This window comes from Promicromonospora sp. MEB111 (genome assembly GCF_030209445.1).
Taxonomy (GTDB): domain Bacteria; phylum Actinomycetota; class Actinomycetes; order Actinomycetales; family Cellulomonadaceae; genus Promicromonospora.
The window spans coordinates 1-436,121 of the sequence record NZ_JARVSD010000014.1; the positions used below are offsets into that span (position 1 = coordinate 1).

At 72.6% G+C, this 436,121-nt stretch carries 379 protein-coding genes, 5 tRNA genes, 3 pseudogenes and 1 riboswitch; of the genes and pseudogenes, 223 read left to right on the plus strand and 164 right to left on the minus strand.

Annotated elements, in window-relative coordinates:
• Positions 1-1,099, plus strand: a 1,099-nt coding sequence (locus tag QRN56_RS17310; protein ID WP_502928815.1) for a restriction system modified-DNA reader domain-containing protein, incomplete at its 5' end; no start/stop codon positions are given.
• Positions 1,100-1,123: 24 nt separating this feature from the next.
• On the opposite strand, the gene QRN56_RS17315 is transcribed toward QRN56_RS17310, so the two are convergent.
• The 6 genes from QRN56_RS17315 to QRN56_RS17340 all read right to left on the minus strand — a co-directional run bounded on the left by QRN56_RS17315 (position 1,124) and on the right by QRN56_RS17340 (position 8,261).
• Positions 1,124-2,146: a LacI family DNA-binding transcriptional regulator gene (locus tag QRN56_RS17315; protein ID WP_285105321.1), complete on the minus strand. Its 1,023-nt coding sequence runs from the start codon at positions 2,144-2,146 to the stop codon at positions 1,124-1,126.
• Positions 2,147-2,246: 100 nt separating this feature from the next.
• Entirely contained in the window at positions 2,247-3,929 is a 1,683-nt protein-coding gene (locus QRN56_RS17320; protein WP_285105323.1) for a discoidin domain-containing protein, read from the minus strand.
• A gap of 135 nt (positions 3,930-4,064) precedes the next feature.
• Complete coding sequence (locus QRN56_RS17325) at positions 4,065-5,024, minus strand: zinc-binding dehydrogenase (protein ID WP_285105325.1); 960 nt, start codon at positions 5,022-5,024, stop codon at positions 4,065-4,067.
• Between the two features lie 57 nt (positions 5,025-5,081).
• Positions 5,082-5,519 (minus strand): VOC family protein, encoded by a 438-nt coding sequence (locus QRN56_RS17330; protein WP_285105327.1) that lies wholly within the window; start codon positions 5,517-5,519, stop codon positions 5,082-5,084.
• A 40-nt stretch (positions 5,520-5,559) separates the two neighbouring features.
• Positions 5,560-6,846 carry a homoserine O-acetyltransferase MetX gene (metX, locus tag QRN56_RS17335; protein WP_285105329.1) on the minus strand — a complete coding sequence of 429 codons (1,287 nt, stop codon included), beginning with the start codon at positions 6,844-6,846 and terminating at the stop codon, positions 5,560-5,562.
• Between the two features lie 77 nt (positions 6,847-6,923).
• Complete coding sequence (locus QRN56_RS17340; RefSeq protein WP_285105331.1) at positions 6,924-8,261, minus strand: bifunctional o-acetylhomoserine/o-acetylserine sulfhydrylase; 1,338 nt, start codon at positions 8,259-8,261, stop codon at positions 6,924-6,926.
• 423 nt (positions 8,262-8,684) lie between these two features.
• Between QRN56_RS17340 and QRN56_RS17345 the strand changes: the two genes are divergently transcribed.
• Positions 8,685-10,052 carry a C40 family peptidase gene (locus QRN56_RS17345; protein ID WP_285105332.1) on the plus strand — a complete coding sequence of 456 codons (1,368 nt, stop codon included), beginning with the start codon at positions 8,685-8,687 and terminating at the stop codon, positions 10,050-10,052.
• Between the two features lie 65 nt (positions 10,053-10,117).
• Here the strand turns inward: QRN56_RS17345 and QRN56_RS17350 are convergent, their stop codons facing one another.
• Positions 10,118-10,618 (minus strand): inorganic diphosphatase, encoded by a 501-nt coding sequence (locus tag QRN56_RS17350; RefSeq protein WP_285105334.1) that lies wholly within the window; start codon positions 10,616-10,618, stop codon positions 10,118-10,120.
• Positions 10,619-10,874: 256 nt separating this feature from the next.
• Here QRN56_RS17350 and dacB point away from each other — a divergent pair, with 256 nt between their 5' ends.
• The 16 genes from dacB to QRN56_RS17430 all read left to right on the plus strand — a co-directional run bounded on the left by dacB (position 10,875) and on the right by QRN56_RS17430 (position 32,042).
• The gene (dacB, locus tag QRN56_RS17355) at positions 10,875-12,326 is read left to right on the plus strand and encodes a D-alanyl-D-alanine carboxypeptidase/D-alanyl-D-alanine endopeptidase (RefSeq protein WP_285105336.1); all 1,452 of its coding nucleotides are present in this window, start codon (positions 10,875-10,877) and stop codon (positions 12,324-12,326) included.
• 33 nt (positions 12,327-12,359) lie between these two features.
• Positions 12,360-13,445 carry an Rv3626c family coenzyme F420 biosynthesis-associated protein gene (locus QRN56_RS17360; protein WP_285105338.1) on the plus strand — a complete coding sequence of 362 codons (1,086 nt, stop codon included), beginning with the start codon at positions 12,360-12,362 and terminating at the stop codon, positions 13,443-13,445.
• A 2-nt stretch (positions 13,446-13,447) separates the two neighbouring features.
• Positions 13,448-14,629 (plus strand): tRNA lysidine(34) synthetase TilS, encoded by a 1,182-nt coding sequence (gene tilS, locus QRN56_RS17365; RefSeq protein ID WP_285105339.1) that lies wholly within the window; start codon positions 13,448-13,450, stop codon positions 14,627-14,629.
• Positions 14,630-14,632: 3 nt separating this feature from the next.
• Positions 14,633-15,187, plus strand: coding sequence for a hypoxanthine phosphoribosyltransferase (hpt, locus tag QRN56_RS17370; RefSeq protein ID WP_285105341.1), 555 nt, complete (start codon positions 14,633-14,635; stop codon positions 15,185-15,187).
• Positions 15,188-15,346: 159 nt separating this feature from the next.
• A complete protein-coding gene (gene ftsH, locus QRN56_RS17375; RefSeq protein ID WP_285105343.1) occupies positions 15,347-17,386 on the plus strand; it encodes an ATP-dependent zinc metalloprotease FtsH in 2,040 nt (679 codons plus the stop codon).
• A 13-nt stretch (positions 17,387-17,399) separates the two neighbouring features.
• Positions 17,400-18,023, plus strand: coding sequence for a GTP cyclohydrolase I FolE (folE, locus tag QRN56_RS17380; protein ID WP_285105345.1), 624 nt, complete (start codon positions 17,400-17,402; stop codon positions 18,021-18,023).
• Positions 18,020-19,069 (plus strand): dihydropteroate synthase, encoded by a 1,050-nt coding sequence (folP, locus tag QRN56_RS17385; RefSeq protein ID WP_285105347.1) that lies wholly within the window; start codon positions 18,020-18,022, stop codon positions 19,067-19,069. Before folE ends, folP begins: the two co-directional genes overlap by 4 nt.
• Entirely contained in the window at positions 19,066-21,744 is a 2,679-nt protein-coding gene (gene folK / locus QRN56_RS17390; RefSeq protein WP_285105348.1) for a 2-amino-4-hydroxy-6-hydroxymethyldihydropteridine diphosphokinase, read from the plus strand. The genes folP and folK overlap by 4 nt, the downstream gene beginning before the upstream one ends.
• A gap of 1 nt (position 21,745) precedes the next feature.
• Positions 21,746-22,231, plus strand: a complete 486-nt coding sequence (locus QRN56_RS17395) for a DUF3180 domain-containing protein (protein WP_285105350.1) — start codon at positions 21,746-21,748, stop codon at positions 22,229-22,231.
• A gap of 35 nt (positions 22,232-22,266) precedes the next feature.
• Positions 22,267-22,758, plus strand: coding sequence for a PH domain-containing protein (locus QRN56_RS17400; RefSeq protein WP_285105352.1), 492 nt, complete (start codon positions 22,267-22,269; stop codon positions 22,756-22,758).
• Between the two features lie 2 nt (positions 22,759-22,760).
• Complete coding sequence (locus QRN56_RS17405) at positions 22,761-24,332, plus strand: PH domain-containing protein (RefSeq protein ID WP_285105353.1); 1,572 nt, start codon at positions 22,761-22,763, stop codon at positions 24,330-24,332.
• A gap of 3 nt (positions 24,333-24,335) precedes the next feature.
• Positions 24,336-25,310, plus strand: coding sequence for a Rossmann-like and DUF2520 domain-containing protein (locus QRN56_RS17410; RefSeq protein ID WP_285105355.1), 975 nt, complete (start codon positions 24,336-24,338; stop codon positions 25,308-25,310).
• Complete coding sequence (gene panC / locus QRN56_RS17415) at positions 25,307-26,245, plus strand: pantoate--beta-alanine ligase (protein ID WP_285105357.1); 939 nt, start codon at positions 25,307-25,309, stop codon at positions 26,243-26,245. The genes QRN56_RS17410 and panC overlap by 4 nt, the downstream gene beginning before the upstream one ends.
• A 4-nt stretch (positions 26,246-26,249) precedes the next feature.
• A complete protein-coding gene (gene panD / locus QRN56_RS17420; RefSeq protein ID WP_142040562.1) occupies positions 26,250-26,756 on the plus strand; it encodes an aspartate 1-decarboxylase in 507 nt (168 codons plus the stop codon).
• On the plus strand, positions 26,753-28,426 hold the full coding sequence (locus tag QRN56_RS17425; RefSeq protein ID WP_285105358.1) for an L-aspartate oxidase: 1,674 nt from the start codon (positions 26,753-26,755) through the stop codon (positions 28,424-28,426). Before panD ends, QRN56_RS17425 begins: the two co-directional genes overlap by 4 nt.
• Positions 28,427-28,442: 16 nt before the next feature.
• Complete coding sequence (locus QRN56_RS17430) at positions 28,443-32,042, plus strand: hydantoinase B/oxoprolinase family protein (protein WP_285105360.1); 3,600 nt, start codon at positions 28,443-28,445, stop codon at positions 32,040-32,042.
• Between the two features lie 6 nt (positions 32,043-32,048).
• Here QRN56_RS17430 and QRN56_RS17435 read toward each other — a convergent pair whose 3' ends face one another.
• Positions 32,049-34,169: a hypothetical protein gene (locus tag QRN56_RS17435; RefSeq protein WP_285105362.1), complete on the minus strand. Its 2,121-nt coding sequence runs from the start codon at positions 34,167-34,169 to the stop codon at positions 32,049-32,051.
• A 45-nt stretch (positions 34,170-34,214) separates the two neighbouring features.
• On the opposite strand from QRN56_RS17435, the gene nadC reads away from it, so the two are divergent.
• From nadC to QRN56_RS17470, 7 genes are all read left to right on the plus strand, one after another.
• Positions 34,215-35,144: a carboxylating nicotinate-nucleotide diphosphorylase gene (gene nadC / locus QRN56_RS17440; RefSeq protein ID WP_285105364.1), complete on the plus strand. Its 930-nt coding sequence runs from the start codon at positions 34,215-34,217 to the stop codon at positions 35,142-35,144.
• A gap of 88 nt (positions 35,145-35,232) precedes the next feature.
• Positions 35,233-36,786 carry a lysine--tRNA ligase gene (lysS, locus tag QRN56_RS17445; protein WP_502928816.1) on the plus strand — a complete coding sequence of 518 codons (1,554 nt, stop codon included), beginning with the start codon at positions 35,233-35,235 and terminating at the stop codon, positions 36,784-36,786.
• Positions 36,787-36,825: 39 nt separating this feature from the next.
• Entirely contained in the window at positions 36,826-37,008 is a 183-nt protein-coding gene (locus tag QRN56_RS17450) for a hypothetical protein (protein ID WP_285105366.1), read from the plus strand.
• Between the two features lie 175 nt (positions 37,009-37,183).
• Entirely contained in the window at positions 37,184-37,513 is a 330-nt protein-coding gene (locus QRN56_RS17455) for a histone-like nucleoid-structuring protein Lsr2 (protein ID WP_285105368.1), read from the plus strand.
• A 112-nt stretch (positions 37,514-37,625) separates the two neighbouring features.
• Positions 37,626-38,708 (plus strand): lactonase family protein, encoded by a 1,083-nt coding sequence (locus tag QRN56_RS17460; RefSeq protein ID WP_285105370.1) that lies wholly within the window; start codon positions 37,626-37,628, stop codon positions 38,706-38,708.
• Positions 38,708-40,060 carry a D-inositol-3-phosphate glycosyltransferase gene (gene mshA, locus QRN56_RS17465; protein ID WP_285105371.1) on the plus strand — a complete coding sequence of 451 codons (1,353 nt, stop codon included), beginning with the start codon at positions 38,708-38,710 and terminating at the stop codon, positions 40,058-40,060. Before QRN56_RS17460 ends, mshA begins: the two co-directional genes overlap by 1 nt.
• 55 nt (positions 40,061-40,115) lie before the next feature.
• Positions 40,116-40,856, plus strand: a complete 741-nt coding sequence (locus QRN56_RS17470; protein WP_285105373.1) for a phosphoglyceromutase — start codon at positions 40,116-40,118, stop codon at positions 40,854-40,856.
• 90 nt (positions 40,857-40,946) lie between these two features.
• Here QRN56_RS17470 and phoU read toward each other — a convergent pair whose 3' ends face one another.
• Positions 40,947-41,594 (minus strand): phosphate signaling complex protein PhoU, encoded by a 648-nt coding sequence (phoU, locus tag QRN56_RS17475; RefSeq protein WP_285105375.1) that lies wholly within the window; start codon positions 41,592-41,594, stop codon positions 40,947-40,949.
• Positions 41,595-41,867: 273 nt separating this feature from the next.
• Here phoU and QRN56_RS17480 point away from each other — a divergent pair, with 273 nt between their 5' ends.
• From QRN56_RS17480 to pstB, 7 genes are all read left to right on the plus strand, one after another.
• The gene (locus QRN56_RS17480; RefSeq protein WP_285105377.1) at positions 41,868-43,154 is read left to right on the plus strand and encodes a sensor histidine kinase; all 1,287 of its coding nucleotides are present in this window, start codon (positions 41,868-41,870) and stop codon (positions 43,152-43,154) included.
• A complete protein-coding gene (locus tag QRN56_RS17485) occupies positions 43,151-43,849 on the plus strand; it encodes a response regulator transcription factor (RefSeq protein WP_285105379.1) in 699 nt (232 codons plus the stop codon). Before QRN56_RS17480 ends, QRN56_RS17485 begins: the two co-directional genes overlap by 4 nt.
• A gap of 119 nt (positions 43,850-43,968) precedes the next feature.
• Positions 43,969-45,120 carry a phosphate ABC transporter substrate-binding protein PstS gene (gene pstS / locus QRN56_RS17490; RefSeq protein WP_285105380.1) on the plus strand — a complete coding sequence of 384 codons (1,152 nt, stop codon included), beginning with the start codon at positions 43,969-43,971 and terminating at the stop codon, positions 45,118-45,120.
• 232 nt (positions 45,121-45,352) lie between these two features.
• Complete coding sequence (gene pstS / locus QRN56_RS17495; RefSeq protein WP_285105896.1) at positions 45,353-46,420, plus strand: phosphate ABC transporter substrate-binding protein PstS; 1,068 nt, start codon at positions 45,353-45,355, stop codon at positions 46,418-46,420.
• Between the two features lie 133 nt (positions 46,421-46,553).
• A complete protein-coding gene (gene pstC, locus QRN56_RS17500; protein ID WP_285105381.1) occupies positions 46,554-47,558 on the plus strand; it encodes a phosphate ABC transporter permease subunit PstC in 1,005 nt (334 codons plus the stop codon).
• On the plus strand, positions 47,558-48,517 hold the full coding sequence (gene pstA, locus QRN56_RS17505; RefSeq protein ID WP_285105382.1) for a phosphate ABC transporter permease PstA: 960 nt from the start codon (positions 47,558-47,560) through the stop codon (positions 48,515-48,517). Before pstC ends, pstA begins: the two co-directional genes overlap by 1 nt.
• 46 nt (positions 48,518-48,563) lie before the next feature.
• Positions 48,564-49,343: a phosphate ABC transporter ATP-binding protein PstB gene (gene pstB, locus QRN56_RS17510; RefSeq protein WP_285105383.1), complete on the plus strand. Its 780-nt coding sequence runs from the start codon at positions 48,564-48,566 to the stop codon at positions 49,341-49,343.
• 105 nt (positions 49,344-49,448) lie between these two features.
• Here the strand turns inward: pstB and QRN56_RS17515 are convergent, their stop codons facing one another.
• Entirely contained in the window at positions 49,449-49,985 is a 537-nt protein-coding gene (locus QRN56_RS17515; RefSeq protein ID WP_285105385.1) for a hypothetical protein, read from the minus strand.
• Between the two features lie 304 nt (positions 49,986-50,289).
• On the opposite strand from QRN56_RS17515, the gene QRN56_RS17520 reads away from it, so the two are divergent.
• The 4 genes from QRN56_RS17520 (at position 50,290) to QRN56_RS17535 (ending at position 52,735) form a co-directional block, all read left to right on the plus strand.
• A complete protein-coding gene (locus tag QRN56_RS17520; protein ID WP_020017968.1) occupies positions 50,290-50,772 on the plus strand; it encodes a CarD family transcriptional regulator in 483 nt (160 codons plus the stop codon).
• 108 nt (positions 50,773-50,880) lie between these two features.
• Complete coding sequence (ispD, locus tag QRN56_RS17525) at positions 50,881-51,597, plus strand: 2-C-methyl-D-erythritol 4-phosphate cytidylyltransferase (RefSeq protein WP_285105387.1); 717 nt, start codon at positions 50,881-50,883, stop codon at positions 51,595-51,597.
• Positions 51,594-52,139, plus strand: a complete 546-nt coding sequence (gene ispF / locus QRN56_RS17530) for a 2-C-methyl-D-erythritol 2,4-cyclodiphosphate synthase (protein ID WP_285105389.1) — start codon at positions 51,594-51,596, stop codon at positions 52,137-52,139. The genes ispD and ispF overlap by 4 nt, the downstream gene beginning before the upstream one ends.
• Positions 52,136-52,735, plus strand: coding sequence for a TetR/AcrR family transcriptional regulator (locus QRN56_RS17535; RefSeq protein ID WP_285105391.1), 600 nt, complete (start codon positions 52,136-52,138; stop codon positions 52,733-52,735). Before ispF ends, QRN56_RS17535 begins: the two co-directional genes overlap by 4 nt.
• A gap of 7 nt (positions 52,736-52,742) precedes the next feature.
• Here the strand turns inward: QRN56_RS17535 and QRN56_RS17540 are convergent, their stop codons facing one another.
• Positions 52,743-54,080, minus strand: coding sequence for a D-arabinono-1,4-lactone oxidase (locus tag QRN56_RS17540; protein WP_285105393.1), 1,338 nt, complete (start codon positions 54,078-54,080; stop codon positions 52,743-52,745).
• A 56-nt stretch (positions 54,081-54,136) separates the two neighbouring features.
• On the opposite strand from QRN56_RS17540, the gene QRN56_RS17545 reads away from it, so the two are divergent.
• The 4 genes from QRN56_RS17545 to rlmB all read left to right on the plus strand — a co-directional run bounded on the left by QRN56_RS17545 (position 54,137) and on the right by rlmB (position 59,200).
• Positions 54,137-55,366 carry a type III PLP-dependent enzyme domain-containing protein gene (locus tag QRN56_RS17545; protein WP_285105394.1) on the plus strand — a complete coding sequence of 410 codons (1,230 nt, stop codon included), beginning with the start codon at positions 54,137-54,139 and terminating at the stop codon, positions 55,364-55,366.
• Positions 55,367-55,399: 33 nt separating this feature from the next.
• Positions 55,400-56,668, plus strand: a complete 1,269-nt coding sequence (locus QRN56_RS17550; RefSeq protein WP_285105396.1) for a low temperature requirement protein A — start codon at positions 55,400-55,402, stop codon at positions 56,666-56,668.
• Positions 56,669-56,687: 19 nt separating this feature from the next.
• Complete coding sequence (cysS, locus tag QRN56_RS17555) at positions 56,688-58,115, plus strand: cysteine--tRNA ligase (protein ID WP_285105398.1); 1,428 nt, start codon at positions 56,688-56,690, stop codon at positions 58,113-58,115.
• A 95-nt stretch (positions 58,116-58,210) separates the two neighbouring features.
• Positions 58,211-59,200 carry a 23S rRNA (guanosine(2251)-2'-O)-methyltransferase RlmB gene (gene rlmB / locus QRN56_RS17560; protein WP_285105400.1) on the plus strand — a complete coding sequence of 330 codons (990 nt, stop codon included), beginning with the start codon at positions 58,211-58,213 and terminating at the stop codon, positions 59,198-59,200.
• A gap of 7 nt (positions 59,201-59,207) precedes the next feature.
• Here the strand turns inward: rlmB and QRN56_RS17565 are convergent, their stop codons facing one another.
• The 3 genes from QRN56_RS17565 to otsB all read right to left on the minus strand — a co-directional run bounded on the left by QRN56_RS17565 (position 59,208) and on the right by otsB (position 64,252).
• Complete coding sequence (locus tag QRN56_RS17565) at positions 59,208-60,452, minus strand: DUF4032 domain-containing protein (RefSeq protein ID WP_502928817.1); 1,245 nt, start codon at positions 60,450-60,452, stop codon at positions 59,208-59,210.
• 199 nt (positions 60,453-60,651) lie between these two features.
• Positions 60,652-61,770 carry an ABC transporter ATP-binding protein gene (locus tag QRN56_RS17570; protein ID WP_285105404.1) on the minus strand — a complete coding sequence of 373 codons (1,119 nt, stop codon included), beginning with the start codon at positions 61,768-61,770 and terminating at the stop codon, positions 60,652-60,654.
• Between the two features lie 151 nt (positions 61,771-61,921).
• Complete coding sequence (gene otsB / locus QRN56_RS17575) at positions 61,922-64,252, minus strand: trehalose-phosphatase (protein ID WP_285105406.1); 2,331 nt, start codon at positions 64,250-64,252, stop codon at positions 61,922-61,924.
• A gap of 175 nt (positions 64,253-64,427) precedes the next feature.
• On the opposite strand from otsB, the gene QRN56_RS17580 reads away from it, so the two are divergent.
• From QRN56_RS17580 to QRN56_RS17590, 3 genes are all read left to right on the plus strand, one after another.
• Positions 64,428-66,242 (plus strand): protein kinase domain-containing protein, encoded by a 1,815-nt coding sequence (locus QRN56_RS17580; RefSeq protein WP_285105407.1) that lies wholly within the window; start codon positions 64,428-64,430, stop codon positions 66,240-66,242.
• Positions 66,243-66,363: 121 nt separating this feature from the next.
• A complete protein-coding gene (locus QRN56_RS17585) occupies positions 66,364-67,209 on the plus strand; it encodes a DsbA family protein (RefSeq protein WP_285105408.1) in 846 nt (281 codons plus the stop codon).
• 134 nt (positions 67,210-67,343) lie between these two features.
• Positions 67,344-67,419, plus strand: a tRNA-Thr gene (locus tag QRN56_RS17590).
• Between the two features lie 64 nt (positions 67,420-67,483).
• On the opposite strand, the gene QRN56_RS17595 is transcribed toward QRN56_RS17590, so the two are convergent.
• From QRN56_RS17595 to QRN56_RS17605, 3 genes are all read right to left on the minus strand, one after another.
• The gene (locus QRN56_RS17595; RefSeq protein WP_285105410.1) at positions 67,484-68,032 is read right to left on the minus strand and encodes a TetR/AcrR family transcriptional regulator; all 549 of its coding nucleotides are present in this window, start codon (positions 68,030-68,032) and stop codon (positions 67,484-67,486) included.
• Positions 68,033-68,066: 34 nt separating this feature from the next.
• Positions 68,067-69,602, minus strand: coding sequence for an MFS transporter (locus QRN56_RS17600; protein WP_285105411.1), 1,536 nt, complete (start codon positions 69,600-69,602; stop codon positions 68,067-68,069).
• Positions 69,603-69,736: 134 nt separating this feature from the next.
• Positions 69,737-70,591, minus strand: a complete 855-nt coding sequence (locus QRN56_RS17605; RefSeq protein WP_502928818.1) for an SGNH/GDSL hydrolase family protein — start codon at positions 70,589-70,591, stop codon at positions 69,737-69,739.
• A gap of 100 nt (positions 70,592-70,691) precedes the next feature.
• Here QRN56_RS17605 and QRN56_RS17610 point away from each other — a divergent pair, with 100 nt between their 5' ends.
• The 6 genes from QRN56_RS17610 (at position 70,692) to groL (ending at position 76,568) form a co-directional block, all read left to right on the plus strand.
• Complete coding sequence (locus QRN56_RS17610) at positions 70,692-71,408, plus strand: uracil-DNA glycosylase (protein WP_285105900.1); 717 nt, start codon at positions 70,692-70,694, stop codon at positions 71,406-71,408.
• 112 nt (positions 71,409-71,520) lie between these two features.
• The gene (locus QRN56_RS17615) at positions 71,521-71,817 is read left to right on the plus strand and encodes a DUF3263 domain-containing protein (protein WP_285105902.1); all 297 of its coding nucleotides are present in this window, start codon (positions 71,521-71,523) and stop codon (positions 71,815-71,817) included.
• Between the two features lie 42 nt (positions 71,818-71,859).
• Positions 71,860-72,516, plus strand: coding sequence for a LytR C-terminal domain-containing protein (locus tag QRN56_RS17620; protein WP_285105413.1), 657 nt, complete (start codon positions 71,860-71,862; stop codon positions 72,514-72,516).
• 204 nt (positions 72,517-72,720) lie between these two features.
• Positions 72,721-72,924 carry a cold-shock protein gene (locus QRN56_RS17625; RefSeq protein ID WP_036964095.1) on the plus strand — a complete coding sequence of 68 codons (204 nt, stop codon included), beginning with the start codon at positions 72,721-72,723 and terminating at the stop codon, positions 72,922-72,924.
• Positions 72,925-73,214: 290 nt separating this feature from the next.
• Entirely contained in the window at positions 73,215-74,735 is a 1,521-nt protein-coding gene (locus tag QRN56_RS17630; protein WP_285105414.1) for a phytoene desaturase family protein, read from the plus strand.
• Positions 74,736-74,939: 204 nt separating this feature from the next.
• Positions 74,940-76,568 carry a chaperonin GroEL gene (gene groL / locus QRN56_RS17635; protein WP_285105416.1) on the plus strand — a complete coding sequence of 543 codons (1,629 nt, stop codon included), beginning with the start codon at positions 74,940-74,942 and terminating at the stop codon, positions 76,566-76,568.
• Positions 76,569-76,679: 111 nt separating this feature from the next.
• Here the strand turns inward: groL and QRN56_RS17640 are convergent, their stop codons facing one another.
• The 4 genes from QRN56_RS17640 to QRN56_RS17655 all read right to left on the minus strand — a co-directional run bounded on the left by QRN56_RS17640 (position 76,680) and on the right by QRN56_RS17655 (position 80,230).
• Complete coding sequence (locus tag QRN56_RS17640; protein ID WP_350224583.1) at positions 76,680-77,006, minus strand: WXG100 family type VII secretion target; 327 nt, start codon at positions 77,004-77,006, stop codon at positions 76,680-76,682.
• 130 nt (positions 77,007-77,136) lie between these two features.
• A complete protein-coding gene (locus QRN56_RS17645) occupies positions 77,137-77,841 on the minus strand; it encodes an HD domain-containing protein (protein ID WP_285105418.1) in 705 nt (234 codons plus the stop codon).
• 105 nt (positions 77,842-77,946) lie between these two features.
• Entirely contained in the window at positions 77,947-79,512 is a 1,566-nt protein-coding gene (locus tag QRN56_RS17650; protein WP_285105420.1) for a sensor histidine kinase, read from the minus strand.
• A complete protein-coding gene (locus QRN56_RS17655) occupies positions 79,505-80,230 on the minus strand; it encodes a response regulator transcription factor (protein WP_182619482.1) in 726 nt (241 codons plus the stop codon). The genes QRN56_RS17650 and QRN56_RS17655 overlap by 8 nt, the downstream gene beginning before the upstream one ends.
• Before the next feature lie 140 nt (positions 80,231-80,370).
• Between QRN56_RS17655 and QRN56_RS17660 the strand changes: the two genes are divergently transcribed.
• On the plus strand, positions 80,371-80,964 hold the full coding sequence (locus tag QRN56_RS17660) for an NYN domain-containing protein (RefSeq protein WP_285105422.1): 594 nt from the start codon (positions 80,371-80,373) through the stop codon (positions 80,962-80,964).
• 52 nt (positions 80,965-81,016) lie between these two features.
• Here QRN56_RS17660 and QRN56_RS17665 read toward each other — a convergent pair whose 3' ends face one another.
• From QRN56_RS17665 to QRN56_RS17685, 5 genes are all read right to left on the minus strand, one after another.
• Positions 81,017-81,817: a carbonic anhydrase gene (locus QRN56_RS17665; RefSeq protein ID WP_285105423.1), complete on the minus strand. Its 801-nt coding sequence runs from the start codon at positions 81,815-81,817 to the stop codon at positions 81,017-81,019.
• Between the two features lie 114 nt (positions 81,818-81,931).
• Positions 81,932-84,145, minus strand: coding sequence for a TPM domain-containing protein (locus tag QRN56_RS17670; protein WP_285105425.1), 2,214 nt, complete (start codon positions 84,143-84,145; stop codon positions 81,932-81,934).
• 125 nt (positions 84,146-84,270) lie between these two features.
• Positions 84,271-85,968: a DNA repair helicase XPB gene (locus QRN56_RS17675; protein WP_285105427.1), complete on the minus strand. Its 1,698-nt coding sequence runs from the start codon at positions 85,966-85,968 to the stop codon at positions 84,271-84,273.
• A 31-nt stretch (positions 85,969-85,999) separates the two neighbouring features.
• A complete protein-coding gene (locus tag QRN56_RS17680) occupies positions 86,000-88,693 on the minus strand; it encodes a helicase-associated domain-containing protein (RefSeq protein ID WP_285105428.1) in 2,694 nt (897 codons plus the stop codon).
• A 60-nt stretch (positions 88,694-88,753) separates the two neighbouring features.
• On the minus strand, positions 88,754-89,674 hold the full coding sequence (locus QRN56_RS17685; protein ID WP_285105429.1) for an NAD-dependent epimerase/dehydratase family protein: 921 nt from the start codon (positions 89,672-89,674) through the stop codon (positions 88,754-88,756).
• A gap of 125 nt (positions 89,675-89,799) precedes the next feature.
• Between QRN56_RS17685 and QRN56_RS17690 the strand changes: the two genes are divergently transcribed.
• The 4 genes from QRN56_RS17690 (at position 89,800) to QRN56_RS17705 (ending at position 95,224) form a co-directional block, all read left to right on the plus strand.
• A complete protein-coding gene (locus QRN56_RS17690) occupies positions 89,800-90,543 on the plus strand; it encodes a TetR/AcrR family transcriptional regulator (protein WP_285105430.1) in 744 nt (247 codons plus the stop codon).
• A 195-nt stretch (positions 90,544-90,738) separates the two neighbouring features.
• Entirely contained in the window at positions 90,739-91,113 is a 375-nt protein-coding gene (locus tag QRN56_RS17695; RefSeq protein ID WP_285105431.1) for a cold-shock protein, read from the plus strand.
• 23 nt (positions 91,114-91,136) lie between these two features.
• Positions 91,137-91,976: a DUF3027 domain-containing protein gene (locus tag QRN56_RS17700; protein ID WP_285105432.1), complete on the plus strand. Its 840-nt coding sequence runs from the start codon at positions 91,137-91,139 to the stop codon at positions 91,974-91,976.
• A complete protein-coding gene (locus QRN56_RS17705; RefSeq protein WP_285105433.1) occupies positions 91,973-95,224 on the plus strand; it encodes a sacsin N-terminal ATP-binding-like domain-containing protein in 3,252 nt (1,083 codons plus the stop codon). Before QRN56_RS17700 ends, QRN56_RS17705 begins: the two co-directional genes overlap by 4 nt.
• A gap of 17 nt (positions 95,225-95,241) precedes the next feature.
• On the opposite strand, the gene QRN56_RS17710 is transcribed toward QRN56_RS17705, so the two are convergent.
• Both QRN56_RS17710 and QRN56_RS17715 read right to left on the minus strand, forming a co-directional pair.
• Positions 95,242-95,478, minus strand: coding sequence for a DUF2530 domain-containing protein (locus QRN56_RS17710; RefSeq protein ID WP_285105434.1), 237 nt, complete (start codon positions 95,476-95,478; stop codon positions 95,242-95,244).
• A gap of 77 nt (positions 95,479-95,555) precedes the next feature.
• On the minus strand, positions 95,556-96,107 hold the full coding sequence (locus QRN56_RS17715; protein WP_285105435.1) for an arsenate-mycothiol transferase ArsC: 552 nt from the start codon (positions 96,105-96,107) through the stop codon (positions 95,556-95,558).
• 347 nt (positions 96,108-96,454) lie between these two features.
• On the opposite strand from QRN56_RS17715, the gene QRN56_RS17720 reads away from it, so the two are divergent.
• From QRN56_RS17720 to QRN56_RS17735, 4 genes are all read left to right on the plus strand, one after another.
• The gene (locus tag QRN56_RS17720; protein WP_285105436.1) at positions 96,455-98,206 is read left to right on the plus strand and encodes a DUF4012 domain-containing protein; all 1,752 of its coding nucleotides are present in this window, start codon (positions 96,455-96,457) and stop codon (positions 98,204-98,206) included.
• A 127-nt stretch (positions 98,207-98,333) separates the two neighbouring features.
• Positions 98,334-98,894, plus strand: a complete 561-nt coding sequence (locus QRN56_RS17725) for a hypothetical protein (RefSeq protein ID WP_285105437.1) — start codon at positions 98,334-98,336, stop codon at positions 98,892-98,894.
• 127 nt (positions 98,895-99,021) lie between these two features.
• Complete coding sequence (locus QRN56_RS17730; protein WP_285105438.1) at positions 99,022-100,491, plus strand: sugar transferase; 1,470 nt, start codon at positions 99,022-99,024, stop codon at positions 100,489-100,491.
• 63 nt (positions 100,492-100,554) lie between these two features.
• Complete coding sequence (locus QRN56_RS17735; RefSeq protein ID WP_285105439.1) at positions 100,555-101,343, plus strand: glycosyltransferase family 2 protein; 789 nt, start codon at positions 100,555-100,557, stop codon at positions 101,341-101,343.
• Here the strand turns inward: QRN56_RS17735 and QRN56_RS17740 are convergent.
• From QRN56_RS17740 to QRN56_RS17750, 3 genes are read right to left on the minus strand one after another with little or no spacing between them, the layout of a single operon-like run.
• Positions 101,316-102,431 carry a polysaccharide pyruvyl transferase family protein gene (locus tag QRN56_RS17740; protein WP_285105440.1) on the minus strand — a complete coding sequence of 372 codons (1,116 nt, stop codon included), beginning with the start codon at positions 102,429-102,431 and terminating at the stop codon, positions 101,316-101,318. The two genes, QRN56_RS17735 and QRN56_RS17740, sit on opposite strands and share 28 nt — an antisense overlap.
• Positions 102,428-103,720, minus strand: a complete 1,293-nt coding sequence (locus QRN56_RS17745) for a hypothetical protein (RefSeq protein ID WP_285105441.1) — start codon at positions 103,718-103,720, stop codon at positions 102,428-102,430. The genes QRN56_RS17740 and QRN56_RS17745 overlap by 4 nt, the downstream gene beginning before the upstream one ends.
• A complete protein-coding gene (locus tag QRN56_RS17750; protein ID WP_285105442.1) occupies positions 103,717-104,505 on the minus strand; it encodes a glycosyltransferase family 2 protein in 789 nt (262 codons plus the stop codon). Before QRN56_RS17750 ends, QRN56_RS17745 begins: the two co-directional genes overlap by 4 nt.
• Before the next feature lie 237 nt (positions 104,506-104,742).
• Here QRN56_RS17750 and QRN56_RS17755 point away from each other — a divergent pair, with 237 nt between their 5' ends.
• From QRN56_RS17755 to QRN56_RS17765, 3 genes are read left to right on the plus strand one after another with little or no spacing between them, the layout of a single operon-like run.
• A complete protein-coding gene (locus QRN56_RS17755) occupies positions 104,743-106,302 on the plus strand; it encodes a tyrosine-protein kinase domain-containing protein (RefSeq protein ID WP_285105443.1) in 1,560 nt (519 codons plus the stop codon).
• Entirely contained in the window at positions 106,299-107,330 is a 1,032-nt protein-coding gene (locus QRN56_RS17760) for a glycosyltransferase (protein WP_285105444.1), read from the plus strand. Before QRN56_RS17755 ends, QRN56_RS17760 begins: the two co-directional genes overlap by 4 nt.
• Complete coding sequence (locus QRN56_RS17765) at positions 107,327-108,802, plus strand: lipopolysaccharide biosynthesis protein (protein ID WP_285105446.1); 1,476 nt, start codon at positions 107,327-107,329, stop codon at positions 108,800-108,802. The genes QRN56_RS17760 and QRN56_RS17765 overlap by 4 nt, the downstream gene beginning before the upstream one ends.
• Before the next feature lie 44 nt (positions 108,803-108,846).
• Here the strand turns inward: QRN56_RS17765 and QRN56_RS17770 are convergent, their stop codons facing one another.
• The 3 genes from QRN56_RS17770 to QRN56_RS17780 all read right to left on the minus strand — a co-directional run bounded on the left by QRN56_RS17770 (position 108,847) and on the right by QRN56_RS17780 (position 111,650).
• Positions 108,847-109,587, minus strand: coding sequence for a polysaccharide pyruvyl transferase family protein (locus tag QRN56_RS17770; protein WP_285105448.1), 741 nt, complete (start codon positions 109,585-109,587; stop codon positions 108,847-108,849).
• Positions 109,588-109,737: 150 nt separating this feature from the next.
• Entirely contained in the window at positions 109,738-110,709 is a 972-nt protein-coding gene (locus tag QRN56_RS17775) for a sulfotransferase family protein (protein ID WP_285105450.1), read from the minus strand.
• Positions 110,706-111,650, minus strand: a complete 945-nt coding sequence (locus QRN56_RS17780) for a sulfotransferase family protein (RefSeq protein ID WP_285105452.1) — start codon at positions 111,648-111,650, stop codon at positions 110,706-110,708. The genes QRN56_RS17775 and QRN56_RS17780 overlap by 4 nt, the downstream gene beginning before the upstream one ends.
• 237 nt (positions 111,651-111,887) lie before the next feature.
• Here QRN56_RS17780 and QRN56_RS17785 point away from each other — a divergent pair, with 237 nt between their 5' ends.
• The 4 genes from QRN56_RS17785 (at position 111,888) to QRN56_RS17800 (ending at position 117,063) form a co-directional block, all read left to right on the plus strand.
• Entirely contained in the window at positions 111,888-112,730 is an 843-nt protein-coding gene (locus QRN56_RS17785) for a CAP domain-containing protein (protein WP_285105454.1), read from the plus strand.
• A gap of 73 nt (positions 112,731-112,803) precedes the next feature.
• A complete protein-coding gene (locus QRN56_RS17790) occupies positions 112,804-113,334 on the plus strand; it encodes a CAP domain-containing protein (protein ID WP_285105456.1) in 531 nt (176 codons plus the stop codon).
• A 160-nt stretch (positions 113,335-113,494) separates the two neighbouring features.
• Positions 113,495-115,579: an acyltransferase family protein gene (locus QRN56_RS17795; protein WP_285105457.1), complete on the plus strand. Its 2,085-nt coding sequence runs from the start codon at positions 113,495-113,497 to the stop codon at positions 115,577-115,579.
• A gap of 20 nt (positions 115,580-115,599) precedes the next feature.
• Positions 115,600-117,063 carry an NCS2 family permease gene (locus QRN56_RS17800; protein WP_285105459.1) on the plus strand — a complete coding sequence of 488 codons (1,464 nt, stop codon included), beginning with the start codon at positions 115,600-115,602 and terminating at the stop codon, positions 117,061-117,063.
• Positions 117,064-117,182: 119 nt separating this feature from the next.
• Here the strand turns inward: QRN56_RS17800 and QRN56_RS17805 are convergent, their stop codons facing one another.
• The 5 genes from QRN56_RS17805 to serC form a co-directional block, all read right to left on the minus strand.
• A complete protein-coding gene (locus QRN56_RS17805) occupies positions 117,183-118,211 on the minus strand; it encodes a putative endonuclease domain-containing protein (RefSeq protein WP_285105461.1) in 1,029 nt (342 codons plus the stop codon).
• Between the two features lie 374 nt (positions 118,212-118,585).
• Positions 118,586-119,893 (minus strand): MFS transporter, encoded by a 1,308-nt coding sequence (locus QRN56_RS17810; protein ID WP_285105463.1) that lies wholly within the window; start codon positions 119,891-119,893, stop codon positions 118,586-118,588.
• Positions 119,890-120,345 carry a MarR family winged helix-turn-helix transcriptional regulator gene (locus tag QRN56_RS17815; protein ID WP_285105464.1) on the minus strand — a complete coding sequence of 152 codons (456 nt, stop codon included), beginning with the start codon at positions 120,343-120,345 and terminating at the stop codon, positions 119,890-119,892. The genes QRN56_RS17810 and QRN56_RS17815 overlap by 4 nt, the downstream gene beginning before the upstream one ends.
• Positions 120,346-120,552: 207 nt before the next feature.
• Positions 120,553-121,404 (minus strand): MHYT domain-containing protein, encoded by an 852-nt coding sequence (locus tag QRN56_RS17820; protein WP_285105466.1) that lies wholly within the window; start codon positions 121,402-121,404, stop codon positions 120,553-120,555.
• 119 nt (positions 121,405-121,523) lie between these two features.
• The gene (serC, locus tag QRN56_RS17825) at positions 121,524-122,633 is read right to left on the minus strand and encodes a phosphoserine transaminase (RefSeq protein ID WP_285105469.1); all 1,110 of its coding nucleotides are present in this window, start codon (positions 122,631-122,633) and stop codon (positions 121,524-121,526) included.
• A gap of 82 nt (positions 122,634-122,715) precedes the next feature.
• Here serC and QRN56_RS17830 point away from each other — a divergent pair, with 82 nt between their 5' ends.
• The 3 genes from QRN56_RS17830 to QRN56_RS17840 all read left to right on the plus strand — a co-directional run bounded on the left by QRN56_RS17830 (position 122,716) and on the right by QRN56_RS17840 (position 125,706).
• Positions 122,716-123,432 carry an iron-dependent transcriptional repressor DtxR gene (locus QRN56_RS17830; protein WP_285105905.1) on the plus strand — a complete coding sequence of 239 codons (717 nt, stop codon included), beginning with the start codon at positions 122,716-122,718 and terminating at the stop codon, positions 123,430-123,432.
• Positions 123,433-123,572: 140 nt separating this feature from the next.
• A riboswitch (cyclic di-AMP (ydaO/yuaA leader) is annotated at positions 123,573-123,765 on the plus strand.
• A gap of 152 nt (positions 123,766-123,917) precedes the next feature.
• Complete coding sequence (locus QRN56_RS17835) at positions 123,918-124,562, plus strand: C40 family peptidase (RefSeq protein ID WP_350224584.1); 645 nt, start codon at positions 123,918-123,920, stop codon at positions 124,560-124,562.
• A gap of 163 nt (positions 124,563-124,725) precedes the next feature.
• Entirely contained in the window at positions 124,726-125,706 is a 981-nt protein-coding gene (locus QRN56_RS17840; RefSeq protein ID WP_285105471.1) for a universal stress protein, read from the plus strand.
• Between the two features lie 81 nt (positions 125,707-125,787).
• Here QRN56_RS17840 and QRN56_RS17845 read toward each other — a convergent pair whose 3' ends face one another.
• The 4 genes and pseudogenes from QRN56_RS17845 to QRN56_RS17860 all read right to left on the minus strand — a co-directional run bounded on the left by QRN56_RS17845 (position 125,788) and on the right by QRN56_RS17860 (position 129,980).
• Entirely contained in the window at positions 125,788-127,068 is a 1,281-nt protein-coding gene (locus QRN56_RS17845; protein WP_285105473.1) for an aspartate aminotransferase type Ic, read from the minus strand.
• A gap of 364 nt (positions 127,069-127,432) precedes the next feature.
• A pseudogene (rocD, locus tag QRN56_RS17850) lies at positions 127,433-128,632 on the minus strand (ornithine--oxo-acid transaminase); the annotation flags it as partial.
• A gap of 87 nt (positions 128,633-128,719) precedes the next feature.
• Entirely contained in the window at positions 128,720-129,499 is a 780-nt protein-coding gene (locus QRN56_RS17855; protein ID WP_285105475.1) for a hypothetical protein, read from the minus strand.
• A 1-nt stretch (position 129,500) separates the two neighbouring features.
• Positions 129,501-129,980: an OsmC family protein gene (locus QRN56_RS17860; protein WP_285105476.1), complete on the minus strand. Its 480-nt coding sequence runs from the start codon at positions 129,978-129,980 to the stop codon at positions 129,501-129,503.
• Positions 129,981-130,147: 167 nt separating this feature from the next.
• Here QRN56_RS17860 and QRN56_RS17865 point away from each other — a divergent pair, with 167 nt between their 5' ends.
• The 3 genes from QRN56_RS17865 to QRN56_RS17875 are packed head-to-tail and all read left to right on the plus strand — an operon-like array spanning position 130,148 to position 132,105.
• Positions 130,148-130,735, plus strand: a complete 588-nt coding sequence (locus QRN56_RS17865; protein ID WP_285105478.1) for a hypothetical protein — start codon at positions 130,148-130,150, stop codon at positions 130,733-130,735.
• Between the two features lie 51 nt (positions 130,736-130,786).
• Positions 130,787-131,590: a thymidylate synthase gene (locus QRN56_RS17870; RefSeq protein ID WP_285105479.1), complete on the plus strand. Its 804-nt coding sequence runs from the start codon at positions 130,787-130,789 to the stop codon at positions 131,588-131,590.
• On the plus strand, positions 131,590-132,105 hold the full coding sequence (locus QRN56_RS17875; protein ID WP_285105481.1) for a dihydrofolate reductase: 516 nt from the start codon (positions 131,590-131,592) through the stop codon (positions 132,103-132,105). Before QRN56_RS17870 ends, QRN56_RS17875 begins: the two co-directional genes overlap by 1 nt.
• A 22-nt stretch (positions 132,106-132,127) precedes the next feature.
• Here the strand turns inward: QRN56_RS17875 and xylB are convergent, their stop codons facing one another.
• Positions 132,128-133,618, minus strand: a complete 1,491-nt coding sequence (gene xylB, locus QRN56_RS17880; RefSeq protein WP_285105483.1) for a xylulokinase — start codon at positions 133,616-133,618, stop codon at positions 132,128-132,130.
• 146 nt (positions 133,619-133,764) lie between these two features.
• Complete coding sequence (xylA, locus tag QRN56_RS17885; RefSeq protein WP_132235710.1) at positions 133,765-134,919, minus strand: xylose isomerase; 1,155 nt, start codon at positions 134,917-134,919, stop codon at positions 133,765-133,767.
• Positions 134,920-135,009: 90 nt separating this feature from the next.
• On the opposite strand from xylA, the gene QRN56_RS17890 reads away from it, so the two are divergent.
• Complete coding sequence (locus tag QRN56_RS17890) at positions 135,010-136,263, plus strand: ROK family transcriptional regulator (RefSeq protein WP_285105485.1); 1,254 nt, start codon at positions 135,010-135,012, stop codon at positions 136,261-136,263.
• Positions 136,264-136,314: 51 nt separating this feature from the next.
• On the opposite strand, the gene QRN56_RS17895 is transcribed toward QRN56_RS17890, so the two are convergent.
• Positions 136,315-137,082 (minus strand): GntR family transcriptional regulator, encoded by a 768-nt coding sequence (locus tag QRN56_RS17895; protein WP_285105486.1) that lies wholly within the window; start codon positions 137,080-137,082, stop codon positions 136,315-136,317.
• 247 nt (positions 137,083-137,329) lie between these two features.
• Between QRN56_RS17895 and QRN56_RS17900 the strand changes: the two genes are divergently transcribed.
• Genes QRN56_RS17900 through ehuA form a run of 4 tightly spaced genes read left to right on the plus strand, consistent with a single transcriptional unit; the run spans position 137,330 to position 140,412 of the window.
• On the plus strand, positions 137,330-138,259 hold the full coding sequence (locus QRN56_RS17900; protein ID WP_285105488.1) for a transporter substrate-binding domain-containing protein: 930 nt from the start codon (positions 137,330-137,332) through the stop codon (positions 138,257-138,259).
• 20 nt (positions 138,260-138,279) lie between these two features.
• Entirely contained in the window at positions 138,280-139,002 is a 723-nt protein-coding gene (ehuC, locus tag QRN56_RS17905) for an ectoine/hydroxyectoine ABC transporter permease subunit EhuC (protein ID WP_285105490.1), read from the plus strand.
• Positions 138,999-139,640 carry an ectoine/hydroxyectoine ABC transporter permease subunit EhuD gene (gene ehuD / locus QRN56_RS17910; protein WP_285105492.1) on the plus strand — a complete coding sequence of 214 codons (642 nt, stop codon included), beginning with the start codon at positions 138,999-139,001 and terminating at the stop codon, positions 139,638-139,640. Before ehuC ends, ehuD begins: the two co-directional genes overlap by 4 nt.
• Positions 139,633-140,412: an ectoine/hydroxyectoine ABC transporter ATP-binding protein EhuA gene (gene ehuA / locus QRN56_RS17915; protein WP_285105495.1), complete on the plus strand. Its 780-nt coding sequence runs from the start codon at positions 139,633-139,635 to the stop codon at positions 140,410-140,412. The genes ehuD and ehuA overlap by 8 nt, the downstream gene beginning before the upstream one ends.
• Positions 140,413-140,584: 172 nt before the next feature.
• Here ehuA and QRN56_RS17920 read toward each other — a convergent pair whose 3' ends face one another.
• The gene (locus QRN56_RS17920; protein ID WP_285105497.1) at positions 140,585-141,034 is read right to left on the minus strand and encodes a MarR family winged helix-turn-helix transcriptional regulator; all 450 of its coding nucleotides are present in this window, start codon (positions 141,032-141,034) and stop codon (positions 140,585-140,587) included.
• A gap of 158 nt (positions 141,035-141,192) precedes the next feature.
• Between QRN56_RS17920 and QRN56_RS17925 the strand changes: the two genes are divergently transcribed.
• Entirely contained in the window at positions 141,193-142,083 is an 891-nt protein-coding gene (locus QRN56_RS17925; protein ID WP_285105499.1) for an aldo/keto reductase, read from the plus strand.
• A 61-nt stretch (positions 142,084-142,144) separates the two neighbouring features.
• Positions 142,145-143,398, plus strand: coding sequence for an MFS transporter (locus tag QRN56_RS17930; RefSeq protein ID WP_285105500.1), 1,254 nt, complete (start codon positions 142,145-142,147; stop codon positions 143,396-143,398).
• Positions 143,399-143,401: 3 nt separating this feature from the next.
• Here the strand turns inward: QRN56_RS17930 and QRN56_RS17935 are convergent.
• Positions 143,402-143,474, minus strand: a tRNA-Arg gene (locus tag QRN56_RS17935).
• 239 nt (positions 143,475-143,713) lie between these two features.
• On the opposite strand from QRN56_RS17935, the gene QRN56_RS17940 reads away from it, so the two are divergent.
• Genes QRN56_RS17940 through QRN56_RS17960 form a run of 5 tightly spaced genes read left to right on the plus strand, consistent with a single transcriptional unit; the run spans position 143,714 to position 149,406 of the window.
• Entirely contained in the window at positions 143,714-145,483 is a 1,770-nt protein-coding gene (locus QRN56_RS17940) for an ABC transporter substrate-binding protein (protein WP_285105501.1), read from the plus strand.
• A gap of 3 nt (positions 145,484-145,486) precedes the next feature.
• Positions 145,487-146,482 (plus strand): ABC transporter permease, encoded by a 996-nt coding sequence (locus tag QRN56_RS17945; RefSeq protein ID WP_285105502.1) that lies wholly within the window; start codon positions 145,487-145,489, stop codon positions 146,480-146,482.
• Positions 146,483-146,522: 40 nt separating this feature from the next.
• Positions 146,523-147,461 (plus strand): ABC transporter permease, encoded by a 939-nt coding sequence (locus tag QRN56_RS17950; RefSeq protein WP_285105504.1) that lies wholly within the window; start codon positions 146,523-146,525, stop codon positions 147,459-147,461.
• Positions 147,461-148,411 carry an ABC transporter ATP-binding protein gene (locus QRN56_RS17955; protein ID WP_285105506.1) on the plus strand — a complete coding sequence of 317 codons (951 nt, stop codon included), beginning with the start codon at positions 147,461-147,463 and terminating at the stop codon, positions 148,409-148,411. Before QRN56_RS17950 ends, QRN56_RS17955 begins: the two co-directional genes overlap by 1 nt.
• The gene (locus QRN56_RS17960) at positions 148,411-149,406 is read left to right on the plus strand and encodes an ABC transporter ATP-binding protein (protein WP_285105507.1); all 996 of its coding nucleotides are present in this window, start codon (positions 148,411-148,413) and stop codon (positions 149,404-149,406) included. The genes QRN56_RS17955 and QRN56_RS17960 overlap by 1 nt, the downstream gene beginning before the upstream one ends.
• A gap of 12 nt (positions 149,407-149,418) precedes the next feature.
• Here QRN56_RS17960 and QRN56_RS17965 read toward each other — a convergent pair whose 3' ends face one another.
• Positions 149,419-150,291: a L,D-transpeptidase gene (locus QRN56_RS17965; RefSeq protein WP_285105508.1), complete on the minus strand. Its 873-nt coding sequence runs from the start codon at positions 150,289-150,291 to the stop codon at positions 149,419-149,421.
• 218 nt (positions 150,292-150,509) lie between these two features.
• On the opposite strand from QRN56_RS17965, the gene QRN56_RS17970 reads away from it, so the two are divergent.
• Positions 150,510-151,709: a helix-turn-helix domain-containing protein gene (locus QRN56_RS17970; protein WP_285105510.1), complete on the plus strand. Its 1,200-nt coding sequence runs from the start codon at positions 150,510-150,512 to the stop codon at positions 151,707-151,709.
• A gap of 112 nt (positions 151,710-151,821) precedes the next feature.
• On the opposite strand, the gene QRN56_RS17975 is transcribed toward QRN56_RS17970, so the two are convergent.
• Positions 151,822-153,063, minus strand: coding sequence for an MFS transporter (locus QRN56_RS17975; protein ID WP_285105512.1), 1,242 nt, complete (start codon positions 153,061-153,063; stop codon positions 151,822-151,824).
• 460 nt (positions 153,064-153,523) lie between these two features.
• On the opposite strand from QRN56_RS17975, the gene QRN56_RS17980 reads away from it, so the two are divergent.
• Positions 153,524-157,594, plus strand: coding sequence for a PDDEXK-like endonuclease domain-containing protein (locus QRN56_RS17980; RefSeq protein ID WP_285105513.1), 4,071 nt, complete (start codon positions 153,524-153,526; stop codon positions 157,592-157,594).
• A gap of 78 nt (positions 157,595-157,672) precedes the next feature.
• Entirely contained in the window at positions 157,673-157,975 is a 303-nt protein-coding gene (locus QRN56_RS17985) for a hypothetical protein (protein WP_285105514.1), read from the plus strand.
• A 138-nt stretch (positions 157,976-158,113) separates the two neighbouring features.
• On the opposite strand, the gene mscL is transcribed toward QRN56_RS17985, so the two are convergent.
• Complete coding sequence (mscL, locus tag QRN56_RS17990; RefSeq protein ID WP_285105515.1) at positions 158,114-158,554, minus strand: large conductance mechanosensitive channel protein MscL; 441 nt, start codon at positions 158,552-158,554, stop codon at positions 158,114-158,116.
• Positions 158,555-158,715: 161 nt separating this feature from the next.
• On the minus strand, positions 158,716-159,474 hold the full coding sequence (cpaB, locus tag QRN56_RS17995; protein WP_285105516.1) for a Flp pilus assembly protein CpaB: 759 nt from the start codon (positions 159,472-159,474) through the stop codon (positions 158,716-158,718).
• A 154-nt stretch (positions 159,475-159,628) separates the two neighbouring features.
• On the opposite strand from cpaB, the gene QRN56_RS27645 reads away from it, so the two are divergent.
• Positions 159,629-159,802 (plus strand): hypothetical protein, encoded by a 174-nt coding sequence (locus QRN56_RS27645; RefSeq protein WP_350224588.1) that lies wholly within the window; start codon positions 159,629-159,631, stop codon positions 159,800-159,802.
• A gap of 14 nt (positions 159,803-159,816) precedes the next feature.
• On the opposite strand, the pseudogene QRN56_RS27650 reads toward QRN56_RS27645, so the two are convergent.
• A pseudogene (locus QRN56_RS27650) lies at positions 159,817-159,963 on the minus strand (FmdB family zinc ribbon protein); the annotation flags it as partial.
• A gap of 314 nt (positions 159,964-160,277) precedes the next feature.
• On the opposite strand from QRN56_RS27650, the gene QRN56_RS18005 reads away from it, so the two are divergent.
• On the plus strand, positions 160,278-162,812 hold the full coding sequence (locus QRN56_RS18005; RefSeq protein ID WP_285105909.1) for a penicillin acylase family protein: 2,535 nt from the start codon (positions 160,278-160,280) through the stop codon (positions 162,810-162,812).
• 67 nt (positions 162,813-162,879) lie between these two features.
• On the opposite strand, the gene QRN56_RS18010 is transcribed toward QRN56_RS18005, so the two are convergent.
• Positions 162,880-163,524, minus strand: a complete 645-nt coding sequence (locus QRN56_RS18010; protein ID WP_285105520.1) for a 5-formyltetrahydrofolate cyclo-ligase — start codon at positions 163,522-163,524, stop codon at positions 162,880-162,882.
• 227 nt (positions 163,525-163,751) lie between these two features.
• On the opposite strand from QRN56_RS18010, the gene QRN56_RS18015 reads away from it, so the two are divergent.
• The 3 genes from QRN56_RS18015 (at position 163,752) to QRN56_RS18025 (ending at position 165,771) form a co-directional block, all read left to right on the plus strand.
• Positions 163,752-164,363, plus strand: coding sequence for a GNAT family N-acetyltransferase (locus QRN56_RS18015; RefSeq protein WP_377230813.1), 612 nt, complete (start codon positions 163,752-163,754; stop codon positions 164,361-164,363).
• Between the two features lie 60 nt (positions 164,364-164,423).
• Positions 164,424-165,572 (plus strand): hypothetical protein, encoded by a 1,149-nt coding sequence (locus tag QRN56_RS18020; RefSeq protein WP_285105522.1) that lies wholly within the window; start codon positions 164,424-164,426, stop codon positions 165,570-165,572.
• A 126-nt stretch (positions 165,573-165,698) separates the two neighbouring features.
• Positions 165,699-165,771, plus strand: a tRNA-Ala gene (locus QRN56_RS18025).
• A 170-nt stretch (positions 165,772-165,941) separates the two neighbouring features.
• Here QRN56_RS18025 and QRN56_RS18030 read toward each other — a convergent pair.
• The 10 genes from QRN56_RS18030 to QRN56_RS18070 form a co-directional block, all read right to left on the minus strand.
• Positions 165,942-166,358 (minus strand): hypothetical protein, encoded by a 417-nt coding sequence (locus tag QRN56_RS18030; protein ID WP_285105523.1) that lies wholly within the window; start codon positions 166,356-166,358, stop codon positions 165,942-165,944.
• Positions 166,359-166,784: 426 nt separating this feature from the next.
• A complete protein-coding gene (locus QRN56_RS18035; protein ID WP_285105524.1) occupies positions 166,785-167,006 on the minus strand; it encodes a site-specific integrase in 222 nt (73 codons plus the stop codon).
• The gene (locus QRN56_RS27655; RefSeq protein WP_350224586.1) at positions 166,954-167,466 is read right to left on the minus strand and encodes an NmrA family NAD(P)-binding protein; all 513 of its coding nucleotides are present in this window, start codon (positions 167,464-167,466) and stop codon (positions 166,954-166,956) included. The genes QRN56_RS18035 and QRN56_RS27655 overlap by 53 nt, the downstream gene beginning before the upstream one ends.
• Positions 167,467-167,523: 57 nt before the next feature.
• Positions 167,524-168,192 (minus strand): hypothetical protein, encoded by a 669-nt coding sequence (locus QRN56_RS18040; RefSeq protein WP_285105526.1) that lies wholly within the window; start codon positions 168,190-168,192, stop codon positions 167,524-167,526.
• A 205-nt stretch (positions 168,193-168,397) separates the two neighbouring features.
• Complete coding sequence (locus tag QRN56_RS18045; RefSeq protein ID WP_285105912.1) at positions 168,398-169,576, minus strand: low temperature requirement protein A; 1,179 nt, start codon at positions 169,574-169,576, stop codon at positions 168,398-168,400.
• Positions 169,577-169,654: 78 nt separating this feature from the next.
• Positions 169,655-169,987, minus strand: a complete 333-nt coding sequence (locus tag QRN56_RS18050; RefSeq protein ID WP_285105528.1) for a GNAT family N-acetyltransferase — start codon at positions 169,985-169,987, stop codon at positions 169,655-169,657.
• Positions 169,988-170,027: 40 nt separating this feature from the next.
• On the minus strand, positions 170,028-170,732 hold the full coding sequence (locus QRN56_RS18055; RefSeq protein ID WP_350224587.1) for a nuclear transport factor 2 family protein: 705 nt from the start codon (positions 170,730-170,732) through the stop codon (positions 170,028-170,030).
• A 65-nt stretch (positions 170,733-170,797) separates the two neighbouring features.
• Entirely contained in the window at positions 170,798-171,667 is an 870-nt protein-coding gene (locus QRN56_RS18060) for a CPBP family intramembrane glutamic endopeptidase (RefSeq protein ID WP_285105531.1), read from the minus strand.
• Positions 171,668-171,925: 258 nt separating this feature from the next.
• Entirely contained in the window at positions 171,926-172,939 is a 1,014-nt protein-coding gene (locus QRN56_RS18065) for a CPBP family intramembrane glutamic endopeptidase (RefSeq protein WP_285105533.1), read from the minus strand.
• A gap of 297 nt (positions 172,940-173,236) precedes the next feature.
• Complete coding sequence (locus tag QRN56_RS18070; protein WP_285105535.1) at positions 173,237-173,455, minus strand: hypothetical protein; 219 nt, start codon at positions 173,453-173,455, stop codon at positions 173,237-173,239.
• A 484-nt stretch (positions 173,456-173,939) separates the two neighbouring features.
• Here QRN56_RS18070 and QRN56_RS18075 point away from each other — a divergent pair, with 484 nt between their 5' ends.
• Positions 173,940-174,947: a zinc-dependent alcohol dehydrogenase family protein gene (locus QRN56_RS18075; protein WP_285105536.1), complete on the plus strand. Its 1,008-nt coding sequence runs from the start codon at positions 173,940-173,942 to the stop codon at positions 174,945-174,947.
• Positions 174,948-174,980: 33 nt separating this feature from the next.
• On the opposite strand, the gene QRN56_RS18080 is transcribed toward QRN56_RS18075, so the two are convergent.
• Both QRN56_RS18080 and QRN56_RS18085 read right to left on the minus strand, forming a co-directional pair.
• On the minus strand, positions 174,981-175,928 hold the full coding sequence (locus tag QRN56_RS18080) for a GlxA family transcriptional regulator (RefSeq protein WP_285105538.1): 948 nt from the start codon (positions 175,926-175,928) through the stop codon (positions 174,981-174,983).
• 119 nt (positions 175,929-176,047) lie between these two features.
• Positions 176,048-177,025, minus strand: coding sequence for an alpha/beta hydrolase family protein (locus tag QRN56_RS18085; protein ID WP_285105540.1), 978 nt, complete (start codon positions 177,023-177,025; stop codon positions 176,048-176,050).
• A gap of 116 nt (positions 177,026-177,141) precedes the next feature.
• Between QRN56_RS18085 and QRN56_RS18090 the strand changes: the two genes are divergently transcribed.
• The 6 genes from QRN56_RS18090 (at position 177,142) to QRN56_RS18115 (ending at position 181,798) form a co-directional block, all read left to right on the plus strand.
• Positions 177,142-177,792 carry a TetR/AcrR family transcriptional regulator gene (locus QRN56_RS18090; protein ID WP_285105542.1) on the plus strand — a complete coding sequence of 217 codons (651 nt, stop codon included), beginning with the start codon at positions 177,142-177,144 and terminating at the stop codon, positions 177,790-177,792.
• 119 nt (positions 177,793-177,911) lie between these two features.
• Positions 177,912-178,457, plus strand: a complete 546-nt coding sequence (locus tag QRN56_RS18095; protein WP_285105544.1) for a hypothetical protein — start codon at positions 177,912-177,914, stop codon at positions 178,455-178,457.
• A 3-nt stretch (positions 178,458-178,460) separates the two neighbouring features.
• Complete coding sequence (locus QRN56_RS18100) at positions 178,461-179,567, plus strand: amidoligase family protein (protein WP_285105546.1); 1,107 nt, start codon at positions 178,461-178,463, stop codon at positions 179,565-179,567.
• A complete protein-coding gene (locus tag QRN56_RS18105) occupies positions 179,564-180,157 on the plus strand; it encodes a SigE family RNA polymerase sigma factor (RefSeq protein WP_285105548.1) in 594 nt (197 codons plus the stop codon). Before QRN56_RS18100 ends, QRN56_RS18105 begins: the two co-directional genes overlap by 4 nt.
• Entirely contained in the window at positions 180,154-180,855 is a 702-nt protein-coding gene (locus QRN56_RS18110) for a hypothetical protein (protein WP_285105549.1), read from the plus strand. Before QRN56_RS18105 ends, QRN56_RS18110 begins: the two co-directional genes overlap by 4 nt.
• A gap of 76 nt (positions 180,856-180,931) precedes the next feature.
• A complete protein-coding gene (locus QRN56_RS18115) occupies positions 180,932-181,798 on the plus strand; it encodes a helix-turn-helix transcriptional regulator (protein ID WP_285105551.1) in 867 nt (288 codons plus the stop codon).
• 64 nt (positions 181,799-181,862) lie between these two features.
• Here QRN56_RS18115 and QRN56_RS18120 read toward each other — a convergent pair whose 3' ends face one another.
• From QRN56_RS18120 to QRN56_RS18130, 3 genes are all read right to left on the minus strand, one after another.
• Positions 181,863-182,735: an oxidoreductase gene (locus QRN56_RS18120; protein WP_285105552.1), complete on the minus strand. Its 873-nt coding sequence runs from the start codon at positions 182,733-182,735 to the stop codon at positions 181,863-181,865.
• A 15-nt stretch (positions 182,736-182,750) separates the two neighbouring features.
• The gene (locus QRN56_RS18125) at positions 182,751-183,221 is read right to left on the minus strand and encodes a VOC family protein (protein ID WP_285105554.1); all 471 of its coding nucleotides are present in this window, start codon (positions 183,219-183,221) and stop codon (positions 182,751-182,753) included.
• A 477-nt stretch (positions 183,222-183,698) separates the two neighbouring features.
• On the minus strand, positions 183,699-184,073 hold the full coding sequence (locus QRN56_RS18130) for a hypothetical protein (protein WP_285105555.1): 375 nt from the start codon (positions 184,071-184,073) through the stop codon (positions 183,699-183,701).
• 84 nt (positions 184,074-184,157) lie between these two features.
• Between QRN56_RS18130 and QRN56_RS18135 the strand changes: the two genes are divergently transcribed.
• From QRN56_RS18135 to QRN56_RS18145, 3 genes are all read left to right on the plus strand, one after another.
• The gene (locus QRN56_RS18135) at positions 184,158-184,589 is read left to right on the plus strand and encodes a hypothetical protein (RefSeq protein ID WP_285105557.1); all 432 of its coding nucleotides are present in this window, start codon (positions 184,158-184,160) and stop codon (positions 184,587-184,589) included.
• 109 nt (positions 184,590-184,698) lie between these two features.
• Positions 184,699-185,529: a C40 family peptidase gene (locus QRN56_RS18140; protein WP_285105558.1), complete on the plus strand. Its 831-nt coding sequence runs from the start codon at positions 184,699-184,701 to the stop codon at positions 185,527-185,529.
• Between the two features lie 82 nt (positions 185,530-185,611).
• Complete coding sequence (locus QRN56_RS18145; RefSeq protein ID WP_285105560.1) at positions 185,612-186,421, plus strand: M15 family metallopeptidase; 810 nt, start codon at positions 185,612-185,614, stop codon at positions 186,419-186,421.
• 33 nt (positions 186,422-186,454) lie between these two features.
• On the opposite strand, the gene QRN56_RS18150 is transcribed toward QRN56_RS18145, so the two are convergent.
• The gene (locus QRN56_RS18150) at positions 186,455-186,967 is read right to left on the minus strand and encodes a MarR family winged helix-turn-helix transcriptional regulator (protein WP_285105562.1); all 513 of its coding nucleotides are present in this window, start codon (positions 186,965-186,967) and stop codon (positions 186,455-186,457) included.
• Between the two features lie 124 nt (positions 186,968-187,091).
• Between QRN56_RS18150 and QRN56_RS18155 the strand changes: the two genes are divergently transcribed.
• Positions 187,092-188,030, plus strand: coding sequence for an NADP-dependent oxidoreductase (locus QRN56_RS18155; protein WP_285105564.1), 939 nt, complete (start codon positions 187,092-187,094; stop codon positions 188,028-188,030).
• Positions 188,031-188,106: 76 nt separating this feature from the next.
• Here QRN56_RS18155 and QRN56_RS18160 read toward each other — a convergent pair whose 3' ends face one another.
• Positions 188,107-188,910 carry an IclR family transcriptional regulator gene (locus tag QRN56_RS18160; protein ID WP_285105566.1) on the minus strand — a complete coding sequence of 268 codons (804 nt, stop codon included), beginning with the start codon at positions 188,908-188,910 and terminating at the stop codon, positions 188,107-188,109.
• A 197-nt stretch (positions 188,911-189,107) separates the two neighbouring features.
• On the opposite strand from QRN56_RS18160, the gene kduI reads away from it, so the two are divergent.
• The 8 genes from kduI (at position 189,108) to QRN56_RS18200 (ending at position 202,980) form a co-directional block, all read left to right on the plus strand.
• Positions 189,108-189,926 (plus strand): 5-dehydro-4-deoxy-D-glucuronate isomerase, encoded by an 819-nt coding sequence (gene kduI / locus QRN56_RS18165; protein WP_285105568.1) that lies wholly within the window; start codon positions 189,108-189,110, stop codon positions 189,924-189,926.
• Positions 189,923-190,714 carry a 2-dehydro-3-deoxy-D-gluconate 5-dehydrogenase KduD gene (gene kduD, locus QRN56_RS18170; RefSeq protein WP_285105570.1) on the plus strand — a complete coding sequence of 264 codons (792 nt, stop codon included), beginning with the start codon at positions 189,923-189,925 and terminating at the stop codon, positions 190,712-190,714. Before kduI ends, kduD begins: the two co-directional genes overlap by 4 nt.
• A 65-nt stretch (positions 190,715-190,779) precedes the next feature.
• Complete coding sequence (locus QRN56_RS18175; RefSeq protein ID WP_285105572.1) at positions 190,780-191,880, plus strand: sugar ABC transporter substrate-binding protein; 1,101 nt, start codon at positions 190,780-190,782, stop codon at positions 191,878-191,880.
• 2 nt (positions 191,881-191,882) lie between these two features.
• Entirely contained in the window at positions 191,883-192,896 is a 1,014-nt protein-coding gene (locus QRN56_RS18180) for an ABC transporter permease (RefSeq protein WP_285105913.1), read from the plus strand.
• Entirely contained in the window at positions 192,893-194,455 is a 1,563-nt protein-coding gene (locus QRN56_RS18185) for a sugar ABC transporter ATP-binding protein (protein WP_285105574.1), read from the plus strand. The genes QRN56_RS18180 and QRN56_RS18185 overlap by 4 nt, the downstream gene beginning before the upstream one ends.
• 2 nt (positions 194,456-194,457) lie before the next feature.
• Positions 194,458-195,462 carry an ABC transporter permease gene (locus QRN56_RS18190; protein WP_285105576.1) on the plus strand — a complete coding sequence of 335 codons (1,005 nt, stop codon included), beginning with the start codon at positions 194,458-194,460 and terminating at the stop codon, positions 195,460-195,462.
• 59 nt (positions 195,463-195,521) lie between these two features.
• Entirely contained in the window at positions 195,522-197,012 is a 1,491-nt protein-coding gene (locus QRN56_RS18195) for an aldehyde dehydrogenase family protein (RefSeq protein ID WP_285105577.1), read from the plus strand.
• Positions 197,013-197,223: 211 nt separating this feature from the next.
• Positions 197,224-202,980, plus strand: coding sequence for a LamG-like jellyroll fold domain-containing protein (locus tag QRN56_RS18200; protein ID WP_285105579.1), 5,757 nt, complete (start codon positions 197,224-197,226; stop codon positions 202,978-202,980).
• 123 nt (positions 202,981-203,103) lie between these two features.
• Here QRN56_RS18200 and QRN56_RS18205 read toward each other — a convergent pair whose 3' ends face one another.
• Positions 203,104-203,328: a tautomerase family protein gene (locus QRN56_RS18205; protein WP_285105580.1), complete on the minus strand. Its 225-nt coding sequence runs from the start codon at positions 203,326-203,328 to the stop codon at positions 203,104-203,106.
• Positions 203,329-203,510: 182 nt separating this feature from the next.
• Between QRN56_RS18205 and QRN56_RS18210 the strand changes: the two genes are divergently transcribed.
• The 4 genes from QRN56_RS18210 to QRN56_RS18225 all read left to right on the plus strand — a co-directional run bounded on the left by QRN56_RS18210 (position 203,511) and on the right by QRN56_RS18225 (position 206,930).
• Entirely contained in the window at positions 203,511-204,212 is a 702-nt protein-coding gene (locus tag QRN56_RS18210) for a DUF1775 domain-containing protein (protein WP_285105581.1), read from the plus strand.
• Positions 204,209-205,876, plus strand: a complete 1,668-nt coding sequence (locus tag QRN56_RS18215) for a copper resistance protein CopC (RefSeq protein WP_285105582.1) — start codon at positions 204,209-204,211, stop codon at positions 205,874-205,876. Before QRN56_RS18210 ends, QRN56_RS18215 begins: the two co-directional genes overlap by 4 nt.
• A gap of 129 nt (positions 205,877-206,005) precedes the next feature.
• Positions 206,006-206,455, plus strand: coding sequence for a hypothetical protein (locus QRN56_RS18220; protein WP_285105583.1), 450 nt, complete (start codon positions 206,006-206,008; stop codon positions 206,453-206,455).
• Positions 206,456-206,489: 34 nt separating this feature from the next.
• Positions 206,490-206,930 (plus strand): hypothetical protein, encoded by a 441-nt coding sequence (locus QRN56_RS18225; protein WP_285105585.1) that lies wholly within the window; start codon positions 206,490-206,492, stop codon positions 206,928-206,930.
• A 28-nt stretch (positions 206,931-206,958) separates the two neighbouring features.
• On the opposite strand, the gene QRN56_RS18230 is transcribed toward QRN56_RS18225, so the two are convergent.
• Both QRN56_RS18230 and QRN56_RS18235 read right to left on the minus strand, forming a co-directional pair.
• A complete protein-coding gene (locus tag QRN56_RS18230) occupies positions 206,959-207,399 on the minus strand; it encodes an HIT family protein (RefSeq protein ID WP_285105587.1) in 441 nt (146 codons plus the stop codon).
• 10 nt (positions 207,400-207,409) lie between these two features.
• Positions 207,410-207,832, minus strand: coding sequence for a DUF1801 domain-containing protein (locus QRN56_RS18235; RefSeq protein ID WP_285105589.1), 423 nt, complete (start codon positions 207,830-207,832; stop codon positions 207,410-207,412).
• A 113-nt stretch (positions 207,833-207,945) separates the two neighbouring features.
• On the opposite strand from QRN56_RS18235, the gene QRN56_RS18240 reads away from it, so the two are divergent.
• Both QRN56_RS18240 and QRN56_RS18245 read left to right on the plus strand, forming a co-directional pair.
• Positions 207,946-209,346, plus strand: a complete 1,401-nt coding sequence (locus tag QRN56_RS18240) for a cryptochrome/photolyase family protein (protein ID WP_285105591.1) — start codon at positions 207,946-207,948, stop codon at positions 209,344-209,346.
• Positions 209,347-209,486: 140 nt separating this feature from the next.
• Positions 209,487-212,117, plus strand: a complete 2,631-nt coding sequence (locus QRN56_RS18245; RefSeq protein ID WP_285105593.1) for a helix-turn-helix transcriptional regulator — start codon at positions 209,487-209,489, stop codon at positions 212,115-212,117.
• A gap of 15 nt (positions 212,118-212,132) precedes the next feature.
• Here the strand turns inward: QRN56_RS18245 and QRN56_RS18250 are convergent, their stop codons facing one another.
• Entirely contained in the window at positions 212,133-212,906 is a 774-nt protein-coding gene (locus tag QRN56_RS18250) for a CYTH domain-containing protein (protein WP_285105594.1), read from the minus strand.
• 147 nt (positions 212,907-213,053) lie between these two features.
• Here QRN56_RS18250 and QRN56_RS18255 point away from each other — a divergent pair, with 147 nt between their 5' ends.
• From QRN56_RS18255 to QRN56_RS18300, 10 genes are all read left to right on the plus strand, one after another.
• Positions 213,054-213,536 (plus strand): DUF6325 family protein, encoded by a 483-nt coding sequence (locus tag QRN56_RS18255; RefSeq protein WP_285105595.1) that lies wholly within the window; start codon positions 213,054-213,056, stop codon positions 213,534-213,536.
• Positions 213,536-213,832 (plus strand): SHOCT domain-containing protein, encoded by a 297-nt coding sequence (locus QRN56_RS18260; protein WP_285105597.1) that lies wholly within the window; start codon positions 213,536-213,538, stop codon positions 213,830-213,832. The genes QRN56_RS18255 and QRN56_RS18260 overlap by 1 nt, the downstream gene beginning before the upstream one ends.
• A 117-nt stretch (positions 213,833-213,949) precedes the next feature.
• Positions 213,950-215,440 (plus strand): glutamate/gamma-aminobutyrate antiporter GadC, encoded by a 1,491-nt coding sequence (gene gadC, locus QRN56_RS18265; protein ID WP_285105598.1) that lies wholly within the window; start codon positions 213,950-213,952, stop codon positions 215,438-215,440.
• On the plus strand, positions 215,437-215,886 hold the full coding sequence (locus QRN56_RS18270) for a hypothetical protein (protein WP_285105599.1): 450 nt from the start codon (positions 215,437-215,439) through the stop codon (positions 215,884-215,886). The genes gadC and QRN56_RS18270 overlap by 4 nt, the downstream gene beginning before the upstream one ends.
• Positions 215,883-217,235, plus strand: coding sequence for a dipeptidase (locus QRN56_RS18275; RefSeq protein WP_285105601.1), 1,353 nt, complete (start codon positions 215,883-215,885; stop codon positions 217,233-217,235). The genes QRN56_RS18270 and QRN56_RS18275 overlap by 4 nt, the downstream gene beginning before the upstream one ends.
• Before the next feature lie 194 nt (positions 217,236-217,429).
• On the plus strand, positions 217,430-218,761 hold the full coding sequence (locus tag QRN56_RS18280; protein WP_285105603.1) for an ABC transporter substrate-binding protein: 1,332 nt from the start codon (positions 217,430-217,432) through the stop codon (positions 218,759-218,761).
• Between the two features lies 1 nt (position 218,762).
• Positions 218,763-219,707 (plus strand): carbohydrate ABC transporter permease, encoded by a 945-nt coding sequence (locus QRN56_RS18285; RefSeq protein ID WP_285105605.1) that lies wholly within the window; start codon positions 218,763-218,765, stop codon positions 219,705-219,707.
• 1 nt (position 219,708) lies between these two features.
• Entirely contained in the window at positions 219,709-220,626 is a 918-nt protein-coding gene (locus tag QRN56_RS18290) for a carbohydrate ABC transporter permease (protein ID WP_285105607.1), read from the plus strand.
• A gap of 24 nt (positions 220,627-220,650) precedes the next feature.
• Complete coding sequence (locus QRN56_RS18295) at positions 220,651-221,442, plus strand: IclR family transcriptional regulator (protein WP_285105609.1); 792 nt, start codon at positions 220,651-220,653, stop codon at positions 221,440-221,442.
• 9 nt (positions 221,443-221,451) lie between these two features.
• Positions 221,452-222,558 (plus strand): enolase C-terminal domain-like protein, encoded by a 1,107-nt coding sequence (locus QRN56_RS18300; RefSeq protein ID WP_285105611.1) that lies wholly within the window; start codon positions 221,452-221,454, stop codon positions 222,556-222,558.
• 95 nt (positions 222,559-222,653) lie between these two features.
• Here the strand turns inward: QRN56_RS18300 and QRN56_RS18305 are convergent, their stop codons facing one another.
• A complete protein-coding gene (locus QRN56_RS18305) occupies positions 222,654-223,463 on the minus strand; it encodes an alpha/beta fold hydrolase (RefSeq protein WP_285105613.1) in 810 nt (269 codons plus the stop codon).
• Positions 223,464-223,588: 125 nt separating this feature from the next.
• Positions 223,589-224,254: a DUF4097 family beta strand repeat-containing protein gene (locus QRN56_RS18310; RefSeq protein WP_285105614.1), complete on the minus strand. Its 666-nt coding sequence runs from the start codon at positions 224,252-224,254 to the stop codon at positions 223,589-223,591.
• Between the two features lie 245 nt (positions 224,255-224,499).
• On the opposite strand from QRN56_RS18310, the gene QRN56_RS18315 reads away from it, so the two are divergent.
• Positions 224,500-225,252, plus strand: a complete 753-nt coding sequence (locus QRN56_RS18315; RefSeq protein WP_285105616.1) for a helix-turn-helix domain-containing protein — start codon at positions 224,500-224,502, stop codon at positions 225,250-225,252.
• Here the strand turns inward: QRN56_RS18315 and QRN56_RS18320 are convergent.
• The 4 genes from QRN56_RS18320 to QRN56_RS18335 all read right to left on the minus strand — a co-directional run bounded on the left by QRN56_RS18320 (position 225,249) and on the right by QRN56_RS18335 (position 230,139).
• On the minus strand, positions 225,249-225,785 hold the full coding sequence (locus QRN56_RS18320; protein ID WP_285105618.1) for a hypothetical protein: 537 nt from the start codon (positions 225,783-225,785) through the stop codon (positions 225,249-225,251). The two genes, QRN56_RS18315 and QRN56_RS18320, sit on opposite strands and share 4 nt — an antisense overlap.
• An 11-nt stretch (positions 225,786-225,796) precedes the next feature.
• A complete protein-coding gene (locus QRN56_RS18325; protein ID WP_285105620.1) occupies positions 225,797-228,163 on the minus strand; it encodes an arylsulfatase in 2,367 nt (788 codons plus the stop codon).
• Positions 228,164-228,285: 122 nt separating this feature from the next.
• A complete protein-coding gene (locus tag QRN56_RS18330; RefSeq protein WP_285105622.1) occupies positions 228,286-229,281 on the minus strand; it encodes a Dyp-type peroxidase in 996 nt (331 codons plus the stop codon).
• Positions 229,282-229,290: 9 nt separating this feature from the next.
• Positions 229,291-230,139 carry a serine/threonine-protein kinase gene (locus tag QRN56_RS18335; RefSeq protein WP_285105624.1) on the minus strand — a complete coding sequence of 283 codons (849 nt, stop codon included), beginning with the start codon at positions 230,137-230,139 and terminating at the stop codon, positions 229,291-229,293.
• Between the two features lie 96 nt (positions 230,140-230,235).
• Here QRN56_RS18335 and QRN56_RS18340 point away from each other — a divergent pair, with 96 nt between their 5' ends.
• Both QRN56_RS18340 and QRN56_RS18345 read left to right on the plus strand, forming a co-directional pair.
• Positions 230,236-230,982: an SDR family oxidoreductase gene (locus QRN56_RS18340; protein ID WP_285105625.1), complete on the plus strand. Its 747-nt coding sequence runs from the start codon at positions 230,236-230,238 to the stop codon at positions 230,980-230,982.
• 47 nt (positions 230,983-231,029) lie between these two features.
• Complete coding sequence (locus QRN56_RS18345; RefSeq protein ID WP_285105627.1) at positions 231,030-231,860, plus strand: enoyl-CoA hydratase/isomerase family protein; 831 nt, start codon at positions 231,030-231,032, stop codon at positions 231,858-231,860.
• A gap of 162 nt (positions 231,861-232,022) precedes the next feature.
• On the opposite strand, the gene QRN56_RS18350 is transcribed toward QRN56_RS18345, so the two are convergent.
• The 4 genes from QRN56_RS18350 to QRN56_RS18365 all read right to left on the minus strand — a co-directional run bounded on the left by QRN56_RS18350 (position 232,023) and on the right by QRN56_RS18365 (position 234,644).
• On the minus strand, positions 232,023-232,595 hold the full coding sequence (locus tag QRN56_RS18350; RefSeq protein WP_285105628.1) for a TetR/AcrR family transcriptional regulator: 573 nt from the start codon (positions 232,593-232,595) through the stop codon (positions 232,023-232,025).
• Positions 232,592-233,293 carry a DsbA family oxidoreductase gene (locus QRN56_RS18355; protein ID WP_285105629.1) on the minus strand — a complete coding sequence of 234 codons (702 nt, stop codon included), beginning with the start codon at positions 233,291-233,293 and terminating at the stop codon, positions 232,592-232,594. Before QRN56_RS18355 ends, QRN56_RS18350 begins: the two co-directional genes overlap by 4 nt.
• On the minus strand, positions 233,293-233,469 hold the full coding sequence (locus tag QRN56_RS18360) for a hypothetical protein (RefSeq protein ID WP_285105631.1): 177 nt from the start codon (positions 233,467-233,469) through the stop codon (positions 233,293-233,295). The genes QRN56_RS18355 and QRN56_RS18360 overlap by 1 nt, the downstream gene beginning before the upstream one ends.
• An 86-nt stretch (positions 233,470-233,555) precedes the next feature.
• Positions 233,556-234,644 carry a phosphotransferase family protein gene (locus QRN56_RS18365; RefSeq protein WP_285105633.1) on the minus strand — a complete coding sequence of 363 codons (1,089 nt, stop codon included), beginning with the start codon at positions 234,642-234,644 and terminating at the stop codon, positions 233,556-233,558.
• Between the two features lie 88 nt (positions 234,645-234,732).
• On the opposite strand from QRN56_RS18365, the gene QRN56_RS18370 reads away from it, so the two are divergent.
• The 13 genes from QRN56_RS18370 to QRN56_RS18430 all read left to right on the plus strand — a co-directional run bounded on the left by QRN56_RS18370 (position 234,733) and on the right by QRN56_RS18430 (position 246,031).
• On the plus strand, positions 234,733-235,230 hold the full coding sequence (locus QRN56_RS18370; protein WP_285105635.1) for a pyridoxamine 5'-phosphate oxidase family protein: 498 nt from the start codon (positions 234,733-234,735) through the stop codon (positions 235,228-235,230).
• Between the two features lie 130 nt (positions 235,231-235,360).
• Complete coding sequence (locus tag QRN56_RS18375) at positions 235,361-236,170, plus strand: SDR family NAD(P)-dependent oxidoreductase (protein ID WP_285105636.1); 810 nt, start codon at positions 235,361-235,363, stop codon at positions 236,168-236,170.
• A gap of 45 nt (positions 236,171-236,215) precedes the next feature.
• A complete protein-coding gene (locus tag QRN56_RS18380; protein ID WP_285105637.1) occupies positions 236,216-236,863 on the plus strand; it encodes an SDR family oxidoreductase in 648 nt (215 codons plus the stop codon).
• A gap of 152 nt (positions 236,864-237,015) precedes the next feature.
• Positions 237,016-237,912 carry an endo alpha-1,4 polygalactosaminidase gene (locus QRN56_RS18385; protein ID WP_285105638.1) on the plus strand — a complete coding sequence of 299 codons (897 nt, stop codon included), beginning with the start codon at positions 237,016-237,018 and terminating at the stop codon, positions 237,910-237,912.
• An 85-nt stretch (positions 237,913-237,997) separates the two neighbouring features.
• Entirely contained in the window at positions 237,998-238,774 is a 777-nt protein-coding gene (locus tag QRN56_RS18390) for a FadR/GntR family transcriptional regulator (protein WP_285105640.1), read from the plus strand.
• Between the two features lie 105 nt (positions 238,775-238,879).
• Positions 238,880-239,260 (plus strand): winged helix-turn-helix domain-containing protein, encoded by a 381-nt coding sequence (locus QRN56_RS18395; protein ID WP_285105641.1) that lies wholly within the window; start codon positions 238,880-238,882, stop codon positions 239,258-239,260.
• Complete coding sequence (locus QRN56_RS18400) at positions 239,253-240,098, plus strand: zeta toxin family protein (RefSeq protein WP_285105643.1); 846 nt, start codon at positions 239,253-239,255, stop codon at positions 240,096-240,098. Before QRN56_RS18395 ends, QRN56_RS18400 begins: the two co-directional genes overlap by 8 nt.
• Before the next feature lie 136 nt (positions 240,099-240,234).
• Positions 240,235-241,554 (plus strand): extracellular solute-binding protein, encoded by a 1,320-nt coding sequence (locus tag QRN56_RS18405; RefSeq protein WP_285105644.1) that lies wholly within the window; start codon positions 240,235-240,237, stop codon positions 241,552-241,554.
• Positions 241,554-242,516 (plus strand): carbohydrate ABC transporter permease, encoded by a 963-nt coding sequence (locus QRN56_RS18410; RefSeq protein ID WP_285105646.1) that lies wholly within the window; start codon positions 241,554-241,556, stop codon positions 242,514-242,516. Before QRN56_RS18405 ends, QRN56_RS18410 begins: the two co-directional genes overlap by 1 nt.
• Positions 242,513-243,328 carry a carbohydrate ABC transporter permease gene (locus tag QRN56_RS18415; RefSeq protein WP_285105647.1) on the plus strand — a complete coding sequence of 272 codons (816 nt, stop codon included), beginning with the start codon at positions 242,513-242,515 and terminating at the stop codon, positions 243,326-243,328. The genes QRN56_RS18410 and QRN56_RS18415 overlap by 4 nt, the downstream gene beginning before the upstream one ends.
• A gap of 44 nt (positions 243,329-243,372) precedes the next feature.
• A complete protein-coding gene (gene manD, locus QRN56_RS18420; RefSeq protein ID WP_285105649.1) occupies positions 243,373-244,587 on the plus strand; it encodes a D-mannonate dehydratase ManD in 1,215 nt (404 codons plus the stop codon).
• Positions 244,588-244,683: 96 nt separating this feature from the next.
• Positions 244,684-245,265 (plus strand): ECF RNA polymerase sigma factor SigK, encoded by a 582-nt coding sequence (gene sigK / locus QRN56_RS18425; RefSeq protein WP_285105651.1) that lies wholly within the window; start codon positions 244,684-244,686, stop codon positions 245,263-245,265.
• The gene (locus QRN56_RS18430) at positions 245,258-246,031 is read left to right on the plus strand and encodes an anti-sigma factor (protein ID WP_285105653.1); all 774 of its coding nucleotides are present in this window, start codon (positions 245,258-245,260) and stop codon (positions 246,029-246,031) included. The genes sigK and QRN56_RS18430 overlap by 8 nt, the downstream gene beginning before the upstream one ends.
• Before the next feature lie 96 nt (positions 246,032-246,127).
• Here the strand turns inward: QRN56_RS18430 and QRN56_RS18435 are convergent, their stop codons facing one another.
• Entirely contained in the window at positions 246,128-246,811 is a 684-nt protein-coding gene (locus QRN56_RS18435) for a fasciclin domain-containing protein (protein ID WP_285105654.1), read from the minus strand.
• A 175-nt stretch (positions 246,812-246,986) separates the two neighbouring features.
• Here QRN56_RS18435 and QRN56_RS18440 point away from each other — a divergent pair, with 175 nt between their 5' ends.
• On the plus strand, positions 246,987-248,729 hold the full coding sequence (locus tag QRN56_RS18440; protein WP_285105656.1) for a cytochrome c biogenesis protein CcdA: 1,743 nt from the start codon (positions 246,987-246,989) through the stop codon (positions 248,727-248,729).
• A 47-nt stretch (positions 248,730-248,776) separates the two neighbouring features.
• On the opposite strand, the gene QRN56_RS18445 is transcribed toward QRN56_RS18440, so the two are convergent.
• A complete protein-coding gene (locus QRN56_RS18445; protein WP_285105658.1) occupies positions 248,777-249,178 on the minus strand; it encodes a PaaI family thioesterase in 402 nt (133 codons plus the stop codon).
• A gap of 81 nt (positions 249,179-249,259) precedes the next feature.
• On the opposite strand from QRN56_RS18445, the gene QRN56_RS18450 reads away from it, so the two are divergent.
• The gene (locus tag QRN56_RS18450; protein ID WP_285105659.1) at positions 249,260-249,832 is read left to right on the plus strand and encodes a TetR/AcrR family transcriptional regulator; all 573 of its coding nucleotides are present in this window, start codon (positions 249,260-249,262) and stop codon (positions 249,830-249,832) included.
• Positions 249,833-249,836: 4 nt separating this feature from the next.
• Here QRN56_RS18450 and QRN56_RS18455 read toward each other — a convergent pair whose 3' ends face one another.
• The 3 genes from QRN56_RS18455 to QRN56_RS18465 form a co-directional block, all read right to left on the minus strand.
• Positions 249,837-250,949 carry a DNA alkylation repair protein gene (locus tag QRN56_RS18455; RefSeq protein WP_285105661.1) on the minus strand — a complete coding sequence of 371 codons (1,113 nt, stop codon included), beginning with the start codon at positions 250,947-250,949 and terminating at the stop codon, positions 249,837-249,839.
• A 354-nt stretch (positions 250,950-251,303) separates the two neighbouring features.
• A complete protein-coding gene (locus QRN56_RS18460) occupies positions 251,304-251,732 on the minus strand; it encodes an organic hydroperoxide resistance protein (RefSeq protein WP_285105663.1) in 429 nt (142 codons plus the stop codon).
• Positions 251,733-251,907: 175 nt separating this feature from the next.
• Positions 251,908-252,492, minus strand: coding sequence for a TetR/AcrR family transcriptional regulator (locus tag QRN56_RS18465; RefSeq protein ID WP_285105665.1), 585 nt, complete (start codon positions 252,490-252,492; stop codon positions 251,908-251,910).
• Positions 252,493-252,726: 234 nt separating this feature from the next.
• Between QRN56_RS18465 and QRN56_RS18470 the strand changes: the two genes are divergently transcribed.
• Together QRN56_RS18470 and QRN56_RS18475 are read left to right on the plus strand one after the other, a co-directional pair.
• On the plus strand, positions 252,727-254,259 hold the full coding sequence (locus QRN56_RS18470) for a hypothetical protein (protein WP_285105666.1): 1,533 nt from the start codon (positions 252,727-252,729) through the stop codon (positions 254,257-254,259).
• A 48-nt stretch (positions 254,260-254,307) separates the two neighbouring features.
• On the plus strand, positions 254,308-255,936 hold the full coding sequence (locus tag QRN56_RS18475) for a beta-N-acetylhexosaminidase (protein ID WP_285105668.1): 1,629 nt from the start codon (positions 254,308-254,310) through the stop codon (positions 255,934-255,936).
• 56 nt (positions 255,937-255,992) lie between these two features.
• Here the strand turns inward: QRN56_RS18475 and rsmI are convergent, their stop codons facing one another.
• Positions 255,993-256,868 carry a 16S rRNA (cytidine(1402)-2'-O)-methyltransferase gene (rsmI, locus tag QRN56_RS18480; protein ID WP_285105669.1) on the minus strand — a complete coding sequence of 292 codons (876 nt, stop codon included), beginning with the start codon at positions 256,866-256,868 and terminating at the stop codon, positions 255,993-255,995.
• Positions 256,869-256,943: 75 nt separating this feature from the next.
• Between rsmI and QRN56_RS18485 the strand changes: the two genes are divergently transcribed.
• On the plus strand, positions 256,944-258,674 hold the full coding sequence (locus QRN56_RS18485; protein WP_285105671.1) for a dolichyl-phosphate-mannose--protein mannosyltransferase: 1,731 nt from the start codon (positions 256,944-256,946) through the stop codon (positions 258,672-258,674).
• Positions 258,675-258,708: 34 nt separating this feature from the next.
• Here QRN56_RS18485 and QRN56_RS18490 read toward each other — a convergent pair whose 3' ends face one another.
• Entirely contained in the window at positions 258,709-259,305 is a 597-nt protein-coding gene (locus tag QRN56_RS18490; protein WP_285105674.1) for an isochorismatase family protein, read from the minus strand.
• 150 nt (positions 259,306-259,455) lie between these two features.
• Between QRN56_RS18490 and QRN56_RS18495 the strand changes: the two genes are divergently transcribed.
• The 10 genes from QRN56_RS18495 (at position 259,456) to QRN56_RS18540 (ending at position 271,069) form a co-directional block, all read left to right on the plus strand.
• Positions 259,456-260,712, plus strand: coding sequence for a PQQ-dependent sugar dehydrogenase (locus tag QRN56_RS18495; RefSeq protein ID WP_285105676.1), 1,257 nt, complete (start codon positions 259,456-259,458; stop codon positions 260,710-260,712).
• Between the two features lie 123 nt (positions 260,713-260,835).
• Positions 260,836-261,201, plus strand: coding sequence for a hypothetical protein (locus QRN56_RS18500; protein WP_285105678.1), 366 nt, complete (start codon positions 260,836-260,838; stop codon positions 261,199-261,201).
• Positions 261,201-261,857, plus strand: a complete 657-nt coding sequence (locus QRN56_RS18505) for a nucleotidyl transferase AbiEii/AbiGii toxin family protein (protein ID WP_285105680.1) — start codon at positions 261,201-261,203, stop codon at positions 261,855-261,857. Before QRN56_RS18500 ends, QRN56_RS18505 begins: the two co-directional genes overlap by 1 nt.
• Positions 261,858-261,953: 96 nt before the next feature.
• The gene (gene metG, locus QRN56_RS18510; RefSeq protein ID WP_285105682.1) at positions 261,954-263,579 is read left to right on the plus strand and encodes a methionine--tRNA ligase; all 1,626 of its coding nucleotides are present in this window, start codon (positions 261,954-261,956) and stop codon (positions 263,577-263,579) included.
• Positions 263,580-263,589: 10 nt separating this feature from the next.
• Positions 263,590-264,525: a TatD family hydrolase gene (locus QRN56_RS18515; RefSeq protein ID WP_285105684.1), complete on the plus strand. Its 936-nt coding sequence runs from the start codon at positions 263,590-263,592 to the stop codon at positions 264,523-264,525.
• Between the two features lie 93 nt (positions 264,526-264,618).
• A complete protein-coding gene (locus QRN56_RS18520; RefSeq protein WP_285105686.1) occupies positions 264,619-265,788 on the plus strand; it encodes an aggregation-promoting factor C-terminal-like domain-containing protein in 1,170 nt (389 codons plus the stop codon).
• A gap of 216 nt (positions 265,789-266,004) precedes the next feature.
• Positions 266,005-267,351: a resuscitation-promoting factor gene (locus QRN56_RS18525; RefSeq protein WP_285105688.1), complete on the plus strand. Its 1,347-nt coding sequence runs from the start codon at positions 266,005-266,007 to the stop codon at positions 267,349-267,351.
• Between the two features lie 523 nt (positions 267,352-267,874).
• Positions 267,875-269,077 carry a resuscitation-promoting factor gene (locus QRN56_RS18530; RefSeq protein WP_285105690.1) on the plus strand — a complete coding sequence of 401 codons (1,203 nt, stop codon included), beginning with the start codon at positions 267,875-267,877 and terminating at the stop codon, positions 269,075-269,077.
• 127 nt (positions 269,078-269,204) lie between these two features.
• Positions 269,205-270,122, plus strand: a complete 918-nt coding sequence (gene rsmA / locus QRN56_RS18535) for a 16S rRNA (adenine(1518)-N(6)/adenine(1519)-N(6))-dimethyltransferase RsmA (RefSeq protein ID WP_285105692.1) — start codon at positions 269,205-269,207, stop codon at positions 270,120-270,122.
• On the plus strand, positions 270,119-271,069 hold the full coding sequence (locus QRN56_RS18540) for a 4-(cytidine 5'-diphospho)-2-C-methyl-D-erythritol kinase (RefSeq protein ID WP_285105694.1): 951 nt from the start codon (positions 270,119-270,121) through the stop codon (positions 271,067-271,069). The genes rsmA and QRN56_RS18540 overlap by 4 nt, the downstream gene beginning before the upstream one ends.
• Before the next feature lie 12 nt (positions 271,070-271,081).
• On the opposite strand, the gene QRN56_RS18545 is transcribed toward QRN56_RS18540, so the two are convergent.
• Positions 271,082-271,891, minus strand: a complete 810-nt coding sequence (locus tag QRN56_RS18545; RefSeq protein WP_285105696.1) for an acetylxylan esterase — start codon at positions 271,889-271,891, stop codon at positions 271,082-271,084.
• A gap of 86 nt (positions 271,892-271,977) precedes the next feature.
• A complete protein-coding gene (locus QRN56_RS18550; protein WP_285105698.1) occupies positions 271,978-272,967 on the minus strand; it encodes an acetylxylan esterase in 990 nt (329 codons plus the stop codon).
• Between the two features lie 103 nt (positions 272,968-273,070).
• Between QRN56_RS18550 and QRN56_RS18555 the strand changes: the two genes are divergently transcribed.
• Both QRN56_RS18555 and QRN56_RS18560 read left to right on the plus strand, forming a co-directional pair.
• Positions 273,071-274,936, plus strand: a complete 1,866-nt coding sequence (locus tag QRN56_RS18555; protein WP_285105699.1) for an ABC-F family ATP-binding cassette domain-containing protein — start codon at positions 273,071-273,073, stop codon at positions 274,934-274,936.
• Positions 274,933-275,400 (plus strand): Lrp/AsnC family transcriptional regulator, encoded by a 468-nt coding sequence (locus tag QRN56_RS18560; RefSeq protein WP_285105700.1) that lies wholly within the window; start codon positions 274,933-274,935, stop codon positions 275,398-275,400. Before QRN56_RS18555 ends, QRN56_RS18560 begins: the two co-directional genes overlap by 4 nt.
• A 21-nt stretch (positions 275,401-275,421) precedes the next feature.
• Here the strand turns inward: QRN56_RS18560 and QRN56_RS18565 are convergent, their stop codons facing one another.
• Positions 275,422-276,348: a S66 peptidase family protein gene (locus QRN56_RS18565; protein WP_285105702.1), complete on the minus strand. Its 927-nt coding sequence runs from the start codon at positions 276,346-276,348 to the stop codon at positions 275,422-275,424.
• Positions 276,349-276,400: 52 nt separating this feature from the next.
• A complete protein-coding gene (locus QRN56_RS18570; RefSeq protein WP_285105704.1) occupies positions 276,401-276,931 on the minus strand; it encodes a MarR family winged helix-turn-helix transcriptional regulator in 531 nt (176 codons plus the stop codon).
• A 54-nt stretch (positions 276,932-276,985) separates the two neighbouring features.
• Here QRN56_RS18570 and QRN56_RS18575 point away from each other — a divergent pair, with 54 nt between their 5' ends.
• The 3 genes from QRN56_RS18575 (at position 276,986) to QRN56_RS18585 (ending at position 279,053) form a co-directional block, all read left to right on the plus strand.
• Positions 276,986-277,705 carry an SDR family NAD(P)-dependent oxidoreductase gene (locus QRN56_RS18575; protein WP_285105706.1) on the plus strand — a complete coding sequence of 240 codons (720 nt, stop codon included), beginning with the start codon at positions 276,986-276,988 and terminating at the stop codon, positions 277,703-277,705.
• Between the two features lie 132 nt (positions 277,706-277,837).
• Positions 277,838-278,368: a peptidoglycan-binding domain-containing protein gene (locus QRN56_RS18580; protein WP_285105708.1), complete on the plus strand. Its 531-nt coding sequence runs from the start codon at positions 277,838-277,840 to the stop codon at positions 278,366-278,368.
• 1 nt (position 278,369) lies between these two features.
• The gene (locus QRN56_RS18585) at positions 278,370-279,053 is read left to right on the plus strand and encodes a hypothetical protein (protein WP_285105710.1); all 684 of its coding nucleotides are present in this window, start codon (positions 278,370-278,372) and stop codon (positions 279,051-279,053) included.
• 84 nt (positions 279,054-279,137) lie between these two features.
• On the opposite strand, the gene lat is transcribed toward QRN56_RS18585, so the two are convergent.
• Together lat and QRN56_RS18595 are read right to left on the minus strand one after the other, a co-directional pair.
• Positions 279,138-280,445 carry an L-lysine 6-transaminase gene (gene lat, locus QRN56_RS18590; RefSeq protein WP_285105712.1) on the minus strand — a complete coding sequence of 436 codons (1,308 nt, stop codon included), beginning with the start codon at positions 280,443-280,445 and terminating at the stop codon, positions 279,138-279,140.
• Between the two features lie 56 nt (positions 280,446-280,501).
• Positions 280,502-281,716, minus strand: a complete 1,215-nt coding sequence (locus QRN56_RS18595; RefSeq protein ID WP_285105714.1) for an MFS transporter — start codon at positions 281,714-281,716, stop codon at positions 280,502-280,504.
• A gap of 158 nt (positions 281,717-281,874) precedes the next feature.
• Between QRN56_RS18595 and QRN56_RS18600 the strand changes: the two genes are divergently transcribed.
• A complete protein-coding gene (locus tag QRN56_RS18600; RefSeq protein WP_285105716.1) occupies positions 281,875-282,291 on the plus strand; it encodes a hypothetical protein in 417 nt (138 codons plus the stop codon).
• Between the two features lie 287 nt (positions 282,292-282,578).
• On the opposite strand, the gene QRN56_RS18605 is transcribed toward QRN56_RS18600, so the two are convergent.
• On the minus strand, positions 282,579-283,082 hold the full coding sequence (locus tag QRN56_RS18605; RefSeq protein WP_285105718.1) for a MarR family winged helix-turn-helix transcriptional regulator: 504 nt from the start codon (positions 283,080-283,082) through the stop codon (positions 282,579-282,581).
• A gap of 101 nt (positions 283,083-283,183) precedes the next feature.
• Here QRN56_RS18605 and QRN56_RS18610 point away from each other — a divergent pair, with 101 nt between their 5' ends.
• Complete coding sequence (locus QRN56_RS18610; protein WP_285105720.1) at positions 283,184-284,227, plus strand: maleylacetate reductase; 1,044 nt, start codon at positions 283,184-283,186, stop codon at positions 284,225-284,227.
• Positions 284,228-284,230: 3 nt separating this feature from the next.
• Here QRN56_RS18610 and QRN56_RS18615 read toward each other — a convergent pair whose 3' ends face one another.
• Positions 284,231-284,908 (minus strand): class I SAM-dependent DNA methyltransferase, encoded by a 678-nt coding sequence (locus tag QRN56_RS18615; protein WP_285105722.1) that lies wholly within the window; start codon positions 284,906-284,908, stop codon positions 284,231-284,233.
• A 573-nt stretch (positions 284,909-285,481) separates the two neighbouring features.
• Positions 285,482-286,084 (minus strand): TetR/AcrR family transcriptional regulator, encoded by a 603-nt coding sequence (locus QRN56_RS18620; RefSeq protein WP_285105724.1) that lies wholly within the window; start codon positions 286,082-286,084, stop codon positions 285,482-285,484.
• A gap of 222 nt (positions 286,085-286,306) precedes the next feature.
• On the opposite strand from QRN56_RS18620, the gene QRN56_RS18625 reads away from it, so the two are divergent.
• From QRN56_RS18625 to QRN56_RS18655, 7 genes are all read left to right on the plus strand, one after another.
• A tRNA-Gln gene (locus tag QRN56_RS18625) sits at positions 286,307-286,381 on the plus strand.
• Between the two features lie 34 nt (positions 286,382-286,415).
• Positions 286,416-288,038: a bifunctional UDP-N-acetylglucosamine diphosphorylase/glucosamine-1-phosphate N-acetyltransferase GlmU gene (glmU, locus tag QRN56_RS18630; RefSeq protein WP_285105726.1), complete on the plus strand. Its 1,623-nt coding sequence runs from the start codon at positions 286,416-286,418 to the stop codon at positions 288,036-288,038.
• Positions 288,038-289,021, plus strand: a complete 984-nt coding sequence (locus QRN56_RS18635) for a ribose-phosphate diphosphokinase (protein WP_285105728.1) — start codon at positions 288,038-288,040, stop codon at positions 289,019-289,021. The genes glmU and QRN56_RS18635 overlap by 1 nt, the downstream gene beginning before the upstream one ends.
• A gap of 78 nt (positions 289,022-289,099) precedes the next feature.
• The gene (locus QRN56_RS18640) at positions 289,100-290,305 is read left to right on the plus strand and encodes a glycosyltransferase (protein WP_285105729.1); all 1,206 of its coding nucleotides are present in this window, start codon (positions 289,100-289,102) and stop codon (positions 290,303-290,305) included.
• 220 nt (positions 290,306-290,525) lie between these two features.
• Positions 290,526-291,137, plus strand: a complete 612-nt coding sequence (locus QRN56_RS18645) for a 50S ribosomal protein L25/general stress protein Ctc (protein WP_285105731.1) — start codon at positions 290,526-290,528, stop codon at positions 291,135-291,137.
• Positions 291,138-291,357: 220 nt separating this feature from the next.
• Positions 291,358-291,963: an aminoacyl-tRNA hydrolase gene (pth, locus tag QRN56_RS18650; RefSeq protein WP_285105733.1), complete on the plus strand. Its 606-nt coding sequence runs from the start codon at positions 291,358-291,360 to the stop codon at positions 291,961-291,963.
• 165 nt (positions 291,964-292,128) lie between these two features.
• A complete protein-coding gene (locus QRN56_RS18655) occupies positions 292,129-296,079 on the plus strand; it encodes a DUF4082 domain-containing protein (protein WP_285105735.1) in 3,951 nt (1,316 codons plus the stop codon).
• A 72-nt stretch (positions 296,080-296,151) separates the two neighbouring features.
• Here QRN56_RS18655 and QRN56_RS18660 read toward each other — a convergent pair whose 3' ends face one another.
• From QRN56_RS18660 to QRN56_RS18680, 5 genes are all read right to left on the minus strand, one after another.
• On the minus strand, positions 296,152-296,952 hold the full coding sequence (locus tag QRN56_RS18660) for a hypothetical protein (RefSeq protein WP_285105736.1): 801 nt from the start codon (positions 296,950-296,952) through the stop codon (positions 296,152-296,154).
• A 4-nt stretch (positions 296,953-296,956) separates the two neighbouring features.
• Complete coding sequence (locus tag QRN56_RS18665; RefSeq protein ID WP_285105738.1) at positions 296,957-297,988, minus strand: hypothetical protein; 1,032 nt, start codon at positions 297,986-297,988, stop codon at positions 296,957-296,959.
• The gene (locus QRN56_RS18670) at positions 297,985-299,199 is read right to left on the minus strand and encodes an MFS transporter (protein ID WP_285105740.1); all 1,215 of its coding nucleotides are present in this window, start codon (positions 299,197-299,199) and stop codon (positions 297,985-297,987) included. Before QRN56_RS18670 ends, QRN56_RS18665 begins: the two co-directional genes overlap by 4 nt.
• Positions 299,200-299,456: 257 nt before the next feature.
• A complete protein-coding gene (locus QRN56_RS18675) occupies positions 299,457-301,130 on the minus strand; it encodes an amidohydrolase family protein (protein WP_285105741.1) in 1,674 nt (557 codons plus the stop codon).
• A 309-nt stretch (positions 301,131-301,439) separates the two neighbouring features.
• Positions 301,440-302,516 carry an acyltransferase family protein gene (locus tag QRN56_RS18680; RefSeq protein WP_285105743.1) on the minus strand — a complete coding sequence of 359 codons (1,077 nt, stop codon included), beginning with the start codon at positions 302,514-302,516 and terminating at the stop codon, positions 301,440-301,442.
• A 155-nt stretch (positions 302,517-302,671) separates the two neighbouring features.
• On the opposite strand from QRN56_RS18680, the gene mfd reads away from it, so the two are divergent.
• From mfd to QRN56_RS18710, 6 genes are all read left to right on the plus strand, one after another.
• Positions 302,672-306,271, plus strand: a complete 3,600-nt coding sequence (gene mfd / locus QRN56_RS18685; protein ID WP_285105745.1) for a transcription-repair coupling factor — start codon at positions 302,672-302,674, stop codon at positions 306,269-306,271.
• A 115-nt stretch (positions 306,272-306,386) separates the two neighbouring features.
• Positions 306,387-307,310, plus strand: a complete 924-nt coding sequence (locus tag QRN56_RS18690; protein ID WP_285105747.1) for an ABC transporter substrate-binding protein — start codon at positions 306,387-306,389, stop codon at positions 307,308-307,310.
• Between the two features lie 219 nt (positions 307,311-307,529).
• A complete protein-coding gene (locus QRN56_RS18695; RefSeq protein ID WP_285105749.1) occupies positions 307,530-307,832 on the plus strand; it encodes a helix-turn-helix transcriptional regulator in 303 nt (100 codons plus the stop codon).
• A gap of 125 nt (positions 307,833-307,957) precedes the next feature.
• Positions 307,958-309,148: a type II toxin-antitoxin system HipA family toxin gene (locus QRN56_RS18700; protein WP_285105751.1), complete on the plus strand. Its 1,191-nt coding sequence runs from the start codon at positions 307,958-307,960 to the stop codon at positions 309,146-309,148.
• A gap of 103 nt (positions 309,149-309,251) precedes the next feature.
• A complete protein-coding gene (gene kynA / locus QRN56_RS18705) occupies positions 309,252-310,055 on the plus strand; it encodes a tryptophan 2,3-dioxygenase (protein WP_502928820.1) in 804 nt (267 codons plus the stop codon).
• Positions 310,048-310,917, plus strand: a complete 870-nt coding sequence (locus QRN56_RS18710; protein ID WP_285105755.1) for an amidohydrolase family protein — start codon at positions 310,048-310,050, stop codon at positions 310,915-310,917. Before kynA ends, QRN56_RS18710 begins: the two co-directional genes overlap by 8 nt.
• Positions 310,918-311,064: 147 nt before the next feature.
• Here the strand turns inward: QRN56_RS18710 and QRN56_RS18715 are convergent, their stop codons facing one another.
• The gene (locus QRN56_RS18715) at positions 311,065-314,454 is read right to left on the minus strand and encodes a galactose-binding domain-containing protein (RefSeq protein WP_285105757.1); all 3,390 of its coding nucleotides are present in this window, start codon (positions 314,452-314,454) and stop codon (positions 311,065-311,067) included.
• 179 nt (positions 314,455-314,633) lie between these two features.
• Between QRN56_RS18715 and QRN56_RS18720 the strand changes: the two are divergent.
• Positions 314,634-315,877 (plus strand): annotated as a pseudogene (locus QRN56_RS18720) (kynureninase).
• A gap of 30 nt (positions 315,878-315,907) precedes the next feature.
• On the opposite strand, the gene QRN56_RS18725 reads toward QRN56_RS18720, so the two are convergent.
• From QRN56_RS18725 to QRN56_RS18785, 13 genes are all read right to left on the minus strand, one after another.
• Positions 315,908-316,765 (minus strand): nucleotidyl transferase AbiEii/AbiGii toxin family protein, encoded by an 858-nt coding sequence (locus QRN56_RS18725; protein WP_285105759.1) that lies wholly within the window; start codon positions 316,763-316,765, stop codon positions 315,908-315,910.
• Complete coding sequence (locus tag QRN56_RS18730; RefSeq protein ID WP_285105760.1) at positions 316,762-317,322, minus strand: type IV toxin-antitoxin system AbiEi family antitoxin domain-containing protein; 561 nt, start codon at positions 317,320-317,322, stop codon at positions 316,762-316,764. Before QRN56_RS18730 ends, QRN56_RS18725 begins: the two co-directional genes overlap by 4 nt.
• Before the next feature lie 227 nt (positions 317,323-317,549).
• The gene (locus QRN56_RS18735; RefSeq protein ID WP_285105761.1) at positions 317,550-319,187 is read right to left on the minus strand and encodes an AMP-binding protein; all 1,638 of its coding nucleotides are present in this window, start codon (positions 319,185-319,187) and stop codon (positions 317,550-317,552) included.
• Between the two features lie 113 nt (positions 319,188-319,300).
• Entirely contained in the window at positions 319,301-320,104 is an 804-nt protein-coding gene (locus QRN56_RS18740; RefSeq protein ID WP_285105763.1) for a serine hydrolase, read from the minus strand.
• Between the two features lie 22 nt (positions 320,105-320,126).
• Positions 320,127-320,840 carry a type 1 glutamine amidotransferase gene (locus tag QRN56_RS18745; protein WP_285105764.1) on the minus strand — a complete coding sequence of 238 codons (714 nt, stop codon included), beginning with the start codon at positions 320,838-320,840 and terminating at the stop codon, positions 320,127-320,129.
• Positions 320,837-322,048 carry an ABC transporter ATP-binding protein gene (locus tag QRN56_RS18750; RefSeq protein WP_285105765.1) on the minus strand — a complete coding sequence of 404 codons (1,212 nt, stop codon included), beginning with the start codon at positions 322,046-322,048 and terminating at the stop codon, positions 320,837-320,839. The genes QRN56_RS18745 and QRN56_RS18750 overlap by 4 nt, the downstream gene beginning before the upstream one ends.
• On the minus strand, positions 322,041-323,186 hold the full coding sequence (locus QRN56_RS18755) for an ABC transporter ATP-binding protein (protein WP_285105767.1): 1,146 nt from the start codon (positions 323,184-323,186) through the stop codon (positions 322,041-322,043). The genes QRN56_RS18750 and QRN56_RS18755 overlap by 8 nt, the downstream gene beginning before the upstream one ends.
• Complete coding sequence (locus QRN56_RS18760) at positions 323,183-324,115, minus strand: ABC transporter permease (protein ID WP_285105768.1); 933 nt, start codon at positions 324,113-324,115, stop codon at positions 323,183-323,185. Before QRN56_RS18760 ends, QRN56_RS18755 begins: the two co-directional genes overlap by 4 nt.
• Complete coding sequence (locus QRN56_RS18765) at positions 324,108-325,112, minus strand: ABC transporter permease (protein WP_285105769.1); 1,005 nt, start codon at positions 325,110-325,112, stop codon at positions 324,108-324,110. Before QRN56_RS18765 ends, QRN56_RS18760 begins: the two co-directional genes overlap by 8 nt.
• 121 nt (positions 325,113-325,233) lie before the next feature.
• Positions 325,234-326,871: a peptide ABC transporter substrate-binding protein gene (locus QRN56_RS18770; RefSeq protein ID WP_285105770.1), complete on the minus strand. Its 1,638-nt coding sequence runs from the start codon at positions 326,869-326,871 to the stop codon at positions 325,234-325,236.
• 174 nt (positions 326,872-327,045) lie between these two features.
• Positions 327,046-331,203, minus strand: a complete 4,158-nt coding sequence (locus QRN56_RS18775; protein WP_285105771.1) for an endo-1,4-beta-xylanase — start codon at positions 331,201-331,203, stop codon at positions 327,046-327,048.
• 275 nt (positions 331,204-331,478) lie between these two features.
• Positions 331,479-332,156 carry an ABC transporter ATP-binding protein gene (locus QRN56_RS18780; protein ID WP_285105773.1) on the minus strand — a complete coding sequence of 226 codons (678 nt, stop codon included), beginning with the start codon at positions 332,154-332,156 and terminating at the stop codon, positions 331,479-331,481.
• A 106-nt stretch (positions 332,157-332,262) separates the two neighbouring features.
• Positions 332,263-333,783 (minus strand): ABC transporter permease, encoded by a 1,521-nt coding sequence (locus tag QRN56_RS18785; protein ID WP_285105774.1) that lies wholly within the window; start codon positions 333,781-333,783, stop codon positions 332,263-332,265.
• A gap of 290 nt (positions 333,784-334,073) precedes the next feature.
• Here QRN56_RS18785 and eno point away from each other — a divergent pair, with 290 nt between their 5' ends.
• The 6 genes from eno to QRN56_RS18815 all read left to right on the plus strand — a co-directional run bounded on the left by eno (position 334,074) and on the right by QRN56_RS18815 (position 339,994).
• Positions 334,074-335,354 carry a phosphopyruvate hydratase gene (eno, locus tag QRN56_RS18790; protein ID WP_285105775.1) on the plus strand — a complete coding sequence of 427 codons (1,281 nt, stop codon included), beginning with the start codon at positions 334,074-334,076 and terminating at the stop codon, positions 335,352-335,354.
• 184 nt (positions 335,355-335,538) lie between these two features.
• Positions 335,539-336,504 carry a septum formation initiator family protein gene (locus tag QRN56_RS18795; RefSeq protein ID WP_285105777.1) on the plus strand — a complete coding sequence of 322 codons (966 nt, stop codon included), beginning with the start codon at positions 335,539-335,541 and terminating at the stop codon, positions 336,502-336,504.
• 75 nt (positions 336,505-336,579) lie between these two features.
• On the plus strand, positions 336,580-337,080 hold the full coding sequence (locus tag QRN56_RS18800; RefSeq protein ID WP_285105778.1) for a DUF501 domain-containing protein: 501 nt from the start codon (positions 336,580-336,582) through the stop codon (positions 337,078-337,080).
• 91 nt (positions 337,081-337,171) lie between these two features.
• Positions 337,172-338,122, plus strand: a complete 951-nt coding sequence (locus tag QRN56_RS18805) for a Ppx/GppA phosphatase family protein (RefSeq protein WP_285105779.1) — start codon at positions 337,172-337,174, stop codon at positions 338,120-338,122.
• A gap of 165 nt (positions 338,123-338,287) precedes the next feature.
• The gene (locus tag QRN56_RS18810) at positions 338,288-339,742 is read left to right on the plus strand and encodes an NAD(P)/FAD-dependent oxidoreductase (RefSeq protein WP_285105781.1); all 1,455 of its coding nucleotides are present in this window, start codon (positions 338,288-338,290) and stop codon (positions 339,740-339,742) included.
• A gap of 178 nt (positions 339,743-339,920) precedes the next feature.
• Positions 339,921-339,994: transfer RNA gene (locus QRN56_RS18815), tRNA-Leu, on the plus strand.
• A 33-nt stretch (positions 339,995-340,027) separates the two neighbouring features.
• On the opposite strand, the gene QRN56_RS18820 is transcribed toward QRN56_RS18815, so the two are convergent.
• A complete protein-coding gene (locus tag QRN56_RS18820) occupies positions 340,028-342,277 on the minus strand; it encodes an ATP-binding cassette domain-containing protein (protein ID WP_285105783.1) in 2,250 nt (749 codons plus the stop codon).
• Positions 342,278-342,432: 155 nt separating this feature from the next.
• Between QRN56_RS18820 and QRN56_RS18825 the strand changes: the two genes are divergently transcribed.
• Entirely contained in the window at positions 342,433-342,927 is a 495-nt protein-coding gene (locus tag QRN56_RS18825) for a helix-turn-helix domain-containing protein (RefSeq protein WP_285105785.1), read from the plus strand.
• 21 nt (positions 342,928-342,948) lie between these two features.
• Here QRN56_RS18825 and QRN56_RS18830 read toward each other — a convergent pair whose 3' ends face one another.
• The 4 genes from QRN56_RS18830 to QRN56_RS18845 all read right to left on the minus strand — a co-directional run bounded on the left by QRN56_RS18830 (position 342,949) and on the right by QRN56_RS18845 (position 345,193).
• Entirely contained in the window at positions 342,949-343,551 is a 603-nt protein-coding gene (locus tag QRN56_RS18830) for a ClpP family protease (RefSeq protein ID WP_285105787.1), read from the minus strand.
• Positions 343,552-343,643: 92 nt separating this feature from the next.
• On the minus strand, positions 343,644-344,351 hold the full coding sequence (locus QRN56_RS18835; protein ID WP_285105789.1) for an ArsR/SmtB family transcription factor: 708 nt from the start codon (positions 344,349-344,351) through the stop codon (positions 343,644-343,646).
• 30 nt (positions 344,352-344,381) lie between these two features.
• Positions 344,382-344,594, minus strand: coding sequence for a hypothetical protein (locus QRN56_RS18840; protein WP_285105790.1), 213 nt, complete (start codon positions 344,592-344,594; stop codon positions 344,382-344,384).
• A gap of 107 nt (positions 344,595-344,701) precedes the next feature.
• Positions 344,702-345,193 (minus strand): MarR family winged helix-turn-helix transcriptional regulator, encoded by a 492-nt coding sequence (locus tag QRN56_RS18845; RefSeq protein WP_285105792.1) that lies wholly within the window; start codon positions 345,191-345,193, stop codon positions 344,702-344,704.
• A gap of 56 nt (positions 345,194-345,249) precedes the next feature.
• On the opposite strand from QRN56_RS18845, the gene QRN56_RS18850 reads away from it, so the two are divergent.
• Positions 345,250-346,485, plus strand: a complete 1,236-nt coding sequence (locus QRN56_RS18850) for an MFS transporter (RefSeq protein WP_285105793.1) — start codon at positions 345,250-345,252, stop codon at positions 346,483-346,485.
• A gap of 210 nt (positions 346,486-346,695) precedes the next feature.
• Positions 346,696-350,658 carry an efflux RND transporter permease subunit gene (locus QRN56_RS18855; RefSeq protein ID WP_285105794.1) on the plus strand — a complete coding sequence of 1,321 codons (3,963 nt, stop codon included), beginning with the start codon at positions 346,696-346,698 and terminating at the stop codon, positions 350,656-350,658.
• 149 nt (positions 350,659-350,807) lie between these two features.
• Here the strand turns inward: QRN56_RS18855 and QRN56_RS18860 are convergent, their stop codons facing one another.
• Entirely contained in the window at positions 350,808-351,695 is an 888-nt protein-coding gene (locus QRN56_RS18860; protein ID WP_285105795.1) for an ABC transporter permease subunit, read from the minus strand.
• A complete protein-coding gene (locus tag QRN56_RS18865) occupies positions 351,692-352,645 on the minus strand; it encodes an ABC transporter ATP-binding protein (RefSeq protein WP_285105796.1) in 954 nt (317 codons plus the stop codon). Before QRN56_RS18865 ends, QRN56_RS18860 begins: the two co-directional genes overlap by 4 nt.
• A gap of 177 nt (positions 352,646-352,822) precedes the next feature.
• Here QRN56_RS18865 and QRN56_RS18870 point away from each other — a divergent pair, with 177 nt between their 5' ends.
• Positions 352,823-353,704, plus strand: coding sequence for a Bax inhibitor-1/YccA family protein (locus tag QRN56_RS18870; protein WP_285105797.1), 882 nt, complete (start codon positions 352,823-352,825; stop codon positions 353,702-353,704).
• A 126-nt stretch (positions 353,705-353,830) separates the two neighbouring features.
• On the opposite strand, the gene QRN56_RS18875 is transcribed toward QRN56_RS18870, so the two are convergent.
• The 4 genes from QRN56_RS18875 to QRN56_RS18890 all read right to left on the minus strand — a co-directional run bounded on the left by QRN56_RS18875 (position 353,831) and on the right by QRN56_RS18890 (position 358,302).
• The gene (locus QRN56_RS18875; protein WP_285105798.1) at positions 353,831-354,604 is read right to left on the minus strand and encodes a hypothetical protein; all 774 of its coding nucleotides are present in this window, start codon (positions 354,602-354,604) and stop codon (positions 353,831-353,833) included.
• Entirely contained in the window at positions 354,601-355,248 is a 648-nt protein-coding gene (locus QRN56_RS18880) for a TetR/AcrR family transcriptional regulator (protein WP_285105799.1), read from the minus strand. The genes QRN56_RS18875 and QRN56_RS18880 overlap by 4 nt, the downstream gene beginning before the upstream one ends.
• Complete coding sequence (locus tag QRN56_RS18885; RefSeq protein ID WP_285105800.1) at positions 355,241-356,146, minus strand: alpha/beta fold hydrolase; 906 nt, start codon at positions 356,144-356,146, stop codon at positions 355,241-355,243. The genes QRN56_RS18880 and QRN56_RS18885 overlap by 8 nt, the downstream gene beginning before the upstream one ends.
• Positions 356,147-356,274: 128 nt before the next feature.
• The gene (locus QRN56_RS18890; RefSeq protein WP_285105801.1) at positions 356,275-358,302 is read right to left on the minus strand and encodes a glycoside hydrolase family 15 protein; all 2,028 of its coding nucleotides are present in this window, start codon (positions 358,300-358,302) and stop codon (positions 356,275-356,277) included.
• 180 nt (positions 358,303-358,482) lie between these two features.
• Between QRN56_RS18890 and QRN56_RS18895 the strand changes: the two genes are divergently transcribed.
• Together QRN56_RS18895 and QRN56_RS18900 are read left to right on the plus strand one after the other, a co-directional pair.
• Positions 358,483-358,905: a YciI family protein gene (locus tag QRN56_RS18895; protein WP_285105802.1), complete on the plus strand. Its 423-nt coding sequence runs from the start codon at positions 358,483-358,485 to the stop codon at positions 358,903-358,905.
• Between the two features lie 38 nt (positions 358,906-358,943).
• A complete protein-coding gene (locus QRN56_RS18900) occupies positions 358,944-360,242 on the plus strand; it encodes an RNA polymerase sigma factor (protein ID WP_285105803.1) in 1,299 nt (432 codons plus the stop codon).
• A gap of 86 nt (positions 360,243-360,328) precedes the next feature.
• Here the strand turns inward: QRN56_RS18900 and QRN56_RS18905 are convergent, their stop codons facing one another.
• Entirely contained in the window at positions 360,329-361,108 is a 780-nt protein-coding gene (locus QRN56_RS18905) for a hydroxypyruvate isomerase family protein (protein ID WP_285105804.1), read from the minus strand.
• Positions 361,109-361,237: 129 nt separating this feature from the next.
• Between QRN56_RS18905 and QRN56_RS18910 the strand changes: the two genes are divergently transcribed.
• From QRN56_RS18910 to QRN56_RS18940, 7 genes are all read left to right on the plus strand, one after another.
• Positions 361,238-362,122: an NAD(P)-dependent oxidoreductase gene (locus QRN56_RS18910; protein WP_285105805.1), complete on the plus strand. Its 885-nt coding sequence runs from the start codon at positions 361,238-361,240 to the stop codon at positions 362,120-362,122.
• Positions 362,119-364,218 (plus strand): alpha-amylase family protein, encoded by a 2,100-nt coding sequence (locus QRN56_RS18915; RefSeq protein ID WP_285105806.1) that lies wholly within the window; start codon positions 362,119-362,121, stop codon positions 364,216-364,218. The genes QRN56_RS18910 and QRN56_RS18915 overlap by 4 nt, the downstream gene beginning before the upstream one ends.
• On the plus strand, positions 364,215-365,183 hold the full coding sequence (locus QRN56_RS18920; protein ID WP_285105808.1) for a D-2-hydroxyacid dehydrogenase: 969 nt from the start codon (positions 364,215-364,217) through the stop codon (positions 365,181-365,183). Before QRN56_RS18915 ends, QRN56_RS18920 begins: the two co-directional genes overlap by 4 nt.
• Before the next feature lie 65 nt (positions 365,184-365,248).
• Positions 365,249-366,535 (plus strand): ABC transporter substrate-binding protein, encoded by a 1,287-nt coding sequence (locus QRN56_RS18925; RefSeq protein WP_285105810.1) that lies wholly within the window; start codon positions 365,249-365,251, stop codon positions 366,533-366,535.
• Positions 366,535-367,512 carry a carbohydrate ABC transporter permease gene (locus QRN56_RS18930; RefSeq protein ID WP_285105915.1) on the plus strand — a complete coding sequence of 326 codons (978 nt, stop codon included), beginning with the start codon at positions 366,535-366,537 and terminating at the stop codon, positions 367,510-367,512. The genes QRN56_RS18925 and QRN56_RS18930 overlap by 1 nt, the downstream gene beginning before the upstream one ends.
• On the plus strand, positions 367,512-368,345 hold the full coding sequence (locus QRN56_RS18935) for a carbohydrate ABC transporter permease (RefSeq protein WP_285105812.1): 834 nt from the start codon (positions 367,512-367,514) through the stop codon (positions 368,343-368,345). Before QRN56_RS18930 ends, QRN56_RS18935 begins: the two co-directional genes overlap by 1 nt.
• Positions 368,342-370,450 carry a family 10 glycosylhydrolase gene (locus QRN56_RS18940; protein WP_285105813.1) on the plus strand — a complete coding sequence of 703 codons (2,109 nt, stop codon included), beginning with the start codon at positions 368,342-368,344 and terminating at the stop codon, positions 370,448-370,450. The genes QRN56_RS18935 and QRN56_RS18940 overlap by 4 nt, the downstream gene beginning before the upstream one ends.
• A 272-nt stretch (positions 370,451-370,722) precedes the next feature.
• On the opposite strand, the gene QRN56_RS18945 is transcribed toward QRN56_RS18940, so the two are convergent.
• Both QRN56_RS18945 and QRN56_RS18950 read right to left on the minus strand, forming a co-directional pair.
• A complete protein-coding gene (locus QRN56_RS18945) occupies positions 370,723-371,739 on the minus strand; it encodes a LacI family DNA-binding transcriptional regulator (protein WP_285105814.1) in 1,017 nt (338 codons plus the stop codon).
• A 112-nt stretch (positions 371,740-371,851) separates the two neighbouring features.
• Positions 371,852-372,856, minus strand: coding sequence for a DMT family transporter (locus tag QRN56_RS18950; protein ID WP_285105815.1), 1,005 nt, complete (start codon positions 372,854-372,856; stop codon positions 371,852-371,854).
• Positions 372,857-372,938: 82 nt separating this feature from the next.
• On the opposite strand from QRN56_RS18950, the gene QRN56_RS18955 reads away from it, so the two are divergent.
• Entirely contained in the window at positions 372,939-373,850 is a 912-nt protein-coding gene (locus QRN56_RS18955; protein WP_285105816.1) for a LysR family transcriptional regulator, read from the plus strand.
• A gap of 58 nt (positions 373,851-373,908) precedes the next feature.
• Positions 373,909-374,310, plus strand: coding sequence for an FKBP-type peptidyl-prolyl cis-trans isomerase (locus QRN56_RS18960; RefSeq protein WP_285105817.1), 402 nt, complete (start codon positions 373,909-373,911; stop codon positions 374,308-374,310).
• Between the two features lie 91 nt (positions 374,311-374,401).
• Here the strand turns inward: QRN56_RS18960 and QRN56_RS18965 are convergent, their stop codons facing one another.
• From QRN56_RS18965 to QRN56_RS18975, 3 genes are all read right to left on the minus strand, one after another.
• Positions 374,402-376,414, minus strand: coding sequence for a pectate lyase-like domain-containing protein (locus QRN56_RS18965; protein ID WP_285105818.1), 2,013 nt, complete (start codon positions 376,412-376,414; stop codon positions 374,402-374,404).
• Between the two features lie 84 nt (positions 376,415-376,498).
• Complete coding sequence (locus tag QRN56_RS18970; protein WP_285105819.1) at positions 376,499-377,875, minus strand: class I SAM-dependent methyltransferase; 1,377 nt, start codon at positions 377,873-377,875, stop codon at positions 376,499-376,501.
• On the minus strand, positions 377,872-378,273 hold the full coding sequence (locus QRN56_RS18975) for a DUF5997 family protein (RefSeq protein ID WP_285105820.1): 402 nt from the start codon (positions 378,271-378,273) through the stop codon (positions 377,872-377,874). Before QRN56_RS18975 ends, QRN56_RS18970 begins: the two co-directional genes overlap by 4 nt.
• A gap of 155 nt (positions 378,274-378,428) precedes the next feature.
• On the opposite strand from QRN56_RS18975, the gene QRN56_RS18980 reads away from it, so the two are divergent.
• Complete coding sequence (locus QRN56_RS18980; RefSeq protein ID WP_285105821.1) at positions 378,429-379,379, plus strand: LysR family substrate-binding domain-containing protein; 951 nt, start codon at positions 378,429-378,431, stop codon at positions 379,377-379,379.
• Positions 379,380-379,513: 134 nt separating this feature from the next.
• Positions 379,514-380,182 (plus strand): hypothetical protein, encoded by a 669-nt coding sequence (locus QRN56_RS18985; protein ID WP_285105823.1) that lies wholly within the window; start codon positions 379,514-379,516, stop codon positions 380,180-380,182.
• A gap of 73 nt (positions 380,183-380,255) precedes the next feature.
• Here the strand turns inward: QRN56_RS18985 and QRN56_RS18990 are convergent, their stop codons facing one another.
• The 4 genes from QRN56_RS18990 to msrA form a co-directional block, all read right to left on the minus strand.
• Positions 380,256-382,424: an alpha-galactosidase gene (locus QRN56_RS18990; RefSeq protein WP_285105825.1), complete on the minus strand. Its 2,169-nt coding sequence runs from the start codon at positions 382,422-382,424 to the stop codon at positions 380,256-380,258.
• 102 nt (positions 382,425-382,526) lie between these two features.
• Entirely contained in the window at positions 382,527-385,055 is a 2,529-nt protein-coding gene (locus tag QRN56_RS18995) for a glycoside hydrolase family 2 protein (RefSeq protein WP_285105827.1), read from the minus strand.
• Between the two features lie 121 nt (positions 385,056-385,176).
• On the minus strand, positions 385,177-385,779 hold the full coding sequence (locus QRN56_RS19000) for a pentapeptide repeat-containing protein (protein WP_285105829.1): 603 nt from the start codon (positions 385,777-385,779) through the stop codon (positions 385,177-385,179).
• Between the two features lie 123 nt (positions 385,780-385,902).
• Entirely contained in the window at positions 385,903-386,589 is a 687-nt protein-coding gene (msrA, locus tag QRN56_RS19005; RefSeq protein ID WP_285105830.1) for a peptide-methionine (S)-S-oxide reductase MsrA, read from the minus strand.
• Positions 386,590-386,733: 144 nt separating this feature from the next.
• On the opposite strand from msrA, the gene QRN56_RS19010 reads away from it, so the two are divergent.
• Positions 386,734-387,507 (plus strand): metallophosphoesterase family protein, encoded by a 774-nt coding sequence (locus tag QRN56_RS19010; protein ID WP_285105831.1) that lies wholly within the window; start codon positions 386,734-386,736, stop codon positions 387,505-387,507.
• Here QRN56_RS19010 and QRN56_RS19015 read toward each other — a convergent pair.
• Positions 387,498-388,061 (minus strand): hypothetical protein, encoded by a 564-nt coding sequence (locus tag QRN56_RS19015; protein WP_285105832.1) that lies wholly within the window; start codon positions 388,059-388,061, stop codon positions 387,498-387,500. The genes QRN56_RS19010 and QRN56_RS19015 overlap by 10 nt on opposite strands.
• Before the next feature lie 119 nt (positions 388,062-388,180).
• Here QRN56_RS19015 and QRN56_RS19020 point away from each other — a divergent pair, with 119 nt between their 5' ends.
• Together QRN56_RS19020 and QRN56_RS19025 are read left to right on the plus strand one after the other, a co-directional pair.
• On the plus strand, positions 388,181-388,780 hold the full coding sequence (locus QRN56_RS19020; RefSeq protein WP_285105833.1) for a YdeI/OmpD-associated family protein: 600 nt from the start codon (positions 388,181-388,183) through the stop codon (positions 388,778-388,780).
• A 116-nt stretch (positions 388,781-388,896) separates the two neighbouring features.
• The gene (locus QRN56_RS19025) at positions 388,897-389,349 is read left to right on the plus strand and encodes a helix-turn-helix domain-containing protein (protein WP_285105834.1); all 453 of its coding nucleotides are present in this window, start codon (positions 388,897-388,899) and stop codon (positions 389,347-389,349) included.
• A gap of 63 nt (positions 389,350-389,412) precedes the next feature.
• On the opposite strand, the gene QRN56_RS19030 is transcribed toward QRN56_RS19025, so the two are convergent.
• Genes QRN56_RS19030 through QRN56_RS19040 form a run of 3 tightly spaced genes read right to left on the minus strand, consistent with a single transcriptional unit; the run spans position 389,413 to position 392,800 of the window.
• The gene (locus tag QRN56_RS19030) at positions 389,413-389,961 is read right to left on the minus strand and encodes a peroxiredoxin family protein (RefSeq protein ID WP_285105835.1); all 549 of its coding nucleotides are present in this window, start codon (positions 389,959-389,961) and stop codon (positions 389,413-389,415) included.
• A complete protein-coding gene (locus QRN56_RS19035) occupies positions 389,958-390,434 on the minus strand; it encodes a hypothetical protein (protein ID WP_285105837.1) in 477 nt (158 codons plus the stop codon). The genes QRN56_RS19030 and QRN56_RS19035 overlap by 4 nt, the downstream gene beginning before the upstream one ends.
• Positions 390,431-392,800, minus strand: coding sequence for a M6 family metalloprotease domain-containing protein (locus QRN56_RS19040; protein WP_285105838.1), 2,370 nt, complete (start codon positions 392,798-392,800; stop codon positions 390,431-390,433). The genes QRN56_RS19035 and QRN56_RS19040 overlap by 4 nt, the downstream gene beginning before the upstream one ends.
• A 225-nt stretch (positions 392,801-393,025) precedes the next feature.
• Between QRN56_RS19040 and QRN56_RS19045 the strand changes: the two genes are divergently transcribed.
• From QRN56_RS19045 to QRN56_RS19060, 4 genes are all read left to right on the plus strand, one after another.
• A complete protein-coding gene (locus QRN56_RS19045; protein ID WP_285105839.1) occupies positions 393,026-394,273 on the plus strand; it encodes an AI-2E family transporter in 1,248 nt (415 codons plus the stop codon).
• A gap of 29 nt (positions 394,274-394,302) precedes the next feature.
• A complete protein-coding gene (gene ilvA, locus QRN56_RS19050; protein ID WP_285105841.1) occupies positions 394,303-395,562 on the plus strand; it encodes a threonine ammonia-lyase in 1,260 nt (419 codons plus the stop codon).
• A 106-nt stretch (positions 395,563-395,668) separates the two neighbouring features.
• A complete protein-coding gene (locus tag QRN56_RS19055) occupies positions 395,669-396,028 on the plus strand; it encodes a YciI family protein (RefSeq protein WP_285105842.1) in 360 nt (119 codons plus the stop codon).
• Positions 396,025-397,422, plus strand: coding sequence for an RNA polymerase sigma factor (locus QRN56_RS19060; RefSeq protein WP_285105844.1), 1,398 nt, complete (start codon positions 396,025-396,027; stop codon positions 397,420-397,422). Before QRN56_RS19055 ends, QRN56_RS19060 begins: the two co-directional genes overlap by 4 nt.
• Positions 397,423-397,477: 55 nt before the next feature.
• On the opposite strand, the gene greA is transcribed toward QRN56_RS19060, so the two are convergent.
• Both greA and QRN56_RS19070 read right to left on the minus strand, forming a co-directional pair.
• A complete protein-coding gene (gene greA / locus QRN56_RS19065) occupies positions 397,478-397,960 on the minus strand; it encodes a transcription elongation factor GreA (protein WP_108495916.1) in 483 nt (160 codons plus the stop codon).
• 205 nt (positions 397,961-398,165) lie between these two features.
• A complete protein-coding gene (locus tag QRN56_RS19070) occupies positions 398,166-398,675 on the minus strand; it encodes a DUF4307 domain-containing protein (RefSeq protein ID WP_285105846.1) in 510 nt (169 codons plus the stop codon).
• Between the two features lie 172 nt (positions 398,676-398,847).
• On the opposite strand from QRN56_RS19070, the gene mca reads away from it, so the two are divergent.
• From mca to QRN56_RS19090, 4 genes are all read left to right on the plus strand, one after another.
• Entirely contained in the window at positions 398,848-399,735 is an 888-nt protein-coding gene (gene mca, locus QRN56_RS19075; protein WP_285105917.1) for a mycothiol conjugate amidase Mca, read from the plus strand.
• Positions 399,732-400,127, plus strand: a complete 396-nt coding sequence (locus QRN56_RS19080; RefSeq protein ID WP_285105848.1) for a hypothetical protein — start codon at positions 399,732-399,734, stop codon at positions 400,125-400,127. The genes mca and QRN56_RS19080 overlap by 4 nt, the downstream gene beginning before the upstream one ends.
• Entirely contained in the window at positions 400,120-400,938 is an 819-nt protein-coding gene (locus QRN56_RS19085) for a carbon-nitrogen hydrolase family protein (protein WP_285105849.1), read from the plus strand. The genes QRN56_RS19080 and QRN56_RS19085 overlap by 8 nt, the downstream gene beginning before the upstream one ends.
• Positions 400,939-401,023: 85 nt before the next feature.
• A complete protein-coding gene (locus tag QRN56_RS19090; protein ID WP_285105851.1) occupies positions 401,024-402,154 on the plus strand; it encodes a nucleoside hydrolase in 1,131 nt (376 codons plus the stop codon).
• Here the strand turns inward: QRN56_RS19090 and trhA are convergent.
• Positions 402,130-402,912: a PAQR family membrane homeostasis protein TrhA gene (trhA, locus tag QRN56_RS19095; protein ID WP_285105853.1), complete on the minus strand. Its 783-nt coding sequence runs from the start codon at positions 402,910-402,912 to the stop codon at positions 402,130-402,132. The genes QRN56_RS19090 and trhA overlap by 25 nt on opposite strands.
• A gap of 298 nt (positions 402,913-403,210) precedes the next feature.
• On the opposite strand from trhA, the gene QRN56_RS19100 reads away from it, so the two are divergent.
• Both QRN56_RS19100 and QRN56_RS19105 read left to right on the plus strand, forming a co-directional pair.
• The gene (locus QRN56_RS19100; RefSeq protein ID WP_275006590.1) at positions 403,211-403,972 is read left to right on the plus strand and encodes an isoprenyl transferase; all 762 of its coding nucleotides are present in this window, start codon (positions 403,211-403,213) and stop codon (positions 403,970-403,972) included.
• A gap of 137 nt (positions 403,973-404,109) precedes the next feature.
• Complete coding sequence (locus QRN56_RS19105; RefSeq protein WP_285105856.1) at positions 404,110-404,577, plus strand: MarR family winged helix-turn-helix transcriptional regulator; 468 nt, start codon at positions 404,110-404,112, stop codon at positions 404,575-404,577.
• Positions 404,578-404,600: 23 nt separating this feature from the next.
• Here QRN56_RS19105 and QRN56_RS19110 read toward each other — a convergent pair whose 3' ends face one another.
• On the minus strand, positions 404,601-405,500 hold the full coding sequence (locus tag QRN56_RS19110) for a LysR family transcriptional regulator (RefSeq protein ID WP_285105858.1): 900 nt from the start codon (positions 405,498-405,500) through the stop codon (positions 404,601-404,603).
• 86 nt (positions 405,501-405,586) lie between these two features.
• Here QRN56_RS19110 and ald point away from each other — a divergent pair, with 86 nt between their 5' ends.
• Together ald and QRN56_RS19120 are read left to right on the plus strand one after the other, a co-directional pair.
• On the plus strand, positions 405,587-406,705 hold the full coding sequence (ald, locus tag QRN56_RS19115; RefSeq protein ID WP_285105860.1) for an alanine dehydrogenase: 1,119 nt from the start codon (positions 405,587-405,589) through the stop codon (positions 406,703-406,705).
• Between the two features lie 26 nt (positions 406,706-406,731).
• Positions 406,732-407,883: a glycerate kinase gene (locus tag QRN56_RS19120; RefSeq protein WP_285105862.1), complete on the plus strand. Its 1,152-nt coding sequence runs from the start codon at positions 406,732-406,734 to the stop codon at positions 407,881-407,883.
• Between the two features lie 76 nt (positions 407,884-407,959).
• On the opposite strand, the gene QRN56_RS19125 is transcribed toward QRN56_RS19120, so the two are convergent.
• Positions 407,960-409,252 (minus strand): MFS transporter, encoded by a 1,293-nt coding sequence (locus tag QRN56_RS19125; protein ID WP_285105864.1) that lies wholly within the window; start codon positions 409,250-409,252, stop codon positions 407,960-407,962.
• A gap of 72 nt (positions 409,253-409,324) precedes the next feature.
• On the opposite strand from QRN56_RS19125, the gene QRN56_RS19130 reads away from it, so the two are divergent.
• The 3 genes from QRN56_RS19130 (at position 409,325) to hemQ (ending at position 412,244) form a co-directional block, all read left to right on the plus strand.
• Entirely contained in the window at positions 409,325-410,203 is an 879-nt protein-coding gene (locus QRN56_RS19130; protein ID WP_285105865.1) for a LysR family transcriptional regulator, read from the plus strand.
• A 93-nt stretch (positions 410,204-410,296) separates the two neighbouring features.
• A complete protein-coding gene (locus tag QRN56_RS19135; protein ID WP_285105867.1) occupies positions 410,297-411,451 on the plus strand; it encodes a ferrochelatase in 1,155 nt (384 codons plus the stop codon).
• A gap of 43 nt (positions 411,452-411,494) precedes the next feature.
• Entirely contained in the window at positions 411,495-412,244 is a 750-nt protein-coding gene (gene hemQ / locus QRN56_RS19140; protein ID WP_285105869.1) for a hydrogen peroxide-dependent heme synthase, read from the plus strand.
• A gap of 134 nt (positions 412,245-412,378) precedes the next feature.
• On the opposite strand, the gene QRN56_RS19145 is transcribed toward hemQ, so the two are convergent.
• From QRN56_RS19145 to QRN56_RS19160, 4 genes are all read right to left on the minus strand, one after another.
• Positions 412,379-413,260, minus strand: a complete 882-nt coding sequence (locus tag QRN56_RS19145) for a putative protein N(5)-glutamine methyltransferase (RefSeq protein WP_285105870.1) — start codon at positions 413,258-413,260, stop codon at positions 412,379-412,381.
• A gap of 84 nt (positions 413,261-413,344) precedes the next feature.
• The gene (locus QRN56_RS19150) at positions 413,345-414,652 is read right to left on the minus strand and encodes a Glu/Leu/Phe/Val family dehydrogenase (RefSeq protein ID WP_502928819.1); all 1,308 of its coding nucleotides are present in this window, start codon (positions 414,650-414,652) and stop codon (positions 413,345-413,347) included.
• Positions 414,653-414,818: 166 nt separating this feature from the next.
• Positions 414,819-415,418 (minus strand): biotin transporter BioY, encoded by a 600-nt coding sequence (locus QRN56_RS19155; RefSeq protein ID WP_285105872.1) that lies wholly within the window; start codon positions 415,416-415,418, stop codon positions 414,819-414,821.
• 95 nt (positions 415,419-415,513) lie between these two features.
• Entirely contained in the window at positions 415,514-416,278 is a 765-nt protein-coding gene (locus tag QRN56_RS19160) for a TetR/AcrR family transcriptional regulator (protein ID WP_285105873.1), read from the minus strand.
• 90 nt (positions 416,279-416,368) lie between these two features.
• On the opposite strand from QRN56_RS19160, the gene QRN56_RS19165 reads away from it, so the two are divergent.
• Together QRN56_RS19165 and QRN56_RS19170 are read left to right on the plus strand one after the other, a co-directional pair.
• On the plus strand, positions 416,369-417,397 hold the full coding sequence (locus QRN56_RS19165; protein ID WP_285105875.1) for an ATP-binding cassette domain-containing protein: 1,029 nt from the start codon (positions 416,369-416,371) through the stop codon (positions 417,395-417,397).
• The gene (locus QRN56_RS19170; protein ID WP_285105877.1) at positions 417,394-418,185 is read left to right on the plus strand and encodes an ABC transporter permease; all 792 of its coding nucleotides are present in this window, start codon (positions 417,394-417,396) and stop codon (positions 418,183-418,185) included. The genes QRN56_RS19165 and QRN56_RS19170 overlap by 4 nt, the downstream gene beginning before the upstream one ends.
• Here the strand turns inward: QRN56_RS19170 and QRN56_RS19175 are convergent.
• Complete coding sequence (locus QRN56_RS19175) at positions 418,164-418,943, minus strand: AraC family transcriptional regulator (protein WP_285105879.1); 780 nt, start codon at positions 418,941-418,943, stop codon at positions 418,164-418,166. The genes QRN56_RS19170 and QRN56_RS19175 overlap by 22 nt on opposite strands.
• Before the next feature lie 109 nt (positions 418,944-419,052).
• On the opposite strand from QRN56_RS19175, the gene QRN56_RS19180 reads away from it, so the two are divergent.
• On the plus strand, positions 419,053-422,586 hold the full coding sequence (locus tag QRN56_RS19180; RefSeq protein WP_285105881.1) for a bifunctional proline dehydrogenase/L-glutamate gamma-semialdehyde dehydrogenase: 3,534 nt from the start codon (positions 419,053-419,055) through the stop codon (positions 422,584-422,586).
• An 81-nt stretch (positions 422,587-422,667) separates the two neighbouring features.
• On the opposite strand, the gene QRN56_RS19185 is transcribed toward QRN56_RS19180, so the two are convergent.
• The 7 genes from QRN56_RS19185 to QRN56_RS19215 all read right to left on the minus strand — a co-directional run bounded on the left by QRN56_RS19185 (position 422,668) and on the right by QRN56_RS19215 (position 431,074).
• On the minus strand, positions 422,668-423,660 hold the full coding sequence (locus QRN56_RS19185; RefSeq protein ID WP_285105883.1) for a LacI family DNA-binding transcriptional regulator: 993 nt from the start codon (positions 423,658-423,660) through the stop codon (positions 422,668-422,670).
• Between the two features lie 29 nt (positions 423,661-423,689).
• Positions 423,690-425,288 (minus strand): GH1 family beta-glucosidase, encoded by a 1,599-nt coding sequence (locus tag QRN56_RS19190; RefSeq protein ID WP_285105884.1) that lies wholly within the window; start codon positions 425,286-425,288, stop codon positions 423,690-423,692.
• Between the two features lie 5 nt (positions 425,289-425,293).
• Complete coding sequence (locus QRN56_RS19195; protein WP_285105886.1) at positions 425,294-426,211, minus strand: carbohydrate ABC transporter permease; 918 nt, start codon at positions 426,209-426,211, stop codon at positions 425,294-425,296.
• Positions 426,208-427,224 carry a carbohydrate ABC transporter permease gene (locus QRN56_RS19200; protein ID WP_285105888.1) on the minus strand — a complete coding sequence of 339 codons (1,017 nt, stop codon included), beginning with the start codon at positions 427,222-427,224 and terminating at the stop codon, positions 426,208-426,210. Before QRN56_RS19200 ends, QRN56_RS19195 begins: the two co-directional genes overlap by 4 nt.
• A gap of 172 nt (positions 427,225-427,396) precedes the next feature.
• Complete coding sequence (locus tag QRN56_RS19205; protein ID WP_285105889.1) at positions 427,397-428,719, minus strand: ABC transporter substrate-binding protein; 1,323 nt, start codon at positions 428,717-428,719, stop codon at positions 427,397-427,399.
• 194 nt (positions 428,720-428,913) lie between these two features.
• The gene (locus tag QRN56_RS19210) at positions 428,914-430,257 is read right to left on the minus strand and encodes an ABC transporter substrate-binding protein (RefSeq protein WP_285105892.1); all 1,344 of its coding nucleotides are present in this window, start codon (positions 430,255-430,257) and stop codon (positions 428,914-428,916) included.
• Positions 430,258-430,549: 292 nt separating this feature from the next.
• Positions 430,550-431,074: a DUF2505 domain-containing protein gene (locus QRN56_RS19215; protein WP_182619209.1), complete on the minus strand. Its 525-nt coding sequence runs from the start codon at positions 431,072-431,074 to the stop codon at positions 430,550-430,552.
• A 160-nt stretch (positions 431,075-431,234) separates the two neighbouring features.
• On the opposite strand from QRN56_RS19215, the gene QRN56_RS19220 reads away from it, so the two are divergent.
• A complete protein-coding gene (locus tag QRN56_RS19220) occupies positions 431,235-432,716 on the plus strand; it encodes a sensor histidine kinase (protein ID WP_285105921.1) in 1,482 nt (493 codons plus the stop codon).
• 167 nt (positions 432,717-432,883) lie between these two features.
• Here the strand turns inward: QRN56_RS19220 and QRN56_RS19225 are convergent, their stop codons facing one another.
• Positions 432,884-433,132 carry a WhiB family transcriptional regulator gene (locus QRN56_RS19225; protein ID WP_026365970.1) on the minus strand — a complete coding sequence of 83 codons (249 nt, stop codon included), beginning with the start codon at positions 433,130-433,132 and terminating at the stop codon, positions 432,884-432,886.
• Between the two features lie 657 nt (positions 433,133-433,789).
• Positions 433,790-436,121: FtsK/SpoIIIE domain-containing protein (locus QRN56_RS19230; RefSeq protein WP_285105894.1), on the minus strand; the 2,332-nt coding region annotated here is incomplete at its 5' end.

The window sequence follows — 436,121 nt, forward strand, 5'->3', positions numbered from 1 at the left end:
GGCCGCGGCCTCGTCCGAGGTCCCGCCCGCCCCGTCGGCACCGGCCGTACCGGCGCCCCCCGCCCCGCCCGGGCCGAGCGCCGCCGCTCCGTCGAGCTCCCCGGTCTCCCGGGTGCGCCCGGGCGCGGAGTCCCGTCCGACGCCGAGCACCCCGCCGCGCCTCGCCGCGAGCCGGTCCTCCCTGGGCGGGGCGAGCACGCCGGCCCGCGCCGAGGTCCCCGCCGAGCCGGCACCCGCTCCGGCACCCGCCCCGTCGGTGCGGCGCCGCTCGCGCACCGACCGGTTCGCGGCCTCCAGCCAGCCGGACGAGCCGGCAGCGGGCTACCCGGCGTCCGGCCCGATGCCGTCCGCCGACGCGCCCTACGCGCCGCCGCCCGTGCCGCAGCCGGCCGAGGAGAACCTCTGGCAGCCCGCGCCGTACGACGAGGCGCCCGCCTACGCGGTCCCGGCCGAGCCCGAGACGCCGGACTTCGAGATCACCCGGCCCCGCTACGAGCGCGAGCCCGCCTACCAGTCCGAGTCGTCCTTCGCGCCCGCGTCCGCCGCGCCCGCCTACGACTACTCCGCCGAGGCCTCCGGCTACGGCGACCAGGGCGGTTACGGCTACGGCGAGCAGCCCGGCTACCAGTCGCCCTACGCCGACGGCGCGGCCCCGGTCGTAGTGGAGCAGAGCCCGTGGGAGTCCGGCGGCTACCTCGCCGGCCCGGACGACGGCTACGGGCAGACGTCGTTCGCCGCCGACCCGTACCCGTCGAGCGCCCCCGAGGCGCCGGCCCGTCCGGTGCCGCCGGGCGAGAGCATCCGGGCCAGCACCCCGATGCTGTTCGAGGAGGAGGACGACCCCGACCTGGAGGCGCTGGCCCGCAGCATCGGCACGCCCACCCGGATCGTGTGGTCGCGTCCGCGGCGCAACCAGCACTTCGAGGCGATGCTCCTGCCGGACGGCGCCATCGAGCTGGCCAACGGCGCCCGGTACCGGCACCCGGACTCGGCCGCCACCGCGGCGTCGGGCTCGTACACCGCCGACGGCTGGAGCGTGTGGCGCATCGGCGACACCGGCCCCACCCTCGTGGAGGAGTTCTCCCGCCGGTTCGCCTGACCGGGTGCCGGCCGGGGAGGCCGGTCAGCCCGAGGCACGCACCACGAGCTCGGGCACGAAGGTCGCCGACCCGCCCGTGGTCCCGCCGTCGAGCTCGGCGAGGAGCAGCCGCGCCATCGCGTCGGCCATGTCCTCGACGGGCTGGCGCACGGTGGTGAGCGGGGGATGGGCCTGTGCGGCGACGCTCGAGTCGTCGAACCCCACCACGGCGACGTCCCGGGGCACGTCCCGGCCGGCGGCACGCAGGGCGGTGGAGACGCCGTCCGCCATCAGGTCGTTCGCGGCGAAGACGCCGTCGACGTCGGGCCGGGCGGCCAGCAGCGCGCGGGCCGCGGCCTCGCCGCCCGGGCGCGTGAAGTCGGCGGGGACCACCTCGGGCTCGGGCAGCCCCGCGGCGCGCACCCCGTCCAGGAACCCCCGCAGCCGGTCGTGCCCGAACGGCGCGTCGGCCGGCCCGGCGACCACCGCGAGCCGGGTGCGCCCGGACCCGGCGAGGTGCTCGGCGGCCAGCCGTCCGCCCGCGGCCTGGTCCAGGTCGACCCAGGCGACGTCCGGCACGGTGGTGCGGGTCGAGAGCACCAGCGGCACGGCGAGGCCCGCGAGCCGCGCGGGCAGCGGGTCGGCCGAGCTGGAGGTGATGAGCAGCACGCCGTCGACGTGCCCCTGCCGTACGTAGCGCACCACCTGGTCGTGGGCGGGCGGGTCGGCGGGGATGATCGCGAGGTGGATGTCGCGGGGCCGCAGCACCGCCTGCGCCCCGGCTGTCACGCGGCCCACGTACGGGTCGGTGAAGAGGCGTTCGAGGAACGGCAGCGGCGAGCGCTGCTCGGGCGGCTCCGACACGACGAGCGCGACGGAGCCCGTGCGGCGGGTCACGAGCGACCGGGCGGCGAGGTTCGGCACGTAGCCGGTCTCGTCGATCGCCCGGCGCACCACCTCGACGATCCCGGGATCGACGCTGGCCACCCCGTTGATCACCCTAGACACGGTCGCGCGCGACACCCCGGCGACGGAGGCCACGACCTCCAAGGTGGGACGGTTCGGCACGAGCCCTTTATACCCCCACCCCGCCCAGGCCGTTGAGTGCTGGGTTCTCGCCCTTTTTCGTGTGCCAGAAGGGCGAAAACCCAGCACTCAACGAGGGTGGTTACTGGTAGACGCGGACGTAGTCGACCAGCATGCGGGACGGGAACGGCGTGGACGCGTCCGGCGGGCCCGGCCAGTCACCGCCGACCGCGAGGTTGAGGATCAGGTAGAACTCGTGGTCGTAGACCCACGGCCCGCGGGTGGACTCCACGGTGTCCTTGTCGGCGTAGAAGACGTCGCGGCCGTCGAGCGAGAACTGGATGCCCTCGCTGTCCCACTCGGCGGCCCAGGTGTGGAAGCCGTCCGAGATCTTCGAGCCGTCGGGCAGCGTGTACGCCCCGCCGTAGCCGCCCCCGCCGTTGTACGCCGGGGCGTGCAGGGTGGAGTGGGCCTGGGTCGGGTTCTGCCCGATGAACTCCATGATGTCGATCTCCCCGTTGTACGGCCACGGCCGGCCGTCCAGGAAGTCGGAGCCCATCATCCAGAACGCGGGCCACAGGCCGCGGCCCTCGGGCACCTTGACGCGGGCCTCGAACCGGCCGTACTGGGCGTGGAACTTGTTGGACGTGTTCATGCGGTGCGACGTGTACTGCCGCCCGTCGCGGTCCTCCCGCCGGGCCTCCAGCACGAAGTTGCCCTGGCCGTCCTGGAACCCGTTGCCGCTCGGGGTGTAGACCTGCTGCTCGTTGTTCTGCGGCAGGCCGGCGTCGATGGTCCACCTCGAGCCGTCGGCGGGTGTGCCGGCCGCGCCGTTGAACTCGTCGCTCCACACCAGGTCGAGGTCGTCGAAGTTGGGGTCGGCGGGCTCGGCCGGGGGAGCGGTGGGCGCGCCGCCCGTGCCGTAGACCTGGAACTCCCACAGCGAGTAGCCGTAGGGGCCGCTCCGGTCGCGCAGGTGCACGCGCACGTGCCGGCCGTCGGCGTCGAGCGGGATGGTCTGCTTGAAGCCGGTGCCGCCCGTGGTGGTGTGCACGGTGCGCCACGTGGTGCCGTTGTCGGACACCTCGATGTCGAAGGTCGTCGCGAACGCCGGGTCCCACTGCAGCACGACGCTGCTGACGTGCGCGGCGGCGCCGAGGTCGACGGCGATCCAGCCCTCGTCGACCCAGCCCGTGTCGGGGCTGACGGCCCAGCGGCTGGCCGGGTCGAGGTCGAAGGCCTTGTCGGGGGAGCAGAGCCAGCAGTTGCCGTCGTTCTGCGAGCTGGAGGCGCTGCCCTGCTTGCCGTAGGAGAGGAGCGAGGTGTCGGAGGGCACGTCGCCCCCGGTGCCGAACACCTGCAGCTCCCAGAGGGAGACGCCCCACTGGGTGGCGCGCTGGGTGACCCAGAGGCGCAGGTAGCGGCCGGTGCCGTCCACGTCGAGGTTCTGGTCGCCGCCGGTGCCGGTCGTGGTCGAGTACACGGTGGACCACGCCGCGCCGTCGGCGGAGGTCTCGACACGGAAGCCGGAGGCGTACGCCGCCTCCCAGTCGAGGACGACCCGGTCGATCGCCTGGACGGAGCCCAGGTCGACGCGGATCCACTGGTTGTCGGCGGCGGCGCTCGACCAGCGGGTGCCGGGGTCGCCGTCGACGGCGTTGGCGCCGGTGCTCCAGTCGAACTCGGTGCTGGACGTGGTGACCGGCCGGCCCTGCGAGAGCGGGTCGGCGGCGGCCGATGCGGTGGTGACCTGGGTGATCGCACCCAGGGCGAGGAGGGCCGCGGCGGTGGTCGCCGCCGCGAGCGTGCGGACGTGTCTGCGCATGTGACGTGCTCCTTCGAACGTCGGTCTGGCACGTTGAGCCATCTGAGAGAGCGCTCTCTCAGATGGTCGCGGACATTCCGGACCCCGGTCAAGGCTTTCGGCGAACTTTGCTGACAGGTCTGTAAGCGAAGGAACCTAGGGTCGGACGACGACCTTGCCGAACTGCTCGCCCTCGTTCAGCCGCGCCAGGCCCTCGGCGGCCTTCGCGAGCGGCACCGCGGCGTCGATCACCGGGCGCACACCGGTGCGGGCGCAGAACCGGGCGAGCGCGCCCAGGTCCTCCCGCGAGCCCATGGTGACGCCCTGCACCCGGATCTCCTGGAAGAAGATGCGCGTCAGCTCCGCCGGGGGAGCGTCGCCCGACGTCGCGCCGCAGACCAGCACCGAGCCGCCCGGCCGCACCGAGCGGATCGAGTGCGCCCACGTGGCCTGGCCCACCGACTCGAGCACCGCGTCGACGCGCGCCGGCAGCCGGGCGCCGGTCTCGACGGCGCCCGCCGCACCCAGCGAGATGGCCCGCTCCCGCTTCTCGGCGGAACGCGACGTCACCCAGACCTCCAGGCCGGCCGCCGCGCCCAGCGTGACCGCCGCCGTCGCCAGACCGCCGCCCGCGCCCTGCACCAGCACGCGGTCGCCCGGCGTGAGGCCGCCCTGCGTGAACAGCATGGTGTAGGCGGTGAGCCACGCCGTCGGGAGGCACGCGGCCTCCTCGAACGACAGCTCGGCGGGCTTCGGCACCAGGTTCGCGGCCGGCACCGCCACCCGCTCGGCGAGGGTCCCGGGGTAGCGCTCCGAGAGCAGCGAGCGGGGTTCCCTCGGCCCGACGCCGTGGCCGTCGGCCCCGATGACGCCGTGCACGATCACCTCGGACCCGTCCGGGGCCACGCCCGCGGCGTCGGTGCCCAGGATCATCGGCAGCTGCTGCTCCCGCAGGCCCACGCCGCGCAGCGACCACAGGTCGTGGTGGTTCAGGGACGCCGCCCGGACGTCCACGGTGGTCCAGTGCTCCGGGGTCTCGGGCTCGGGTCGCTCGCCCACCTCCAGGCCGTCGAGCGGGCTGTCGGGCGAGAAGCGGGTCACGTAGGCGGCAAGCATCCGTTCAACCTACCTGGCCCGCGACGGCGGACCAGGTAGGTGGGGACGAACGGAAGATCACCTGGCGGACTGCTCCGTGCCGATGTCGAACATCCAGGAGATACCGAACTTGTCGGTGAGCGCCCCGTAGTAGTCGCCCCACGGGGCGAGCTCGAGCGGCTGGCCCGGGGTCGCGCCGTCGGACAGCTTCTCGTAGGCGTTCCTGATGTAGTCGTGGTCGTCCGGGCCGCCGGTCAGGGACACGGTGACGCCGCTGGTGGGGGCCACGTACTCCATGAACGACGGCGTGTCCGCCGCCATGATCGTGAGGCCGCCCGGGGCATCGAGCTGGCCGTGCATGACGAGGTCCTTGTCCTCGTCGGGGGTCGGCATCCCCTCCATCGGGGTGCCGCCGAAGGTGCTGACGTCGAGCTCGCCGCCGAGCACGGACTGGTAGAAGTCCAGGGCGTCCTTGGCCTCGGACTTGAAGCTGAGGTACGGGTTGAGCTTTGCCATACGTCCACGCTAAGCCTGGGCCCGGCGGGGCGCGCGGCGGTTATCCGAGGAACTCGCTCACCATCGGGCCGATCTGGTCCGCCTCGACCAGGAACCCGTCGTGCCCCACGTCGCTCGTCACGATCCGCAGCGACTCGGCCTGCGGGATCCAGCGGGCCAGCCGCGCGGACTGGGCGGGCGGGAACAGCCGGTCGCTGTCCACCGCCACCACCAGCGTGCGCGCGGCGATCTGGCTCAGGGCGTTCTCGACGCCGCCGCGGTCGCGGCCCAGGTCGTGCGAAAGCATCGACTCGGTGAGCACGAGGTAGGAGTTGGCGTCGAACCGGCGCGCGAGCTTGTCGCCGTGGTGCTCCAGGTACGACTGCACGGCGAACCGGCCGCCCGCGAACGGGTCCTCGCCGCCCTGCGGCAGGCGGCCGAAGCGCTGGTCGAGCTCGTAGCCCGTGCGATACGTCGTGTGCGCGATCTGGCGGGCGATGCCCAGGCCGGTGTGCGGGCCGTCGTCGTCGGCCGCGTCGTAGTAGTCGCCGCCGCGGAAGCGCGGGTCCACGCGGATCGCGGCGAGCTGCGGGTGCGCCCAGGCGATCTGGTCCCCGCCGGTCTGGGCGGTGGTCGCGATCGCGGCGAGGTTGCGCACCTCGACGCCGGCCTCGGGCCCGAGCAGCGCCCACTCCAGCACGCGCAGCCCGCCCATGGACGCGCCGATGACGAGCTCCCAGGAGCGAATCCCGAGCTCGCGGGTCAGCGCGATCTCCACGGCCACCTGGTCGCGGGTCGTGACGTAGGGGAAGCGGCCGCCCCAGGGGCGCCCGTCGTCCGCCGTCGACGACGGTCCGGTCGTGCCCTGACAGCCCCCGAGCGCGTTGGGCGCCACCACGAAGTAACGGTCGGTGTCGATGGGCCGGCCGGGGCCGACCATCTGGCCCCACCACCCGGCGGTCACGTGCCCCGCCCCGGCCTCGCCGGTGACGTGCGAGTCGCCCGTGAGGGCGTGCAGCACCAGCACGGCGTTCGAGCCGTCGGCGTTCAGCGTGCCCCAGGTCTCGTAGGCCACGCGGACGGCGGGCAGGCGGCCGCCGGCCTCCAGCTCGAACGCGCCGACGTCGGCGAACTGCCGGCGTCCCGGGTCGTCGCCCTCGCGCCACGCGCCGCTCGGGGGCACCGGAGGCTTGCTCCGGGCGCGCGAGGTCTCGACCGGTCCGGCCGGGCCGGGCGTGGCGACGTCGCCCCCGCCGTGCGTGTCCTGCGGCACGGAGAACGGGACGCTCGTGGTGCGGATGCTCGGGTCAAGGGCACCGTGAGCGGCCTTCGGGGTGGTGACGGCCATGGCTCCTCCTGCGGCTCGGGATGGTGGGCGGGCACCGGAGGGTTGTCCGGTGCCCGCCCCGGGGTACTGCGGGTGGATCAGTCCGTCTCGCCGCCCAGGAGGTTCTTGGCGGCGGTGAAGCCGAGCTCCAGGTCGGCCAGGATGTCCTCCACGTTCTCCAGGCCCACCGCCAGGCGGACCAGGCCGGGCGTGACGCCGGACAGCGCCTGCTCGTCCGGCGTGAGCTGGGAGTGGGTGGTGGACGCGGGGTGGATCACGAGCGAGCGGACGTCGCCGATGTTCGCCACGTTGGAGTGCAGCCGCAGGGCGGAGACGAACGCCTGGCCCGCCTCGGTGCCGCCGTCGAGCTCGAAGGCGAGCACCGCGCCGGCGCCCTGGGGGGCGTACTTCTGGGCGTTGCCGTACCAGGGCGAGCTCTCCAGGCCCGCGTAGTGGACGCCGCGGACGTCGTCCCGGGCCTCCAACCACCGGGCGACGTGCTGCGCGTTGGCGACGTGCCGCTCGATCCGCAGCGAGAGCGTCTCCAGGCCCTGGGCGAGCAGGAAGGCGTTGAACGGCGAGATCGCCGCGCCGAGGTCGCGCAGGAGCTGGACCCGCGCCTTGAGCACGAACGCCAGGTTGGCGCCCAGGGCGCCGTCGACGCCGAGGTCGCGGGCGAACACCAGGCCGTTGTAGCTCGGGTCCGGCGTGTTGAAGCCGGGGAACCGCTCGGGGTCGGCCGCGAAGTCGAACCGGCCACCGTCGACGATCACGCCACCGATCGCGCTGCCGTGGCCGCCCAGGTACTTGGTCGCGGAGTGCACGATGATGTCGGCGCCGTGCTCGAACGGGCGGATGAGGTACGGCGTGGCCACGGTGTTGTCCACGATCAGGGGGACGCCGGCCTCGTGCGCGGCCGCGGCCACGCCCTCGATGTCGAGCACGTCCGAGCGCGGGTTCGGGATGGTCTCGCCGAAGAACGCCTTGGTGTTGGGGCGGACGGCGGCGCGCCAGGCGTCGAGGTCGTGCGGGTCGTCCACGAACGTGGTCTCGATGCCGTACTTCGGGAGCGTGTGGTGCAGCAGGTTGTACGTGCCGCCGTAGAGGCTCGCGGACGCGACGATATGGTCGCCCGCCTGCGCGAGGTTGAGGATCGCGAGGGACTCCGCGGCCTGGCCGGAGGCCACCAGCAGGGCGCCGACGCCGCCCTCCAGGCTGGCGATCCGGTCCTCGACCACCTGCTGCGTGGGGTTGCCGATGCGGGTGTAGATCGGGCCGAGGTCCTTCAGGGCGAACCGGTCGGCGGCGACCCCGGCGTCGGGGAACACGAACGACGTGGTCTGGTAGATCGGCAGGGCGCGGGCGCCGGTCGTGGGGTCCGGCTCCTGGCCGGCGTGGATCTGGCGGGTCTCGAACGACCACTGGGGCTGAGTCATGGCTCTACCTGCTTCCTGTGCGAGGTGGCGTGCTTCTGGCTGAACTGACCGAGCTGTGCCGCGACATGCCCCGAGGGGCCTGCGCATCAGGGATGGTCCGCGGCGGGGTCGAGGGCGCGCACGCGGAGGTCGGCCGAGCGGCCGAGGGCAGGCGAACGTGCGCTGGATCAGCAACAACACATTCGACGAGTCATGGTGTGACCGTAGACGCACCAAGGCGAGGTCGAAAGACATGTCTTGAATCGTGAGATGCAGAAATGAGACACGGTGGGCGACTCCGGACCCGTGTCGTCCTATGCGTCGTTTTGCCTTCCGGATGCGCACTTCGGATGCTCGGGGCACATTTGGACCGGTAACAACGAAGTGATTCACAGGATCCGCGCAAGGCGACACGCCGAAGGGGTGCGGATCGGAAGGGGGATCATGCGACGGATCCACGCCGTGCTGGCACTCCGGGCCCTCGGGGCCGCGGTCCTCGCCCTCGGGCTGGTGTTCCCGTGGGGTCCTGTCGCCGAGGCGGACCCGCCCGCCGACCCGCCCTCCGCACAGGACGCGCAGGCCGCCCGGGACGCGGTCGCCGCCGGCACCCTCGACGTCGAGCAGGCCGAGGCCGCGCTCGCGACGCTCCGCTCCGAGCTCGAGGCGGCGCAGGTCCGCGTGCAGGTCGCGGCAGCCGACTACGCCGAGGCCCAGCAGGCCGTCGAGCAGGCGGAGCAGGCGGTGGCGGAGGCCCGGTCCGCGGCCGCGAAGGCGCACGAGGGCGAGGTGGCGGCGCGGGGGAGCCTCGCCGAGGTCTACCGGGCGTCGTCGCGCGACGACGGCCTGGGCTCGCTCGGCGTCGCGCTCCGGGCAGACTCGGTGACCGACATGGTGGGCCGCAGCGCGGCCGAGCGGGCGGTGCAGCGCAAGGTCGGCGGGGCCCTGGCCGGGTACCAGGACGCGCGGGCGGCGTCGGAGTCCGCCGACGCACGCTGGACGGCCGCGAAGAAGGAGCTCGACGCGGCGGCCGAGCAGGCCGAGTCGGCGTTCGACACGGCCCAGGCCGCGGCGGCGGACCTCGAGGCGCGCACCCGGGCGGCCGAGGTGGAGCGGCAGGCGCTGGTGCAGCGGCTCGCGGAGCTGCGGCAGACCAGCGTGCGGATCGAGCGCGAGCGGGAGGCCGCCCGGGCCGCCGCCGCGGAGTCCGCGCGCGAGGCGGCGGCACGGGCGGAGCTCGAACGGCAGCAGGAGGCCCGGGACGCGGCCCGTGCGGAGGCCCGGGCCGAGGAGGCGGAGCCCGCGGAGGAGCCGGGCGGTTCCGGGGACGGCTCCGGTTCGGGCGGTTCCGGGGGCGGCTCCGGTTCGGGCGGCGGCACGACGTCGGACGAACCGCCGGCGGCCGCGCCTGTCGCCCCGCCCACCTCGGGGGTCTCCGCCGGGTCGGCGGGCCGCGGGATCGGCGCCGTGACCTGGGCCCGGACCAAGCTGGGCGCGCCGTACCTGCTCGGCGCCGCAGGGCCGACGTCGTACGACTGCTCGGGCCTGACGATGATGTCGTGGGCGAGCCAGGGCGTGGACATCACGCGGACGTCGCGCTCGCAGTACCTGGCGGTCGGCAAGGTGGGCTACGGGGCGCTGCGCCCCGGTGACCTCATCTTCTACGGGTCGAACCCGAGCGACCCGTCGACGATCTACCACGTCGCCATGTACACGGGCGGCGGCATGATGATCGAGGCGACGCTGCCGGGGCACCCGTTGTCGGAGAACCCGCTGCGGCTGACGAGCGCGATGCCCTACGCGGGGCGGCCGTAGACGAGTCAGGCGCACAGGTCACCGGGGTGACCTGTGCGCCTGACACGAGTGGGGTGCGGGCTTGCTCAGTGCTTGTCGTAGTAGCCCGTGTCCTTGGCGCGCTGGATCGAGCGGACGATCTCCGCCTCGGCGTCGGCGCGGCCCACCCAGTGGGCGCCCTCGACGGACTTGCCGGGCTCCAGGTCCTTGTAGACCTCGAAGAAGTGCTGGATCTCCAGGCGGTGGAAGTCCGAGACGTCGTCGATGTCCTGGCGCCACGCCGCGCGCTGGTCACCGGTCGGCACGCACAGCACCTTGTCGTCGCCGCCGGCCTCGTCGCGCATGCGGAACATGCCGAGCGCGCGGCACCTGATCAGGCAGCCGGGGAACGTGGGCTCCTCCAGCAGCACGAGCGCGTCCAGGGGGTCGCCGTCCTCGCCGAGGGTGCCCTCGATGAAGCCGTAGTCGTCCGGGTAGCGCGTCGAGGTGAAGAGCATGCGGTCGAGGCGGATGCGTCCGGTCTCGTGATCCACCTCGTACTTGTTCCGCTGACCCTTGGGGATCTCGATCGTGACGTCGAACTCCACGCCGATGTGCTCCAGTTCTCGATGATGGTCGCCGAAGTGTCTTACCGCGGCGGCGGTCTTGCGCCTGTCCAGTGTGCCATGTGTCGTGTATCCCGACCGTGACCTGTGGTCAGAACCACTGTCCGTGTTCGGCATAATTCGCAGCGTGCGCGACGCGCGCGGGAATCGACGGCATGCGTGGGTGAAATTTCCCGTGAATCGCCGCTGTCGTACACGCCGCGTGTTTGCCGCGACTAGAGTTGGCGATGGCTTTCACGTGACGATCGAGAGGATGCCCATGGAGTGGGGGTTGCGCTCCGGCGCTGCCGTCGCCGCGGTCGTCGCACTGTTCGGTGGGTACCTGGTGGCGGACGCGTACGACATGGTCCCCGGCATGCTCACGACCGCCGCGCCCTGGCCCGAGCCGAGTCCCTTCCCGTCCGCCCCCGGGGCGGTCGACGGGCCCGCACCGGTCGCGCTCCTGGAGGACCTCCCGGACGACGCCCCGGTGCCGGACAGCGTGGAGATGCAGCGCCTGGTCAGCGACCTCGCCAAGGACAAGCGGCTCGGCTCCCGCGTGGGCGTCGTCGTGGCGGACGGCGCGACCGGCCAGGTGCTCGGCTCGTCGAGCCCGGACAAGCTCATGACCCCTGCCTCGACGCAAAAGCTGTTCACCGGCGTCGCCGCGCTCACGTCGTCCATCGCGAACAGCACGCTGGACACCAAGGCCGTGCTCGTGGACGACAACACGGTGGTGCTGGTCGGGGGCGGCGACATGATGCTGTCCGAGGGCAAGGGCGACCCAAACGCGGTTAACGGGCGGGCCGGGCTGGCCGATCTCGCCCAGCAGGTCGCCGCCAAGATCAAGGTCACAGGCGACACCGAGGTGCGGGTCGCGCTCGACGACACGCTCTTCACCGGTGACGAGATCGCGCCGACCGTCGCCAGCCCCGACATCGCGGCGGGCTACATCGCGCCCGTCTCGTCGGTCGGGATCAACGTGGGCCTGCTGTCCGACGGCTACACCGACAACGGTCCCCGCGCGTCCGACCCGGGCAAGTACGCCGCCGAGGCGTTCTCCGCGGCCCTGGAGGACCAGGGCCTCACGACTGCCGGGGCCGTGGTGGACGAGAACGCCCCGGACGACGCACGCGTGCTCGGCGAGGTCAGCTCGGCCCCGCTCGCGGAGGTCGTCGGGTTCGCCATGCAGTACTCGGACAACACGATCACCGAGGTGCTCGGGCGGCTCGTCGCGGTGGACGTCGGCCTGCCGGGCTCCAACGACGGCGCCACGCAGGCCGTGATCGCCGCCGCGAAGGACCTCGGCGTCGACATGACCGGCGCGCGCCTGCGGGACTGCTCCGGGCTCGGGGACGGCTCCTACCTGAGCGGGCAGCAGCTCGTCGACCTGCTCGGGGTCATGGTCGACCCGGCGAACCCCTCGCTGCGCAGCGAGGCAGCCGGCATGCCCATCGCGGGGCTGACGGGGACGCTCGCGGACAGCCATGGCCGGTTCACGGGCGACAACCCCGCCCGTGGGCTCGCGCGGGCCAAGACCGGGAGCCTGCCCAAGGTGCGGGCGCTCGCCGGGACGGTGATCACCGCCGACGACCGGCTGCTCGTCTTCTCCGTGCTCGCCGACTCGATCCCGGCCAAGCAGACGGTGGGCGCCACGTCCATCTACGACAGCTTCGTCGGAGACCTCGCGGCGTACTCCGTCCAGGGCTGACGCGCGACCACCCCTGGCCGTTACCGTGGTCCGGTGACCCAGGCCTCAACCACCCCTCAGATCGTCGACTGGTCGGCGGCTGCCCAGATCGCGGCACGCCTCGCCGCGCCCGGGCCCCGCGCCGACCGCGACGAGCTCGACGCCCTGGTCAGCGGCCTGCGGACGGCGGCGGGCGACGCCGTCGGGCATGTGCTGGAGACCACGCGCATGGCACCGGCCGCCCCGGGCGCCGGCGGCACGGCGCTGAGCCCGGTCGCGGTGGTGGACCGGGCGACCTGGGCCCGCGCGAACACGCAGTCGATGGCCGTCATGACGGACGGGATCGGCGCCGTCGTCGCCGAGGTCTCCAGGAGCGCCACCTCGGCCGGCGCCCAGATGGCCGGCGCCGCCGAGATCGGGGCGGTGCTCGCCCTGCTCAGCGGGCGCGTGCTGGGCCAGTTCGACCCCTACTCCGGACCTGGCCGCCTGCTCCTCGTCGCCCCCAACGTGCTGCAGGCCGAGCGCGCGCTGGAGGTCCCGGTGCGGGACTTCCGCCTGTGGGTCTGCCTGCACGAGCAGACGCACGCCCTCCAGTTCGCCGCGGCGCCCTGGCTGTCGGGGCACCTGAGCGGCCGCACCCGGGGCCTGGTCACGGGCATGGCCCGGACCTCGGCCGAGCTGGCCAAGGCCCGGTTCGACCGGAAGATCGCCGTGATCGGGCGGAGCGTGCTCGACGCCCTCCGCGGCGAGGGCGGCACCATCATGGACGGCGTGCTCACGCACGACCAGAAGGCCGAGCTCGCCGACATCACCGCCGTCATGGCCCTCCTGGAGGGGCACGCCGACGTGATGATGGACGCCGTCGGGCCGCGGGTCGTGCCGTCCGTGCGGCGCATCCGCGCGAAGTTCGAGCGGCGGCGCGACGGCGAGGGGCGCAGCACCTTCGACGTCGTCGTGCAGAAGCTGCTCGGCATGGAGGCCAAGCTCGCCCAGTACCGCGACGGGGCCGCGTTCGTGCGGTCCGTGGAGCGGGCCGTGGGGCGCGAGGGGCTCAACGCCGTGTGGGCCGGGCCCGAGAACCTGCCGACCGCCCGGGAGATCGCCGACGCCCGCGCGTGGGTGCGCCGGGTGCACGGCTGACCGTGGCCAGGGTCGACCCCGCCGTCGCCGCGGCCCGTACCGCGGTCCGCGCGGCGCTGTCCGGCCTTGGCCCGGACGACCTCGTGCTCGTCGCCTGCTCCGGCGGCGCCGACAGCCTCGCCCTCGCCGCGGCGGTGGCCTTCGAGGCCGGCCGCGTCGGGCGGTCGGTGCGGTCGCGCGGGCACGCCGTCCGGGCGGGCGCGGTGGTCGTGGACCACGGGCTGCAGGCGGGGTCCGCCGAGGTCGCCGCCCGCGCCGCCGAGCAGTGCCGCGCCCTGGGCCTGGACCCGGTGCTGGTGCGGCGCCCCGATCGGCCGGCCGGGACGAGCTCCGCCGGGCCCGAGGCCGCCGCCCGCGCGATGCGGTACGGCGCGTTCGAGGAGGTGGCCGCCGAGACCGGCGCCCGCCGCGTGCTGCTCGGGCACACCCTCGACGACCAGGCGGAACAGGTGCTGCTCGGCCTCGCGCGCGGCGCCGGTGCCCGGTCGCTCGCCGGGATGCCGCGCGAGCGGGGCGTCTTCCGCAGGCCCTTCCTCGGGCTGCGCCGCGCGCAGACCGAGGCGGTCTGCGCGGCGTCAGGCCTCGGCTTCTGGACCGACCCGACCAACCTGCTGCCCGACGCCGGGCCGGGCGCAGCGCCTGCCGACGGGCCGGGCGACGGCGGGTTCACGCCGCTGCGCTCGCAGGTGCGGGGGCGGGTGCTGCCGGTGCTCGAGGAGACGCTCGGGCCGGGCGTCGCCGAGGCCCTCGCGCGCACGGCGGACCAGGCCCGGGACGACGCGGACCTGCTGGACTCCCTCGCTGCTGACCTCCTGGCGCGGGCGGGAGCGGCGGCGCAGGAAGAGCCGGCGGCAGCCGGGGCGGCGGCGCAGGACGCCTCGGGGGCCGAACCCGGCGAGCACGCCCTCGACGTCGACGTCCTCGCGCGGGCCCACCCGGCCCTGCGGCGCCGGGCCCTGCGGCTCGCGGCGCTCGCGGCCGGCTGCCGGCCCGCGGACACCACCACGCGGCACGTCGACGCGCTCGACGCGTTCGTCGTGTCCTGGAGCGGTCAGGGCCCGGCCGGGCTCCCGGGCGGCGCACGGGCACGTCGTGCGTGTGGCAGGCTTTTCCTGCGCGCCGCGCCGACCGGGACCTCGGACGGCTGGACCGGCGTCAGACCCCCCACAACGACTCAGGAGTGACTCGTGGACAAGTCCGACGTCGGATCCGACCTCGCAGAGGTGCTGCTCACCGAGGAGCAGCTCAGCAAGAAGCTGGACGAGATGGCCGCCCAGATCGACGCGGACTACGCGGGCAAGGACCTGCTCCTGGTCGGTGTGCTCAAGGGCGCGGTCATGGTGATGGCCGACCTGTCCCGTCGTCTGCACCACAAGGCCCAGATGGACTGGATGGCCGTGTCGTCCTACGGCTCGGGCACCAAGTCCTCCGGGGTGGTGCGCATCCTGATGGACCTCCGGTCCGACCTGACGGGTCGCAACGTGCTCATCGTCGAGGACGTCATCGACTCGGGTCTCACGCTGTCCTGGCTGGTGTCGAACCTCCGCTCGCGCGGCCCCGAGTCGGTCGAGATCGCCTCGATGCTCCGCAAGCCGGACGCCGCGCAGGCCGATGTCGACGTGAAGTACCTCGGCTACGACATCCCGAACGAGTTCGTGGTGGGCTACGGCCTGGACTACGCCGAGAACTATCGCAACCTGCCGTTCGTTGCCACCCTGGCACCGCACGTCTACGGCGGCTGATCGGTGCCCGTCCCGGGCGGTTCGTCGCGTCCGGGCGAGTGTGGTGCAGGAGTCACATGCTCTGGGCGAACACTCGGGGCTCCTCTCAGGGAGACCATGTAGTTTCGACGGATACATACTGCGCGAGCGGAGGGAAACGGGGCCTAGTCCCCGTCGCCGATGAACATCAAGAAGCTTCTGAGTGGGCCCGTCATCTGGATCCTGGTCGCCTTGGTCGTGGTGACGCTGGCCATCTCGGCACTGAACCAGCCCAACGTCTCGCGAATCGAGACGTCACAGGGGATCGAGCTGCTCCAAGGCAGCACCGTGAAGCATGCCCTCATGGTCGACGGCGAGCAGCGGGTGGAGCTCGAGCTCTCCAAGGCGTACAAGTCGACCGAGGGTGAGGGCGACGCCGCCGAGGACGTCGACCACGGCAAGACCGTCGAGTTCTTCTACACGCTGCCGCAGGGCGACCGCGTCGAGGACGCCATCGTGAAGTCCGACCCGGCCGACGGGTTCGACTCGGAGGTGCCGCAGCCCAGCTTCTGGTCCTCCATGCTGTCGGTGCTGATCCCGTTCCTGCTCATCGGTGTCGTGTTCTGGTTCCTGCTGTCGCGGGCCCAGGGCGGCGGCAACCGGGTCATGGGCTTCGGCAAGTCCAAGGCCAAGCTCGTCAGCAAGGACACCCCGCAGGTGACCTTCGCCGACGTCGCGGGCGCGGACGAGGCCGTCGAGGAGCTCCAGGAGATCAAGGAGTTCCTGGCCGAGCCCACCAAGTTCCAGGCCGTGGGCGCCAAGATCCCGAAGGGCGTGCTGCTATACGGCCCGCCCGGTACCGGTAAGACGCTCATCGCGCGCGCCGTCGCCGGCGAGGCCGGCGTGCCGTTCTACTCGATCTCCGGCTCCGACTTCGTCGAGATGTTCGTCGGTGTGGGCGCCAGCCGCGTGCGCGACCTGTTCGAGCAGGCCAAGCAGAACTCGCCGGCCATCATCTTCGTCGACGAGATCGACGCCGTCGGCCGCCACCGTGGCGCCGGCATGGGCGGCGGGCACGACGAGCGCGAGCAGACGCTGAACCAGATGCTCGTCGAGATGGACGGCTTCGACGTCAAGACGAACGTCATCCTCATCGCCGCGACCAACCGCCCCGACATCCTGGACCCGGCCCTGCTGCGTCCGGGCCGCTTCGACCGTCAGGTCGCCGTGGAGGCGCCGGACCTCAAGGGCCGCGAGGCGATCCTCAACGTGCACGCGCAGGGCAAGCCGATGGTCCCGGAGGTGGACCTCGCGGCCGTCGCCCGCCGGACCCCCGGGTTCACGGGTGCCGACCTGGCGAACGTGCTCAACGAGGCCGCCCTGCTCACCGCGCGCAGCGGCGCCCAGCTCATCGACGACCGCGCGCTCGACGAGGCGATCGACCGCGTCGTGGCCGGCCCGCAGAAGCGCACGCGCGTGATGCAGTCCAAGGAGCAGAAGATCACCGCCTACCACGAGGGCGGGCACGCCCTGGTGGCCGCGGCGATGCGCTACACGGACCCCGTCACCAAGGTGACGATCCTGCCGCGCGGCCGTGCCCTGGGCTACACCATGGTCATGCCGCTCGAGGACAAGTACTCGACCACGCGCAACGAGCTGCTCGACCAGCTCGCCTACGCGATGGGCGGGCGCGTGGCCGAGGAGATCGTGTTCCACGACCCCACCACGGGCGCCTCGAACGACATCGAGAAGGCCTCGGCCATCGCCCGCAAGATGGTCACCGAGTACGGCATGAGCGAGCGGGTCGGTGCCATCAAGCTCGGCACGAGCTCGGGCGAGCCGTTCCTGGGCCGTGACTACGGGCACGAGCGGGACTACTCCGAGGCGGTCGCCGGCACCATCGACAACGAGGTGCGCAAGCTCGTCGAGGCCGCGCACGACGAGGCGTGGGAGGTGCTGACCCAGTACCGCGACGTGCTCGACGACCTGGTGCTGCGGCTGCTCGAGAAGGAGACGCTGAACCAGAAGGAGCTCGCGGACGTCTTCGCGCCCGTCGAGAAGCGCGCCGCGCGCGACGTCTGGCTCTCCAGCGAGCAGCGCACCGTGCACACCCGCGGCCCCGTCCTCACGCCCAAGGAGCTGGCGGCCCAGAACGGGCACGCCGCGGTGGTGCCGCAGGACGAGGCAGTGGTGGACACGGCGACGCCGTCGGACAGCGTGCCGACGGACCCGACGAACTGACCGGAGCACCACGATGACCGACGGGTCTGTCACACCCCTGTCGACGCCCGTGCGGCGTGCGGCGGACATCCCGCCGTACGACGCCGCACGGGCCGAGGCGGCAGTACGCGAGTTCCTCCTCGCCGTCGGCGAGGACCCCGAGCGCGAGGGCCTGCGCGAGACGCCGGCCCGCGTCGCCCGGGCGTACCGGGAGATCTTCGCGGGCTTGCGCCAGGAGCCCGAGGAGGTGCTGACCACCACCTTCGACCTCGGGCACGAGGAGATGGTGCTGGTCAAGGACATCGAGGTGTACTCCACCTGCGAGCACCACCTGGTGCCGTTCCACGGCGTCGCGCACGTGGGGTACATCCCGAACGTGGACGGCCGCATCACGGGGCTGAGCAAGCTGGCCCGGCTGGTCGAGGTCTACGCGCGCCGCCCGCAGGTGCAGGAGCGCATGACCACGCAGATCGCGGACTCCCTGGTGGAGATCCTCGAACCGCGTGGCGTGCTCGTGGTGGTCCAGTGCGAGCACCTGTGCATGTCGATGCGCGGCGTGCGCAAGCCCGGCTCGCGCACGATCACCTCGGCGGTGCGCGGCGTCATGCGGGACGGTGCGACGCGAGCCGAGGCGATGAGCCTCATCCTCGGGAAGTGACGGTGTCCGCCAACGTGCGACACAGCGCCCGGGACGCTCGGGTGCAGGGCCTGCCGGAGCTGTCCGGGACGGGCCGCACCCTGGTGATGGGCGTGGTCAACGTCACTCCGGACTCGTTCTCCGACGGCGGCGAGTGGTTCGAGCCCTCCGCCGCCGTCGCGCACGGGCTGGAGCTGCTCGGCGAGGGTGCGGACATCCTCGACGTGGGCGGCGAGTCTACGCGGCCGGGGTCCGTCCGGGTGCCGCAGGACCAGGAGCTGGCGCGGGTGCTGCCCGTGATCGAGCAGCTCGCCGCGCGCGGCGCCGTCGTGAGCGTGGACACCACGCGGGCGGCCGTCGCCGAGCGGGCGGTGGCCGCCGGCGCCCGCATCGTGAACGACGTCTCGGGCGGCCTCGCCGACCCCGAGATGGGGCGCGCGGTCGCCGAGACCGGCGCCGCGTACGTGGCGATGCACTGGCGCGGGCACGCCGACGTCATGGACGACCTCGAGGTGTACGACGACGTCGTGGCCGACGTCCGCGACGAGCTCGCGGCGCGCATGGCCGCGCTGCACGACGACGGGGTCCGGCCCGAGCAGCTGATCCTCGACCCGGGGCTCGGCTTCGCCAAGGCCGGCGTGCTCAACTGGCCGCTGCTGGCCCACCTCGACGCGCTGCACGAGCTCGGCCGTCCGGTGCTCGTCGGCGCGTCCCGCAAGCGGTTCCTCGGCCACCTGCTCGCCGACCCGTCGGGGCGCCCGGCGCCGCCGCGGGCGCGCGACGACGCGACGGCCGCCGTCTCGGCGCTGTCGGCCGCCGCAGGTGCCTGGTGCGTGCGCGTGCACACCGTCCGGGCGAGCGTCGACGCCGCCAAGGTCGCCGCCGCATGGTCCGCCGCGGGCGGCGCGGCCCGGGTAGGGTCACCGGGTACCTCTTCCCCATCCGCACCGGAGGCATTGACTTCCACCGTGGCCTTGACCACAGAATCGTGGACGGCCGGGGGACAAGACATGCCAACCTGGCAGGATTCCGGTGCACGCAACGACGATGGGGGAGGACCACGGTGACCACAGCGTTCGGAACGGGCGTCACAGGCCCGGACGGCCGCGCGCTGGACCAGATCCAGTTGAGCGGCGTGAGCGCGCGGGGGTACCACGGTGTGCTGCCGTCGGAACGGCAGACGGGCCAGGAGTTCCGGGCCGACGTCGTGCTGTACATGGACACGCGCCCGGCGGCCGCCGGTGACGACCTGGCACAGACCGTGAGCTACGCGGACGTCGCGGCGGACGTCCACGACATCCTGAAGGGCGACCCCGCCGACCTGATCGAGACGGTCGCGGAGCGTATCGCCGCCGCGGTGCTGGCCCGCCCGCAGATCGAGGCGGTGGACGTGCGGGTGCACAAGCCGCACGCGCCGATCCCCGTGCCGTTCGCCGACGTCGAGGTGGCGATCCGCCGCGACCGCACGCGCATGCCCGTCGTGGCGGTGCCGGCCTCGCTGCTCGCCGTCGCCCCGGCGCCGGAGCCCTCGGCCGAGCCTGCCCCGGCCGAGACGCCCGAGCCGCAGGACTTCGAGCCCGTGGCCCGGCCCGTTGCCGAGGAGCCGGAGCAGTTCCGGCCCGAGCCGTACGAGCCCTACCAGCCGGCCGAGTCGTACCAGGCCGCCGAGCCCTTCCAGGCCGCCGAGCCTTTCCAGGCCGCCGAGGCCTTCCCGGCTGCGGAGGCCTTCCCGGCTGCGGAGGCCTACCCGGCTGCCGAGTCGTACCAGCCGGCCGAGCCGGCGCAGTTCGGGGTCGAGCCGTTCGAGGCGGAGCCGCTCGTGGACCGGGTGCCGGCGGTGGCACCCGCCGCGCAGGCGCCCGCCGAGGAGCCGGAGCCCCTCCCGCAGCCCGAGCTGATCGCGCCCGAGCCGCTCCAGGTCATCCCCGCGCCGTGGGAGCTGCAGGCCGAGGCCCCGGCGCCGGCCGAGCAGCGGGACGTGCCCGGCCGGGAGCCGGTGTTCCAGCAGCAGGCCGAGCAGTTCCAGCCGGAGGAGCAGTTCCAGCCCGAGCCCGCGTTCGAGCCGGTCCAGCAGTACGAGTCCGTCCAGGGGCTCGACCAGCGGCCGGGGATCGAGCAGCACAACAGCTTCGACCAGCAGCTGCAGCAGTTCGAGCAGCAGCCGTACGACCAGGCCCAGCAGGGCTTCGAGCCGCAGCCGTTCGAGCAGCCGCGGCGGGACGCCCAGCCGAACCAGTACGACCAGATGTTCGAGCAGCAGTACGACCAGGGCGACATGGAGGCGACCCGGGTCTCGGCTGCGGTTCCCGACTCCGCCGTCGGGCAGCCCGAGCCGGCGTTCGCGCAGGAGCAGTACGCCCAGGAGCAGCCGTACCAGGCCGAGCCGCGCGACCGGTTCGACGAGGTGCCCGCCGGGTACGTGGACGTGGTCATCGCGATCGGGGCGAACCTCGGCGACCCGCAGGCGACCATGCGGTCGGCCGTCGCCGAGCTGGACCGCGTGCCCGGAGTGCAGATCACCGACGTGTCGCCGCTGGCCCGCACGGCCGCCGTCGGCGGTCCGGAGGACCAGCCGGACTACCTCAACGCGGTGCTGCTGGCCCGCACCACGCTCTCCGCGCGCGGGCTGCTGCACGCCTGCCTGGAGGTCGAGAACCTGCACGGCCGCACCCGCGAGGAGCGCTGGGGCGCCCGCACGCTCGACGTCGACCTGATCACCTACGGCACCCTGACCGACTCCGCCGAGGACATCGAGATCCCGCACCCTCGCGCGCACGAGCGCGCCTTCGTGCTGGAGCCGTGGTCGCAGATCGCGCCGGACGCGGTGCTGCCCGGCCTGGGCGGAGGACCCGTGGCCCAGCTCGCGGCGACCGCACCCGACCGGACCGGCATCCGCTGGCTCGCGCTCGACTGGCTGACCGACCCCGAGCCGGAGCCGGGCGGCGGGACCACCGTCGCGAACCACCCCGCGGTGCCCGATGACGGCGCGCAGGACGCGCACGTCGCCGAGATGCCGCCGGCCCTGCCCCCGTCGCTCCCGCCGAGCGGGCGCCCGCAGGCCTCGCCGGGCGGCCCCGTGGTCGAGGTGCCGGGCGGCGGTCAGCCGCAGGCGCACCACAGCGGCCCGGTGGACCTGGACGTGCCCACCGGTGCCCCGCAGGACCCGTACCAGGGCGGCGCCCACCCGCAGGGCTACCCCAGCGGACAGGTGCCGGGCCCGGGCGGTTCCGTGCCGATCCCGCACCAGGCGCAGGCGGCTCCCGCGGCCCCGCGGCCGGCTGTGCCGATCGGCGTGCCGGGCAACGGGTCCGTCGTGCCGCCGCCGGAGGAGGCGCTCGTCCCGGCCCCGCCGATCGCACCCCGCGCGGTCCGGGACACGGCCCACGAGGACCCGGAGCGCGAGCCGCTGCCCCCGGCGTCCCCGGCCAAGCCGGTCTTCGCCCCGGTCAACCCGTCGCGTCAGCAGAGCGGGGTGTTCCCGCCGGTGAACGGCGCGCCCCAGGAGCCGGCGACGCCGGTGTTCGCCCCGGTCGGCACGCCGCAGAACGGGACGCCCGACCCCGCCTCGAACGGCCACTCCACCGGCCACTCGAACGGGATCCGGGACGCCTACGACAACGATCACACCGTGATCCGGGTGCCGGGCTACGCGACCGAGCAGTCGCTCCCGGCGTCGGACGGCCCCATCGACTCGGTGCCCTCGTGGGTGCCGGTCCGGGACGAGCGGGGGCGCGACGCCTGACATGCGCAGAACCCCGGTCAGATCCCTGATCGCAGTCCTGGTCGCGGTCGCGGTCGTCGGTTGGCTCGTGCTGCGTGCCCTGGAGGCGCGCGCCGTGTACCTGCCGGTGGTGCCGTGGCTCGTCGACGTCGCGATCCTGGCGCTGGCCGGGGCGATCTTCTGGTTGGGGTGGGCCGTGCGCGCCTACCAGAAGGGCAAGCGACCCAACCTCGACGGCCTCCGGGCCGCCCGGACGCTCGTCCTGGCGAAGGCCGCCGCCCTGACCGGGGCCCTGCTGGGCGGCTGGTACCTGGCGCAGGTGCTGGTGGTGCTGGGCGACCTCGCGATCGAGCCGCGCCGGGATCGCGCGGTGGCAGCCGGGGTCGCCGTGCTGTGCTCGGTGGTGCTCGCCGTGGTCGGCCTGGTCGTGGAGAAGTTCTGCGAGCTGCCGCCGTCCGACAAGGACCGCAGCGGCTCCGAGGAGGGCGAGTCCCCGGCGCCTGCCTGACGCCTCGCTACCCAGCGGCACGGGTCTGCGGAACAATGGCCATCATGACCAGCCCATTCGAACCGCACGACGTGACCTGGAACCGCGTGTCCCCGCGGCTCGTGACGGCCCGCCTCGTCCCGGGCACCATCAGCCTCGGGATCCCGCTGGTCGTGGGCGTGGTGCTCGCGGTCACCGTGAGCCCGTGGTTCTGGATCCTCGCCGGGGTCCCGGCCGTCTTCCTGCTGTGGACGTTCCTCCTGGTCCCGCGCCAGGTCCGGGCGATCGGGTACGCCGAGCGTGACGACGACCTGCTCATCCGCAAGGGCGTGATGTTCCGGTCGATGGTCGTGGTGCCGTACGGCCGCATGCAGTACGTGGACGTCGAGGCGGGGCCGCTCGACCGCAGGCTGGGCCTGGCCAAGGTGCAGCTCCACACGGCGTCCGTCGGCACGGACGCCCAGATCCCGGGCCTGCCCCCGGACGAGGCGGCCCGCCTGCGCGACCGCCTGGCGTCCCGTGGCGAGGCCCGGCTGGCGGGGCTGTGAGCATGCCCGAGCACGACGTCGACCCGGGGCGCTCCGCGTTCGACGACCTCGGACCGGACTCGCCGGAGACGCTGGAATGGCGCCGCGTGCACCCGATCACCCCGCTGGTGCGGGGCTGGGCGGTGGTCGGCGCGGCCGTCGTGATCCTGGGCCAGCAGAGCCTCGAGGGCGGGCCGCGCGGCGGCCTCCTCGCCCTGGTGTCCAGCGAGTACTGGTGGACGCTGCTCGCCGCCCTGGCGGCCGTGGCCCTCGTGGGCTGGGGCTACTCGGCGCTGGCCTGGCGGATGACGACGTTCGCCGTCGGCGCCGAGACCGTGCACCTGCGGCGCGGCATCCTGTTCCGGCAGCAGCGGCACGCGCGGCTGGACCGCCTGCAGTCGGTGGACATCCGGCAGCCGCTCGTGGCCCGGTTCTTCGGGCTCTGCGAGCTCACGCTCGAGACGGCGGGCGGCACGGACTCGGGCGTGGCCATCGGGTTCCTCAAGGGCGCCGACGCCGACGAGCTGCGCGCCGAGCTCCTCGCCCGCGCGGCGGGTCTCAAGGTGGGGGGCACACGGCAGGTGGCTGACGCCGCCCAGGCGCCGTCCGACGCGGTGATCGACGGCGCCGTCCCGGAGGGAACGGAGCAGGTCGCCGCAGCGCAGGACGCCGGGCAGTCGGTGCAGCCCGTGCGGGCCGCCAGCCTCGAGGCCCCCCAGGTGCCCGTCCTGACCGTGCCCCTGGGCCGGCTCATCGCGTCGGTGGTGCGCTCGGGGGCGATGATCACGCTGCTCCTGTGGGCGCTCGGCGTGGTGGTGGTCATGATCGTCACGGGCGAGTTCGCCGTCATCTCCGCCTCGCTGCCCGCCGTGCTGGGCGCGGGCGGTTACCTGTTCAACCGGCTGACCGGCGAGTTCGACTTCCGGGTGGCCATCTCGCCCGACGGTGTCCGCCTGCGGCACGGCATGCTCGAGACCCGCTCCCAGACCATCCCGCCCGGCCGCGTGCAGGCCGTCCGCCTGGTGCAGAGCCTGCTGTGGCGGGACCGCGACTGGTGGCGGGTCCAGGTGAACGTGGCCGGCTACGGCGGCGAGAGCGAGGAGAAGAACAGCGTGCTGCTCCCGGTCGGTACCCGTGAGGAGGCGCTGACCGTGCTCTCCCTCGTGCTGCCCGACCTCGGCGTCGACGAGCCGCGCCGCGTGCTGGACGCGGGCCTGGACGGCGACTCTCGCGCGGAGAGCGCCTACGTCACGGCGCCCCGGCGGACCCGCATACTGGACCCGGTGGCGTGGCGCCGCAACGGGTTCACCGTGACGGGCCGCGCGCTGCTGCTGCGCCGGGGCCGCGTGGTGAAGGTGCTGGACGTGGTGCCGCACGAGCGGACGCAGTCGCTGGCCGTGAGCCAGGGGCCGTGGCAGCGCCGGCTGGGCGTGGCGTCGTTCCAGGTGCACTCCACGGAGGGCCCGGTGCACCCCGAGGTGCCGCACCTCGAGGCCTCCGACGCGGCGCTGCTCATGACCGAGCAGGCCCGGCGCGCCCGTACGGCGCGTGCGGCGGCAGGGCCCGAACGATGGATGGAAAGACAGGGAGAGTGACCGGTGAGTGACCCCGACGAGGCGGGCCGCCGGCCCGGCCGGCTGGGCGTCGGTGTGGTGGGCGCGGGTCGTGTCGGCGCGGTGCTCGGCAACGCGCTGCGGGCCGCGGGACACGCGGTGGTCGGCGCGAGCGGCATCTCGGAGGACTCCCGGGAGCGCATCGAGACGCTCCTGCCCGGCGTCCCCAACCTGGAGGTGCCCGACGTCGTGGAGCGGGCCGAGCTGGTCCTGCTCGCGGTGCCCGACGACGCCCTGGGCCCCCTGGTGTCCGGCCTCGCCGACACCGGGGCCTGGCAGCCCGGACAGCTCGCGATCCACACGTCCGGCCGGTACGGGACCGCCGTCCTGGAGCCCGCCCGGCTGGGCGGCGCGATCCCGCTCGCGATCCACCCCGCGATGACGTTCACCGGGACCAGCCTGGACCTGGCGCGCCTGGAGGGCTGCACGTTCGCGGTGACCGCCCCCGCACCCGTGCTGCCCATCGGGCAGGCGCTCGTGGTCGAGATCGGCGGCGAGCCCGTGGTCGTGGACGAGCAGGCGCGCGGGCTCTACCACGCCGCCCTCGCGCACGGCGCGAACCACCTCGTGGTGCTCGTGGCGCAGGCCGCACAGGCGCTGGAGGCGGCCGGCGTCGAGCTGCCCGGCCGGGTGCTCGCACCGCTGCTGTCGGCAGCCCTGGAGCAGGCCACCCGGTCCGCGGACGCGCGCGACGGCGTCGGGCCGGGCGCGATCTCCGCGCTCACCGGACCGGTCTCCCGGGGCGACGTCGGCACCGTGCGCAGCCACCTGACCGAGCTCAGCGCGCTGGCCGCCGCCAGCGGCGCCACCGACATCCCCGACAGCTACACCGAGCTCGCCCGCGGGGCCACGCGCCGCGCGCTGGCGAGCCACCGCATCGGCGACACCGCCGCACAGGCCCTCCTGGACGCGCTCGACGGCGCCAGCGGGGAGTCGCACGCCGGAAGGAAGACATCATGACCACGACCCCGCCCTCCGCGGAACCCGCGCAGCGCACCCCGCTCGTGGTCCGCACCCGCCCCGAGCTCCAGGACGCGCAGATGCGCTGGGCCCTCACCGGTCCCGTGGAGGGCGCCGAGGCCGGGCCGGGGCAGCGCGCCGTCGTCATGACCATGGGCGCGCTGCACGAGGGCCACCTGGAGCTCGTGCGCCAGGCGCGCACGGAGGCCGGGCCGAACGGCCAGGTGGTGGTGACCATCTTCGTCAACCCGCTCCAGTTCGGGGCGGGCGAGGACCTCGACACGTACCCGCGCGACCTGGACGGCGACGTCGCCAAGCTGGCTGGCGTCGGGGCCGACGTCGTCTTCGCGCCCACGCCCGACGTCGTCTACCCGGACGGCGACCCCGTGGTGCGGGTGTCCGCCGGGCGGATCGGGGAGGTGCTGGAGGGCGCGTCCCGCCCCGGGCACCTGGACGGCGTGCTCACCGTGGTGCTCAAGCTGATGCACCTGGTGCGGCCGGACGTCGCGCTGTTCGGCGAGAAGGACGCCCAGCAGCTCCTGGCAGTGCGCCGCATGGTGCGCGACCTGGAGGTGCCCGTCGAGGTGGTGGGCGTGCCGACGGTGCGCGAGGCCGACGGGCTGGCCATGTCCTCGCGTAACGCGTACCTCGCGCCGGAGGAGCGCGAACGGGCCCTGGCGCTGTCGCGGGCGCTGCGGGCGGGGGCCGCCGCCGCGGACCGTGGGGCCCCGGGTGTGATCAACGACGCGCGCGAAGTGCTGGACGGCGCCGACGGCGTCGTGGTCGACTACCTGGCGCTCGTCGACCCGGTGACCGTGGACGCGGTCACCGACGACTTCTCCGGCCCCGCGCTGCTGCTCGTGGCCGCACGGGTGGGTTCCACCCGCCTGATCGACAACCAGGCCGTCGAGGTCTCGCCAGAGGTCCAGAGGTAACACCATGAGCACCACCGAGCACCGTCCGCCCGTCGCCCGCCCCGCCTCGCTGCAGCGGCCGATGATGATCTCCAAGATCCACCGGGCCACCGTGACGCAGGCGGACCTGCACTACGTCGGGTCCATCACCGTGGACGCCGACCTGCTCGACGCCGCCGACCTCGTGCCCGGCCAGCAGGTCGACGTGGTCGACGTGACCAACGGCGCCCGGCTGACCACCTACGTGATCCCCGGCGAGCCCGGCTCCGGCCAGATCTGCATCAACGGCGCGGCCGCCCACCTGGTGAGCCCGGGCGACGTCGTCATCCTCATCGGCTACGGCATGCTCTCGGACCACGACGCGCGCACGTTCCTGCCGCACGTCGTGTTCGTCGACGGGGACAACCGCATCGTCGAGATCAACGACGAGCCCGGGCACGTGCCCGACGGCTACGGGCTGGAGGAGAGCGGCCTGCCGATCGAGCCGTTCCAGCACGCGGGCCTGGTGCGCACGGCGTCGGGCCGCGCGTGAGCACCACGCCCGGACCGGGGCCGCGCCTGGCGCGGTCCCTCGCGGCCCCCGCGCCCGGCTGGACCGTCGAGGCTGACGCCATCGTCGTCGGCTCGGGGATCGCGGGCCTGACGGCGGCGCTGGAGCTGCGCACGCGCGTGCCGCGCGTGGTGCTCGTGACCAAGGGCGAGCTGTCCTCCGGCTCGACGGTCTGGGCGCAGGGCGGCATCGCCGCCGCGCTCGACCCGTCCGACTCGCCCGAGGCGCACCTGGCGGACACGCTCGCCGCCGGCGGCGGCCTGTCCGACCCCGAAGCCGTGCAGGTGCTGGTCACCGAGGGCCCGGCCCGCGTACGCGAGCTCGTCGCCCGGGGCGCCGTCTTCGACAAGGCCGCCGACGGCGACATCGCGCTCACCCGCGAGGGCGGCCACCACGCCGACCGCATCGCGCACGCCGGCGGCGACGCCACGGGCGCGGAGATCTCCCGCGCGCTGGTCGCGCAGATCGAGGCCGTCCGGCACGACCCGGGCATCGAGGTGGTTGAGAACGCGCTGGTGCTGGACGTGCTGACGACGGTCGCCGGGCGCGCCTGCGGCGTGACCCTGCACGTGCGGGGCACGGGCTCGCGCGACGGCGTCGGCGCCGTCCTGGCCCCCGCCGTCGTGCTGGCGACCGGCGGGATCGGGCAGGTGTTCCGGTCGTCCACCAACCCGGCGGGGGCGACGGGCGACGGGATCGCCGCCGCCCTCAGGGCGGGCGCGGTGCTGGGCGACCTGGAGTTCGTCCAGTTCCACCCGACGGTCCTGTGGCTCGGCTCGGGCGCCAAGGGGCAGCTCCCGCTCATCTCGGAGGCCGTGCGGGGCGAGGGCGCGCTGCTGCTCGACGTCAACGGGCACCGCTTCATGCCCGGCGTGCACGAGATGGCCGAGCTGGCGCCGCGGGACGTCGTCGCGCACGCGATCGTGCGGCAGATGGCCGCCACCGGCGCGGACAACGTGCTGCTCGACGCCCGCCACCTCGGCCGGGAGTTCCTGCGCACGCGGTTCCCCACGATCAACGCGCGGCTGCTGCAGGCCGGCATCGACTGGTCCGAGGAGCCGGTGCCCGTGGCGCCCGCCCAGCACTACCACTCCGGCGGCGTGGTGACCGACCTCGACGGGCGGTCCTCGGTGGACGGGCTGTACGCCGTCGGCGAGGTCGCGTGCACCGGCGTGCACGGGGCCAACCGGCTCGCGTCGAACTCGCTGCTGGAGGGCATCGTGTTCGCCTCGCGCGCGGCGCGCGACATCGTGGAGCGGTTCGACACCGGGGACCTGAAGCCGGGGGAGCCGGCTCCCCGGCCCGGCGGCTCCGCGCTGGTGGCGGCGGCCGCCCGGTCCCGGATCCAGAAGGTGACCTCGGCCGGCTCGGGCGTGATCCGGTCGGCCCGGTCCCTGGCGGAGGTCGACGAGCGGCTCGGCGCCGTGCGCGCCGACGCGCACCTGGCGGCCGACGTCGTGGCCGAGCCCCAGGCGGCGGAGTGGGAGACCACGAACGTGCACATGGTCGCCCGCGCCCTGACCCGGGCGGCGTGGCTGCGCGAGGAGACCCGCGGCGGGCACTACCGCACGGACTTCCCGCGGCCGGACGACGCCTGGCGGCGGCGGGTGCGGGTGCGGCTGGACGACGACGGGGTGCTGACGGTCACCTGACCTAGCATCAGGGCTCATGGGCTGGGAATTCTGGATCGACCGGGGCGGCACGTTCACCGACGTCGTCGCGCGCCACCCGGACGGCGCGCTGTCGACGCACAAGCTCCTCTCCGAGGACCCCGACCGGTACGCGGACGCCGCCGTGGCCGGCATCCAGCGGGTCCTCGCGGCGGCGGGGCAGCCCGGTACGGAGCCCGTCGACGCCGTCCGCATGGGCACCACCGTCGCCACGAACGCGCTGCTGGAGCGGGCCGGCGAGCCCACGGTCCTGGTCGTCACACGGGGCTTCGGTGACGCCCTGCGCATCGCGTACCAGAACCGTCCGCGCATCTTCGACCGCCACATCGTGCTGCCGGAGCCCCTCTACACGCGCGTCGTCGAGGTCGACGAACGGATCGACGCGCAGGGCACCGTCCTGCAAGCGCTCGACCTCGACGCCCTGCGGGCCGAGCTGGACCAGGCCTACCGGGACGGGTACCGCGCGGCGGCCGTCGTCTGCGTCCACTCGTACCTCTACCCGGACCACGAGCGGGCGGTCGCAGACGTGGCCACCCGCGCGGGCTTCACCCAGGTCAGCCGCTCGGCCGAGGTGAGCCCGCTGGTCAAGCTGGTGCCCCGCGGCGACACGACGGTGGTCGACGCGTACCTCTCGCCGGTGCTGCGCCGGTACGTCGACCGGGTCGCCGGCGACCTGACGGGTGTCCCGCTGCAGTTCATGCAGTCGAACGGTGGCCTGACGGAGGCGCACCGGTTCCGCGGCAAGGACGCGATCCTGTCCGGACCCGCGGGCGGCATCGTCGGCATGGTGCGGATGTCGGCGCTCGCGGGGTTCGATCACGTGATCGGGTTCGACATGGGCGGCACCTCGACCGACGTGTCGCACTACGCGGGCGAGCTGGAGCGCGTCTTCGACACCGACGTCGCCGGGGTGCGCGTGCGGGCCCCTATGCTCGACATCCACACCGTCGCGGCGGGCGGCGGGTCGATCCTGCACTTCGACGGCAGCCGGTACCGCGTGGGCCCCGACTCCGCGGGCGCCGTCCCGGGGCCCGCCTGCTATCGCGGGGGCGGCCCGCTGACCGTGACGGACGCGAACGTGCTGCTCGGCAGGATCCAGCCGACGCACTTCCCGTCGGTGTTCGGCCCGCAGGGCGACCAGCCCCTCGACGCGGACGTCGTGCGCCGGAAGTTCGCCGAGCTCACGGACGTCATCGGCGACGGCAGGTCGCCGGAGCAGGTGGCCGAGGGGTTCCTCGCCGTGGCTGTTGCGAACATGGCCGGCGCGGTCAAGAAGATCACCGTGCGCAAGGGACATGACGTCACCCGCTACGCCCTCACCTCCTTCGGCGGCGCGGGCGGGCAGCACGCCTGCGCGGTGGCCGACGCCCTGGGGATCGAGACGGTGCTCGTGCCCCCGATGGCCGGCGTGCTCTCGGCGCTGGGGATCGGCCTCGCCGACACCACGGTCATGCGTGAGCAGGCGGTCGAGACCCCGCTGGAGCCCGGGGCGCTGCCCCGGCTCGCCGAGGTCGCCGACGCGCTGGAGCACACCGCCCGTGCCGACCTGGCCGGGCAGGGCGTGCCGGCAACCGCGGAGGTCGTGGTCAACCGACGCGTCCACCTGCGGTACGACGGCACCGACACCACGGTGGTGGTGCGGTTCGGTGGCCTCGACGCGATGGTGGACCAGTTCGAGGCGGCGCATCGGACCATGTACTCGTTCCTGCTGGACCGGGCGCTCGTGGTCGAGGCGATCTCCGTGGAGTCAGTGGCACTCACGGCCCAGCCGGACCTCTCGGCGCCGGACCTCTCCGCGCCGGACGCCGGAACGGGCACCCCGGGCCTCGAACCGCCGGCCGAGACCGTGCGGGTGTTCGCCGGCGGGGCCTGGCACGACTGCCCCCTGTACCGGCGGGAGAGCCTGGCTCCCGGTCAGGTCGTCGCCGGGCCTGCGGTCCTCGTGGAGGAGAACGCGACCACGGTGGTCGAGCCGGGCTGGCGGGCCGAGGCGAGCACCACGGGCCACCTCGTGGTCCGCAGGTCCGAGCCGCGGGCACGCGACGAGGTGTCCGCCGTCGCCGACCCGGTGCTGCTGGAGATCTTCAACAGCCTCTTCATGTCGATCGCCGAGCAGATGGGTTCGCGCCTGGAGGCGACGGCCCAGTCGGTGAACATCAAGGAGCGCCTCGACTTCTCGTGCGCGCTGTTCGATCCCGACGGCAACCTGGTGGCCAACGCGCCGCACATCCCGGTGCACCTCGGCTCCATGGGCACCTCCGTGAAGGAGGTGATCGCCCGGCGCCGCGGGACGATGCGGCCGGGCGACACGTTCGCGGTCAACGACCCGTTCCACGGCGGCACCCACCTGCCGGACATCACCGTGATCACCCCGGTCTTCGCCGAGCCCGGAGGCGGTGGCGACGAGATCCTGTACTACGTGGCGTCCCGCGGCCACCACGCCGAGATCGGCGGGATCGCGCCGGGATCCATGCCCGCGAACAGCACGGACATCGATCAGGAGGGCGTGCTCCTCGACAACTGGCTGCTCGTCCAGGGTGGGCGGTTCCGCGAGGCCGAGACCAGGGACCTGCTAGCCTCGGCGCGCTGGCCCTCCCGGGGGATCGACACGAACCTCGCCGACCTGCGCGCCCAGGTGGCCGCGAACGCCAAGGGCGTCGAGGAGATCCACGCGATGGTGGCCCGGTACGGGCTCGACGTGGTCCAGGCCTACATGCGCCACGTCCAGGACAACGCGGCCGAGGCGGTGCGCCGCGTGATCGACACCCTGTCCGACGGTGAGCTCGAGTACACCACCGACAGCGGCGCGACCATCGCGGTGCGGGTCCGGGTCGACCGGGCCGCCCGGCGCGCCACCATCGACTTCACCGGCACGTCCGCCCAGCTCGCCACGAACTTCAACGCGCCGTCGTCCGTGGCGACCGCCGCCGTGCTGTACGTGTTCCGGACCCTGGTCGCGGACGACATCCCGCTCAACGACGGCTGCCTGCGGCCCCTGTCGATCGTGATCCCACCCGGCACCATGCTGTCCCCGCGGTACCCGGCCGCCGTGGTGGCCGGCAACGTCGAGACCAGCCAGGCGATCACGGGCGCGCTGTACGGCGCGCTCGGCGTCCAGGCCGAGGGCTCGGGGACGATGAACAACCTGACCTTCGGGGACGCGACGCGGCAGTACTACGAGACGATCGCCTCGGGCTCCGGGGCCGGGGACGGGTTCGACGGCGCCCCGGCCGTGCAGACGCACATGACCAACTCGCGGCTCACCGATCCCGAGGTGCTGGAGATGCGGTTCCCGGTGCTCGTGCGGGAGTTCTCGGTGCGCACGGGGTCCGGTGGGGAAGGGCGCTGGCACGGTGGCGACGGCGTCTTGCGGGCGCTGGAGTTCCGCGAGCCGATGAGTGCCAGCCTCCTGACCGGGCACCGGCGCGTGCCGCCCTACGGGATGGCCGGGGGCGCGCCCGGGGCGCTCGGCAGCAACAGCGTGCGGCGCGCCGACGGCGGCGTGGAGAGCCTCGCCGGCTGCGACCGCGTGGAGCTCGGCGCCGGGGACGTGCTGGTCATCGAGACCCCGGGCGGGGGCGGCTACGGCGAGCCGTAGGTGGTGTCAGCCGCGGACGCGTCGCCGGACCTCCGAGCCCAGCCGGGTCGCCAGCCTGCCCAGCGGCCGTGGCAGCACCGCCATGCGCTCCAGCAGGCGCGCGATCGCGGCGACGAGGAAGAGCCACGCGAGCACAGCCGGTGCGGTCACGAGCTGCGCGACGTCGGGCCAGCGCCAGACGAAGAGGATGAGGCCTGCCCCGGCCAGGACGACCCCCAGGGCGAGCGCCCAGGAGACGACCGTACCGATCACGATCACCGGGCCGAGCCGTGCCCGTCGCGCCCGTTCGGACTCGACGACGCCCATGAGCGCACGGTTCCTGGCGGCGAGCGATGCCGCGTGGCGGTGGTCGTCGGCCGGGCCGGTGTCCCCGTCCGGGACGTGGTCGAGTGCCGCCGCCGCGACGAGCGTGTCCAGCACCAGGGGCGCCACCGACTCCATCGCGGCGAGTGCCTGGCCGTAGCGGGCGGCCGCCCCCAGGTTCGCCTCCGAGGACACGACGTCGTGGTACTCGGCCCGCAGGCTCGCCACGGACCGGGCGATCGTCTGCAGATCGCCGGCGTCCCGGCCGACGGCAGCCGTGGCCAGCACCACGGTTGCCGTGCCCTCGTGGCTGAGCCAGACGTCGTCGTCGGCCGTGACCTGTCGTAGGGCGCCCACGAGCCGCGACACGGCGCCACGCAGAGCGGGCGCCGCGGAGTCGACGTCGAGCACGAGGACGAGGAAGCCCACCCAGTCGAGCAGGCGCAGGATGTCGGGTGCGCTCAGCCTCGACCGGTCCAGCCCGTCCAGCCCCTCGGCGAAAGCGCGCACGTCCGCACTGCCCGCGGCGACCTCGCACCCGAGGAGCAGCACCTCGGAGAGCGCGTCGCCGGGTGACAGGGCCCGGACGCGTGCCACGGCGTCGGAGGTGAGGCTGCTCCGGGCGTCGACGGCGCAGAGGATCTGGGCCGCGGCCAGCGCCGACGAGATCGTCATGCCCTCGTAGAACAGGGACGGGAGCCGGGCGTGCAGCTCCCGGTCCTGCCGCGGGTCCCACTGCTCGGTCCCGGTGGACGGGACCGTGCGGCAGTAGTAGCTGGCCGCGACCACGACGTTGCGGGTCGGGAACGGGTCGAGCGTCGGTCCACGGAGCAGGGACGCCGGGTCGGCCGCGAAGAAGTCGCGGGCCAGGACGTGCTGTCGCGCGCTTGCCCGGCCCGTGAAGAGCACGGTGCCGGCGTCGTCGGCTGCCTCCGTGGCGAGTACCAGCCCGCCGTTGCGCGTCGCCTCGATGAACCGGTGCGGATCCGCCGTCTCGGCCGTCGACACGACGTGCAGGTTGGGCCGGGCCCGCAACCAGGACTCCGCCGGGTCGTCCTGGCGTACCCGGTGCGCGTTGCGCAGGTGACCCAGCGTCGCGGCCAACGGCGTGTCCGTGCTCGACGGCCACACGACGACCTCGGGCGTGCCGGTGCACGCGTACTCGATGCAGTTGGCGAGCAGACCGACGGCGCCGTGCCAGTCCAGGGGCATCGCCGAGACGACTACACGCCAGGGGACGTGCTCGGCGGAGACGGCGAGCAGCGGCTCGCCCTCCGCGCTCCCGACGACGGTCACCAGCCCGGACAGCGCCGACGACGGGATCGAGAGCCACGACGTGAGGTCACCGAGCTGGCCGGAACTGCTCAGCTCGGCGTCCAGGTCGACGTGGAACGGGTAGCGGACGACCGGGCTGGCCGGCTCGGCGATCCGGGGCCGGGCCGGGGTGGCCCCCCGGCGGTCGAACGTCAGCGACGAGCCGTCCGGCGTCTCGAGGTGCAGGTCGGCGGCGGTGAACTGGTGCAGCAGGACGAGACCCCGGCCCTGGGCGAGGAACGCCGTGAGCTCCTCGGCGTGCTCGCGCACGGCGGCTCCGACGCGCCCGTCGGGGTGCCGCAGCGCGTTGGAGGCGAAGACCACCGCGTCGTACTGCGACCCGGTCAGCGTGGCCAGGAGCGGGCCGCACTCCGCGTCCCGCACGACGTCGACGGCGACCGGCTTGCCCGCGGCGGTGAGCCGGGCGCACGCGTCGACGACCGACCGACCGTCGTCCGCGTGGTACTGGCGGGTGGACTCCAGGCCGTCGACGAGCAGGGCGATGCGCACGCCGCTCAGGCTAGCCGTCGGCCGCCCTCCGGATACGGTGACCCGGTGAGCACCCTCCCCGTCTTCGCCACCCCCTCCACGGTCGCCCCCGGCCTCGACCCCGCGTGGGTCGCCCGGGTCGTCGAGATCGCCCTCGACGAGGACCTCGGCCCCGCCCCGGGCCGGGACGTGACCTCGCAGGCGACCATCCCGCCGTCGGGCACGGGGGTGGCCGAGCTCGTGGCACGCGAGGAGGGCGTGGTCGCGGGGCTCGTGGTGGTTCGGGAGGTCCTGGACCAGGTGGCGGCCCGGCTCGACCTCCCGGCCCCGGGCGTGGTCTTCCACGCGCAGGACGGCGACGCCGTGACCGCGGGCCAGGTGCTGGCGAGCCTGGAGGGCCGCACGCAGGTGCTGCTCGTGGCCGAGCGCACCCTGCTCAACCTGGCCAGCCGCGCGTCCGGCGTCGCGACGGCCACGCGCGCGTTCGCCCGGGAGCTCGCGGGCACGGGCGCCCAGGTGCTCGACACCCGCAAGACCACCCCCGGCCTGCGCGCCCTGCAGAAGTACGCCGTGCGCGCGGGCGGCGGCACCAACAAGCGCATGGGCCTGTACGACGTGGCCATGGTCAAGGACAACCACGTGGTCGCGGCCGGGTCGGTCGCCGCCGCGATCCGCGCCGTCCGCGAGATGTTCCCCGACGTCCAGATCCAGGTCGAGGCCGACACGACCGCGCAGGCGCTGGAGGCTCTGGCGTCGGGCGCGGACTTCCTGCTGCTGGACAACATGGAGCCCGGTCTCCTCGGCGAGACGGTCGCGGCCGTCCGGGAGCAGGAGGGGAAGGACGGCGTCCCGGCGCACGTCGAGCTCGAGGCGACGGGCAACCTGACGCTCGACAGGGCGCGGGAGGTCGCGGCCACGGGCGTGGACTTCCTGTCGGTGGGCGCGCTGACGCACAGCGCGCCCATCCTGGACCTGGCCCTGGACCTGCGCGCCTGATCCTTTTCGCGGCGAACGCGCGCAGGACGCGGCATATCCGCCGGGTTCGGTGTGTCCAACCGGGCGGATAAAGAGAACTCGGCGGGTGATGCGCACCGATAGAATCGCCTCCGTGACGACCGAGAACCCCGCTGCCGAGAACGCCGCGACCCCGCCGACCGACGACCTGCCCGAGCAGCTGCGGATCCGGCGCGAGAAGCGTGAGCGCCTCCTGGCGCAGGGCACCGAGGCGTACCCGGTCGGCGTTCCGGTCACCGACACGATCGAGGAGGTCCGCGAGAAGTACGGGCACCTCGAGGCGGGCCAGGAGACGGACGACGTCGTCGGCGTGGCCGGCCGCGTGGTGTTCGTCCGCATCGGCGGCAAGCTGTGCTTCGTCACGCTGCAGGACGGCGAGGGCAACCGCCTCCAGGGCATGCTGAGCCTGGCCGCGCTCGGCGAGGAGGCGCTGGCCGCCTTCAAGTCCGACGTCGACCTGGGCGACCACCTGTTCCTGCACGGCCGCGTCGGCGCGTCGCGCCGGGGCGAGCTGAGCGTCTTCGCCGACGAGTGGCGCATGGCGGCCAAGTCCCTGCGGCCCCTCCCGGTGCTGCACAAGGACCTGTCCGAGGAGGCGCGGGTCCGGCAGCGGTATGTCGACCTCATCGCGCGTCCGGCGGCCCGTGACATGGTGCGCCTGCGCTCCGGCGTGGTGCGTTCCCTGCGGGAGAACTTCTATCGCCGCAGCTTTCTCGAGGTCGAGACGCCGATGCTGCAGACCATTGCCTCCGGCGCCTCGGCGCGCCCTTTCTCGACGCACATGAATGCGTACGACCTGGAGCTCTTCCTGCGGATCGCGCCGGAGATCTTCCTGAAGAAGGCGGTCGTCGGCGGCGTCGAGAAGGTTTTCGAGATCAACCGCAACTTCCGTAACGAGGGCGCGGACTCGTCGCACTCGCCGGAGTTCGCGATGCTCGAGGCGTACGAGGCCTACGGCGATTACAACACCATCGGCGCGCTCACCCAGGACCTGGTGCAGACCGCGGCGCAGGACGTTCTCGGCACCACGCTCGTGACCCTTCCGGACGGCTCCGAGTACGAGCTGGGCGGGGAATGGGCAAATCTGCGGATGTACGACTCGCTCTCCGAAAGCCTGGGCGAGGAGATCACCGCCGCCACCTCCGTCGAGGAGCTCGAGAAGATCGCCGAGCGGCTCGATGTCGAGGTCGGCAACAAGAAGATCCTGAATCACGGAAAGCTCGTCGAGACGCTCTGGGAGCACCGGGTGGGCGACCACCTGACGGCACCGACGTTCGTCCGGGATTTCCCGGTCGAGACGTCGCCGCTCACGCGCGACCACCGCTCGGAAAAGGGCCAGGTCGAGAAGTGGGACCTGTACGTGCGCGGCTTCGAGCTGGCCACGGGCTATTCCGAGCTGGTCGACCCCGTGATCCAGCGCCAGCGCTTCGAGGCGCAGGCCAGGATGGCCGCGGCCGGCGACGACGAGGCCATGCTGCTCGACGAGGATTTCCTGACCGCGATGGAATTCGCGATGCCCCCTTCGGGCGGAATGGGCATGGGCATCGACCGTCTGCTCATGGCTCTGACGGGCCAGGGTATCCGGGAGACCATCCTTTTCCCGCTGGTGAAGCCGCAGGCCTGAGGATTTCGGCCGCGCAGACGAGTATGTGAGGATCTTGTGATGGATACGACGCTTGCGGTGCTCGCGGGGCTGACGCCCTCGGTCGGGGTCGGCCTGTTGTTCTGGTTTGCGATGCGAAAGATCCTCCGGGCGGACCGTCACGAGCGTGAGGCTCTCGAGCGAATGGATCGCGAGGGCATGACGGCGACGGCGGAAAACACCAGGAATTCCGCTTCGCACTGATCCGCGCGGGTGAGGTTATCCGTACCGGCCTTCGCGGATCAAATCCACGCACTTCACGAACCTGGGTGAATTTTTCGTGATCGGTGTCACATGCTCATTATTGACATGTCAATATTGAGTGCGGCATGCTCGCGAACTAACCCCGGAATTTGTGGCGCGGAAGGGAAGTACCCGTATGGTTCAGAAGGTTCAGCTTGTTCTCGAAGACGACATCGATGGCGGTGCCGCCGACGAGACCGTGAACTTCGGCCTCGACGGCGTCTCCTACGAGATCGACCTGAATGCCGAGCACGCGGCTCAGCTGCGTGATTCGCTCGCTTCGTGGGTCGGCCACGCTCGCAAGGTGAAGTCCGCCGTTGCGCGGACCGCCACCACGCGCCGGTCCCGTTCCGGAAGCGACACCGCTGCGGTGCGTGAATGGGCCAAGGCCAACGGCTACACGGTCAGCGACCGTGGGCGCATCTCGGCCGAGGTCCAGGACGCCTACGCGAAGGCGAACGGCTGACGCCGACGTACTCACGACGGCACATCGCGCCCCGGCACCCCTCGACGAGGGGCGGCCGGGGCGCCGTGCTTTCCCGGCCGGAGCACCCTGTGCACGTCATTAGGCTGCTCGCATGAGCAACCCCACCACCGCCCTGTGGATCGGCACCTATCCGAAGGCCGGGGCCGAGCCGGGCACCGGTGAGGGCGTCTGGCGCGCCGAGATCGACCCGGCCGGCCGGTTCGCGGGCGCCGTGCTCGCCGCGCCGGTCGCCTCGCCCTCGTTCCTCGCGCTCGACCCGTCGGGACGCACGCTCCTGGCGGTCGGCGAGACCGAGCCGGGCGCGCTCACGTCGTTCCACGTGTCCGACGGCGGCTCGCTCGCCCTCGCGGGCACGGTCGCCTCGGGCGGTACGAGCCCCTGCCACGTCGTCTCCACCGGCTCCGCGGCCTGGGTCGCGAACTACGGCGACGGCGTCGCCGCCGTGGTGCCCCTGGCCGACTCCGGTGTGCCGGGGGAAGCCCGCACCTTCCCGCACGAGGGGACGGGTCCGGTGACGGACCGGCAGGAGAGCTCGCACGCCCACTTCGTGCACCTGTGGGGCGACCGCGTGCTCGTGGCCGACCTCGGCACCGACGAGCTGCGCACCTACCCGCTGGACGGTTCCGGCCCGGCGGACGGCGAGATCGCCGCCGTCCTGCCGCCCGGTACGGGACCCCGCCACCTGGTCGAGCTGCCCGACGGCACGATCCTGCTCGCCGGCGAGCTGGACTGCCGCCTGCACGTGCTGGTCCCCGCGGGTCCGGGCCGGCTGGAGGACGTCGGCTCGGTGGCGATCACCGCCCGTACCCTGCCCGACGGCGCCCCCGGCTACCCCTCGCACATCACCGTCTCCGGCGACCTGGTGCACGTGGGCGTGCGGGGCCCGGACGTCCTGGCGGTGCTCCGGGTGCGTGCGGCGGACGCCGGCTCCGGGGCGGCGCAGGGCAGCGAGGCCGCCGTCGGCCACCTGACGATCGAGAACGTCGCCGACGTGGACCTCGGCGCGGGCGCCTGGCCGCGCCACCACGCGGTCCTGGCCGACGGCGAGGTCGTCGTCGTGGCCGCGCAGAACACGGACGAGCTCGTCGCGGTCCGGCTGGACCGCGCGTCGGGCCAGGGCGAGATCACCGACCGGCTGGAGCTGCCCGTGCCCGCGTGCGTCCTGGAGGCGTGATGCGCGACAGCCTGCCGCCCGGTCTCCCGGAGCCGGACGCCCCCCGTCCGCTCCGGATCGCGATGGTCTCGGTGCACACGTCACCGCTGGAGCAGCCGGGCACGGGCGACGCCGGCGGCATGAACGTGTACGTGCTGGAGCTGTCGAAGGCGCTGGCCCGCCGGGGCGCGCAGGTGGAGATCTACACCCGGGCGACGTCGTCGGCCCAGCCCAAGGTGACCGACGCCGAGCCCGGCGTCCGCGTGGTGCACGTGGCCGCCGGGCCGTACGAGGGCCTGGACAAGAACGACCTGCCGGGGCAGCTGTGCGCCTTCGCCGCGGGCGTGCTGCGCGCCGAGGCGCACCGCCCCGAGGGCTGGTACGACGTGCTGCACACCCACTACTGGCTGTCGGGCCAGGTGGGCTGGATCGCGGCGGAGCGCTGGGACGTGCCGCTGGTGCACACCATGCACACCATGGCGCGCGTGAAGAACGCCTCCCTCGCGCCCGGGGACGCCCCCGAGCCGCAGGGCCGGATCATCGGCGAGGAGCAGGTGGTCGCCGAGTCCGACGCCCTGGTCGCCAACACCGACCAGGAGGCCGCCGACCTGGTGCGCGACTACCAGGCAGACCCCGCCCTGGTCCGGGTGGTGCAGCCGGGCGTGGACCTCGGCGTGTTCGCACCACCGCACGCCGTCGACGACCCGGCCGCGTGCGCCCGGCAGCGGGCCGAGCTGCGCGAGCGGCTCACGCTGCCGACGGACCGCAAGATCGTGCTGTTCGCCGGCCGCGTGCAGCTGCTCAAGGGGCCGGACGTGCTGGTCCGGGCGCTGGGGGAGCGGGTCTGGTCGGAGGGCGACGGGCAGCCGCCGCTGCTCGTGGTGCTGGGCGGCGCGTCCGGGCGGCCCACGGCCGTCCGCGAGCTCGAGGCGCTCGCCTACCAGGAGGGCGTGGCCGCACACGTGCGGGTGCGGCCCCCGGTGCCGCAGGAGACGCTCGCCGACTACTTCCGCGCCGCCGACCTGGTGGCCGTGCCGTCGCACAGCGAGTCGTTCGGCCTGGTCGCGGCCGAGGCCCAGGCGTCGGGCACGCCGGTGGTCGCGGCGGCCGTGGGCGGTCTGCGCACGGTGGTCCAGGACGGCGTCTCCGGCGTCCTCGTGCCTGACCACGAGCCCGAGAGCTGGGCCCTGGTGCTCAAGAGCCTCCTGGACGACGACGAGCTGCGCGCGCGGCTGGCCGTCGGCGCCCGCGACTCGGCGACCCGGTTCGGCTGGGACCGCGCAGCCGACGAGATGCTGGACGTCTACGAGCAGGCCCGCAAGCATCACGTCGAGGCCCGCCGCGCCTGCGGCCGGGGTCCGTCCACGCTCTGAGACCACGGGACCGGCGGCATCATCGGCCCCGGAAAAGTGCGGCAGGATGGAGCCCATGACCTACACCCTCGTGCTGCTCCGCCACGGCGAGAGCGAGTGGAACGCGAAGAACTTGTTCACCGGCTGGGTGGATGTGGCCCTCTCCGAGAAGGGCGTCGAGGAGGCCAAGCGTGGTGGCGCGCTCCTCAAGGAGGCCGGGGTGAACCCCGACATCCTGCACACGTCGCTGCTGCGCCGCGCCATCATGACGGCGAACCTGGCGCTCGACGTCGCCGACCGGCACTGGATCCCGGTCAAGCGCAGCTGGCGCCTGAACGAGCGCCACTACGGCGCGCTGCAGGGCAAGGACAAGAAGCAGACGCTCGAGGAGTTCGGCGAGGAGCAGTTCATGCTCTGGCGCCGCTCGTACGACGTCCCGCCGCCGGAGATCGAGCTGGGCTCGGAGTTCAGCCAGGACGCGGACCCGCGCTACGCGGACGCCCCCGTCGTCCGCACGGAGGCGCTGAAGCTCGTGCTCGACCGCGCCCTGCCGTACTGGGAGAGCGAGATCGTCCCCGACCTCAAGGCCGGCAAGACCGTGCTGGTCGCCGCGCACGGCAACTCGCTGCGGGCCCTCGTCAAGCACCTCGACGGCGTCTCGGACGAGGCCATCGCCGGGCTGAACATCCCGACGGGCATCCCGCTGGTCTACGAGCTCGACGAGGAGACCCTCGCGCCCGTGAAGCCGGGCGGCACGTACCTGGACCCGGAGGCGGCGAAGGACGCGATCGCCGCGGTCGCCAACCAGGGCCGCTGACCCCCGCCGAAACCGCTGAGTGCTGGATGTTCGCCCTTCTGAGCCACTCAGAAGGGCGAACATCCAGCACTCAACGTCTGGGCGGGTGGGTCACTCGTCCGGGAAGTCGCCCGTGACCAGGAAGGTCACGCGGCGGGCGACCGACACGCCGTGGTCGCCGAACCGCTCGTAGTAGCGGCCCACCAGCGTCACGTCGACGGCCTCCTGCACGGTGCCCTGCCAGCCGGGCGCCAGGAGCGTGTTGAACGTCTCCTGGTGCAGCTCGTCGATGATGTCGTCGTCGCGCTCCAGCGCCTCGGCCACCGACAGGTCGCGCGTGGCGAGCAGCTTGGTGGTGCGCTGGGCCACCCGCACGGCGGCCTCGTGCATCTTCGCGAAGGTGTCCCGGGCCTCGGGGACGATCGCCTGGGCGGGGTAGCGCCCGCGTGCCACCTGGGCGACGTGGCGCGCCAGGTCGCCCATCCGCTCCAGCGAGGCGCTCATGCGCAGCGCGCTGACGACCACCCGCAGGTCGGTGGCGACCGGGGCCTGCTGCGCGAGCAGGTGCACGCACCGCTCGTCGAGCGAGTCCTCGATGGCGTCGATGGTCTTGTCGGAGGCGATCACCTCCTGCGCGAGCTGAAGGTCGGCCTCCAGCAGCGCCGTTCCGGCGCGGGTGATGGCGGACTCGACGAGCCTGCTCATCTCGGTCAGGTCGTCGCCGACCTGCTGGAGCTCGGCATCGAAGATCTGTCGCATCGGTTTCCTCTCGCACTCGGGGCGCGCGAACGGTTCGCGTCCGCTGTCGCGCCGCCGCGAGGCGGGCAGGGCCGACGCGCGGCCGGGCCGGCCGCCCGGACACGTCCCGGGACGGCGCACGGCACAGCTACCGCCCGCACCCACCTAGGTTCGACGGCGCGATGTACTGGGAGGTTAACGCTCTTCCTCCCTGACATGAACAGTAGGCGACGCGATCCTCCGACCGACCGCCCACGTCCGTCAGCGGTTGAAACGTCGACCTACCCTGGAGGCGTGGACGGAATCATCTCCGGGGTACCGGTGCTGGTCGCCGGAATTCTCGGCGTGATCGTCGGCGTGGTCGCCACCGTGGCGTTCCGCGTCTCCGAACGGCATCAGCACGCCCTGCCCCCGACCGAACCCGACGAGCTCGACGCGGGTCTCGTCCGCGTGCTCTCGGTGCTGCGCTCCGCGGCCGTCGTGCTCGACGGCGAGGACGAGGTGATCCGCGCGTCGCCCCCGGCCTACGCCCTCGGCGTGGTGCGCAACGACGCCCTGGTGCACGCCGCCATCACGGACCTGGTCGCCCTCGTGCGGCGCGACGGCGTGATCCGCGAGCAGGAGCTGGAGCTGCCCCGCGGCCCGGTGGGCCAGGGCACGGTGCTGCTGCAGGTACGCGTGGCGCCGCTCGGGCTGGACCGGGTGCTGGTGCTCGCCGAGGACCGTACGGAGGCCCGCCGGGTCGAGGCGATCCGCCGCGACTTCGTGGTCAACGTCTCCCACGAGCTGAAGACGCCGGTCGGTGCGCTGGCGCTGCTCGCCGAGACGGTGGCCGACGCCGCGGACGACCCCGTCGCCGTCCGGCGGTTCACCGAGCGCATGCAGCGCGAGGCCGTGCGGCTGTCCGCGCTGGTGCAGGAGATCATCGAGCTGTCCCGGCTGCAGGGGGCCGGCGCGGTGCCCAAGCTGACACCGGTCCCGATCCGCGAGGTCGTGGAGGAGGCGGTCGACCGGGCCCGCACCACCGCCCAGGCCAAGAACATCGCGATCACCATGGGCGGCGACCTGGACACCGAGGTGTACGGGGACCACAACCTCCTGGTCACCGCGGTCCGCAACCTGGTCGACAACGCCGTGGCCTACTCCGGGCAGGCCAGCCGGGTGGGCGTCGGGGTGAACGAGCGGGGCGGCCTGGTCGAGATCGCCGTGGTGGACCAGGGCGTCGGGATCGCCGAGGACGCGCAGGACCGAGTCTTCGAGCGCTTCTACCGGGTGGACCCGGCGCGCTCGCGCGACACCGGCGGGACCGGCCTGGGGCTCAGTATCGTCAAGCATGTCGCGGCCGACCACGGCGGCGACGTCCAGATGTGGTCCGAGCCCGGGCGGGGCTCGACCTTCACGCTGCGGATCCCGTCCGCGGACCGGCCCGGCGCAGGCCGGGTCACCCCGCCCTCCCTGGCGGACGTCGTCCGCGAGGGCGAGGAGCAGGACCCGAGCGAGCAGCAGGACCAGCACGACGAGCAGGACCAGCACAAGGCCGCGGACACCGCGGCCACGAAGAACGAGGAGGTAGGTGCGTGACGCGCATCCTGGTGGTCGAGGACGAGGAGTCGTACCGGGACCCGCTGACGTACCAGCTGACCCGCGAGGGGTTCGAGGTGATCGAGGCCGCCGACGGCAACTCGGCGCTCGCCGCGTACGACGCGGAGGGGGCGGACCTGGTGCTGCTCGACCTGATGCTGCCCGGGCTGTCGGGCACGGAGGTGTGCCGGGAGCTGCGGGCCCGCGGTGACGTGCCGGTCATCATGCTGACCGCGAAGGACTCCGAGATCGACAAGGTGGTGGGCCTGGAGCTCGGCGCCGACGACTACGTGACCAAGCCCTACTCCTACCGGGAGCTGCTGGCCCGAGTGCGGGCCGTGCTGCGGCGCCGGCAGCCCACCGACTCCACGGAGCAGGACGAGGACGGCGTGCTGGAGGTGGGGCCGGTGCGGATGGACGTGGAGCGGCACACCGTGGCCGTCTCCGGGGAGAGCGTGGCCCTGCCGCTCAAGGAGTTCGACCTGCTCGAGCTGCTGATGCGCAACGCCGGCCGGGTGCTGACCCGCGGCCAGCTCATCGACCGCGTCTGGGGCGCCGACTACGTGGGCGACACCAAGACGCTCGACGTCCACGTGAAGCGCATCCGCTCGAAGATCGAGCCCGACCCCGGCACGCCGAAGTACCTGCTCACGGTGCGTGGCCTGGGCTACAAGCTGGCCGACGACGAGGGGTGACCCCCGCTGAGGTGCGCCCCGGACGTGGCGCACCTCACGGGTGAAACGTGAACGCTGGTCACCCTCCGTTCACCCGGCGTTTGCTCGCGGGACCGCGCCCCTGAGTAGTTTCGCGAACCGTGAGCACCCCCCAGTACACCCGCCTCGTCTCCGCCGCCACCGTCGGCGCCCTCGTGCTGCCGCTCGCGGGCTGCGCCGCGGCCGGGCTGCCCGGGTTCGGCGGCGAGGTGGAGCCGACGGCCACCGCCGAGGCGAAGGTCGCCGTCGCCGGCACGTTCGTCGGCGCCGGCGCGTCGTCCCAGGAGTCGGCGATGGAGGCCTGGATCAGCGGGTTCCAGGAGCAGCACCCCGACGCCGCGGTCAGCTACGACCCCGTCGGGTCGGGCGACGGCCGCGAGTCGTTCCTCGCGGGCGACACGGCCTTCGGCGCCTCCGACGTCGCGCTGAGCGACGAGGAGATGGCGGCCTCCGGCCCGGCCTGCGACGGCGGCAACGCGATCGACCTGCCGGTCTACATCAGCCCGATCGCGGTGGCCTTCAACGTGGAGGGCGTCGACCAGCTCAACCTGTCCTCGGACCTCATCGCGCGGATCTTCACGGGCCAGGTCACGCGGTGGGACGACCCGGCGATCGTCGCGGCCAACCCCGACGCGAAGCTGCCCGCGCTGGAGATCACCCCGGTGCACCGGTCCGACGACTCGGGCACCACCGAGAACTTCACCGACTACCTGCACGCGACGGCACCGGACGAGTGGCCGTACCCGCCGGACGGCGTCTGGCCGCTGCCGCAGGGGTTCGCCGCCGAGGGGACGGGCGGCGTGACGGACACGGTCCGCTCCACGCCGGGCGGCATCACCTACGCCGACGCTTCGCGCACGTCCGACCTCGGGCGCGCCGCCATCAAGGTGGGCGACGAGTACGTGCCGTACAGCGCGGACGCCGCGGCCGCCGTCGTCGACATCTCGCCGCGGATCGAGAACCGCTACGAGCACGACCTCGCCTTCGCCCTCGACCGGACCATCGACAAGCCCTTCGCCTACCCGATGGTGCTCGTGTCCTACCTCGTCGTGTGCTCGCGGTACGAGGACAAGGCGAAGGGCGGCTTCGTCAAGGAGTTCGTCGCGTACGTCGCCTCGGCCGAGGGGCAGCAGCGCGCGGCCGCGGCGGCCGGCAACGCCGCGATCTCGCCCGACGTCCAGGCCTGGATCGCCGAGGCCGCGAAGGCCATCTACCTGACCCGGGACCGCCCGGAGGAGCAGGCAGGCGGATGACCCCGGGGACGCACCGCGGGTGGCACACGCCGGGCCGTGTCATGGTGAGCGTGTTGCGTATCACCCGCTTTCCGTGGGCTTGTTCACCCTCCGTTTACCTGGACCTGGTGAGCAGGTCACTCCACCTGCCTAGCGTCCCGACTGACGCCGCGGCGCTCGCCGCGCGTACGACTTGAACAGGATGGAACGACACGTGAAGATCAGCCGATTCCCCCGCGTTGGCTCCGCTGTCATGGTGGGCGCGCTCGCGCTGAGCCTCGCAGCCTGCGGGTCCGACCCGACGACCGGTGCCGAGCCCACGGAGACCGAGGGTGGCGAGGCCATCTCCGGCGACTTCGCCGGCGCGGGCGCGTCCTCCCAGGAGTCCGCGATGGAGGCCTGGGTCGCCGGCTTCCAGAGCTCGAACCCGGACGTCACGATCAACTACGACCCGGCCGGCTCCGGCGCGGGCCGTGAGCAGTTCCTCGCGGGCGGCGTGCAGTGGGCCGGCTCGGACTCCGCGCTCGACGACGAGGAGCTCGCTGCCTCGGCCGAGGTCTGCGGCGCCGACGGCGCGATCGACCTGCCGATCTACGTGAGCCCGATCGCCGTGGCCTTCAACCTCCCCGGCGTCGACTCGCTGAACCTCTCCTCCGAGGTCATCGCCAACATCTTCAACGGCGAGATCAAGAAGTGGAACGACGACGCGATCAAGGCCGACAACCCTGACGCCGACCTCCCGGACACCGACATCACGCCGGTGCACCGCCTCGATGACTCGGGCACCACCGAGAACTTCACCGAGTACCTGTCCGCCACGGCCCCCGAGGCCTGGACCGACGAGCCCGACGGCGTCTGGCCGCTCGAGGGCGGCGACTCCGCCGAGGGCACGTCCGGCGTGGTCGGTGTCGTGACCGACACCGAGGGCGCCGTCACCTACGCGGACGCCTCCAAGGTCGGTACGCTCGGCACCGCGTCGATCAAGGTCGGCGAGGAGTTCGTGCCGTTCTCGGCCGAGGGTGCCGCCGCCACGGTGGACGCGTCCCCGCGCGTCGAGGGCCGTGCCGAGCACGACTTCGCGATCGAGGTCGACCGTACGCTGACCGACCCGGCCACCTACCCGCTGGTGCTCGTCTCCTACGCCATCGCCTGCACCAACTACGCCGACGAGGCGCAGGGCAACTTCGTCAAGGCCTTCCTGGCCTACCAGGCCTCCGAGGCGGGCCAGCAGGCCGCGGCCGACGCCGCGGGCAACGCGCCCATCTCGGCGGCCACCGCCGAGCAGGTCGCCGCCGCGATCGAGTCGATCACGGTCGGCTGACGAAGCACATGAACACCGGCCGGCGGCCGGACCGAACGGCGCCGACGGCGTCGCAGGTCCGGTCGCCGGCACAGCCATGTCAGTCACTGATCCCGATCCCCCTACTCCGAGCGACGAGCATCGAGGAGCTCTTGTGACCACCACCGACAGTCCGCCGGACGCCCAGCCCGGCCGACTGAAGCCGCCCGCCCGGCGGCGCAACCACGGCGACACCGAGCGCGGCTTCAGCCGGGTGTTCCGCTGGATCACCACCGGCGCAGGTGCCTTCCTGCTGCTGGTGCTGGCGGCCGTCGCGGTGTTCCTCATAGCGCGGGGCGTGCCCGCCCTGGCCGCCTCGCCGGAGGAGCTGAGCGCCAAGGGCGGCCTGCCGGCGGGGATGGACTCGCTCTGGGACCTGGTCGGCCCCCTCGTGTTCGGCACGCTGCTGGCCGCGGCCATGGCGCTGCTGCTCGCGACGCCGGTCGCCATCGGGATCGCGCTGTTCATCTCGCACTACGCGCCGCGCCGCGCGGCCTCGGTGATCGGCTACGTGATCGACCTCCTCGCGGCGATCCCGTCCGTGGTGTTCGGCCTCTGGGGCGGGCGCACGCTGGCCCCGATCATCAGCGACGTGTGGGTGTGGATCGCGGGCGTCCTCGACTTCCTGCCGTTCTGGACCGTGAACGTGACCAACACGGGCCGGTCGCTCGCGACGGCGTCCGTAGTGCTCGCAGTGATGGTCCTGCCGATCATCACCGCGGTCTCCCGCGAGGTCTTCCTGCAGACCCCGACGCTGCACGAGGAGGCGGCGCTCGCCCTGGGCGCCACGCGCTGGGAGATGATCCGCACGGCCGTGCTGCCGTTCGGCCGCTCCGGCGTCATCTCCGCCGCGATGCTCGGCCTCGGCCGCGCGCTCGGCGAGACGATGGCGGTCCTGATGATCCTGTCGCCCGGCATCCTCTACTCGTTCCAGATCTTCGACTCCGGCCAGCAGCAGACCATCGCGGCCTTCATCGCGTCGCGGTTCGCCGAGGCCAGCGGGCTCGCGGTGAACGTGCTCATCGCCACCGGTCTGGCGCTGTTCGTCATCACCATGGTGGTCAACATGGGCGCCCGCGCGATCGTCGCGCGGCGCAAGGAATTCTCGGGAGCCAACTGATGAGCGCCACGACCTCGATCACGGACGACACCGGCGCCGTCGAGCGCACGCGTGCCCTCCTGACCGCCGCCGACACGGGCCGCAAGCGCACCGACCGGATCATGACGGTGCTGATCTACGGCGCCTTCACGCTCGCGGTGATCCCGCTGGTGTCCCTCCTGTGGACCGTCGTCGTGAACGGCATCGAGCGGCTCGACGGTGAGTTCCTCTTCACGTCGATGCGCGGCGTGTTCGGCGGCATGGACATGGGCGGCGCCTACCACGCCGCCGTCGGCACGCTGATGATCACGCTGACCGCCACGGTCATCTCGGTGCCGATCGGCCTGCTCGTCGCCATCTACCTCGTCGAGTACGGGCGCGGCGCGCTGGCCCGGGCCACGACGTTCTTCGTGGACGTCATGACGGGTATCCCGTCCATCGTCGCGGGCCTGTTCGCGTTCGCGCTGTTCAGCATCTTCCTCGGCCCGGGCGCCAAGCTCGGCATCATCGCCGCGGTCGCGCTGAGCGTGCTGATGATCCCCGTGGTGGTGCGCTCCTGCGAGGAGATGCTCAAGCTCGTGCCCAACGAGCTGCGGGAGGCGTCCTACGCGCTGGGGGTCCCCAAGTGGCTCACCGTCGTCCGGGTCGTGCTCCGCACCTCCGTCGCCGGCATCACGACGGGCGTGCTGCTCTCCATCGCCCGCGTGATCGGCGAGACCGCGCCGATCCTCATCACCGCCGGTGTGTCGGACTCGATCAACTTCAACCCGTTCGACGGGCGCATGATGACACTGCCGGTCTACATCTTCAGCCAGTACCGGCAGGGCCCGGTGCCCTGCCGTGAGGATGCGATCGACTGCCTGGTGAACATCAACTTCGAACGCGCGTGGGCAGCCGCCCTCCTGCTGATCATCATCGTCATGCTCCTCAACCTCATCGGGCGCCTCGTGACCCGGTGGTTCTCCCCGAAGCTGCGCTGACGCGCAGACCCCGCCTCAGCCGCAGCTCACACGAAGGAATGATCCGATGGCACAGCGCATCGACGTGAAAGACCTGAACATCTACTACGGCGACTTCCTCGCCGTGGAGGGTGTGTCCATGACGATCGACCCCAAGTCCGTGACGGCCTTCATCGGCCCGTCGGGCTGCGGCAAGTCGACGTTCCTGCGCACCCTGAACCGCATGCACGAGGTGATCCCCGGGGCCCGCGTCGACGGCTCCGTGGAGCTGGAGGGCGTCGACCTGTACGGCGACGACGTCGACCCCGTGGCCGTGCGCCGCACCGTCGGCATGGTGTTCCAGCGCCCCAACCCGTTCCCCACGATGTCCATCCGGGACAACGTGCTGGCGGGCGTGAAGCTGAACAACAAGCGGATCTCGAAGTCCGACGCGGACGACCTGGTCGAGTCGTCCCTGCGCGGCGCCAACCTCTGGAACGAGGTCAAGGACCGCCTGGAGAAGCCCGGTTCCGGCCTGTCCGGCGGCCAGCAGCAGCGCCTCTGCATCGCCCGTGCCATCGCGGTGAAGCCGCAGGTCGTCCTCATGGACGAGCCGTGCTCGGCCCTGGACCCGATCTCCACGCTGGCGATCGAGGACCTCATCCAGGAGCTCAAGAAGGACTACACGATCGTCATCGTCACGCACAACATGCAGCAGGCGGCGCGCGTGAGCGACCGGACGGCGTTCTTCAACATCGCGGGCACCGGCAAGCCGGGCAAGCTCATCGAGATGAACGACACCGCGACGATCTTCTCGTCGCCCGCCGAGAAGGCCACCGAGGACTACGTCTCGGGCCGCTTCGGGTGACCGACGGCTCTGGCCGGAAGACAGCTCTGGCGAGGTAGGACGGCTGTCCTACCTCGCCAGAGGTGTCTCTGCTGCCTGTGTGCCGGGGCTTGGACCCCGGCGGGGTCACTCCGAGGGGGAGGGCGATGCCGACGCGGCCGGCTCGACGATCTCGACCGGGAGGTAGTCGGCGTACTCCGACAGGGTGCCGTCGAGGACCGGGAGCAGGAACTCCTTGGTGTCGGTGCCGACGGTCAGGGTCGCGTCGAGGTAGTTGCCGGGTGCGGCGCCCACGGTGTCGAGCAGGGCGGCCTCGCCCGTCTCGGTGCCCAGGTAGACGGTGCCACCTGCCGGGACCTCGACGATCACGGGGGCGGCGCCGGGCGCCTGGAGCGTGAACGACGCGTCGTCGGCGGTCTCGTTGGCCAGGGCACCCAGCACGTTGCCGGCCTCGCCCTCGGCGGCGGACACGACCATGAGGTTGATGCCGCGCAGGTCCGTGTCCTGCTCGCCCAGCACGGAGACGCCGACACCGTCGGACGGGTCGTAGGGCTTCGTCGTGGTGGTCGGGGCGCAGGCCGCCAGCAGGAGGGCTCCCGCAGCGGAGACCGCCGCGACGGCGATGGTGCGGGCGCCTCGGGCGGCGGTGGCGCGACGGGACACGGTGAACTCCCTGATGTTCGTCTGGTTCGGGCGGGGTCGGATCCCCGCAATATCCTAGTGGGCCCGGGGGTGTGCCCGCGCATCGCCGAAGGTGACGAACCACCCGGTCAGGGAGTGGCAACGGTCACGGCTGCGGAACGATCCGACCGGGGCCGAGAGGGTGAGGATCACCCCAACCACCCGGGTGGATAACGCTCTGACCTGCGGAAACGCTGTTCGCAAGGGGGTCGGACAAACGCCAAGGGTGCAAGTTCTCCAGATCACGCCGTGGTAACCTGGTTTCAGGGAAAGGGGACATCTGCAGATGACGTTCACAGTAGGCGAGACGGTTGTCTACCCGCACCATGGCGCGGCGCTGATCGAAGAGATCAAGACCCGCAAGATTCGCGGCGAAGAAAAGATGTACCTCAAGCTCAAGGTTGCCCAGGGCGACCTGACCATCGAGGTCCCGGCGGAGAACGTCGACCTGGTGGGGGTGCGCGACGTCGTCGGCCAGGAGGGTCTCGACCGCGTGTTCGAGGTGCTTCGCGCGCCGTACACGGAAGAGCCCACCAACTGGTCGCGCCGGTACAAGGCGAACCTCGAGAAGCTCGCGTCGGGCGACGTCATCAAGGTGGCCGAGGTCGTTCGCGACCTGTCCCGCCGTGACGCCGACCGCGGTCTTTCCGCAGGTGAGAAGCGAATGCTCGCGAAGGCACGGCAGATCCTCGTGTCCGAGCTCGCGCTGGCCGAGCACACCGAGGAGGAGAAGGCGGAAGCCATCCTCGACGAGGTCCTCGCTTCCTGACCCACCCACAGGATCCCCAGCTCCACTGATGCACCGGTCTGGCGACCGGTGCATCGTGCCCCACGGGATCCTTCGCTTCAATCATGATCCTGTGGGGACCCCGACGAGATGACGACCCTTGCAATCCTGACGGCCGCCGGCTCGGGCTCTCGACTAGGCAGAGACCTGCCCAAGGCACTGGTGGAGCTCGACGGCTTCCCGCTCGTGCTGCACGCGGCGCGGCGCCTGGCGGCGTCGGGAGTCGTGGACTCGCTCGTGGTGACCGCGCCCGACGGGCTCGTGGCCGTGATGGCCGACCTCATGGCCGACGACCCGCACGTCCACGTCCCCGTCGAGGTGACGGACGGCGGTCCCACCCGGCAGGCCTCCGTACATGCGGGCCTCGCGCTCGCCCGGCCGGGTGACGACGTGGTGCTGGTGCACGACGCCGCTCGTCCGCTCGTGCCCCCGGACCTCGTCCGGCGCGTCGTGGCCGCCGTCCGCAGCGGCCACGGAGCCGTGGTGCCTGGTCTGCCGGTCACGGACACGGTGAAGCAGGTGCGGCCGGACGGCGACGCCGAGCTCGTCACCGGTACCCCGGACCGCTCGATGCTGCGGGCCGTGCAGACGCCCCAGGGGTTCGCGCGCGACCTGCTGGTGCGTGCGCACCGGACGGGCGCCGCCCGAGCCCGGGCGGAGCACCTCGCGGCGACGGACGACGCCGGTCTGGTCGAGGTGCTCGGCGAGCCGGTGCACATCGTGCCGGGGGACGCCGCCGCCTTCAAGATCACCACCGAACGCGACCTGTGGCTCGCGTCCCTCGTGCTGCAGGAGAGCAACGCATGACCGACCCGTCGAGCACGCCGGACCCCGCCGTCCCGGCCGCCGCGTACCCCTTGCCGCGCACGGGCATCGGCGTCGACGTGCACGCCTTCGCGCCGGACGGGTCGGACCGCGAGATGTGGCTCGGGGGCCTGCACTGGCCGGGCGAACGCGGCCTGGCGGGGCACTCCGACGCCGACGTGGCCGCGCACGCGGCGGCCGACGCGCTGTTCTCCGCGGCGGGCCTGGGCGACCTCGGGTCGCACTTCGGGACCGGCCGTCCCGAGTGGGCGGGAGCCTCCGGGACCACGCTCCTGGCCGAGGCCGCGAGGCGCGTTCGGGCTGCGGGGTACATGATCGGCAATGTGGCTGTACAGGTGATCGGAAACCATCCGCGGGTGGGCACGCGGCGTGACGAGGCTCAGGCGGCGCTGTCCGCCGCCGCGGGCGCGCCCGTCTCCCTGACCGCGACCACTACGGATGCGCTCGGGCTGACCGGGCGCGGCGAGGGCGTCGCGGCGATCGCGACGGCGCTCGTGGTGCCCGACGGCAGGGCCGCGGCATGAACAACAAGCGCAAGCCGCTCGACGAGCGGCGCGCCGAGATCGTCGAGGCCGGGCTGAGCGTGGCGATGCGCGAGGGTGTCGAGTCGGTGACCGTGCGCCGCGTGGCGCAGGAGGCCGGGATCTCGCTGGGCACCGTGCACTACTGCTTCGACGACAAGGACGCGATGCTGCGGGCCATGGGCCGGGCCATCGCGATGCGGGCGTCCGAGCCCATGATCTCGGCACTGGAGGTCGGGCCGGACCGCACGACCCTGGCCGACACGGCCGTGGACGCCCTCCTGACGGGCCTCAAGCAGCACCAGCACATGCGGCTGCTCACCTTCGAGTTCGCCGTCTCGGGCGCGCGCACGCCGGTGCTGCGCGAGGTGGCGCAGGCGCACCTCAAGCAGAGCATCGTGATGACGCGGGAGTACCTGCTGCGGCTGGCCGAGGTCGCCGAGGCCAAGTACCGGACCGACATCGACGCGCTGGCGCGCACGGTGGCGATCCGGATCGACGGCATCGAGCTCGCGTGGATGGTCGACCAGGACGACGCCGCGGCGCGGTCCGCCTTCGCCGACCTGACCCACGACGTGTTCGACGACATGGAGCCCTGAGCCGGGCCTAGATGGCGAAGACCCGCTGGGTGTACGGGTTGGCGAACACGCCCTCGGGGTCGGCCGCCTCGCGTGCCCGCCGGAAGTCGCCGAAGCGGCGGTACTGGCCCGCCAGGTAGTCGGCGTCGCGCGTATGCATCTTGCCCCAGTGCGGGCGCCCGCCCGCGGCGGTGAAGATCTGCTCGGCGGCGTCGAAGTACCGCGCGTAGGGCAGGCGCCAGTACTGGTGCACGGCGACGTACGCGGTGTCGCGGCCGTACGCGGTCGAGAGCCACACGTCGTCGGCAGGGGCGAAGCGCACCTCGACCGGGAACGGGACGTTCTCGCCGGTGGACCGCTGCCAGGCGTCGAGCTGGTTCAGCACGTCGACCACGGCAGCCCGCGGCACCGCGTACTCCATCTCGCGGAACCGCACCCGGCGGTGGGTGCAGAACACCTGGTGCGACGGCGCCGTGTACCGGCGGGCGCTCAGGGCGCGGGCCGAGATCGCGTTCAGCGTGGGGGTCGCGGCCGGGACGAGGGCGGCGATCCGGTTGACGGTCCCGAAGAGCGCGTTCGACAGCACCTCCTCGTCGAGGAAGGAGCGGGCCGCCCCGGCTGCCTTCCGCAGACCGTGCGCCAGGCCCGAGCCCGTGTTCACCCCGGCGTCGACCCGGGTGTTGCGCAGCGTCAGGGCGCGGCGCGTGGTGGGGAACCAGTAGAACTCGAAGTGGTCGCTGCCCGCCACGAGGTCGTCGAGCTCCTCGAAGACACGGTCCAGGGGCCAGGGCTCCTCGACGGCGTGCAGGTCGAACGCCGGGACCGCCTCGATGGTCACGGTGCTCAGCACGCCGGTGGCGCCGAGGCCGAGGCGGGAGGCCTCGAACAGGTCGTGGCGCTCGGTGGGCGCGGCGCGGACGACGTCGCCGTCCGGCCCCACGACCGTCAGCGCCCGCACCCGGGTGGCCAGGCCGCCGAACCGGGCGCCCGTGCCGTGCGTGCCGGTCGAGATGGCGCCGGCGACCGACTGCCGGTCGATGTCGCCGAGGTTCTGCATGGCGAGGCCGCGCTCGGCCAGGACCCGGTTGAGCTGGTGCAGCCGCATGCCCGCGCCCACCGTGACCAGGGCGTGCCCGGTGTCGGGGTCGCGCTCGACGCGGTGCAGGGCGTCGAGGTGGTCGAGGTTGAGCAGCACGCCGTCGGTGGCCGCCGCCGGCATGAACGAGTGCCCGGCGCCGACGGCGCGCACGGTGTGCCCGTCCTTCACGGCGCGGCGCACGGCGTCGGACAGCTCGTCCTCGGAGGCCGGCTGCTCGAGTCGTGCGGGCGTGGCGGTCACGTTGCGTGCCCAGTTCGTCCAGATCACCGGAGCACTATCCCACGGGCCCGCGCTGCTGGACAGAACCGGAGTAGCGTTCGGGCATGAGCTCCGCAGCAGACACCGCCGCGCGGCTTTCCGCCGCCACGTCCGGCCTGCCGGCCCCCGTCGCCGTGGTCGACCTGGACGTGTTCGACACCAACGCGCTCGACATCCTCAAGCGGGCCGACGGCGTGCCCGTCCGCGTCGCGTCGAAGTCCGTGCGCGTGCGCTCGCTGGTCGAGCGGGCGCTCGGGCACGGGTTCGCCGGTGTCATGGCCTACTCGCTGCGGGAGGCGCTGTGGCTGGTCGGCGAGGGCACGCGCGACGTCCTGGTCGGCTATCCGGCGGTTGACCGCGAGGCCCTCGCCACGTTGGCGGCGGATCCCGCCGCGCGCGCCGAGATCACCCTGATGGTCGACGACGTGGCGCACCTCGGCCTGATCGCCGAGGCCGAGGAGCTCGTGGGCGCGGGCGGCTCGGCCGCCGCCACGGCGGGCCCGGCGGCCGGGCGGCCGATCCAGGTCTGCCTGGACGTCGACTGCTCGCTGCGGGTCGGCGTGGGGCCGCTGACGGCGCACCTCGGCGTCCGCCGCTCGCCCCTGCGCGAGCCCGGCGACGTCGCCGCCCTCGCCACCGTGGCCCAGGCCAAGGGGCTGGCCGTGCGCGGCCTGATGTTCTACGAGGCCCAGGTGGCCGGCCTGCCGGACACCAGCCCCGCCGTCCGGCTCGTCAAGCGCCTCACGATGCGCGAGGTCAACGACCGCCGGGTGCGGATCCTCGCGGCGGTGCGGGACGCGGTGGGGCAGGAGGTGGAGCTCGTCAACGCGGGCGGGACCGGTTCGATCGAGGTGAGCGGCAGCGCCCCCGGCGTCACCGAGGTGACGTCCGGCTCCGGGCTGTTCACGCCCGGCCTGTTCGACGGCTACCGCTCCTTCGAGGCCCGCCCGGCGGCGTTCTTCGGGCTCGACGTGGTGCGCGAGCCCGCCCCCGGCTGGGTCACGGCCTTCGCGGGCGGGTACGCGGCGTCGGGCCAGGCGGGCAAGGCGCGGCTGCCGCGCCTGTTCACGCCCGGCTACACGCTGAGCGGGACCGAGGGCGCGGGCGAGGTCCAGACGCCGCTGCGGGCCACGCGGGCGGACGGCAGCGTGCTCCGGACCGGCGACCGGGTCTGGCTCCGGCATGCGAAGGCCGGCGAGATGATGGAGCGGTTCGACCAGGTGCACCTCGTACGAGGGGCCGAGATCACCGAGACGGTGCCGACCTACCGGGGCGAGCACAAGAACTTCGGGTAGTCCCGCGGGCGGGCCATCGGGTAGAACAAACCCATGCCCACACTGCACCACCGCAACCGCCCGATGACGGGTCGCGACCCGCACGAGCCGGCGCGCACGGCGACCCCGCTGGAACTGCTGTTCGACCTCACGTTCGTCGTCGCGTTCGGGGTGGCCGGTGAGCAGGGCGCCCACCTCCTCGCGGAGGGGCACGTCGCGTCGGGCATCATCGGGTTCGCGTTCTCGATGTTCGCCATCTGCTGGGCGTGGATCAACTTCACCTGGTTCGCCTCCGCGTTCGACACCGACGACTGGTTCTACCGCGTCACCACGATGGTGCAGATGATCGGCGTCGTGATCCTGGCGCTCGGCCTGCCCGACATGTTCAGCTCCCTCGACGAGGGCGACCGCGTGCACAACGAGGTCATGGTCGCCGGGTACATCGTCATGCGGCTGGCCATGCTCGTGCAGTGGCTGCGCGCGGCCCGGCAGGCCCCCCAGTACCGGGCCATCTGCCTGGGATACGCACGCACGCTGGTCATCACGCAGATCGGGTGGGTGATCCTGGCCGTCGCGCCGGTGACCGTCCCCGTCTTCCTCGTGTGCGGCGCGCTGCTGGGGACCGCGGAGATGGCAGGCCCGTGGCTCGCGGAGCGGTTCGGCACGCCCGGCACCGGCCGGCAGAGCACGCCGTGGCACGCCCACCACATGGCCGAGCGCTACGGGCTGCTCGCCATCATCACGCTCGGCGAGGGCGTGATCGGCACCGTCGCGTCACTGTCCGCCACCGTGGGTGGCTCGGGATGGACGCTCGACGCCGCCCTCGTGGCGCTCGCGGGCACCGGCCTCACCTTCGGGCTCTGGTGGACGTACTACCTCACGCCCGACGCCGAGCTGCTGCACCGGCACCGGGAGCGGTCGTTCGCCTGGGGCTACGGCAACATCGTGGTCTTCGCGGCGCTCGCCGGCGTGGGAGCCGGGCTGCACGTCGCCGGCTACTACCTGGACGGGGAATCGCACCTCGGCGCGGTCGGGACGGTGCTGGCGGTCGCCGTGCCGGTGCTCGTCTTCGTCGTGGTCGACTACGTCCAGTTCTGGGTACTGAGCCGGTCGGTCAGCCCGCTGCACCTCTACCTGGTGCTCGGCACGGTCGCGATGCTCGCCGTGGCCGTCGCCGCGGCGGCGGCGGGCGTCGCCATGTCGTGGTCCCTGCTCCTGGTGATGCTCGCGCCGGCGATCTCGGTCGTCGGGTACGAGGCGCGCGGGCACCGGCACGTGGCCCGGCTGCTCGGGCAGGCGCTCGAGCAGGAAAAGGGTGCCTGACCGCCGGTACCCTTGACAGGTGACTATTCGCCTGTTTGACACCGCTGCGCGCGAGGTGCGCGACTTCACCCCCATCACCCCGGGCGAGGTCGGCATCTACCTGTGTGGCGCCACGGTGCAGGCACCTCCTCATGTGGGCCACCTGCGCCCGGTCATCGCGTTCGACGTGCTGCGCCGGTGGCTCACCCGGCGGGGCCTGAAGGTCACCCTGATCCGCAACGTCACCGACATCGACGACAAGGTGCTGGCCAAGTCGGCCGCCGCCGGCCGGGAGTGGTGGGCGCACGCCGCGCTGTACGAGCGGGTGTTCACCCAGGCGTACGACGCGCTCGGCGTCATCCCGCCCACCTACGAGCCGCGGGCCACCGGCAGCGTGCCCGAGATGGTCGCGCTCATGGAGCGCCTGGTCGAGAAGGGGCACGCCTACTCCACCGGCGTGGGCAACGTCTGGTTCGACGTCCACTCCTGGCCCGCCTACGGCGAGCTGACCCGGCAGCGGGTCGAGGACCTCAGCCCCGAGGAGGGCGCGGAGGCCACGGCGGGGTCCGCCGCCGCGGCCAAGAAGAACCCGCACGACTTCGCGCTGTGGAAGGCGCCCAAGCCGGGTGAGCCGGAGTCGGCGTCCTGGGACACCCCGTACGGCCGCGGCCGCCCCGGCTGGCACCTGGAGTGCTCCGCCATGGCCCGCCGCTACCTGGGCGAGACGTTCGACATCCACGGCGGCGGCCTCGACCTGCGGTTCCCGCACCACGAGAACGAGCAGGCGCAGTCGCGGGCCGCGGGCTACGGGTTCGCGCAGCGCTGGATGCACGTCGCGTGGGTCACCCAGGCCGGCGTCAAGATGTCGAAGTCCCTGGGCAACGGGCTGCTGGTCAGCGAGCTGCTGGCCCAGGCGCCCGCCCCCGTGGTGCGCTACGCGCTCGCGGCCGTGCAGTACCGGTCCATGCTCGAGTGGGCGCCCGACACGCTGGACGAGGCGCGCACCACGTGGGAGCGCCTGTCCGGCTTCGTCACGCGCGCCTCGGAGCGGGTGGGCGACGTCCCGGCCGAGGAGGTCGCCAAGGCGGAGGTCCCCGAGGCGTTCGCCGCCGCGATGGACGACGACCTGAACGTGCCGCAGGCGCTCGCCGTCGTGCACGAGCACCTGCGGGCCGGCAACACGGCTCTCGCCTCCGGGAGCGACGACGCCGTCCGTGACGAGCTGGTGACGCTGCGTGCGATGCTGGACGTGCTGGGCCTGGACCCGGCCGACCCGCAGTGGTCGACGTCGGGCGACGACCGGTACGCGACGGCCCTGGACGGGCTCGTGGCCGCGGAGCTCAAGGCACGCGCGGAGGCACGTGCCGCGAAGGACTGGGCCACCTCCGACGCGATCCGGGACCGCCTCGCGGCCGCGGGCATCGAGGTCCAGGACAACGCCGACGGGGCCCGCTGGTCCCTCTCCTGAACTTTCCCTGGTGGTCCAGCTTGTCGGGACCACCTCGACCGAGACCCGCGGTGGTCACGACAAGCTCGACCACCGGCTGAGAGACGAGATACACGATGGCAGGCAACTCGAAGCGCGCCGGTGCGGTGCGCAAGGCCGGCTCCAAGAAGGGCGCGCAGGTCGGCACCGGCGGCCACAGCCGCAAGGCGCTGCGCGGCAAGGGCCCGACCCCCAAGGCGGAGGACCGCACGTACCACCCCGCGCACCAGCGCAAGGTCGCGGCCGAGAAGCGGGCCACCGCTGGCGGACGCCGTCCGGGGAGCCCGGGCGGGCGTGGCGCGGGCCGCAAGGGCGCCGGGGCGGCCGAGGTCGTCGCCGGCCGCAACGCCGTGCTGGAGGCGCTGCGCGCGGAGATGCCCACCGAGGGCATCTACCTGGCCTCGCGCCTGGAGTCGGACGACCGCACCCAGGAGATCCTGGAGATCGCGCACGCGCGCAGCCTGCCGATGTTCGAGGCGTCGCGCCTCGACCTGGACAAGATCACCGACGGCGCCGTGCACCAGGGCGTCGCGATGAAGGTGCCGGCCTACGACTACCGGGACGCCGACGACCTGCTCGACGCCGCGGCCGAGGCCGGGGAGCCGCCGCTGATCGTGGCGCTGGACGGTGTCACGGACCCCCGCAACCTCGGGGCCGTGCTGCGGTCCGCCGGGGCGTTCGGCGCGCACGGCGTGCTGGTCCCGGAGCGGCGCGCGGCGGGCGTGACGGCGTCGGCGTGGAAGGTGTCCGCGGGCGCCGCCGCACGCGTGCCCGTGGCCCGTGCGACCAACCTGGCGCGCGAGCTCGCCGAGCTGAAGAAGACCGGCTGCTTCGTGGTGGGGCTCGACGCGGGCGGCGACATGCCCGTGGGCGAGCTCGCGTACGCGAACGACCCGCTGGTGCTGGTGGTCGGGTCGGAGGGCAAGGGTCTGTCCCGCCTCGTGCGCGACGCGTGCGACGCGGTGGTCTCGATCCCGATCGCGGCCACGACGGAATCGCTGAACGCCGCCGTGGCGGCGGGGATCACGCTCTACGAGGTGGCCAGGCAGCGGGCCGAGGCCAGCTAGGCCGCCGCTAGGCCTGCTGCTCGGCCTCGCCCGGTGCGAGGCCGAGCAGGGCGTCCTCGTCGGGGCGGTGCCGCAGCACGTTCTCCACGTAGGACGCCGCGGCCTCGGGCAGCGGGATGTCCCGCTGCGCCTGCTGGGAGATGAACCAGCGGTGGTCGAGGATCTCGTGGAAGAGCTGCGCGGGCTCCAGCTTGCGCCGCATCTCGCGGGGCACGGCGTCGATCGTCGGGCGGAACACCTGGCGCACCCAGGCGTGCGCCACGATCTGCTCCTGGTCGTTCTGCCGGTCGGTCGCGGCCCGGAAGCTGTCCAGGTCGTTGAGCATGCGGCGCGCCTGGTTCTCCTGCACGTCCAGCCCTGTGAGACGCAACAGGCGGCGGGAGTGGTGCCCGGCGTCGACCACCTTGGGCTGGATGCGCACCTTGGTGCCGTCGATGTCCGTGGTGATCTCCAGCTCGCCCACGTCGAAGCCGAGGTCGTTGAGCCGCTCGATGCGGGCGGCGACGCGCCAGCGCTCCTCGGAGTCGAACGCCTCGGAGATGGTCAGCGCGGCCCACAGCTCCTGGTAGCGCTCCACCAGGGCGTCGCCGATGGACACCTCGTCGACGTCCTCGTCGAGCAGCTCGCCGGCGGCGAGGTCCATCAGCTCGCCGATGATGTTGGTGCGCGCCAGGTCGACGTCGTAGTTGCGCTGGCCGTCCGTGAGCTGGCGGTGCATGTCGCCGGTCTCGGCGTCGACCAGGTAGGCGGCGAAGGTCTCGGCGTCACGCCGGAAGAGCGTGTTGGAGAGCGACACGTCGCCCCAGTAGAAGCCGACGAGGTGCAGGCGCACCAGGAGCACCGCGAGGGCGTCGATGAGACGCGTCGCGGTGTCGGGGCGCAGGTCCTGGCTGAACAGGGCGCGGTAGGGCAGGGAGAACGGCAGGTGCTCGGTGATCAGCACGGCCTCGAGCCGGTCGCCGTCGGGCGCGCTGCGGCCCGTGATGACGCCCACGGGGACCACGGAGGGTACCTCGATGCGGTGCAGCTGGCGCAGCAGCGCGTACTCGCGGTAGGCGACGCTCTCGCCGATCTCCTTGATCGCCAGGACGCGGCCACCATGGTTGACGAAGCGGACCACGTGCCGCGAGATGCCCTGGGGCAGCGCGGCAAGGACCTCGTCCGGCCACTCGGCCAGGGGGACGTCCCACGGGAGGTCCAGCAGAGTCGGGTCGGGTGCGACCGCCGTGATCTGCAGGTTCTGCTGGGGCATGGGCACCATTCTGCGCTGAGCCGGCCGGTGGGCCGGGCAGGGCGGGGAATCCGCCGGGGCGGAGTCATGAAAGGCCTGCGGGGTGTGTTGCTCGGAGCAGACATTGTCTACGCCGAGCAACACACCCCGAGGATGTCACCGTTCCCTCGGCGAGCCGAGGGGTCGGGCCCGGTGGCCGGGCCCGTGGTCACGCTTCGGCTCAGCCGAGGCGCTCACCCGTGGTCGCGGAGAACACGTGCGAGTGACCGGCCTGGATGGCGACGGAGATGACGTCGCCCTTGTCCGGCACGCCGCGCGGGTCGATGCGCACGATGACCTGGTTGGTGTCGCCGGCGCTGAGGTCGACGTCGGCGGCGTCGCCCTTGAGGGAGCCGTAGACGAACGCGTCGGAGCCGAGCTCCTCGACCAGGTTGACCTCGACCTCGAACGAGCCGGCGGTGCCGGAGGAGACGACGTCGAGGGCCTCGGGGCGGAAGCCCAGGGTGACCTTGCCGCCGTCGGCCTCGGCGAGGTTGCTCGCGATGGAGCGGTCGAGCGGGACGCTGGCCGAACCGACCTTGACCTGGCCCTCCTTGACGTCGAACGTGCCGATGTTCATGGCGGGGGAGCCGATGAAGCCGGCGACGAACACGTTGTTCGGGCGGTCGTACATCTCACGCGGGGTGCCGACCTGCTGCAGGATGCCGGCGTTGAGGACCGCGATGCGGTCGCCCATCGTCAGGGCCTCGGTCTGGTCGTGGGTCACGTAGACCGTGGTGACGCCCAGGCGGCGCTGCAGCGACGCGATCTGCGTGCGGGTCTGGACGCGGAGCTTGGCGTCGAGGTTCGACAGCGGCTCGTCCATGAGGAACACCTGCGGCTGACGCACGATGGCGCGGCCCATGGCGACACGCTGACGCTGACCACCGGAGAGGGCCTTCGGCTTGCGGTCGAGGTACTCGGTGAGGTCGAGGATCTTCGCGGCCTCCTCGACACGCTGGCGGATCTCCGCCTTGGGCGTGCCGGCGATCTTCAGGGCGAAGCCCATGTTGTCCGCCACCGACATGTGTGGGTAGAGCGCGTAGTTCTGGAAGACCATCGCGATGTCGCGGTCCTTGGGCTGCACGTCGGTGACGTCGCGGTCACCGATGAAGATGTGCCCACCGTTGACGTCCTCGAGACCCGCGAGCATGCGCAGGGAGGTGGACTTGCCGCAGCCGGACGGGCCGACGAGGACGAGGAACTCGCCGTCCTCGATCTCCAGGTTCAGCTGGTCGACGGCCGGGCGCTCCGTGCCCGGGTAGACGCGCGTCGCGTGGTCGAAAGTGACCGTAGCCATGAGAAAACATCCCTCCACCGGCAGGTACGTGCCGGACGATCCGTTGTGGTCGGGTGCCGTTGCTTCCACTCGCGTGTCGGCGGTGACACTGTTGCAGCGCGATCGTACCCCGGTTGGTCAAGGCCGCGGTATCGACCGGGTCACGTACGGGTCAGTCCTCCCCGCGCAGCGTGCGGGCGAGGCCGGCCAGGACGGCGGCGAGCGCGTCCGGGTCGGGCACGCGGTGGGAGGCGAGCGTGTCGCCCGTGCCCACCTTGATCGACAGGTCGCCGGCCTCGAGCGCGCCGAAGGCCTGCTCGTCGGTGGTGTCGTCACCCGCGTACAGGACGCGCACCTTCTCGACGCCCAGCTCGGCCGCCACGGTACCGCGCAGCCGGCGCAGCGCCTCGCCCTTGCTGGTGGTCACCACGGACACCTCGACCACGTCCTTGCCGTGCATCACGGGCAGCCCCAGGTTGGCCGCGACCTCGTCGGCGGCCACGGTGATGGCGGCGGCGTCGTCCACGCTCGCCAGGCGCGTGTGCACGACGGCGGCGGCGGGCTTGACCTGTACCCATGCCCCCTCGCGGCCGGACACCGCGGACTCGAAGCCCGCGACGAGCGCGTCGAGCTGGCCGGACTGGACGGTCGTCAGCTGGAAGGGCACCTGGTCGACGCCGGTGGCGGTGGCCCGCCCGGCCTCAGCGCCGTGGCTGCCCACGAGGAACGTGCCGTCGGGGGCGACGGTGCGCTCGGCGAGGTCGGACAGGTCGCGGCCGGAGACGAACGCGAGGCGCACGGGCGCCTCCTGCGCCAGCGCGTGCAGCTGCTCGACCGCGGTCCGCGCAGCGCGCGTCATGGTCGACGACTTGGGGTCGTCCACGAGCGGCGCCAGCGTCCCGTCGAAGTCGGAGGCGAGCAGCCAGCCCGTCGTCGGCTTCCTGCGCCGTCCGCTCCCGTTGCCCATGCGCGCGAGCCGGCCCTTGGCGGGGATGCCGTCGGGAACAGTGGTGAACGCCGTGAGCGCGTCCCGGAGGTTGTGGTGCCGGGGCTCCGCGGAGCGCGGGTCGACGCTGAGCGGCCGCGGCGGGACTGCCGTGAGCACCCCGAGGAAGGTCTCCGACCACTTGGCCACGTCGTCGGCCAGGACCTTGCGGCGCAGGCGCCGCATGCGGCGGCGCTGCTCCCGGGGGTCCATGGTCGCGGCGGCCACGATGATGTCCTTCATGCCGTCGATGTCGTGCGGGTTGACCAGCAGCGGGCCGGGGGAGAGCTCGTCGGCCGCGCCCGTGAACTCGCTCAGCACCAGGGCGCCGCGCTCGTCGGAGCGGGCGGCGATGTACTCCTTGGCCACGAGGTTCATGCCGTCGCGCAGCGAGGTCACCAGCAGCACGTCGGCCGCGAGGTAGAGCGCCGCCATCTCCTCCGGCGGGTAGGAGTGGTGCAGGTAGTGGATCGCCGAGTGGCCCAGCTCGCCGTACTCGCCGTTGATCCGGCCCACGAGGATCTCGACGTGCTCGCGGAGATCCTGGTAGGCGCCCACGTTCTCGCGGCTGGGGCTCGCGACCTGCACGAGCGTGGCGTGCTCGACGTCGAGGCGGCCGTCGTCGAGCAGCTCGCCGTAGGCCTTGATGCGGTGCCGGATGCCCTTGGTGTAGTCGAGGCGGTCCACGCCCAGCATCAGGGTGTCCGGGTTCCCCAGGTCCGCCTTGATCTCCTTGGCGCGGGCCTGGACCTCGGGGGTGCGCGCGAGCGTGTCGAACCGGTGGGAGTCGATCGAGATCGGGAACGACGACGCGCGCACGTGCCGGCCGGGCCGCCCGTCGGCGTCCGGGATGGTGATGACGGGGCCGCGCGTGGTGAACCCGGTCAGCCGCCGTGCCGAGCGCACGAAGTTCGCCGCGTCGCCGTTGCGCTGGAAGCCTACGAGGTCCGCGCCGAGCAGTCCGTCGATGATCTGCCGTCGCCACGGGAGCTGCGCGAACAGCTCGACCGGCGGGAACGGGATGTGGTCGAAGAACCCGATCCGCAGGTCCGGTCGCAGGTCGCGCAGCATGCGGGGGACGAGCTGGAGCTGGTAGTCGTGCACCCAGACGACGGCGCCCTCCGCGGCCTGCTCCGCGGCGGCGTCGGCGAAGCGCTGGTTGACCCGGCGGTAGGCGTCCCACCACTGCCGGTGGTAGTCGGGGCGCTCGATGACGTCGTGGTAGAGCGGCCAGAGGGTCCCGTTGGAGAAGCCCTCGTAGTACCGCTCGATCTCGACGGCGTTCAGCGTGACCGGGACCAGCAGCATCCCGTCGGCCTCGAAGGGCTCGTGCGCGAGGTCGGGGGCGCCGGACCAGCCGACCCAGGCGCCGTCGGCGCCCTGCATGACCGGCTCGAGTGCCGTGACCAGGCCGCCTGGTGACCTCTGCCAGGTGAGGTCACCGGTGGTGCCGACCGAGAAGTCGACCGGGAGCCGGTTCGCGACGACGACCAGATCGTACCCGTCTTTACCCGGCAATGTACTGCTCCTTATGTGTGGATGATTCTCGCTCTGCTGCGTCAAGAGTAACGAGGTCTCTTCCCTGCTCAGAGTAACGATGTCTCGCTCCACTCGAACGTCGGCCCGTCGCGGTGCTGGTCAGGGGCTGGATGTTGGCGGGCGTCCGCTGTCGGTGACGGCTACGGTGTGCCTCATGGAGGAGGTGGAGGCCTCGATCGCGCCCCCGCACGGCGCCGGCCCCGCTGCCGGTACGAAGCTCGGCGGGTACACGGTCGTGCGCGAGATCGGGTCGGGCGCGATGGGCGCCGTCTACCGCGCCCAGGACGACGGCGGGAACGCCGTGGCGCTCAAGATGCTCCACCGCCACCTCGACGACCGGGCGGCCCGCGAGCGGCTGCGCCGCGAGGCCACCGCGCTGCAGGGGCTGAGGCACCCCGCGGTGGCCCGGGTGCTGGACGCCGAGCTCGAAGGACCCGACGCGTTCATCGTCACCGAGCTCGTCGAGGGCCCCACGCTCGAGGAGGAGATCGACGCGCGCGGCCCCCTGGACTCCCGGGACCTCTTCGAGCTCGCCGACCAGCTCGCCGACGCGCTCGAGGCGGTCCACGGCACCGGCGTGGTGCACCGGGACCTGACCCCGTCGAACGTGCTCATCGCACGGACCGGACCGGTCCTGATCGACTTCGGGCTCGCGCAGGGCCCGGGCGACGTGCGGGCGACCCGGACCGGGTTCGTCATGGGCACCCCCGGCTACCTCGCGCCCGAGCTGCTCGACGGCGCCGAGCCCGGCCCCGACACCGACTGGTGGTCCTGGGCGGCCGTCCTCGCCTTCGCGGGCACCGGCCGCGCGCCCTTCGGCGTGCGGCCCACCGAGCTCGTGCTGCGCCGCTCGCGGCAGGGCCGGGCCGACCTCGACGGGCTCCAGCCGCGTGCCGGCCGGGCGCTCGCGGCGGCGCTCCGGGCCGTACCCGCGGAGCGCTGGGGACCGAACGAGGTCGCGCGGGCGCTCAAGGCCGAGTCGGACGCCTTCGTCGCCACGACGACGGGGGAGGGCGGCCCGGAGACGACGGTCCTCGACACCTCCGGTGACGGGACCACCGTGGCCGCGGCCGACGCCGGCTCGACGCGCGTCATGCCGAAGGGCCTGCTGCCCCGCCGGCGACCGGTCTCCGAGGCGGCCGGCGGTGTCGGCGTCGGTGCGGCGGCAGGAGCCGCCGCTGCCGCGCGCAACCCCAACCCCGTGGGCGGCGTGAGCGACCTGGCGCAGGGCGCCGGCCAGGCCAAGGGCCGGTCGGTCACGGGCCGGGCGTCCGGCTCGCCGGGTCCGGGCACGCCGTCGGGCGGGACCGCCCTCCTGCCGGAGCCGGTGAACCCCGCACGGGTCACCGGCTACCGCACGCTGTTCCTGACGCTCACCGTCGCCCTCATGACGCTCGCCGCGACCCGGCCCGGTGCCGCGGTCGCCGTGCTCGTGGTCCTGCTCGTGGTGACCCGTCTGGCCGGCATCGCCGTCGACGAGTTCCGCAGCCGCCGCGCGCGGCGTGGGCCGAGCCGCAGCGACGCGCTCGTGGCGACCCTCGTGTCCCCGTGGCACCTCGTTCGCGCCGTGTTCGGCGTGCTGCCCGCCGTGGCCGTCGGGATCTGCGCCGGGGTCATCGTGGTGCTGCTCGGACTGGTGGTCTTCGCGCCCGGCAACGTGATCATCGCCCCCATCCCGACCGTCGAGGCACGGTCCGTGGGCGGCATGAACGAGCCGATCGTCGACAGCCTTGTGCTCGCCGTCGCCATGCTGGTCACCGTGGTCGTGACGTGGTGGGGGCCGGCGTCGTACGGGACGCGGGTCGGGGCCGGGCCGCTGCTGCGCCGGATCGCCCCGACCAAGGGCTCCAAGACGGTCGTCACCCTGGTCGTGCTGGCGCTCGCCGTGCTCGCCGCGCTGCCCCTGTTCGGCGGCTCCGTGGACGTCGTCTGGTGGCCGCTGGACGACCGGCCCGCCGTGACCTGGTGACCCCTGATCCGGGTGTCCGGATCGTACAGAAACGTTCAGCAGTCTCCCAGCGAACGCTAGTAGGCTTGATGGAGGCGCGTGTCGCGCCTCGCCCCATTGGCCCGCATCTCGAAGGACCCCGATGTCGACGAATCAGACCAAGGCACAGCGCCGCGACGCGGCCCGTGCCGAGGCCCTTGCACTCCAGAAGAAGCAGCAGGCGAGCGAGAAGCGCAACCGCCTGATCGTGCTCGGCGCGCTCGGGCTGGGAGTCATCATCCTGGTCGTGGCTGTCGTCATGATCTTCATGGAGTCCCAGAAGACGCCCATGGAGAAGGTCGACAACGTCCCGGCCGGCGTGGTGCAGGAGACCGGCATCCCGGTCGGCGCCGACGGCGCAGCGGGCACCTCGAACGAGGGCGCCAAGACGCTCGACGTGTACGTCGACTACATGTGCCCCATCTGCGGCCAGTTCGAGCAGACCAACAGCGCGAGCATCACCGAGATGCGCGAGGCCGGTGACGTCACGTTCGTGGTGCACCCGGTCTCGATCCTGGACCGCACCTCGCAGGGCACCGAGTACTCGACGCGTGCGGCGTCGGCGGCGGCCTGGGTCGCCGACCGCGCCCCGGAGCAGTTCGCCGCGTTCCACGACGCGATGTTCGCCAGCCAGCCGCAGGAGAACACCGCGGGTCTGTCCGACGAGCAGATCGCGCAGGTCGCCGAGCAGGCGGGCGTGCCGGCCGACGTCGCCGCGGGCATCACCGACGGCGACGCGACGGACACCTACCGGGAGTGGGTCACCGCGTCCACGGAGCTTGCGACCAGTGACGAGGCCTTGTTCAACGCCCAGGGCGGCTTCGGGACGCCGACCGTGGTGATCGACGGTGAGCGGTTCGAGGACTGGCAGACCCCCGGCGCGCTGACCCAGGCGATCACGGGCGAGGCCGCCAGCTCCGACGAGCCTTCCGCGGAGCCTTCCGAGTAGCAGCGGGCGAGTCGACGGCGGGGTCTCGGACTGCGGTCCGGGGCCCCGCCGCTCTGTCTCCCGCGGCGTCTCGGCGACGCGCGGGGATTCGACTCGGACTCGGGCCGGAGGAACCGTTAGGCTGTTCCCCGCCCGCCGCCTTAGCTCAGCTGGTAGAGCTCCCGCCTTGTAAGCGGAAGGTCGTCGGTTCGAACCCGACAGGCGGCTCCAGAGGCCCGGAATCCTTGGGATTCCGGGCCTGCTCTGTCCCGCGTCGAGGGCTCCTGAACGGGCGTCAGGCCTGGGGAGCTCCCGCCACGGCGCGCACCAGGTGTTCCGCGACGGCGCGGCGCTGGGTGTCGGGCATCGACCGGTAGGCGAGCGACTCGAACATCCACAGCCCGTCGGCGGCGAGGCGCGCCACCAGCAGGGACATCGAGGCAGGGTCGGCCTCGGCGTCGTCGGGCACGGGCGCCCACCGGTCCAGCACCATGCTCCACGGGCCCGCCCACTCCGGACGGGTCGCGGCCTCCAGCATGAGCTGCAGCTCCGCCCGGGTCGCGGCCTGGGCGCTCACGCGGATGTAGGCGGCCAGCCGCTCGTCGGGGGTGAGCTGGTCGGCTGGGCGGCCGGCGTCGGCCTCCAGGGTGGCCTCCCACCGGTCGGCCAGGTGCTCGTGGATGGCCACGAGCAGCCCCTCGCGGGAAGGGAAGTGGTACATGATCCCGCCGCGGGTCAGCTCGGCCTCGGCCGCCACGGAGTCGAACGTCACGGCCCTGACGCCCTCGCGCTGGACCAGGCGCACGGCGGATTCGAGGATGCGGTCGCGGTTGCTCGGTCGCACGGGGTCTCCTGCGGGGCGTCGCGGTCGGAGCGGTTCAGTGACCCGAACCGTAGGCGGAGGATGCCGATCCCGGCCCGTAGGCGTGGAGCAGCACAGTTGTGACGATAGCGCCGACCGCCAGGACCGCGGCGCAGACCACCATGACCACGAAGTAGCTGTTCCCGAAGGCCTGGCCCGCGGCGGCGAGCACCTCGGGGCCGGTGCCCGGGGCGGTCAGGGCGTCGGACATGGACCGGCTCGCCTCGACGGGGGCGTCGACGGGCAGGCGGACCGTCGCGGTGTAGATGGTGGTCAGCAGCGAGCCGAGCAGGGCCACGGCGGCCAGACTGCCGAACTCGTAGGAGACCTCCTCCACGGAGGACGCCATGCCGGCGCGGCGGGCCGGCACGTTCCCGATGATCGCGGTGGAGGCCACCGACATCGCCGCCCCCAGCCCGAGGCCCGTCACGAGCAGGCCGGCGAGCAGCAGCCACTCGGTCCCGTGCTGCACGCCGTACAGCGTCCCGGCCACACCGGCGGCGCCCACGGCCAGGCCGCCGCCGATCAGCACCCGCAGGCCCACCACGTGGAGGAACGCCCCGGCCAGGAGCGAGGACGGCAGCGAGCCGAGGGCGATCGCGGCCACCAGGAGCCCGGACTCCAGCGGGGTGAACCCGGCCACGAGCTGGAAGCGCTGCGTCGTGGCGAGCTGCAGGCCGCCCATGGCGAACATGGCGATCGCCGCCGCCAGCACCCCGGACGAGAACGCGGCGTTGCGGAAGATCGACAGGTCGAGCAGCGGGAACGGCAGCCGTCGCTGCCGGCGCACGAAGACCCACCAGCCCACGACGGTCACGGCGGCCGCCCCGAGGACGACGGTCCCGGACCGGTCGGCGCGGGCGACCTCCTTGATCAGGACCACGAGCCCGACCAGCGTGACCAGGGCCTGGACGGACGAGACGAAGTCCCACCGGGTCGCAGGGTGCGGGTCGTCCTCGGGCGCGACGGCGAGCCCGACGATCACGGCCAGCAGGACCACCGGCACGTTGATCAGGAAGATCGAGCCCCAGGCGAAGTGCTCCAGCAGGACGCCGCCGACGATCGGCCCGAGGGCACCGCCGACGACGGACAGGCTGCCCCACACGCTGATGGCGATGTTGCGCTCGCGCTCGTTGACGAAGGCCACCCGGATCAGGGCCAGCGTGGCCGGCATCATCGCCGCGGCGCCGACGGCCAGCAGCCCCCGCGCGGCGATCAGCACCTCGGGCGTGGGCGCGGTCGCGGCCAGGAAGGAGGCGAGCCCGAACACCACGAGGCCGGCCACGAACATCCGCCGGTGCCCGAACCGGTCGCCCAGCGTGCCCGAGCCGAGCAGGAGCCCGGTCATCACCAGCGGGTAGGCGTTGATGATCCACAGGCTCTCGCTCCAGCTCGCGTCGAGCTCGCGCGTGAGAGTCGGCAGCGCCGTGTAGAGGATCGAGTTGTCCAGGGTGATCAGAAGCAGGCCGGTGCCCACGGTGACCAGGAGGGTCCAGCGTCGTCCGGTGCTGAGCTGGGACGTGCCCGCACTGCGCGGAGGGCTCATCGTCATGGTTGTAAATGTACCATCTAGAAGGTTAAGTTACGCGGCCAGGGCAGGGTTGCGGAGACGTCAGAGGCTCCCCGGTGCGAGCACCAGGGAGCCTCTGAGATTCACCCTCGAAAGTGTAGGGCCGTGCCGGGGGGTTACGCGCGCGGCCAGACCCCCGGCGTCGGCCACTTGGCGGTGCGCCCGTCGCCGCTGGAGGTGCCCGTCAGGCGCCGCTTGACCCAGGGGCCCACGTGCTGGCGCATCCAGGCGGCGTTGGCGCGCGCCGTCTCGCGGAAGGCCGCGGGCGGGGCGGCGTCGAGCGGCACGTCGTAGCCGGCGTCGTCCGGTTCGAGGCCGAGCGCGACCAGCGCGGCGTTCGCCACCCGCTGGTGCCCCTCGGGGGTGAGGTGGATGCGGTCGGAGGACCAGAGGCGCAGGTCGGCCAGGGCGCGCATGCCCCAGAGGTCCACGACGTGCGCGCCGTGGCGCCGGGCGATGGACCAGACGTTCGCGTTGAAGATGCCCACGCGGCCGTTGGTCCAGCTCAGGGCGGCCCCCGCCTTGAAGCCGGTGCCCATCAGCACGTCGGCGCCGGTGGCGCGGAGTGTGGCGACGGCGTCCTCCAGCGCGGCCGAGATCGCGTCGATGTCGGCCGTGGCGCGCAGGATGTCGTTGCCGCCCGCGACCAGCGAGACGAGGTCGGGCTGGGCGTCGAGGGCGACCCCGAGCTGCTCGGCGACGATCGGGCGCAGCTTGCGGCCCCGGATCGCGAGGTTCGCGTACTCCAGCGGCGCCTCGCCGGCCGAGATGCGGCGGGCGGAGAGCGCGGCGGCGAGGTTGTCCGCCCAGCCACGCTGCACGTCCGGGGCGTCGGGATAGGGGTCCCACAGGCCCTCCGAGAAGGAGTCGCCCATGGCGATGTACCGCGTCCAGCGGACGGGGGCGGTCGCGGAGGGAGTGGTGGAGGGGCCTTCCGGTTCTGGGGTCGTCGTCGCGCTCACGGTGCCCATTGTCGCGCCAACACCGTGAGGAGTCGTCACAAGTGGGTGTGTCGGGCAGCACAGGGCGTCAGTGTCGGAGGGTGCCGGTAACCTCCTGAACGTGGAGACCATCGTGAACCCGACACCCCCTGCCGACGCCGCCGCTGCCGCTGGCCGGCCCCCGTTGTCGCAGGTCATCGCGCCGGACTGGGCCGAGGCCCTGGCCGACGTCGAGCCCCGCATCCATGCGATGGGCGACTTCCTGCGCAACGAGGTCGCCGAGGGGCGTACCTACGTCCCGGCGGGGGAGAACGTGCTCGCCGCGTTCAAGCGTCCGCTCGCGGACGTGCGCGTGCTGATCGTGGGCCAGGACCCGTACCCGACGCCGGGGCACGCGATGGGCCTGTCCTTCTCGGTGCAGCCGGACGTGCGGCCGGTCCCGCGGTCGCTGGTCAACATCTACAAGGAGCTGCAGGAGGACCTCGGCCTGCCGATCCCGTCGAACGGTGACCTCCGGCCCTGGGCGGACCAGGGCGTCATGCTGCTGAACAGGACGCTGACCTGCCGTCCGGGCTCCTCCGACTCGCACGCGGGCAAGGGCTGGGAAGAGGTCACGGAGGCCGCCATCCGCGCGCTGGTGGCCCGTGGCGGCCCCCTCGTGGCGATCCTGTGGGGCGCGAAGGCGCGCAACCTCAAGCCGTGGCTGGGTGACGTCCCCGTCGTCGAGAGCGCGCACCCGTCACCCCTGTCGGCACGCAGCGGCTTCTTCGGGTCGCGGCCGTTCTCGCGAGCCAACGCGCTCCTGGAGCAGCAGGGCGCGCAGCCCGTCGACTGGCGCCTGCCGTAACGATCGCGGGCCGCCCTTGGCGCCGGCGGACGGCCGGCGTGCAGACAACGTGAAAAGGACTCAGGTGAACGACAGGACTGTTCCTCCGACCTACGGGGGGACCGGCGAGACGCTGGTCGCCCACGTCGAGGCCCCCGCCGTCGCGGGCGGGGAGAAGGGGCTCTCCGACCGGGACCGCGAGATCCTCGCGTTCGAGCGCCAGTGGTGGAAGTACGCCGGCGCCAAGGAGGAGGCGGCGCGTGAGCTGTTCGGCCTGACGGCCACGCGGTACTACCAGGTTCTCAGTACGCTCATCGACTCCCCGGCCGCCCTGGAGCACGACCCGATGCTGGTCAAGCGCCTGCGCAGGCTCCGGTCGACCCGGCAGAGAGCACGATCTGCACGCCGTCTGGCGGATGAGAACCACTGAGAAGGCACCGATCCGTCACAACAACCCGCTACTCTCTCTGCCGTGACGAAGAGTGGCTACCCCTACCCGCCCGACGAGTTCGACGTCGCTGTCCCCGGGGGCGCACCGGTGGGTGTCCACCGTGCACCGCGCAGCGGCTGGAGCTCGGCCTGGCCGTTCCTGCTGGTCGCCGTAGTCTGCGCCGCCGTGGCGTGGGGCGGCATCACACTGCTCTCCGGCGACGGGGAACCGGCGGAGGCGTCGGGCGACCCGTCGAGCTCGGCCTCGGCCCCGGCATCGCCGTCCGCCTCGGCGTCGGGCGAGGCCTCGGGTGAGCCGTCGGGCGAGCCCAGCGGTGAGCCGTCGGCGGAGACCGGTGGCCCTGCCGACCCGGCGGCGCTGAAGGCCGGTGCGGACCTGACCGCCCAGGTCGCCGTCTACAACGTCGGGCAGGAGGCAGGTCTCGCCGGCGAGACCGCCGAGTACCTGATGGGGCAGGACGTGGCCGGCGCGGCGCTGCGCGAGGAGCCGCAGACCCCGGACGGCGCGACCTACACGGAGAACACCATTCTCTACGGTGCCGACCGTGCGGAGACCGCTGCCTACACCGCGGCGCTGCTCGGCATCCCGGAGGCGAACATGGTCGAGTCGGCGGCGGTTTCGAGCTCGCCCGAGGCCGTGTGGGTGGTCGTCGTGACCCGGCCCTCGACGATGGGCTGACCCTCGGTTGGGTTTACCAGCCTGTACCACCATGTTGATATTCCTTGACAAGCGGCCGTTTGCAGCCCTCTGACCTGGGCGTTCGCCATGCGCTTAATGCCGCATACCGGGCATAGAGGGTTCCCTGGTGTGAGACGGACCACTAGGCTCGAACCACCACGGGTCGACCGAGTGGCCCGTGCAGAGGTACAAGGAGAACTACGCATGGCCCAGGGCACCGTCAAGTGGTTCAACGCCGAGAAGGGGTATGGCTTCATCACCCCGACCGCCGGCGGCCAGGACCTTTTCGTTCACTACAGTGCGATCCAGAGCGATGGCTACCGGTCCCTCGACGAGGGTCAGGAAGTCGAGTACGAGGTGGGGCAGGGACAGAAGGGTCCGCAGGCAGAGCAGGTTCGTCCACTCTGATTCGATGGGACGACGGGTGGGAAAGGCCCACCCGTCGCCCGCCGCCCCCCGAGGATGCTGGGACCCAGACCCCGGCGTCCGCACTGGACGGTCGACGACGACCGGTATCGCACCATGTCGGACGACGATGCCCGACGCCACCGAGCAGCCGCCCCGTACCGCGGCTGCTCGCTCTGGTTCTCGCCCGGCCCCCCTGCCCCGCGAGAACGGTTGGGACGACGCGCGCCCGACGCGCCCCATGGTCCGGCGCCGCACCGTGATTCGTCGCGCACCCATGATTCGATGGGGGCGTGACGCTCCTCGACGCGGTGGTGGTCGGCTCCGGGCCGAACGGCCTGGCGGCCGCGGTGACGCTCGCCCGCGCGGGGCTAGGGGTCCGGGTCCTGGAGGCCCAGCCCACGGTCGGCGGCGGCGCGCGCACGCTCCCCGTCCCGGAGCTCGCCGACGACCTGCTCTTCGACCTCTGCTCCGCCGTGCACCCCATGGCCTGGGCCTCGCCGTTCTTCCGGGCCTTCGACCTGCCGGCGCACGGCGTCGAGCTCGTCGCGCCCGAGGCCGCCTACGCCCAGCCGCTCGGCGGCGACCGCGCGGGCATCGCGTGGCGTGACCTGGCCCGCACGGCCGACGGCCTCGGGGCGGACGGCGATGCCTGGCGTGACCTGCTCGGACCGCTCGCCGAGAGCTGGCGGCAGGTGACCGCGCTCGCGCTGGGGGACAAGAGGACCGTGCGCGGCATGCTGGAGGGCGTGCGCGACCACGGCGCGCACGCGTCGGAGACCTGGGGCCTGGCCTCCCTGGTCCGGCCCGGCCTGCGGTTCGGTGCGGCGCTCCTCGAGCAGGGCGGACCGCGCTGGGAGCGACGGTTCCTCACCGAGGAGGCGAAGGCCCTGCTCACCGGCGTCGCGGCGCACGCCATCACGCCGCAACCGTCGTACGCGGGGGCGGGTACGGCCCTGCTCCTCGCAGCCCTCGCGCACGCCGACGGCGGCTGGGCCGTGCCGGTGGGCGGTTCGCAGGCCATCACCGACGCCCTGGTCCGGGACCTCCGGGCGCACGGCGGCACCGTCGAGACCGGCCGCCGGGTCGACGACTGGCACGACCTCCCGCCGGCGCGCGCCGTCCTCTTCGACACCACGCCGACCACGGTGCTGCAGGTCCTGGCGGACCGGATCCGGGCGCCGCGCCGTGCCGCCCTGCGCAGGTTCCGGTACGGCAACGCGGCCGCCAAGGTCGACTTCGTCCTGTCGGGCCCGGTCCCCTGGTCGGTGCCCGACGTCGGGCGCGCGTCGACCGTGCACGTGGGCGGGTCCCGCGCGGAGATGGTGATCGCGGAGGACGCCGTCGCGCACGGGGTGCATCCCGACCACCCGATGGTCCTGCTCAGCGACCCGGGCGTCGCCGATCCCGGCCGGGTGCGGGGCGCCACGCGGCCGCTGTGGACCTACGCCCACGTGCCCGCCGGCTCGACGCACGACGTCACCGAGGCGGTCACGCGGCAGATCGAGCGCTTCGCGCCCGGCTTCCGCGACGTCGTCGTCGGCGCGCGGTGCATCCCCGCCGACCAGATGCAGCGCCACAACCAGAACTACCCGGGCGGCGACATCTCCGCGGGCGCAGCGAGCATGTGGCAGATGATCGCGCGGCCGACCCTCGCCCCCGACCCGTACCAGGTCGCCGAGGGGGTGTACCTCTGCTCGGCGTCGACCCCGCCGGGGCCGGGCGTGCACGGCATGGGCGGCTGGCACGCCGCGCGCCGGGCGCTGGTGCGGGAGTTCGACGTCCGCCACGTGCCGGGGCTGGCGCCGGGGTAGGCGCCCCGCGTTCGCCCGCGGTGTACGCGCCTTGCACTCTCAAGGTCCGAGTGCCAATAATGTCTTAGCACTCTCCGTTGGAGAGTGACAGCAGGGTCGAATGGTGAGGCCTCCTGCCGCGGCGAGACATGGTCGTCGAGGCGGTTGCCGTCCGTCGCGGGCACCGGCCGGCCTGGACAAGCCACCAGCGGAGGATTCATCCCCATGGCCAAGATCATCGCTTTCGACGAGGTTGCTCGTCGGAGCATGGAGCGCGGGCTCAACCAGCTCGCCGACACGGTGAAGGTCACGCTCGGCCCGAAGGGCCGCAACGTCGTTCTGGACAAGAAGTGGGGCGCCCCCACGATCACCAACGACGGTGTCTCCATCGCCAAGGAGATCGAGCTCGAGGACCCCTACGAGCGGATCGGCGCGGAGCTCGTCAAGGAGGTCGCCAAGAAGACGGACGACGTCGCGGGTGACGGCACCACCACCGCCACCGTGCTCGCCCAGGCGCTCGTGAAGGAGGGCCTGCGTGTCGTTGCCGCCGGTGCCAACCCGATCGCCGTCAAGCGCGGCATCGAGAAGGCCACCGAGGCCGTCACCGAGCAGCTGCTGAACGCCGCCAAGGAGATCGAGACCAAGGAAGAGATCGCTGCCACGGCCGCCATCTCGGCCGGCGACCCGGCGATCGGCGAGCTCATCGCCGAGGCCCTCGACAAGGTGGGCAAGGAAGGCGTCATCACCGTCGAGGAGTCGAACACCTTCGGTCTCGAGCTCGAGCTCACCGAGGGCATGCGCTTCGACAAGGGCTTCCTGGCCCGCTACTTCGAGACGGACCCCGAGCGCCAGGAGGCCGTGCTCGAGGACCCGTACGTCCTGATCGTCGAGTCGAAGATCTCGAACGTCAAGGACATGCTGCCCCTGCTCGACCAGGTCATGAAGTCGGGCAAGTCGCTCCTCATCATCGCCGAGGACGTCGAGGGCGAGGCCCTGGCGACCCTGGTGCTGAACAAGATCCGTGGCACCTTCAAGTCCGTCGCCGTCAAGGCCCCGGGCTTCGGCGACCGCCGCAAGGCCATGCTGCAGGACATCGCGATCCTGACCGGTGGCCAGGTCATCACCGAGACGGTGGGCCTCAAGCTGGAGAACGCCACGCTCGAGGAGCTGGGCCAGGCGCGCAAGGTCGTCGTCACCAAGGACGAGACCACGATCGTCGAGGGTGCCGGCGACGCCGACCTCATCGCCGGTCGCGTGAACCAGATCCGTAGCGAGATCGACAAGTCCGACTCGGACTACGACCGCGAGAAGCTGCAGGAGCGCCTCGCCAAGCTGGCCGGCGGCGTGGCCGTCATCAAGGCCGGCGCGGCCACCGAGGTGGAGCTCAAGGAGCGCAAGCACCGCATCGAGGACGCCGTCCGCAACGCGAAGGCTGCCGTCGAGGAGGGCATCGTCGCCGGTGGTGGCGTGGCCCTCATCCAGGCCGGTGCCGTCGCGTTCGCCAAGCTCGAGCTCGAGGGTGACGAGGCGACCGGTGCCGCGATCGTGCGTGCCGCGATCGACGCCCCGCTGAAGCAGATCGCCGTGAACGCCGGCCTCGAGGGCGGCGTCGTGGCGGAGAAGGTGCGCAACCTTCCCGCCGGCCAGGGCCTGAACGCCGCGACCGGCGTGTACGAGGACCTGCTCGCCGCGGGCGTCAACGACCCGGTCAAGGTGACCCGTTCCGCGCTGCAGAACGCCGCGTCGATCGCCGCGCTGTTCCTCACCACCGAGGCCGTCGTCGCCGACAAGCCGGAGCCCGTCGGGGCCCCCGCCGGCGACCCGACCGGTGGCATGGGCGGCATGGACTTCTGAGTCCTGCCTGAACCGCTCGGGCCTCGGCCTGCGCACCCGTCCGACGCCGGTCGGTCAACCTCTCACGCGGAGGGTGACCGGCCGGCGTCGGACTTTTCCGCCTGCTCCTGGTCAGGAGAACATGCGCGTCGCGGCCGCCTCCGCCTCCGCGTAGGTGCGGGCCGCGGCGGCGAGCGCGGCCTGGATCGCGTCCAGCGCGCCCTCGACCTGCGCCTGGGCGCCTCGCCACTGCGCGACCGTCCCGCCGAAGGCCGCGGCGGCCGGTCCCTGCCAGCTCGCCTGCAGCGCGTCGAGGTTGCGCATGAGCGCCCCCACCTCGGTGCGCACCGTGGCCACCGAGCCCGCCACCGCCGCGCTCGCGTGCTCCACCTGGTCGCTGTCGACCTCGAACCGCATGGTCATCACCTCCCGCACGCCGGTCCGTCCAGCGTCGTCCACCGACGGTAGGCAGGGGCTGGCCGACGGCGGAGGGCTCCCGGGGCCACCTGTGCACGGGGGCGCGAAAGCTCGCGGTGTGGTCGCGCTCGAACCGCTGCGCGGCGGTCCGGAGGGTCGGTCGCGGGTGGCGTCAGGCCGTTTCGAGCTTCGCCTGCTCCTTGCGCAGCCGGTGCAGCTCCATGTCGAGGTTCTGCCGCGCGGGCTCCTCCCACGCGGCGCCCATGGGGCTCAGGAAGAGCGACTTGCGGGCGAGCAGCCGCTCGATCACGCGGATCCGGGCCCGGAGGTAGTCCTCGGCGGGGATGTGCGCGTACTCGGCGCGCACCGCGGACTTGTAGTCCTTGTACCGCTGCGGCTCGGCGGCCAGCATCGCGAGGTCGGCGTCGTTCAGCACCGCGGCGTCGAAGTCCGCGGGGTCGGGTGCGTGCCGCACGATGGCGTTGACCAGGGCGGCGACCCGGTCCGCCGCACGGTCGGGAACCCCGAGCTCGGTGAGCTCCTTGTCCGCGAGGGCCGCGGAGGCCGTGGTCTGCTCGCCGCCCTGTGAGGCGTCCGCCATCTTGCGCTCGGCGTTGAACACCGCGCCGTGGTACCAGGCGGCGAGGCGCACCAGGTCCGGCTCGTGCGTCTCCTCGGCCAGCTCGTCCACCCGGTGCAGCACGGAGGCCAGGTGGCGCAGGTTGTGGAAGTGCCGGTTCTCGTCGGCCCACCGGTCGAGCAGCGACTGGCCGACCGCCTCGATCGCCTCGGTGTCCGCCGTGGCCCCCGCGCCCACCGCACTGCGGACGAAGGACTTGAGGAACCACTGCGGCGCGTCAGACGTCAGCACGCCCATGTGAACTCTGCCTTACGGTCGATGTCGGTCACTCCACGACCAGCCTATTACCGAAACGGTCAGTGGCGGCTACCACCGTCACGGGATCGTGATCACGGTTCGGGGTCAGAGCGGCAGCGTGAGCCGGACCGTGAGGCCGCCGCCGGGGGTCTGGCGTACCTCGACGTGCCCGCCGTGCGTGCCCACGATCGCCGCGACGATCGCCATGCCCAGCCCCGAGCCACCGCCCGACTCCCGCGTGCGGGACGAGTCCGCGCGGTAGAACCGCTCGAAGATCCGCCGGCCCTGCTCCTCCGTGAGACCGGGGCCGTGGTCGCGCACCTCCAGGACGGCGCTGCTGCCCGACGCCGGGGCGCCCGGGTCCGTGGTCGCCTTCCCGCCGTTCTGCGCGGCTCCGTTCGTTCCCGGCGACGCCGGGAGCACGCCCAGCGCGATCTCGGCGGGTGTGCCCGCCGGCGTGTGCCGCGCGACGTTACCGATGAGGTTGGTCAGGACCTGCCGCAGGCGGTCGCCGTCGCCCTCCACGACGAGCTTGTCGGGGACCTGCGCCGCCGGGTCCTCCGGGCCTGCGTCGGGGGCGAGCGGCACGACGGTGACGTCGCGCGTCGGGTCCAGCGCGTGCAGGTCCTGGGCGGAGTCACGCGCGAGGGCGACCAGGTCGACGTCCTCGCGGGCGACCGGGCGGCCCTCGTCGAGGCGCGCGAGCACCAGCAGGTCGTTGACGAGCGTGCCCATGCGGCGGGCGGCGTCCTCGATGCGGAACATCGTGTCGTCGACCTTGTCCGAGCTGTCCAGGGCGCCCATCCGGTACAGCTCGCCGTAGCCGCGGATGGTCGCGACGGGCGTGCGCAGCTCGTGCGAGGCGTCCGAGACGAACTGCCGCATGCGCACCTCGGAGGCCTCCTGGGCGGCGAAGGCGCGCTCGATCTGCGTCAGCATCGCGTTGAGCGACGCCGCCAGCGAACCCATCTCGGTGCCGGCGGGCGCCTCGGGGACGCGCAGCGTCAGGTCGCCCGCCGCGATCTGCGCGGCCGTGTGCTCCACGGACCGGAGCGAGCGGAGCGACCGCTCCACGAGCAGCCACGCCGTGAGCCCGCCGAGCAGCACGATGCCCAGGCCCGACATGATCAGGGTGCGGGTCAGGATCGACACGGTCTTGTCCATGCCCACCAGCGGCAGCGCGACATAGACGACCGCGCGCTCGCCGCTCGGGTAGGTCGCGCCCAGCGTGATGACGCGCCAGCTCTCGGTGCCGGTGTCCGGGCCGTCGCCGGTCCCGCTCTCGGTGCCGCTGTCGCCGGTGCCGGTCGCCCCGGCGGCGGTGAACGGCTCGCCGCCGCTGGCGACGGCCTGCTCGTACGTCACCGTCGGCAGCTCGGGCGTGCCGAAGCGCGTGATCGCGGAGTTCCCGAGCTGGGTCTGCTTGCCGCTCTCGTTCTCGATCAGCACGTAGTAGTCGCTGGGCAGGGCCTGGCCGGAGGTGGACTGGATGATGCCGATCGGGTCGAGCGCGGCCGTGTGCAGCTCGTCGTCCACCTGCTGGACCAGGAAGCCCGACACCACCGTGGTCGTGGCGATGCCGGCGATACCCAGCCCCGCCGCCAGCAGCAGCGAGATGATCGCGACGAGCCTGGCGCGCAGAGGGATTCCGGCGAGGCGCTCCCTAAGCACGGACGGGCTGCGGGGCGCGCAGCAGGTAACCGACGCCTCGCTTGGTGTGGATCAGCGGGGGCAGGGTCTCGCCCTCGACCTCGAGCGTGTCGATCTTGCGCCGCAGGTAGGAGATGTAGGACTCGACGATGTTCGCGTCGCCGCCCCAGTCGTACTGCCAGACGTGGTCCAGGATCTGCGCCTTGGACAGGACCCGGCCGGAGTTGAGCATGAGGTAGCGCAGCAGCTTGAACTCCGTGGGCGACAGGTCGACCTCGACGCCGGCCCGGCGCACCTCGTGCGAGTCCTCGTCCATCTCGAGGTCGCCCACGTGCAGCACGGCCTCCTCCTCGGGGGCGGGGACGCCCGTGCGGCGCAGCACCGCGCGGATCCGGGCCACGACCTCCTCCAGGCTGAACGGCTTGGTCACGTAGTCGTCGCCGCCCACGGTGAGGCCCTGCACCTTGTCCTGCGTGTCGTCCTTCGCGGTGAGGAAGACGACGGGGGTGTGCCGGCCGGTCGCCCGCATGCGGCGCGTTACGGTGAAGCCGTCCATGTCGGGGAGCATCACGTCGAGCACCACGAGGTCCGGTTCCACGTCGCGGACGAGCTGGAGGGCGCCGTTGCCGTCCGCGGCGGCATGGACCTCGAAGCCCGCGAAGCGCAGGGACGTGGACAGGAGCTCGCGGATGTTCGGTTCGTCGTCAACGACGACCAGACGCGCCTCAGGAGTAGCCATGTTTCCAGTGTGCGGCTGGTTCCTGAACACTGCCTGAGTTTCGCCCGGGAAATCCCCCGGGCTCTCGCCGCGGGTGGACGTCGCCCCGTCGGACGGCCCTCGGCTCCGCGATTCGGCGCACACGGCCTAGGCTGTGTCGCATGTCAGCACCGTCCCCGCAGGAGCCCGGGCAGTTGCCCCGGCGCACGTATCTCATCGTCGACGGTGAGAACATCGACGCCACGCTCGGCATGAACGTGCTGAACCGCCGTCCGGCACCCGAGGAGCGCCCGCGCTGGGACCGTATCTCCGCGTTCGCGGAGAAGGTCTGGTCGCAGGACGTCGTGCCGCTGTTCTTCCTCAACGCGACGTCCGGCCAGATGCCGATGCCGTTCGTGCAGGCGCTGCTCGCCATGGGCTACAAGCCCATCCCGCTGGCGGCGCAGGGTTCGGAGAAGGTCGTCGACGTCGGTATCCAGCGCACGCTCGACGCGCTCCTGGACCGCCCGGGCGACGTGCTGCTCGCGAGCCACGACGGCGACTTCCTGCCGCAGATCGAGGCGCTGCTGACCGACGACGACCGCCGCGTCGGCCTGCTGGGCTTCCGCGAGTTCGTCAACGCCCGGTTCACCGACCTGGAGCAGCGCGGCCTGGTCATGTACGACCTCGAGGCCGACGCCGACGCGTTCACCACGATGCTGCCGCGCGTCCGCATCATCCCGATCGAGGAGTTCGACCCGCTGCGCTACCTGTAGCCGGCGTGGCGCCCCGGGCCATCGGCTCGGGGCGCCGCGCGCAGCCCGCGCGCTACCGGCTCAGGGCGAGCGTGCCCTCGTACGGGGTGCGGTCGCCCTGGGGCAGCGTGGGTCGCGCGTTGTGCCCGTGCGACGCTTCGTCGAGCACCGCGATCTGCTCGGCCGACAGCTCCACCGGCGTCGCGTAGACGACCCACTGGACGCCCTCGGTGCACGGCGGCGTCGTCAGGCTGCCCTCGTACGCCTCGTAGGTGGGGTCCGTCGGTAGCATCGCCGCGACGTCGAGCGGCAGATCGGAGGTTCCCGGCGACGCCGCGCCCTCGACGAACGGCTGCCAGGCCGCGTTCTCCGGGCCCTCCTCGGCGAGGACGCCGATGACGAGCGTGCGGCCGTCCTCGGTGGTGTGGACCAGGTGGAACTCCGCGTCCATCGCCTCGCCCTCGACGGTGTGCTCCGACGGAACGTGGAAGTGCGTCTGGGCCAGGGTGAACTCGGCGCCGTCCCACTCGATCGTCGACGCCCCGCTCTCGGGCACGAGCTGGACGGTGTGACCCGTGTCGACCGACTCGCCGACCGTGGGGGACGACATGATCGTCGGGTGGTCGGTCGCCTCCTGGTCGGCGTGGGCGGGCAGATCGATGGGCGACTGCGCGTCACCGGCCGAGCATGCCTCGAAGTCGGCGGACAGGTGCCCCCATTCCGCGGGCCCCTCTGCGCCCTCGTACGACCAGTGCACCTCGCCGCCCACGCCGGGCGGCGGCCCCGCAGAGGCGGCGTCCGCGGCGGTGCCCGTGCCGCAGGACGCGAGCAGCGGGGCGAGGAGCAGTGCTGTGGGCAGGGCGAGCTTCTTCAACGTGTACTCCGGAGGGGTGATCCGTGTGAACGGCGAGAGCCGGTTTGCCGGCAGCCCAAATTACCTTTTTCCCGACCTTTCGCCCACCCCGTTCGGCGATTTCGTGCGGGAGTGCTACCTCGCCGACACCGGCCACCAGGCCCGGACCGTGCCCAGCTTGCGGTGCGCCGCCGGCCGTCCGCCGCCGAACCCGCCCCCGCCGAACCCGCCGCCGATGCGTGCCGTGCGGGCGCGCTTGCGGGAGCGCACCAGGTGCGGGTCGAGCAGGATGCCGCCGAGCATCATGCCGCCGGTGATCGGCCCGTTCGCGTCGTTCCCGCCGGCGTCGGGCTCGGCCTCGGCGGCGGCAGCGGCCGCGACGACGGCGTCCGCGTCCTGGCGGGCCAGGCGCGTCGCCTCCCGGACCAGCGCGCTCGCCTCCTGGGCCTCGTTCAGGGCCGCGGTGGGGTCGGTCGGGTGGAGCGCGCGGGCGACGTCGGCCAGCCGGACCGCCTCCGCGAGCCGGGTGCGCGCCGCGGCGCCGACGGCCCCGCGGCGGGTAGCGATGAAGTCGCCGGTCTGGCGCAGCTGCGCGTCGACGCGGCGGAGCGTGTCGCGCAGCAGCGCGGACGCCCGGGCCTTGACCTCGGTGTTGTCGCGGGTGGACGCCAGGGCGGCGTCGAGCGAAGCCTCCGCCGCGGCGATGCGCTGCAGGCCGGCGAGCGGGTCGCCGCCCTCCCGCGTCACCTCGACGTTCTTGAGCGAGGCCTGGGCCGCGGCGCGCGCGAGGGTGACGCGGAGGTCGCCCTCGATCGCCTTGGCGGAGGCCACGTCCTGGGTGAGCGACGCGATCGACTTGTCGAGCCGGCCGACGGCCTCCCGGAGGTGCAGCGCGGTCGCGTCGACGGCGTCGAGCAGCATGACGGCCTGCCCCAGCGCGTTCTGTGCGCCCCGCGCGTGCGCCACGGCGACAACCTTCTGGCCGGCCGCCAGGGCCGAGTTCCCGGCGGCTACGGCCTCCTTGGCGTTGGCGAGCAACAGCTCCGCCTGCTCCGGGTTGCCCACCACGGTGGCCAGCGGGCCCGTCGGGTACCGCCGGGAGAGCTGCGTCAGGAGGCCGCGCGCGGTGGCGACCCGCTGGGCGACCTCGACCTCGCGGGCGACGACGTCGGCGAGCAGCTCCGGGGCGCGCTGCTGCAGGCGGCGCAGGTCGTCGAACGCGCGGGTACGCGCGTCGAGCGTGTCGGCCGCGGCCTCGCAGAGTGCGATGACCCTGGTCAGGCGGGCGCGACGCACCGGGTCCTCCACGGTCCCGGGCTCGGTGTCGTCGGGCGCCGGGGCCTCGGACGCCGCGGCCCGGGCCTCCGTGTCGAGCGTCTGCCGCACCGCGAACGCCTCGCGGACGTCGGCGGCGGCGCCCTCGAGGATCAGCTCGAAGTCCCGCGTCGCGTCGGCGCCCAGCTCGGAGCGGGCGAAGCCGAGCTCCTGCTCGCACGTCTTCAGGGCGTCGTCGATGCCCACCAGGGCTGCCGCGGCACGTTCGTCGAGCTCGTCGAGCGTGAGGTCCGCGAACGCGTCCGGCGCCGGCCCGCCGGCCACCGGGGTGCGGTCCCTGAGCTGGGCGAGGAGCGGGCGGAGCCGGGGCACGGCGAACCGCCACAGCACGTAGCCCAGGGCAGCCAGGACGAGGATCGCCGCGACGGCGATGCCCACCACGACGAGCGGGTTCGTGGTGCCCGCGACCCCCTTGCGGACGGTGTCGGCGGCGTCGGTGGCGGCCGGGGCCCACCGCTCGTCCTCGACGGCGGACGCCACGGCGTCGTCGATCCGCCCGAGCTGGCCGTCCGTCAGGACGACGTTCGTGTCCGCGGACAGGCCGAACTCGTGGTCGACGGTGGCGATCGCCAGGAGCAGGTCGTCGGCCCCGAGCCCGGACTGGTTCGCGCTCGCGTTGGCCCAGTCCACGGGGTCGGTGCCGTCGAAGCTCTCGATGTAGACGACGAACATGCGCAGGTCGGACTCCGCGGCGAGCCGCTCGACGGCGGCCAGGACGTCCTGGCGCTCGGCGTCGGTGAGCGCGCCCGCGCCGTCGGTCACGGGGTCCGTGAGGGTGATCGGCGGCGACGCGGGCAGGATGTCCGACATGAGCTCGGCCTGCGTGGCGGCCGACAGTCGCGGCGACACGGACGGCCGCGGCTCGGCCGGCCCGACGACCGTCGCGTTGGCGGCCTGTGACGTGGCCGCCAGGACGACGCCGACGAGACCTGCGAAGGCCACGATGACCCAGCCCCCGGAAGCACGGGTGCCGGGATCGTGCGGACGCTCGGCTCTTGCTCGGGACTCGATCACGTCCCTGATCGTCACCCCGGGTTCAAGACAGCGCAATCGGAGACCGTAACGTTGCGTACGTGCAACGAATCCTCAGGTGAATGCCCAGCGTGAAGGGCATTTTCACGCGCTGAGCAGGCCCGACGTCAGGGTGCCGTCGAACCGGCCGGCGAACCGTCCAGGTCCTCGGCGTCCACGATGCGGTACGCGTACCCCTGCTCGGCCAGGAACCGCTGCCGGTGGGCCGCGAAGTCCTGGTCCACGGTGTCCCGCGCGACCACCGCGTAGAAGTGCGCGGTGCGGCCGTCGGCCTTGGGCCGCATGATGCGCCCGAGGCGCTGCGCCTCCTCCTGCCGGGACCCGAACGAGCCCGACACCTGGATCGCGACCGACGCCTCCGGGAGGTCCACCGAGTAGTTGGCGACCTTGCTCACCACGAGGCGCGAGATCTCGCCCTCGCGGAACGCGCCGAACAGCCGCTGCCGCTCCTTGTTGGTGGTCGCCCCGGTGATGATCGGCGCGCCCAGGTGCTCGGCCAGCTCCTCGAGCTGGTCGATGTACTGGCCGATGACCAGCACCTGGTCGTCGGGGTGGCGCGCCACGATCTGCTCCACCACCTTCTTCTTGCCCGACGCCGACGCGGCCAGCCGGTACTTGTCCTCCGTCTCGGCCGTCGCGTAGGTCATCCGCTCGCTCTCCGGGAGCGTGAGGCGCACCTCCACGCAGTCGGCGGGGGCGATGTAGCCCTGGGACTCGATGTCCTTCCACGGCGCGTCGAACCGCTTGGGCCCGATGAGGCTGAACACCTCGTCCTCGCGGCCGTCCTCGCGCACCAGCGTCGCGGTCAGGCCGAGCCGCCGCCGCGCCTGCAGGTCCGCCGTCATTCGGAAGACGGGCGCGGGCAGCAGGTGCACCTCGTCGTACAGGACGAGGCCCCAGTCGCGGGCGTCGAGCAGCTCGAGGTGCGTGTAGACGCCCTTCCGCTTGGTGGTGAGCACCTGGTAGGTCGCGATGGTGACGGGCTTGATCTCCTTCTTGGTGCCGGAGTACTCGCCGATCTCGTCCTCGGTCAGCGTGGTGCGCCGCACCAGCTCGTCGCGCCACTGGCGCGCGCTGACGGTGTTCGTCACCAGGATCAGCGTCGTCGTGCCGGACCTGGCCATCGCGCCCGCGCCAACGATCGTCTTGCCCGCGCCGCAGGGCAGCACCACGACGCCGGACCCGCCGTGCCAGAACCCGTCCACGGCCTGCGCCTGGTAGGGGCGCATCTCCCAGGGGGCCGCCTTCTCGTGCGGCGTGCGCGGGTGCGTGGTGGGGCTCAGCTCGATCGGGTGCTTCTCGCCGTCCACGTAGCCCGCGAGGTCCTCGGCCGGCCAGCCCAGCTTGACCAGGACCTGCTTGAGGTGTCCACGCTCGGAGGGGTGCACCGTCACCGTGGACTCGTCGATCCGCGCGCCGACCAGGCCGGCGGTGCGCCTCGACTTCAGCACCTCCGCGAGCACCGCCCGGTCCGTGGTGCGCAGCACGAGGCCGTGCGCCGGGTCCTGCGCGAGCTGGAGCCGCCCGTAGCGGGACATCGTCTCGGCCACGTCGACCAGCAGCGCGTGCGGCACCGGGTACCGGCTGAACTCGATGAGCGTGTTCACGACCTGCTCCGCGTCGTGGCCGGCCGCGCGCGCGTTCCACAGGCCCAGCGCCGTCAGGCGGTAGGTGTGGACGTGCTCGGGTGCGCGCTCGAGCTCGGCGAACGGCGCGATGGAGCGGCGCGCCTGCTCGGCGCTGGGGTGGTCGACCTCCAGCAGGAGCGTCTTGTCACTCTGCACGATCAAGGGGCCGTCGGGCATGGGGTCTCCCTCAGTGTTGGTCTGGTGCGCCTCAGGGCGTGGACGACGTCGGCAGGACCGACGCGATGCGGTGGACGGCGATCGTCAGCTCGGCCTCTCGGTCCGGGTCGAGCGCGCGCAGCCTGCCGCCGTCGAGGTTCAGGGGTTTGAGCTCGCGGCGCTCCAGCCGGCCGGTGTGCCCGGCCACCTCGACGATCACGGTGGAGCCGTCGCGGAGCGCGTCGCGCAGCAGTGCCAACCCGTCAGCGGGGTGCTGTGTTCCCGGGTCGTCCTCTGCGGGCCCGGGTTCGTGGTCTGCGGCCGGCGCACCGGAACCCGGGGCGGCCGTGCGCGACCCGTTCGTCGAGGCAGGCGACGCCGGCGGCGCCTGCCCGGCCGCGCCGGACGTCACCTCCTGGGCCGTGCCCGTGCCGGCGGGCATGCTGGGGACCACCCGGTAGCCGCGCAGCGGCACGCCGCCGCCGGGAACGGCCACGGAGTGCGCCACGTCGGCGGCCTCCGCCCGCGCCCGCGCACCGGCCCGTGCCGCCGCCTCGACGGCGCGCAGCTCGGCGACCAGCGACTCGGGGTCGGGCGTGCGGGTGGCGACGTCGGACCCGGAACCCATCCGGATCGCGGCCGCCGAGCGCGGGGCGGGCATCGCCCGGCCCGTGACGCCGCGGCGCGCGACGAGCACCCGGCCGTCCGGGCCCTCCAGGGCCGAGACCAGCCCGCGGCTGCGGAGCGCCTCGTGCAGTGCGGCCGCCGGGACCGACGCCGCGAGGACCGTCGGCGCGAGCCGCACCAGGCCGAGGCCGGCGAGCGACGGGTCGTGCTCCAGCCCGGCGAGCACGGTCGGGTCGGCGGCCCGCAGGTATGCCGACGCCGAGCCCACGCGCACCGCGCCGTGCCGCCGGGCGGTGTCCCGGACCAGGTACTCCAGCGGCTGGGGGACGGGCACGGGGGACCGGTGCGCCAGCTCGTCGAGCAGGCCGTCCGCCGTCTCGCCCTGGTCGAGCGCCCGCGTGACCGACGCCGGGCTGAACCGCACCGTCGTCGCCGCGCCGCGCGACTCGACGTCCGCCGCCCGCTCCAGGAGCCGCGCGAGCTGCCGCGACGGCCGCCCGGGCACGATCCCCGTGAGGTCGCCCTGCAGCAGGATCTCGTCCACCTCGTGCGGGAGCACCGCGCGCAGCGCCCCGGCGACGTCGGCCGGGTGGGAAGCGGCCGCCGGGAGGAGCTCCCGGCCCGGCGCCGAGAGCGCGCCGGCGCCCGTCACGCCCAGCCACTCCATCTCGGCCAGCAGACCCTCGACCGCGCTCGCGGGCGGCACGGAGCGGGGCGTGTGCCAGGTCAGCACCTCGACGACGGCGCCCGCCGTGGGCGCCAGCACGGTCTCGCCGTCCAGGCCCTCCGCGAGCACCCCGAGCACGCTGTCCCGCAGCCGCGGCACCCACGGCCGCTGCAGGTCCGGCGACAGGGGCGCGCGCAGCGCCCCCTTGTCGTCGCGCGAGCCCACCAGCCACGGCGCGCGCCGGGAGGTCAGCCAGGCCTCGACCAGGCGGGCCCAGCGGACGGCGTCGTCCAGGTCGTCCCAGTCCGTCACGGTGGGTACGTACGACGGCGGCGCCTCGCCGTCGTCCCGGACCAGGCCGGCCAGCGCGGCGACCTCCACCACGAACGCCGCGGTGGGCTCGTCCGTCTCGAGCTGGGCGGCGAGCCGGCGCAGGTCGCGCACGCCCAGCCCGCCGGCGCGCAGGACCGACGGGGGGTTCTCGTCCCAGGACCTGCGCAGCACGCGCACGCGCCGGACCAGCTCGAGCGCGGCGCTCGCGGCCTCGGCGTCGGCGGTGGCCGCCGGCAGGGAGCGCCCCTGCGGCTCGGGCGCCCGGGTGTGCGGTGCGCGGTGGGTGTGCCCGTCGCGCAGGGCCAGTCCGACCAGCCGCGGCAGGACCACGTGCCGGGCGTCGGAGCGGACCAGGAGGTGCGCGGTGACCAGCCAGTTCACCGCGTCCCGGGGGCGGGTCCCCGCGGCCGGCACGACGCCGACCGGCGGCCCCCAGGCGAGGGCGTCCAGGATCGCCCGCGCCCCGCCCGGCGCCTCGGCGAGGAGGGCGTCGAGCGCGGCGCCCGTTCCGGGCGGGCCGGGCGTGGGACCGAGCGCCCGGGCGACCGCCTCGGCCAGCCCGTCCGGGACCGGGTCGATGTGCGGGCCCAGGCCCGCGGGGTTGGGCCCCAGCAGCTCGTCGAGCCCTGGCGAGGTGCGCAGGTCGGGGGACGACGCCGGTCCGGTGCCCTGGCCGGCGTCCCAGAGGAGGGCGTGCTCGACGGCCAGGTGGACGGCCGCCTCCACCGCCTCCCGGTCGTCCGCCGCGCCACCGAGCGCCCGGGTCACCACTTCGGTGCCGAGGGCGCTGGGGCCGAGGGTGCTGAGACCGGGCGTGCCGGGACCGGGCGTGCTGAGACCGGGTGTGTCGGGACCGGGCGGGGCGCGGAAGACCGGTTCCAGGGCGAGCACCGCCTCCAGGACCTGCAGGGTCAGGGCGTCCGCGCGGGCGAGCGCGCGTTCGAGCGAGGTGCGGCTCGACGCGCGGGCGGCGAGCGACCGGAGCGTCGAGGGGGAGGGGGCGGCGAGGTCAGGACGGGCGCGCAGGAGCGCGGCGAGCGCGGTGTCCGAGCGCTGCCGGAGGTCGTCGGCGAAGTGCCGCGTGGCCGAGGCCGGCGCTGCGGGGAGCGATGAGGCCATCCTGACGATGCTACGCGGGTTTCCTGGGCCGGAGTCCGACCGGTCCGCGCCCGGCCGCCGTCAGACCTCCGCGGTGCGGCGGCAGACCTCCTCCCACGGCGTCGGGGTGATGCCGAAGCGGTCGCGGGCCGCGGCGTCGTCCAGCACGTACGGCCGTTCCCACTGGTAGATGATCTCCCGCATCTCGCGCATGAAGGGGACGGCGAGGGCGGCGGCGGCGAGGCCGGCGCCCCGCAGCGCGGAGATCTTCACCGGTGGCCTGCCCACGCTCGCGAGCACGTCGGTCAGGGCCTGCGCCTGCGTCACCGGGGCGTTGCTCGGCACGTGCCAGACGCGCCCGTGGGCGCCCGGGTCCTCCGCGGCGGCCACCAGGGTGCGGGCGGCGTCCGCGACGTCGGTGAAGGTGTGCGGCTGGTCGGTGCGGCCCATCATCAGCGCACGCTTGCCCCGCAACGCGCTCGGCACCAGGCGGGAGATGTGCCCGTTGCCGCCCACGCCGCGGCCCATGTAGTCGGAGCCGCGGATCTCGACGGCCCGGATGCGCCCGGCCTCGTGCGCCGCCTTCGCGTCCGCCCACATCCGGGCGCGGAGCAGGCCCTTGTGGTCGGTCGCGGCCTCGGGCAGGTCCTCGGAGATCGGCACGTCGACGGGTCCGTAGGGGTACAGGGTGCCGGTGATGCCGTAGACGGCGCCGGAGCGCTCCGCGGCGGCCAGCAGGGACGAGGCGAGCGGGGGCCAGACCTGCTCCCACTGCGTGTAGTCGGCCGGGTTGGCGCAGTTGTAGAGGTAGTCGGCCCCCTCGGCGGCACGGGACAGGGCGTCGGCGTCGGAGGCGTCGAGCGCGAGGTGCTCCACGCCGTCGATCCCGGTGGTGCGGCCCGAGCGGCTCACGACCGTCACGCGGGACCCGCGCTCGGCGAGCAGGGCGGCGACGTGGCGGCCGATCGGACCGGCGCCGATGATGAGGTGGGTATCAGACATGACCAGTGCTCCATTCCGAGAGCGGCGCTCTCTGTTGTGTCGCAAGCGTGGCACGCGCAGGTGCGCTTTGGCAAGAGCGGTGCTCTCGGTTGTGTGCAGTGATCTGTCGTGCGAACCTGAACGGCATGAGTCCGGCCCGCACCGCCCGCGCCCTTGCCCGCGAGACGATCACCCGCGAGATCCTCGACTCCGCCCGCGCGCGGCTGTCCACCGACGGTGCGGCGGCGCTCTCGCTGCGCGCCGTCGCGCGGGACGTCGAGATGGTGTCCTCGGCCGTGTACCGCTACTTCCCGAGCCGGGACGCCCTGCTCACGGCGCTTCTCGTCGAGTCCTACGACGAGCTCGGCGAGGCCGCGGAGGCCGCCGACGCCGCCGTCGCCGACCGTGCGGACACCGCCGCCCGCTGGCTCGCCACCTTCCGCGCCGTGCGGGCCTGGTGCGTGGCGCACCCCGGGGAGTTCGGCCTGCTGTACGGCACCCCCGTACCCGGCTACGCCGCGCCGCGGGACACCGTCGTGCCCGCCGTCCGCGTGGTCCGCGTGCTCGCCCGGATCGTCGGGGACGCCTACGCGGCGGGCGCCCGCCCCACGGCGGTGCCGGCCCCCGTGGCCGCCGCCACGGCGGACGCGCCGGTGACCGTCGCGCCCGGCCTGGCGTTCATCGCGGACCAGGGCCTCTGGACGGGCACCGACCTGGCGGACGACGACGTGGCGGAGGCCGTCCGCCGCACGATCATCGCCTGGACCACGCTGTTCGGCCTGATCTCGTTCGAGCTGTTCGGGCACCAGGTCGGCTCGGTCGCGGACCCGGTGACATGGCTCGACGAGGTGGCGCTCCGGCTCGGCGCCGACCTGGGCATCGGCGTCTGAAACCCAGCGTCCGGGCGGCCCGCGCCCGGCACCCGGCACACCGCGTGGGCGAAGAGTGGTCAATGCATGCGACGCGGTAGGCATCCGCCCGGTAACCTTGTGCAACGGGTCCGGAGAGAGCGCGTCAGTCGCAGCACCCCGGGCCGTCATGAGCAGTTTCGCGAGCAGTACCGACAAGCACAGAAGAAGGTCGCAGTGCCCACCGGCAAGGTCAAGTGGTTCGACACCGACAAAGGCTTCGGTTTCATCGCCAACGAGGACGGCGGCGAGGTGTTCCTGCACGCCTCCGCCCTCCCCGAGGGCGTCGTGCCCAAGCCCGGCGCGCGCGTGGACTTCGGGGTGGCCGACGGCCGCCGCGGTCCCCAGGCGCTCGCGGTCAAGGTGCTCGACGCCGCGCCGTCGGTCGCCAAGGCGAAGCGGAAGCCCGCCGACGACATGGCTGTCATCGTCGGCGACCTGACGCAGATGCTCGACCGGGTGGCAAATGACCTGCGCAAGGGGCGTTATCCGAAGAACCCGGAGACGCTAGCCAAGATGCTGCGCAAGGTCGCAGACGACTTCGACGCCTGAAACCCCACGAGGTCCCGAGGAACATGGTGACGATCACCGCGCCCGCTACCCGAACGCCTACCCGGCGGGTCGCCGCACGCTCCAGCCGTGACGCCGTGCTGAACGGTGCCGCGGATCTCGCGCGCGCCGCCGCGCAGGAGGTCGCCGAGCGGCCCGAGGACGTCGGGGAGCACCTCGGCACCCTCTTCGAGGACGAGCGGGTGGTCTCGCACCGCTTCGCGGCGACCATGCGCGGGTACCGCGGCTGGCACTGGACGGTCACCGTGACGCGCGTGCCGCGCGGCCGGACCGCCACGATCAGCGAGGTCGAGCTGCTGCCCGGCGACGAGGCGATCCTCGCCCCGGCCTGGCTCCCGTGGTCCGAGCGGCTGCGCCCGGGCGACGTCGGCCCGGGCGACGTGCTGCCGTTCCGCGCCGACGACCCGCGGCTCGAGCCCGGGTACACCGCCACCGGCGACCCCGAGGTCGACGAGGTGGCGATCGACGAGCTCGCGCTCGCCCGCGCCCGCGTGCTGTCCCCGCAGGGTCGGGACGAGGCGGCGGAGCGCTGGTACCGCGGCTCGCGCGGGCCGACGTCCGCCGGGGCCGTCGCGGCGGCCGCCGAGTGCATGGCCTGCGCGTTCCTCATCCCGCTCTCCGGTCCGATGGGCCAGCTCTTCGGGGTGTGCGCCAACGAGTGGTCGCCCGACGACGGCAAGGTGGTCTCCCTCGACCACGGGTGCGGTGCCCACTCGGAGACCGACGTCGAGGCGCACCCGACCGACTGGCCGGCGCCCGCCCCGCTGATCGACGAGAACGAGATCGAGCCGGTGGCGGCGTCCGGCGACCAGCCGGCGGGCGACGGGGGCGAACCCTCCGCGTGACCCACGACCCCTTCGGCACCGGAGCGCTGCGGCGCGTGGTGACCGAGGCGTGGCTGGCCTCCCCGACGCGCTTTCGCGAGGACGCGAACACCGAGGAGGACCACGCACGCGGGTACTACCGTGACCGCGTGGTGGTGGAGCTCGCCCAGAACGCGGCCGACGCCGCCGCCCGGGCCGGAGTTCCCGGCCGGCTGATGCTGACCCTGGAGCCGCGCGGCTACGCGGGCGACGACGCGGAGGGCAGCGCGGCGGGCTGGTGGCTCGTCGCCGCCAACACGGGCGCGGCGCTCGACGCCGACGGCGTGGCCTCGCTGGCCTCCCTCCGGGCCTCCGCCAAGTCGGGCGGCCCGGGCCGGCCCGACGGCGTCGTGGGGCGGTTCGGGGTCGGGTTCGCCGCGGTCCGGTCGGTGTCGGACGAGATCCTGGTGCGCTCGCGCGGGGGTGGCGTGCGCTTCTCGCTCGCGGCCACGCGCGCGGAGCTGGGGCTGGGACCCGACGCGCTGGGCGCCGGGCCGGCGCCCGGCCTCGCGGACGAGGCGCGGCGGCGCGGTAGCGCCCTGCCCGTGCTGCGGCTGCCGTTCCCGGCCCCCGGGACCACGGCGGAGGAGCCCGACACCGTGGTCGAGGTGCGGCTGCGGGACGACGCGGCGGTGGCCGCCGTCCGCGCCCAGCTCGCCGCCGTCGACGACGGTCTGCTGCTCGCGCTGCCCGCCCTCGACGAGCTGGTGATCGAGGACGACTACGCAGGTCAGCCGGGTTCTGACCCCGGTGTCGCGGTGCCCCGCGCGACACAGCGTGTGCTGCGCGACGTCGGGACGCGCTGGCGCGTGCACCGGGCGTCCGGGGTGCTGGAGCCGGACGACTCGCTGCCGTCCGAGGCGCGCCGCGCGGACTGGTCGGTGCTCTGGGCGGTGCCCGCGCCAGGGAGCCGGGCGGCGGCCGGGCCGACGCTGCACGCCCCGACCCCCACCGACGTCCGGCTCACGTTCCCCGCGCTCCTGATCGCCTCGTTCCCGGTCGACCCGGGACGGCGGGGTGTGCTCCCCGGGCCGACGTCGGACCAGGTCGCCGCCGAGGCGGGCCGCGCCTACGCCGCGTTCCTGGGCGAGCTCGCCGCACGGCCCGAGGGCGGCGGGCCGCAGGCCGCGCGACCCGCGGTGCACGACGTGCTCGGCCTGGTGCCGACCGGGCTCCCCGCGGGCGACGTCGACGCCGCGATCCGGGCGGCCGCCGGCGACGCCCTGGGCGCCACCCCGCTGCTGCGGCCGAGCTCGCCCGCGCCGCTGGTCGCGCCGCGGGACGCCGTGTTCGTCGCGGGGCCGCTCGGCGAGGACCCGGCGCTCGCCCGCGCGCTCGCTCCGGGAGCCGTCAGGGCCCTGGTCACGATCCCCGTGCGTCACCAGGCCCTCGTCCGCTCCCTCGGGGCGGACCCCACCGACCTCGTCGACCTGGTCGAGGCCCTGCCGCCGGATCCCGGCGTCGTGCACGCGGCCCTCGACGCCCTCGCGCCGCACGTCGGCGAGCCCGCCGTCCTGGAGGCCGTGGCGGGAGCCCCGCTGCCGCTCGCGGACGGCCGCGTGACCCGCGGTGCGCGGGGGACCGTGCTGCTCGACACCCCGCGGCTTGCCGGGATCGCCCGCGCGCTGGGCGTCCGGGTGGTCCACCCGGACGCCGCGCACCCGGTGCTGGAGCGGGCCGGCGCGGCCCCCACCGCGCCGCGCGGGCTGCTCGCGGACGCCGGGGTCCGGTCGGCGGCGCTGGCCGCCGCGGAGGACGTGCTGGACGACGGCGACGCCGAGCGCCTCGGCGGCGTCCTGTCGGCCGGGCCCCCGGCCGAGCCCGCTTCTCCGGCCACGGCCGCCGGCGCGCCCCAGGAGCCGTGGGCACCTGAGGACCCGACACCCGCCGAGACCGTGTGCGCGGTGCTCGAGCTGGTACGCCTCGCCGTCGCCGAGTCGGCGGAAGACCTGCCGTTCTGGCTGGGCGAGCTGCCCGTGGTGGCGGACGGCGCCGTCGTCCCGTTGCGCGAGGCGGTGCTGCCGGGCACCTGGGCGGCGCGGAACCTGGACCTCGCGCCGGTGCGGGCCGACGTCGTCGAGCGCTGGGGCGAGGCCGCCCTCGAGGCTGCCGGGGCCCACGCCGACCTGGGCGTCTACCGCGTGGCCGACGTCGTGACGCCCGACGGGGACGACGACGGCGACTACGGTCCCGACGACCCGGCCGGCTGGCTCGCCGACTGGGACGAGTACCTCGACCTGCTCGCCGAGGAGCTCGGTGCGGGCGCGTGGGTCGGCGACGTCGCGGCCGTCCCGGACCTGGACGCGCTGGGCGACGTCGCGGGCACCGAGCCCGAGCCCGAGCATGGGCCCGGGCACGGCTCGCTCGCGGCGGGGCTCGCCCGGATCGCCGCCGACCCGGAGCTGCGCCGTGCGCTGCTGACGCCCGTGCGCTCGCCCGACGCCCCGGACCGCGAGGCCCCGTCGTACACGGCGTGGTTCCTGCGTCGTCGGCTCGGAGCGCCCTTCGCGCTGGGGGACACCCCGCTCCTGCCGCCCGCACCACCGGAGACCGCCGGTCTGGACGCGGACCTCCTGACCGCGCTCGGCGGCCTGCACAACCTGGCTGACCTGCCCGGACGCGACTGGCCGACGGTCCTGGAGGGCCTGCCGGACGCGTCGGCCGAGTCGTCCGGGCGGCTGTCCGCCGACGTCGCGCGCGCCGTCTGGACGGGTCTGGCCACGGTCGCCCGGGCCGACGGGCCGGCCATTGCGCCGCTCCGGCTGCCCGCGATCGGCCCGGCCGGGATCACGGTGGAGAGCACGGACGACCTCGCCGTCGCCGCCTCGCCCCGCTGGGCCCAGCTCGGCCCGGTGGTCCCCGCGCCCGCCGACGTCGCCGAGGCCCTCGCCGACCTGCTCGATCTCCCGCTGGAGGCCGGTGCCGACGTGGCCCCCGACGGATCCGGGGAGCCGGTCGAGCTCGACCCGCGGGTCCGGGCGGTCGTGCCGGCCGCGCCGGAGACCTGGCGCCGCCACACGACACTGACGGTGGAGGGCAGGCCCGTCGCCTGGTGGGTGTCCGCCGGCGCGCCGGGCGAGGGGCCCGGCGTCGTCGCGCACGCCGTCGCGGTCGAGGGCCTCGCGCGGGCGCTGGCCGAGCTCACCGGGGCGGATCCGCTGCTGCTGGAGGCGGTGCTGCGGGACCCGGGCCGTGCGGAGGCGTTGAGCGCGGAGCGGGCCTGGGGCTGAGGGCCAGCGCGACGTCGTCAGCGGTGGCGGCGCGCCCAGAGCAGGCCGAGCCCGCCGAGCACCACGCCCGTGCCGCAGATCGCGACGTTCTCGACACCGCCGCGACCGGTCAGGAGCAGGATCAGCGCGACGATCAGCCCGATCACGAACAGCCCGATGCCCGCGCCGAGGACTCGGTAGAGATCGGCGTGCGGGGCCGGCGGGCTGGGCCGACGCTCCTCGGGATGGGCCAGCAGGGAGCGGATCGTTGGCACCTTGCCAGTGTACGGACGCCCGCCCGCCCGGCCCGCTGAGGGCGGTCGTGCCCGGGGTGAATTCCGTCGCACCCGGATCACCCCCGCAGTGCGGCCAGCACCGGTGTGAGCGCGTCGACGATCTGCTCGTAGGCGCGCCGGTAGGTGGCGGCGCCGCGCCCGTACGGGTCGACCACGCCGTCGTCGTGCTGCTGCCCGGCGTGCCGGGGGCGCTCCTGGAGGGCGGCGGGAACGAGAGCGGCGAGCCGCGCGGCGTCGTCCCGCCCTGTGACGGTGCCCGGCCGCAGGGTGCTCGACAGCCGGCCCAGCTCCCGGACGGTGAGGGTGCGGCGGACGGCGGCCGGTACCTGCTCGACCACGAGGGCACGATGCTCGGAGGTCAGAGGCAGGACCAGGTCGGCCTGCTCCACGAGGGCGGGGACGAGCTGCCGGGCGGCGAAGCCGGCGGGCGGGAAGCCGTCGGCGGTCAGCAGGTCCGCCATGGGTTCCGGCACGGGTCGGCCCACCAGGGCGTGCGTCCCGGCACTGCCGACGACGACGGATCCGTCGAGGACGCCCCGCAGGAGCAGCTCCACGGCCGGAGAGCGGCAGATGTTGCCCGTGCAGACGGCGAGCACGGTGAACGGCATGGCGGATACCTTCCTGCCGGCGTTTCCGGGGAGTAACGGGAAATGAACACGGTATTACTGTGTGAGTATGCACGGACTTTCTATTCGGAATCATTTAATGATTGTGCAAGAAGCCCGGAGCGGCAAACTCGGTGAATATGCACGGATGCCAATTCGCCGCGCTTGTTTCCCGGGTCATGGGTAATCTAACGCGCACTGCACCGGAGAAGCCATCAGGAGGCTTGGTGACACATCCAGGTTGGGGCGAGAAATGGGCGAGCCCGGGGGATACCACGGTGCTGTCGGTCGCGAGGCCCGGTCCGGCTCCCGCGCCTCGGCCGCGGCGCGGGCCCCCGCGGTCCAGGCCGGTGTTCTGGACGCGCGGCCGCCGCCGCAACCTGAGGATCGTCCTGCTGGGTGTCGCGGCCCTCGTCGCCGCCCTCGTGCTCCTGCTCGGCTGGGTCGCCCTCGACGCCGTGCGGGCGCGGGGAGCGCTGGACCAGGCGGCGCAGGACGTCACGGCCCTCCAGGCCGACGCCGTCGCCGGCCGGACCGACGGAATCGGTGCGAGGGTGTCCGACCTGCAGGAACATGCCGCGGAGGCGCGGGAGGCGACCGACGGCGCCCACTGGTCGCTCGCGGGCCGGCTCCCCGGCGTCGGGCCGACGGTGCGCGCGGTCTCGACGATGGCGGCCGTGGTCGACCGGCTGGCGCAGGGGCCGCTGCCGCGGCTCGCCCAGGTGGTCGAGGTGGTCGACCCGGGGGCGCTCGCGCCGCGGGACGGGCAGGTCGATCTCGGGCCGCTGCAGGACGCGGCGCCGGACGTCCGGCGTGCCGACGAGGCGGTCGGTGACGCGCTGTGGAGCGTCGAGGCCATCGGCGGTGCGCCGATGCTGCCGCAGGTCGCGGCCGCGGCGGAGGAGCTGGGGCGGCAGCTCTCCGACCTGCGCATGTCCACCGCCACGGCGTCGCGGGCGGCGCAGCTCCTGCCGCCCATGCTGGGCGCGGACGGCCCGCGCGACTACCTGGTGCTGGTGCAGAACAACGCGGAGCCCCGGGCACTGGGCGGGATCGTCGGGACCGTCCTGGTGCTGCGCGCCGACGAGGGCCAGGTCGAGCTCGTCGACCAGCGGCCCGGCGCGCAGGTGGGCTCGTTCGACGAGCCGGTGGTCGAGCTGACCCGGGACGAGCGGAGCGTCCTGGGCGGCGACGACCTGGGCCGGTGGATGCAGAACGTCACCGCGACCCCGGACTTCCCGCGGTCGGCCGAGATCGCGCGCGAGATGTGGCGGCGCGAGACCGGGCGGACCGTGGACGGCGTGCTCGCCACGGACCCGGTGGCGCTGGCCGCGCTGCTGGACGACGTCGATACCGGCCCGGGCGGCGTGCTGCGCGGTGAGGAGCTCGTGTCGTACCTGCTCAACGGGGTGTACCGGACCCAGGCGCCTCGCGAGCAGGACGAGATCTTCGCCGACGTCGCGGAGCGGGCGTTCACCGCTCTGTCCGGGGGCGACGCCGACCCCGCGAGGATTGTCGACGCCCTTGCCGTCGCCGCTCGCGAGGGGCGGCTGTCGGTGTGGTCGAGCGAGCCCGCCGAGGCGGAGCTGCTGGAGGGCACGGTGCTCGACGGCGCCCTGCGCGGGGTCAGCGGCGACCGCCCGGTGATCGGCGTGTTCACGCAGGGAATTCAGATGGCGAAGATCGCGTACTACGTCGACACCGCGGTGGACGTCACGGAGCGCGAGGAACGCCCGGACGGGTCGCGGGAGCTGGCCGTCACCGTGACGTACACCTCGCGCGTCGACGCAGGTGAGGTGGCGGATCTGCCCGAGTACGTCACCGGCGTCGGAGAGTCACGGCCAGGGGAGGTCCGGCTGCGCGCCCTCGTCTACGCGCCGGCGGGGGGCTGGATCGTCGCGGCGTCTGACAAGTCCGGAGATGTCGGCCTATCACCCCAAAAACATGATCAGCTCTGGCTGTCATTCCGGGATTTCTCCCTGAGTGCGGGAGAGACATCTTCTATCACCTATGTAATCATCACCGGGAAGCAGCAGGACGGGGGTGTCATTCTGCGAACAACTCCGGGTCCGAGACTCGTGAGAACACCCGCCGATAAATGACGCTCCCGACGAGAGAACGACGGATTTGCCACATGTCCCGCGCCATATGCGGTGGGCCGTGGATCCCGGTGCACGGACACCGATCTCACACCTTCAGCAAGAACGTCACGACATCAAGGACTGAGCAATGCTTCGACGCCTCTTCAGCGCTCTGACCGTCACGGCAGCCGCCGTGCTGGCCCCGGCGGCGGCCACCGCCACCTCGGCGGCCGCGGACGAGTACGGCCCCAGCGAGTTTCCCTGCGTCATCACCTTCGAGAGCCTGTCGGTGACGGTGGGCGAGCCCTTCGGGTTCACCGTCTCGTGCCCGGACCTCGCCGGCGTGACCATCACCGTCCAGATCGCCTTCGCCGGTGATGCCGACGCGGCCGGGGAGCCCGCCTCGGCCGTCGAGGTGGCCGGCGCCGACGCGGAGGAGCTCACCCTCGACGACGACGGCGAGGTGTCCGACACCGCCACCGTCTCCGCCGCGGGCGACTACACCGTCCAGGTCCTCGACGCGGACGGCGAGCCGTTGTCCGAGGTGTACACGATCACCGCAACCGCCGGTGCCGACGGCGCAGGGGGCGGGGGCGGTCTGGCCGCGACCGGGTCCACGAGCCTCCCGTACCTCGCCGCGGCCGGCGCACTGCTGCTCCTCGGCGTGGGGACGCTCGTGACCATCCGCGTCCGGTCCCGGCGCGGCTGATCGACCCGGGCCGTCCACCGACGGCCCGCCACGGCCCGCGCGCCGCGTCCCGCCGTCGAGGCGGGCGCGGCGCGCGGCCCGAGAGCACGGACTCCAACATCTCGGACCCCCAGTCCAGGAGTGTGCCTTGATCCTCGACAACCGTTCTCCCGTCCCGATGACGGCACCGGCGCAGCGCCGGGGACCCGCAGCACCGTGGCAGGGCGTGATCGTCCGGCGCGCGCTCCTCGTCGACGTCGCCGCCGCCACGACCGCGGTCGGCCTCGGGTACGTGCTCCGGTTCGACCGGAGCATCGAGGTGGACCTCTTCGAGCCGCGCGGGGGCCAGTACGTCCTCATCTCGGTGGTGCTCGCCGAGGCCTGGGTGCTCGCGCTCGGCCTCGCCGGCTCCCGCAGCCCCCGCGTGCTCGGCTCGGGGTCCGAGGAGTACCTGAGGGTGGCCCGCGCGACCGTCGGGCTCTTCGGGCTGACCGCGATCGTCTGCTACCTCGTCAAGTTCGACCTGGCGCGGTCGTACGTCGCCGTCGCGCTCCCGATCGGGATCGTGCTGGTCGCGACCGGCCGCCGGATTCTCGCGAACCGGCTCCACCGGGAGCGGGCCCGGGGCGAGTTCCAGCGGCGCACCCTCGTGGTCGGTGCACGAGACGCCGTCGTCGACCTGTGCCGGCGCGTGGCGCGCGCCCACGAGGCCGGGTTCCGGGTGGTCGGCGTGTGCCTGCCGGGCGGTCCGGGGATGCCCTCGCCGGTCGACGGCGTCCCGGTGCTCGGCCGCATCGAGGACGCCGCGGACGTCGCGCACGCCCACGACGTCGACGTCGTCGCCGTCACCGCGTCCGACGGCGCCACGCCCCACGCGCTCAAGCGACTGGCCTGGGACCTGGAGCCCACGGGCGCCGAGCTCGTGGTGGTGCCGGCGCTCGCCGACGTCGCGAGCCCGCGCCTGGTGATCACGCCGGTGGACGGCGTGCCGGTCGTCCAGGTCTCCCCGCCCGGCTACACCGGCCTGCAGCACGCGCTCAAGCGGGTCTTCGACGTGGTGGTCGCCACGCTGATCCTGCTGGTGGTCACCGCGCCGCTGGCCGTCCTGGCCGCGCTGGTGCGGCTGACCAGCCCGGGCCCCGCGATGTTCACGCAGCAGCGGATCGGCCGGCACGGCAGGCCGTTCACCCTGCTCAAGCTCCGGTCGATGCGACAGGGCGCGGAGGCGGAGCTCGCCGAGGTGCTCGACGGCGACGTCGGCGTCTTCTACAAGCCGAAGGCCGACCCGCGGGTCACGGCGCTCGGCCGTTTCCTGCGCAAGTACTCGCTCGACGAGTTCCCCCAGCTGCTCAACGTGATCAAGGGCGACATGAGCCTGGTCGGGCCGCGGCCGCAGGTGGCGCTCGAGGTGGCGCAGTACGACGACGTCCTGCGGCGCCGGCTGTACGTGAAACCGGGACTGACGGGGCTCTGGCAGGTGAGCGGCCGCAACGACCTGTCGCTCGACCAGGGCACGCGGCTCGACCTCTACTACGTGGAGAACTGGAGCCTGCTGGGCGACATCGGGATCATCCTCCGGACGGCACGCGAGGTGATCTCTCCCAGCGGGTCCTCCTGACACGGCCGGTACCAACGGGCAGTGGCGAGATCGGCCTGGCCCATCGACAAGGAGAGAGAGTTCGTGACATCACCTGACGCGATCAGCCTGATCACCGTCTCGTACAACAGCGCCCGCGTCCTGGAGCGGTTCTGGGCCGGCCACCGGTTCGTGCCCTACCAGTGGACGGTCGTCGACAACAACTCGTCGGACGACTCTCGAGAGGTCGCCCGGCGGCTCGGGGCGCGGGTCGTCGCGCTGGACTCCAACCAGGGCTTCTCCGCGGCCAACAACGTGGGCGCGTCGGTGACCGACGCGGAGGTGCTGATCTTCTGCAACCCCGACGTCACCGTCACCCCCGACGGCATCGCGACGCTCGCCGACCAGGTGCGGCGGACGGGTGGGATCGTGGCACCCCAGCTCGTCAACGCCGACGGCTCGCTCCAGGAGAACGGCCGAGGCATCCCGTACCTGCACCGGAAGGTGCGGCACCTGCTCGGCTGGGACGATCCCGGCTACGTGCGGCTCGCGAAGGCGGCAGAGGTCATCGACGTCGCCTGGGTCATGGGCGCGGCCCTCGCGGTGACGCGAGAGGACTTCCTGCGGGTCGGCAGGTGGGACCCCGGGTACTTCCTGTACTACGAGGACCACGACCTGGGGCTCAGGATGCGCTCGGCCGGCCTGCCGGTGCGGATCAACGGTGACGTCCGGTGGACCCACGGGTGGCGACGCGAGACGCGGCGGAACCTCACCGTCGCCGCATGGCGCAACGAGTTCCGTTCCGCGGCCCGGTTCTACCGGCAGCACCCGTACTGCCTGGTGCCGCTGCCCGGCCGAGCCGCTGATCAGGTCCGGCGGCTGGGTGTTGTGTAGCGCCTCCGTGCGGCACGAGACGTCACGACGGAACTGATGCGGTGCGCGACCTCGTGGACCCGGGCGGCCGCTGCGCGGACGACGGAGGCAGTCCGGCGGGTCAGGTCCGCGAGCTCGGCCCTGTCCAGGGCGTCGAGCTCGGTCGTCGGGTCGCGGCGGCCCGCGCCGACCCACTCGGCCCCCACGACGTCGAAGTGGCGATCGATCTTGGCGGTGGCCTGCTCGCACCAGCCGAGCGGCACGGCTCCCTCGGTCGCGGCCAGGATCAGGACGTGCAGGCGGTCGGAGACGACGGCGTGCGCCCGCCGGTAGACCTGGCGGAGCTGCAGCTCCTGCTCGCCGTGGTCGTCCGAGCACCAGCCGACACAGGTCGCACCCAGGAGCCCCGCCACGTGCCGGGCCCGGTCGTCGTCGCGCTGCACCTGTGCCACGACGACGACGGAGGCGTCCACGCGCCGGGCGAAGCCGGACACCGCGCGGATCCAGTCCCGGGTCGGCATCGGCCGGTCCGACCGGAGTGACACGACCACGCAGTCTCGCGCCGGCTGAGGAGGGTTCTCCTCCAGGAGGCCGCCGCGGGGCAGCCCGAACGCCCAGTCGGGCACGATCGGGGCCGGGGCCAGGAGCTCGGCCGAGCCCCGGTCGCGCCAGGTCAGCAGGTCCGCCAGGCGGGCGAGGGCCCGGAACGGCCACATGAGGCCGGTCCGGCGGCGTCGGATCCCCGCGCCGACCCAGACGATGCCTCCACCCCGTGACCGGATCAGGGGCAGCCAGGGGAGGAGCGCGACGACGCCGACCAGGTACGCCTTCGTGACGTCGAACTCGCCGGCGTTGAACGCCAGCACCGTCGGCCTCCTGACGGCCGAGGACACGAACGCGGCCCACCAGCGCAGATAGCTGGTCGCTACCCGGACGTCCAGCGGCAGGGCCAGTCCCCTGGAGTAACCGGAGCCCGGGTCGCCGCACCAGACCGTCACGTCGCCGGCGTCGGCCAGGGCGTGGAGGTACGGACGCCGGAGCGCCGAGTCTCCGACGTTGTCCTCCTGTCCCGTGAGCCAGGCGAAGATGTGGGGCGGTTCGCTGGTCATGCGGCTCCCGTGCGGATCGGCCGGTCCTGGTCGGAGAACGGCGGGCGGCTGAACGCGACCGCGATCAGTGCGGTCCACGAGGCGATGTAGTGCACCTCGTTGTGGCTGGAGTAGAAGACGGAAGCACCGAGCAGCGAGGCGGCATAGAGCCACATCGCGGTCTCGCGCCGTCGTGCCAGCCGAACGAAGGTCACGACGACGAGCGCGAGGAACACCAGCGCGATCCACAGGGGGAACTCGAGGATCACCGACCCGACCGTCGAGTGCATGGGTGCCTCACCCGTGACGAACTTCCGGAAGCCGGCGGGATCAGCGGCGGCGAACTCTCCGACGTCGACGTCGCTGCGGTACGTGACACCGGAGAACCCGCCCGGGGTGACGCCGAGCAGGAAGTTCCAGACGTTCTCGACCTTGACCTGCCCGGCGTACCCGAGGAGCAGCAGGTGGGCGTCGTTGGACCTGTTCGTGACGTCGTTCTGCTCGAACACCCGGCGGAAGGAGTCGAAATAGTGTCCGGCCCGCACAGCGACGACGACGGGGGCGCAGACGGCCGTCAGGAGCACGAGATGCACCCCGTAGACCTGCCAGGCCTGAACGGCGTACGAACGGATCCGTCGGTATTCGAGGACGAAGGCGATGAGATATGCCGGTGTGAAAAGGTAGGGCAGGCGTGAGATCGTCAGCAGACTGATGACGAAGAACGCCAGGGAAATGATGATTCGTAATGGTGTTCTGAGGAACCGGAGAGAGGCGAAGGAAAGAAAGCACAGCGCGACCGCGGCGTGCGACTTGTCATCGAATCCGAGACGTCGCCGGGCGTCGCCGGAAGCCAGGTCGACGGCCAGCAGCAGGACGACCAGGACCAACGCGACCGGGATGGCCCGGCGCAGTCCTTCCGCGAAGGCCGCGCCCTGCCCGTGGTCGTGGCACAGCCGGTACACCGCGACGAGATGCAGCCCGAAGAGGGCGAAGAACAGCGTGTGCTCGACCTGGATGACGTAGCCGTACAAGGCCGACACCGAGTACGCGGCGGCGGCCACGGACCCGAGAGCCAGGAGGAAGAGGCCGACGTCCCGGGGGCGCAGGAGGCGCGGGTGCGCGGAGAGGAGCAGGCCGAGAGCCACGGCCTGGGCCACGTTCGAGACGGCGAAGCGTCCCGTCAGCTTGAAGCTGATCATCATCCCGACGACGAGCACGACGGTCGCCGCGGTGATCAGGCGCTTCTCCCGCGCGGACCCCGTGGTGCGGAGGTCCGGCCCGGTCGTGCCCGTCCGCTCGAGGACCGTCATGGTGCGTCCCGCACGGCGGGCCGGATCGTGGGGCGCACCCAGCCCCGGAGCAGCACGCGGGCCAGCGCCGTGGGGTCGCCGAGGAACTGCCGGCGGTGCTTGCGGAAGACGGCGCGAACCGCCTGGTCGCGTACCGCGGCCGAACCCGCCGAGATGCTGTCGGCGCGGCGGCGCACGTCCGCGACCACGTCGGGCACGTGGACGATCCTCGCCCCGGCGGTCTCCAGGACCGTGAGGCACAGGTCCCAGTCCTGGAACCGGCGCAGCCCGGGATCGAACCGGACCCGGGCCAGCAGCGCGGCGTCCGCGACCATCGTCTGGGTGGAGGCCACGTTGCCCCGCCGCAGCACCGTGCCGGGTGCGACGACGTGCCGCGGGGGGACGGTCCGGCGGCTGCCGTCCAGGTCGTGGAGCACGTGCGACCCGAAGACGAGAGTGTCGGGTCCCACATGGGGGAGGAGCTTCTCGACGAAGGTCGGGCGCCAGAGGTCGTCGCTGTCCTGGAACGCGATCACGTCACCGGTCGCCTCGAGGATGCCCCGGTTGCGAGCGGCCGTCGCGCCCGAGTTCGCCTGGGAGACGTAGCGGACCCGGGGATCGTGTGCGGCGAACGCTTCGACCAGGGGCGCGGTGCCGTCGGTCGACCCGTCGTCGACGACCAGCAGCTCGTGCACCGGGACCGTCTGGTCCAGGACCGTGGCGATCGCCGCGCCCAGCGTCGCCTCCCGGTTGTAGGTCGGCAGGACGACGGACACGCGGGGGGTGTCGCCCGGAGCGGGACCCATTCGGTGCCTCCGTTTTCTCGGCCTGCGGAACCTGCGGGAAATGCATCGTTAATCATGGGGTGCGGCGGTTCGAAAATATCCCTCCGCAACCATATGGACGCCACCCTAATAAGCGTCGCGTCTTGATGCTCGCTCAGGGCGCGCGGCCGAGATCAGCGGGTTACTCTCCATATGCTCGCTGCGCATTCATTCTTTTTCACCTGTTCATCTCTCGACCCGATTACCAGGGGGCTGCCCATGGGACTGACGGAGTACATCGCGATCCTGCGGAAGCGGTGGCTCTCGATCGCCGCGGCGGTGGTGGTGGGCCTGTGCGTCGCCGCGCTGGCCTCCGTGCTGGCTACGCCGACCTACCAGGCGGTGGCGCAGGTGTACGTCTCCGTGCGTGGCGGAGCGTCGGTGGACGACCTGGTGCAGGGCAGCGCCTACACCGGTCGGCAGGTGCAGTCCTACGCGGCGCTCGCGACCAGTCCGCGTGTGCTGTCGCCGGTCATCGAGGAACTCGGGCTCGGGGTGACGCCGCAGGAGCTCGCGAGCGGCGTCGCCGTCGAGCAGCCGCCGGACACCGTGCTCATCACGCTCACCGTCACGGACGAGTCACCCGATCGCGCCGCCCGGATCGCCGACGCCGTCGCCGAGAGTCTGGCCACGGTCGTGCAGGAGCTGGAGCAGACGGGCGAGGCACAGGAGTCCCCCGTCCAGATCAGCACCGTCCGGGAAGCCGTCGTACCGACACATCCCGTCTCGCCCCGCGTGGCGCTCAACCTGGCGCTGGGGCTGGCACTCGGCCTGCTGGTCGGCGTCGGGGCTGCGGTGCTGCGTGACCTGCTGGACACCCGCATCCGGTCCGTGGCACAGGTGGAGGCGATCACCGACGCGTCGGTCATCGGGGCGATCGCCTTCGAGGAGGACGCCGTCGAGCACCCGCTGATCATCCAGGGCAGCCCGCAGGGCCCCCGTGCCGAGGCGTTCCGCAGGCTGCGGACGAACCTGCAGTTCCTGGAGGCCGGTGGTAGCTCCCCGACCTTCGTCGTCTCGTCGGCACTGCCGGGTGAGGGCAAGTCGACCACCAGCATCAACCTGGCGATCACGCTGGCGGACATGGGGTCCCGGGTCGTCGTCGTCGATGCTGACCTGCGTCGCCCGTCGGTCTCGAGGTACATGGGTCTCGAGGGCGCCGTGGGCCTGACGACGGTTCTCATCGGTCGCGCGACGATCGACGACGCCGTCCAGACCTGGGGCAACCGCAACCTGAGCGTCCTGGCCTCGGGGCAGGTCCCGCCGAACCCGAGCGAGCTGCTCGGGTCCCCGGCGATGGCGGAGGTGTTGCGCGAGCTCGAGCGGCGCTACGACGCCGTCATCATCGACACCGCGCCGTTGCTGCCGGTCACGGACGGGGCCGTGCTCGCGAAGCTGGCCGGTGGGGCGGTGATCGTGGTCGGTGCGGGCCTGACCCACCGGCACCAGCTCGCAGAGGCGCTCGACGCTCTCGCCAAGGCCGGCACCGGTGCGCACGGCGTCATCGTCAACCGGCTGCCCCTCGAGGAACAGGGGGACTACCGCTACTACGGCTACGGCTCGGAACCGAGCGCGCGGCCTGTCGACGAGGTCGACGGCGCGCATCCGCGGCACGTCCGGTCCCGCCTGTGGCCCGGTCCGGGGCGGGCCGCGAGCGCGACGCCGCCCACCGGGGGGACAGCAGCGAGCCCGATGCGCCCGTTCCGGCCGGTCGAGCGAGAGACGTCGGTGACCGTGGGCGCCCCGGCTACCAGGAGCGGCTCGAAGGACGACGGATGAGCTCGTCCGCCCGCGCGGTGCCGCGCACGGCCATCAGGGTGCTGCACACCCTCCGTCCGCCGGACGGGAGGACCAGGTACGTCGACCAGATGATCGCCGGGGCACCCCCGCAGGTGTCGGTCCGGACCTTCTCGTGGCCGCGCGCGCTCCTCGGCGCGTACGACGTGTTCCAGATCCACTGGCCGGAGTTCCTCGTCCGTCATCGGACCTGGCTCGGCTCGCTGGTGAAGCGCGGTCTGACGAGGCTGCTGCTGCTCCGCCTCAGCGTCACCGGCACACCGGTGGTGCGCACTGCCCACAACCTCGCACCGCACGAGCCGGGTGAGCCGGCGGAGCGCCGGCTGCTCGACTCGGTCGACCGGCGCAGCGCGTACTGGATAGCGCTCAACCCGACGACGGTCCTGCCACCCGGGGCCGAGGGGTCGGTGATCCTGCACGGCCACTACCGTGGCAGGTTCGCGGCGAGCGAGGGGCCGCCGACGGCGGGACGCGTCCTGCAGTTCGGGCTGATCCGGCCGTACAAGGGTGTCGAGGGGCTGATCGAGGCGGTCCGGGCGTCGTCGCGTCAAGACCTGTCGTTGCGCGTCGTGGGCAGGCCGGTCGACGACACGATGCGCCGTGCGGTGGAGGACCGCGCCACGGGAGACCCTCGCGTGAGCCTGTCGCTCGCGTTCGTGCCCGACGACGAGCTCGCCCGCGAGGTCGCCGCGGCGCAGCTCGTGGTCCTGCCCTACCGCGAGCTGCACAACTCGGGGGTCGCGCTGGTGGCGCTGTCGCTCGACCGTCCGATCCTGGTGCCGCGCACCCCGGCCTCGGAGGCGCTCCGGGAGGAGGTCGGCCCGGGCTGGGTGCTGCTGTTCGACGGCGAGCTCACGCCGCAGGTGCTGGAGTCCGCGGTCGACCGGGCCGCCCAGGTCGTCGGCGCGGGCGGCGCACCGGACCTCCGGGACCGGGACTGGGCCACGGTGGGGGAGCGTCACGCGGAGGTCTACCGCCACGTCCTGGGACGGAGCGGGGGGTCTCGGTGAGCGAGGCACCTGTGCGGACAGGCGTCGAGGCGCTTGGGCGCAGTGCCGCTCGGGGCGGTCTGGTGACCCTGGTCGGCCAGGGGATTCGAGCTCTTGTCCAGGTCGCGTCGATCCTTGTCCTGGCGCGTTTGCTCAGCCCGGATGACTACGGCTACGTGGCGATGGTCGGCGCGATCGTCGGTGCTGCGACCATTCTTCAGGATTTTGGGTTGGCGCGGGCCGCCGTGCAGGCCCCGATCATCACCCGAGGACAGCGTGACAACCTGTTCTGGCTCAACGTCGGGTGCGGCGTGGTTGCTTCCGCTCTCGTCGCCGTCGGAGCCCCCATGGTGGCAGGGTTCTACGGCGAGCCGCTCCTTGTGGACCTCACTCGCTGGTTGGCGATTCCGTTCTTGCTGGGTGGGATCTCGGCGCAGTTCAGGGCGTCGCTGACGAGAGACCTGCGGTTCGCGGCGTTGGTGACGATCGACGTCCTCGCTTCGATGCTGGGATTGTTGGTCGCGATCGGTGTCGCCGTCTTCGACGGTTCGTACTGGGCACTCGTGACCCAGCAGATCGTCGCGGCCGTGATCGTCTGTGCCGGATCCGCGATCGTCGCCGGTTGGCTACCGGGTCTTCCTCGGAGACGTGAGTCGGTGCGGTCGTTCGTCTCCTACGGGTTGAACCAGCTCGGTGCTCAACTGCTCACCTATGCGAGCCTGAACGCTGACGCCGTCGTGGTAGGTGCCCGGTTCGGAACAACCGCGGCAGGCATCTACGACCGTGCCTTCCGGATGATGATGCTGCCGATACGCCAGCTGCAGTTCCCGGTCACGCGGGTCGCGATGCCCGTGCTGTCGCGACTGCAGGACGATGCCGAGGCATTCAGCGGGTTCGTGGTACGGGGGCAGGTCATACTTCTCAACCTGCTTGCACCGGCGATGATGTTGTCAGCGGTCGTGGCCGGACCTTTGGTCGAGATCGCACTCGGCCCCCGCTGGGCAGAAGTCGCGCCGTTGTACGCCGTGCTGGCCATGGGGGGCGTGTTCCAGGCGGCTGGGTTCACCTCCGGCTGGGTCTTCATGGCGACCGGTGAGATGCGCTCCCAGTTCCGGTTTGCGCTCTGGTCGCGCCCGCTGATGGTTGTCGCGGTCATCGTCGGGAGCATCTGGGGAGTCATGGGAGTCGCAGTTGCCTATGGTGTCGGCTCAGCCCTGCTGTGGCCGATCTCGCTGCTGTGGGCCGGACGCGCGGCGGGCTTGCCCGCTCGCCCGTGGCTGACGAGCAGCTGCCGCACGGTCGCGGTGCATGGAATCGCCGCTCTGGGCGCAGCCGGCGTCGTGCATCTTGTTGACCCGGGAGCTCCGTGGATTGCGATCGGTACAGCCTTCGTCAGCGCGGCGGCGACTTTCGCACTGGAGGCGCTGGTCTGGCCGGCGCTTCGAGGTGATCTGCGCGATGTCATGCGGACGCGTGCGCTCCTGCGAAGGTAGTTGTCTGCGGCGACAGCGGCCCGCCGGGGCTTCTCTCCGCCGATTCACGGTCGTTCGTGCTCGTCGGACGCCGGAATGATCTGAAGCGGCCTGCATTCGGCACGCTCGCCTCGTGCGTTCAACCACAGATCGCTGGGGAACGCGTCGAGGAGCGGCTGCACTTCCCGCGAGGGAGGCTGTTCACCTCCCCAGGTGATCGCGGTCTCGACGTCGGGTGCGGGACGGAAGTCGGCACGTCCTGTGCCACGATAGTAGTCCTCGTACTTGAATCGTGGCTCTGTCGTCGAAGTGACGAGCCGTGCGGGTATTCCGAAGCTCTCGGCGGCGACTATCGCATGGAGCGAGCTGCCGACGACCAGCTCGCTCGCCGCGATGGTGCCGAGGACCGTCCAGACGTTGTCGGTCGGATCCGTCACGTCAGAGCGGCCTGCTGCGTGCTCCCTGTCGTGAAGATTGGGGACGACCGAGACGGCGCGACGTTCGAAACGGCGGGCACAGTGCTCGCGGGGCCAGAGCTTGCCCACCAGCAATCCTGGGTCTCCGTAGACCTCGGGAACGTCGTACCCCTGCGCCAGCAGGAACTGCCGTGTCAATGGTCCTCGGACAGCCCGGATGTCCAGTTCCCGATATCTGGCTGGATGATCGAGCGTCTTGCCGTTCGCGCCGATCCCCCAGATCACGTCGCCCGTTCGGGCCAGGTTCAGGATCGACCCGACGGCCAGAAGCCGGTGGGAGATGACAGGTTCGACCAACTTGTTGTCCGCCACGATCTTCGCGACAACCATCGGTCCGAGGAGGTCGCCGAAGTTGTTGACCGGACGCCTCCACGGTACGAGTCGACCCAACCTGCTGCGTAGAACCGGACGGCGCGGGTTCCAGTTGACCACTGTGACTGGCAAGGTGACTCCTCCTCTCGAGCCGGCGACAGTTTCGCTCTAGCGCCGCGCCGGCCAGCGCGCCGCGGGGGAGGAGCGCCAGAGCATGCCCGTGACGCCCTGCGGGACGGCGGGTGGCACCACCCGTGCCGGAACCATCCGTGCGATCCGCCGCGCAGGAGACGCCGTCACCTTCCGGTGCACGTAGGGGTACTGCGCGCGGAGCCGGTCGAACTCCGCCCGGGTCACGGCGTCGTCATGATGGGGAAGGGCATCGAGGGCGGCCCAGGTGTCGTCCGCCAGGGCGCGCAGCGGGGCGGGGACCGGCATGTCGTCCCACCGCACCTCGACCCGGTGCAGCGTGTGGTCGACGAAGGCGTCCACCCGCTCGACGGCGCTCGTGTCGTGCGGGTCGATCATCGGCAGGTCGAGCGCGGTGGCGGCGTCGAACACCGGGCCGTCCCAGTCGTGGATCAGGTCCCAGTAGCGCACGAAGGCCCGCGGGGTCGCCCGGGTCGCGAGCTCGGTGCCGAGCATCACGTTGACCCACCCGGCCAGCCGGTCCACCAGCCAGTCGCGGTGGTCGGTGACCATGCTGCCCACCATCTCCCCGGGTGGGCGCAGCACGGTGAGGCACGACGCCGTGGCGCTCGCGGCGGCCGCCGCCCTCTGCCAGTGCTCGAGGAACCACAGCAGCCGCGGGTCCTTGATCACGAGGTCGCCGTGCTCCGCGGTCCGGGCGGCGAGCCAGGCCCTGATCTCGCCGGACGCGTTCGCCTCGGCGCCCGCCCGGTCGACCAGGTGCCAGGCGAGGGGGCGCGGGTCCGCGGCCTCCACGTCGGCCGACCGCAGCACGGCCTCGTGGAGGTCCACCACCCACCGCGACTCCGACGGACGCCGGGGGTTGGCGGCGTCCGGCTCGACCTCCGGGCGCGGCACGGTGAGCCCGAACTGGCGCAGCACCCCGGCGAGCGTGCTCGTGCCGCTGCGCTCGGGGCCGGTGACGAGGACGACGCGGGGGCCGCCGGTCATCGGGCGTCCGCCGTCGGGCCCACCTGCACCGGAGCCCACGGGGCCGCCCGGTCCAGCACGTCCAGGTCGTAGCCGTGCGCGCGGATCCGCTCGCCGAGGTGCTCGCTGACGACGCTGCGGTAGCGGGGGAGCAGCGCGACGTCGGTGACGTCGCGCACCAGGTCGCCCCGGGGTGTGCCGCGCCGCGACCCGATGTGCGCGAGGTGGTTGCGGACCCGGCCCGCGAGGTGGCCGCGGCCGCCGGTCTCCCACAGCTCGGCGTAGCGGTTGCCGCGGTCCGCGTCGACCGGGCGGAGGCCGCCGCCCGGGAGCTCCAGGTCCAGGAACCGCGCGACCCGGTCGAGCTCCCGCGCGGGCTCGCGCATCAGGTGCTCGTACCGCAGCACCAGCAGGTTCTCGATGTGCAGCGCGTCCTGCGCGAGGACGTCGTGCGCGTGCACCCAGTGCTCGACGAGCCGGGGGAACCCGTAGGTGAACCGGCCGCGGGTCCGGGTGGCCCACTTGCGCACCGCCAGGGCCTGCACCACGGGATGCCGGGTGACGACCACGAAGCGCGCCCGCGGGAAGACCTCCTGGAGGTAGCGCATCTTCGTGAGGTTGGGCGTGGACTTCTCGACGAGCACCGTGCGGTCCAGGTCCCAGTAGGGCGACCAGCTCTGCCACAGGCGGGCCGCGGCGTCCGGTGCGCGCTGCGCGTCCTCTTCGGTGAGGTGTGCCTGCGGATGAAAGGACCATTGGGACGTATTACCCAGCGCGCCGGCATAGGTGTCCTGAATGTGTTGTCCCTCGTCCATGGCGGCACCCGTTCCGGTGAGTCCGGAAGCGTCGTGGCTGGAACCGATGATGCGGGCGACAAGGGCGGTCCCGCTGCGGTGGAGCCCGCCCACGAAGGCGAGGCGATGGTCGTTCCAGGGCGCGCCACTCGTACTTGTTCCGGACATGTGGGGAAAACCTCGGCTGCTCGACGAAGAGTGGTCGCTGTGCCCCGCAAAAATATGCGATGAATGTACCGCGTGCGACCCGAATCGGCCGTTAGCCAGGATATGCGGCAGTGAATTCATCCGGGGTGGGTTTGGCGCATTGTGCCGGTGCTGGCATCCGGTGCCCCGGCTTTGTCTGTGTCGATAAGACTTTTCAGGCATTCCGTACGATCGTGATTGCCGGTATTGTCCCGGCTTGTGTCCCCAGCACCCCGTCCGACGTCGTCCGCGGCTCCGCCCGGGCGCGCCCCGCGCAGGGCCGTGCCGCCCCGGTTCCTGGCGCCCCGGTCGCTGGCGGGCGGCATGCTCGCCGTCGCGGTGGGCGTCTGCCTGACGGCGTGCGCCGGCCTGCTCGACCCGAGCGCCGAGCCGATGCCCGCGCCGGGGATCGCGCCCGGTGTGGTCGGCGTGGCGGCGCCGGTCGAACGGGCGCCGTCCCCCCACCCGACCTCGGTGGGGGCCATCTACGGCGAGCACGCCCAGGAGTCCGCGGCGGTGGACGTGCAGCCGGCTCCCAGCGACTCGGCGTCGCGCGGCGAGGACCGCGAGCCGCTCCCGGGAGCGGGCGACGGGACCGGCACCGGATCCGGGGACGGCACAGGCTCCGGCGGGGCGGGCGACGGCGGCGGAACGGGTGGCGCCGGCGGCGCGACACCCGACCTGACCGACTCGGTGCAGTACGCCGCCGCGTTGGAGGACGCGGTCAACGGCCACCGGACGGCGAACGGACTGGCGGCCCTGGTCCACGACGACTGTGCGTACGACGTCGCGCTGGAGCGGGCCCAGGCGCTGGTCGGCCAGGAGCTGGCGCACGCGCCGCTCGGCCCGATCTTCGACCGCTGCCCGACCACCGCCGTCGCGGAGAACCTGGCCAAGGGCGGGTGGACGCCGGCGGAGGCGGCGCAGGGCTGGATGGACTCGGAGGGCCACCGCGCCAACATCCTGAACGGCGACCTGACCCGCGGCGCCATCGCCTGCGTGCCCGACGGCGGCGACCCCGCCGCACCCGTCATGATCTGCGCGCACGTCTTCCTGGCCTGACGCCGCGGACCGCCGGGCCCCGGGAAACGGGCCGCGGTTGTGGTCGGCCCGCGCGTCGTGTCGAATCGACGTCGTGCTCCGCAACCCGATCCGCCTCGCCGTCACGCTCGTGACCGCCACGGCGCTGCTCACGGCCTGCTCGGACCTGCCCGGACGGGACGCCACCCCGGAGCTGACGGCGACGCCCCAGGCGACCTGGACCGCGCCCGGCGACGTGGACCTCACCGACCCGGGGCAGTACGCCGCCGCCCTGGAGGACGGCGTGAACGCGGCCCGTGCGCAGGTGGGCGTGGCCGAGCTGGAGCACGACGACTGCCTGCAGCCGGTGGCGGTGGAGCGGGCCGCGGCGCTGATCGGCGCGCCGGAGCTCACCCACGCCCCACTGCCGCCGGTGCGGCAGAGCTGCCCCGGCGGGCTCGTGGCCGAGAACCTCAGCCGTACCGCCAACCCGCCGCAGGTCGTGGTGCAGGCGTGGCTGGACTCGCCGTCGCACCAGGAGAACCTCGTCAACGCGGAGCTGCGGCGCGGCGCGATCGGGTGCGTGGTCGACGGCGGCACCGCCACGGCACCGGTGCTGGTCTGCTCCCACGTGTTCCTCGATTGACTCTCCCCAGACCCTCCCCGATACCGGGGCAACCTGGCCTGTTGCGCCCGTTATGGTGTGACGCGCGCATGAGCGCGCGTGTCAGACGTACAGGTCACCCGGGTGACCTGTACGTCTGACACGTGACGGAGCACCCGCCCGGAACGACAGCAGGAGAAAAATGGCCCAGGCGACGACCGCCGTCGACCGACCTTCCGGACCACCCTCCGAGCCGCGCGGAGGGGCGGGCCGGGCCCCCGCCGCCCCGGGCACGGGGCACGCGTTCCGTACCGACATCAACGGGCTGCGCGCGGTCGCGGTGCTCGCCGTCGTCGTCTACCACGCGGGGATCGCGATCCCCGGCGGGTTCACCGGCGTCGACGTCTTCTACGTGATCTCCGGCTACCTGATCAGCTCGCTGCTGCTGCGCGAGGTGGACCGCAGCGGGTCGGTCGACCTCGTCGAGTTCTGGACGCGCCGCATGCGCCGCCTCGTGCCGGCCCTCGCGCTGGTCGTCACGGTCACGCTGCTCGCGTGCCTCCTGATCCTGTCGCCCCTGGTCTGGGGGCGTCTCGCGTGGCACGGCGCGTCGGCCATGCTGTTCGTCTCCAACCTGCTCTTCCCGTACCAGGGGCAGGACTACTTCTCCGACTCCGTCACGCCGAGCCCGTACCTGCACACCTGGTCGCTCGGCATCGAGGAGCAGTTCTACATCTTCTGGCCGCTGCTGATCCTGCTGGCCGTCGCCGTGGCCCGGCGTACCCGCGTCCCGGCCCGCCGCATGCTGCAGCTCCTGTTCGCGGGGACGTTCGTGGTCTCGCTGGCCACCTCTGTGTGGCTGACGGCGGCCGTCCCCGAGTGGGCCTTCTACGTGCTGCCCACCCGTGCCTGGGAGTTCGCGGGCGCCGCCCTCGTCGCGACCGTGCCGTGGGGCCGGCTCGCCGAGCTCTCCCGCCTGCGTCCGGCCCTGCTGCGGGCGCTGCTCGGCACCGCCGGGTTCGCGCTGCTCGCGCTCTCGTTCGCGGTGGTGCGCGAGACCGACCCGTTCCCCGGCACGGTCGCCCTGCTGCCCGTCGGCGGCGCGCTGCTCGTGCTCGCGGCGGGCAGCATCTCCGCGTCCGGCACGTGGGTGGACCGCGTGCTCGACCTGCCGGTGCTGCAGCGGCTCGGCGACGTCTCGTACTCCTGGTACCTCTGGCACTGGCCGTTCGTCGTGCTCACCACGGCGGCGGTGCAGGACGACGCGGTCTGGATCAAGGTGCTCGCCTCGGTCGCCGCCCTCGGCGCGGCGTTCGCGACCTACCGCTGGGTCGAGAACCCGATCCGGTTCAGCAGCGCGATGCGGTCCTGGCGCCGTACCGCCGCGGTGACCCTGGTGATCGGGCTCGCGGTGGGCGGCATCACGGTCGGCACGCGGGTGGCGACCAGCGCCGTGCTGGAGCGCGAGCCGTACGCCACCGCCGTCGCGGCCCGCGCCGAACCTGCGCCGTACGGGTGCACCGACACCACCGAGACGACGTCGGGCACCGACGTCTGCCTGCTGGGCGACGTCGACGCCACCACCACCGTGCTGCTGCTCGGCGACTCCCACACGATGCACTGGATCCCCGCCTTCGACGCTGCCGCGGCGGACGCGGGCCTGCGGCTCGCCGTCCGCTGGCGGCATGGTTGCCCCGCCGCCGAGGTCAAGGTCGAGCAGCCCGCCGACCGCGGCCCGTGCGGCGACTTCCAGGCCGAGTCGGTGCGCGTCGTCGACGACCTGCGGCCCGACGCCGTCGTCGTCAGCCAGGCGCAGATCTACGGCGACCGCATGCAGCACGAGGACGGCAGCCTGATGACCGAGGACGAGGTGCGCAGCGCCTGGGCCCGGGCGAACGACGAGCTCTTCGCGCACCTCACCGCGGTGTCCCCGTCCGTGGTCGCGGTCAAGGACAACCCGCAGCTCGACGTCGACCCGCTCGAGTGCCTCACCCGGCCCTGGTCTGCGGTGGGCGACTGCGGCATGCCGCTCGCTGACGCCGAACGCTCCAACGGCGACCTGCCCGGCATCAGCGCCGAGATCTGGGACAGGTACGACGTCGAGGTGTGGGACGGCGTCTGGTCGGAGACCTGTGACACACAGACCTGTGGCGTCGGTGATGTCAGTCACCCCGTCTACCGTGACTTCCACCACCTCAGCGCCGAATACGTGCTGACCAAGGTGCGCTCCGTGGAAGAGATGCTCCAGACTGCGGTGCGCGGCAGCTCGCCGGGCAACAACAGGTAACGAAGGGGAACATCGGACCCATGGCTCACGACCAGGCCCAGGCGCGGGGCGCCGTCGACCGGTTCTTCAAGATCAGCGAACGCGGGTCGACGGTGTGGACGGAGGTGCGCGGCGGCCTCGTCACCTTCTTCACGATGAGCTACATCGTGGTGCTGAACCCCCTGATCCTGGGCAGCGTGCCTGACGGCACCGGGCAGTACCTCGGTGGCGGCACCACGGTGGGCGACCTCCCGGCGATCGCTGCGGCGACCGCCCTGGTGGCCGGCATCATGTCGATCCTCATGGGCGTGGTCGCGAACTTCCCCCTGGCGCTCGCGGCGGGGCTCGGGCTCAACGCCGTCGTCGCCTTCTCCGTGGCGGCGCTGCCCGGCATGACCTGGGCCGACGCCATGGGCATCGTGGTGCTGGAGGGCCTGGTCATCCTGATCCTGGTGGTCACCGGCTTCCGGGAGGCCGTGTTCAAGGCCGTGCCCCGCGTGCTCAAGATCGCGATCAGCGTGGGCATCGGCCTGTTCATCACGTTCATCGGCGTGTACGACGCCGGCTTCGTGCGCATCCCGGCCTCCCTGTCGACGCCCACGGAGCTCGGCATGAGCGGCTCGCTCGGTGCCTGGCCGCTGTTCGTGTTCGCGTTCGGCGTGCTGCTGGCCGCCGTCCTGATGGTGCGCAAGGTGCGCGGCGGCATCCTCATCGCGATCGTCGCGTCGACGGTGCTCGCGGTGGTCATCGAGGCCGTCGGGCAGATCGGCAAGCGCACCGACGACAACCCGGGCGGCTGGTCGCTCAACGTGCCCGCGCTGCCCGACTCCGTGGTGGCGCTGCCGGACTTCTCGCTGATCGGCCAGTTCTCGCTCTTCGGCTCGTTCGAGAAGATCGGCGCGATCGCGGTCATCCTGCTGGTGTTCACGCTCCTCATCGCGGACTTCTTCGACACGATGGGCACCATGGTCGCCATCGGCGGCGAGGCCGGGCTGCTCGACGAGAAGGGCAACCCGCCGCGGACCACCCAGATCCTGATCGTCGACTCGATCGCCGCGTCGGCGGGCGGCATGGGCTCGGTGTCGTCCAACACGGCGTACGTCGAGTCGGCGTCCGGCGTGGGCGACGGCGCCCGGACCGGCCTCGCCGCGATCACGACCGGCGTGGCCTTCCTGCTGACCACGTTCCTGTCGCCTCTCGTCAAGGTGGTGCCGCACGAGGCCGCCACCCCCGCGCTCGTGATCGTCGGCTTCCTCATGGTGGTCCAGGTGACCGGCATCGACTGGAAGAACCTCGAGGTCGCCATCCCCGCGTTCCTCACCATGGTGCTGATGCCGTTCGCCTACTCGATCACGGTGGGCATCGGGGCGGGCGTGATCTCATTCGTGCTGCTCAAGATCGCCGTCGGCAAGGCGCGCAAGGTCCACCCACTGCTGTGGGTCGCGGCCGCGCTGTTCCTCGTCTACTTCTTGATGGGCCCGATCCGCACGGCGGTAGGTATCTGACGCTGGTCGCCTGGCCGGCGCGCGGGGCCCACCCCAAACACGAAGGTGCGCTTCTACCCAGTCATTGGGCCCGGAAACGGGCTGTTTCCGGGCCCAATGACTGGGTAGAAGCGCACCTTTCAGCTTGGCGCCGGGATCGGGGCTGGGGTTGGCAGATTCACCGGGGTGCCCGCGGCTGCGTACCGGCCCGGTTGCCAGCGGTGTCGGGCGAGTACCTTCGCGACCTGCGCGCCGATACCACCCGGTCGATCGTTCTCAACGGGCCGGAAGCGCAGCATGATCATCTGTCCGGCGGCCAGGAGCTGGTTCTGGCGCGGGGCGTCCCGGACCAGGGCCTGCTCGGTGCTGTGCGGCCCGACGCCGTCGATCTCGACGACCAGCCAGCGCCCGTCGGGGAGCCGCCAGACGAAGTCGACGCGCGCGACGACCTTGCCGCCCGTCATGATGCGCACCTGGAGGTCGTCCGGGGGCACCCCGTTGTCGTGGAACGACAGTCGCGCCGCCGATTCGGCAACGGACTCCGAGCGTGGGTCGACCAGCCCGAAGAGCTCGTGGAGCTGGGCACTCCCGTGCCGGCGTCGGACCAGGTCATGCAGCTCAGCGAGACGGGTCGGGGTGAACCCGTGCCGGCGAGCGAGGTCGTCGAGCACGGCAAGGGCATTCTGGCGGGGGAGTCTCCGGAGCGCCTGCGCCGCGGCATGGTCGATCCGGGCGACCGACCGGTCGCCGATCCGCACAGTCGGGAACGTCGCGTAGTCCACGACGGCGACGCCGTGCCGCGTGCGCCGGGGCGACCGGTCCTCGCGCGCGACCTCCAGCGGAGAGTCGCGCGGCAGCCCGGAGACGCCGTGCAGCACGAGCGCGCAGCAGCCGGTGGCGACGGCGTCCGGCCCGTGCACGAGCAGCGCGAACCAGGTCCGCCATCGTGCGGAGTGGTCGAACCAGTCGTTCCTGACCCTGCTGCCGAGCGGCACCGGATCGCTGTCGTACACACCGCGCGCGGGGCTGGTCCAGCGGACCTGCCCGACCAGACGGCGCCGGACCTCTCGGCTGATGCCGAGTTCCTCGCACTGGACCGTGGACAGGAGGCCGGCCTGCCGGCGCAGGAGCGTCTCGGCGGCTCGCGGGATCACGAAGGTCTTCGGCATGGACCCACTTCACCAGCGCGGGCCCCTGCGGCCGGGGTCACCCGGCCCACCTGTGCACAACTGCTGAAAAGAGCCCCCTGTGGTCGCGCTCGGCCGCTGTGACCCCCGTCCCCCAGGTCCCCGCCGACCCGCCGATGTCTCCGCCGACTCGCCGACGCGGTCCGCGGTCTCGCCCCCCGCCGACCCGCCGAGCCAGCGGTCCCGCTGAGCCCGCCAACCCCGCCGCTGTCCCGATCGTCGCCGGCCCCGCCCAATGAAAATGCGCTTCTACCCAGTCATTGGGCCCGGAATCAGCGTGATTACGGGCCCGATGACTGGGTAGAAGCGCACTTTGTCGCGCCGCATCCGCAGAGTGGCGGCGGCGCCGGGGAGAGCTAGGCCGCCAGGGCCTGCCGCTCCGGGGCCGGGTCCGCCAGGGGCGGGTAGTCCACCTGGAGGTACGGGCGCGGGATGCGGTGCTCGCGGGAGAGCCGCGCGCGGACGCGCACGTGCCACGTCCGGTACGCCCAGACGGTCGCGACCGCCGCGACCAGCAGGGTCGCCACGGCCCCGATGAGCACCGCGTACCGCGGGCCGAACGTCTCGCCGATCCAGCCGACGACGGGCGAGCCCAGCGGCGTGGTGCCGAGCAGCACCATCATGTAGATCGACATGACGCGACCCCGCATCTCGGGTGCCACCGAGAGCTGGATCGCCGCGTTGGCCGACGTCAGCATGGTGAGTGACGCGAAGCCGACGGGGATGCACATGATCAGGTAACCGAGGTAGGTCGGCATGACGGCCTGGATCCCCATGGCGATCGCGAAGGCGAACGCCGCGCCGAGCACGAGCCGCACGCGCGGCCGCTCCCGCCGGGCCGCCAGGAGCGCGCCCGCGAGCGAGCCGATGGCCAGCACGGACCCGAGGATCCCGTACTCGCCGGCGCCCCGCCCGAACTCGACGCGCGCCATCATGGCCGACGTGAGCTGGAAGTTCAGTCCGAACGTGGAGACCACGCCCATCACGACCATGATCACCACGATGTCGCTGCGCCCGCGGATGTAGGCGAGCCCTTCGCGGATCTGCCCCTTGGCGCGCGAGGCGGTGGGCTGGACCCGCAGGTCACGCATCCGGGTCAGGGCCAGGATCACGGCACCGAACGCGATGCCGTTGATGACGAACACCCATCCCGTGCCGACGGCGGCGATGAGCAGGCCCGCCACACCGGGACCGATGAGGCGCGCGGCGTTGAAGTTCGTCGAGTTGAGCCCGACGGCGTTCGCGAGCCGCTTGGTCGGCACGAGCTCGGCGACGAAGGTCTGCCGCACGGGTCCGTCGATGGCGCTCACCACACCCAGCAGGGCGGCGAACACGTACACGTGCCACAGCTCGGCCGCGCCGGACAGCACCAGCGCACCGAGCCCGAGGCCCAGTACGCCCATGCCGCCCTGCGTGAGCATCAGGAGCTTGCGGCGGTCGACGCGGTCGGCCAGCAGGCCGGCCCACGCGGACAGGAAGATGTGCGGGATGAACTGCAGCGCGGTGACGATGCCCACGGCGACGCCGGAGTTGTTGGTCAGGACGGTCAGGACGACCCAGTCCTGCGCCACGCGCTGCATCCAGGTGCCGATGTTGGCGACGAGAGCGCTGGCGAACCAGAGACGATAGTTACGGTATTTAAGGCTGGCGAAGGTTGCGCTCATCGAGCGGCGATCCGGATCAGGAGCTCGCTGGCTCCTGCAAGGATCTCTCTCTCCTCTACGGTCAGTGTGGACAGCTGTTTGGTGAGCCAGGCGTCACGACGACGCCGGGTCTCGGCGACCTCACGTTCGCCCGCCGCGGTGAGGCGGACGACGACCTGTCGCTTGTCGGTCGCGTGCTCCACCTTCTCGACGAGGCCGAGCTCAGCCAGGGTGTTCACTGCTCGGGTCATCGACGGCGGCCGGACGCGCTCGTGCTCGGCGAGGGAGCCGGGAGACATCTCGCCGTGCTTGTGCAGCACGGTCAGGATCCCGAACTGCCCCTCGGGAAGGTCGGCCTCGCCGCGCTCGGCGCGCAGGCGACGGGACACTCGGGTGAGGGCGACGCGGAGGTCGCCCCCGACGGTCGCCGGGCTTCGGCTGGACCTGCGGGAGCTCGACGGCACCCACGTCATTCTAGATCATTAGCCTTGCTAACGGTACGTGGGTGCGGTCACATCACCGGCGTCCGACGGCGCCGCCTGGCGGCGGAAGAGCGCGCCCCCCCGGCGGCGGAAAGACGCGCCGCCCGGCGCCGGAGCGGCACGCCGCACACAGCCGGGAACGACGAAGCGCCCGACCCCGTGCGGGGGCGGGCGCTCCGAGGCCGGAACGGCCGAGGGTCAGCGCGCGCGGTTGGACTGCGCGAACTGTGCGACGCTCGGCTGGAGCTCCTGCTGCACGCTCTCGAACCGCTGCCCCTGCTCGCTGTGCACCTTGAGCCGGTTCTCGAACTCGGCCTGCGTGCGCAGCTCGTCCTCGGTGGGCCACAGGCCGATCCCGAGGATGAGGAGGAACGTCACGACGCTGACCGCCATCACGAGCGGCACGAGCAGCTGCATCGTGGACGCGCCCGCGGGGACGGTGCTGACGGGGTTGACCACGGAGACGCCGGCCATGCCCGTGTAGTGCATGCCGGTCACCGCGATCCCCATCACCAGGGTGGCCACGATGGTCGCGAGCGTGCCGCGGATGTGGACCGTGCACCACAGCGCGGCGGTCGCCGCGACGATCGCGATGGCGACCGACGCGATGACGTAGACCGGGTTGTAGACGACCTGGGCGGACATCTCCATCGCTTCCATGCCCATGTAGTGCATGGCGGCGACGCCGGAACCGGCGAGCGCGCCGCCGACGAGCATCGCCGGCAGCTTTCGCTTGCCCAGCTCGGTGATGAACAGGCCGGCGCCGACCACGATGATCGCGATCGCCGCGCTGAGGAGGGTCTCAGGGATGTTGTACCGGATGGTCACGCCGGAGGCGGAGAAACCGAGCATGGCGACGAAATGCATCACCCAGATCCCGGTACCGCCCAGGGCGATGGCGCCGAAGACGAGCCACGCCGCACGCGCGCCGCCCGAAGCCGCTCGGGCTCGGGACGTGCACGCAAGGCCCGTCGCTGCGCCGGTGCACGAGATCGCGAACGCCAGGATGGGCGTCACGATCCCGAAGGTGAAGTGGTCGATCACTGGCATCTTGTTGAACAGCCCCTCAGAATGGTTCCCTCTGTTGCGGAAACGTTACAGAGTCCCCGTGTACCGGACAATAGGCAGAACTCCCCGTCGAAGGGGTATTGCGGACGTGATCGGGCTGGTCAGAAGCGTTCGACGAGATAGTCGACGCACGCGGTGAGCGCGGCGACGTCGTCGGGCTCGACGGCGGGGTACATGCCGACGCGGAGCTGGTTGCGCCCGAGCTTCCGGTAGGCGAACACGTCCTGGACGCCGTTGGCGCGTAGCTCGGAGAGTACCCGTCCGGCGTCGATCTCGTCGGCCAGATCGATGGTCCCGACCACCGTGGACCGCTCCTCCGGGCGCCGCACGAACGGCGTCGCCCACGGCCGCGCGTCGGCCCAGGAGTAGAGGGTCTCGGCCGACGTCGCGCAGCGCTTCACCGACCACTCCAGCCCGCCCTGTTGCAGGAGCCACTCCACCTGGTCGGCCAGGAGCAGCAGCGTCGCGATGGCCGGCGTGTTCAGGGTCTGGTCCAGGCGCGAGTTCTGGATCGCGGTGGTGAGGGACAGGAACTCCGGCACCCAGCGGCCCGACGCCTCGATCCGCGCCGCGCGCTCGACGGCCGCGGGGGAGAGGACCGCCAGCCACAGCCCGCCGTCGGCCGCGAACACCTTCTGCGGGGCGAAGTAGTAGGCATCGGTCTGGCGCAGGTCCACCGGCAGCGCGCCCGCCCCGGACGTCCCGTCCGTGAGCACGACGGCGCCGTCCGGCCCGGACGGGCGCAGCACCGGGGCCATCGCCCCCGTGGAGGTCTCGTTGTGCGGGGTGGCGTAGGTGTCGACGTCGTCGGCGGGCTCGAGGTAGGCGACCGTGCCCGGCTCCGCGTCGATCACCTGGGACGGCTCGAGGAAGGGGGCCCGCGACGTGGCGGTGGCGAACTTGGCGCCGAACTCACCGAAGGACGCGTGCTGCGCCTTGCGCTCCACGAGGCACAGCGTGGCGACGTCCCAGAAAGCGGTGGAGCCGCCGTTGCCGAGGGCCACCTCGTACCCGTCGGGCGCGCCGAGCAGCTCCGTGACACCCTCGCGAATGCGGCGGACCACATCCTTGACGGGCGCCTGCCGGTGCGAGGTACCGAGCACGTGGGCGTTCGCCACGAGATGATCGACCTGTCCCGGGCGCACCTTGGAGGGGCCTGAGCCGAAACGGCCGTCGGTGGGCAACAGGTGTGTCGGGATTGTCAGTGGCACAGAACTAGACTAGAACCTGGGCCGACGCCCGGGGCGCCGAGCCCAGGGCGACTGGACGGCTGCGCGCATGACGGGAGCTGACGTGACGGATCTGATCGACACCACCGAGATGTACCTCAAGACGATCTACGAGCTCGACGAGGAGGGCATCACCCCCCTGCGCGCGCGCATCGCGGAGCGCCTGGGGCACTCCGGTCCGACGGTGTCGCAGACGGTCGCGCGCATGGAGCGCGACGGGCTCGTGATCGTGACCGGCGACCGCCACCTGGAGCTCACCGAGCTCGGGCACGACAAGGCGATGCGCGTGATGCGCAAGCACCGCCTCGCGGAGCGCCTGCTGACCGACGTGATCAAGCTCGACTGGGAGCACGTGCACGTCGAGGCCTGCCGCTGGGAGCACGTGATGAGCGACCTCGTGGAGAAGCGGCTCGTGGGCCTGCTGGACCACCCGCACCACGACCCCTACGGCAACCCGATCCCCGGCCTGTCCGAGCTGGGCGAGGCCTACACGGACGTGCCGTTCCTGGCCGGCGTGATCTCGCTGCCGTCCGCCTTCGAGGCCGCGGCCAAGAAGGGCGTGAAGGGTGAGCCGCTCGCGGCGTCCCTGACCCGCATCGCGGAGCCCCTGCAGACGGACGTCGAGCTGCTGGCCCGGCTGTCCGACGCCGGTCTCGTGCCCGGCTCGCGGATCACGGCGGAGCTCACCGACGGTACGTACACCGTGACGGTCGACGGCGCCGGGACGGCGCTCGAGCTGGGCGAGGACCTGGCGCGACACCTCTTCGTCGCGACCTCCTGAGGGTGTCCCGAACCACCCGCTTTGTCGGAAAGGTGAGGCCACGTTCCCGACACGCCATGACATTCGTTGCCGGAACGTGACATCGGGGGTGACGTCGGGTACGTTCGGATCGCTCCCGCGGAGTTTATTCCGAGGGAGTCTCCGGACGGACGCCGAACTCTGTCACCGGCCGGGGCCCCAAGACGACCGCATGACAGAGGCGGGGGACCCACCATCGGGCGCCAGGGTGCGTCCTCGGGGTGAAGCCGGGTAATCCTTCGGGAGTGCACGGCCGGGTGATTTCTCCCACCCGAACCCGACAGCTGACCTCGAAGGCGTACAAGGAGAGGTACTACGTGACCGCACGTACCACCCGCGCACGCCATCGTGCTGCGCGGCGCCCCGTGACTCCGCTCACCGAGCTTGCTCAGAACGCCGCCGTCGGTCGTCGTACCGCCGTCGTCGCAGCAGCCGGTGGGCTTCTTGTTTCCACCTTTGGTGGCGCGATGGCAGCGCAGGCCGCTCCGATGGAGACCGGCCACGCCAAGATGAACTCGGTGGACCTCAACGCGCTGACGTCCCAGGCTCGCGAGTCCCTGTCGAACGCCCCTGTCGTGACCGTCGCGCCCGACGCCGAGCTGAGCGTCGAGAAGTCCGCCGTCTCGGTGGTCTCCGCCGCCGACAACAAGGACTACCAGGCCGAGCTCGCCGCCCAGGAAGCCGAGGAGGCCGCTGAGGCGGCCGCCGCCGAGGCAGCAGAGGCCGCGGCCACCGCGGTGTCGACCGCCTCCTCGTCCGTCGACGTCCCGGCGTCGGCGATCGGCAACTCCGTGATCTCCATCGCCAGCCGCTACATCGGCGTCCCGTACGTCTCCGGCGGCTCCAGCCCGAGTGGTTTCGACTGCTCGGGCTTTACCTCGTACGTCTTCGCGCAGCTCGGCATCTCGCTGCCGCACTCGTCGTCGGCGCAGGCCGGCTACGGCACCCAGGTGCCGGCGTCGCAGGCCCAGCCGGGCGACCTGATGTGGACCCCCGGTCACGTCTCGATCTACGCCGGTGGCAACACCATGATCGACGCGTCCAAGCCGGGCACCGTGGTCGACTTCCGCACCATCTGGCAGTCGAACCCCACGTTCATCCGCCTGGGCTGATCGCAGCCACGCAGTACCGCAGCAGAGCGCCTGTCCGGGGAGATCCGGGCGGGCGCTCTGCTTTGCCATCTTTCTGCCGTCTTTTTGCCTCCGGATACCCGTGGACCGCGCCCCGCCGGTAGCGTTGGAGGGCAAAGATGCACTGCTGAGGAAAGGACTGGCGATGACACGATCCGAGGTCGTACTGGTCGGGGTGGACGGATCGGCCGCGAGTCTGCACGCGCTGGACTGGGCTACCGCCTACGCGCACCGCGTGGGCTGGGCGCTGCACATCGTGTGCAGCTACTCACTGCCGTCGTTCACCGCCGCGTCGCTCGACGGCGGATACGCCGCCCTGGACGACACCACGATCCAGGAGGGCGCGAAGGCGGTCCTGGTCGAGGCGGAGAACCGCGTGGCCGACGCGGGGGTCCGCGCCACCACGGAGGTCGCGACCGGTGACGCCGCGGGCGTGCTCGTGGAGCTGTCCGCCGACTACGGGCTCGCCGTGGTCGGGACCCGGGGCCGGGGCGGGTTCACGGAGCGGCTGCTGGGCACGGTGTCGTCCGCGCTCCCCGCGCACGCGAAGTGCCCGGTGGTGGTGGTGCCGCTGCGCGCCGAGACCAACCGCGGCGTCTCCTGGACGCCGCCGGACCTCGCGGCGGACGAGCCGGCCGGTGCGCCGGCCGCCCTGGACGCCGAGGCGGGCGGGGTCGCCGAGATCCGGGAGGTGCGCCGCATCGTCGTCGGCGTGGACGGGTCGCCGCAGGCCGAGCGGGCGCTGCAGCACGCGATCGTGCAGGCCAACGCGTGGGGTGCGGAGCTGACCGCCGTCACGGGCGTGCCCGTGGGCAACGCCGGGATGCTGGCGTGGCTGCCGTCCTCGATCGACCGGGAGCAGGTGCTGGCCGACATCGGGGCCGGCATGGACGTGCTGATCGACCGGTACGAGGCGCAGAACCCCGGGCTGCGGATCCGGCGGATCGTGCTCGACGGCACGGGCGCCGAGCTGCTGACGGAGTTCTCGACGGCGTCGGACCTCGTGGTCGTCGGCTCGCGCGGTCGCGGCGGCTTCCGCGGGCTGCTGCTGGGCTCGACGAGCCAGGCCGTGCTGCACCACGCGGCGTGCCCGGTGCTCGTGGTGAACAAGCACTGCCCGGACTGACCCGCGCGGTGTCCCGGAACGTGTCAGACCCTCAGGTCACCCGGGTGACCTGAGGGTCTGACACGTCGGCGGGCCGGTGGGTCAGGCCTGGTGCGCGGCCTCGGCGGCCGCGAGGAGCACGCAGGTCGCGACGCCGTCCATCGCCGTGCGGACCTCGTCCAGCGGGGGCATCGACGGCGCCAGGCGCACGTTCTTGTCCTGCGGGTCCTTGCCGTACGGGTGGGTGGCGCCGGCGGGGGTCAGGGCGATCCCGGCCGCCTTGGCGAGCTGGACCACGCGGGCCGCCGTGCCCGGCGCGACGTCGAGCGACACGAAGTAGCCGCCCTTGGGCTCGGTCCACGACGCGATGCCGTAGCCGCCCAGCCGCTCGGTCAGGATCTCGACCACGGCCTCGAACTTGGGCGCCAGGATCGCGCGGTGCTTGCGCATGTGCTCGCGCACGCCGTCGGCCGAGCCGAAGAACATCGCGTGCCGCAGGTGGTTGATCTTGTCGGGGCCGATCGAGGCGACCGACAGGTGCTTCTTGAACCAGGCGATGTTGGCCGGCGAGCTGCCCAGGAATGCGACACCCGCGCCCGCGAACGTGATCTTGGACGTGGACGCGAACAGGAGCACGCGGTCCGGGTGGCCGGCCTCGGCGGCCAGTGCGATGGCGTTCGGGCTGGTCACCTCGTCGTCGGTCAGGTGGTGCACCGCGTACGCGTTGTCCCACAGGATCCGGAAGTCCGGCGCGGCCGCGGGCATGGAGACCAGCGCGCGGGCGACCTCGGCGCTGATGACCGCGCCGTCCGGGTTGGAGTAGGTGGGGACCACCCACATGCCCTTGATGGTGGGGTCCGCGGCGACGAGCGCGGCCACGGCCTCGGCGTCCGGGCCGTCCGCCGTCATCGGGACGGGGATCATCTCGATGCCGAACGCCTCGCAGATCGTGAAGTGCCGGTCGTAGCCCGGCACCGGGCAGATCCAGCGCACCTTCTCCTCGCGTGACCAGGGCTTCGGCGAGTCGGGGAAGCCGAACAGCTCCGCGAAGGCGACGACGTCGTGCATGGACGTGAGCGAGGCGTTCCCGCCCGCGAGGAGCTGCTCGACGGGTACGTCGAGGAGCTCGGCGAAGATGCGGCGGATCGTGATGCCGCCGTCCAGCCCGCCGTAGTTGCGCGTGTCCGTGCCGGACTCGTCGGCGTGCACGCCGACGCCGGGCAGGGCCAGCATCGGCTCGGCGAGATCGAGCTGCTCGGCCGACGGCTTACCGCGCGTGAGATCCAACTTCAGGCCCTTGGCCTGAAGCTCGGCGTACGCCTGCTGGAGCTCCGCGAGTGCGGGCAGTGTTGCGGTGTTGTGGGACGACGTCGTAGTGGTCACCCCCGGGAGCCTACGCTCAGCCGGCGGCCGGTGACAGCCTGGACCGGCGTCGCTTGCGCGGCGGGGCCGGCTTCTCGTCCGGGATGTCCGCCGTGTCTGTGGACGGGGTGGTTTCGACGGCGGCATCGGCCGTCGCCGGCTCCTCGGGTTCCGCCGGACCCTCGTCCTTCTGCCGCTCTGCGGCCGCCGGCTTCTCGGCGTCCTGGACCGGCTCCTCGGCGTCCTGGACCCGCTCGTCCCCGTCCTGGGCCGCCGGCTCCTCCGCGTCCTGGACCGGCTCCTCCGCGTGGGCCTCGCCGTCCGAGCCGTCGTCGTCGGAACCCTCGCCCGAGCCGCCGTCGGGGCCGCCGTCCCGCAGCGCCACCAGGGACTCCTCCAGGATGTCCAGCGCCATCTCCAGCTCGGGCTGCACGATCGACAGCGGCGGCGACAGGCGGATCGTCGCGTCGTGCGTGTCCTTCGCGAGGACGCCGCGCTCCAGCAGGGCCTCGCACAGCTCGCGGCCCGTGCCGAGCGACGGGTCCACGTCGATCCCCGCCCAGAGCCCCACGCAGCGCGCCCCGGTCAGCAGGCCCTGGTCCACGAGCGCGTCGAGCCGCTCCTTGAGCACCCGGCCCGACGCCGCCGCGCGCGCCTGGTACTGCCCCGTCGAGAGCAGGTCGAGGGCCGCGACGCCGACCGCGCACGCCAGCGGGTTGCCGCCGAACGTCGACCCGTGCGTGCCGGGCGTCAGGACGCCCAGGATCTCCGGCTTGCCGACCACCGCCGAGACCGGGACGATTCCGCCGCCCAGCGCCTTGCCCAGACAGACCAGGTCCGGCTGCACGTCCCAGAGCTCACAGGCCAGGGTGGTGCCGGTGCGGCCGAGGCCCGACTGGATCTCGTCGGCGACCAGGGCGATGTTCTTCTCCGCGGTGAGGGCGCGCAGGCCCGGCCAGAAGTCGTCCGGCGGCACCACCACACCGGCCTCGCCCTGCACCGGCTCCATCAGCACGGCCACCGTCGTGTCGTCCACGGCGTCGGCCACCGCGGCCAGGTCGCCGAACGGCACCCGGACGAAGCCCGGGGCGAACGGGCCGAACCCGTCGCGGGCGACCGGGTCGTCCGACAGGCCGACCAGCGTGGTGGTGCGGCCGTGGAAGTTGCCGCCGGCGACCACGATCGTCGCCTGGTCCGCGGGCACGCCGCGCACGTCGTAGCCCCACTTGCGGACCGCCTTGATCGCGGTCTCCACGGCCTCGGCGCCGGTGTTCATCGGCACCACGAGGCTGTCCTCGCCGCCGGTCGTCAGCGGCCCCACGACCTCGACGAGCCGCTGGGCGAACTCCTCGAGCCGGTCGTGGTCGAACGCACGGGACGTGAGCGTGACCTGGCGCAGCTGCGTCATCGCAGCCGCCACCAGTCCTTGGTGCAGGTGCCCGAAGTTCAGGGCCGAGTACCCCGACAGGAAGTCGAGGAACTCGTTGCCGTCGGTGTCCCATACGTGTGTACCGTGCGCCCGCGCGATCGTGACCGGCAGGGGGTGGTACGTCGGGGCGAGTGCGCCGTGCGTCGTGTCCGCCATGACCCGCAGCCTAGGTCGGGTCCCGGGATCCTGCCGGTCCGCTCGCGGATATTGACAACCCGGACCGCGCGGCGCCCCGGCGACGGCCTATCTCTGCTCGATGACGCGGGGGAACCGCTCCGGCGGGGGACCGAACGCGGCGCGGGACTGCGCGATCACGGTGTGGCCGAGCGCGCGTGCTCCGATCAGGCCGACCACGGCGCCGATGCCGAACGGCAGGATGCGGCCGAGCAGCAGGCTGCCCTGCTTGGCGATCTGCTTCTTGATGAACTGGTGCGTCAGCGCCTTGTTCACGCGCTGCAGCGTGCCGCGCGGCATGCTCGTGAGCAGCACCTTGCCCCACGCGACGCCCGACCCGCCGATCGCGTCCTCGACGTCCTTCGCGCCCTTGTCACCGAGCACCGTGGCGAGCAGCAGCGCCCGCCGGCGTGGGACGTCCTGCACGTCGATCCCGTGCACGTCGGCCACCGCGAGCGAGAACGCCGCGGACGACGCGAAGAACGTCGCCACGTCGCTCGTCGACAGCGCGACGCTCGCGGCCGTGCCGACCGCCGGGATCGCGGCGGCCGCGCCCACCGCGCTGCCCGTGGTCTGGATGACCCGCAGGTACTCCTTCTCCAGCAGCCGGATGATCTCTGCCGGTGAGGCGTCGGGGTTCCTGGCGCGCACCTTGTCCACATGCTTGTGGATGGTCGCCGACGGGATGGTCACCGCCCGGTCGACCAGGTGGTCCAGCGGCCCGTCCGGTTTGTAGTTGAGCCAGTCCGCCTTGGTGACCTGCAGCGAGTCGTCCGGCTTGACCAGGGCGTCGCCCGGCGTCGCCCGGCCGTTGGACTCGGCCGCGGTCAGCTTCTTGTCGTCGGTCATGTCAGCCCTCCGGCTGGTTGAACTGCGCGTCCGGGATCTGGGCGCCCGCCTTGAGCGTGCGGCCCACCGTGCATGCCTTGTCGATCGATCGCTGGGCGATCGTCAGGAGCTTTGCCCGGTCCTCGTCGTCGAGGGCGGACAGGTCGATCTCGAACTTCTCGGTGAGCACCGGGTACCGGTCCTCGGCCATGTCCTTCGGGTCCTCGACCCGGATGGTGGTCTTGTAGTCGTCACCCAGACGGCGCGAGAACGCACGGTCGCTGCTCATCCCGGCGCACGCCGCGAGCGCGATCTTCAGCAGCTCGCCCGGCGTGAACACCGCGCCGGCGCTCGCCGGCCCGATCTCGACGCGGGCACCGCGGGCGGAGAAGCCCGTGTACGTCCGTGTGCCGTTGCGCTCCACCCACAGCGGGTCGGTGGGCGAGGGGGTCACGGCGTCCTCGGTGCGCGCGGCGTCCGGGGTCGTGGTCTGCTCCGTCATGGGGGTAATCCTTCCACTGGTCACCGACACGGTCACGGAGCTGGGCGCAGCGCGTCCCGGTCGGTCGCCTCGTGGTCAACGCGAACGGCGTCCGCGACGTTCCCGCTCGCCGCGCGGACCGGCCCGCTCGCCGCGCAGATCCACCCCTGCGCTGCGACGATTCTGCGATGGGGGAGAACGTGAGCGGGACGCCGGCTGCGCCCGGCCCGGCGTCGGACAGCGGGAGCACGACGCCGGAGGGCGGGAAGGTCCTGTGGACGCCGGACTGGCGGGACGTCGTGAAGCGGCTGCTCGGTGTGGCGGGTGTGGTCCTGGCCGTGTGGCTGATCTACCTGTTCCTCGACGCGTTCCTGCCGCGCTGGTGGGCGCAGGTGATCGGCAACGCCGTGGACGGGTCGTTCGCCGCGGGCGCCTGGTGGGGGCTGGTGATCGGCGCCGTGTTCACGCTGGTCCCGGTGCTGTTCCTCGCGCAGGCGGTGCTCACCAGGCGGTCGTGGCAGGTGCGCGGCGGGTACCTCGCGGCGGCGGTCGTGTTCGCCGTGCCGAACCTGCTGACCCTGGGCATCGTGCTGGGCACCTCCAAGGCGGCGCACGCCGGCGAGCGGATCCTCGACGTGGACGGTCCCGCGTTCCGCGGGGGGTCGGCGTGGGGCGCGGTGGCAGGTGGCGTGGTGGCGCTCGTGATCGTGACGATGACCGTGCTCTACCGACGGCGCGGGGCCCACATCAAGGAGCTGCGGGCGCAGCAGGGCTGACGGCGGCAGGTCTCCGGGGCTCGCGCGAGGGGCGGACGTAGGCTTGCCCCCATGACCGAGATCGACACCCCGTACGAGGACCTGCTCCGCGACGTGCTCGCCACCGGGACCCGCAAGGGCGACCGGACCGGCACGGGCACGCGCAGCGTGTTCGGGCGGCAGATCCGGTACGACCTGGCGCAGGGGTTCCCGCTGATCACCACCAAGCGCGTGCACCTCAAGTCGGTCGTGTACGAGCTGCTGTGGTTCCTGCGCGGCGACTCCAACGTGCACTGGCTGCAGGAGCGCGGCGTGAAGATCTGGGACGACTGGGCCGACGAGTCCGGCGAGCTGGGCCCGGTGTACGGCGTCCAGTGGCGCTCCTGGCCCACGCCCGACGGCGGGCACGTGGACCAGATCGCGAAGGTCGTCGAGCAGATCCGCACCAACCCGGACTCGCGGCGGCACGTCGTCACGGCCTGGAACCCGGCCGAGGTGGACGACATGGCCCTGCCGCCGTGCCACGCCCTGTTCCAGTTCTACGTGGCCGACGGCAAGCTGAGCTGCCAGCTCTACCAGCGCTCGGCGGACCTGTTCCTCGGGGTGCCGTTCAACATCGCCTCCTACGCGCTGCTCACGCACATGGTCGCGGCGCAGACCGGCCTCGACGTCGGCGAGTTCGTGTGGACCGGCGGCGACGTGCACATCTACGACAACCACGTGGAGCAGGTCGAGACGCAGCTCGCGCGCGACCCGTACCCGTACCCGTCGCTGCGGCTGGCCCCGCGCGACTCGATCTTCGACTACGAGTTCGAGGACGTCGAGGTGCTGGGCTACGTGTCGCACCCCACCATCAAGGCCCCGATCGCCGTCTGATGATCGGGCTCATCTGGGGACAGGCGCGCGACGCCGCAGGCCGGTCCGTCATCGGCGCGGGCGGCGACATCCCGTGGCACGTGCCGGAGGACTTCGCGCACTTCAAGCGGACGACGGCGGGACACCCCGTGGTGATGGGCCGGCTCACGTGGGAGTCGCTGCCCAAGCGGCCCCTGCCCGGCCGGACCAACATCGTGGTCTCGTCGCGCGGTGCCCACGGGGTGCCGGACGCCGCCGACGGCGTCGTGGCGGCCGGGACGCTCGGCGAGGCGCTCACGGTGGCCGCCGACGCACCCGGCGGGGACGAGATCTGGGTGATCGGCGGGTCGCAGGTCTACCACGAGGCGATGCCTGTCGCCGACGTCCTGGAGGTCAGCGAGATCAACACGGAGGTCGAGGGCGACGTCTACGCCCCGGAGATCGGCCCGGAGTGGTCGGTCGCCGCCGCGACGGACTGGACGACGTCGTCCTCCGGGCTGCGGTTCCGGCACCTGACCTACCGCCGCGCGGGGTAGCCCCGCGCGGCGGACGAGCAGGTCAGACCAGGTCGCGGACCGCCGCGTACTGCTCGCGCACGACCGGCTTCGGGTCGGCCGCGAGGGTCGTCGCGATCGTCGTCGACCAGGCGGGGGGCGCGACGTCGGCCGAGCCGTCCGCGGCGGAGGATGCCGCGAGCGTCCAGGCCGCCTGACGCGCGGCGCCGTCGGCCACGTACTCGCCCGGCTCGGGGATACCGATGGGGAGCCCGAAGACCTGCGGGGCGATCTGCTGCACGGCGGGGGACTGGGCCGCCCCACCGATCAGCATCACGCGCTCCACCGAGACACCCTGCGCCCGCAGCGCGTCGAGGCCGTCCGCGAGCCCGCACAGCATGCCCTCGATGTAGGCGCGGGCCAGGTGGGAGCGGGTCGACGTGGCCAGGCGGATGCCGTGCAGCGTGCCGGTCGCGTCGGGCCGGTTGGGCGTGCGCTCGCCCTCCAGGTACGGCACGAGCACGAGGCCGTCGGAGCCGGGCGGGGCCTGGAGCGCGAGCCCGGCCAGCTCGTCGAAGTCGACGCCGAGCACCTCGCGGGCCGCGTCGAGCACGCGCGCCGCGTTGAGCGTGACGGCGAGCATGAGCGCGTTGCCGGTCGCGTCGGCGAAGCCGTTGATAGCGCCGGAACCGTCGGCGGTGCGCTTGGGGGCGACGGCGGAGACGACGCCCGACGTGCCGATCGAGATGGCGATGTCGCCCGGCGTCATGCCGAGCCCGAGGGACGCGCCGGCGTTGTCGCCCGCGCCGGGCCCGATGAGGGCGCCGCCGTCGACGTCGGAGCCCGCGACGGACGGGTGCGCCACAGCGCCGGCCTCGGCCGCGCCGACGACGCGCGGCAGCACCACGTCGGTGCGGCCCAGGGCACGTTCGAGCAGGTCGGCGCGGTACTCGCCGACGGCGGCGTCGTAGTACCCGGTGCCCGAGGCGTCCGAGCGGTCCGTGAACAGCTTGTCGAGCTGCGGCCCCAGCGGCGCCGTCGGGTCGCCCGCGGGCCCGTACCCCGCGATGCGCCAGGACAGCCAGTCGTGGGGGAGCGCGACGGCGGCGACGCGCGCCGCGTTCTCCGGCTCGTTGTCGTGCAGCCAGCGCAGCTTGGTGACGGTGAGGGAGGCGACGAGCACCGAGCCGACGGCGTCGGCCCAGGCCTGGGCGCCCGCCGCGCGGTCGCCGTCGCCCAGCTCGGTGATCAGGGCCTCGGCCGACGGAGCGGAGCGGTTGTCGTTCCACAGCAGCGCCGGCCGGACGACGTTGCCGTCGGCGTCGAGCGTGACCATGCCGTGCTGCTGGCCGCCCACGGACAGGGCCGCGACGTCGGCCAGGCCGCCCGCGGCGGCCGCCGCCTCCTGGAAGGCGTCCCACCAGCGCCGCGGGTCCACCTCCGTGCCGTCCGGGTGCTTGGCGGAGCCGGTCCGGACCAGCGCTCCGGTCTCGGCGTCGCGCACGACGATCTTGCAGGACTGCGTGGACGTGTCCACACCGGCGACGAGGGGCATCGGTGCTCCAGGAGGTGGTTCGTGAGGGGGAGAGGCGACTGACACGCTACCGCGCTGGGTTCAGGCGCCGGACCGTCCCCGCACGTGTCAGACGCACAGGTCACCCGGGTGACCTGTACGTCTGACACGTGCGGGGACGGGGCGGGTCAGCCGATCAGGTGGTTCAGGGCGAGCTGGTGCAGACGGACCAGGCCGTAGTCCCGCTCGGCCAGGGCGTCGACGTCGGGGTCGGCCTCGGCGAGGAAGGAGTCGAACGACTCGCCCTCGGCCAGCGTCGACTGGCCGAGCTCGAAGATCCCGGCGTGCTCGAAGGCGGCCTGGACCTCGGGGTCCTCGCGGTACTGCTTCGCCTTGGCGGCGAGCAGGTCGTACGTCTTCATGTTGGCCGCGGCCGACTCCCACACGCCGTCGAGGTACTCGGTGCGCGAGGGCTTGTAGTCGAAGTGGCGCGGGCCCTCGTAGCGGGGGCCGCCGTTCGGGAAGCCGTTCTCCAGCAGGTCCACCGTGAAGAACGCGGAGAGCAGGTCACCGTGGCCGAACACGAGGTCCTGGTCGTACTTGGGGCCGTGCTGACCGTTGAGGTCGATGTGGAACAGCTTGCCCACGTGCAGCGCCAGGGCGATGCCGTGCGTGTAGTTCAGGCCGGCCATCTGCTCGTGGCCCACCTCGGGGTTGAGGCCCACGATGTCGGCGTTGTCGAGCGAGTCGATCAGCGCGATGGCGTGACCGATCGTCGGCAGGAAGATGTCGCCGCGCGGCTCGTTGGGCTTGGGCTCCAGGGCGATCTTGAGCCCGTAGCCCTTCTCCTTGATGTACGAGGCGACGGTGTCGATGCCCTCGGCGTAGCGCGCGTGCGCGGCGTTGAGGTCCTTCGAGTTGTCGTACTCGGTACCCTCGCGGCCACCCCACATGACGAACGTGGACGCGCCCATGTCGGCGGCCAGGTCGACGTTGCGCAGCACCTTGCGCAGGCCGAAGCGGCGCACGTCGCGGTTGTTGGACGTGAACGCGCCGTCCTTGAAGACGGGGTGCGTGAACGTGTTGGTGGTGACCATCTCGCAGACCAGGCCGGTGTCGGCGGAGGCCTTCTTGACGGAGTCGATGTGCTTCTGGCGCTCGGCGTCGTCCGAGCCGAAGGGGTAGACGTCGTTGTCGTGGAACGTGAAGCCCCAGGCACCGAGGTCGGCGAGCTTGCGGACCGACTCGGCCGGGTCCAGCTCGGGGCGGGTCGCCGTACCGAAGGGGTCGGCGGCGGGCCAGCCGACGGTCCACAGGCCGAACGAGTACTTGATGTCGCTCACGGGGTCTCCTCATCGAGGGCGGCCCCGGCATGCGGCGCCGCATTTGTTGTACGGATGAACTATTACGCGGGCCTCGGCTAGAGTCAAGGCGTGACCACCGCCGGGACCGCACACGAGACCACGACGCGGACGGGCCCCGCCGCGGCCCGCCAGCACTCCCTGCGCGAGCACAACCTGGAGCTCGTCGCCCGCGCCGTGTTCGAGGGGCCGGAACCACTCTCGCGCGCGGGGGTGGCCGCCGCGACCGGTCTGGCTCGCGCCACGGTGTCCACGCTGGTGGACCAGCTCGTGGCCGCCCGGCTCGTCCGCGAGCTGCCCGCCGTGACCGGCGGCCGGGCCGGACGGCCCGCCGTCCCGCTGGTCCCGGCGCCGCGGTCCGTGGTGGGCCTCGGGCTCGAGGTGAACGTCGACTACCTCGGCGCGCGTGTGCTCGATCTCACCGGCGACGTCGTGGTCGACCGCGTGGTCCCGGGCGCGCTCCACGACAGCGACCCGGCCGTGGTGCTGCGGCGGCTCGGCGAGCTCGCCCGCGAGGTGTCCGACGGCGTCGCCGCCTCCGGCATGACCGTCGCCGGCGCGCGGCTCGCCCTGCCCGGCCTGGTGGACCCTCGCACCGGCCTGCTCGAGGTCGCGCCCAACCTGGGCTGGTCCACGCTCGACCCGGTCCCGCCGCTCGGCCTCGGCGACCTGCCCGTCCGCATCGCCAACGAGGCCAAGCTCGCGGCGCTCGCGGAGCTCGCCGGCGGCTCCGACGTCGCGGCGCCGGACTCGTTCGTCTTCGTCTCGGGCGATGTCGGCATCGGCGCCGCCATCGTCGTCGACCGGGCGCTCTTCCTGGGGGAGCGGGGCTGGAACGGCGAGATCGGGCATGTCGTCGTCGACCCCGCCGGGCCGCGCTGCTCCTGCGGCGCGTTCGGCTGCCTGGAGCAGTACGCCGGCAAGGAGGCGATGATGCGCGCGGCCGGCCTACCGACGGACGCCCCGCTCGCCGCGCTCGTCGCCCTGCTCACCGAGCGGGACGCCGCCGCCCGCGGCGGTTCCGGCGTCGTCGCGCGCGCTGGGTCCGCCGCCGCAGCCCTGCCCGCCGGCCGCGCCCTCGGCTCGGCGCTCGCGGACTTCGTGAACCTGCTCGACGTGTCCACCATCGTGCTGGGCGGCGCCTACACCGAGCTGCTGCCGTGGCTCCGCGCCGACGTCGAGGCCGTGCTCGCCGACCGCGTGCTCGCCGCGCCGTTCGTCGACCTGGAGGTGCGGGCTGCGCAGGCCGGCCCGCAGGCCGCGCTCACGGGCGGCGCGCGCGAGGTGCTGCGCGCGGTGCTCGCGGACCCGGCCGCCTGGGTCTGACGCGGGGCCGCCGCCGGGCCGTGGCGGGCCTGGCGCAGGTCCGACCAGCGGTTACATCTCGTCCGGGGCGTCGATCGGGCCGAGCGTGATCGCCGGCGCGTCGGCGGGCTCCTCCAGCGTCTCGACCGGCTCGTCCTCGCGGCCCAGCAGCCGGGCGACGGCGCCGTCGAGCATCTCGGTGATGACCGTGACCAGGCCGTCCTCGTCCCGCGCCTCCAGCCGCTCGACGATCACGGCGTGCGCGTCGGCCGTGTCCTTGCGCACCACGTACTCGTCGCTCACGGAGAACGTGGCCATCCGCACCTCGACGATGAGGGTGGTCATCCAGCGGGTGAGCCAGGGGTTGCCCGTCGCGGCGACGAGCGCCCAGTGCAGGTTCAGGTCGGCGCCGCCGACGCGGCGTGCGTCGCCCGTGCGGTCCGCGCCCACGAGCTCGTCGTGGGCGCGGCGCACGGTCGCCAGGGCGTCGTCGTTCCCGGACCGGACGAGCAGGCGCGCCGCAGTGATCTCCACCGACTTGCGGGCCTCGTAGAGGGCCGGGAGCCGCTCCCGGGAGATGGTCGCCACACGCATGCCGCGCCCCGGGGTCGCGACCAGCAGTCCCTCCTGGACCAGGCGCTGGGCGGCCTCCCGCAGCGGGCCGCGGCTCACGCCGAGCTGGGTCGCGACCTCGACCTCCCGGATCGGCGAGCCGACGGCGAGCACGCCCGCGTACACGGCGTTGCGCAGCTCGGTCTGGATCAGGTCGACGGTCGAGGGACGCGTCACACGCGAGAAGGACGGCGCGGTCGCCAGGGTGGCCCGTGGCGGGTGGGACATCGGTGCTCCTTCCGTGGGCGCAACGTCGATGACGTCGATGACGACCATCATCGCCGGTGCGCGGACATCTGTGTGGCCACGGCGGTAGCAGGGGTGGCGCCGGCCGGGTGAACTTGCAGATTGTAGACAATCCTAATGTCGAACACTAGATTGTCTGAACGTCGCCATCCCGCTACGGTGGCGAGTCGTCCGTGAACTCCAGCCCACCCGGTCTTTGCCATGTCCGCCGGGTGGCGTGAAGGGAACCATGTCTAGATCAAGCGTCCGCCCGCTCCGCCGGGCCGTCCTCGCCGCAGGGTCCGTACTCACCCTGGTCGCGCTGGGCGCGTGCACGTCGACAGCCCCGGAGGATGCCGGTGGCGCCCTGCAGCAGCTCCAGGACGACGGTGCCATCACCGTCGCGTTCAACGGTGAGGAGCCGTACTCCTACGAGGACGGCGGCGAGCTGACCGGAGCCACCATCAAGCTGAACGAGGCGATCTTCGGCGAGCTCGGCATCGACACCGTCGAGGGCGTGCAGACGGAGTGGAACTCGCTCATCCCCGGCCTGACCGCGGGCCGGTACGACGCTGTGAGCGCGGGGATGTCGATCCTCCCCGAGCGCTGCTCCGAGGCCATCTTCTCCGAGCCCGAGATCATGTACACGACCGCGTTCCTGACGCCGACAGGCAACCCCGACAACCTGACGGACATGCAGTCCGCCAAGGACGCCGGCGTGAAGCTCGCCGTGCTCAGCGGCGCCATCGAGGAGGGCTACACCACGTCCCTCGGGATCGAGACGGTCAAGGTCGGCTCGCCGCAGGACGCGCTCGACGCCGTCACCTCGGGCCGCGCCGACGCGTCGGCGCTGACCGCCATCTCGCTCAACGCGCTGGTGGCCCGCTCGAAGGCCGACGTCGAGGTCACCGACTCCTTCGTCGCCGTCATCGACGGCGTGCCGCAGATCGGTGCGGGTGCCACGGTCTTCCCGAAGGGGGAGGAGGACCTCCGCGACGCCTACAACGAGAAGCTCGCCGAGATCGTCTCCGACGAGGACCGCTGGATGGAGATCGCAGGCCCGTTCGGCTTCACCGCCGCCGAGCGTCCCGTCGAGGGCCTGACCGCCGAGAAGCTCTGTGAGGGCGACCTCGAGTCGCTGGCCAAGGACCTGGCCCCGGAGCTCGGCCTGGACGGCTGACCCGGCACGTGTCCGACAACATGCAAGAGCTCGTCGACCTGCTGCCGCAGCTCGGCGAAGGGATTCTCGTCACTCTCGAGCTCACGATCGCCGGTGCGGCACTCGCCCTGATCATCGCGTTCATCCTCGGGCTGGGCTCGCGGGCCCGGACCAGGTGGGCGCGGGTGCCGTCCCGGGTGGTCGTGGAGTTCTTCCGCGGCACCTCGCTCGTGGTGCAGATCTTCTGGCTGTACTACGTGCTGCCGCTCCCGCCGTTCTACGTGGAGCTCGACCCGCTGGCCTGCGGCATCCTCGCCCTCGGCCTCAACTACGGCGCCTACGCCGCCGAGGTGGTGCGCGGCTCGATCAACTCCGTGCCCACCGGGCAGTGGGAGGCGGCCACGGCGCTCGACCTGGGTGGTGTGCACCGGCTGCGCCGCGTGATCCTGCCGCAGGCCTGGCCGCTGATGATGCCCATGTTCACCAACCTGCTGATCCAGCTCGTCAAGGGTTCGGCCCTGGCGGCCTACATCACGCTGCACGACCTCAACTTCTTCATCGGGGAGCTGCGCAAGGGCACGACGGACACGGTGTTCGCCTACACGGTGGGCCTGCTGCTCTACTTCGTGTTCGCCTACGCGCTGACGCTGATCATGAACGCGCTCGAGGCCCGCGCCAAGAACAAGGTCGGTCAGGGACCGTCGCTGCGCGAGATCCTGCGTCTGACCCCCGTGAGGACCACCGGGACGGAGGTGCGCTCATGAACGACCTCTGGAGCTGGGACCACGCCGCCGCGGTGCTCCCCGACCTGCTCAAGGGCCTGGGCATCACCGTCCTGGCGACCGTGGTGGGCATGATCATCGCCGCGGTCCTGGGGCTCGTCGTCGCCGTCGTGCGCCGGTCCCGCGTCCGCGCCGTCACCATGCCGGTCGGCTTCCTGGTCGAGTTCATCCGGTCCACGCCGCTGCTGGTGCAGCTGGTGTTCGCCAACCTGATGTTCACGCAGTTCCCGTCGCTCGCCGTCGGCTGCGTGGTGCTCGGCATCCACTACGCCACGTACATGTCGGAGGTCTACCGGGCCGGCATCGACGCGGTGCCGGGCGGCCAGTGGGAGGCGGCGGTCGCGCTCGACCTGCCGAGGAGCCGCACCTGGCGTGCGGTGATCCTGCCGCAGGCGATCCGGAACACGCTGCCCGGCCTGGGGAACTACGCGATCTCGATGTTCAAGGAGACGCCGTTCCTGGCCTTCATCTACGTGGTCGAGATGTACGCCGCCGCCCAGGCCTACGGCGGCGCGAACTTCCGCTACATCGAGGCGATCACGCTCGCCGGCCTGCTCTTCCTGCTGGTGAGCTACCCGACCTCGCTGCTCGTCCGCCGAATGGAGAACCGCCTTGCCTGACAACGACCTCACCCCTGCCATCGAGTTCCAGGGCGTCGGCAAGCGCTTCGGGGACAACGTGGTGCTCGACGGCCTGGACTTCACGGTCGCCAAGGGCGACCGCGTCACGCTGATCGGGCCGTCGGGCTCCGGCAAGACCACCATCCTGCGCCTGCTCATGACGCTGGAGGAGGCGAACGACGGCCTGATCCTCGTGGACGGGCAGCCGTACACGCACGAGATCCGTGGCGGAAGGCGCGTCGCGATCCCGGAGAAGCGGCGCAGCCTCGTGCGGCGCCGCGTCGGGATGGTCTTCCAGCAGTTCAACCTGTTCCCCAACATGTCGGTGCTGGAGAACATCATCGAGGCGCCCGTCCATGTGCTCGGCATCTCCAGGGCCCAGGCGGTCGCCCGGGCCGAGGACCTGCTCGAGAAGGTGGGGCTGGCCGACAAGCGGGACGCCCGGTGCACCCAGCTGTCCGGCGGGCAGCAGCAGCGGGTCGCCATCGCGCGGGCCCTGGCCATGGAGCCGGAGATCCTGCTCCTGGACGAGGTGACCTCCGCGCTGGACCCGGAGCTCGTGGCCGACGTGCTCGGGGTGCTCCGGAACATCGCCGAGACCACGGACATCACCATGCTGATCGTCACGCACGAGATGCAGTTCGCCCGGGAGGTCTCCAACCGGGTGCTGATGTTCGACGGCGGCAAGATCATCGAGGAGGCCGACCCGGAGTCGATCTTCACGTCCCCGGAGCACGAACGGACCCAGGAGTTCCTCCGCGCGGTCCTCTGACCGGACCGGCCACCTGACTCGCCACACCTCGACCACCGAGTCAGTGGGTTAGGCCGACCACCCCACTGACTCGCCACCTTGAGCGTGCCGAATCAGGTGGGTAGTCCGACCGGGCGACTGACTCGGCGCATTCCGCGCGGCGAGTCAGTCGCCCAGTCGTCTCCCAGCCCGGTCAGACCCCCGCGCCCACGCCGCCCAGCGTGCCCACGAGCCCGGCCAGCTCCGGCACCTGCTCCGCCTCCTGCAGGGCCTCGTGCAGCGCTCGGTCGTGCGTGGGGCGCGCGGCGAGCAGCAGCTTCTCCCCGGCCGCGGTGAGCTCGGTGTAGATGCCGCGGCGGTCGTCCTGGCACAGGACGCGCGTGAGCAGTGCGCGGTCCTCCAGGCGGTTGACCAGGCGCGTCGTGGCGCTCGGCGAGAGCGCGGTCGCGCGGCCGAGCTGCTGCATGCGCATGTGCCAGCCGTCCTGGCGGGACAGTGCGTCCAGCACCGTGTACTCCACCACGGACAGGCCGTGCTCGGCCTGCAGCGCGCGTTCGAGCGCGGTGTCGATCATGCCGTGCAGTGCGGCGAGCGTTCGCCAGCCCTGGGCACGGATCTCGACGGCGTCGTCGGCGATTCCCATGGGCCCTCCTCGTCGGGCGTGATTCCTGTCCCCAACTATAGCGCTTGTGCAACTAGTGCGCGCGTGCAACTATCTAGGAGGCGCGTGCAACTAAACGCGTCCGCCAGGTGTCCGCGTACGCACAGCGGGCACCGTTCGGAGAACAGCAAGGAGCCCTCATGTCATCCCCCGTCGAGACCCGCGCCTCCGCGGCCACCCCCGCCGTCGCAGCCGCGGCCACCCCCGCCGTCGTGCTCCCGAACGCCGCCCACGCCGGCGCGACCATGCCGCAGGTCGGGTTCGGCGTCTTCCAGGTGCCCGACGCCGAGACCACCCGCGCCGTCGGCCACGCGCTGGAGGCCGGCTACCGCAGCGTCGACACCGCCGCCGTCTACGGCAACGAGGCGGGCGTGGGCCGCGCCCTCGCGGAGTCCGGACTGGCCCGCGACGACCTGTTCGTCACCAGCAAGCTGTGGACCGACTCGATGGCGCGCGACGCCGTGCGGCCGGCCCTCGAGCGCAGCCTGGAGCTGCTCGGGCTGGACGCCCTCGACCTGTACCTGATCCACTGGCCCGCTCCGGGCCTCGGCCGGTACGTGGCCGCCTGGGAGGGGCTGATCGAGGCCCGCGAGGCCGGCCTGGTCCGCGAGATCGGCGTCTCGAACTTCCAGCCCGCACACCTGGACGCGATCGTCGCGGCCACCGGCGTGCGCCCCGTCGTCAACCAGGTGGAGCTGCACCCTGCCCTGCAGCAGCGCGAGCTGCGCGCCCACCACGCGGGGCTGGGCGTCGTCACGGAGGCGTGGAGCCCGCTCGCGCAGGGCGCCGTGCTCGACGAGGCTCCCGTGACCGACGCCGCCGAGGCGCACGGCGTCTCCGCCGCGCAGGTGGTCCTGCGCTGGCACCTGCAGCACGGCACCGTCGTGATCCCCAAGTCGGTCACGCCGGCCCGCATCGCGTCGAACCTCGACGTGCTCGGGTTCGAGCTCACCGCAGAGCAGGTCGCGGCGATCGACGCCCTCGACCGGGACGGCCGTACCGGCCCGCACCCGGACCGCTTCGACGGCTGACGAACCCCCCGCCGGCACGAGCCGGTCACCCCACACCACCCGCACCTCAAGGAGCACTGTCATGCCTGTCGCCCTCTGGGCCCTCGCCATCGGGGGCTTCGGGATCGGCCTCACCGAGTTCGTCATCATGGGCCTGCTGCCCGAGGTCTCCGCCGACTTCGGCGTCACCGAGACCGTCGCCGGCTATCTCATCTCCGGCTACGCGCTGTCCGTCGCGGTCGGCGCGGTCGGCCTCACGGCGGCCCTCACCCGGGTGGACCGCAAGAAGGCCCTGCTCGGCCTGATGATCCTGTTCATCGCGGGGAACCTGGTGTCCGCGATCGCGCCGACCTACGAGCTGATGATGCTCGGCCGGGTTGTCGCGGCGCTGTGTCACGGTGCGTTCTTCGGCATCGGCGCCGTGGTCGCGGCCGACCTGGTCGCCCGGGACCGCCGCGCCGCCGCCATCTCGATCATGTTCGCCGGCCTGACCGTCGCCAACGTGCTCGGTGTCCCGTTCGGCACCCTGCTCGGCCAGGCGGCCGGCTGGCGCTCGACCTTCTGGGCGATCACCGGCATCGGCGTGCTCGCCTTCGTGGGCATCGCGCTCCTGGTCCCGGCGCGCGTCGGGGTGCCCGACGGCGTCGCGGGGCCGAGCGGGCAGGCCGGTCCCGGCCTGCGCGGCGAGCTCGCGGCCTTCCGGGCGCCGCAGGTCTGGCTGTCCATCGCCGTGACGGTGCTCGGCTACGGCGGCATGTTCGGCGCGTTCACCTACATCGCGTTCACGCTCACCGAGGTCAGCGGGTTCGCGAGCTCGACCGTGCCGTGGCTGCTCATCCTGTTCGGGGCGGGTCTGTTCGTGGGCAACCTGGTGGGCGGCAAGGCCGCGGACCGCAACCTCGGGGCCACCCTGCTCACCCTGCTCGTGCTGCTCACCGTGGTCCTTGCGGTCTTCGCGCTGACCGCCACCAGCCAGGTCGCGACCATGATCAGCCTGGTGCTCATGGGCGCCGTCGGCTTCGCGACGGTGCCGGGCCTGCAGATGCGGGTCATGCGCCACGCGGCTGCGGCCCCGACCCTCGCGTCCGGCGCGAACATCGCCGCGTTCAACATCGGGAACGCGTTCGGCGCCTGGGTGGGCGGGCTGACGCTCGCCGCGGGGCTCGGGTACACGTCGCCGCTGTGGGCGGGCGCCGTCGTGACTCTGGCCGGGCTGGCGGTCATGGTGGTGGCCGTGCTGGTCGGGGGCGGGGAGCGCGGCGAGCGCGCGGCGGCACGCCGCGAGGTCGTGGGCGACGAGCGCCCGGCGGTACCCACCGGGCAGCTCGTCGAGTAGAGGTGCGCCTGGGCAGACTCGAACTGCCGACACCCGCTTTAGGAGAGCGGTGCTCTATCCACTGAGCTACAGGCGCCCGCGCCTCACCTGGTGGGAGAGCCGCGTGCGGCGGCCGGGCTGAGCCCGGACCGGCGCACACAGCCTAACGTCCGCCCGGCCCCGCGCGCTAAGCGCCGGGTCGGGCGTAGGTGTCGATTGCGCAACATAGGTGACAAACCTTGACCAATCCCTCTCCGACCCACAACGATGCTCAGCAACCCGGCGCGACGACGCGCCTGGTCCGCACGACGGCCGTGCGGGCGGAGAGGATCGACGATGTTCCTTCGACAGACCAGGTCCCGGGGCGTGGTGGCCCTGGCGGCGGCCACGGTCGCCGGCGTGCTGCTCGCCGGCTGCTCCGGTGGCGGTGGGAGCGCACCCACGACGTCCAACCCGTACGCGTCCGCAGAGGGCATGGACTCGGCCAACGCCCTCGTGGCCGAGTACCCGCGCGAGGAGACGCTCTTCACGAGCGGCACCCAGTGGGGCCCGCCCACCTCGTGGAACCCGATCCCCAGCTCCGGTCACGCCACCGGTGCGCGCGGCCTGCTCTACGAGCCGCTGTTCCAGTTCGACCCGATCACCCTCGAGCTGACGCCCTGGCTCGCCGAGGGCGGCGAGTGGACCGGTGACAAGACCTACGAGCTCACGCTTCGTGAGGGCCTGACCTGGCAGGACGGCGAGACGCTCGACGCCGACGACGTCGTCTTCACCACCGAGCTCGGCAAGGTCGACGCCGTGCCGTACAGCAACCTGTGGACCTGGCTCGACAAGGTCGAGGCGACCAGCCCCACCACGGTGGAGTTCACGTTCTCCGACCCCCGCTACCAGGAGTGGGACAACTGGCTCTACAGCACGATGGTGGTGCCGGAGCACATCATGGGCGACTGGTCGGACGAGGAGCTGCTGTCGAACCCGAACGAGGACCCGATCGGCTCGGGCGCGTTCAAGTTCTCCGCCGTCGGCCAGGACCGCATGGTCTGGGAGCGCAACGACGACTGGTGGGCCCGCGGCGAGCTCGGCCTCGAGATGCCGATGAAGTACATCGTCGACGTGGTGAACACCTCCAACGAGGTGGCGCTCGGCCTGATGCTGTCCGGCGGCCTCGACCTGAGCAACAACTTCCTGCCCGGCGTCAACCAGCTCGTCGACACCGGCCAGGTCAGCACCTACTACGAGGGTGAGCCGTACATGCTGGCGGCGGCGTCGGCCAACCTGATCCCGAACCAGACGCGCCCGCCGATGGACGACGTCGACTTCCGGCAGGCCCTGGCGCGCTCGATCGACGTGGACAAGATCGTGACGAACGCCTACGGCGGCCTCGTGGCGAAGGCACACCCGTCGGGCCTCGTGCCGGCGTTCGAGGAGTACTACGACGAGGCGGTCGTGGCCGAGCACGGCTTCACCTTCGACGCGGAGGAGGCCAAGTCGATCCTGGCCGACGCCGGCTACGAGGACAGCGACGGCGACGGGTTCGTCGAGACGCCCGACGGTGAGGCGATCGACCTGAGGCTGATCGTCCCGGCCGGCTGGACCGACTGGATGGAGGCCGCGCGCGTGATCGCGGAGGACGCCTCCGCCGTCGGCATCAAGGTGACCGCCGACTTCCCCGACGCGGGCGCCGTCGACGACGCCCGGGCCACCGGCGACTTCGACCTGGTGATCAACGGCAACGCGGGCGTGAGCAACACGCCGTGGACCTACTACAACTACGCGTTCTACCAGCCGATCCAGGAGCAGATGCTGGCGGGCAACTTCGGCCGCTACGAGGACAAGGAGGCCTGGGACCTCGTCGAGGACCTCTCGCGCACCGAGAGCGGCACGCCCGAGTTCTCCGAGACCCTGTCGAAGGTCCAGGAGAAGTTCATGACCGACCTGCCCGCCATCCCGCTCTGGTACAACGGCGCGTGGGCCCAGTACAACGAGTCGCAGTGGACCAACTGGCCCAAGGAGGGCCGCGAGGACGCGTACTTCCCGATCATGTGGAACGGGTACGTCCAGATGGGTGGCATCAACACGCTGCTCGCCCTCGAGCCGGCCTCCTGACGTATGCGCGGCTATCTCGCTCGCAAGACCGCGATCTACGGCCTGACGTTCGTCGTCGCGGTCACGCTGAACTGGCTGATCCCCCGGCTCATGCCGGGGGATCCGGTCCAGCGGATGGTGGCGCGCGCCGCCGTCCAGCACCCCGAGACGATCGCGGCCATGACCGCGTACTACGAGCGGACGTTCGGGCTCGACCTGCCGCTCTGGCAGCAGTACCTGAACTACTGGGCCGCGCTGTTCCGCGGTGACCTGGGCACGAGCGTGTGGCTGTTCCCCGCGCCCGTGAGCCAGGTGGTGCTCGACGCCGTGCCGTACACGCTGGGCATCATGATCCCCGCGATCCTGCTGAGCTTCGTGATCGGCAACAGCGTGGGGGCCATGGCGGCGCGCAGCCGCTGGCTCGACAACGTGGCCCTGCCCGTCGGCTACCTGATCACGGCCATGCCGTACATGTGGCTGGCGATCCTGCTGGCGTGGGGCCTCGGCGTCGCGCTCGGCTGGTTCCCCGTGGCGGGCGGCTACGACTTCGGGATGGTGCCGCAGTGGTCGTGGGCGTTCGCCGGCGACCTGCTGCAGCACTGGGTGCTGCCGTTCCTCTCGCTGTTCCTCGTCTCGCTGGGCGGCTGGGCGATCGGCATGCGCAACCTGATCATCTACGAGCTCGAGTCCGACTACGCGAACTACCTCTCCGCGCTCGGAGCGCCCAAGCGGCTCGTGCGGCAGTACGCGTTCCGCAACGCGATGCTGCCGCAGATCACGGGCCTGGCGCTCCAGCTCGGCACGATCCTGGGCGGCGCCCTGGTGACCGAGATCGTGTTCGCGTACCCGGGCCTGGGCAAGCTCGTGCTGTCCGCCATCCAGAACCAGGACTTCTTCCTGCTGCAGGGCACCCTGCTGTTCGTGGTGATCGGCGTGCTCCTGGCCAACTTCGTGATCGACATCGTCTACGTGCTGGTGGACCCCCGCACGCGGACCGGACTGACGGGGGCTACCGCATGAGGCGCAGCGGAGCCGCAGGCTCGTGCGGAAGGGGAACGTCATGACGGCGACACAACCCGCGGCGGCACCGGGGACCGAGGTGGCCGAGCAGCCCGGGGCGACCCCGGCGCCGTCGGCCGGCCGCAAGCCCGGGGGAGACGCACGCGAGACGCTGTACTTCGCGCTGCGCAACCCCAAGGTCGTGATCGGCTCGGTGGTGGTGCTCGCGTTCCTGCTGCTGGGGCTGCTCGGGCCGCTGTTCCTCAGGTTCGCGCCGATGGACTACGCGGGGCCGCCCATGGCGCCGCCGTCCGCGGACTTCCCGTTCGGCACGACGACGTTCGGGCAGGACGTCTTCGCGCAGTTCGTCGCCGGCCTGCGCTCCACGTTCCTCGTGGGCCTGCTGGGCGGCGGGGTGGCCGCCGTCATCGGGATGACCATCGGGTTCGTCGCGGGCTACCGCGGCGGCATGATCGACGAGCTGCTGAACATGCTGACCAACGTGGTGCTGGTGATCCCCGGCTTCGTGGTGCTCATCATCATCAACGCCTACCTGGGCGTGCGCAGCGTGCCGATGCAGGCGCTGTACATCGGCGTGTTCTCCTGGCCGTGGGTCGCGCGCGCGGTGCGGGCGCAGACCCTGTCGCTGCGCTCACGGGACTTCATCGACCTGGCGCGGCTGTCCGGGGTGGGGGTGGGCACGATCCTGCGGCGCGAGGTGGCGCCCAACATGTACTCCTACCTCTTCATGACGTTCGTGCTGCTGTTCGGCGGGTCCATCCTGACGGCGGCATCGCTCGACTTCATCGGGCTGGGGCCCACCAACGCCATGTCGCTGGGCCTGATGATGAACCAGGCCGTGCAGTGGAGCGCGCTCCATCTGGGACTGTGGTGGTGGTTCATCCCGCCGGGGCTGGGGATCACGCTCATCGTGGGCTCGCTCTACATCATGAACGTCGGCCTCGACGAGGTCTTCAACCCCAAGCTGCGGGAGATGTGATGACCCTTTCCGTGACCGACCTGAGGGTCCACTACCGCACCCTGCGCGGCCCCGTGAAGGCGCTCGACGGCGTCAGCTTCGAGGTGGCCGACGGCGAGATCATGGGCATCGCCGGGGAGTCCGGCTGCGGCAAGACGACGCTCGGCAAGGCCCTGATCCGCCTCGACACCCGCATGGAGCACGTGGGCGGCACCATCGCCCTCGACGGGGAGAAGCTCCCCATCGCCGACGACGGCGCGATGCGCCGCCACCGCTACCGCGAGGTGTCCCTCATCCCGCAGTACGCGATGTCGGCGATGAACCCGACCCGCAAGATCGGCAGGATGATCCGCGACCTCCTCGCGGCGCACAACGTGCGCTACACGGAGGTGCTGCCGGAGCTCGAACGGCGCCTGGAGCTCGTCGGCCTCGACACGGACGTGCTGAAGCGCTACCCGATCGAGCTGTCCGGCGGCATGAAGCAGCGCGTGGTGCTCGTGCTGTCCACGCTGCTGAACCCGTCGCTGCTGATCGGCGACGAGGTGACGTCCGCGCTCGACGTGTCCTCGCAGAAGGCCGTCGCCCGGGCGCTCGTCGAGTTCCGCGACCACGGGTTCGTCCGGTCGATGATCGTCATCACGCACGACATCTCCGTGCTGTTCCAGGTGGCCGACACCATCCTGGTCATGTACGCCGGGCACCTCGCCGAGAAGGCGCCGGCCCGGACGATCATCGACGAGCCCCTGCACCCGTACACGAAGATGCTCATCGGGGCGCTGCCCAAGGTGGGCGACCGGTACGAGGAGCAGCGGCTGGAGGGCATCGAGGGCCGGCCGCCGTCGCTCCTCGACCCGCCCGCCGGCTGCCGGTTCCGGGACCGCTGCCCCCTGGCGCACGACCGGTGCGCCGAGGCCCCGCCCTTCCGCGAGGTCGCCGAGGGACACCAGGTCGCGTGCTGGGCGGTGAGCTGATGCTGACGCTCGACGCGCTCGACAAGGTCTACAAGACCGGCACCTTCGGCACCTCCGACCTGCACGCCGTGCGTCAGGTCAGTCTCGACGTGCAGCGGGGCGAGGTGGTCTCGCTCATCGGGGAGTCCGGCAGCGGCAAGTCGACCATCGGCAAGATGGTGCTCCACCTGCTCGACTCCACGGGCGGCAGCATCACGTTCGACGGCCGCGACGTCACCCGGCTCGGGTTCCGGGCCCGGCGCGACTACTACCGCAAGGTCCAGGGCGTGTTCCAGGACCCCTTCAGCTCGTTCAACCCGATCTTCAAGGTGGACCGGACGTTCGAGACGCTGCGGCGCTCGTACTTCCCCCGGGTGTCCGGCGCGGCCTGGCGGCAGAAGCTGGAGGAGGCGCTCGGGGCGGTCACGCTCGAACCCGGCGACATCCTCGGCAAGTTCCCGCACCAGCTCTCCGGCGGGCAGCTCCAGCGGCTGCTCATCGCACGCGCCCTGCTGCTCGACATCGAGCTCCTCGTGGCCGACGAGATCATCTCGATGCTCGACGCCTCGACCCGCATCGACGTGCTCAACCTGCTGGGCGAGCTCAAGTCGCGCGGCCTCGGGATCCTGTTCGTCACGCACGACCTCTCGCTCGGCAACTACGTCTCCGACCGGGTCGTCATCCTCTACAAGGGGCGCGTCGTGGAGCGCGGCGCCACCAGCGCCGTCTTCGACGACCCGCTGCACCCCTACACGCGCGACCTGCTGGCCTCCGTGCCGCACCTGGACCGCACGTGGGAGGAGGTCGAGGCCGAGGAGTCCCGGCGGTCCGCGCGCCTGGCGGGGCGGTGCCTGTTCCACGAGGCGCTCGCGGCGCAGGGGCGGTCGCTGGGGGAGGAGGCCGCCGCGGGTTCGGCGAGCGGCACGGCCGACGACGTCGGGCTGGTCGAGCACGCACCCGGCCACTTCGTGGGGTGCTTCCGCAAGGCGGCGGACGAGGAGTGCCCGGCGGGCTGACCTGCCGCCTCGCTAGGCCCGGACCAGGACCGGCACACCCGGGTCGAGGCCGGTGAGCCGCTCGAGGCCCGCGCTCGTGAGGCGGATGCAGCCGTTGCTGACCGACTGCCCCTGGCCCTCGCCCGCGTGCAGCGCGGTGGCGGCGTAGTCGGTGCCGTAGAAGCCGTCGAGGGACTCGCTCTGCATCGACAGGAACACCGACATCCCGGTGTTCACGGCCTCCGTGACCGTGAACACCTGGGTGAGGCCGAGCGGCGTCGGCGTCTCGGGCGTGCCGACGCCGGCAGGAAGCACGTCCCGGGAGCCGTCGTCGTGCGTGACGGTCACGGTGCGGTCCGACAGGTCGACCACCACCGAGCGCCGCTCCTTCTCCAGCACGACGTCGTCCGCGCGCAGCCAGCCCGAGACGCCGTTGACCCGGTCCGGGTCGTCCGACGGGAGCGCGCCGCGTCCGTACGGGACCAGCACCTTGACCCAGCCCGGCTCGCGCTCCAGCACGAGCCAGCGGGCGTCGGCGTCGTAGTAGTCGGCCTCCAGGGCGAGCACCGGCGCCTCGGTGACGTCGGGTGCCGCCCAGACCGGGATGCGGGCCTCCCTCGGCTCGGCGACCGAACCCGGCAGACCCCGGAGCGTGTCGAGCTTGGTCACGGGCAGCTCGGCGGGCAGCAGGGCATCGATGTCCGGCCGGGGCAGGGCGGCGAGCGAGTAGCCGGCGGGCGTCGGCGTCGGCTCAGGCGTGGGGCTGGCGGACGGCGACGGGCTCGCCGACGACGCGGCCTCGACCGGGTCGAGCCCGGTCCGCAGCCCGAACCAGGCCGCCGTCCCGACGCCCGCGACCGCCACGACCGCGGCCACCCAGATCCAGGCCCTGCGCCTCTGCGACATCTGCTCGTCCTCCCCTGTGCGACTGCGCTGCTCACGCCCGGTCCCGGCGTCGTGCCCATCGTGCCCTGCGGGGGTGCTCCACGCAGCCGAGCCGTCGACGATACCGGGTTGTCACAGTTGTCCGATATCTTCGTGCCCGCCCGCATCACGATCCGAACTGTTGTTCGGCTCCGGCGCGGGACCTGATCCGACAGGCACCTGACGAAGGAGAGATCACCGTGGCCCCCGCCGACCGGGCGTTCCCCGTCACGACCGTCCCCACGCGCCGTTCCCGCAACCTGGTGCTCACCGGCGCCGTGTCCGTCGCCCTCATCTCGACCGGGTCCGCGTACCTGGCGATGGTCCAGTTCGGCATCGACGTGCTCGCCATGAGCCAGGGCACCGCCTACGCGACCGCCGGCGTCTTCGAGCTGTCCCTGGTGACCGTCGCGCTCCTGGCCCGCGAGGCCGCCCGCGACAACCGCCCCGGCGGCACCCTGCTCGCCCTGACCTGGGCGCTCTCGTCGGCCTCCGGCGTGTTCGCCGCCTGGCACGAGGCCTACATCGGCCACCCCGTGGGCGCCGTCGTGTTCCGGTTCATCGTGCCCCTGCTCGCGGCGCTCATGTGGCACCTCGCCCTGATCGGCGACCGCCACCTGGCCACCGGCACGTCCTGGTCCGCGCTGCGGCAGTCCGCACGCATGCACGCCTTGTTCCTCACCACCGAGGACCTGTTCCGGGCACAGAGCCTGAACGACGGGTCGCGCGCCGCCCGCCGCCGGCTCGCGCGCGCCGAGGCCGGCCGCCGTCGGGCCCGCTCCGTGGCGCTGCGCACCGTGCCGCCCACGGACATGCGGGCGCAGGTCGCCGCCTGGTGCGAGGCGCTCGCGGCCGTGGGCGACGGGACCGCCGACGTCGCCCGCCTGCACCTGGCCGACCGGCAGCGGCTGACCGGGATCCTCGTCGACGAGCCGATGGACACCCGGGAGCGCCCGGAGGTCGGGGCGCCCGACTACGAGCGCTGGGCCGCAGATGCGGTGGCCGCCGAGTTCGGGGAGCGGTTCGACGGCGCGGGCGAGCCCGAGCTCGACCTGGAGCGCGGTGCCGGACGCCGGACCGCGGCCCTCGACATGCCGCGCCAGGGAGTGAGCGAGCGTGCTCCCGAGCCCGAGGAGGCCCAGGAGCAGCCGGTCGCCGATCCGGTCGAGGCGGCGGACCGCGCCACGGCCAACGTCCGGGAGGCGCTGCCGGCCCGCCGTCCGCCCCGGCGCAACATCGGGCTGGGTACGCGTGAGGCCGACCGCATGCTCGACCTGCGTGCCGAGGGCCGTCCGGTCCGGGAGATCGCGAAGGAGGTCGGCGTGAGCGAGTCGACGGTGCGCAAGCGGCTGCGTGAGTACGAGGCGACGGGCCCGATCCCGATCGTCGGGGTGCGCTGAGCCGACTGTGCGAGCGCTGCCCGAGTCCTTCCTTCGAGGCCTAAGTTTCTTGGCTCTGGACGGCTCCAAAGCCAAGAAACTTAGGCCTCGAAGAGGTGACCAGGCCCGTCAGCTAGTCCGTCGCGCGGGCGTGGGCGATGTGGCCCAGGGACGGCCAGACCAGCGCGAGGGTGATCCCGGCGCCGGCGCACGCGAACCACCACGGGGCCACGAGGCCCCAGTGCTCGGCGATGACGCCGCCGATGCCCTGCCCCACCACGAGTCCGCCGAACACGCAGATCATGTTGATGGACGCGACCCGGCCCTGGAACGCCTTGGGCACCGCGCGCTGCCGCACCGTGGTGGACAGCGTGCCCCAGACGAAGGCGTAGACGCCGAACTCGAACATGATGAGGATCGCCACCCAGCCCGTCGTGGTCAGCGCGAACGCGCCGTGGGTGAGCACCTCCAGCGTCAGGCAGACGCGGATGAGCGTCGCCAGGTTCACGTGCCGCTCCAGCCAGCCGTACGAGAGCACGCCCACGACGCCGCCCACCGCGCTCGCCGTGGTGAGCAGGCCGTAGCCGACCTCGCTCATGTGCAGGTGGTCCAGCGAGTACTTCACGAGCACGCCCCACGGTGCGGCCCAGGTGATGTTGAAGACCAGGATGACGAGGCACAGCGTGCGCACGGGCGGGTGGTGCCACACCCAGCGCAGTCCCTCGGCGATGTCCTTGCGGACGTGCGTGTCGGCGTCGCGCACGTTGACGAAGGACGTGCCGGGCGGGGCCGTGATGCGGGAGACGAGCACGATCGCCAGCGCCGCGCAGACCACCTGGATCGCGAACGGCCAGACCATGCCCGCGGCGAAGAAGAAGGCGCCCAGGGGCGGGCCGATGAGCTGGTTGGCGCCGAGGAACCCGGCCTGCATGCGCTGGTTGCCCGCGCCGAGGTCGGCGGGCGCCACGAGGGTGGGCAGGAGCGTCTGCTGGGTGGTGTCCGCGAAGACCTCGGCGGTGCCGTAGAGGAACATCGCGGCGAGCACCATGCCGATGCTCACGGTGCCGGTCCCGATGAAGACGCACAGGACGGCGATGACCAGTGCCCGGAACGCGTTGGCGACGATGACGACGAGGCGCCGGTCCAGCCGGTCGGCCAGCGCCCCGGCCCAGAGGCCGAACAGGAGCCACGGCAGCCGCTGGAGCATCGCGGCGAGGGCGACGAGAAAGGCGCTGTCGGTCTGCGACGCGACGAGCAGGGGCCCGGCGGCGAGCGCGATGCCGTCGCCGATGTTGCTGGTCCAGGATGCCGAGACGAGCCAGCGGAACGGCCGGCCGAGCCGGCGGGGGAAGACTGCCTCGACGAGTGCGCTCACAAACGTTCGAGTTTAGGAGGCGCCGTCCAGGCTTTTTTCCGGGTCCGGCCGGAGGTGCCCGGAACGGCGAGATATCGCGGTTGCGAGGGTCTCGGGCGAGGCGAAAACTTGCACCTCAACAACGTTCTTGTGACCTGTTTGCCGCAACCTGGACGATCGTCCGAGTCGGTGTTGACGTCCGCCAGGAACAGGTGCAGACTCTCACAAGACGGTGCGCATCGCCCGCCCCCTGCGCGGTGCGCACCGTCATTTCCCCGGTGGGCCTCGGTCCACCTGCTGAGCCCCTTCGGACCCCCTGCCGGAGGGGCTTCTGCATACCCTGGACCACCCCGCAGAACGGGTCGGACGCACAGGTCACCCGGGTGACTTCTGGGTCTGACACGCCGGGGGGCACGGGGTGCGGCGTGTCGCGCGGCGTGGCGTCCGGCCCTTGCGGACGCCGCGCGGTTAGTTTGCTGGGGTGAACGCTGCACGCCGCCAGACCGCAGCCGCTCCCGAGATCTCGGTCGACGTGTCCGAGGAGGTCTCGGCCGCGCTGAAGGACGAGAACGTGGACCCAGCCGCTGAGCTGGCCGCGTCGGAGGCCCCGGGGTCCACGCCGGACGCCGTCCGGGACCCCATGGCCGAGTCGGTCGCGCAGTGGCGCGCCGGGCTCGTCCGGCTCGCCGGCGGGTCCTCCCTGGCCGACGTCGGACTGCTCGGCGAGGCCGTGATCGACCTGTCCGCCGCGCACCCGTCGGGTGTCGCCCAGCTCTTCGCGGGCCGGCCCACCCGGCTGTCCAACCTCGTGCGCGAGGCCGGCGCGCTGCCGACCGCCCGCCGTCGGGCCCGCGCCGTCGCCGCGCGCTCCGCGGAGCACGCGCAGCGCTACGGGGTGTCGCCCACCTACCTCGCGATCGGGGTCGCGACCTGGACGGAGCGGCCCACCGCGGGAGGCGGCAGGAACGGCGCCTCGGACGACATGGAGGCCCTGACCCGGGTGCTCGGCCCGTCGGGCACGGGGTCTGCGGGGTCGGCGGCGTCCGCTGCCGAGCCGGGCGGGGACTCCGCCGACAGCCCTGCCGACGCGCCGGCGCTGACCGGGTCCGTGCCGATCGTGACGCTGGCGATGCCCGCGGGCGGCGCTCCGGCGTCGGACGAGGACGACCAGGAGCCGCGCGTGGTGCGCGCGCCCGTGATCCTGCGGCCGGTCATGCTGACGCCGCGGAGCGACGGCGAGGGCGACTACGACATCACGCTCGACTCCACGGCCGAGATCAACCCCGTGGTGGCGCGCACGCTGCGCGCCCACGGCGCCCTGCTCGACCCGGTCGCGCTGGCCAGGGCGACGTTCACCCTCGCGGGCTTCAACCCGACCGACGTGCTGGACCGGGTCGCGAGCCTCGGGTCCGCGGTGCTGGGCGAGTTCCGGCTGGACCGGCGGGTGCTGGTGGGTACCTTCGTGCACCCCGGCCAGGTGCTCGTCGACGACCTCGACGAGCTCGCGTCCGGCCTGGCGGACCACGAGGTGGTCTCGGCGCTCGGCGGCGTGGACGCGTCCGTCACCAGGCTCGGCAAGGTGGAGCTCCCCGAGTCGCGCGTGGGCGACGCCGACCCGGCGCACGAGCGCGGCGTCGGTGACCTGGACCCGCACCAGCGGCACGTCGTGGACGCGCTCGCGACGGGCAGCCACCTGTTCGTGGACGCGCCCGTCGGGTCCGACGTCGCGGGCACGCTGTCCGCCGTGGTCGCCGAGGCGAACGCGAGCGGCCGGTCCGTGCTGTACGTGCCGGGGCACCGCCGGGCCGCGGACGCGCTGGCCGCCCGGCTGGACACGCTCGGCCTGGGCGGACTGCTGCTGGACATCGCGCCCGTGCCCACCTGGCGCACCTCGACGTCGCGCCGTCTGCTGGAGGCGATGGCGCCCGCGCAGGAGCGCATCGACACCGACGAGGTCGCGCGCGTCCGGGACGCCCTGATCGGGTCGCGGGCGCAGCTCTCCGGCTACATCGAGGCGCTGCACCGGGTGCGCGAGCCGTGGCGGGTCTCGGCCTACGACGCCCTGCAGGCGCTGGCCCGGCTCACGTCCGAGCGGCCGGCACCGGCCACGCGTGTGCGGCTCGGCTCCGAGTCGGTGCTGGCCCTCGGCGCGGAGCGGCGCGCCGAGCTCGCGGCGGACCTCGAGCGGGCGGCCGAGCTGGGGGCGTTCACGCTCAAGTCGTCGTCGAGCCCGTGGTTCGGCGCGCACATCCTGACCGACGACGACGCGCGCTCCGCGCTCGCCCGTGTCACGCGGCTCGGCGAGCACACGCTGCCGGAGCTGCGCAAGCAGATCGAGTACGTCTCCCGGGTGACGGGCCTGGTCGAGGCCTCGACGGCCCGGCAGTGGGGCGAGCAGCTCGCGATGCTCGGCGGCATGCGGGGCACGCTCGACGTGTTCCAGCCGATGGTCTTCGAGCGGACCGCCGCCGACATGGTGCAGGCCACGGCGTCGCGCAAGCAGCGTGCCGACCAGGGTGCCGAGATGGGCTGGCTGGAGCGGCGCCGGCTGAAGCGGCGCGCCCGTGAGATGGTGCGGCCGGGCGTGCGCGTGCCGGACATGCACGCCGCGCTCGTCGAGGTGCAGCGGCAGCGCGAGGTCTGGCAGGCGCAGTGCCCGCGCGGCGGCTGGCCCACGCTCCCCGAGGGCCTGGCGGGCGTGGAGGAGACCTACGAGGCGGTGCGCATCGACCTCGAGGCGCTCGAACCCGTGCTGCGGTCGTCGCAGGCGGGCGGCGAGCTGCTCGACCTCGACCTGTTCGCCCTGGTCCAGCGGCTCGCCGCGCTGTCCGAGACGCAGGACGCCCTGGCCCCGCTCCCCGAGCGGACGGCGGTGCTGCGGCGCCTGCGCGCGTCCGGGCTCGGCGAGCTGGTCGACGACCTCGGTGAGCGCCGGGTCGAGGCGGACCTCGTGGGCCCGGAGCTGGAGCTGACGTGGTGGTCGTCCGTGTTCGAGCAGATCCTGGCCGTCGAGCCGGACCTCGCCGGGCAGGACGGCGCCGGGCTGGACGCACTCGCGGGGCGGTTCCGCGAGCTCGACCGGCGGCACGTCGACTCGCTGTCGGCGCCGGTGCGGGCGGCGGTGCGGGCCCATCTCGGCGCGGCGATGCGCGACGAGCGGGAGGACGCCGAGGCCCTGTACGCGACGCTGGTCGGCGGCGGGCTGAGCTCGGTGCGCGACCTGGTGACCGGGCACGGCTCGACCGTGCGGCGGCTGCGGCCCACCTGGGTGTCGACGCCGACGATGGTGCCGCACCTGCTGCCCGCCGAGCGCAGCGCCGACCTGGTGATCCTCGACGCGGTGCAGCACGTGCCGGTCGAGGTGGTCGTGCCCGCGCTGGCGCGCGGTCGGCAGATCGTCGTGGTCGGCGACCCGCGGTCGGCGTCGGGCACCGCGGTGCGCGACCTCGCGCGGCTGCTGCCCCGCGTGCCGCTGCAGCCGGAGCCCGCCCGGCGGGACCCCAGGCTCACGGCCCTCCTGGCCGAGCACGGCTACGAGGGGATCATGCGGCCCGCGCCCCTGCCGCGCACCGAGGCACTGGTGCACTTCTCGCTCGTGGACGGGACCGGCATGCCGGACCCGGTCTCCGGCACCGTCGAGTCGACGAGCGCCGAGGTGGAGCGGGTGGTCGACCTGGCGATCGAGCACGCGATGACCCGGCCCGAGGAGACCTTCGGCATCGTGACCGTCACCGCCGCGCACGCGGACCGCATCCGCGAGCGGCTGCTCGCCGAGGTCCGCGCCAATCCGGCGCTGGCGCCGTTCTTCGCGGGCTCGCGCCCCGAACCCGTGGTGGTCGCCGACGTCACCGGCGTGGCCGGCCTCGCGCGGGACACGATCGTGCTCACCCTCGGCTTCGGCCGCACGCCGCACGGCCGCGTGCTGCACCGGTTCGGGGTGCTCGGCGAGGCCGGCGGCGACGCGATGCTGCTCGGTTCGCTGGGGGCGGCGCGCAAGCGGCTCCACGTCGTGTCGTGCTTCCCGGCCTCCGACCTGGACCCCGAGCGGCTGCGTGGTCCCGGGCCCCAGATGCTGGCGCGGGTGCTGTCGTTCGCGCAGGAGCGTTCCGGGCTCGCGGACCAGGTGGAGATCGGCAACGGCGTGGACGTGGCGCGGTCCGTGGACCGGCTGGTCGTCGACCTGGGGGAGCGGCTGTGGCGCTCGGGCCTCGTGGTCGAGACCGACTACGGGCTGCCCGGCGGCGATCGCATCCCCCTCGCCGTCGGACACCCCGACCTGCCGGGCGAGCTGCTGGTGGCGGTCCTGACCGACGACGCCGCCTACGTGGCCGAGCCCTCGATCCGCGTGCGGGACCGGCAGCTCGCCGAGCGGCTCGAACGGCTGGGCTGGGTGGTGGCGCAGGTGTGGTCCGCGGCCGCGTTCCTGGACCCGGACTCGGAGGCCGAGCGGGTGCGCCGCGTGGTGCTCTCCGTGCGGGACGCCCGGGTCGGGCTGTCCGGGGGAGTGGCGCCGGCGGCGGAGCTGATCGTGCCGCAGGTGCTGGACGACTGACGCCGCTGTTCGGTGCCGGGTCGGGTCCCGCGGCGGACCCTTGCCCTGTCGCCCCGGGGCGGGGGCGACAATGGTGCGGTGAGCGAGTCCAGGGATGAGTCGGCCGACACGGCGGCGAGCGGCGACGCGGCTGGGCCGAGCGGCGGTGCAGCCGCGCGGGACGGCCGCGTGGCCGCGCCCGCTGAAGCTGTCCCGCGACGGCGGGGCCCCCGGCGGGCCGTGCGGCGCGGGACCGAGCGTGAGGCGGTGCTCGGCGTGAGCGCCGACGAGCGTCCGGCCGGCTGGGGCGAGGGGGCCGACGGCGGCGCCGGCTCGTCCGACGGGGGTCACGGCTCGAACGACGACCAGCTCCGCCGCGACGTCCCGCCGCACTGGGGCTGACAGGCGGCGGCTCGCCGCGTGATCGGCAGTACGCCGGGTGATCGGTCAAAGGTCAGGTGATCGGCAGTCCGAGCTGCCGATCACCTGACCTCTGACCGATCAACCTGATCCGCCTCTGCGCGGCATCGGGCCGGCGGGTCAGTTGGAACGGGCGTCCGAGGGTGCGCCGGCCTGAACCCGGAGCAGGTCGCGGATCTCGGTGAGCAGCACGATCTGCTCGTCGAGAGCCTCCTCGACGGCCTCTTCCTCGACGGACTTCTTGCGCAGCTCGCTCAGCTTCCTGATCGGGAGGATCACGAAGAAGTAGATTGCCGCCGCGATCAGCAGGAACATGATCAGGCCCTGGATGAACAGGCCGATCTGGAACTTGGTCTCGTCGCCCTGCCAGTTCGGGACGTAGAACGCGATCTCGCTGAAGTCGGGTGCACCCACGAGCCACCCGATGAACGGCATGATGACACCGTCGACGAGGCCGCTGATGACCCCGGAGAAGGCAGCGCCGATGACGACCGCGACCGCGAGATCTAGCACGTTGCCGCGTGTGATGAATTCCTTGAAGCCGTTGAACAGGTCACGCATGGATCCCCCTGGGTGTCTCACGTTGGTGTGGTTCGGCGTCGGCCGGAACCTCGACGGAGATTGTGGTGGAAAATCCGGTTAGGCGCATGTCGAACTGGACATTCGTTCTGTATGAGCGGTGCCGTTCTTGGCCGTATTTCCGCGGCGATCACCGGGTTCGTCTACGGCACCAGCACCGCCGTCACCGAGCCCCAGCCGGAGACCGCCGACAGCTCCGGAGCCTCCTCCGGTGTCACCGCGACGAGCGTGACCGGCCCCTCGCCGTCCGACACGGGGCCGAGCAGCCCGCCGGTGTCCTTCGGCTCGCGCCCGGCGGGTACGGGCAGCACGCGTGCGCCCCGGGCGAGGTATCGGGGCTCGCCGTCCGGCTCGCTGCCCGACGTCGTCCCGGCGAGCAGGTCCACGCGGTCGCCCGGACGCAGCAGGGCGGCCACGGCGTCGTCGGACAGGCGGACCGGCACCACCACCGTGCCGCGCGGGGCGGCGGCGGAGACGCCGTCGTCGGACACGAGGGTGGCGTGCAGCGGAGCACCCTCCGGCAGCCCGACCACGGCGGCGCGGCCCAGCAGCTCCCGCACCGAGTGCAGGACGCCGGGCGGGGCGAGGTCGGCCGCGACGGCGCGCACTGCGACGTCTTCCCTGGTCAGCTGGGTTCCGGCTGCGACGGGGCGGGCGGTGACGGCGACGTCGACCGTCGGGGGTGGCGGCGGGCGCAGCAGGTGGACCGCCAGAGTGGCGGCGAGGCCGAACAGGGCGGCGGCGAGGGCGAACCGCCAGCGCCACAGGATGCGCCGTGCCCGACGGGACGCCGGCGAACCGAGCCTGCTCCAGGGCGTGCGCGGTCCGGATCCGCGCGGTCCGGAGCCGCGCGGTGCGCCGTGACGTGCGGCTGGCTCGGCGAGCGTGTCGAGAAGTCCCATGCCGCCGACGTTAGACAGGCGGCGCGGCGACACGGAGCCGCCGTCGGGCAACGTGTGCACGAAGGCGTGAAAACCGTGCCTGTGGTCGGGCTCGTGCGCCTGGAAACTCGTCAGCCGTGCCGGTCGATCACCTCAGGACGAGGCGGCCTTCGACGTGCTCGACCCGCTCGACCCGGTGGACGAGGAGCTGGACGAGCTCGCCGACGAGCCCGAGGAGGACCCGGAGTCACCCGAGCCCGAGGACGACGAGCCCGACGAGGGCGAAGACTCCGACTTGCCCGCCTTCACCGTGCTGCTCGTCGACGTGCTCCGCGAGTCGGTGCGGTAGAAGCCGGAACCCTTGAACGTGACGCCCACGGAGCTGAACACCTTGCGCAGGTTGCCCTGGCACTCCGGGCAGACGGTCAGCGACTCGTCGGTGAACTCCTGGTGGATGTCGAACGCGTGGCCGCAGTCGGCACACCGGTACGCGTAGGTGGGCACGTGCACTCCTCTGGGACGTCAGGGCGGCCGGGGCGTCGCGCGCTCACAGGACCGTCGCCTGGCACTCGGGGTTTCCGAGTGCCAATAGTAACGGTCGAGCGGCGGGGGATAGTCCCAGGATCTCCCGAGGCTGTTCACCCAAGCGCGTTCACCCAAGCCCTGGGGCGGACGGTAGTCTCCACTGCGTGTCCGCGACCACTCCCGCCGAGCCAGTAGAGCCCGTCGAAAAAGCCCCGTCCACCGGTGCACGGCCCGCCAAGCGCCGTCGGACTCGCACCACGCGCGTCCGCCAGTTCCTGGTCGGAACCACGGTCGTCGTCCTGCTGGCGCTGGTCGCCGTGACGACCTTCGGGTGGCTCACCGCCCGCCGTCCGCTGCCGGAGACCTCCGGGGAGGTGCAGGTCGAGGGGCTGAGCGCGGACGTGCGCGTGAGCCGCGACGCCCAGGGCGTACCGCAGATCTACGCGGACACCGCCGAGGACCTGTTCCGCGCGCAGGGCTACGTGCACGCGCAGGACCGCTTCTTCGAGATGGACTACCGCCGCCACGTGACCGCTGGCCGCCTGGCCGAGCTGGTCGGCAACAACGAGGACGCGATCCAGGCCGACATGGTCACGCGCACCTTCGGCTGGCGGCACGTCGCCGAGGAGGAGTTCAACATCCTCGACGACGAGACCCGGCAGTACCTCCAGGCCTACGCGGACGGCGTGAACGCCTACCTCGAGAACCGCAGCCCCGGCGAGACGGCCGTGGAGTACACGGTGCTCGACGTCAGCGTCGAGGTGAACGAGCCGGAGCCGTGGGACCCGATCGACTCGCTGGCCTGGCTCAAGGCCATGGCCTGGGACCTGCGCGGCAACTACGACGACGAGCTCGACCGGGCCCTGGCCTTCAGCACCCTCGACGACGCCTCGCGCGTGGCCGAGCTGTTCCCGGCCTACTCCGGCACGGGCAACGCGCCGATCCTCGACCCCGCCGAGGCGGGCGCGCAGGCGAACGTCCCGGCCGGCACCGAGACGGCGTCGGCCACCAAGGACGTCTACCAGAGCGCGAACCTCGCCGACGCCCTCGAGTCGGCGCAGAAGGCGCTCGACGCCGTGCCCGTGCAGATCGCGCGCGGCGAGGGCACCGGCTCCAACTCCTGGGTGGTCTCGGGGCAGTACACGGAGTCGGGCAAGCCGCTGCTGGCCAACGACCCGCACCTCGACCTCGCCGCGCCCGGCATCTGGGCGCAGGTCGGTCTGCACTGCAACCAGGTGGGCCCGGAGTGCCCGTACGACGTGGCCGGCTTCTCGTTCTCCGGCTTCCCGGGCGTGATCATCGGCCACAACGCCGACATCTCCTGGGGCCTGACCAACATGGGCGCCGACGTCACCGACTTCTTCATCGAGCGCGTCCGCAACGACACGTACCTGCGTGGCGCGGACGAGTGGGTCCCGATGGAGAAGGAGACGGAGGTGATCCGGGTCGACGGCGGCAGCCCGGTCGACCTGGAGGTCCGGCGCACGGTGCACGGCCCGATCGTCTCGACCGTGATGGACGAGGCGCAGATGGACGCCGTGCGCAGCTCGCCCACGGAGACCGGCACCGAGCTGGGCCAGTACGAGATCTCGCTCCAGTGGACCGCGCTCCAGCCGGGACACACCGCGGACGCCGTGTTCGAGATGAACCGCGCCAAGACCCCCGCGGACATGAAGGCGGCGGCCGCGAAGTTCGAGGTCCCCGCCCAGAACATCGTGTTCGCCACGACGGACGGGCACATCGGCTACCAGGCGCCGGGCAAGATCCCGGTGCGCGCGAGCGTGCCCGGCGCTGTCGAGTCGGACGGCACCTGGCCGCGTCCCGGCTGGGACGCCCGCTACGACTGGACCGGCTACGTCGACCCGGCGCAGATGCCCGGCGTCGTGGACCCGAAGGAAGGCTTCGTCGTCGCGGCGAACCAGGCGGTGCTGCCCGGCGGCAACGGGCCGTTCCTCAGTCGTGACTGGGACTACGGGTACCGGTCGGAGCGCATCCGCACCCTGCTCACCGACCGGATCGCGGAGGGCCGCAAGCTGACGGCCGCCGACATGTCCGAGTTCCAGATGGACCAGTGGAGCGTGTTCGCCGACACCCTGGTGCCCGTGCTCCTCGCGGTGGAGCTCCCGGCCGGCTACGACTCGGACGGCCAGGCACTCCTGGCCGACTGGGACTATTCCATGGACGAGGACTCCGCCGCGGCGGCCTACTTCGCGGCGGTCTGGCGCAACCTGCTGCGCACCACCTTCAACGACGAGCTGCCCCAGTCCATGTGGCCCGACGGCGGCAGCCGCTGGCTCGCCGTCATCCAGGGCATGCTCGACAACCCGAACGACGCCTTCTGGGACGACCAGTCCACGGTGGCGGTCGTCGAGAGCCGGGACCAGGTGCTGACGGAGGCGCTGGTCAGCGCCCGCCAGGACCTCACGGTCGAGCTCGGCAAGGACACCAGCGACTGGGAGTGGGGCACGCTGCACCAGCTCCGGCTGGAGCACCTGGTGCTCGGCGGCTCGGGCGTCCCGGCCCCGATCTCGACCTACATGAACCCGGCCCCGGTCAAGGTCGGCGGCGGCTCCTCGATCGTGAACGCGACGTCCTGGGACGCGGCCAGCGGCAGCTTCGAGGTGACCAGCGGCCCGTCGATGCGCATGGTCGTGGACCTCGCCGACCTGGACGCGTCCACGTGGGTGGTCGTGACCGGCACGTCGGCGCACCCGGCGTCGCCGCACTACGACGACCAGCTCGGCGCGTGGGCGTCGGGGGAGACCTTCCCGTGGCCGTTCACCACCGAGGCGGTGGGACGCGCCGGCGAGGACGAGCAGACCCTGACGCCCTAGCGGCGTCGTGCGACCGCCCTGACGCCGTCCGGCACCTGCCGGGCGGCGTCCGGCGTCTGCGCCCGCCTCAGCCCAGCCAGCGCCAGTCGGTCGTGGTGGCGACGGCGTGGACCAGGATGTCGTGCTCCTCGCGCGGCAGCGGGTGGTCCGCGGCGTCGTACACCTCCTCGGGGAAGACGACGGCGACCACCTTCGCGCCCGGCCGCAGGTGGGTCAGGGCGCGGTCGTACCAACCACCGCCCTGCCCGAGCCGCACCCCGCGGGTGTCGACGGCGAGAGCGGGCGCCAGGACGACGTCGGCCAGCTTGACGGCGTCCGTGCCCAGCGCGGGGCCGCCGGGCTCCGGTGGGCGGCCGGGGGCGCGTTCCAGCAGGTCGTCCGGGCCGCTGTAGTCGGCCCAGTCGCGGGCGAGCCCTGCGCCGAGCACCGGCAGCAGCGCGCGGACGCCGCGGTCCGCGAGGCGGTCCAGGAGCGGCAGCATGCCGGGCTCGGCGCTGCGGGCCGCGTACGCCGCGACGCAACCGGCGTCGCGTACCTCGGGGATGGACTCGATGACGTCGGCGAACATCGCTGCGGCCTCCGCACGGCGCCGGGCGGACCGCAGGCCGCGCTGGGCGCGGATCGCACGGCGGAGCTCCTCCTTGGCGTCACCTGTCTCCATCCCGGGATGGACGGGGTAGGGCTGTGGCGTCGGAACAGAGATGCCGCTCATGACCGCTATTGTGCCAAGACTCCGAGACTGGATTGTTACGAACGGCGCACGAAGAAGGCGAGAACATGACCGAGCGGCTGCTCGACGGGTCACAGGCCACCGAGCGTGGTAGACCCTCCTCCAGCGAGGGAAACCTCACGGGGCGTGGCAGGGGGCGAACGATGTTGCCGTCGAGTAGGTCGGACGTGCCGGTAGGCACCACGGGAAAGTTTGTGAAGGGGTGGACGGTGGCCAAGCCATGGCCGGTGACGCTGCGTGAGGACACGCCGGCGGGAACTGTCGTGCTGCGCCCGCTGCGGCGCCGGGACGCGACCGACTGGTCGCGCCTGCGGGCCGAGAACGCGGCCTGGCTCGAGCGCTGGGAGGCGACGTCGCCCGGTGCGAACCGGTACATCGCCTCGACGTTCGGCGAGTACGTGCGATCCCTCTCGGCGCAGGCCCGCGCGGGCACGTCGCTCCCGTTCGGCGTGGAGCTCGACGGCGCCCTCGTGGGGCAGCTGACGGTCGCGTCCATCACCTGGGGCTCCATGTGCTCCGCGAGCATCGGCTACTGGGTCAGCCAGTCCGTGGCCGGGCGCGGCGTGATCCCGACGGCGGTCGCGATGGCCACGGACTACGCCTTCTTCCTGGGGCTGCACCGCATCGAGATCAACATCCGGCCCGAGAACAAGCCGAGCCTGCGCGTCGTCGAGAAGCTCGGCCTGCGGGACGAGGGCGTGCGCGAGCGGTTCCTGCACATCCAGGGTCAGTGGCGCGACCACCGCACCTTCGCGGTGACCCGCGAGGAGGTTCCCGAGGGCCTGCTGGCGCGCTGGCAGCGTCTGCGCGAGGCGCTGTGACGGCAGGACACGCCGTGCGTGGTGCGGCGGGGCGCGGTGATGCTCGCCTACCGTCGTGTCGTGGAATCGACCGCGGGACTCACAGCCGTAGCGCTGTTCGTCCTGTGGCTGGGCTACTGGCTGCCGAGCATGGTGCGTCGACGGGCGGAGCTGGCCGACGCCCGTGTACCGGACCGGTTCTCGGGCGGACTGCGCATCGTCGCCATGAGCGGCTCGGGTAGGAGAGGAGGGGCGATGGTCAACGACGGCAACCGGCGAGGTACGGGCCAGGGCGTGCCGCGCGTCGCCCACCCGACCCCGAGGCAGGGCCTCCCGCTCCAGATCATGGTGCGCGGCCGCCCCCTGACGGCGGAGCGCATCCGCCGGGTCGAGCGCCGCGCGCGCCGGGCCGCCCGGGCGCGCCGCCGCTTCATCGTGTCGATCTTCCTGCTGGTGTCCAGCGTCGTGGCGTGGACGCTCGTCGGCTTCGACCAGCTGCACTGGGGCGCCGCCGTCGCGTCGTCGGCCATGCTGCTGTTCGTCCTGTTCCTGGGGCGTCGTGCGGCCCGCGCCGCCCGCCGGGCGGACGCGCGGTGGCACGCGACGGTCCGGGCGGCGCGGCAGCGCGCCACGCAGGCCCGGGCCCTCGCGAACGGTGGCCCGTACGCGCCGCGCAACCGCGCGCAGGTCGTCGGGCTGGCGACACGCGGCTCGGACACGGAGACGCAGGCGATCCCGCGGGTGGGTGGCAAGAACGTGCTCGACGAGATCCTCGACGGCCCGGAGAAGCCCCGGGTCATCGAGGTCCCGGCGGAGGTCGTGGACGAGGCGCCCTCTGGTGCCGGGTCGACGGCGGACGCGCCGGCCTCGGCCGACGAGCCACCGAGCGGGCGTGCCTGGGACCCGGTCCCCGTGCCGCTGCCCACGTACGTGACCAAGCCCAGGGCGCCGCAGCGACAGCCTGCGGCGCTGCCTCCTGGTACGGCCGCGCCGGCGTCCGGGAAGGCGTCTGCGGGCACCTCCGGGCGTCCGGGCGATTCCGGGCCTTCGGGATCGGGCTCTTCGCCCGGTGCGGCTTCTGGCTCGACGACGGCGGCTGGTGCCGCCGAGGCAGGTGCCGACGCGATCGCCGAGGACGAGCTGCTCCGGGGCGAGCCGCCCCGCATGAAGTCGGAGACGCTGGGACAGCCGCTCGAGGAGATTCTGGCCCGACGCCGCGCGGCGGGGTGACCTGCCGCACCCCGCCGCCGGCGTCGTGGCTGGTCGGTGTCGCGGAGGTCACGCGTTCGTGACCCGCGCGACACCGGATCAAGTTGCGGAGCCCCGGCTGTGAAGTGCTAGTCTTCTGCAGTCCGAGGGGCTATGGCGCAGTTGGTAGCGCGTCTCGTTCGCAATGAGAAGGTCGGGGGTTCGAATCCCCCTAGCTCCACAGACGGAAACCCCGCTTGACCAGGGCAGATGCTCCGGCCAAGCGGGGTTTCTTCGTTGCCTGGAAGGCGTCTTCCTCGAATTGCGGCCCCCGAGTCGTCAGAGACCCCCGCTACCCCTCGCGCGGCGTCGCCACCCCTGGATTGAACTTGGGCACTCGGCATGCGCGGATCAGGGTTCCCCGTCTCGCAGCATTGCCCGTTCGTCTTCCCTCCATTCTGAGGCGGATTGAGGAGGCGGGAGCTCGACGCCAGCGATACCGGCCACTGCCTGAAACTCTTCCTTGAGATCGGCGATCAGTTCAGCGGCCAGGATCGCGACCTCGGGGTCGTTAAGGGGATCATCGAGAGTGAGTCCGAGCACCAGGTCACCCTCTTCGGTGAGGGTCACGATGGCTCCGTAGTGCGCTCGCGCGCGGACGTACATGGAGAACGCTCGTGATGCGTCAGGGTCTCGCCTCAGGTCGGCCAAGGCTTCGCGGTCGCCGGTGGCTGGCTGTTCATCGACCAGTGCACGCACGAGTGCTTCGAAGCGCGGCTCGCCAGGGTCCTCGGCGTCGACGTAGCGATCGATGAAGGTGGCGAGCACGGACGCTCGGTCTGCGGTCCGAACCCACACATAGATGTCGAAGCATGGCGGCACGCCATGAACGCTACCGCCGAGCGACTGATGCGCTCGCACAGTGGCCCATTCGGACAGCGCGTGCCCAGGGTGACCATGGTGGACACCAACCGCGCGGAGCGCGGCGGCCGACTCCTCGGTGTGGGCGGGTGCGCGGCCCCCCGGCGGCCCCCGCCGCCGCATCGGAGAAGCTTGGACGCATCACATGCACGCGGAATGGCGCGGGAGACTCGCCACGCGAGGCCCCGGGCCGTCTTCGCAATGAGAAGGTCGGGGGTTCGAATCCCCCTAGCTCCACAGACGGAAACCCCGCTTGACCAGGGCAGATGCTCCGGTCAGACGGGGTTTCTTCGTTGCCTAGGAGGCGTTCTCCGCGTCTCGGGTACTCCCGGCCTACTCCGTCCCGTCATTCAGGCGTTCCAACCCGGCGATATCGGCTCCGGCACCGAGGAAGCGCAGGTACCGGTTCGTCGTCGCGGCGGATTCTTGGCCGCACCACGCCTGCACCGTCGCGAGGTCCACACAGTGGGCAAGCCACAGGCACGCGGCGGTGTGCCGCAGATCATGCAAGCGGCGCCCCTGACTGGTCTTCTCCCAGTCGAGGGCGCGCAGCACGGCGGACCTGTGGAGCATGGCGCGTCGGGTCGTCGTGAGCAGCAGCTCGTGCGGTGTACCGCGATGAGCTCTTCGACGACGAGGCACAGGCCGCGCCGCGGATCCTCGACGGCCAGGCCCCGGCGGACGATCTCGGCGCACGAGTCCACCTGGGCGGCGAACACCTCGGCGAGGAGAGCCTCCTTGGTCGCGAAGTGCCGGTAGACCGTTGCCGCACCGACCTCGGCACTGCATCGCCTGGTCGGGGCGCATCAGGAACGTCACGTCCTGACGACGGCGACGGACTTCGAGAACGGAGTGCCTCGAGCGCTTGGGCCCGGTCGGTGGCTACGTCACGCATCAGGGCGCGCACTGGAACTCCGGCGGCGAGGAGTGCGCGAGTGGTCGCGCCGCCCTGCTTGCCGGTGGCGCCAGTGACCAGCACGGGTGCGGTGTCTTGGGGCATTGGTGCGGTGGGCATGGGTGCTCCTCCATGCCCGTTCGACAGGTGGCAGGGCTCGAAGAGCGTGTCCCTGGTTCAGATGCCGGCACCGCTGTCGAGCAGCCAGTGGTATCGCATCCGCAGAGCGCGTTCGGTGGCGCCTACGGCAGCGCCGAAGCCGAGCGCGACGTTGAGCCACAGCGGCAGATGCACGGGAGACACGAACGTGCCGATCGTGTCCGCGATGGGTGGAATCTCGGAGAGCGGCTCCGCGAGCTGCAAGAGGTTCAGGCCGATGCCGATGAGCAGCAAGAGGATAGAGACGGCGCCCATGAGCCCGCTCGCGGCAGGATGCTCGCGCGCGAAACGCATACGGCGCCCCTCTGCGGACTTCGGGTCTGGCTCCAGTCGATGCTCCGTGCCGTCGTCGGCGACGAAGTGCGCTCGACGCATCCCCGCCTCGCTCGTGCGCACGTCGATGTGCCCGCCCGGGACGGGGAAGAGCGCCGGCACTTTCGATTCGGCTACGTGCCGGCCGTCGCGGTAGAGGCCTGCCAACACCTCCCACGTCTCAGGATCGCCGCCGTGCTTGACCTCGACCGTGTACACCGACGTCTCGCCTCTGGGCGTCGCCGGGTCAGTGGGCAGGGCGATCGACAGCACCGACCGCCGTGTCATCTGCCACCAACGGAACGGGGCCAGCTGCCGCCCGTCGCCCGGCTTCACGCGCTTGACGAGGCGGCGGTCGTTCCAGCGTGCGGTCATGACTCTGGTCTCCTTCATGCTTCTGCAGTGGCGACTCACCGCGGCGCGTTCCCCATACCCGCGCTCACGTGTTTCATTCGGGTCCCGTGACGATCTGGCGTGCGCGGCGCAGCACGTCGAGCTGTGCGCCCGGCTGGGACAGCACGGCCAGCTCCGGAGAGACAACGCCCACGTGCTGGTCGGCTCGTGATCCTGGGAGGGGGCGTCACGTGCGCGCCGGACCACGGCGCCACGTGCGTGCCGTATCTGAAGGCGGTGGAGCCGGCGAGCTCACCGGCGGGTGGAGGACCAGGACGATGACGACGGCGACGAGGATCGCGGCGGTCAGGCTGACCGGGACGGGGATCACCGGGTCGCACAGGACCAGGACCGCGGCCACCGGGACGACGGTGTTGACGAGCGGGTCCGCGTGGTCACGGATCGCGATCCACCACGTCCCGGCAAGGAAGACCGCGATGGGGACGGTCACGGTGAAGGAGGCCGCCAGGCTGCTGAGTTCACTGTGTCCGGTCAGGGCGTCGATCTCGACCTCGATGCCTGCGGAGAGCGCGCCGGCGGCGGCGAACACGAGGTAGTGGACGTAGGCGTAGCGCAGTGATCCGCCGGCACCGGTGATGGCCCGGTGGTGCGGCGGCCAGAAGTAGATCCACCACAGGGCACCGGTTGCGACGAACGTGAGCGCGGCGATCGAGATCAGCGGTCCGAGGGTGTCGGTGTCATGGACGGCCTCGATGATCGCGTTGGCGGAGGCGAGCAGGCTCTCGCCGAGCAGGATGAGCGTGAACAGGCCGTAGCGCTCGGTGATGTGGTGCGGGTGCCACGGGGCGCTGCCACGCCGTTGAGCGATCACGGGGACCGTGACCTCGGCGCCGATGAGCAGCACCAGCATGATCATGCCCGGTGCTTCGGGCAGGACGAGCTGGGCCAGCCAGAGGACCTGGACGCCGGCGATACCCGCGGCGTAGACCTGCGCGGTGCGGCGCACGGACGGGTGCGAGCGTGCGGCCCGCAGCCACTGGGCGACCATGGCCAGGCGCATGACCACGTAGCCGATGACCGGCAGGGTGTAGTCCTGGTCGGTGAAGGCGGGCTCGATTCCCGTGGCGAGCACGAGCACGCCGGCCATCTGCACGATGGTCAGCACGCGGTAGAGCCAGTCGTCGGTGTCGAACGAGGTGGCGAACCAGGTGAAGTTCATCCACGCCCACCAGATCCCGAAGAACACCAGACCGTAGGTGGCCAGGCCGTCGAGCACGTGTCCCTCGGTCAGGGCGTGGTGGAGCTGGACCGAGGCGATGCTGACCGCGACGACGAAGACGAGGTCGAAGAACAGCTCGAGCACGCTGGCCGACCGGCCCGGTTCGCGCGGGTCGCGCGGTGCCATCGGGACGAGGCGGAACCTGCTCGCCGATGGGAGGGAAGTGCTCAACGGTGCGGGCTCCTTCGAAGGGTGGGCACGAGGTCAGCGCAGGGCGCGGACGTGCTCCCGGCCCACGGGGTCGGTGGCGTCGTCGAAGTCGTGGTGCGTGGTGAGCCATTTCTTCACGTAGGGGCAGACGGCGACGATGCGGTGCCCGGCCTGGACGCTGGTGCTCAGTGCGGTGCGGGTGAGGGTGCCGGCCAGGCCTCGGCCGCCGAACTCTTCGAAGACGACCGTGTGGTAGAAGATGCGCTGCGTCTCGCCGATGTCCTTGTAGACGGAGAACCCGGCGTGGGTGTCGTCGACGAAGACGTCGAAGCGGGTCTCGTCGGGGTTGTCGCGGACGGTCGCTTCGTACTGGCTCTGATCGTTCATCGCTGTGGTCCTCTCGTTGTGGGCAGTGGCGTGCACAGGTTCACGCCACGGGGTGCCCGCTGGCCGTGAACCCGGTCGAGACGAGGTCCTGCACGACGTCCCAGTGCTCGACGATGCGACCGTTCTCCAGGCGGAAGATGTCGACGATCACCACCGGGCCGGGCGCCCATCCGTGGACGATGCTGTGGGTGAAGACGAGATCATCCTGGGCCGCGATGCGTTGTAGGTCCCAGGTGGATCCCCGCAGACCGGGCGCGGCGGGGCGCAGCATCTCCAGACCATCGGACGCCTGAGGGCTGTGCCGTGCATACGGCTCTGCCCCGTAGCGATACACCCCGGTGAGGTCCCTCTCGGCGAAGAGCTCTCGCAGCGCGGTGAGCACGATCTCGGTGGTGCGCTCGGTCTTGCCACTACCGACGGCGCTGCGGTCGGCGACGGGGACGTCGGTCACCTCGGTGATGGTTCCGACGAAGTTGTACAGCGTGCCGTCGACGGTGACGTTGGAGTACACCGTCGCGTTCGCGAGATCCACCACGTGGGTCACTGTCGTGCCGCACGCCTCGGCCCACGAGTTCAGGTAGAGATCGTCGCGGATCTCCTTCAGATCGAGGGCGACGGTCTCGGCGTGGCCGTTCGGTGTGAGCCCACCGCCTTCCTCCACGACGAACCTGCCCTGCGACGATGAGCTGAAGGTGAACCGCATCCTCAGCCACCCCATGTCAAACCGGTAGGTCTTGCCGACCATCGGCACGGTCATGACGATCCTTCCTCTCGATACCGGCAGCTCCGGTACTGAGTTGACTGCTCACGTCAGAGCGACCCGGAGCGCCTTGCAGGCTCTCCCCCGGTCCGAACCGAGCTCGAACGCTTGGCGCGCTCCACGAGCCAGACCATGACGACGACCAGGACGTTCATCACCATGAGGATGATGAGGGAGGGGCCCGGCCCGGATCCGACGCCGCGGTCGATCACCGACGAGCCGCCGCCTGCGAAGAGGGCATTCACGATCCCGGCGACAACGTTGTTGGAGACGTGGAAGGCAATCGCGGCTTCCAGCCCGCCGCTGATCAGACCCATGATCGCCGTGCACGCGGAGAAGACGAACAGATAGCTGACGAGCCACGGGTCCAGGGACACGTGAACCGCTGCGAAGAGCGCCCCAGAGACGACGATGCCGAACACCATGGCAAGCCGGACGCTGCGGAACCAGGAGCCGGCGGCGGGGATCACCGCTCCTCGGAAGGCAATTTCCTCACCTGCGGACTGCAGAGGAGTGAAGAGAAGAGTGGCGACGAGAGTGGCGATGGTAGTCGCTCCGATCTCGAACGCCCCCCGTCCGGTAGACCCCGGCGCGACGAGTGTTGTCACGATGCCGGCGAGACCGACCAGGACCGCGGATCCCAGGAGATAGACCCCGACGCGTCGCCAGTCGAAGGTACGGGTGTGCCGGAACACCGCACGCCACGGCACCTTCGCCATCCTCGCGACCAGCACCGTCGCGAGCAACGCGGTGATGGCGGTGCTCAGTCCCGTCGCGACGATCGTGAGCGGTGTGAGTGCAGGCTTGTTCGGATCTGCCGGCCCCTCGATCAGGACGACCGGTTGGAACACGATGATCTGGACCAGGAGCAATATCACCGGTACCGCGACCAGGACGACCAGGGACTTCCAGCGCGACATCCGGAAGTGGACACCGAACGGCCGGTCGGGCGATGTCCCAGGCAGCGCGACCTCTGCATCACCGGCGCGAACGGGACGTGCGTAGCCCTGGTCTGCGGGCCCCGTCACTGTCCGGCTCCCGACGAGAGCGACCCCTTGTCGCCGCCTGTGACGGCCTCTGGTGTGCGCACGATGAACAACCTTTCCTGAGGACGGGTCGAGTGATCCGCTCGTGAGTAGACAATCTGCCGTGGGGGCAAACACAAACGTTCGACGGTGCTAGACCATCGAGGTCTGCGGAGCCTCTGCCGACGCCGGCGTCAGGACCGTCCCCGTGTGTCGCGTACGGATCGCCACGACGATGACGGCGCCGATGATGAGCGGAACAGGGATGAGGGCGGTCAGGTCGATCGCGCCGGCGGAGCGGTCGGTGGCCACGGTGGGGTCCACCTGGAGCGCGGCGTCGATGACGAACTGGGTGGTGTTGTACACCGCATGGAGCACGACGGCGATCTCGAGCCCGCCGGTACGCCAGGTGATCCACGCGGTGCCGGCCGCGAAGACGATGTACCAGAGGTTCAGCAACCCGCTCGTGGAGACGTGGACCAGCGCGAAGAGGACGCTCGAGATGATGATGGCGAGCACGAGTCCGAGGCGCGCACTGTGCGTCCAGCTGCCGACGACGCGGAGGATGAGACCGCGGAAGCCGTATTCCTCGCCGGCGGCCTGGAACGGCGTCAGGGCGAGTGCCGTGGCGGTGAGAAGGAGCGTGTCGTCCCATGTCCAGGTCGTCTGCGGCAACGGCGTCTGGTAGTACACGATCTGGAACAGGACGGTCACCGGAAGGAGGATCACGAGGGCGCGGCCGAAGATGTCGAAGCGGAAGTGCGACAGCACCGACGACAGCGACCCGCCCCGCACGCCGTAGAGCCAGCGCTGGATCAGCATGCTCCACGGGATCAGCAGTGCCACGGAGAACGCACCGACAGCGTTGACGAGCGGGGTGTACCCCGGCCTGGCCTCTGTGCCGATTGCCGTGTCAATGAGGGTGGCGATGATCGCGAGCGCAAGAATGAAGAACTGCATGCCTCCGATAAGGAGGGCGATTGCGAGGACGCCTCGTCCGATACGGCGTTTGTCGCTGACGAGCCCGCGGTGGTACTCCACAGGCGTGATGGGGTGTTCCATCATGTTCTCTCTCTGTTCTTCATGGGTGGACGCGAGGTCGGTATGGCGTAAGTCGTCAGACGCCGATGCCGTCGAGAAGCCAGTTGCATCTGAGGTGGAGCACACGCTCTGAGACCAGTCCCGCTAAGCGTTGTGCGCTCGTTCCACACATTCCAGAGGTGGCACTGCCAATATTCGCGAGGATAGTGACGCGCCCGATCACGGTGTTGTTCATGATGGATCTCCTTGGCAGGCTGCCGGAGGCCGTGCGGTCACGCCGGCGGGGACCTGTTCCAGGCACGACGAACCGGCGTCGACGGAGTGGGCCGGAGCCCTTCCCGCGGCGTGGCACGACGCTATGGCGGGCGTCCGGCAGACGTCCAAGACTTGTCCCGACGCCGGACGATAAGAACTGTCTATCGATCAGCAGGCGCCCCGCGTCGATACCTCTCCGCCCAAGGGTTCCCGACCGGGCACGCCGTAGCGTTCGTAGGCGCGCTGGAACTTCGCGCGGCGCGCGCCGGAGCTGAGCAGCACCAGGACGGTCACGACGAGGAAGTTGCCGGCGATCGCGGCGATGAGCGGCTGGACGAGCTCGGGCACCTGCCCGAGGAGGTTCTGGAGGGTTTCGACGAGGTCCATGATGTGCTCCTGCGGTTGCGGCCGTCGGGTGGTCCCCGGTCCTGACTCCAGTCCACCGCTCGTGAGCTCCGCCCAGAAGTGTCGGCCTGTCATCGCCTTCCCGGTGCTTTGCACACCCCACCCATGACATGCGTCATGCCCCTCACCCGAGAGGATGAGCAGCCCGCCCGAGCGTGCCACCGCCTCGTCGCCGGCAGCGGAAGGCCGCACCACGCTACGGCTGACCCGACGCATCAACGCGACCTGTGCGGGATGTCGCCTCGACGAGCCCGACCGGGCGCGAGGTGACGTACCCGATCGCTACGCGATCGGACCCGCTGGCATGAGGAGGTCCGCTACGCGGCACCGCACGGCAGGCGTGTCACTATCCTCGCGGATAGTGGCAGAGCCGCCTCTGGCGTCCGTTGATCGTGCACGCGACCCTGAATGAGAACTGCTCATCCGCGCGCGTCGCGAACTCAGGACCACGATGAGGAACACCCACATGACTGATCTGATGAAGGCCGTTGTGCTCACCCGATTCGGAGGGGTCGATGCCTTCGAGCTGCGCGATGTCTCCGTGCCGGAGGTCGGACCCCGCCAGGTGCGGGTGCGCGTCCACGCGACTGCCGTCAACCCGCTCGACTTTCAGATCCGTCGCGGAGACTACGCGGACCATGTGCCGCTCCCGGCGGTCATCGGACACGACATCTCCGGCGTGATCGAGGAGGTCGGCTCCCACGTGACAGAGTTCCGTGCAGGCGACGAGGTCTACTACACCCCCAGGATCTTCGGCGGTCCCGGCTCCTACGCCGAGCAGCACGTCGCCGACGTCGACCTCGTCGGCCACAAGCCGCAGAACATCAGTCACCTGGAGGCGGCGAGCCTGACTCTCGTCGGCGGGACGGTCTGGGAGGCCCTGGTGACGCGAGCTCAGCTCACCGTGGGGGAGACGGTCCTCGTCCATGGGGGCGCGGGCGGTGTCGGCACGATCGCGATCCAGGTCGCGAAGGCGATGGGCGCACGGGTGATCACGACCGCCAGAGCCAGCGAGCACGAGTTCGTGCGCTCTCTCGGAGCGGACACGGCGATCGACTACACCTCGACGGACTACGTGGGTGCGGTGGCCGAGCTGGCTCGAGGCAAGGGGGTCGATGTCGTCCTGGACACGATCGGTGGCGACACGCTCACCAGGAGCCCACTGACGCTCGCTGATGCCGGACGCGTCGTGAGCATCGTCGACCTCGCGCAGCCGCAGAACCTCATCGAGGCGTGGGGCAGGAACGCCGCCTATCACTTCGTCTTCACGCGACAGAACCGAGGAAAGCTGGACGCGCTCACCACGCTGGTCGAGCGTGGCCTGGTCAAGCCGGTCATCGGTGCGACTCTTCCGCTCGCCCGGATCGGCGAGGCTCACGAGCTCCTGGAGAACAGGCGGTCGTACGCACTGCACGGCAAGGTCGCGATCGATGTGGCGGGCGAGACGGTCGCGCTTCCCCCTCGGATCTCGTAGCAGAACGAGCAGCCTGGGCGCCGATCGCGGTGGTCAGCTCCGCCCGGCGAAGGTGGCGCGGTACTCCGAGGGGGACACGTCCAGGAGCCGGCGGAAGTGCAGTCGGAGGTTCGATCCGGTTCCCAGGCCGACCTGGTCCGCGATGCGGTCGATCGACAGCCTGGTGCTCTCCAGGAGCTCGCGGGCGGTGTCGACCCGCGCCCGGAGGATCCACTGCATCGGCGTGGTGCCGGTCTCTTCGGCGAAGCGGCGCAGGAACGTGCGGGGCGAAAGCCGTGCGTGTGCGGCGAGCTCGGCGACCGTGAGCTGCTGGTCGAGCCGCGCCATTGCCCATTCGCGCGTCGCCGCGAGGGTCTCGCCATGGACCGCCGGACTCGTCTTCGGCAGGTACTGGGCCTGGCCCCCGTTCCGGTAGGGCGCGGTGACGAGTCCTCGTGCGATCTCTGTCGCCTGGCTCACGCCGAGGTCGCGCCGGACGATGTGCAGGCACAGGTCGAGTCCGGCGGCGGCACCCGCTGAGGTGAGGATGGATCCCTCGTCGACGAAGAGCACGTTCGGCTCGACCGTGATCTGCGGGTGCTGCTCCGCGAGCTTCTCCGCGGCGTCCCAGTGCGTCGTCGCGCGCAAGCCGTCGAGCAGGCCGGCATCCGCGAGGGCGAACGCGCCGTAGCAGATCGACGCGATGCGCGCCCCGCGGGACGCGGCGGTCCGAAGCGCTTCGTGCACCTCCACCGGTATCGGCCGACCGGCCGGGACGTACCCCGGGACGATGATCGTGTCCGCGTCGGCCAGTGCCTCCAGGCCCCGCGGGACCGTGAAGCCGAAGTCTCCGTGGGTTGTCACCGTTCCGGCGGTGATGCCGCAGGCTGATACCTCGTAGGGGAACCCGGACTCCGGATGGAACACCTCCGCCGGGATCCCGACGTCCAGAGGGCGCGCCCCGTCGAGCACGAGGACCACCACCTGATGCGGTCGCTGCACAGCCGACTCCGATCTGGTCGACGCGTACCGACCTTGTCATTACCCTCGCACCCAGGCGCATTATTGTCAGCCGCGCCTACCCGCCTCGGGGCGGCGCAGCGCAGCAGGGATGATGCGGCTCAGATCACGGGCCGCTTGCTGTCGATGTGGCCGAGTGTCGCGCCGGTCTCGGCCAGTGCTGCGGCGGCTTTCGCCCATCCGGTATCGGCGGGGTCCAGAACGCTGCGCAGGTAGGTGGTCGTCAGTCGCTGCAGGACCGCGACGCGTTCCGGGTTCTCGTCGGTGGTCTCGGCAGCCTCCCAGTTCGGGATGCCGCCCAGGGAGTGCTCGGCGTCGAACAGGGTCAGCAGGTCGGTGGCGCCCGGGCTGTGGGTGTAGGCGTCGGTGAACCAGTCCGGGCCGCGGCTGGACATCTTCGACTGGTCGTGGTCACCGGCCACCACGAGTGTGGGCGTGGTCAGCTCGCTGAACGACGGGTTCATGAACGGGAAGTGCTCCTGGGCGAACGGGTGCAGATCCTCGCCCCCGATCCCGGTCGCGGCCAGCAGCACGCCTGCCTGCACACGCCGGTCCGCGTAGTCCTGGGCGGCCTGGCCCGCGGCGTCGAGCACGCGGGCGCCGAGCAGCATCTGCACGGTCTGGGCGCCCCAGGAGTGTCCGGCAGCGACCACCCGGCGCCGGTCGACCCGCCCGGCAAGGCCTGGCACCGCACGTTCGATCGTCTCGAGCTGGTCCATGGCCCGCACGAGGTCGGCGTGCCGCTCGGTCCAGACCTCGCCGAACCGGGGGTCGTCGAACCCGATGCCGTCACGACGGGAGTCCAGGTGCGTCGGCTGGACGACGACGAACCCACGAGACGCCCAGAAGGCCGTCAGGGGTGCGTATCCGTCGAGCGACCACCCGTTGCCGTGCGAGAACAGCAGCACCGGCAGGCGCTGCCCGGTCACGGGGGCAGAGACGCGCACGTCGAGGGGGAGCGCTCTGCCCGGCGCGTCGAGGCGCACCGGGGCGACCGAGACGACCAGGTCACCGGCGCCGACGACGGCATCGAGGGCGCGGACGACCGGGGTGTCGGTCGTCGCTGGAGCAGCAGTCACGGGAGATCACACGTCCTTTGCGTTCGAGGCCTTCGCCGAGCACAATCTAAGCGGAGCGCCGCTCCGAAAGAATACGGAGCAACGCTCCGGTTTGCAAGCCTCGACGAAGGGTTCCCATGACGACTGCCGGTCCCGCTGGCTCGACACCCCGCGCCAAGCGCGTCGATGCCCAGCGCAACGAACAGGCCCTGCTGGAGGCCGCCGCCGCTGTCTTCGTGACGGCCGGCGTCGATGCGCCCGTGCGGCTGATCGCCGAACGCGCGGGGGTGGGCATGGGGACGATCTACCGGCACTTCCCCACCCGCCCCGCCCTGGTGGCGGCGGTGTACCAGCACCAGGTGGAAGCGCTGGCCGAAGCAGGCCCTGCACTCCTGCGCGAGTCCGGCGACCCCGAGGTCGCCCTCCAGCGATGGGTGGCCGGCTTCGTCGACTTCCTCGTGACCAAGCACGGGCTCGCCGGTGCGCTCGGGTCCGACACGGAGGGCGTGAACTCCCTGCACCACTACTTCGTCGACCGGCTCGTCCCGGTCTGCGACGCCCTGCTCGACGCCGCACTCGAGCCGGAGGCGTCCGGGCGGGTGTCCGGGTACATGCTCATGCGCGGCATCGGCAACCTCTGCATCGGCGGCGGTAACGACCCCCGCTACGACGCCGCCCGCCTGGCCACCCTTCTGGTGACCGGGGTGCTCACCGGGGCACGACACGACCGCGACTCGGGCACCATCGCTCCGGAAGGCGACCGCAGACCGCCGCGCGACACGAAGTGACCCCACCATGGGGCTGCGGCACAGGTCGATCTCGAAAGTAGTGGCCGGCCGGACTCCACATCTCGGCGGTGAGCGGCGTCTTAAGGGGGCAAGCACATCCGACTCTCCTGGAGATCCACGTGACCAGCAGCCCCAGCACCGTTCGCTCCACGACCTTCCGCCTCACCGCCATCGGCGTCGCGGCCACCACCCTGTGCGTCGGCAGTGCCGGCTTCGTCGCCGCGGCCAACCCGGCCTCGGCCTTCGGTCAGGCGGTCGGCACCGCGGTGCACGCCGCCGGCGTCGACTGGTCCGACATGCCCGACGGCTACACCCAGGCGCAGTACGAGGCCTTCTGGGGCGCCGAGTACAGCGGTGAGGACCTGGTCGAGCTGCAGGCGCTCTGGTCGCTCGACGAGACCGAGACCAAGTCCCGCGCCGGCCAGATGATCCTCGACGGCGAGCAGTTGCCGTTCGAGCCCGGCACGCACACGACGCCGGAGCCGACGGCGGGCGAGCAGGCGGCGATCGTCGCGTTTCTCGACGCCGGCTACACGTCCGAGGACGTCGACACGCTGAGCGCGCTGTGGGACACCGAGTTCGTGGAGACCAAGGCACGCGCCGGCCAGATGGTGCTCGACGGCGAGGAGCTGCCCCTGGACGCCGCCACGACGTCCGGTAGCTGACCCTTGCGCCCGGCACCGCCGACGACTCGCCAGGAGGCGACCATCAACACCCTCACGCTGCGTATCGGCTTCGAGGTGGAGCTGCTCGCGCCCGCCGGTTCCGACCGGCAGGTGCTCGCGGACGCTCTCGCGAGCCGCCGCGGCGGCCGGGTGCGCCGGTCCTTCCATACCGACAGCGAGCCGTCGGCGGTGCCGGGCGTGGGCGTGTTCCGGCACCTGTCGCCCGCGTTCGACGTGGTCGACGGCGCCGGCGCCCATGTCGTGCGCCTCGTGGACGACATCACCCTCGTGTCCGACCTGGCCGGCACGACCACCCGGCCCGGGCACCGCGGGTGGTACCGGGTGCTGTGCGACGAGCCCCGCCTGCTGCGCCTGGTCGAGCGGTCCACCGATCCGGACGCCACCCTGCCCGACGTGCTGGCACCGGTCGCCGAGCTGTTCGGCACCCGCGTGGAAGTGATGGGCGGAGCGGCGCGGGTGAACGACAGCGCGGGGGCCACCGTCGCTGTCGCCATGCCGCTGCCGGCCGGGCGCGAGCGGCCCTGCGAGGTCGTCACCCCGCCGATCGTCGAGAACCACGGCGAGGTGCTCGACGAGCTGCTGGGCACCGCGCGGGGCCTCGGCTTCACGGTGCCCGCCGAGGCGGCCGTCCACCTGCACCTGGACGGTGCGCCGTTCCGGCGGTCCGCGCCGTTCGCCAACCTGGTCCGCCTGTTCGGGTACTGGCGCGAACCGCTGTGGGAGGTGCTGGGCACCAACGAGGCGTGCCGCCGTCTGGCGCCGCTGCCCGCGGAGCTGCTCCGGCTCGTGGAGCGAGGCGACCAGTCCTGGGGCGAGCTGGCCGCGGCCGCACGCGGGATCGGCCTGACCAAGTACGCCGACGTGAACCTCACCCAGCTCGTCACCCCGCACCCCGTCCGGGACACGGTCGAGGTCAGGATCCTGCCCGGGGCGCTGGAGGCCTCCGACATCGTGAGACGTACCGCGCTCGTGGAGCACCTGGTGCGCAGATGCCTCGACGACGCCCCGGTACCACGGCCCGGCGGCGCGGCGGCCCACGATCCGGCAGGGGCGCTGCTGGCGCTGACGACGACGGGTGCCGACCGATGACCATCTGGCTCGAGACCGCCGGCACGGACAGTGCGCCCACGCCGCGGGCGGCGCCCGCGCCTGCGCAGGACGGCGACCACCCCGCCCGGGCCCGATCGCTGGAGGAGCTGGTGCGGGCGCACCTGCCCGGCCTGATCCGTTACGCGACGGTGCTGGTCGGTGACCAGCACACCGCCGCGGACCTCGTCCAGGAGGTGCTGCTGCGGGCCCACCAGCGGTGGCACCGCATCACCCTGACCGACCGGCCCGACCTGTACCTGCGGCGCATGGTCACCAACGAGCACCTGTCGTGGCGGCGGCACTGGCACGTGCGCATGATCCGGCCCACCGCCGACGACGCCCTGGTCGACCACGCCGGTGCCGGCGGCGACCCCGCGGAGCACCTCGCCCAGCAGGACGCCATGTGGCGGCGTCTGGCCCGGCTCCCGGCGCGCCAGCGTACGGTGCTCGTGCTGCGGTACTACGAAGGGCTGGCCGACGCCGAGATCGCGACGGTGCTCGGCACCTCGCCGGCCACCGTCCGCTCCCACGCCGCGCGGGCTCTGGCCACCCTGCGGCACACCGACCCGACCTTCATGGAGACGCGATGACCCAGGACCGCCGCACCGGTACGCCGGTGCCCGGACCCCGGCCGGGGGGCGACGACCGGCACGACGACCTCGCCGAACGCATCGCGGCAGCCCTGCGCTCCCGTGAGCCCGACGCCGCCGACACCGCGGCCGTCGCGCTGCGGATCGCCGCGCGGATCGAGGCGGCCGACGCCCGGAGCGGCCTCGTCACCCCGTTCGCCCGGCGCGCGGGAACCATCGCGGTCACCGGCGTGGTCGCGTCGGCCCTGGGCATGGTCGGAGCGGGCGCCACCGCTGCGGCCAACCCGTACACGGACTTCGCCGCCGCGGTCGACGGCGTCGCGCACGCCGTCGGCGTCGACTGGTCCTCGATGCCCGACGGCTACACGCGCGAGCAGCACGACGCGTTCTGGGATGCCGGGTACAGCGCGGAGGACCAGGTGGAGCTGGCGGAGCTCTGGTCAGTCGACATCATCGAGGTCAAGGCCCGCGCCGGCCAGATGGTCCTGGACGGCGAGCGGCTCCCGTTCAAGCCGGGTACGCACACCACGTCCCAGCCGTCGGCGGAGGAGATCGCGTCGAGTCAGGCGTTCATCGACTCCGGCTACACGTCTGAGGACCTCGCTGCGTTGAGCGCCCTGTGGAACGTCGACGAGATGGAGGCCAAGGTCCGCGCCGGGGAGATCTTGCTCGCTGGGAAGCCGCTCCCGCTGCCCTGACCTCGCGCCCCCACCCGCACGTCGCCCCAGCACAGCCCGGCCGCCAGATCTGGCCCTGTGGGCGGATACTGAGGCGATGAGGACCGATCACCCGCTACGCGACTTCCTGACGTCGCGTCGTGCCGCGCTTGAGCCCGAGGACGTCGGGCTGCCCCCGGCCACCGCGAGCAGACGGGTCCCGGGACTGCGCCGCGAGGAGGTCGCGATCCTGGCCGGGGTCAGCGTCGACTACTACGTCAAGCTGGAGCAGGGGCGTGTCGGGAACGTCTCCGAACAGGTGCTGGAGGCGGTTGAGCGCGCGCTACGGCTGGACCGGCTGGAGCGACTGCACCTGCGCGCGCTCCTCAACCCCGACAGCATCCATACCCGGCGGATTCCGCCCATCACGATGCGCGCCAGGCCGGCTCTGCTCTCGATGATCGAGGCACTCGACCCGGTACCGGCCGTCATTCATGGTCCGCACCTGGAGGTGCTGGGCATCAACCGGGCCGGCGCACTCCTGCTGGACGATTTTGCTGCCATGCCGTCCGGCGAGCGCAACATGGCCCGCTGGATGTTCCTGAGTCCGCGGGCCCGGGTGGTCTACCGGAACTGGGACGAGATCGCCCCGCAGATGGTTGCGATCCTGCGTAACGCGGCTGCCGCCGGCTCCAACGACTACCTCGCTGCTCTGGTCGACCACCTCACCGTGGCGTCGGACGAGTTCGCCCCGTACTGGGGCGACTACCGGCTCTTCGAGCACACGCACGGCGTCAAGCTCTTCTTCAACGAGGACGTCGGAGAGCTGCGCCTCAACTACGAGGCGCTCCCCCTGCCCGCGGACAACGGGCAGACCGTCATCGTGTACAGCGCGGACCGCGGGTCTCCGTCGGCGGAGAAGCTGCGTCTCATGTCCCGCGCCAGGACGGCTGAGCCAGCCGTTTCGACCGCGCTCCGAGTGTGAACGGCACCGGGCGGGCAGGTGCCTCGCCCGCCCGATGCCCCGTTCAACTTCACTCACCGCCAGGTCATGAGGCGTCTCCTGCTCCCGACGGCGAGACCGCGACGTCGTCGTGGTCCGTGGAGAGAGCGACCTCACGCCACGCGTCCAGGTCTGCCGCCACGGCCGTGAGCTTCGCCTCGACCGAGGCGACACAGTCCGAGCCGAGCTGCAGCCGCAGCGGTGCTCGGCCGGAGTCGATGGCGGACACGATCGCGGTGCCGGCCTTGACCGGGTCACCGGGCTGACCGTGGTTGACCCGCTCCGCGGTCAGCCGCATCGCTCCGGCCGGGCCCTCTGCGTAGTCGTCGATCGTGGCCGTGACGCGGTGCAGGCTGGAGGAGTCCAGGAAGTCGGTGCGGAAGTAGCCGGGCTCGACCAGCGTGACGCCGATCCCGAGCGGTGCGAGCTCCAGACTCATCGCCTCGGAGAAGCCCTCCACGGCGAACTTCGTCGAGGCGTAGATCCCCCACCCCGCCGAGCCCACGAATCCGCCGACGGACGACAGGTTGACGACGTGGCCCGACCGCTGCGCGCGCAGCACGGGTAGCACCGCACGCGTCACCGTCAGGACGCCGAACACGTTGGTGTCGTACACGGCACGCACCTCGACGTCGTCAGCCTCCTCGACAGCGCCCAGCAACCCCCGGCCGGCGTTGTTGACCAGCACGTCGACACGGCCGAAGGTCGCGACGGCGGCCTCGACCGCAGCCTGGACCTGGGCCAGGTCGGTGACGTCCAGAGCCACCGCGAGGAGTCGTTCGCCCGCGTCCGGGAAGGCGGCCTCGACTCCGTGCGGGTCACGGGCCGTGGCGACCACGCTGTGGCCGCTCGCCAGAGCGGCGCGGACGATCTCGATACCCAGGCCACGGGAGGCACCCGTGATGAACCAGACAGCCATGCGAACCACCTTCTCTCAGTGGGCGAGACCGTCGCCGGTTCGCTCCGTGAGCTCGAACATGTTGCCCCACGGGTCCCGGAAGAACGCCAGCCGTGCGCTGATGTCCTCGATCTCGAACGGCGGGTTCACGATGTCGACACCGCGCTCGCGCAGCGCGGCGAGCGTGTCATCGACGCTGTCGACGGACAGGCACACGTGGTTGTAGCCGCTGGCCGCCAGGCTGGCGTCCACGTCCTCGTAGACCGTCTGGGCGGCAGCCCCCGGTCCGGCGAGGATCTCGAGGTGGAACTCGTCCTGATCGGGCGGCATCACGTAGGCGAGGGTGAGGTCGCCGTAGGGCCAGGTCTGCAGGACCCGCCAGTCCATGGTGTCGACCCAGAACGCGCGAGCGGCCTCGAAGTCGGGGTACCGGATCGCGGTGTGGTGGCCGTGCATCGACGAGAAGGGTGAGCTGGTGTTGCGCGCGGGCGCGGCGGGCAGAGGCATTGATCTTTCCTTTCCGTGCTGAGTGGGCTCATGGTCTGGACCCACGACCATTGCAAGCCCGCACCCGGACCCGGCGGGAGTCCTTCGCTGGTACCCGTGATCCTGGCTTTGGCGGTACCACCTTGGATGTCGCCCTCAGGGTCGAGCGGCTCGTAGCGTCGGGGCCGAGCACTCCGCGCGGACGCGGCGCAGTCGTCGACGTCAGAGCCACTCCCTCGGGAAAGTTCGTCTTCGGGGTCGAGGACGGCCACGGAGAGGTGAACTACTTCACGGAGAAGGCGCTCCGGCTCGCGCGGGGCGAGACCCCTGAGTCAGGGGACGAGCAGCCCCGCTTTCCGGTGGCCGCTCGCACGAGGAACGCCAGGCCCCGGCAGCGTGGAACGACCCGTCCGGTCAGCCCGGCTCGATGGACCCGGTGATCTCCCGGCCTGCCCGTGTGGGTCGCTCCCGGCGTCAGGGCCCGTTCACGCGCCCAGGCTACGAGCGATCGATGACATGGGCGTCGAGCTCGGCGGGCGGCTGAGCGAGGCCCGGCCCGCCGCCGCCGAGCCACGCCCCCAGCGCATCGGTCACCCGGTCTCCGGCGAGACGTTGGAACCAGACCGGCCGCGCGCCGCTCGCGCGCCCGGCGGCTGTGGGGCGCGCGACGACGACATCGCCGCGGTTGCACTCGTCCAGGCACTCCGACAGGGTCAGCCGCGCGACACCCTTGGCCTGAAGGATCCGCAAGCGTGCGAGCTGCCCGCCGGGCAGGGGGTCGAGATCGCCGAGGGTCTCTCCGGCGCAGAGGCTGCAAGCGGTGAGACCTGGCGATTCGGCGAGACGTTCTGCCGGTGCGGGGGTCGTGGTCACCGGAGGAGGATACCCCCATCGGGTATGGACCCCATACGTCCTGTTGCCCCATTCCGTGTCCATACCGTTACTCTTGGGCTCGCCATGAACCTGACACGTCCCGCTCGCGCGCTGCTCGCCGAACCTCGGCGTGGGGTCACGAGCGTCCTGGCCGTCATGTTCCTCGTGCTCACCGTCGTGGGTGTGCAGCCGCTGTGCGGCGTCCACCTGGACGAGGCCGGACACACCCACCGGGAGAGTGCCGTCGGGCAGCTCGCGGCATCTGCCGTAGCGCCCGCCGAGGCCGGAGGGCCCTCCGGTCACCACGGTGACGACCCGAACCACTGCTCGGAGAACCGCACGGTGACGGCCCGGTACGACCGGACCGTGTCGCCCTCCGCAGACCTGGCCGGAGAGCCGGACCTCGCCCTGCGGTGGCTGGTGCCCGACATCGCGCACACCCAGCGCGGGGCAGCCTCCGGCGTGGCCGTCGCAGCCGCACCGTCGCTGCATGCCCTGGGGATCTCCCGGACGTAGACCACCACACCCCTCGACACCACCCCACCGGGGTGTCGACCGGTTTCGCGCGCCCCGAACCCGGGGACGTGTGTGTGGTTCTACTCCGATCCGAAAGGTCCCAGCTTTCATGGAGCCCAGCTACAACCCTGACCCGACCGTCCGCGGTCGTGGTCGTCACCGGGCGGTCAGCCGTCCCGTCCTGGCCGACGTCGCCCGAGCCGCCACCGAACAGGTCACGACGCTCGCCGGGAGAACCGCCGTCGCGGCCGCGGCCGGTTCCGGCGTGCTGCTGTCCCTGGTCGCGACCCCCGCCCAAGCGGCCCCGGCACCCGCATCGGTCACCACGTCCCTGGCCGGCAAGTCCGTCCAGGGCGCCCTCAACACGGCAGACCTCAACGCCCTCGCGGCACAGGCCAAGGAGTCCGTCGCCGCCGCGCCGGTCGTGACCGTGGCCAACGACGCCGAGCTGAGGGTCGAGAAGGCCGCCGTCTCGGTCGTCTCCGCGGCGGAGAACGACGAGTACCAGGCACAGCTCGCCGCCGAGGCAGAGGCAGAGGCTGCCGCGGAAGCGGAGGCCGCCGCCGCGGAGGCTGCCGAGGCCGCGCTCGACGTCCCGGCCTCGGCGTCCGGCTCCGCCGTGGTGTCCATCGGGATGCGGTACCTCGGGGTGCCCTACCTGTGGGGCGGGTCGACCCCGGCCGGGATGGACTGTTCCGGGTTCACGTCCTACGTGTACGCCCAGGTCGGGGTCAACCTGCCCCGCACCTCGTCCGAGCAGCGGTACGCCGGGCCGGAGGTCTCGTGGTCCGAGGCGCAGCCCGGTGACCTGATCTGGTCGCCCGGGCACATCGCGATCTACGCCGGCGACGGCATGCAGATCGAGGCGCCGGTGCCGGGCCAGACGGTGCGCTACACGCAGATCTGGCAGTCCAACCCGACGTTCATCCGCGTTCTCTGACGCGCTCCGCGTGAGGGGCGGGCTCCGGCCCGCCCCTCACGCCCCCCGCCTTCGACCCTGCCGATCCCCAGGAGAAACACCCATGGCAACACCGACGCGAGCACGGTCCAGGCGGGGCCGACACCGCAAGGGCAGGCACTCCGCCCCGACGAGCGGACCGCTGTCCGCGGTCACGGGGCGGTGGCCGTTGACGCTCGGGGTGGGGATCGCTCTCGTCGCCACCACCTCGGTCGCGGTGGCGACCGCGGGCGGGCCGGGAGGCGAGGTGCACGACCGGCCCGGAGCCGCCGTCGCGCTCACCGACCCGTCGTCCGACGCGGAGCAGGCAGCGCGCGACCGCGAAGGTGGCGCCTCGCGCAGCCAGGAGCGTGCACCACGTGGAACGGCCGACGCCGGCATCACCGTTCCTCAGGACGCGACGATGTCCGGCGGGGAGCGCGCGCCCGTAGAGGTCGAGGCTCCGCCCGTCCTCCCGGGCTGCGACGGCGAGGCAACCGGTGCTGGGGTCAACGGCAACCTGCCCGACGACGAGCTGTGCGACCTGTGGAACGGCTACCCGCCGATCCGGGCCGATGCCGCCGTCGCCCTGGCCCGTCTGAACCAGGCCTACACCGAGCGGTTCGGCGAGGCGCTGTGTCTCACGGACGGCTACCGCAGCTATGCGCAGCAGGTCACCGCGAAGGCGCAGAAGCCCACGCTGACGGCGACGCCGGGTCGGTCCAACCACGGCTGGGGCCTCGCGGTGGACATCTGCGCCGACGGCTACGCGGGCGAGCGCTGGGACTGGCTCAAGGCGCACGGCCCGGAGCACGGCTGGGACAACCCGGCGTGGGCGCGGGCCGGCGGCTCCGGACCGTACGAACCGTGGCACTGGGAGTTCACGGCGGCGTGATGCCGAGCGGGTGACGCCGCACGCCGCCTGCCCCTAGTCCGCCGCGGCCGCCTTCTTCCGCCGCCGCGCCCCCGCCGACCGCGGTGGCGTCTGCCGCATGTGGTCCCGCGCGCGGGCGAGGATGTCCGCGAGCGTCTCGACGTCGGCGCGGGTCAGCGGGGCGAACAGCAGGTCGTCGAGCACGGCGACGTGCCCCGGGAAGACCTCCGCGAGCACGGCGCGCCCCTCCTCCGTGATGGTCACGGTGACGCCGCGCTCGTCGTCCGACGACTGCGACCGGGTCACGAGGCCCCGCTTCTCCAGCGTCTGGGCCTGGTAGGTCAGCCCGCTGCGGCTGTAGACCACGCCGTCGGCCAGGTCGGTCATCCGCCGGCTGCCCGTCGGGGAGTCCCCGAGGGTCGCCAGGAGCTGGAACTGCACGTAGCTCAGGTCCCCGGCGTCCCGCAGCTGTTGCTCGACGGAGTGCTTCAGCAGGCTGCTCGCCTCGATGAGGGCGAAGTAGGCGCCCAGCTGCGTGGCGTCCAGGGGCGGCGGGGTCGAGGTCACGTCTCCAGCCTAGCCAGGCCCGCCGATACTTCCAACTCGAAGCACTTGCTTCGAATTGGAAGCGGTGCTAGCGTGCTCATCAGTTGCTTCGAATCCGAAGCATTTGACCGAAGGGAACGACATCATGAAGGCAGTTCGGTTCCACGAGACGGGCACCGCCGAGGTTCTGCGCTACGAGGACGCCGACCAGCCGGTCCCCGGCGCCGGCGAGGTGCGCGTCCGGGTCGCCGGGTCGGCGTTCAACCCGGCCGACGGCGGCATCCGCGGCGGGTTCCTGCCGTTCCCCGTCGCGCTGCCGCACGTGCCGGGCTACGACGTCTCCGGCACGGTCGACGCGCTCGGTGACGGCGTGGAGGGCCTCGCCGTGGGCCAGGACGTCGTCGGCTTCATCCCGATGATCGCCGACGGCTCGGCGGCGCAGTACGTCGTCGCCCCGGCGGCCGACCTGGTGGCGGCCCCGACGCGCATCCCGCTGGCCGACGCCGCCGGGCTCCCGTCCGTGGGCCTCACCGCCTCGCAGGCGCTGTTCGAGGCCGGCGGGCTCCAGGCCGGTCAGCGGGTGCTGATCAACGGTGCCGGCGGCCCGGTGGGTGGGTACGCCGTGCAGCTCGCCAGGCGCGCCGGCGCGTACGTCGTCGCCACCGCGAGCCCGCGCAGCGAGCAGGCCGTCAAGGCGGCCGGCGCGGACGAGGTGATCGACCACACGACCACCTCGGTGCTCGACGCGGTGACCGAGCCGGTCGACGTGCTGCTCAACCTGGCCCCGATCACCGCCGAGGGCTTCGCGGCCCTGGTCGCCCGGGTCCGCGACGGCGGCGTCGTCGTCTCCACGACGCCGACCGTGACCACACCCGGTGACGAGGCGCGCGGCGTGCGCGCGGTCACCGTCTTCCTGCACCCCGACGCCGACGTGCTCTCGGGCCTGGTCGCCCTCGTCGACAGCGGTGACCTGCACGTGGAGATCGCCCGGCGCGTGCCGCTGAGCGAGCTGCCCGCGATCCACCGGCAGGCCGACGCGGGGCAGGTCCACGGCAAGGTCGTGGTCGTCCCGCCCGCCGTCTGAGAGAACGGGGACCCCGCCGGGCCCGGAGCGGAAGCTCCGGGCCCGGCGGGGTCCGTGCGTGCCTGTGGGCGGGTCCTCAGCGCACCATGCTGTTGTCGTGCACGGCCGCCAGCCGCGACCGCACGCTGAGCAGGGTCTCGATGATGAGGTCCTCGCGCCCGTCGCCGAGCCGGCTGATCGGCACCGCGACGCTCATCGCGTCCACCGCGTGGTGGCCGAAGGGGAGCGCCACACCGAAGCAGCGCACGCCCATGCACGACTCCTCGCTCTCGGTGGCGTACCCCTGGTAGGCCGCCTGGTCGATGATCTCGAGCACGGCCTCCTTCTCGGTGGTCGTGTGCGGGGTGATCGCGGCGATCGACTCGGGCACCAGGTCGCGGCGGGACTCGGCCGGCATCTCGGCGAGCAGGGCGCGCCCCAGCGACGTGGCGTACGCCGGGAGCCGGCGCCCGACGGCGGAGTGCATGCGCAGCGGGTGCACCGACTCGCGCTTGGCGGTGTAGATGACGTCGGCGCCGTCGAGCCGGCCCAGGTGGACCGTCTCCTGGGTGGCGGCGGCCACCTCGTCCAGCACGGACTGGGCGCGGGCCAGCACGGGGTCGCCGTCGAGGTAGGCCGAGCTCACCACCAGGGAGTGGATGCCGAGCTGGTAGACGCTGCCCGTGGGGTCCGTCTGCAGCCAGCCGCGCTCGGTCATGGTCCGCAGCAGCGCGTGGAGGCTGCTCTTGGGGATGTTGAGCCGGTTCGAGAGCTGCAGCTGAGTTCCGGGGCCGCGGGCGGCGATGTCGTCCAGCAGGTCCAGGGCGCGGGCGGCGGACTTGACCGGCCCCGCGTCGGCGGCGCCGTTCGTCTCCCTCTTGAACTCCTTCTGAAGCTGCATGAACTCTCCTCTGGTCCTACCACGGTGCACCGGGCCCTCCCCGGGGGTGAATACGACACTACCGCGAGTTCGCATACATGGACAGGTTTCCGCCCCTTGACCCGTGAGCCGGATCACGTCTATCTTCAGACCAGTTCACATAGACGAACGCAGTTCACAGACGAACGCGATTCGCAGACCGACCGAGGGGCAGCTACGTGATCCAGGTTCGATACTCGACATCTCCGTCCAGCGCGGAGACGGCCACCACTGCGGACCTGCGAGAGAGCTTCCTCGTCGCAGACCTCTTCGAGAGCGGCGAGGTCCGGGGCACCTACACCCACGACGACCGGATGGTGATCGGCGGGGCGGTTCCCGACACCACCGAGCTCGCCCTGCCGGCCTGGTCCGACGTGCTGGGCACCGAGTCCCACCTCGAGGGCCGCGAGCTCGGCATCATCAACGTCGGGGCCGCCGGGCACGTCGTGGTCGACGACGAGAAGTACGAGCTGGAGCACCTCGACGGCCTCTTCGTGGGGCGGGGGAGCGAGGTGTCCTTCGGCGGTGCCGACGCCGCCTTCTACTTCGTGTCCGCCCCGGCGCACGCGACCTACCCGACCCAGGCGCTCAGCCACGGCGAGATCGAGCCGGTCCCGCTGGGCACGGCCGAGGCGGCCAACGAGCGCAACCTCTTCCGCTACGCCTGGGGCCAGGAGCTCAAGACCTCCGTGCTCCAGTTCGGGGTGACCGTGATCGCCAGCGGCTCGGTCTGGAACACGTTCCCGCCGCACCTGCACGACCGCCGCACGGAGATCTACTGCTACGTGGACCTCGACGAGCAGGACCGCGTCTTCCACTTCATGGGCCAGCCCGGCGCCACCCGCCACCTCGTGCTCCGCAACCGCGAGGCCGTCATCTCCCCGCCCTGGTCGGTCCACGCCGGGGCCGGCACCGGGTCGTACGCCTTCATCTGGGCGATGGCCGGCGAGAACAACGTCTACACGGACCTGAGCCCCGTGGCGCTGGAGGACCTGTGACCACCGACCCGGCCGCCACGCCCGCCGGTGAGGCGCGCTCACCCTTCGACCTGCACGGCAGGTGCGCCGCGGTGACCGGTGCGGGGCGCGGCCTCGGCCGGGCGGTCGCGCTCGGCCTCGCCCGCGCGGGGGCCGACGTCGTGCTGCTGGGCCGCCCGGGCAACCAGGACGAGACGCGCGACCAGGTCGTCGCGCTCGGTGCGAAGGCCGACGTCGTGGACCTCGACGTGAGCGACCTCGACGCGGTCGAGCGGGTCTGCGCCGAGCTGACCGGCTCGCGGCAGATCGACATCGTGGTCAACAACGCCGGGATCATCGACCGCGAGGACTCCGTCGACGTCAGCCGCGACTCCTGGCAGCGCGTGCTCGACGTCAACCTCAACGGGCTCTTCTTCCTCACCCAGCAGCTCGGCCGGCCGATGGTCGAACGCGGCCACGGCAAGGTCGTCAGCATCGCCAGCCTGCTGTCCTTCCAGGGCGGCCTGCGGGTGGTGTCGTACGCCGCGAGCAAGCACGGGGTGGCCGGGGTGACCAAGGCGCTGGCCAACGAGTGGGGGCCGCACGGCGTCCAGGTCAACGCGATCGCCCCGGGCTACATGGTCACCGACAACACCACCGCGCTCCGCGACGACGCGGACCGCTCACGCTCCATCCTCGAACGCATCCCGGCCGGCCGCTGGGGCACCGCCGAGGACGTCGCCGGAGCGGCCGTCTTCCTCAGCTCACCTGCCGCCGACTACGTCAACGGTCACGTCCTGGCCGTCGACGGAGGCTGGCTGGCCCGCTGAGCCCGTCCCTCCCACATCAGTTCCACCGCCGGACACCGGCACCGAACGAAATCGAGGAAACGACAATGAAGTTCACCTCTCGACACACTGCCGCTCGAGGCACGGCCGCCGTCCTCGGCGTCGCGCTGGCGGCCGCCGCACTCACGGGCTGCACCGAGACGGCCGCCGGGGGCGGTGGCAGCGCCGAGGGCGGCGCCGCCTGCGACCCCGCCGACGTCACCCTGGTGGGCCAGGTGCGCAACGAGTCCAACCCCTACGAGGCCTCGTGGCTCGACGGCGGCGACGCCTTCGCCGAGCAGGTCGGCCTCACCCAGGAGCGGCTCACCTACGACGGCGACTCGACGCGTCAGCAGGAGCAGATCAGCCAGCTCCTCGCCGGCGACACCGAGTGCCTCGTCATGAACATCCTGCCCAACGGCGACTCCGACACCCCGCCCATCGTCGAGGGTGCCGAGGAGGCCGGCGCCTACCTGGTCACCCAGTGGAACAAGCCGGCCGACCTGAACGTCACCGACTACGACCACTGGCTCTCGCACATCACCTACAACGGCGTGGAGTCCGGCAAGCAGATCGGCGACGCGCTGGCCGAGGCCATCGGCGGCTCGGGGGGCATCATCGCCCTCCAGGGCATCCTGGACACCGGTGCCGCCAAGGACCGGTTCGCCGGGCTCGAGGAGTCGCTGGCGGCCAACCCGGACGTCGAGCTGCTCGACGACCAGACCGCCAACTTCTCCCGCGCCGAGGCGCTGGAGGTCACCAAGACGCTCCTCACCAAGCACGGCGAGGACGTCAAGGGCATCTGGGCCGCCAACGACGACATGGCGCTCGGCGCGCTCGAGGCGCTGCAGCAGGCCGGCCGCGACGACGTGGCCGTGGTCGGCATCGACGCCGTGCCGGACGCGCTGACGGCGATCGAGGACGGCACCATGACGGCGACCGTCTCCAGCGACGGCCCCTGGCAGGGCGGCATCGGCCTGGCCATCGGCTACTGCGTGGCCACCGGCGAGCTCGCCGTCGAGGACATCGCCGACGAGGACCGCGCCTGGTTCGCCGAGCAGTTCCTCATCGAGCAGGACAACGTCGCCGACTTCGTCTCCCCGGAGACCGACGAGGCCGACTTCGCCTGCGACAACCTCTTCAGCCGTTCGCAGGGCGCGATCTCGTGACCATGGCACCCCCCGCCGAAGCCGACACCGACGTCGTGCACGCGCAACGCCCCCGGCCTCGGCGGGGGGTGTCCCTGCGGGACGCGGGACCGCCGATCGCGCTCGTCGTCATCTTCGGGATCTTCGCGATCCTCAGCCCCGGGTTCCGCACGCTCTCCAACGTGCAGAACGTACTGGACGCCGCGGCGGTCCTCGCCGTCGTGACCATCGGCATCAGCTTCGTGCTGATGATGGGTTCGATCGACCTGTCCGCCCCCGGGATCATGGGTGCGTCCGCCATCACGGTCGCCCTCCTGGTCGCCAACAACCGCAACGACAACGACTGGGGTCTGCTCGGGGTCGCCGTGGCGGTCCTGCTGGCCGCCGCGCTCGGCTGCCTCAGCGGGCTCGCCCTGGTCGTGCTCAAGGTGCCGTCGTTCATGGCCACCCTCGGTGTCTCCGCCGTGGGCCTGGGTGTGGCCACTCTCCTGTTCGCGGGCGTCCAGCCCAACGTCTCCGACCCGATGCTGGAGGGCTGGGCCGTGGACCGGTTCCTCGGCCTGGCCCACCTGACCTGGATCGCGCTGGCCTGCGTGGTCCTGGGCGCCCTGGTCCAGCGCTACTCGCGCCTGGGCCGGTACGCCTTCGCGATCGGCGGCGCCGAGGAGGTGCTGTCGCTCTCCGGCGTGCGGGTCGCGCCCTTCAAGGTGGCGGTCTTCACCATGGCGGGCGCGTTCTACGGCCTGGCCGGCGTGCTGGTCACCAGCCAGCTCAGCGCGGGTCTGGTTCAGGCCGGCAAGGGCTACGACTTCTCGGCCATCACGGCCGCCGTCGTCGGCGGAACCCTGCTCACCGGCGGCCGCGGTGGCATCCTCCACTCCACGGTCGGCGTGCTGCTGGTGACCGTCCTGACCAACGGCCTCGTCCAGGTCGGGGTGAGCCCGTACTGGCAGGGCGGTGTACAGGGCCTCATCGTCGTCGCGGCCGTCGCGGCCGCCGTCATCCCACAGCGTCGTAGGAACCAGGTGACCAAGTGACAACGAACCTGCGGACAGAGACCGCACCCCGCGTGCCGGAACCCCGGCACGCCCTCGAGGTGCGCGGACTCGTCAAGCACTACCCGGGCGTCAAGGCGCTCGACGGCGTGGACCTCGTGGTGCGCCGGAACGAGGTGCTGGGCCTGGCCGGCGAGAACGGCGCCGGCAAGTCCACGCTGCTCAAGGCGCTGGTCGGGCTCGTGCGGCCGGACGCCGGCGAGATCTGGGTGCGCGGCGAGAAGGTGCGGCTGCGGAGCGTCGTCGACGCCGCCGACCACGGCATCGGCATGGTGTTCCAGGAGCAGTCGCTCGTGCCCAACCTCACCGCCGCCGAGAACATCGTGCTCGGCAGCGAGGGGCCGGGCGTGCGCCGCGGCATCTACCGCTGGGGCACGATGCGCCGGCTCGCGCAGGAGCAGCTGGACAAGATCGGGTCGCACATCGACCCCCTCGCGCGCACCGACACCCTGAGCTTCGCCGACCGGCAGATGGTCGAGATCGCCAAGGTGCTCCGCATCGAGGAGCGCACCTCGCACCCGCCGGTGATCATCCTCGACGAGCCCACCTCGGTGCTGGAGTCCAAGGAGATCGAGACCCTCTTCACCCAGGTGCGGCGGCTGCGCGAGTTCGCGTCCGTCGTCTTCGTCTCGCACCGGCTCGACGAGGTGCTCGACGTCTGCGACCGGGTCGCCGTGCTGCGTGGCGGCCAGTCGGTGGGCGAGGTGCCCGCCGAGGGCGCGGCCCCGGCCGAGCTGCACCGCATGATGATCGGCTCGACCGGGTCCGACGACCACTACCACGACGGCGCCGCCGAGCGGTCCGACGAGCCCCGCAGGCCCCGCCTCGTGGTGCGCGGCCTGTCCGGCAGGACGTTCCAGGGCGTCGACCTGGACGTCCACGCCGGCGAGATCGTCGGCATCGTCGGCGTGCACGGCTCCGGCCGCGAGGACGTGTGCCGGGCGCTCTTCGGCGCCGAGCCCACCACGGCGGGCGAGGTGGAGCTCGACGGCAAGCGGCTCGACCTGTCCGGCACCCGCGCGGCCTGCGCCGCGGGCATCGGGTACGTCCCGGCCGAGCGCAAGACCGAGGGCATGGTGGGCCCCATGTCGGTGGCCGACAACATGACGCTCACCAAGCAGCAGGCCCGCTGCACCGGACCCGTGGTCCGGCCGCGCAAGCAGGCGACGCTGGTGGACACGTGGATCGACCGGCTCTCGATCCGCACCCCGCACCGGGGCACCGCGATCCAGCGACTGTCGGGCGGCAACCAGCAGAAGGTGGTGCTGGCCCGCTGGCTGGTGGCCGGCGACGTCCGGCTGCTGCTGCTCGACCACCCCACCCGCGGCCTCGACGTCGGGGCGCGCTCGGAGGTGTACCGGCTCATGCGTGAGCTCGCCAACAGCGGCGTGGCCACGGTGCTGCTGGCCGACAGCCTCGAGGAGGCGATCGGCATGTCCGACCGGATCATCGTGATGAGCGATGGCCGCGCGACCACGGAGGTCGCCGCTCCCACGGGGAGCAAGCCGACTCCGCTCGACCTCGTCAAGGAGATGGTCTGAGCATGTCCACGCCCGTCCTCACCCAGCCGGCCCCCGGGCCTGCCTCCGAGCCCGCCGTCAAGGGCCGGCCGACCACGGCCCAGCGGCTGACGTCGTTCATGCCGGTCATCGCGCTCGTCGTGCTGCTGGCGGCGCTCACCATCGCAGACCCGAGCTTCCTGACCACCAGCAGCCTCACGGCCGCGGTCCGCACGTCGGCGCCGCTCGTCGTGCTCGCGGCCGGCGCCACCCTGGTGGTCCTGTGCGGCGGCATCGACCTGTCGATCGCCGCGCTGTGCTCCCTGGCGACGGTGTTCTTCGCGCTGTGGCTGCCCGACCTCGGGGGGCTCACCACCCTGGCGATCATCGCGGCCACCGGCGCGATCGGGGCGCTGCAGGGCGTCGCCCACGTGCTGCTGCGCATCCCGTCGTTCATCGTCACGCTCGGCGGCATGAGCATCTTCACCGCGATCGCGCTGGTGATCTCCGACGCCGGGCCGATCCGGGTGATCGACCGCGACGCCACCCACTGGCTCACGCTCTACGTGGCCGGCGTGGTGCCGATGTCGTTCTTCGTCGCCCTGCTCGTCGTGGTGGCGGTCTCCCTGGTGGTCCGGTTCACCCCGCTCGACGCCTGGATCCGCGCCACCGGCTACTCCGAGTCGGCGGCCCGCCTGGGCGGCGCCCCGGTCGACCTGGTCAAGGTCGCCGCGTTCACCGTCTCCGGCGCCTGCGCCGGGCTGGCCGCCGTCATGCTGGTGTCCCGCAACTTCAGCGGCAGCCCGACCATGGCCGACAACCTGCTGCTGCCCGCGGTGGCTGCCATCGTGGTGGGCGGCACCGCCATCACCGGCGGCCACGGCTCGCTGTGGCGCAGCCTCGCGGGGGCGCTCGTGGTGACCCTGCTGCGCGTGGGGCTGCCGATCGTCGGCGTGCCGTCGGCGTACGAGCAGATCCTCTACGGCGCGATCATCGTCGCCGCCGTCGCGCTCACCCTCGACCGGTCGAAGGTGCTGATCATCAAGTAGCCGCGGCCCACCTCGCCCCGAACCACTCCTGAGAACCCCGACACCCCGGAAGGCTCCCCATGTCCGAGAACTCCCTTCTCCTGCCCGCCGTCTCCTCGTTCCTGTCCTCGCCCAAGCAGCTGCTGATCGACGGTGAGTGGGTGGACTCCAAGGACGGCAAGACCTTCGCGACGGTGAATCCGGCGACCGAGGAGGTCCTGGTCCAGGTGGCCCAGGCGTCCGCGGTCGACGCCGACCGGGCGGTCACCGCCGCCCGCAACGCGTTCGAGTCGGGCTCACCGTGGTCGAAGATGACCCCGCGCGACCGCTCGCACCTGTTGTGGCGCATCGGCGACATGATCGACGAGCGCACCGAGGAGTTCGCCCAGCTGGAGTCGCTCGACAACGGAAAGAGCCTCGCGTCCGCCCGGGGCGACGTCGGCGTGGCCGCCGAGCTGTTCCGCTACTTCGCCGGCTGGGCCACCAAGCTGGAGGGCACGACGATTCCCATGTCGGTGCCCGGCCGGGACTTCCACGCCTACACCCGGCGTGAGGCCATCGGCGTCGTCGCCGGCATCGTGCCCTGGAACTTCCCGCTCACGATGGCCGCCTTCAAGATCATCCCGTCCATCACGGCGGGCAACACCGTGGTGCTCAAGCCGGCCGAGCAGACCCCGCTCACCGCGCTCCGGCTCGGCGAGCTGCTGCTGGAGGCCGGCCTCCCGGCCGGTGTGGTCAACGTGCTGCCCGGGTTCGGCGACGCGGGCGCCGCCCTGGTGGACCACGCCGGCGTCGACAAGGTCGCCTTCACCGGCAGCACCGAGGTGGGCAAGAAGATCGCCGCGGGTGCCTCGAAGAACCTCAAGAAGGTCTCGCTGGAGCTGGGCGGCAAGGCGCCCAACATCATCTTCGCCGACGCCGACCTCGACGCCGCGATCGCCGGCGCCGCCCTGGCGGGCTACTTCAACGAGGGCCAGTGCTGCGTCAACGGCTCGCGCCTCTACGTGCAGCGCGAGGTGTTCGACCAGGTCATCGAGGGTGTGGCCGCGGCGGCCAAGGCCATCCGGGTCGGCGACGCGTTCGACCCGGCGACCACGATGGGGCCGCTGGTCTCGCAGGAGCAGCACGAGAAGGTCATGGGCTACGTGCGGGGCGCGGTCGCCGACGGCGCCACGATCGCCGCGGGCAGCGCCGGCCCGGCCGCCGACCGCGGCTACTTCTTCTCCCCGACCCTCATCACCGACGTCACCGAGCAGATGGCGGTCCAGACCGACGAGATCTTCGGGCCCGTCATCACCGCCATCCCGTTCGACAGCGAGGACGAGGTGGTCGCGGCGGCCAACAACACGGTCTACGGCCTGGCCGCGGGCGTGTGGTCGCGCGACCTGAGCACGGCCCACCGGGTCGGCAGCAAGCTCCGGGCCGGCACGGTCTGGCTCAACACCTGGCACGCGGACGACGTCACCCTCCCGCGGGGCGGCTTCAAGCAGTCCGGCTGGGGTCGCGAGCTGGGCTCGTTCGGGCTGGACGACTACACGGAGCTCAAGACCGTCATCGCCGAGCTCCGGTGAGCCCGCGCCGCCGGCGCTGACGCCGCGCGGACCGAGCAGCACCACCGGGAACGTCCCACGAGGACCGAACCCACCCACCCGACAACCAGCAGGAACCACACAGGAACACAGCAACACCCAGTGACAGGTCTGGGCGGCCGACCCCGGGGCGGGGGATCGGCCGTCCGGGCTGCCTTCATGTCCATGAGAACCGTGCGAAAAGGGATCAACGATGAACCTGTTACGCAGACCTGACCGGCGCCACCACGCGCGTCGCTCCCGCCGGGCACGCCTGGCGGCCGTGCTCGCCGCCTCCCTGGCGGTCGTACCCTTCCTGGGCGGCGTCGCCCAGGCCGCACCCGCAGCAGCGGCCTCCGCGCAGGCCGCGCCCGGGTCCGTCGACGACGGCGTGCTGCGCGTGCTGCTGTTCTACAAGTCCAACTTCCACGCCTCGCACGTCCAGGCCCGTCAGGCCATCCGTGACCTGGTCGCGGACCTGGGCGTCGAGTACGGCCAGCCGGTCGAGATCCAGGAGACCGACGACCCCGCCGCCTTCACCACGGCGAACCTCGCGACCAAGGACACGATCGCGTTCGCCCAGACCGGTGGCGTGCTGTTCAACGTGGACCAGCGCGCCGCGCTGGAGGCCTACATCCGCGGTGGCGGCGGCTACCTGGGCCTGCACTACGCGGGCTGGTCGGTCGGCCAGAGCGAGCACGACGTGAACCCGTTCTACGCCCGGCTCGTGGGCGCGGCGTCCGAGGGCCACCCCGAGAACCCCGCGGTGCGCCCGGGCCGCGTGGTGGTCAAGGACACCTCGCACCCGCTGACCCAGGGCCTGCCGGCCGAGTTCACCCGCAGCGACGAGTGGTACGACTGGCTGGTCAACCCGGCGCCCAACGTACGCACCCTCCTGAACGCCGACGAGTCGTCCTACGGCGGGGGCAACAACGGCACGAACCACCCGATCACGTGGTGCCAGGAGATCGACTCCGGCCGGTCGTGGTACTCGGGGATGGGGCACGAGGGCACGGCGTACGCCGAGGCCCCGATCCGCACGCAGATCAAGAACGGCCTGGCCTACACCGCGGGCCTGCTCCCGGCCGACTGCTCGGCGCCGAACAAGGCCGAGCAGGGCGCCTGGAGCGGCGTCACGCCCTGGCCGCTGGTGCCGATCAACGCGGCGCTGACGTCCGACGGCAAGGTCCAGTCGTTCGGCAGCGTCTCGTCGGGCTGCACCGACAACACGCCCTACGACTTCTACGGCAACTCGTGCGTCACGCAGGGCGGCCAGATGGAGATCGACGTCTGGGACCCGGACGAGGAGCGCACGACCGCCAACGTGAACGACGGCATCGTCACGAACTCCACGTACACCGACCTGTTCTGCTCGATGCAGGTCCAGATGCCGCACCGGCGGGCCACCATGACGGTCGGCGGTGACGACGGCCTGGGCGGCAACGCGCCCAACGACGCCGCCATCGGCGTCACCAGCTACACGACCAACCAGGGCCTGCGCAACGAGGCCCCGATGAACTACCCGCGCTGGTACCCCACGGGCACCACCCTGCCCGACGGCTCCGTCGTGGTGCAGGGCGGCAGCCTCAAGGGCGGCCCGGGCGGTCCCGGCGTGCTGACGCCGGAGATCTACACGCCGGACGAGGGCAGCTCCTGGAAGCTGCTGGAGGGCGCCACCAGCGCGGCCACGTACGGCGACGGCGGAGGCGGCAACGGGCCCGACGAGAACCGCTGGTGGTACCCGCGTGCGTTCGTCGCGCCGGGCAACGGCAACGTCTTCAACATCACCGGCACCCAGATGTACGAGCTCGACCCCTCCGGCGACGGTGAGGTGACGCTCCGGGGCACCCTGCCCGCGGACGTCGCGAACCAGGGCGGCCTCGGCAACCCGGTCGGCGCCACGTCCACCGCCACGATGTACCGCCCCGGCAAGATCCTGCAGGTCGGCGGCGGCTGGTGGGCCAACGGCGGCGGTCCGGACGGCGCCCGCGCCGGCTTCACCGTCGACATCACCGGCGGCACCGACGCGCCCGTGGTCGAGGCGACCGAGCCGATGCAGTACGCCCGGCACTGGGCCACGTCCACGGTGCTGCCCGACGGCGACGTGATCGTCACCGGCGGCTCGCGCGACAACAACGGCAACGGCGGCTACGTCACCAGCGCCGAGATCTGGGACCCCGACACCGGCGAGTGGACCACGGTGGACGTGCCCTACGAGCACGCCCGCCTGTACCACTCGACCGCGCTGCTCCTGCCCGACGGCCGTCTGATGGTGGGCGGCGGCGGTACGCCGGGCCCGCGCAACTACACGGACGTCGAGTTCTACTCCCCGTCGTACCTCTTCGACGGCGACGAGCCGGCGGTGCGTCCGGAGGTCACGGGCGTGCCGGAGAAGGTCGGCTACGACGGCACGTTCGACGTGCAGGCCGACGTCGACGTCTCCCGGGTCACCCTGGTCCGCAACGGCTCGGTGACGCACGGGTTCAACAACGACCAGAACTTCCAGGACCTGGCGTTCGCCCAGAACGGTGACACCCTCACCGTCGAGAGCCCGGTCGACGGCACGTACGCCCCGCCCGGTGCGTACATGCTCTTCGTCTTCGACGAGGACGGCACGCCGTCGGTGGCCGACATCTTCCAGATCGACCCCGAGGTCGAGATGGACGCCCCGGCCCCGCACCTGGTCGACCAGATCGAGTACCCCCGCCTGCCCGCGGAGTGGCGTTCCGCCAACCCGCCGGCCGTCGTGGACGTCGCGCCGGGCAACGGCCGGATGTCCCCGTGGGAGGTCGACAGCGAGGTCCAGCTCGTCCGTGCCGCGGCGCCCAGCCAGGGCGGCCTCGGCCTGACCGGCTATCACCTCGCCGTGGGCAGCGAGGGCAGCCTGACCCGCACGGTCAAGGGTCTCGACCCGGGCCGTGAGTACCGGGTCTCGCTGCGCTACGCCCGCGACAGCCGGTCCGCCGGCACGGCACCCGGCACCGCCGACCTCTCGGTCGGTGACCTGTCGACGACCCTGTCGGCGGGGGCCAACCTGTCGTCGCAGACGGCGTTCGGCACGTACGTCGGGACCTTCGTGGCCGGGGCACGGTCGCAGGACCTGACCATCTCCGCCGGGGACTCGGGCGCGGGCGTCATGATCGACGACCTGGTGATCGTGGGCTCCGACGCGGGCGCCTCCGACGTCCCCGTGCACTACGCCTTCGAGGAGAGCTCCGGCACCCGGGCCGCCAACACCGGCACGGACGGGTCCGTGGGCGCTGCCACGCTCACGGGGACCACCGGCTGGAGCGAGGACGGCGTGTTCGGCGACGCCCTCGACCTCAGCGGCGGCAGCAACGCCAACGCGGTGGACCTGCCGGACAACCTGCTCCAGGGCGAGGAGAGCTTCACCACCTCGTTCTGGGTGCGGCCCGACACGAAGACGGGCTGGACCGGCCTGTTCCACATCGGGGACGGGCTCGAGGGAGCCGGCAGCTTCTTCCAGATCCAGATGCAGACCAACGCCGCCGGTGCCACCGGTCTCGCGGCCACGTTCAAGGCCAAGGGGAACGCGCTGCAGGAACGGGTCTACGCGACGCCGACCCGTGACGTCGTGGCGGGCGAGTGGAACCACGTCGCGTTCACCCGTCAAGGTGCGACCGGCACGCTCTACCTGGACGGCGAGCCCATCGCGTCCCGCGACGACCTGACGATCGACATGTCCGACGTCGGGCCGACGGCCAACAACTGGCTGGGGCGCAACGGTTTCCCGGACCCTGCCTACGACGGCCTCATGGACGACGTCCGGGTCTACACCTCGGCGCTCGGTGACGACGCCGTGGCGGCCCTGTACGCCGACGGCAGCGCGCTCGCCACGACCACCACGGTCACGGTCGAGCCGGGCTCCCCGTCGCCGTTCGGCGAGCCGGTCACCGTCTCGGGTGCCGTCGCGGCCGCGAGCGGCGGGGCCCCCACGGGCGTCGCCGAGCTGTGGGTCGACGGGTCCCGCGTGGGCGGGCAGGTCGACGTCGCGGCCGGCGCGGTGCGGTTCACGGACGTGGCGCTCTCGCCGGGCGACCACGAGGTGCAGATCCGCTTCCTCGCCGACGACGGGTGGCGCGACTCCGCGCAGACCGTGGAGCACACGGTCGAGCGGCCGCCGCCCGGCGAGGGCACGCCGATCCACTACACCTTCGACGAGGGTCAGGGATCGACGGCGGCCAACACCGGGCTGGACAGCTCGGTCGGGGCGGCGACGCTCACCGGGTCGACCGGCTGGTCCGGTGCCGGGAAGTTCGGCGGGGCGGTCAACCTGCCCGGCGGTGCGTCGGGCACGGGCAACCAGGTCGAGCTGCCGGACAACATCGAGGCCGGGATGGAGGGCGAGTTCAGCGTCTCGATCTGGGCTCGCCCCGACGCCCTGCCCACGTGGGTGCCGCTGCTGCAGATCGGCAGCAGCACCGACACGTTCTTCCTGCTGCAGTCCAACACCCAGACCAGCGGGGCCACCGGCTTCGCGGCGACGTTCAAGGCGCCCGGCACCCCGGGCAGCGCCCAGGAGCGTCTGGTGCTGGGCCAGGGCAACGACCTGCCGCTCAACGAGTGGACGCACGTGGTGTTCACCCAGAGCGGCTCGGTCGGGAAGATCTACTTCGACGGCGAGCTCCAGGCCACGCGCGACGACTTCACCGTCACCATCGGTGACGTCGGGGTGGGCGGCCAGACGACGACCAACCTCATCGGCGGGACCAGCTGGCCCGACGGCCGCTGGGACGGCCTCGTCGACGACTTCCGGATGTTCGGTTACGAGCTGACCGCCGAGCAGGTGGGCGACCTCCACGCCGGGACGGCGTCGAACACGGCCCCGGTGGGTGCCGCCGACGCCTACGGCACCGTCGAGGACGAGCCGCTGGAGGTGGCGGCGCCGGGGCTCCTGGCGAACGACACCGACATCGACGGCGACGACCTGACCGCGACCGGGCTCACCCAGCCGGCGCACGGCGACGTCGTCCTGCAGGCGGACGGGTCCTTCACGTACACGCCCGAAAGCGGGTACTTCGGGACGGACACGTTCACCTACAAGGCCTCCGACGGCGCGGCGACGTCCGCGGCGACGACGGTGACCATCACGGTGGAGGAGGGCGAGCAGCCGCCCGTCAACACGGCTCCGGTGGCGGGCAACGACGCCTACTCGGCCGTGGGCGGTCAGCCGCTGACCCTCCCGGCGCCGGGTGTGCTGGCCAACGACACCGACGCCGACGGCAACGTCCTGACCGCGACCGCGGTGACCCAGCCGGCCAACGGCCGGGTCACGCTGGAGGCGGACGGGTCCTTCACCTACACCTCCGACGACGGGTTCTCCGGCAAGGACGTGTTCACCTACAAGGCCGACGACGGGGAAGACCTGTCCGCCGCGGCCACGGTGACCGTCACGGTGAAGTCGCCGACGGTGACGGCGGTGGCCGGCGTGGCCCTGCCCATCACCTACGGCACGGCGGGCACGGTCTCGGTGGCGGTCTCACCGGCCACGGCCACGGGTGCGGTCGAGCTGCGCGACGGTGACACCACCCTCGCGACGACCACGATCGCGGACGGGCGAGGAACCCTCGTCCTGCCGGCCACCTCGCTGAAGCCAGGGGTGTACGACCTGACCCTGCGCTATGCGGGCGACGCCGACCACAGGGCCGCGACGTCGAAGGTCCGGGTCGTGGTCGACAAGGTGGTGCCCACCATGGAGATCACCGCGAAGAAGTCGGGCAAGAAGGTGGCCGTCGAGGTCTCCTTCACCGCCGCGAACGAGGTCCCGGTGACGGGGCAGGTGCGCATCGCGGTGAAGGACGGCCAGACGCTCCTCGGGACCATTCAGAACGGGCTCGCCCGCTTCGAGGTGGCCCAGCCCAAGGGGAAGGACCTGACGCTCACGGCGTCCTACCTCGGCAGCGAGCTGGCGCTCGCGGCGGAGACCAGGGTGACCGTCAGGGTGAGGTAGAAGAGGGACGGGCCCGGAGGACGTGTCCTCCGGGCCCGGCCCGATCCGCTTCGAGACCCGGGGTTTCTTCGCTTTGAGCGACCTCAAAGCGAAGAAACCCCGGGTCTCGAAGCGAGCTGGATGTCAGTCGTCGGCGAGCGACGCGACCACTCCGGCGCGGCTCTCGTCCTCGCTGGCGAGCACGCCGCCGTTGGCGACGATGTCGGGGGTGATCTCGCTGAAGACCATACGGACGTCCTGGCGGCGGGCACCCAGGATCTCGACGGCGCTGTCGGCCACGGCCTGGGCGAATGCGCGACGCTGCTCGATCGAGCGGCCGCGCAGCAGCTCGACGGTGATGTTGGGCATGTCTTCCCTCCGGTGGCGGCCGCCCCGCAGTTCACGGCTGCGACCTTGATTCAGTGACGTGAACCACCGTACGCGTAGCGCACCCCGAAATCCATGGTCTCGGGTGCATCGGTTCACACTCTTGACACTAGTTCGACAGGCTGGTTTGGTGTGCGGGCCAGCTCCACTCCCCAGGAGTCACCATGAATCGCACGACAACGATCCGTCGCGCGGCCCTCACCGGCCTTGCCGCCGCGGGCCTCGTGGCCCTCGGGACGACGACGGCGGCGGCCCACGTGACCATCACGCCGTCCACCACCGCAGCGGGCGCCACCGCCGTCCTCCGCGTCGAGATCCCGCACGGCTGCGAGGAGTCGGCGACGACCGCGATCACCATCCGGGTCCCCGAGGAGGCCACGGACGTGACCGCCTCCGGCACGGACCGCTGGGCGGTCGAGCAGAGCCCGGACGGCCTGACCTGGACGACCGACGAGCCGCTCCCGGACGGGGAGCACGCCGAGGTCGAGTTCTCCGTGCGCCTGCCCGACGACGCCGGCGCGACCCTCGTGTTCCCGATCGTCCAGCAGTGCGAGGTGGGGGAGGCGGCCTGGACCGAGGTCGCCGAGCACGGGGACGGGCACGACGCGCTCGAGCGGCCGGCGCCGGTCCTCGTGGTGACGGCGGGCGACGCCGGGGCGGCCGCGGACGCGACCGCCGAGCCGGTCGCCGAGCCTGCCGCCGAAACTTCTGCCGAGCCGGGTGCGGAGCCAGTCGCCGAGCCCGCCGCGGAGCCGGCCGCCGCCGAGGCCCGCGGCTCTCTCGTCACCTACGGTGCCGCCGGGCTCCTGGCCGCGGGCGTCCTGGTGGGCGGGGCGGTGCTGCTGCGGCAGCGCCGACGCGGATGACCCGCCGGACCGCGGGGCGGCGCGCCGGCGGCTGGCTGCTCCTGCTCGCCGTCGCCTGGGCGCTCCTGCTCGGGTCGGCGAGCCCGGCCGCGGCCCACGCGACGCTCATCGGCACCGACCCGGCGCAGGGCGCGGTGCTCGACGTCGCCCCCGAGCGCGTCACCTTCACCTTCAACGAGTCCGTGATCGGCGTCCCGGCGGGCATCAAGGTGTTCGACGCGACCGGTGAGGAGGTGGCCTCCACGGCCACGGTCCGCGCGTCGCGGCTGCTGGTCGACCTCGACGGCGAGGTCCCGGACGGCACGCTCGTGGTGGTGTGGCGGCTCGTGTCGGAGGACGGGCACCCGATCGGCGGCTCGCTGAGCTTCGCCGTCGGCGCGCCCAGCGACGTGGTGGACGTACCGACCGGCGCGGACGCGGGCACCGACGCGCCCGTCCTGCTCGGCGTGGTCCGCGGGGTGGGCTACGTGGGCCTGCTGGTGGCCGCCGGGACGGCGGCCTTCACGGTCCTGTTCCTCCCGCGCGACCGCATGGCCGACCGGTCACGCACCCGCCTGCGTCCCGTCGCCCGCACGGCGGCCGGCGTCGCCGCCCTGGGCTGGGGGCTGGCCGTGCCGCTCGTCGCGCTCTACCAGCTCGGCCTGCCGGCCTCGGCGATCACCGACGGCTCGACCTGGTCGGCGCTCGCGCCCGCCGAGTACGCCGTCCCCGCCGTCGTGGTCGCAGGGCTCGCTCTCGCCGCCTGGTCGCTCCCCGCGGGTGCGGCGCCCGACCGGACGCGGGTCGTCCTCGTGCTGGCCGGCTGTGCGCTCGCGGTCGCCGCGCCCGCCTTCACCGGGCACACGCGCGCCGCGACGCCCGAGGCGCTGGTGATCGGCGTGGACGTGCTGCACCTCGCCGCGGGAGCCCTGTGGCTCGGCGGCCTGGTGGCGGTCGCGCTCGTGCTCGGGGACCTCGCGCGCGGCGACGCCGGCGCCGTCGTGCTCGGCCGCTTCTCCACCTGGGCCTCGGTCCTGCTGGCCGTGCTCGTGGTCGCCGGGACGGTCCTGGCCTGGCGTGTCGCCGGGAGCTGGGGCGCGCTCGTCGACTCCGGCTACGGCGGCCTCCTCCTCGTCAAGGTGCTCGCCGCGCTGGTCGCGATCGGGATCGCCGCGTGGAACCGGTTCGCCCTGCTGCCCCGCCTCCGGACGGCACCGCGCAAGGGCCGTGCGGCGCCCGCCGCCCTGCTGGTCCGGACGGCGCTCGCGGAGGCCGGCGTGCTGGTGGTGGTCCTGGTCGTCACGGGCTTCCTGGTGGACCGGAGCCCGGAGTCCGACACGACCGTCACCGCGAGTGAGGAGCGGGGACCGAGTGCCGAGGAGTCGGTGCGGCTGGACGACATCTCGGCGCGGATCACCCTGGACCCCCTCGCCGTCGGGCCCGCCACCCTCACCATCGAGATGACCGACACGGCCGGCGAGCCCGTGGAGGGCTATGAGGCCCCGCGGATGAGTCTGGCGTCCGACGAGGTGGAGCTCGGCGAGGTGACGCTCAGCTCGCTCGGCCCGGGCGTCTACGCGGGCGACCTCGTGCTGCCGACCACGGGCGAGTGGGAGGTGCAGGTGTCGCTGCGCACCACGGAGTTCGACAACCCGGTGCGGACGGTGACGTTCGTCGTGCCGTGACGGGTGCGGGCTGCGTCGGCCACGAGCGCGGACCGGGTGAACTCCCGCGCGATCCTGGCCGGCACCATCGAATCCGGGCGATCCTTCACCTGACGCCGGACCTGACCGGCTTCTACCGAGGTGGCGGGGATGCGCGCAAGGACTGAGCAGGAGTACGCCCGGCAGGGCCTCGTGGTGCTCGTGGTGGCCGTGTCCGTCGTGGTCTACCTGGCGCTGGACCCTGGCTGGCCGTTCCTGGTGAGCGTCCTGGTCTTCGTCGCCGTCGTCCCGGCGCTCGCGTGGCTCGTCGCGAGCGCGGTGTATCCACGGGAGGACCCGGACCTGCCGGTCCCGATCGACCGTGGATCCGGCGACGGCTACACCGTCTGCCTGGGCGCCGAGCCGACCGAGGAGTGGGAAGGCCTGACCGAGATGTTCCTCATGATCAACGGCGCTTCGGGCCGGAGCATCAAGGAGGCCGGTCTGACCGCGGGGTCACCGGTGTTCGTCCGGGTGCCGGAGAGTGAGGCGCGGCAGATCCTCGCGGAGATGGGCGAGTTCGGCATCCAGGCTCGTCTGGCACGTGAGAGGACGTCGTAGGCAGGTTCGGCAACGAGCACGATCGAGGTGGGCGGTGAACAAGGTACCGAGCGGGAGACGGCTGACGGCGGCCGGGCTTCTGACCGCAGTGGCGGGTGCTCTGTCCGTGGCCGGCTGCTCCTGGGTCGATGGCACCGACGAGTGCGCGGAGGCCCTCGCCGAGCATCGGGTACTGCTCCTGGAGGAGGCGAACGCCCTGGACGTCGCACAGGGCGCGCCCGCGCTGAGCTGTGACGACACGGGTGGTCCGCCGGCGTACGCCGTCTTCGATCTGGAGCCTCGTGCGAAGGACGGCCTCGACGATCTGCTGGCCCGGCACGGATGGGAGTGCGCCGAGCACGACGACGAGGAGGGCCCTCCGGGTCTGGTGTGCACCAAGGCGGTCGAAGGGGTGCCGCTGGAGCTCCTGACGTCCAGGTTCCTCAACGGGGCCGTCGAGGTGTGGGTGTACGCAGATCCTCCCTGGACCGACTGACCTGGTGGACCGCCCTGCGGCTCCGGCGTCAGGCGAGCGCGGCCCGCAGGCGGTTCGCGTAGGCGCGGCGGCGGTCGGCCGGGAGCCACTCCGGCTCCGGGAGCGTGCCGTAGAGGTCGTCGCCCGTGTACCGGGGGAACAGGTGCTGGTGGAAGTGCCACACGTCCTGGTTGCCGGCGGGCTCGTTGTGCTGGCGGGTGGAGACGCCCGCGCAGTCGTACGCGGTGCGCATCGCACGGGCGAGCCGCTGCGTGACGTCGAAGATCGCGTGGCCGTCGGCTGCCGGGAGGTCGTACAGGTTCTCGTGGTGGGCCACCGGGATGATCAGCGCGTGACCGGCGTTCCGCGGCCACCACCGGGGCGCGATGATCGCGAAGACCCGGTCGTCGCGGTAGACCACGTCGGCCTCGCGCTCTGCCGCGAAGTCGCAGAACGGGCAGTCATAGCCTGCGGGCTCGTGGTTGTGCACAGGGCGGACCCTAGTGCGCCTGCGACCTCGTCTCGGCGAGCGAACGCTCCAGCAGCGCGCGCAGCACCCCACGGTCCACGCCGGTCAGCCGCGTGAGGTAGAGGCAGACCTTGCTCGCGCGGTACGTGCCCAGCTCGGCGAGAAGGTCGGGCCAGCGCTCCGCGAAGTGCTCGGGGAGGTAGATCGTGTGCCTCGTGGGACCCGGCGCGAAGGCGAGCAGGGGTGAGCGGCCACCGTGCCCGCTCTCGTAGCGGTACTCGTACTCCCCGAAGCCGATGATGCGCCCCGCCCACACGACCGGCTTCTCGCCGCTGACCTCGCCGAAGATCGCCAGCAGCTCGTCGGCCTCGGCACGCCGCGGGCCGGTGGCGCGGTCGAGCACCTCCGTGACGGGCAGGTCCGACGGCGACATCGCGGGCTGCTTCGTCGGCATCGGACCGCCTCTCGCTCGTGCTGGATCCTCAGCGTACTGCGGCGGCGTCGGCCCACCACGGCGGGCGATCCCGCCCGGGCGCGAGCCGGGCGGTGCCCCCGTACGGTGGCGGCATGACCGAAGCCCCGGCGCTGATCTGGTTCCGCCGCGACCTGCGGGTCGCCGACCAGCCCACCTTTCTCGCCGCAGGTCAGGACACCCGCGCGCTGGCCCTGTTCGTGCTCGACCCGCGCCTGCTCGAGCCCTCCGGCGCGGCACGCCGGTGGTTCCTCTACGGCTGCCTGCGGGACCTGGGCGAGAGCCTCGGCGGCCGGCTCCTGGTCGTGCAGGGCGACCCGGTCGACGTCGTGCCCCGGGTGGCCGAGGCGATCGGCGCGGGCGCCGTCCACATCGCGGCCGACTTCGGTCCCTACGGCCAGGCTCGCGACGACGACGTCGAGCGCGCGCTCGACGCGCAGGGCCGCGAGCTGGTGCGCACCGGTTCGCCCTATGCCGTGGCGCCCGGCCGGGTCCGGTCCGGGGACGGCGGCCGCTACCGCGTGTTCACGCCGTTCAGCCGGGCCTGGGCCGACCACGGGTGGCGCGCCCCGGCGGACACCGACGCCGGCTCCCTGGACTGGATCGACCCCGCGACCGTCGACGTGGAGGCAGTGGAGATCCCGGACCAGCCCGCCGTCGACGCCGACCTGCCCGAGCCAGGGGAAGCGGCGGCACACCGGCGCTGGGACGAGTTCGTGCGCGACCACCTCCAGGACTACGCCGACGGTCGGGACCGGCCCGACCGGCCCGGCACCTCGCGGATGTCGGTCTACCTCAAGTACGGCTGCGTGCACCCGCGCAGCCTGCTCGCCGACCTCGCGGCCAAACGGTCCGACGGCGCCCAGTCGTTCCGCAACGAGCTCGCGTGGCGCGACTTCTACGCCGACGTGCTCGACCAGCGACCCGACTCCGCCCACCGCAACTACGACCGCTCCTTCGACGCGCTGGTCACCGACAGCGGCCCGGAGGCCGACGAGCTGTTCGCCGCCTGGCGGGAGGGGCGCACCGGCTTTCCCATCGTCGACGCCGGGATGCGGCAGCTCCTGGCCGAGGGCTGGATGCACAACCGGGTGCGCATGATCACGGCGTCGTTCCTCGTCAAGGACCTGCACCTGCCGTGGTGGTGGGGCGCCCGACACTTCATGAGCCGGCTGGTCGACGGCGACCTCGCCTCCAACCAGCACGGCTGGCAGTGGGTGGCCGGCAGCGGTACCGACGCCGCGCCCTACTTCCGGGTGTTCAACCCGGTGCTGCAGGGCGAGCGGTTCGATCCGGACGGTGACTACGTGCGCCGGTACGTCCCCGAGCTCGCGGACGTGTCGGGCAAGGCCGCGCACCAGCCCTGGAAGCTGCCGGACGGCCCGCCGCGCGGGTATCCCGCACCTGTCGTGGACCACAAGGCGGAACGAGCGGAGGCCCTGGAGCGCTACGAGGCCGTCCGCGCGGCGCGGGAGAACATGCGCGCGACGTCCTGACCGGGGCGCGCGGGAGCCCGGTGGCGCCGTCCGCCCCGGGACTTCGCCCGAACCGGGTGAACGCCCCCGCACGCGGGAGTGATCGACTGCCGGGTGTCGTGCCCACACGGCAGCCAGGCGCACACCTAGGAGAGTCGGCCATGAGCGACTCGTTCGGCGGGAACGTGCTCGTCTACCAGGCGAAGCTGCGCCCCGCCGTGAACCCCGAGTACCTGGTGCGTCGGCCGCGGCTCATCGAGCTGCTCGACACGGCCGTCGAGTCGCCGCTCACCCTCGTCGTCGCGCCGGCGGGCTCGGGCAAGACGTCCCTCCTGCGGGACTGGGTGGGCTGGACCGACCTGCCGAACGCCTGGCTGTCCGTCGACGAGTCGGACCGCGACCCCGCGCAGCTCTGGCTGAGCATCCTCGCCGCGCTCGACGGCATCGCCCCGGGGTGCGCGGAGCCTGCCGCCGACCTGGTCCGACGCCGGCACGCGCTGCTCGACGCCGTGGGGACGCTGCTCGACGACCTGGAGTCGCGGCGGTACGGCCCGCGGGTGCTGGTCATCGACGACCTGGAGGTCGTGGACGAGGCGGTGGCGGGCGGGTCGCTGACCATGTTCGTCCAGCACCTGCCCCGCTGGCTGCGCGTCGTCCTGGTGAGCCGGCACGTCCCAGCCCTCCCGGTGGACCGGCTGCGCGCACGGGGCATGCTCGGCGAGGTCCGGTTTCCCGAGCTGCGGTTCTCGTTCGACGAGGCGACCGAGATGCTGGCCCGGCTGGCGCCGACGCTGCCGCCGCAGCGCGTGGCCAAGGCCGCCCGGCATGCCGGCGGCTGGGCCGCCAGCATCCAGCTCGCCGCGCTGGCCGCCCGGTCCGCGGACGCCCGCGCGGGCCCCGACGCACCGCAGCAGGACGAGGTCGAGCGCTACCTGGGCGACTACGTCTGGCACGAGGTGCTGAGCGGGGAGCCCGCCGACGTCGTCGACGTCCTGGTCGCGGTGTCCGTCGTCGACCGGGCGGAACCCGGCCTCGCCCGGGCGCTCGCCGGCCGCCTCGACGCCCCGATCCTGCTGGAGCGGGCGGAGGAGCGGGGGCTGTTCGCCGCGCGCATCGAGCCGTCGGGCGCCTACGAGACGCACGCCCTGGTGCGCGAGGCCCTGCTGTCCGACCTGCGCAGGCGCGAGCCCGAGCGGGTGACCGAGCTCCACCGGCGCGCGGCGCAGTGGTTCGAGGACGCCGGGCAGCCGGTGGCCGCGCTCGAGCACCTGCTGCGCGCCGGCGAGGTCCGCGCGGCGCTGCGGCTGCTGGCGTCGTGCGTGCCCGAGCTCTACGACAGCGGGCGCGAGGTCACCGTGCGGCGCATGCTCGCCGCGATCCCGGCGGGCACCGCGGTGGTCGACACGGCTGCGGCCGTCGACCTCGCGTGGTGCCAGCTGTTCGCCGACCGGAACGTCTTCGTGCAGACCGTGCACACCGTCGTGGCTCGGGCGGACGGGGACGGCGCGGTCGAACCGTGCCTGCTCGCGCGGCTGGAGATGCTCCGCGCGGCGTCGGCGGCCGTCTCGGGCGACTGGGGCGCGGGGGCCCGGTCCGCCCGGTGGTCCCTCGCGACCATCGGGGACCGCTGGCAGACCGACCCGCTGTGCAAGTTCGGCTGGAACCTGCTGGCCCGGGAGATCGCCCTCGCGGAGCGGTGGGACGACGCCGGCCCGGAGGTGCGGCAGATCGCCCGCACCCTCGGCCCGGCACCCGGCCGACGGATCGCCTTCGAGGCCACACGGGCCCTGGGGGCGGCCCTCGCCGGGCGCCCGGTCGAGGCGCTGCGCCTGGTGTACGGCACGCGGCAGGTGTCCGAGGCCGCGAACCTGACGACGGCGCGGACCGAGCTGATGATCGCCGAGGCGCTGGCCAACCGGGAGATCGGGGAGCAGTCGGCCGCGCTGCCGGTGCTGTCGCGCCTGGTCGAGACCCCGTGCGACCCGGTGCCGCACTGCCGGCTGCTGGCGTGCCTCGAGCTGGCGCGGGCCGCGGTCGACTCCGGGGACGGCGCCGCGGCCGAGCGTGCCTTCGGCGACGCCACGGAGCTGGTCGACACGGAGCTCACCGGTCCGGGCAGCCGCACGCTCCTTGCCCGTACGGGCACCCTGCTGGCCCTGGCGGAGAGCCGCCTCGACGACGCCGGGCGCTGGGCCGCCGAGGTCGACGACCCGTTCTGGGGCGGCGTCGAGACGGCGCGTGTGCTCATCGCGGAGGGCGACGTCGGGACGGCGGACACGACGCTGCGCGCGGCCGCCCCGCGTTGTGTGCGCCACCACGTGCTCCTCGACCTGCTCCTGAGCCGCACGACCCGCAACGCGGACGAGGCCGAGGCCGCCCTGTCGCGTGCGGTACGGCTCGCCGCCGAGCACGGCCTCGTGCAGACGGTCGCGTCCGAGGGGACGGAGGTCGTCGAGGCGATCGAGCGACTGGCCTGGCAGGTGCCGAGGCCGTGGCTGGACCGGCTCCGCCGCGTCCCGCTCTCCGGGGCGTCACCGCCCGGTACGGCGGTGGTCGAGCTCGTCGAGGACCTGACCGACCGGCAGCTCGGGATCCTCCGGATGCTCCCGAGCCGGCTCAGCCTGCGGGAGATCGCGGACGAGCTGTTCATCTCGGTGAACACGCTCAAGTTCCATCTCAAGGTGATCTACCGCAAGCTGGGCTGCGGGTCCCGCGCCGAGGCGGCCGACCTGGCCCGGGCGCTGATGAACCGGCACCGGCGGGGTCAGCCCTCGGGCGGCTGGCGGCGCTGAGGCGCCGTTCCGGGATCACTGCTCGCCGGGCGCGCCGTCCCCGGCCGTCAGGGCGGCCAGCGCCGCCTTGGTCTTGGTCTCCTGCGGGGAGCCGAGGTCGAGCCCCTTGCCGGCGAGGAGGGCCTTCGTCTCCGCGGCGGCCTGGAACGCCTCGTCGGGCGGCGCCTTGGTGGACAGCTCGAGGATCCTGGTTCCGTCGGGCAGCACCCACAGCTCGGCGACCATGCGGCGGGGGTACCCCTTGGCCCGGAACCGGCACTTCAGCAGGTTGATCGGCCCGAGCACGGTGAGGTCGTCCACCCCGACGTCCCCGGGCAGGCGCTCGCCCAGCAGGGCCCGCTGGTCGTCGTCGAGCAGGCCGTGGATGCCCCGGTCGCCGATCATCAGCTTGCGCACCCGGCGGTCGGGCGCCTCGACGGTCAGCGAGCACGAGCAGGTGTACCCGGCGGGCGACGCGTCCAGCTCGACCTTGAACCCTTCGTGGCCGCGGTAGCCGTCAGGCACGTCGTGCGGCATCGCGGGGCGGAGCTTGACCGTCAGGTCGCCGGGCTTGCGCTGGGTCCGCCGGGCGCGCAGCACCACCCCGGCCGAAGAGAGCCGCAGGTCGGGGGTGTCGACGAACGCGACCTGGCGCAGGACGGCGTCCAGCGGATCGATGCCCAGTGCTCGGACTGCGGAGCGCTGGAAGTTGTCGGGCACGGTGAGCTTGAGCTCGACGGAGTCGACGTCGGGCAGGATCGCGAGCATGCCGGCGAGCTGCTCGGCGTCGTAGGTGGGTATGGCGGACATGGGGGCCTCCGGGGGTATGTCTCCCGATCATGCCCCGGGGCCGGGTGGCGCAGGTCCACCCCGGTGGGGGTGGGCCGCGACCACCCCTGGTGCTGCCAGTGTCGGAGAGAACCGCTGTACCCGCCCGCCACCGCAGGAGGCCCGGAGATGACCGAGCTGGACGTCGGACCGATCGACTACCTTGCCGTCGAGTTCCCGGGCAGCCGGCTGCGGGGCCAGGGCCTCGCCGCTCTGCTGGACCTCGTCGAACGCGGGATCATCCGGATCCTCGACCTCCGGGTCGCCAGACGCACCGAGGAGGGCGACATCGTGGCCGTCGCGCTCACCGACCTGGACCACGACGGCACGCTCGACCTCGCCGTGTTCGAGGGCGTGGGTTCCGGGCTGCTCGACGACGAGGACCTGGCGCAGAGCGTCGCGCTGGTGGCCCCCGGCGACGCCGTCGGCCTCATCGTCTACGAGAACACGTGGGCCGGGCCGTTCGTGACGGCCATGCGGGAGGCCGGGGCACAGGTGATCGCCAGCGGCCGCATCCCGGTCGAGGACGTCGTCGCGGTGCTCGACGCCCTCGAGGCGGAGCAGACGGCCCCGTCGACGACACCGACCACTCAGCCTGAAGGGACGACGTGATGGGACTCCTCCGAGGTGTGGCACGCACCGCTGTCGTGGCAGGCACCGCGACCGCGGTGTCCAACCGGGTCTCCCGGCGTCAGGCGAACCGCTGGGCCGGGCAGCAGGAGGCCTACGCGGCACCGCCGCCGCAGCAGGCATACGCGCCCCCGCCGCAGGAGGCCTACGCGGCGCCCCCGCCGGCCGCGTCGGAGGACGTGATCGCGCAGCTCGAACGGCTCGGCAAGCTACGGGACGACGGCATCCTCACCGACGCCGAGTTCAGCGCCCAGAAGGCCAAGCTGCTCGCCGGCTGAGGTCCCTGCCGGCAGACGTGTACCTGCGTGTCGAGGGGTGGGAGCCGCCGCGCCCGCCCGGGGGTTCCTTCGCGCGGCGGCGAGGCTGTCCCGAGAGCGAGGCAACTCATGAGTGCGATGGATGCTTCTCACGAAGCCGGGGCCGAACCCCCGGCCGAACCCCCCACCCGGGCCGAGGTCCGGGCCCAGGCCCGGGCCAAGGTGCCGGCGACGACATGGATCTCCTGGGTCGCGCTCGCCATGATGACCACCAGCTCGGTCGCGAGCCTGCGGGCCGCGCCGACCATGGCGGTCTACGGGCTGGCGTGCGTCTTCCTCTACCTGGTGCCCGCGGTGGTCTTCCTCCTGCCGACGTCGCTCGTCTCCGCCGAGCTGGCCTCCGGCTGGAAGGGCGGCGTGTACAACTGGGTGGCGCGCGGCATCTCCAAGCCCATGGGGTTCCTCGCGGTGTGGTGCCAGTTCGCGATGACGATCTTCTACTACCCGAGCCTGCTCGGGTTCGTCGCGAGCACGCTGGCCTACGTCTTCAACCCGGCGCTCGCGAGCAGCGGCGTCTGGACGGCGTGCGTCATCATCGTCGTCTACTGGAGCGGCGTCTGGGTCTCCTCGCGCGGCACCAAGGGCGTCGCGGGGCTCGCGAGCGGCGGCCTCGTCATCGGCACGCTGATCCCGGGCGTGGTGCTCGTGGTGCTCGGCATGGTGTTCCTCGGCCAGGGCAACGAGTCGGCCGCGCCGATGACCGCCGACAACATCCTCCCCGCGTGGGCCGGGCTCGCCAGCCTCGTGCTCATCGTGAACAACTTTCTCTCCTACTCCGGCATGGAGATGAACGCCGTGCACGTGTCGTCGCTGCGGAACCCGGGCAAGGAGTTCCCCAAGTCGATGTTCCTGGCGATGGGCATGGTGCTGCTGATCTTCATCCTCCCGGCCCTGGCGATCAGCTGGGTGGTGCCCGCCGAGCAGCTCTCGCTCACCGCGGGCGTGATGCAGGCCTTCGACGCGGTGTTCGCCAACTTCGGCACGCAGTGGCTCACCCCGATCGTCGGGATCATGCTCGTGACGGCCTCGCTCGGCGGGATGCTCACCTGGCTCGCCGGCCCGTCCAAGGGCCTGCTGCTGATCTCGCGGCAGGAGGGCTACCTGCCACCGTTCCTGCAGCGGCTCAACAAGAACGGGGTGCAGCAGAACATCCTGGTGGTCCAGGGCATCGTCACCACGGCGATCGGCCTGATGTACGCGCTGATCCCGAACGTCTCCAGCGCGTACTGGATCTTCTCGGTGATCACCACGCAGGTGTACCTGATCATGTACCTGCTCATGTTCGTCGCGGCCATCGGCCTGCGCCGCAAGTACCCCGACCATCCGCGCGGCTTCCGCAGCCCGATGCTCAAGTCGCTCTGCGGCGTCGGTTTCGGGGCGTCGCTCGCGGCCCTGCTGGTCGGGTTCGTCCCGCCGTCCCAGTTCAGCGGGGGCAACCCGGTCGTGTACGTCGTGATCGTCGTGGTCGGTGCCCTGGGGCTCGGCCTGCTGGTCCCGTACCTCTTCTACCGGGCCCGCAAGCCCTCGTGGAAGCAGGAGGCCCCGACGGAGGAGGTGAGCCCGGAATGAGCACCGTCGGCGAGACGCAGTCCGGGCGCGAGCGCACGTTCCTGTACGTGGCGGTAGGCGTCGTGATCGGCGTCCTCCTCGTCCTGGCCCTGGTTCTCTACCGTGCGGCGGACGCGACCCGCGACGCCGAGGCGAAGGCCGACGAGCTGATCCAGGCGCTCGACGAGGCGGGGGCGACGGTCACGCCGTCCAAGGACCAGATCGTCACGGTGCTCGGCGACGACGGCGGGGCGGTCTGCGCGAACCCCAACGACGCCCTGAACCGCGCGACGCTGCAGGCGCAGCTCGCCAACGGCGCCAGCGGCCCCGGCGCGCGCCCCGTGATCACGGACCGCAAGATCCTGCGCGGGCAGACGCTGATCATCGAGATCTACTGCCCCGACGAGCTCGCGGAGTTCCAGCAGTACGTGGACGACCTCACGACCGACGACGTGGTGGGCTCGTGACCACCGACCTCCGCGCCCTGGTCGACCAGGAGATGCCGCGGGTCCGCGCCGAGCTCGCCGAGCTCGTCGCCATCCGGTCGGTCGCGGACCCCCGGCAGTTCCCGCCCCAGGAGTGCGACCGGGCGGCGCAATGGGTGCTCGCCAGGTTCGCCGGGGTCGGCTTCCAGGACGCGCACCTGGAGCGGACGGCGGACGGGAGCATGGCGGTGGTCGGCTCGCGGCCCTGCGCCGACCCGTCCGCGCCGACCGTGCTGCTCTACGCGCACTACGACGTGCAGCCGCCGCTCGACGAGTCCGCCTGGCGCACGCCGCCCTTCGAGCTCACCGACGCCGACGGCAGGTGGTACGGCCGCGGCAGCGCCGACTGCAAGGGGAACATCGTCATGCTCCTGGCCGCGCTGCGGGCGCTGGGCGAGGCGCCGGTGCACCTCAAGCTGGTCGTCGAGGGCTCGGAGGAGCAGGGCACGGGCGGCCTGGAGGCGTTCGTGCCCGAGCACGCCGACCTGCTGCGCGCCGATGCCGTCCTCGTGTGCGACACCGGCAACGCCGCCGTCGGGCAACCCGCCGCGACCGTCAGCCTGCGCGGGATGGTCAACGTGGTGCTGACGCTCCAGGCGCTCGCCTCGGAGGTCCACTCCGGCATGTTCGGGGGCGCCGCCCCCGACGCCCTGGCGGCCCTCGTCGCGGTGCTGGGCACCCTGCGCGACAGCAACGGGGACACCACGGTCGCCGGGCTCGACCACCGCGGGACCTGGCCCGGCGAGGGCTATCCCGCCGACCGGTTCCGGTGGGACGCGACCGTGCTGGAGGGCGTCTCCCTGCTGGGTGACGGCACCGTCGCGGACCTGCTCTGGGCGCGGCCCGCGCTGACCATCCTGGGCATCGACTGCCCGCCGGTGGTCGGCTCCGCCTCGGCGATCACGCCCCGTGCCTCCGCCCGGCTGAACCTCCGCATCCCGCCCGGCACCACGGCGGACCAGGCCCGGACGGCGCTCGAGAGGCAGCTCCGTGCGGCGGCACCCTGGGGCGTCGCGGTGCAGGTCACGGTCGAGGCGGAGGGCGAGCCCTTCCTCGCGGCGGTCGACGGCCCCGCGTTCCACGCGCTGGCCGGGGCGCTGGAGGAGACCTACGGCCGGCCGATGGCCAGGCTCGGGCAGGGCGGGTCGATCCCGCTCTGCAACGTGTTCGCGGACACCTACCCCGGGGCGGAGATCCTCCTGGTCGGCGTCGAGGAACCGCTCGCGGCCATCCACGCTCCGAACGAGAGCGTGGACCCCACCGAGATCGCGAACATGGCGCGGGGCACGGCCCGCTTCCTCCAGCTCTACGCGGAGGCCGCCGCCCGCTGACCGTCCGGCGTCCGCCGACCGTCCGGCGGCCGCTCCCGGAAGGTGCGTGCGCATGCTCTCGACCTCGAGAGCATGCGCACGCACCTTCTTGCGCCGGACTCTTGCGCGCCTTCCATGTCTTTCGATAGTGTCCCGCTCATCGACACAGCAGTCCCGATCATCGGGACAGCACACAATGAGGTGGAGACGTGGAGATGAGTACGCTCACGCGCCGCACGGTCCTGCGGGCGATCGGCGCGGCCGGGCTCGCCGGCGTCGCGGCGACGATCGCGGGCTGCGCGCCGACGATCGGGACGGCGCGGCTGCCGCGGGTCCCCGCGGCCTACGACGGGCCGCCGGTCACGCTGAAGTTCTGGAACGGGCTCACCGGCGGCGACGGGCCGGTGATGCGGACCCTGATCGACGAGTTCACGCGGGAGCACCCGCACATCGGCATCGACATGTACGCCCTGCCGTGGGGCGACTTCTACCAGAAGTTCCCCGCCGCGGTGACGAGCGGCCTCGCACCGGACTTCGCCCTCATGCACAACTTCCAGGTGGCGACCAACGCCGCGCGGAAGGTGATCATGCCGGTCGACGACGTCCTGGAGACGGTCGGCCTGGTCGAGTCGGACTACCTCCCGGTCGTCTGGGGCTCCGGCGTCTACCGGGACCAGCGCTGGTCGCTGCCGCTGGACATGTGGCCCGACTCGCTGTTCTACAACCGCCGGGTGCTGGAGCAGGCCGGGCTGGACCCGGACGCGCCGCCGACGGACCGCGCCGCCTACGAGCACGCGCTCGACGCGCTGGCGTCGGCCGGGGTCCAGGGCCACTGGCTCCCCGCCGTCGACCCGCAGGGGGTGGGGCGCGGCTTCGACTCCCTGCTCTGGCAGTTCGGCGGCGAGCACTATGACAGCGCTGGCAGGGCCGCGACGTTCGGCGCCCAGGCCGGGGTGGACGCGCTCACCTGGCAGCAGTCCCTGATCCGGGCGGGCTGGAGCCCGCGGAATGTCAGCGGCTCGGACGCCTCGATGGCGTTCAAGAACGACCAGAACGCGTTCCTCTGGGGCGGCCCCGGCGCCCTCATCAACGACCTCGGCTCGGTCGACGGGCTCGACTGGGACGTCGCTCCGCTGCCGCGGATCGGCGGCGGGCGGGCCGCGTTCTCCGGCTCGCACCAGTTCGTGGTCGCGCGCCAGCCGCGGTTCGACGCCGACCGGCTCGCCGCCGTCGTGACGTTCCTCGGGTGGATCCTCGCGAACTCGATCGGCTGGGCCACGGCGGGTCCGGTCCCCGCCCGCATGCCGATCCTGGACTCGCCCGAGCTGGCTGAGCTGACAGCGCAGTCACACGTCGCCGAGGGCGTGGAGCACATCCGGTTCTACCCGCTGGTGCCGGGGATCGCGGAGGTGCAGACCACCATCCTGTACCCCGCGATCGGCGACGCCCTGCTCTCGCTCGGCGACCCGCGCGCGGCGCTGGAGACCGCGACGACCCAGGCGTCCTTCCTGCTCCAGGAGAACGCCGAGAAGTACGGGAGGGCCTGACATGACCGCCACCGCCGTCCGCGCGACCACCACGGCCGCCGTCGCCACCACCGCCGTCTCGCCCAGCCGGCCCCGGCCCTGGACGCCCTATCTCTTCCTCGCGCCCTTCCTGCTGATCTTCGGCACGTTCGTGCTGGTCCCCGCCGTGTCGGGGCTCTGGATGAGCCTGCACAACTGGGACTTCTTCCTGCCCGACCGGCCGTTCGTGGGCCTCCAGAACTACGTGGACCTGTTCACCCCGGACGCGCTGGTGGCGCAGCAGTTCTGGGAGAGCATGCGGGCCACCGGGCTGTTCGTGGTGCTCTCGGTGCCGCTGCTCATGGCCATCCCGCTGGGCCTGGCGCTGCTGCTCAACCAGCGGTTCCGCGGGCGTACCTTCTTCCGCGCGGTCTTCTTCGCGCCGTACGTGCTGGGCGTCAGCGTGGTCGGCCTGCTCTGGCAGTACCTCCTGAACGGCAACACCGGCCTGGTCAACGGGTACCTCGCGGAGCTCGGCGTCACCGAGGCGGTGCCGTGGCTGACGGCGACGCCGTGGGTCTGGGTCTCGCTGGTGGGCGTCACGGTCTGGTGGACCATGGGCTTCAACTCCGTGGTCTACCTCGCGGGCCTGCAGAACGTGGACGAGGCGCTCTACGACGCCGCCAAGGTCGACGGCGCGAACCGGTGGCAGCAGCTCGTGCACGTGACGATCCCGCAGCTGCGCCCCGTCATCCTCTTCGTCCTGACGATGACGGTCCTGGCCTCGGCGAACATGTTCGGCCAGTCCTACCTGCTCACCGCGGGCAACCCGTCGAACGAGACGCGCACGGCCATCATGTTCATCGCCGAGGTGGGCCTGGAGCAGTTCCGCATGGGCCTCGCCGCCGCGATGAGCTATCTCCTCGCCCTCCTGCTGATCGCCGTCAGTGCCCTGAACTTCCTGTTCCTGCGACAGAAGGAGAGCTGACGTGGCCACCACCGTCGTTCCCACCGGCAGCACCACCCGTCCCGCGGCGACGCGGCAGCCCGCGGCCCGGCGCCTGCGCGACGAGGCGACCGGCCGCGGCGTCGTCGGCACGCTGCTGCTGTACGCGATGCTGCTCATCCTGTCCGTGCTCATCCTGGCGCCGCTGCTGTGGATGCTCTCCACGTCGTTCAAGACGACGGGCGACGCCACGGCCCTGCCGCCGGAGTGGATCCCGCCCACGCCGACCGTCGAGGGCTACACCCGGCTGTTCGCCGACGCGCAGGCCCCGCTGCTGCGCTGGCTCGGCAACTCCGTGCTCGTCGGCGTGCTGCACACCGTCCTGGTGCTCGCCACGGCGTCGGCGGCCGCGTACCCGCTGGCCCGGATGCGGTTCCCCGGCCGCCGGCTGATCTTCGCGCTGATCATCGCCACGCTGTTCGTCCCCGGCTTCGTCTTTCTCATGCCGAACTACCTGATCGTGGACGGGCTGGGCTGGCTCGACAGCGTCTGGGCGCTGGTGGTGCCGGGCGCGGCGAGCGCGTTCGGCGTGTTCTTCCTGGTCCAGTTCTTCCAGAGCCTCCCGGCGGAGCTGGAGGAGGCGGCGCTGATCGACGGCGCCAACCGCTGGCAGATCTTCGTCCGCGTGGTGCTGCCCCTGTCCCGGGCGCCGCTCGCGACGCTCGGCCTGCTGTCGTTCCTCGGGAGCTGGAACGACTTCCTCTGGCCCCTGTACGTGCTGTTCAACCCGGAGCAGCTCACGCTTCCCGCCGGTCTGGCGACGCTGCGGGGTGCCTACGCCACCGACTTCCCGGCGGTCATGGCGGGGGCGGCGATCGCGAGCGTCCCGGTGCTGATCCTGTTCGCGTTCGTGCAGCGCTACGTGATCGCCGGCGTCGCCCGCTCCGGTCTCAAGGGATGAGCAGGTGCCGTGCAGAATGGCAGCGTGACTGACTCGAGCAACCGGGCCCCCGCCGACGGCGGGGCCGCCGGCACCCTCGCACGCGGCCTGGACATCGTCGAACGGATCGCGGCGACTCCGGGCCTGACCGTCCAGCGGCTGGCCGCGGACCTCGGGCTCAGCCGCAGCGCCGCCTACCGCATCGTGGGCACGCTGCGGGAGCGCGGCTACGTGGTGGGCGAGACCGAGCTGCGGCTCGGGCCCGTCGTGATGCGCCTGGGGCTGCAGGCGCTGGACGGCCTCGACGTCCACGCCGTGGGGCCCGAGCACCTGCGCGAGCTCGTCGCCGAGACCGAGGAGACGGCGTTCATCGCCATCTTCGACGACGACCAGATGTGCTACGTGATGCAGCAGGAGGGGCCGCAGGTGGTGAAGGTGGTCTCCAAGCTGGGCAGTCGCGCCCCGCTGCACGCGTCGGCACTGGGCAAGGCCTACCTGTCGGCGCTCCCGCCGGCCGAGGCCCGGGCGATCGTCGACCGCATCCCGCTGACCGGCTACACCCCGACCACCCTCACCACCGCGCCCACGCTGCACGCGGAGCTCGACCGCATCCGCGATCGTGGCTGGGCCCTCGACGACGCCGAGCGGGAGCCCGGCGTGCGCTGCGTCGCCGCGCCGATCCTCGGTGCGGGTGATCTCCCGGTCGCCGCGATCAGCGCGGCCGGGCCCCGGGACCGCATCGTCGCGGCCCAGCCCTCGATCGTGGCGGCCGTGCGCCGTACCGCCGCCCGCCTCTCCGTCGCGCTCGGCGCGGCACCACCGCCCGACCTTCCCTGATTGGACCCCATGGCCTCCGCAGACCCCCGCATCCGTACCGTCCGGCTCGCCTCGCTGGAGACCCGCTACCCCCGGACCGTGGGCCGCAACGCCCGGCTCGGCAGCCACGGCGCCGGACCCGGCTCGGACGTCGCAGTGCTCGTCACCGACGACGGCCGGGCCGGCTGGGGGCTGTTCGAGGGGCCGCCGGGCGACGTCGCCCGGGTCGAGGGTCGCCTGCTCTCGGAGCTGATCGACCCCGCCACGGGCATCCTCGACGACGCGGAGCACTGGCTCGACATCGCCCTGCACGACCTGCTCGGCGTGGTGCACGACGCCCCGGTGCACGCGCTGCTCGGCGGTCGGGGCACGCCGGACGTCGCCGTCTACGACGGCGCGATCTACTTCGACGACCTGGACCCCGACGACGCGCCGCGCGGCGTCGGCGTGCTGGTCGAGGAGTGCCGCGCGGACGCCGCGCTGGGCTTCCGGGACTTCAAGCTCAAGATCGGCCGGGGCAACAAGTGGCTCTCCCGTGCGGCCGGCGACGCCCGCGACATCGAGGTGACCCGCGCGATCCGCGACGCGTTCCCGGACGCCCGGATCCTGGTGGACGCCAACGACGGCTACGACCGCGACGGGTTCGTCGCCTACCTGGAGGCCGTCGCCGACGTGGGGCTGTACTGGGTCGAGGAGCCGTTCCTGGACGACGCGGACGACCTCAAGGCCCTGCGCGCGTGGCTCGACGCGCACTCGCCGGAGACCCGGATCGCCGAGGGGGAGACCTCGCCCGACGTCGCCGCGCTGCTGCCGGTCGCCGCCGCCGGGTCGATCGACGTGCTGCTCATGGACGTGATGTCGTACGGCCTGACCGCCTGGCGCGCCCTGATGCCCCGGCTCGTGGCGGACGGCGTCCACGCCTCGCCGCACGCGTGGGGGCGGCCGCTCAAGACCCGATACGCGGCGCACCTCGCGGCAGGGCTGGGCAACGTCGAGGTCGTCGAGGGCGTGCCGGGCACCGTGGCCGGCGTCGACCCCGGGCTGCTCACCCCGGCCGACGGCGTGCTGCGGCTGGGTGACACCCCCGGCTTCGGCATCCCCGTGCCGGACGACGTCCACCTGCGCCCGATCGGCTGATCCCGGCCGGCGTGCCGGGCGTGGGCGTCCGGCGGGACACGAAGGAGGGGGCCGGAGCGTCGCTCGCGCGACGCTCCGGCCCCCGTCCGGCGTCCTCAGCTGCCCAGGGCGGCGACCTCCCGCACGGCGTCGGCGACGGCGCGGAAGTCCTTGTTGAGGATCGCGCCGTGGTTGCTGGGCACCTTGGCGCTGATCCTGATGTTCGGGTTGCCCGCCGTCGCGGCCTCCAGGCCGGCGCGGATCTGCTCCTGCTCGTCGCCCCTGCTGCCGAGCGACGTGCCCGAGGCCACCACGTAGCGCACCGGGACGCCGATGTCGTTCAGCACCGGCGCCAGGGCGCTCTCGCGGGACAGCCTGCCGAGCTCGATGTTGCTCTCGGCCTGTTCCGCCGCGGTCATCCGCGGCGTGATGCCCGTGATCCGCAGCGGGATCGTGAACCAGCTCATCCGGCGGAACAGCTTGCGGATGCGGACCTCCATCGCGTCGTCGAGCCAGTCGTGCGGAAAGGCGCCGTCGACCAGGACCGCGCCCAGGGTGCGTCCCGGGTTGCGCTGCGCCCAGTGAGCCGCGACGACGGCCCCGTAGGACCAGCCGATCACCAGCGCCTTCTCCACGCCGCGGGCGGCGAGGACGGCGTCGACGTCGCGCACGGCGGCCTCGAACGAGTAGTCCGCGGACGTCCCGGACTTCTTGCCGCGTGCGCGCTCGTCGAAGGTGATGTGCCGGTAGCCGGTGCCCAGGTCGGCGATGGTCTTGCGCCAGTAGCCCTGGGTCGCGAACTGGCCGTTCAGGTAGACGACCGGGAGACCGGGGCCGCCGGTGTCGGTCACGGCCAGGGCCGTGTCGTCGACCGGCACCATGCCGGACCACGCGGTGCTGGTCGAGGAAGCGCTGTCGTTCGTCATGTTCTCCACCTTGTGGGTCGTGGTGCGGTCGGTGCGGTCGGGTGGTGCCGTCGTACGTGGTGCCGGCGCTCAGGCGCCGTGGTTCGTGGTGCCGGCCCGGTCGGCCGGGGCCGGCACCGCCCCGCTCAGAGGCTGCGAGCGGAGATGTCGCCGTAGGCGGTCGTCGCGCGGACGTCCAGCACGGCGGCGCCGTCGTTCTTGAGGGTGTTGCTGATGCGGCCGAGGCTCGTACCGGCGTCGAGGGTGGCCGAGACGCCGGCGCCCGCGGCGACCGTGATGTCACCGGCCTGGGTGCTGAGCACGACCGAACCGTTCGTGGCCTCCGCGACCCGGATGTCGCCGCGGGCGGTGGTGATCTCCGCGGGACCGGTGAGCCGGCCCACCTCGACGTCGCCGTCGATCGCGGTGAGGCGCAGGCTCGCCGCCTCGTCGATCTTGATCTGCTGGTAGGCGCCGTCGAAGACCACGTCACCGAGGCGGCCGACGGCGCGGAGCTCGGCGGCCTCGGACGTGCCCTCGAGACCCGAGCCCGCGGGGAGCTGGACGGTGACCTCCACGGAACCCGCGTGGCCGACGAGCTTGTTGCGGGGCTCGGCGGTGCGGATCTGCAGCACGCCGTCGGCGTAGGTGACGGTGGTCTGCTCGGCGGTCTGGACGTCGCGGCTCTTGGCGGGGTTGGTGGGCCGCACCTCGACGGTGGTGTCGGCGCGGTCGGCGGCGATGAGCTGGACCCGGCCGGCGGGGATCTCGACGACGGTGGAGATCGGGGCGGGGGTGTCGAAGTTCTGCATGGTGATCGGCTCCTGTGCTGGTTGCTGCTCGGTGTTTCTGACATCGCAAACGCTACGTTGCTTTCCAGAGCGTGGCAACATCCTTGTTGCGTTGACAGAACATATACGCAGGTCAGAGCGCACAAAGGGTTGCAATGGTTCTGAAACTAACGCAACGCAACGGATGTCGTCCATTGCAATGGCTCTGAAGTGAACGCTATGCTGGGCAGGCAGGGACACCACGAGGGGCCACGGAGGGGATCGCGATGCCGGGAGGCAGACTCACCAAGCAGGAGCGTCAGCAGATCGCGCTGGGCCTGGCCGACGACCTGTCCTACGCCGAGATCGCGCGGCGCCTCGACCGCCCGACGTCCACGGTCACACGTGAGGTGCTGCGCAACGGCGGCCCCACCGGCTACCGCGCGGAGCTGGCCCATCGCGCCACGGAACGCCGCGCCCACCGGAGCCGGCAGGCCGCGCCCCGCAGTGCCCAGGCGCTGCCCCAGGCGCACGGGCGCGACGCCGCGGCGGTGGCCGACTTCGAGGAGACGCTCACCACGGTGCTCATGGCCTCGGGCCTGCCCAAGATGACCGCTCGCGTGCTGACCTGCCTGTTCACCACCGACGCGGGCAGCGTCACCGCCGCCGACCTCGTCCGGCGGCTCCAGGTCAGCCCGGCGTCCGTCTCCAAGGCGATCACGTTCCTCGAGGGACAGGGCCTCGTGCGGCGGGAGCGCGACGAGGGCCGCCGCGAGCGGTACGTCGCGGACAACGACGTCTGGTACCAGTCGACGATCGCCAGCGCCCGGGCCAACGACCAGCTCGCCGAGACCGCCCGGCAGGGCGTCGTCGTGCTCGGGGCGAGCACGCCCGCAGCGGCGCGCCTGGAGAACATCGCCCGGTTCCTCGACTTCATCAGCGAGAGCATCGTCCGCGCCGCCGAGCAGGCCCGCGAGGTGCTGCACACCGGTCCCGTGCAGATGTCGGACGACGCCGGAGCGGGGGACCGTGACCGCTAGTGCAGCGCCAGCTTCAGCCCGATCATCGCGACCCCCAGCAGGCCCGCGGTCGCCGTGGCGGCCAGGCGCCTGCCACCCGTCAGCCCGCTGTCGGTGCTCATGCGCCAGCCCACGACCAGCAGCAGCACGAGGTTGACGACGAGGGCGATGTCGACGGCCACGTCGGCCGGCACCCGGAGCACCGCCTCGATCAGGAGCACGACGACGGGCGCGGTGCAGGCAGCCACGAGCGGCAGCCCCTCGGTGAGCACGTGCCGGCGTTCGGCGGCGTCGAGGGGGCGGCGCGCGAGGGAGCGCGCGGCGATGAGGTGCGCGTAGGACTCGGCGCACCAGTAGACCAGCAGCGTGCCGCCCAGCAGCCCGGCGACCCGCACGAGCCCGAGGTCAGCGGGGGCGGACGCGAGCACGGAGCCGGTGATGACCAGCCCGTACAGGTACGCCGCGCGCTCCTTGAGCGACTCGCCCGGCTCACCGTGCTCGTCGGCTCTGACATGCCGCCCCGTGCGGCGGGGGTCCGGCTCGTCGGCACGCACGACGACCGCGCCTACTGCCGTGCCATGGCGACGCGGAGCCGCTCCTCGGGGCTGATGAAGTGATCGTGGTCGTCGCTGCCGAGGTCGAGCTGGACCCACTCGATCCGGCCGGTGAACCGGCTCGAACCGGCGCTGTAGGCGTCGGACACGCTCGTCCCGGACTCGTAGCCGATGTCCGTGGTCTCGTCGGCGGAGAAGATCAGAGGCTGGGTCGCCTCCACGCGGCCGCGCCCCACCGGGGACCCGTCGTGGAAGAGGGTGACGTCACCGCCCTTGCCCAGCCCGCCGCCGTCGTAGGCGAACTCGACGCGGAGCTGGTGCCTGCCGGACGGCACCGGCACGTCGGCCACGACGTCGTACCGGCTGATGCCGAGCACGTTGTAGGTGAACGTCAGCCGGCCGCCCGCTGCGTGCACCGACCAGCCGCCGAACCGCCCGCCCTGCGCGATGAGGACGCCGCTGGTGGCGCCCTCGGCGACGTCGGCCTCGGCGGTCACGGAGAACGACTTGTTCTTGACGCTGACGACGCTGTTCTCCGACAGCCGTCCCATCCCGGGGAAGAAGAGCTGTGAGTCGCCGTGGATCAGGGTGGGCCGGCCGGCGAGCTCGGGCACGAGCCGCTCCGCGGTGCGGTCGTCCATCGGCAGCACGTTGTACTTCGTGGCCTCGATGAGCCACAGCCGCTGGAGCCTGGCGAGCGCCTCGGGCCGCTCGGCGGCGAGGTCGTGCGCCTGGCTGAAGTCCGTCGTGCCGTCGTACAGCTCCCAGACGTCGTCGTCGAACGCGGGCGGCGGTGCCCCGGTCAGCTCCCATGGCGTGCGGTGCTTGGTGACGGCGCTCCAGCCGCGGTCGTAGATCCCTCGGTTGCCGAACATCTCGAAGTACTGCAGGTCGTGCCGTTCGGGTGTGGCGGCGTCGCCGAACGCGTAGACCATGGAGGTGCCCTCGATGGGTGCCTGCAGCACGCCGTTGACCGTGGTCGGCTCGGGCAGCCCCGCGGCCTCGAGGATCGTGGGCGCGACGTCGATGACGTGGGCGAACTGCGTGCGGAGCCCGCCGCGCTCCGTGATGCCGCCGGGCCAGTGCACGATCGTGCCGTTGCGGGTGCCGCCCCAGTGCGAGGCGACCTGCTTGGTCCACTGGTAGGGCGTGTCCATGGCCCAGGCCCAGCCCACCGCGTAGTGGTTGTAGGAGCTGGGCGAGCCGAACTCGTCGATCTTGGACCGCATGAAATCGGGCGTCTCCAGGGCGGCCATGCCGTTGAAGTTCGCCATCTCGTTGAAGGCGCCGTTCACCGTGCCCTCGGCCGAGGCGCCGTTGTCGCCGATGATGTAGTAGACGATCGTGTCGTCGAGGACGCCCAGGTCCTCCAGCGTGTCGATCACCCGGCCGACCTGGACGTCGGTGTGCTCCAGGAAGCCCGCGTACACCTCCATCTCGCGCGCGAGCACGGGCTTGAGGGCGTCGGGCATGTCGTCCCAGGCGGGGATCTCGTCGTGCCGCGCGGTGAGGTCGGCCTCGGGCGGGATGACCCCGAGCTCCTTCTGCCGCGCGAACGTCCGCTCGCGCTGCACGTCCCACCCGTCGTCGAACCGCCCGCGGTACTTCTCGACCCACTCCGGCGGGACATGGTGCGGGGCGTGCGTCGCTCCCGGGGCGAGGTAGACGAAGAACGGCTTGTCGGGCATCAGGGCCTTCTGCTGCCGCACCCACGAGCACGCGTGGTCCACCAGGTCCTCGGTCAGGTGATAGCCCTCCTCGGCGGTCGCCGGGGGCTCGACCGGCGTCGTCCCGTTGTACAGGGCGGGGGCCCACTGGTTGTTCTCGCCGCCGATGAACCCGTAGAAGGTCTCGAAGCCCCCGCCGCCGGTCGGCCACGCGTCGAACGGGCCCATCGGCGACGACTGCCACACCGGCACCTCGTGGCACTTGCCGAACTGCGCCGTCGAGTACCCGTTCAGCCGGAGCGTCTCGGCCAGCGGGGCCTTGGTGTTGGGGCGCAGCGAGCTGTTCCCGGGCGCCGACGTCGCCGTCTCGGTGATGCTGCCCATGCCCACCGAGTGGTGGTTGCGGCCCGTCAGCAGCGCCTGTCGCGTCGGCGCGCACAGCGCCGTCGTGTGGAAGCGGTTGAAGCGCAGGCCGCCCGCGGCGAGCCGCTCCGCCGTCGGCGTCGAGCAGGGCCCGCCGAACGCGCTCGACGCCCCGAACCCGACGTCGTCGAGCAGGACGACCAGCACGTTGGGCGCGCCGGGTGGGGGCAGCAGCGGCTCGATCGGGGGGTACGACGTGTCGGGATCCTTCGCGTCGTACGTCGTCAGGCCCGACGCCGGCCGGTCCGGGATCGGCAGCATCGTGCGGGCGTGCGGGTGAGGACGCATGGGATGCTCCGCTTCGTCGCGCTGAGGGTCGGGCATCTTCCACGCTAGGCCGGCGCCACGAGCGCGCATCCCACAAAAGAGGTGAGTTCCCCTGGCGCCGGACGTCGGCCCAGGTCGGCTGGTCAGCCCAGGTCGGCGAGGACCGTCGTGGGCGGCACGAAGAAGGTCGTGCCGGTCTGCGGGGTCGAGAAGTCGAGGATCCGGTCGTGCAGGCCGGGCGGGTCGCCCACGAACATGCGCTCCAGCATCCGCTCGATGACCCACAGGTGGCGGGCGTAGCCGATGAAGTAGGTGCCGAACTCGCCGTGCCCCGGGCGGCCGAACGGCATGTTGTCGCGCAGGATGTCGTGCTCGCCGTCCTCGTCGGTGATCGTGGCGAGGGTCTTGTGCGACTTCTGGCCGGTGACCGCGTCGTCGAGCTCGACGCCGTCCGCCTTGGTGCGGCCGATGATCCGCTCCTGCTGCTCGGTCGGCAGCGCCTGCCAGGCGGCGAGGGTGTGCAGGTACTTCTGCACGACGACGTAGCTGCCGCCGGCGAACTCCGGGTCCTCGTCACCCACCAGGGTGGACTCCGGGAGGTCCGCGCCCACCGGGTTGGCCGTGCCGTCGACGAAGCCGAGCAGGTCGCGGGTGTCGAAGTAGCGGAACCCCGACACCTCGTCGACGGTGGTGACCGCGCTGCCGAGCGCGGCGAGCAGCAGGCGCTCCAGCTCGAAGCACAGGTCCTGGCGGTCCGACCAGATGTGGAACAGCAGGTCACCCGGGGTGGAGACCGCCGAATGGGCGGCGCCGGCGATCTCCCGGAAGGGGTGGAGCTCGGCCGGCTGCTCCCGTCCGGTCAGCTCCGTCCAGATCCGGCTGCCGATGCCGACGGTGCAGGAGACCGGGTTCCCCAGGTCGCGGAACCCGACGGTCTTGACCAGACCGTCGAGGTCGGCGAGCACCTCGCGGACGGTGCTCATTGCCGCGTCGCCGTCGTTCACGACGAGCGTGAGGAAGACGGCCGACCGCCGCAGCGGGGCGTCCACGCCCTGCGGCGAGACGGGTGCGCCGTAGGTCGACGGGGCGGTCCGCCCGGTGTGTCCGCTGCTCAGGCTGCTGCTCGTGCTGTCCGGCATGCCGGAAGGCTAACAGCGGCGGTTCGGGCCGTCGGGCTCTTCCCGTGCCGCCCGCCAGGCCTCGGCCAACGCCGCGACCGAGGGCCAACGCTCCTTCCGCTCCGGGCGGACCGCGCGGTCGGCGACGGCGAGCTGCGCGGCCGAGCCGGCCCAGGCCGCGGGCGACCGCGTCGCGTCGTCGCCCAGGAACGTGTGCGCGAGCGCCCCGAGCGCGAAGACGTTCGTGACCTCGTCGATCGGCGCGCCGAGCGCGTACTCCTCGGGCGACATGAACCGGGACGACCCCCACATCCGCCCCATCCGGTTGACCACCGGTGCACGCTCGTAGAGGTCCAGGTCGCACAGGACGACGCGCCCGGTCGCCGGCTCGATCATCACCGAGCCGTCGTACAGGTCGACGGCCACCCAGCCGAGCGCCGCCGCGTGCGCGTGGAAGTCGTAGAGCTGCCGCACCGCGTCGACCCGGGCGGCCAGGTCCAGGGACCGCACGACGTGCGACCGCTCGTACTGCCTGCCGACCGGCGTCGCGTCGGTCCAGTCGAACACGAGGGCGTGGCCGGTCCCGACGTCCACGGCCTCGCGCAGGGTCACGAGGGTGGGGTGGGCGAGCGCCCGGTAGACGTCGGCGGCCCGGCGGGCCCGCGCGGCCGCGTCGACCCCGTCGCCGTCGTACCGCTCCGTGGGCGCGCCCGCGTACTTGACGAACACCCGGCCCGCGGGCCCCTCGACCCCCAGGCAGAGGTTGCCCGAGTCCTGCTGGTCGAGCACCGCGAACACCGTGCCCCAGCGCGCCGTGAAGGACAGGTCGTGCGGCGTCCGCAGGCGCACGGGCAGGCCGTCCAGGTCGGTCACGATCACGCGCGGAGCCTAGCCGGAACTCACCCGCTTCCACGGGGCGCGGCCCAGCCCACGGACGTACCGTCGAACAGACGGAGCGACGGCGACGGAGGAACGATGACCACCACACCCGCCCCGCGTGAACCCGAGCTGGCCGGTCAGACCGTCGTCGTGATCGGCGGCAGCGCGGGCATCGGGCTCGAGACCGCGCGCCGCGCCCGGACCGAGGGTGCCGACGTCGTCCTCACCGGCCGGGACCCGGCCCGCCTGGAGCGCGCCGGTACCGACGTCGGCGCGCGCGCCACCGCGGCCTTCGACGCCACCGACACCGCCGCCCTCGCGCGGTTCTTCGGGGAGCTGCCGGACCCGCTCGACCACGTGCTGATCACGGCCGGCGGCCCGCACTACGGACCCCTGCTGGAGATGGACGCCGCCGAGGTGCGCGACGCGCTCGGCGACCACATGGTCGTGGCCCTCGACGTGGCCCGCAACGTCGCCGGCCGGCTGCGGCCCGGCGGGACGCTCCTGCTGATGGGCGGCACCGGGGCGCGGCGCGTCGGCCACGGCCTCGGGATCGCCTCGGCCACCACCGCCGCCCTGCCGCCGTTCACGGCGGCCCTCGCGCTCGAGCTGGCGCCGGTCCGGGTCAACCTCATCGCCGCGGGCTTCGTCGACACACCGCTGTCGGCCTCGCTGCTCGGCGACAAGCTGGACGAACGTCGCGCCGAGCTGCGGGACACCCTGCCGATCGGGCGGGTCGTCGGTCCGGCCGACGTGGCGGCGCTCGCCGTCCACCTCATGGCCAACACCGCACTGACCGGTGCGACCTATGACATCGACGGCGGCCAGCAGTTCGTCTGGTGACCCGTCCGGCGATCCGTCCGATGATCCGTCCGGCAAGGAGCACGACCATGAGCACGGAGCAGTTCCACGTCGACGAGGTCTCGCCGTCGTACTGGCGGGTGACCTTCGACAACGGGCCCGTCAACCTGCTGGACCCCGACACCGTCGAGCAGCTCGCGGTGCTGGTGGACCGGATCGAGGCGGCCCCCGACCTCACGGTCGTCGTGTTCCGCAGCGACACGCCCGGCTACTTCATGGCGCACTGGGACTTCCTGTCCGACACCTCCCGCGTCGTGGGGATGCCGCTCGGGCCGACGGGCCTGCACCCGTACCTGGACAACTTCGTCCGGCTGAGCCGCGTGCCGGTCGCGACCATCTCGGAGATCCGCGGCCGCACCCGCGGCGCCGGGAGCGAGTTCGTGCTCGCCACCGACATCCGCCTCGCGTCCGAGCGGGCCGTGCTCGGCCAGTTCGAGGTCGGCGTGGGCGCCGTCCCCGGCGGCGGTCCGATGGCGCGCCTGGGGCGGCTGGTCGGCCGGGGCCGCGCGCTGGAGATCCTGCTCGGCGGCGAGGACGTCCCAGCCGCGCGGGCCGCCGAGTACGGGTACGTGAACCGGCTCGTGCCCGACGCCGAGCTGGAGCGGGTCACCGACGCGTTCGCCCGCCGGATCGCGGCCTTCGACAAGGTCGCGGTGGCGGGCATCAAGCAGCTGGTGGACGTCGCGACCCTGCCCGCCGACGACGAGCTCGCCCGCGGGCTCGACGCCTACTTCGCCACCGCCGGCCGCCCCGAGCACCGGCCGTTCGTCGGCCTGCTCCTCGAGCACGGCCTCCAGCGGCCCGACGGCGTCGAGACCGACCTCGGCACCGCGATCGGCCGGCTCCGCCAGGGTTCCTGACCCGCAGCAGGGCGGGCCGCCTGGGCGCTGCCGCTACTTCGGCAGTCCGCCCTTGACGTCGGCAGTCGGCATCGAGATCGGCACAGGCCTGTGCCGATCTCAGTGCCATCTGCCGACTTGGCGGAGCTGACTGCCGGCCTCGCGTGCGCCCGGCCGCTCCCGCTACGGGTTCCGCAGCCCGCGGAGGGTGTGCTCGAAGCTGCGGACGTAGCTGTCGCGGTGCTGCTCGTCGCAGGCGCGGGCGATGATGCCGCGCTCCCAGATCAGCACGTCGACGTCGTCCGGCGTGAGGTCGGCCCGGATCGCGCCGGTGGCCTGTGCCTCGGCGAGGAATCCTCCGGCGACCTCGCTGGCGCGCTCGCACAGCGCGGTCAGCGCGCCGGACCCGGGCTGGGCGCGCAGCAGCACGTCGTTGGCCGCGGGCTCGTCGAACGCGACCAGCCAGATCTGCCGCAGGTAGCCCTCGAACCGCTCGGCGGGATCCTCGATGGCGCCGACCGCGGTGATGATGCCCGCGATGCGCTCGGCGAACAGCTCCTCCACCACCGCGTCGATCAGGCCCTGCCGGCCCCCGAAGCGGTGGTAGATGGTGCCCTTGCTGACGCCCGCGGCTCGTGCGACCTCGTCCAGGGGGCTGTTCAGCCCGCCCGCGCGGAACACGTCGAGGGCGGCCAGCCGGATGCCCTCGACGTTGCGCCGCGCGTCGGCGCGGAGCCGCGGCGGGTCCGAGGTCATCGACCGATCCCGGCGGCGGCGGGCGAGCCCACCGTCTCGTTCCAGCTCGTCTGCAGGGCCTGGAGGAACGCCTCCACCGGCTGCGCGCCGGACACGGCGTACTTCCCGGCGAACACGAAGAACGGCACGCCCGTGATGCCGAGCTGCCGGGCCTGCTGGATGTCGGCCTCGACGGCGTCGGCGAACTCGTCGTCGGCGAGCGCGGTCAGGGCGGCGTCGCGGTCCAGGCCCACCTGCGCGGCCAGGTCCGCGAGGACCTGGTGGTCGGCCACGTTCAGGCCGTCGGTGAAGTACGCCTGGAACAGCCGCTGGACCATCTCGTGCTGCTTGCCGTGCCCGGCGGCGAAGTGGCTGAGCTGGTGCGCGGTGCGGGTGCCCACGGCCTTGGCCCGGTCGAAGCGGTAGTCCAGCCCGACCTGCCGGCCGCGCTCCGCGATCTGCTCGTGCATCGCCGCCGCCTGCTCGCGCGGGAACCCGCGCTTGGCCGAGAGCAGCTCCAGCAGGTCGATCGGCTCGTCGCCGGTCAGCTCCGGCATCAGCAGGAAGCTGTGGTAGCGCACCTCGACCCCGGAGGCGTGCGGGAACTGCTCCAGCGCCCGCTCCAGGAGCGCGTCGCCCATGTAGCAGAACGGGCACATCACGTCGCTCCACACGTCGACCACGAGCTTGTCCGCGGCCCGACCGAACGCACCGGCCATCAGGAGCACACCCCGTCCACGGAGCAGACGCCGAACGCCTCGCCCAGGGGCAGGAGCTCGAACGGGGACCGGACCGCCGGGGCGCCGTCGACGGCCTCGGGCATCACCTCTGCCGGGGCCTGGACCGCGGCCTCGACCACGGGGGCGGCCTGCACGACCGCGTCACCTGTCTTCATGGTCAAGGACGGTAGGACTAACTTGAACCCCCCGTCAACTTGGGCTGCCTTCATCGCCGTCGGACGACGGGTCGGTCAGGGACTGCTCAGCGGCCCGCGGTGACGGCCTGGGTCACCGGCGCCCAGGACAGCGCGCGCAGGCATCCCGAGCGGATGTCGTCGAGGTGCGCGGCGAGCCGGGCCGGGGCGTGGCTGTTCAGGCCCTGGCGGACGGCGGTCAGGCCGGGGCCGAGCCGCAGGTGCAGCCCCCACGTGAGGTGGGCGACGGCGAAGCCGAGGGCTGCGGCCGGGCGCAGGTCGGTGCCCGCCAGGGCGCTGACGGCCTCGGCGTAGACGTCGAGGACGGCCGGCTCGTCCAGCTCGCCGTGGCCGCCGAAAGCCCGGTACATGGAGACGAACGTGCCGAGGTCGTAGCCGACCGGCCCCACCCCGACGTGCTCCCAGTCGATGAGGACCAGGGCGCCGCCGGCGGTCAGGCCTGCGTTGCGGGGCGTGAGGTCGCCGTGGACGAGGGTGGTCGGCAGCTCCGCCGCGCGCGCCGCGAGCTCGTCCGCGGCGTCCAGGCCCGCGTGCAGCGCGTCGACCTGCTCGGGCGTGAACAGGTTCCGCAGCCGCGGGTCGCCGGGCAGGGCGTCGAGGTTGTCGTGCCCGTCCGGCACGTGGTGGGCGTAGGCGGCGTAGCCCGCGGTCTCCAGCCAGGGAGCGCCGAGCAGGCCGGGCTCCAGGTCGCCGGGCACGTGCAGCAGCGCGGCCCGCTCGGCGGCGGTGGCCGCGGCGGCGGGCGTCCAGCTCTGCTGCAGCACGGCGTCGACGTCGCGCATGATGATCCAGTCGAGGCCGTTGTGACCGACCACCGTGACGTGGGGCGGCGTCGTCGTGCCGCGGGGGAGGAGGTCCGGGACGCCGCTCCGGAAGAAGCGGGCCTCGCGGTGGTCCAGCTCGGCGTCGCGCGAGTCGAGCAGGGACGGCTGGCCCCAGCCCGGGACCTTGACGATCCAGGCGGACGGGTCCGCGTGCGGGACCGCGACGCAGACCCGGAGCACGGCGGCCCGGCTCAGGCCCTGCGACAGGTCGCGCACCGAGAGCACGCGCGCCCCGGGACCCCATGCGCCCTCTCGGGACGCGAGGACGGTCTCGATCGTCTCGGCGTCGGGCAGGCCAGGTGCGTTCATCATCTTCCCTCGATGTCGAGAACGTGGCGGCGGCTCCGTCCCAGGGATATCAGCAGCCACACGGGCAGCGCGAATGCTTGGAGTGATACCGATGGAACAGCACGAGATCACCGAGATCCTGAACCGGCCGCTCAGCCAGGAGCTGCTGGCCCGCGACATCACGCGCCTGGCGTACGTCGCCACGGACGGCACGCCCCGCACCGTGCCGATCGGGTTCTCCTGGAACGGCACCGAGATCGTGATGTGCACCCCGACGAACGCGCCCAAGCTCCCGCACCTGCGGGCGAACCCGGCGGTCGCCCTGACGATCGACACCGAGGTGCACCCGCCCACGATCCTGCTGGTCCGCGGCCGGGCGGAGCTGGACGTCGTCGACGGCATCCCGGACGAGTACATGGAGGCGAACACCAGCTACGAGATGACACCGGAGCAGCGCGCCGAGTGGGAGGTGGGCGTGCGCGCGCTCTACGACGGCATGGTCCGGGTCGTGGTGACCCCGACCTGGGCGAAGCTGATCGACTTCGAGACGACCCTGCCCACCGCCGTCGAGGAGCTGCTCCGGAAGCAGGCCGGGCGCCAAGGGTCGTGAGGTCGGTCCCGGCGTCGATACGGTGCACCGGGGCCGCTCACGGACGCACCGGGTGAAACCGGCGAAACGGGGGTTACCACCGCGCGCTCGCCTGCTTACGCTCGTCGCAGGTGAGCCACGAGGAGCGGGCATGATCTCCGAGGAATCGACCGTGATCGTCACCGGTGCGACGGGCGGCATCGGGCTCCAGACCGCGCGTGAGCTCGTGGGCCGGGTCCGGCGCGTGATCGTCCAGGGTCCGGAGCCGGAGACCATGGTGCGTCCGGCGCTCCAGGTGCTCGGCGAGGGGACCGCGGAGGTGCGCTACGTCCGGTGCGACTTCGAGTCCTTGGCGGACGTCGCCGACGCCGCCGACGCCATGACCGCGCTGGCCGCGGGTCCGATCGACGCCGTCGTCAACAACGCCGGCGTCCCCGGGGCGATGACCCGGCAGGTCACGAAGGACGAGCACGAACGCACGCTCCAGGTGAACTTCCTCGCGATGGTGCTGCTCACCGAGCGGCTGCTGCCGGCGCTCGCGGACGACGGCCGCGTCGTCAACCTCGCGTCGGCCACCCACGAGATGACCGACCTCGACCTGGCGGACATCGAGCTGGAGCGCGGCTACGACGCCGTGCGGGCCTACGCGCGGTCCAAGCTCGCGATCATCCTCTACACCCGGTGGCTCGCGGACCGGCCGGCGGGCCGGGGCGTCATACCCGTGAGCCTCAGCCCCGGCGTGATCAGCACGCCGCTGCTGCACGCGATGTTCAACATCGGCGGGGTGTCGGTGCGGCACGGGGCCGACAACGTCCTGGCCGCGGTCACCGGGCCGGTCCGTGCGGGCGACTACTTCGACGACGGCGAGCTGGTGGAGCCGAGCGCCCAGGCGCGGGACGCCCGGCTCGGGCGGGCGCTCATGGACTACGCCTTCGGGGCGCTGCGGCCGCACCTGTCGTGAGCGTTCCGGCATAGCCTGGAGCGGACCCTGACGGAAGGAAGCACCATGTCCCGCGTTCTGATCATCGGCGGCCACGGAAAGATCGCGCTGCGGCTCGCGCCCCTGCTCGTCGAGCGAGGTGACGAGGTCACCAGCGTCTTCCGCAACCCGGACCACCAGGAGGAGGTCGCGGCCACGGGGGCGACGCCGCTGGTCGCCGACGTCGAGCAGCTCGACACCGCGGGCCTCACGGACCTGGTGCGCGGCCAGGACGCCGTCGTCTGGTCGGCGGGAGCGGGTGGCGGCAACCCGGCGCGCACCTACGCCGTCGACCGCGACGCCGCGATCCGGTCGATGGACGCCGCGAAGGCGGCGGGCGTCGCGCGCTACGTGATGGTGTCCTACCTCGGCGCGGGCCCCGGCCACGGCGTGCCCGAGGACAACTCGTTCTTCGCCTATGCGGAGTCGAAGACGGCGGCCGACGAGCACCTGCGCGGCACCGGGCTCGACCACACGATCCTCCAGCCGGGACCGCTCACGCTGGACGAGCCGACGGGGCTCATCGAGGTGGCCGAGCCGGGTGACGGCCGCGTCGCGCGCGCCGACGTCGCCGGGGTGATCGCCGCCGTCCTGCTGGACGACGGCACCGTGGGGCGCACCATCGCGTTCGGCAACGGTGGCACGCCGATCGCGGAGGCGATCGCCGCGGGCTGACCCGGGCTCCGGAACGCACCTTTGAGGCCCGAGTTTCTTCGCTTTGCAGGCCTGCAAAGCGAAGAAACTCGGGCCTCAAAGGTGAGGAGCGGACGACGCCGGAGCGCGCCGGCCGACCCTTCACCGGCTGCGGCGCTCGTTACGATCGGCGAGTGCCTCAGCTGATCGTCGCCGTACTCGTCGCCCTCGCGCTCACGGCCTGCCAGGGCGGCCCGACGGCAGGTCAGGAGGTCGGCCCCGGCAGCGCGCCGGCCTCGGACGACGCCGGCGCCGGCGCGAGCGACGCCACGGAACCCGGCGACGCCGCGGTGACCCTGCCGCCGACGACCGGGCGGTTCGACTACCAGCTCGGCACCGCGTACGAGCCGGACGGCGGCCTCGACGTCGTCGTGCGGGACGCGACCGCCGAACCCGCGGACGGCGCCTACGGCATCTGCTACGTCAACGGCTTCCAGACCCAGCCCGACCAGGCGGACCTCTGGCTCGGCGACAACGAGGACCTGCTGCTCCACGACGCGGCCGGCGAGCTGGTCGTGGACCCGGACTGGCCCGACGAGTACGTCCTGGACCCGTCGACCGACGAGCGGCGCGGCCGCATCCTCGACCTGCTCGGCCCCGTGATCACGGGTTGCGCCGACGCGGGCTTCTCCGGCGTCGAGATCGACAACCTCGACACCTGGACGCGGTTCACGGACCCGGCCACCGGGCAGATCGACCAGGACGCCGCCCTGGCCCTGGCCGGCGCGTACATCGACCTCGCGCACGAGGCGGGCCTCGCCATCGGGCAGAAGAACGCCGCCGAGGCGACGACGGTGGGGCGCGACCTCGGGTTCGACTTCGCCGTCACGGAGGAGTGCGCCGCCTACGGCGAGTGCGGCGCCTACACCGGCGTCTACGGGCAGAACGTGCTGCAGATCGAGTACACCGACAACCTCCCGGACGGGTTCGACGCGGTCTGCGCCGACCCGGACCGGGCCCCGCTGGCGATCCTGCGCGACCGCGACCTGGTAGGCCCCGACGACGAGGCGTACGCCTACGAGCAGTGCTGAGCCCGGCGCCGGGCGTGCCACGGCCGGCGTCGCCCCCCGCGCCGTCCGGGCCCGGGCCGGTCCCGCCGGTGCTTATCCTCGACGCATGACTTCCCCCCTCGTGCCGCCGCCGGATCCTCGTGACACGGGGACGACCGGCCGCAGGGGCCTGCTCACCGAGCACATCGCACGCCAGCTCGAGCAGCAGATCCGCACGGGGGAGTGGGCCGTGGGCTCCAAGCTGCCGTCCGAGCGCGAGCTCGCGGTGCAGTTCGGGGCGAGCCGGAACGTGATCCGCGAGGTGCTGCGCCGCCTGGAGGCCACCGACCTGATCGAGGTGGCGCCGGGTCGCGGGTCGTTCGTCACCGAGCAGTCATCGGCGCACGCCAGGGGCTACGACGCCCTCTACCGCACCGAGCGCCCCACCGTCCGGCAGCTCATCGAGGCGCGGATCCCGCTCGAGGTCGAGATCGCCGGGCTCGCGACGGAGCGCGCCTCGGACGAGCAGGTCGACGCCATCGTGCAGGCGCTCGACCGCGTGGAGTCGGCCGGTGACGTCGTCGACAAGGCGCGCGAGGACCTCCGGTTCCACGACACCATCGCCGCCGCCTGCGGTAACCCGGTGCTGCGCATCATGCTGTCGTCGATCGGCGGCATGATGTTCGAGATGATGCTGCGCTCCAACTCCGACCCGCGGATCGGGGAGCCGGGCGTGCCGCACCACCCCGAGATCGTCGAGGCGATCCAGGCGCGCGACGTCGCGCTCGCCCGGGAGCGCATGCGCGAGCACCTCGCGCTCGGTCTGCGCACCTACGGTCCGGACCTCGACGTCGGCCTGGACCTGATGGCGTCCCGCCACATCGAGACCCTGCTGGGGCGGTGACGGGACCCGCGCGATTGATTCATATTGAATCACCGCGTAGTGTGACCTCCGAGGAGGTCGTCCATGTCGAACCATGTTGCCGCCGTCGGCGAGTCGGATCTGAAGATGGCCTACGTCCAGGCGCGGCTGGCCGAGATCGAGCGGACCCGACGCATCTACCTCGCGGCCGATGGCGGAATGTCCCAGCGGGACATCGCGCGTGCCGTCCGCCTCTCCCAGGCCAGCGTGCACCGCCTGGTCGCCAGGGCGAAGGTGCTCGGGGTTGGCGAGTCGGTCGAGGAGATCGTGCTGCAGCGCTATGCGGGCAGGATCTCGACCGACGAGATGTTCCGGAACCTCGGTACGGCTGGTGTCTGGCTGCCGCGTGTCGTCGATCCCGCCGACGGCGTCCTGCCCGGATCGTCCGAGGAGGACATCGAGGCGCTGCTCGACGGCGGATTTCTCACCGAGGCCGAGGTCGACCAGATCCTCGATGCGCATGAGTGAGCTGCGCGACGAGGTTCACACCGCCGCGCTGAGAGCGATCTCGGGCGAGAGCCCGCTGGACGCGCTTCTCGCCGGCGGCGAGCGGCGTCGACTGGTTCGTGCTGCTCGTGACTGGTACCTGGACAGCTACGGCGAAGACGTGACGCGTGGCGGTACGTGCGTCGTCGTCACGGCCGGCCCGCCTGGTGCGGGCAAGAGCTCCACGCTCTCGGCGGCCGTGGAGGATGTCCGGTCGCGGCTGGTGATCGACGCTGACATCGCCAAGGAGTTCCTTGCGCGGTGGTGTGTGGTCGAAGGGGCCTACAGCAACGTCCTCGCCCGGACGTTGCCGGACGGCCGCGGCGTCATGCCGATGGACCTGTCGCCGTTGCTGCAGACGATGTCGACCGAGGTGTGCAACGCCGTCCGCCGCACCGCGCTGGAGGCGGGCATGGACATTGTGGTCGAGAGCACGATGTCCACGCCCGCGTACGGGGAGCGGCTGCTGCTCTCGCTGGCCAAGGCGGACTGCCGGAGCCTGCTCATCGTCTCGGTCGAGACGGACAAGGTGACGGCGCACGAGCGTGCTCGCGCGCGATGGTGGGCCGGTCGGCTCGATGACCACGAGCTGGGCGGACGGCTGGTGCTGCCGGAGGCCGTCGATGCCGTCTTCGGCGGTGACGGTGCGGCCAGCGCGTGCCGTGCGAACGCCCGCAGCCTGGTGCGCTCCATCCGGCGCGGCGAGAGCTCGCTCGGCGCGGTCACGCTCCTGGAGTACGACGACGGAGCCCTGACGGCGGTCGATGCCGACCCGCCCAGGTCGATCGAGAACGCCGTGTCGATCGCCGAGGCCCGGTAGCCCCGGGCATACCCGGCACCTTTGGAACCACCCTCTGCGCCGTGTTAGCGTCCAACTGGTCCTACCAGTTGGACCACTGACGATCGGTATCCCGCACTCGACGAGGCGGGCACACAGGGAGGTGTGACGTAACGTCATGACACACGTACTCAGGCCGCGTGCGGCGCGGGGCATCGAGCTGAGCCGGCGGTCGTTCGGCGTGCTCGCCGCGACGTCCGTGCTGGCCGCCTGCGCGGGCAGCCCGCGGACGGCGAGCCCGGACGCCCCGCTGCGGGTGCTCGCGATCAACCACGTCTGGACGCAGGCGATCAGCCGCTACCTCCCCGAGCTCGAGGAGCGGATCGGCCGCCGGGTGTCGCTGCGGATGCTCACCGCCGACCAGCTCACCTCCAGCTTCAACGTCAAGCTCAACGCGTCGGCCACCGACATCGACGTCATGACGATCCGGCCGCTGCAGGACCAGATGATGTTCGCGCGCAACGGCTGGATCGCCGACCTCACCGACCGGGTCGAGGGCGACGCCGACTACCGCTGGACCGACTTCCAGGACGCCCCGCGCGAGCGGTCGATCACGGCCGGCGCCGCCGTCAGCGTCCCCGTCGTGACCGAGCGTCCCGCGCTGTACTACCGCAAGGACCTGCTCGAGGAGTTCGGCGGGGCGCCGCGGACCCTCGACGACATGCTCGACATCGCCCTGGAGACCCAGCGGCGCAGCGAGGGCTTCTTCGGGTTCGTCGGCCGCGGCCAGCGGGCCGGCGCCGTCACCCAGTGGTCGAGCTTCCTCTACTCGTTCGGCGGTGACTTCACGGTCGACGGCCGGTCGGGCATCGGCACGCCCGAGGCGGTCGCCGCCTACGAGTTCTACGGTCGCCTGCTGCACGACGCCGGACCGCCCGGGGCCACCAACATGAGCCTCGAACAGGCCATGCCGATCTTCGCGCAGGGCAAGGCCGCGATGTATGTCGACGCCGACGCGATCTACAGCAACTTCCTGGACACGTCGATCTCCACCGTCACCGACACCGTGGGCTTCGCACCTTTCCCCGCAGGTCAGGCGGGTTCCGTGCCGCACAACATCCCGTCGTGGAGCCTGGCGGTCAACGAGTTCTCGCTGTTGCGGGACGACTCGTGGGAGTTCCTGCGCTGGGCCTCCAGCCCCGAGATGGTGGCCCGGCTGCAGTCCGAGGGCATCCCGGGCGCGCGCCAGTCGGTCTGGGACGACCCGGCGACGCTGGCGTCCTTCCCCGCCGACCTCGCCGAGGCCATGCGGATCAACGCGGCCAACGGCGTGGGGCACGACCGCCCCGAGGTGATGCAGGTGGGCCGCGCCCGCGACATCGTCGGCCGCCCGCTGGTCTCCGGCATCGTCGGCGAGGACGTCGCGTCCGTGGCCGCCGACGCGGACGCCGAGTTCAACGACTTCCTCGTCCGCGACAACCGTCAGCAGGAGTTCTGATGACGACGACAACCACCCGCACCTCCACCGCCGGCGCCGCATCCACCCGCCGTACCCGGTCGTCGGACACGCCGTTCGTGACCTTCGAGCAGGCGAACCGGCGCCTCAAGTGGGCGCTCCTCGCGCCCGCGCTGGGCTTCGTCGGGCTGATGATCGCGTTCCCGCTGGTCTTCACCATCAACCTCAGCCTCACCGACGCCTTCGGCGCCGTGAACGCGGGCAACTCCTACGTGGGCCTGCAGAACTTCGCCGACGCCCTCACGGACACGCGCCGGTTCTGGCCCGCCGTCGGCCGCACCGTCACGTTCACGCTCGGCGCCGTCGTGCTGGAGACCGTGCTCGGGCTGGCCCTGGCGATGCTCATGCGCAAGGCGTTCCGCGGCATGGAGATCGTCCGCACCATCCTGATGGTGCCGCTGCTGGCCACCCCGGTCGCGATCGGCATCCTGTGGATGCTCATCCTCGACCCGACCAACGGCATCGCGAACCACCTGCTCGGGTTCGTGGGCATCCCGCCCCAGGAGTTCCTGGGTTCGGTGTCGCAGTCGCTGCCCACCCTCATGCTCATCGACGTGTGGCAGTGGACCCCGATGATGACCGTGCTGCTGCTCGCGGGCCTGACCACGCTGCCCGAGGAGCCCGAGGAGGCCGCCCGCGTGGACGGCGCGAACGCCTGGCAGCGGTTCGTCCACATCATCCTGCCGATGCTGCGCACCACGATCCTGACGGCACTGGTGCTCCGCGGCGTCGACGCCCTGAAGACGTTCGACCTGATCTACGCGACCAAGGGACCCGGCGGCGGCTCGGACTTCGAGGCCGAGACACTGAACGTCTACGCCTACGGCCTCACCTTCGACTACCAGGAGTACGGCCTGGCCTCCGCGGTGCTGGTCCTGTTCACGCTGTTCATCGTCGCGATCGTGGTCGTGCTGCGGCGCCGCACCGAGAGGAGCGCCTCGTGAGCGCCACCACCACCTTCCGCGCCCTGCGCGGCGTGCTGATCACCGTCGTGTGCGCGGTGATCGCGCTGCCGATCATCTGGATGATCGCCGCCGCGTTCAAGACGAACGTGCAGGTCACCGATCCGACGGTCGGCCTGGTCTTCTCGCCCACCTGGGACAACTTCCGGAACGTCCTGGCCGACGGCGCCCTGGCGCACTCGCTGCTCAACTCGCTGGTCGTCGGCGTCGTCTCGACGGCACTGAGCGTGGTCGTCGCCGTGCCGGCCGCCTGGGCGGTGGGCCGGTTCCGCATGCGCCGCACCGGCTCGATCGTGCTCGTGGCCCGCATCATCCCGGCCATCTCGCTGCTCGTGCCCTGGTACTACATGTTCGCGCAGCTCGGCCTGGTGGGCAGCCACCTGGTGCTGATCCTGAGCCACATGTTCGTCTCCGTGCCGCTGATCCTGTGGATCATGATCGGCTTCTTCGAGGGCCTGCCGGTGGAGCTGGAGGACGCCGCACGGACCGACGGCCTGTCCGCCTTCGGAGCGTTCCTGAGGATCGCGCTGCCGCTCGCGGCGCCCGGCACGGCCTCCGCCGCGGTGCTGGCGTTCATCTTCAGCTGGAACAACTTCATCTTCGCGCTGATCCTCGCGGACGAGCGCACGATGACGATGCCCGTGCTGCTGTTCAACTTCATGTCCTACGCCAGCACCGACTGGGGCGGGCTCATGGCGGCCGCGACCCTCATGACCGTGCCGGTGCTGCTCGCCGCCGTCTTCGGGCAGCGTTTCCTGGTGGCGGGCCTCACCGCCGGCGCCACCAAGGGCTGACGCCCGCACTCCTGCTTCCCTCACCACCGACAGAAGGTTTCCGCATGAAGATCGTCGACGCGAAGGTCGTCGTCACCTCGCCCGGCCGCAACTTCGTCACGCTGCAGATCACCACGGACGACGGGGTGACCGGCCTGGGCGACGCCACCCTGAACGGGCGCGAGCTGGCCGTCGTCAGCTACCTGCGCGACCATGTCGCGCCGCTGCTGGTCGGCCGCGACCCGCACCGCATCGAGGACACCTGGCAGTACCTGTACCGGGGCGCCTACTGGCGGCGGGGTCCGGTGACGATGGCCGCGATCGCCGCCGTCGACGTCGCCCTGTGGGACATCAAGGCCAAGGTCGCCGGCCTGCCGCTGTACCAGCTCCTCGGCGGCGCCAGCCGCGACCGGATCCGCGCCTACGGGCACGCGAACGGCTCCAGCCTGCCCGAGATCTTCGACTCGGTACGGGCGCTGCAGGAGCGCGGCTACCAGAGCATCCGCATCCAGAGCGGCGTGCCAGGCCTGCAGTCGGTCTACGGCGTCCACACGACGACGTCGGACGACGGCTCCGCGCCGGACGCGCTCGCCCGGCCGGCCGTCGAGGACTGGGACACGGCCGCCTACCTGCGGTACATCCCCCAGGTCTTCGAGGCCGTGCGCAACGAGTTCGGCCCGGACCTGCCGCTGCTGCACGACGCGCACCACCGGCTGTCCCCGATCGAGGCCGCCCGCCTCGGCAAGGACCTGGAGCCGTACGACCTGTTCTGGCTGGAGGACTGCACCCCCGCCGAGGACCAGGAGGCGCTGCGTCTGGTGCGGCAGCACACGACCACGCCGCTGGCGATCGGCGAGGTGTTCAACACCGTGTTCGACTACCAGACGCTGATCGACGACCGGCTCATCGACTACGTGCGCTCCGCCGTCACGCACTTCGGCGGCGTCAGCCCCATGAAGAAGCTGTTCGACTACGCGGGCCAGCGCGGGATCAAGAGCGCGATCCACGGGCCGGAGGACATCTCGCCGGTGGGCATGGCCGCCGCGCTGCACCTCGACCTGGCGATCCACAACTTCGGCATCCAGGAGTACTCCGGGCACACGGACCTCACCAACGAGGTCTTCCGGCACGCGTACACCTTCGAGGACGGCCACCTGCACCCGGGCGAGGCCCCCGGCATCGGCGTCGAGCTGGACGAGGAGCTCGCGGCCGCGCACCCGTACGTGCCCGGGTACCTGCCGGTCAATCGGCTCCAGGACGGGTCCGTGCACGACTGGTGACGCGGATCACCCCGGCGTGACCCCATCCGGGAACGCCCCGGCGTCGAACCCGGTGTGCAGAGACGATCGGAGGACGTTGTGGGGCAGACTGGTTCGGTGGCCTCACCACCTGTCCGGACCTCGTCGCGGGACACCATCGACGCACTGCTCACGGCGTGCGCCGGGGGCGATCCGGCGTCGTTCACGCCCGTGTACGACGCGCTGGGGCCGGTAGCCTACGGCGCGTCGCTCGGCGTCCTGCGCGACCCCGACCATGCGGCAGAGGTGACCCAGGAGGTGATGGTGGAGGTGTGGCAGACGGCTTCGCGGTTCGACGCCGCGCGCGGCTCCGCCCGCACCTGGGTCGCCACGCTGGCGCGCCGGCGTGCGGTCGACCGCGTGCGGTCGGAGCAGGCGCACCGGGACCGCGACCAGCGGGAGACGGACCTGCGCACCAACGAGTCCGAGCGGGACGTGGTGGTCGAGGACGTCGAACGGCGCCTCGAGGGATCCGCCGTGCGCCGCTGCATCGAGGGGCTCACCCCGACCCAGCGCGAGGCGGTGGTGGTCGCGTACTACGGCGGCCTGACCTATCGCGAGGTCGCCGAGCGGCTCGACAAGGCCCTGCCGACCGTCAAGAGCCGGATCCGCGACGGCCTCAACCGGCTCCGGGACTGCCTGGAGGTGCGTCGTGGCTGACGAGACGACCAGCCCGGGCGGCGTGCCCGGCGACGTCTGGGACCTGCTGCCCGGATACGCCCTCGACGCGCTCGACGACACCGACCGCGAGGCGGTCGAGCGGCTCCTCGCCGCCGACGTCGACGCCCGCCGTGCGCTCGACGAGTACCGCGACGTCGTCGCGTCGTTCGTCGTGGAGGCGGAGCCGCCCGCGGCACTGCGGGCCGGGGTGCTCGCCCAGGTGGCGAGCACGCCGCAGGTCCGGGACCTGACGGTTCCCGCTTCCGCGGACGGTCCGACGCCGGGCGGCGGCGCCGTCGTCGACCTCGCCGCCCGCCGCCGTCGTCGGCGCTGGGGCACCGCGGTGGCCGCGGTCGCCGCCGCGGCCGCGATCGCCGTCCCGACGACGATCGCCGTGCAGGTGACCGCCGAGCGCGACCGGCTGCGCGAGCAGGCCCAGGTGGTCTCGGAGATGCTGGCCGATCCTGACAGCGCGATCCTGCGCGGCGCCGTCGAGGGTGGAGGCGAGGCGTCGGTGCTGGTCGCCGGCGACGACATGCTCTTCCGTGCCGAGGGGCTGCCGGAGCTCGACCCGGACCAGGCGTACCAGCTCTGGGTGGTGGAGGGCGACGGCAGCGTCTCCTCGGCGGGCCTGCTCGCCCTGCACGACGGCCAGGCGACGTCGCTCGTCCGGGGCCGGGAGGGCGTGGGCATGGCCGTGTCGGTCGAGCCGGAGTCGGGCTCCGAGCAGCCGACGTCGGCGCCCGTCGTGGTCCTGGGCGCCTGACCCGGTCCCAGCCGTGCCGATCCGGCCCGTACGTCCGGACACGAGAGAGCGCCCGTCCGGGAGGACGGGCGCTCTCTCGTCGGTACTGCGGGTGGATCACATCGGGGGCATCAGCACCGAGTCGACGAGGTAGACGGTCGCGTTCTGGGTCATGACGCCACCGCAGATCACGTTCGCGTCGTTCACCTTGAGGTCGTCGCCGCTGCCGGTGACCTCGAGGGTGTCGCCCTGCACGGTGGTCTGCTCGCCGACCACCTGGTCGGGCGTGAGCTGGCCGGGCACCACGTGGTACGTGAGGATCGAGGTCAGCAGGTCGCCGTCCGTGGACAGGGTGTCCATGGTCTCGGCGTCGATCGCCTTGAAGGCGTCGTCGACCGGGGCGAACACGGTGAACTCGTCACCGTTGAGGGTGTCGACGAGGTTCACGTCGGGGTTGACCTCACCGCTCACGGCCGAGACGAGGGTCGTCAGCAGCGGGTTGTTGGAGGCAGCCACGGCCACCGGGTCGGTGGACATGCCCGTGACGGAGCCGGGGCCGTCCGGCACCTCCTCGGCGTAGGCGGCACAGCCGGGGCCCACGAGGTTCGCGGCGGGGTCGACCGCGGCGTCGTCCCCGGCGGGGGTCTCCTCCTCCATCGAGTCGGCGGCCTCCTCGGACGCGGACGTGTCCTCCGACCCGGTGTCTCCGCCCGACGAGTCCATGCTGCAGGCCGAGAGGCCGAGCATGGCCAGCGTGGCGATACCGGCGACGGCGTAGGACGTGCGGGTTCGAGCGTTCATCGGTCTCTCCTCGGTGTGGCGTCACCCCGCGTCTCACGGGGCGTCTTGACCGGGGTTCGGAGCCGTCGGCTCCCCGGATGGGGGTCGGGGCGCACGAGTTTTCCCAGGCCTCCGACGTCCTGTCCGTACCTGTCCGGCGACCCATCCGGAACGGGCCGCACACCGAACCGGGCACATGGGAACCCTCATCGTCATCGGCCTTCTCGGTGGCCTGATCACCGGAATCTCGCCGTGCATCCTCCCGATGCTGCCGGCCGTCTTCTTCGCGGGCGGAGTCCAGGGCGCACGCGACCGGACAGGCGGTGAGGGCCGGACGTCCCTGCGGCCCTACCTCGTGATCGCGGGCCTGGTCCTGAGCTTCAGCTTCTTCACGCTGCTCGGCTCCCTGCTGCTGTCCGTGCTCGGCCTGCCGCAGGACCTGCTGCGCTGGGCGGGGATCACGCTGCTGGTGCTGCTGGGCATCGGCATGATCGTGCCCCGGTTCGAGATGGTCCTGGAGCGGCCCTTCCAGCGGGTCGCCGCGTTCGGGGCCAAGCGGGGCGCGGCCCGGCAGGACCGGGGCGCCTTCATCCTCGGCCTCGGCCTCGGCGTGCTCTACGTGCCGTGCGCCGGACCGGTGCTCGCGGCGATCACGGTCGCCGGCGCCACGGGCAACATCGGGGTCGAGACGGTGGCGCTGACCGTGTCGTTCGCCGTCGGCGCGGCGCTCCCGCTGCTCCTGTTCGCCCTGGCCGGACGCCAGATCGCCGAGCGGGTCCAGGCCTTCCAGCGGCACACCAAGGCCATCCGCACCGGAGGCGGCATCGTCGTCATCCTCCTGGCGATCGCGCTGGCGTTCAACGTGCCCGCGGCGATCCAGCGGCTGCTCCCGGACTACACGGGCGCGCTCCAGCAGCGCATCGACTCCTCGGAGACGGTGCGCGAGGCGCTCGACCTCGGCGGACTGGTGACCGACGAGAATCGCGAGCTGTCCAACTGCTCGAACGGCGCGCCCGTCCTGGAGGACTGCGGCACGGCGCCGGAGATCCGAGGTATCGACAGGTGGCTGAACACGCCGGACGGCAAGGCGCTCCAGCTCGAGGCGATGCGCGGCCAGGTGGTGCTCGTCGACTTCTGGACCTACTCGTGCATCAACTGCCAGAGGTCGATCCCGCACATCAGTGCCTGGTACGAGAAGTACGCCGACGTCGGCAAGGGTTTCGAGGTGGTCGGCGTGCACACGCCGGAGTTCGCCTTCGAGCGCGAGACGCGCAACGTGATCGCGGGTGCGAAGGACCTCGGCGTCACCTACCCGATCGCCCAGGACAACTCGTACGCGACCTGGACGGCGTACCGGAACCGGTACTGGCCCGCCCAGTACCTCATCGACGCCGACGGCACCGTGCGGCACATCCGCCTGGGCGAGGGCGGGTACCAGCGCACCGAGAACCTGATCCGCGAGCTGCTCGCCGACGCCAACCCCGGCGTCGAGCTGCCCGGGGCGACCACGGTCCAGGACGCGACCCCGCTCGACGAGATCACGCCCGAGACGTACTTCTCCATCAAGCGCGTCATCAACTACTCGGGCGAGCCCCGGTACGCGGCGGGCCGCCAGGAGTTCACGCTCGCGGCCGAGCAGGAGCAGGACACGTTCTCGCTCGGCGGCACGTGGGACGTCGACTTCGAGGGTGCGGAGGCGGTGTCCGACGACGCCCGCGTGCGCCTCGCGTACCGGTCGGCCGACGTCTTCGTGGTGCTCGGCGGCGAGGGGACCGTCAGGGCGACGGTCACGGCCGACGGCGAGGAACGGACCCGCGACATCGACGTCTCCGGGAACCCGCGGCTCCACCCGATCCTGGAGGGGGACGAGCCGACCGAGGGCCTCGTCGACCTGAGGGTGCCGGACGGCGTGCAGGTCTTCACCATGACGTTCGGCTGACGGCGCCGGCCGTCCGCACACGCTTCGTGCCGTGCGGACGGCAGGGCTCAGGCTGCCGGGTGGACCAGCCGCACGGTCTGGAGCACGTGCACGCACAGCTCGCCGGTCTCGTCGGTCACCCGGACCTCGACGAGCACCTGGCGGCTGCTCGCCCGGACGGGCACGGCCGTGGCGGTGGCCTGCCCCGTCAGGGGGCGCAGGAAGTGCGTGGTCGAGTCGACGGTCGCCGGCAGGGCGCCCGGCCCGCCGTTGACGGACGCGCAGACGGCGGCGACCCCGTCCGCCAGGCCCATGAGGGCCCCGCCGTGCAGGCCGCCGCCGACCGTGGACAGCGGCTGGGAGTACGGCAGCCGTCCGACGACGGCCTCCGGCGTGATCCGGTCGAGCTCGACGCCGAGCGTCCTGACGAACGGTGCTGCGGCGTAGACGTCGTCCGCGGTCGGTGTCATGGGGATTCCTCTCGGTGCACGGTTGTAGAGATCTCTCTCTAGAGACGGGACTCTAACGACGCGCTGCAGTACCGTCAACGCATGGCCCGGCCCACCCACGACACCTCGACGATCCTCGACGCCGCGGGCCGGATCCTCGGCGAGGGCGGGCCGGCGAAGGTCACCATGGCGGCGGTCATCCGCGAGGCGGGCGTACCCAGCGGGTCGCTCTACTACCGGTTCCCGGACCGGCCCGCCCTGCTCGCGGCCCTGTGGAACAGCGCGATCGAGAGCTACCACCGGGACGCGTACCCGCTGTTCGAGGGGGATCCGGTCGAGGCGGCGGCCGCGCTCGCCGCGTACACCGTGCGGTGGTGCCAGGCCGAGCCGGCCCACGCGCACGCGCTTCTCGCGGGCCGCGCACGGTTCGAGGCCGAGGCCTGGCCCGAGGCCGCCCGCGACACCGAGGCGACGGAGAGCGCGCGCTGGAACGACGCGATCCGTGGGCTGACCCGGCGGGTCCGTGCCGAGACCTCGGTCTCGACCACCGAGCTGCTCCTGGTCGTCGTCGATCTGCCCTACGCCGCGGTGCGGCGGTACCTGAGCGCCGGCAAGCCGATCCCGGCGGACCTCGCGGACGTGGTCGCGGGGATCGTCCGGACGTCGCTGCGCTGAGCGCTCAGTCGTTCGGCGGTGCTTCGAGCTCGAACTCCGCCACGTCGGTCGCGACTCCGTTGACCTGGAGCGTCACGGCATGCGGCCCCGGGTAGTAGCGGCGCGTGGTGATCGGCCGGAACGAGTGCTCCCGGCTGAGCTCGACCTGCTCGCCCGGGGCGAGCGTCCGGGTGGTCAGCTTGAACGTCTTCGCCGTCCGCGACCCGTTGGCCTTCCGGTGGTGCACCACGTAGTCGATGGCCAGCCGCGCCTCCTCGGCCCCGACGTTGCGCACCGCGGCCGTGAACCGGACCGCTCCGCCGAAGGGCACGCGGGCGGCGTCGAGCACCGGACCGTCGATCTCCAGCGTCGCGGGGCCGAACCCGAGCAGGCCCAGGGCGTCCGGGTCCCCGCGCTTGACCAGCGTGCGCAGCGCGTGCCGGACGAGGGCCGGCGTCGTGGGCGCGGGGTCCGCGAGCCAGCGGCCGGCCGTCGCGACCACGAGCCGCGGGTGGTCACGGCTGAGGTCGTTGAGGTGGTTGGCCACCGAACGGCGCACGTACTCGCTCTCGTCCCGGTAGAGGGCGTCGAGCACCGGCACCGTCACCCCGGGGCGGGCCAGGATCTCCGGCACCCGGACGGACCAGGGCAGGTACGGGCGGGTGCCCTCGCTGGCCAGGCGGCGCACGTCGACGTCGTCCGACCCGGCCCAGGCCGTGGCCGTGGCGAGGGCGCGGTCCAGGTCGTGCCGCAGCAGGGTCCGCACGGCGAACTCCGCGGTGAGCCGCCCGGTGAGGTCGGCCAGGAGCGCCATCGCGTCGTCGAACGCCGCGTCAGTGCCCTCCTCGACGGCCCGGGACGCGACGGCGCTCGTGACCGGCCAGATCAGCCAGCCACCGAACGGCTCCGCGCCGTCGCGCGCGGCGCGCACCACCGCGGCGAGGTCCGCGTAGGTGCCCGGCAGGTCGGCGAGCAGCGCGTCCCGCAGGAGGTCCGCCCGCTCGCGCAGCGTGAGGTCGGCGAGCCGGCCCGCGGTCGCCGGCAGCGCCCGCAGCGTGGCGTGCGGGGCGGACGCCCGGACCGCGCGGGTCAGGGTCGCGGCGGTGGTGTCGCTGATGAGCTCGTCGGCGAACGGCATGGAACTCCTTGCTCGGGATGTGTCAGACGCTCAGGTCACTATGGTCACCTGAGCGTCTGACACTGCCGTCAAGGTGCGGGCCTACGCTCTGCTCTTTTGTCGCTCGAGCCTGCGGTTCCGCTGCGGGCAGGTGCCTCGTTCCTCGGCCCCTACCCTTCGCTGCACCTCCGGCTCAAGCTCTGCTTGTCGGTCGCCGGAGCCTGCGGTTCCGCTGCGGGCAGGTGCCTCGTTCCTCGGCCCCTACCCTTCGCTGCACCTCCGGCTCAAGCTCTGCTTGTCGGTCGCCGGAGCCTGCGGTTTCGCTGCGGGCAGGTGCCTCGTTCCTCGGCCCCTACCCTTCGCTGCACCTCCGGCTCAAGCGACGGTCGCGTCGACCGTGACCTCGATGTTGCCGCGGGTCGCGTTCGAGTACGGGCAGACCGCGTGCGCGGCCTCGACCAGCCCGTCGGCGGTGGCCTGGTCCACGCCGGAGAGCTCGACGTGCAGCGCGGCGCTCAGGTTGAACGCACCGCCGTCCCCGGGGTGGATGCTCACCTCGGCGACCACGGCGGAGTCGCTGACCGTGACCTTCTTCGCGGCGGCGACGGCCTTGAGCGCGCTGTGGAAGCACGAGGCCCAGCCCGCGGCGAACAGCTGCTCGGGGTTGGTGGCGCCGCCCGGGCCGCCCATGTCGGCGGGGATCGCCAGCTTGAGGTCCAGCAGGCCGTCGTCGCTCACCGCGCGGCCTCCCGCGCGGCCGTCGCCGGTGGACGTCGCGACGGCGGTGTAGATGCTGTCAGCCATGGGATGCGCTCCTTCTCGAGGCCGGGAACCGACCGTTCCGACCATGTAGACGAACTAGTACGTCTACATTAGCACCCGAACCGGCCGGCACAAGCAACCGACGACGAGAGCCCGCCGCCACGGTGAGGTGGCGACGGGCTCTCGTCGGGTCCGGGCGGATCCGGAGCGGGTGCGGCTACACGCGCGAACCGGCGGCCTGACCTGCGTCGATGACGGCGAAGATCGCGCGCTCCAGGGCGCTGCCGACGCGGGCGGGGTCGTCCAGGTAGCCCGACAGCATGGCGCCGTCGCGCAGCATCATCAGCTCGTCGGCCGCCTGCTCGGCGTCGGCCACGCCCAGCCCGGCGGCCATCGCGGCGAAGGTCTGCCGGTACCAGGTGCGGTGCTCGGCCACCACCTTGCGGACCTCGCTGCCGGGCTCGGCGTACTCGGCCGCCGCGTTGATGAACGAGCAGCCCCGGAAGCCGGGCTTGCAGGCCTCGGTGCCGACGCTCGCGGCGAACCGGCGGAGCGCCTCGGCGTCACCGGCGGACGCGCGCAGCCCGTCGAGCGCGCCGCGCTCCCAGGCCGCCTGCCGCTCCAGGTAGGCCACGACCAGGGTGTCCTTGGTCCGGAAGTGGCGGTAGAACGTGACCTTGGTGATCCCGGCGCGCTCGATGATCTTGTCCGCGCTGACCGCCCGGATCCCGTGGGCGTAGAACAGCTCGGTGGCCGCGTCGAGGATGCGGTCCCGGGTGGATGGGGCCGACGTCGTGCTCATGTGCGCACCTGCCTTCGTACTCGTTCCGACGATCTGAGGAGAAGAGTCTACCCGGAGGTGTACTGACGGGTTCGTCTACCTCGGTCGGCCCACACCCCGTGGTTTCACTTCGCCGCCCGGTGGGGGAGAATGGCACCCGTGGTTATCCGGAACGCCCGATTCGTCCCGCACCACCGACCTGCGTCCGCCGCGGCTCTGCTCGCGGTCGGCGCCCTTCTCCTGGCCGGTTGTACCGTGCCGACGGCTGAGGGCGATGACGGCAAGACGGGGGAGAAGTTCCAGGTCAGGGACCCCTCCGGGCCGGCCCTGGTGCTCGACTCGACCGACCCCGCCGAGCTGGCCCTGACGGCGAGCCAGGCCTTCTTCCACGCCTCCCCGATCGCGGTCATCGCCTCGGCTGACGACGTCGACGCGCGCGCGACCGCCGCGGCCACCGGCGCCGCCGTCACCGCGCCGGTCCTGCTGACCGACGGTGGCGTCTCGGACACCAACGTCGTGGCCGAGCTCGAACGGCTCGGGGCGGACACGGTCGTCGTCGTCGGCGACGAGCAGGCCGTCGCGGACGTGGGGCCGGCCGCGGGCAAGGCCGACGTGGTCCGCTTCGACCCGGGCGCGCTGAGCGCGGCCGCGGAGGCCGCGGCCTCCGCGGGGAAGGGCGACGCGGGGAAGGGCGACGCGGACAAGCAGGACGACGCCAAGGTCGAGCTGCCGACCGCCGACCGCCTGCACGCGGCAGACCTGGACGGGCTGCGCGCGAAGATCCCCGACGTCACCGACCCGGAGCTGCTGCAGGAGATCCTCGTCGCCGTCGACCCGAAGCCGGGGCAGGAGGCCGCCATCGGTACCGCCCTGGCGGCCGGCGCCGTGCCGGTCGAGGTGCCCGGCGGCGACGTCGCGGCACACGCGGGCACCGTCGAGACCATCCGTGCCCTCAAGCCGCTCGGCGTGGTCGGGATCGGCGCCGAGTTCGGCGCCGCGGAGGACCTGGGCTGGCAGGTCGCCGTGGCGACGTCGGGCGCGACGCTGCCGGACGGATCGCTGCAGCTCTTCCCGGGCCGCTACATCTCGACGTCGTACACCGTGCCGGCCGGCATCGCGGACCCGGCGGCGGACGCCGTCCGCGCCGTGAACGCGGCCGCCACGAACGGCGAGGTGCTGGGCGGTTCGCCCCTGGTGACCGTCACGGCGAGCGTGCGGTCGAGCGCGCCGGGCGAGGACGGCGACTACGTGGACGAGCAGCCGCTGGAGCTGCTCACGCCCGCGGTCGAGGCGATCCGTGACGCCGGGCAGATCGTGCTGCTCGACGTCGCGCCCGGCGTCCAGCCGCTCGCGGCGCAGCTCGACGACCTCGAACCGCTGCTGACGCGACCGGGTGTCGGCCTGTCCGTGCACCCCGAGTTCCGCGTCGCGGGCAACGGCGCGGAGTCGGGGTCCGTCCCCGTGGCGGAGCTCCAGGAGGTCGTGGACCGGCTCGCCAGGATCGCCACCGCGCAGGGGCTGCCGCAGATCATGCTGGAGGTGCACCAGTCCACCGCGACATCCGTCGTGGACCGGGCGGCCCTGCGGATCCCGTCGCAGGTCGCGGTGGTCTTCACCGCGGCGGGCCCGGCCGCGGGCCAGGCGACGGCCGGCGGCGTCTGGGCCGACGTCGCGAACGACCTGCCCGCCCACGCGGTGCTCGGCTGGTCCGCGCCGAGCGAGGTGCCCGCCGACGCGACGAGCATCCTGCCCACCGAACCGCTCCTGGGCCTGGTCTCCGCCGGCTGAACCTGCGAAACTGCGGGCATCCATCGGAGCGAAGGGGCCCTAACAATCGTGACCACCGTGAGCAGCGGCGCGGCCGTCGTCGCCGACGCCGTCATCCCCGTACCTGTCGAGCTCGTAGCGGGCGAGGGGGTGCTGGACCTCAGGTCCGTCACCGTGCACGCGCCCGACGCCGTGACCGAGCGCCTCGCGGGTGAGCTGCTCACGAGCGCGGGCGCCTCGGTCGTGGCGGACGGCGCCACGGCTGTCACGCTGACCGTCGACCCCGCCGCGGGTCCCGAGGGATCGCGGAACTCCGAGCGCTACACGCTCACGGTGACCGCCGAGGGCGTGTCCGTCGCGGCTCCCGAGCGCTCCGGCCTGCTGCACGGCGTCCGGACCCTGCGGCAGCTTGCCAACGCGGGCCGGTTCGGCGCGGACGGCGACGGCGGGGCGACGGACGTGCCGCTCGAGGTGCGCGCCGTCGTCGTGCGGGACGAGCCGCGGTTCGGCTGGCGCGGGCTGTCGTTCGACGTGGTGCGGCACTGGTTCGGGCCCGCGGACCTGCGGGCGGTCGTGGACCTCGTGGGCTCGTACAAGATGAACCGGCTGCACCTGCACCTGTCCGACGACCAGGGCTGGCGGCTGGAGATCCCGTCCCGCCCCGCGCTCACGGAGAAGTCGTCGCAGGGCGCCGTGTCGGGCGCGACCGGCGGGTTCCTCACCGCCGACGAGTACCGCGAGCTGCAGGAGTACGCGGCCGAGCGGGAGATCGTGATCGTCCCGGAGATCGACGTCCCCGGGCACGTCAACGCGGCGACCCACGCCTACGGTGAGCTCACGCCGTCGGGCGAGGCCACCGACGCCTACGACGGGATCGAGGTGGGCTTCTCGAAGCTGCACTTCGACCTGCCCACCACCGAACCGTTCCTGCGGGACGTGTTCACCGATGTCGCGCGCATGACGCTGGGGCCGTGGGTGCACTTCGGCGGCGACGAGGTGCTGGTGATGCAGCCCGAGGAGTTCGGCCGGTTCGTGGTGCTGTGCCAGGAGATCATCGCGGGCGCGGGCAAGGTCCCGGTGGCCTGGCAGGAGGCGGCCGGCTCGGCGCACGGCGACCAGGCGGCCGTGGCGGCGCTGGCCGGGGCAGAGGCCGGCTCGGGTCCTGGCTCCGGTTCCGGTTCCGACGCCGACGACGACGCCCCGGCGGGCCACGCCGGCACTCCCGGCGGCGAGGCGCCCGTCCTGGTGGAGCCTGGCACGGTGCTGCAGTACTGGGACACCCGGCCCGACCCGGCGCCGTTCCTGCGCGCCGCGCAGGCCGGCGCGAGGTTCGTGATGTCGCCGGCCGACCGGGCCTACCTCGACATGAAGTACACGCCGGAGCACCCGCTGGGCCAGCAGTGGGCCGCGTTCGTCGAGCTGCACGACTCCTACGACTGGGACCCGGCGGCCCTCATCGAGGGGCTGCCCGAGTCGGCGATCGAGGGGGTGTCGGCCGCGGTCTGGACCGAGACCCTGCTGAACCGCGACCACCTGTTCTCGATGCTGCTGCCCCGGCTCGCGGCGGTGGCCGAGGCCGCCTGGTCGCAGCCCGGCGCCAAGGACTGGGAGTCGTTCCGCCGGCGGATCGCCGTCGAGGCGGGTGCCTGGCGGCGCGACGGCGCCAGCTACCACCCCACGCCCCAGATCGACTGGTAGTCCCCGCACGTGTCAGACGTACAGGTCACCCGGGTGACCTGTACGTCTGACAGGTCCTACTTGGCGGGGCGCGCCGCCAGGGCCGCGGCGTACAGGTCGCGCTTGGCAACGCCCGCGGCGTCGGCCACCTCCGCGACCACGGCCTTGAGCCGCTCGCCGGAGGCGACCCGTTCGAGGACCTCGCCCACGACGTCGTCCACGCTCGCCTGCACGGCCGGAGCCCCGCCGACCACCACGCAGATCTCGCCACGGAGCTGCTCGGCCGCGGCGCGCTCCGCGAGGTCCGCGAGAGGGCCGCGCAGCACCTCCTCGTACGTCTTGGTCAGCTCGCGCGCGACGGCGGCCGGGCGGGTGTCGCCGAACGCCGCGGCCATGGCGCCCAGCGTCTCGGCGATCCGGTGCGGCGCCTCGAAGAACACCATGGTGCGCGGCTCGGTGGTCAGCGCGCCGAGCGTCCGGGAGCGGTCGCCGGCCTTGCGCGGCAGGAAGCCCTCGAACGTGAACCGGTCGGTCGGCAGGCCGGAGAGCGCCAGCGCGGTCAGCACCGCGCTCGGCCCGGGTGCGGCCGTGACCCGCAGGTCGCGCTCGATCGCCCGCTCCACGACGCGGTACCCCGGGTCGGAGACCGACGGCATGCCGGCGTCGGTCACGACCACCACGGTGCCGCCCTCGGCGACGACGTCGAGGAGCTCGTCCGCGCGGGCCGTCTCGTTGTGCTCGTGGTAGCTGGTCACCTTGCCGCGCACCTCGACCCCGAGCCGTCCGGCGAGGGCGTGCAGGCGGCGTGTGTCCTCGGCGGCCACCACGTCGGCGTCGGCCAGCAGGCGGACTAGCCGGGGCGAGGCGTCCTCCGCGTTGCCGATGGGGGTGGCTGCCAGGACGAGAGTGCCGGCCTCGGGCGCGGGCCCGGGAACCGGGGACGAGTCGGTCATGAACCACACTGTCCCACGCTCTATGCTGGCCCGGTGTCTCAGCAGCCTGAAGCCACCGGAGCGCATCACGCCGCAGTGCAGCAGGCTCTGCCTGGAACCTACGGGGCGCACGTGCGCCGCGAGGCGGTGGGCGCCCGGATGACGCCGACGGGATCGTTCCCCGCCGTCGCCCCGGCCGAGCCGCCGGTGCGCGACCGTCTCCTGCGTGACCTGCTGGGCGAGCGCCGCCTCGCGCTCGGCCGCCGCGCCTCGGACCGGTTCTGGGGCATCTTCGGCGCGCTGGTCGTGACGGCGCTCGCCGCCGGTGCGCGGCTGTACGCGCTGGGCCGCCCGGGCAAGCTGGTCTTCGACGAGACGTACTACGTCAAGGAGGGCTGGTCGCTGGCCAGCCTCGGCTTCGAGGCCGCGTGGCCCGACAAGCCCAACCCCGCGTTCGAGGCGGGCGACGTCAGCTCGTACAAGACCGACGAGGCCGAGTACGTGGTCCACCCGCCCGTCGGCAAGTGGATGATCGCCATCGGCATGCGCCTCATGGGCGGCGCGACCGACCCGATGGCCTGGCGCATCGCGAGTGCCGTGATCGGCGTGGTCGCCGTGTTCCTCATGGTGCGGATCGCGCGCCGCCTGTTCTCGTCCACGCTGCTCGGCCTGGTCGCGGGCCTGCTGCTCGCGGTCGACGGCGAGGCGATCGTGCACTCGCGCACCGGCCTGCTGGACCAGTTCCTCATGTTCTGGGTGCTCGTCGCGTTCGGCTGCCTGGTGATGGACCGCGAGTGGGCCAGACGCAGGCTCGCGGACCGGGTGGCGCAGATCGTCGAGGCGGGCGGGGCGATCGGCCGGTACGGGCCACGGCTCGGGTTCCGGTGGTGGCGGCTCGCGGCGGCCGTGTCGCTGGGTCTGGCCTGCGGCGTGAAGTGGTCGGGTCTGTACTTCGTCGCGGCGTTCGGCCTGCTCACCGTGGTCTGGGACCTCACGGCCCGCCGCACGGCGGGCATCGGGCGGTGGTGGGAGGACGCCCTGGTGGTCGACGCCGTCCCGGCCGCCCTGGTCATGCTGCCCACCGTGGTCGCGGTGTACGTCGCGTCGTGGTCGGCCTGGTTCGCGCACCCGAAGTCGTACCTGCGCGACTGGGCGGTGGTGAACGGCGTGACGCCGCCGGGCTGGTGGCCGGACTGGGGCTGGGCGCAGGGCGCCTGGGAGGCCGGCCGGTCGCTGTGGGAGTACCACCACATGATGTGGGACTTCCACACCAACCTGGACTCGGACCACAACTACGCGTCGCACCCGCTGGGCTGGATCGTGCAGTGGCGGCCGACGTCGTTCTTCTGGGAGAAGTTCGCCCCCGGCCAGGGCCCCTGCCCGGCAGACTCGGTGGGCGACTGCGCCACCGCCGTGACGTCGCTCGGCAACCCGCTGCTGTGGTGGCTGGGCGCCCTCGCGATCCCGGTGGTCCTGGTGCTCGTGATCAGGTACCGGGACTGGCGCGGCACCGCCGCCCTCGCGGGCATCGCCGCGGGCTGGCTGCCGTGGTTCCTCTACTCGTGGCCGCTCGCGGACCGCACCATCTTCACGTTCTACTCGATCGTGTTCACGCCGTTCGTGATCCTCACGCTCGTCTACGTGCTGGCGGTCGGGCTCGAACGGACGCCGCGCAGGAGCGCCGACCGGCGGATCGTGTGCTGGCTGGCCGCCGCGCTGGTGGTGCTGATCGTGGGCGTGAGCGTGCTCTACTACCCGATCTGGACTGCGATGCCGGTGCCGTACGAGTACTGGCAGCGGCTGATGCTGCTCCCGAGCTGGATCTAGCCGGGGCCGGCTTCGGCCCGGTGCCGGGGCGGCGTCAGAGGGCCGAGGAGTCGCGGAGGTCCACGCCGGCGGCCGTCAGCTCCTTCTCGGCGGCCTCGCCCTGCTCCGGCGAGACCGGGATCGTCAGGTCGGTCAGCACCCGGGCGTGCAGGCCCGCGCGGCGGGCGTCGAGCGCCGTGTGCTTCACGCAGTGCGACTGCACGAGTCCCACGACGTCGACGGCGGTCACCCCGGCCTCGGACAGGACCGTGGCGAGGCTGCGGCCGTGCTCGTCCGCGCCGTCGAAGCCGGAGTACCCGTGCGAGTACTGGCCCTTCAGCAGCTTGGCGTCCGGGGCGAGGTCGGCCAGCGCGGGGTGCAGCTCGGCGTTCGGCGAGCCGGCGACGCCGTGCGGCGGCCACGAGTCGACGAAGTCCGGGGTGTCGCTGAAGTGCTCGCCCGGGTCGATGTGCCAGTCCTGCGTGGTCACCACGGTGGTGTACCGGTCCCGGTGGGCGGCGGCGTAGGCGGCGACGCGGTGCGCGATCTCGTTCGCGCCCTCCGTGGCGAGCTCACCCCCCTCGCAGAACGTGGGCTGCACGTCGACGACGATGAGGGCCCGCAGCTCGGGCGAGGACTCGGCAAGGCTCATGAACCTCACTCTTCCACTCCGCTGGTTGCCGAGGTAGCCCGTGGTGATCGGTAGTTCGTCACATGATCGGCACCCCGGAACGCCGATCACCCGACGAACCGCCGATCGCCACGCCGCACCCCGTCGCGGGCGGGGTGCTTGGATGGGGGAGTGGACACTGACGCCGGGGTGCGCCGGCACCTGCTGACCTTGGTTCTGCCCGCGTTCGTGCTGGTCGCGGGGGTGAGCGGGTGCAGCGGGTCGGCCGAGCCCGGCGTCGTGTCGCCGAGCCCGTCCGCGTCGGAGAGCACGTCGTCAGGCACGGCTGCGCCGTCAGGCACGGATCCCTCGAACGGTGCGGATCCCTGGGACGGCGAGGTGACGGCCGAGGCCGAGGTGGTGGCCCAGGAGCTCCCGGTCCCGTGGGGCATCGCCCCGCTGCCCGGCGGGCGGTTCCTGGTCACGACGCGGGACGACGCGGCGCTCGCCGTGGTGCACCCGAACGGCGACGTCGAGCCGCTCGACGCGTCCGGCGGCGCCCAGGAGCTGGCCGACCAGACGATGCCCGGGGGCGAGGGCGGTCTGCTCGGCGTCGCCGTCGACCCGGAGGACACCGGGCCGACGTTCACCGTCTTCCTGTACCGCACGGGCGCCGAGGACAACGCCGTGCTGCGCGCCGAGCTCGACCTGGACGGCGTGACGCTGCGCGACGTCACCACGATCCTCGACGGCATCCCGAGCGCCTCCAACCACAACGGCGGGCGGATCGCGCTCGGCCCGGACGGGTACCTGTACGTCGCGACGGGCGACGCCGGGAACCCCGCGAACGCGCAGGACCCGGAGTCGCTGGGCGGCAAGATCCTGCGGATCACGGCCGACGGCGAACCCGCGCCGGGCAACCCTGACCCCGGCTCGCCGGTGTGGTCGCTGGGGCACCGCAACGTGCAGGGCCTGGGCTGGGACGCGAGCGGCCGGATGTTCGCGAGCGAGTTCGGGCAGGACCGCCTGGACGAGCTGAACGTGATCGAGGCGGGCGGCAACTACGGCTGGCCCGACGTCGAGGGTCCGGGGGAACGCGCCGGGTTCGTCGACCCGGTGGCCTGGTGGCCGACGTCGGAGGCGTCGCCGTCGGGTATCGCCGTCACCGACGAGGCCGTGTACCTGGCGGCGCTGCGCGGGGAGCGGCTGTGGCGCGTGCCGCTGCTCGGCACGGCGCAGGACGTCGCCGGCGGCGAGAGCCCGGGTTTCGGGGAGCCGCAGGAGCTGCTGGCCCGGGAGTACGGGCGGCTGCGCGCGGTCCAGACCGGGAACGACGGCGAGCTGTACGTGCTGACCGGCAACACGGACGGCCGCGGCGAACCCGCGACCGAGGACGGCCGGCCGGTCGACGACCGGCTGCTGCGGGTCACGCTGACACCTGGCGGGTGAGGAAGCCCGGGGACGACCGGCGGGGTATCCACTGGCAGACGTCTAGGGCTGTGGATATCCTGGCCGGCGGGAAGGGGCCACGTCGTAGGCTCGAACCACTGCCGATCGAGAGGGGTGAACAGGATGTCCGCAGAGCGTGGCGGGTACCGGACGGTGCCGCGCGGCTACGTCTACGCCGACCACATCCCGTACGTCACCCCGGAGTCCCTCGACGAGCTGCGGGGGCCGACCACGGGGATCGTCACCGTGGGGCCGCACATCGACACGAGCCTGGACCCGACGTACGACCTCGGCCGGCGGGCGCGGAAGCTGGAGCTGTACAGCGCGACCGTCCGCGACGGTTTCGTGCCGGACCACCGGGCTGTCCTGAACCGGTCCGAGCTGGTGCGTCTCTGGCCGTTCCTCAACCTCCCCGGTCGGTGTCGCACGGTCTGGGAGTCGAAGTTCCCTGAGCTGGCTGCCCGGTCGAGGGTCACGGGAGCCGCCTGATGCTCCCGTTCCACGAGCGCCTCGCCACGATCGGCCTGGAGGCGCTGGAGGGTTATGGCTTCGCACTGGCCGGCGGTTACGCGATCTCCGCGAACGGCATCGGCGACCGGCCGTCCAACGACGTGGACCTGTTCACGAACGTGTTCGAGCCCGATGTCTTCGTGGTCTCGGTGGCGAAGCTTCGAGCGGCGTTCCTGGCCGCCGGCCTGGACGTTCGCGACAACCTGATCGGTCGGACGTTCGCCGACGTCAACGTCACCGATCCCGTCACGGGCGAGTCGAGCGACGTCCAGATCGGCGCGAACTACCGCGCGTTCCAACCCTCCCAGCTGGCCGTCGGACCGGTGCTCGACGTCCGTGATGCCGTGGCCGGAAAGATGAGCGCCTTGTGGTCCCGGGGTGAGACGCGTGACTTCATCGACATCGATGCGGTGATGGGCTCCGGGCGCTTTACCCGTGACGAGGTCCTGTCGATCGGGGACGAGCAGGAGTCGCTGCCGTTCGACCGGGCGATGCTGGCCGACCGGTTCCGCTCGGTCCAGGGCAAGAGCCCCGAGTCGTTCGAGGCGTACGAGGTGGGGGAGGCCTGGCGGCAGGAGATCGTCGAGCACTTCCTCGACTGGGCCGACGAGATCGACCCCGCCGTCGTCCGCTGAGTGCCGCCCGCCGAGTGCCGTCACGGCGTCACCGCGGCGCCGCCGCAGCGCCCCGGGCGCTGCGATCAGGCTGGACCGCGCACCTACCATGGACCCATGCCGGAAGCCGAGAAGTCCTTCTATCTCACGACGCCGATCTACTACGTGAACGATGCCCCCCATATCGGGCACGCGTACACGACGGTCGCCGCCGATGTCGTGACGCGCTGGCACCGCCAGCGCCAGGAGAACGTCTGGTTTCTCACCGGCACCGACGAGCACGGCGAGAAGGTGCTGCGCACCGCCGAGGCCAACGGCGTGACCCCGCAGGACTGGGCGGACCGGCTGGTCGAGACCGCCTGGAAGCCGGTGCTGAAGACCCTCGACGTGCGCAACGACGACTTCATCCGCACCACGGAGGCGCGGCACGAGACCGCGGTGCAGGCCTTCCTCCAGGGCCTGTACGACAAGGGCGAGATCTACGAGGGCTCCTACGAGGGCCCGTACTGCGTGGACTGCGAGGAGTACAAGCTGCCGGGCGAACTGCTCGACGGCACGGGGGAGTACGAGGGGCAGAAGGTCTGCGCCATCCACGGCACGCCCGTCGAGATGCTCTCCGAGCAGAACTACTTCTTCCGGATGAGCGCGTACGCGGACCGGCTGCTCGCGCTCTACGACGAGCACCCCGAGTTCGTGCGGCCGGCGTCGGCCCGCAACGAGGTCGTGAGCTTCGTGCGGCAGGGGCTGCAGGACCTGTCGATCTCGCGCTCGACGTTCGACTGGGGCGTGCCGATCCCGTGGGACCCGTCCCACGTGCTCTACGTCTGGTTCGACGCGCTCCTCAACTACGCCACGGCCGTGGGCCTCGACAGCGACGACCCGGAGCGCAAGGAGCAGTTCGCCCGGACCTGGCCGGCCGACGTGCACCTCGTGGGCAAGGACATCCTGCGGTTCCACGCGGTGATCTGGCCGGCGATGCTCATGGCCGCCGGCCTGCCGCTGCCCCAGACCGTGTTCGCGCACGGCTGGCTGCTGGTGGGCGGCGAGAAGATGAGCAAGTCCAAGCTCACGGGCATCGCGCCGGCCGACATCATCGACACCTTCGGCTCGGACGCGTTCCGCTACTACTTCATGCGGACCATCGCGTTCGGCGGTGACGGCTCGTTCTCCTGGGAGGACATGACCGCCCGCTACAACGGCGAGCTCGCCAACGGGTTCGGCAACCTCGCGTCCCGGACCGCCGCGATGATCGGCAAGTACTTCGGCGGCTCCCTGCCCACCCCGGGCGCCCTCACCGACGCCGAGACCAGCCTCGCCCGGGTGGCGGCCCAGGCCGTGGCCGACGCCGAGGCGGCGATCGACCGGCTCGCCATCCACGACGCGGTCTCCGCGGTCTGGACGCTCGTGGACGCCACGAACGGTTACCTCGCCGACACGCAGCCCTGGAAGCTCGCGAAGGAGCCGGGCGAGACCGACGAGTCCGGCGCGGGGGTCGACGGCGGGCGCCTCGCGACGTCGCTCGTCACCGCGACGGAGGCGCTGCGGTCGCTGGCGGTGCTCCTCAACCCGATCACGCCGAAGGCGGCGGCCGGGCTCTGGGAGCTGCTCGGTGCGGAGGCCTCGCTGGGGGCGCTCGACGCCCAGCCGCTCGACGGCGCGGCGACGTTCGGCGCACTCCCTGCGGGCACCACCGTGACCAAGGGCGCGGCCCTGTTCCCGCGCCTCGACGACACGGCGGCCTGAGCGACCGACGATGGCGAAGCGCACACGCGAGCGCGGGTTCCCGGCCGCCCCCGAGCCGCTGCCGGTCCCGGTCGTGGACAACCACACACATCTCGACCACATCGCCGCTGTGCTGCCCGGCACGGCGCCGGCGGGCGAGCGGGGCGACTGGCCGCCGTCCGCCGCGGACCACCTGGACCGGGCCGCGGCCGCGGGCGTGGACCGAGTGGTCCAGGTGGGCTGCGACCTGCCGTCGGCGCGCTGGACCGACGCCCTCGTCCGCCAGGACGCGCGGGTGCTGGGCGCCGTCGCCATCCATCCCAACGAGGCCACCCTGCACGCGGGCATCGACGAGGTGGGGCCTGACGGGCTCACGCCCGAGCCGGAGGAACGCCACGCGGTGGGGCTGGACGACGCCGTCGCCGAGATCGCCGACCTGGCCAAGGGCAACGACCGCATCCGCGCGATCGGCGAGACGGGCATGGACCTGTTCCGCACGGGCCCGCGCGGCGAGCAGGCCCAGCGGGACGCCTTCCGCGCGCACATCGCCCTGGCCAAGGAGCTGGGCCTGGCCCTGCAGATCCACGACCGGGACGCGCACGCCCAGGTCATCGAGGTTCTGCTGGCCGACGGCGCGCCCGAGCGCACCGTCTTCCACTGCTACAGCGGCGACGCCGAGATGGCCCGCGTCTGCGCCGAGCACGGCTGGTACCTGTCGTTCGCCGGACCGGTCACGTTCAAGGCCAACGACCACCTGCGCGCGGCCCTGGCCGTGGCGCCGCGTGAGCTGATCCTCCTGGAGACCGATGCCCCGTACCTCACGCCGCACCCGTACCGGGGGCAGCCGAACGCCCCGTTCGCGGCGGCCCACACGGTGCGCGACATGGCGGCCCACCTGGGGGAAGACCTCGCGGTGCTGTGCGCGGACATCAGTGCCAGCTCGGAGCGCGTCTACGGTAGCTGGTAAGAATGGCGCATTGGGGCGAAGAAAGCGGCATTTGATTTCATATCCCCACGCCTTTTGCTGCGAGGTTTGTTCCGTTACGGTCTGGTGCTCGTGGTGAGGTACGCACGGCCGTGGCTCGCGAGCAGACCGGCCCGCTGGCTGGTTCGTGGTGCCGTCGTCGGCGTGCTCGTCGGTGTGGCCGGCATGTACACGGCCAACGCGACGACCCTGACGATCGACTACAACGGCGACGTCCGCACGCTCAGCGTCTACGGCGACACGGTCGCCGAGGCGCTGGCGTCGCAGAACATCGAGCTGCAGCCCGACGACGTGGTGCAGCCCGCCGCCGCGTCCGGCGTCGGCCCCGGCAACACCGTGGTGGTCCGCACCAGCCGGGACGTCACCGTCGAGCTCGACGGCCAGGTGATCACGCTGCGCACCACCGCGGGCACGGTCGGCGAGCTGCTGGCGGCCCTCGGGCCGCGCGGCGACGGCGCCCTCGCCACGGCCTCCCGGACCACGCAGCTCGGCCGCGACCCGGTCCGGTTCTCCACGGTCAAGAAGGTCAACATCGCCGTGGACGGCTCGGTGCTGGAGTTCAGCACCACCCGGTCGACGGTGCGCTCCGTGTTCGACGAGGCCGGGATCGCGCTGGCCGACGGCGACGTCACGTCCGTGCCGCTCGACGCCGCAGCCGTGGACGGGATGATCATCATGGTCAGCCGCGACGCGTCGTCGTCGCGCACGGTGACCGAGGTGGTGCCGTTCGAGACCGAGACGGTCGAGGACTCGAGCCTCCCCGAAGGCTACGAGTCGATCCGCACCGCCGGCGTCGCCGGTGAGGCGAAGGTGACGTACGAGGTCAAGACGGTGGGCGGCGCCGTCGTCGAGCGCACCGTGGTGGACCGCAAGGTCACCCGCGAGCCCGTGAACGAGGTGCTCGTTGTGGGGACCATGGACGTGGCCACCGCGCCCGTGGACCCGGGCTCCGCGCGGGCCCTGGGCCAGGCGATGGCGGCCGAGCGCGGCTGGGGCGCCGACGAGTTCTCGTGCCTCGACCAGCTCTGGCAGAAGGAGAGCGGCTGGCGCTGGAACGCCGACAACCCCAGCAGCGAGGCGTACGGCATCGCCCAGGCGAACCCGGGCTCCAAGATGGCCACGGTGGGCAGCGACTGGCTCACGAACCCGGCCACCCAGATCGAGTGGGGGCTGGGCTACATCTCCGGCCGCTACGGCACGCCGTGTGGTGCCTGGGCGCACTCCGTGGAGATCGGCTGGTACTGAGCAGGCCATTTTCACCCTGGAACATTTGGGATATTTAAGGATCTATCCCGACCTTTCCAAGGTGTATTTCGCGGATAGGCTTGCATTTGATAACGGCAGGGTTACGGTCTCTGGGACCGCCGGATCGGCCGGTCGGGCCCGCGCCCCGCGCGGGAGGCGCGTGCGACTCGCGCCGTCCCGGCCCCCGTGCCCGGACCGCGCGAGGACTGGACCCGCGTGTCATCTCCCCACCCAGCTCAGGGCATCCCCAGTGAACAGCCCCCCACCCCTGAGGCCGGCTCCGACGTCGGCATCACCGAGATCTTCGAACCGCCGTCAACGGTTCACCCCCTCGTCCCGCCGGACTCTCCCCAGCCGGCCCCGCCCCGTAAGCGCCACCGCAGAGCCGCCCTCCTCGCGGGGGCCGCGGCCATCGCGGTCGCCGGCGCCGGTGGCATCACCGCCTACGGTTCGGCCCACAAGACCGTCACGCTCGACGTGGACGGCAAGGTCACGACCGTCGAGACCTTCCAGGGCGACGTCGCCGGCCTGCTGGCCGACGAGGGCGTCGACGTCACCGACCGTGACGCGGTGACGCCCGGCGGCTCCCTCCGGGACGGCAGCATGGTCGTGGTCCGCTACGGCCATGAGATCACCCTCCAGGCCGACGGCGAGCGGCGGACGACGTGGGTCACCGCGCTCGACGCCGACGAGGCGCTCGCCACGCTCTCCGAACGGGCCGACGACGTCGCGCTGGTCCCGTCCCGCTCCGGCGGCCGGGTGACCCTCCCGTTGCGGCTCGACGCCGACAGCCCGGTGAACCTGGTCGTCGGCGGCAAGACCGAGCGGGTGGCCGACGGCGCGGCGCAGCTCGACGAGCTGCTCGCCGAGCACGACGTCACGGTCGACTCGGACGACCGGGTCACCGTCGAGAGGTCGGACGGCGCGTCCGACCGGTCGGCCGATCCGAGCGTCCCGACGCTTTCCGTCGTCGTCGAGCAGGTCCGGAGCTCGGTCAAGAAGACCGTGACCCGGCTGCCCTACGACAAGGTGCGCACCGCTGACCCGGACCGGTACGAGGATCTCGACCCGTACGTGGCGACCAAGGGCGTCGTGGGCAAGCGCGTCACGACGTGGGACGTCACGACGGTGGACGGCGAGGTCGTGAAGCGGGACAAGCGCTCCTCGAAGGTCGAGCGCAAGCCCGTCGACCAGGTGACCGTGTACGGCACCAAGGACCGTCCCGCACCGGAGCCCGAACCGGAGCCGGAGCCCGAGCCGCAGCCCGTCGCGAAGGAACCGGCCCAGAAGGCCGCGCCCGAGCCGAAGGGCGACGTGGTCGCGACCAGCGGCGTGTGGGCCCAGCTCGCGCAGTGCGAGTCGGGCGGCGACCCCACCACCAACACGGGTAACGGCTACTACGGCCTGTACCAGTTCTCGCAGCAGACCTGGGCGGCGATGGGCGGTTCCGGCCTCCCGTCGGAGGCCTCGGCCGCCGAGCAGACCATGCGGGCCCAGAAGCTCCAGGCGCAGTCCGGCTGGGGGCAGTGGCCCGGCTGTGCCGCGAAGCTCGGCCTGCTCTGACCCCCTCCCGACGTGTCAGACGTACAGGTCACCCGAGTGATCTGTGCGTCTGACACGGGGAGCGAGTTGGACGGTTGTCCTAGACGAGTGAGCGATAACACAGCCCGATAGCACCGAGAAACTTGGCCGGACGATAACGGATCAGTTACGTTCGGTTGTCCTCGCTGGCGGGAGGGTGCGAAGTGGTGTAGGCCACAGCGCCCGAACGGCGGCAGGGCAGCACTGAGAACGGAACCTCGTGATCAGTGCGAGACCGCCGGATCGGCCGGTCGAGACCGCGACGGCTCGCAAGAGTCGCCAGGCCCCCAGGCCGAATCGTGGTGGGGACGCTCGCGCGAGCGCGCGCCCCGGCTCGCCGCCCGTGCCCGGGACGTCCGACGACTGGACACGAGTGAACCCCCGTTCCGAGCAGCAGAGTTCTGGCTCCATCCCCAGCATCAACTCAGAGTCCGAGGCCCCGAACCCTCGGACGACCCTCTCGAAGCGTCGCCGTCGCTGGCCCCTGGTCGCCGGCCTCGCAGCCGTGGCGATCGCCGCCTCCGGCTCCGTCGCCTTCGCGGAGGCGCGCAAGACCGTCACGCTCGACGTCGACGGCACCACCAAGACCATCACCACCTACTCCGGTTCCGTGCAGGGCATGCTCGAGTCGCAGGGCGTCCGTCTGGGCGAGCGCGACGTCGTCGCCCCCGGCACCGACGCGAAGCTGTCCGACGGCGACCAGGTGGTCGTCCGCTACGCCCGCCAGGTCACCATGTCCGACGGCGGTGACGAGCGCGACGTCTGGGTCACCGTGACCGACGCCGGCGAGGCCCTGACGACGCTCGCCGAGCGCGGCGGCGACGTCTCCCTGGTGGCGTCCCGCTCCGGCGACCGCGCCTCGCTGCCGCTCCGCCTGAACGACGACGGCCCCGTCGCCGTCGTGGCGGACGGCAAGACCCGCGTGGTCGAGGACCACGCCGACGGCGTCGACAGCGTGCTCAACGGCCTCAAGGTCGAGCTCGACAAGGACGACCTCGTGAACATCGTCCCCGTGGCCACCCTGGCCGAGGACAAGGCGATCGACGCGAAGTCCGCCAAGGCCGCCAAGAAGGCCGGCGCCGACGTCGCCGTCCAGGTGCAGCGCGTCGAGACCAAGAAGGTCACGCAGAGGTTCGACGTGGACCACGAGGTGAAGACCGTCAAGGACAAGGACCGCTACGAGGACGAGGGCGACCACGTCCGCACCGCGGGCCGGGACGGGGTGCGCACGCGCATCGTCCAGCTCCGTACGGTCGACGGCGAGGTCGTGGCCCGCAAGGAGCTCTCGAACAAGGTGACCAAGAAGCCGGTCACCGGCGTGATCGTCGAGGGCACCAAGGAGCGCCCGGTGGAGAAGAAGGCCACCGTCGAGGCGACCAGCACCGAGAGCAGCACCCCGGCGCCGTCCGGCTCCGTCAAGGAGATCGGCCAGCAGATGGCCGCCGCCCGCGGCTGGACCGGCTCGGAGTGGACCTGCCTCGAGCTCCTCTGGGAGCGCGAGTCCGGCTGGAACTACCAGGCGGCCAACCCGTCCTCGGGCGCTTACGGCATCCCGCAGGCGCTCCCGGGCTCCAAGATGGGCTCGGCGGGCTCGGACTGGGCCACCAACCCGGCCACCCAGATCAAGTGGGGCCTCGGCTACATCGCGGACCGCTACGGCACGCCGTGCGGTGCGTGGGGCCACTCGGAGTCGGTGGGCTGGTACTGATCCACTGACGGAGCCTTTCGATTCCACACGGTCGCTCTCGTGCTGCGCGTCCTCCCGGCGGGACCTGCTCCGCTGCGTCCCACCTCCGAGTACGCTCCGCACGAACGCTCCAGTTAGGCTCACCTGCATGAACGACACCTCAAGCGCCCTGCTCGGTCCCGCGGAGATCCGCGACCTGGCAGGGCGTTTGGGCGTCCGGCCCACCAAGACGCTCGGCCAGAACTTCCTGCACGACGGCGGCACCGTCCGCAAGATCGTGCGCACCGCGGGGCTGCGGCCCGGCGAGCGGGTGGTGGAGGTCGGGCCCGGGCTGGGCTCCCTGACGCTGGGACTGGTGGAGGCCGGCGCCTCCGTGGTCGCGATCGAGATCGACCCGGTCCTGGCCGGGCAGATCGCCGACACGGTGCGCACCCGGGTCCCGGGCGCCGACTTCGAGGTGGTGCTCTCCGACGCGCTGGACGTCACCACGCTGCCCGGCGAGCCGCCGACGGCGCTCGTCGCGAACCTTCCCTACAACGTGGCCGTCCCGGTGCTGCTCACCATGCTGCAGCGGTTCGCCTCGCTCGAACGTGTGCTCGTGATGGTCCAGGCCGAGGTGGCCGACCGGATCGCCGCCGTCCCGGGCTCCAAGATCTACGGCATCCCGTCGGTGAAGGCCGCGTGGTACGCGTCGGCCCGCCGCGCCGGGACCATCGGGCGCAACGTCTTCTGGCCCGCCCCGAACGTCGACTCCGCGCTCGTCTACCTCGAGCGTCGCGACCCGCCCTCGACCACCGCGTCGCGGGAGCAGGTGTTCGCCGTCGTGGACGCCGCGTTCGCGCAGCGCCGCAAGACGCTGCGGGCCGCGCTGTCCGGGGTGTTCGGCTCCGGCGCCGCCGCCGAGGACGCGCTGCGCGCGGCGCGCGTGGATCCGGGCGCCCGGGGTGAGACGCTCGTCGTCGAGCAGTTCGCGCGTATCGCGGAGCAGCTCCCCGACCTGCCGGACACCGCGGGCACCGGGGTGACCCCTGCGTCCGGCATCGCAGAGCAGGAGGGGGACGAGTGATCCCGCGTCTTTCAGCGGCCCCGCCGCCGTCGGTCCGGGTCCGTGCGCCCGGCAAGGTCAACCTCGGGCTGCGCGTGGGGCCCGTCGGCGACGACGGCTACCACCCGCTGGCGACGATCTTCCAGGCCGTGTCCCTGTACGAGGAGGTGACGGCGACCCAGGTGGCACCCGGCGCCGGCATCTCGCTGACGGTCTCGGGTCCGCAGGCCGACGCCGTCCCGACGGACGAGACCAACCTCGCGTGGCGCGCCGCCGCGCTGCTGGCCGAGCGCACGGGCCTGCCCGACGACGTCCAGCTGCACATCACCAAGGGCGTGCCGGTCGCCGGCGGCATGGCGGGCGGCTCGGCCGACGCCGCCGCCGCGCTCGTGGCCTGCGACGCGCTCTGGGAGGCCGGTATACCCCGCCCGGAGCTGGTGGAGCTGGCCGCAGAGCTCGGGGCGGACGTGCCGTTCTCGCTGCTGGGGCACACCGCCGTCGGCACGGGCCGGGGCGACCTGCTCACGCCCGCGATGACCCGCGGCGAGTTCCACTGGTGCTTCGCGACCCAGCGGGAGGGCCTCTCCACGCCCACGGTGTTCCGCCGGTTCGACGAGCTCGCCGGGCCGTCGACGCCGCGCGTGGCCCCCACCGACGACACCGCGATCATGCACGCGCTGCGCGCCGGCGACGCGGTGGCCCTCGGCAAGGCGCTGCACAACGACCTGGAGGGTCCTGCGCTCGACCTGCGGCCCGAGCTCGCGGACGTGCTGGAGGTCGCCACGGAGTCCGGGGCGCTGGGCGTCATCGTGTCGGGATCCGGTCCCACGGTCGCCGCGCTCGGCCGGTCCAGGCAGCACGCGCTGGCGCTGGGCGCGGCATGGACGGCGGCGGACGTCGTCGACGCGGTCTGGTGCGCGTCCGGGCCCGCCCCCGGGACCCAGGTGGTGACCCCGATGCGCGCCTGAGCGCGCACCGGGTCAGTACGCGACCTGCGGCACGAAGACGTTCGTCAGGTGCGTGTGCCGCGTGATCCAGCGGGTGCGCCGCGTCGCCAGGTTGCTCTCGGCGGTCAGCACGCACTCGACCACCCGCTCGACGGTGCCCGTCATCGCGCTGAGCGCCAGGGCGGCGTTGCGGCCCCACTCCTCCAGCAGCACCTGCGCGCCCGCGCCCTGCGTGAGCTGCAGCGGGGTGCTCGCCCGGCGTGCGAACGCGACCAGGGAGTCCTTGTGCGCCGCCGGGATGTCGCCCTCGACCAGGGCGCACGCGAGGTCGGGCAGCAGGCCGGCCGCGGCGACGGCCGCCGCCGCCACCGGGCCCGTACCGAGCACCGCGATGCGCGACGGGTCCACGCTCTCCAGCGTGCGCAGGGCCTGCACCGCGCGGACCGCGTCGGTGAAGACGCCGCGGTTGTACGGGTCGTCGAGGTCGTCCTGCGGCACCTCGACGACCAGGTGGGCGAACCCGCCGGACGCGAGCCACTCCAGGTCGCGCGCCGCGGCCCTGCCGGCCGGCCGCAGCTCGACCAGGCCGGGCAGCGTCGCGGCGGCCCCGACCGGCATGACGAGCCAGCCCGTCACCGGGCGGCCCTCGAAACCGGCGAACGTCACCGTCTCCGCGTTGAGGTCCCGCGAACGGGCGAACGTCGTGGTCAGGACCGGCGCGACCTCGATGTCCCGGTGCGCGGCGAGGTTCGCCGCCCAGAACGCGTCGAAGTCCGTGGGCTCGTCGGTGGCGGGCGGAGCGGCCGGTGCCACCGTGACGAGCGGCAGGTCGTACTCGGGCACGGGCGGTACCTCCGGGTCTGGGGCGTGCGCTGGGAGCGTACCGCCACTGTCCGACAGTCCCGAAGCCGGTCCACGGCCGACGGCCGTCAGATGATCTTGTTCAGCCATGCGAGCTTCCGCGGGAACCGGTAGTCGCCGCCACCCTCGTGGTTGTTGTACGGGTAGACGTCGATCTCCTTGCCCGCCGCGCCGGCCCCGCCCGGCCCCCAGCCGTTGTACGCCGCGTACACGGTCGACGGCGGGCACGTGGCGTCCATGAGCGCCACCGAGAACAGTGCCGCCGCGCGGGCGCGCCGGGCGAACGACACCCCGTCCAGGTAGGAGAAGGTCCGCCAGACCTGCTCCTCCACCGCCGGGTCGCGGTGCACGGAGAGGTAGCGGGTGATCTCGTTGTACGGCAGGTTGTCCGTGATCGACACCGCGCGGCGGTAGTGGCTCAGGAACGGCACGTCGGGCATGGCGGCCACGACGTCGGGCACGAGGCCCGCGACCGCGATGGTGATGCCGCCGCCCTGGCTGCCACCGCTCAGCGCCACCCGCGCCGGGTCCAGGCCCGGGATCGCGCGCACCGCGTCGACGGCGCGGGCGCCGTCGGTGAAGACGCGGCGGTAGTAGTGGTCGTGCGGGTCCAGCACGCCGCGGGTCATGAACCCGGGGGACGCGGGGCCCGACCCCACCGGGTCCGGCGTGTCCCCGCCCGCACCCCAGCCCGAACCCTGGCCGCGCGTGTCCATCATGAGGTGCGCGTAACCCGCGGCGGCCCACTGGATCCGCTCGTGCGGCAGGCCCCGCCCGCCGCCGTAGCCCTGGTACTCGACCACGACGGGCAGGTCGCCCGGCGCGTGCGCCGGACGCGTCAGCCAGGCCTTGACCGGATGCCCGCCGAACCCGGCGAACGTGACGTCGTCGACCAGGATCTCGGTGAGCCCCACGTCGATGCGCTCCACCTGCGGCGCCTCGTCGAACGTGCGGGCCTCGGCCAGGGTCGTCGACCAGAACTCGTCGAAGTCGCCGGGCTCGTCGACCTCCGGGCTGTACTTCTCGAGTTCGGGCAGCGGCATGTCGAACTGGGCCACGTTGATGCTCCTCGGCGTCGTGTTCTGCTGTGCCGGCGGCGAAGTCGTTCCTGTGCGGTCGCCGTCGACCGGGGTGAGCGTAGCGCGCGACTACCCTTGGTAGGTGGCACATCTTCTCGGCGCAGACGGCATCGCGCTGACCATCGGCACCCGGACCCTTCTGGCGGACGTCTCGCTGGGGCTCGACGACGGCGACCGCGTCGGCATCGTGGGCCCCAACGGCGCGGGCAAGTCCACCCTGCTGCGCATCTTCGCGGGCACCGCGCTGCCCGACGGCGGCCGCGTCACCCGGGTGGGCGGCTCCACCCTGGGCATGCTGGACCAGCGCGACGAGCTGCCCGACGACGCCACCGTGCTGGACCTCGTGCACGGCGACGCGGAGACCCACGTCTGGGCCTCCGACGCCCGCGTCCGGGAGGTGCACGACGGCCTGATCGCCGACCTCGCCTGGGACGCCCCCGTCGCCAAGCTCTCGGGCGGCCAGCGCCGCCGCGTGGCGCTCGCGGCCCTGCTCGTCCAGGCCCCGGACGTGCTGCTGCTCGACGAGCCCACCAACCACCTCGACGTCGAGGGCGTGGCCTGGCTCGCCGCCCACCTGCGCGAGCGGTACGGCCGCCCGGGCACGACGGGCGCGCTCGTGGTCGTGACGCACGACCGCTGGTTCCTCGACGAGGTCTGCTCCCGGATGTGGGAGGTGCGCGGCGACGGGACCGGCGCCGTCGACGGGTACGAGGGCGGGTACGCGGCCTACATCCTGGCCCGGGCGGAGCGGGCGCGGCAGGCCGCGACGGCTGCCGAGAAGCGGGACAACCTGCTGCGCAAGGAGCTCGCGTGGCTGCGCCGCGGGGCCCCGGCCCGCACGTCCAAGCCCAAGTTCCGGCTCGACGCCGCGTCCGCCCTGATCGACGACGAGCCGCCACCGCGCGACTCGATGGAGCTGACGCGCATGGCGACGCGGCGGCTGGGCAAGGACGTGCTGGACCTCGAGTCCGTGTCGGTCGCCGTGCCGGGCAAGGTCCTGTTCGACGACGTGACCTGGCGCCTCGGCCCCGGCGACCGGTACGGCGTCGTGGGGGTCAACGGCGCCGGCAAGACGACGCTCCTCGCGCTCCTTGCCGGTCGCCGCGAGCCCGACTCGGGACGCGTCAAGCGCGGCAAGACCATCCATGTGCGGGAGCTCTCGCAGGACGTCACCGAGCTCGACGAGGTCGGGAGCCTCAAGGCCGTCGAGGTGATCGAGCAGGAGAAGGGCCGGGTCGTCGTCGACGGCAAGGAGCTCACCGCCGCGCAGCTCACCGAGAAGCTCGGCTTCGCGCGCGAGCGCGCCTACACGCCGGTGCGGGACTTGTCCGGCGGCGAGCGGCGGCGGCTCCAGCTGCTGCGGCTGCTGGTGTCCGAGCCCAACGTGCTGCTGCTCGACGAGCCCACCAACGACCTCGACACCGACACCCTCGCCGCCGTCGAGGACCTGCTGGACGGCTGGCCCGGCACGCTCATCGTCGTCTCGCACGACCGGTACCTGCTGGAGCGGGTCGCCGATCGGCAGGTCGCGCTGCTCGGCGACGGGACCATCCGGGACCTGCCCGGGGGAGTCGAGGAGTACCTCCGGCTGCGGGCCGCGGCCAAGGCCGCGGGCGCCTCGGCCTCGGGCACGCCCGGCGGGTCCGGCGCGGCCGGCGGGACCGGGGCCGCGGGGACGACGTCGGGCCCGGGTCCGGCGACGGCCGGCAACGGCTCCGGCGACGAGCTGTCCCAGCGCGACATCCGCGCCGCCAAGAAGGAGGTCTCCCGGATCGAGCGGCAACTTGCGAAGATTGCCCAGAAAGAGGCCAAGCTGCACGAGAACATCGCGCAGCAGGCAACGGACTATCAGGCCGTCGCGCGGCTGGACGCGGAGCTCCGCGACCTGGCGAGCGAACGGGACGAGCTCGAGGCGGCCTGGTTGGAAGCTGCGGAGGTGGCGGGATGACCGACAACGATCTGACACCGCTCGACGGAGTGGACCGGGCACTCGTCGACGCACTGCGCAAGGACGGGCGCACCACGCTGGCGGTGCTGTCCGAGATCTCGGGGCTCTCCCTGTCCGCCGTGCAGGTGCGGGTGCGCAAGCTGGAGGCGCGCGGCGTCATCACGGGCTACCGGGCGGTCGTGAACCCGGAGGCGGTGGGGCTGCCGCTCTCCGCGTTCATCGAGATCACGCCCCTGGACCAGGCCCAGGAAGACGACGCGCCCGAGCGGCTGCGCGGCATGGCCGGCATCGAGTCCTGCTACTCGGTGGCGGGCAACGCGAACTACCTGCTCACCGCGCGGGTGGCGTCGCCGCGGGCACTGGAGGAGCTGCTCGGCAAGATCCGGCGCACGGCGAAGGTCTCGACGCGCACGACGGTGGTGCTGCAGACGTACTTCGAGGGGCAGGCGGCCGAGCTCGACTGAGCCGGCTCAGCCCGGCCCGGCTCAGCGCAGCGCCAGGGCCGGGTGGTCCAGCGTGAGCGTGCCGGCGTCGGCGTCCAGCTCCGCGGTGACGCCGAACGGCACGGTGAGCGGGTCGGGGCCGTGGCCGAACCCGAGCTCGCCCAGGATCGGGATGCCGAGCTGGCCCAGCAGGTCCAGGACCACCGGCTCGACCGGCTCGCAGTCCTGCCACGACCCGAGCACGATGCCCACCGCGCCGTCGAACCAGCCCGAGCGCAGCAGGTGCGTGAGGAACGAGTCGATCCGGTAGGCCTTCTCCTCGATGTCCTCCAGCAGCACGATGCCGCCCGCCGCCGAGGGCGTCGTGGGGCCGGTCCCGACGGACGTCGTCAGGAGCGAGAGGCAGCCGCCGGTCGTGATGCCACGGGCCGTGCCGCCGACGAGGGTGTGCGCCTCCGGGCCCGTGAGCACCTGGGTGGCCTCCGGCTCGAAGAGCGTGCGCCGCAGGTGCTCCCGGGCCAGGTCGGACTTGAGGAACGACATGGTCCCGGACATCGGCCCGTGCAACGACACCAGCCCGAGCCGCGCGGCGACCGCCTGGTGCAGCACCGTGCAGTCGCTGTACCCGACGAGCACCTTGGGGTCGGTGGCGGCGAGCGCGTCCCAGTCGACGAGCTCGACCATCCGCGCGGCGCCGTAGCCGCCCCGCGCCGCGACGATCGCCCGGACGTCCGGGTCGAGCCAGGCCTCCTGGAAGTCCGCGGCGCGCGCCTCGTCGTGACCCGCCAGGTAGGCGTGGTCCGGGTGCGTGTCCAGCACGTGGGGCATCACCTGTACGTCGAGGCCCCAGTCCCGCAGGTGGGCGACGCCGTCGCCGAGCCGGTCCGCCGGCACGGGACCGGACGGGGCGACGACGGCGACGGTGTCACCCGGGCGCAGTCGCGGCGGGCTGGTCAGGGGCCGCAGCATGCCGCCGACGTTACCTCCCGGTTCGTCGTGCGCCCGCTGGTGATGCTTTCTTTCACCCATCTGAAATCTGGCCCCGCAATGCGGTCGTGAGCCGGGTGAGAAGTCCCGACAGCAGCAGACGGTCCTCGGCCGGCAGCCCGGCCAGCAGCGCCTCCTCGTGGGTGAGCAGCTCCCGCACGGCGCGTTCGACGAGCGCGTGCCCGGCGTCGGTCAGGGTCACGGCCACGGCCCGCCGTCCGGCGTCGGACGACGAGCGCACGACCAGGCCCTCGCGCTCCGCTCGCGCGACCCGCTGCGAGATCGCGCCGGCGGTGACGAGCGTGTGCGCCGCGAGCTCGCGGGTGGTCAGCGACCAGGGCGTCCCGGACCGGCGCAGGGTGCTGAGCAGGTCGAGCGTCGCGGGGTCGATGCCGATCCGGCGCAGCGTCCGACGCCGCTCGTCCGCCAGGGTCTTGGCGGCGCGCCACAGCGGCGTGATCACACCGATCGAGGCCACCGGGACGCCCGGCAGCTCGCGTTCCCATGCCGCGGCGATGACCTCGGGCGGAACGGCCGCCGCGGTGTCGAAGGGGTACTCGGTCACCCTGACCTCCTGTACGTTTAGATCTAAACGTACCCGTCTCCAGGAGGTGGCCGCATGTCCGGACTCGTACTCGTCACCGGTGGCTCGGGCGGTATCGGGAGCGCGGTGGCGCGCCGGTTCGTCGAGGAGGGGCGCCCGGTCGTGATCACCGGTCGCGACGCCGAACGGCTCGACCGCGCGGTGGACGTGACCGGCGCGCGAGGGGTGCGCTGCGACGTCGGCCGCCCGGACGACGTGGAGGCGCTCGTGGCGCGGCTCGGCGCGCCCGTCGAGGTGCTGGTGGCCATGGCCGGCGGCAACACCGACTTCGACGGGCCCGAGCCGGCGGGCCTCGCGCAGGTGGCCGACGGCTGGCGGGCGAACCTCGACGCGAACCTGATCAGCACCGTGCTGGTCGTGACCGCCGTCCTCGACCACATGCCGGCCGGCGGCACGGTCGTCACCGTCGGCTCGATCGGCGCCGAGTACGCGGGCACGTCCTACGGCGTGGCCAAGGCGGCAGTCCAGGCGTGGACGGCCGGTCTGTCCGCCACGGTCGGGCCGCGCGGGATCACCGCGAACTGCGTGGCGCCGGGCTACATCGAGGACACGGGCTACTTCAAGGGCCGGCTTACGCAGGAGCGCCTGGGCCGGCTGGTCGCGGCGACGCACGACAAGCGCGCCGGCACGCCGGACGACGTCGCCGGGCTGGTCTCGTTCCTGGCCTCGCCGGCCGCGCGGCACATCACCGGGCAGACGCTGCACGTGAACGGCGGCGCGCACACGACCCGGTAGCCCATCGAAACGCATGAGATCCGGTTTCTGCTGGTGCGTCGCTTCCGTCTTGTAAGTGCCAATTGTTACGCTCGCGGGTAGCCAGCACCCGCGCCCGGCTCCGTCGTCGGGCACACGAAGGAGCGCGAGGAAATGCCCACCACCCGAACCTGGCTGCAGGCGGGCGGGGGCACCGTGGTCCTCGCCCTGATCGTCGCCGCCGTGGTGCAGGCGGCCAACTCGAGCGCGACATGGGTCTCCAACGACCCGGTCGGCGAGTGCGGCAGGACGTCCGGCGGCCAGGTGGTCGCGGCGCAGAACGTGCTGTCGGCCGCGACCGGGCTGGAGACCGTGGACGGCACCTGGGACAGCCAGTCGGAGGCCGCCACGAGGGCGTTCCAGGCGTACAACGGGCTGCCCGTCGACGGCTGCGTCGACACCAGCACGTGGGTGACCATGCGCGCGCTGGCCATCTCGCTGTGCGACCCGGACTACAGCTGCCAGGGCCCGGACCACCGCATCCGGTACGCCGCGCCGGGCGGGGCGCGGGACGCCTACCTCGCGGAGAACGACTGCGACTGGGGCTCCTACGTGCTGCCCGGGGTGGCGCGGAGCCCGGTCGCCTCGAACAAGGTCATCGCGCTCTCGCGGGACGCGGTCACCGAGATCAAGTGCGGGGGCTGACATGGTCACCACCATCGACGAGCCGAAGATCCGTCCCGAGTGGCTGCTCGGCGGAGCCGTGACGCTGCTGGGCGCCATCATCATCGTGGTGGTCACGATGGTGCTCGGCGCGGGGGAGGACGAGCCCGTCGTCGCCCCGGCCGACGCCACCGAGCTCACGGCGAACACCTGCGCCGCCGACCTGCGCCAGCCCCACTGGGTGCCCGACGACGTGCTGAAGGCGGTGGCGGAGTGCCCCGCCGAGATCTCGGCGGGGATGGGCCGCACGACGGCGGAGGACCACCTCGGCACCTGGATCACCTACACCCTCGACGGCGCCGAGAACGCGGAGACGTTCCGCGGCCGGCCGGGCGCCGGGTGGCCCGAGGAGGAGGTCCGCGGCGGGGCGTTCCACCCGGCGTCGGCCATCGTCTACGTGGCGTACCCGGGGTCGGAGGAGCTGTCCGGCAAGCTGTCCGGCGACACCGTGACGGTCGAGTGGCAGGACCTGACGGAGTCGGGCCTGGAGGCGCGGGTGACCCGCGTGGACAACAACGGGTTCGGCCCGGTCCGGGTCGAGTGGACCGACGACGTGGGTTCCTACCTGCTGCTCGCCACGATCGGTCGCACGCCGACGGCCAACGCGGGGCCCTCGGTGGCCGAGCTGATCCGGATCGCGGACAGCGTCGCGGCCGAGGACGAGTGACCGGCCCGGCGCCCGGGTCTTCTGGGAACCCGAGCGCCCGACCGGCCGGTCGGTGGGGCCGCCCGTCAGAGGGCGGCCGGTCCGTCAGAGGGCGGCCGTGAGCGACTCGTCGAGGGCCTGGACGCCGGCCTCGAGCGCCTCCGTGGTCACCGTCAGGGCGGGGCGGAACCGTACCGACCGCTCGCCGCAGCCCAGCAGCAGCACGCTCCGCGCGGTGAGCGCGGCCAGCACCCGGTCACGGACCTCGCGCGAGGGCAGGGTCAGCGCGCACATCAGGCCGCGGCCGCGCACGTCGGTCACGCCGGCGTGCCGCGCGGCGAGCTCGGTGAGGGCGTCCTGGAGCTGCTTGCCCATGGTCCGGGCACGGTCGACCAGGCCCTCCTCCTCGTAGGTCTCCAGGATCCGGCGGGAGCGCACCATGTCGGTCAGGTTGCCGCCCCAGGTGGAGTTGATCCGCGAGGAGACGGCGAACACGTTGTCCGGCACCTCGTCCACGCGGCCGCCGGCCATGATGCCGCAGACCTGCGTCTTCTTGCCGAACGCGACGATGTCGGGCGTGACGCCGAGCTGCTGGTACGCCCACGTGGTGCCGGTGATCCCGGCGCCGGTCTGGACCTCGTCCATGACGAACAGCGCGTCGAACTCCTCGCACAGCGCCTGCATGCCCTGGAGGAACGAGGGGCGGAAGTGGTGGTCGCCGCCCTCGCCCTGGATGGGCTCCATGATGAAGGCTGCGATGTCGTGCGGGTTGGCCTCGAACGCCGCGCGGGCGGCCCCGAGCGCGGCGGCCTCGGCGGCGTCCATGTCCTTTTCCTCGGCGAGGTACGGGGACGGGATGCGCGGCCAGTCGAACTTGGGGAAGCGGGCGACCTTGCCCGGCTCCGTGTTGGTGAGCGACATCGTGTAGCCCGAGCGGCCGTGGAACGCGTGCTCCAGGTGCATCACCTGGGTGCCGAGCTCCGGGGACCGGCCGTTCGCCTCGTTGTGGCGGGACTTCCAGTCGAACGCGACCTTGAGCGCGTTCTCGACGGCCAGCGCCCCGCCGTCGATGAAGAACAGGTGCGGCAGGGCGGGGTCGCCCAGCACCCGCGCGAACGTGTCGGCGAACCGCGCCATCTCGACCGTGTAGATGTCGGAGTTGGACGGCTTGTTGATCGCTGCGGTGGCGAGCTCCTCGCGGAAGGCCGGGTCGTCGGCCAGGGCGGGATGGTTCATGCCGAGGGGTGAGGAGGCGAAGAACGTGAACAGGTCGAGCCACTCGTGACCGTCCCGCGCGTCGACGAGCGTGGAGCCGTGCGACCGGGTGAGGTCGAGGACGAGGTCGAACCCGTCGACGAGAAGGTGCTCGCGAAGGGTGGGGAGCACTGCGGTGGGCTCAAGGTGTGTCGTCATGCTGGAAAGATTGGCAATGATCCTGCCAAGTTTCAATGAGTATGGAAAAGTTCCTGTTACGGACGTGTGGGCCCCCGACGCCGGGTCGCGACCAGCTCGGCCGTCCCGAGCGCCAGCGTGGACCCCAGCATCACCACGAGCGCCGCGGTCCAGCCGCCCGACGCCACGTGCACCGCGCCGATCACAGTGGGCGCGGTCGCCGCCACGGCGTAGCCGAAGGCCTGGACGGCCGCGACCGTCCGCCGGGTCTGGGCGACGGTGCGGCACCGCTGCGCGACCACCGTGAAGATCACCACGAAGTTCCCGCCCTGGGCGACCCCCGCGAGGCTCACCCACAGCAGCCACCACTGCGGCGCGAGCAGCAGACCCGCGGGCAGCGAGACCCACAGCAGGGCCATCACCACCGCGGCGCCGCGCATCGGCACCCGGGCGGCCAGGGCGAGCGGCACCAGTACGCTCCCCGCGATGGCGAGGCCCTGGAACGGCGCGGCCGCGTTGCCCGCGGTGGTCACCGACACGCCCAGCAGGTCGCGCAGCAGCTCCGGCAGCCAGGCGGTCACCGCGAAGTAGGAGAAGGACTGGCCTGCGAACGCCACGGTCAGCACCCAGGTGATCGGACGGCGCAGCACTCCGGCCCAGGTCTCCTCGGGCCGCTCCGCCGGCGGCGGCGCGTGCGCCGGGGCGGGCCGGTCGACCAGGTGCCGGGTGGTGATCTTCCACACCACGAGCGCGACCACGGCCACGATCGCCCACGACGCGATGGCACCCCGCCAGCCCAGCAGGGCCGCGAGGGGCGCCGTGAGCGACGTCGCGAAGACCGACCCGAGGTTCATCGTCGACGAGTACAGGCCCGTGGCGAGCGCCGTCCGCGCGGGGAAGTCCCGCGCGATGATCACGGGGACCACCACGTTGCCCACGGTGATGGCCGAGCCCAGCACGACGGTCCCCGCGAAGGCCGCCACCACACCCACGGTGCCCGTCCCGGCCGACCGGATCAGCGTGCCCACGATCACCCCGACCAGGGCGACCGTGACCGCCGCGTACGGCCCGACCCGGGCGATCAGGGTCGACGCCGCGGGAGCCACCACGCTGAAGCAGAGCGCCGGGATCCCCACGAGGAGGCCCGCCAGGGTCTGGTCGAGGCCGAGCCCGGCGGCGACGTCGGACATGACGGGCGGGAGCGACGTGATGGGGGTGCGGAGGTTCAGGGCGAAGACGAGTACCGCGACGAGCAGCGCGGAGCCGCCGGCCGCAGTGCGGATGTTGCTCATGATGCGTTCATTGTGCGCGACGGGGGCAGTTGGTTGCGTCGGGCGTCCATCGCATCACCACACGATGTGCTGCTCGTTACCCCGGTTTCCCCAGGAGGGAATGCGGCTTTCCCGCTAGATTGGGCGACCGGTCACGACAGGAACAACTGAGGTGTGGAATGAACCAGCGGCAGGTCTTCCCCGCGGTGGGAGCACTCGTCGGCGTACTCATGATGTCGGGATGCGGGTTCGATCTCGGCAAGGTCGACTACACGGAGCCCGAGTTCGTCGGCTCCTGGGTGGGTGACGGCGCGGGGACCGTCGTGGCGCTCGGCGAGGACCGGACGTTCACGGCCGTCGGCGTCCCGGACGAGCTGCTCGACGGCGCGGGCGGCGACGTGCCCGCCGAGATCGAGGGCACCTGGAAGTACAACTCGAAGAGCTCCGCGGACCACGTCGAGCTGACGGTCACCGACGCCGACGGCATGCCGGCGAAGCTCGGCGAGCTGCCCCTGTACGTGGCCGACGCCGACGACCTCTTCTTCCTGCCGGACCAGGTGGGCCGCGAGAAGATCATGGTGAGCCGGGACCGCTGAGGCTCTGCGTCCAGCCCACACTCTGTCTGTCGGACGACTGAGCCTGCAGTTCCGCTCCGGGCGGGTGCCTCGTTCCTCGGCCCCCACCCTGCGCTGCACCTCCGGCGCACGCTCTGCTTGTCTGTCGCCTGAGCCTGCGGTTCCGCTCCGGGCGGGTGCCTCGTTCCTCGGCCCCCACCCTGCGCTGCACCTCCGGCTCAGTCGTGTTTGTGGGACGACTGAGCCTGCGGTTCCGCTCCGGGCGGGTGCCTCGTTCCTCGGCTCCCACCCTGCGCTGCACCTCCGGCTCAGTCGTCGAACTGCGCGGTGACCGTGCGCAGCAGCGCAGCCAGCTGCGGGCGCTCCGCGGGGGACAGGGCGGTCAGCACCTTGGCCTCGATGTCGAGCAGGTCGCTCATCGCGGCGTCGACCCGCGCCAGCCCCTCGTCGGTGAGCTCGACCAGCACACCGCGGCGGTCGTCCGGGGAGCGGTGCCGCTTGACGAACCCGCGCGACTCCAGCCGGTCGATCCGGTTGGTCATGGTGCCGCTCGTGACCAGCGTCTGGGTGACGAGCGTGCCCGGCGACAGGCGATAGGGCTCGCCGGCGCGGCGCAGCGCCGAGAGCACGTCGAACTCCCAGGTCTCCAGGCTGTGCCGCGCGAACGCCGTGCGACGGGCGAGGTCGAGGTGCCGGGCCAGCCGGGACACCCGGCTGAACACCGTGAGGGGCTCGAGCTCGAGGTCCGGGCGCACGTGGTGCCACGCGGCGACGATGCGGTCGACCTCGTCGGCGGGACCTGTGTGCTCCATGGCGAGAGGCTACCGGATGTCTCGATATCAAGAATCTCGACACGACGCGCGGCGGGCGGGCCGTGGTGGGCGACGGCACGGCGACCGTAGGCTCAGGCATCGTGGGAACAGACATCAGGGTGCACGAGGTGTACGCCGGACGAGTGCTGCAGGGTGCCGGGGCGCGAGCCCTCGTGCCGGACGAGATCGAACGGCTCGGGGCGCAGCGGGTGCTGGTGGTGGCGGCGCCGTCGTCGGCCGAGGTGGCGCAGGACCTGGCCACGAACCTGGGGGAGCGGCATGCCGCGACCTTCGGGCGCCCGGCCCAGCACACCCCCGTCGAGGTGACCGCCGAGGCGCTCGCCGTGGCCCGGGAGGTGCGCGCCGACGCGCTCGTGGCGATCGGCGGCGGCTCGGCGATCGGGCTCTCCAAGGCGCTCGCGATCCGGACCGGCATGCCGCAGGTCGCCGTGCCCACCACCTACGCCGGCTCGGAGGCCACACCCGTGCTCGGGGAGACCGAGAACGGCGTCAAGACGACGCGGCGCGACCCCGCCTTCGCGCCCGGCACCGTGGTGTACGACCCCGAGCTCACGCTGTCGATGCCCCACGGGCTGACGCTGACCTCGGCCCTCAACGCGCTGGCCCATGCCGTCGAGGCGCTGTGGGACACCGGCGCGAGCGCGGCGACCCGCGCGTACGGGGTCGAGGCCGCGGACGGCATCCTGTCCGCGCTCCCCGTGGTGCTGGACCGGCTGTCCGACGTCGACGCGCGGGGCCGGCTCCAGGAGGCGGCGTGGCTCGCGGGCGCATGCCTGGCGCAGGCGCGGATGGGGCTGCACCACCAGCTCGCGCACGTGCTCGGCGGCACCTACGGCCTGCCGCACGCGGAGCTGCACGCCCTGCTGCTGCCGCACGTCATGCGGTTCGACCTGGCTGCCGCCCCCGACGCGGCCGCGCGCCTGACGCGCGTCGCGAACGGCGACCCCGCCGCCGCGGTCGCGGCGCTCGCGGCCCGGCACGACGGCCCGACGACGCTCGGTGCGCTCGGCCTGCCCCGCACCGCGCTGCGCGAGGCGGCCGAGCGGGTGGCAGCCGAGCCCTACCCGAACCCGCGCCAGGTGACCGCCGACGCGGTGGAGGAGCTGCTGCTCGCCGCGTGGTGAGGGTCAGCCGGCCGTCCTGCGGCCCAGGAGGTGTGCCTGCGGAAACCCCCGCGCCGGGTCCTCTCCCGGCGCGATCACCAGGCGGGCGACCTCGCTCACGCCCGTCCGTCGCAGCAGGCCGACGACGTGGTCGGGGCAGTACCGCCAGGCGGGCGACACCTTGTGGTCGAAGGGTTCCGCCGCCGCGTCCGTGGCGTCGAGCGCCTGGAACGACAGCAGGAGGTACCCGCCCGGGGCCAGGACGCGGCTCAGCTCGGCGAGCGTCGCCGGGAGCACGTCCGGCGGCGTGTGGATGACGGAGTAGTTCGCCACCACCCCGGCGAGGCTGCCCGCCTCGATGCCGAGCGCGCCGAGGTCGCCCATGTCGCCGACGTCGAACCGCACGCCCGGGTTGGCCTCGCGGGCGGCCGACACGAGCCGTGGCGACAGGTCGACGCCGAACGCGTCGACACCTCGGTCCCGGAGGAAGGCGGTCACGTGCCCGGGCCCGCAGCCGACGTCGGCCACCTGCCCGACGCCCGCCTGCCCGTCGCCCACCTGCCCGATCAGGTCGGCGAACGCCTGGATCATGACGTGGTTCAGGGGCTGGCCGGCGAACGCCTCGCCGATGAACGCGGTGTAGGCCTCGGCCTTGTCGTCGTAGTCGTCACGGACGGTCGCGAGCTGCTTGGAGGACGTCACGCGGCGCAGCCTAGACGACGTCGTGACGCCACCGGTGTCGCGGCAGCCGGCGTCCCTTGAGCAACTGACTCTCGTTCAGGAATATGTCCACTTCATGCCGGACCATGGTTCAGTTTCACCCCCAATATCACAGGGTGAAACAGGGCGCGCATTAAAGCCGAATATCCATTTCCCGTTGCAGAGTCCGGGTCGTGTGCTTAATGTATGGAACGCGAACACTGTTCCGCTCGCAGGTGATCATCCTGTGATTCCCGTTTTCCGGAAGGAAAAAGCACCATGTCTGTTGTTGACATCGTCTCGACCCTGCTCGACTCCCTCGGCATCACCCTGGCGCAGATCCGCGTCCTTCTGGGTCTCTGAGCAGGGAATACGCCGCCATAGCGGCGTGAGCAACATCCCCAGCCACAGCGAACGCCCCCTGCGTATTCAACGCAGGGGGCGTTCGTTCTTTTGCGCTGGCGCAGACATTGTTGCCTCCACGCAAACTGAGTTGACGACACCGGGCATTTCAGCTGTCAGCGGCAATTCGCCACCCGGTATTGACGCTCCGTCAGTGTGTGGAGGCGCCGGGCCTCAGCGCGACATCTTTGTCAGCGCCGGCTTCTTCTCCATGTTGTGCAGGCCGTTCCAGGCCAGGTTCACCAGGTGCGCCGCCACCTCGGTCTTCCTGGGGCTGCGTGCGTCCAGCCAGTACTGGCCCGTGAGTGCGATCATCCCGACCAGCATCTGCGCGTAGAGCGGGGCTGCCTTGGTGTCCAGCCCGTTCTCCCGGAACTGCGGTTCCAGGATCGCTTCGACCTGGGTGGCGACGTCGCCGATCAGGCTGGAGAACGTGCCGGTCGCCTGGGCCACGGGGGAGTCGCGCACGAGGATCCGGAAACCGTCCTCGGAGGACTCGATGTAGTCCAGGAGGGCGAGCGCCGTCCGCTCCAGCAGCACCTTCGGGTGGCCGCCGGAGCCGAGCGCCCCGGTCAGGGCGTGGGTCAGGGCCTGGACCTCACGGTCCACGACCACGGCGTAGATGCCCTCCTTGCCGCCGAAGTGCTCGTAGACCACGGGCTTGGAGACCTCGGCCCGGGCCGCGATCTCCTCCACGCTCGTGCCCTCGAAGCCCTTCTGGGCGAACAGGCCGCGGCTCACCGTGAGCAGCTGCTCACGCCGCTGGCTGGCCGTCATGCGAGGTCGATGGGTACGTCGGTTTTCGGCGGCCATGGGGTTCATTGTGCCCGAGTGCCGGTTCGGGGCGTGTCCCGGCCGGGGCGGCCCGTGCCGCGGATGTGGCTGACGACTCGACCGGTCCGGCATGGGGCATGCCCCGGGACCTGGCAGACTGTTCACGGACGTGCGACGGTGGCACACGCCCGCCTCGGGTCACGACGGAGCCTCCCGCGCGCCCGGTCCGCCTTGGTGTAATCGGCAGCACAGAGGTTTTTGGTGCCTTTAGTCCAGGTTCGAATCCTGGGGGCGGAGCCATCCGGATCTGACGAACCCACCGATCGGAGCACTCGTGACCGAGACACCTCAGCCGGCAGCAGTCATCGTTCTTGCCGCCGGCCAGGGCACCCGTATGAAGTCAGCGCTGCCGAAGATCCTGCACCCGCTCGGCGGCAAGCCGATGGTGGGGCACGCGCTGGCCGCGGCTCGCGAGCTCGAGCCCGCGCAGGTCGCCGTGGTGGTCCGGCACGAGCGCGACCTTGTCGCCGAGGCCGTCGCGCAGCTCGACCCCGGCGCGATCCTCGTGGACCAGGACGACATCCCCGGCACCGGCCGTGCCGTGCAGTGCGCCCTGGCGGCGCTCGACGCCAAGGCCCAGGCCGCGGCGGCCGCGGCGGGGCTCGCCGACGGCGAGGTCGTGGGCGAAGGTATCGAGGGGCCGGTCGTCGTCGTGGCGGGCGACGTCCCGCTGCTCGACGGCGCCACCCTCGGCCAGCTCCTCGCCGCGCACCACGCTGACGGCAACGCCGTCACCATCCTGACCACCGAGGTCGCCGACGCGACCGGCTACGGCCGGATCGTCCGCGAGAAGGACACGGGCGACGTGCTCGAGATCGTCGAGCACAAGGACGCGAGCGCGGACCAGCTCGGGATCCTGGAGATCAACTCGTCGGTGTACGTGTTCGACGCCGTCACCCTGCGCCGCGGGCTGAACGGGCTGGACAGCAAGAACGCGCAGGGCGAGGTCTACCTGACCGACGTCGTCGCGTTCGCCCGCTCCGAGGGCCTGCACGTGCGGGCGCTGCTCGCCGACGACCCGATGCTGGTCGAGGGCGTGAACGACCGCGTGGCGCTCTCCGTCCTCGCCCGCGAGATGAACCGCCGCGTCGTCGAGGAGTGGCAGCGCGCGGGCGTGACGGTCCAGGACCCGGCCACCACGTGGATCGACGTCGACGTCGAGCTCGCCCCCGACGTCACGCTCCTGCCGAACACGCAGCTCAAGGGCGCCACCGTGGTCGCCACGGGCGCGACGATCGGCCCGGACACGACGCTGACCGACGTCGAGGTGGGCGCGGGCGCCACGGTGGTCCGCACGCACGGGTCGCTCGCCGTCATCGGCGAGGGCGCCTCCGTGGGCCCGTTCGCCTACCTGCGCCCCGGCACGAAGCTGGGCCGCAAGGGCAAGATCGGTACCTTCGTCGAGACCAAGAACGCCGAGATCGGCGAGGGCAGCAAGGTGCCGCACCTCTCCTACGTCGGTGACGCCTCGATCGGCGAGCACACCAACATCGGCGCCGCGTCGGTGACCGTCAACTACGACGGCGTGCACAAGCACCGCACGGTGATCGGCTCGCACGCGCGCACCGGCGCGGACAACATGTTCGTCGCACCCGTGACCGTGGGTGACGGCGCGTACACGGCTGCCGGATCCGTGATCCGCCGGGACGTGCCCGCGGGCGCACTCGGGGTCACGGCCGGGCAGCAGCGCAACATCGAGGGCTGGGTCGGCCGTCGTCGGCCGGGCACGGCCGCGGCCGACGCCGCGGCGTCCGCCAGCGGGCCGGCCGGCCTCGGTGACCAGGCACAGCGACAGCTTGCCCAGCAGAATGCAGCAGGGGCCCCCACGGCCCCGCAGGCCGTACCGGCCGACCAGGCCCCTGTACCGGGGGCCGACGAGGAAGGAAAGTCGCACTGATGTCCAGCACCGTTCCCGGACCCAACCGCCACCCGCTCGTCCTGGCGGCGGGCCGCGCACATCCTGAGCTGGCGAAGAACGTCGCGAAGGAGCTGGGCATCGACCTCCTGGGCGTGTCCGCGTACGACTTCGCCAACAGCGAGACCTACGTCCGCTTCAGCGACTCGGTGCGCGGCATGGACCTGTTCCTGCTCCAGTCCCACACGATGCCGGTCAACCAGTGGATCATGGAGCAGCTGCTCATGGTCGACGCCGCCAAGCGCGCCTCGGCGCACTCCGTCACCGTGGTCGCGCCCTTCTTCGGCTACGCCCGGCAGGACAAGAAGAGCCGCGGCCGCGAGCCCATCTCGGCCCGCCTCGTCGCGGACCTGTTCAAGACGGCGGGCGCGGACCGCCTGATGAGCGTGGACCTGCACACCGCGCAGATCCAGGGCTTCTTCGACGGGCCCGTGGACCACCTGTGGGCCATGCCGATCCTGGTCGACTACGTGCGCACCCGCGTGGACGTCGACAACGTGACCGTCGTGTCGCCCGACGCCGGCCGCATCCGCGTCGCGGAGATCTGGGCCTCCAAGCTGGGCGGCGGCCCGCTGGCGTTCGTGCACAAGACGCGCGACGTCACGCGGCCCAACCAGTCCGTCGCCAACCGCGTGGTGGGCGACGTCCAGGGCCGCGACTGCGTGCTGGTGGACGACCTGATCGACACCGGCGGCACCATCGCCGAGGCCGTCAAGGTGATCATGGCCGCGGGCGCCAAGTCCGTGACCGTCGCGGCGACGCACGGCGTGCTGTCCGGTCCGGCCAGGCAGCGGCTCACCGAGTGCGGGGCGCGTGAGGTCGTGGTCACCGATACCCTGCCGATCGAGGAGGACCGCCGGTTCGAGACCCTCAAGGTGCTCTCGATCGCGCCGCTGCTGGCCTCCGCGATCAACGAGGTCCACTCCGACGGGTCCGTGACCTCGCTGTTCGACGGCAACTCCTGAGCCGAGCGGCGGAGCCGGGCACTTGACTCGGACACGGTCAACGGAGGACCGTGTCTTGACATCGATCTGGGAGGGTCAGTGACCGTCACCGTCGTGGTCCCTACGTTCAACGAGGGACCCAACGTCGCCGCGCTCACGGAGCGGCTCTGCGCCGCCTTCGGGGTGCTGCCCGACGACGGTCGCCGCTCCGGCGTCCCGCAGGGACCCGAGGGCGGCCCGGCTCCGGTGGGGGCACCGGAGCTGGCCGAGATCCTCTTCGTCGACGACTCGACCGACGACACCCCCGACCGGATCCGCGAGGTGGCGGCCACCGCACCCGTCCCGGTGCGGCTGCTGCACCGCGACGCGCCGCAGGGCGGGCTGAGCGGCGCCGTCGTGGCCGGGCTGCGCACGGTGGACACCGAGTGGGCCGTGGTGATGGACGGCGACCTGCAGCACCCGCCGGAGCTGGTGCCCGCCCTCGTCACGCGCGGGCGGGAGTCGGGCCTCGACCTCGTGGTGGCGTCCCGGTACACGGGCGACGGCGACGCCGGGGGCCTGGACGGCTGGTGGCGGCACGGCGTCTCGATCGCGTCGGCCCTGCTGGCGCGCTCCATGTTTCCGGTCCGGCTGCGGAACGTGACCGACCCGCTCACCGGCTTCTTCGCCGCTCGGGTGGAGAGCCTGGACCTCGACGCCCTGCACCCGCGCGGCTTCAAGATCCTGCTCGAGCTGCTGGCGCGCAACACCCTCGCCGTGGGCGAGGAGCCGTTCGTGTTCGGCGAGCGGTACGCGGGGCACTCCAAGGCGACCTTCAGGACGGGGCTGCGCTACCTGGAGCAGCTCGCGGCCCTGCGGTTCGGGCGGATGTCGCGGTTCGCGATCATCGGCGGCTTCGGGGCCGTGCTCAACGTGCTCATCCTGTGGCTCCTGACCGCGCTGAGCGTGCACTACGTGCAGGCGGCGGTGATCTCTGCCGTCGTCACCATCGTCATCAACTTCCTGCTGCAGGAGCGGCTTGTGTTCCGCGACCTGCGGAACGAGGGCCGCGGCGTCTGGTCGCGGTTCGCGCACTCGTTCGCGTTCAACGGCACCGAGGCGGCGATCCGGCTGCCCGTCCTGTGGTGGCTGGTCGAGCACACGGGCATGTGGCCCGTCCTGGTGCAGGCGGTGACGCTCGTCGTGGCGTTCCTGCTGCGGTTCGTGTTCCACGTCCAGGTGGTCTACAAGCCCCGGCGCACGCAGCCGGCGATCGGCGTCACACCGCCCCTCGGTGCGGATCGGGCTGACGAGCGGGTACAGTAGTCAGGTTGCCTCGGCGAGGGACGCCTGACGGCCGCGGCGGGACTTGATCCCGCAAGCACTCGGCCGGCGTCCGTGATCGACTGGGCGGCCGTCGGCGGCCCCGGGCGGAGTACCCCTCCAGCACCTCGCCCCGCGTGCCCGCTCCGCGCCCGTCACGTGTCCCGCGCCGACGCAGCCGCCATCTTCGAGTTGCACACATATCTTCCAGGAGTGAATTCCCATGGCCGAGATCAAGCTCGCCGCTGAGCCCCGCACCGAGTTCGGCAAGGGTGCGGCCCGCCGCATCCGCCGCGACAACAAGATCCCCGCTGTCCTGTACGGGCACGGCACCGACCCGGTGCACGTGACCCTGCCGGGCCACGAGTCCATGCTGGCCCTGCGCCAGACCAACGTGCTGCTCTCCATCGAGCTGGACGGCAAGGGCCAGCTGGCCGTCGCCAAGGACATCCAGCGCGACCCGGTCCGCAACGTCATCGAGCACATCGACCTGCAGGTCGTGCGCGCCGGCGAGAAGATCACCGTCGACATCACCGTGAACATCGTGGGCGAGTCGGCTCCGGGCACCATCCACCTGGTCGAGGCGCAGACGCTGTCGGTCGAGGCCGAGGCCACGCACCTGCCCGAGTCGGTCGAGGTCTCGATCGAGGGCCTGGAGAACGGCGCGCAGGTCCACGCCGGCGAGGTCGCCCTCCCGTCCGGCTCCACGCTGCTCACCGACCCGGAGCACGTCGTCGTGCTGATCACCGAGCCGCGCGGCGAGGCCAGCCCGGACGAGGCCGAGGAGTCGGCGGAGTCCGCCGGGTCGGCCGCCGAGGCAGCCTCGGAGGGCTGAGCCCCTCCCGTGACCCGGAGCGTCCCGGCCTGAGCCGGACGCACCGGGTCGAGGCACGACGGGCCGAGGTGGAACGTCCTGACGCGCGCACGAGAGGATCGTGCGCGGCGCGGGTTCCACCTCGGCCCGACCTGTCTCCGCCGTGCCGTCTCCACCGTGCAGTCTCCGGCACGGCGCGGCAGCCCCGCCCCCGTGAACGCCGTCGTGAAGGGAACATGACATGAGCGACCGGCCCTGGCTCGTCGTCGGGCTCGGCAACCCCGGACCCAAGTACGCCGGCAACCGGCACAACGTGGGGCAGATGGTGCTGGACCTGCTGGCCGAGCGCACCGGCGCGCGCTTCTCGAAGCACGCCCGGGCCCAGGCCGTCGTCGCGGAGGCGCGGCTCGGGGTGCTGCCCGGCGGGGCCCCCGGCCCCCGCGTGATCCTCGCGAAGCCGACCACGTACATGAACACCTCGGGCGGCCCGGTCAGCGCGCTCGCGAAGTACTACGACGTCGAGCCCGACCACGTGGTCATGGTGCACGACGAGGTGGACATCCCCTTCGACACCATCAAGCTCAAGGTCGGCGGTGGCGAGGGCGGCCACAACGGCCTGCGCGACACCACCAAGGCGCTCGGCACCAAGGAGTACCACCGGGTGCGCGTCGGCGTCGGCCGCCCGCCCGGCCGTATGGACACCGCCGACTACGTGCTGCGCGACTTCAGCGGCACGGAGAAGAAGGACCTGCCGATCCTGGTCGACGACGCCGCCGACGCCGTCGAGATGCTGCTCACCGAGGGCCTGCTGGCGGCCCAGGGCAAGTACCACGTCGCCAAGGCTTGAGGCCGCCTTCTCGTCCCTCCTGTCAGATCCCCAGATCGCACCCGTGACCTGGGGATCTGGTACGTCCGGCGGGGTCTGACAGCGGTGTATGCAACCGGGTGAACCGGGGGTGATCATGCCGTCCTGGCAGGGCCCAACCGGCATCGACGCTCCTAGGGTGGCGATGTGGGCAGCACCTTCGCAGTTTCGTCACACCGGACCCGCCGGGGCCGTCGTCCCCTCGCGGCCCTCGTCGTCGCCGTCCTCGCGGCCTCGTCAGCGCTGCTGGCGGTGGTTCCCGCGGCGACCGCGGCCGACCCGTGCGCGCCCGGGAGCAAGCCGGTCGTCTGCGAGAACTCGAAGCCCGGCACGTCCCCCGAGGTGTGGGACATCGACCGGTCCGGCGACTCCAGCATCCAGGGCTTCGCCACCGAGATGAGCGTCGACACGGGCAGCCGGGTGTCGTTCAAGATCGACACCGACGCCCGGGCGTACACGATCGACATCTACCGCACCGGCTGGTACCAGGGGCTCGGGGCGCGCAAGATCACGTCGGTCTCGCCGAGCGCCACGCTGCCGCAGCGGCAGCCGGAGTGCGCCTGGGACGTGACCACCGAGCTGGTCGACTGCGGGGGCTGGGGCGTCTCGGCGGGCTGGGACGTGCCGTCCACCGCGGTGTCCGGGGTGTACATCGCCCTGCTGACCAGGACGGACACCGGAGGACAGAGCCACATCACGTTCGTCGTGCGCGACGACGGGTCCACCTCCGACGTCGTCTTCCAGACGGCGGACACCACGTGGCAGGCCTACAACACCTACGGCGGGTCCAGCTTCTACACCGGCGGTGCCAACGGGCGGGCCTACAAGCTCAGCTACAACCGCCCGTTCGCGACCCGCGGGCTGGAGCAGGGCCGCGACTTCTACTTCAGCGCCGAGTACGCCATGGTCCGCTTCCTGGAGCAGAACGGCTACGACGTCACCTACATCGCCGGGGCGGACACCCACCGTGACGGGGCCCGGCTGCTGAACCACAAGGCGTTCCTGTCGGTGGGGCACGACGAGTACTGGTCCGGCCCGCAGCGGGCCGCCGTCGAGCAGGCCCGCGACGCCGGGGTGCACCTGGCCTTCTTCGCCGGCAACGAGATGTACTGGCGCACGCGCTGGGAGCCGTCCGCCGCCGGGCAGCCGTCCGCCTACCGCACCCTCGTCTCGTACAAGGAGACCTGGGGCCGGGACAAGATCGACCCGTCCAGCGAGTGGACCGGGACCTGGCGCGACCCGCGGTACGCGAGCACGGCCGCCGGCGCCGGGCGTCCCGAGAACGGCATCATCGGCACCCTGTACACGACCAACTACTCGGACCTGCCCCTCACGGTCACGGCCGAGGACGGCAAGCTGAGGATCTGGCGGGGGACAACCCTGGGCTCCCTGCCCGCCGGGACCTCGCAGGCGCTCGCGCAGCACACGGTCGGGTACGAGTCGAACGAGGACATCGACAACGGCTTCAGACCGGCTGGCCTGATCCGGATGTCGACGACCGTGGGCAACGTGCCGGAGTACCTGCAGGACTTCGGCAACACCGTGGCTCCGGGCGTCACGAAGCACACCATCACGATGTACAAGGCCACGAGCGGCGCCCTGGTGTTCTCCGCCGGCACGGTGCAGTGGGCCTGGGGCCTGGACCAGGAGCACGACGGGGCCGGCGCCCCGGCGGACTCGCGGATGCGCCAGGCGACGGTCAACCTCTTCGCGGACATGGGCATCCAGCCGGGCACCCTGGCGTCCGGCATCACCCCGGCGACGCGGACGACGGACACCGCCGGGCCGACCACCCAGATCACGAGCCCGGCGGCGGGACAGTCGTACCGCGGCGGGGCGACCGTCACCGTCACGGGCACGGCCACGGACGCCGCCGGCAAGGTGGCCGGCGTGGAGGTGTCGCTCGACGGCGGCAAGTCCTGGCACCCGGCCGAGGGCCGCGCGAGCTGGAAGTACACCGGTCAGGCCTTCGGGTCGGGCGCGACGCAGCTCCGCGCCCGGGCGATCGACGACTCCGCGAACACGGGGGCCGTGGCGACGGTGGGCGCGCAGGTGACCTGCCCGTGCACCGTGTTCGGCACCACCACGCCGCCGAACGGCCCGGCAGACGACCCGTCGGCGGTCGAGCTGGGCATGCGGTTCGTCCCCACGGACAGCGGCTACGTGAGCGGCGTGCGGTTCCACAAGACGTCGGCGAACACGGGCACCCACTTCGGGTCGCTGTGGAGCGCCTCGGGCGAGCAGCTCGCCCGGGTGCAGTTCACCGGCGAGACGGCGACCGGCTGGCAGGAGGCGACGTTCACCAGCCCCGTCCCCGTCGTCGCGGGGCAGGCGTACACGGTGTCCTACACCGCGCCCAACGGCGGCTACACGTCGACCCCGTGGGCCTTCCAGACCAAGGGGCGCGAGGCCGGGCCGCTGACCGTCGCGGGCGGGTTCAGCGCCGCGCCGGCCGGCCTGTACGGCGCGCCGGGCACCGTCCCGACCGAGAACTGGGACAACGCCGCCTACTGGGTGGACGCGGTGTACACGACGAACGACAGCTCGCCGCTGGTCGCTTCCTCGCGGACCCCGGTCCCCGGTGAGGTCAGCGTGCGCCTTGACGCCCCGGTGCGGATCACGTTCTCCAAGAACGTCGTGGCGTCGTCGATCAGCATGACGCTGACCGACGAGGCCGGCACGGCGGCTCCCGGGACCGTGTCGTACGACGCCACCACCCGTACGGCCACCTTCACGCCGTCGTCGCCGCTGGCCGGGTTCGTCACCTACAAGATGGTGGTCACGGCCCGGACGGCCGAGGGCACCACCCTGTCCGACGGCGGCACCTGGAGCTTCCGGACCCTGCGCCCGCCGTCCGCGACCTGCCCGTGCGGCCTGTTCGACGAGACGACGGTGCCGGGCGTCACGGCCGCGGCCGACAACGCCGCCGTCGTGCTGGGCATGCGCTTCACGCCCCGCGTGACCGGCAAGGTCACCGGGCTGCAGTTCTGGAAGTCGACCCAGATGACCGGGCCGTTCGTGGCCTCCCTGTGGGGCAGCGGCGGGCAGCTCGTCGCCCAGGCGACCGTCACCAACCCGGTGGCGCAGGGGTGGCAGGACGTCACGTTCGACACGCCCGCCGACGTGACCGCCGGCCAGGAGTACACGGTGGGCTACCGCGCGCCGTCCGGGCGCTACCCGGTGACGCTCGGCGGGCTCGGCGCCGCCCGGACGGCCGGGGACCTGAGCACGCCGCAGAACGCGGGCGTGTACCTCTACGGCTCCGGCCGCCCGACCACCCAGACGTCCTCGTCCTACCTGGTCGACGTGCAGTTCGAGCCCGCCGCCGCCGCTCCGACCATCACGTCGCGCACGCCGGCCGCCTCCGCGGTCGACGTGGCGACGAGCACCAAGGTCTCGGTCACGGCCTCGCAGACGCTGGCCACCTCCGGCACGACGCTGACGCTGACCGGCCCCGGCGGCCAGGCGGTGTCCGGCACGCTGGCCGTGTCCGGCACGACGGCGACGTTCACGCCAGGGAGCGCCCTGACGCCCGGCGCGGCCTACACGGCGGCGTTCACCGGGAGGACCACCGGCGGGCAGACGCTCGGGCCGACCTCGTGGTCGTTCACCACGAAGGCGGCCGACGGGCAGTGCCCGTGCACGATCTTCGGCGCTGCGGTGCCGCCGGTCGCGTCCGCCGACGACGGCGCGGCCGTGGAGCTCGGCACGCGGTTCACGGCGAGCCGCAACGGCTTCGTCACGGCGGTGCGCTTCTACCGGGGGCCGGCGAACACCGGCACCCAGACGGTGTCGGTGTGGAACTCCGCGGGCACGCGCCTGGCGACGGCCCAGGCGGCGTCGGGCGGGAGCGACGGCTGGCAGACGGTCACCCTGCCCCAGCGGGTGGCGGTCACCGCCGGGAGCACGTACACCGTGTCCTACCTCGCGCCGAACGGCGGGTACGCGGCAGGGTCCGGGTACTTCGCCCAGGCGCGCACCGTCGGCCCGCTGACGGCGCCCGCGAACGCCGGCACCTACGTCTACGGCGGCGGGTTCCCCCAGTACACCTGGCAGAGCACCGGGTACTGGGTGGACCCCGTGTTCACCGACCAGTAGCGGGAGCGGCACCGGCGAGACGGTGAGGCGGACGCCGCCGTGCGGGCGGCGCCCGCCTCACCGTGCGGTCGCTCAGCGCGCCGTCAGCGTGGCGAACACCGTGACCGCGCACCCGTCGCCGTCGCGGACCGTGGTGAGCACCACGCTGTCGCCCTTGCGGGCGAGGTCGACGGTGGTGCGGCGGGGCCGGTTCGCCGTGTCCTTCTCGGCGAAGCCGCCGGAGGTGAACCAGGAGCGGTAGTCGAGCAACACGTCGGTGCACGCGGCGTCGACGGTCGCGTCGAGCGTGACCTGGTAGCGGCCGTCCGACCCGGTGACGGAGCTGGAGTCGACGTCGGCCCCCTTCGGCACCAGGACGACGTCCTGCGGGAAGCCGGCCACGAGGCCGGAGCCGCTGCCGGTCTGCTGTCCGGTGCCGAGCCTGCCGGCGGCCGGGCCGGTGGAGCCGCCCAGGCCGTTCGCGGGCGACCCGTCCTGCGCCACGGGCGGGATCACCTCGCTGCCGTCGCCGCCGCTCTGGCCGCCGCTGCGTCCGTCCGGCGCGGGCGCCGTGGCCCCGGCCTTGCCCGGCTCGGCGTCGGGTTCGGTGCTCGGCCCGGCGCTGGTGCCCGGGTCCGTGCTCGGCTCGGCCGACGCGGTGCCGGCGTCGTCCGGCTCGTCCGACGGCGTGGCCGAGGCCGTGCCGGGACTCGTCGCGGAGGCCGTGCCGTCGTCGGGCGTCCGGCTCGCCTCGGGCGTGCCCGTGCAGCCGGTCAGGACCAGGGCCGCGGCCAGCAGCGGGGCGGCCGCGGTAGTCCTTGCGGCGTTACTCCTTGCGGCGGTACTCCTTGCCGCGCTGCTCCTTGCCGCGAAACTCCTACGGATCGTGCGCATGGTGTCATCCCCTGACCACACTCGGGGACCAGGCCTGCGGGATCGCGACGACCGGGTCGGTCGCTCCGTCCGCGGGCAGGGCCCAGACGTCGGTGGTGCCCGGCTCGTCGGCACGGGGCAGCCCGTAGAGGAGCGTCGTGTCGTCGAGCCAGGTGATCTGGTCGTCGACATTCCGCTCCTCGGTGTCGAGCACGGTGATCGCCATCGTGTCGAGGTCGAGCACCGCAGGGGTCCAGTGCGGCGTGGCCGTACCGGGCTCGCGGGCGTCGTGCTTGAAGGCCAGACGGGTCCCGTCCGGCGACAGCGAGGGGCACTCCACGCCGTCGAGCAGGGTGACGAGGGTGCGGTCGTCCAGGTCGCCCCGCACGAGCCAGGTGCGGCCCAGCGACTGTGACTGGACCGTCGCGTAGAAGGTCCGTTCGTCCGCGAACGTCACTCCCCACACGTTCCGGTCCACGGGGGCCACCCGCTCGCCGTCGACGACCAGCGTGAAGTCCTCGAGGTTGCCGGACACGTCGGAGCCGTCGGCGCGGTGCACCGTCGTCTCCGTGGAGAAGCCCGTCGTGGCGTACGAGTGGCCGGTCACGAACGAGGTGGTGGCCACCAGGCCGTCCGGCGAGAGCCGGGTGCGGCTCGGGACGCCGGGCAGGGGCCAGCTCGCCGTGGCCTGCCACGCGTCGTCGAGCACCTCCGCCTCGTAGGTGGTGACGACGCCGCGGCGGGTGTGCAGGCAGACCGTCGTCTCGCCGTCGGAGTCCACCCGGTCGCAGACGGCGGGCGTCACCTCGCGGGGACCGGACAGGTCGTCCAGCGCGACGGCGGACACCCGGCCGTACAGGTCGCCGGGCGCGGTGCCGCGGAACAGCACGTGCGGGCCGTCCAGCACGTCCTCGGCCACCTCGACCGCGCTCGGTGCGGCCTGCTCGGCCCGGGCGCGCAGCACCTCGGTGGTGACGTACCAGCCGGTACCGGCGAGTACCACCACGGCCAGCACGCCGAACGCCGTGCGTCGGCGCCGGGTCGGGTGCGGGCTCACGCGGGGGACTTCCGCAGCACATAGGCGCAGACCGGCACGGCGAGCACGAGCGCCGCCGTCGCGATCCACAGCGCGTCGACCCGGCCGGTCGCGTACCAGAGCACGCCGAACCCGGCGGAGGCGACCATCCGCGCGACGGCCGTGACCGTCTGGGCGGTGCCGATCGCGGTGCCGCGGACGGCCGCGGGGACCAGCGCGCTGGTCAGCGCGGACAGCACGCCGTCGGTCGCGGCGTAGAAGGCGCCGAGGAGGACCAGGGCGACCACCGTCGTCGTCGTGCCCGCGAAGGGGGCGGCCGCGCACGCGTACGCCGCCGCGAGCAGCACGTGCCCCCACACGAGCACGCGGGCCCGGCCGAAGCGGTCGGCGAACCGGCCGACGGGCGCCGCGAGCAGCATGTACACGGCGTTGGTGCCGACGTACAGCAGCGGGAACCACTGCGTCGCGAAGCCGTCGCGGTCCTGCAGCGCGAGGTAGACGAAGCCGTCGCCCACGGTGAGCAGGCCCAGGAGACCGGCGACGACGAGGAGGCGCACCGTGGCGCCGCCGCGCAGGAAGCTCCACGAGAACGGCCGCCCGGCGAGCTCCAGGCCGCCCGGAGCCTCGCACGTGCAGCCCTTGCACTTGGGCAGCCCGCGGGACTCGCGGGTCCGGTGGGTCTTCAGCCAGGCGGCCTGCCGGGGCCGGAGGTCCGGGACGAGGAACACCAGGGCGCCGACGCCGAGCACCGCGGCGCCGAGCGAGATCACGAAGACCGTCGTGTACCCGTCCGGGATGGCCCAGAGCACCACGAACGCGAGCAGGGGGCCGAGCGCGGCGCCCGCGGTGTCCAGCGCGCGGTGCACCCCGAAGGAGCGCCCGAGGTTGCGCGGGTTGGCCGATGCCGCGATGAGGGCGTCGCGCGGGGCCGTGCGCACACCCTTGCCCACCCGGTCGGTGACCACGAGGCTCGCGATGGCCGGGAGGCCCGCGGCGAACAGCAGGCCGACGCGGGTCAGGGCGGACAGCCCGTAGCCGACGGCGGCGACCCACTTGGGCCGGTCGGTGCGGTCCGCGGCCCAGCCGCCGGCCACCCGGACCAGGGCACCGGCGCCCTGGACGAGCCCGTCGACCACGCCGTACGCGACCACCGACAGACCGAGCGCGGCGGTGACGTACAGGGGCAGGATCGCGGTGACCGCCTCGGAGGAGACGTCCGTCAGGAAGCTCACCACGCCGAGCGTGACCACGGTGGACGAGACCCGTCCGGCGCGGCGGCGCGCGGCGCCCTGCCGGGCGGGTGGTCGCGCGCCCGGCCGGTCTGGGGAAGGAGTTCCGGTCTGTGTGCCGGTCCCTCCCGGAGCAGCGCGGAGGAGCCCTGACATGTCGCTCAGGCTACGGCCGGGGGCATGGGTCCCGACCTGTTCAGCAGGGGTGAACTGGGTTTCTCACCCGGGTGAGGCGGGCCCGTCCCCGCACGCGGTGGCGATCAGTGGGCCTCGGCCCCGGCCCAGGTCGTCAGGTAGCTCTCCGGGCCGCGCGACAGGTCGTCGACGAGGTCCTGGCCGCCCACGAGCCGCAGGTCCTCCACGTAGTCGGGCACCAGGCCGTAGTGGGCCACGCCGTCGACGTTGACGTCCCAGGTGCGCTCGCCGGTGGTCTGCCGGTCGAGCAGGGTGCCGCCGTCGAACGACCGGAACGGGTAGGTCACCGGGTTCGCCGCGGCGTCCTCGCGGGGCGGCGGCGTGCCGCCGAACCCGTTCATGTCGAAGCCGAACCCGATCCCCGCGCCGTACCGGTCGCGGACGGGCGCGGTGCGCTCGTACTCCGCGACGAGCTCGTGGGTGGCGTGGCCGTAGATCGTGGCGAACCCGCCCAGCGCGTAGAGCCGGTCCAGGTAGCTCTCGTCCATCCAGGAGTGCGTCGACAGCACGCCGGGGTAGCCCACGTCCTCCAGGAGGTCGAGGGTCTGGCCGGCGGCCTTCGCGCTCATGTGGTCGATCTCGACCATCATGTTCCGTTCGACCATGCCGCGGACGGCGTAGGCCCCCAGCCCCGTCAGGCCGCGGGTGTTGCAGACCGTGCCCGGCGGGTAGAGGGGCAGGACGGGCGGCAGGTCGTCCTCCAGCTCGGGCGGCAGCTCGCCGTTGCCCGGGTTGTTGTCGTGCGGCTGGTCCGCGGGGCAGGAGCGCGCGTCCCACCAGGTGCCGGTGGACAGGAACTGGCCGGCGTTGATGACGGTGCCGAGGGTGCCCGCGTCGAACCGCACGCCGCACAGCGCGTTGTCGAACTTGTGGCACAGGTACATCGAGCGCACACCGAGGTCGTGGAGCTCGTCGAGGCCGGCGTCGATGTCCGCCCTGGAACAGTTCGGGATCCGCAGGGTCTGCTTGCAGCCGAACGGCTCCGACGTCTCCACGCCGAGCACGACGGCGAGCTTGCCCTCCTCGATCACCTGCCGCGCCTGCTCGCTGCTGGTCACCACCCGGAACCAGCCGCGGCCCGGCCCGCCGTACTGCTCGTCGACGTAGGCCTGGAGGTCGTAGGTGTCCTGCGCCTGGCGGCGGATCGCCGTCATCTCGTCGCAGCTCTGGTAGGTGCCCGGGTTGATCGAGCACAGCAGGCCGTTGGAGACCAGGTCGTTGACGAGCACGCGCTGCCCGCCGCGCCACGCCCGCTCCACCCAGCGGTAGTACATCTGCTGGTGGGTCAGGGAGTCGTGGGCGGGCCAGTCGGCGAAGGTCGGCCAGCCGGTCGTGTCGTGCGTGCCGATCGGGGAGCCGTCCCGCGTCAGGTTCTCCAGCAGCGCGCCGAGCCCGTGCGGCTCGTGCGACGGGCAGTCCCGCAGCGCCGTCTCGATCCCCTGCTCCGAGAACACCTTGCCGCAGACGGCGGCGCCGCCCATGCCGTCCTGCATGAACAGGTGGCTGTGCGCGTCGACGAGGCCGTACACCGTCCCGTCGGGCCGGGTGCCGGTGAAGGGCGTCCCGGTCACGTTCACCGCGGACTCCGGGGTGGGGAGGACGGGCTCGGCCATCGTGTCGGTGGTCCTCGCTGCCGGGGACTCCCGGGCCGCCAGGACGGTCTGCGACGTCGTGCCCGTGGCGGACGCCGGTGACACCAGCGCCGTCGAGCCGAGACCCACCGCGAGCACTGCGGTCACGAGTCCGGCCGTTCGTCTGCTACGTCGCACGCGACCTCCCGCTGGGCGTGGGCGGGGCCGCGGCCGCGCCGGTCAGGACGGCGCCGTCGCCGTACTGAGGGTGAAACAGTAACAGGCAAGCCGCTTACGGGGTAGATATCCGTCAGGTCGGTTGTGGTGTGCTTTCGCGCGGCGCGTGGCGTGCGCGACGGGGGGCGTGACCCGCTGAGTCGGCACCTCTGCTGAGCGTTCGGCAGCTGGCATCGAGATCGGCACAGCCCTGTGCCGATCTCGATGCCAACTGCCGAGTTCGTGGTGCAAACTGCCGAGTCAGCGGCCGCCCGCCAGCCGCCGCGGCGGCACGAACAGCCAGCGCGCGCCGATCCGGGGCGCGAGGGCGCCCAGCCCCAGCCCGACGGCGATCGCCGCCGCCCAGAGGGCCACGGGCAGCCACTGCGACTGCGGCGCCGGGATCCAGACGGCGTTGCGGTACAGCAGGCAGAGCAGCGCGAGCACCACCGACGTGTGCGTGACGAAGACCGGCAGCGTGCGCGCGCCGATCCAGCGCAGCCCGAGCGCGCCGGGCACCCGGGAGACCAGCACGCTCACCGCCACGCCGGCCGGCACGCCGGCGACGTTGGCCAGCAGGTACAGCCCGGGGATGTCGGCGAGGCCGAGGTCGCGCACCGTGATCTGGATGCCGAGCCACAGGCCGACGGCGACCAGCGCCCAGAGCCAGGTGGCGCGCTCGGCGAACCGTTCGAGCAGCGGCCGCAGGTGCAGGCCCGCCAGGAAGAACAGTGCGAACTGCGCCGTGCCGCGCCACGCGATGCTCTCCGGCTCCCAGCCGGCCAGCGCCCACCCGCTCACGGCTGCCGCCGCCAGGAGCTGCAGCGGCACGGGGACCCGGCGCAGCAGGCGCGCGAGCACGAAGAACGCGGCCAGCGTCCAGAGGAACCACAGCTCCGACCGGGGGACCAGCAGCGACCAGGCGAGGTCGTGCGCGAGGGTGCCCCAGCCGGCGTCCGCCACCTGGTAGTAGCCCGTGAGCAGGCGCACCACCAGGGAGATCGGCTCCCACAGCACGAAGACCCAGGCGAAGTGGAGCAGCTTGCCGCGGGCCAGCCGGGACCACGGCACCGTCGTCCACTTCCCGGCGAACATGCCGGCGACCGCGAAGAACAGCGGCATGCGCAGGCTGCGCAGCGTCTCGTTGACCTCCCGCAGGACGCTCACCTCGTAGCCCGTGGACCACGTCCAGTTGGTCGCGTGGTAGAGCACCACGAGTCCGATGGCGAGGCCGCGCGCGGCGTCGGGCCAGGCGAGGCGGACGGCGCCACGGCGCGCGAGGGTGGCGTCCGGACGCACGGGAGTGCCGTGCCGCGGGGTGCCGGAGGGGGTGAACATCGCCGGTCATCGTAGGACAGAGCGGGACGGAAGGCACCGCAAACTGCGGTGTCGGTGTCCAGGAGTAGCCTGGGATCCAGCCCCTCACCCCATGACCCCTCCCCGGGTCATGCCCGTGAAGGGCCCGTCGTCGTGCGCCCTCGAAGGACAGATCTATGAACCTCACCGGCCTGCTCCCCACTCTTCTGCGTGATCCCGGCGCGTCCGCCGCCGTCGAGCACGTGCGCGCCCGCGGCTTCGCCGACGTGGTGAGTCCGGTGGGGGTGCGTCCGCCGCTGCTGGTGGCCGCGGCCGAGCGGCGGCCCCTCGTGGTGGTGACCGCGACGGGGAGGGAGGCCGACGACCTGGCCGCGAGCCTGCGCGGCTACCTCCCGGAGGAGCGGGGCGACGAGGTCGCCGTGCTCCCCGCCTGGGAGACCCTGCCGCACGAGCGGCTCAGTCCGCGCGCGGACACCGTCGCCAAGCGCCTGGCCGTGTTCCGCCGGCTCGCGCACCCGGCCGAGGGGCACGGGCAGGCGAGCGAGGTCCGGCTGCTGGTGATGCCGGTCCGGGCCCTGCTCCAGCCCGTCGTCGAGGGCCTGGGGGAGCTGGCGCCCGTCCAGCTCGAGACCGGCACCACCGCCGACCTGACCGACGTGGCCGAGCGGCTCACCGCCGCCGCCTACACGCGGGTGGACATGGTGGAGCGCCGCGGCGAGTTCGCCGTGCGCGGCGGCATTCTGGACGTGTTCCCACCCACGGAGGACCACCCGCTGCGGTGCGAGTTCTGGGGTGACGAGGTCACGGAGATCCGCTGGTTCGCCGTGGCCGACCAGCGCAGCCTGGAGATCGCGGAGCACGGCGTCTGGGCGCCGCCGTGCCGCGAGATCCTGCTGACGGACGCCGTCCGGGCCCGCGCGGCGGAGCTGGTGGAGACGCTGCCGGGCGCGGTCGAGATGCTGGACAAGCTCGCCGCCGGCGTGGCCGTGGAGGGCATGGAGTCGCTCGCCCCGGTGCTGGTGGACCGCATGGTCCCCGTGCTGGAGCTGGTGCCCGACGACGCGCTGCTCGTGGTCAACGAGCCCGAGCGCGTGCGGCGCCGCGCGCACGACCTGGTGGCGACCACCGAGGAGTTCCTCGCCGCGGCCTGGACCGGTGCCGTCGCGGGTGGTGCGGCGCCCATCGACCTGTCCGCGGCCTCCTTCGAGACCTTCGCCGAGGTGCGCGAGATCGCGGCCCGGCGCGGCCTGGGCTGGTGGACCCTCTCCGCCTTCACGCAGGACACGGAGCTCACCGACGGGTCGGACGACGCGTCGTCGGGCACCGACGAGACCGTGTTCACGATCAGGGCGCGCGACGTCGAGTCGTACCGCGGCGACCTCGCGCGCGCCCTCGACGACGTGCACGGGTTGCAGGTCGCCAGCTGGCGGCTCGTGCTGACCACCGAGGGCCACGGCCCGGCCAAGCGCATGACCGAGCAGCTCTCCGCGGCCGGCACCGCTGCCCGGCTGGCGGTGTCGCTGGAGGAGGAGCCCGAGCCCGGCGTCGTGCACGTGCTGGCCGGCGGCGTGGGCAAGGGCTTCGTGGCCCCCGAGCTGCAGCTCGCCGTCTTCTCCGAGCAGGACCTGACCGGTCGCGCCGGCGCGAACACCCGCGACATGCGCCGGATGCCCAGCCGGCGCCGCAACGTCGTGGACCCGCTGCAGCTCAAGGCGGACGACTACGTGGTGCACGAGCAGCACGGCGTCGGCCGGTTCGTCGAGATGGCCCAGCGCACCATGGGCACCGGCGGCAACCGGGCCACCCGCGAGTACCTCGTGATCGAGTACGCGAGCAGCAAGCGCGGCCAGCCGGGCGACCGGCTGTTCGTGCCCACCGACCAGCTCGACCAGGTCACCAAGTACACGGGCGGGGAGTCGCCGTCGCTGTCCAAGATGGGTGGCGCCGACTGGAAGAACACCAAGGCCAAGGCCCGCAAGCACGTGCGCGAGATCGCGAGCGAGCTGATCCGGCTCTACAGCGCGCGCATGGCGACCGAGGGCCACGCCTACGGCCCCGACACCCCGTGGCAGCGCGAGCTGGAGGACGCGTTCGCCTACGTCGAGACGCCCGACCAGCTCGCCACCATCGACGAGGTCAAGGCCGACATGGAGAAGTCCGTGCCGATGGACCGCCTGGTCTGCGGCGACGTCGGCTACGGCAAGACCGAGATCGCCATCCGGGCCGCCTTCAAGGCGGTGCAGGACGGCAAGCAGGTCGCCGTGCTGGTGCCCACGACGCTCCTGGTGCAGCAGCACTTCGAGACCTTCTCCGAGCGGTACACCGGGTTCCCCGTGACCGTGCGCGCGCTGAGCCGCTTCCAGTCGGCCAAGGACTCCGAGGAGACGCTCGCCGGGCTCAAGGACGGCAGCGTCGACATCGTGATCGGCACCCACCGCCTCATCACCGGGTCCGTCGCCTTCAAGGACCTGGGCCTCGTGGTCATCGACGAGGAGCAGCGCTTCGGCGTCGAGCACAAGGAGACGCTCAAGCAGCTCCGCACCAACGTGGACGTGCTGGCCATGTCCGCCACCCCGATCCCGCGCACGCTGGAGATGGCGGTGACCGGCATCCGCGAGATGTCCACGCTGGCCACGCCCCCGGAGGAGCGCCACCCCGTGCTCACCTACGTGGGCGCGTACGAGGAGAAGCAGATCGCGGCCGCCCTGCGCCGGGAGCTGCTGCGCGAGGGTCAGGTCTTCTACGTGCACAACAAGGTGGAGACCATCCAGCGCGCCGCGTCCCGGCTGAGCGAGCTCGTGCCCGAGGCCCGGATCGGCGTGGCCCACGGCAAGATGAGCGAGCACCAGCTCGACCAGGTCATCCGCGCCTTCTGGGAGAAGGAGCTCGACGTGCTGGTGTGCACCACGATCATCGAGACCGGCCTGGACATCTCCAACGCCAACACCCTGATCCTGGAGCGCTCCGACATGCTGGGCCTGTCCCAGCTCCACCAGCTCCGCGGGCGCGTCGGGCGCGGGCGCGAGCGCGCCTACGCCTACTTCCTGTACCCGCCCGAGAAGCCGCTCACCGAGACCGCGCACGACCGGCTCGCCACCATGGCCGCCCACACCGACCTCGGCGCGGGCATGCAGATCGCCATGAAGGACCTCGAGATCCGCGGTGCGGGCAACCTGCTCGGCGGCGAGCAGTCCGGCCACATCGCCGGCGTCGGCTTCGACCTCTACGTACGCATGGTGGGCGAGGCCGTGTCCGCCTTCCGCGGGGACACCGAGGAGGAGGCGCCCGAGGTCACCATCGAGCTGCCGGTCGACGCGCACCTGCCCGAGGCCTACATCGCCACCGAGCGGCTGCGGCTGGAGGCGTACAAGAAGATCGCCGCCGCGCACGACGCCGCGGCGCTCGCAGAGGTCCGCGCCGAGCTCACCGACCGCTACGGCGCCCTGCCCGAGGTCGCGGGCGCGCTGTTCGACGTCGCCGACTTCCGCAACCACGCGCGAGAGGCCGAGCTGACGGACATCACGGCCCAGGGCAAGTACATCCGGTTCGCGCCGGTCAACCTGCCGGAGTCGGCGCAGCTCCGGCTCAAGCGGCTCTACCCGGGCACCATCCTCAAGCCGGCCATCCGGGCGATCCTCGTGCCGTTCCCGACGACGGCGCGGATCGGCGGGCGGCCGTTGCGCGGGACCGAGGTGCTGGAGTGGGCGCGGAACCTCATCGACGCGGTGATTCTGGCGGACGTGGGGGCTGCCGCTAAGGTCGGCACACGCTCGTGACCCCAGGCCTCACGTCCGTGGGATAGGTGAAACTCGAATTCACAGCAACTCACCCGGACCGTATAGGCTCCACCCGCGTAACCCGCTCATCATGTCGTTTCGTGGAGGACACCGCATGGCACTCGGACATCGCGTGCGTGGACACCGTGCACGCGCGGTCATCGGCTCGATCGCGGCGCTGGCCGCGCTCGGCGGCCTGTTGACCGGCTGCGCGACCGATTCCGCCGAGTCGGCGGAGAGTACCGCGGTCGAGGTGCGCCCGGAGCTGCGCGCACTGCTACCGGGCGAGCTGCGTGCGGAGTCGGCACGCATCGCCGTCGGTACGGAGTCGGGCTACCCGCCCTTCGAGTACACGAACGAGGCCGGACGCATCGTCGGCTTCGAGATCGACCTGTTCGACGCCGCGTCGAAGCGGCTGGGCCTGAAGTACAACTTCGTGGACATGCCGTGGGACTCGCTGGTCACCGAGCTGTACGCGAGCAACGTCGACGTCGTGGCCGCCGCGATGTCGGACACCCCCGAGCGGCAGGCCGATTCCGACTTCGTCGACTACTACAACGACAGCGACGCGATCATGGTCCCGGCAGGCAACCCCGAGGGCATCAAGAACCTCAAGGACCTGTGCGGCCGCCCGGTTGCGGTCCTCGTCGAGACCACGCAGGCGGACGCCCTGGCGGCGCTCAACGCCAACCAGTGCCAGGCCAACCCGGTCACCGTGCTGACGTTCGAGACGGACGCCGACGCGCTCGCCCAGGTCCAGGCGGGCAAGGCGGACGCGGAGCTCACCCAGTGGTCGACGGGTGCGTACAACGCCAAGCAGGTCGGCTCGGGCGACATCTTCCAGGTGGCCAACACCGAGATCATCAACCCGACGCCGCTCGGGTTCCGGTTCCCCAAGGGCGACGTCGAGATGGTGCGGGCCTACCAGGCCGCGGTGCAGAGCATCATCGACGACGGCACCTACGCCGAGATCCTGGCGAAGCACGACCTCTCCGCTGGTGCCCTGACCACGGCCACGGTGAACAACCAGCAGCCGTAGGAACGCGCCGCTGAACGTCACGCGCGACGGGCCGTCCCACACACCGTGGGGCGGCCCGTTCTGTGTCTCCGGAAGGTCGCTCGTGCGGCCCCGCGACGTCCTGCCGACGGGCCGTCACGGTTCCTTCCTCGGAAGGCACGCTCCGCATCGCGAAATAACGGTCACCCTGGTGACCGTTAGGGGGCCCGTCGGTTAGCCTGATAACCGAAAGGAGCAGTCATGGCCAGAACATCCCTCCGCACCCAGCGCGATCTCGCGTCGCTCGGCGACCACGTGCGCGCCTGGCGCAAGATCCACGGCCTCACGGCCCAGCTCGTCGCCGATCGTGCGGGCATCACGCGCACGACGCTGCGAGCCATCGAGACCGGCACGGGAACGGTCAGCCTCGAGAACACGTTCGCGGTGCTGCGGGTGCTCGGCGTGGCCGACGCCATCGTCGGCGCGAGCGACCCGCTGACCACCGAGATGGGCCGGTTCCACGCGGAACGGGCCCTGCCGCAGCGGGTGAGAGTCCCCAACTGAGCAGACCGAGCCAACCGAGCCCGAGCCGACGGAGCCCGAGCCAACCGAGAGGGTGATCGCCGTTGTCGATACGTGTCGAGGTCGAGCTACCAGGCGGTGGACAGGTCCCCGCAGGTGACCTCGACATGCATCTCAACCGGGGCGGCGCCCTCGTCGGCTGCACGTTCCGGTACGACGCCGCATACCTGCGCGACCAGCGCGCCTACGCCCTGTGCCCCGAGCTGCCCCTGACGCCGGGCAACATCCCGTCGGGCAGCGACCGGCCCCTCTTCGGCGTCCTCGCCGACTGCCAGCCCGACCAGTGGGGCCGCACCCTGCTGTTCAACGCGGAGCGGCGCGCCGCCCGCGCGGAGGGCCGCGGGTTCATGACGCTGACCGAGGTGGACTTCCTGCTCGGCGTCCAGGACGAGACCCGGCTGGGCGCGCTGCGTTTCTCCCTCGACGACGGCAAGACGTTCATGGGGCCGCCCCGCGCGGAGGTCCCCGACCTGGTGGACCTGCCCTCGCTGACGGACGCCGCGGACGCCGTCGCGCAGCACCGGGAGACCGACCACGACGTGCGGCTGCTGGTCGCGGCCGGGACCTCCATGGGTGGCGCCCGCCCCAAGGTGACCGTGAAGGACGCCGAGGGCGACCTGTGGATGGCCAAGCTGCCCGAGACCGGCGACCGGTGGGACGTGCAGGCCTGGGAGTACCTGACGCTGCGGCTGGCCTCGGACGCCGGCATCGAGGTGCCCGTGGCGCGGCTGCACCGCATCGGCCCGTCGCGCTCCATCCTGCTCACCCGCCGTTTCGACCGGCGTCCGGACCGCGGGCGGATCGGCTTCCTGTCCGCGGACAGCCTGACGCAGAAGGCGTTCTTCGAGGTCATCGACTACCGGACGCTCGCGGAGACGCTGGCGGACCACTCCGGGCGGCCGGCCACGGACGGGCACGACCTGTTCCGCCGGGTCGCGTTCACGCTGCTCGTGCGCAACGTGGACGACCACATGAAGAACCACGGGTTCCTGCGGCGCGCGGACGGCTGGTCGCTGTCCCCGCTGTTCGACGTGAACCCCAACCCGTTCGCCGTCGTGGAGTCCACGCCGCTGCGCCCCGGCAGCACCCGGATCGACCGGGACGTGCGCGTGCTGCTCGCCACCGCCGACTCCTACGGCTTACGGCAGGACGACGCGCGGCGCGTGCTCGCCGAGGTGGCCGCCGCGACGTCGGGCTGGTCGCGGATCGCGCGCGACATGTCCCTGCCGCCCGAGGAGATCGCGCTGATGGCGGAGGCGTTCGAGAACCCGAACCGGGACGAGGCCCAGGCGGCCTGACCACGGGGCGGCCCGGCCCGGCGGCGCGCGGGGTTACGCTCGGCAGGTGACCAGCAACACCCGGCCCATCGAGGCCTCCATCCGCACGGACTTCCGCGACGAGATGGACTACGGCTCCTACCTGGGGCTCGACGCGCTCCTCTCGGCGCAGCACCCGGTGAGCGACCCGCCGCACCACGACGAGCTGCTGTTCATCATCCAGCACCAGACCACGGAGCTGTGGCTCAAGCTCGTGGTGCACGAGCTGCGGGGCGTGCGGCGGTTCCTGGACGCCGACGACCTGCCCCGCGCCCTCAAGGGCCTGGCCCGGGTCAAGCACATCCAGCGGACCATCACCGAGCAGTGGTCCGTCCTGGCGACCCTCACCCCGAGCGAGTACGCGGAGTTCCGCGGCTCGCTGGGGCAGTCCTCCGGCTTCCAGTCCCACCAGTACCGGGCCGTGGAGTTCCTGCTCGGCAACAAGCACGCCGGGATGCTCCAGGTCTTCCGGGACAAGCCAGAGATCCACGCCCAGCTCGCGCAGCTGCTGGACGAGCCCACGGTCTACGACGCGTTCCTCCGCCTGCTGGCGCGGCGCGGGCACGCCGTCCCGGCCGAGATCCTGGAACGCGACGTCACGCAGGCCTGGACCGAGCACCCCGAGCTGGTCGCCGTCTTCAAGACGATCTACGAGGACCCGCACGCGTACTGGGAGCTGTACGAGGCGTGCGAGGACCTGGTCGACATCGAGGACGCGTTCCAGCTCTGGCGGTTCCGCCACCTGCGCACGGTGCAGCGCACCATCGGGTTCAAGACCGGCACGGGCGGCTCCAGCGGCGTCGGCTTCCTCAAGCGCGCGCTGGACCTGACGTTCTTCCCCGAGCTCATCTCGGTCCGCACCGAGATCGACGGCCCGCTCGGTGCCTGAGGCGGTCCGCGGCACGCTCCCTGGTACGACGCTCCCGGGCGTCGTCGACCACCACGTGCACCTGGGCCTGGTCGACCGGGCGCTGCTGGCCGACGGCCCGGTCGTCGAGGTGCACGACCTGGGCTGGGACCCGCGCGAGGTGGCCGCCTGGGCGGCCGCACCGCCGTCGGGCCTCCGGGTCCGGTACGCCGGGCCGTTCCACACCGCGCCCGGCGGGTACCCGACCGGCCGCTCGTGGGCGCCGGACGCCGCGGTGCGGCACGTCGTCTCACCGGATCACGCGACGGCGGCGGTGGCCGACGTCGTCGCCGCGGGCGGCTTCGCGGTCAAGGTAGCCCTCCACGCGGGCATGTCCCTGCTGCCCGACGACGTGCTGCGCGCGCTCGTCGACGCGGCGCACGCGGCGGGGCTGCCGGTCCTCGTCCACGCCGAGGGCGCCGGCCAGGCGGAGCGGGCGATCGACTCGGGTGCGGACACGCTGGTGCACGTGCCGTGGACGGAGCCGCTGCCGGCGGACGTGATCGCCCGCGCTGTCCACATGACCTGGATCTCCACCCTCGCGATCCACGACGGACCCGGTGGCTCGGCCGGTCTGGAGCTGGCGCTCGACAACGCGCGGCGGTTCGTCGCGGCGGGCGGGCGGCTCGTGTACGGCACGGACCTGGGCAACGGGCCTGCGCCGGCCGGGGTGAACGAGCGCGAGATCGAGCTGCTCGGCACGGTGCTCACGGGGGAGGCGCTGCGCCGTGCCGTCCTCGGCCCGCTCGATGCGGCTCCCGCGTTGACCGCCGCGCTGCCCATGCCGGACACGGCGGCGGATCTGATCGCCTGGCTCCGCGCGTCCACCCGACTACCCCGCTGACTCGCCGCACGGGGTGCGACGAGTCAGCGGGTTGGTCGGACCACCCCACTGACTCGGCCGACGGGATGTGGCGAGTCAGTGGGGTAGTCCGACCATCTCGCTGACTCGGCCGACGGGCGATGGCGAGTCAGCGAGATGGTCGGTGAGCTAGTTGCGGTTGATCGTGAACGTCGAGGTCGGGTTCTCGATGTCGCGGTAGTTGTTCTGCAGCGTCAGGCCGTTGAACGTCGCCGACCCGACCGCCGGTCCCTGCCCCGCCTCCGGCAACGGGTTGGCCCAGATGCCGTAACCCGACTTGGCGTCGTACGCGTCGCCGCTGCGCTGGGCGCCGGTGATCGACACGTCGGTGAACACGGTGTCCTGCACCGGGTTGACCGGCTGCCCGCCGATGTACTGGGTCTGGAACATGATCCCGGAGTACGTCGGGTCCACGATGTCGAGGTCGTTCACCCGGATCGCGGTGAACGTCTTCGACGCCGAGAACAGCCACACCGCCGGGAACACCTGCGCGCCCCAGAAGTGCCCGCCGGAGCGCACGACGGAGATGCCCTCGAAGACGGTCGGCGCGGGGCCGAACCCCTCCATCGGGTACCCGAAGTCCAGCGAGCTGATGGTCACGCCCGAGTACACGAGCGTGTCGGCGATGTAGATGTTGCGGAACGTGTTGTCCTGCCCGCCGTAGACGGCCAGGCCCGCCGCCCGCCAGGTGTTCGTGGACGTCAGGTTCTCGAACACGTTGCCGCGCTGGCCGCTGCCCCCGGCGTCGGTCGCCGCGAACAGGGCGAACGAGTCGTCCCCGGTACCCCGCGCCTGGTTGTTGTGCACGTGGTTGTTCGCGCTGCCGTTGGTCATGTTCAGCGCGTCGGCGAACGTGTTCCGGATCCGCGAGTCCTTGATCTCCGAGTCGTCCATGTTGGCCGCCCAGAACATGCAGATCATGTGCTCGACCCAGATGTTGTCGATCGTCATGTCCCGCACGTTGGCGAAGTCGAACACCTTGCCCGGACCGTCGATCCGCGACGTGTAGTTGCCGAAGTAGGCGAAGTCGCGGAACGTCGAGCCGTTCGCCGTCCCCTCGGCCCGGAAGCCGATGTCCGTGTTCTCCTGGCCCGCCGGGGCGAGGAACCGGGTGAACCACGGCCCGGCGCCCACGACGTCCACGGCCTTGCCGTAGACCTGGAACTTGCTGGCCGTCTGGTAGTCGCCCGCAGGCAGGTAGACGCCGGCCAGGTTGCCGGTCGTGTCCATCCGGAACCGGTCGAGCGCGTTCTGCACGTCCTGGTGCGTGAACCCGGTGGGCTGCACGTACCGCGCCGGGTCCGGGTTGGCCTGCGGCGTCGCCTGCTCCAGGTCCACGAAGTCGACGGTGTACGGGCCGGGGTTGCTCGCCGTCTTCTGCAGGCGGATGGTCGAGCCCGCCGGGACGTTCCGCCCGAGCAGGGCGTTCGCCTCGTCGTAGATGTGCCGCGGGGCACCCTGGCCGGGCTGGTTGCCCGGGCTGGCCTCGTTGCCGTACAGCCAGGCGTAGCGCGAGGTCAGGTCGATGTTCTTGACGAACTGCCCGTCCACGTAGACCCCGAGCGAGCCGCTGGTGCCACCGCCGCCCGCGGCGTCGGGCATCGAGAACCGCACCACCAGGGAGTTGGTGGGCGCCCGCGTGGTCCACTCGACGTAGGAGCCGGTCTGCCCGAGCGTCACGGCCTTGCGGCCGGACGCCTCGCCGGCCAGGTCGCCGACCACCCGGTTGGGCCCGATCACGGTGGCGCCGCCGCCGGCCGCGCCGTCCTCCGCCTCGTAGGTGTCGAACGGCAGGTTCGCGCCGCGGCCGATGAACAGCGACCGGGTCACCTCGTTGTTCGCCCGCTTGGCCGCGACCTCGGTCGGGTCGGGGGCCGCCGTGACGGTCACGTCGTACGAGCCGTCGGCCGCCGTCCAGGTGCCCAGGTTCACGCTCTGGCTCGTGGCACCCGGTGCGATGGCCCCGGAGACCGAGCCGGTCAGGGTGCGCACCACCGCGCCGGAGCCGTTCCGCAGCACCACGGTGAGGCCGTGCGCGCCGGACGACGCGGCCACGGTGCCCCGGTTCGCGATCGTCGCCGAGAACGTGACCGTCTCGCCCGCGGCCGGGGTGCTCGGCGTCCACGACACGGTCGGCACCAGGTCGGAGCTGGCGATCTCCGTGACCACCAGCGGGTCCGGCCGCGTGTAGCCGTTGTCGCTCTCGGACTGCTCGGCGACGCCGCCCGACGGGTCCGCCTCCGCGCCGATCTCGTACGACCCCGCCGGCAGCGCGCTGGCGCCCGCGCTGACCGTGGCCTGCGCACCCGCGGCGAGCGCGCCCACCTGGCCGGTGGCCACCTCGTCACCGTCGACCGTGAACGACACGTCGGTGGCCGCCGAGGCCCGGGTGCCGATGTTCTTCACGACGGCGGACAGCGTGACGTCGTCCGACTCCGTCGGCGATGCCGGGGTGGCCGTGACGCCCGTGACCACGAGGTTCGGGTTGGCCGCGGGCGTGCCGAACACCTGCAGCTCCGCCACCTGGCCGTTGCCCGAGCCCGTGTTCGCGGTGAACCGCAGGCGTACCTCCTGCGCGGTTCCCGTGACCGGCACGGTCACGGTGTTGCCCGTCGCGGGGGAGAAGGCACGTGCGGCGGACGGCGCGAGCGTGCTCCACGCGTCGCCGGACCCGGTCCGGCCCTGTACCTCGAAGGTCTGCGTGCGCGGTCCCCACGCGGTGGCCGGCGGCAGCTTCACGACGACGTCGCTCAGCTCGGCCGCGGACTCCAGCGTCACCGCCAGGGTGCTCGGGTACTGCCCGCCCGCACCCTCCCAGTAGGTGCCGGTGTTGCCGTCCGTGGCGTTCGCGGCGACGTACGTCCACTCCGTCGACGACGCCGCGGCCGGCCGGCCCGCCGCGAGGTCCGTGCCGTCGGCCGGCTCCTCCGGGTCGGGGGCGTCCCGCGTGCCGCGCACCTCCAGCTCCGAGAGCTGACCGGCCGGCCAGCCCGTGTTCGCCGTGATCGCGACCCGCACGTAGCGCGCGTCCGTGTTCGGCACGTCGATGGTCACCGTGTTGCCCGACGCCGGGTCGAACCGGCGGGCGGCGCTCGCGGACAGCGTGGTGAAGGTGGAGCCGTCGGCGCCTGCCTGGACCGACAGGGTCTGCGTGCGGGCCTCCCACCCGGCGGGCAGCTTGAGCACCACCTCCTCGACGGTGGCGCCGGAGCCGAGGTCGACCTGCGCCCACTGCGGCAGGCTGTTGTTGGTCGACTCCCAGTACGTGGCGGGGTTCCCGTCGGTGAGGTTGTCGGCCAGGTAGGGGGCGTTGGCGCTGCTGGCCGCGGCGGCGGCGCCCGCGGACAGGACGGCGGGCGCGGCGGCGGCCGGCGTCGGTACGAGGACCACCGCGGCGAGGGCCGTGGTGGTGAGTGCTGACAGGAGCCCGGGGGCGAGCCCCCGTCGTGGTGCATGGCGTGCGGCGGAGCGGAACATCATCGTCCCCGATCTCCCGTCGTCGTCGACGGGGGTCGTCACCAGGATTGACCTTGGGTACTTGCCATGGTTCTGTACGTAAAAACGCATACTCTTGTCGAGTTCTTGCGTTTGAATGGCACGGACTTTACTGATGCCGGGACTGGGGCGTCAAGGGCTCCGCGGGGTCGGCCGCTTGCAGGACGTACGCTCGGGCCGGAACCGAACGACCTGGAGCCTCCGTGACCGACACCGCACCGTCCGCCGACCTGCCCGCGCCGCCGTCCGCCGCCCTGCCTACCGCGCTGCGCGACCGCGCCGCCGCCCTGGACGCCGCCGACCCGCTGGCGCGCTACCGCGACCTCTTCGCACCGAGCGAGGGCCTGATCGCATATCTCGACGGCAACTCACTGGGCCGGCCGCTGACCGCCACCCGCGAGCGGCTGGCGTCGTTCGTGGACGGGCCGTGGGCAGCGCGCCTGATCCGGTCCTGGGACGAGGGCTGGATGGACGCGCCGACGGAGCTCGGCGACACGCTCGGCCGGGTCGCGCTGGGAGCGGCGCCGGGTCAGACCGTCGTCGCGGACTCGACGACCGTGCTGCTCTACAAGCTGGCCCGCGCCGCGGTCGACGCCCGCCCGGGCCGTCGGGTGATCGTCGCCGACACCGAGAACTTCCCCACGGACCGGTTCGTGCTGCAGGGCATCGCGGCCGAGCGTGGCCTGGAGCTCCGCTGGATCACGCCCGACGCCGAGGCGGGCGTGACGCCCGACGAGGTGGCGGCCGCCGTCGGGCCGGACACGGCGCTCGTGCTGCTCAGCCACGTCGCCTACAAGTCCGGCTACATCGCCGACCTGCCCGCCATCACGCGCATCGTGCACGACGCCGGGGCGCTGGTGCTCTGGGACCTGTGCCACTCGGCCGGCTCGGTGCCGTTGGCGTGGACATCGCCGTCGGCTGCACCTACAAGTACCTGAACGGCGGGCCGGGCTCGCCCGCCTTCGCCTACCTGGCCGCCGGCCTGCAGGGCGAGGTGCGCCAGCCGGTCCAGGGCTGGATGGGCGCCGCCGACCCGTTCGCGATGGGCCCCGAGTACGAGCCCGCCACCGGGATCCGGCAGCTCGTCAGCGGCACGCCGCCCATCGTCGGCATGCTGCCGATGCGCGACATGCTCGCCCTGATCGAGGAGGCCGGCATGCCGGCCGTGCGCGAGAAGTCGCTCGCGCTGACCGCGTTCGCGCTGGAGGTCGCCGACGAGCACCTGCCGGGCGTGCGCGTGGCCTCGCCGCGCGACCCCGAGCGCCGCGGGAGCCACGTGATGCTCGACCACCCGGACTTCAAGCGCGTGGTCGCCCAAGCCTGGGAGCGGGGCGTGATCCCGGACTTCCGGCCTCCGCAGGGCCTCCGCGTGGGCCTCAGCCCGCTGAGCACGAGCTTCTCGGAGGTGGCGCACGGCCTCTGGACGATCCGGGAGCTCCTGGGCTGACGGTTCGCGTGGGCGGTCAGCGGATCCCGATCATCTGCTGAATACCGGGTCGAGGACGGCGGCGACCAGCGCCATCTGGTCGTCCAGCTTCTCCTCACTGATCTCTTCGATCCGTTCCTTACGCCGCCAGGCTGCCCACTTGTCCTGCCCGACGCCGCCGTAGCCGGCCACGATCGGGCTAATCGGTCCGAGCTTGACGCCTCGATAGCCGGCGACCGACTCGACGGCGCGGCGCAGTTCGGCACCGTCGATCGTGTGCCGGGCCGGCAGCTGCACGATGTCGACGTAGTCACGCCATCGAGTGCTGGTCGTCCCGCGTTCCAGGATCGTCACGCCCTTCTCCGCGATCACCGTCTCCGGGCGGTAACCGGTGACCGCGATCGGGTCGCCGATCACTCGCGGGATCCGGACGGTCCGGGGTGCGGGCACGATCGGATCGCCGGTCGAGATGTCCCAGGCGACCTTGCCCTGCCACGAGGCGAGCGTGACGGAGGTGCGCATCCGCAGGCCGGGGTACTCGGCGTCGTCCCGGATCTCCTGGATGGAGATCGAGTCGAGGTCGAAGGTGACTCCGTCGTCGGCGTCGACCGCGGCGGCGTCGTGCACCACCCGCAAGATGTGTACAGGCGTGACGGACGCCCTGATCGCCTCGGCGTCCAGGTCCTTCGTCGGCCGACGCACGTCATAGGCCGTCAGCAGGATGCCACCCTTGAGGACGAAGGCGTCGGCGTGCGCCGTCTGCGTGATACGGAAGAGAAACGACTCGAGCGCATGGCGGGTCAGGTATTCGCCGGTCGCCACGGGCTTGCCCGTGCGGGCGGCGTCGCTGCGTGCCCTGGCCTGGATCGCGCGGTAGACCTCGGCGCTCCTTGTCATGGCAGCGGTCATGCCAGCGCCTCCAGGGCGATCTCCAGCGGTCCACGGCTCCGCGGCAGCTGGGTCGCGATCGCCATGAGTCGCGCCGGCTTGCCGCCGCGTCGCAGCCACTCGCGCAGGGCGTCACGCCCGAGCTCGTAGCCGAGGGAGCCGCGGAGGCGGAACACGTCGGCGATGGTGCGCTCGGCGGAGTAGAGGCCGATCCGCAGGCCTGAACCCGGGATCACGATCTCGTCGCGGTCCAGCCCGAAGGTCGCTCGGTCGAAGAGATGCCACGCGATAGCCGAGTCGGTGGCCGGTCGTCGCGAGCCGCGGGGGACGGCAACGTCGAGCAGTGCGGGAATCGCATCGGTCAGGTCGTAGTAGGCGAGCGCTGATGTCAGGCAGACCGTGGCGTCCGGGCGTCTGGCTGCTGCCTCGACCCATTCCCACTCGGCGGGTTCGGCGTCTGCCGCCCGATAGATGCCACGAGCGATGCGATCGAACCGTCCGTCGCGAGCGGCGCGGTAGAGGCTGCTACGGGACACACCAAGACGGTCGGCCTGCGACACCCTGACCGCGTCAGTCATGCTGCACCTCCTGCATTGAGACGAACCGTATACAGATAACGGTATCTGTATACGGTTTGATTCGCGCGCCAGGCCTCTGGCTGATCCGGGAGCTCCTGGGCTGACGACGATCCCCTTCGAGGCCTAAGTTTCTTCGCTTTCAGGCCGCTGAAAGCGAAGAAACTTAGGCCTCGAAGAGAATCTGCCCGGGGGACGGCGGCGGCCGACCCGGCGGAGGGGTCCGCGGGTCAGGGGAGGTCGCGGCGGACGACCTTGCCCGTCGGGTTGCGGGGGAGCGAGTCGAGGAAGTGGACGTCGCGGGGGAGCGAGAAGCGCGGGAGCGTGTCCCGGAGCCGATCGACCAGGGCCTCGGCGGTGAGCGTCGCGCCCTCGCGCAGCACCACGTAGGCGGCGAACCGGTGGCCGAACCTCTCGTCGGGCACACCGAACACCGCGACGTCCGCGACCTCGGGCAGGGCGGTGATCGCGTCCTCCACCGGGCGGGGGTAGACGTTCTCGCCGCCCGAGACGATCATGTCGTCGGCGCGGCCCACCACGTACAGCCGGCCCTCGGTGTCGAGGCGGCCGCGGTCGCCCGTGGCCATCAGGTCGCCAAACATCGGCTTGCCCGTGCCGTTGGTGTACCCCTCGAACAGCATGCCGTTGCCCACGCAGATCTGGCCGACGTCGCCCCGCGGGACGGGCCGGCCGTCGTCGTCCAGGATGCCGATGCGGGTGCCCAGCGGCGGCCGCCCCGCCGTCGTCGGCTGCACGGCGAGGTCCGCGGGCGTGGAGATCGACGCCCAGGAGGCCTCGGTCGAGCCGTACAGGCCGTAGAGCACCGGGCCGAACTCGTCCAGGAACTGGGTGATCCGTTCGGCGGGCATGGCCGAGCCGGAGTAGGCGACGACGCGCAGGGACGACGTGTCGTACCGGGCCTTCACCTCGGCGGGCAGGTCGAGGATGCGCTGCAGCATGACCGGCACCGCGATCAGCGCCGTCACCTGCTGCTCGGCGATCGTCCGGAGCGTCTGCTCGGCGTCGAACCGGCGCGGCAGCACCAGCTCCGCGTGCAGCGCCATACCGAGCTGCAGGGCCGCGAGCCCCCACGTGTGGAAGATCGGCGTGGTGATCATCATGCGGTCGCCGGCCCGCAGCGGGATGACCGACAGCAGTGAGGCGGCCTCGCTCAGGCCGTGCGGCTGCGGCCGGCGGGCGCCCTTCGGGGTGCTCGTGGTGCCCGACGTCATGACGACGGTCCGGCCCGGCTTGTCGGGGATCGGCACCCGAGCCGGGTCGCCGTTCGTGATGAGCCCGGCGAGGCCGGAGGCGCCGTCGTCGGCCCAGGTGGTGAGGACCGGCAGGTCGGCGGGCAGGTCGGGCTCCTGGTCCAGGAACTCCTGGTCGGCGAGGAGCAGCGCGGGCCGCTGCTCGGCGACGACGGCGGAGACCTGCGCGGGGGAGAGGCCCGAGTTGAGCAGCAGCGTGGTCGCGCCGAGCTTGGCCAGCGCCACCATGGTCTCGAGGAGGCCGCCGTGGTTGCGGCACAGCACGGCGACGGGCGTCCGCGGGCCGACGCCGCGGTCGCGCAGGGCGTTGGCCAGGCGGTTCGCGCGGTCGTCGAGCTCGCGGAAGGTCACGCTGCGCTGCTCGTCGGCGAACGCCGTCTGGTGCGGGGTGCGGACCGTGCTGGCGCGATAGCCGCCGGCGATCGAGGGGCCCCACGTGACGAGCTGCCAGATCGCGCCGACGTCGCGGTGGATCCGCAGGCCCGGGGCGAGCACACCCGACCTGACGAGGTGGAAGCCCTGGTTGAGCAGGTTCTCCCTGCGGTCGACCTGCGCGAGTCCGCCGGGGCGGACCTCCGCGGCACTGGTGGTCAGCACGTCGCCCCCTTTGGCTCGCCACTATTGCACCCGCATTCAATAGGAAACGGGTGCGGGAGGCAACCCTCGGCAGCGCGGGGCCGGTCCGGCAGGAGCCGCGGCAAGGGCCCGCGTCAGGCCAGCGAGACCGCCAGGGCCCCCAGCGCCTTGAGCGTCTCCTCCGCGGCCTGCTCGTCGTAGCCGCGGGTGCACACCGCGATCACCAGGGCGTCTGGACCGGGCTCGCCCACGAACGCGACGTCGTGCCGGATGCCGTCCACCCAGCCGGACTTGGAGCCGAACGGGACGGCGCCCGGCTCACCCGGGCCGGGGACGGCGGCCGTGAGCTGCCGGTCCGTCTGGCGGCCGAGCAGCTCGCACATCCAGGCGGTCCGCTCCGGGCCCGCGAGCGCGCCCGTGACCACGCCGGACATGAGCAGGCACAGGTCGGCCGCCGTCGTGCGGTGCGAGGCGCCCGCCTTCTCGGCGGCCAGGTCCGAGTACTTGCGGCCGAACGTCGACCGCGTGGCCCCGGCGTCGGCCAGCACCTTGTTCACGGCGGGCAGGCCCACGCGCTCGGCGACCATGTTGGTCGCCTCGTTGGAGGAGACCGTGACCATCCGGTCGATCACGTCGCCCAGCGGCATCGGCGTGCCGTCGGGCGGCAGGCCCTCGTCGACGTCGTCGGGCTCGATCGTGTACTCGCCCGCGCCGGGCACCTGCGAGGTGAAGGTCCGGGTCGCGGTGCACGTCTCGTCGAGGCGCGCGGTGCCGGCGTCGAGCTCGCGTGCGGCCGCCACCAGCACCGCGAGCTTCACGGTCGAGGCGGCGTAGAAGTCCAGGTCGTCCTGGCGCGCGGCCAGCACCTCGCCCGAGGCCCGCGCGATCCGGTAGGCCACCACCGGCACCCCGTCGCTGTGCGTTCCTGTCGACACCATGTGCGTTCTCGTCCTCTCGTCGTCACTTCGCCGCGGCGTGCACGACGTCGGCCCAGGCGCGCACCAGCGCGCGCGACTGCGCCTCGTTCTCGTCCGCCCGGGCCAGCGCCGCCTCGGCCAGCGCCGCCCGGTCGATGCCCTGCTCCGAGAGCGCGGCCTCGTCCCAGGTCGCGACCCGCTCCGGCCGGGCCTCGGGATGGAACTGCAGGCCCCAGGCGGCCTCGCCCACCCGGAACGCCTGGTTGCGGCAGGCCTCGCTCGTCACCAGCAGCGTGGCCGACGGCGGCAGCGTGGTCACCGAGTCCTCGTGGTTCTCGATCATCCACAGCGGTCCGTCCGGCACTCCCGGCAGGTCGCCGAAGACCGGGTCGCCGGCGGCGGCCGGCAGCACCGTGAGCGGGCACATGCCGCGCTCCGTCTCGCCGGACCGCGCCGTCACGCCGCCGCCCGTGACGTGCGCCAGGAGCTGCCCGCCGAGGCACAGCCCGAGCAGCGGCACGCCGTCGGCCAGCGCCTGGAGCGTCAGCGCCCGCTCGCGGGCCAGGAACGGGTGGCCGGCGTCGTCGTCCGGCATGAAGCCGCCGCCCAGCAGGACCACGCCCCCGAACCCGGCGAGGGTCTCGGGCAGCTCCGCGCCCGGGACGAGGGCCGGGTCGAGCCCGGCCTCGGGGAGCTGCTGCTCCAGCCGGCCCATGGAGCTGGTGGACGAGTTCAGGACCACCAGGACGCGCGTCATGCGCCGGTCCCGGGCGTGGCCAGCTCGCGCGCGAAGTGGCAGGCGGCGACGTGCGCCGCGGCTCCGGCGGCCCCTGCGTCCGCCGAACCCCGGGCGACCAGCGCGGGCACGTCCGTCTCGCACACCTGCGGGATCAGCCGCAGGCCGCGGACGGCGTCGGCGGAGGCCGCCTCGCGCCGTGCCTCCGGCAGCGTGGGCGCCAGCCAGCAGCGCGTGTGGAACGGGCAGCCCGACGGCGGGTCCACCGGGGAGGGCGGGTCGCCCTCCAGCACGATCCCGCCGACGCCGGGCTGCCCGGCGCCCGCGACGGCGCCATCGGACGAGCTCGCACCGACGGCCCCGCCCGCCGGGACGAGCCGCACCGACGGGTCGGGAACGGGCACCGCGGAGAGCAGCGCCTGCGTGTACGGGTGCTGCGCGGCGTCGTACACCTCGGCCTCGGGCCCCTGCTCGACGATGCGGCCCAGGTACATGACGGCGACGTCGTGGGCGATGTGCCGCACCACGCCGAGGTCGTGCGCCACGAACAGGTAGGACAGGCCCAGCTCCTCCTGGAGGTCCTCCAGCAGGTTGATCACCTGGCCCTGCACGGACACGTCGAGCGCCGAGACCGGCTCGTCGCAGACCAGGATCTTGGGCCGCAGGGCGAGCGCGCGGGCGATCCCGACCCGCTGCCGCTGCCCGCCCGAGAACTGGTGCGGGTACCGGTTCGCGTGGTCGGGGTCGAGGCCGACGAGCTCCAGCAGCTCGCCCACCGCGGCCCGCCGCCCGCCCGCCGGGTCGATGCCGTGGATCGCGAACGGCTCGCCCACGATCTCGTTCACCGACATCCGCGGGTTCAGCGACGTGTACGGGTCCTGGAAGACCATCTGCACGTCCCGGCGGAGCTGCTTGCGGCCCGCCCGGGACCGGCCCGTGACGTCCTCGCCGTCCACCAGCACCTGCCCGCTGGTCGGCGTCTCGACGCCGACGAGCACGCGGGCGAGCGTCGACTTGCCCGACCCGGACTCGCCGACCAGGCCGAGGGTGCGACCCCGGTCCAGGGTGAGCGAGACGCCGTCGACCGCCTTGACCGCGGCCGCCGAGCGGCGCAGCAGCCCGGAGCGCACCGGGTAGTGCTTGACGAGGTCGCGCACCTCGAGCACGGACTCGCCGGGCTCGGGCCGCTCGTCGACGAGACCGGCCCCCGCCGGTCGCGACTCAGTCATCGGGGTCTCCCTTCGGCCCGGGCACCGACGTGCCGGACGCCGACGTCGTCACGCCGGCCTCGGGGGCCGGCTCCCGTCCGGCCATGATGTCCGACGCGAAGTGGCACGCCGACATCCGGCCCTCTGCCGGGTGCGCCGCGGGCGGCACCTCGGTGCGGCAGATGTCGCGCGCCGCGTCGCACCGCGGGTGGAACGGGCAGCCCGGCGGCATCGCGGCCGGGCTGGGCGGGCGGCCCGGGATCACGGGCAGGCGTCCCGTCCCGGCCGCGGACGGGATCGACCGCAGCAGCGCCCGGGTGTACGGGTGCGCGGGGGTCGTGTAGACGGGCACCACGGGAGCCTGTTCGACGGCGCGGCCCGCGTACATGACCGTGACGTCGTCGGCGACGCCCGCCACGACGCCCAGGTCGTGCGTGATCAGCACGAGGCCCATGTTCCGCTCCGCCTGGATCTCGGCGAGCAGGCGCAGCACCTGCGCCTGGACCGTCACGTCGAGGGCGGTGGTGGGCTCGTCCGCGATGAGCACGTCGGGGTCCATGGCCAGCGCCGACGCGATCATCACGCGCTGGCGCATGCCGCCGGAGAACTGGTGGGGGTACTCCTTCACGCGGGCCTTCGCGTTCGGCACCTTGACCAGGTCGAGCAGCTCGACCGCCCGCCTCCGGGCGTCGGCGCGGGACAGCCCGCGCCGGGCCCGGAGCGCCTCCGTGAGCTGGAAGCCCACGGTGTGCACGGGGTTGAGCGCGGCGAGCGCGTCCTGGAACACCATCGCCACCTGCTCGCCGCACCGGGCGCGGTGCTCCTTGCGGCTCAGGGTGAGCAGGTCGGTGCCGGCCAGGCGGACGCTGCCGCGTGCGACCCGCGCCGTGTCCGGGAGCAGGCCCATCACGGCCAGCGAGGACACGGACTTGCCCGAGCCGGACTCGCCCACGATCGCGAGCGTGCGGCCCGCCTCCACGCGGTAGGACAGCCCGTCGACGGCGCGCACCACGCCGTCGGGCGTCCGGAACTCGACGGCGAGGTCGGTGACCTCGAGCAGCGCTCTCTGCTCGCCTTCGCCGCGCTCCGCGCCGGGCGAGTGCCTCGTTCCTCGGCCCTCACCCTCTGCTGCGGTCCGCATGCGGCTCGCCGGGCTCATGCGGAGAGCCTCGGGTCGAGGGCGTCACGCAGGGCGTCGCCGAGCACGACCAGCGCGAGGACGGTCGCGACCAGGCAGATCAGGGGCGCGAGCAGGATGTGCGGGGCGCCGCCGAGCACCCATTCCGAGCCCTGCTCGATCTGGATGCCCCAGCTCGTCGCCGGTGGACGGACGCCGATGCCCAGGAAGGACAGCACGGCCTCCGCGCTGATCACCCCGGCCACGGAGGTGGGCAGCAGCGCGGTGACGGTGCCGATGGCGTTGGGGAGCACATGCCGGACCATGATGCGCAGGTCCGACGCGCCCAGCGAACGCGCGGCGGTCACGTAGTCCAGGTTCTTCGCCTCCAGGGTGCTGGCCCGCACGTAGCGGGCGTACGGCATCCAGCCGAACAGGATGAGCACCACCGCGGGCAGCAGGATCACGTTGAACGTGCCGGTGCCCAGGTCGACGCCCTTGAACAGGGACAGCACCAGGAGTGCGGCCAGCAGCAGCGGGATCACCAGGAAGACCTCGACGGCACGGGAGACCAGGTAGTCCACCCAGCCGAGGTGGTACCCGGCGAGCAGGCCGAGGGTGACACCGATCAGCAGCGAGACGCTGACCACGACGACGGCCAGCAGCAGCGACGGCCGGATGCCGTGCACCAGCGTGGCCAGCACGTCGCAGCCGAGCGCGTCGGTGCCCAGCGGGTGCTCGCCGCCCCAGCCCTGTGGTGTCGTCCGGGCCTCCCGGATCGGGCACGTCCGGGGGCTGGTGGTCGTGAACAGCGTGGGGAACGCCGCCATCAGCCCGAAGAAGGCGAGCACGACGGCCGCGGCGATCGTGTCGGGCCGGCGGCGGAGCCGGCGCCAGGCGTCGGCGAGCGGGCTCGACGGTGCGCCTCCCGGGCGCCGCGCGGTCGGTGCGGGTGTCACGGCGTCACTCATAGCGGATCCTCGGGTCGAGCAGGGCGTAGGCGATGTCGACGACGATCATCACCACGACGGTCACCGCGGCCAGCAGGGTCACGACGCCGAGCACGAGCCCGACGTCGTCGTTCCGGACGGCTTCCCACAGGACGCCGCCCATCCCGTAGATGTTCATCAGCCCCTCGGTGATCACGGCCCCGCCGAGCGCCTCGGCGAAGGTCAGGCCGACGGCGGTGACCACGGGGACCGACGAGTTGCGCACCACGTGGTGCACGACGACGCGCCTCTCGGTCAGGCCCTTCGACCGGGCCGTACGCACGTGGTCGCCCTGGTAGGACTCGAGCTGGCTGGCCCGGACCAGACGGATGAACGCCGCCGACCCGGCCAGGCCGAGCAGGATCCCGGGGACGACCACGGTCGCCCACGGGTGGTCGGGGTCGAAGGACGGCTTGAACCAGTACGGCGGCCAGCTGTTCTCGCCGAACGTGTCCTCCGCCCAGCCGTTCAGGGGCACGGCGACGACGTACCGGTAGACGATCAGCAGCACGAACACCGGGAAGGCGTCGATCAGCACCGACGTGAGCCGGATGCCGTGGTCCCCGGCCGAGCCGCGCCAGCGGGCGGCGGCCGAGCCGAGCAGCATGCCGAGCGCCAGCCAGGTGACCAGCACGACGCAGAACAGGCGGAGGGTGTTCGGCGCCGCCGTGGCGACGATCTCCGAGACCTCACGACCGCGCAGGTTGGTGCCGAAGTCGCCCTGGGCGTACTGGCCGAGGCGCTCGACGAACGGCCCGAGGCACGGGTTGCCCACCTGGTCGTAGCAGGGGTCGTCGAGGTTGAAGCGTTGCTCGACGGCGGCGATCTGCGCCGGGGTGGCGACCTTGTCGCCGAAGAACGCCTGCGCCGGGTTGCCGTTGAGCTGGATCGCGACGGTCGTGAGCAGGTGCAGCAGGAACATCACGAGCAGCAGGGTGCCGACCGCCTGGACGGCGCGGCGAAGGATGTAGCGCCCCATGGGGTCCTTCCGGGGGGTATGGGGACGCGCGGACGGCGGGCGGGCGCCGGCCGGGCCCGGCGGGATCGGTGTCCCGTCAGGCCCGGCCGGCGGTGCCGCTCCGGTCCGGCGTGGTGGTTCGTTACGCCGTGACCTCGATCTTGCGGAGGATCGGCGCGCCCGAGAACGGGTTGAGGATCACGTTGTCCAGCCGGTCGCTGTAGTAGGTGGCGCTGAAGCTCCAGCGGAACGGGATGGTCGGGAACTCCTCGGCGAGGATGGCCTCGGCCTCCTGGTAGAGAGCCACCGACTCGTCGAGCGACGGCGCGGCCGCCGCCTCGTCCAGCTTGGCCTCGAAGTCCTCGCTGTACCAGCCCCAGTGCCCGGCGCCGGGCTCGCCCGAGGCGTAGAAGCTGAGGTAGTTCTCGTTCAGCGGGTAGTCCGGGAACCAGTTGTTCCGGAACATGCCGTCGAAGCCCTGCGCCGCACGGGTCGAGAAGTAGTCGTCGCTCGACACGATGTTGAGCTCGTACGGGATGCCGAGCACCTCCTCGATCGAGTTGCCGATGGCGGTGAAGTACTCCACCTCGGCGTCGTCGTCACCCAGGCTGATCTGCAGCTTCTCGCCCTCGGGCCAGCCGCCGGCCTTCTCGAGCGCCGCCTTGGCCGCCTCGGGGTCGAACACGCACCACTCGCACGTGCCCGCCTCGCCGCCGGGCACGCCGCCCGGGACCACCCAGGAGTCGGCGGGCGTGGCCTGACCGCTGCCCAGCGAGGAGATGATGCCCTCGCGGTCGATCGCCATCGAGATCGCCTTGCGGAACTCGATGTCGTTCCACGGGCCCTCGGTGTAGCCGGAGAAGCCGAGGTACGTGAGGGAGGCACCGGGGCGCTCGACGTAGCGCTCGGAGAGCTCCGGGTCGTTCTTCGCGGACTCGACCTCGGCGGTCGGCGGGTACGAAAGGTCGAGGTCGCCGGCCTTGAAGTCAGCCCACCCGGCGGTCTCGCCCGCCGCGTACTCGGTCCAGTGGATGGCGTCATAGTCCGGCGTCTCGTCGAGCGGGTAGTCCGCCCACTTCTCGACGGTGAGCTCCTGGCTCTGCTGCCAGTCGGTCACCTGGAAGGGGCCGTTGCCGATCGGCTCGAGCGCGCACTTCTCGACGTCGTCGAGGCACTCCTGCGCGATCGGGAAGAAGCCGGTGTAGCCGAGCATCGTCGCGAAGCCGGCGAACGGCGAGCTGAGGGTGACCTCGAGCGTCAGGTCGTCGGTGACCTTCAGCCCGGACAGCTCGTCGGCGGCGCCCTCGGCGGTGATGTTGCCGTCGTCGTCGGTCGTGGGCTGCATCTCGTCGTAGCCCTCGAAGATGCCGAAGAAGTAGTTGGAGTACAGACCGTTGTCGCCGTCGGCCGTGTAGTTCCAGGAGCGGGCGAACGCCTCGGCGTCGACGGGCTCGCCGTTCTGGAACGTGAGGTCCGGCTTGATCTTGATGGTCCAGACGGTGTTGTCGTCGTTGGGCTCGATGGACTCGGCCACGTAGTTGTACGGCTCGGTGGTCTCCGGGTCGTACCGGACCAGACCGTCGTAGACAACGTCGAGGACGCTGATGTTGTCGTAGGCCCCGGCGTCGCCGGGGAACAACGTCTCCATGTCCTGGCTGATCCAGGTCTCCAGGGTGACCGGCCCGTCGGCCTCGACGGTGTCGCTCGGGGTACACCCGGCCACGGTCAGGGCCACCACGGCCGCCCCCGCGGCCAAGGTGGTGATGCGTGCTTGCCTCACTGATTGCCTCCCCAGTTCGTCTCCCCGGTCAACTGGCGGGGAGGTTTGGACCATATCGCCACGGAAGTGGGGCCGCCTGGAAAGTCGTGTTAACCGTCTGTAACGATTCGTCAGGTCTCCTTCCTTGCGAGCGGCCAGCGCTCACGCGGAAGGAGACCCGACGAACGGCGGGTGTCAGCAGGCGCCGAGGTCCCGCCACGGACCCCACGGCGTGGCCGAGGGCTCCTGGTTCCGGCTGTACCACTGGGCGGTCCAGCGGTGGCCGTCGTGCACCGCCGACTCGCCGCCGTCGTACACCCAGGTGGACGTCCAGGCCGGGTACGTGCCGCCGGCGCAGGCCTGCGGAGCGCCCACCTCGGCCCACGGTCCCCACGGCGTGGCGCCCGGGGTCTGACCGCGTGTCCACCACAGCGCGGTGAACACCGCGCCGTCGTGGCTCACCTGGTCGCCCGCCGTGTACACGGCGCTCGCGGACCAGGCCGGGGCCGCCGGTGCCGCCGGCTCGACGAGCCGTCCCACGCCCCAGCGGGCGGTGGACTGGTAGCCCGTGCCCGTGGGGTCGGCCCAGTTGCGGACGGCGGTCCGCGCGCCGCCGGTCGCGTCGTTGACCTGGAAGTCCAGACCGTGGAACGTGCCCGGGCCGCCGTAGGACAGCAGGTCGACCGACGCCTCGACGCGGTACCCGCCGTCCGTCGCCGTGGCGGCGCTGGACACGCGGGCGCGCTGCGCCGCCTCGTCCCCGGTCCCGAACGACACGGCGCCCAGCGCGGAGACGCGGATCTGCGTGTCGTCGGCCCGGTAGCCGCCGTTCTTCGCGTTGCCGCCGTCCACGTAGATCTCCACCGAGTCCTGGATCCACGGGTCCGAGCCGGAGACGTCGACCACGGGGTCGGCGACGTCCGCCAGGACAAACAGCGTGCCGTCCCTCCACAGGGTGCGGACGGTCGCGACGGCGCCGCCCGCACCCTCGACCTGCTTGGTGGTGGTCACCGCGGGACCCGCCGTGTCCCACACGCCGTCCACGTCGCCGTCGACCACCGGTGCCCGCGCGGCCTGGGCGACCTCCAGGTACGACAGCTCCTCGACCAGCGTGAGCGTGCCCGCGGCACCCGGCGAGTTCCACGCGGTGGTCTCGTCGCCGCTGGTCACCCGGGCGTCGAACGTGGCGGTCGCACCTTCGGCGAGGGTCGCGGGCAGGTGCACGACGACGTCGTAGCCGCCCTCCCGCTCGCTCACCTCCGCGTCCGCGCCGTCGCCCGTCGACCCGTCCCGGCCCACCACGTACTCGGCGTCGTCAAGCACCAGGGTGACGGCGTCACCGGCGTCCGCCGCGGCGTCGTCCACCGCGACGAACGCCGTCAGGCGGTCGGCCGCCCAGCGGAGCTGGAAGGCGACCGCGCCGCCGTCCGGTGCGTCGAACGTGTGCCGCGGCAGGCGGTCCCACTGCGGGGACGCCGCGGCCGAACCGTCCAGCGGCACGTCCCCCGCGAACACGTTCGCCGTGCGCAGGCGGGCCGGCAGCTCCGCCCCGGCCGCGCCGTGGTAGGCGGGCTTTGCCTGGAACCGGTCGTCGAAGAGCAGCGGCGCGCCGCTGTCGACCCGCCACGACCGGCCGTCGGTCAGGCCCCACGCGGTCACGCTGAACAGGTCCTCGGCGTGCGCGCGGAACACGTCGAACGCGTCGCGGTAGTAGTAGCCCTGGTCCACCAGCCGGGCCCGGCTGACCGGCGTCCCCGTGGTGACGTCCAGCTCCGTGACCGCCTGCGTGACCGGCAGGTCCGCGAACCGCTCGATCGCGCCCTCCAGCGCGCTGACCGGCATGGCGAGCGACACGTGGAACTGGTGCCCCACGCCGTCCACCGGCACGCCGCGCTCCAGCAGCCGGTCCACCAGCGCGCGGTACCGGTCCTGCTTGCCGCCCTGCTCCGTGTTGTAGTCGTTGATGAACAGGGTCACCGGCCGCTCGGCCACCGTGTCCGACGGCGGGGCGGCGTATGTCTCGTTGAACGCCTCGTCCGCGTACTCGAACGCGAGGTCGATGTACTCCTCGCCCAGGATGCGGAACCACTCGCTGCGGCGCAGGCCGTCCGGGTTCTCCGCGCCGTCCGAGACCACCTCGTTGACCACGTCGAACGCCACGAGCGGGTTCGTGTCCGAGCCGAAGAGCCCGTAGTCGTCGCTCAGGTTCTCCGCGATGCCGAAGACGTGGGCGCGCAGGCGCTCGCGGAGCACCGCCCGGCCCGCCTCGTCGGCCGCGAGCGGTTCGCCGGCGTCGTCCTGGAAGAACCAGTCCGGCGTCTGGCTGTGCCACACCAGCACGTGGCCGTAGACCCGCAGGTCGTCCTCCTGCGCGAAGTCCATCAGCGCCGTCGCCTCGGGGTGCCGGCGCAGCGTGCCGTCGGCGTCGTACCAGGCCTCGGGCTTCATGTGGTTCTCGGGCGTGATCTGGCCGAAGTGCCTCCTCAGCAGCTGCGCGGCCGCCCCCGACGTCTCGCGGCTGTCGATCGCGACGCCCACCGGGAAGCCGACCGTCTCCTGCAGGCCGGTCAGGTCCTCGATCAGCGGCGGCTCCGGGACGGAGACCACGATGTCGTCGATCAGCCAGTCGCTGGTGTTGCCGCCGTTGTACGCCGTCTCGAAGTAGAGCAGCGCGCTGTCGTGGTCCGGCATGGTGAACGTGGCGGTCACCTCGGTCCAGCCGCTGCTGGTCAGGCCCGTGAACTGGCCGAGCGTCGAGAACGTCTGGGTGCCGTCCACGGTGCTGGCCAGGCTCAGCCAGACGTCGCCCGGCGTCTGCCCCACGGGGAAGCGCACCCAGGCGGAGACGTCGTAGGTGACGCCGGCCCGCAGCACGCCGGTGACGTCCCGGCCGATGCCGTCGCCCGTGGCGTCGCGGCCGGTGACCGCGGCCGCCCAGGTGCCCCCGTGCGCGTCGGCGTCCGTGGCCGCGAGCGTGAAGTCGGAGGCGTCGGTGCCGTTGCGCGGCGCCCACCCGCCGAGGGTGCCGTCCTCGAAGTCGGTGCCGAGCACCGTGCCCGACGCCGGGGGCGTGCCCTGCGGGAACGTGAACTCCCAGCCGTCGGCGAGGCGCTCGCTGACGACCGTCCGCACCGCGGCGAGCGTGCCGGACCGGTCGCCGCCGCCGTCGTGCGTCAGGACCAGCTCGCCCGGGACCATGGCGGTGCGCAGGTTGGCGGTGAGGGTCGGGACGTCCTGGGTCTCCCAGTCGGCGATCGTGTTGCGGACGGCGAGCGGCTGCATGCCCAGCTCGACCGCGACGCCGGGCGTGACGCCCCAGGAGCCGTTCGGGGCGCGCCAGAAGGGGACCTTCTGGTTCGGGTCGCCCAGTGCGTCGCGGATGATCCCCAGGTTCGCGACCAGGTCGGCGCGCACCTGCTCCTGCGTCCAGGAGCCCATGTCGGCGTACGACGTCGAGTGGTTGCACAGGACGTGGCCCTCGGCGACGATCCGGCGCAGCAGCGCGGCGCCGCCGTCGGCCTGGATGTTCTGCCCGATCACGCAGAAGACGGCCTTGAGGTCGTGCTCGGCGAGGAAGTCCAGCAGGGCGGGCGTGGTGCCGGGGTTCGGGCCGTCGTCGAAGGTCAGGGCGGACACGTCACCGCTGCCCTCGGCCGCGTGGACGGGAGTGGGTACGGGATCGATCGCGCCGCCGGGCACGACGTCGTCCGGGGGAACCGTGTCGGCGGTGGTCACCATGATGTCGTCCACAAGGATGGTGTAGGGGGCGTCCTGGTCGGTGCTGCCGAGGTAGGCCTGCAGCTCGGCCGGGTCGGCGTCGGCGTCGGCGGTGTACGTGCCGGTCACCGTGGTCCACCCGGTGCCGACCGTGGTGTTCCCGACCCAGGTGTAGGCCGGCTTCACGACGAACCGGACGCCGGTGCTGGTGGGGGCGGGCGGGTCGGTGGGTTCCGCCGGCTCGGCGAGGCGGGCGCGCATGCTGAACGTGTAGGTGAGGCCGGGGCGGAAGATCCCGGTGGGGGACTGGATGCCCTCGTAGTCGGCGGCCCGGGTGATCGCGAGCACGCTGCCCGCGCCGTCGGGGTCCGCGACGACGTCGAGGCCCGCGCCGCCGCTGGGGGTCCAGGTGCCGGTGGTGCCGTCCTCGAAGTCGACGGCGGTGACGACGGTGGCGGCGTTCGCGGCCCCGGCGGGTGCTGTCGCGGCCGTGGTGGCGGGCGCGGCGATCAGGGCGCCGGCGGCGACGAGCGCGGCGGCGCCGAGGCCGGCGGCCGAGCGGTGTGTGAAACGGCGTGTGAAACGATTTCTGCCGGGCGAGCGATCTCGGGCGATGAAACGATTTCGACGAGGCATGCTGCGCTCCCTTGCGCGTGTCTCCGGTGGGGCGAACGCCGGAGCGACGGTGCCGCGGCGAACGTAGGGGCAGCGTAGCCAGCCTGCCCGGATGCCGTCGAGACCCGGCCGAACAGATCAGCCGACCGCTGAGGTGGACGCATGCCCAAGGCGCCACGCCCACGAGATCGGCACCTTGCATCGAGATCGGCACAGGCCTGTGCCGATCTCGATGCAAGGTGCCGACTCGCTGAGGGAACTGCCGACCTCGCTGAGGGGACTGCCGACCCGGGGCGTCAGGCCGCCGTCAGGTCCTTGACCGCGCCCTTGGCGATGCGCAGGCGGCGCGGCGTGCGCTGTGCGACCACCGAGTCGTGCGTGACCAGCACGATCGTCAGCCCCTGGTCCTTCCACAGGCCCACGATGAGGTCGACGATCTCGTCGCGGGTCTCCTCGTCGAGGTTGCCGGTGGGCTCGTCCGCCAGCAGCACCTTCGGGTTCTTCACCAGCGCCCGCGCGATCGCGACGCGCTGCTGCTGCCCGCCCGAGAGCTCGCCCGGGAGGTGGTCCCCGCGGTCGCCGAGCCCGACGGACTCCAGCGCGGCCAGCGCCCGCGCCGTCCTGGTCTGCCGCGGGATCTTGGCCGGCACGAGCGCCGTCTCCACGTTCTCCAGCGCGGTGAGCGTGGGGATGAGGTTGAAGTTCTGGAACACGAAGCCGATGGTCTCGGCCCGCGCGGCGGTGAGCTGCGCGTCGCTCATCCCGGCGAGGTCGGTCCCGTCGAGCTTGACGGTGCCCGACGTCGGCCGGTCGAGCCCGCCGAGCATCTGCAGCAGCGTGGACTTGCCGCCGCCGGTCGGTCCCTGGACGGCGACCAGCTCGCCGTCGCCGATGGTCAGGGAGACCCCCTTGAGCGCGCGCACCACGCGCTTGCCCTGCTGGTACGTCTTGGTCAGGTCGTCGATCTGATACATGGGTAGACCTTTCAGTTCACGCTCTGCTTGGTGTCGCGTGAGCCTGCGGCTCCGCTGCGGGCGCGTGCCTCGTTCCTCGGCCCGCACCCTGCGCTGCGCCTCCGGCTCACGCGAGGGAACGAAGGGCTTCGACCGGGCGCAGGCGCGCGGCGCGCTGTCCGCCGACCACACCCGCGATCAGCCCGCCCAGCACGGCGAGGCCGACGGCGGCCAGCACGATCCACAGGCTGACCGGGGCCTGGAGGGCGACGTCGACGGCGCTGCTCGCGGCGTCGGCCAGACCGCCCGGACGTGCCCCGCCGAAGCCGCCGGCCGCCCCGGTCTGCCCGCCGGCGTCCTGCATCGCGCCGGCGGGGCCGCCGCCCGGGCCGCCCATCGTGAAGCCGCCGCCCGAGGTGCCGCCGCTGAGCGTGATGCCCGCCAGGTTCACGGCCCACACGGCCAGCGCACCGATCGCGAGGCCGGCCACACCGCCGATCAGGCCCTGCACCACGGACTCGCCGGCCACCTGGCCCACCACGCGGCCCTTGCTCCAGCCGATCGCCTTGAGGGTGCCGAGCTCGCGCGTCCGCCGGTTCACGCCGGAGACGGTGAACAGGATCGCGAGGCCGAAGGCCGCCGCCAGCACGATGACGCTCAGCCAGGTGCCGAGCGTGCCGATCAGGTTGGACGCCGTCGAGAGGGACCCGGTGACGTTCTCCGCGAGGTCGGACTGGGTGCTCACCGAGGCGTCGGGGAGCTCGGTCTCGATCGCGGCCGCCACGGCGTCCACGTTCTCGGCCGAGTCGACCTGCACGTAGACGTCGGTGACCTGGTCGGCGAGGTCCGCGAGGGTCTGGGCCGTGGCGAGCGGCACGTAGACGTCCGACGCCGTCGCGACGTCGTCGCCCGTCGTGGAGGTGACGGTGCCGACGATCTCCAGCTTCTCGCCGCCGGTGGTGATGGTGTCGCCGACGGCGAGCTCCTGCTGCTCGGCGTACGTGGCGTCCAGGACGGCGACGTTCTCGTCGCCCGTCTCCAGCGTCCGGCCGTCGGCCACCGTGGCGGTGGTCAGCGGCCCGACGGCGGTGGCGTCCGGGTCCACGCCCGTGACCGAGAACTGCTCGATCTCGAAGGACGACCCGCCGGCCGTCCCCTCGCCGCTGCCGTCCGGCCCCATCTGCATGGTGACCGGGCCGTCACCCTCCTGCATCGCCTCGAAGTCCGGCATCTCGCCGGAGAAGGACATGTTCTGCAGGTCGAGGGTCGCGGCGACGCCGGACACGTGGTCCAGCCCGGAGACGGACTCCAGGGCGGAGGCGTCGAACGACGTCGAGCCCATGGCCGTGCTGAGGCGGTCCTGCGCGAGGCTGCGGGTGCCGTCCTCGCTCGCCTCGCCCTCGCCCTCGCCGAAGTCGAAGCGGCCCGGGCCGCCGCCCTCGCCCGGCCCCTCGCTCGCCTGGGTGACGGTGATGTCGGTACCCACGCCGTAGACGGACTCGAGCACCTCGGACTGGGCGTTCCTGACGCCGGTCGAGACCGCGTTGACGACGATGACCAGCGCGATCGCGACCGCGAGACCGATCGCGACCACCACCGTCTGCTTGCGTCGGTTGCGCAGCTCTCTGCGCAGATAGGTGAAGAACATGGGCTCCTGCCTCGGGTCCTGAGGTACGTGCGGGGACGTTGGTGTCCGCGCAGACCGCCACGCGGGCTGTGTCGCCACGCCGAAGGGGAGGGGGCGAGCGGCGTGCGGGTCGCACCGCGGGCGGTCTGCGCCGGACGATCGGGACGCTAGGCAGGCACGCTGTGGTGGCGCTGTCGCAAACCTGTGGTGGCGCTGTGAACCGCGGCCCGGTGGACGGTTCCGCGCCCCCTCGCCCGACGTCCTAGGCTGGGGGCCGTAACCTCCGAGCAACATCCTTAGAAGGAGACCCCGTGGCTAGCATCGAAGCCGTTGGAGCACGCGAGATCCTCGACTCGCGCGGCAACCCCACCGTGGAGGTGGAGATCGTCCTCGACGACAACACCTTCGCCCGTGCGGCGGTCCCGTCCGGCGCCTCGACCGGCGCGTTCGAGGCCGTCGAGCTGCGTGACGGCGACAAGGGCCGTTACCTGGGCAAGGGCGTCGAGAAGGCGGTCGCGGCCGTCAACGACGAGATCGCCCCCGAGCTCATCGGGTACGACGCCGAGGAGCAGCGCATCATCGACCAGGCCCTCCTGGACCTCGACGGCACGCCGAACAAGGGCAAGCTGGGCGCCAACGCGATCCTGGGCGTCTCGCTCGCCGTCGCGAAGGCCGCCGCCAAGAGCTCGGGTCTGGACCTGTTCCGCTACGTGGGCGGCCCGAACGCGCACGTCCTGCCCGTCCCGATGATGAACATCCTCAACGGCGGGTCCCACGCGGACTCGAACGTGGACATCCAGGAGTTCATGGTCGCCCCGATCGGCGCCCCGACGTTCCGCGAGGCGCTGCGCACCGGCACCGAGGTGTACCACTCCCTCAAGTCCGTGCTGAAGGAGAAGGGCCTGGCCACCGGACTGGGCGACGAGGGCGGCTTCGCGCCGAACCTCGGCAGCAACCGTGAGGCGCTCGACCTGATCCTCGTCGCCATCGAGCGCGCGGGCCTCAAGCCGGGCACCGACGTGGGCCTCGCGCTCGACGTCGCCTCGACCGAGTTCTTCTCGGACGGCGTGTACGCGTTCGAGGGCGGCAAGAAGACGCCGGACGAGATGATCGCGTACTACGAGCAGCTCGTGGCCGACTACCCGCTGGTCTCGATCGAGGACCCGCTGTCCGAGGACGAGTGGGACTCCTGGTCCGCCCTCATGGGCAAGGTCGGCGACAAGGTGCAGATCGTGGGCGACGACCTGTTCGTCACCAACCCGGAGCGCCTCGCCAAGGGCATCGAGCTCAAGTCGGCGAACTCGCTGCTGGTCAAGCTCAACCAGATCGGCACGCTCACCGAGACGCTCGACGCCGTGACGCTGGCCCAGCGCAACGGCTTCACCACGATGACCTCGCACCGCTCCGGCGAGACCGAGGACACCACCATCGCGGACCTGTCCGTGGCGACCAACGCCGGCCAGATCAAGACCGGTGCCCCCGCCCGTGGCGAGCGCATCAACAAGTACAACCAGCTCCTCCGCATCGAGGAGGCGCTCGACGAGGCCGGCACCTACGCCGGCCGGTCGGCGTTCCCGCGCTTCCAGGGCTGAGCTGGTCCGCCCGCACTGAGCTGTCAGACACGCGCTGCCGTGTCAGACGTACAGGTCACCGGAGTGATCTGTACGTCTGACACGTCCACTCGGGTCTGACAGCTCTTGTGTTCCACGGGATCGACACACGGCGCGCCGGAGGTAATGCCGGTACAAAGGACCGGCGAATCGGCACAATCGACCCATGCCTTCCTCACGTCGCCCGGCGCGGCCCTCGGGTTCGGCGCGCGGCTCGGGTGCGCGCCCGTCGTCGACCCCGCGCACGGGCTCCGGCACGGGTTCCTCCGGCGCGAAGGGCGCCACAGGGAGCACACCGGCGAAGGGGAGGGCGGCGGCGAAGAAGCAGGCCGGGTCGGGGGCGAAAGGTTCGCCGGCGAAGGGTTCCTCGGGCAAGGGAACGAAGGCGGCCACCGCGAAGGGGTCCGCGGCCAAGAAGGCAGGCACGGCCGGGACGACGGCGGCCAGGTCGGCCGCGAAGCCGGCGCCGGCCCGCTCGATGCCGGGCACGTCGACCGCACGCAAGCCCGCCGCACCGTCGGCGTCGTCGGGCCGCCGCGCGCCCGCACCCCGGACCGCTCCAGGACGGCCGGCCGCGCGCCCGGCGGGTGCCGCCGCCCGTGGTGCGCGGCCGACGTCGGGCAGCGGGGCGAAGCGGCCGGCGCAGCCGCGCCGCCGGAGCACGGCCACCGGCAGCGTCGCGCCGCCCACCCGCCCGGCACGCGCGGACCGCAAGCGCGGCAGCTACGGGCTCGTGGTGCCCGAGGTGCTCACCGTCCGCGCCATGGTGCTGTCCGTGGTGGTGCTCCTCGCGGTGGTGCTGCTGCTCCCGACGGTGCGCGCGGTCATCACGCAGCAGGCCGAGCTGCGCGAGCTGCGCTCCGAGCTGAGCCAGCAGCAGGACCAGAAGGCCGAGCTCGAGACCGAGCTGGCCCGCTGGGACGACCGGTCGTACGTGATCGAGCAGGCGCGGTCGCGTCTGCGGTTCGTCATGCCGGGGGACAAGGTGTGGCGCCCGCTGGACACGGACTCGGTCGAGCAGGAGGAGCCGGAGCCCGGCGTCGTCGAACCGTCGCCGGGTGCGTCCGAGGACGAGGACGTGCCCTGGTACACGAACGTGTGGGACTCCGTGCGGATCGCGGACGGCGAGTAGGCGGCGCCTGCCGGTGTCGCACGGCCCGGGACGGCGCCGCTCCGCGTCGGTCGCGCGCTGGGAGACAATGGAGCGGTGAACACCGCGACTGAGACCGTGTCCGACGACGACCTGCGCGTCCTGGCCGAGCAGCTCGGCCGCGAGCCGCGCGGCGTCGCGGGGATCGCGGCGCGCTGCGTGTGCGGCCGTCCGACGGTGGCGCGCACCGCGCCCCGCCTGCCCGATGGCACCCCGTTCCCGACCGTCTTCTACCTGACGCACCCCGGTGCGGTCGCCGCCGCCTCGACCCTGGAGGCGAACGGCGTGATGAAGGAGATGACGGCACGGCTCGAGACCGACGAGGACCTGGCCGCCGCCTACCGCACGGCGCACGAGCACTACCTGGCGCAGCGCGAGGCGATCGGGCACGTGGACGAGATCGACGGCATCTCCGCGGGCGGCATGCCGACGCGGGTCAAGTGCCTGCACGTGCTGTTCGCGCACGCGCTGGCCGCCGGCCCGGGCGTGAACCCGCTCGGCGACGAGGCGCTCGCGCTGGCCCGGGACACGTGGCGCCCGGACCGCTGCACCTGCTGAGGCCCGTACCCGTCCCGGGCCGGGAGTGAGGTTTCTCGCGAACCGGCACGTCCGGCGCCCCGGCGGCAGGGGCGCCTGGGAGAATCCTCGCGTGACTTCCTCTCGCGTAGCCGCGATCGACTGCGGCACCAACTCGATCCGCCTGCTGGTCGCGGACGTCGACGCCGCCGGAAACCTCACGGAGCTCGACCGCCGCATGGAGGTGGTGCGGCTCGGCCAGGGTGTGGACCGCACCGGCGAGCTCGCGCCGGAGGCCCTCGCGCGGACCCTCGCGGCGACCCGTGCGTACGCGGCGGCGATCGACGCCGCCGGGGCGGAGCGGGTGCGGTTCGTGGCCACGTCGGCCACCCGGGACGCGCGTAACCGGGACGCGTTCTTCGACGGCGTCCGCGCCGCGCTCGGCGTCGACGTCGAGGTGATCAGCGGCCACGAGGAGGCGCAGCTGTCGTTCACCGGCGCCACCGGCGCCGCCGCGGCGGCGCACGCCGGCCCCTTCCTCGTCGTCGACCTCGGCGGGGGCTCCACGGAGCTGGTGCTCGGCACGAGCGCGGTGGACGCGAGCGTCTCGATGGACATCGGCTCGGTGCGGATGACCGAACGGCACCTGCACGGCGATCCGCCGTCCGCGGCCGAGATCGAGGCCGCCCGCGCCGACGTCCGGGCCCACCTGGACGACGCCGCGCGCGTGGTCCCGCTCGGGAAGACCACCACCCTGGTGGGGCTGGCAGGCTCGATCACCACCGTCACGGCGCACGCCCTGGGCCTGACCGAGTACCAGCGGGAGCGGGTGAACCAGGCGGAGCTGCCGGTCGAGACTGTGCTGGCGTCGTGCGCGGCGCTGCTGGCGGCACCGCGCGCCGAGCGGACGGCGATGGGCTTCCTGCACCCGGGCCGCGTCGACGTGATCGCGGCGGGGGCGCTCGTGTGGTCCGAGGTGATCCAGCGCGTCGTGGCCGACGTCCGGACCGCGGGCGGGTCGCTGACCCACGTGGTGACCAGCGAGCACGACATCCTGGACGGGATCGCGCTGGCGATGGCCTGATCTCCCGACATTCCGCACCGGCGGATTTCCCTCGGTCGGGAACTCCCGTCCCAGGTGGTCCGTTGACCGGGCACGATACGCAGCGAAGCGGCGTGGTGGGCGTCACGCACCCGCCGCTCTTTGCCATGTGAAGAAACACGCTTAGGGCGCGGTACCCTGGGAATCATGCCTCAGAACGACCTGACCTCGGTCAGCCATGCTTCCGACCCGGTGACGCCGCGCGCGCGGAAGGTGCCGCGCATCGTGGTGCTCGGCGGCGGGTCCGTCGGCCTCTACGTGGCGCGCCGCCTGCGAAAGAAGCTGAAGAAGCGGGAGGCGGCCATCGTCGTCGTCGACCCGCGCCCGTACATGACGTACGCACCCTTCCTGCCCGAGGCGGGTGCGGGCTCCATCGACGCCCGCGACGTCGTCGCGCCGCACCGGAAGGCCCTCAAGGGCATCGACGTGCTCCAGGGCAAGGTCACCACGATCGAGCACGGGCGCAAGGCCGTGAAGATCCAGCCCGAGGAGGGCGACGAGTACGAGGTGACCTACGACCAGCTGGTCGTCGGCCTCGGCTCGGTCTCCCGCACGCTGCCCATCCCGGGTCTCGCGGAGGCCGCGATCGGGTTCAAGAACGTGGAAGAGGCCATCGCGGTCCGCAACCACGTCATCAACCGCATGGACGTCGCGTCCTCGACGTGGGACGCCGACCTGCGCAAGCGCATGCTCACGTTCACGTTCGTGGGCGGCGGGTTCGCCGGCATCGAGGCGCTCGCCGAGATCGAGGACATGGCGCGCTACGCGACGCGGCAGTACAACACCATCGAGCCGTCCGACCTGCGGTTCGTCATGATCGAGGGTGCCGGGCGCATCCTGCCCGAGGTCACGGAGCCGATGGGCGAGTACGCCCTCGCCGAGCTGAAGAAGCGCGGCATCGAGTTCCACCTCAACACGTTCCTCTCGTCCTGCGTGGACGGGCACGTCGTGACCTCGACCGGCGTCGAGTTCGACACCGAGACCATCGTGTGGACCGCGGGCGTCAAGGCGAACCCGGTCATCAAGGAGGCCTCGGACCTCCCGTTCGACAAGCTGGGCCGCGTCATCGTGCTCCCCACGCTGCAGGTCGCCACGGAGGACGGCGAGATCGTGGACGGCGCCTGGGCCGCGGGCGACTGCGCCGCCGTGCCGGACGTGCTCAACCCGGGCAAGTTCTGCCCGCCGAACGCGCAGCACGCGATCCGCGAGGCCGTGCGCCTGGCCGACAACATCGTGGCGCTCTACAAGGACAAGCCCGCCGTCGAGTACAACCACAAGAACCTCGGTGTGGTCGCGTCGCTGGGCCTCTACAAGGGTGTCGCCGAGCTGTTCGGCTTCATCAAGCTGCGCGGGTTCCTCGCCTGGGTCGCGCACCGCGGCTACCACGTCATGGCGATGCCGACCGGCAACCGCAAGGCGCGCATCCTGGTCGGCTGGATCGGCCAGTTCCTGATGGGCCGCGAGCTCGTCTCGCTCGGTTCGCTGCACGACCCGCGGCAGGAGTTCCGCAACGCGTCGGTGCCGCCGAAGCCCGTGGGCGAGAAGGTCGAGCAGACGGCCGAGTCGTCCGCCGCGCGCGCGGAGTCGGGCTCGAAGGCCTGAAGACCCCGCACCCAGGGCAGGCACCGAGCCCCCGGCTCCGGGCCGTCGGAAGCTCCCGTCGAGCTGTCAGACGCACAGGTCACTTCGGTGACCTGCACGTCTGACAGGTCCGCGAGGTTCTGACAGGTCGGAGCCGGGGGCTCCGTCGTCGGGTGCCGCTCGGTAGTCTCTGGGGTGCGCCCCCATAGCCCAACTGGCAGAGGCAGCCGGCTTAAACCCGGCCCAGTCCCGGTTCGAACCCGGGTGGGGGCACGATGGCGGCCTCAGGAGGTGCCGGTGCTGGCCTCAGGCTGTGCCGGCGAGGAGCTCGGCGAGGTGGCGGCCCGTCAGCGACGCCTCCTGGCGCGCCAGGTCGGCGGGCGTTCCCTCGAAGACGACGCGACCGCCGTCGTGCCCGCCACCCGGGCCCATGTCGATCACCCAGTCGGCCCGCGCGACGACCGACAGGTTGTGCTCCACGACGATCACGGACCGACCGGAGTCGACGAGGCGGTCGAGCAGGCCGCCCAGGTTGTCGACGTCCTGCATGTGCAGGCCGGCGGTGGGCTCGTCGAGCACGAACGTCGGGGTGTCGCCGCCCATCTCGATCGCCAGCTTGAGGCGCTGCCGTTCGCCGCCCGACAGGGTGTTGAGGTGCTGGCCGAGGGAGATGTAGTCCAGCCCGACGTCGGACAGGCGGGAGAGCATCGGGAGCACCGTCTTCTCGGTGAAGAAGTCCAGGGCCTCCTCGACGGACATGGCGAGCGCGTCGGCGATGTTCTTGCCGCGCAGCGTGTAGCCCAGCACCTCGTCGGTGAACCGCTTGCCGCCGCACGCCTCGCACACGCTGGCGACGCCCGCCATGAAGGCGAGGTCGGTGTAGATGAGGCCGACGCCCTTGCACTCCGGGCACGCGCCCGCCGAGTTGGCGCTGAACAGCGCGGGCTTGACCCCGTTCGCGCGGGCGTACTGCTTGCGGATGGGCTCGAGGATCCCGGTGTAGGTCGCGGGGTTGGACCGTCGCGACCCGCGGATCACCGTCTGGTCGACGAAGGTGACGCCGTCGCGCGGCAGGCAGCCGTGGATGAGCGAGCTCTTGCCGGAGCCGGCCACGCCCGTCACCGCCACCAGGACGCCGAGCGGCACGTCCACCGACACGTCCTGGAGGTTGTGCAGGTTCGCGTGCTCGATCCGGAGGAAGCCGGTGGGGGTGCGGGGCGTGGACCGGAGCGTCACCGCCTGGTCCAGGTGCTTGCCGGTCGCGGTCCCGGAAGTGCGCAGTCCCGCGATGTCGCCCTGGTAGACCACCGTGCCGCCGTGGGTGCCGGCGCCCGGGCCCATGTCGACGAGGTGGTCGGCCGCCGCCATGACCTCGGGCTTGTGCTCCACGACGAGCACCGTGTTGCCCTTGTCCCGCAGGCGCTGGAGCAGGGCGTTCATCTGCCGCACGTCGTGCGGGTGCAGCCCGATGGTCGGTTCGTCGAACACGTAGGTCAGGTCCGTCAGGGCCGAGCCCATGTGCCGCACCATCTTGGTCCGCTGCGCCTCCCCGCCGGAGAGCGACGACGACTCCCGGTCCAGCGACAGGTACCCGAGCCCGATCTGCTCGAAGGTGGCGAGCAGGTCGTTGAGCCCGTCCAGGATGGGCTGGACCTGCGGGTCCGCGAGGTCGCGGACCAGCTCGGCCAGGTCGGTGAGCTGCATGGCGGCGGCCTCGCCGATGTGCTTGCCCTTGACGAGCGACGACCGCGCCCGGTCGTTGAGGCGGGTGCCGCCGCACTCGGGGCACGGCGTGAAGGTGGCGAGCCGGTCGACGGCCGCCCGCATGGCGCCCTTCATCGACTCGACGTCCTTGACCAGGTAGAGCCGCGTGATCTTCGGGACCAGCGACTCGTACGTCACGTTGATGCCGCCCGAGACGATTTTTCGCTCGTCGCCGTGCATCAGGTCGTGCCACTCGGTGTCGGTGTAGTCCTTCAGGGGCTTGTCGACGTCGAACAGGCCGGAGTCGGCGTAGACCTTCCAGTACCAGGTGCCGACCCCGAAGTTGGGGAACGTGATGGCCCCCTCCTTCAGCGACTTGCTGCGGTCCACCAGGGCTTCCGTGTCGATCGCGGAGACGCGGCCCAGGCCTTCGCAGTTGGCGCACATGCCCTGGGGGTCGTTGAAGGAGAAGAGGTTGGAGCCGCCGACGTAGGGCTCACCGAGCCGCGACCAGATGACGCGCAGCATCGTGTACGCGTCGGTGGCCGTGCCGACCGTCGAGCGCGCGTTGGCGCCCATCGGCTCCTGGTCCACGACGATGGCCGCCGACAGGTTCGACAGCGTGTCGACGTCGGGCCGCGGGCGTGAGGGCATGAAGCCCTGGAGGAACGCCGAGTACGTCTCGTCGATCAGCCGGCGTGACTCCGCGGCGACGGTGCCGAACACCAGCGAGCTCTTGCCCGACCCGGAGACCCCGGTGAACACCGTGAGCTTGCGCTTGGGGATGTCGATCGAAACGCCCTGCAGGTTGTTCTCGCGGGCTCCGCGCACCTCGATAGATCCGAACACCACTGTCCTCTCCTGGTCGGTGGTCCCATGGTGCCAGGAGCCACTGACACGCACCCGGGTTCGGGGTCACGCCGTTACGCCAGCAGCAGACAGCGGAACGACCCGGCATGTCAGTGGGGTTGGGTACCGTGACGGGTACCAACGGCGGGAGTGGGCACATGGCGATGATCTCGACAGCTACTGCGGGCCCCGCTGGGCCCGGTACCACCAGCGACGGCGCGCCGGGCGCGAGGTCCGGCACCCTGGAGCACACGCGCGAACCGCTGCTGCGCGACCTCGTGGGCGGCATCCTGCGGCGCGCGCGCCGGGAGCAGCGCCGCACCCTGGCCGACGTCGCCACGGACGCCCGGGTCTCGACCGCCTACCTCTCGGAGGTGGAACGGGGGCGCAAGGAGGCGTCCTCCGAGGTGCTCGCCGCGGTGTGCGAGGCGCTCGGCATGCGGCTCGTCGACCTGGTGGAGCGCGCGTGGGCCGATCTCGCGATCGCCCTCGCCGCGCAGGAGGAGGGCCGACGGATCCGCGTCCTGTCGTCCGCGGCCCGCCGTTCGGCCGGCTTCTCCTCCTCGCGGCACCCGTTGCAGGCCCCTCAGGCGGCGCCGGCCGGCAGCTCCGCCGTCGGGCGACGAGGGGACGCCGTGCTGCTGGCGGCGTGAGCCGCCGGAGACCGGGCGGCGTCAGAGCCCCGCGCGCCGCTTGCCACCCGGGCGCACGTCGTTGACCCGGTCCACGACCTTGTCGATCATGCCGTAGGCCAGTGCCTGCTCCGCGGTGAACCAGCGGTCGCGCTCGGAGTCCGCCGCGATCGTCTCCACCGTCTGGCCGGTGTGCTCGGCCTGCAGCCGCGTCACGACGTCCTTGACGTGCCGGATGTTCTCGGCCTGGATCACCACGTCCGTCGTCGTGCCGCCCACCCCGCCCGCGGGCTGGTGCATCATGATCCGCGCGTGCGGCAGCGCGTACCGCTTGCCGGCCGTGCCGGCGGCGAGCAGGAACTGCCCCATGCTGCCCGCGAACCCGACGGCCACGGTGGAGACCGCGTTCGGCAGCAGCTTCATCGTGTCGTGGACGGCGAGGCCCGCGCTGATGGAGCCGCCGGGGGAGTTGATGTAGAGGCTGATGTCGGCGGCCGGGTCCTCCGCCGAGAGCAGCAGGAGCTGCGAGGTCACGCGGTTGGCGACGGCGTCGTCGATCTCGCTGCCGATCAGCACGATCCGCTGGTGCAGCAGCCGCGTGGCGAGATGGTCGTCGAGGGGCTGGGTCTGGATGGTCTCGGTCATGTCTCCACGATCGTCCGACCGGGGCCACCCGGACAGCCGTCTCTGCCCGCCGCAGATCTGCTCATGGCAGAGGCCCGACGAGTCGCGGCTGATCAGAGCGGGTTGCCCGCCGGGTCGATCGTCGGGAACGCATCGAAGTGCACCTCGAACGGGATGGCCCCGGGCACGTCCTCCTGCCCGCTGAGCGGGTCGATGTGCTCGGCCGTGAACTGCTCCCACGCCACCACGATCGCCCGCATCTGCTCGGGCGTGGCCCACTTGTTGGAGGCGAAGAACGTCGTCGTCCCGTCCCAGGCCTTCAGGGTCTCCTCGTCGGCCCCCTGCCCCGCGCGGACGAAGGCCATCACCCGTTCGTGGCGCAGGCGGAGGAACTCGATGTTGACGGCCTCGGCGGTCTGCCGGGCGGCGGGGGAGTCCTTGCCCAGCGTGGAGATGCTGAACCCGCCGGGGGTGCGTTCCCACCAGCGTTCCCGTGCGGTGCCCCTGCCCTCGACCTCACGGACGAGGCCGTGCTTGGCGAGCTGGCGCAGGTGGTAGCTCGTCGAGCCGCTGGACTCGCCGACGATCTCGCCGAGCTTGCTGGCGGTGAGCGGACCGTGGCTCGGCAGCAGGTCGAGGATGCGGATGCGGAGCGGGTGCGAGAGGGCGCGCAGCGCCGCCGGGCCCAGCTCCGCCGGTGGGCCGGCGGCCTCGGGCGTCGGGGCGGAGCCGGCAGCGGAGGAGCCGGCTGCGGGTGACGCCGGGGAAGCACCGCCCCGGTCCGCCTCGTGCCCCGGGGAGTCCTCACGCGCAGTCGCCATAGGCAGGACGTTACCCACTGCGTGCCGAGTTCAGCGCAGCGCGAGCGGGTGGCGCGCCGCCGCGTTGTCACGGGCGCGCTCGGCCTGGGCCCGCTGGCGGGCGACGCGCTCGGCCTCCCTGCGCTGCGCCTCGCGGGCGATGGCGGGGGCTTCGGGACGGCGGCCCGGGGTCGCCGTCGCGAGCGTACGCGGTGCGAGGAGGTGGCGGACCTGCGGGAGGGCGGTGGGGGCGAAGGTGCTCATCGTGGCTGCTCCTGGCTCGGTGTGGGGTAGCTCGTGCGACCCACCCTACGCATGCCAACACACCTTTGCAAGGCTTTCTTTGCAACCAGTTCTTTGGAAGTGGTGCCTCACTCCTCCGGGTCGCGCCGGAACGCGTCCAGGTCGTGGTTCAGGCGCTCCAGCAGCTCGGCGAGCAGGGACCGCTCGAAGGGGGACCAGTCGGTGAGGATCTGGTCGTACATCGCGCTGCGCCGGGCGCGCTCGCGCTCCAGCTGGGCCTTGCCGGACTCCGTCGCCTCCACCCGGACCGCCCGCCCGTCGAGCGGGTCACGGCTGCGCCGCGCGAACCCGGCCTTCTCCAGGCTGACCACCTGGCGGGTCACGGTCGAGGCGTCGAGTCCCTGGCGTGCGGCGAGCGCGTTGATGCCGAGCGGGCCCTCGGCGCTGAGGACCTGGAGCAGCAGGTAGCCCGACCGTTCCAGCGTGGGGGTGTGGCCGGCGCGGACGGCGCCCGTGCGCTCCGCCCGGCGCAGCAGGAGTGCGAGCTGGAGCTCGACGCGCGACAGCGGGGCCTCGCCGGGGTGGTCGTCGCCGGCGTTCTCTTCCGTCTCCTTCGACATAGGTGTAGCCTACAGGCATATACCTGTGTGATACAGATAAATCCTGAGGAGGCCGCGTGGCCAGCGCGCGCAACGAACCGAACAAGACAGCCATCTACGCCACCGCGCTCACCGCGTTCTTCGCGATCGCCGGCATCGCCGTCGTCGACCCGATCCTGCCCGTCATCGGTGCGGAGATCGGCGCCACCACCTGGGAGATCGAGCTCCTGTTCACCGCGTACATCGCGGTCATGGCCATCGGCATGATCCCCGCCGTGATGGCCACGGGGAAGTTCGGGTACAAGAAGATCCTGGCGACCGGCGTCACGCTCGTCGCCATCGCCGCCGTGCTGGCCGCGCTGAGCGGAAACATCGTCCAGCTCGCGGTGCTCCGCGGCGTGTGGGGCCTCGGCAACGCGATGTTCTTCGCCACCGCCATGGTGCTGCTCGTCGCCCTCGCCAAGGACCGCGAGTGGGTGGTCGGCCTGTTCGAGACCTGCGTGGGGCTCGGCTTCGCCGTCGGGCCGCTGATCGGCGGGCTGCTCGGGCACATCAGCTGGCGGGTGCCGTTCTTCGTCTGCGGCCTGCTCATGGTCGTCGCCCTGCTGGTCTCCGCCACCCGGCTCAAGGACCCGGCCGAGAAGCCCGCGCCGCTCAAGCTCGGACAGGTCTTCGGCCTGTTCCGCAAGCCGGGCTTCCTGGCACTCGCGGTCGTGACGGCCGCCTACAACTTCGTGTTCTTCGTGGTGCTCGGCTACGTGCCGGTGTTCCTCGGCCTCGACGTCGTGCCGCTCGGCCTGGTGTTCACCGCCTGGGGCATCGGCGTGGCCGTCGGCATCCTCGCTGTGGGCCACAGGCTCGCGCACCGGATCGGGTTCGTGCAGACGCTCGGCGTCGCCGTCGCGGGCGTGCTGGTGTGCGTGGCGCTGCTCGCGATCGGCGTCGGCACGGCGGGCTCCATCGTCGTGACCATCGTGGCCGGTGTGTTCATGGGTATCGCCAACGCGAACCTCACCGACCTGTCGCTCGCGCTCGGCGACCCGGACCGCCGCGTCACGACCGGCGCGTTCAACCTCGTCCGCTGGGGCTTCGCGGCTCCCGCCCCGGTCGTGGCCGGCCTGCTCGCCGAGGGCGTCAGCCCCGCGTCGCCGTTCTGGGTGGCGTCGGCGGTGCTGTTCGTCGGCGTGGTCGTCTTCCTGGTGACGGCGCACCTCATGGCCCGGCCGATCGGGGAGCGCGTGCTCTGGCAGCGCTGGAACAGGGCGGCCAAGGTGGCCGAGCACACGCCCGAGGAGGCCATGTCCGAGCTGTGACGTGGAGCCCTGACCCGTCGTGCGGACGGGCCAGGGCACGCGGTACGGGACGGAATTCGAGCGCCTGTCAATGTCCCCGACGGCTTGCAGGCGGTGTGGCGTACTGCCCTACTCTGTGACTTCGGTCTGATTTCACCCCGTTGGTCCCGCCAGATCACGACGGCGGCGTCGCGCCGTACGCCCGATCCTCGCCCGCACCGTGGAGTCCTCGTGTTCCGTCTCGCCCGGCTGTCCCTCGCGAACCGAGCCGTCGTAGCACTGGTGACGATCGCGATAGCGGTGTTCGGGGTGCTGAGCATGACCTCCCTGAAGCAGGAGCTCATCCCGTCGCTCCAGCTCCCGACCGGCATCGTGAGCGCGCAGTACCAGGGCTCCTCGCCCGAGGTCGTGGAGGAGCAGGTCACCGACGTGATCGAAGAGGCCATCGCCTCGGTCGACGGGGTCGCGTCGGTACGTTCGACGGCGTCCACCGGCATCTCCCTGACCACGGTCGAGTTCACCTACGGCACCGACATGGAGTCGGCCACCCAGCGCCTCCAGACCGCCGTTGCCGGGGTGCAGCAGGTCCTGCCCGAGGACGTCGAGCCGCAGGTCACGACCGGCTCCGTCGACGACGTGCCCGTGGTCCAGATGGCGGTGTCGGGCGACAAGAGCCCCAACGCCCTCGCCGGAACCGTCGAGGACGTCGTGGTGCCGGCGCTCAAGGAGGTCGACGGCGTCCGCTCCGTCGCCGTGACCGGCCAGAGCGAGACCGAGGTCCGCATCCTGCCGGACCAGGACAAGCTCGCCGCGGCCGGCCTCACGACCGAGGACCTGACCACCGTGCTGCAGGACAACGGCGTGGTCATCCCGGCGGGGGAGATCACCGAGGGCGGCCGTGCGTGGTCGGTCCAGCTCGGCAAGCCGGTCGACATGGTCGACCAGCTCAAGCAGCTTCCCGTGCTGCCCGGAGGCGCGGCGGCCGGCGGCACCGCGACCGGGGGTACCGGAGCGGCCGGGGGTGCGACGACGCAGGACCCGGCCGCCGGCGGTCTGCCGGCCGAGCCGGCCGCACCGGTGGAGCTGGGCCAGGTCGCGTCCGTGGAGCTCAAGCCGGTCGAGGCGACGTCCTACTCCCGGCTCGACGGCTCGCCGTCCCTGGGCCTGGCCATCACCAAGACGCCGGAGGCCAACACCGTCGAGGTGTCCCACGCGATCGAGGACGCGCTCGCGGAGCCCGAGGTCGCGGACACGCTGACCGAACGCGCCATCGCGACGGCGGTCGTCTTCGACCAGGCCCCGTTCATCGAGGACTCGATCCACGGTCTGGCCACCGAGGGCGGCCTCGGCCTGCTGTTCGCGGTGCTCGTCATCCTGGTCTTCCTGATGTCGATGCGGTCGACGCTCGTGTCCGCGATCTCCATCCCGCTGTCGCTCGCGGTGACGTTCATCGCGATGGACGCGGGCGGCTACACGCTGAACATCCTCACGCTCGGCGCGCTCACCATCTCGATCGGCCGCGTGGTCGACGACGCGATCGTGGTGATCGAGAACATCAAGCGGCACATGTCGTACGGCGAGGAGCGCGGGCCGGCGATCCTCGCGGCGGTGCGCGAGGTCGGTGGGGCCATCGCCGCCTCCACGATCTGCACCGTCGCCGTGTTCCTGCCGATCGCGCTGGTGGGCGGCATGGTGGGCGAGCTGTTCCGGCCGTTTGCGCTGACCGTCTCCATCGCGATGCTGGCCTCGCTCGTCGTGGCCCTGACGATCGTGCCGGTGCTGGCCTACTGGTTCATCCGGCCGCCGAGGAAGGCCCGGCGCGGCGGGGCGGTCGACCGCGAGGCCGCCGAGGAGAAGGAGAGCCGAGGGGTCTGGCAGCGTATCTACGTGCCGACCCTGAACGGCGCGCTGCGGCTGCCCGCCGTCACCATCGGCGTGGCCGTGGCGATCCTCGGCGGCACGGCCGCCCTGGTCCCGAACATGGAGACCAGCTTTCTCGGCGACAGCGGTCAGGACACCGTGACCGTCACGCAGCACTACGCGCCCGGCACCTCGCTCAAGGGCCAGGACGAGGCGGCGCAGGAGGTGGAGGCCGCGCTGGCGGGCGTGGACGCCGTCGACAGCGTGCAGGCCACGGTCGGCAGCGGCGGCGACATGTCGATGGCGGCCTTCGGCGGCGCGAGCGCCGGGCTCAAGGCCAGCTTCGCGATCACTCTCGACGAGGACGCCGACGGCGAGCAGGCCGCCGCGGACATCCGCGCCGCCGTCGTCGACCTGACCGAGGCGCCCGCGACGGAGGTCTCCGTGTCCGCCGGCGACTCCGTGGGCACGTCCTCGATCGACCTCCTCGTCCGCGCCCGCGACGTCGAGACGCTGACGGCGGCCACGAACCAGCTCCAGGAGGCGATGGGCGCCCTGAAGGGTTCGGCCGAGGTCGCCAACGACCTGGCTGCCGCCCAGGAGATCGTCGAGGTGACCGTCGACCGCAAGGCCGCGGCGCAGTTCGGGCTCACCGAGACGCAGGTCTCCGGGATCGCGTCGGCGGCGATGACAGGCGCGCGGGACGTCGGCGAGCTGCAGACCGCGGAGGGGCCGGTGGGCGTCACGCTCTCCGCCGGCGCCGTCCCGACGACGATGGCCGAGATCGGCGAGATCCCCGTCCCGACCGCGGCCGGCGCTGTCCCGCTGAGCGACGTGGCACAGGTGAAGATCGCCAGCTCGCCGACGTCGATCACGCGGATCGACGGCGAGCGGTCGGCCACCGTCTCCGTGACGCCCGCCGGTGACGACCTCGGGGCGGTCACGGACGAGGTCGACGCCGAGATCGCGGCGATCGACCTGCCGGCCGGGGCCACGGTGTCGGTAGGCGGCGCGGCCGCCGACCAGGCCGAGGCCTTCAGCGACCTGGGCCTGGCGCTGGTGGCGGCGATCGCCCTCGTGTTCGTGGTCATGGTCGCGACGTTCCGGAGCCTGGCGCAGCCGTTCATCCTGCTGGTGTCCGTCCCGTTCGCCGCGGTGGGCGCCCTGGTCGCGCTGGTGGCGACGAACACCCCGCTGGGGGTGCCCGCCCTGATCGGCACGCTGCTGCTGGTGGGCATCGTGGTGTCGAACGCGATCGTGCTCATCGACCTCATCAACCAGTACCGCGTGCGCGGCATGGGGCTCGACGAGGCCGTGCGCGAGGGCGCTCGCAAGCGGCTGCGGCCGATCGTCATGACGGCCCTGGCCACGGTCTTCGCGCTCACCCCCATGGGGATCGGCGTGACCGGCGGGGGCGCGTTCATCTCGCAGCCGCTCGCGCTGGTCGTGATCGGCGGCCTGGTGTCCTCGACGCTGCTGACGCTGTACGTGGTGCCCGTGATCTACACGCTCTTCGAGCGCCGGGCGGAGCGTCGCCGGGCGGCGGACGAGGCCGCCGGCCGGGTCCGCCGCCCGCTGACGGGTGCGCTGGTCAGCGTGGCGACGGGGGCGCTCCGGGCCGTCGGACAGCCGGCCGGAGCGCGGCCGGTGCCCGGCGGTGCGGCGGGGCAGGGCTGGCCTCCGGTCGGGGAGACGTCTTCGCCTCCGCCCGCGACCCAGCGTGCGGCGCACTACGAGGGGCCCCGCCACGGGGGAGCCGACCGGTACGCCCGGCAGCCACAGGCGCCGCAGGCCTGGCCGGACCAGGCCGCGCCGTTCCCGACGGCGGCCTCGCCGCAACAGCCTCCGGCTTCCCCGCCGCAGACGCCCCGACGGCCGGCCGCCCAGCAGCCGGTTCCGCCGCAGTTCGCGCCGCAGCAGCGTGCGCCGCAGCAGCGTGCGCCGCAGCAGGGCGCCGCGCAGCAGAGCGCCCCGCGGGAGCCGCACCACGCGCCGCGGCAACCAGTGCCGCAGCAGAGTTCGCCGTACGCGCCACAGCAGACGGCGTCACGACAGGACTCGCCGTATGCGCCGCAGCAGCCAGCGCCGCAGGCGGCACCGCAGCAGCCCGTGCCGCAACGGCCCGGCCCACAGCAGCCGGCGTCGCAGTACGTACCGCAGTTCGTGCCGGAGCAGCGTGCGCCGAACAACCCGCAGCAGCCGTACGCCCCGCAGCGGCAGCCGGCGTCGCACGCCGAGCTGCCCCAGCGCCGTCAGGACCCGGAACCGCAGCCGGAGCGCCGGCAACAGAGTCCGCCCCCGATCTGGCCGCACCCGCTCGACCCGATGGACTGACGGCGCGGCGGCTCCGGCGGCGCGGTGAGCGGTCCCGGAAACACGTACTCCCCGAGGCGTGTTGCCGCCGGCAGACAGTGTCTACTCGGAGCTGCACGACTCGGGGAGCACCCGTTCTCCCGCCAGGGAAGGCCCGCGGGCCGAGGACGCTACGCGTCCTGCAGCTTGAGCCGCGCCGACGCGCCGACCAGCACGAGCAGGGTGTATCCGGCGAGCACGCTGATCCCCACCCATGGGTCGAGCACGTCAGGGAACGCGCCTGCGTTCGGCGTGATCTGCGCTCCCGCCACGCTCGGCAGCAGCTTGTTCACCACGCCGACCCACTCCAGCTGGGCGGCCGCGAGGGTCGCGATCTGGAAGATCGTGGGGATCACGAGGAAGATCGCCACCACGGTGAAGATCGCGCCCGCCGTGTGTCGCAGCAGGGCACCGAGGCCCAGGGCGAACAGCGCCACGAGCGTCACGTACAGCACCGTGCCCAGCAGGGCGCGTATCTGGTCGCTGTCCCCGAAGTCCACGGTCGCGTCGTTGGCGTTCAGCAGCGGGTAGGTGACCAGCCAGCTCAGCGCGAGCGACACGACGGTGAGCACCGCGGTCACGAGCACGAGCACCACGGCCTTGCCGAAGAACGCCGGGAGGCGTCCGGGCACCGCCGCGAACGTGGACCGGATCATGCCGGTGGAGTACTCACCGGTGATCATCAGGGCGCCGAGCACCGCGACCACGAGGGCCGCCATCTCGAACCCCGCGGCCACCACGGTGGTCCCGCCGAGCACGCCGCCCATCGCGGCCTGGTCCTCGGGCGAGGCACCCTCCATCTCGTTCCCGACGAGCTGCACGATGAACGCCAGCAGCAGCGCGAAACCGACCATCACCACGACGGTCGCCGCGAGCGTCCACCACGTCGAGCGCAGCGTCCACAGCTTGATCCACTCCGAGCGCAGCACACGCCAGAAGGTGACGTTGTGCACCGGGGTGTGCTCCGTCGTCGGGCCCGACGCCGCTCCGCCTGCCGGGGCGGTGACCGTCGCGCTCATGCCTTGCTCCCCTCGTGGTGGGACGTCGCGGCCGCGACGGCGGCGAGGTCCTCGGACTGGTACTCCACCGAGTCGGCGGTGAGCGACATGTACGCCTCCTCGAGCGTGGACGCGACGGGCGTGAGCTCGTGCAGCACGATCCGTGAGGTGGCGGCCAGCTCGCCGACGGCGGACGCCTCGGCGCCGCGGACCTCCAGCAGGCCGGGCTCGACGTCCTCGACCTCGGCGTTCTTGGCCTTCAGGAGGTCGGCGAGCTCCGTGGCCTGCGGCGACCGGACGCGCACGACCTTGCGGGCGGCGCCGTCCACGAACTCCGCGACCGGCGAGTCGGCGAGGATGCGGCCCTTGCCGATCACGATCACGTGGTCGGCGGTGAGGGCGACCTCGCTCATGAGGTGGCTGGACAGGAAGACCGTACGGCCCTCGGACGCCAGGTACTTCGCGATGTTGCGGACCCAGAGCACGCCCTCCGGGTCGAGGCCGTTGACGGGCTCGTCCAGGATCAGGGTGCGCGGGTCGCCGAGCAGGGCCGCTGCGATACCGAGGCGCTGGCCCATGCCGAGCGAGAAGCCGCCCACACGCTTGCTCGCGACGGACTGGAGACCGGTGAGCTCGATCACCTCGTCGACACGCTTGGTGGCGATGCCGTGCGTGGCGGCCATGGCGAGCAGGTGGTTGCGTGCGGTGCGGCCGGTGTGCACGGCCTTCGCGTCGAGCAGGGCGCCGACCTCGGCCAGCGGACGGCGGTGCGCCGTGTACGGCTTGCCGTTCACCGTGACCGAGCCGGCCGTGGGCCGGTCGAGGCCCACGATCATGCGCATGGTGGTCGACTTGCCGGCGCCGTTGGGGCCGAGGAAGCCCGTCACCTGGCCCGGCTGGACGGTGAACGTGACGTCGTTCACGGCGGTCTTGGCGCCGTACCTCTTCAACAGGCCTCTGGCCTCGATCATCACTTGCCCTTCCAGGAGACTCGTAACTACGAGAGTAGGTAGGGGACATGGCCGGCGCACCCAATACCGGCCCTGATCATCCTGTGGTCGGACCTACTTCATCCGTTGGTATGACCTGGGAACTCCTGGAGTGTCTGCGGCGTTCCCTAGGATGGTCAGACAGACCAGGAGGAGCAGATGAGCAACCCCGTCTTTTCTAGAAGCGACGTCTTCGGTGAGCCCCGTCGCACCGGCGCTGCCGGTGCACGCCGCGGCGGCACCGCCACCTACCCCAACCAGACTCCCGCATACGGCACTCCGCCGCAGCCTGGCCAGTACGGCCAGTACGGCGCCGCGGGACAGCAGGCGATGGACGCGTCGCAGCTCGACGCGATGTACCAGTCGCCGTCCGCCACCACGGCGGACACCAAGCGACTGACCTACGACGACGTGATCATCAAGACCGGTGGGCTGCTCGCCCTCCTGGTCGTGGTGGGCGCGGCGACGTGGACGCTCGCGCCGGGCCTGTGGGTCTTCGGCATGATCGCGGGTCTTGTGCTGGGCCTGGTCAACGCGTTCAAGCGCAACCCGAGCCCCGTGCTGATCATCCTGTACACCGTCGCCCAGGGCATGTTCCTCGGTGGCATCTCGGCGTTCTACGAGGCCCAGTTCAGCGGGATCGTCCTGCAGGCGGTGCTCGCGACGGTCGCGACCTTCGCCGGCGCGCTCTTCCTGTTCAAGTCGGGCAAGGTGCGGGTCACCCCCAAGTTCACGCGCTGGCTGATCATCGCGATGGTCGGCTACGCGGCCTTCTCGCTGATCAACCTGGTCCTGGTGTGGACCGGCGTGCTCAGCGGGTGGGGCATGCGTGGTGGCGTGTGGGGCATCGTCATCGGCCTGGTGGCCGTCGGTCTCGCCGCCGCGTCGCTGATCGTCGACTTCGACTCCATCAAGCGTGGTGTCGAGGCGGGCGCCCCGGCCAAGATGGCGTGGGCCGCGGCCTTCGGTCTGCTGGTGACGCTGATCTGGCTGTACCTGGAGTTCCTGCGTCTGCTCGCGATCTTCAACAGCAGCGACTGACGCTCCTCCGGCCGCTGACGCGGTCGGTGCAGGCATGACAGAGGCGTGAACCCCCGTCCGGGGTTCACGCCTCTGTCGTGTCCGGCTGCCGTCGTGCCCGCCGGCTGTCCACAGCGGTTTCCACAGCTAGGGGGTCGGCGCCGGCGTCCGGCGGCTCCACACCGCACCGGCGACCAGCAGGCAACCCGCCGCGACGAGAGAGCCGTGCGCGATCCGCAGCTCCGGGCCGCCGAAGAACTGCGGGAGCACCAGCACCAGGCCGAGCGCGAGCGGCAGCCCGATCCACCGCGGGTGCGCACCCGTGCCCCGCGCACCCGAACGCCACAGCGCGACGGCGACGAGCACCCCGGACGCCGCGAGCAGGATCAGCCCGGTGCCGAACGCCGTCACGGCCCACGGCTGCATGCGCAGCACCTCGACCTCGGCGAGCAGACCGAGGTCGCCGTCGCGCAGCGCCGCCTCGGCGAGGGTGCGGATACCGAAGATCTCGGCCCCGAAGTAGAGCGCGGCGAACCCGGCTCCGGCCCAGGCGGTGATCAGCGCCCAGGTCGCGCTCCGGACGCCCGCGCCGCGCCCGTCCCCGGCACGGGCACCAGCGCCAGGACCCGCACCGACGAGGACCGTCCGCAGGCCGAGCAGCGCGGGCGCCATCAGGCCCAGGCCGAGGATGCCGCAGAGGTGCGCCACGACCCAGCGGTCGGAGGCGAACGCGGTGGCCAGGTCGGCGTTCGCCACGGTCTCGTCCGGCCAGGGGCGCAGCACGGGGAAGAGCAGAAAGGCGAGCCCCGCCGCCACGAAGGCGACGGCGGTCCAGCGCGCGGTGGTCGAGCGCCCGGCAGCCGGGTGCGCGGTGCGGCCCGTGCCGGAAGAGCGAGCGGTGGTGCCCTGAGCGGTGGTCATCGGTGGCTCCCAGCGGTGTCGTGGTCGAGCACGGTGTCGGGTGCGGCAGGCGCGGTGTCCCGAGCGGCGAGTGCGGTGACCCCCGCGACGAGCATGTCGAGCAGCACGGCGAAGCTCTGGTCGACGTCCTCCCGCATCCGGAAGCCGCCCCCGAGCTCCAGCACGACGAAGCCGTGGAAGCCGGCCCGGACCGCGCGGATGGCATCGATCAGGCGCTCGTCGGGCAGGCCGAAGCCGTGCAGCACGGCGCCGATCACCTGGACGCTCTCGGCGGCCGCCTCGCGCAGGCCCGCGTCGGCCGGGTCCTCCGGGTCGGGACCGACCTGGGTGGCCCCGTACCTGCCGGGGTGGGCGTGCGCGTAGGTGCGCCACGAGGTCGCCAGAGCGCGCAGGGCGTCGCTCCCGGCCCGGCCGACGGTCGCCGACGTCGCGGCGGCCGTGACCTCCCGGACGGCGATCAGCGCGACCTCGCGGCGCAGGTCTGCCAGCGAGCCGACGTGCTTGTAGAGGCTGGGGGCCGCGACCCCGGCCTTCGCGGCGACCTTGGCGAGGGTCAGGTCCGCATAGCCGCGCGCCCCGCCGTCGTCGACCACCTCCAGCGCCAGGCGCACCACGGCGTCGTGCGACAGGCCCGCCCTAGGCATTCCGGCCGCCGTCCGCGACGTCGCCGGCACCGCCGGCCGCGGCCCCGTTCGCGCTCTCGGCCGGCAGGCCCGGGAGCCCGGCGAGGAAGTCGAGCACGGCCGGCACCACGACGTCGGGCGCCTGGTGCTGCGGGTAGTGCCCCACCTCGTCGACCAGGACGCCGCGCGAGCCGATCGTCTCCGTGATCCAGGCGAGCTCCGCCGCGGGGTCCGCGAAGTCGGGGTCGAGCGTGCCGACCACGGCCAGCGACGGCGCCGCGACGTCGGACAGCCGGGCCTCGACCACCGAGTGGTCGAGCGCCAGGGAGAGGTCGCGGAAGGAGCGCAGGTGTCCCGGCTCGCGCAGGCTCTGCCGGACGGCGGCGACGTGCTCGGCGTGCCGGGCCGAGCGGCGGCCCTTGCTGATCGACGAGTAGTAGGCGCCCCAGAACGCGGGGCCCCAGGGCCGGGCGAGGAGCACGCGGAGGGCGAGCCGCATGGTCCGCTGCATCGCCGGGGAGCCCGGCTGGCGCAGGAGCGGGCTGAGCAGCACGAGCCCGCGCACGAGCTCAGGACGCTCGGCGGCCGCCCAGGCGGCGGCGGACGCCGCCATCGAGTTACCGAGCAGCACGGCCGGCCCGGCGCCGAGGTGCTCGACGAGGGCGAGGAAGTCCGTGCCGGTGGCGTCGTCGCCGTGCGTGCGGAACGTGGTGTCGGAGTCACCGTGGCCGCGCAGGTCCGCGACGACCACGCGGTAGCCGGCGTCGACGAGCGCGGGCGCGAGGTCGTCGTAGGTGGACCGCAGGTCGCCCATGCCGGGCATGGCGACGACGAGGGGGCCGGACCCCGAGTCGGTGTACGCGATGTTGCCCTCTGGCCGTGCGAGGGCGGCCACCTGGTTGCTCTGGCTGGTTGTCATAGCTGCAAAGCTACGCCCATTAGCCAACCGGCGCAAGGCCCTCCGAAAACAAGATGAGTGCGGGATCTTCGCCCTCGGCCGGGGCCGGCCAGGGCGAAGATCCCGCACTCAGCGGGGGATACGACGGATCACATCGGGCGGGGCACCCCGAAGTAGCCCTTCTCGGCCTCGCCGCTCTCCGCCTTGATCACGTGCATCACGGCGTTGATCAGGGCCAGGTGCGTGAACGCCTGCGGGAAGTTGCCCAGGTGCCGGCCGCTGCCGGGATCGATCTCCTCGGCGTACAGGTCCAGCGAGGACGCGTAGCCGAGCAGCCGCTCGCACAGCGCCCGGGCCCGCTCCACCTCGCCGATCTCGACCAGCGCGGACACCAGCCAGAACGAGCAGATGGTGAAGGAGCCCTCCTCGCCGCGCAGGCCGTCGTCGGTCTCGTCCGTGCGGTACCGCAGCACCAGGCCGTCCTCGGTGAGCTCGTCCGCGATCGCCAGGACGGTCGCCCGCACGCGCTCGTCGTCCGGCGGCAGGAACCGCAGCAGCGGCACCAGCAGCAGCGACGCGTCCAGCGCCGGGTCGCCGTAGCGCTGCGTGAAGACGCCGCGGTCGTCCACGCCCTTGGTGCAGATGTCGTCGGCGATCTCGTCGGCGATCTTCTGCCACGCCTTGGCGTAGTCGGGCTCGTCGTACAGCCGGGCGAGCTTGGCGCCGCGGTCCATCGCCACCCAGCACATGAGCTTGGAGCTGGTGAAGTGCTGCGGCTCGCCGCGCACCTCCCAGATGCCCCGGTCTGGCTCGTGCCAGTGCTTCATGGCCTCCTCGACCTGCCGCTTGAGGATGGGCCACAGGGACTCGGGAAGCTGGTCGCGCGACTTCGCGTGCAGCCACACGGAGTCCAGCACCGCGCCCCACACGTCGTGCTGGCGCTGGTCGTACGCGGCGTTGCCGATCCGGACGGGCTGGGCGCCCTCGTAGCCGGACAGGTGCGGCAGCTCGAACTCCTCCAGCGTCTCCTCGCCGCCCACCCCGTACATGATCTGGAGCTGCCGGTTGTCGCGGCAGACGTCCTGGATGAAGGCGAAGAAGTCGTTGGCCTCGCGCTCCAGGCCCAGCGTGTACAGGCCCCACAGCGCGAAGGTCGAGTCGCGGATCCACGCGTACCGGTAGTCCCAGTTGCGCTCGCCGCCCGGCGTCTCGGGCAGCGACGTCGTCGCCGCGGCGATCAGCGCGCCCGTGGGGGAGTAGGTCAGCCCCTTCAGGGTGAGTGCGGAGCGCTGCAGGTAGACGCGCCACGGGTGGTCCGGGAACGTGCCCTGCGTGATCCAGTCGCGCCAGAACCGCTCGGTGCGCCACATGGCGTCGAGGGCTTCCTTGTAGCTGGTCGGCGGGTCCTGCGAGCCCCAGGACATCGCCACGAAGTGCTCGTCGCCCTGCGACATCCGCGTGCGCGCCGTCGCCCGCTTGCCCTCCAGCCCGAACCGCAGGCTGGACCGCAGGTGCACGTCCGGGGTGGCGTCGCCGATCTTGGCGACGACCGCGGAGTAGCCGCTGTTCTCGTACTCCCAGTCCACCTCGGACCGTGCGTAGTCGGGGCGCGGCTCGCACTCGACCTCGACCTCGACCGTGCCCGACACGCACTTGATGGTGCGCAGCAGGATGTGCTCGGCGTCGTCGTCGGTGGGGGTGCGACGGTGCGTCCCGGACCGCGACTCCAGGTCGTGCCACGGCCCCATCAGCATGGCGTCGCGCACCACGAGCCAGCCGGTCTCCGTCTGCCACGTGGTCTCGAGGATGAGCGTGCCGGGCAGGTAGCGGCGCGCGCTGGGCACGCGGACGCCGTGCGGGCCCACGCGGAAGTGGCCGGCTCCCCGGTCGAGGATCTTGGCGAAGATGCTGGGCGAGTCGGGGCGGGGGATGCACATCCACTCCACGCTGCCCGACGGCGCGATCAGCGCGTTGGCCTCGCAGTCCGACAGGAACCCGTACTCGCCGATGTGCGGGAACTTGCTGCGCCCGTCCCACGCCTGCGGGGAGGCGCCGTCGCTCGACGTGTGCCGTTTCACCGGGCCCGGACTCGCGGGCGTCGGCTTCTGGTTGCGCCGGGAGGGCTTGCCGGCGGCAGGGGCGCCGGCCCCCTGCGCGTCAATCGATTCGAGCGTCATGAGGATCAAGGGTTCCGCACGTTCCGCGCGCCTGGCAAGCCGGATCTGTGTGACGCGCGGAACCTGTCCGCATGCTCCACGAAACAGATTCGCGGGTCGTGTCGATCCACCTGTTTCCTGTTCGACCTGTGGATGAGAAGGTCCCACCAGGGACCGGAAAACCACGGAGGAGAAGAAGCCATGGCGAAGTACATGCTGATCATGCGAGCGACCGACGAGACGGTGGTTGCCTACCAGAACATGGACTTCCAGAAGATCATCAACGACATGGGCGCGTTCAACGAGGAGATGATCAAGGCCGGCGTGCTCGTGGCCGGTGAGGGGCTCGAGGATGCCGCCGACTCCGTCGTCGTCGACTACTCCACCGAGACGCCGGTCGTGACCGACGGGCCGTACGGCGAGACCAAGGAGCTGTTCAACGGCTTCTGGATCCTCGACGTGGCCTCGAAGGAGGAGGCCGTCGAGTGGGCCAAGCGCGCACCGCTCGCCGGGCCCGGCAGCAAGGCGGAGATCCGCAAGGTCACCGAGCTCGACCAGTTCCCGCAGGACAACGAGCACATCCAGAACGAGCGGGCCTGGCGCGAGTCCACCGGCCAGCTCTGAGGCCGGGCCGGCAGGACAGCGCCAGGGAGGGCGGGGAGATGGACGGCGACGCCGCACGGCGGGCCGTCGAGGCGGTCTGGCGGATCGAGTCCGCGCGCATCGTCGGCGCGCTCACCCGCTACACCCGCGACTTCGAGCTCGCCGAGGACGTGGCCCAGGAGGCGCTCGCCGCGGCGCTCGTCTCCTGGCCCCGCGACGGCACGCCGCGCGACCCCGCGGCGTGGCTCATCGCGACGGCCCGGCGCCGGGCGATCGACGCCTACCGGCGTCGGGCCGGGCGGGACGAGCGGTATGCCGCGCTCGCGCACGGCCTGGCCGAGGGCGAGGTGGTGGTGGGCGGCCCGACGGCGCCCGGGGCCGGCGCCGGTGCGGGCGACCCGGGCGCCGAGCCGGCACTGCTCGACCCCGAGCGGATCGACGACGACGTGCTCGCCCTCATGTTCGTCTCGTGCCACCCGGTGCTGTCCCGGGAGGCGCGGATCGCGCTGACCCTGCGTGTCGTGGGTGGTCTGACCAGCGAGGAGATCGCCCGCGCCTTTCTCGTGCCCGTCGCGACGGTCCAGGCGCGCATCACACGCGCCAAGAAGACCATCGCGGCGGCTCAGGTCCCGTTCGAGGTGCCCGACGGCGAGGACCGGGTCGCCCGGCTCTCGTCGGTGCGGAACGTGCTGTACGTGATCTTCACGGAGGGCTCGTCGGCGACGTCGGGCGACGACTGGATCCGGCACGACCTGGCGCGCGAGGCCGTGCGCCTGACCCGGGTGCTGACCCGGCTGGCCCCCGAGCCCGAGACGTTCGGCCTGCTCGCGCTGCTGGAGCTGACCGCTGCCCGGTTCCCGGCCCGGACGGGGCCCTCGGGGGAGCCGATCCTCCTGGAGGACCAGGACCGGCGCCGCTGGGACCGCGCGGCGATCACCCGCGGCCGGGCGGCGCTCCGGCGCGGCGTGGGCCCGGCGGGCATGGGCAGCTACGCGCTGCAGGCGGCGATCGCCGAGTGTCACGCGGTGGCCGCCTCCGTGCCGGAGACCGACTGGGAGCGGATCGTGGTGCTCTACGAGGCGCTGGGCCGTATCGCGCCGTCGCCCGTGGTGGACCTGAACCGGGCCGTGGCCGTCGCGATGGCGCACGGGCCCGACCTGGGGCTGCGGGTCGTGGACGGCCTGGCCGACCAGGGTGTGCTCGCCGGGTCGCACCTCCTGCCCGGCGTCCGGGGCGAGCTGCTGTCGCGGCTCGGCCGCACCGCCGAGGCCCGTGGCGAGTACCTCCACGCGGCGGAGCTCTGCGGCAACGCCGCGGAACGCGGAGTCCTGGAGGCCAAGGCGGCAGCCCTCCCGTGACCCGCCCGCCCCGCGAGCACCGTTGAGTGCTGGATATTCGCCCTCGCGAAACGTTGTCGAAGGGCGAATACCCAGCACTCAACGGTCTAGGGGGTGGGGAGCCAGGCGAGGGTCTGCTCCGTTTCCGTCGTGGGGCGGTACTCGCAGCCGACCCAGCCGGTGTAGCCCGTCGCGTCGAGCGCGCGGAAGAAGGCCCCGAAGTCGATCGTCCCCGTCCCCGGCTCGCCACGGCCGGGGGAGTCGGCGACCTGCACGTGGCCGACGGCGCCGGCCACGCGACCGATGTCCACCACCACGTCCGCGCCGTTGTTGTGCAGGTGGTAGGCGTCGAAGAGGACGGCGGCGCCGTCGCCCACGCGGTCGACCACGGCCAGCGCGTCGTCCAGGGTCCGCACGGGGTAGTCCCCGTTCTCGCCGCGCGTCAGGGGCTCGACCAGCACGGTCGCGCCGAGCGCGTCGACCGCGCGGCGCAGGTTGCGTGTCGCGACCTCGTCCTGGGCCTCGCCCGGGACGCCCGGCAGGCGCTGCCCGTACAGCGCGTTGACGCACGCACAGCCGGTCGCCTCGACGATCGTGCGGACCACGGCGAGGTTCGCCGCAAGCTCATCGGCCCGGCCGGGGTGCGACACGATGCCGCGCTCACCGCCCGGCATGTCCCCGGCGAACAGGTTGATCCCCGTCAGCCGCACCTCCGCGTCGTCCAGCGCCCGGACGAACGCGCCGACCTGGGCGGCGGAGGGCTCCGGCGTCTCGAACGGCCACCAGCACTCCACCGCCTGGAACCCGGCGGCCCGGGCACGGGCGAACCGTTCCGGCAGCGGCACCTCGCTGAACAGGAGGGAGACGTTGGCGGCGAACCTGGGCATCGAGCTCTCCGATCTTCGGGCATTGACCACGACAGGTATATCGAAATACCCTTCCTCAGGCCAGGGTCGATGCGCAAGCAGGATCGCAGTGATCAATCGATAGATCATCGAACGAGGGAGTTCGGTCATATGGCAGTCGTGGGCTTTGTCGGGCTGGGCGTCATGGGGCGGCCGATGGCGGCCAACCTCGTCCGCGCCGGGCACGAGGTGCGGGCGTTCAGCCGGGGAGCGGCCGGCCGGGCGAGTGCCGCCGAGCTCGGGGTACCGGTCGTGGCGAGCGTGGTCGAGGCGGTCCGGGGCGCCGACGTCGTGCTCACGATGCTCCCCGACACCCCCGACGTCCGCGCCGTCGCGCTCGGGCCGGACGGCGTGCTGGAGCACCTCGCGCCGTCGGGCGCCTACATCGACCTGAGCACCATCGAGCCCGGGGCCGCGCGCGAGATCGCGGCACGGTTCACGGAGGCGGGACACGACGTGCTCGACGCCCCCGTCTCCGGCGGCGAGGCCGGGGCCCGCGAGGGCACGCTCTCGATCATGGTCGGCGGGCCGGCCGACGTGGCCGAGCGGTGGCGCGGCCTGCTCGGCGCGATGGGCACCACCGTCGTGCGCGTGGGCGAGGCGGGCGGGGGACAGGTGGTCAAGGCCGCCAACCAGCTCGTGGTCGCCGCCCACCTTCAGGCGCTCGCCGAGGCCGTGGTCTTCCTGGAGGCGCACGACGCCGACGTCGCCACGGGGCTCTCCGTCATCGCGCGCGGGCTCGGCGGCAGCACCGTCATCGACCGCAAGGCGGGCGGCGTGCTGGCCGGGGACTACACGCCGGGCTTCCGCCTGGAGCTGCACCACAAGGACCTCGGCATCGTCGAGGGTGCCGCGCGCGCCCGCGGGGCGGTGCTCCCGGTGACCGCCCTGGTCGGCCGGCTCGTCCAGTCGCTGGTGCAGCGCGGGGACGGCGGCCGCGACCACTCGGCGCTGGTGGCGCTGGCCCGCGAGCTCAACGGGACGGAGGCGCGATGAGCCTGACCACGCAGCAGCCCGGCACCGGCGAACAGGTCCGCCCCGGCTGGTGGGACGAGCCGTTCCAGGTGTTCCAGACCAACCTCCGCGAGATCGACGCGGGGCTCGACGTCGAGCGCACGCTGGACGACGTCGAGCGGCACGGCGCGAACGTCTGGCTGCTCAACGTGGGCGGCATCCTCTCGCACTACCCGACCGGGCTCGACTTCCAGACCCGCAACCCGCACCTCGCCGGGCGCCCCGGGGGCGACCTCGTCGGGGACGCGCTGGCGGCCGCCCGGCGCCGGGGCGTCCGGCTGCTGGCCCGGATGGACTTCTCCAAGGTGGCCCCCGCGATCGCCGACGCGCACCCGGACTGGCTCTACGTCTCGCCGGCGGGCGAGCGGCAGGTCTTCGAGGGGCTGGTCAGCGTCTGCCCCAGCGCCGGGTACTACCAGGAGCGGATCTTCGACGTCCTCGACGAGGTCCTCGACCGCTACGCCGTGGACGGCTTCTTCTTCAACTGGTTCGGCTTCAACGAGCGGGACTACGCCGGCCGGGTGCACGGCGTCTGCCACTGCGCGGCGTGCGTCGTGGGGTTCCGGGAGCACACCGGGCTCGACCGGCTGCCGGACCGCGCGGGCGACGACGGTTACCGGCGCTGGCGCGGCTACGCCACCGCCACCATCGAGGCGCTGACGGCGCGGGTGCGGGCCCACATCGCCGCGCGCCGCCCCGACGCCGGGCTGATCCTCGGCACGGCCGCGGACGTGCTGTTCCACGAGGCGAACAACGCGATCGGCCGCACGCTGTGGCCGTACGCCACCGGCGAGGCGGTCAGCGCGCTGCGCTCGTCCCGGCCCGGCAAGCCGGTCCTGGTCAACGCCGTCGCGTTCTGGGACATGCCGTACCGGCTCGCCGACGAGCAGCCCGAGATGCTCGGCCAGTACCTCGCGCAGGCGATCTCGCGCGGCGCCAACCCGTCGACCTACATCATGGGCCCCACCGGCGGCATCGCCTACGGCGGGCTGGACTCCGCGGCCGCGGTCACGCGGTTCCACCGCGATCATCGGCGCGAGTACACGGGGCTGGCGCCAGCGGCCGAGGTGGGCCTGGTGCGCCCCGACCCCCTGGACGACGACGGCCGCCACGGCACCGGCACGGCCGAGCACCGCGGCCTGCTCACCGGCCTCGTCGAGCGGCACGTTCCGTTCGACGTGGTGCCCGTGGGGGCACTGGAGACGCAGGACGTGGACGCGCGGTTCCGGGTGCTCGTGCTGCCCGACCTGCCCTCTCTGCCGCCGGGCGTCGTCGCGGCGCTCGACCGGTTCGTCCGCGGCGGTGGCTCCCTCGTGGCGACCGGCCGGAGCGGGATCGGCGCCGACGGGTCGGTGGTCGACTGGTTCCCCGGGGAGCGGCAGGTCGAGGTGGTCGTCGACCGGGACGCGCTGAAGTCGAGCTACGTGCGGCTCGACGGCGCCGCCCAGGAGGCCGGGGGCCGGGCCGCCGACGAGGTCGAGGGCGCCGTGCTGGTCCCGCGGCACGGCCGGCACCACCGGCTCGCGTGGCGGTCCGACGTCGTCGGCAGGCATCTGCTGATCGAGAGCGCTCCCTACGGGCCGCCGGAGAAGGCGTACGGGCACGTGCCCGGTACCGACCACGTGGCCGGGGAGCGTCGGCACGGCGCCGGCACGGTGGTCCAGCTGTCCTGGGTCGCCGGCACCGCCTACCTGGACACCCGGCTGACCCGGATCCGGGACGTGGCGGTGGACCTCGTGGTCGAGCGCCTCCTGGACCGGCCCGAGGGGCGCCTGCCGGTCACGGTCGAGGCCCCGGAGCAGGTCGAGGTCGTCGTCGGACGCTCGGCGGCGGGGCTCGTGGTGCACCTGCTCAACCACTCCGGCCAGCGCGGCAACGGGTACGGCCCGGCGGTCCCGGTGCACCACGTCACGGTGCGCGCGGCAGGGCTGGCCGGGCGCGCGGCGCGCGCCCTGGCGGGCGCCGCGTCCGTGCTGGACGACGGCGAGGACCTGCTGGTCCGGATCGCCGACGTGGCCGAGCTCGAGGTGGTCGTGATCGAGGACGGCGGCCCGGCGGCCCACGGGGGGCTCTCATGACCGACGTGGTGATCGTCCGGGGCGGTCAGGGCGAACGGGTCGTGGACCAGGTCCGCGCCGTCCACCCCGGGCTCGTCGTCGCCACCGCGGACGACGCCGGTGCGCTGCGCGCGGCGACGGTCGCGGCGGGCCGCCTCACGGACGACGAGGTCGCGGCGATGCCGCGCCTGGCCTGGGTGCACTCCTGGGCGGCGGGCGTGGAGTCCGACGTCGGGCCGGCGCTGCGGCGTCGCGCGACGGGACCTTCCGCGAGGCCGGGCGCGCCGGCAGAGGTGACCGTGACGTCGTCGGCCGGGAACGGGGCGGTCCCCCTGGCCGAGCACGCGCTCATGCTCATGCTGATGCTGAGCCGGCAGGCCCTGCGTTGGGGCGACGCTCAGCGGGGGCACCGCTGGGAGCGGTTCACACACGGCGAGCTCGCCGGACGGACCGTGGGCATCTACGGCTACGGCAACGTCGGGCGCGAGCTCGCGGTGCGGGCGCGGGCGTTCGGCATGCGCGTGGTGGCGCTCCGTCGTCGGCCCGCGGAGCCCGGCGACCCGGTGGACCGCATGCTGCCCCCGGACGCGGTGGACGAGCTGGCCGCCGTCAGCGACTTCCTGGTCGTGGCCGCGCCGCTCACCGACCAGACGGCCGGGGCGATCGGGCTGCGGACCTTGCGCGTGCTGGGCCCGGAGGGGCACCTCGTGGTGGTCTCGCGCGGCGGGATCGTGCGCGAGGCCGACCTGGTCGCCGCCGTCCGCGACGGTGTGGTCGCCGGGGCAGGCCTGGACGCTCACGCCACCGAGCCGTTGCCCCCGGACTCACCCCTGTGGGACCTGCCCCGCACCATCGTCACCCCGCACAACGGGGCCACGACGGCCGCCACCGCGGACCGCGGCACGGCGATCTTCCTCGACAACCTGGACCGATGGCTCGCGCGGCGGCCGCTGCGCAACGTCGTCGACGTCGGGCGCCTGCCCTGACACCGCGCCCCGCACGCACGCACTCCGTACCACCTCGTACAACGACGTACTGAAAGAAGGACACCATGTCAGACCTCACTCGCCGGTCGTTCCTCACCTGGACGGGGATGGGCGCGCTCTCGGTCGCTGCGCTCGCCCTCGCCGGCTGCTCCCCGTCCGGCTCCGGAGGGGACGGCTCGATCCGCTTCGCCTGGTGGGGCGGCTCGGACCGGCAGCGCGCCTACCTGGCGGCGCTCGACGCGTTCACCGCGGAGCACCCCGAGATCAAGGTCGCCCCGGAGTTCGGCGACTACGACGCCTACCAGGAGCGCATGACCACACAGATGGCGGCGCGCGACGTGCCCGACGTCTTCTGGATCCCGTCACCCGCCGTCCTGACCTACCGCGACGCGGGGCTGTACCGCGACCTCGACGGCATCGGAGGCCTGGACCTCGGCGCGTTCGGTGCGGAGCAGGTCGAGACCTTCCGGCTCGGCGGCGAGCTCAACACGCTGCCCAAGTCGATCTTCAGCCCCGTGGTGCGCTGGAACACGACGTTCCAGGAGGAGGACGGGGTGTCGCTGCCCGACCAGCTCACCTGGGACGGCCTGGCCGAGCTGCTGGTCGACTACTCGAAGAACAACGCCGGCGGCCGCAAGGGCACCACCTACGGGCCGTACCACGACATGCCGTTCGAGTCGTTCCTGCGCCAGCGCGGCGAGGACCTGTGGACCGAGGACGGCCGGCTCGGGGCGAGCGTGGACGGCGTCGCCGCCTGGATCGACTGGTGGGAGAAGCTGCGGCTCGCGGGCGCGACGACGAGCGTGAGCGAGCAGGACGGCATCGAGCCGTCCTGGGCCCAGGTGGGCGACAAGGTGCTGCTCACCTTCGCGAACTCCAACCACATCGTCGACGACGCCCAGGCGTTCCCCGACCACGTGTTCGACCAGCGCGACGTGCCGGCCGCCGAGGACGCCGCGGCGGGCTACCACTTCACCTACTACAGCCGGTTCGCCATGTACTCGGGCGTGCCGGACGACCGGGTCGAGGCGGCCGCCGCGCTGATGAGCTTCAACCTCAACTCGCCCGAGCTGCTGAGCCTGGTCGGCCTGTCGGCCGGGGCGCCGCCCAACGCGGACCTGCTCGACGCGTACGAGCCCGACGCCACGCCCGACGAGCAGAAGGTCATCGCCATCACCCGCGAGATCGCCGGCACGGAGCAGCGTCCGCGGTACGAGGCGCCCGCCGGGTCGGGCAGCTGGCGTGACCTCATGATCCGCGAGCTCGAGGAGGTGACGCTCGGCCAGAAGAGCGTGCCCGACGCCGCGGCGGCCTTCGTCGAGGCCGTCGAGGGCGAGATCGCGGGCGCATGATGACCCTGACGTCGTCGAAGGACACCGGGCGCCGGGTGCGGGGAGCGCCCGCCGCGGCCGGAGTGAAGCCGCCGCGGGGCAGGGCCAAACCGTCGGGCGGTACCCGGGGCCAGGGCCTGGTGGCCCACGTCTTCCTGCTGCCGTGGATGATCGGGATGGTCGCCGTCACCGCCGGCCCGCTGATCGCCTCGGCCGTGCTCGCGTTCACCGACTACGACCTGCTGAGCCCGCCGCAGTTCATCGGGCTCGACAACTTCGTGCGGATGGCGGGGGACGAACGGTTCTGGGCCGCGGTCCGCGTGACGCTCGTCTACGTGCTCGTCTCGGTGCCGCTGCAGCTCGGGTTCGCGCTGTTCCTGGCGGTCGTGCTCGACAAGGGGCTGCGCGGCCTGTCGCTCTACCGCAGCGCCTTCTACCTGCCCTCCCTGCTCGGCGGCAGCGTGGCCATCGCGATCCTGTGGCGACAGATCTTCGGCGAGAACGGCCTGGTCAACCACGTCCTGGGCTGGTTCGGCCTGGAGCTGGGCTCGTGGCTGCAGGACCCGTCGCTGGCGCTGTCCACCCTGGTGGTGCTCAACGTCTGGACGTTCGGCTCGCCGATGGTGATCTTCCTGGCGGGGCTGCGGCAGATCCCCGAGGAGCTGTACGAGGCCTCGATGATCGACGGCGCCGGCCGCGTGCGGCGGTTCTGGTCGATCACCATCCCGCTGCTCACGCCGATCATCTTCCTGAACCTCGTGCTGCAGATGATCAGCGCCTTCCAGGCCTTCACGCAGGCGCACGTGGTCAGCGGCGGCAGCGGCGGGCCCCTGGACTCGACCCTCTTCTACACCCTCTACATCTACCAGCGCGGCTTCGTGAACTTCGACATGGGGTACGCGTCCGCGATGGCGTGGGTGCTGCTCCTGGTCATCGCCGCCGCCACCGCCGCGAACTTCATCGTGTCGCGGCGCTGGGTCTACTACGGAGACGAATGATGGCTGCTTCTTCCCTCAGCCGCGCGGTGCGGCACGTGGTGCTCGTCGTGTTCGTGCTGCTCATGATCTATCCGCTGCTGTGGATGCTCGTGAGCTCGTTCAAGCCGAGCAACCTCATCCTCTCCCAGACCGGGCTGTTCCCCGCCGAGATCACGCTGGAGAACTACGCCGACGGCTGGGACGCGCTCGGCTCCCCGTTCAGCCTGTTCCTGGGCAACTCGCTGCTGATCGGCGTCGGCTCCGTGATCGGCAACCTGTTCTCGTGCTCGCTCACGGCCTACGCACTGGCCCGGCTCAACTTCAGGATGAGCAAGGTCTACCTCGCGCTCACCCTGATGACGATCATGCTGCCGTTCCACGTGCTCGTGATCCCGCAGTACATCCTGTTCGCGGAGCTGGGGTGGATCAACACCTACATCCCGTTGCTGCTGCCCAAGTTCCTGGCCACGGACGCGGTGTTCATCTTTCTGATGGTGCAGTTCATCCGGTCCCTGCCTCGGGAGCTCGACCAGGCCGCGATGATCGACGGCGCCGGGCCGTTCCGCATCTTCTGGTCGGTGATCCTGCCGCTGATGCAGCCGGCGCTCATCACCACCACCATCTTCACCTTCATCTGGACGTGGAACGACTACTTCGGCCCGCTGCTGTACCTGACCCGGACCGAGCTGTACACGGTCCCGGTGGCGCTGAAGTCGCTGGTCGACACCGAGACGCAGAGCGGCATCGGCACGATGTTCGCCATGTCGCTGCTGTCCCTGGTGCCGATCGTCCTGTTCTTCGTCTTCGCTCAGCGCTACATCATCAAGGGCATCGCGACGACGGGAATCAAATGACTGCTGCGCGCTCAGGACTGGACGGCACGCACCGCTGGACCCAGCTCACCTTCGTGGAGAACGACCCGCTGGACTTCGACCTCGACGAGTGGGCCGACGTCATCGAGCGGACGGCGTCCACCGCGGTCTGCATCAGTGCGGGCGGCTACGTCGCGTACTACCCGACCAAGGTGCCGCTGCACCACCGCAGCGCGTACCTGGGCGACCGCGACCTGCTCGGCGAGGTGGTCGACCTCGCCCGCTCGCGGGGGATGGCCGTGATGGCCCGCGTGGACCCGCACGCCGTGCACCGCGACGTCGTCGAGCAGCGGCCGGACTGGATCGCGCGGACCGAGGACGGCGAGCTCCAGGAGCACTGGGCGATGCCCGGCATCTACCTCACCGACGCGTTCGGCGGGTACAGCTGGGAGCTGACCACGGAGGTGCTGCGCGAGATCGCGCGCGACTACGACGTCGACGCGCTGTTCGCGAACCGGTGGCAGGGGCACGGGCCCGGCTACACCGAGACGGCGGCGGCGGACTTTCGGGCGGCGACAGGGCGCTCGCTGCCGACCACGGCCGATCCCGCCGGGGGCGAGGCGTGGGCGACCTACCGCGCCTGGCGGCGCTCGCGGCTCAGCGACCTCGTGGCGCACTGGGACCGGGCCGTGCAGGAGGTGGCGCCGGCCGTGCGGTTCGTGCCGAACCTCGGCTCGTTCACCGCCGCCGACCTGGAGCCCCGGGTCGCGCGGGCCGTGCCGTTCCTGCTGGTGGACCACCAGGCCCGGGGCGACGGCGAGGCGCTCTGGGCGGCGGGCCGGGACGCCAAGCGGGTGCGCGCGCTGCATCCCGGCAAGCCGGTCGGGCTCATCACCTCGGTGGGGCCGGAGTCCCACGACTTCCGCTGGAAGGACTCGGTCAACGCGGCGGTCGAGACCACGGGGTGGATCGTCGACGGGTTCGTGCACGGCGCCTTCCCGTGGTTCACCAAGTTCGCCGCCAAGATCCACGACCCGCGCTGGATACCCGCGGTGGAGCGGGCGTTCGGGCTGCACCGAGCGGTGGCCGGCGGGCTCGCCGGCGCGCGACCTGTCGCGGAGGTGCTCGTGTGGGACGCGGACGAGCGCGCGGCGTCCGAGCGGGTGCGGGACGCGGCGTCCGGCGTCTACCAGGTGCTGGTCGAGCTGGGCGTCCCGTTCGAGTACGTGGGGCCGGGGTCGCTGTCGACACTGTCGCGCCCCGGCGTCCGGCTCGTGGTCGTGCCCGAGGTACCCGTGCTCGACGCCGCGGCGGCGGACGCCCTGCGGGCGTTCGCCGAGGGCGGCGGCGCGCTGCTGCTCACCGGCGGCGGGCCGGACGTCCCGGGCCGCGGGCCGCTGGTCCGGGACCTGCTGGGGGTCGACGTCGTCGAGCGGCGCGGTGGGGTCGTGCGCAACAACTACGTGCAGCGCGAGCCGGGCGGCGCGCTCCAGGACGGCTTCGGCGACGCCCGCAGGGTCGTGGGCGGTACCCGGCTGGTCCGGTTCGGCGTGCCGGACGGCGCGAGCGGTATCGACGTCTCGTGGCGCTTCGTGCCGGACCACCCGGACCTGCCGATGGAGGAGGTCTACCCGAGGTCGGCAGCGACGGACCCGGCGGTCCTCGGCGGCGCCGTCGGCGCGGGCCGGGCCGACGTCGTCGGCTTCAACGTCACCGAGCTGTACTGGCAGGCGCTCCAGGCCGACCACCTGACGCTGCTGGACAACCTCGTGCGCCGCGGGCTGGGCGGGGGCCGGGCCGCCGAGGTGCGCGGTCCGGGCGTGCTCGACGTCGCCACCTGGGCCGGCGACCGATCGTTCACCGTGCTGGCCGCCAACCTGACCGACCCGATGATGATGCGCGGGCAGCGCCGGGCGGTCTCGCCGATCGACGGCGTGCGGGCCGTGTTCGACCTCGACCGGGTCGGCGCACTGGCCGGTTCGCCCGTGCCGCAGGAGCCGGCCGACGCCGGACCGGGCGCCGGGCTCCGGGTGGAAGTGCTGGTCGGGGAGGTCTGGGAGCGGGCGGACGTGACCGCGTCCGCCAGACGGATCGAGGTGTCGCTGCCGCCGGTCCGGGAGCTCGCCGCGGTCCACCTGACCTGGTGACGGCGGCAGTGGTGGCGCGGCCGGCGGGCCGGAGGCGGCGCCCTCTCGGGCGAGAAGGTGCGTGGAGGACCACTCGCACCTACGGTAGGTGCCGGCTGGGCTGAACTGCGTTCGGCTGAAGCACGGCTGATTCACCCGGGCCGGATTGTCCAGCCTGAGTGAATCGGCCGTGCCCAGGCCGAACGAAATGCGGCTGTGCCGGCCACCCTTGCCGGAGGTGTGCTCACCTGCTCGCCTCCCCTCAGGCGGCTCTACGGCGTCCGCCGATGGTGTTACTGCCCGGGTGCCCGTCCGGTCGAGCCGCGGACGATCAGCGCGGGGCGCTCCAGCGGCACGGGCTCCTCGACGGTCTCGCCCAGCAGGGTCAGCAGCTTGGCCGCCGCCGCGCGGCCGCGCTGGAACGCGAACCGCTGGACCGTCGTCAGCGGCGGGTCCACCCACTCGCCGAGCGTGAGGCCCTCGAAGCCCACCACGGAGATGTCGTCGGGCACCCGGAGGCCCGTCGCCTGGATCGTCCGCATCCCGGCGATCGCCATGGTGTCGGTGCCGTACAGGATCGCCGTCGGCCGCACCGGGCCGGCCAGCAGGGCCGAGGTCTCCTCCGCCGCGCGCGCCGGCGAGTACTCGACCGGGACCACGGCGTGCGGTCGCAGCCCGTGGTCCGCCAGGCGCTGGACGAAGGCCTCGCGGCGGAGCTCCGGCAGCACGAAGTGCCGGGGCCCGCTGATGAACGCGACGCGCTCGTGGCCCAGGGACACGAGGTGGTCCACGGTCTCCGCGATGCCGGCGCTCGGCGGGTCGGCGTCGACGTACTCGATGGCGCCGGGCTGCCACGGGGCCCCGACGAGCACCGCGGGGAGGCCGAGCCGGGACATGAGCTCGGGCCGGGTGTCGCTGACCCGGGAGTTGGTGAGGATGATCCCGTCCATCCGCTGGCGCTCGGCGAGCGTGCGGTAGAAGTGGTCCTCGTCGTGCTGGCCGGTGATGAAGACGTTCAGCAGCAGCCCGTACTCCCGCGGGCTGAGCACCGACTCGATGCCGGAGATGAAGTCCATGTTCCCGGCGCCGACGCCCGGCACCTTGCTGTCGCTCGTCAGCACCAGCCCGATCGCCTGCGAGCGTGCCGTGCGCAGCGCGATGGCGGCGGCGTTGGGGCGCCAGTTGAGCTTGCGGGCGGCCTCGCGGATCCGCTCCGACGTCGCCTCCGAGATGCGGCCGTTCCCGTTGAAGACCTTGGAGACGGCCCCCGGCGAGACGCCAGCCAGCGCGGCCACGTCGCTGATGGTCACACGGCCGCTTCCCCGCGATCGGGGCGTTGTCCTGGGTGTTGTCATGGGGCGCTCATCTCGAGCGCCATCCTACGTGGTCAATCGGTAAACCAAGCGGTTCGGCGGAGCCTGTTCAGCGGAGCCTGAGCGTGGCCACCAGGACGCCCGCCAGGCACAGGCCGCCGCCGATCAGCGCGACCGGCGTCGGAACCTCGCCGAGCAGCGCCCAGGACATCAGGACCGCCAGGGGCGCAGCGGCGTAGGTCGCGGCGCCGAGCCGGCCCGCCGTCGTCCGCGTGAGGGCGAAGCCCCAGGTGACGAACGCGATCGCGGTGGGGAAGACGCCCAGGTACACCACGCTCAGGGTGGCCGAAGCCGGGGCTGCGGCGAGCTCGTGCAGGAGCACGGGCGCGAACGGCAGGCAGGCGATCGTCCCGGCCAGGCAGCCCAGCCAGGTCATGGTCAGCGAGTCGACCTGGGGCAGCAGCCGCTTCTGCAGGATGGTGCTCCCGGCGTAGACGACGGCGGCGACCAGCCCGAGGAGCACGCTGACGACGTCGGACGCCCCGCTCGAGGTGGCCAGCGCGATGCCGGCGACGCCCGTGAACGCGATGCCGATGCCCACCAGGAGCCGTGCGGGGAAGCCCTCGCCCAGCGAGATGCCGGCGAACACCGCGATGAGGATCGGCGCGAGGCCGACCAGGAGCGACGCGGTGCCGGCGTCGAGGGTGCGCTCCGCCGCGTTGAGCGCGAGGTTGTAGAGCCCGAACCAGAGCACGCCCCAGACGGCGACCCCCACCAGGGTCCGGCCCCGGGGCAGCCGCAGCTTGCCGGCCAGGGCGGCGATCACGGTGAGCGCGAGGGTGCCCACGAGGATGCGGCCCAGGGCGAGGGCGCCCGGCGAGTAGTCGAAGCCCGCGGACCGGATGCCGATGAACGCCGAGCCCCACAGCACCACGGTGACCGCGGCGGCGGCCGGGACCAGGAGGCGGTGCGTGGCCGGCGGCGCGCTCGCGCCCGGTGCGGGCGTGGAGGCGGCGGGCGGGGCGGCCGGGGTCGTGGCGGTCGGGGTCATGCCCGCAACACTGCCCGGCGCGAGCGGCGGCGTCTGGCGGCTATCGGCCATGGCGTTGGTCATGGTGCGATCCTCGTCCGAACCACTGTGAAGCACCAGCGACTGTTCCTACATCTGGATTCAGTCTGGCTGTACAGTGGAGCGCATGCTCGACGTCCACCGCCTCCGCGTCTTCCGCTCCGTCGTCGCGTCCGGATCCATCGGCGCCGCGGCGGCGAACCTCGGCTACACACCGTCGGCCGTCAGCCAGCACGTCTCCGCGCTCCAGCGCGAGACCGGCCTCAAGCTGCTGGCCCGGCACGGCCGGGGCATCCGGCCCACCGCCGCCGGGCGGGCCCTGGCCGCCCAGGCCGACGGCGTGCTGGAACGGCTCGGCGAGGCCGAGTCCATGGTCGCCGACCTGCGTGCCGGCCGTACCGGCTCGCTCTCGATCGCCTACTTCGCGTCCGTGGGCTCGGCCTGGCTGCCCGACGTCGTCCGGGTGATCACCAGGGACTTTCCCGGCGTCCGCCTGGACCTGGAGCTCGCCGAACACATCCCGGACAAGACCGAGGACCGGGCCGACCTCCAGGTGGCCGTCGCCCAGACGGGGTTCGACGCCGGCAGCGGGTTCACCGCGCACCACCTGCTCGACGACCCGTACGTCGCCGTGCTGCCGCGCAACCACCGGCTCGCCGACCAGGACGAGATCGAGCTCGCCGAGCTGGCGGACGAGTCGTGGGTCGACAACGACTTCGCGCGCGGCTGGTGCCGCCGCAACCTGCTGGAGGCGTGCACGGCCGCCGGGTTCAGCCCCACGTTCCACGTCGAGGCGCACGACTACCCGACGGCCGTCGCGTTCGTCGAGGCCGGCATCGGCATGACCGTGCTGCCCGAGCTCGGCGCCGTCCAGCTCCCGGCCGGCACCGTGGCCGTGCCCGTGGTGCGGCCCGCCCCGGTGCGCTCGATCTACGCGGTGCTGCAGGACGCCGTCGCGCACACCCCGCCCGCGATCGCCGCGCTGGAGGCCCTGCGCCAGGCCGCCGTCGCTTCGCGGGCAGCGGTGGTCGCCGCATAGGGTGGGCAGGTACCCGACGCCGGGCGACCGGCGTCATCCCGAGCGAGAGGCAATCCTCGTGACCACGCTTCCTACCGCCTCCGGGTCCTTCGGTGACAAGCCGGAGCTGACCTTCCCCGAGGGTGGCGCACCCGCCGGCCTGCAGGTGCAGGTGCTCTCCGAGGGCAGCGGCCCGGTCGTCGAGTCCGGGCGCACCATCGTGGTGAACTACCTGGGCCAGACCTGGGGCGGCCACGTCTTCGACAACTCCTACGACCGCGGCACCACGATCGACTTCCCGATCGGCGTCGGCGCCGTCATCGGTGGCTGGGACAAGGGCATGGTCGGTCAGAACGTCGGCTCGCGCCTGCTGCTCTCGATCCCGCCGGAGCACGGCTACGGTTCGCGCGGCGTGCCGCAGGCCGGCATCGGCGGCGGTGACACCCTGGTCTTCGTGGTGGACGTCGTCGACGTCAAGTGACCTGACCTGAAGACCGCTGAGTGCGGGGTACCTGCGGGACTGACGCCGGTCAGACCGCGGATACCCCGCACTCGGTCGTTCTGCGGGTGGGTCAGGGGTAGCTGACCACCTGCGGGCTGGCGAAGCTGCCGACCGCCGGCTCGCCCGTGTCGTTGACGACGCGGTTGATACCGCCGGAGCCGTTGAGGAACACGCTCGTCATGGACCTCAGCCGCACGCCCGCGGCGTCCGGCACCTGGATCCCGGACTGGACGCGGATGTCCACGCCCTGGTTGAAGAACGAGTACACGCCCAGGCCCACCGCGTCGTGCGTGGTGACGCCGTCGGCGACCCGGTAGGACGAGTAGCCCAGCCGGCTGCCGTCCATGAACGCCGCCTGCGACGGCGGGTCGTACGGGATCTCGCTCTGGTAGAAGACCGTACGGCCGCGCTCACCGTTCCAGACCGTCTGGTTCTCCTGGTAGTGCTCCACGAACAGGCCGGTCGCGGTGACGTCGTCACCGTTGACCACCACGCCGTGCGCACCCGTGTTGGTGTCCCAGCCGATGCCCTGGCCGTGGTCCCCGCGCCAGGCCCAGATGTGGTCGAGCAGGGTGTGGTCGCTGTTCACCTCGACGGACGTGACCGCCTTGCCGGCCCACGGCCCGCCCACGCGGATGAACACGTCGCTGAGCGTCGTCGGGTCGGCGGCGTCGCCGCCCCCGCCGCCCGGCGTGCCGACGCGCACGAGCGTCTCCGACTCCGGCACGTTCGCGTCCACGGTGATCCCCGCGACGACGACCCCCGGGACGTCGCCGATCTCCACGGCCGCGTTGCCCGACGTCGGGGTGAGCGACGCGTAGCCGAGGCCGAGCACGACGGTGCGGGCCCGGTCGATCCGGAGGGGAGCGTCGAGGTCGTAGACCCCGGGCGTGAGCAGCAGGTGCTTGCCCGACGAGACGGCCGCGTTGATGGTGGCGGCCGTGTCGGTGTCCGAGCGGGCCACGTAGACGTCGCCGATCGGGATCGAGCGGCCCGACGCCGCGTCCGTGCCCCAGTCCACGCCCTGGCTGTTCGTCGTGGCGTTGGGCACGAAGACCTTGAGCTCGCCGTCCGTGCCCCGGTAGAGGAACGGCGCCTCACGGCTCACCGGCGTGCTGTCGAGCGTGGTCTTCACGCCCTTGGCACCGCCGGACAGCGTCTGTCCGAAGTCGGTGGCCGGGGCGCCCCGCACCCCGGAGAACACCATGTTCCAGACGCCGCCGTCCCAGCCGCCCACCTCGGTGTTGCGGGTGAACCACTGCTGCTGGGAGCCGGTGGCGATCGTGCCGGACACGCGGGAGTTGGCCAGGTAGCCGCCGGAGGCGAACTCGCCGTAGCGGCCGAAGACCGTCAGGTTGCCGCGGATGTCGACGCGGCGCATGGGCGCCGCCTGCGACACGGCCCAGCGCATCTGGTGTGGCTCGGCCACGCCTGCCGGGTACGGCAGCGCGGCGTCGTCGCCCACGGGGCGCTGGATCGGGTTGAACGCCAGGTTGGACATGGACCGCCAGAACCGGGTCAGGGAGCCGGGGTCGCCGCACGCCCACGGGCTGTTCGGGCAGCCGACGACGGGCTCGACGTGCAGGGCGCCGTTGATCAGCACGTCGCCCGGCTGCCCGCCGAGGCCCGCGATCGACTCGTAGTAGCCCACGTGGGCGTTGACGATGCCGGTGGCCGTGGCCGGGTCGTCCTGGCCCGCGGCGCTCCCGTAGGTGCCGGGCTCGAAGAAGACCTGGTGCCGGTCCTGGCTGAACTCCGCCTCGTCGTTCACCGTGTCGAGGAACGCGTTGATCCGGTCGGCGGTCCAGGTCTCGTCGATGAACGTGACGTTGGGGCCGAAGTCGGGGTCGGCGGCAGCCTTCTTCGGCTTGGGCGTCTTCGGCTTCGTCGGCTTGTGCCTGGCCGGCTTGTGTGCGGCCGGTCCGGCCTGCTTCGTCGCGGAGGCCTTTGCCATGGTCCTGCCCTCGCCGACGGCGGTCGGCGCGGCGGCGGCAGGTAGCGCCGTGACCGCGGCTCCCGCGGCGAGCGATGCTGCGACCGCCGCGACGGCGGCGCCGCGCAGGGTGGTGCGAAGTGTCCTCATCGACAGTTCCTTCGTGCTCGGGGCAGGCCGGCCGAGGCCGGGCGTGCTGCCGTGCGGGTGCGCCCGGGCGAGCGCCCAGCCAGGCTAACCGCCGGTCACTGACATGTCGGTAAGTAGTTTCCGCACGCTCCGGGTCACGCTGAACCGCCGGTCCTGGGCCACGTGCTCGGTGGGCCCGACGGCGCGCTCCAGCGCGCGGCGGTAGTGCAGACCCGTGTTGAAGACGGTCCACAGCTCGCCGCCGTCGCGCAGCACGCGGCCCGCCGTGGCGAACATCCGGTGCGCCGCGTCGGTGCTCAGCGCGGCGCGGTCGTGGAAGGGCGGGTTGAGCAGCACCAGGTCGGCCGAGCCGTCGGGGATCGGGAGCAGGGCCCCGGCGTCGTCCCGCACGACCCGGCCCCTGACGCCGTTCGCGGCGAGCGTCGCGGCGGCCGAGTCGCAGGCGGCCCGGCTCCGGTCCGACGCGAGCACGTGCGCGGTGGGGTACCGGAGGCCGAGGACGGCGGCGAGGATACCGGTGCCGCACCCGAGGTCGACGGCGACCGGGTGGGCGTCCATGCCGGGGATCGGGGTGTCGGACGGGCCGGACGTGTCCGACGTCGAGGTCGCCGGGGTGACCTGGAGGTCTGACAGGTGGGGCCAGCGGTGCGCCTGGGCCAGGAGGAAGCGTGTGCCGTGGTCCAGGGTGGCTCCGGCGAACGCGGCGCCGTGCGCGACGACGGTGAGGCCCGCGGGCTCGTCCGGGTCTGCGCTTCCTGGGGCGGTACCGGGCGGGACGATCGCGTCCAGGATCTCCCGGTCGGTCAGCCGCGCCGTGACGGGGTAGGTGAGCGGCCCGACGTCGGCCCGCGGCCCCCGGGCGATCAGCAGCCGCGACTTCTGCCGGGCGAGCGATGCGCCGACCTGCGCGAACGACGCGCCGAGCACGTCGTTCATCGCGTGCGTCATGTGCTTGACCCGGCCGCCCGCGAGCAGCGTGACGGCGGGGTCGGCGTACCGGGCCACGTGCTCGGCGATCTCGGTCAGCTCCGCGAGCGACGTCGGGAGCCGGAGCAGCACGAGGCGGGCGCCCTCGAAGAGCCGGGGTTCGAGCCGGTCGTACTGGGTGAACCCCAGCCCGGCGGGTTCGTGCGGAGCGGGGGCGCTCGCGGCGGTCCGGGCACGCCCGTCCCACAGGACCTTGCTCACCCGCCTGGAGTTGGCGGACAGGGCCGCCTCGGCCGTGACCGCGTCCATCTGGGTGCGGACCTGGTGGGCGCCGCTCGCCAGCGCGCCCAGGGTCAGCGCCCCGAACCGGTCGCCGAGCACCACCACGCCGTCGGGGTGCTCCTGGACGAGCGCGGCGGCCTCGTCGAGCAGGAGCCGGTCGGTCGCGTCGGCCGCGACCGGGCCGTCGGCCCGCGACCCGTCCTCGGGATACGGCTGCAGCCGCGCGAGGACGGCCTCCACCTCGGGGTTCACCGGGCGGAGCGGGCCTTCTTCTCGGCCGCCTTGCGGGCCTCCTCGACGCGCTCCTCCTCGGCCCGCACCTGGGCGGCGGTCTGGCGCTCCTGGGCCAGCCACTCCGGCGGGTTGTCGCGCAGCTCGTCGATCTGCTCGGTGGTCAGCGGGTCGGTGATGCCGCCGCGGGCCAGGCCCGCGATCGAGATGCCGAGGCGGCCGGCCACGACCGGCCGCGGGTGCGGGCCGTTACGGCGCAGCTCCGCCAGCCACTCGGGCGGGTTGGTCTCCAGCTCCTCGAGCTCCGCGCGCGAGATCGGGGTGTCCTGGAACTCCTGCGGCGTGGCAGGCAGGTAGACGCCGAGTCGCTTGGCGGCGTTGGACGGCTTGAACCGCTGCGAGGCGAAGGAGGAACTCATGTTCCCAGGGTATCGGCGTGCGCCCCCCGCGCTCTCCATGGCGGGCGTGATCCTCGCCGCTCGTCGCGGCTGCTCGTCCCGCCGCTCGCCCCGGGTGCTCGTGCACGGCCCGCAACGCCACCGCCGGATCGACCCCGGCCCCGTAGCCTGGGGGCGTGAACCAGCCCGTGCCCGACGTCGGATCCGTCCCTCCCGGGGAGGTCCCTGACGAGACCCCCGACGCGACCGCCGACGCCGACCCCGCCGACGCCGACCAGCCCCGCTTCCGCCTCGCCTACGTGCCGGGCGCGACGCCGGGCAAGTGGGCGAGCGTGTGGCACGAGCGGCTGCCCGACGTGCGCCTGGAGCTGGTCCAGGTCGAGGCCGCCGCGGTCGTGGCCGCGCTGGAGACGGGCGACGTGGACGCCGCGATCGGCCGCCTCCCGGTCGACAAGGACGTCTTCTCCGCGATCCCGCTCTACGAGGAGACGTCGGTGGTCCTCTTCTCCCGGGACCATCTGCTCGCCGCCCTCGCCGACGACGAGACGGTGTCCGCCACGGACCTCGTGCAGGACCCCGTCTGGGTGCCCGGCGACGACGTCCTGTTCACCGGCGGCCGCCCCGTCCCGGGCACGGTGCCGGCGGATCCGGACGGCAACCCGCTGGAGCGGGTCCCGACCACCGCCGACGTCGTCGCGACCGTCGCCGCGAACGTCGGGGTGGCGGTGCTGCCGATGTCGCTGGCGCGGCTGCACCGCCGCAAGGACGTGACCTACCGCCCGCTCTCCGACGGCCCGACGGCGCCGGTGGGCCTGGTCTGGCCGGTCGACCGCACCACGGACCTCGTCGAGGAGCTCATCGGGATCGTCCGGGGGCGCACGGTCAACAGCTCGCGCGGCCGTGGCGGACCGTCGTCGCGCAAGGGACAGGACGGGGCGTCTGCCGATGCGCCGACAGCGAAATCCGCGCGGACCGGGGTGAAGAATTCTTCGAAGAGCGTGTCCGGGGCCAAGAAGAGGTCTGGTGCGGGGCGGGGTGCGGCCGCTGCCGGAGGTCGCGGGGGCGTCCAGCGCGGCAAGGGTGGGCGCTCCGCGCCGCAAGGAAAGAAAAAAGGCAAAGGCCGGTAGGGCGTAAGAAAAGTCCTTGTAAGGTATTTTACTGAGATAAACGGATATTGGCGATCTGCACCATTGTCGCTACGCTCCGGGGAACGTGCCCTGCGTCGGGCACCCGTCCGATCCCCGTCTCGAAGGAGCGCGCAGTGCGCAAGATGACTGTCCTGGGAGCATCCGCGCTCCTCGTCGCGGGACTTCTGGTCCCCTCGACCGCCGCGTTCGCCGCGCCCGTCGCCGGCGCTCCTGTCGCGACCACCGGCTCGGCCACCTGCCCGAAGGGCGGCAAGGTGGACGTCAGCGGTGAGCACACCACCCTGGTCGTCACCGCGCCCGACGGCTACCTCATCACCGGGTACTGCGTGAAGGCCGGCTCGGCCAACCAGGGCCTGGGTCCGGAGGACGTGGTCGTCGACCCGCCCGCGGCCGAGGTGACGATCTCGCACTCGTCCGGCAAGGCGATCAGCCACTACACGCTGATCACGGTCAAGGCCGAGCCGACGCCGGAGCCGAGCCTGCCGGGCGAGGAGCCGACGGTGCCGGGCGAGGAGCCCACCGAGGACACCGGCGCCGAGCCGTCGACGCCCGCCGTCGAGGAGCCCGAGGCCGGGGAGCCCGAGGAGGGCAACGCGCCGGCCGAGGAGTCGGCCCCCGCTGCGGGTGCCGACGCCACGACGTCCCCCTCCGCCGAGGAGCCCGACGTGCTCGCCGCGACCGGTGCCAGCACCGTCGTCGGCTTCACGCTGATCGCGCTCGCGCTCGTCGGCGGTGGCGTGACCCTGCTCGTGCTGCGGCGCAGGGGCGCGCTCGGCAGCTGAGCAGTCCGTACACCCCTACGGCAGCAGGGCGGGTCGGGACCGGAGCACCGGTCCCGACCCGCCCTGTCTCGCGTCAGCCGACCGCCGTCACCTGGATGATCAGCGCCTGCATCGGCCACAGCGTGGGGAGCTGCAGCCCGACCTCGGTCAGCACGGAGCCGGGCACGTCCATCGCCTCCTTGCCGAGCCAGCCGGGCGTGATGCCGCCCATCCACTTGGCGGACCCCACCTCGTCGCGCACCCGCACGCTGTAGCGCCGGTCCGGGTCGAGCCCGTCGAGCCGCACCCGCTCGGTCAGCGCGTCCTGGAGCGACGCCACGGTCGCCACCGTCCACACGCCCGCCGCCCGGTCGGGGGAGACGAAGCCCGTGACCCGCAGCGCGGGGTCCACCGTGTCGCCGTGCACGACCGTTCCGGTGTGCACGAGCGAGCGGAGCTCCTTGTAGAGCGCCGCGTACGCCGTGACCGCGATCAGCTCGTCGTCCGTGCAGGCCAGCAGGTCCCACTCGAACCCGGCGTGGCCCTGGAGCGCGGTGGCCACCCGGTACGAGAGGTCGGTGGTGCGTCCCGACGAGTGCGCCGGCGACGGCCCGACGTGCGCGCCGATCAGCTCGGGCGGCAGCACGAGCGACGTCCACCGCTGGATGTCCTGGCGCTCCACCGGGTCGTTGGAGTCGGAGGCCCACACGCGGTCGGTGATCTCCAGGATCCCCAGGTCGGTGCGCGCGCCGCCCGAGGAGCACGACTCGATCTCCAGCCCCGGGTGGTCCGCCTTGAGCCGCGCGATCAGCGCGTACGCGGCGAGGGTCTGCACGTGGGTGCCCGGCCGCCCCACGCCGTCGGCCCCGACGTGGACGGGCTCCGTGAGGTCGCGGTTGTGGTCCCACTTGATGAAGTCGATGCCCAGCTCCGTGACCAGGGCCGAGATCTGGCCGCGCACGTGCTCCCAGGCCTCGGGGACGGCGAGGTCCAGCACGTACTGCGTGCGGAACGACAGCCCGTCCGGCGACGGGACGGCCGCCGTGTTCGAGAGGATCCACTCCGGGTGGGCGCGCGCCAGGTCGGAGTCGAGGTTGACCATCTCGGGCTCGAACCACAGCCCGAACTCCATGCCCAGCTCGTGGACCAGGCCCGCGAGCGGGCCCAGGCCGTCGGGCCAGACGTCGTGGTCGACCACCCAGTCGCCCAGCCCGGTGGTGTCGTCGCGCCGGGAGTGGAACCAGCCGTCGTCGAGCACGAAGCGCTCCACGCCCACCGCGGCGGCGCGCCGCGCGAGCCGCTCCAGCTTGGCCGGGGAGTGGTCGAAGTACACGGCCTCCCAGGTGTTCAGCACCAGCGGCCGTGGGCTCGTCACGTGCTGCGGACGCGCCCGCATCCACGTGTGGAACCGGTCCTGGACGCCGTCCAGGCCCCGCGGTGACCAGGCGAAGTACGCGACCGGCGTGCGGTACGCCTCGCCGGGCGCCAGCCGGACCTCGCCCGGGCGCACGAGCTCGCCCGCCCCGAGCAGCGTGGCGTGCTCGGTGAGGTGGTCCACGCGGTGCGTCACGTCGGCGCTCCACCCCAGGTGGGTGGCCCATGCCTCGCCGATGCGGTGGCGCGGGGTGCCCGACGACGCCACCGTCACCCAGGGCGCGTCGTGACCCGACCGGCCCCGGCGGGTCTGCCGGGCCGTGCTGCCGCCCGGCATCGGCGTGGTGACGGGCGACTTCTCGCGGGACCAGCGGCCGGTGAACTGGGTCAGGTGGTCCGCGGACCGCGGCACGGGCAGCGTGGCCTCCAGCCAGTGCACGTCCACGGGGTCGTGTCCCTCGTTCGTCAGCTCGTGCCACAGCAGGACCAGCCCGCCCGAGCCGATCTCCAGGTGCGACCGCAGCGTCAGCCCCAGGTCCGGGTCGTGTGCCGTGACCAGCAGGTCCGCGGTGTCCCGCTCCGCCTCGGTGACGGTCCAGCGCGGGAACAGCGAGACGCCGCCCGCCGCCACGAGCAGACCGGGGCGGCCCGCCCAGCCGTCCGACTCCTGCGGCAGCAGGGAGGGCCGCCACGCGGCGTCGAGCGTGCCGGGCGCGGTCTGCCGGCTGGTCGCCGAGTCGAGCCCCTGCAGGTCGGCGGGTGACAGGTCGCCCAGGTCGGGCCCCCAGTGGAGCACGAGCGGCAGCCCGCGCTCGGGGTGGGCCACGACCACGGCGACACCGTCGCGGCGCAGCACCGACCAGCTGGAGACCTCGTCGAACCTGTGCATCGTGCTGTCCTCTCGCCCCCTGAACCACACCGTACGCGCGGTCACTGACATGGGATCGGGTTTCGTCCTGCTCGTACGGGTGATGTGCCGCGGATGACGTGCCTAGCGCGCCACGAGGTCGTTCTCGGTGCGGAGCACCGGCCGGGAGACCAGTGCCGCCGGATCGAGGTCGCGGCTCGTCGTGACGTGGAACACGGCCGTCGCACCCTCCGGGAGGTCGACCACCTGCTCGTCCACCTCGGCGTCCGGGTCGAGCCGGTCGGCCAGCACGGACACGCCCAGCGCCAGCGACGTCGCCGTCACCTCGACGCGGTAGCCGCCGTCCTGGGCCGTCACCGCGGTCTCCAGAGGTGCGGGGTCGAGGGCCAGGTCCTTGCCCTCGGCCCAGCGGTGCAGCCCGCGCTCCGCGCCGAGGGTCACGACCAGCACCTCGTGCGCGGCGTCGGCCACGGCGACCAGGTCGCCCGCCAGGGGGACCAGGGACACCGAGCGCGGCGGCACCACCACCTCGCGGTCCGACGTCGCCAGCGCCTCGCCGCCCAGCGTGGTCCGGGCCGCCGCCACCTGTCCGGCCCACGGCTCGTCGGTGTCGTTGACCAGCGCCGCGACCAGCTCGTCCCCGCGGGGCTGCACCGTGACCACACGGTCGGCGAACGCCTGCCGCAGCGCGTACCAGAGCGGCTTGCGCCGGCCGTCGCCGTCCACGGCCGCCCAGGAGGTCACGGGCCAGCAGTCGTTGAGCTGCCACACGATCGCGCCCGCGGTGCGCGGCCACCACGACCGGTAGTGCTCCACGGCGTACCGCACCGCACGCGCCTGGTTGAGCTGCGTGGCCCAGTGCCAGTCGACGAAGTCGTCGGGGACGTCCAGGTGCGGGGCCAGGCCGCGGTCGAGCTTGCCGTTGCCGTCGATCGCCTTCTGGTGCAGCAGGAAGGCCTCGGACTCCTTGAAGCCCTCCGGAACGGCAGCGCTGTCAGGAAGGATCGCCCGCTGGAGGGTCGCCCAGGTGGCAGGGCCCTGGAAGCCGAACTCCGACGCGAACCGCGGTACGTCGTCGCGGTAGTGGGTGTAGTCCACGCGGTTCCACACGTCCCACTGGTGGTGCGTGCCATGGTCCGGGTCGTTGGGGTGCACCTGCTCGGGCGTGAGGCCGGGGGAGTAGGGCGAGCCGTCCGAGTAGGGGCGGGTCGGGTCGACCTCGGCCAGCACCTTCGGGAAGAGCTCGTAGTAGTAGCGGGCGCCCCAGGTCAGGTCGCCCAGCCGCTCCTTCCAGCCCCAGTCCTCGTGGCCCCAGATGTTCTCGTTGCCGCCGTTCCACAGCACCAGCGACGGGTGCGGCGCCAGCCGGGCGGCGTTCTCCCGCAGCTCGGCCTCGAACTCGCCCCAGTGCGGGTCCTCCTCGGGGTAGGCGGCGCAGGCCAGCAGGATGTCCTGCCAGACCATGACGCCCTTCTCGTCGCAGACGTCGTAGAAGTCGTCCGACTCGTAGATGCCGCCGCCCCACACCCGCAGCAGGTTGAGGTTCGCGCCGAGCGCCTGGTCGACGCGCTGCTCCAGGCGCTCGCGCGTGATGCGCGTCAGCAGGTGGTCGTCGGGGATCCAGTTGGCCCCGCGCGCGAAGATCCGCTTGCCGTTGATCAGGAACGTGAAGCCCGTGCCGTGCTCGTCGCGCTCGCGGTCCACCTCGACGGTGCGGAACGCGACCCGGCCCGACCACGTGTCCAGCGGGTTGGAGCGGTCCTCGCCGTCGCCCGCGTAGACGGCCACCTCGATCGGGTACAGCGGCTGGTCGCCGTGGCCGGCGGGCCACCACAGGTCGACGTCGCCCGCCTCCACGCGGACGTCCAGGACGCCGCCGGACCAGCCCGCCGGGATGCCGGTGGTCGTCCCGCGGTCCCCGACGGACACGTCGACGGTCAGCTGCGGGGTGTCGGCCAGGCCGGACGTCTCGATCTCGACATGCACGTCGACCAGCCCGCTGCCGTCGTCGGCCACGGTGGCCAGCGGCGTCACGCGCGCGATCCGGGCCACGCGCCAGCGCTCGACCCGCACGGGCTTCCACAGGCCGGCCGTCTGCAGGTCCGGGCCCCAGTCCCAGCCGAAGGAGCAGGCCATCTTGCGCACCATGTTGAACGGATGGGTGTTGGCCGAGGGTCGCGCGCCGAGGCGCTCCACCTCGGCCTCTGCCGTCTCGAGCGCTGAGTCGAGGTCGACCACCAGGTTGGCCGGCGTGCCGACGAGCCCGCGCACGTCGTACCGGTAGGAGCGGTGCATGTTCGCGGTGCGGCCCAGCTCCGTACGGCCCTGGCCGACGGCGGCGTGCTCGACGTCCGTGTCGACGGCCACGCCGGCCACCGTGTCGATGCCCTCGAAGAGCAGGTCGACCCGCTCGTCGTCCGCGGCGGGCGGCTCGTCCAGGACGGTCGCGTACCGCCAGGTGGCGCGCTGCATCCAGGCGAGCGAGGTCTCGTTGGTGCCGAGGTACGGGTCGGGGATGAGCCCCTGCTCCAGCAGGGCGGTGTGGCTCGTGCCCGGGACCGTCGCCGGGACGGGGACCCCGGCGAGGTCCGCCGGGACGGGGCCGCCCGTCGCGGTCAGGGTCCATTCGGTCAGGTCGCGGCTGATCTTCATCGATCCTCGTCCTCCCAGAGCGTGCGCTCAGTGCGTGTGCGAGCGGACCCGAGCATAGGGTGCGCGTCGCCGCGGATCGAACCGATATCACCGGTCGGTTCGCACGCCCTCGGCACGGCGTTCAGTCGGGCCGGACCACCAGGCCGAGCCGCTCCGCCAGCAGGATCGCCTGGGCCTCGCCCACCACGGCGCCGGTCAGGTTCGCGCCGAGGGGGTCGAGCGACGACAGGTCGCTGCCCCGCAGGTCGGCGTTGGTGAGGTCGGCCTCGGCAAGGTCCGCGCCCGACAGGTCGCAGCCGACCAGGACCGCCCCGGCCGCCTTGATGCCCGACAGGTCGGCCTCGCGCAGGCGGACGCCGTCGAGCTGCGCACCGGCCAGGGCGGCGCGGTGCAGGTTGGTGAAGGACCAGTTGCCGCCCTCGACCTTGAGCAGGTCGAACCGGCAGTTGTTGAACTGCGAGCCCACGAGCTTGCAGCGCTCCAGCGTGGTGTCGAAGAAGACGCACGCGTCGAAGACGCACGACGTGAACGCGAGCTCGGTGAGGTGCGCGCTGTTGAAGCGCACGCCCCGGAACACGCACGAGTCGAACGTGGCGCCCGTCCCGGTGGCCTCCGTCAGGTCCACGTCGGCGAACAGCGTGGCCATGTGGTCCTCGCCCGACAGGTCGCGGGCGTACCAGTCCTCACCCTTGACGGTGAGCTCTGTGGCGGGCATCCGGATCATGCGGTCGACCCTACGGGTACCCACTGACAGCGCCCCACCGGTGGTGCCCCACGGACAGCGCCCCGTCGCCGCGGGCGGCGGGGCACCGGGTTCAGGCGGTCAGGCGGTCATCCGCACGGGCGGTCAGGCGGCGTCCGGGAACGGGACGCCCGTGGTCGCGTGGCAGCGGTAGCCGTTCGGGTTCTTCGCGTCCGACAGGTACTGCTGGTGGTAGTCCTCGGCGTAGTAGAACGGCCCGGCCTCGGCCGCGGGGGCGATCTCCGTGGTGATGGCGTCGTACCCCTTGGCGCTGAGCACCTCGGCGTACCGCTTGGCCGTCTCCTGCGCGGCCTCGGCCTGCTCCGGCGTGGTCCAGTAGATGCCCGAGCGGTACTGCGTGCCCACGTCGTTGCCCTGGCGGAAGCCCTGCGTCGGGTCGTGCCGCTCCCAGAAGATCTTGAGCAGCTCGGCCTCGCTGACCTTGGTCGGGTCGTACGCCACCAGCGCGGTCTCCGTGTGGCCGGTCCGCGCGGTGCAGACCTCCTCGTACGTCGGGTTGGGCGTGGTCCCGCCCATGTAGCCGACGGCGGTGCTCACGACGCCGGGGACCTGCCAGTAGATCTCCTCGGCGCCCCAGAAACAGCCCATCGCCAGGTAGAGCACCCGCGTACCCGGCTCCCACGGCCCCGTGATCGACGAGCCCAGCACGGAGTGCGGGCGCGGGGCCTGGAGCAGCGGTGCGGAGCGCCCGGGCAGGGCGTCCTCGGGGGCCACCATGGTGGTCTTGCTCGAACCGGAGCCGGGGCCGAAGAGGGAGTTCAGGAAGGTCATCGAACACACATCCTTTGGGTCTGATTCGTGCGGTGGCACGTTTGTCCATCACAACACGCACGGGAGCAGCGGTGTTCCGGCCGAATCCTTCTGCCGTCGGCAGATCCGGTGGCACCACGAGCCCGCGCAGGCCATCGTCGGCACATGAGCAGCGAGGTCTCCACGGTAGCGGTCCTGTCGGACGTCCACGGGGTGCTCCCCGTCCTGGAGGCGGTGCTCGCGGAACCCGACGTGGCGGCCGCCGACCGCGTGGTCGTCACCGGCGACCACGCCGCCGGGCCACAGCCCGTCGAGGTCCTGGACCGCCTCAGGGCCCTGGGGGAGCGGGCCGTGCTGGTCCGCGGGAACGCGGACCGTGAGCTCGTGGCGCTCGCCCGCGGCGGCACCACCGACATCCCGGACCCGGTCGCGCCCTGGGCCGCGTCCCGGCTGCGGCCCGACGACGTCGCGCTGCTCGCCGGCCTGCCGCACCCCGTCGAGCTGACGGTGCGGGGGTTCGGTCGCGTCGTGTTCTGCCACGGCACCCCGCGCGACGACGAGGAGGTGGTGCTCGTCGACTCCTCGCTGGAGCGCTGGGCGGACGTGCTCGGCGGCCTCGACCCCGACGTGACCACGGTGGTCATGGGGCACACCCACATGCCGTTCGTCCGGCTCGTCGACCGGCGCCTGTGCGTCAACCCCGGCAGCGTCGGCATGCCCTACGGCCGCGCCGGCGGGTCGTGGGCCCTCCTGCGCGACGGCCAGGTCGAGCTGCGGCACACCCCGGTCGACGTCGAGGCTGCCGTCGCCGCGGTCGCCGCCGGGAGCGCCTACCCCGCGGCGGAGGAGTGGGCGCTGCAGTACGTGACGTCGGCCAACAGCGACGTCGACGCGCTGCGGGCGTTCGGCCCGCGGGACGGGCGGGCGGCTCAGAGCTGAGTCGCCAGGCGCTCCACCGCCCCGGTGACGCGGGCGAGGACCTCGTGCGACCGGCGCCAGTCACCCACCTCGAGCGAGTGGTCCGCGCCGTCGACCTCCAGCACCTCCGTGTCCGGGGCGGTCGCCACGCCGCCGTCCCACAGCGGGTCCGCCGTGCCGCCCACCAGCAGCGCCGGCGCCGTCCCGGCGGCGAGCGCGGCGCGGACCGGCCCTGAGGCGTTCCCGGTGAGCACAGGCGTCAGCCAGGCCCCCGGGAGGCCGAGGTCCACCGCGACCGGCAGGGCGAACGAGCCGAGCGACTTGGCGACCACGAGGTGGCGGCAGCCGTCGGGCACCGACGCGCTCCGGAGCGCCTCCCCGTAGGTCCGGCGGGCCTCCGTCCAGTCCGGGGAGAGCTCGTCCCAGGCGAACGTACGGACGGTCCAGCCGGCCGCGCGCAGCGCCTTGGCGGCGTACCAGAGCAGCGGGCCCTGCGCGGTGTACCCGCTGCCCGGGAGGATCGTCGCGACCCGCGCGGGGTCGCCCGCAGTCGTGCCGATCCGCCAGGTCGTCATCCCGCCACCGTAGTCTCGGCGGCCCGCCCGTGTCAGTGACCGTGTCAGCGTCATCGTCGGTGCCGCCGTCACCGCAGGTGTCAGTGGCGATGTCAGTGGTCCGGCGTACCGTCCTGTCCATGGCCGACACCGACACCGAGGTCCTGTTCACCGACGTCGCGGCGTGGCGCGCCTGGCTCGACGAGAACGAGGAGACGTCCGACGGCGTCTGGCTGATCCTCGCGCGGAAGGGCAAGGACGCCCCGACGAACCTGACCTACGACCTGGCGTTGGACGAGGCGCTGTGCAGCGGCTGGATCGACGCGCAGGGACGCAGCCGGGACGACACGACGTCGCTGCAGCGGTTCTGCCCGCGCCGGTCGCGCAGCCGCTGGTCCGCGCGGAACGTGCGCATCGTGGACCGCCTGACCACCGAGGGGCGCATGCGGCCCCGCGGCCGGCAGGAGGTCGACAAGGCCAAGGCCGACGGCCGCTGGGACGTCGCGTACGAGGGCAGCAAGAGCATCGAGGTGCCGCCCGACCTGGCCGAGGCGCTCGCGGCCAGCCCGCGGGCGACGGCGATGTTCGGGATCCTCACGGCGCAGAACCGGTTCGCGATCCTCCTGCGCATCACCGGCGTCAAGAGGGCGGAGACCCGGGAGCGGAACATCGCCAAGTTCGTGGGCATGCTCGAGCGGGGCGAGACGGTCTACCCGCAGAAGCGAAAGCTGGAGGACTGAGCGCGGCCGCGATCTGCCCGGGAGCTGCCCTGAAAGCGTCCTTGAGATCCGCTGAGCGGCTTCACTAGAGTTTCCGGCAGCGGCGGTTCCTGGCAGCGCCGAGACCGGGGAGGGCCGTGGACAGCGAGGTCGTACTGCGGCTCGAGTCGGGGGACGTGCTGGTCACCTTCGTCCCCACCGCCCCCGGAGCGCCGTCCGGCGCCGCTCGCCCCGCTCCTCCCGCCGCCCGGAGCACGACGGCGGCAGGTGCGCTCGACGCGGTGGCCGCGCGGCTGGCGGCCGACGGCGTCTGCGTGCACCCGGGACTGGAGGCCCTGCTCGGCCTGCCGGAGGCGGCCCTCCTGCTCCGCACGCTGGAGACGTACCTGGAGCTCGCGGGCAGCGCGCGGGCGACGGCGGAGGCGCTGCACCTGCACCGCACCTCGCTGTACTACCGGCTCCAACGGGTCGAGCTGCTCGCCGGCACCGACCTCAAGGACGGCACCGAGCGGCTCGCGCTCCACCTGGCGCTCAGGGTCGCCCGGGCGGCGGGACGGCTTCCCGACCAGGCGGCCGCGCCGGGCGCGTGACCGGCCCGGCCTCCGGCCGGTCTCGGCCGGGTCAGCGCCCGGCCGGGTCAGCGCCCGGCCAGGTCAGCCCACCGCCAGGTCAGCGATGGTGGCGCCCAGCTCACGGCCCGTGACCCCCTCCGGCCAGCCGCGCAGGAGGCTGCCGTCCTTGCCGACCAGGGCCACGAGCGGCGCCTCGGCGACGGCGTACATGAGCCACGCGTCGCCGGTCGGGTCCACCGCCACGGGATAGGTGATGTCGTTCTCCTCGACGTAGGCCGCGACGTCGTCGGGGTCGGAGAGGTTCGCGACGCCGAGGAACAGCACGCGGTCCTCGTACTCGTCGACCACGTCGTTGATCGGGCCCTGCTGCCCCGCGCAGCGGGTGCACCAGCTCTCGAAGAACACGAGCACGACGGGCCGTTCCGCCCACTGCCCGGCCAGGTCCAGCGTGGTGCCGTCGGTCAGCTCCAGGGTGAGCGGGGGCGCCGGAGGCGCGCCGTCGGGCGCGGCGCGGAACTCCACGCCCGAGGGGACCGGCCCCGGCAGCTGCCCCCGCGGGGTCCCGGCGCAGCCGGCGAGGGCGCCGATCGCCAGCCCGGCCGCGAGCAGCGCCGCGAGGGTGCGCCTCACCGCAGCACCGCCTCGGGCGCGTCGTCGAGGGCGGGGTTGGGCTCGACGGGCACCGGGCCGTGGCCGTCGATCGTCAGCTCGGCACCCGCCAGGTCGACCGAGGCCGGGACATCGATCGACATGACGCACACGGTGGGCTGCCGCTCGGTACCGAGGTCGATCGAGAAGGCCTTCTCGGCCCGGCCCTCGGGCAGCGCGCCGGCGGCGAGCACGTCGCCGTCGGCCACCAGCTCGTACGGCGCCTCCGGGTGCGCGTACCGGAAGGCCCGCGCACCCGAGCACGGGTCGGCGGGCTCGCGGATGTTCGCGTCAGGCACCACGAGGCGCACGGCCTGCGTCTCCCCGGCGCCCGCGGCCCCACCTGAGCACCCGGCCACCACCCCGAGCAGGCAGGCCCCGACGACGACCGCCGGCCACCGCCCGACCTGGCCGCGCCCGCCCCGCCAGGGACCACGCCCGCCCCGCGAGCTCACCCGGCCTCCCGCAGGTCGCCGGCCGCCGCGGCCAGCGCGGCGGCGGCGAGGTTGCGCTGCCCGACGTCGGCCAGGCCCGCGGCGTCCTGCACGAACCGGGCCAGCGCCGCGTCCGCCGCGCCGCCGTGCGCGTGGGCCGCGACGCGGAGCAGCGCCGTCAGCCCCCGGGCCTCCTCGCGGGTGAGCACACCGCGCTCCCGGTAGTCGTCCACCAGGTCGGACAGGGAGCGCAGGGTGGGCGCCTTCGCACGCAGCGGCACGCGGACCGTGCTCGACACGGCCGGGTCGGACTCGCTGGTGACGGTGAGGGTCAGGGTCGCGGACCGCGCGGCGCCGTCCGACGCCGTCGCCCAGGCCGACACGGGCAGCGTGCCGCCCGCCTCGACCGCCGTCACCTCGTAGGGCAGCGCCACGTCCCAGCCCCGGCCCCGCACGGACGCGGAGATCCGGTACACGTCGGAGCCGTGCACGCCCTCGCCGGCCTCGCCCGTGTTGCGCAGCGGCACGTTCACCAGGGTGGTGCCGGCGCCCACGGGGTGCTGCTCCGCGCGGCCGAGCCGCGCCCCGCGCTCGAACGTGCCCGAGGCCTGGCGGTTGCGCACGGCGACGTCGTAGGTGAGCGTGCCGGAGGCGTCGCGGGCGGCGTCCAGCACATACACGTGCAGGTCGTTCGGCTCGTCCACGTACTCGAAGGAGCTGCCCGAGTCGGTGCCCGCGTGGAACGTCGCGTCGTCGAGCTGGCGGGGGTCGCCGCGCACCACGGGGACGGGCGTGCCGTCCGGCCGGTAGTAGTCGATGCGGCCGATGTCCGCGGGGTTGGCGTCGACGACCCACTCGCGCGGGGTGCCCCGGGGCTGGTTCTGGGCCAGCAGGACGCCGTGGCCGGCGGTGAACGAGTCGTTGCCCACCCGGTCCACGACCTCCATCGTGTAGTCGGTCCAGGCCGTGCCGTCCGGGCACCAGAAGTCGGTGTCCTCCGGCACGTCCACGGCGCACTGGCCGGCGGTGTACCCGCCGTCGAGCGCGACCTCCAGGCCCACCGTGCCGTCGCCGCCCTGCGAGGCCGGCACCGCGGAGCGGGCCTGCAGCGTGGCGACCGCCACGCCCTGCTCCGCGAGCCCCGACCGGGTCAGCAGCACCTGGTCCTCCTCGGTGAGCACGCCGAGGTCCTGCTTGAAGTGGAGCATGTGGTGCGGTCCGAGGGCGGAGCCGCCCGCGTTCGGGATCTGCCACCGGTTGTGGGTGCCGCCCGGACCGTTGAAGGAGCCGCGGCTCATCATCTCCCAGTAGCCGGTGTAGGCCCGGGTGTTGTCGGCGAACGGGTTGTTGTAGTTGTCCGGCAGGCTGCGCAGGTGGCTGAACTCGTGCGCGAACACGCTGAGGCCGGAGCTCTCCGCCTGCGTGGAGGTGCCGCCGCTCGCGTTGGGCCAGTGGTTGGCCGCCGACTGCCAGGACGTCCACCCCACGTACCGGGTGTGCGCCCAGTTCGGCATCGGGTCGCCGTTCTGGTTCAGGGGCGCCTCGCCGTCCGGGCCGCGCGGCGGGCCGAGCGCGTCCGGCACGTCCTCGGGTGACTCGAACATCATCTGCCCGAACTCCTCCCACGTGGAGGTCTCGTCGTGCCCCGCCGTCACCCAGAAGGCGTTGTCGAAGCCGCAGAGCTGCTCCGCGCAGCCGCCGAGGTCCTCGTGCCAGGCCGCGAAGCCGGCCTGCCGGATGTTCTTGCCGCACTCGTCGCCCTGCGGGCAGAACTCCTCGACGGGCGCGTTGAACGACGCGTCGTAGCCGTACTCGTGCAGCTTGCCCGGCAGCTCGTACGGCCCGAACACCTCGACGTCGACGCCGATCCGGCCGTGGCTGTCCTCCATCCAGTACCCGTGCAGGGTCTGGCCGCCGTTGTACTCGTTCGGGGTGGCGTAGTAGTCGTAGAACCACTGGTTCACGTCCTCGGGTGCCACCGGCTGGAACCCGCTGGCCGGGTTGCCGAACGGGTGCGACTGCGGGTCCTGCGTGATGAGGAACGGCTGGTCCTCGAACTCCAGCAGGATCACCGCTGTCCGGTACTGCACGTCGCTGCCCGACGAGGTCTCCGCCGAGTCCCACTCCGCGGGCCGCACCGGCGTGTAGTCCTCCCAGGTCATCTCGGCCTGGTCGGTCCAGTCCTGCGGGTCCGGCGCCGCGACCGGGCTGCCCGACGCCGGTCCGGTCGCCTCCGCGGTCGACGTCGCCCCCGCCAGGGGCAGGGTGAGCGGGACGGCGAGCGCGGCGGCGGCCGCGACGGCCGCCGTGCGCCGGACGACTCTGCCGCTGGTCCCGCCGCTGGTCGTGATGGTCGATGCCGGTCGTGTGCCTCGTCGGAGCCTCATGCGGGTCGCCCTCCCGATCGTCCGTGGCACGACCCGGACCGGGCCGTGCCGCGAGGCTACGAGCGCCCGCGCGCGGCGTCATCGGTCAGGTGTCGGGCGTTGCCTCCGACATCTGTCGGATCCGTGTGCGCCCGGTGCACCTTCCGTGCGGCGCGTGGGCGTGCCGGCCGGGTGTCGGTGTGCTCCCCTAGGGTGTTGTCCGTGCCGCAGACCGAGGAGACAAGCGTGACGTCGAGCCAGACCACAGCGCCGCCCCGCACCGACGAGTCGGGCGCCGTCCCGCCCGCCATCCGGGCCGCCGCCTCCTGGTCGTGGCGCATGCTCCTGATCGGCGTGTTCGTCGCGGCGGTCCTGTGGCTGCTCGCGCTGCTCAAGACGATCGTGGTCCCGGTGGCGGTCGCGCTGCTGCTGACGATCATGCTCACGCCGGTGCGGCGGCTGCTGAACGAGCGGCTGCGGGTACCGCGCGGGCTGTCCGCGGGGCTCTCCCTGATCGGCCTGATCCTGGTGGTCGCCGGTCTGATCACCCTGGCCGGGCAGTCGATCGCGAACGGGTTCGCCGACCTGCGGACGCAGGCCATCAGCGGCTTCAACGAGCTGTGGTCGCAGCTCTCGGCGACGTTCGGGCTCGAGAACGAGCTGGAGAGCTACAGCACGGACATCCTCGACCAGCTCGAGGCGCAGCAGAGCGCCATCGTCAGCGGCGCCCTGGGCGCCGCCGCGACGGCGGGCAGCGTGCTGGTCGGGGCGCTGATCGCGCTGTTCTGCACCTTCTTCTTCCTGCACGACCCGCGCGGCATCTGGGGCTGGATGGTCGGGCTGCTCCCGATGTCCGCCCGCGAGCGGGTCAACCAGGCGGGGCGGCGTGGCGCCGTCACGCTGGCGGCCTACACCCGCACGCAGATCCTGGTCGCGGCCGTGGACGCCTTCGGCATCGGCATCGGCGCGGTGTTCTTCGTCCCGTCGCTGGCGCTGCCCATCGCGATCCTCGTGTTCGTCGGGTCGTTCGTGCCCGTGGTCGGTGCCATCGTCACCGGCGCCATCGCCGTCGTCGTCGTGCTCGTGTCGAACGGCTGGGTCGCGGCGCTCATCATGCTCGGCGTGGTGCTGCTGGTGCAGCAGATCGAGTCGCACGCGCTGCAGCCGTTCCTCATGGGCCAGGCCGTCTCGCTGCACCCCGTCGCGGTGATCCTCGCGGTGGCCGCCGGCTCGTTCGCCGCGGGCATCGTGGGCGCCCTGTTCGCCGTGCCGCTCGCGGCCGTGCTCAACACCGTGATCCTGTACCTCAACGGGCACGACAAGTTCCCCGAGCTCGGCGACGAGGACGCGCTACCGATCCGATGGCGCGCCGCCGACGCCCCGCCGATCCCGCTCCGGCTCCGCCGCAGCCCCGGTGTGCTGGCCGAGAACGCCGTCGAGGACGTGTCCACCGACGATCAGCCCGCCGCGCCGGAGGGTGATCCGAAGCCCTGAACGTGCATCTCGCGGCGCAGTCGGGCAACATGCGCGCTGTGCCACTGGATCCGTTCGACCTGGAGTCCTACGGCGGTCACCTCACGGTGTCCGCCGACGACGCCCGGGCTGCCGCCGAGCTTCTCGACGGCGTCATCACCCGTACGCCCGTGACCGAGAGCCGCGCGCTCTCCACGATCGCCGGGACGAAGGTGCTGCTCAAGTGCGAGAACTTGCAGCGCGCCGGCTCGTTCAAGGTGCGCGGCGCCTACGTGCGGCTCGCCCGCCTGTCGCCCGAGGAGCGCGAGCGCGGCGTCGTCGCGGCCTCCGCCGGCAACCACGCGCAGGGCGTGGCGCTCGCCGCGGGCATGCTCGGCATCGACACCGTCGTCTACATGCCCGTGGACGCGGCCCTGCCCAAGGTCGCCGCGACCCGCGGGTACGGGGCCGAGGTGCGCATGGTGGGCACCTCCGTGGACGAGGCCCTCGCCGCCGCGCGCGTCGAGGCAGCCCGCTCCGGGCGGGTGCTCATCCACCCGTTCGACCACGTGGACGTCGTGGCCGGCCAGGGCACCGTCGCCCTGGAGATCCTGGAGCAGGTGCCCGACGTCGCCACCGTCGTCGTGCCGCTGGGCGGCGGCGGGCTGGTCGCCGGGATCGCGGCCGTGCTCGCCGAGGTCGCGCCGCACGTCAAGGTCGTGGGCGTGCAGGCGGCGTCGGCCGCGGCCTACCCCGGCTCGCTGAAGGCGGGCAAGCCGATGGCGGGCACGCTCGGCGCCACCATGGCCGACGGCATCGCCGTGGGCCTGCCGGGCGACGTGCCGTTCGGGATCGTGCAGAAGGAGGGCGTCGAGGTCCGCACGGTCACCGAGGACCAGCTCTCGCGCGCCCTGCTCGCGGTGCTGGAGCGCTCCAAGCTGATGGTCGAGCCGGCGGGCGCGGCGGGGGTCGCCGGGATCATGGCCGCCGGGCCGGGCGTGTTCCAGGGGCCGGTGGTCGCGGTGCTGTCGGGCGGCAACATCGACCCGCTCGTGCTGCTCCGCGTGGTGCAGCACGGCCTGGTCGCCGCGGGGCGGTACCTGAAGCTGCAGGTGCGGCTGATGGACAAGCCCGGTGCGCTCGCGCGGCTCGTGGAGACCATCGCCGCCGCCGGCGCCAACATCGTGGCCGTGGACCACACGCGCACCGACGTCTCGCTCTCGGTGTCCGAGGTGTCGGTCAACCTGCAGCTCGAGACCAAGGGCGAGGAGCACCGGACCGCCGTCGTGGAGCGGCTGGAGTCCGAGGGCTACGAGGTCGCCGCGTTCTGAGCGGGACCGGGTGTCGCGCGGGCGTGCTCCCGTTCGTCGTCAGGGTGACGCGGCCGTCCGGCCGCGCCACCATGTGACCGGGGACCACCCCGGAAGGGAGCACGCCATGCGTTACCTCATGCTCGTCCTGTCCACCCCCGACGCCCCGGCCGACCCGGAGAACGTGCCCGAGATCGAGGACTGGGTGCGGGACACCTACGGCAGCGGCCGGGCCGTGCTCGGTGACCGGCTGCGCCCGCCCGCGGACGCGGTCGGCGTCCAGGTGCGCACCGGCGAGGTGATCGTCACCGACGGCCCGTTCTCCGAGACCAAGGAGGTCATCGCGGGCTTCGACGTGCTCGACGCCCCCGACCTCGACGAGGCCATCCGGATCGCCGCCGCCCACCCGATGGCGCACACCGGCGCGATCGAGCTGCGCCCCTTCTGGCCGCTGGGCCTCGACGACGGCGCCGCGGCCGGGGCGTGACCGACGTCGGGCAGGCCGTCTCCGCCGCCTTCCGGGACGAGTGGGCCCGGGTGCTCGCCGCCGTCGCGCGCAGCACGGGAGACCTCGACCTGGCGGAGGACTGCGCGCAGGAGGCGTTCGCGGTGGCGCTGCGGACGTGGGAGCGTGACGGCGTCCCGGACCGGCCGGGCGCCTGGCTCACCACCACGGCCCGCAACCGTGCGCTGGACCGGTTGCGGCGCCGCAAGGTGGAGGGGGAGAAGACCGCCACCGCGGCCCGGCTCGCCTACCGGGCCGGCGGGGTGCCCGGGGCCGACGACGGCGCGGCGGAGCCCGACCCGGTGGGTGACGCGGCGGTGAGCACGCTGGACGGCGCGGAGTGGGACGCCGTCGGGCCGGACGAGCCCGACGGCGACCTGCTGCGCCTGGTCTTCACGTGCTGCCACCCGGCGCTGCCGCTGGAGGGCCGCGTGGCGCTCACGCTGCGCTCCCTGACCGGCATGACGACGGCGCAGGTGGCGCGGGCCTTCCTGGTGTCCGAGGCCACCATGGCGCAGCGCCTGACCCGGACCAAGCGCAAGATCCGCAGCACGGGCATCGCGTTCCGGGTGCCGCCGCCCGAGCTGCTGCACGAGCGCGTCTCCGCGGTGCTCGCGGTGCTGTACGTGCTGTTCACCGAGGGCTACGACGCGTGGGCCGAGCCTGCGGACGACGTCGCGGGCGCCGCCGCGCGCCGGGCCCTCGCGGACGACGCCGTGCGGGTGGCCCGGCTCGTCGCCCGGCTCCTGCCCGACGAGCCCGAGGCGCGCGGGCTGCTCGCCCTCCTGCTGCTCCAGCACGCGCGGCGGGCGGCGCGGCTGGGGCCGGTCCGGTCACCTGTCGCCGGGTCCGGCACGGCGTCCGGCGAGGAGTCCGGCACCGTGCCGCGCACGCTGGAGGAGCAGGACCGCTCGCTGTGGCGGCAGGACGAGACGACCGAGGGGCTCGCGGTGCTCGACGACGCGCTCGCGGCGCGGCGTCCGGGGCCGTACCAGGTGCAGGCGGCGATCGCGGCGCTGCACGCGCGGGCGGCGTCGGCCGACGAGACGGACTGGGCCGAGATCACCGCGCTCTACGACGTCCTGCTGGACATGACGCGCTCGCCGGTGGTGGCGCTCAACCGGGCGGTCGCGGTGGGGATGCTGCGCGGGCCCGAGGAGGGCCTGGCCGAGCTGGACGCCGTGGCGTCCGCGCCCGAGCTGGCGGCCTACCACCTGCTCCCGGCGGTGCGGGCCGACCTGCTGCGGCGCGCCGGCCGGCCGGCCGAGGCCGCCGTCCAGTACGAGCGTGCGCTGGGTCAGGTGGACCGGGAGGGGGACCGCCGGCTCCTGAGCCGGCGGCTCGCGGAGCTGGCGGACGCCGACAGGCCCGCCTGACGTTCGACCCACCTGAGGTGGGCGGACGTCGGGCGGGCCTGTCGGGCTGCCGGGATCAGCCCTGGAAGGGCTTGGCCCCCGTGATCTCCACGGGGATGTCGTTCCCGTTGGGAGCGTGGTAGCTCGTCTTCGCGCCGATCGACTTGCCGTCGATGGCGGCGCCCAGGGGCGACGTCGGCGAGTAGACGTCGAGGTCCGTGGACCCGGCCATCTCGCGCGACCCGAAGAGGAAGTTCATCTCGTCGCCGGCGACGATAGCGGTCACGACCATGCCCGGCTCGACCTTGCCGTCGTCCGCCGGCGTGCCGACGTGGACGTTACGAAGCTTTTCGGTGAGCTCGAGGATGCGTGCCTCGTTCTTCGCCTGCTCCTCGCGTGCGGCGTGATATCCGCCGTTCTCCTTGAGGTCGCCCTCGTCACGGGCAGCGGCGATGCGCTCGGTGATCTCCGACCGGTAAGGGCCGGAGAGATGCTCCAGCTCAGCCTTGAGCTTGTCGTGCGCCTCCTGGGTGAGCCAGGTGACAGAAGCGTCGGCCACGGGGGCTCTCCTTTCGTCGTTGCTCGTTCGAGCCACAGTTTTGGCAGCGCGCAGGTCCCGGCCGACGGAGCGGATCGGGCACGCGCGTCAGCCGGTCAACACAGCGTGTGAAACGACGAGAATACCAATTGCCGGGAAAGACATGCCAAGACATTCCCCGGTTCCGCTCTGAGCGGACGGTGTATCTATTTCCGAGGACGAACTCTCAGCGCAGGTCACAGTGGTCGACGAGGCCCGTGGTGGCGAGCTCCGTCGTGGCGATCGTCACCACGTGGCGTGTGGTGCGTGTCTCCTCCGGGCCCACCTCGACGTCGACCGCGCCGACCTCGGCGAAGTTCCGGGCGAGGGCGGTCACGGTGCACACGGCCTCGGTCCCGGGCGGCATGCTGACGTCGAACGTCACCTCGACCTCCTCGGCGCTCGCCACGGAGAACCCGACGTCGACGAAGCTGACGGGGTCGCGCTGGGTGTCGACGATCGTGAACCACGCGGCGATCGCGACGCCGGCGGCCAGCGCCAGGACCACGGCGATCCGCGCGCCGACCGACAGCCTGGGCCGCGGGCGGACGCCGTCGGCCTCGTCCCACGGGTCGTCCTGGCCGGTCCGCGCGGCGGGCCGCCGGGTGCCGGTCCTCCCGCGGCCGTAGCGCGCGGCGAGGTCCGGCGCCGGCTCGTTCGAGTCGCCGGTGGGGACGGCTGGGTCTTGGTCGCTCATCACAGCTCGCTCGGATCGGGGGTGTCGGTGGTTCGTAGCAAGATTGTCCGTGGACCATCATGGTCCATGAGAGTGATTGTCTCTCCGGACGCTCAGACTCTCAGACTCAGTCCCAGTCCCTGCCCCACAGGAGGACCCAGTGTCCGTACCCGAGCGCGAGCCGCTCCGTCTGATGGCGGTGCACGCGCACCCTGACGACGAGTCGAGCAAGGGGGCCGCGACGACGGCCCGCTATGCCGCAGAGGGGGTGGAGGTCCTCGTCGTGACGTGCACCGGGGGCGAACGGGGCGACGTCCTGAACCCGTCGTTCGAGGTGCCCGAGGGGCACGAGTTCGAGTCGATCGAGGGTCGCCGGGCCGTGCGTCGCCTGGAGATGGCCCAGGCCGCCGAGGCGCTGGGCGTGCGTCAGCAGTGGCTGGGCTTCGTGGACTCCGGCCTGCCGGAGGGCGACCCGCTGCCCCCGCTGCCCGAGGGCTGCTTCGGGCTGGTCCCGCTCGAGGAGGCGGCGGAGCCGCTGGTGCGGGCGGTGCGCGAGTTCCGGCCGCACGTCATCACCACCTACGACCCGTCCGGCGGATACCCCCACCCGGACCACATCAAGTGCCACGACGTGTCGTTCGAGGCGTTCGCCGCGGCCGGCGACCCGGACCGCTACCCCGGGACGGGCGAGCCGTGGGAGCCGCTCAAGCTCTACTACAACCACGGGTTCTCGATGAAGCGCATCCGCGCGGTGCACGAGGCCATGGAGGGCGCCGGGCTGGAGTCGCCGTTCGGCGACTGGGTCGAGTCGCGCGACGCGCGCGAGATCCCCGAGCGCACCGTGACCACGCTGGTGCCGGTGGCCGACTTCTTCCCGAACCGGGACGCCGCCCTGACGGCGCACGCCTCGCAGATCGACCCCACCGGGTTCTTCTTCGCGGTGCCGCGCGACCTCGAGGTCGACGTCTGGCCCTGGGACGAGTACGAGCTCGCCGAGTCGCGCGTGCCGCTGCCGGAGCGCGCTCCCGGCGAGTACGAGGAAGACCTGTTCGAGGGCGTCCGGTCGGAGGTCCACGCATGAGCCCGCTGTTCGCCGGCGCGCTCGCGCTCGCTGCCGACCCGTCGCCCAACCCCACCGAGGGCCAGCTCCGCCCGGGGCTGCAGACGTGGCAGGTCTCGCCGGGTCTGGTCGGCTTCCTCGTGACGTTCGCGCTGGCCGTCGCGTGCGTGCTGCTGTTCCTGAACATGAGCAAGCACCTGCGCCGGGCCGGGCACAACGCCCGCCAGCAGGGGCTGCCGGTCCCCGAGCCGGAGGTCATCAGCTTCAGCCGTCCGGGCGAGGACGGCACGGCGGGCGAGGGCGACGGCCCCGACGCCGGGACCGACGGAGCCTCGACGCCGGACGGTGACGGCGCACCCGGCGCCGACGGCGCCGGGAGCGGCAGCACCAAGGGCAGCGGCTCCGTTGGCTGACCAGGCCGGCGCCGTGCGCGTGACCGTCGGTCAGGTCGCGGTCTCCGACGACCACGCGGCCAACCGCCAGACGGTGCTAGACGCGTTCCAGGTTGCCGACCGGGTCGGGTCCGACCTGCTGGTGCTCCCGGAGTACGCGTCCGCCTACGACCCGCGCGGGGTCGGGCCGGAGCACGCCGAGCCGCTCGACGGCCCGTTCGTCACGCTGCTGCGGGACCGGGCGCGCAAGCACGGGATCGCCGCGATCGCCGGCGTCACGCTGCCGGGCTCGGACGGGGTTCGTGCGGCGAACGCCCTGGTCGTGGTCGACGGCTCGGGCGAGCTCGCCGGGGTCTACCGCAAGGTGCACCTGTACGACGCGTTCGGGTACCAGGAGTCGGAGCTGCTCGAACCGGGCCCCGCGGACGCGGACCCGGTCACGCTGCGCCTGGGCGGGCTCACCTTCGGCGCGCTGACCTGCTACGACCTGCGGTTCCCCGAGTCGGCGCGCCGCGTGGTCGACGCCGGGGCGGACGTGCTGGTCTACCCGGCGGCCTGGGTCGCCGGCCCGCTCAAGGCCGACCACTGGCGCACCCTGCTCCGGGCCCGGGCCATCGAGAACACCGCCGTGGTCATCGGCGTCGGCATGACGGGCAAGGGCGTCACGGGCCGCACGCTGCTTGCGGGGCCGGACGGCGTGGTGGGGCTGGAGATGGGCGAGGAGCAGGCCTACCGCACGGTCGACCTGGACCCCGCACCGCTCGCCGAGGTGCGCAAGGCCAACCCGTCGCTGGCGAACCGCCGGTACACGGTCGTCCCCACCGGCGCCTGAGCGCCTTCGGACAGCGCCGAATGTCGTGGGCAGGCGCCGGCCGCGCGAGCACCATGGCTCCATCCGTCGTCGGAGGGAGAGTGCCATGGTGGTCGTCCGGAGGTTCCCGTCGAGCGTTCGCGCACTCGCGTCGGCGGCGCTCGCCCTGGGCGTGGCCGGTGGCGCGGTGACGCCGGCCGCCGCCGTCGAGCGGCCCGGCGGGACCGACGTCGGCGGAGCAGGCCGGCCCGTACCCGTCGTCTACGACTCCGACCTGGACTTCGACGACGCCGCGACCCTGCTGTATCTCTGCCAGGCCGACAAGCGCGGGCTGATCGACCTGCGCGCCGTCACGGTCGTGAACAACGGCGTGGGCACGCCGGGGCGCTCGCTGACGCACGCGCGCACCATCCTGGCCGACTGCGGCCTGCCCGACGTGCCGGTCGCGGACGGGTCGCCGGAGTGGGTCAACGAGCCGCCGCCGGAGGCGCGCGAGCTGTTCGAGCAGGTCCTGTCCGGCGCACTCGGCGACGCGGACGTCCCGGACGTGCCGGGGCCGACGTCGGCGGCCGATCTCATCGCGGCCACCGTCCGCGCCTCGCGGACCCCGGTGACGGTGCTGGCCACGGGGCCGCTGAGCAACGTGTCGGCGGCGCTGGACCGGATGGGCCCGCGCACGCTGCGCGACCGCCTGGGCCGCGTGGTCGTCATGGGCGGGGCGTTCGACGTGGGCGGCAACCTGTTCGGCTCGACCACCGCCGGGTTCGACAACACCCAGGAGGTGAACATGTGGATCGACCCGCCCGCGGCCGACCACGTGTTCGCGACCGTGCCCCGCGCCCGGGTGAGCATCGTCGGGCTGGACGCCACGAACCACGTGCCGATCACGCCAGCCTTCGTGGACCGCCTGGCGGCCGGGGCCGCGACCTACGAGGCGCGGACGGTGCACGCCATCGTGACGCAGCCGGGCATGCCCGAGCTGATCGGGCAGGGGGTCATGTTCTGGTGGGACGCGCTGGCCGCGGTCTCGCTCGTGACCGGTGAGGGCGTCGGCTACCGGGTGCGCCCGGTCGACGTCGTGCTGGAGGGGCCGTCGTCGGGCCGCACGGTGGACGTCCCGGGAGGGACGCCCCAGCACGTGGGCACGACGGCGGACGGCGAGCTCTTCGAGGAGCTGTTCCGCGAGGGCCTGAACGGCACCGCGGCCGATGATCAGATGGCGAGGTTGGCCAGGTAGATCGCGACCACGTGGCAGGCGAACCCGAGCACGGTGAACACGTGGAAGATCTCGTGGAACCCGAACCAGGTGGGGCTCGGGTTCGGCTTCTTGGTGGCGTAGACGATCGCTCCGGCGGTGTAGGCCACGCCGCCCGCGGCGATGAGCCACACGACCGCCGGACCGCCGGTGGCCCAGAACTGGCCCATGTAGGCCACGGCGACCCAGCCGAGCGCCAGGTAGACCGGCACGTAGACCCAGCGGGGCGCGTTCAGCCAGAAGACGCGGGCCAGCAGCCCGACCAGCGCGCCGCTCCACACGATCGCCAGCAGCACGGTGCCCTGGCCCGGCGGTAGGAGCAGCACCGCGAGCGGGGTGTATGTCCCGGCGATGATCAAGAAGATGTTGGTGTGGTCGAGCCGCCGCAGCACCGCCTCGGTCCGGGGGGACCAGTTGCCGCGGTGGTACACGGCGGAGACGCCGAACAGCAGGCAGGCGCTCAGGCCGAAGACCGACGCGGAGATCTTGCCCGCCGCGGTCGGCGCGAGCGCGATCAGCACGATGCTGGCCGCGAGGGCCAGCGGGAAGGTGCCGGCGTGGATCCAGCCGCGCAGGCGGGGCTTGACCTTCTTCTCGACGGTCGAGGACACCGAGGTGGAGATGACCTGGACCACGTCGGTGGCCTTGTCGCGCACGTCGTCGAGCGTCTCCGAGACCTTGCTCGTGACCTCGTCCAGGCGGCTGGCCGGGCGGTCGGGCCCGTCTGCTTGGGCTACCACATGGTCTCCTCACCGTCGGGCGACCGGTGCCCTCCGGGTGCCGGGACACTACCTACGGTCGCGTAACTTACTCTAGCGTAGGTTGGGGGTTCGCAGGCCGGACAACGGCCTTGTGAAGATCCTGCGCCGGGTTGGCGGGAGTCGCCCGTCCAGCGGCCTCGAAGGGCCCGGGGCGGCAGGAACATGCGTGTTCGAGGGGTACCTTTGTCCACGTCCTGCCGGGTACGAAGCCCAGCGTCAGAGCTGCCGTCCGGACCGCGCACCGCGGGTCCGACGGCCCCGATCCCCTGAGGTATCCGTGCGCCTGCCCAGCCCGCTGTACCGCCTCTACGAGCGACGCCTGGCGTCCGCCCTGCACGGCGCCACGCTGCCCCGGCACATCGGTGTGATGCTCGACGGCAACCGCCGCTGGGCGCGCTCGTTCGGTGAGACGGCGGCGACGGGACACCGCCGCGGCGCAGACAAGATCACCGAGTTCCTCGGCTGGGCCGAGTCGCTGGGTATCGAGGTCGTCACGCTGTGGATGCTCTCCACCGACAACCTGAGCCGGTCGGCGGACGAGCTGAGCAACCTGCTGGACATCATCGAGGACGCCGTCTCCGACCTCGCCGAGTCCGGCCGCTGGCGCCTGCGCGTCATCGGGCGCCTCGACCTGCTCCCGGCACGGCTGGCCGCCGCCCTGCGCGCCGCCGCCGACCGCACCGCCGGGGTCAAGGGCCTCCAGGTCAACGTCGCCATCGGGTACGGCGGCCGCACCGAGATCGCCGACGCCGTCCGCTCCTACCTCACCGAGCGCGCGAAGGACGGGGCCACGCTCGCGGACCTCGCCGAGTCGATCGACGTCGAGCACATCGCCGAGCACCTGTACACGAAGGGGCAGCCCGATCCGGAGCTGGTCATCCGCACCTCCGGGGAGCAGCGCATCGGCGGGTTCCTCATGTGGCAGAGCCAGCACACCGAGTTCTACTTCTGCGAGGCCTACTGGCCCGCGTTCCGGCGCGTCGACTTCCTGCGCGCGCTGCGCGACTTCTCCCTCCGGGAACGCCGCCTCGGACGGTGACCGGTGTCTTCCCGGACGCGGCCCGATACCACGTACCGGCTGGGAATTCGCATGGTGAAATTCGCCACCACGCGCCCAGGTAGGTGACTGAAAGTTCAGTCAGGTAGCGTGCCGAAGATGACAAGGTGGGCGCACTGATGACCGAGCGACGGGTGCCCTCGGCGCGGGAGGCCGCCGAGGCGTGGGAGTCGTTGTTTCGCGCTCAGGTGACGGTGATGCGCCGGCTCCTGGCGGACGACATCTGGGGCGACCTGAGCATGCGTGAGTACGACGTGCTGTTCACGCTCGCGCTCGCGCCCGACGAGACGCTCCGGCTGCGGGAGCTCAACGAGAACATCCTGATGGCGCAGTCCTCGCTGTCGCGCATGGTGGAGCGGCTCGAGAAGCGCGGCCTGGTGCGCCGCCACCCCTCGCCCGACGACGGCCGCGGCGTGCTGGTGAGCCTCACGCCGGAGGGTTCGGAGACCCAGAAGGAGCTCGGGCGCCGGCACGTGCGCTCCATCGCCCACTACGTGGGGCCCGCCCTGGACGCGGAGGACCTGGACCACCTGCGCCAGCTCGCCGACGCGCTGCGCGGGGCGCAGGCGGACATCGACGACTTCTGACGGGTCCGGGACCGGACCGCTGATCAGGCGCTTCGCGCCTGGCCGCGGAGCGCCTCCACGACGATGCGCACCGCGGCGCGGTCCAGCGTGGTGCGCCGCGCCACCAGGTGGATGTCGCGCCGGGGCGGGTCGACGAGGTCGAGCGTGCGCACGGCGTAGCGGTCGTGCACCGCGAGCAGCGGCAGCAGGGTGATCGACAGCCCCGCCTCGACGTGGCTCAGCAGCGTGCCGTGGCTCTCGAACCGGGCGACGGCCCGCGGCGTGAAGCCCGCGCGCCGGCACAGGCGTTCGGCGAGGTCGGCCAGGTGCGCCCCGGGGTGCTCGAACGCCCACGGCTCGTCCGCCAGGGTGGTCAGGTCCACGCGTCCCGAGCGCTCGCCGGTCACGGTGTCGCGCGCCGTCACGAGCACCACGCGGTCGCCCGTCAGCGGCAGGCGCGCGAGGTCGGCGTCGGGCGGGACGGGCGCGTCCGGAAAGTCCGCGCAGACGGCGACGTCCACCTCGCCGCGCTGCAGCGCACCCCGGCTGACCTGGGGTTCCGCCTCGGTGAGCTGGACGGAGATGCGGGGGTACTCCTTGGCGAGGGCCGCGACGGCGGGCACGACGATGCCGTGGAACGCGCTGGTGAACGCCGACAGCCGCACCACCCCGGTGGGCTCCGAGTGCAGGTCCGCGATGTCGGCCTCGGCGGCCGCGATGCGGTCGAGGATCTGCGCGGCGTGGCCCGCGAGCGTGACGCCGGCGGGCGTGAGCCGGATGCGCCGTCCGACGCGCTCGAAGAGCTGGGTCTTGGCCTCGGTCTCCAGCGTGGAGAGCTGCTGGGAGACGCTGGAGGGGCTCAGGTGCGTCGCGTCGGCGACGGCGCGCACCGTCCCGAGCAGGTGCAGCTGGTGCAGGAGGCGCAGGCGCCACGGGTTGAGCATGGGCACATCCTTGTGCAGGTTCGCCGAACATTCTATTCGGGAACGTGGTCTGGACCCGCACACCGCGAGGTGCTTACCGTCAGCCTATGAACATCGGCGTTCCCACGGAGATCAAGAACAACGAGAGCCGGGTCGCGCTCACGCCCGCCGGTGCTCACGAGCTGGTCCGCCGTGGCCACGACGTGCTGGTGCAGGCCGGCGCCGGGCAGGGCTCGGGCTTCGACGACGACGCCTACCGGCTCGCCGGCGCCCGCACGGTCGCCGCCGCCGAGGAGGTCTGGGCCGAGGCCGATCTGCTCGTCAAGGTCAAGGAGCCGATCGAGCCCGAGTACGAGCTCATGCGCCCGGACCAGACCCTGTTCACCTACCTCCACCTCGCGGCGTCCGCGCCCTGCACCGACGCGCTGCTCGCCGCCGGCACCACCGCCATCGCCTACGAGACGGTGCAGCTGCCCGACCGCTCGCTCCCGCTGCTGAGCCCCATGAGTGAGGTCGCCGGACGCCTGTCCGCGCAGGTGGGTGCCTATCACCTGATGCGGCCGCACGGCGGCACGGGGGTGCTCATGGGCGGCGTGCCCGGCACGCCCCGGGCCAAGGTCGTGGTGATCGGCGGCGGCGTCGCGGGGGAGCACGCGGCCGCGAACGCGCTCGGCATGGGCGCCGACGTCACCGTGCTGGACGTGTCGCTGCCCGCGCTGCGCCGTATCGAGGCGCGGTTCGGCGGGGCCGTGGGCACCCGGGTGTCGACCACGTACGAGGTGGCCGACCAGGTCGCCGCCGCGGACCTGGTCATCGGGTCGGTCCTGATCCCCGGCGCCGCCGCGCCCAAGATCGTCACGGACGCCATGGTCAAGGTGATGAAGCCCGGCGCCGTCCTCGTCGACATCGCCATCGACCAGGGCGGCTGCTTCGAGCACTCGCACCCCACCACGCATGACGCCCCGACGTTCGCCGTGCACGACACCCTCTACTACTGCGTCGCGAACATGCCCGGAGCGGTGCCCGCGACGTCGACCCGCGCGCTGACCAACGCGACGCTGCCGTACGTGGTGGCACTTGCCGACCGGGGCTGGCGCGACGCGCTGCGGGCCGACGAGGCCCTGGCCCGCGGGCTGAGCACCCACGCCGGGCACATCACCAACGCGGGGGTGGCCGCGGCGTTCGGCGCCGAGGCGGTCCCGGTGGCCGAGATCCTGGGGGCGTGACGGCCGCGACGGCCTACGATCGGCGCGTGGAGCCGCTGCACATCGTCGTCTGCCCGGACTCGTTCAAGGGCAGCCTGTCCGCGTCCGAGGTCGCGTCCGCGATCGCCGACGGCGTCCTGGACGCCGCACCCGGCGCCGTCGTGACGCGCCTGCCCATGGCCGACGGCGGCGAGGGCACCCTCGACGCGCTGCTCGCCGTCTGGGGTGGCGCCGCGGAGGTCACCGCCACGGTGGACGCGATCGGGCGGCCGACGTCGGCCCGGTGGGCGGCCTCGCCCGACGGGCGCACCGCCGTGGTGGAGCTCGCCGAGGCCAGCGGCCTGCCCGGCGTCTCCGACGTGCCCCTGCAGCCGCTGCACGCGAGCACGCGCGGCACCGGCGACCTCGTCCGCGCCGCGCTCGACGCGGGCGTGGCCGAGATCCTGGTCTGCCTGGGCGGCTCCGCCTCGACGGATGGCGGCGCGGGCATCCTCACCGGCCTCGGCGTCCGGCTCCTCGACGCGGAGGGCGACCAGGTGCCCGACGGCGGCGAGGGGCTGGCCTCCGTCGCGTCCCTCGACCTGTCCGGGCTGCACCCGCGGGCGCGCGAGGTGCGCTGGCGGCTCGCCGTCGACGTCACCAACCCGCTGGTCGGCGAGCACGGCGCCGCCCGCGTGTTCGGCCCGCAGAAGGGCGCCCGGGACGGCGAGGCGGAGTTCCTCGACGCCGCCCTCGTCCACTGGGCCGACGTGCTGTGGCGGGCGACCGGGTCCGCCGTCGCGGGCCTGCCGGGCGCCGGCGCGGCCGGCGGCGTGCCCGCCGGGCTGGTCGCGGTGCTCGGCGCCGAGACCACCCCGGGCGCGGAGCTGGTCGCCGAGGCGGTCGGCCTGCCCGCCGCCCTCGCGGACGCCGACCTCGTGATCACGGGGGAGGGGTCCTTCGACTCGCAGTCGGTGGGCGGCAAGGTGGCCGACGGTGTCGCGCGCCTCGCCGCGGCGTCGCCCACCCGGCCGCCCGTCGTGGTGCTGGCCGGCCAGGTGCTGCTGCCGGAGGCGCAGGCCCGGGCCGCCGGGATCGCCGCCGCGTTCTCGATCGCGCCCGGCCCGGTCGGGCTGGACGACCTGATCGCCCGCACCGCTCCCCGCCTGCGCGACCTCGCGGCCGCCGTCACCAGCCTGGTCCGCGCCGCCCGCGGCTAGCGGCGGCTGGCCCGGGGACGGGCCGCCGATCCTGCGGGCAGCCGCCGACACGGACGGACCGTGGAAGGCGCCGGGCTCAGGTCAGCAGCTCGCCGGACCGAGCCGCCGGAGACACCCGGGCAGGGGACCGCCGGACCCGCAGCCAGACCGTCGCCCCCAGGGCCGCGACGACCTGCAGCGCACCGGTCACCACGAGCACCGGCCCGGCGCCGAACGCGCCGATGAGCGCCCCGCCCACGAGCAGCCCGGCCGAGGCGCCGCCCGCGTGCAGCACGGTCTCCGCGGTGAACGCCGTGCGGCGCGCGGCGCCCGTGGTGCGGTCCACGATCAGCGCGTTGAGCGCGGCGATGCCGAACGGCATGGCCAGGCCGCCCAGCGCGGACACCACGCCGACGGCGAGCAGGTTCGGCGCGGCCGCGGGCAGCGCCAGGTACGCCAGGCCGAACACCACCCACGACGTCACGATCGCCGGGATGCGGGGCACCCGGTGCACCACCAGGGGCACGATGAACGAGACGCCGACGGTCGCGGCGCCGTACCCCGCCATCCCCGCCGCGATCAGCTCACCCGGTCGGTCCAGCTCGACACCGAGCAGGGCGAGGCCCAGCGCGAAGGCGAACCACGTGACGCCGCCGACGCCCGCGAGGCCGAGGCCGACGGCCAGCTCGGGGTTGCCGCGCAGCACCGCGCGCAGGGGAGGGGCCGGCTCGGCGGCGGCCTCGCCCGCCTGGGCTGCCTCACCCTCGCCCGGCGCGCCCCGGCTTTCCTCACCCGCGGGGCCCGCCTCGCCCGGGTGCGCCGCCGGGACCGTGAGCATCGCGACGGCGGCCAGCGCGACCGCCGCGGCCTCCCACCACAGCAGCGGCTCGGCGCCCCAGGCGACCAGCAGCCAGGCCCCGAGCGCGGGCGCGAAGATCATGGAGGCGCGGTGCGCCAGGTCCTGCCAGGCCAGCGCCCGGGCGCCCACACCGGGCTCGTTGCCGGGCAGCTCGGCCAGGTCCGCGGTCAGCGCCCGCTGCGCGGGCGAGAGCAGTGCCGACGTCGCGCCCGTGACCAGGCCGGTCGCGCACAGGACCACCGCGCCGACGCCCACGGTCGCCGCGGCGACGGGCACCAGGGCGAGCCCGAGCACCTGGACCGCGAGCAGCACGGCCAGCGCGCGTCCCGAGACCAGGTGCGCGCGCAGGCGCCGGCCCCACCACCCGGAGGTGAGCAGCGGCAGGCCGGCGAACCCGCCGACCAGGCCGGTGGTCCAGGCGTCGCCGGTCTGGTCGAGCGCGACCAGCGGCAGCGCGACGGCGGTGATGCGCTGGCCGGTCCAGGTGACGAACGTCGTGGCGGTCAGCGTGGCGAGGTGTGGGTGGCGCACGCTGCCATCCTGCGGCCGGCGCGGGGCGGCCGGTAGACGTCTGCCGGACATGGCGAGCCATAGGCTGGCCCTATGACCTCATATCCCACGGTCGAGGACCTCCGGCTGGTCGACGCCGTCGCCCGGCACGGGTCGCTCGGCGCCGCGGCCCGCGAGCTGCTGGTGAGCCAGCCGTCGGCGAGCCAGCGGCTGGCCGCGCTGGAGCGGCGCGTGGGAACGAGCCTGTTCGACCGCGACACCACCGGCGCCCGGCCGACGGCGGCGGGGCGGGAGTTCTGCGATCAGGCCGCCCACGTCCTCGACCACCTGGGCACGATCGTCGAGCGCGCCCTGGCGGCAGCGCAGTCGCGCACCGTCTCCGTGGGCGCGTTCCCCAGCATCGCGGGCACGCTGTTCGCGGCGCTCGACGTACTGCTCGACGACGTGGTGGTGCAGCCGGAGGTGGACCACGGCCCGCGGCTGCTGGAGTGGGTCGAGCGAGGCGCCCTCGACGCGGCGTTCACGGGCATCGCCAAGCAGGTCCCGATCGCGCGCGGTCTGGTGGTCACCGAGGTGGGGCGGCACGATCTGGTCACGCTGCTGCCCGCCGGCGCCCCCGTGCCGGGATCCGGCCGGCGCCCGTACGAGGGGCAGACCGTCGTCTACTGCCCGCTCGACCTGACGGGCGACGTCCTGCACCGGCGGCTCACGGAGCTGGGCGCGCACGCGCGACCCGGTGCGACGGCGGAGGCCGCGGTCCGGACGGCGCGGGAGCGGCGGTGCGCCGCCGTCGTGCCCGACATGGTGGCCCGCTGGTACGCGGCCCCCGGCGACCGCACGGTGCCGGCGCCGTTCCGCGGGCGCGTCACGCTGTCCATGGTGACGCGGAGCCCCGTGCCGCCGGCCCTCCTGGGCGCCCTCCCGGGGCTGCGCGAGCGGCTGCGGGAGGGGAACGCGCACGCCCGCGCCTGAGCGGGAGGTTCTGACAGGGCGTCGGTTCGATGTCACGTCCCGTTGGCGCCTCTCCGGTCGGTCCCGCGTGCCCGACGGTGGAAGGATGTGCGCATGCCCGCGATTTCCCCCCAGCCTGCGGCGCACGACGCCGCGCCGTATGACGCCCTCCTGCTCTACTCCTTCGGTGGCCCGAACCAGCCCGAGGACGTGGTGCCGTTCCTGCGCAACGTCACCGCGGGCAAGGGCATCCCGGACGAGCGGCTCGAGGAGGTGGGCGAGCACTACTACGGGTTCGGCGGCAAGAGCCCCATCAACGAGCAGAACCTCGCGCTGAAGGCGGCGCTCGAGGCCGAGCTCGCCGCCCGCGGCCTCGACCTCCCGGTCGTGTGGGGCAACCGCAACTGGGCGCCGTACACGAACGACGCCGTCGACGAGCTGGAGGAGCTGGGTGCCAAGCGCGCCGTCGCGCTCGTGACCAGCGCCTACGCGTCCTACTCTGGCTGCCGCCAGTACCGCGAGGACCTCGCCGTCACGCTGGACAAGCGCGGCCAGCTCGGCGCCGAGGGGTCGACCGGGGTGCAGTTCGACAAGATCCGCCCCTACTTCAACCACCCGGGCTTCGTGCAGGCGAACGTCGACGCCGTCGTCGAGGCGTACGCCACGCTCGAGGCCGACGGCGGGTCCGGGGCGGCGGCGAGGCTCGTCTTCGTCACGCACTCGATCCCGGACACCATGGAGGCGGCGTCGCGGATCTCGCACGCCACGTACTCCGAGCAGCACCTGGACCTGGCCGCGGTCGTCGCGGCGCGGGCCGCCGAGCGGCTCGGGCACGAGGTGCCGTGGGACCTGGCCTACTGCTCGCGCTCCGGCCCGCCCAGCCAGCCGTGGCTGGAGCCGGACGTCAACGACCACCTGGGGTCGCTCGCCGCCGACGGCGTCCGCGACGTGGTCCTGTCGCCGATCGGATTCATCTCCGACCACATGGAGGTCGCCTACGACCTCGACACCGAGGCGCTCGCCACGGCGAAGGACCTCGGCATCACCGCCGTGCGAGCCGGTACGGTCGGCGTGCGGGAACCGTTCGTGAGCGGCCTGGTGGACCTGCTGCTGGAGCGGGCCGCGCTGGCTCGTGGCGAGCAGGTCACCGAGGCGACCGAGGGGTCGCTCCCGGCCCTCCGCTCGGTCTGCGCGCCGGGCTGCTGCCTGCGCCGGGACGGCGAGCCGAGCGGCGTCCCGGTCCTGTGCAGCACGGACCTGTACTCCTGAGGTCCACGCGGTGCCCGCGACCGCCCATGACAGAGAGGCAGACATGAACGACACGCACGTGCACGGGGACTCCGGGCACGAGATCGACACGACCGCGATCAACGAGGGCATCCGGTACACGATGTTCTCGGTCTTCTCGCTGACCGAGACGCTCCCGGCGGACGAGAACGAGCGCAAGGCCGTCGTGGCCGACGCCGAGGCCGCCGTCGGCGGTGCCGTGGACCCGGCCGCCACCTCCGGCGACCTCGTGGTGCGCGGCTGGTACGACGTGGGCGGCCTGCGCTCCGACGCCGACCTCATGCTCTGGACCCACGGCCCGTCGATCGAGGCCGTGCAGGGCGCCTACCAGCGGCTCCGCGCGTCCGAGCTGGGCCGCTCCCTGGAGCCGGTGTGGTCGGTCGCCGCCCTGCACCGCCCGGCCGAGTTCAACCGCGGGCACGTGCCCGCGTTCCTCGCCGGCGAGGCGCCGCGCGACTACCTGTCCGTGTATCCGTTCGTCCGGTCCTACGACTGGTACCTGCTGCCCGACGAGGAGCGCCGCACCATGCTGCGCGACCACGGCATGGCGGCGGCCCCCTACAAGGACGTCCGGGCCAACACCGTCTCCGCGTTCGCGCTGGGTGACTACGAGTGGATCCTCGCGTTCGAGGCCGACGAGCTGCACCGCATCGTCGACCTCATGCGCGACCTGCGCGCGACCGAGGCCCGCCGGCACGTGCGCGAGGAGGTCCCGTTCTTCACGGGCCCGCGCACGCTCCTGGCCGACTGGGCGGACCGCCAGCCCCTGAGCTGACCCGGCCGGCCGGTTCGCCCCGGTCGACCTCCCCTTCGAGACCCACGTCTCGTCGCTCTCGACAGCCGGAAGCGCAGAAACGTGGGTCTCGAAGTGCGTCTGGCAGCCCGACGGGCCGGGCCCGTCCCGGCGGGTCAGGCAGCCGGGCGGGTCCCGGCCAGGGCCGTCGCGCCCAGGTCGTCGTCCGTCAGGACCGTCGGCTTCAGGCCCGCCGCCTCCAGGTGGCCGACGGCGGCGCTCACCTGGGTCTCGCCCGTCTCGACGAGCAGGTGGCCGCCCGGGCGCAGCAACCCCGGGGCGACGTCGATCACGCGGCGCAGGATGACCAGGCCGTCGTCCCCGCCGTCGAGCGCGGTGTGCGGCTCGTGCTCGCGGGCCTCCGGCGGCATCATGCCGATCGCCTCGGTGGGCACGTAGGGCGCGTTCGCGACCAGGACGTCGACGCGGCCCCACACCTCGCGCGGGAGCGGATCCGCCAGGTCGCCGGAACAGGTGTGCGCGGTGAGCCGTCCGGTCCCCGCGGCGCGCGCGGCGAAGGACTCCGCGGCCAGCGCCTCCAGGTTCTCGTGCGCGCAGGCCACGGCCACGGGGTCGACGTCGGCGGCGTGCAGCTCGACGTCGTGCCCCGCCGCCAGGAGCCGGGCCGCGACCGCCCCGCCGAGCGCGCCGCAGCCGCAGCACAGGTCGACGACCAGGACGGGGCCGGCCGCCGCACCGGCCGCGGGGGTGCCGACGACGGCGTCGGACAGGGCGCGCGCCGTCGCCTCCCGGATCAGCAGCTCCGAGCGCTGCCGCGGGACGAAGACCCCGGGCGCCACCAGCCAGCGGCGGCCGTCGAGCTCGGCCCAGCCCACCAGGTGCTCCAGCGGCAGCCCGTCCACCCGCGCCGCCACGAGGGACTCCAGCCGGACGGGATCGGTCGTGCCGTCGGCCGTCGCGGCCTCGAGCAGGATCCGGGCCTCGTCCTCGGCGAACACGCAGCCGGCGGCGCGCAGGCGCGCGACAAGTTGTTCCACGCCGCAAGCGTAGGTGAGCGTGTCAGACCCCCAGGTCACCGAAGTGACCTGGGGGTCCGGCACGTTCACGGGCCGGAGGCCGGATCAGGGGTACAGGCCCCGGATCTGGTGCGCCTCCGCGACGCGCTTGACGCCGATGACCAGGGCGGCGTCGCGCAGGGACAGCGCCTCGCGCTGGGCCAGCGCCGACACCTCGGCGTACGCCGTGGTCATGCGGTGCTCGAGCTTGTCGGCGATCTCCTGCTCGGTCCACCAGTAGGTCTGGTTCGCCTGGACCCACTCGAAGTACGAGACGACCACGCCGCCCGCGTTCGCGAGGACGTCGGGGACGACCGTGATGCCGTTCTTGGCGAGCAGGGCGTCGCCGGCCTCCGTCGTCGGGCCGTTGGCGCCCTCGACCACCCAGCGGGCCTTGACGGCGCCCGCGGTGACCTCGTCGAGCACGCCCTCGATCGCAGCCGGGACCAGCACGTCGACGGGCAGCGCGAGCAGCTCGGCGTTGGTGACCGGGTCGGCCTCGTCGAACCCGACGACCGAGCCCGTGCGCCGCACGTGGTCCATGAGGCGCGGCACGTCGAGGCCCGCGTCGTTCCGGATGCCGCCGTACTGGTCGCTCACGGCGACGACACGCGAACCGCGCGCCGCGAAGATCTCCGCGGCGTGCGAGCCCACCTTGCCGAAGCCCTGGATGGCGACGGACACGTCGCTCAGGCCCACGCCCGCCTCGGCGAGCGCGGCGCCCGTGACGTGCACGATGCCCGCCGACGTCGCGGTGCCGCGGCCCAGCGAGCCGCCGACCGCCAGCGGCTTGCCGGTGACGACCGCGGGGATCGTGTACCCGCGGTTGACCGAGTAGGTGTCCATCACCCAGGCCATCGTCTGGGCGTCGGTGCCCATGTCGGGCGCCATGATGTCGGTGTCGGGGCCGATCATCGGCATGATCTCCGACGTGTACCGCCGGGTCACGCGCTCCAGCTCGGCCTGCGAGTAACCGCGGGGGTCGATGGCGACGCCGCCCTTGGCGCCACCGTACGGCAGGTTGACCACCGCACACTTCCAGGTCATCCACATGGCCAGCGCCCGCACCTCGTCGACGTCGACGGAGGGGTGGTAGCGCAGGCCGCCCTTGCCCGGGCCGAGGCTCACGTTGTGCTGCACACGGAAGCCGTGGAACAGCACGGTCTCGCCCGTGTCCCGCCGCAGCGGCACCGCGACGTGGATCTCACGGCGCGGCGTCGCCAGCATGCGGTGCAGGCCCTCGTCGTAGCCGAGGATCTCGGCCGCGGTGGCGAGCTGCGCGTGGGCGGTCGCCAGCGCGGAGCCCTCCGCGGGTGCGTCGGACGGGGCGAAGTTGGGCGGTGGGGTAGTGGTGGACGTCGTTGTCGTCGTCACGTGGGTCCTCCGGGGGAGAACGGCGCCGACCGCCTCGGGGCGGGGGCGCGGGTTGCGCGGCGCGGGGTTTGCGCCTCGGTCTCACCGTATCGCTTCGATGGGCGAATGTGCCCGGCCGTGGGGTGTCGGCCGGTGATTTTCCGGTGATCGTGCCATTGCTTGGGAATCAGCGTTCCGTCAGCCGCCAAGCGCCGGGGAGAAGGACGCCGGCGAGGGCGGCCTTGATGGCGTCGCCGACGAGGAAGACTCCCGCGCCGGCCACGAGTGCGGCGCCGGGCGCCATGCCCGTCGTCACGGCGAGCCACGGCACGCCGATCGCGTAGATCGTCGCGGTGCCGGCGGCGAACGCGAGCACCGTGCCGAGCACGCCGCGGTCCAGGCCGCGCCGGGCGAGGGCGCCCACCACGAAGCTGGCCACGACGAAGCCCACGACGTAGCCGCCGGACGCGCCGAGGATCACCTCGACGCCCGAGGCGCCGCCGGTGAACACGGGCAGGCCGACCACGCCGAGCGTCATGTAGAGCACCTGCGCGAGCACGCCGCGCACGGGGCCGATGGCCGCCGCGCCGAGGAGCACGGCGAAGGTCTGGCCGGTGACCGGGACGGGCAGGCCCGGGATCGGGATGCGCAGCTGTGCGGCGAGCGCGGTGAGCGCGGCGACGCCGAGCACGAGCGCGATGTCGCGCGCGACGGTGCCCGGAAGCAGGTCGGCCAGCACGCGGCGAGGGTTGGAGCGCGGGACCAGGGGGAACGCGATGGTCGTCATGGTGATCGACCCTAGGCGCTCCGCGGCCGGTCGGGCAGTCGTCCCTGTGGCCAGGAACGGGTGTCCCCAGTTGTGCGGGTCGTACAGGTGCGGCATCAGCCCGCGGCCGCCCGCTTGTGCTCGATGTGGGCGACGAGGCCGTCGAGGATGCGGGCCAGACCGAACTCCATCTCCCGGCCGGGGTCCGTCGCCGCCTGGTACGCCTCGCCCGCGGCGGCGCCGACGCGTCCGGCGAGCGGGTACTCGCGCCCGGCCATCACCACGCCGAGCTCGTCGGCGTTCGCCGCCCACCAGTCGGCCTGGGTCATCCCCGACGCACGCTCCTCGGCGCGGATGCTCTCCTGGGCGCGCGCGACGTTCCCGGCGAAGCCGATGAGCAGCGCGACGGTCTGGTCCATCTCGATGTCGTCGAGCCCGGCGCCCTCGATCGCGGAGAGCTGCCACTCGTACAGGTCGGACGCGCCCGGCCCGACCCAGGCGCGCAGCCCGGAGACCTCGAGCAGCCAGGGATGCTGCCGGCACTCCTCGTAGTGGAAGCGGGCGATCAGTGCCATCCGGTCACGCAGGTCGTCCGGCATCGCGGGCAGCTCCCGGCGGCCCAGCGCCCGGTCCACCATCAGCACCACGAGCTCGTCCCGGCCGGGCACGTAGGTGTACAGGCTCATCGCGCCGAGCCCGAGCTCCGTGGCGAGCAGGCGCATCGACAGGCCGGGGAGGCCGTCGCGGTCGGCGATCCGGATCGCGGCGTCGACGACGTCGTCCACGCTCAGCCGCTGCTTGCGCCCGCGCCGCGGCGCGGACGGCGTGCCGTCGTCGTAGCGCCACAGGAGGCGCAGAACGGGGTCCGGGTGGTCCGACATGGACCCACCGTAACTTTTTCGTACGCCGTACGGAATGAATGCTACGCTGGGCGAGCTGTTAGTCGTACGCTGTACGGAAAAGGAGACACCATGTCCCTCCCACCCCTGGTCGCCCGCGGACTGCGCAAGCGGTACGGCGACACCCACGCCCTGGACGGGTTCGACCTCGAGATCGAGTCCGGCGCCGTCCACGCGCTGCTCGGCCCCAACGGCGCCGGCAAGAGCACCGCCGTCAACACCTTCGCCACCCTGACCCGCTGCGACGAGGGCGAGGTGCGCGTCGCCGGCCGGGACGTGCGCAAGGAGCCCGCCGCTGTCCGCTCGTCCGTCGGGCTGGTGGGCCAGCACGCGGCGCTCGACGAGATCCTGTTCGGCCGCGAGAACCTCGTGATGTTCGGCCGCCTGTACGGCCTGTCGAAGTCCGCCGCGAGCGAGCGGGCCGACGAGCTGCTCGGCACCTTCGGGCTGCTGGACGCCGCCGACCGCAAGGTGTCCACCTACTCCGGCGGCATGCGCCGGCGGCTGGACATCGCCGCCGGGCTCATCCGCCGCCCGGCGCTGCTGTTCCTCGACGAGCCCACCACCGGGCTCGACCCCCGGGCCCGGAACGAGGTCTGGCAGACGGTGCGGCAGATCGTGGACGCCGGGACCACCGTGCTGCTCACCACCCAGTACCTCGACGAGGCGGACCAGCTCGCCGACCGGATCACCGTGATGGACGCCGGCAGGGTGGTCGCCGAGGGCTCGCCCCAGCAGCTCAAGCGGCGCCTCGGCGGCGACCGGGTGCTCGTGACGGCCCCCGCGCACGCCGACCTGGACCGGCTGGCCGCGGCGCTCGGCGGCACGGCCGACGCCGAGCTGCGGCAGGTCACCGTCGAGGCGGGGCAGGACGGCGGGGCGGCGGCGCTGACCGCCGTCGTCCGCGCGCTCGACGCCGCCGGCCTGGAGGTCGACGACATCCTGCTGCGCCGCCCGACCCTCGACGAGGTGTTCCTGCACCTCACGGCGCGCGACGCTGCGCCCACCGGCCCTGCGCCCACCGGCCCTGCGCCCACCGGCCCTGCGCCCACCGGCCCTGCACCCACCGATACCGCGTCCACCGAAGGAGCCCTGCGATGAACGCCGTCGCCGCCACCCTGCGCCAGAGCTGGGTGATCACCCTGCGCGACCTCAAGCACTGGCAGCGCGAGCCGTGGACACCCGTCTTCGGGATCGCGTTCTCCGTGATGCTCGTGCTCGTCTTCGGCTACCTGCTGGGCGGCGCGATCGCCCTGCCCGGCGGCGGGGACTACCTCGCGTACCTGATGCCGGGCATCTTCGCGCTCTCGATGATGTTCGGCATCGAGGCCACGATGAGCGCCATCGCCAACGACTCGAAGAAGGGTGTCACCGACCGCTTCCGCTCGCTGCCGATCAGCGGCGCCGCCGTCCCGCTCGGCCGGGCCGGCGCCGACCTGGTGAACTCCGCGGCCGAGCTCGCGGTGCTCATGGTGGGTGGGCTGCTCATCGGGTGGAGCGCGTCCGGCAGCGTCGCCGCCACCGTGCTCGGCGTCGTGCTGCTGCTCTGGCTGCGGTTCGCGATGCTCGTGCTCGGGGTGTTCCTCGGGCTCACGTTCCGCGGCGAGGGCGGCGTGACGGCGGTCCAGGTGCTGGTGTGGCCCCTCGGGTTCCTGTCCAACGTGCTGGTCGCGCCCGAGTCGATGCCCGGGTGGCTGGCGGTCCTGGCGCAGTGGAACCCGATCTCCGCGACGGCGGCCGCCTGCCGCGAGCTGTTCGGCAACCCGACCGGCATCACCGGGGGTGTCCTGGCCGACCACGCCCTGCTCCTCGCGGCGCTGTGGCCGGCCGTGCTCACCCTGGTGTTCCTGCCGCTGACGGCGCGCGCCTACCGGCGGCTGTCGCGTTGAGAGGGTGACCTTCTTCGGAACGACGACGGCGTCTCGCCCGTCAGCCGCGCGAACGTGCGGGTGAACGAGGGCTGGTCGTAGAAGCCCGCCGCGCTCGCGACGTCCGCGAGCGGCACCGTGGTCGACGTGAGCAGGTGGGCCGCGCGGTCCACGCGCAGCCGGAGCACGAGCTGCCGCGGCGAGAGGCCGAAGACCCGGCGCACCCGGCGGTCCAGGGACGCGGGGGCACACCCGGCGAGCACGGCGAGGTCCGCGACCGACGGCACCTCGCCGTGCTCCAGCAGGTCCTCGATCTGCCCGCGCAGCCGGGCCATGGCCTGGATCGTCGCGTCGTCGGCGTCGCCCGACCGCAGGTCCTGCGACACGGAGACGAGGCCCACGTAGGCGCCGGACTCGTCGTGCAGCGGCAGCTTGGAGGTGAGGAACCAGCCCGGCGCCCCGCCGACGTGCCGGATCAGCTCCAGCTCGCCGCGCAGCGGCTTGTCCGTGGTGCGGACCAGCTCGTCCTGGCTCTCGTAGCGCTCGGCCAGCTCGGGGACGAACAGGTCCACGGCACGCTTGCCGATCACGTCGCGCCGCGACCGCTCGCGCGTGCGCCCCACGAAGACCTGGTTGACCAGCACGTACCGGCCGTCGGCGTCCTTGGCGCAGAACATGACGCCGGACAGCTCGTCCATCAGGGCGACCATGGCGGGGTGCAGTGCGGCCAGCAGGGCCCGCGCCTCGGGCCGAGCGGCGCCGTTCGGCGGGTTGCTCATCGGGTCCCGATCGTACGCGGCGCACCGCACCACCCCTTGGCCGAAACAGGTGCGGATCGCGAGTGATCCTGCCAATACACGCGAGCGGCCCCGGGTGCACCCTGGTGTCATGAAGACCTCTGCCCGGCGCGGGAGCGCCGACACCGCCGACGTCCCGACCGGGGGCGCAGGCGCACCGGACAGCGCGACGCCGCAGGCTCCGACCGAGCCGCCCGCGAAGCCCGCCGCCGACACCCTCGTCGAGGACGCCGTAGCCCTCGCCCGGACCTGGATCGGCACCGCCACCGGGGCCGCCGCCGGCACCGACGGCACCGCCGGCTCGAAGACCGACAAGGCCGTCGCCCGCGCCTCCGCCGCCCTGGGCGCGCTCGTCTCCGACCCCGCGGGCCTGGAGCTCGCCGTCGGGTTCGTCGACGACGTCGCCCGCCCGCAGGACGTCCACGTCGCCGCCAAGGCCCTGGCCCGCCTCGGCAAGAAGGCCGGCAGTGCCACGTTCCTCAGCGCGAGCGACCGCGCGCTGTTCCGGGCCGGCGCGCTGACCGCCCCCGTGCTCCCGGGCATCGTGGTCCCCGCCGCCCGCGCCCGGCTGCGTCAGCTCGTGGGCCACCTCGTGGCCGACGCCGGCAACGGCCTCACCGCCCACCTCGCCCGCACCCGGGCCGAGGGCTACACCCTCAACGTGAACCTGCTGGGCGAGGCGGTGCTCGGCAAGGACGAGGCCGCCGGCCGTCTGGCCCGCACCGTCGCGCTGGTCGAGCGTCCCGACGTCGACTACGTGTCCATCAAGGTCTCCAGCGTCGCCGCGCAGCTCGTCACGTGGGACCTCGACGGCTCCCGCGACCGCGTCGTCGAGCAGCTCCTGCCGCTCTACCGCGCCGCGCGCGACCACGGCGTCTTCCTCAACCTCGACATGGAGGAGTACCGCGACCTGGCCCTGACCACCGCGGTCTTCACCGAGATCCTGGGCCGCGACGAGTTCCGCGACCTGGAGGCCGGCATCGTGCTGCAGGCCTACCTGCCCGACGCCCTGGGCGCGCTGGACGGGCTCACCGAGTTCGCCGCGAAGCGCGTCGCGGACGGCGGCGCGCGCATCAAGGTGCGGATCGTCAAGGGCGCGAACCTCGCCATGGAGCACGTCGAGGCCGCCCTGCACGACTGGGCGCAGGCGCCCTACGCGACCAAGCCCGACGTCGACGCCAACTACGTGCGCATGCTCGACCACGCGCTGCGCCCCGAGCGCGCGCACGCCGTCCGCATCGGCGCGGCGTCGCACAACCTGTTCCACGTGGCGCTCGCGATCCTGCTCGGCCGGGCGCGCGGCGTCTCCGAGGCGCTCGACATCGAGATGCTCCAGGGCATGGCGCCCACCGAGGCCGCCGCCGTCCGCGACGAGGTCGCCAAGGACAGCGGCCGCGTGGTGCTCTACACCCCGGTCGTGCGCGACGAGGACTTCGACGTCGCCATCTCCTACCTGGTGCGCCGCCTGGAGGAGAACGCCACGGAGCAGAACTTCCTGCACGCGGCGTTCGCGCCGCAGAGCGCTGCCGTCCCGACGTCAGCGATGGACCGGCAGGAGGCCGCGTTCCGCGCCTCCGTCGAGCTGGGCGTGCACTACGCGCCCGACGACGTGGCCCCGCGCCGCCGTCCGCGCCCCGCGCCGGAGCAGGTGACCGGGCCGTTCCACAACGCCGCCGACACCGACCCCGCGGTCGCCGAGCACCGGGCCTGGGCCCAGCAGGTCACGGGCACGCGCTCGGGGTACGTGCCGGCCCTGGCCGAGCCGCTGGCGACATCCGCCCAGGTGGACGACGTCGTGGCGCTCGCCCGCCGCGCGGGTGCGGCCTGGGCCAAGGTGGCCCCCGCAGACCGCGGCCGCGTGCTGCGCTCCGCGGCCCAGCACCTCGAGGCCGCGCGCACCGACCTGGTCGCCGCCATGGTGCACGAGGCCGGCAAGACCGTCGCCGAGGCGGACCCCGAGGTCAGCGAGGCCGTGGACTTCGCCGCCTACTACGCGCAGGCGGCCGAGGCCCTCGACCCGACGTCGGAGGCCTGGCCGGGCGCCCGGTACACGCCGGACGGCGTCACGCTGGTCACGCCGCCCTGGAACTTCCCCGTCGCGATCCCGATCGGCGGCGTGCTCGCCGGCCTCGCGTCCGGCTCCTCCGTGATCGCCAAGCCTGCGCCGCCCACGCCGCGCTGCCTGGAGATCGCCGTCGAGGCCGTGCACGCGGCGCTCGACGAGGTGGCGCCCGAGATCGGCCTGGACCCGGCCATCGCGCGCGACGTCGCGCAGTTCGTCCGCGTGCCGGACGGCGACCTCGGCCGCCGCCTCGTCACGCACGACGGCGTGTCCCGCGTGATCCTCACGGGCGCGATCGAGACCGCGGAGATGTTCGCGTCCTGGCGCCCCGAGCTCCCGGTGCTCGCGGAGACGTCGGGCAAGAACGCGATCGTTGTGACGCCGTCGGCGGACCTCGACCTGGCCGTCGCCGACGTGGTGCGCTCGGCGTTCGGGCACGCGGGGCAGAAGTGCTCCGCGGCGTCGCTCGTGATCCTCGTCGGCTCGGTGGGCGACCCGCGCACCGTGACGGGGGAGCGGTTCCGCCGCCAGCTCGTCGACGCCGTGTCCTCGCTCGCCGTGGGACCCGCCACCGACCTGGCCACCGTGATGGGCCCGCTCACCGAGCCCGCGCAGGGCAAGCTGCTGCGCGCGCTGACCACGCTGGAGGCGGGCGAGAGCTGGCTCGTGCGGCCGCGCCGGCTGGACGCGGTGGCGCAGGAGGCCGGCCTTGGCAAGGGCCGCCTGTGGACCCCGGGTGTGCGCGACGGTGTGCGCCCCGGCTCGTTCTTCCACCTCACCGAGGCCTTCGGACCGGTGCTGGGCATCATGACCGCCCGCACGCTGGACGAGGCGCTCGCGCTGCAGAACGCGGTGTCGTTCGGCCTCACGGGCGGCATCCACTCGCTGGACGACGCCGAGGTGGAGCACTGGCTCGACCGCGTCGAGGTCGGCAACGCGTACGTGAACCGGCACATCACCGGCGCGATCGTGCAGCGCCAGTCGTTCGGCGGCTGGAAGGCCTCCGTCGTGGGCTCCGGCGCCAAGGCGGGCGGGCCCAACTACGTGGCGCAGCTCGGCCGGTGGGCCGACGCGCCCGACGTGCCGTCGCGCACCGAGGACCCGGCGGGCTGGCTCGCCTGGGCCCGCGCCGACGACGCCCGCGCCTGGCTCACGGAGTTCTCGCAGGCGCACGACCCGTCCGGGCTCGGCGTCGAGTCGAACGTGTTCCGCTACCGGCCCGTCCCGGGCATCACGGTGCGCGTCGGCGCGGGCGCGCCGGACGCCGAGGTGCAGCGCGTGCTGGCCGCGGCCGCACGGGCGGGCGTCACGGCGACCGTCGTGGGGCAGGAGACCAGCGACGAGGCGTTCGCCGAGTCCGTCGCCGACGGCGTGGTGACCGGCCGGATCCGCGTGGTGGGCGAGGCGCCCGGGCTGCGCGACGCGGCGGCGAGCCGCCTCGGCTCGGTGACCGTGCTGGACGGACCGGTGCTGGCGAGCGGCCGCCGCGAGCTGCTGACGATGCTCCGCGAGCAGGCGGTCAGCCGCACGATGCACCGCTACGGCCACCTCCGCACGGCGTAGAGCCACCGTTGAGCCACCGTTGAGTGCTGGGTTTTCGCCCTTCCTCGTACCTCAGAAGGGCGAAAACCCAGCACTCAACGGTTACGCGGACTCGCCCTCGATCAGGCGGGGGGCGAAGATCCGGCGCTCGTCCCGGACCGGGCGGCCCGCGACCAGGTCCACGAGCATGCTCGTGGCGGCGCCGACCATCTGCACCACCGGGTTGTGCACGGTCGTCAGCCGCGGTGACGTGGTCTCGGCGATGCCGAGGTCGTCGAACCCGACCACCGAGACGTCGCCCGGCACGGACCGGCCCCGCTCGGCGAGCACGCGCAGCGTGGCCTCCGCCATGAGGTCCGAGGCCGCGAAGATGCCGTCCAGGTCGGGATGCTGGTCCAGGAGCCGTGCGGCCGCGACGAGCGCCCCGGCGACGGTGAAGTCGCCCTCGACCAGCGCGTCGTCGGGCAGGCCGGCGTCGCGCAGGGCGTCCCGCCAGCCGGTCATCCGGTCCACCCCGGCGGGCATGTCGAGCGGCCCGGTGATGGTGCCGATGCGCCGGCGACCCCGGTCGATCATCCGCTGGGTGGCGATGCGTCCGCCCGCGACGTTGTCGACGTCGACGTAGCGCAGGCCGCGCGAGAAGAACGGGTCGGGCTCGAACAGCCGCCCCACGAAGACGGCCGGCAGCGCCGCCGGCCCGAGCTCCGTCTCGAGCTGGTCGCCCTTGTGGTGCGACGCCACGATGACGCCGTCGACGTGGCCGCTGCGCAGGTAGCGGCCCACCCGCCCGCGCTGCTCGCCCGGGCGGGCGAGCAGCAGCACGAGCTGGAGGTCCGTCCCGGCCAGCCCCTCGCTGACGCCCGCGAGGGTGCCGGAGAGGAACGGGTCGGTGAGGATGCGCTGGTCCGGCTCGGGCACCACGAGGGCGATCGAGTCGGTGCGCCGGGTCACGAGGGACCGGGCGGCTCGGTTCGGTGCGTACCCGAGGCGGGCGACGGCGTCGTCGACCGCCGCCTGCGCCTCGGGGGAGACTCGCAGGCCGCCGTTGATGGCACGCGACGCGGTCGACCGGGACACCCCGGCCGCCTGGGCCACGTCATCGAGGGTGGGTGGGCCTGAGGTCGTCACTCCGTCGGAACCGCCTTGTCTCCGCCGTCGTCGCCGGTCGGGTACGGCACGGGTGCGGCACTTCGCTCCGGAACGGCATTGGCCCGCGCGACCTGACCGTACCAGCGGCCGGACGCCTTGACCGTGCGCTCCTGCGTCTCGAAGTCCACGCGCACGAGGCCGAAGCGCTTTCCGTAGCCCCACGCCCACTCGTAGTTGTCGAGCAGGGACCAGCCGAAGTAGCCGCGCACGTCGGCGCCCTCGTCGATCGCATCCTTGACGGCGCGCAGGTGTACGTCGACGAAGCCGAGGCGCTCCTGGTCGTCCACGAACCCGTCCGGGCCCACGACGTCGTCGTACGCGCTGCCGTTCTCCGTGACGTACAGGGCGATGCCGCGCGGACCCGTGTAGTCCTGCTGCAGGCGCAGCAGGAGGCGGGTGAGGCCCTCGGGCTGCACCTCCCAGTTCTGGGTGGTCACGGGCAGGCCGCGCGGGTGGGTGTACGCGCCGTCGCCGCCCGGGAACGGGTTGGACGACGGCCGGCTCACCGGCGCGCCGCCGTCCAGCGGGCGCTCGGCCGGCACCGCGGCCACGGCGTTGCCGTGGTAGTAGTTCACGCCGAGCGAGTCGATGGGCGTCGAGATGATCTCGAGGTCGCCCTCCTGGATGTGCTGCTCCAGGCCGTACTCGCGCACGTCCTCCAGCACGTCCAGCGGGTACGCACCGCGCAGGATCGGGTCGGCGAAGATCCGGGTGAAGCCCCCGTCGAGCCGGCGCGCGGCGTCGACGTCAGCGGGGTCGTCCGGGTTCAGCGGGTCCTCGACCTCGAAGTTGAGCGTGATGCCCAGGTTCGCGTCCGGCGCGCGCTCGCGCAGCGCCTCCACGGCCAGCCCGTGGGCCAGCATGAGGTGGTGCGCGGCGGCGAGGCCGTCCTCGCGGGACTGCCGGCCCGGCGCGTGCTGGCCGCCCGTATAGCCCAGGAAGGCGGCGCACCACGGCTCGTTGAGCGTGGTCCACACGTCGACGCGGTCGCCGATCGCCTCGTGCATGGTCACGGCGTAGTCGCGGAACCGGTACGCGGTGTCGCGGTTGACCCAGCCGTTCGACTCGGCCTCGATCGCCTGCGGCAGGTCCCAGTGGTAGAGCGTGAGCCACGGCAGGATGCCCGCGCCCAGCAGCTCGTCCACGAGCCGGTCGTAGTAGGCCAGGCCGGCCGGGTTGACCTCGCGCCCGCCGGGCACGACCCGGGACCACGACGTCGAGAACCGGTACGCCTTGATGCCGAGGTCCTTCATGAGCGCGACGTCGGCGGGGTAGCGGTGGTACTGGTCGCAGGCGACCTCGCCGTCCTCCTGGTTCAGGACGGCGCCCGGGACCTTGGCGAACACGTCCCACACGGAGTCCTCGCGGCCGTCCTCGTGGGCGGCGCCCTCCACCTGGTAGGCGGCGGTGGCCGCGCCCCAGAGGAAGCCGTCGGGGAAGGCCACGCTCCCGGTCGCGTTCGACGACGGCGCGGTGCGCGGCGCGCTCGGCGTGTACGGCAGCGCGTTGCCGGGGGCGGGCACACGCGGCGCCGCCGGGTCGGTCTTGAAGCTCTGCGTGAGGTCGCGGGTCATCTGGTTCATCCCTTCACGGCTCCCTGCATGATTCCTGCGACGAGCTGCTTGCCGACGAAGGCGAAGATCACCAGCAGCGGCAGCGTCACGAGGAACACACCGCCCATGACCAACGAGTAGTCCACGAAGTAGTTCGACTGCAGCGACTTTACGACGAGCGGCAGCGTCGGGTTCTCCGAGCTGAGCACGATCGACGGCCAGAAGAAGTTGGTCCACTGCTGCACGAACGTGAACAGGCCGAGCATCGCGGCGGCCGGGCGGGCCGCGGGCAGCGCGATGCTCCAGAACGTGCGGATCATCGAGGCGCCGTCCACGCGGGCGGCCTCGATCAGCTCGTAGGGCAGCGACTCCGACAGGTACTGCGTCATCCAGAACACGCCGAACGCGCTGACCAGCACCGGGACGATGACGGCCTGGAGCTTGCCGATCCAGTGCAGGTCCGACATGAGGATGTACATCGGGATCACGCCGAGCTGGGTCGGCACGGCCATCGTGGCGATGACGAACACGAGCAGGGGCCCGCGGCCGCGGAAGCGCAGCTTCGCGAACGAGTAGCCGGCGAGCGTCGAGAACAGCACGACGGCGGCCGAGACGACGACCGCGATGATCACCGAGTTGGTCAGCGCCTTCCAGAAGTTGATCTGGGTCGACTCGATGACCGTGCGGAACTGCGTGAACAGCGACAGGTCGGGGTACCACTGCGGCACCGCGTTGCGCGAGATCTCCACCGGGTCGGACGAGCCGAGGAGCAGCGTGTAGTAGAGCGGGAAGATCGAGATCAGCAGCACGATCCCGAGCAGCGCGTAGACGATCCAGCTCGCGCGGCGGGTGGCGCTGCCGGCGGCCTTGCGGTCCCGGCGGCGGGCGGCGGCCCGGGCCGCGCCCTCGCCGGCGGTCTGGGCGGTGACGGCGACGGAGCTCATGCGTTCCCCCTGGTGATGCGCTTGCGCTTGGGCTTCTTGTCGGTGCCCGACGTCGAGATCTGGCGGGTGACCAGGAAGTTGACGAAGCCGATGAGGATGATCAGGAGGAACAGCATCCAGGCGACGGCCGAGGCGCGGCCGAGGCTGTGCTGGTTGCCCCACGCGACGTCGTACAGGAACAGGACGGTGGTCATCCAGTTCTTGTCCGGACCGCCGAGCCCGGTCGCGTCGTACATGCGGACCTCGTCGAAGATCTGCAGGCCACCGATGGTCGAGGTGATCACGACGAAGATGATCGTGGCGCGGATCTGCGGCACCGTGATGGAGAAGAACTGGCGCACGCGGCCCGCGCCGTCGATCACGGCGGCCTCGTAGAGGTCGCGCGGCACGGCCTGCATGGCGGCGAGGAAGATCAGCGCGTTGTAGCCGATCCAGCGGTAGTTCACGATGCTCGCGATGGCGACGTGGCTGGCGAACCGGTCGCCGTGCCAGGCGATCGGGTCGAGCCCGACCAGGCCGAGCAGCGAGTTGATCAGGCCGTACTGGTCGGCGAACAGGCGGCCGAAGATCATCGACACCGCCACGGGGGCGACCACGTAGGGGATCAGAACACCCATGCGCCAGAAGGTCGCGGACCGGAGGTTCTGGTCCAGCAGGGCGGCGATGGTGATGGCGATGATCACCTGCGGCACGGAGGACAGCACGAAGATCGACAGCGTGTTGACCAGGGACTTCCAGAACGTGGGCTGGTTCAGCACGTCCACGAAGTTCTGCAGGCCCACGAAGTCACCCTGCCCGCCCAGGAGACTCCACTCGTGCACCGACACGTACGCCGTGTAGGCGAGGGGGAAGAGGCCGGTCACCGCGAACAGGATGAAGAACGGCGAGATGTACAGGTACGGGGAGAGCTTCACGTCCCAGCGGCCGAGCCGCTGGGAGAAGCCGAGTCTGCGCGACTCGCGCTGTGGTGCACCGGACCCCGGTGCTGATCGTTGAGGTGTCAGGACGGCCATGTCATCTTCCGGTCATCTTCCGCTGTGTCATCGTCGTGTCGTCGCTTCGGTGCGACGCCCGCGTGGCGCGACCGGTGGCCGGGCTCGTCGAGACACGTGTCTCGACGAGCCCGGCCACCGGTCGCGGCCAGCAGTTCAGGCCCGGGACGGGCCCGCTTCAGGCAGTGCCTGCTCAGCCGAGCGCGGCAGCCTTCTCGACGGCCTCGTCCCAGGACTCGTCGGCGTCCTGCGACTTGGTGATGTCGACGCGGTTGAGCGCGTTGGTGACCTCGTCACGGATGGCGAAGTAGTGCGCGCCCTTGTACGGGGCACCCTCGATCGCCTGGGCCCGGGTGGAGAAGATCTGACCCACCGGGGCGTCGTTGAAGAACTCGTTGGTGAAGCCCTGGACGGCCTCGGACTCCTGCGCCTCGATCTGCGACGGGAACGTGCCCGAGGTCTCGAACGCCTTGGTCTGCTGCTCCGGGGCGGTCAGCCACGCGGCGAGCTCCTTGGCCGCCTCGGTGTGCTCGCCGGAGGCCGGGACGGTCAGGAACGAGCCGCCCCAGTTACCGCCGCCACCGGGGAAGACGTCGGCGACGTCCCAGCCCTCGATGCCACCGGAGTTCTGCTCGATCGGGCCGGTCATCCAGGCCGGGCACAGCATCGTCGCGAAGGCGTCGTTCTGGAAGCCGGCGACCCAGTCGTCGCCCCACTGCTCCAGGCCGGCCGACAGGTCGTCCTCGACCGAGCCGACGATCTCGTCGTAGATCGCCTTGACCTCGGCGTTGTCGCCCAGGTCCTTGGCCTCGCCCGTCTCCGGGTCCTCGAACGCGGCGGGCAGCTGGTTGATCATGCCCTGGAAGGTGCCGGCGGAGCTGTCGTACCAGGCGGCGTCCGACTCCTTGACGAAGTCACGGCCCGCGGCGAAGTAGTCCTCCCACGTCGCGTCCTCGCCACCGAGCAGCTCGGCGACCTCCGCGCGGTCGGTCGGCAGGCCGGCCTTCTCGAACAGGTCGGCGCGGTAGCAGATGGCCTCGGGGCCGATGTCGGTGCCGTAACCGATGACCTTGCCCTCGGTCGTGGTGGCCTGCTGGACCTTCCAGTCCACCCAGCGGCCCTCGAGCTCCGGGTCGGCCAGGTCGGTGAAGAGGTCGGGGTACTGCGTGAGCTCGGGCAGCCAGTCGACCTCGATGGCCTCGATGTCGGCCAGGCCCTCGCCGCCGGCGGCGAGCTTGGTGGTCATGTTGCTGCGCGCGTCGTCCGTCGTGGCGGCCTTGACGTGCTCCACCGTGACGTTCGGGTGCTCCTTGGTGTACTCGGCGAGCATCTCGTCCGTGTAGCCGAAGTCGTTGAACGTCGCGACCTTCAGGGTGATCGGGCCGTCCTCCTCGCCAGATCCTTCGTCGGATCCACCGCCGCAGGCGGTGAGGGCGAGCGCGACGGCGGCCACGCCGGCGGTCGCCTGGAGGGTACGGGCGGCTGCGCGCCGCGTGGGTCGGGTACTGCTCAGCACTGGGGACTCCCTTGTCGTGCGGTCTGGTCCTACGGGTTCCTGCGGGTCGCGATCTCGTGCCGCGCTTGGCACAGCTGCGTACCGGCACTGGGAGCGCTCCCACTCCTGGGGTGTGGGAGCGCTACCACGCGACCTGATCGTTGCGGTCCGGGCCCTGCCGTGTCAAGGCAGGGGGTGGGCGAAGCCTGGTTCGCCTACTCCTTGATCCGGAAGCCGGAGACGGTCTGCACCGCCTGGTTCCAGGCGATCTCGGGGCTGTTCGTCCCGGCGTCGACGGCGGCCAGCGCGTTGTTGACCTCGTCACGGATGGCGAAGTAGTACTGCCCCTTGTGCGGGGCCCCGTCGATGGACTGGGCGCGGGCGGTGAAGATCGTGCCCACCGGCGCGTTGTTGAAGAACGGGTTCACGTAGCCCTGCACGGCCTCGGAGCCCTGGGCCTCGAGCTGTGACGGGAACGCACCGGCGGTCGTGAAGGCCTCCGTCTGCTGCTCCGGTGCGGTGAGCCACGCGGCGAGCTCCTTGGCCTCCTCGGTGTGCAGACCGGCCGAGGGCACCGTCAGGAACGAGCCGCCCCAGTTACCGCCGCCGCCCGGGAAGACGTTGGCCACGTCCCAGCCCTTGACCCCCTGGGAGTAGGACTCGATCGGGCCCATCATCCAGCCGGGGCACAGCATCGTGGCGAACGCGTTCTGCTGGAACCCGGCCGTCCACTGCGGGGTCCACTGCTCCAGGCCCGCCGAGAGACCGTCGTTGATGCCGGACGTGATCTGGTCGTAGATCGCGCGGACCTCGCTGTTGGTCGCCAGGTCGGTCGGCTTCTGCGTCGCCGGGTCCTCGAAGGCGGCGGGCAGCTGGTTGACCATGCCCTGGAACATGCCGGTGGTGCCGTCGAACCACGCGGCGTCGGACTGCGCCGTGAACTGGCGGCCCACCTCGAAGTAACGGTCCCACGTGGCGCCCTTGCCGCCGAGCAGCTGGGCGACCTCGTCGCGGCCGGTCGGCAGCCCGGCCGCCTCGAACAGGTCGGCGCGGTAACAGATCGCCTCGGGGCCGATGTCGGTACCGTAGCCGAGCAGCTTGCCGTCGGTGGTCGTGGCCTGCGCCACCTTCCAGTCCACCCAGCGCTTGGTGACCTCGGGGTCCGTCAGGTCCTCGAAGAGCTCCGAGTGCTCCATCAGCTCCGGCAGCCAGTCGACCTCGGCCGCGACCACGTCGGCGAGCTCGGAGCCGTCACCCGTGGTGAACGCCTTGAGCATCTGCAGGCGGGCCTCGTCGGACGTCGGCGCCACGATGTGCTCGACGGTCACGTTCGGGTGTTCCTCGGTGTACCGGGCGAGCAGCTCGTCGGTGTACCCGAAGTCGTTGAACGTGGACACGGTAAGGGTGATCGGAGCGTCGTCGCCGTCGGAGCCCGCGGCTTCCTCACCCAGGAGCGAGCCGCATCCGGTGAGGGGCAGGACGATGGCCGCGAGTGCGGCAGCGGCCGCGCGCCGAGGGGCGACGGTCCGGCTTCGGACCGGTCCGTGTTTGGTGGGCACTGGTACTCCTTGTGTTCGGTACGCGTGTCGATGCGTGAAAGCGATATCAGAGCACAAACTCGCCCACATCCGACACGAATGTTCGCTCAGGTTCTAGCACCTCGCCGTCGGGAAACGAACGAGGTGGAACGAACGTAAAGTACCAATTGAGAAACGATGTCTGAAATGCCGCAGTCGTGCCTGGAAGGGAAAAAACTCGTCAGGATCTGACGCGGGTCGCGCCGTCCGGCGCGATCCGCAGGGGCATCCTGGCAGGGACATCCCCGTCAGGGGAAGTCCCGTCCGGGACGGCTCAGGCCGTTCCGGTGCGCTTGCCGGCGAGCCAGTCGCGGCCCGCCTCGGCCTCGGTCTCGAGGGTGGTGCGCACGGCGCTGACCGCGGCCTCCTCGATCACGGTGCCGAACAGCGGGACCGTCGCCCGGACGTCGCCCGCGTAGGTGAGGCGGGTGCCGCCGTCGGGCAGGGCGGTCAGGGCCGCGGTGGCCGTGACCCGCACCGGCGCGCCCAGGATCTCGACCGCCACGGTGCCCGTGCGGCGCCCCTCGGACGCCGCCTCCCAGGCCTCGGCCTGGCGGATCTCGAGGTGCGCCCCCACGAACGGGCGCGCCTGCACGGGGATGATGTCGGTCGGCAGGGTGCGCCGCACCACGACGGTGAAGCCGGTGACCGCGGTCCCCGTGACGTCGGCCTGCTCGACCACGCCGTTCACCGAGCCGGTGGAGCGCTGGGCGCGCCACCGCACGAACGACTCGTCGGCGAGCATCGCGGAGACGTCGTCGATGTCTGCGGGGAACGTCAGGTCCACTGTCAGGTGCACGGGCTCTCCTCCTCGCGCCGACGGGGCATGCCGGTGGTGGAACTCTAACCGACGCGTTGCGCGCGTCCGATCTGGAGGAGCCGTGCCCGGGCCGTGGGTACGCGCCGAGCACTCATCGGGCCATGAGCCGGTTCCGACATAGGCTTGGCGCGTGTCCGCGATGAGTGACCTGATCCTTGAGCACGCCGACCTCGAGCCGGCCGACGTGGAGTGGCTGCATCTCCTGGTCGGCGACTGGCAGGTGGTCTCGGACCTGGCGTTCGCGGACCTCGTCCTGTGGTTGCCGACCGATGACGGGCGGTTCGTCGCGATCGCCCAGTGCCGGCCGTCGACGGGTGCCACCGTGCACTACGACGACGTCGTCGGCTCGTTCGCGCCCGAGGGGCAGCGCCCGCAGCTCGCCAAGGCGATGGCCGAGGCGAAGGCGCAGCGCGCCCGCGAGCCGCGCTGGTTCGGCGCGTACGCCGTGCGGGAGGAGGCGATCCCCGTGGTGCACAAGGACACGGCGGTCGCGGTGATCGCGCGGCAGACCAACCTCGGTTCGGGCCGGACGCCGTCGCGCCTGGAGCTGAACTACGTCGAGGCGGCCGACGACCTCGTGGCGATGATCCCGCGGGGCGAGTTCCCCCTGCCGAACGCCGCGACCGGCTCGCGCCGCGGCGCGCCGCGCGTGGGCGACGGCCTGATCCGCCTCAACTCCGAGGGCGAGGTGCTGTACGCGAGCCCCAACGCGCTGTCGTGCTTCCACCGGCTCGGCGTGATCGGCCCGCTCGTGGGGCAGTCCCTCGTCGAGGTGACGGCCGACATGGTGGAGCAGCTCCAGCCCGTGGACGAGTCGCTGCCGCTCGTGGTGATGGGGCGCGCCCCGTGGCGCACGGACATCGAGGCGCACGGGGTGTCCCTGTCGCTGCGCGCGATGCCGCTGACCGACCGCGGCCAGCGCATCGGCGCCGTGCTGCTGTGCCGCGACGTGTCCGAGCTGCGCCGGCGCGAGCGCGAGCTCATCACCAAGGACGCGACGATCCGTGAGATCCACCACCGCGTGAAGAACAACCTGCAGACCGTGGCCGCGCTGCTGCGGCTCCAGGCCCGGCGGATGGACGTGCCGGCGGCCAAGGAGGCGCTCGAGGAGGCCATGCGGCGCGTCTCGACGATCGCCCTGGTGCACGAGAGCCTCTCGCAGACGCTCGACGAGCAGGTCGAGCTCGACGACATGGTGGGCAGGGCCCTGCGGCTCACGGCCGACGTCGCGTCGGCGGACACCTCGGTGCGGACCGTGCGTACCGGCTCGTTCGGCATGGTGCCCGCGCAGGACGCGACGCCGCTCGCGCTCGTGCTCACGGAGCTGGTCACCAACGCGGTCGAGCACGGGTTCGTCGGGCGTTCCGCGGGCACGGTCGAGATCGCCGTGGAGCGCGAGAACTCCGACCTGCGGGTGGTCGTGGCCGACGACGGCGTGGGGCTGCCCGAGAACGGCGGCGCCGGCGGACGGGGCCCCGGCAGCGGTCTGGGCACGCAGATCGTGCGCACGCTCGTCACCAACGAGCTCGGCGGGACCATCGAGTGGTCGGCGCGGCCCGGCGGCGGCACCGAGGTGGTGCTGCAGCTCGTGCTGCGGGTGGCGGAGCCGGCCCGCTCCTGACCGCCCTGACGCGTCAGAACCCCGCCAGACGTGTCAGACCCACAGGTCACCGGGGTGACCTGTGGGTCTGACAGGTGTGGAATGACGCGAGCCACGCCTGGGCGGAGGGGGCGTGCTCAGGCGTGGCTCGCGGAAAACGTGGTGCGGGGTGGTGCTGTGCTGTCGGTTCAGCCTGCGCGACGAGCGCGCGCGGTGCGGCGCTTGAGCGCACGGCGCTCGTCCTCGCTCATGCCGCCCCAGACGCCGGCATCCTGGCCGGACTCGATCGCCCACTTGAGGCAGGTGTCGACTACGTCGCAGCGACGGCACACGGCCTTGGCCTCCTCGATCTGCAGCAGGGCAGGGCCCGTGTTGCCGATGGGGAAGAACAGCTCGGGGTCCTCTTCGAGGCATGCTGCGCGGTGGCGCCAGTCCATGGTCACGTACTCCTTGGAAGGAACTTCCCACCGTCCGGCTCGCCACTAGGGAGCATCGTCGTCGTGCGTCTGGGGCGCGCAGGTCTGGTTGTGGATCGTTTTCCGATCCCTGAGCGCCAGGCGGCGACCGACGGGGGTGTGTTCGGGGGTGTGTGGGATTGCTGCATCTAGGTTCACACGCTCGTGAACGCTCGCACAAGGGGTTACGGCGAAGTTTCTGAGCCATGAACCCTGAGGTATCCGTCACACTATTGTGAATACCCTTCTCGCCAGTATCCTAGTTCGTCGTGCCTGTACTGGAAGCCTTTTTCGCACCTCGTGTCCCGGCGTTTCTTCGTGCCCTCGTGATCGGCGTGGTGGTCGAGGTGATCGGCCTCGTTGCCTTCGCCGTGGTGCTCCTTGGCGAACTCATTACGGGCGGTTCCATGTCAGTAGGAGTGAGCCTCTTTCTGGTTCTCTTCCTCCTGGGAGTCGCCTGGGTTCTCGTGGTGTGTTGCCGGGCACTTCTCGCGGGTCGCCGATCCGGCCGCGGACCCGTCGTGACCTGGCAGCTCTTTCAGATCATCGGGTCGATCGCGGCGATCGGGAGCGGCAGCGGACCTGCCGTCCCCGGCGGGTGGGCCGCGCTCGTGATCGCGGTGGGCGTGGTCGTGCTGCTCATGACGCCCGCCGTCGTCGCGGCGACGTCCGGGACCCGCTCGGAGGACTGAGCACCCGGGGCCGGTCCGGCTGGGCGACCTCCGGTTCGAGCACCTGGCACAGCACCGGATCGTCCCGGTCGCACCAGGCGGCCCGGCCGGGCGGCCCGCCCGCACCCGCGAGCATCGCCGGTGCCCCGAGCACCACGTCGGCTGCGCGGTCGGTGCTCAGCAGCACCAGGCGCGGCCCGAACCGCGCCGCCAGCCCGCCCACGGACGGGCCGTCGGCCGTCACCGCGAACGAGACCCCCGACCGCAGCGTCGCGAGGGGCAGCGTGCCGCGCACGTCCTCGACACCGTCGATCAGCACCAGCGTGCCGTGTGCCGTTCCGGGGGCGGCGGGCCCGGCGTCGGACAGCAGGCGGTCCAGCGCCCCGGCGTCGTCCGGGTGGCTGGTGCCGGCGTAGCCGGGGTGGTCCCGCAGTACCGCCAGCCCGGCGGCGTCGCGCGTGATCCCGTGGACCCGCCAGCCCCGGCGCAGCGCGGCCAGGGCCACCGTGACCAGTGCGGTCGTGCGGCCCGATCGGGCCGGGCCGACTACCGCGAGGTGGCCGTCCGCCGGGCGCCAGGCGACCGTCGTGCGGCGCTGTCCCTCCGGGTCGTCGCCCAGGGCGAGCGCGAGGCCGTCCCGGTCCCGCCGGGTACGCGGGGGCAGGTCGGCGGTTCCGGCCGACCGGGGGAGCGGCGGCAGCCAGGGCGGCGCGCCCGGGCGGTGACCCAGCGCACTGGCGGCCTGGCGGATGGCATCGACGACCAGTGTGGCGACGTCCTGCACCGTGGTGTCCTGCCCGGTGGCATCCGGTCCGGTGGCGTCCGGTCCCGGCGTGGCCGTGACGGCGACGCGCGACGCCGTCGCGCGGCCTCCCGGCCGTGCGGGCGCGCGGCGGACCAGGGGCAGCCGCGCCTCGGGCGACGTCGTGACGTGCGCGCACTGCAGCAGCACGGGTGGCGCCGAACCGAGGCGCAGCACGGCCCGCCCCGGCGTCGTGCCCGGGAGGTACGCCGCGGCGGGGTCGTCGACCACGTCGCGCGACTCCAGGGGATCGGTGACCCGGAGCGCCAGCCGGGCGCTGACGTTGGCCCGCAGGTCGGGGCCGACGGCGCCGCCCGGCCGCTGGGTCGCGAGCACCAGGTGCACGCCGAGCGACCGGCCCTGCGCCGCGACGCGCAGCAGCGCCGGCAGGAACGCGGGGAGGTCGTCGGCCAGGGCGCGGAACTCGTCGATCACGACGACCAGCCGGGGCAGCACGCCGGGCGGGAGCGAGACGACGTCGGCCGCGCCGCGCTCCGCGAGGATTCGCTCCCGGCGCCGCAGCTCGGCACGCAGCCCGGCGAGCGCCCGAGCGGCCAGCCCGGGTTCGAGGTCGGTCACCTGCCCCACCACGTGCGGCAGCCGGCCGCAGGCACCGAGGCTCGCGCCGCCCTTGAAGTCGACCAGCACGAGCGCGAGGTGTGCGGGCGGCCGAGCGAGCGCGAGCCCGAGCACCAGTGTCTGGAGCAGCTCGGACTTGCCCGACCCGGTGGTACCCGCGACGAGCAGGTGCGGCCCGTCCCGGACCAGGTCCAGGAGCACGGGCGCGCCGTCCGCGCCGAGGCCGAGCGGCACGGCCCAGCCGTCGGTGCGTGTCCGGTGCTCCGCAGCCGCCTGGTCCTCCGCAGCCGTCCGGCCCCCTGTGCCCGCCCAGCCAGCGGCGACCCGGTCCGGTCCGGGGACCTCGTCGAGACCGTGCGCCCTGGTCAGGGAGACGGCGGCGGGCAGGCGCGGATCGTCGTCGCGACCGTCGCCGGCGCCACGCAGCGTGGCAGCCGTCCGGGCGAGCCGCGCGGCACCCGCCAGCAGCCGGGCCAGGTGCTCGGCCCACTCGACGGTGACGCCCACGAGCGGCACGGTCCGCGCGGCGCCGTCCGGCCCCGTGATCCGGACCCGGCGGGCGTCGAGTACCTGAACCAGCGCCCGGCAGCCGGGCGGGACGGTCCCGACGGACACCATGAGGTGGGCGGACGACGGGGCGGGTCTGCCCGGCGAGCCGCCAGCCACCGGGGGGCCGTCGACCACCAGCACCGACGGCCTGCCGTCGGGGAGCCAGCGGATCCAGGACCAGCCCTGGGCGCCGTCGTCGACCCGCACGCTCGCGCCGCGGGCGGCGAGCCCGGCGACCAGCGCGCGGGCGACCGACCGGGCGAGGTCCCCCGGGCCGAGCACGGCGACCGCGCCGTCCCGCAGCAGCGCGGCCCACGGGCCGTCCGGTGCGGACGGGAGGTCCGCGGCCGCTCCGGACGCGGCGCCGGGG

Excerpts from the sequence above, each read along its gene's own strand:
- QRN56_RS18120 (WP_285105552.1), bottom strand. The coding sequence starts at position 182,735 with ATGGCTGTCTGGTTCATCACGGGTGCCTCCCGTGGCCTGGGTATCGAG.
- QRN56_RS17960 (WP_285105507.1), top strand. The coding sequence starts at position 148,411 with ATGCTGACGCTCGACGCGCTCGACAAGGTCTACAAGACCGGCACCTTC.
- QRN56_RS18240 (WP_285105591.1), top strand. The coding sequence starts at position 207,946 with ATGACCGAAGCCCCGGCGCTGATCTGGTTCCGCCGCGACCTGCGGGTC.
- QRN56_RS17605 (WP_502928818.1), bottom strand. The coding sequence starts at position 70,591 with ATGGGCACCGTGAGCGCGACGACGACCCCAGAACCGGAAGGCCCCTCC.
- QRN56_RS18155 (WP_285105564.1), top strand. The coding sequence starts at position 187,092 with ATGAAGGCAGTTCGGTTCCACGAGACGGGCACCGCCGAGGTTCTGCGC.
- QRN56_RS17345 (WP_285105332.1), top strand. The coding sequence starts at position 8,685 with ATGCGACGGATCCACGCCGTGCTGGCACTCCGGGCCCTCGGGGCCGCG.
- mca (WP_285105917.1), top strand. The coding sequence starts at position 398,848 with ATGGCGGTGCACGCGCACCCTGACGACGAGTCGAGCAAGGGGGCCGCG.
- QRN56_RS17700 (WP_285105432.1), top strand. The coding sequence starts at position 91,137 with ATGGTGACGATCACCGCGCCCGCTACCCGAACGCCTACCCGGCGGGTC.
- QRN56_RS17400 (WP_285105352.1), top strand. The coding sequence starts at position 22,267 with ATGGCCATCATGACCAGCCCATTCGAACCGCACGACGTGACCTGGAAC.
- QRN56_RS17585 (WP_285105408.1), top strand. The coding sequence starts at position 66,364 with ATGTCGACGAATCAGACCAAGGCACAGCGCCGCGACGCGGCCCGTGCC.
- QRN56_RS18455 (WP_285105661.1), bottom strand. The coding sequence starts at position 250,949 with ATGCCGTTCGCCGACGAGCTCATCAGCGACACCACCGCCGCGACCCTG.
- QRN56_RS18600 (WP_285105716.1), top strand. The coding sequence starts at position 281,875 with ATGAACCAGCGGCAGGTCTTCCCCGCGGTGGGAGCACTCGTCGGCGTA.
- QRN56_RS19220 (WP_285105921.1), top strand. The coding sequence starts at position 431,235 with ATGAGTGACCTGATCCTTGAGCACGCCGACCTCGAGCCGGCCGACGTG.
- QRN56_RS18940 (WP_285105813.1), top strand. The coding sequence starts at position 368,342 with ATGACTGCTGCGCGCTCAGGACTGGACGGCACGCACCGCTGGACCCAG.
- QRN56_RS17760 (WP_285105444.1), top strand. The coding sequence starts at position 106,299 with ATGAGCTCGTCCGCCCGCGCGGTGCCGCGCACGGCCATCAGGGTGCTG.
- QRN56_RS18585 (WP_285105710.1), top strand. The coding sequence starts at position 278,370 with ATGGTCACCACCATCGACGAGCCGAAGATCCGTCCCGAGTGGCTGCTC.
- QRN56_RS18135 (WP_285105557.1), top strand. The coding sequence starts at position 184,158 with ATGAACCTGACACGTCCCGCTCGCGCGCTGCTCGCCGAACCTCGGCGT.
- QRN56_RS18560 (WP_285105700.1), top strand. The coding sequence starts at position 274,933 with ATGACCGACAACGATCTGACACCGCTCGACGGAGTGGACCGGGCACTC.
- QRN56_RS18955 (WP_285105816.1), top strand. The coding sequence starts at position 372,939 with ATGCTCGACGTCCACCGCCTCCGCGTCTTCCGCTCCGTCGTCGCGTCC.
- QRN56_RS17900 (WP_285105488.1), top strand. The coding sequence starts at position 137,330 with ATGTCTAGATCAAGCGTCCGCCCGCTCCGCCGGGCCGTCCTCGCCGCA.
- QRN56_RS18910 (WP_285105805.1), top strand. The coding sequence starts at position 361,238 with ATGGCAGTCGTGGGCTTTGTCGGGCTGGGCGTCATGGGGCGGCCGATG.
- QRN56_RS17940 (WP_285105501.1), top strand. The coding sequence starts at position 143,714 with ATGTTCCTTCGACAGACCAGGTCCCGGGGCGTGGTGGCCCTGGCGGCG.
- QRN56_RS17950 (WP_285105504.1), top strand. The coding sequence starts at position 146,523 with ATGACGGCGACACAACCCGCGGCGGCACCGGGGACCGAGGTGGCCGAG.
- rlmB (WP_285105400.1), top strand. The coding sequence starts at position 58,211 with ATGGCAGGCAACTCGAAGCGCGCCGGTGCGGTGCGCAAGGCCGGCTCC.
- QRN56_RS17930 (WP_285105500.1), top strand. The coding sequence starts at position 142,145 with ATGCCTGTCGCCCTCTGGGCCCTCGCCATCGGGGGCTTCGGGATCGGC.
- QRN56_RS17600 (WP_285105411.1), bottom strand. The coding sequence starts at position 69,602 with ATGACGATGAGCCCTCCGCGCAGTGCGGGCACGTCCCAGCTCAGCACC.
- QRN56_RS18580 (WP_285105708.1), top strand. The coding sequence starts at position 277,838 with ATGCCCACCACCCGAACCTGGCTGCAGGCGGGCGGGGGCACCGTGGTC.
- QRN56_RS18445 (WP_285105658.1), bottom strand. The coding sequence starts at position 249,178 with ATGACACCGACCGCGGACGACGTCTACGCCGCAGCACCGTTCGTCAGG.
- QRN56_RS17330 (WP_285105327.1), bottom strand. The coding sequence starts at position 5,519 with ATGGCAAAGCTCAACCCGTACCTCAGCTTCAAGTCCGAGGCCAAGGAC.
- QRN56_RS18620 (WP_285105724.1), bottom strand. The coding sequence starts at position 286,084 with ATGACGGCCAGCCAGCGGCGTGAGCAGCTGCTCACGGTGAGCCGCGGC.
- QRN56_RS18400 (WP_285105643.1), top strand. The coding sequence starts at position 239,253 with ATGAGTGAGCTGCGCGACGAGGTTCACACCGCCGCGCTGAGAGCGATC.
- QRN56_RS19090 (WP_285105851.1), top strand. The coding sequence starts at position 401,024 with ATGGTGGTCGTCCGGAGGTTCCCGTCGAGCGTTCGCGCACTCGCGTCG.
- QRN56_RS17545 (WP_285105394.1), top strand. The coding sequence starts at position 54,137 with ATGAGCTCCGCAGCAGACACCGCCGCGCGGCTTTCCGCCGCCACGTCC.
- QRN56_RS19010 (WP_285105831.1), top strand. The coding sequence starts at position 386,734 with ATGAGCAGCGAGGTCTCCACGGTAGCGGTCCTGTCGGACGTCCACGGG.
- QRN56_RS18375 (WP_285105636.1), top strand. The coding sequence starts at position 235,361 with ATGATCTCCGAGGAATCGACCGTGATCGTCACCGGTGCGACGGGCGGC.
- QRN56_RS18390 (WP_285105640.1), top strand. The coding sequence starts at position 237,998 with ATGACTTCCCCCCTCGTGCCGCCGCCGGATCCTCGTGACACGGGGACG.
- QRN56_RS17625 (WP_036964095.1), top strand. The coding sequence starts at position 72,721 with ATGGCCCAGGGCACCGTCAAGTGGTTCAACGCCGAGAAGGGGTATGGC.
- QRN56_RS18460 (WP_285105663.1), bottom strand. The coding sequence starts at position 251,732 with ATGGCTGACAGCATCTACACCGCCGTCGCGACGTCCACCGGCGACGGC.
- groL (WP_285105416.1), top strand. The coding sequence starts at position 74,940 with ATGGCCAAGATCATCGCTTTCGACGAGGTTGCTCGTCGGAGCATGGAG.
- QRN56_RS18310 (WP_285105614.1), bottom strand. The coding sequence starts at position 224,254 with ATGCAGAACTTCGACACCCCCGCCCCGATCTCCACCGTCGTCGAGATC.
- QRN56_RS18755 (WP_285105767.1), bottom strand. The coding sequence starts at position 323,186 with ATGAGCCCGGCGAGCCGCATGCGGACCGCAGCAGAGGGTGAGGGCCGA.
- QRN56_RS18860 (WP_285105795.1), bottom strand. The coding sequence starts at position 351,695 with ATGAGCGCGACGGTCACCGCCCCGGCAGGCGGAGCGGCGTCGGGCCCG.
- xylB (WP_285105483.1), bottom strand. The coding sequence starts at position 133,618 with ATGCCCCTCGTCGCCGGTGTGGACACGTCCACGCAGTCCTGCAAGATC.
- QRN56_RS18395 (WP_285105641.1), top strand. The coding sequence starts at position 238,880 with ATGGCCTACGTCCAGGCGCGGCTGGCCGAGATCGAGCGGACCCGACGC.
- QRN56_RS18110 (WP_285105549.1), top strand. The coding sequence starts at position 180,154 with ATGACCCAGGACCGCCGCACCGGTACGCCGGTGCCCGGACCCCGGCCG.
- QRN56_RS19190 (WP_285105884.1), bottom strand. The coding sequence starts at position 425,288 with ATGACCCGCGACCTCACGCAGAGCTTCAAGACCGACCCGGCGGCGCCG.
- QRN56_RS17725 (WP_285105437.1), top strand. The coding sequence starts at position 98,334 with ATGCTTCGACGCCTCTTCAGCGCTCTGACCGTCACGGCAGCCGCCGTG.
- ispF (WP_285105389.1), top strand. The coding sequence starts at position 51,594 with ATGACCGACCCGTCGAGCACGCCGGACCCCGCCGTCCCGGCCGCCGCG.
- QRN56_RS17965 (WP_285105508.1), bottom strand. The coding sequence starts at position 150,291 with ATGTCGCAGAGGCGCAGGGCCTGGATCTGGGTGGCCGCGGTCGTGGCG.
- QRN56_RS17875 (WP_285105481.1), top strand. The coding sequence starts at position 131,590 with ATGATCGGGCTCATCTGGGGACAGGCGCGCGACGCCGCAGGCCGGTCC.
- QRN56_RS19195 (WP_285105886.1), bottom strand. The coding sequence starts at position 426,211 with ATGAGCTCCGTCGCCGTCACCGCCCAGACCGCCGGCGAGGGCGCGGCC.
- QRN56_RS18975 (WP_285105820.1), bottom strand. The coding sequence starts at position 378,273 with ATGAGTTCCTCCTTCGCCTCGCAGCGGTTCAAGCCGTCCAACGCCGCC.
- QRN56_RS17680 (WP_285105428.1), bottom strand. The coding sequence starts at position 88,693 with ATGGCCTCATCGCTCCCCGCAGCGCCGGCCTCGGCCACGCGGCACTTC.
- QRN56_RS18250 (WP_285105594.1), bottom strand. The coding sequence starts at position 212,906 with ATGTCCGCCATACCCACCTACGACGCCGAGCAGCTCGCCGGCATGCTC.
- QRN56_RS18925 (WP_285105810.1), top strand. The coding sequence starts at position 365,249 with ATGTCAGACCTCACTCGCCGGTCGTTCCTCACCTGGACGGGGATGGGC.
- QRN56_RS18795 (WP_285105777.1), top strand. The coding sequence starts at position 335,539 with ATGCCTTCCTCACGTCGCCCGGCGCGGCCCTCGGGTTCGGCGCGCGGC.
- QRN56_RS18405 (WP_285105644.1), top strand. The coding sequence starts at position 240,235 with ATGACACACGTACTCAGGCCGCGTGCGGCGCGGGGCATCGAGCTGAGC.
- QRN56_RS19160 (WP_285105873.1), bottom strand. The coding sequence starts at position 416,278 with ATGTCGGACCACCCGGACCCCGTTCTGCGCCTCCTGTGGCGCTACGAC.
- mfd (WP_285105745.1), top strand. The coding sequence starts at position 302,672 with ATGAACCTCACCGGCCTGCTCCCCACTCTTCTGCGTGATCCCGGCGCG.
- QRN56_RS18995 (WP_285105827.1), bottom strand. The coding sequence starts at position 385,055 with ATGAAGATCAGCCGCGACCTGACCGAATGGACCCTGACCGCGACGGGC.
- QRN56_RS18355 (WP_285105629.1), bottom strand. The coding sequence starts at position 233,293 with ATGGCCGGTGCGTTCGGTCGGGCCGCGGACAAGCTCGTGGTCGACGTG.
- QRN56_RS18180 (WP_285105913.1), top strand. The coding sequence starts at position 191,883 with ATGGCACCCCCCGCCGAAGCCGACACCGACGTCGTGCACGCGCAACGC.
- QRN56_RS18055 (WP_350224587.1), bottom strand. The coding sequence starts at position 170,732 with ATGGTCGGCAAGACCTACCGGTTTGACATGGGGTGGCTGAGGATGCGG.
- QRN56_RS17920 (WP_285105497.1), bottom strand. The coding sequence starts at position 141,034 with ATGGGAATCGCCGACGACGCCGTCGAGATCCGTGCCCAGGGCTGGCGA.
- QRN56_RS18115 (WP_285105551.1), top strand. The coding sequence starts at position 180,932 with ATGAGGACCGATCACCCGCTACGCGACTTCCTGACGTCGCGTCGTGCC.
- ald (WP_285105860.1), top strand. The coding sequence starts at position 405,587 with ATGAACATCGGCGTTCCCACGGAGATCAAGAACAACGAGAGCCGGGTC.
- QRN56_RS18145 (WP_285105560.1), top strand. The coding sequence starts at position 185,612 with ATGGCAACACCGACGCGAGCACGGTCCAGGCGGGGCCGACACCGCAAG.
- QRN56_RS17580 (WP_285105407.1), top strand. The coding sequence starts at position 64,428 with ATGGAGGAGGTGGAGGCCTCGATCGCGCCCCCGCACGGCGCCGGCCCC.
- ehuC (WP_285105490.1), top strand. The coding sequence starts at position 138,280 with ATGCAAGAGCTCGTCGACCTGCTGCCGCAGCTCGGCGAAGGGATTCTC.
- QRN56_RS18255 (WP_285105595.1), top strand. The coding sequence starts at position 213,054 with ATGACCGAGCTGGACGTCGGACCGATCGACTACCTTGCCGTCGAGTTC.
- QRN56_RS18160 (WP_285105566.1), bottom strand. The coding sequence starts at position 188,910 with ATGCAGCTTCAGAAGGAGTTCAAGAGGGAGACGAACGGCGCCGCCGAC.
- QRN56_RS17740 (WP_285105440.1), bottom strand. The coding sequence starts at position 102,431 with ATGACCAGCGAACCGCCCCACATCTTCGCCTGGCTCACGGGACAGGAG.
- QRN56_RS17470 (WP_285105373.1), top strand. The coding sequence starts at position 40,116 with ATGACCTACACCCTCGTGCTGCTCCGCCACGGCGAGAGCGAGTGGAAC.
- QRN56_RS18565 (WP_285105702.1), bottom strand. The coding sequence starts at position 276,348 with ATGCTGCGGCCCCTGACCAGCCCGCCGCGACTGCGCCCGGGTGACACC.
- msrA (WP_285105830.1), bottom strand. The coding sequence starts at position 386,589 with ATGACCTTCCTGAACTCCCTCTTCGGCCCCGGCTCCGGTTCGAGCAAG.
- QRN56_RS17860 (WP_285105476.1), bottom strand. The coding sequence starts at position 129,980 with ATGACGGAGCAGACCACGACCCCGGACGCCGCGCGCACCGAGGACGCC.
- QRN56_RS18315 (WP_285105616.1), top strand. The coding sequence starts at position 224,500 with ATGCCGGGAGGCAGACTCACCAAGCAGGAGCGTCAGCAGATCGCGCTG.
- QRN56_RS18875 (WP_285105798.1), bottom strand. The coding sequence starts at position 354,604 with ATGACCACCGCTCAGGGCACCACCGCTCGCTCTTCCGGCACGGGCCGC.
- QRN56_RS18700 (WP_285105751.1), top strand. The coding sequence starts at position 307,958 with ATGCATCTCAACCGGGGCGGCGCCCTCGTCGGCTGCACGTTCCGGTAC.
- QRN56_RS18190 (WP_285105576.1), top strand. The coding sequence starts at position 194,458 with ATGTCCACGCCCGTCCTCACCCAGCCGGCCCCCGGGCCTGCCTCCGAG.
- QRN56_RS17745 (WP_285105441.1), bottom strand. The coding sequence starts at position 103,720 with ATGACGGTCCTCGAGCGGACGGGCACGACCGGGCCGGACCTCCGCACC.
- QRN56_RS17645 (WP_285105418.1), bottom strand. The coding sequence starts at position 77,841 with ATGGGCGTGCTGACGTCTGACGCGCCGCAGTGGTTCCTCAAGTCCTTC.
- QRN56_RS18500 (WP_285105678.1), top strand. The coding sequence starts at position 260,836 with ATGTCCGCAGAGCGTGGCGGGTACCGGACGGTGCCGCGCGGCTACGTC.
- metX (WP_285105329.1), bottom strand. The coding sequence starts at position 6,846 with ATGGCCGTCACCACCCCGAAGGCCGCTCACGGTGCCCTTGACCCGAGC.
- QRN56_RS18220 (WP_285105583.1), top strand. The coding sequence starts at position 206,006 with ATGCGCGCAAGGACTGAGCAGGAGTACGCCCGGCAGGGCCTCGTGGTG.
- pstB (WP_285105383.1), top strand. The coding sequence starts at position 48,564 with ATGGCACAGCGCATCGACGTGAAAGACCTGAACATCTACTACGGCGAC.
- QRN56_RS17395 (WP_285105350.1), top strand. The coding sequence starts at position 21,746 with ATGCGCAGAACCCCGGTCAGATCCCTGATCGCAGTCCTGGTCGCGGTC.
- QRN56_RS18935 (WP_285105812.1), top strand. The coding sequence starts at position 367,512 with ATGGCTGCTTCTTCCCTCAGCCGCGCGGTGCGGCACGTGGTGCTCGTC.
- QRN56_RS17800 (WP_285105459.1), top strand. The coding sequence starts at position 115,600 with ATGGCTCACGACCAGGCCCAGGCGCGGGGCGCCGTCGACCGGTTCTTC.
- QRN56_RS19130 (WP_285105865.1), top strand. The coding sequence starts at position 409,325 with ATGACCTCATATCCCACGGTCGAGGACCTCCGGCTGGTCGACGCCGTC.
- QRN56_RS18465 (WP_285105665.1), bottom strand. The coding sequence starts at position 252,492 with ATGAGCACGACGTCGGCCCCATCCACCCGGGACCGCATCCTCGACGCG.
- QRN56_RS18205 (WP_285105580.1), bottom strand. The coding sequence starts at position 203,328 with ATGCCCAACATCACCGTCGAGCTGCTGCGCGGCCGCTCGATCGAGCAG.
- QRN56_RS18840 (WP_285105790.1), bottom strand. The coding sequence starts at position 344,594 with ATGAGCACCTTCGCCCCCACCGCCCTCCCGCAGGTCCGCCACCTCCTC.
- mscL (WP_285105515.1), bottom strand. The coding sequence starts at position 158,554 with ATGCGTGACCTGTTCAACGGCTTCAAGGAATTCATCACACGCGGCAAC.
- QRN56_RS18885 (WP_285105800.1), bottom strand. The coding sequence starts at position 356,146 with ATGACAACCAGCCAGAGCAACCAGGTGGCCGCCCTCGCACGGCCAGAG.
- QRN56_RS18845 (WP_285105792.1), bottom strand. The coding sequence starts at position 345,193 with ATGTCGAAGGAGACGGAAGAGAACGCCGGCGACGACCACCCCGGCGAG.
- QRN56_RS18895 (WP_285105802.1), top strand. The coding sequence starts at position 358,483 with ATGGCGAAGTACATGCTGATCATGCGAGCGACCGACGAGACGGTGGTT.
- QRN56_RS18350 (WP_285105628.1), bottom strand. The coding sequence starts at position 232,595 with ATGACCTCGGACCCGCCGCGGCTCCGCGCCGACGCGCGGCGCAACGTC.
- QRN56_RS19225 (WP_026365970.1), bottom strand. The coding sequence starts at position 433,132 with ATGGACTGGCGCCACCGCGCAGCATGCCTCGAAGAGGACCCCGAGCTG.
- QRN56_RS17780 (WP_285105452.1), bottom strand. The coding sequence starts at position 111,650 with ATGTCCGGAACAAGTACGAGTGGCGCGCCCTGGAACGACCATCGCCTC.
- QRN56_RS18210 (WP_285105581.1), top strand. The coding sequence starts at position 203,511 with ATGAATCGCACGACAACGATCCGTCGCGCGGCCCTCACCGGCCTTGCC.
- lat (WP_285105712.1), bottom strand. The coding sequence starts at position 280,445 with ATGACGACACACCTTGAGCCCACCGCAGTGCTCCCCACCCTTCGCGAG.
- QRN56_RS18305 (WP_285105613.1), bottom strand. The coding sequence starts at position 223,463 with ATGACGAACGACAGCGCTTCCTCGACCAGCACCGCGTGGTCCGGCATG.
- QRN56_RS19200 (WP_285105888.1), bottom strand. The coding sequence starts at position 427,224 with ATGGCCGTCCTGACACCTCAACGATCAGCACCGGGGTCCGGTGCACCA.
- QRN56_RS19070 (WP_285105846.1), bottom strand. The coding sequence starts at position 398,675 with ATGAGCGACCAAGACCCAGCCGTCCCCACCGGCGACTCGAACGAGCCG.
- QRN56_RS17675 (WP_285105427.1), bottom strand. The coding sequence starts at position 85,968 with ATGCCCGACGGCCCCTTGATCGTGCAGAGTGACAAGACGCTCCTGCTG.
- QRN56_RS17820 (WP_285105466.1), bottom strand. The coding sequence starts at position 121,404 with ATGCCAGTGATCGACCACTTCACCTTCGGGATCGTGACGCCCATCCTG.
- pstA (WP_285105382.1), top strand. The coding sequence starts at position 47,558 with ATGAGCGCCACGACCTCGATCACGGACGACACCGGCGCCGTCGAGCGC.
- hemQ (WP_285105869.1), top strand. The coding sequence starts at position 411,495 with ATGAACGACACGCACGTGCACGGGGACTCCGGGCACGAGATCGACACG.
- QRN56_RS18090 (WP_285105542.1), top strand. The coding sequence starts at position 177,142 with ATGACGACTGCCGGTCCCGCTGGCTCGACACCCCGCGCCAAGCGCGTC.
- QRN56_RS17835 (WP_350224584.1), top strand. The coding sequence starts at position 123,918 with ATGGCAGCGCAGGCCGCTCCGATGGAGACCGGCCACGCCAAGATGAAC.
- QRN56_RS18990 (WP_285105825.1), bottom strand. The coding sequence starts at position 382,424 with ATGCACAGGTTCGACGAGGTCTCCAGCTGGTCGGTGCTGCGCCGCGAC.
- rsmI (WP_285105669.1), bottom strand. The coding sequence starts at position 256,868 with ATGACCGACTCGTCCCCGGTTCCCGGGCCCGCGCCCGAGGCCGGCACT.
- QRN56_RS17895 (WP_285105486.1), bottom strand. The coding sequence starts at position 137,082 with ATGTCCCACCCGCCACGGGCCACCCTGGCGACCGCGCCGTCCTTCTCG.
- QRN56_RS17685 (WP_285105429.1), bottom strand. The coding sequence starts at position 89,674 with ATGTCTGATACCCACCTCATCATCGGCGCCGGTCCGATCGGCCGCCAC.
- QRN56_RS17750 (WP_285105442.1), bottom strand. The coding sequence starts at position 104,505 with ATGGGTCCCGCTCCGGGCGACACCCCCCGCGTGTCCGTCGTCCTGCCG.
- QRN56_RS18680 (WP_285105743.1), bottom strand. The coding sequence starts at position 302,516 with ATGTTCACCCCCTCCGGCACCCCGCGGCACGGCACTCCCGTGCGTCCG.
- QRN56_RS18835 (WP_285105789.1), bottom strand. The coding sequence starts at position 344,351 with ATGGCGACTGCGCGTGAGGACTCCCCGGGGCACGAGGCGGACCGGGGC.
- QRN56_RS19000 (WP_285105829.1), bottom strand. The coding sequence starts at position 385,779 with ATGATCCGGATGCCCGCCACAGAGCTCACCGTCAAGGGTGAGGACTGG.
- rsmA (WP_285105692.1), top strand. The coding sequence starts at position 269,205 with ATGAACGACACCTCAAGCGCCCTGCTCGGTCCCGCGGAGATCCGCGAC.
- QRN56_RS18125 (WP_285105554.1), bottom strand. The coding sequence starts at position 183,221 with ATGCCTCTGCCCGCCGCGCCCGCGCGCAACACCAGCTCACCCTTCTCG.
- QRN56_RS17450 (WP_285105366.1), top strand. The coding sequence starts at position 36,826 with ATGGATACGACGCTTGCGGTGCTCGCGGGGCTGACGCCCTCGGTCGGG.
- QRN56_RS18760 (WP_285105768.1), bottom strand. The coding sequence starts at position 324,115 with ATGAGTGACGCCGTGACACCCGCACCGACCGCGCGGCGCCCGGGAGGC.
- QRN56_RS18105 (WP_285105548.1), top strand. The coding sequence starts at position 179,564 with ATGACCATCTGGCTCGAGACCGCCGGCACGGACAGTGCGCCCACGCCG.
- QRN56_RS18765 (WP_285105769.1), bottom strand. The coding sequence starts at position 325,112 with ATGGGGCGCTACATCCTTCGCCGCGCCGTCCAGGCGGTCGGCACCCTG.
- ispD (WP_285105387.1), top strand. The coding sequence starts at position 50,881 with ATGACGACCCTTGCAATCCTGACGGCCGCCGGCTCGGGCTCTCGACTA.
- QRN56_RS18810 (WP_285105781.1), top strand. The coding sequence starts at position 338,288 with ATGCCTCAGAACGACCTGACCTCGGTCAGCCATGCTTCCGACCCGGTG.
- QRN56_RS17565 (WP_502928817.1), bottom strand. The coding sequence starts at position 60,452 with ATGCCCCAGCAGAACCTGCAGATCACGGCGGTCGCACCCGACCCGACT.
- QRN56_RS18175 (WP_285105572.1), top strand. The coding sequence starts at position 190,780 with ATGAAGTTCACCTCTCGACACACTGCCGCTCGAGGCACGGCCGCCGTC.
- QRN56_RS18410 (WP_285105646.1), top strand. The coding sequence starts at position 241,554 with ATGACGACGACAACCACCCGCACCTCCACCGCCGGCGCCGCATCCACC.
- QRN56_RS17320 (WP_285105323.1), bottom strand. The coding sequence starts at position 3,929 with ATGCGCAGACACGTCCGCACGCTCGCGGCGGCGACCACCGCCGCGGCC.
- QRN56_RS18695 (WP_285105749.1), top strand. The coding sequence starts at position 307,530 with ATGGCCAGAACATCCCTCCGCACCCAGCGCGATCTCGCGTCGCTCGGC.
- QRN56_RS17405 (WP_285105353.1), top strand. The coding sequence starts at position 22,761 with ATGCCCGAGCACGACGTCGACCCGGGGCGCTCCGCGTTCGACGACCTC.
- QRN56_RS18920 (WP_285105808.1), top strand. The coding sequence starts at position 364,215 with ATGACCGACGTGGTGATCGTCCGGGGCGGTCAGGGCGAACGGGTCGTG.
- QRN56_RS18775 (WP_285105771.1), bottom strand. The coding sequence starts at position 331,203 with ATGCCTCGTCGAAATCGTTTCATCGCCCGAGATCGCTCGCCCGGCAGA.
- QRN56_RS19170 (WP_285105877.1), top strand. The coding sequence starts at position 417,394 with ATGAACGCCGTCGCCGCCACCCTGCGCCAGAGCTGGGTGATCACCCTG.
- QRN56_RS18865 (WP_285105796.1), bottom strand. The coding sequence starts at position 352,645 with ATGATCGAGGCCAGAGGCCTGTTGAAGAGGTACGGCGCCAAGACCGCC.
- metG (WP_285105682.1), top strand. The coding sequence starts at position 261,954 with ATGCCGGAAGCCGAGAAGTCCTTCTATCTCACGACGCCGATCTACTAC.
- QRN56_RS18605 (WP_285105718.1), bottom strand. The coding sequence starts at position 283,082 with ATGGAGCACACAGGTCCCGCCGACGAGGTCGACCGCATCGTCGCCGCG.
- QRN56_RS19135 (WP_285105867.1), top strand. The coding sequence starts at position 410,297 with ATGCCCGCGATTTCCCCCCAGCCTGCGGCGCACGACGCCGCGCCGTAT.
- QRN56_RS17770 (WP_285105448.1), bottom strand. The coding sequence starts at position 109,587 with ATGGTTGTCGCGAAGATCGTGGCGGACAACAAGTTGGTCGAACCTGTC.
- QRN56_RS18635 (WP_285105728.1), top strand. The coding sequence starts at position 288,038 with ATGTCCAGCACCGTTCCCGGACCCAACCGCCACCCGCTCGTCCTGGCG.
- QRN56_RS17655 (WP_182619482.1), bottom strand. The coding sequence starts at position 80,230 with ATGGCTACTCCTGAGGCGCGTCTGGTCGTCGTTGACGACGAACCGAAC.
- QRN56_RS19110 (WP_285105858.1), bottom strand. The coding sequence starts at position 405,500 with ATGCTCAACCCGTGGCGCCTGCGCCTCCTGCACCAGCTGCACCTGCTC.
- QRN56_RS19165 (WP_285105875.1), top strand. The coding sequence starts at position 416,369 with ATGTCCCTCCCACCCCTGGTCGCCCGCGGACTGCGCAAGCGGTACGGC.
- QRN56_RS17815 (WP_285105464.1), bottom strand. The coding sequence starts at position 120,345 with ATGACGTGGGTGCCGTCGAGCTCCCGCAGGTCCAGCCGAAGCCCGGCG.
- QRN56_RS18270 (WP_285105599.1), top strand. The coding sequence starts at position 215,437 with ATGAGCACCGTCGGCGAGACGCAGTCCGGGCGCGAGCGCACGTTCCTG.
- QRN56_RS18215 (WP_285105582.1), top strand. The coding sequence starts at position 204,209 with ATGACCCGCCGGACCGCGGGGCGGCGCGCCGGCGGCTGGCTGCTCCTG.
- QRN56_RS18450 (WP_285105659.1), top strand. The coding sequence starts at position 249,260 with ATGGCCCGGCCCACCCACGACACCTCGACGATCCTCGACGCCGCGGGC.
- QRN56_RS18060 (WP_285105531.1), bottom strand. The coding sequence starts at position 171,667 with ATGTCGCGCTGGAAGTCCCTGGTCGTCCTGGTCGCGGTACCGGTGATA.
- QRN56_RS18040 (WP_285105526.1), bottom strand. The coding sequence starts at position 168,192 with ATGACCGCACGCTGGAACGACCGCCGCCTCGTCAAGCGCGTGAAGCCG.
- QRN56_RS18780 (WP_285105773.1), bottom strand. The coding sequence starts at position 332,156 with ATGTATCAGATCGACGACCTGACCAAGACGTACCAGCAGGGCAAGCGC.
- QRN56_RS17520 (WP_020017968.1), top strand. The coding sequence starts at position 50,290 with ATGACGTTCACAGTAGGCGAGACGGTTGTCTACCCGCACCATGGCGCG.
- pth (WP_285105733.1), top strand. The coding sequence starts at position 291,358 with ATGAGCGACCGGCCCTGGCTCGTCGTCGGGCTCGGCAACCCCGGACCC.
- QRN56_RS18345 (WP_285105627.1), top strand. The coding sequence starts at position 231,030 with ATGAGCACGGAGCAGTTCCACGTCGACGAGGTCTCGCCGTCGTACTGG.
- QRN56_RS18365 (WP_285105633.1), bottom strand. The coding sequence starts at position 234,644 with ATGATGAACGCACCTGGCCTGCCCGACGCCGAGACGATCGAGACCGTC.
- QRN56_RS17535 (WP_285105391.1), top strand. The coding sequence starts at position 52,136 with ATGAACAACAAGCGCAAGCCGCTCGACGAGCGGCGCGCCGAGATCGTC.
- QRN56_RS18340 (WP_285105625.1), top strand. The coding sequence starts at position 230,236 with ATGACCACCACACCCGCCCCGCGTGAACCCGAGCTGGCCGGTCAGACC.
- QRN56_RS18200 (WP_285105579.1), top strand. The coding sequence starts at position 197,224 with ATGAACCTGTTACGCAGACCTGACCGGCGCCACCACGCGCGTCGCTCC.
- QRN56_RS18505 (WP_285105680.1), top strand. The coding sequence starts at position 261,201 with ATGCTCCCGTTCCACGAGCGCCTCGCCACGATCGGCCTGGAGGCGCTG.
- QRN56_RS19055 (WP_285105842.1), top strand. The coding sequence starts at position 395,669 with ATGCGTTACCTCATGCTCGTCCTGTCCACCCCCGACGCCCCGGCCGAC.
- panC (WP_285105357.1), top strand. The coding sequence starts at position 25,307 with ATGACCACGACCCCGCCCTCCGCGGAACCCGCGCAGCGCACCCCGCTC.
- cpaB (WP_285105516.1), bottom strand. The coding sequence starts at position 159,474 with ATGGGACTTCTCGACACGCTCGCCGAGCCAGCCGCACGTCACGGCGCA.
- QRN56_RS18785 (WP_285105774.1), bottom strand. The coding sequence starts at position 333,783 with ATGTTCTTCACCTATCTGCGCAGAGAGCTGCGCAACCGACGCAAGCAG.
- QRN56_RS18750 (WP_285105765.1), bottom strand. The coding sequence starts at position 322,048 with ATGACTGAGTCGCGACCGGCGGGGGCCGGTCTCGTCGACGAGCGGCCC.
- QRN56_RS18490 (WP_285105674.1), bottom strand. The coding sequence starts at position 259,305 with ATGAGCCTTGCCGAGTCCTCGCCCGAGCTGCGGGCCCTCATCGTCGTC.
- QRN56_RS18140 (WP_285105558.1), top strand. The coding sequence starts at position 184,699 with ATGGAGCCCAGCTACAACCCTGACCCGACCGTCCGCGGTCGTGGTCGT.
- QRN56_RS19155 (WP_285105872.1), bottom strand. The coding sequence starts at position 415,418 with ATGACGACCATCGCGTTCCCCCTGGTCCCGCGCTCCAACCCTCGCCGC.
- QRN56_RS18575 (WP_285105706.1), top strand. The coding sequence starts at position 276,986 with ATGTCCGGACTCGTACTCGTCACCGGTGGCTCGGGCGGTATCGGGAGC.
- QRN56_RS18325 (WP_285105620.1), bottom strand. The coding sequence starts at position 228,163 with ATGCGTCCTCACCCGCACGCCCGCACGATGCTGCCGATCCCGGACCGG.
- QRN56_RS18825 (WP_285105785.1), top strand. The coding sequence starts at position 342,433 with ATGGCGATGATCTCGACAGCTACTGCGGGCCCCGCTGGGCCCGGTACC.
- QRN56_RS18195 (WP_285105577.1), top strand. The coding sequence starts at position 195,522 with ATGTCCGAGAACTCCCTTCTCCTGCCCGCCGTCTCCTCGTTCCTGTCC.
- QRN56_RS17460 (WP_285105370.1), top strand. The coding sequence starts at position 37,626 with ATGAGCAACCCCACCACCGCCCTGTGGATCGGCACCTATCCGAAGGCC.
- QRN56_RS17840 (WP_285105471.1), top strand. The coding sequence starts at position 124,726 with ATGACACGATCCGAGGTCGTACTGGTCGGGGTGGACGGATCGGCCGCG.
- QRN56_RS17955 (WP_285105506.1), top strand. The coding sequence starts at position 147,461 with ATGACCCTTTCCGTGACCGACCTGAGGGTCCACTACCGCACCCTGCGC.
- gadC (WP_285105598.1), top strand. The coding sequence starts at position 213,950 with ATGGATGCTTCTCACGAAGCCGGGGCCGAACCCCCGGCCGAACCCCCC.
- pstS (WP_285105896.1), top strand. The coding sequence starts at position 45,353 with ATGGTGGGCGCGCTCGCGCTGAGCCTCGCAGCCTGCGGGTCCGACCCG.
- manD (WP_285105649.1), top strand. The coding sequence starts at position 243,373 with ATGAAGATCGTCGACGCGAAGGTCGTCGTCACCTCGCCCGGCCGCAAC.
- folE (WP_285105345.1), top strand. The coding sequence starts at position 17,400 with ATGACCGACGGGTCTGTCACACCCCTGTCGACGCCCGTGCGGCGTGCG.
- QRN56_RS18245 (WP_285105593.1), top strand. The coding sequence starts at position 209,487 with ATGAGCGACTCGTTCGGCGGGAACGTGCTCGTCTACCAGGCGAAGCTG.
- ehuD (WP_285105492.1), top strand. The coding sequence starts at position 138,999 with ATGAACGACCTCTGGAGCTGGGACCACGCCGCCGCGGTGCTCCCCGAC.
- QRN56_RS18280 (WP_285105603.1), top strand. The coding sequence starts at position 217,430 with ATGAGTACGCTCACGCGCCGCACGGTCCTGCGGGCGATCGGCGCGGCC.
- QRN56_RS17925 (WP_285105499.1), top strand. The coding sequence starts at position 141,193 with ATGTCATCCCCCGTCGAGACCCGCGCCTCCGCGGCCACCCCCGCCGTC.
- lysS (WP_502928816.1), top strand. The coding sequence starts at position 35,233 with ATGCGCACCGATAGAATCGCCTCCGTGACGACCGAGAACCCCGCTGCC.
- QRN56_RS17550 (WP_285105396.1), top strand. The coding sequence starts at position 55,400 with ATGCCCACACTGCACCACCGCAACCGCCCGATGACGGGTCGCGACCCG.
- ilvA (WP_285105841.1), top strand. The coding sequence starts at position 394,303 with ATGCGCGCTGTGCCACTGGATCCGTTCGACCTGGAGTCCTACGGCGGT.
- QRN56_RS17455 (WP_285105368.1), top strand. The coding sequence starts at position 37,184 with ATGGTTCAGAAGGTTCAGCTTGTTCTCGAAGACGACATCGATGGCGGT.
- QRN56_RS18730 (WP_285105760.1), bottom strand. The coding sequence starts at position 317,322 with ATGACTGACGCGGTCAGGGTGTCGCAGGCCGACCGTCTTGGTGTGTCC.
- QRN56_RS18740 (WP_285105763.1), bottom strand. The coding sequence starts at position 320,104 with ATGGTGTCGACAGGAACGCACAGCGACGGGGTGCCGGTGGTGGCCTAC.
- QRN56_RS18595 (WP_285105714.1), bottom strand. The coding sequence starts at position 281,716 with ATGAGCAACATCCGCACTGCGGCCGGCGGCTCCGCGCTGCTCGTCGCG.
- kynA (WP_502928820.1), top strand. The coding sequence starts at position 309,252 with ATGGACTACGGCTCCTACCTGGGGCTCGACGCGCTCCTCTCGGCGCAG.
- QRN56_RS18745 (WP_285105764.1), bottom strand. The coding sequence starts at position 320,840 with ATGACGCGCGTCCTGGTGGTCCTGAACTCGTCCACCAGCTCCATGGGC.
- QRN56_RS18440 (WP_285105656.1), top strand. The coding sequence starts at position 246,987 with ATGGGAACCCTCATCGTCATCGGCCTTCTCGGTGGCCTGATCACCGGA.
- QRN56_RS17795 (WP_285105457.1), top strand. The coding sequence starts at position 113,495 with ATGGCCCAGGCGACGACCGCCGTCGACCGACCTTCCGGACCACCCTCC.
- panD (WP_142040562.1), top strand. The coding sequence starts at position 26,250 with ATGAGCACCACCGAGCACCGTCCGCCCGTCGCCCGCCCCGCCTCGCTG.
- QRN56_RS19015 (WP_285105832.1), bottom strand. The coding sequence starts at position 388,061 with ATGACGACCTGGCGGATCGGCACGACTGCGGGCGACCCCGCGCGGGTC.
- QRN56_RS18915 (WP_285105806.1), top strand. The coding sequence starts at position 362,119 with ATGAGCCTGACCACGCAGCAGCCCGGCACCGGCGAACAGGTCCGCCCC.
- QRN56_RS18435 (WP_285105654.1), bottom strand. The coding sequence starts at position 246,811 with ATGAACGCTCGAACCCGCACGTCCTACGCCGTCGCCGGTATCGCCACG.
- QRN56_RS18890 (WP_285105801.1), bottom strand. The coding sequence starts at position 358,302 with ATGACGCTCGAATCGATTGACGCGCAGGGGGCCGGCGCCCCTGCCGCC.
- QRN56_RS17805 (WP_285105461.1), bottom strand. The coding sequence starts at position 118,211 with ATGCCGAAGACCTTCGTGATCCCGCGAGCCGCCGAGACGCTCCTGCGC.
- QRN56_RS27655 (WP_350224586.1), bottom strand. The coding sequence starts at position 167,466 with ATGCCCACCGCACCAATGCCCCAAGACACCGCACCCGTGCTGGTCACT.
- QRN56_RS17690 (WP_285105430.1), top strand. The coding sequence starts at position 89,800 with ATGAGTCCGGCCCGCACCGCCCGCGCCCTTGCCCGCGAGACGATCACC.
- QRN56_RS17945 (WP_285105502.1), top strand. The coding sequence starts at position 145,487 with ATGCGCGGCTATCTCGCTCGCAAGACCGCGATCTACGGCCTGACGTTC.
- QRN56_RS18830 (WP_285105787.1), bottom strand. The coding sequence starts at position 343,551 with ATGACCGAGACCATCCAGACCCAGCCCCTCGACGACCATCTCGCCACG.
- QRN56_RS18285 (WP_285105605.1), top strand. The coding sequence starts at position 218,763 with ATGACCGCCACCGCCGTCCGCGCGACCACCACGGCCGCCGTCGCCACC.
- QRN56_RS17660 (WP_285105422.1), top strand. The coding sequence starts at position 80,371 with ATGTCAGCACCGTCCCCGCAGGAGCCCGGGCAGTTGCCCCGGCGCACG.
- QRN56_RS18010 (WP_285105520.1), bottom strand. The coding sequence starts at position 163,524 with ATGAGCGGCATCTCTGTTCCGACGCCACAGCCCTACCCCGTCCATCCC.
- QRN56_RS18370 (WP_285105635.1), top strand. The coding sequence starts at position 234,733 with ATGGAACAGCACGAGATCACCGAGATCCTGAACCGGCCGCTCAGCCAG.
- QRN56_RS17775 (WP_285105450.1), bottom strand. The coding sequence starts at position 110,709 with ATGACCGGCGGCCCCCGCGTCGTCCTCGTCACCGGCCCCGAGCGCAGC.
- QRN56_RS18050 (WP_285105528.1), bottom strand. The coding sequence starts at position 169,987 with ATGAACGATCAGAGCCAGTACGAAGCGACCGTCCGCGACAACCCCGAC.
- QRN56_RS17810 (WP_285105463.1), bottom strand. The coding sequence starts at position 119,893 with ATGAGCGCAACCTTCGCCAGCCTTAAATACCGTAACTATCGTCTCTGG.
- QRN56_RS17340 (WP_285105331.1), bottom strand. The coding sequence starts at position 8,261 with ATGACTCAGCCCCAGTGGTCGTTCGAGACCCGCCAGATCCACGCCGGC.
- QRN56_RS19105 (WP_285105856.1), top strand. The coding sequence starts at position 404,110 with ATGACCGAGCGACGGGTGCCCTCGGCGCGGGAGGCCGCCGAGGCGTGG.
- QRN56_RS18965 (WP_285105818.1), bottom strand. The coding sequence starts at position 376,414 with ATGAGGACACTTCGCACCACCCTGCGCGGCGCCGCCGTCGCGGCGGTC.
- QRN56_RS18690 (WP_285105747.1), top strand. The coding sequence starts at position 306,387 with ATGGCACTCGGACATCGCGTGCGTGGACACCGTGCACGCGCGGTCATC.
- QRN56_RS18260 (WP_285105597.1), top strand. The coding sequence starts at position 213,536 with ATGGGACTCCTCCGAGGTGTGGCACGCACCGCTGTCGTGGCAGGCACC.
- QRN56_RS18515 (WP_285105684.1), top strand. The coding sequence starts at position 263,590 with ATGGCGAAGCGCACACGCGAGCGCGGGTTCCCGGCCGCCCCCGAGCCG.
- QRN56_RS19180 (WP_285105881.1), top strand. The coding sequence starts at position 419,053 with ATGAAGACCTCTGCCCGGCGCGGGAGCGCCGACACCGCCGACGTCCCG.
- ftsH (WP_285105343.1), top strand. The coding sequence starts at position 15,347 with ATGAACATCAAGAAGCTTCTGAGTGGGCCCGTCATCTGGATCCTGGTC.
- QRN56_RS18930 (WP_285105915.1), top strand. The coding sequence starts at position 366,535 with ATGACCCTGACGTCGTCGAAGGACACCGGGCGCCGGGTGCGGGGAGCG.
- QRN56_RS17870 (WP_285105479.1), top strand. The coding sequence starts at position 130,787 with ATGACCGAGATCGACACCCCGTACGAGGACCTGCTCCGCGACGTGCTC.
- QRN56_RS18070 (WP_285105535.1), bottom strand. The coding sequence starts at position 173,455 with ATGGACCTCGTCGAAACCCTCCAGAACCTCCTCGGGCAGGTGCCCGAG.
- QRN56_RS18880 (WP_285105799.1), bottom strand. The coding sequence starts at position 355,248 with ATGCCTAGGGCGGGCCTGTCGCACGACGCCGTGGTGCGCCTGGCGCTG.
- QRN56_RS19080 (WP_285105848.1), top strand. The coding sequence starts at position 399,732 with ATGAGCCCGCTGTTCGCCGGCGCGCTCGCGCTCGCTGCCGACCCGTCG.
- QRN56_RS17865 (WP_285105478.1), top strand. The coding sequence starts at position 130,148 with ATGGGGGAGAACGTGAGCGGGACGCCGGCTGCGCCCGGCCCGGCGTCG.
- QRN56_RS17570 (WP_285105404.1), bottom strand. The coding sequence starts at position 61,770 with ATGGCTACGGTCACTTTCGACCACGCGACGCGCGTCTACCCGGGCACG.
- QRN56_RS17325 (WP_285105325.1), bottom strand. The coding sequence starts at position 5,024 with ATGCTTGCCGCCTACGTGACCCGCTTCTCGCCCGACAGCCCGCTCGAC.
- QRN56_RS18360 (WP_285105631.1), bottom strand. The coding sequence starts at position 233,469 with ATGAAGACAGGTGACGCGGTCGTGCAGGCCGCCCCCGTGGTCGAGGCC.
- QRN56_RS17430 (WP_285105360.1), top strand. The coding sequence starts at position 28,443 with ATGGGCTGGGAATTCTGGATCGACCGGGGCGGCACGTTCACCGACGTC.
- QRN56_RS18900 (WP_285105803.1), top strand. The coding sequence starts at position 358,944 with ATGGACGGCGACGCCGCACGGCGGGCCGTCGAGGCGGTCTGGCGGATC.
- QRN56_RS18235 (WP_285105589.1), bottom strand. The coding sequence starts at position 207,832 with ATGCCGACGAAGCAGCCCGCGATGTCGCCGTCGGACCTGCCCGTCACG.
- QRN56_RS18725 (WP_285105759.1), bottom strand. The coding sequence starts at position 316,765 with ATGACCGCTGCCATGACAAGGAGCGCCGAGGTCTACCGCGCGATCCAG.
- QRN56_RS19175 (WP_285105879.1), bottom strand. The coding sequence starts at position 418,943 with ATGAGCAACCCGCCGAACGGCGCCGCTCGGCCCGAGGCGCGGGCCCTG.
- QRN56_RS19020 (WP_285105833.1), top strand. The coding sequence starts at position 388,181 with ATGGCCGACACCGACACCGAGGTCCTGTTCACCGACGTCGCGGCGTGG.
- QRN56_RS18380 (WP_285105637.1), top strand. The coding sequence starts at position 236,216 with ATGTCCCGCGTTCTGATCATCGGCGGCCACGGAAAGATCGCGCTGCGG.
- QRN56_RS17715 (WP_285105435.1), bottom strand. The coding sequence starts at position 96,107 with ATGCCGTTCACCGTGCTCGCCGTCTGCACGGGCAACATCTGCCGCTCT.
- QRN56_RS18330 (WP_285105622.1), bottom strand. The coding sequence starts at position 229,281 with ATGCCGGACAGCACGAGCAGCAGCCTGAGCAGCGGACACACCGGGCGG.
- QRN56_RS17855 (WP_285105475.1), bottom strand. The coding sequence starts at position 129,499 with ATGACCGACGACAAGAAGCTGACCGCGGCCGAGTCCAACGGCCGGGCG.
- QRN56_RS18045 (WP_285105912.1), bottom strand. The coding sequence starts at position 169,576 with ATGGCACCGCGCGACCCGCGCGAACCGGGCCGGTCGGCCAGCGTGCTC.
- mshA (WP_285105371.1), top strand. The coding sequence starts at position 38,708 with ATGCGCGACAGCCTGCCGCCCGGTCTCCCGGAGCCGGACGCCCCCCGT.
- QRN56_RS18870 (WP_285105797.1), top strand. The coding sequence starts at position 352,823 with ATGAGCAACCCCGTCTTTTCTAGAAGCGACGTCTTCGGTGAGCCCCGT.
- QRN56_RS18660 (WP_285105736.1), bottom strand. The coding sequence starts at position 296,952 with ATGCGCACGATCCGTAGGAGTTTCGCGGCAAGGAGCAGCGCGGCAAGG.
- QRN56_RS17755 (WP_285105443.1), top strand. The coding sequence starts at position 104,743 with ATGGGACTGACGGAGTACATCGCGATCCTGCGGAAGCGGTGGCTCTCG.
- QRN56_RS18950 (WP_285105815.1), bottom strand. The coding sequence starts at position 372,856 with ATGACCAACGCCATGGCCGATAGCCGCCAGACGCCGCCGCTCGCGCCG.
- QRN56_RS18905 (WP_285105804.1), bottom strand. The coding sequence starts at position 361,108 with ATGCCCAGGTTCGCCGCCAACGTCTCCCTCCTGTTCAGCGAGGTGCCG.
- phoU (WP_285105375.1), bottom strand. The coding sequence starts at position 41,594 with ATGCGACAGATCTTCGATGCCGAGCTCCAGCAGGTCGGCGACGACCTG.
- QRN56_RS19040 (WP_285105838.1), bottom strand. The coding sequence starts at position 392,800 with ATGAGGCTCCGACGAGGCACACGACCGGCATCGACCATCACGACCAGC.
- QRN56_RS18300 (WP_285105611.1), top strand. The coding sequence starts at position 221,452 with ATGGCCTCCGCAGACCCCCGCATCCGTACCGTCCGGCTCGCCTCGCTG.
- QRN56_RS18075 (WP_285105536.1), top strand. The coding sequence starts at position 173,940 with ATGACTGATCTGATGAAGGCCGTTGTGCTCACCCGATTCGGAGGGGTC.
- QRN56_RS18645 (WP_285105731.1), top strand. The coding sequence starts at position 290,526 with ATGGCCGAGATCAAGCTCGCCGCTGAGCCCCGCACCGAGTTCGGCAAG.